The organism is Streptomyces sp. NPDC111628 (genome assembly GCF_055635195.1).
Map to the genome: position 1 here is coordinate 450,261 of NZ_JBVKBZ010000005.1, position 340,977 is coordinate 791,237.

At 71.5% G+C, this 340,977-nt stretch carries 310 protein-coding genes, 3 tRNA genes and 4 pseudogenes (1 of these 317 cut by a window edge); 204 read left to right on the forward strand and 113 right to left on the reverse strand.

Translation table 11 applies throughout. From position 1 onward, the window contains the following. From ACZ7MF_RS27910 to ACZ7MF_RS27950, 9 genes are all read left to right on the forward strand, one after another. Positions 1-57, forward strand: the end of a protein-coding gene (locus ACZ7MF_RS27910; RefSeq protein WP_471480717.1) for a DUF4097 family beta strand repeat-containing protein. It extends 786 nt beyond the left edge of the window; only the last 57 of its 843 coding nucleotides appear in the window; its start codon lies off the left edge, out of view; its stop codon occupies positions 55-57. Positions 58-165: 108 nt separating this feature from the next. Beyond that, complete coding sequence (locus ACZ7MF_RS27915) at positions 166-1,155, forward strand: ATP-binding cassette domain-containing protein (protein ID WP_471480719.1); 990 nt, start codon at positions 166-168, stop codon at positions 1,153-1,155. After that, positions 1,152-1,940 carry an ABC transporter permease gene (locus ACZ7MF_RS27920; RefSeq protein ID WP_471480721.1) on the forward strand — a complete coding sequence of 263 codons (789 nt, stop codon included), beginning with the start codon at positions 1,152-1,154 and terminating at the stop codon, positions 1,938-1,940. Before ACZ7MF_RS27915 ends, ACZ7MF_RS27920 begins: the two co-directional genes overlap by 4 nt. 207 nt (positions 1,941-2,147) lie before the next feature. Continuing rightward, positions 2,148-2,237 carry a K(+)-transporting ATPase subunit F gene (gene kdpF, locus ACZ7MF_RS27925; RefSeq protein WP_037922167.1) on the forward strand — a complete coding sequence of 30 codons (90 nt, stop codon included), beginning with the start codon at positions 2,148-2,150 and terminating at the stop codon, positions 2,235-2,237. A gap of 7 nt (positions 2,238-2,244) precedes the next feature. Then, positions 2,245-3,906: a potassium-transporting ATPase subunit KdpA gene (gene kdpA / locus ACZ7MF_RS27930; RefSeq protein WP_471480723.1), complete on the forward strand. Its 1,662-nt coding sequence runs from the start codon at positions 2,245-2,247 to the stop codon at positions 3,904-3,906. Beyond that, positions 3,903-6,041 carry a potassium-transporting ATPase subunit KdpB gene (kdpB, locus tag ACZ7MF_RS27935; protein ID WP_471480725.1) on the forward strand — a complete coding sequence of 713 codons (2,139 nt, stop codon included), beginning with the start codon at positions 3,903-3,905 and terminating at the stop codon, positions 6,039-6,041. Before kdpA ends, kdpB begins: the two co-directional genes overlap by 4 nt. A 5-nt stretch (positions 6,042-6,046) precedes the next feature. Then, a complete protein-coding gene (locus tag ACZ7MF_RS27940; protein WP_471480727.1) occupies positions 6,047-6,724 on the forward strand; it encodes a potassium-transporting ATPase subunit C in 678 nt (225 codons plus the stop codon). Positions 6,725-6,745: 21 nt separating this feature from the next. Beyond that, positions 6,746-7,687, forward strand: a complete 942-nt coding sequence (sigJ, locus tag ACZ7MF_RS27945) for an RNA polymerase sigma factor SigJ (protein WP_471480729.1) — start codon at positions 6,746-6,748, stop codon at positions 7,685-7,687. A gap of 167 nt (positions 7,688-7,854) precedes the next feature. Then, positions 7,855-9,051, forward strand: coding sequence for an NAD(P)/FAD-dependent oxidoreductase (locus ACZ7MF_RS27950; protein ID WP_471480731.1), 1,197 nt, complete (start codon positions 7,855-7,857; stop codon positions 9,049-9,051). A gap of 12 nt (positions 9,052-9,063) precedes the next feature. Here ACZ7MF_RS27950 and ACZ7MF_RS27955 read toward each other — a convergent pair whose 3' ends face one another. The 4 genes and pseudogenes from ACZ7MF_RS27955 to ACZ7MF_RS27970 form a co-directional block, all read right to left on the reverse strand. Further along, a complete protein-coding gene (locus tag ACZ7MF_RS27955; protein WP_471480733.1) occupies positions 9,064-9,840 on the reverse strand; it encodes a polysaccharide deacetylase family protein in 777 nt (258 codons plus the stop codon). Positions 9,841-9,993: 153 nt separating this feature from the next. Next, complete coding sequence (locus ACZ7MF_RS27960) at positions 9,994-10,389, reverse strand: hypothetical protein (RefSeq protein WP_471480735.1); 396 nt, start codon at positions 10,387-10,389, stop codon at positions 9,994-9,996. 103 nt (positions 10,390-10,492) lie between these two features. Next, positions 10,493-11,002 (reverse strand): annotated as a pseudogene (locus tag ACZ7MF_RS27965) (helix-turn-helix domain-containing protein); the annotation flags it as partial. A gap of 4 nt (positions 11,003-11,006) precedes the next feature. Beyond that, on the reverse strand, positions 11,007-12,581 hold the full coding sequence (locus ACZ7MF_RS27970) for a PH domain-containing protein (RefSeq protein WP_471480737.1): 1,575 nt from the start codon (positions 12,579-12,581) through the stop codon (positions 11,007-11,009). A 168-nt stretch (positions 12,582-12,749) separates the two neighbouring features. Between ACZ7MF_RS27970 and ACZ7MF_RS27975 the strand changes: the two genes are divergently transcribed. The 3 genes from ACZ7MF_RS27975 to ACZ7MF_RS27985 all read left to right on the forward strand — a co-directional run bounded on the left by ACZ7MF_RS27975 (position 12,750) and on the right by ACZ7MF_RS27985 (position 14,631). Beyond that, the gene (locus ACZ7MF_RS27975) at positions 12,750-13,304 is read left to right on the forward strand and encodes a SigE family RNA polymerase sigma factor (protein WP_471480739.1); all 555 of its coding nucleotides are present in this window, start codon (positions 12,750-12,752) and stop codon (positions 13,302-13,304) included. Then, the gene (locus ACZ7MF_RS27980) at positions 13,297-13,941 is read left to right on the forward strand and encodes a hypothetical protein (protein ID WP_471480741.1); all 645 of its coding nucleotides are present in this window, start codon (positions 13,297-13,299) and stop codon (positions 13,939-13,941) included. The genes ACZ7MF_RS27975 and ACZ7MF_RS27980 overlap by 8 nt, the downstream gene beginning before the upstream one ends. 99 nt (positions 13,942-14,040) lie before the next feature. Beyond that, the gene (locus ACZ7MF_RS27985; RefSeq protein ID WP_471480743.1) at positions 14,041-14,631 is read left to right on the forward strand and encodes a hypothetical protein; all 591 of its coding nucleotides are present in this window, start codon (positions 14,041-14,043) and stop codon (positions 14,629-14,631) included. Positions 14,632-14,652: 21 nt separating this feature from the next. Here the strand turns inward: ACZ7MF_RS27985 and ACZ7MF_RS27990 are convergent, their stop codons facing one another. The 8 genes and pseudogenes from ACZ7MF_RS27990 to ACZ7MF_RS28025 form a co-directional block, all read right to left on the reverse strand. Beyond that, entirely contained in the window at positions 14,653-15,768 is a 1,116-nt protein-coding gene (locus tag ACZ7MF_RS27990; protein WP_471480745.1) for an ABC transporter ATP-binding protein, read from the reverse strand. Then, positions 15,765-16,616 carry an ABC transporter permease gene (locus ACZ7MF_RS27995; protein WP_471480747.1) on the reverse strand — a complete coding sequence of 284 codons (852 nt, stop codon included), beginning with the start codon at positions 16,614-16,616 and terminating at the stop codon, positions 15,765-15,767. Before ACZ7MF_RS27995 ends, ACZ7MF_RS27990 begins: the two co-directional genes overlap by 4 nt. Next, a complete protein-coding gene (gene modA, locus ACZ7MF_RS28000) occupies positions 16,613-17,446 on the reverse strand; it encodes a molybdate ABC transporter substrate-binding protein (RefSeq protein ID WP_471480748.1) in 834 nt (277 codons plus the stop codon). Before modA ends, ACZ7MF_RS27995 begins: the two co-directional genes overlap by 4 nt. A 202-nt stretch (positions 17,447-17,648) precedes the next feature. Continuing rightward, positions 17,649-18,044, reverse strand: coding sequence for a TOBE domain-containing protein (locus ACZ7MF_RS28005; RefSeq protein ID WP_115742907.1), 396 nt, complete (start codon positions 18,042-18,044; stop codon positions 17,649-17,651). Between the two features lie 139 nt (positions 18,045-18,183). Then, a complete protein-coding gene (locus tag ACZ7MF_RS28010) occupies positions 18,184-18,831 on the reverse strand; it encodes a dihydrofolate reductase family protein (RefSeq protein ID WP_471480751.1) in 648 nt (215 codons plus the stop codon). A 258-nt stretch (positions 18,832-19,089) separates the two neighbouring features. Continuing rightward, positions 19,090-19,461: pseudogene (locus ACZ7MF_RS28015) on the reverse strand (Uma2 family endonuclease); the annotation flags it as partial. Positions 19,462-19,639: 178 nt separating this feature from the next. Then, the gene (locus ACZ7MF_RS28020) at positions 19,640-20,641 is read right to left on the reverse strand and encodes a COG1361 family protein (protein ID WP_471480752.1); all 1,002 of its coding nucleotides are present in this window, start codon (positions 20,639-20,641) and stop codon (positions 19,640-19,642) included. A 184-nt stretch (positions 20,642-20,825) separates the two neighbouring features. Further along, complete coding sequence (locus ACZ7MF_RS28025) at positions 20,826-21,134, reverse strand: hypothetical protein (protein WP_471480754.1); 309 nt, start codon at positions 21,132-21,134, stop codon at positions 20,826-20,828. A gap of 645 nt (positions 21,135-21,779) precedes the next feature. On the opposite strand from ACZ7MF_RS28025, the gene ACZ7MF_RS28030 reads away from it, so the two are divergent. The 3 genes from ACZ7MF_RS28030 to ACZ7MF_RS28040 all read left to right on the forward strand — a co-directional run bounded on the left by ACZ7MF_RS28030 (position 21,780) and on the right by ACZ7MF_RS28040 (position 24,653). After that, on the forward strand, positions 21,780-23,783 hold the full coding sequence (locus tag ACZ7MF_RS28030; RefSeq protein WP_471480756.1) for an aconitate hydratase: 2,004 nt from the start codon (positions 21,780-21,782) through the stop codon (positions 23,781-23,783). A 78-nt stretch (positions 23,784-23,861) separates the two neighbouring features. Continuing rightward, a complete protein-coding gene (locus tag ACZ7MF_RS28035) occupies positions 23,862-24,077 on the forward strand; it encodes a hypothetical protein (RefSeq protein ID WP_471480758.1) in 216 nt (71 codons plus the stop codon). 207 nt (positions 24,078-24,284) lie between these two features. Further along, positions 24,285-24,653 carry a hypothetical protein gene (locus tag ACZ7MF_RS28040; RefSeq protein ID WP_471480759.1) on the forward strand — a complete coding sequence of 123 codons (369 nt, stop codon included), beginning with the start codon at positions 24,285-24,287 and terminating at the stop codon, positions 24,651-24,653. Between the two features lie 189 nt (positions 24,654-24,842). Here the strand turns inward: ACZ7MF_RS28040 and ACZ7MF_RS28045 are convergent, their stop codons facing one another. Beyond that, a complete protein-coding gene (locus ACZ7MF_RS28045) occupies positions 24,843-25,211 on the reverse strand; it encodes an ArsR/SmtB family transcription factor (protein ID WP_471480761.1) in 369 nt (122 codons plus the stop codon). A 295-nt stretch (positions 25,212-25,506) separates the two neighbouring features. Between ACZ7MF_RS28045 and ACZ7MF_RS28050 the strand changes: the two genes are divergently transcribed. Continuing rightward, positions 25,507-26,862, forward strand: coding sequence for an NAD(P)-binding domain-containing protein (locus ACZ7MF_RS28050; RefSeq protein WP_471480763.1), 1,356 nt, complete (start codon positions 25,507-25,509; stop codon positions 26,860-26,862). A 101-nt stretch (positions 26,863-26,963) separates the two neighbouring features. On the opposite strand, the gene ACZ7MF_RS28055 is transcribed toward ACZ7MF_RS28050, so the two are convergent. Further along, positions 26,964-27,037: transfer RNA gene (locus tag ACZ7MF_RS28055), tRNA-Gly, on the reverse strand. Between the two features lie 508 nt (positions 27,038-27,545). Between ACZ7MF_RS28055 and dcd the strand changes: the two genes are divergently transcribed. Both dcd and ACZ7MF_RS28065 read left to right on the forward strand, forming a co-directional pair. After that, the gene (gene dcd / locus ACZ7MF_RS28060) at positions 27,546-28,121 is read left to right on the forward strand and encodes a dCTP deaminase (RefSeq protein WP_356867422.1); all 576 of its coding nucleotides are present in this window, start codon (positions 27,546-27,548) and stop codon (positions 28,119-28,121) included. 40 nt (positions 28,122-28,161) lie between these two features. Then, positions 28,162-28,659, forward strand: coding sequence for a phosphoribosyltransferase (locus ACZ7MF_RS28065; RefSeq protein WP_003975262.1), 498 nt, complete (start codon positions 28,162-28,164; stop codon positions 28,657-28,659). A gap of 111 nt (positions 28,660-28,770) precedes the next feature. Here ACZ7MF_RS28065 and ACZ7MF_RS28070 read toward each other — a convergent pair whose 3' ends face one another. The 3 genes from ACZ7MF_RS28070 to ACZ7MF_RS28080 all read right to left on the reverse strand — a co-directional run bounded on the left by ACZ7MF_RS28070 (position 28,771) and on the right by ACZ7MF_RS28080 (position 33,641). Further along, on the reverse strand, positions 28,771-29,817 hold the full coding sequence (locus ACZ7MF_RS28070; protein WP_471480765.1) for a Yip1 family protein: 1,047 nt from the start codon (positions 29,815-29,817) through the stop codon (positions 28,771-28,773). Between the two features lie 102 nt (positions 29,818-29,919). After that, positions 29,920-31,224, reverse strand: coding sequence for an FG-GAP repeat domain-containing protein (locus tag ACZ7MF_RS28075; protein WP_471480767.1), 1,305 nt, complete (start codon positions 31,222-31,224; stop codon positions 29,920-29,922). Between the two features lie 134 nt (positions 31,225-31,358). Continuing rightward, positions 31,359-33,641, reverse strand: a complete 2,283-nt coding sequence (locus ACZ7MF_RS28080; protein WP_471480769.1) for a (Fe-S)-binding protein — start codon at positions 33,639-33,641, stop codon at positions 31,359-31,361. A gap of 409 nt (positions 33,642-34,050) precedes the next feature. On the opposite strand from ACZ7MF_RS28080, the gene dnaK reads away from it, so the two are divergent. The 6 genes from dnaK (at position 34,051) to ACZ7MF_RS28110 (ending at position 40,804) form a co-directional block, all read left to right on the forward strand. Continuing rightward, positions 34,051-35,910: a molecular chaperone DnaK gene (dnaK, locus tag ACZ7MF_RS28085; protein WP_356868458.1), complete on the forward strand. Its 1,860-nt coding sequence runs from the start codon at positions 34,051-34,053 to the stop codon at positions 35,908-35,910. Then, positions 35,907-36,584 carry a nucleotide exchange factor GrpE gene (gene grpE, locus ACZ7MF_RS28090; protein ID WP_471480771.1) on the forward strand — a complete coding sequence of 226 codons (678 nt, stop codon included), beginning with the start codon at positions 35,907-35,909 and terminating at the stop codon, positions 36,582-36,584. The genes dnaK and grpE overlap by 4 nt, the downstream gene beginning before the upstream one ends. A 42-nt stretch (positions 36,585-36,626) precedes the next feature. After that, complete coding sequence (dnaJ, locus tag ACZ7MF_RS28095) at positions 36,627-37,826, forward strand: molecular chaperone DnaJ (RefSeq protein WP_471480773.1); 1,200 nt, start codon at positions 36,627-36,629, stop codon at positions 37,824-37,826. A gap of 5 nt (positions 37,827-37,831) precedes the next feature. After that, positions 37,832-38,287: a heat shock protein transcriptional repressor HspR gene (locus ACZ7MF_RS28100; RefSeq protein ID WP_109029321.1), complete on the forward strand. Its 456-nt coding sequence runs from the start codon at positions 37,832-37,834 to the stop codon at positions 38,285-38,287. Between the two features lie 204 nt (positions 38,288-38,491). Continuing rightward, complete coding sequence (locus ACZ7MF_RS28105) at positions 38,492-39,610, forward strand: substrate-binding domain-containing protein (protein ID WP_471480775.1); 1,119 nt, start codon at positions 38,492-38,494, stop codon at positions 39,608-39,610. Between the two features lie 156 nt (positions 39,611-39,766). Beyond that, positions 39,767-40,804, forward strand: a complete 1,038-nt coding sequence (locus ACZ7MF_RS28110) for a helix-turn-helix transcriptional regulator (protein WP_471480777.1) — start codon at positions 39,767-39,769, stop codon at positions 40,802-40,804. Here the strand turns inward: ACZ7MF_RS28110 and ACZ7MF_RS28115 are convergent. Beyond that, positions 40,767-41,750 (reverse strand): helix-turn-helix transcriptional regulator, encoded by a 984-nt coding sequence (locus tag ACZ7MF_RS28115; RefSeq protein WP_471480779.1) that lies wholly within the window; start codon positions 41,748-41,750, stop codon positions 40,767-40,769. The two genes, ACZ7MF_RS28110 and ACZ7MF_RS28115, sit on opposite strands and share 38 nt — an antisense overlap. Before the next feature lie 25 nt (positions 41,751-41,775). Next, positions 41,776-42,765, reverse strand: a complete 990-nt coding sequence (locus ACZ7MF_RS28120; RefSeq protein WP_471480781.1) for a helix-turn-helix transcriptional regulator — start codon at positions 42,763-42,765, stop codon at positions 41,776-41,778. A gap of 114 nt (positions 42,766-42,879) precedes the next feature. On the opposite strand from ACZ7MF_RS28120, the gene ACZ7MF_RS28125 reads away from it, so the two are divergent. The 4 genes from ACZ7MF_RS28125 (at position 42,880) to ACZ7MF_RS28140 (ending at position 47,016) form a co-directional block, all read left to right on the forward strand. Then, positions 42,880-43,086 carry a hypothetical protein gene (locus tag ACZ7MF_RS28125; protein WP_471480783.1) on the forward strand — a complete coding sequence of 69 codons (207 nt, stop codon included), beginning with the start codon at positions 42,880-42,882 and terminating at the stop codon, positions 43,084-43,086. A 5-nt stretch (positions 43,087-43,091) separates the two neighbouring features. After that, positions 43,092-43,427 carry a Rieske (2Fe-2S) protein gene (locus ACZ7MF_RS28130; protein ID WP_003975277.1) on the forward strand — a complete coding sequence of 112 codons (336 nt, stop codon included), beginning with the start codon at positions 43,092-43,094 and terminating at the stop codon, positions 43,425-43,427. Positions 43,428-43,709: 282 nt separating this feature from the next. After that, entirely contained in the window at positions 43,710-46,307 is a 2,598-nt protein-coding gene (clpB, locus tag ACZ7MF_RS28135; protein ID WP_471480784.1) for an ATP-dependent chaperone ClpB, read from the forward strand. 172 nt (positions 46,308-46,479) lie between these two features. After that, complete coding sequence (locus ACZ7MF_RS28140) at positions 46,480-47,016, forward strand: YbjN domain-containing protein (RefSeq protein WP_003975279.1); 537 nt, start codon at positions 46,480-46,482, stop codon at positions 47,014-47,016. A gap of 76 nt (positions 47,017-47,092) precedes the next feature. On the opposite strand, the gene ACZ7MF_RS28145 is transcribed toward ACZ7MF_RS28140, so the two are convergent. After that, positions 47,093-48,283: a pyridoxal phosphate-dependent aminotransferase gene (locus ACZ7MF_RS28145; protein WP_471480788.1), complete on the reverse strand. Its 1,191-nt coding sequence runs from the start codon at positions 48,281-48,283 to the stop codon at positions 47,093-47,095. An 839-nt stretch (positions 48,284-49,122) separates the two neighbouring features. Here ACZ7MF_RS28145 and ACZ7MF_RS28150 point away from each other — a divergent pair. From ACZ7MF_RS28150 to ACZ7MF_RS28245, 20 genes are all read left to right on the forward strand, one after another. Then, on the forward strand, positions 49,123-49,659 hold the full coding sequence (locus tag ACZ7MF_RS28150; RefSeq protein ID WP_356867305.1) for a DUF2617 family protein: 537 nt from the start codon (positions 49,123-49,125) through the stop codon (positions 49,657-49,659). Positions 49,660-49,802: 143 nt separating this feature from the next. Then, positions 49,803-51,479 carry a polyamine aminopropyltransferase gene (locus ACZ7MF_RS28155; RefSeq protein ID WP_471480791.1) on the forward strand — a complete coding sequence of 559 codons (1,677 nt, stop codon included), beginning with the start codon at positions 49,803-49,805 and terminating at the stop codon, positions 51,477-51,479. 260 nt (positions 51,480-51,739) lie between these two features. Beyond that, on the forward strand, positions 51,740-52,900 hold the full coding sequence (locus tag ACZ7MF_RS28160; RefSeq protein ID WP_471480793.1) for a sensor histidine kinase: 1,161 nt from the start codon (positions 51,740-51,742) through the stop codon (positions 52,898-52,900). After that, positions 52,897-53,643 (forward strand): response regulator, encoded by a 747-nt coding sequence (locus ACZ7MF_RS28165; RefSeq protein WP_471480795.1) that lies wholly within the window; start codon positions 52,897-52,899, stop codon positions 53,641-53,643. The genes ACZ7MF_RS28160 and ACZ7MF_RS28165 overlap by 4 nt, the downstream gene beginning before the upstream one ends. 52 nt (positions 53,644-53,695) lie before the next feature. Beyond that, the gene (locus ACZ7MF_RS28170) at positions 53,696-54,538 is read left to right on the forward strand and encodes an SRPBCC domain-containing protein (protein WP_471480797.1); all 843 of its coding nucleotides are present in this window, start codon (positions 53,696-53,698) and stop codon (positions 54,536-54,538) included. Positions 54,539-54,674: 136 nt separating this feature from the next. Then, positions 54,675-55,463 carry an aldose epimerase family protein gene (locus tag ACZ7MF_RS28175; protein ID WP_471480798.1) on the forward strand — a complete coding sequence of 263 codons (789 nt, stop codon included), beginning with the start codon at positions 54,675-54,677 and terminating at the stop codon, positions 55,461-55,463. Positions 55,464-55,473: 10 nt separating this feature from the next. Continuing rightward, the gene (pyrE, locus tag ACZ7MF_RS28180) at positions 55,474-56,022 is read left to right on the forward strand and encodes an orotate phosphoribosyltransferase (RefSeq protein ID WP_007451719.1); all 549 of its coding nucleotides are present in this window, start codon (positions 55,474-55,476) and stop codon (positions 56,020-56,022) included. A gap of 154 nt (positions 56,023-56,176) precedes the next feature. Then, the gene (fbaA, locus tag ACZ7MF_RS28185; protein ID WP_356867293.1) at positions 56,177-57,208 is read left to right on the forward strand and encodes a class II fructose-bisphosphate aldolase; all 1,032 of its coding nucleotides are present in this window, start codon (positions 56,177-56,179) and stop codon (positions 57,206-57,208) included. 81 nt (positions 57,209-57,289) lie between these two features. Then, positions 57,290-58,744: an MFS transporter gene (locus tag ACZ7MF_RS28190; protein WP_471480800.1), complete on the forward strand. Its 1,455-nt coding sequence runs from the start codon at positions 57,290-57,292 to the stop codon at positions 58,742-58,744. 197 nt (positions 58,745-58,941) lie between these two features. Then, entirely contained in the window at positions 58,942-59,355 is a 414-nt protein-coding gene (locus ACZ7MF_RS28195; protein WP_471480802.1) for a DUF3151 domain-containing protein, read from the forward strand. A gap of 145 nt (positions 59,356-59,500) precedes the next feature. Beyond that, complete coding sequence (locus ACZ7MF_RS28200) at positions 59,501-60,316, forward strand: tryptophan 2,3-dioxygenase (RefSeq protein WP_471480804.1); 816 nt, start codon at positions 59,501-59,503, stop codon at positions 60,314-60,316. Further along, positions 60,309-61,520 carry a kynureninase gene (kynU, locus tag ACZ7MF_RS28205; RefSeq protein ID WP_471480806.1) on the forward strand — a complete coding sequence of 404 codons (1,212 nt, stop codon included), beginning with the start codon at positions 60,309-60,311 and terminating at the stop codon, positions 61,518-61,520. Before ACZ7MF_RS28200 ends, kynU begins: the two co-directional genes overlap by 8 nt. 163 nt (positions 61,521-61,683) lie before the next feature. After that, entirely contained in the window at positions 61,684-62,583 is a 900-nt protein-coding gene (locus tag ACZ7MF_RS28210; RefSeq protein WP_471480808.1) for an alpha/beta hydrolase, read from the forward strand. A gap of 144 nt (positions 62,584-62,727) precedes the next feature. Next, positions 62,728-63,717, forward strand: coding sequence for an alpha/beta hydrolase (locus tag ACZ7MF_RS28215; protein ID WP_471480810.1), 990 nt, complete (start codon positions 62,728-62,730; stop codon positions 63,715-63,717). Further along, positions 63,710-64,936, forward strand: coding sequence for an acyltransferase family protein (locus ACZ7MF_RS28220; protein WP_471480812.1), 1,227 nt, complete (start codon positions 63,710-63,712; stop codon positions 64,934-64,936). Before ACZ7MF_RS28215 ends, ACZ7MF_RS28220 begins: the two co-directional genes overlap by 8 nt. After that, positions 64,929-66,308: a sensor histidine kinase gene (locus tag ACZ7MF_RS28225; protein WP_471480813.1), complete on the forward strand. Its 1,380-nt coding sequence runs from the start codon at positions 64,929-64,931 to the stop codon at positions 66,306-66,308. Before ACZ7MF_RS28220 ends, ACZ7MF_RS28225 begins: the two co-directional genes overlap by 8 nt. Beyond that, entirely contained in the window at positions 66,305-66,991 is a 687-nt protein-coding gene (locus tag ACZ7MF_RS28230) for a response regulator transcription factor (RefSeq protein ID WP_356867277.1), read from the forward strand. The genes ACZ7MF_RS28225 and ACZ7MF_RS28230 overlap by 4 nt, the downstream gene beginning before the upstream one ends. A gap of 14 nt (positions 66,992-67,005) precedes the next feature. Continuing rightward, complete coding sequence (locus tag ACZ7MF_RS28235) at positions 67,006-68,433, forward strand: sensor histidine kinase (protein WP_471480816.1); 1,428 nt, start codon at positions 67,006-67,008, stop codon at positions 68,431-68,433. Next, positions 68,430-69,095 (forward strand): response regulator, encoded by a 666-nt coding sequence (locus tag ACZ7MF_RS28240; RefSeq protein WP_471480818.1) that lies wholly within the window; start codon positions 68,430-68,432, stop codon positions 69,093-69,095. Before ACZ7MF_RS28235 ends, ACZ7MF_RS28240 begins: the two co-directional genes overlap by 4 nt. 50 nt (positions 69,096-69,145) lie before the next feature. Next, positions 69,146-70,375, forward strand: coding sequence for a cytochrome P450 (locus ACZ7MF_RS28245; RefSeq protein WP_471480820.1), 1,230 nt, complete (start codon positions 69,146-69,148; stop codon positions 70,373-70,375). Here the strand turns inward: ACZ7MF_RS28245 and ACZ7MF_RS28250 are convergent. The 4 genes from ACZ7MF_RS28250 to ACZ7MF_RS28265 form a co-directional block, all read right to left on the reverse strand. Next, positions 70,358-70,633, reverse strand: coding sequence for a hypothetical protein (locus ACZ7MF_RS28250; protein ID WP_471480822.1), 276 nt, complete (start codon positions 70,631-70,633; stop codon positions 70,358-70,360). The genes ACZ7MF_RS28245 and ACZ7MF_RS28250 overlap by 18 nt on opposite strands. 55 nt (positions 70,634-70,688) lie before the next feature. Continuing rightward, positions 70,689-71,153, reverse strand: a complete 465-nt coding sequence (locus ACZ7MF_RS28255) for a cupin domain-containing protein (protein ID WP_471480823.1) — start codon at positions 71,151-71,153, stop codon at positions 70,689-70,691. 126 nt (positions 71,154-71,279) lie between these two features. Further along, entirely contained in the window at positions 71,280-72,899 is a 1,620-nt protein-coding gene (locus ACZ7MF_RS28260) for an ABC transporter permease (protein WP_471480826.1), read from the reverse strand. Further along, positions 72,896-73,831, reverse strand: coding sequence for an ABC transporter ATP-binding protein (locus tag ACZ7MF_RS28265; protein ID WP_471480827.1), 936 nt, complete (start codon positions 73,829-73,831; stop codon positions 72,896-72,898). The genes ACZ7MF_RS28260 and ACZ7MF_RS28265 overlap by 4 nt, the downstream gene beginning before the upstream one ends. Before the next feature lie 74 nt (positions 73,832-73,905). On the opposite strand from ACZ7MF_RS28265, the gene ACZ7MF_RS28270 reads away from it, so the two are divergent. After that, a complete protein-coding gene (locus ACZ7MF_RS28270; protein ID WP_471480829.1) occupies positions 73,906-74,412 on the forward strand; it encodes a GbsR/MarR family transcriptional regulator in 507 nt (168 codons plus the stop codon). 85 nt (positions 74,413-74,497) lie between these two features. After that, a complete protein-coding gene (locus tag ACZ7MF_RS28275; protein ID WP_471480831.1) occupies positions 74,498-75,088 on the forward strand; it encodes a Uma2 family endonuclease in 591 nt (196 codons plus the stop codon). Between the two features lie 6 nt (positions 75,089-75,094). Here ACZ7MF_RS28275 and ACZ7MF_RS28280 read toward each other — a convergent pair whose 3' ends face one another. Continuing rightward, complete coding sequence (locus ACZ7MF_RS28280; RefSeq protein WP_471480833.1) at positions 75,095-76,000, reverse strand: diacylglycerol kinase family protein; 906 nt, start codon at positions 75,998-76,000, stop codon at positions 75,095-75,097. Between the two features lie 185 nt (positions 76,001-76,185). Between ACZ7MF_RS28280 and ACZ7MF_RS28285 the strand changes: the two genes are divergently transcribed. The 5 genes from ACZ7MF_RS28285 (at position 76,186) to ACZ7MF_RS28305 (ending at position 79,652) form a co-directional block, all read left to right on the forward strand. Beyond that, positions 76,186-77,469, forward strand: a complete 1,284-nt coding sequence (locus tag ACZ7MF_RS28285) for an adenylosuccinate synthase (protein ID WP_471480835.1) — start codon at positions 76,186-76,188, stop codon at positions 77,467-77,469. 115 nt (positions 77,470-77,584) lie between these two features. Beyond that, a complete protein-coding gene (locus tag ACZ7MF_RS28290; RefSeq protein ID WP_471480837.1) occupies positions 77,585-78,076 on the forward strand; it encodes a DUF3515 family protein in 492 nt (163 codons plus the stop codon). A 76-nt stretch (positions 78,077-78,152) separates the two neighbouring features. Beyond that, entirely contained in the window at positions 78,153-78,353 is a 201-nt protein-coding gene (locus tag ACZ7MF_RS28295; protein WP_115742852.1) for a hypothetical protein, read from the forward strand. Positions 78,354-78,438: 85 nt separating this feature from the next. Further along, a complete protein-coding gene (locus ACZ7MF_RS28300; RefSeq protein ID WP_471480840.1) occupies positions 78,439-79,323 on the forward strand; it encodes a sigma-70 family RNA polymerase sigma factor in 885 nt (294 codons plus the stop codon). Between the two features lie 38 nt (positions 79,324-79,361). After that, the gene (locus ACZ7MF_RS28305; RefSeq protein WP_471480842.1) at positions 79,362-79,652 is read left to right on the forward strand and encodes a hypothetical protein; all 291 of its coding nucleotides are present in this window, start codon (positions 79,362-79,364) and stop codon (positions 79,650-79,652) included. 18 nt (positions 79,653-79,670) lie between these two features. On the opposite strand, the gene ACZ7MF_RS28310 is transcribed toward ACZ7MF_RS28305, so the two are convergent. The 3 genes from ACZ7MF_RS28310 to ACZ7MF_RS28320 all read right to left on the reverse strand — a co-directional run bounded on the left by ACZ7MF_RS28310 (position 79,671) and on the right by ACZ7MF_RS28320 (position 82,621). Next, positions 79,671-80,321, reverse strand: coding sequence for a hypothetical protein (locus ACZ7MF_RS28310; protein WP_471480843.1), 651 nt, complete (start codon positions 80,319-80,321; stop codon positions 79,671-79,673). A 116-nt stretch (positions 80,322-80,437) separates the two neighbouring features. Then, positions 80,438-81,139: a GntR family transcriptional regulator gene (locus ACZ7MF_RS28315; protein WP_388519177.1), complete on the reverse strand. Its 702-nt coding sequence runs from the start codon at positions 81,137-81,139 to the stop codon at positions 80,438-80,440. Between the two features lie 126 nt (positions 81,140-81,265). Further along, complete coding sequence (locus ACZ7MF_RS28320) at positions 81,266-82,621, reverse strand: aminotransferase class III-fold pyridoxal phosphate-dependent enzyme (RefSeq protein ID WP_471480846.1); 1,356 nt, start codon at positions 82,619-82,621, stop codon at positions 81,266-81,268. 226 nt (positions 82,622-82,847) lie between these two features. On the opposite strand from ACZ7MF_RS28320, the gene ACZ7MF_RS28325 reads away from it, so the two are divergent. Beyond that, the gene (locus ACZ7MF_RS28325; RefSeq protein ID WP_471480848.1) at positions 82,848-84,881 is read left to right on the forward strand and encodes a serine/threonine-protein kinase; all 2,034 of its coding nucleotides are present in this window, start codon (positions 82,848-82,850) and stop codon (positions 84,879-84,881) included. Positions 84,882-84,905: 24 nt separating this feature from the next. Here the strand turns inward: ACZ7MF_RS28325 and ACZ7MF_RS28330 are convergent, their stop codons facing one another. After that, positions 84,906-85,670, reverse strand: a complete 765-nt coding sequence (locus ACZ7MF_RS28330) for an SLATT domain-containing protein (protein WP_356867234.1) — start codon at positions 85,668-85,670, stop codon at positions 84,906-84,908. 270 nt (positions 85,671-85,940) lie between these two features. Here ACZ7MF_RS28330 and ACZ7MF_RS28335 point away from each other — a divergent pair, with 270 nt between their 5' ends. The 15 genes from ACZ7MF_RS28335 to metF all read left to right on the forward strand — a co-directional run bounded on the left by ACZ7MF_RS28335 (position 85,941) and on the right by metF (position 102,322). Further along, a complete protein-coding gene (locus tag ACZ7MF_RS28335) occupies positions 85,941-86,288 on the forward strand; it encodes a YbaB/EbfC family nucleoid-associated protein (protein WP_398328002.1) in 348 nt (115 codons plus the stop codon). A 98-nt stretch (positions 86,289-86,386) separates the two neighbouring features. Beyond that, on the forward strand, positions 86,387-86,986 hold the full coding sequence (gene recR, locus ACZ7MF_RS28340) for a recombination mediator RecR (protein ID WP_471480851.1): 600 nt from the start codon (positions 86,387-86,389) through the stop codon (positions 86,984-86,986). Next, positions 86,979-87,638, forward strand: a complete 660-nt coding sequence (locus ACZ7MF_RS28345; protein WP_361012002.1) for a DUF5063 domain-containing protein — start codon at positions 86,979-86,981, stop codon at positions 87,636-87,638. Before recR ends, ACZ7MF_RS28345 begins: the two co-directional genes overlap by 8 nt. A gap of 776 nt (positions 87,639-88,414) precedes the next feature. After that, positions 88,415-89,194: an alpha/beta fold hydrolase gene (locus ACZ7MF_RS28350; protein ID WP_471480852.1), complete on the forward strand. Its 780-nt coding sequence runs from the start codon at positions 88,415-88,417 to the stop codon at positions 89,192-89,194. A gap of 32 nt (positions 89,195-89,226) precedes the next feature. Then, positions 89,227-89,925: a type 1 glutamine amidotransferase domain-containing protein gene (locus ACZ7MF_RS28355; protein ID WP_471480853.1), complete on the forward strand. Its 699-nt coding sequence runs from the start codon at positions 89,227-89,229 to the stop codon at positions 89,923-89,925. 95 nt (positions 89,926-90,020) lie between these two features. Next, positions 90,021-90,713 (forward strand): phosphoribosylanthranilate isomerase, encoded by a 693-nt coding sequence (locus tag ACZ7MF_RS28360; RefSeq protein ID WP_471480855.1) that lies wholly within the window; start codon positions 90,021-90,023, stop codon positions 90,711-90,713. Positions 90,714-90,718: 5 nt separating this feature from the next. Continuing rightward, positions 90,719-91,393, forward strand: coding sequence for a uracil phosphoribosyltransferase (upp, locus tag ACZ7MF_RS28365; protein WP_471480857.1), 675 nt, complete (start codon positions 90,719-90,721; stop codon positions 91,391-91,393). Positions 91,394-91,494: 101 nt separating this feature from the next. After that, a complete protein-coding gene (locus tag ACZ7MF_RS28370) occupies positions 91,495-92,175 on the forward strand; it encodes an NAD(P)H-dependent oxidoreductase (protein ID WP_471480858.1) in 681 nt (226 codons plus the stop codon). Between the two features lie 62 nt (positions 92,176-92,237). Next, on the forward strand, positions 92,238-96,299 hold the full coding sequence (locus ACZ7MF_RS28375; protein ID WP_471481210.1) for an amino acid adenylation domain-containing protein: 4,062 nt from the start codon (positions 92,238-92,240) through the stop codon (positions 96,297-96,299). Positions 96,300-96,309: 10 nt separating this feature from the next. Beyond that, entirely contained in the window at positions 96,310-97,257 is a 948-nt protein-coding gene (locus ACZ7MF_RS28380) for a pseudouridine-5'-phosphate glycosidase (RefSeq protein ID WP_471480860.1), read from the forward strand. Next, positions 97,257-98,219, forward strand: a complete 963-nt coding sequence (locus ACZ7MF_RS28385) for a ribose-phosphate diphosphokinase (RefSeq protein ID WP_471480861.1) — start codon at positions 97,257-97,259, stop codon at positions 98,217-98,219. Before ACZ7MF_RS28380 ends, ACZ7MF_RS28385 begins: the two co-directional genes overlap by 1 nt. 78 nt (positions 98,220-98,297) lie before the next feature. After that, positions 98,298-99,020: a methyltransferase gene (locus tag ACZ7MF_RS28390; protein WP_471480863.1), complete on the forward strand. Its 723-nt coding sequence runs from the start codon at positions 98,298-98,300 to the stop codon at positions 99,018-99,020. Between the two features lie 118 nt (positions 99,021-99,138). Beyond that, positions 99,139-100,365: a methionine adenosyltransferase gene (gene metK, locus ACZ7MF_RS28395; protein WP_471480865.1), complete on the forward strand. Its 1,227-nt coding sequence runs from the start codon at positions 99,139-99,141 to the stop codon at positions 100,363-100,365. A 47-nt stretch (positions 100,366-100,412) separates the two neighbouring features. Further along, positions 100,413-101,396: a carbohydrate kinase family protein gene (locus tag ACZ7MF_RS28400; protein WP_471480867.1), complete on the forward strand. Its 984-nt coding sequence runs from the start codon at positions 100,413-100,415 to the stop codon at positions 101,394-101,396. Continuing rightward, positions 101,393-102,322 (forward strand): methylenetetrahydrofolate reductase [NAD(P)H], encoded by a 930-nt coding sequence (metF, locus tag ACZ7MF_RS28405; protein ID WP_471480869.1) that lies wholly within the window; start codon positions 101,393-101,395, stop codon positions 102,320-102,322. The genes ACZ7MF_RS28400 and metF overlap by 4 nt, the downstream gene beginning before the upstream one ends. 32 nt (positions 102,323-102,354) lie before the next feature. Here the strand turns inward: metF and ACZ7MF_RS28410 are convergent, their stop codons facing one another. After that, positions 102,355-103,257 carry a LysR family transcriptional regulator gene (locus ACZ7MF_RS28410; RefSeq protein WP_471481212.1) on the reverse strand — a complete coding sequence of 301 codons (903 nt, stop codon included), beginning with the start codon at positions 103,255-103,257 and terminating at the stop codon, positions 102,355-102,357. 228 nt (positions 103,258-103,485) lie between these two features. Here ACZ7MF_RS28410 and ACZ7MF_RS28415 point away from each other — a divergent pair, with 228 nt between their 5' ends. The 5 genes from ACZ7MF_RS28415 (at position 103,486) to ACZ7MF_RS28435 (ending at position 108,215) form a co-directional block, all read left to right on the forward strand. Further along, positions 103,486-104,130 carry a mycothiol-dependent nitroreductase Rv2466c family protein gene (locus ACZ7MF_RS28415; protein WP_471480871.1) on the forward strand — a complete coding sequence of 215 codons (645 nt, stop codon included), beginning with the start codon at positions 103,486-103,488 and terminating at the stop codon, positions 104,128-104,130. Between the two features lie 66 nt (positions 104,131-104,196). Then, a complete protein-coding gene (locus ACZ7MF_RS28420) occupies positions 104,197-105,153 on the forward strand; it encodes an EamA family transporter (RefSeq protein WP_471480872.1) in 957 nt (318 codons plus the stop codon). Positions 105,154-105,244: 91 nt separating this feature from the next. After that, positions 105,245-106,477 carry an MFS transporter gene (locus ACZ7MF_RS28425; RefSeq protein WP_471480874.1) on the forward strand — a complete coding sequence of 411 codons (1,233 nt, stop codon included), beginning with the start codon at positions 105,245-105,247 and terminating at the stop codon, positions 106,475-106,477. 167 nt (positions 106,478-106,644) lie between these two features. Continuing rightward, on the forward strand, positions 106,645-107,730 hold the full coding sequence (locus tag ACZ7MF_RS28430) for an XdhC family protein (protein WP_471480876.1): 1,086 nt from the start codon (positions 106,645-106,647) through the stop codon (positions 107,728-107,730). A 41-nt stretch (positions 107,731-107,771) separates the two neighbouring features. Next, the gene (locus ACZ7MF_RS28435; protein WP_471480878.1) at positions 107,772-108,215 is read left to right on the forward strand and encodes a GNAT family N-acetyltransferase; all 444 of its coding nucleotides are present in this window, start codon (positions 107,772-107,774) and stop codon (positions 108,213-108,215) included. Positions 108,216-108,225: 10 nt separating this feature from the next. Here ACZ7MF_RS28435 and ACZ7MF_RS28440 read toward each other — a convergent pair whose 3' ends face one another. Further along, positions 108,226-108,891: an ankyrin repeat domain-containing protein gene (locus tag ACZ7MF_RS28440; RefSeq protein WP_471480880.1), complete on the reverse strand. Its 666-nt coding sequence runs from the start codon at positions 108,889-108,891 to the stop codon at positions 108,226-108,228. 289 nt (positions 108,892-109,180) lie between these two features. On the opposite strand from ACZ7MF_RS28440, the gene ACZ7MF_RS28445 reads away from it, so the two are divergent. The 4 genes from ACZ7MF_RS28445 to ACZ7MF_RS28460 all read left to right on the forward strand — a co-directional run bounded on the left by ACZ7MF_RS28445 (position 109,181) and on the right by ACZ7MF_RS28460 (position 113,883). Beyond that, positions 109,181-110,458, forward strand: coding sequence for an aspartate kinase (locus ACZ7MF_RS28445; RefSeq protein WP_471480882.1), 1,278 nt, complete (start codon positions 109,181-109,183; stop codon positions 110,456-110,458). Continuing rightward, positions 110,458-111,543, forward strand: coding sequence for an aspartate-semialdehyde dehydrogenase (locus tag ACZ7MF_RS28450; protein WP_471480884.1), 1,086 nt, complete (start codon positions 110,458-110,460; stop codon positions 111,541-111,543). Before ACZ7MF_RS28445 ends, ACZ7MF_RS28450 begins: the two co-directional genes overlap by 1 nt. A 484-nt stretch (positions 111,544-112,027) precedes the next feature. Then, the gene (locus ACZ7MF_RS28455; protein WP_030183825.1) at positions 112,028-112,600 is read left to right on the forward strand and encodes a SigE family RNA polymerase sigma factor; all 573 of its coding nucleotides are present in this window, start codon (positions 112,028-112,030) and stop codon (positions 112,598-112,600) included. After that, complete coding sequence (locus ACZ7MF_RS28460; protein ID WP_471480886.1) at positions 112,597-113,883, forward strand: hypothetical protein; 1,287 nt, start codon at positions 112,597-112,599, stop codon at positions 113,881-113,883. Before ACZ7MF_RS28455 ends, ACZ7MF_RS28460 begins: the two co-directional genes overlap by 4 nt. A gap of 88 nt (positions 113,884-113,971) precedes the next feature. On the opposite strand, the gene ACZ7MF_RS28465 is transcribed toward ACZ7MF_RS28460, so the two are convergent. Continuing rightward, positions 113,972-114,799, reverse strand: a complete 828-nt coding sequence (locus tag ACZ7MF_RS28465; protein WP_471480888.1) for an SURF1 family protein — start codon at positions 114,797-114,799, stop codon at positions 113,972-113,974. Positions 114,800-114,931: 132 nt separating this feature from the next. On the opposite strand from ACZ7MF_RS28465, the gene ACZ7MF_RS28470 reads away from it, so the two are divergent. Next, complete coding sequence (locus ACZ7MF_RS28470) at positions 114,932-116,752, forward strand: S9 family peptidase (RefSeq protein WP_471480890.1); 1,821 nt, start codon at positions 114,932-114,934, stop codon at positions 116,750-116,752. 343 nt (positions 116,753-117,095) lie between these two features. Here the strand turns inward: ACZ7MF_RS28470 and ACZ7MF_RS28475 are convergent, their stop codons facing one another. Further along, a complete protein-coding gene (locus ACZ7MF_RS28475; RefSeq protein ID WP_471481214.1) occupies positions 117,096-118,985 on the reverse strand; it encodes an NAD-binding protein in 1,890 nt (629 codons plus the stop codon). Between the two features lie 233 nt (positions 118,986-119,218). Here ACZ7MF_RS28475 and ACZ7MF_RS28480 point away from each other — a divergent pair, with 233 nt between their 5' ends. Both ACZ7MF_RS28480 and ACZ7MF_RS28485 read left to right on the forward strand, forming a co-directional pair. After that, positions 119,219-119,728, forward strand: a complete 510-nt coding sequence (locus ACZ7MF_RS28480; protein WP_471480891.1) for a hypothetical protein — start codon at positions 119,219-119,221, stop codon at positions 119,726-119,728. 79 nt (positions 119,729-119,807) lie between these two features. Continuing rightward, positions 119,808-121,313: a flotillin family protein gene (locus ACZ7MF_RS28485; protein WP_471480893.1), complete on the forward strand. Its 1,506-nt coding sequence runs from the start codon at positions 119,808-119,810 to the stop codon at positions 121,311-121,313. A gap of 39 nt (positions 121,314-121,352) precedes the next feature. Here the strand turns inward: ACZ7MF_RS28485 and ACZ7MF_RS28490 are convergent, their stop codons facing one another. Further along, positions 121,353-122,435, reverse strand: a complete 1,083-nt coding sequence (locus ACZ7MF_RS28490; RefSeq protein ID WP_471480894.1) for a PucR family transcriptional regulator — start codon at positions 122,433-122,435, stop codon at positions 121,353-121,355. Positions 122,436-122,554: 119 nt separating this feature from the next. Beyond that, complete coding sequence (locus ACZ7MF_RS28495) at positions 122,555-122,839, reverse strand: zinc-ribbon domain-containing protein (RefSeq protein WP_356868534.1); 285 nt, start codon at positions 122,837-122,839, stop codon at positions 122,555-122,557. A 266-nt stretch (positions 122,840-123,105) separates the two neighbouring features. On the opposite strand from ACZ7MF_RS28495, the gene ACZ7MF_RS28500 reads away from it, so the two are divergent. From ACZ7MF_RS28500 to ACZ7MF_RS28510, 3 genes are all read left to right on the forward strand, one after another. After that, positions 123,106-123,396 carry a DUF3040 domain-containing protein gene (locus ACZ7MF_RS28500; RefSeq protein WP_471480896.1) on the forward strand — a complete coding sequence of 97 codons (291 nt, stop codon included), beginning with the start codon at positions 123,106-123,108 and terminating at the stop codon, positions 123,394-123,396. A gap of 78 nt (positions 123,397-123,474) precedes the next feature. Further along, a complete protein-coding gene (locus ACZ7MF_RS28505) occupies positions 123,475-125,016 on the forward strand; it encodes a potassium/proton antiporter (protein WP_471480897.1) in 1,542 nt (513 codons plus the stop codon). A gap of 531 nt (positions 125,017-125,547) precedes the next feature. Then, the gene (locus tag ACZ7MF_RS28510; RefSeq protein ID WP_471480899.1) at positions 125,548-126,759 is read left to right on the forward strand and encodes a cation:proton antiporter; all 1,212 of its coding nucleotides are present in this window, start codon (positions 125,548-125,550) and stop codon (positions 126,757-126,759) included. A 42-nt stretch (positions 126,760-126,801) separates the two neighbouring features. Here ACZ7MF_RS28510 and ACZ7MF_RS28515 read toward each other — a convergent pair whose 3' ends face one another. Together ACZ7MF_RS28515 and ACZ7MF_RS28520 are read right to left on the reverse strand one after the other, a co-directional pair. Continuing rightward, entirely contained in the window at positions 126,802-127,287 is a 486-nt protein-coding gene (locus tag ACZ7MF_RS28515) for a cation:proton antiporter regulatory subunit (protein ID WP_356859800.1), read from the reverse strand. Positions 127,288-127,391: 104 nt separating this feature from the next. Then, entirely contained in the window at positions 127,392-127,931 is a 540-nt protein-coding gene (locus ACZ7MF_RS28520) for a helix-turn-helix domain-containing protein (RefSeq protein WP_471480903.1), read from the reverse strand. Between the two features lie 64 nt (positions 127,932-127,995). Here ACZ7MF_RS28520 and ACZ7MF_RS28525 point away from each other — a divergent pair, with 64 nt between their 5' ends. The 3 genes from ACZ7MF_RS28525 to ACZ7MF_RS28535 all read left to right on the forward strand — a co-directional run bounded on the left by ACZ7MF_RS28525 (position 127,996) and on the right by ACZ7MF_RS28535 (position 130,719). After that, positions 127,996-128,952, forward strand: coding sequence for an alpha/beta hydrolase (locus ACZ7MF_RS28525; protein WP_471480904.1), 957 nt, complete (start codon positions 127,996-127,998; stop codon positions 128,950-128,952). A gap of 94 nt (positions 128,953-129,046) precedes the next feature. Beyond that, positions 129,047-129,916, forward strand: coding sequence for a lysostaphin resistance A-like protein (locus ACZ7MF_RS28530; protein ID WP_471480906.1), 870 nt, complete (start codon positions 129,047-129,049; stop codon positions 129,914-129,916). Between the two features lie 11 nt (positions 129,917-129,927). Next, entirely contained in the window at positions 129,928-130,719 is a 792-nt protein-coding gene (locus ACZ7MF_RS28535) for an MBL fold metallo-hydrolase (protein WP_471480908.1), read from the forward strand. A 46-nt stretch (positions 130,720-130,765) separates the two neighbouring features. Here the strand turns inward: ACZ7MF_RS28535 and vanX are convergent, their stop codons facing one another. The 5 genes from vanX to vanJ form a co-directional block, all read right to left on the reverse strand. Beyond that, the gene (vanX, locus tag ACZ7MF_RS28540; RefSeq protein ID WP_471480910.1) at positions 130,766-131,374 is read right to left on the reverse strand and encodes a D-Ala-D-Ala dipeptidase VanX; all 609 of its coding nucleotides are present in this window, start codon (positions 131,372-131,374) and stop codon (positions 130,766-130,768) included. Beyond that, on the reverse strand, positions 131,371-132,411 hold the full coding sequence (vanA-Sc, locus tag ACZ7MF_RS28545; RefSeq protein ID WP_471481216.1) for a D-alanine--(R)-lactate ligase VanA-Sc: 1,041 nt from the start codon (positions 132,409-132,411) through the stop codon (positions 131,371-131,373). Before vanA-Sc ends, vanX begins: the two co-directional genes overlap by 4 nt. Positions 132,412-132,421: 10 nt before the next feature. Then, positions 132,422-133,435 (reverse strand): D-lactate dehydrogenase VanH-Sc, encoded by a 1,014-nt coding sequence (vanH-Sc, locus tag ACZ7MF_RS28550; RefSeq protein ID WP_471480911.1) that lies wholly within the window; start codon positions 133,433-133,435, stop codon positions 132,422-132,424. A gap of 96 nt (positions 133,436-133,531) precedes the next feature. Continuing rightward, a complete protein-coding gene (locus ACZ7MF_RS28555) occupies positions 133,532-134,740 on the reverse strand; it encodes a lipid II:glycine glycyltransferase FemX (RefSeq protein ID WP_471480913.1) in 1,209 nt (402 codons plus the stop codon). Positions 134,741-134,876: 136 nt separating this feature from the next. Beyond that, positions 134,877-135,977, reverse strand: a complete 1,101-nt coding sequence (gene vanJ / locus ACZ7MF_RS28560; protein WP_471480915.1) for a teicoplanin resistance protein VanJ — start codon at positions 135,975-135,977, stop codon at positions 134,877-134,879. Between the two features lie 87 nt (positions 135,978-136,064). Between vanJ and vanR-Sc the strand changes: the two genes are divergently transcribed. Then, positions 136,065-136,760, forward strand: a complete 696-nt coding sequence (gene vanR-Sc, locus ACZ7MF_RS28565; RefSeq protein ID WP_388519253.1) for a VanSc-type vancomycin resistance response regulator transcription factor VanR — start codon at positions 136,065-136,067, stop codon at positions 136,758-136,760. Then, positions 136,753-137,847: a VanSc-type vancomycin resistance histidine kinase VanS gene (gene vanS-Sc, locus ACZ7MF_RS28570; RefSeq protein ID WP_471480917.1), complete on the forward strand. Its 1,095-nt coding sequence runs from the start codon at positions 136,753-136,755 to the stop codon at positions 137,845-137,847. The genes vanR-Sc and vanS-Sc overlap by 8 nt, the downstream gene beginning before the upstream one ends. Positions 137,848-137,880: 33 nt before the next feature. Here the strand turns inward: vanS-Sc and ACZ7MF_RS28575 are convergent, their stop codons facing one another. Further along, positions 137,881-138,777 carry a hypothetical protein gene (locus tag ACZ7MF_RS28575; protein ID WP_471480919.1) on the reverse strand — a complete coding sequence of 299 codons (897 nt, stop codon included), beginning with the start codon at positions 138,775-138,777 and terminating at the stop codon, positions 137,881-137,883. Positions 138,778-139,070: 293 nt separating this feature from the next. Further along, positions 139,071-139,208, reverse strand: coding sequence for a DUF397 domain-containing protein (locus tag ACZ7MF_RS28580; protein ID WP_471480922.1), 138 nt, complete (start codon positions 139,206-139,208; stop codon positions 139,071-139,073). Positions 139,209-139,375: 167 nt separating this feature from the next. On the opposite strand from ACZ7MF_RS28580, the gene ACZ7MF_RS28585 reads away from it, so the two are divergent. Beyond that, positions 139,376-139,843 carry a GNAT family N-acetyltransferase gene (locus ACZ7MF_RS28585; RefSeq protein ID WP_471480924.1) on the forward strand — a complete coding sequence of 156 codons (468 nt, stop codon included), beginning with the start codon at positions 139,376-139,378 and terminating at the stop codon, positions 139,841-139,843. A gap of 478 nt (positions 139,844-140,321) precedes the next feature. On the opposite strand, the gene ACZ7MF_RS28590 is transcribed toward ACZ7MF_RS28585, so the two are convergent. From ACZ7MF_RS28590 to ACZ7MF_RS28600, 3 genes are all read right to left on the reverse strand, one after another. After that, a tRNA-Pro gene (locus tag ACZ7MF_RS28590) sits at positions 140,322-140,395 on the reverse strand. A gap of 67 nt (positions 140,396-140,462) precedes the next feature. Continuing rightward, a complete protein-coding gene (locus tag ACZ7MF_RS28595; RefSeq protein ID WP_471480926.1) occupies positions 140,463-141,215 on the reverse strand; it encodes a Pr6Pr family membrane protein in 753 nt (250 codons plus the stop codon). Between the two features lie 119 nt (positions 141,216-141,334). Next, complete coding sequence (locus tag ACZ7MF_RS28600) at positions 141,335-142,264, reverse strand: metallophosphoesterase (RefSeq protein ID WP_356859738.1); 930 nt, start codon at positions 142,262-142,264, stop codon at positions 141,335-141,337. Positions 142,265-142,382: 118 nt separating this feature from the next. Here ACZ7MF_RS28600 and ACZ7MF_RS28605 point away from each other — a divergent pair, with 118 nt between their 5' ends. Next, complete coding sequence (locus tag ACZ7MF_RS28605; RefSeq protein WP_471480928.1) at positions 142,383-142,847, forward strand: GatB/YqeY domain-containing protein; 465 nt, start codon at positions 142,383-142,385, stop codon at positions 142,845-142,847. 144 nt (positions 142,848-142,991) lie between these two features. On the opposite strand, the gene ACZ7MF_RS28610 is transcribed toward ACZ7MF_RS28605, so the two are convergent. Then, positions 142,992-145,262, reverse strand: coding sequence for a transglycosylase domain-containing protein (locus ACZ7MF_RS28610; RefSeq protein WP_471480930.1), 2,271 nt, complete (start codon positions 145,260-145,262; stop codon positions 142,992-142,994). 460 nt (positions 145,263-145,722) lie between these two features. On the opposite strand from ACZ7MF_RS28610, the gene wblA reads away from it, so the two are divergent. Beyond that, on the forward strand, positions 145,723-146,061 hold the full coding sequence (gene wblA, locus ACZ7MF_RS28615; RefSeq protein WP_011029097.1) for a transcriptional regulator WblA: 339 nt from the start codon (positions 145,723-145,725) through the stop codon (positions 146,059-146,061). Between the two features lie 41 nt (positions 146,062-146,102). Here the strand turns inward: wblA and bagB are convergent, their stop codons facing one another. Further along, positions 146,103-147,542 (reverse strand): ATPase BagB, encoded by a 1,440-nt coding sequence (gene bagB, locus ACZ7MF_RS28620; protein ID WP_471480932.1) that lies wholly within the window; start codon positions 147,540-147,542, stop codon positions 146,103-146,105. Then, a complete protein-coding gene (bagA, locus tag ACZ7MF_RS28625) occupies positions 147,539-148,516 on the reverse strand; it encodes an ATPase BagA (protein ID WP_471480934.1) in 978 nt (325 codons plus the stop codon). Before bagA ends, bagB begins: the two co-directional genes overlap by 4 nt. 152 nt (positions 148,517-148,668) lie before the next feature. Between bagA and ACZ7MF_RS28630 the strand changes: the two genes are divergently transcribed. From ACZ7MF_RS28630 to ACZ7MF_RS28650, 5 genes are all read left to right on the forward strand, one after another. Next, complete coding sequence (locus ACZ7MF_RS28630) at positions 148,669-148,830, forward strand: DUF4177 domain-containing protein (protein ID WP_003975360.1); 162 nt, start codon at positions 148,669-148,671, stop codon at positions 148,828-148,830. Next, on the forward strand, positions 148,827-149,294 hold the full coding sequence (locus ACZ7MF_RS28635) for a RidA family protein (RefSeq protein WP_104634494.1): 468 nt from the start codon (positions 148,827-148,829) through the stop codon (positions 149,292-149,294). Before ACZ7MF_RS28630 ends, ACZ7MF_RS28635 begins: the two co-directional genes overlap by 4 nt. A 261-nt stretch (positions 149,295-149,555) precedes the next feature. Beyond that, entirely contained in the window at positions 149,556-150,620 is a 1,065-nt protein-coding gene (locus tag ACZ7MF_RS28640) for an alpha/beta fold hydrolase (protein ID WP_471480936.1), read from the forward strand. A gap of 59 nt (positions 150,621-150,679) precedes the next feature. Next, on the forward strand, positions 150,680-151,618 hold the full coding sequence (locus tag ACZ7MF_RS28645) for an NUDIX hydrolase (protein ID WP_471480938.1): 939 nt from the start codon (positions 150,680-150,682) through the stop codon (positions 151,616-151,618). Then, the gene (locus tag ACZ7MF_RS28650; protein WP_471480940.1) at positions 151,615-152,457 is read left to right on the forward strand and encodes an MBL fold metallo-hydrolase; all 843 of its coding nucleotides are present in this window, start codon (positions 151,615-151,617) and stop codon (positions 152,455-152,457) included. The genes ACZ7MF_RS28645 and ACZ7MF_RS28650 overlap by 4 nt, the downstream gene beginning before the upstream one ends. Before the next feature lie 29 nt (positions 152,458-152,486). Here the strand turns inward: ACZ7MF_RS28650 and ACZ7MF_RS28655 are convergent, their stop codons facing one another. Continuing rightward, positions 152,487-153,161: a Crp/Fnr family transcriptional regulator gene (locus ACZ7MF_RS28655; RefSeq protein ID WP_003975365.1), complete on the reverse strand. Its 675-nt coding sequence runs from the start codon at positions 153,159-153,161 to the stop codon at positions 152,487-152,489. Between the two features lie 369 nt (positions 153,162-153,530). Between ACZ7MF_RS28655 and nth the strand changes: the two genes are divergently transcribed. The 3 genes from nth to ACZ7MF_RS28670 are packed head-to-tail and all read left to right on the forward strand — an operon-like array spanning position 153,531 to position 156,654. Beyond that, a complete protein-coding gene (gene nth / locus ACZ7MF_RS28660) occupies positions 153,531-154,607 on the forward strand; it encodes an endonuclease III (RefSeq protein ID WP_471480942.1) in 1,077 nt (358 codons plus the stop codon). 52 nt (positions 154,608-154,659) lie between these two features. Beyond that, positions 154,660-155,403, forward strand: a complete 744-nt coding sequence (locus ACZ7MF_RS28665) for an NUDIX hydrolase (RefSeq protein ID WP_356859720.1) — start codon at positions 154,660-154,662, stop codon at positions 155,401-155,403. 45 nt (positions 155,404-155,448) lie between these two features. Beyond that, positions 155,449-156,654, forward strand: coding sequence for a MarP family serine protease (locus ACZ7MF_RS28670; protein WP_471480944.1), 1,206 nt, complete (start codon positions 155,449-155,451; stop codon positions 156,652-156,654). Between the two features lie 13 nt (positions 156,655-156,667). Here the strand turns inward: ACZ7MF_RS28670 and ACZ7MF_RS28675 are convergent, their stop codons facing one another. From ACZ7MF_RS28675 to ACZ7MF_RS28700, 6 genes are all read right to left on the reverse strand, one after another. Then, positions 156,668-156,853, reverse strand: coding sequence for a hypothetical protein (locus tag ACZ7MF_RS28675; RefSeq protein ID WP_078582024.1), 186 nt, complete (start codon positions 156,851-156,853; stop codon positions 156,668-156,670). 160 nt (positions 156,854-157,013) lie between these two features. Beyond that, positions 157,014-157,988, reverse strand: coding sequence for an alpha/beta fold hydrolase (locus tag ACZ7MF_RS28680; RefSeq protein ID WP_471480947.1), 975 nt, complete (start codon positions 157,986-157,988; stop codon positions 157,014-157,016). Next, the gene (locus tag ACZ7MF_RS28685; protein WP_003975371.1) at positions 157,985-158,473 is read right to left on the reverse strand and encodes a phage holin family protein; all 489 of its coding nucleotides are present in this window, start codon (positions 158,471-158,473) and stop codon (positions 157,985-157,987) included. Before ACZ7MF_RS28685 ends, ACZ7MF_RS28680 begins: the two co-directional genes overlap by 4 nt. A 134-nt stretch (positions 158,474-158,607) precedes the next feature. Continuing rightward, the gene (nhaA, locus tag ACZ7MF_RS28690; protein ID WP_471480949.1) at positions 158,608-160,032 is read right to left on the reverse strand and encodes a Na+/H+ antiporter NhaA; all 1,425 of its coding nucleotides are present in this window, start codon (positions 160,030-160,032) and stop codon (positions 158,608-158,610) included. Positions 160,033-160,215: 183 nt separating this feature from the next. Next, positions 160,216-162,171: an acetate--CoA ligase gene (acs, locus tag ACZ7MF_RS28695; protein ID WP_471480951.1), complete on the reverse strand. Its 1,956-nt coding sequence runs from the start codon at positions 162,169-162,171 to the stop codon at positions 160,216-160,218. 277 nt (positions 162,172-162,448) lie between these two features. Beyond that, positions 162,449-164,944 carry a SulP family inorganic anion transporter gene (locus tag ACZ7MF_RS28700; protein ID WP_471480953.1) on the reverse strand — a complete coding sequence of 832 codons (2,496 nt, stop codon included), beginning with the start codon at positions 164,942-164,944 and terminating at the stop codon, positions 162,449-162,451. Between the two features lie 255 nt (positions 164,945-165,199). Between ACZ7MF_RS28700 and ACZ7MF_RS28705 the strand changes: the two genes are divergently transcribed. Further along, the gene (locus tag ACZ7MF_RS28705) at positions 165,200-166,495 is read left to right on the forward strand and encodes a polysaccharide deacetylase family protein (RefSeq protein ID WP_471480955.1); all 1,296 of its coding nucleotides are present in this window, start codon (positions 165,200-165,202) and stop codon (positions 166,493-166,495) included. A 49-nt stretch (positions 166,496-166,544) separates the two neighbouring features. On the opposite strand, the gene ACZ7MF_RS28710 is transcribed toward ACZ7MF_RS28705, so the two are convergent. Next, positions 166,545-167,525: an ATP-binding protein gene (locus tag ACZ7MF_RS28710; RefSeq protein WP_471480957.1), complete on the reverse strand. Its 981-nt coding sequence runs from the start codon at positions 167,523-167,525 to the stop codon at positions 166,545-166,547. Between the two features lie 111 nt (positions 167,526-167,636). Between ACZ7MF_RS28710 and ACZ7MF_RS28715 the strand changes: the two genes are divergently transcribed. Then, positions 167,637-168,461, forward strand: a complete 825-nt coding sequence (locus ACZ7MF_RS28715; protein WP_471480959.1) for a Fic family protein — start codon at positions 167,637-167,639, stop codon at positions 168,459-168,461. A gap of 318 nt (positions 168,462-168,779) precedes the next feature. On the opposite strand, the gene ACZ7MF_RS28720 is transcribed toward ACZ7MF_RS28715, so the two are convergent. Continuing rightward, the gene (locus ACZ7MF_RS28720; RefSeq protein WP_471480961.1) at positions 168,780-169,637 is read right to left on the reverse strand and encodes an HAD family hydrolase; all 858 of its coding nucleotides are present in this window, start codon (positions 169,635-169,637) and stop codon (positions 168,780-168,782) included. A gap of 612 nt (positions 169,638-170,249) precedes the next feature. On the opposite strand from ACZ7MF_RS28720, the gene ssd reads away from it, so the two are divergent. From ssd to ACZ7MF_RS28755, 7 genes are all read left to right on the forward strand, one after another. Further along, positions 170,250-171,449 (forward strand): septum site-determining protein Ssd, encoded by a 1,200-nt coding sequence (gene ssd / locus ACZ7MF_RS28725; RefSeq protein WP_471480963.1) that lies wholly within the window; start codon positions 170,250-170,252, stop codon positions 171,447-171,449. A 314-nt stretch (positions 171,450-171,763) separates the two neighbouring features. Further along, entirely contained in the window at positions 171,764-172,936 is a 1,173-nt protein-coding gene (locus ACZ7MF_RS28730) for a TadA family conjugal transfer-associated ATPase (RefSeq protein ID WP_471480965.1), read from the forward strand. Between the two features lie 35 nt (positions 172,937-172,971). Further along, positions 172,972-173,889: a type II secretion system F family protein gene (locus ACZ7MF_RS28735; protein ID WP_471481218.1), complete on the forward strand. Its 918-nt coding sequence runs from the start codon at positions 172,972-172,974 to the stop codon at positions 173,887-173,889. After that, entirely contained in the window at positions 173,886-174,689 is an 804-nt protein-coding gene (locus tag ACZ7MF_RS28740; RefSeq protein ID WP_471480966.1) for a type II secretion system F family protein, read from the forward strand. The genes ACZ7MF_RS28735 and ACZ7MF_RS28740 overlap by 4 nt, the downstream gene beginning before the upstream one ends. A gap of 80 nt (positions 174,690-174,769) precedes the next feature. Further along, positions 174,770-174,997, forward strand: a complete 228-nt coding sequence (locus ACZ7MF_RS28745; protein WP_356859694.1) for a DUF4244 domain-containing protein — start codon at positions 174,770-174,772, stop codon at positions 174,995-174,997. Continuing rightward, entirely contained in the window at positions 174,984-175,457 is a 474-nt protein-coding gene (locus ACZ7MF_RS28750) for a TadE family type IV pilus minor pilin (RefSeq protein ID WP_471480968.1), read from the forward strand. The genes ACZ7MF_RS28745 and ACZ7MF_RS28750 overlap by 14 nt, the downstream gene beginning before the upstream one ends. A 116-nt stretch (positions 175,458-175,573) precedes the next feature. Beyond that, positions 175,574-176,011, forward strand: coding sequence for an Rv3654c family TadE-like protein (locus ACZ7MF_RS28755; protein ID WP_471480970.1), 438 nt, complete (start codon positions 175,574-175,576; stop codon positions 176,009-176,011). Here ACZ7MF_RS28755 and ACZ7MF_RS28760 read toward each other — a convergent pair. After that, positions 175,956-178,430: a DEAD/DEAH box helicase gene (locus ACZ7MF_RS28760; RefSeq protein ID WP_471480972.1), complete on the reverse strand. Its 2,475-nt coding sequence runs from the start codon at positions 178,428-178,430 to the stop codon at positions 175,956-175,958. The genes ACZ7MF_RS28755 and ACZ7MF_RS28760 overlap by 56 nt on opposite strands. An 82-nt stretch (positions 178,431-178,512) precedes the next feature. On the opposite strand from ACZ7MF_RS28760, the gene bldG reads away from it, so the two are divergent. The 12 genes from bldG to ACZ7MF_RS28820 all read left to right on the forward strand — a co-directional run bounded on the left by bldG (position 178,513) and on the right by ACZ7MF_RS28820 (position 196,279). Continuing rightward, complete coding sequence (bldG, locus tag ACZ7MF_RS28765; protein WP_003975386.1) at positions 178,513-178,854, forward strand: anti-sigma factor antagonist BldG; 342 nt, start codon at positions 178,513-178,515, stop codon at positions 178,852-178,854. 110 nt (positions 178,855-178,964) lie between these two features. Continuing rightward, positions 178,965-179,396 carry an ATP-binding protein gene (locus ACZ7MF_RS28770; protein WP_164419823.1) on the forward strand — a complete coding sequence of 144 codons (432 nt, stop codon included), beginning with the start codon at positions 178,965-178,967 and terminating at the stop codon, positions 179,394-179,396. Positions 179,397-179,731: 335 nt separating this feature from the next. Continuing rightward, positions 179,732-182,116, forward strand: a complete 2,385-nt coding sequence (locus ACZ7MF_RS28775; RefSeq protein WP_471480974.1) for a sodium-translocating pyrophosphatase — start codon at positions 179,732-179,734, stop codon at positions 182,114-182,116. A 219-nt stretch (positions 182,117-182,335) separates the two neighbouring features. Then, positions 182,336-182,926: a small secreted protein gene (locus ACZ7MF_RS28780; protein WP_361012159.1), complete on the forward strand. Its 591-nt coding sequence runs from the start codon at positions 182,336-182,338 to the stop codon at positions 182,924-182,926. Positions 182,927-183,012: 86 nt separating this feature from the next. Next, positions 183,013-184,530 carry a DUF7059 domain-containing protein gene (locus ACZ7MF_RS28785; RefSeq protein ID WP_471480976.1) on the forward strand — a complete coding sequence of 506 codons (1,518 nt, stop codon included), beginning with the start codon at positions 183,013-183,015 and terminating at the stop codon, positions 184,528-184,530. Positions 184,531-184,750: 220 nt separating this feature from the next. After that, entirely contained in the window at positions 184,751-184,948 is a 198-nt protein-coding gene (locus ACZ7MF_RS28790) for a hypothetical protein (RefSeq protein WP_471480978.1), read from the forward strand. Positions 184,949-185,216: 268 nt separating this feature from the next. Next, complete coding sequence (gene topA / locus ACZ7MF_RS28795) at positions 185,217-188,075, forward strand: type I DNA topoisomerase (protein WP_471480980.1); 2,859 nt, start codon at positions 185,217-185,219, stop codon at positions 188,073-188,075. A 145-nt stretch (positions 188,076-188,220) separates the two neighbouring features. Continuing rightward, complete coding sequence (gene tmk / locus ACZ7MF_RS28800) at positions 188,221-191,535, forward strand: dTMP kinase (RefSeq protein ID WP_471480982.1); 3,315 nt, start codon at positions 188,221-188,223, stop codon at positions 191,533-191,535. 136 nt (positions 191,536-191,671) lie between these two features. Then, entirely contained in the window at positions 191,672-192,877 is a 1,206-nt protein-coding gene (locus ACZ7MF_RS28805; protein WP_356859674.1) for a DNA polymerase III subunit delta', read from the forward strand. A 141-nt stretch (positions 192,878-193,018) separates the two neighbouring features. Continuing rightward, a complete protein-coding gene (locus tag ACZ7MF_RS28810) occupies positions 193,019-194,638 on the forward strand; it encodes an alpha/beta hydrolase (RefSeq protein WP_471480985.1) in 1,620 nt (539 codons plus the stop codon). Between the two features lie 105 nt (positions 194,639-194,743). After that, positions 194,744-194,820 (forward strand) — tRNA-Thr (locus ACZ7MF_RS28815). Between the two features lie 478 nt (positions 194,821-195,298). Continuing rightward, positions 195,299-196,279 carry a DUF6615 family protein gene (locus tag ACZ7MF_RS28820; RefSeq protein ID WP_356715573.1) on the forward strand — a complete coding sequence of 327 codons (981 nt, stop codon included), beginning with the start codon at positions 195,299-195,301 and terminating at the stop codon, positions 196,277-196,279. Between the two features lie 50 nt (positions 196,280-196,329). Here ACZ7MF_RS28820 and ACZ7MF_RS28825 read toward each other — a convergent pair whose 3' ends face one another. Beyond that, on the reverse strand, positions 196,330-197,931 hold the full coding sequence (locus ACZ7MF_RS28825) for a tyrosine-type recombinase/integrase (protein WP_471480988.1): 1,602 nt from the start codon (positions 197,929-197,931) through the stop codon (positions 196,330-196,332). Then, positions 197,928-198,629 (reverse strand): helix-turn-helix domain-containing protein, encoded by a 702-nt coding sequence (locus ACZ7MF_RS28830; RefSeq protein WP_471480990.1) that lies wholly within the window; start codon positions 198,627-198,629, stop codon positions 197,928-197,930. Before ACZ7MF_RS28830 ends, ACZ7MF_RS28825 begins: the two co-directional genes overlap by 4 nt. A 94-nt stretch (positions 198,630-198,723) precedes the next feature. Here ACZ7MF_RS28830 and ACZ7MF_RS28835 point away from each other — a divergent pair, with 94 nt between their 5' ends. From ACZ7MF_RS28835 to ACZ7MF_RS28855, 5 genes are all read left to right on the forward strand, one after another. After that, positions 198,724-198,954 (forward strand): hypothetical protein, encoded by a 231-nt coding sequence (locus tag ACZ7MF_RS28835; RefSeq protein ID WP_215207164.1) that lies wholly within the window; start codon positions 198,724-198,726, stop codon positions 198,952-198,954. Positions 198,955-199,187: 233 nt separating this feature from the next. Next, positions 199,188-200,489: a DUF3631 domain-containing protein gene (locus ACZ7MF_RS28840; protein WP_471480993.1), complete on the forward strand. Its 1,302-nt coding sequence runs from the start codon at positions 199,188-199,190 to the stop codon at positions 200,487-200,489. Positions 200,490-200,952: 463 nt separating this feature from the next. Beyond that, positions 200,953-201,786, forward strand: coding sequence for a DUF2637 domain-containing protein (locus ACZ7MF_RS28845; RefSeq protein ID WP_471481219.1), 834 nt, complete (start codon positions 200,953-200,955; stop codon positions 201,784-201,786). A gap of 467 nt (positions 201,787-202,253) precedes the next feature. Next, complete coding sequence (locus ACZ7MF_RS28850; RefSeq protein ID WP_471480995.1) at positions 202,254-202,670, forward strand: MobC family plasmid mobilization relaxosome protein; 417 nt, start codon at positions 202,254-202,256, stop codon at positions 202,668-202,670. Then, positions 202,667-204,379: a relaxase/mobilization nuclease domain-containing protein gene (locus tag ACZ7MF_RS28855; protein WP_471480996.1), complete on the forward strand. Its 1,713-nt coding sequence runs from the start codon at positions 202,667-202,669 to the stop codon at positions 204,377-204,379. Before ACZ7MF_RS28850 ends, ACZ7MF_RS28855 begins: the two co-directional genes overlap by 4 nt. Positions 204,380-204,672: 293 nt before the next feature. Here the strand turns inward: ACZ7MF_RS28855 and ACZ7MF_RS28860 are convergent, their stop codons facing one another. The 4 genes from ACZ7MF_RS28860 to ACZ7MF_RS28875 form a co-directional block, all read right to left on the reverse strand. After that, a complete protein-coding gene (locus ACZ7MF_RS28860; protein WP_471480997.1) occupies positions 204,673-205,221 on the reverse strand; it encodes a hypothetical protein in 549 nt (182 codons plus the stop codon). A 505-nt stretch (positions 205,222-205,726) separates the two neighbouring features. Beyond that, positions 205,727-207,085, reverse strand: coding sequence for an outer membrane protein assembly factor BamB family protein (locus ACZ7MF_RS28865; RefSeq protein WP_471480998.1), 1,359 nt, complete (start codon positions 207,083-207,085; stop codon positions 205,727-205,729). A gap of 339 nt (positions 207,086-207,424) precedes the next feature. Further along, the gene (locus ACZ7MF_RS28870) at positions 207,425-208,378 is read right to left on the reverse strand and encodes an FAD-dependent oxidoreductase (protein WP_471480999.1); all 954 of its coding nucleotides are present in this window, start codon (positions 208,376-208,378) and stop codon (positions 207,425-207,427) included. 10 nt (positions 208,379-208,388) lie between these two features. After that, a complete protein-coding gene (locus tag ACZ7MF_RS28875) occupies positions 208,389-209,834 on the reverse strand; it encodes a carph-isopro domain-containing protein (RefSeq protein ID WP_468791239.1) in 1,446 nt (481 codons plus the stop codon). Positions 209,835-210,050: 216 nt separating this feature from the next. On the opposite strand from ACZ7MF_RS28875, the gene ACZ7MF_RS28880 reads away from it, so the two are divergent. From ACZ7MF_RS28880 to ACZ7MF_RS28920, 9 genes are read left to right on the forward strand one after another with little or no spacing between them, the layout of a single operon-like run. Beyond that, entirely contained in the window at positions 210,051-210,563 is a 513-nt protein-coding gene (locus ACZ7MF_RS28880; RefSeq protein ID WP_471481002.1) for an ATP-binding protein, read from the forward strand. A gap of 43 nt (positions 210,564-210,606) precedes the next feature. Further along, positions 210,607-211,917 (forward strand): glycosyltransferase family 4 protein, encoded by a 1,311-nt coding sequence (locus ACZ7MF_RS28885; RefSeq protein ID WP_471481004.1) that lies wholly within the window; start codon positions 210,607-210,609, stop codon positions 211,915-211,917. Then, positions 211,914-212,912: a D-2-hydroxyacid dehydrogenase gene (locus ACZ7MF_RS28890; protein ID WP_471481006.1), complete on the forward strand. Its 999-nt coding sequence runs from the start codon at positions 211,914-211,916 to the stop codon at positions 212,910-212,912. Before ACZ7MF_RS28885 ends, ACZ7MF_RS28890 begins: the two co-directional genes overlap by 4 nt. 3 nt (positions 212,913-212,915) lie before the next feature. Then, on the forward strand, positions 212,916-214,025 hold the full coding sequence (locus ACZ7MF_RS28895) for a radical SAM protein (RefSeq protein ID WP_471481008.1): 1,110 nt from the start codon (positions 212,916-212,918) through the stop codon (positions 214,023-214,025). A 5-nt stretch (positions 214,026-214,030) separates the two neighbouring features. Further along, positions 214,031-215,140 carry a hypothetical protein gene (locus tag ACZ7MF_RS28900; protein WP_471481010.1) on the forward strand — a complete coding sequence of 370 codons (1,110 nt, stop codon included), beginning with the start codon at positions 214,031-214,033 and terminating at the stop codon, positions 215,138-215,140. Between the two features lie 16 nt (positions 215,141-215,156). After that, positions 215,157-215,954, forward strand: a complete 798-nt coding sequence (locus tag ACZ7MF_RS28905) for a radical SAM protein (RefSeq protein ID WP_468791229.1) — start codon at positions 215,157-215,159, stop codon at positions 215,952-215,954. A 23-nt stretch (positions 215,955-215,977) separates the two neighbouring features. After that, positions 215,978-217,693 carry a carbamoyltransferase C-terminal domain-containing protein gene (locus ACZ7MF_RS28910; protein ID WP_471481220.1) on the forward strand — a complete coding sequence of 572 codons (1,716 nt, stop codon included), beginning with the start codon at positions 215,978-215,980 and terminating at the stop codon, positions 217,691-217,693. Positions 217,694-217,698: 5 nt separating this feature from the next. After that, complete coding sequence (locus tag ACZ7MF_RS28915; RefSeq protein ID WP_471481012.1) at positions 217,699-218,313, forward strand: HD domain-containing protein; 615 nt, start codon at positions 217,699-217,701, stop codon at positions 218,311-218,313. Then, on the forward strand, positions 218,310-219,296 hold the full coding sequence (locus ACZ7MF_RS28920) for a glycosyltransferase (protein ID WP_224292059.1): 987 nt from the start codon (positions 218,310-218,312) through the stop codon (positions 219,294-219,296). Before ACZ7MF_RS28915 ends, ACZ7MF_RS28920 begins: the two co-directional genes overlap by 4 nt. Positions 219,297-219,303: 7 nt before the next feature. Here ACZ7MF_RS28920 and gltX read toward each other — a convergent pair whose 3' ends face one another. Next, positions 219,304-220,680 (reverse strand): glutamate--tRNA ligase, encoded by a 1,377-nt coding sequence (gltX, locus tag ACZ7MF_RS28925; RefSeq protein ID WP_471481222.1) that lies wholly within the window; start codon positions 220,678-220,680, stop codon positions 219,304-219,306. A gap of 212 nt (positions 220,681-220,892) precedes the next feature. On the opposite strand from gltX, the gene ACZ7MF_RS28930 reads away from it, so the two are divergent. From ACZ7MF_RS28930 to ACZ7MF_RS28950, 5 genes are all read left to right on the forward strand, one after another. Further along, complete coding sequence (locus tag ACZ7MF_RS28930; protein ID WP_471481014.1) at positions 220,893-221,081, forward strand: hypothetical protein; 189 nt, start codon at positions 220,893-220,895, stop codon at positions 221,079-221,081. A 132-nt stretch (positions 221,082-221,213) separates the two neighbouring features. After that, entirely contained in the window at positions 221,214-222,734 is a 1,521-nt protein-coding gene (locus tag ACZ7MF_RS28935; protein WP_471481016.1) for a type I restriction-modification system subunit M, read from the forward strand. Further along, complete coding sequence (locus ACZ7MF_RS28940; protein WP_471481018.1) at positions 222,731-223,936, forward strand: restriction endonuclease subunit S; 1,206 nt, start codon at positions 222,731-222,733, stop codon at positions 223,934-223,936. Before ACZ7MF_RS28935 ends, ACZ7MF_RS28940 begins: the two co-directional genes overlap by 4 nt. 96 nt (positions 223,937-224,032) lie before the next feature. Then, positions 224,033-227,494, forward strand: a complete 3,462-nt coding sequence (locus ACZ7MF_RS28945) for a DEAD/DEAH box helicase family protein (protein ID WP_471481020.1) — start codon at positions 224,033-224,035, stop codon at positions 227,492-227,494. 654 nt (positions 227,495-228,148) lie between these two features. Then, on the forward strand, positions 228,149-229,348 hold the full coding sequence (locus ACZ7MF_RS28950) for a PP2C family protein-serine/threonine phosphatase (RefSeq protein WP_471481022.1): 1,200 nt from the start codon (positions 228,149-228,151) through the stop codon (positions 229,346-229,348). Positions 229,349-229,388: 40 nt separating this feature from the next. Here ACZ7MF_RS28950 and ACZ7MF_RS28955 read toward each other — a convergent pair whose 3' ends face one another. Then, positions 229,389-229,772, reverse strand: a complete 384-nt coding sequence (locus tag ACZ7MF_RS28955; protein WP_471481024.1) for an STAS domain-containing protein — start codon at positions 229,770-229,772, stop codon at positions 229,389-229,391. Positions 229,773-230,201: 429 nt separating this feature from the next. Here ACZ7MF_RS28955 and ACZ7MF_RS28960 point away from each other — a divergent pair, with 429 nt between their 5' ends. Both ACZ7MF_RS28960 and ACZ7MF_RS28965 read left to right on the forward strand, forming a co-directional pair. Continuing rightward, positions 230,202-230,837: a ScbR family autoregulator-binding transcription factor gene (locus ACZ7MF_RS28960; RefSeq protein ID WP_471481026.1), complete on the forward strand. Its 636-nt coding sequence runs from the start codon at positions 230,202-230,204 to the stop codon at positions 230,835-230,837. A 168-nt stretch (positions 230,838-231,005) separates the two neighbouring features. After that, positions 231,006-232,271: a cytochrome P450 family protein gene (locus ACZ7MF_RS28965; RefSeq protein WP_471481028.1), complete on the forward strand. Its 1,266-nt coding sequence runs from the start codon at positions 231,006-231,008 to the stop codon at positions 232,269-232,271. 27 nt (positions 232,272-232,298) lie between these two features. Here the strand turns inward: ACZ7MF_RS28965 and ACZ7MF_RS28970 are convergent, their stop codons facing one another. Continuing rightward, positions 232,299-233,228: a ScbA/BarX family gamma-butyrolactone biosynthesis protein gene (locus tag ACZ7MF_RS28970; RefSeq protein WP_471481030.1), complete on the reverse strand. Its 930-nt coding sequence runs from the start codon at positions 233,226-233,228 to the stop codon at positions 232,299-232,301. 242 nt (positions 233,229-233,470) lie between these two features. Between ACZ7MF_RS28970 and ACZ7MF_RS28975 the strand changes: the two genes are divergently transcribed. From ACZ7MF_RS28975 to ACZ7MF_RS28985, 3 genes are all read left to right on the forward strand, one after another. Beyond that, positions 233,471-234,121: a ScbR family autoregulator-binding transcription factor gene (locus tag ACZ7MF_RS28975; RefSeq protein ID WP_471481032.1), complete on the forward strand. Its 651-nt coding sequence runs from the start codon at positions 233,471-233,473 to the stop codon at positions 234,119-234,121. 65 nt (positions 234,122-234,186) lie between these two features. Then, positions 234,187-234,951: an SDR family oxidoreductase gene (locus tag ACZ7MF_RS28980; protein ID WP_356859662.1), complete on the forward strand. Its 765-nt coding sequence runs from the start codon at positions 234,187-234,189 to the stop codon at positions 234,949-234,951. Positions 234,952-234,954: 3 nt separating this feature from the next. Continuing rightward, positions 234,955-235,875 (forward strand): quinone oxidoreductase family protein, encoded by a 921-nt coding sequence (locus ACZ7MF_RS28985; RefSeq protein ID WP_471481035.1) that lies wholly within the window; start codon positions 234,955-234,957, stop codon positions 235,873-235,875. 63 nt (positions 235,876-235,938) lie between these two features. On the opposite strand, the gene ACZ7MF_RS28990 is transcribed toward ACZ7MF_RS28985, so the two are convergent. The 3 genes from ACZ7MF_RS28990 to ACZ7MF_RS29000 all read right to left on the reverse strand — a co-directional run bounded on the left by ACZ7MF_RS28990 (position 235,939) and on the right by ACZ7MF_RS29000 (position 239,179). Next, entirely contained in the window at positions 235,939-237,630 is a 1,692-nt protein-coding gene (locus ACZ7MF_RS28990; protein ID WP_471481037.1) for a bifunctional 3'-5' exonuclease/DNA polymerase, read from the reverse strand. Positions 237,631-237,693: 63 nt separating this feature from the next. Beyond that, a complete protein-coding gene (locus ACZ7MF_RS28995; protein WP_471481039.1) occupies positions 237,694-238,476 on the reverse strand; it encodes a Clp protease N-terminal domain-containing protein in 783 nt (260 codons plus the stop codon). A 70-nt stretch (positions 238,477-238,546) separates the two neighbouring features. Next, positions 238,547-239,179 (reverse strand): LysE family translocator, encoded by a 633-nt coding sequence (locus ACZ7MF_RS29000; protein WP_471481041.1) that lies wholly within the window; start codon positions 239,177-239,179, stop codon positions 238,547-238,549. Positions 239,180-239,265: 86 nt separating this feature from the next. On the opposite strand from ACZ7MF_RS29000, the gene ACZ7MF_RS29005 reads away from it, so the two are divergent. After that, a complete protein-coding gene (locus ACZ7MF_RS29005; RefSeq protein WP_471481043.1) occupies positions 239,266-240,531 on the forward strand; it encodes a DUF2786 domain-containing protein in 1,266 nt (421 codons plus the stop codon). Here the strand turns inward: ACZ7MF_RS29005 and ACZ7MF_RS29010 are convergent. Genes ACZ7MF_RS29010 through rpmB form a run of 3 tightly spaced genes read right to left on the reverse strand, consistent with a single transcriptional unit; the run spans position 240,490 to position 241,689 of the window. Then, positions 240,490-241,095 carry a hypothetical protein gene (locus tag ACZ7MF_RS29010; RefSeq protein WP_471481045.1) on the reverse strand — a complete coding sequence of 202 codons (606 nt, stop codon included), beginning with the start codon at positions 241,093-241,095 and terminating at the stop codon, positions 240,490-240,492. The two genes, ACZ7MF_RS29005 and ACZ7MF_RS29010, sit on opposite strands and share 42 nt — an antisense overlap. Positions 241,096-241,147: 52 nt before the next feature. After that, positions 241,148-241,453 (reverse strand): 30S ribosomal protein S14, encoded by a 306-nt coding sequence (gene rpsN, locus ACZ7MF_RS29015; RefSeq protein WP_471481047.1) that lies wholly within the window; start codon positions 241,451-241,453, stop codon positions 241,148-241,150. After that, positions 241,453-241,689, reverse strand: a complete 237-nt coding sequence (rpmB, locus tag ACZ7MF_RS29020) for a 50S ribosomal protein L28 (RefSeq protein ID WP_471481049.1) — start codon at positions 241,687-241,689, stop codon at positions 241,453-241,455. Before rpmB ends, rpsN begins: the two co-directional genes overlap by 1 nt. A 72-nt stretch (positions 241,690-241,761) precedes the next feature. Between rpmB and rpmG the strand changes: the two genes are divergently transcribed. From rpmG to ACZ7MF_RS29045, 5 genes are all read left to right on the forward strand, one after another. Next, positions 241,762-241,926, forward strand: coding sequence for a 50S ribosomal protein L33 (gene rpmG, locus ACZ7MF_RS29025; protein ID WP_003975405.1), 165 nt, complete (start codon positions 241,762-241,764; stop codon positions 241,924-241,926). A 6-nt stretch (positions 241,927-241,932) separates the two neighbouring features. Further along, a complete protein-coding gene (locus ACZ7MF_RS29030) occupies positions 241,933-242,187 on the forward strand; it encodes a type B 50S ribosomal protein L31 (RefSeq protein ID WP_471481052.1) in 255 nt (84 codons plus the stop codon). Beyond that, entirely contained in the window at positions 242,184-243,374 is a 1,191-nt protein-coding gene (locus tag ACZ7MF_RS29035) for a CobW family GTP-binding protein (protein ID WP_471481054.1), read from the forward strand. The genes ACZ7MF_RS29030 and ACZ7MF_RS29035 overlap by 4 nt, the downstream gene beginning before the upstream one ends. 2 nt (positions 243,375-243,376) lie before the next feature. Next, positions 243,377-243,616 carry a 30S ribosomal protein S18 gene (gene rpsR / locus ACZ7MF_RS29040; RefSeq protein WP_471481056.1) on the forward strand — a complete coding sequence of 80 codons (240 nt, stop codon included), beginning with the start codon at positions 243,377-243,379 and terminating at the stop codon, positions 243,614-243,616. Positions 243,617-243,929: 313 nt separating this feature from the next. Further along, on the forward strand, positions 243,930-244,181 hold the full coding sequence (locus ACZ7MF_RS29045; RefSeq protein ID WP_011028968.1) for a DUF397 domain-containing protein: 252 nt from the start codon (positions 243,930-243,932) through the stop codon (positions 244,179-244,181). Positions 244,182-244,223: 42 nt separating this feature from the next. Here ACZ7MF_RS29045 and ACZ7MF_RS29050 read toward each other — a convergent pair whose 3' ends face one another. After that, positions 244,224-244,688 carry an ATP-binding protein gene (locus ACZ7MF_RS29050; RefSeq protein ID WP_471481058.1) on the reverse strand — a complete coding sequence of 155 codons (465 nt, stop codon included), beginning with the start codon at positions 244,686-244,688 and terminating at the stop codon, positions 244,224-244,226. Between the two features lie 377 nt (positions 244,689-245,065). Here ACZ7MF_RS29050 and ACZ7MF_RS29055 point away from each other — a divergent pair, with 377 nt between their 5' ends. From ACZ7MF_RS29055 to ACZ7MF_RS29075, 5 genes are all read left to right on the forward strand, one after another. Next, positions 245,066-245,890, forward strand: a complete 825-nt coding sequence (locus tag ACZ7MF_RS29055; protein WP_003975412.1) for a helix-turn-helix domain-containing protein — start codon at positions 245,066-245,068, stop codon at positions 245,888-245,890. A 75-nt stretch (positions 245,891-245,965) separates the two neighbouring features. Then, positions 245,966-247,426, forward strand: coding sequence for an aldehyde dehydrogenase family protein (locus tag ACZ7MF_RS29060; protein WP_471481059.1), 1,461 nt, complete (start codon positions 245,966-245,968; stop codon positions 247,424-247,426). A 46-nt stretch (positions 247,427-247,472) separates the two neighbouring features. After that, complete coding sequence (locus tag ACZ7MF_RS29065; protein WP_471481061.1) at positions 247,473-248,114, forward strand: PadR family transcriptional regulator; 642 nt, start codon at positions 247,473-247,475, stop codon at positions 248,112-248,114. Between the two features lie 93 nt (positions 248,115-248,207). Beyond that, a complete protein-coding gene (locus tag ACZ7MF_RS29070; protein WP_471481225.1) occupies positions 248,208-249,149 on the forward strand; it encodes an ATP-binding cassette domain-containing protein in 942 nt (313 codons plus the stop codon). Between the two features lie 65 nt (positions 249,150-249,214). Continuing rightward, entirely contained in the window at positions 249,215-249,943 is a 729-nt protein-coding gene (locus ACZ7MF_RS29075; protein WP_471481227.1) for an ABC transporter permease, read from the forward strand. Here the strand turns inward: ACZ7MF_RS29075 and ACZ7MF_RS29080 are convergent. Together ACZ7MF_RS29080 and ACZ7MF_RS29085 are read right to left on the reverse strand one after the other, a co-directional pair. Further along, positions 249,940-251,367: a glutamate decarboxylase gene (locus ACZ7MF_RS29080; RefSeq protein ID WP_471481063.1), complete on the reverse strand. Its 1,428-nt coding sequence runs from the start codon at positions 251,365-251,367 to the stop codon at positions 249,940-249,942. The genes ACZ7MF_RS29075 and ACZ7MF_RS29080 overlap by 4 nt on opposite strands. Before the next feature lie 197 nt (positions 251,368-251,564). After that, positions 251,565-252,404: a lysostaphin resistance A-like protein gene (locus ACZ7MF_RS29085; RefSeq protein WP_471481065.1), complete on the reverse strand. Its 840-nt coding sequence runs from the start codon at positions 252,402-252,404 to the stop codon at positions 251,565-251,567. Between the two features lie 182 nt (positions 252,405-252,586). On the opposite strand from ACZ7MF_RS29085, the gene ACZ7MF_RS29090 reads away from it, so the two are divergent. Next, positions 252,587-253,348 (forward strand): MerR family transcriptional regulator, encoded by a 762-nt coding sequence (locus ACZ7MF_RS29090; protein WP_471481067.1) that lies wholly within the window; start codon positions 252,587-252,589, stop codon positions 253,346-253,348. Positions 253,349-253,395: 47 nt separating this feature from the next. Here ACZ7MF_RS29090 and ACZ7MF_RS29095 read toward each other — a convergent pair whose 3' ends face one another. Then, on the reverse strand, positions 253,396-253,761 hold the full coding sequence (locus tag ACZ7MF_RS29095; RefSeq protein WP_003975421.1) for a YbjQ family protein: 366 nt from the start codon (positions 253,759-253,761) through the stop codon (positions 253,396-253,398). Between the two features lie 135 nt (positions 253,762-253,896). Here ACZ7MF_RS29095 and ACZ7MF_RS29100 point away from each other — a divergent pair, with 135 nt between their 5' ends. Next, a complete protein-coding gene (locus tag ACZ7MF_RS29100; protein WP_471481069.1) occupies positions 253,897-254,808 on the forward strand; it encodes a DedA family protein in 912 nt (303 codons plus the stop codon). Here ACZ7MF_RS29100 and ACZ7MF_RS29105 read toward each other — a convergent pair. Both ACZ7MF_RS29105 and ACZ7MF_RS29110 read right to left on the reverse strand, forming a co-directional pair. Next, positions 254,805-256,514 carry a threonine/serine exporter family protein gene (locus tag ACZ7MF_RS29105; protein WP_471481071.1) on the reverse strand — a complete coding sequence of 570 codons (1,710 nt, stop codon included), beginning with the start codon at positions 256,512-256,514 and terminating at the stop codon, positions 254,805-254,807. The two genes, ACZ7MF_RS29100 and ACZ7MF_RS29105, sit on opposite strands and share 4 nt — an antisense overlap. A gap of 113 nt (positions 256,515-256,627) precedes the next feature. Then, a complete protein-coding gene (locus ACZ7MF_RS29110) occupies positions 256,628-257,119 on the reverse strand; it encodes an inorganic diphosphatase (RefSeq protein WP_356859622.1) in 492 nt (163 codons plus the stop codon). A gap of 79 nt (positions 257,120-257,198) precedes the next feature. On the opposite strand from ACZ7MF_RS29110, the gene dacB reads away from it, so the two are divergent. From dacB to folE, 6 genes are all read left to right on the forward strand, one after another. After that, positions 257,199-258,800 (forward strand): D-alanyl-D-alanine carboxypeptidase/D-alanyl-D-alanine endopeptidase, encoded by a 1,602-nt coding sequence (gene dacB, locus ACZ7MF_RS29115; protein WP_471481073.1) that lies wholly within the window; start codon positions 257,199-257,201, stop codon positions 258,798-258,800. Between the two features lie 168 nt (positions 258,801-258,968). Beyond that, the gene (locus tag ACZ7MF_RS29120) at positions 258,969-260,096 is read left to right on the forward strand and encodes a zinc-dependent metalloprotease (protein ID WP_471481075.1); all 1,128 of its coding nucleotides are present in this window, start codon (positions 258,969-258,971) and stop codon (positions 260,094-260,096) included. A 192-nt stretch (positions 260,097-260,288) separates the two neighbouring features. After that, the gene (gene tilS / locus ACZ7MF_RS29125) at positions 260,289-261,347 is read left to right on the forward strand and encodes a tRNA lysidine(34) synthetase TilS (protein WP_471481077.1); all 1,059 of its coding nucleotides are present in this window, start codon (positions 260,289-260,291) and stop codon (positions 261,345-261,347) included. 72 nt (positions 261,348-261,419) lie between these two features. Continuing rightward, positions 261,420-261,980 carry a hypoxanthine phosphoribosyltransferase gene (hpt, locus tag ACZ7MF_RS29130; protein WP_471481230.1) on the forward strand — a complete coding sequence of 187 codons (561 nt, stop codon included), beginning with the start codon at positions 261,420-261,422 and terminating at the stop codon, positions 261,978-261,980. Between the two features lie 195 nt (positions 261,981-262,175). Beyond that, positions 262,176-264,215 carry an ATP-dependent zinc metalloprotease FtsH gene (gene ftsH / locus ACZ7MF_RS29135; RefSeq protein WP_471481079.1) on the forward strand — a complete coding sequence of 680 codons (2,040 nt, stop codon included), beginning with the start codon at positions 262,176-262,178 and terminating at the stop codon, positions 264,213-264,215. Between the two features lie 131 nt (positions 264,216-264,346). After that, entirely contained in the window at positions 264,347-264,952 is a 606-nt protein-coding gene (gene folE / locus ACZ7MF_RS29140; RefSeq protein WP_471481081.1) for a GTP cyclohydrolase I FolE, read from the forward strand. A gap of 15 nt (positions 264,953-264,967) precedes the next feature. Here folE and ACZ7MF_RS29145 read toward each other — a convergent pair whose 3' ends face one another. From ACZ7MF_RS29145 to ACZ7MF_RS29170, 6 genes are all read right to left on the reverse strand, one after another. Further along, entirely contained in the window at positions 264,968-265,456 is a 489-nt protein-coding gene (locus tag ACZ7MF_RS29145; protein WP_471481083.1) for a DUF3180 domain-containing protein, read from the reverse strand. Between the two features lie 70 nt (positions 265,457-265,526). Continuing rightward, a complete protein-coding gene (gene folK / locus ACZ7MF_RS29150; protein ID WP_356859608.1) occupies positions 265,527-266,138 on the reverse strand; it encodes a 2-amino-4-hydroxy-6-hydroxymethyldihydropteridine diphosphokinase in 612 nt (203 codons plus the stop codon). Further along, positions 266,135-266,494 (reverse strand): dihydroneopterin aldolase, encoded by a 360-nt coding sequence (folB, locus tag ACZ7MF_RS29155; protein ID WP_011028954.1) that lies wholly within the window; start codon positions 266,492-266,494, stop codon positions 266,135-266,137. The genes folK and folB overlap by 4 nt, the downstream gene beginning before the upstream one ends. Positions 266,495-266,741: 247 nt before the next feature. Next, positions 266,742-267,245 carry a nuclear transport factor 2 family protein gene (locus ACZ7MF_RS29160; RefSeq protein WP_003975434.1) on the reverse strand — a complete coding sequence of 168 codons (504 nt, stop codon included), beginning with the start codon at positions 267,243-267,245 and terminating at the stop codon, positions 266,742-266,744. Further along, the gene (gene folP / locus ACZ7MF_RS29165) at positions 267,242-268,108 is read right to left on the reverse strand and encodes a dihydropteroate synthase (protein ID WP_471481086.1); all 867 of its coding nucleotides are present in this window, start codon (positions 268,106-268,108) and stop codon (positions 267,242-267,244) included. The genes ACZ7MF_RS29160 and folP overlap by 4 nt, the downstream gene beginning before the upstream one ends. Positions 268,109-268,664: 556 nt before the next feature. Beyond that, on the reverse strand, positions 268,665-270,461 hold the full coding sequence (locus ACZ7MF_RS29170; protein WP_471481088.1) for a phosphatidylglycerol lysyltransferase domain-containing protein: 1,797 nt from the start codon (positions 270,459-270,461) through the stop codon (positions 268,665-268,667). A 163-nt stretch (positions 270,462-270,624) separates the two neighbouring features. Here ACZ7MF_RS29170 and ACZ7MF_RS29175 point away from each other — a divergent pair, with 163 nt between their 5' ends. Both ACZ7MF_RS29175 and ACZ7MF_RS29180 read left to right on the forward strand, forming a co-directional pair. Beyond that, on the forward strand, positions 270,625-271,758 hold the full coding sequence (locus ACZ7MF_RS29175) for an alpha/beta hydrolase (RefSeq protein ID WP_471481090.1): 1,134 nt from the start codon (positions 270,625-270,627) through the stop codon (positions 271,756-271,758). A 136-nt stretch (positions 271,759-271,894) separates the two neighbouring features. Continuing rightward, complete coding sequence (locus tag ACZ7MF_RS29180; RefSeq protein ID WP_471481092.1) at positions 271,895-273,235, forward strand: hypothetical protein; 1,341 nt, start codon at positions 271,895-271,897, stop codon at positions 273,233-273,235. 29 nt (positions 273,236-273,264) lie between these two features. On the opposite strand, the gene ACZ7MF_RS29185 is transcribed toward ACZ7MF_RS29180, so the two are convergent. Together ACZ7MF_RS29185 and ACZ7MF_RS29190 are read right to left on the reverse strand one after the other, a co-directional pair. Further along, positions 273,265-274,551, reverse strand: a complete 1,287-nt coding sequence (locus tag ACZ7MF_RS29185; RefSeq protein ID WP_471481232.1) for a PH domain-containing protein — start codon at positions 274,549-274,551, stop codon at positions 273,265-273,267. Positions 274,552-274,973: 422 nt separating this feature from the next. Continuing rightward, on the reverse strand, positions 274,974-275,531 hold the full coding sequence (locus ACZ7MF_RS29190) for a PH domain-containing protein (protein WP_471481094.1): 558 nt from the start codon (positions 275,529-275,531) through the stop codon (positions 274,974-274,976). A 31-nt stretch (positions 275,532-275,562) separates the two neighbouring features. On the opposite strand from ACZ7MF_RS29190, the gene ACZ7MF_RS29195 reads away from it, so the two are divergent. After that, positions 275,563-276,714 carry an NADH-quinone oxidoreductase subunit D gene (locus tag ACZ7MF_RS29195; RefSeq protein WP_471481096.1) on the forward strand — a complete coding sequence of 384 codons (1,152 nt, stop codon included), beginning with the start codon at positions 275,563-275,565 and terminating at the stop codon, positions 276,712-276,714. Here the strand turns inward: ACZ7MF_RS29195 and ACZ7MF_RS29200 are convergent. Continuing rightward, the gene (locus ACZ7MF_RS29200; protein WP_471481098.1) at positions 276,679-277,767 is read right to left on the reverse strand and encodes an SAM-dependent methyltransferase; all 1,089 of its coding nucleotides are present in this window, start codon (positions 277,765-277,767) and stop codon (positions 276,679-276,681) included. The two genes, ACZ7MF_RS29195 and ACZ7MF_RS29200, sit on opposite strands and share 36 nt — an antisense overlap. Positions 277,768-277,885: 118 nt before the next feature. Here ACZ7MF_RS29200 and ACZ7MF_RS29205 point away from each other — a divergent pair, with 118 nt between their 5' ends. The 3 genes from ACZ7MF_RS29205 (at position 277,886) to ACZ7MF_RS29215 (ending at position 280,525) form a co-directional block, all read left to right on the forward strand. Next, a complete protein-coding gene (locus ACZ7MF_RS29205; RefSeq protein WP_356859590.1) occupies positions 277,886-279,091 on the forward strand; it encodes a sensor histidine kinase in 1,206 nt (401 codons plus the stop codon). 65 nt (positions 279,092-279,156) lie between these two features. Beyond that, positions 279,157-279,831 (forward strand): response regulator, encoded by a 675-nt coding sequence (locus ACZ7MF_RS29210; RefSeq protein WP_003975444.1) that lies wholly within the window; start codon positions 279,157-279,159, stop codon positions 279,829-279,831. Positions 279,832-279,883: 52 nt separating this feature from the next. Further along, a complete protein-coding gene (locus ACZ7MF_RS29215) occupies positions 279,884-280,525 on the forward strand; it encodes an AAA family ATPase (protein ID WP_471481101.1) in 642 nt (213 codons plus the stop codon). A 20-nt stretch (positions 280,526-280,545) separates the two neighbouring features. Here the strand turns inward: ACZ7MF_RS29215 and ACZ7MF_RS29220 are convergent, their stop codons facing one another. Both ACZ7MF_RS29220 and ACZ7MF_RS29225 read right to left on the reverse strand, forming a co-directional pair. Beyond that, positions 280,546-281,652 carry a DUF5937 family protein gene (locus tag ACZ7MF_RS29220; RefSeq protein ID WP_471481102.1) on the reverse strand — a complete coding sequence of 369 codons (1,107 nt, stop codon included), beginning with the start codon at positions 281,650-281,652 and terminating at the stop codon, positions 280,546-280,548. Positions 281,653-281,917: 265 nt separating this feature from the next. Continuing rightward, the gene (locus tag ACZ7MF_RS29225; protein WP_471481104.1) at positions 281,918-283,129 is read right to left on the reverse strand and encodes a threonine aldolase family protein; all 1,212 of its coding nucleotides are present in this window, start codon (positions 283,127-283,129) and stop codon (positions 281,918-281,920) included. A gap of 202 nt (positions 283,130-283,331) precedes the next feature. Here ACZ7MF_RS29225 and ACZ7MF_RS29230 point away from each other — a divergent pair. From ACZ7MF_RS29230 to ACZ7MF_RS29275, 10 genes and pseudogenes are all read left to right on the forward strand, one after another. Next, a pseudogene (locus ACZ7MF_RS29230) lies at positions 283,332-284,291 on the forward strand (Rossmann-like and DUF2520 domain-containing protein); the annotation flags it as partial. A gap of 350 nt (positions 284,292-284,641) precedes the next feature. Beyond that, on the forward strand, positions 284,642-285,655 hold the full coding sequence (gene panC / locus ACZ7MF_RS29235; protein ID WP_471481106.1) for a pantoate--beta-alanine ligase: 1,014 nt from the start codon (positions 284,642-284,644) through the stop codon (positions 285,653-285,655). Next, complete coding sequence (locus ACZ7MF_RS29240; protein WP_471481110.1) at positions 285,652-287,385, forward strand: L-aspartate oxidase; 1,734 nt, start codon at positions 285,652-285,654, stop codon at positions 287,383-287,385. The genes panC and ACZ7MF_RS29240 overlap by 4 nt, the downstream gene beginning before the upstream one ends. Before the next feature lie 5 nt (positions 287,386-287,390). Then, entirely contained in the window at positions 287,391-288,380 is a 990-nt protein-coding gene (gene nadC, locus ACZ7MF_RS29245; protein WP_471481113.1) for a carboxylating nicotinate-nucleotide diphosphorylase, read from the forward strand. 5 nt (positions 288,381-288,385) lie between these two features. Further along, positions 288,386-289,183, forward strand: coding sequence for a type III pantothenate kinase (locus ACZ7MF_RS29250; protein WP_003975453.1), 798 nt, complete (start codon positions 288,386-288,388; stop codon positions 289,181-289,183). A gap of 398 nt (positions 289,184-289,581) precedes the next feature. Continuing rightward, entirely contained in the window at positions 289,582-290,217 is a 636-nt protein-coding gene (locus ACZ7MF_RS29255; RefSeq protein ID WP_471481116.1) for a hypothetical protein, read from the forward strand. Between the two features lie 23 nt (positions 290,218-290,240). Next, positions 290,241-290,420 (forward strand): hypothetical protein, encoded by a 180-nt coding sequence (locus tag ACZ7MF_RS29260; RefSeq protein ID WP_471481118.1) that lies wholly within the window; start codon positions 290,241-290,243, stop codon positions 290,418-290,420. A 163-nt stretch (positions 290,421-290,583) separates the two neighbouring features. Further along, positions 290,584-290,982: a BlaI/MecI/CopY family transcriptional regulator gene (locus ACZ7MF_RS29265; protein WP_356859806.1), complete on the forward strand. Its 399-nt coding sequence runs from the start codon at positions 290,584-290,586 to the stop codon at positions 290,980-290,982. Positions 290,983-290,991: 9 nt separating this feature from the next. Continuing rightward, positions 290,992-291,501, forward strand: a complete 510-nt coding sequence (locus ACZ7MF_RS29270; RefSeq protein WP_356859570.1) for an amino-acid N-acetyltransferase — start codon at positions 290,992-290,994, stop codon at positions 291,499-291,501. A gap of 285 nt (positions 291,502-291,786) precedes the next feature. After that, the gene (locus ACZ7MF_RS29275; protein WP_003975458.1) at positions 291,787-292,122 is read left to right on the forward strand and encodes a histone-like nucleoid-structuring protein Lsr2; all 336 of its coding nucleotides are present in this window, start codon (positions 291,787-291,789) and stop codon (positions 292,120-292,122) included. Here ACZ7MF_RS29275 and ACZ7MF_RS29280 read toward each other — a convergent pair whose 3' ends face one another. Further along, on the reverse strand, positions 292,123-292,812 hold the full coding sequence (locus tag ACZ7MF_RS29280) for an SCO3374 family protein (protein WP_471481119.1): 690 nt from the start codon (positions 292,810-292,812) through the stop codon (positions 292,123-292,125). A gap of 441 nt (positions 292,813-293,253) precedes the next feature. Between ACZ7MF_RS29280 and ACZ7MF_RS29285 the strand changes: the two genes are divergently transcribed. Beyond that, positions 293,254-295,782, forward strand: a complete 2,529-nt coding sequence (locus ACZ7MF_RS29285) for an ATP-dependent Clp protease ATP-binding subunit (protein ID WP_471481121.1) — start codon at positions 293,254-293,256, stop codon at positions 295,780-295,782. Positions 295,783-295,856: 74 nt separating this feature from the next. On the opposite strand, the gene ACZ7MF_RS29290 is transcribed toward ACZ7MF_RS29285, so the two are convergent. The 4 genes from ACZ7MF_RS29290 to ACZ7MF_RS29305 form a co-directional block, all read right to left on the reverse strand. Further along, positions 295,857-298,907: an NACHT domain-containing protein gene (locus ACZ7MF_RS29290; protein WP_471481124.1), complete on the reverse strand. Its 3,051-nt coding sequence runs from the start codon at positions 298,905-298,907 to the stop codon at positions 295,857-295,859. Between the two features lie 43 nt (positions 298,908-298,950). Further along, the gene (locus tag ACZ7MF_RS29295; protein ID WP_471481126.1) at positions 298,951-299,610 is read right to left on the reverse strand and encodes an HAD family acid phosphatase; all 660 of its coding nucleotides are present in this window, start codon (positions 299,608-299,610) and stop codon (positions 298,951-298,953) included. A 129-nt stretch (positions 299,611-299,739) separates the two neighbouring features. Beyond that, positions 299,740-302,325, reverse strand: coding sequence for an NACHT domain-containing protein (locus ACZ7MF_RS29300; protein WP_471481128.1), 2,586 nt, complete (start codon positions 302,323-302,325; stop codon positions 299,740-299,742). 9 nt (positions 302,326-302,334) lie between these two features. Next, the gene (locus tag ACZ7MF_RS29305) at positions 302,335-304,923 is read right to left on the reverse strand and encodes an NACHT domain-containing protein (RefSeq protein WP_471481130.1); all 2,589 of its coding nucleotides are present in this window, start codon (positions 304,921-304,923) and stop codon (positions 302,335-302,337) included. Positions 304,924-305,321: 398 nt separating this feature from the next. Here ACZ7MF_RS29305 and ACZ7MF_RS29310 point away from each other — a divergent pair, with 398 nt between their 5' ends. Continuing rightward, entirely contained in the window at positions 305,322-306,008 is a 687-nt protein-coding gene (locus ACZ7MF_RS29310) for a M23 family metallopeptidase (RefSeq protein WP_356859556.1), read from the forward strand. Between the two features lie 73 nt (positions 306,009-306,081). On the opposite strand, the gene ACZ7MF_RS29315 is transcribed toward ACZ7MF_RS29310, so the two are convergent. Next, positions 306,082-306,669 carry a TetR/AcrR family transcriptional regulator gene (locus ACZ7MF_RS29315; protein ID WP_471481132.1) on the reverse strand — a complete coding sequence of 196 codons (588 nt, stop codon included), beginning with the start codon at positions 306,667-306,669 and terminating at the stop codon, positions 306,082-306,084. Between the two features lie 159 nt (positions 306,670-306,828). Here ACZ7MF_RS29315 and ACZ7MF_RS29320 point away from each other — a divergent pair, with 159 nt between their 5' ends. Beyond that, positions 306,829-308,427: an MDR family MFS transporter gene (locus tag ACZ7MF_RS29320; protein WP_471481134.1), complete on the forward strand. Its 1,599-nt coding sequence runs from the start codon at positions 306,829-306,831 to the stop codon at positions 308,425-308,427. Positions 308,428-308,538: 111 nt separating this feature from the next. Then, positions 308,539-308,871 carry a glyoxalase superfamily protein gene (locus ACZ7MF_RS29325; protein ID WP_471481136.1) on the forward strand — a complete coding sequence of 111 codons (333 nt, stop codon included), beginning with the start codon at positions 308,539-308,541 and terminating at the stop codon, positions 308,869-308,871. A 30-nt stretch (positions 308,872-308,901) separates the two neighbouring features. On the opposite strand, the gene ACZ7MF_RS29330 is transcribed toward ACZ7MF_RS29325, so the two are convergent. Continuing rightward, positions 308,902-309,129 carry an ATP-binding protein gene (locus ACZ7MF_RS29330; RefSeq protein ID WP_471481234.1) on the reverse strand — a complete coding sequence of 76 codons (228 nt, stop codon included), beginning with the start codon at positions 309,127-309,129 and terminating at the stop codon, positions 308,902-308,904. Between ACZ7MF_RS29330 and ACZ7MF_RS29335 the strand changes: the two are divergent. Continuing rightward, positions 309,068-309,535, forward strand: a pseudogene (locus ACZ7MF_RS29335) (DUF5753 domain-containing protein); the annotation flags it as partial. The gene ACZ7MF_RS29330 and the pseudogene ACZ7MF_RS29335 overlap by 62 nt on opposite strands. Further along, a complete protein-coding gene (locus ACZ7MF_RS29340; protein WP_471481138.1) occupies positions 309,501-309,692 on the forward strand; it encodes a DUF397 domain-containing protein in 192 nt (63 codons plus the stop codon). The pseudogene ACZ7MF_RS29335 and the gene ACZ7MF_RS29340, both read left to right, overlap by 35 nt. A gap of 18 nt (positions 309,693-309,710) precedes the next feature. On the opposite strand, the gene ACZ7MF_RS29345 is transcribed toward ACZ7MF_RS29340, so the two are convergent. Beyond that, positions 309,711-310,172: a GNAT family N-acetyltransferase gene (locus tag ACZ7MF_RS29345; RefSeq protein WP_471481140.1), complete on the reverse strand. Its 462-nt coding sequence runs from the start codon at positions 310,170-310,172 to the stop codon at positions 309,711-309,713. Between the two features lie 10 nt (positions 310,173-310,182). After that, on the reverse strand, positions 310,183-310,818 hold the full coding sequence (locus ACZ7MF_RS29350; protein ID WP_471481233.1) for a LysE family translocator: 636 nt from the start codon (positions 310,816-310,818) through the stop codon (positions 310,183-310,185). A 119-nt stretch (positions 310,819-310,937) separates the two neighbouring features. Here ACZ7MF_RS29350 and ACZ7MF_RS29355 point away from each other — a divergent pair, with 119 nt between their 5' ends. Together ACZ7MF_RS29355 and ACZ7MF_RS29360 are read left to right on the forward strand one after the other, a co-directional pair. Further along, positions 310,938-311,390 (forward strand): Lrp/AsnC family transcriptional regulator, encoded by a 453-nt coding sequence (locus ACZ7MF_RS29355; RefSeq protein WP_398328361.1) that lies wholly within the window; start codon positions 310,938-310,940, stop codon positions 311,388-311,390. Between the two features lie 38 nt (positions 311,391-311,428). Next, the gene (locus tag ACZ7MF_RS29360; RefSeq protein WP_471481142.1) at positions 311,429-311,995 is read left to right on the forward strand and encodes a YrhB domain-containing protein; all 567 of its coding nucleotides are present in this window, start codon (positions 311,429-311,431) and stop codon (positions 311,993-311,995) included. On the opposite strand, the gene ACZ7MF_RS29365 is transcribed toward ACZ7MF_RS29360, so the two are convergent. From ACZ7MF_RS29365 to ACZ7MF_RS29390, 6 genes are all read right to left on the reverse strand, one after another. Next, positions 311,949-312,794, reverse strand: a complete 846-nt coding sequence (locus ACZ7MF_RS29365; protein ID WP_471481144.1) for a phosphotransferase — start codon at positions 312,792-312,794, stop codon at positions 311,949-311,951. The genes ACZ7MF_RS29360 and ACZ7MF_RS29365 overlap by 47 nt on opposite strands. Before the next feature lie 124 nt (positions 312,795-312,918). After that, positions 312,919-314,436, reverse strand: coding sequence for a two-component system sensor histidine kinase CseC (cseC, locus tag ACZ7MF_RS29370; RefSeq protein ID WP_471481146.1), 1,518 nt, complete (start codon positions 314,434-314,436; stop codon positions 312,919-312,921). A 16-nt stretch (positions 314,437-314,452) separates the two neighbouring features. After that, positions 314,453-315,157 carry a two-component system response regulator CseB gene (gene cseB / locus ACZ7MF_RS29375; protein WP_471481148.1) on the reverse strand — a complete coding sequence of 235 codons (705 nt, stop codon included), beginning with the start codon at positions 315,155-315,157 and terminating at the stop codon, positions 314,453-314,455. Between the two features lie 131 nt (positions 315,158-315,288). After that, the gene (locus tag ACZ7MF_RS29380) at positions 315,289-315,966 is read right to left on the reverse strand and encodes a hypothetical protein (RefSeq protein ID WP_356859535.1); all 678 of its coding nucleotides are present in this window, start codon (positions 315,964-315,966) and stop codon (positions 315,289-315,291) included. Further along, positions 315,954-316,487, reverse strand: coding sequence for a SigE family RNA polymerase sigma factor (locus ACZ7MF_RS29385; protein ID WP_003975479.1), 534 nt, complete (start codon positions 316,485-316,487; stop codon positions 315,954-315,956). The genes ACZ7MF_RS29380 and ACZ7MF_RS29385 overlap by 13 nt, the downstream gene beginning before the upstream one ends. Before the next feature lie 291 nt (positions 316,488-316,778). Further along, positions 316,779-317,705, reverse strand: a complete 927-nt coding sequence (locus tag ACZ7MF_RS29390; RefSeq protein ID WP_115742725.1) for an HhH-GPD family protein — start codon at positions 317,703-317,705, stop codon at positions 316,779-316,781. A gap of 186 nt (positions 317,706-317,891) precedes the next feature. Between ACZ7MF_RS29390 and ACZ7MF_RS29395 the strand changes: the two genes are divergently transcribed. Next, positions 317,892-318,743 carry a hypothetical protein gene (locus ACZ7MF_RS29395; protein WP_471481152.1) on the forward strand — a complete coding sequence of 284 codons (852 nt, stop codon included), beginning with the start codon at positions 317,892-317,894 and terminating at the stop codon, positions 318,741-318,743. A 36-nt stretch (positions 318,744-318,779) separates the two neighbouring features. On the opposite strand, the gene disA is transcribed toward ACZ7MF_RS29395, so the two are convergent. Continuing rightward, positions 318,780-319,904 carry a DNA integrity scanning diadenylate cyclase DisA gene (disA, locus tag ACZ7MF_RS29400; RefSeq protein WP_271319621.1) on the reverse strand — a complete coding sequence of 375 codons (1,125 nt, stop codon included), beginning with the start codon at positions 319,902-319,904 and terminating at the stop codon, positions 318,780-318,782. A gap of 81 nt (positions 319,905-319,985) precedes the next feature. Further along, positions 319,986-321,395, reverse strand: coding sequence for a DNA repair protein RadA (radA, locus tag ACZ7MF_RS29405; RefSeq protein ID WP_011028928.1), 1,410 nt, complete (start codon positions 321,393-321,395; stop codon positions 319,986-319,988). Positions 321,396-322,109: 714 nt separating this feature from the next. On the opposite strand from radA, the gene ACZ7MF_RS29410 reads away from it, so the two are divergent. Further along, positions 322,110-323,903 (forward strand): BACON domain-containing protein, encoded by a 1,794-nt coding sequence (locus ACZ7MF_RS29410; RefSeq protein ID WP_471481155.1) that lies wholly within the window; start codon positions 322,110-322,112, stop codon positions 323,901-323,903. Positions 323,904-323,946: 43 nt separating this feature from the next. Here ACZ7MF_RS29410 and ACZ7MF_RS29415 read toward each other — a convergent pair whose 3' ends face one another. Continuing rightward, the gene (locus ACZ7MF_RS29415) at positions 323,947-324,762 is read right to left on the reverse strand and encodes a DUF3109 family protein (RefSeq protein WP_356859524.1); all 816 of its coding nucleotides are present in this window, start codon (positions 324,760-324,762) and stop codon (positions 323,947-323,949) included. 71 nt (positions 324,763-324,833) lie between these two features. Here ACZ7MF_RS29415 and ACZ7MF_RS29420 point away from each other — a divergent pair, with 71 nt between their 5' ends. From ACZ7MF_RS29420 to ilvD, 4 genes are all read left to right on the forward strand, one after another. Continuing rightward, the gene (locus ACZ7MF_RS29420; protein ID WP_471481157.1) at positions 324,834-325,766 is read left to right on the forward strand and encodes a Ppx/GppA family phosphatase; all 933 of its coding nucleotides are present in this window, start codon (positions 324,834-324,836) and stop codon (positions 325,764-325,766) included. Positions 325,767-325,893: 127 nt separating this feature from the next. Next, on the forward strand, positions 325,894-326,754 hold the full coding sequence (locus ACZ7MF_RS29425; RefSeq protein WP_471481160.1) for a sugar phosphate isomerase/epimerase family protein: 861 nt from the start codon (positions 325,894-325,896) through the stop codon (positions 326,752-326,754). Next, positions 326,751-327,362, forward strand: coding sequence for a TetR/AcrR family transcriptional regulator (locus tag ACZ7MF_RS29430; protein ID WP_471481162.1), 612 nt, complete (start codon positions 326,751-326,753; stop codon positions 327,360-327,362). Before ACZ7MF_RS29425 ends, ACZ7MF_RS29430 begins: the two co-directional genes overlap by 4 nt. 145 nt (positions 327,363-327,507) lie before the next feature. Beyond that, positions 327,508-329,361, forward strand: coding sequence for a dihydroxy-acid dehydratase (gene ilvD, locus ACZ7MF_RS29435; RefSeq protein ID WP_356859516.1), 1,854 nt, complete (start codon positions 327,508-327,510; stop codon positions 329,359-329,361). Between the two features lie 28 nt (positions 329,362-329,389). On the opposite strand, the gene ACZ7MF_RS29440 is transcribed toward ilvD, so the two are convergent. Beyond that, complete coding sequence (locus tag ACZ7MF_RS29440) at positions 329,390-331,519, reverse strand: serine/threonine-protein kinase (protein ID WP_471481164.1); 2,130 nt, start codon at positions 331,517-331,519, stop codon at positions 329,390-329,392. A gap of 185 nt (positions 331,520-331,704) precedes the next feature. On the opposite strand from ACZ7MF_RS29440, the gene ACZ7MF_RS29445 reads away from it, so the two are divergent. From ACZ7MF_RS29445 to proC, 7 genes are all read left to right on the forward strand, one after another. After that, entirely contained in the window at positions 331,705-332,034 is a 330-nt protein-coding gene (locus ACZ7MF_RS29445) for an SH3 domain-containing protein (protein ID WP_471481167.1), read from the forward strand. 167 nt (positions 332,035-332,201) lie between these two features. Continuing rightward, on the forward strand, positions 332,202-332,894 hold the full coding sequence (locus tag ACZ7MF_RS29450) for a DUF4232 domain-containing protein (protein WP_471481169.1): 693 nt from the start codon (positions 332,202-332,204) through the stop codon (positions 332,892-332,894). 42 nt (positions 332,895-332,936) lie between these two features. Continuing rightward, positions 332,937-333,440, forward strand: a complete 504-nt coding sequence (locus tag ACZ7MF_RS29455) for an EamA/RhaT family transporter (protein WP_471481171.1) — start codon at positions 332,937-332,939, stop codon at positions 333,438-333,440. A 512-nt stretch (positions 333,441-333,952) separates the two neighbouring features. Beyond that, a complete protein-coding gene (locus ACZ7MF_RS29460) occupies positions 333,953-334,735 on the forward strand; it encodes a class I SAM-dependent methyltransferase (RefSeq protein ID WP_471481172.1) in 783 nt (260 codons plus the stop codon). A gap of 247 nt (positions 334,736-334,982) precedes the next feature. Further along, positions 334,983-335,813: an ABC transporter ATP-binding protein gene (locus ACZ7MF_RS29465; protein WP_471481174.1), complete on the forward strand. Its 831-nt coding sequence runs from the start codon at positions 334,983-334,985 to the stop codon at positions 335,811-335,813. Beyond that, the gene (locus ACZ7MF_RS29470) at positions 335,810-336,610 is read left to right on the forward strand and encodes an ABC transporter permease (protein ID WP_471481176.1); all 801 of its coding nucleotides are present in this window, start codon (positions 335,810-335,812) and stop codon (positions 336,608-336,610) included. Before ACZ7MF_RS29465 ends, ACZ7MF_RS29470 begins: the two co-directional genes overlap by 4 nt. A gap of 216 nt (positions 336,611-336,826) precedes the next feature. Further along, positions 336,827-337,639, forward strand: a complete 813-nt coding sequence (gene proC, locus ACZ7MF_RS29475; protein WP_356859502.1) for a pyrroline-5-carboxylate reductase — start codon at positions 336,827-336,829, stop codon at positions 337,637-337,639. Between the two features lie 37 nt (positions 337,640-337,676). Here the strand turns inward: proC and ACZ7MF_RS29480 are convergent, their stop codons facing one another. Continuing rightward, positions 337,677-338,258 carry a cysteine hydrolase family protein gene (locus ACZ7MF_RS29480; RefSeq protein ID WP_471481178.1) on the reverse strand — a complete coding sequence of 194 codons (582 nt, stop codon included), beginning with the start codon at positions 338,256-338,258 and terminating at the stop codon, positions 337,677-337,679. A 75-nt stretch (positions 338,259-338,333) separates the two neighbouring features. Between ACZ7MF_RS29480 and ACZ7MF_RS29485 the strand changes: the two genes are divergently transcribed. Beyond that, on the forward strand, positions 338,334-339,365 hold the full coding sequence (locus tag ACZ7MF_RS29485) for a GlxA family transcriptional regulator (protein ID WP_471481179.1): 1,032 nt from the start codon (positions 338,334-338,336) through the stop codon (positions 339,363-339,365). Here the strand turns inward: ACZ7MF_RS29485 and trpS are convergent. Beyond that, the gene (trpS, locus tag ACZ7MF_RS29490; RefSeq protein ID WP_471481181.1) at positions 339,320-340,330 is read right to left on the reverse strand and encodes a tryptophan--tRNA ligase; all 1,011 of its coding nucleotides are present in this window, start codon (positions 340,328-340,330) and stop codon (positions 339,320-339,322) included. The genes ACZ7MF_RS29485 and trpS overlap by 46 nt on opposite strands. Positions 340,331-340,977 lie beyond the last annotated feature (647 nt).

Genomic DNA, 340,977 nt, shown 5'->3' on the forward strand with positions numbered 1-340,977 from the left:
AAGGTCCACGCCCGCACCCGGTACGGCAACATCGACGTCCGCCGCGCCAAGGCCTGAGCGCCGCGCCCGCCCCCTGCGCTCACCCACCCACCCCTTGTCATCCCTGCCATCCCCTGTCATCCCTGTCATCCCCTCGAACGGGAGGGCTCCATGCCTTCATCTGTCATGCCCACGACCACTTCGGGGGCCGGTCCGCAGGCACCCGCCGCCGTCTCCGCCGTGGGGCTGCGCAAGTCCTACGGCGACAAGACCGTCCTCGACGGCATCGACCTGCGCATCCCGGCCGGTTCCGTGTTCGCGCTGCTCGGCCCGAACGGCGCGGGCAAGACCACCGCCGTCAAGATCCTCTCCACCCTCGTCTCGGCCGACGGCGGGCAGGCCCAGGTGGCGGGCCACGACCTCGCCGCCGACCCGCAGGCCGTGCGCGGCGCGATCGGGGTCACCGGTCAGTTCTCCGCCGTGGACGGTCTGATCACCGGCGAGGAGAACATGCTCCTCATGGCGGACCTGCACCTGCTCCCCCGGCGCGAGGGCCGGCGGGTCGCCGCCGAACTGCTGGAGCGCTTCGACCTCACCGAGGCCGCCCACCAGCCCGCCTCCACCTACTCCGGCGGCATGAAACGCCGCCTGGACATCGCCATGACCCTGGTCGGCGACCCCCGCATCATCTTCCTCGACGAACCCACCACCGGCCTCGACCCCCGCTCCCGCCACACCATGTGGCAGATCATCCGCGAACTCGTCACCGGCGGCGTCACCGTCTTCCTCACCACCCAGTACCTGGACGAGGCCGACGAACTCGCCGACCGCATCGCCGTACTCCACGACGGAAAGATCGCCGCCGAAGGCACCGCCGAACAACTCAAACGCATCGTCCCCGGCGGCCACGTCCGACTCCGCTTCACCGACCCCACCACCTACCGCGACGCCACCACCGCCCTGCCCGACAGCACCCCCGACGACGACTCCCTCACCCTCCAGATCCCCAGCAACGGAAGCCAACGCGACCTGCGCACCATCCTCGACCGCCTCGACGACGCCGGCATCGACGCCGACGAACTCACCGTCCACACCCCCGACCTCGACGACGTCTTCTTCGCCCTCACCACCACCGTTCCCGCCCAGACCGACACGACCAAGGAGACGGTCCGATGAGCACCCTCGGCCTCGCCGCGCGCAACTCCTCCACCATGCTGCGCCGCAACCTCCTGCACGCCCGCCGCTACCCCTCCCTCACCCTCAATCTCCTACTCACGCCGATCATGCTGCTGCTCCTGTTCGTCTACATCTTCGGGGACGCGATGAGCGCCGGCATCGGCGGCGGCGCCGACCGGTCCGCGTACATCGCCTACCTCGTACCCGGCCTGGTGCTGATGACCATCGGGTCCACCACGGTCGGCACCGCGGTCTCCGTCTCCAACGACATGACCGAGGGCATCGTCGCCCGCTTCCGGACCATGCCCATCCACCGCGGCTCGGTGATCACCGGGCACGTCATCGGCAGCGTGCTGCAGTCGGTGATCAGTGTGGTCCTCGTCGGCGCCGTCGCCGCGGCCATCGGCTTCCGCTCCACCGACGCCACCGCCCTGGAATGGCTCGCGGCCTTCGCGCTGGTCGCCCTGTTCGCCACCGCGCTGACCTGGATCGCCGTCGGGATGGGCCTGATCAGCCCGAACGCCGAGGCCGCCAGCAACAACGCGCTGCCGCTGATCTTCCTCCCGCTGATCTCCAGCACCTTCGTCCCCATCGACTCGATGCCGGGCTGGTTCCAGCCGATCGCCGAGTACCAGCCCTTCACGCCCGCCATCGAGACCCTGCGCGGACTCCTCCTCGGTACCGAGATCGGGCACAACGGATGGCTCGCCCTCGTCTGGTGCCTCGCCCTCACCGCGCTCGGCTACATCTGGTCGAAGTCGGTCTTCCACCGCGACGCGAAGTAGGGCGTCAGAGAGGTGTCAAAGGCGTTCGCGCCGCCGTATGGAAGCCATCAACGGCGGCCGAAAACGGTCGGAAGGGGGCTCTCATCTCGTTGTCAGCTTCTTTTCCGAACCTCACTAGGAGCCAGCGATGGCCGACGTGGCCTTCGTCGTCACCATGATCGCGGTGTTCGCGTTCGTGGCCCTTGTCGCCAAGGGGGTGACGAAGCTGTGACCGCGGAGAACATCGTCGGCCTGATCGTGGCCGTCGCCCTGCTCGGTTACCTCGTCCTCGCCCTGATCCACCCGGAGAGGTTCTGAGCACCGCATGAGCCCCGTCCTCGCCGGCGTGCTCCAGCTGCTCGCGCTCATGGCCGCGCTGGCGCTCGCCTACGTCCCCCTCGGCAACTACCTGGCCCGCGTCTACTCCTCGCCCAAGCACCTGCGGGTCGAGAAGTGGATCTACAAGGGCATCGGTGCGGACCCGGACACGGAGATGCGCTGGCCCGCCTACCTGCGCGGCGTGCTCGCCTTCTCCCTCGCCGGGGTCCTCTTCCTCTACCTGCTCCAGCGGTTGCAGGGCGTGCTGCCCGGCTCGCTCGGCTTCGCCTCCATCGACCCGGACCAGGCGTTCAACACCGCCGCGTCGTTCGTCGCCAACACCAACTGGCAGTCGTACTACGGCGAGCAGGCCATGGGCCACGTCGTGCAGACCGCCGGTCTGGCCGTGCAGAACTTCGTCTCGGCGGCCGTCGGCATCGCCGTCGCCGTCGCTCTCGTACGCGGCTTCGCGCGGTCCCGCACCGGTGAACTGGGCAACTTCTGGGCCGACCTGGTCCGCGGGGTCGTCCGCGTCCTGGTGCCGATCGCCGTGGTCGGCGCGGTGATCCTGGTGGCCTGCGGGGTCATCCAGAACTTCTCCGGCATCCACGAGGTCGGTCAGTTCATGGGCACCCAGGAGTGGAACGGGGGCGCGGTCGCCTCGCAGGAGGTGATCAAGGAGCTGGGCACCAACGGCGGCGGCTACTTCAACGCCAACTCCGCCCACCCCTTCGAGAACCCGACGCCGTTCACCAACCTGTTCGAGATCTTCCTGATCCTGCTGATCCCGGTCGCGCTGACCCGGACCTTCGGCGTCATGACCGGCTCGGTGCGCCAGGGCTACGCGATCCTCGGCACGATGGCCACCATCTGGGTCGGCTTCGTCGCCCTGATGATGTGGACCGAGTTCGCCCACCACGGCCCCGCGTTGCAGGCGGCCGGCGGGGCGATGGAGGGCAAGGAGCTGCGTTTCGGGATCGGCGGCTCCTCGCTCTTCGCGGTGACCACCACCCTGACCTCGACCGGCGCGGTGGACTCCTTCCACTCCTCCTACACCGGACTCGGCGGCGGCATCACCATGCTCGGCATGATGCTGGGCGAGATCGCGCCCGGCGGGGTCGGGTCCGGGCTCTACGGCATGCTGGTCATGGCGGTCATCGCGGTGTTCGTCGCGGGGCTCATGGTCGGGCGTACGCCCGAGTACCTGGGCAAGAAGATCGGCACCCGCGAGATCAAGTTCGCCGCCTGCTACATCCTGATCACCCCGGCCCTGGTCCTGGTGTTCACGGCCGCGGCGATGGCCCTGCCCACCCCGGGCGACTCGATGACCAACAGCGGGGCGCACGGCTTCTCCGAGATCCTGTACGCCTACACCTCCGCCTCGAACAACAACGGCTCGGCCTTCGCGGGCCTGAACGCCGACACCCAGTGGTTCAACAGCACCCTCGGCCTCGCCATGCTGCTGGGCCGGTTCGTGCCGATGGTGTTCGTCCTGGCCCTCGCGGGCTCGCTGGCCCGGCAGCAGCCGGTACCGGCCACCACGGGAACGCTGCGCACCGAGAAGCCGCTCTTCGCCGGCCTGCTGGTCGGAGCCGTCCTGATCATCACCGGTCTGACCTACTTCCCGGCCCTCGCCCTGGGCCCGCTCGCCGAAGGGCTGGCGGCATGAACACCGACACGCAGCAGACCGACGCACGGAACCAAGGGGACTCCATGTCCACAGCCACTGAGACCCGGGCGCCGCACGACGACGCGCCCTCCGGGCACCAGCCCGGTCAGGGCCGCGTCGGTGCGGGCCTCTTCGACCCGAAGCAGCTGGTCAAGTCGCTGCCCGACGCCTTCCGCAAACTCGACCCGCGGGTGATGGTGAAGTCGCCCGTCATGTTCGTCGTCCTCGTCGGCTCCGTGCTGACCACGGCCTTCTCCTTCACGGACCCCGGCGACTGGTTCGGCTGGACGATCAGCGCCTGGCTCTGGCTGACCGTGCTCTTCGCCAACCTGGCGGAGGCGGTCGCCGAGGGCCGCGGCAAGGCCCAGGCCGACACCCTGCGCAAGGCCAAGACCGACACCGTCGCCCGCCGGGTAGACGGCACCACGGTCCCCGGCACCGGGCTCACGGTCGGCGACCTGGTCGTCTGCGAGGCCGGGGACGTCATCCCCGGCGACGGCGACGTCGTCGAGGGCGTCGCCTCGGTCGACGAGTCGGCGATCACCGGCGAGTCGGCGCCCGTCATCCGCGAGTCCGGCGGCGACCGGTCCGCGGTCACCGGCGGGACCAAGGTGCTCTCCGACCGCATCGTCGTGAGGATCACCACGAAGCCGGGCGAGACCTTCATCGACCGGATGATCAACCTGGTCGAGGGAGCGGCCCGGCAGAAGACGCCGAACGAGGTCGCGCTGAACATCCTGCTGGCCTCGCTGACCGTCGTCTTCCTGCTGGCCTGCGCCACCCTGCCGCCGTTCGCCGACTACGCGGGCACCCACCTGGACATGATCGTGCTGGTGGCCCTGCTGGTCTGCCTCATCCCGACCACGATCGGCGCCCTGCTCTCCGCGATCGGCATCGCGGGCATGGACCGCCTGGTGCAGCGCAACGTGCTGGCGATGTCGGGCCGCGCGGTCGAGGCCGCCGGTGACGTCTCCACGCTGCTCCTCGACAAGACCGGCACCATCACGCTGGGCAACCGGCAGGCGGCCGAGTTCGTGCCGGTCCGCGGTGTGACGGAGGCCGAACTCGCCGACGCCGCCCAGCTCTCCTCGCTCGCCGACGAGACACCCGAGGGCCGCTCGATCGTCGTCCTCGCCAAGGAGAAGTACGGCCTGCGCGAGAGGCAGCAGGGCGAGCTGGCCGGTGCCGAGTGGATCGAGTTCACCGCCCAGACCCGCATGTCCGGCGTGGACGCCGACGGCCGCAAGGTCCGCAAGGGCGCGGCAGGCTCGGTCGTCGCCTGGGTCGGGGAGCGCGGCGGCACGGTCGCCGAGGACGCGGACACGGCAGTCGAGGACATCTCCGCGGCGGGCGGCACGCCACTGCTCGTCGCCGTCGAGGACGAGCGCGGCGCCCGCGTCCTCGGTGTCGTCCACCTCAAGGACGTCGTCAAGCAGGGCATGCGCGAGCGGTTCGACGAGCTGCGCCGCATGGGCATCAAGACCGTCATGATCACGGGTGACAACCCGCTGACGGCCAGGGCGATCGCCGACGAGGCGGGCGTCGACGACTTCCTCGCCGAGGCCACGCCCGAGGACAAGATGGCCCTCATCAAGCGCGAGCAGGCCGGCGGCAAACTGGTCGCGATGACCGGCGACGGCACCAACGACGCCCCCGCGCTGGCCCAGGCGGACGTCGGTGTGGCGATGAACACCGGCACGTCGGCCGCCAAGGAGGCCGGCAACATGGTCGACCTCGACTCCAACCCCACCAAGCTGATCGAGATCGTCGAGATCGGCAAGCAGTTGCTGATCACGCGCGGGGCGCTCACGACGTTCTCGATCGCCAACGACGTCGCCAAGTACTTCGCGATCATCCCGGCGCTCTTCGCGGCCGTCTACCCGGGCCTGGACAAGCTCAACGTCATGGGGCTGTCCTCCCCGGACTCCGCGATCCTGTCCGCGGTGATCTTCAACGCGCTGATCATCGTCGTGCTGGTGCCGCTCTCGCTGAAGGGCGTGCGCTACCGGCCCATGAGCGCCGACCGGATGCTGCGCCGCAACCTCGCCGTCTACGGACTGGGCGGGCTGATCGCCCCGTTCATCGGCATCAAGCTCATCGACCTGATCGTCTCGCTCATTCCCGGAATCGGCTGACCGACATGAACACTTCCCTGACCAACGCCGCCCGGCTGTTCACCGCGGGCCTGCGCGCCCTGCTCGTCCTGACCGTGGTCACCGGCATCGTCTACCCGCTCGTCGTCACCGGCGTCGCCCAGGGGCTGTTCCCCGGGAAGGCGAACGGCTCCGAGATCAAGGCGGACGGGAAGGTCGTCGGCTCCTCCCTCATCGGCCAGTCCTACAACCTGCCGCTGAAGGAGGGCCAGGAGACCCCGGAACCGGACCTGAAATGGTTCCAGGGCCGCCCGGCCAACGGCCTCGGCACCAACACCGTGAACACCCAGTACGAGCTGATCCTGTCCGGGGCCACCAACCGCTCCGCCGACAACCCGGAGCTCGTCCAGTGGGTGAAGGAGGCCAAGGCCGCCGTAGTCGAGGACAACTCCGTGCCCGGCCACCCCGTGCGGCCCGAGGACGTGCCCGCGGACGCCGTCACCTCCTCCGGCTCCGGCCTGGACCCGGACATCTCCCCGCGGTACGCCGACCTCCAGGTGCACCGGGTCGCCGAGAAGAACGGCCTGCCCGCCGAGCGCGTCCAGAAGCTCGTCGACGAGCACACCACCCCCCGCACCCTCGGCTTCATCGGCGAACCGCGGGTGAACGTCCTCGAACTCAACATCGCGCTCGGGGAACTGGTGGCACCGGGGGCCGGGCACTGAGCCGCGGTTACAATCCGGGCCATGGCCCTGACCGTGAGCGACGTGGAACGGTTCGAGGCCTCCAGGCGCCGTCTGGAGGCCATCGCCTACCGCCTGCTCGGCTCGGCGAGCGAGGCGGAGGACGCCGTGCAGGAGACGTTCCTGCGCTGGCAGGCGGCCGACGTCGCACGCGTCGAGGTTCCCGAGGCCTGGCTGACGAAGGTCCTCACCAACCTGTGCCTCAACCAGCTCACCTCGGCCCGCGCCCGCCGGGAGACCTACGTGGGCCAGTGGCTGCCCGAGCCGCTGCTCGCCGGGGACCCGATGCTCGGCCCGGCGGAGACGGCCGAGCAGCGCGAGTCGGTCTCCCTGGCGGTCCTCGCCCTGCTGGAGCGGCTCTCCCCGGGCGAGCGGGCGGTGTACGTCCTGCGTGAGGCCTTCGGCTACCCGCACCGGGAGATCGCCGCGATCCTCGACATCACGGAGGACGCCAGCCAGCAGACCCTGCACCGGGCCAGGAAGCACGTCGCGCAGGGCAGGGCCCGCACCGAGGTCGACGAGGCCGCGGCCCGGCGGATCGTCGACGAGTTCCTCGCGGCGGCCACCAGCGGCCGGACCGAACCGCTGGTCGAGCTGCTCACCCGGGACGCCGTGTCGATCGGCGACGGCGGCGGGAAGGTGCCGGCCCGCGCCAAGGCGTTCGAGGGCGCCCAGGCCGTGGCGACGTTCCTGCGGGGCCTGTTCAAGCCCGGCAGGGCCAAGCGCGAGCTGACCGGCGGTCCCGCCGAGATCTACGCCGCCACCGCCAACGGCGACCCCGCCCTGGTGGCCGTCGTGCACGGCCGGGTCATCGGGATCATGTGCCTGGAGGTCACCCCCGAGGGGCTCGCGGGCTTCCGCAACCAGGTCAACCCCGACAAGCTCGAACGGGCCGGCCGCCGGTGGGAGGCCGACGAGCACGGGGAACCCCTGTTCCGGATCTGACCCGGGCCCGGCCTCCCGGACCTCGCCGCCGCTCCCACCCCTCCCGGGCCCCGGCCGGAATGTGGTGCGCGTCACTCCCGACCCTGTCAGGAATCGGCGGGCTGCCCGGTTCAAGGGGCGAGTCCCGCTGGAGAGAGCCCCAGCGGCCGGAGACAAGGGAGCACGTCATGCAGCACACCCCGCGGCACCGCATCGTCGTCCTGGGCGCCGGATACGCCGGAGCCGTCGCCGCCGGTCGTCTTGCCAGGCGACTGCGGAGCGAGGACGCGGCCATCACCCTCGTCAACGCCGAGCCCCACTTCGTCGAACGGGTCAGGATGCACCAGCTCGCCGTCGGCCAGGACCTCAGGGCCCGGCCGCTGGACGAGATGTTCGCGGGCACCGGGGTCGAGGTGCGGATCGCGAAGGTCACCGGCGTGGACGCCGACCGCAGGACCGTCGCCGTCACCGACGAGGACGGCGCCGGTGAACTGGCCTACGACACCCTCGTCTACGCCCTCGGCAGCGCCTGGAACCCGCAGGACGTCCCCGGTGCCGCGGAGCACGCCCACGAGATCGCCGGCCGCCCGGGAGCGCTCCGGCTGCGCGAACGCCTGGCGGGGCTGGAGGCCGGCCGGAGCGTGGTCGTCGTCGGCGGCGGACTCACCGGCCTGGAGGCCGCGTCCGAGATCGCCGAGGCCCGCCCGGACCTCGACGTGTCGCTCACGGCCCGCGGCGAACTCGGCGACTGGCTCTCCCCCAAGGGCCGCCGCCACCTGCGGAAGGTCTTCGCCGCCCTGGGCATCACGGCACACGAGAACGCCGCCGTCACGGCCGTGGCCGCGGACCACGTCGTCACCGCCGACGGCACCGCCGTCCCGGCCGATGTCACGGTGTGGACCACCGGATTCGCCGTCCACCCCCTGGCGAGTGCCACCACGCTGAACGTCACCGACACCGGCCGGATCGTCGTCGACGGGACCATGCGCTCGGTGTCCCACCCGGACGTGTACGCGGTCGGCGACGCGGCGCTGGCGGCGGGACCCGGCGACCGGCCGCTGCGGATGTCGTGCGCCTCGGGCGTCCCCACCGCCTGGCAGGCCGCCGACGCCATCGCGGCCCGGCTGACCGGCGGGAAGCTGCCGAACGTGACGCCGCGCTACTTCAACCAGTGCATCTCGCTCGGCCGGGGCCAGGGCCTGATCCAGTACGTCACCGCCGACGACCGCGCCGTGCGCGCGGCGCTGACCGGACGGCTCGCCGCCCTCTACAAGGAACTCGTCTGCAAGTCCGCGGCCTGGGGCGTCGCCAACCCGACCCTCGGCGTCCCGACCCGTCGCCGCCCGGTGGCGTCCCGCACCCCGGAGCCGGTCCCGACGACCTGAACGAGGGACGCGCTACCGCACCGGGAAGCCGAAGGTGTGGCCCTGCTCCTTCAGCCAGGGCAGGACCTGCCGCAGGGCTTCGACGGTCTGGGTGCGGTCGCCCCCGGCGTCGTGGAAGAGGATGGTCGGCCCGTTGGGCAGCTCCCGCTTGACGGTGGCGACGATGGCGTCCGCGCCCGGCCGCTCGAAGTCCTTGGTGTCCACGTTCCAGCCCAGCGGGCGCATGCCGTGGGAGGCGGCGAGCTTGCGGCTGTAGGGGGTGAACGCCCCGCCGGGGGCCCGGTAGTACACCGGCCGCACGCCCCCGGACGCCTTGATGATCATGCGCTCGGCGTCGAGGATCTCCTTGGACTGGTAGGCCTCGGACTTCTTGTCCATGGTGGTGTCGTGCGACACCGTGTGGTCGCACAGCCGGTGCCCGGCCGCGACGACGTCCTTCACGAGATCCGGGTGGGCCTCGGCCTGAAGGCCCGTCATGCAGAAGGTGGCCTTCACGCCGTACTCCTTCAGCAGGTCGAGCACTTGAGGCGTCCACGCCGGGTCGGGGCCGTCGTCGATGGTGATGTTCACGCCGCGCGGCCCCGCGTCCGAGGCGTGCGCGATGCTGATGTCGACGGGCTTGGCTTCGCCGCCCGGCGTGGCCGACGCGGACGCCCGCGGCGTCGCGCCGTCGCCGACGGAGTCGGCCTGCGCGGTCCACACCGAGGCGCCGACGGCGAGCACCGTCACACCGAGCGCCGCCCCGACCACCTTGCCGTACCAGCCCCGTCCACCACCGTGCCGCGCCATGTCCGCCGCCCCGCCTTCGCGTAGTCACTCGCCGCCGGTCCCGATCACGTCGGGAACCACATGACAGGACGGAAGAAACCCGCCCCGGGATCCCTCCGTTACCGATCACGGACAATCCCGGGGGAGTACACGGACAACTCGACGGCCTACGGCTCACCCGAGGGCGTACTGCCAGAGGTAGGCCCCGGCGCCAGTGCAAGCCGTGCCCGACCCGGCGATCCAGTACAGGGAGAAGGTGTTGAGGGGGACCTTGTCCCAGGGCTTCTCCTCCTGTTCCCGGATGTCGGCCGCGACCTTCTTGGCGATCGGCGCCAGCATGACGACGAACGTGAGCAGGACACCGCTGTAGATGTAGAGGGTGTGCGGGACGGAGTAGCCCTTCACCGTGGCGTTGGGCAGCAGGAACAGCCAGCCGGCCAGCGGGGCGGCGAACATGCGCAGCCGGGCCTTGGGCGTCGGCATGCACCAGTACATCGCGGCCGCGTAGACGACGGTGGCGCCGAAGGCAATGAGCCACCAGACTTCCGTGCTCAGTCGAACGGACATCATCCCGGCCCCCCTTCCGGACGGAAGCCTAGGCAACCCGGCCGCCCGGCGTGAGCGGGCCTTCCGGCACTGGAGGATGGCCGAAGTCTGCCGTGTTCCGGCAACTTCAGGCGTCGTCCGGGCCGGTGCGGGGCCGGGAGCGGAACGTGCGGCGGTAGGTGTCGGGCGGCACGCCGACCGTGCGGTTGAAGTGCCGGCGCAGGGTCGTGGCGGTGCCCATGCCGGTGGCCGTCGCGATGGCGTCGACGGAGTCGTCGGAGTTCTCCAGCAACTCCTGGGCACGGCGGATCCGTTGGGTCAGCAGCCAGCGCAGCGGGGTGGTGCCGGTCACCGTCCTGAAGTGGCGGCCCAGGTTGCGCGGACTCATCCCCGCCCGACGCGCCAGGTCCGGCACGCCGAGCGGGCGGTCGAGGCGCTCGAGCACCCAGGGGAACAGCGCGGCGAGCGAGTGCTCGTCCCGCACGGGCACCGGCGCGGCGACGAACTGGGCCTGGCCGCCCGCCCGGTGCGGCGGCACGACCAGGCGGCGGGCGACGGCGTTGGCGACGGCCGAGCCGTGGTCGAGCCGGACCAGGTGCAGGCACAGGTCCATCGCCGCGGCCGGGCCGGGCGGCGTCCCGTCAGGCCCGGGCCGGCGCGGCGTCCGTGGCGGCCCCCGCCGCGCCCAGGGCGTGCAGGATGCGGGCCAGGTCGGCCGGTGCCGCCGCGAGGCGGACCGGCTCGCCCGCGTCGTCGAGCTCGGCGACGTGCCAGCCGCGGGGCACGCCGTCGCCGTCGCCGCCGCGCGGACGCCGTACGCCCTGGACGGTGAGCCGGTGCGCGGGAACGGGCTTCGCCGCGAACCGCCCCGGTCCGGGGTGGGGGACGACGGCGGGCGGGCCGTCGCCGAGCACGACGTGGGTGCCGAAGTGGTTCGGGTTGTAGTCGGTGCTCTCCAGGAAGCGGGCGGCGAGGAACACGTCCTCTCCGGCGGCCTCCCGGGGCACCGACCCGGTCGCCGTCGCGGCCGTCGCGGCGACCTGCGGCGTGCGGATCCGGGTCGCGCGCCACGCCAGGACGAGGAGGCCCAGCGTGACCAGGGACCCGGCGGTCGCCCAGGCGAGAGGCCCGGGAGAAGCCGGCGGGCCCAGGGGATGGACGTAGCAGAACGGCAGCAGCCACAGCGCGGTGACGACCAGCACACCCGCGAACGGCAGCGCCGACGGCAGCACCTCGTCGTCGGGAAGCCGGCGCCCGCGCCGGTGCGTCAGCACCCGGGCGCCCGGGTATCCGGCCGCGAGGGCGAGCGCGGCGGCGAGCACGGCCACCGAACCGGCGCTGGTGAAGTGCTCCCGCCACACGTGGTGTTCCGTCGCCACCACCCTCACCTGCCCGCGCCACAGGGTGAGTTCGACGCGGTCACCGGACCGGAAGCCCCGGGCGCCCTCGCGCGAGACCGTGACCCGGTCCACCGGCCGGCCGTCGGCGAAGTACAGCCGGCTGGGCTGCTTCGCCTTGCCCACCTCGGTCCGCGCGATCACGGCCGGCCGGGTGGTGAGGCACGCGCCGCGCTCCGCGGACGGCGTCCCGGCGGCGCACGGGACGGCCGAGTCCCACGCCTCCTTCGTCGCCCCCGTGACCGGCACGAACCACGCGGCCGACGCCGCCCCCGCGAGCAGCAGCAGGCACAGGACCAGCGGTACGGCGGCGCCCCGCCCGGCGGTGCGCCTGGAGATGACGGCGAGATGGTCCGACTCGGGGCTCCCGTGCCGACGGTGCAGGGCCCGCAGCGCGTCCAGCGTCGCGTCGAAGTCCGGCCGGTCGTCCCGGGACCCGGACACCGGCAGGGGCAGCCGCCGCGTCCGCCCGTCGCGCAGCAGTACACCGACCCGGAAGTACTCCTCCCCGTGCCGCCCGTACTGGATGTGGACGCGCAGGTCGGCGATGTCGTCCCACGGCATGCTCCGGCGACGGCGCAGCAGCGAGCCGTACCGCACGCCGTACGCGTCGGCGCCCACCTCGAGGGTGACTCCGTGGAGGAAGGCGACGCCCACCAGGGCGGCCAGCAGCCCGCCGCCCACCCACCAGTCCACGAGGACACCCGAGTACACCAGGCGCCCCGCGGCCAGGACGGCCCCGGCCGCGCCCACCCCGACGCACACCCACAGGGGCCGCCTGCGCAGGGGCCGGACGCTCACTTCCTGGCCGACGGTCATGCGCGCATGATGCCACCGGCCGCGACGCGCCCGCCTGTACGGCATCCGGCAGTGTTCCGGCCCGTCAGGCTGCCGGGGACCGGTGCGAGGGCGGAACCGGCGCCGACGACGCGGGCTCCTTGTACCGGGAGGCGGTCGGATGGCACCGTGCAGCCTGACGGGGGAGACATGCGACCACCAGACGAACCGAGCACCGGCCGGGGTGCGGACACGCACGAGTTCGACGCCTTCTACGCCGAGAGCGTCGGCCGGCTCATCGGTCACCTGTACGCGATGACGGGCGACCTCGCCGAGGCGCAGGACGTGGTCCAGGAGGCCTTCGCCCGGGCCTGGGAACGGCGGACCGAGCTGGATCTGAACGGCGCCCCCGAGGCGTGGGTGCGCACGGTGGCCTGGCGGCTGGCGGTCAGTCGGTGGCGGAAGGTGCGCACCGCGCTCGCCTTCGCCCGGCGCCAGGGCCCGCCGGCCGTCGTTCCGCCCCCGGAACCGCACCACGTGCTGCTGGTCCAGGCGCTGCGGCGGATACCCGAGGCGCAACGACGGGCCGTGGTCCTCCACCACCTGTGCGACCTGACGGTCGAGCAGGTGGCCGCCGAGGTCGGCAGCCCGGTCGGTACGGTCAAGGCGCAGCTGAGCCGGGGCCGGGCGGCGCTGGCCCGGCTGCTGTCCGACACCGAGCTGGATCCGCGGACGAGTCGCCTGCCGGAGGTGCGCCATGGCTGACAGGCCGGGATCGGAGCCCGAACTGGAGCCGGAACTGGGGCCAGGACCGGGGCCAGGACCGCTGCGCGGGCTGGAGGAGTCCCTGGCGGACCTCGCCGAGACCGGCCGCCGGCACGCGGTACCGCCGGCCCCGGAGCGGATCCGGGCGCGCGGCGAACAGCGCCTGCGCCGCAGACGGGCCGCACTGGCGTCCGGCGGCGCGCTGCTGGCCGCGGCGGTGGCCCTGGGCGGCCTGTCGCTGGTCCGGGCCGCCCGGGACCCCGAGCCGCCCGCCGTCCTCCCGACGGCGACCGCTTCGCCCTTCGTGCCGCCGACGCCCGCTCCGGGAGCGGAGTACGCCGAGGAGCTCGCCTACGTGTACGACGCGGTGGCCCGGGGCGACACGGTGCGGGTCACCGTCGAACCGCTGCGTACCGGGCCGGGCGGGGCGACGCCCACGGGCGAGGTGCACACGCTGACCCTGCCGCGGGGGACGCCGGTCGAAGCACGGCGGCTGTCCGGCGGGAACCCGGCGGACATGCGACTGGACGAGCTGCTCGACCGGCTGGCAGCCGGGCGGGAGTGGGCCTTCGCGATCGACTACGACGGCGAGGGCCGCGTGCACTCGCTGCGGGAGGCGTACTGGCTCGGCGACTGATCCCGCGGGAAAACCCGCATCAGGATGCAACCCGACGGGTGGGCCGGCGCGTAGAGAGTGCGTATCCAGAACGCACCACGTCCTTGGGGGGACTTCATCATGCGCGTCGCACACCGCCGGACCACCACCGTCCGATGCCTCACCGCCCTCACCGTCGGCCTGCTGGCCCTGACCGGCTGCGGCGGACCGGACGACGGACCGGACGACGGACAGGCCCCCGCCGCCACCGCCACCGCGTCCGTGACCTCGGAGGCGCCTGCCCCGTCGCCGGACGGGACCGCCCCGAGCACCTCGCCGAGCGCCACCTCGCCGAGCGCCACCGCGGCGAGCGCCACCGCGGCCCGCTGGGCGGGCACCAAGCAGTTCGTGCAGATCGACGACGCCCGGACCGGCGACGGACGGACCTACCTGTCGGTGCGTCCCGCCGAGAAGAAGCCCCACCCCCAGTTCGAGGCATGGGTGATCGTCCCGGGCGAGGGGCCCTACACCGAGGTGAGCATGACCGAGGACGCCCAGGTGCTCCTGTCGGTCCCGCTCGGCGACGCGAAGCACCCCGCCGCGTACGCCCAGGACGAGTTCGTCAGCCGCCTGACGGCCCGGCCCTCCTCGGACCGTGCGCTCCTCGGCTACGACCTGAGCTTCGACGGCCAGGGCCGAGTCACCAGGGTGCAGTCGCTGTACACCCCCTGACGGCCGGGCGCCGCCCACGCGTCAGTCGCGGTAGGCGTGTGTCTGGGTGGCCTTCACCGTGGCCCAGACGGTGGCGCCGGGGTGCAGGTCCAGGTCGGCGGCGGCGAGCGTGGTCAGGTCGGCGGCGAGGGGGAGTTCGCCGGTGAGGTCGGCGCGGATCTGGTCGCCGTGGGTCTCCAGACCGGCCACTTCGCAGCGCCAGACGTTGCGGGCGCTGGAGCCGGTGGGACGGTCCCGGTGCAGGGTGACGGCGCTGGGCGGGAAGGCGACGAAGACCGGCCCGGTCAGCTCCTCGGTGGTCGTGATCGCGGGCCCGTCGTCGAGCCGTACCGTGTGGCCCTCGGCCCGGCCCCGGTAGAGGTTGAGACCGACCAGGTGGGCGATGTAGTCCGTGCGCGGACGGCGGGCGATGTGGGAGGGGGTGCCCTCCTGGACGACGTGGCCGTCCTCGACGACGACGAGGCGGTCGGCGAGGACCATGGCGTCCAGCGGGTCGTGCGTGACCAGTACGGCGACGGCCTCGAAGTCGGCCAGATGGCGGCGGAGTTGGGCGCGGACGTCGAGGCGGGTGCGGGCGTCGAGGGCCGCGAGCGGTTCGTCGAGCAGCAGCAGCCGGGGGTGGGTGGCCAGGGCGCGGGCGAGGGCGACGCGCTGGGCCTGGCCGCCGGAGAGCCGGCGCGGTTTGGCGGCGGCGTGCCCGGCGAGACCCAGGCGCTCCAGCCAGGCGGCGGCCTGCGTCCGGGCCTGCGCCCTGGTCGCGCCCCGGCAGCGCGGCCCGAAGGCCACGTTGTCGAGCGCGGTCAGGTGCGGGAAGAGCAGGTAGTCCTGGAAGACGACCCCGACCGGCCGGGACTCCGGCGGCGTACGGTCCAACTCCGCGCCGTCGAGCCGCAGATGGCCCTCCGAGAGCGGGACGAGACCGGCGAGGGCACGCAGGGCGGTGGTCTTTCCGGCGCCGTTCGGGCCCAGCAGCGCGACGACGTCGCCGGGGGCCGCGGTCAGGGCCACGTCGAGGCGGAAGCCGCCCCGCTCGACGACGAGCCGCGCGTCGAGCCCCCCGTCGATTCCCTGGTCCCCGGCGGCCGTGCTCGTCCGTGCGGTGTTCTTCCCGGTGTCGTTCTTCCCGGTGTCGGTCATGAGGCGGTCATCCAGCGGTCGCGCAGTCCGGCGAGTACGGCGATGGACACGGCCAGCAGGACCAGGCTGAGGGCGACGGCCGCCTCCGGGTCGCTCTGCAGCGCGAGGTAGACCGCCAGCGGCATGGTCTGGGTGCGGCCGGGGAAGTTCCCGGCGAAGGTGATCGTCGCCCCGAACTCGCCGAGCGCCCGCGCCCAGGCCAGCACGGCACCGGCGGCGATCCCGGGCGCGATCAGCGGCAGCGTGACCCGCCGGAACGCGGTGAAGCGGGAGGCACCGAGGGTGGTGGCCGCCTCCTCGTAGCGGGGATCGGCGGCGCGCAGGGTGCCCTCGACGCTGATGACGAGGAACGGCATCGCCACGAACGCCTCCGCGAGGATCACACCGGTGGTGGTGAACGGCAGCGTGATCCCGAACCAGGAGTCCAGCCACTGCCCGACGACGCCGTTGCGGCCCAGCGCCATGAGCAGGGCGACACCGCCCACCACCGGCGGCAGCACCAGCGGCAACGTCACCAGGGCCCGGACCAGGCCACGCCCCGGAAACTCCACCCGGGCCAGCAGCCAGGCCAGCGGCACGCCGATCACCATGCTCACCAGGGTCGCCGCCGTGGCGCAGATCAGCGACAGGCGCAGCGCCTGCCACACCTCGGTACTGGTCAGCAGCTCGGGCATGCTCGCCCAGGGCGCCCGGATCAGCAGGGCGACGAGGGGGAGCACCAGGAACGCCAGGCCGATCAGCGCGGGCACGAGCAGCGGCAGGGGCGCACCGCCCCGGACCTGGCGACGCCGCCGCGGCCCGCCCGTGCGGGGGCCGGCCGGGGCACCGGTCTTGCGCGGGGTGGTCACGGCGCCGTGAACCCGGCCCCGGTCAGGACCTTCTGCCCTGCGGCGGACCGCACCAGCTCGATGAACGCCTGGCCGACGTCCGCGTTGGGGGCGTCCTTGAGCAGGGCGATCGGGTAGTCGTTGACGGCCTTCGCCGACTCGGGGAACTCCACGCCCGCCACCTTGTCACCGGCCGCCTTCACATCCGTCCGGTAGACGACCGCGGCGTCGGCCTCCTTGAGGACCACCTTGTTGAGCGCCGACTTCACGTCCTCCTCGTAGGAGACCGGGGTGAGTTCGAGACCGGCGGCGGTCAGCGCCTTCTGGGCGGCCGCGCCGCACGGCACCGCCTTGTCGCACAGCACGACCTTCAGACCGTCCCCGGTGAGGTCCTTCAGGGAGGTGACCTGGTCCGGGTTGCCGGGCAGGGTGGCGATCTCCAGCCGGTTGCGGACGAAGGTGGCCGGGGTCCCGGCGGCGGCATCCGCGTCCGTGACGACCTTCATCGTCCTGGGGCTGGCGGAGGCGAACACGTCGGCCGGTGCCCCGCTGGTGATGCCCGCGGCGAGCGAGTCGCTGCCGCCGAAGTTGAAGACGACCTCGGTGCCGGGGTGCTGCTTCTCGAACTCCTCGCCCAACTCGGTGAAGCTCTCCGTCAGCGAGGCCGCGGCGAAGACGTTCACGGTCCCGGACAGCCCGTCCGAACCGCCGCCCGCCGAGGAGGCACCGGAGCCGGAGCCGGAGTCGGAGCCGGAGTCGGAGGACGAGCAGGCGCTCAGGGCCACCAGCGCGGCGGCACCTGCGCCGGTCACCTGAAGCATCCGGCGAATCCGGCGCGCGGAACGGGTCATCACGAGTCCACTCCCGAGGGTCAGGGCAGGCAGGTCAGGGACGGAACATACGCCGAGCATACTGCCGCAGATGCAAGTCGAAAGTCTCCTGGCGCTTCGCATGAGCGGGGTCATTGATCCCGTCACCTTGCATGTGCGTTCATACGGCGCGTATGTGCGGCCGGGCTTGCCCGGTGCGCCCCCGACCAACGGGCCGACCGGGTCAGACCCGGTCGACGTGCACGTTCGTCGACTTCACCCGGGCGGTGGCCTCCACCCCGACCTCCAGCCCCAGCTCCTCCACGGCCTCCCGTGTGAGCAGCGAAACCAGCCGGTGCGGACCGGCCTGGATCTCCACCTGGGCCGCCACGTCGCCGAGCTTGATCGCGGTGACGATGCCGGGAAAGGCGTTGCGCACCGAGGTGTAGGAGGTGTCCTCCTCACCGCTCCCGCTCTGCGCGAGCTCCACGGAGAAGGCGGCCAGGTCCTTCCCGTCGATGAGCCGCTTCCCGGCCTCGTCGCGATGGGTCGCCACCCGGCCCGCGTCCGCCCACCGCCGGGCGGTGTCCGGGCTCACGCCGAGGAGCCGCGCCGCCTGGCCGATCGTGTAGGACTGCATGGCCGCCAAGATAGATCAGCGGCGGGCCGCCTGAGGAACGCGCGGTCCGGGAAACGGGCCACCGCTTGCGTCGATGACCTGCCCGGTGACCCGGCGCGCCGCGTCGACTCCGGTGCGGACCGGGCGCTCCCGGCCCCTGTCATCGACGCCAGAAGAGGTGGTGCGTCATGCCGCTCGGGCTGGGCACGACCTCCATGTGGTACCGGTCCAGCAGCTGCTCGGGCGAGTCCCAGAGGCGCAGCCCGGACCCGAGCGTCACCGGCGCGACGGCCACGTGCAGGGTGTCGACGAGACCGGCTTCGAGGAACTCCCGGACGGTGCTCACACCGCCACCGAGCCGGACGTCCTTGCCCTGCGCGGCCTCCCGCGCCTGCGCGAGCACGGTGGCGGGTTCGCCGTCCACGAAGTGGAACGTGGTGTCGGAGAGCGTGAACGAGGGACGCGCGTGGTGGGTCAGGACGAACACCGGCGTGTGGAACGGCGGCTCGTCGCCCCACCAGCCCTGCCACTCGTGGTCCTGCCACGGGCCGCGCTGGGGCCCGAACTTGTTGCGGCCCATGATCTCGGAGCCGATGTTGTGGCTGAAGTCCCGGGTGAAGTAGTCGTCCAGACCCCGGCTCCCCCCGGGCTCGGTGCGGTTGGGCCAGCTCGCCGTGGCGCCGGCCCAGGCGAAGAGCTGCCCCGGATCGACGGCGTGGCCGAAGGGCCGCTCCAGGCTCTGGTCCTCGCCGGCGGCGACACCGTCGCGGGAGACGGTGAAATTCTGTACGCGCAGCAGCTGATCCATGCGTTCCCTCATCAGGTCCTGTTGCTTCCGGGCGATGCGTCCTGCATCAAGATGTCGAACGGGACCCGACGGAATCGACAGCGGCGCGCGAGTTCTTCCGAAAGGCACGCCTTGCGCCAACCGGCCGCGCCAACGGTACGGAAGACACGGTCTGGCTGGTCCTCCTGCGACTGGCTGGAACAACCGGTCCTGGTCATGCCCGAATCGCGCACGATGATCAGGACCGCCGTCCGCGCTGTTGAGCCCGGGGTGACCGGTTCAGATGCGACTGAGGTCGATCTCCGCCGTGAAGGGGGCGGTGGCTTTGAGGACACCGGTGAACACGTCCCCCTCCCGGTAGGCCTTCGTCGCGGGGGCGAGGAGGTACGTGTAGACCAAAGGCAGGCCCGTCGCGGCCTGCTCGATGCGCCAGTAGAAGCCGATCCCGGCCTTGGCGTACTGGTCCACCTTCACGATCCGGTCGGTGGTCTCCGAACCCGGCGACACCACCTCGGCCACGAGCAGTACGTGCTCGGGCCGAGTGGGCGTGATGTCGATCGTGTCCGCCCGGCCGACACTTTCCACCGGCTTCGGCCGTTGCGAGTCCGCCGGCGGCGACGGGACCGACCTGACGAACGCCGTGGGGCCTGCCCGCCGGTGACTCCGACGGGCAGGCCCCACGGCTGGGTCGGGCGTGGGCGGCCAGCCGGCCCGCGACCAGGTCGGCGGTGCGCAGGGTGTAGGAGTTGATCAGGGGGCGCGGCGGCGGGATCGCGTGCTCGGGCCCCTATGGCCGCAGCAGCCCCGCCGTGGCTGCGCCAGTGCCCGGCTAGTTCCTGCGGCGCCTGTTGGCGAGGAAGAGTGTCGCGCCTCCCACCGCGGCGGCCCCTGCGGCGGCGAGGAGGAGCGGCCGGGTGCCGGCCGTGCCCGTCGCGGCGACCCCCGGCCTGGAGGGGGCAGGGGTCGGGCCTGCCGTAGGCGTGCCACTGGGTTCCGCCTTGTCCCCGACCTGGAGGGTGAGCGTGGCCGTATTGTCGTCCAGGTTCGCTTCCGTCCCCGGATACTCGGACCACACTCGGGCGGAAAGACGCAGGGTGTGGCCGCGCGCCTCGGGAACGACCGTGTAGCGGAGCGTCAGGGTGAACGTGCCGCCCGGGGCCACGGTCTCCTCGACGTTGCACCACTCGCCTACGTCGTCCCCTGGCAGGCAGCTGGCGTGGACGGTGCCTTCGTCGTGCCGTAGCCACAGGTCACGGCCAGGTGTGCTGGTGAGGAAGACGCTCATCGTGTCGGGGACCCGGCCGTGATTGGTCACCAAGAGCCGCGCGGTGACCTGCCCTCCGGGCTGGGCGGATGTGCGGGACTCGGACCACTGCGCGGTCCAGTCGGCGCCCGGTTTCACGAGTACGGTCAGGCCGGCGGTGTTGTCCTGCGGGTGTACGTCCACCGCGTCACCGATGTCGGCGGTCTCCGTGATCGTCAGACGGGTCCCCTCAGGCACCCCGGCCGCGGCCCTGACCCGCACCTTCGCCTCCCCGAACTCGTAGTCGGGCTGGGCGGTATGGCATCTGACCTCACGCGAGTCGGCGGACGTCGCCGTGCAGAGTGGCGGGCCACCGCCGGTCGTCTCCGGGCTCTGAGGCACGAACGTCAAGCCCTCGGGCAGGTGCACCAGGAAATAGAGGGGTTTGACCGAGCCCGTCTTCATCCTCACGCGCGCGACGATGTCGACGGTGTTGCCGGGCGCCACCTGCGGGTGGTGGGACTGCAGCGCCACGGCGGCGTCCACCGGGCCCGTGTCGGCCCGCGCCGCCACCGGCCCGAGCGCCATCAGAGCCCCGGCAAGGCCACCAACCACCGCGACTGTCCGAATGAGTCCCCGTCTCCGGCCCATCGTGCTGCCTCCTCGCACTGCTGCGGTGATCAGCGTTCACGAGGAAGACGCCCGGAGGGCGCCGGAAGTTGTGCGCAGCCGGCCCTCGCAGACGGGACCGCGCGTCCGCGGGCCCGCTCGCTCAGGGCGGCCGGTTCGGCCTGTGGTCCGACGGGGACGAGCAACTGAGTCGTCCCTCGTCTTCCGGGCCCGTTCCGCGGGCGGTGCGGTGGTGGCCGGCCAGGATCCGCGACGTCCGCGTCCGCGCCTGCGCGTGTGCTGCCTCCGGTGACAGCTCCTCCCCCTTCGTGAAGGCGTCCGTGAAGACCGCCGCCCCCAGCGCGGCGGTCGCCGCGGCGGTGGTGCGGCCGACGTCCAGATGCTCCGCGGCCGTGGCGGCGCGGGCGGCGGACGCGGCGCCGAACAGGAGCGCGCACCTGCTGCCCGCCACCGAACCGTCCGGCGTCCCGCGTGCGCAGCGACCGGCGCGGGTACGGGAGGTACTCGCGGCCACCGGTGCGGCACTGGAATCACGCCTGCCGCGCTGACGGCCCGCTGGGCCGACCGACCGGCCCTGCCGACCGGTCACGCCAACCGGCAGGGCCGGCCCGCAGACTTACTCCCGGCGTGAGCCACAGTCGGTACCCCGGCGCTGTCCTCACCGCCCGCCGGCGCACCCCCGCACTCGGCCGTGGCCGCTCATCGTGGTGCCGGTCGCGATCAGCCGCCACCGGAGGGGGCATTGGTCCAGGCTTGGAAGTGACGGCGCTTCTTCGGCGACCGCGAGGCCGCCGCCGTCGCCACCTTCGGTGTGACCTCCGCTCAGGCCCTCTCCGGCGTCGTGGGACCGCTCATCGAGGTGCCCGTCCTGATCGGTCTGGTCTACGTGTCCCTGGCCTGGCGCAAGAACGCTGGCGGGACGGACCAGCAGGGCCGTCGGCGGCTGCCACGACTGTGGAGCCGCCGCCTGCCACGACCACACACTCGTGGCGCACCGGACCGCGCGCCGGGGACCGCTCGGGCAGTGCGACGAGGTGACCGGCCGGCCGTGTGCGTCGGCTTGCCGCTCCGGGGCGGAGCGCGCAGCCTGGGCGTTGTGACCCTCTCCCATGGCACGCTGGCGCACCGGCTCATCGCCGACCATCTCGTCGACGGGAGGATGGAGCCGGGCGGCGAGATCGGACTGCGGATCGACCAGACGCTCACCCAGGACGCCACCGGCACCCTGGTGATGCAGGAACTCGAGGCCCTCGGCCTGGACCGCGTCCGTACCGAGGTCAGCGTCCAGTACGTCGACCACAACCTGCTCCAGGCGGACGAGCGGAACGCCGAGGACCACGCCTTCCTGCGTTCCGCGTGCCGTCGTTTCGGTATCTGGTACTCCAAGCCGGGCAACGGCGTTTCTCACCCCAGCCACATGCAGTACTTCGGTGTCCCCGGCAGGACGCTGGCCGGGTCCGACTCGCACACCTGTGCCGCGGGGGCGCTCGGCATGCTCGCCCTGGGCACCGGCGGCCTGGAGGTCGCGCTCGCGATGGCCGGACGGCCCCTGCACGTGACCATGCCGGAGATCTGGGGCATCCGTCTGACCGGCAGGCTGCCGGAGTGGGTGAGCGCCAAGGACGTGGTGCTGGAGCTGCTGCGGCGGCACGGCGTCAAGGGCGCGGTCAACCGGATCCTGGAGTACCACGGCCCGGGACTCGAAGAGTTGACGGCCATGGACAGGCACGTGATCGCCAACATGGGCGCCGAGCTCGGCGCGACCACCTCCGTCTTCCCCTCCGACGCCGCGGTACGCGCCTTTCTGCGCGCCGAGGACCGCGAGGCCGACTTCCGCGAACTGGCCGCCGAGCCGGACGCCGTCTACGACCGCACCGACGAGATCGACCTCTCCACGCTCGAGCCGCTCATCGCCCGTCCCAGCTCGCCCGGCAACGTCGTGCCGGTGCGCACGGTGGCGGGTGAACCCATCGGGCAGGCCGTCATCGGCTCCTCCGCCAACCCGGGACTGCGCGACTTCGCCGTCGCCGCCGCCATCGTCGCCCGCCGCCAGACCCACCCCGCCGTCAGCTTCGACATCAACCCCACCTCCCGCGAGATCCTCGCCGACCTGACCAGGACCGGCTCGACCTTCGACCTGATCAGTGCCGGGGCCCGTATCCACCAGGCCGGCTGCCTGGGCTGCATCGGCATGGGACAGGCCCCGGCGGCCGGCCGCAACAGCCTGCGCACCTTCCCGCGCAACTTCCCCGGCCGCTCAGGCACCGAGGACGACGCGGTGTGGCTGTGCTCCCCGGAGACCGCCGCCACCTCCGCACTCACCGGCGAGATCACCGACCCCCGGGACTGGGCGGACCGGGAAGGCATGCCGTATCCGCGGTTGCGCCTGCCCGAGCACGCGTCGGTCAACCGCTCGATGCTCGAGCCCCCGCTGCCGCCCGAGCAGGCCGCGCGCGTCGAACTCGAACGGGGCCCCAACATCTCCGGCCTCCCCGACTTCGACCCGCTGCCCGACCTGCTGGAGGGGCCGGTCCTGCTCAAGTGCGGAGACGACGTCTCCACCGACGAGATCTCCCCGGCCGGCGCGAAGGCGCTGCCGTACCGTTCGAACATCCCCAGGCTCGCCGAGTTCACCTTCACCCGGCTCGACCCGGACTACCCGCGGCGCGCCGCCGAGCTGGCCGACGACAGCGGGAACGACGGCGGGAACGACGGCGGCCCGGGCCGGCACTTCGTCGTCGGCGGGGAGAACTACGGCCAGGGCTCCTCCCGCGAGCACGCCGCCATCACCCCGCGTCACCTGGGGCTGCGCGCCGTGATCGCCAAGTCCTACGCCCGTATCCACTGGCAGAACCTGGCCAACTTCGGCGTTCTGGCGCTCGAGTTCGATCAGGCGGCCGACTACGACCGCATCGACGCCGGCGACCGGCTACGGCTGGAGAACCTGCACGCCGCGCTCGCCCCCGGAGCCGAACCCCGCCTGCGGCTGCGCAACACCACCAAGGACGAGACCTACCGGGTCCGCCACCACCTCTCCGACGGCCGCCGCCGCACCGTACTCGCCGGAGGAACGATCGCGGCCCTCGCCCGCGAGGAGTAGCGGCGCCCGGAGACGTCGCGGCCGGCATCCCCGGGACGGTGCCTGCATGAGCTGCTCGGCGAGGGGCACACCGTGAACATGGAAGAGGCGCCTGTGATCGTGCAGCCGCCGGGCCCCGACGGCGGCAGGCGGGTCGCGATCCGCGGTGAGTACGTCGGCACCGCGTATCACCTGCTCGACGTGGTCGAGTTTCTGCGGCGGGCGGGCCTGCCCGAGTCCGACACGACGCTCGACGACCCCGAGCTGATCGAGTGGCGTGGTGGCGGGCCGGAGGCCTGGGCGTCAGGCGAGTGACGTCCTGGTAGCCATCGCCATCCTGACGTGCGGGTCGTGCGGGACGTGCGGCGTAGGGCGGGCTCGACGTGCCCGGTGTCTCTTTGTCACCACCCGGTTCCGCAGCGTGGGAGGAAGGGAGCGAACGTGGCACGGGTCCTCGTGAAGGATGACGACCTCGCAGTGCGCCTCTCATGGTGGGAGAAGGCCGCCGCACACCGTGGAAGTGTGCGCGTGCCGCTGGCGGACGTGTGCCGGGTGACAGTGGAATCCGAGTGGTGGCGTGCCCTGCGCGGAGTCGCGCTGCACGGCGTGTGGATTCCCGACGTGCTGAGCATCGGCACGCGCGGCCACATCGGCGGACAGGACTTCGTGGCGCTACGGCCCGGCAGGCCCGTGGTGTGCGTGGAACTGCGGCCCACGGCTCCCTTCGGACTCCTGGCTGTCTCGGTCCGGGGCGACGCGCAGGCCACGGCGGAACGGCTGCGGGCTTCGGCACCGGACATCGACGCGTCCACCCCCTGGCGGCAGCCGCTTCCCGTCGCCGAGGAGACAATGGATTCCTGGAGAGAGCTGGACATGTACCGAAACCACTGAGTGAGCGGTGTTGCCGCTGCCGCTGCGACGGGGCGCCTTCGCGCTGGAACCGCTTCCCGCCGGCTCGGCGCCCTCTGGGCCTGCGACGCCGCCCGCGCTGTCGCCGAACTCCTCGACGCACCAGGACGATCCGCGTGCGATCAGCCGCAAGGGTGCGGACGCGGCGATGACGGGCGTGGCCGTGCGGGGCTACCGGACTGCCAGCAGTTGCCCCATCGCCGCGAGCACCGACGGCTCGACCCGGTAGTAGACCCAGGTGCCGCGCCGCTCGGAGGTCAGCAGGCCGGCTTCCTTGAGCTTCTTGAGGTGGTGGGAGACGGTCGGCTGGGAGACGCCGACGTCGGAGATGTCGCACACGCATGCCTCGCCGCCCTCGTGCGAGGCGACGGCCGAGAAGAGACGCAGCCGTACCGGGTCCCCGAGCGCCTTGAACATGCGCGCCGTCCGCTCGGCCTCCTCGGCGGTGAAGGGGCGCTCGCTCAACGGCGGGCAGCACGGCACCACCGTGGCGTCGGGGGCCTCGGGGTCCAGGAGCGGCAGTGCCTTGACGTTCGACATACATCTATGTTGACACATGTCGAACCAGGGTGCGTCCACGTGTGCCATGGTTCGCACCTCCCGGTTTCGATGAATGTCTATCTTGACGTTCATCGAAACAAGTGCCATGCTGGCGGCGCAAGCCATCGACGAATATCAAAGCAAGGGAACCGAAAATGGCCGCCGCGACAACGCCTGCCGGGCCCGGGTCCAGCGCCGCAGTGCACAGGGCGTCGGCATCGCACGCCACCCTCTGCTGAGCCGTCCACCGCTCCGACCCCGCCCACCCGAGCAACGAACCGAAGGAAGCACCGCCATGGAGAAGCAGAACCTGCCCGTCGTGGTCGTCGGAGCCGGCCCGGTCGGCCTGGCCGCCGCCGCACACCTCGTGGAGCGCGGCATCGAGCCGCTGGTGCTGGAGGCCGGCGCATCGGCCGCGACGGCCGTACGGGACTGGGCGCACGTCCGCCTGTTCTCGCCCTGGGCCGAGGTCACCGACCCCGCCGCCGAGAAGCTGCTCGCTCCCACCGGCTGGCTCCGCCCCGACGGGACGACGTACCCGACCGGCGGCGACTGGGCCGAGCGGTACCTCCAGCCGCTCGCCGACGTCCTCGGCGACAAGGTCCGCTACGGAGCCACCGTCACCGGCGTGGCCCGCGCCGGCCGGGACCGGATCGTCGACTCCGGCCGCGAGGAGCAGCCCTTCACCGTGCACATCGAGACGGCGGACGGCGCCGAGGAGCGGCTCACCGCCCGCGCCGTCATCGACGCCTCCGGCACCTGGTCCGTGCCCAGCCCGATGGGTGCGAACGGAATCCCCGCCCTCGGCGAGAAGTCCGCCTCCGACCACATCACCTACCGCGTCCCCGACCTGACGAACCCCGCCGTCCGAGCCCGCTACGCCGGCAAGCGCACGGCGGTCGTCGGCTCCGGCGCCTCCGCCTTCACCGCCCTCGCCCTGCTCGCCGACCTGGCGGGGGCGGAGGCGGAGACGCACGCGGTCTGGATCCTGCGCCGGGGCATCGGCGACGCCACGTACGGCGGCGGCGAGGCCGACCAGCTCCCGGCCCGCGGCGCCCTCGGCCTGCGCGCCAAGGCGGCGGTGGAGCAGGGGCACGCGAGCGCCGTCACCGGATTCCGTACGGAAGCGGTCGAGCGGGACGGCGACCGGCTGGTCCTGGTCGCCGAGGACGGCCGCCGCCTGGATCCGGTCGACGAGGTCATCGTCCTGACCGGCTTCCGCCCCGACCTCGCCTTCCTCTCCGAGCTGCGTCTCGCCCTCGACGAACGCCTCCAGGCCCCGACCGCGCTGGCCCCGCTGATCGACCCGAACGTCCACTCCTGCGGCACGGTCTACCCGCACGGCGTGCAGGAGCTGTCCCACCCGGAGCAGGACGTCTACCTGGTCGGCATGAAGTCCTACGGCCGCGCCCCCACCTTCCTCGCCATGACCGGTTACGAGCAGGTCCGCTCCGTCACCGCCGCCCTGGCCGGCGACCACGAGGCCGCCGAGCGCGTGGAACTGACCTTGCCGGAGACCGGCGTGTGCGGCGGCGCCGGCCTGTTCGACGAGCCCGACGCCGCGCAGAGCAACGAGGGCGGCGGCTGCTGCGCGGCCCCGGCCACGCTGCAGATCGGCATCGGCGCCCCGGCCTCCGCCGGCGGCTGCTGAAACTCCACTCCCATTCCTGGAGGTTCACGCGGAGGGCACGTCACCCTCGAGTTGGACTAGACAACAAACAACCCCCGGGTCGATGACCCGGGGGTTCGTGTTGGAGCGGGTGACGAGAATCGAACTCGCACTCTCAGCTTGGGAAGCTGATGTTCTACCACTAAACTACACCCGCGTAAGACGCCGACCACGGTCGGTGCCTGGACGCTCGCTCACTCTACCTCATGCCCGGCCCCCGGTGTTCGCGCCGTGGGGCCGGTGGTCGTTTCGGGGTGGGCGTGCGGCTGCGGGGGCCCTGGGTCGGGGCGTACGGTGGGGGCCTCGCAGAGGGTGTGCGTGAGGGCGGAGTGCCGCCTGGAGAGTCGTCTCTTTCATCCCGTACTGTGGCTTTTGTCGTCAGGGTAGTAAGCCAGACGCGGCTCTTGGGGAAGGGACTTGAAGGACTTGATGGAGCGCACCGTCGTCCGCTGTGCCGATGGGCACGTGTTCACCGCCACCTCGTTCCCGATGCAGCAGGCCGATCGACTCGGCCCCGGTCGGCTCGTCCGATGTCCGCGGTGTGCGCGGTTGCGGAGTGCCGTACCCGTGGGTGCGGAGAAGCGGTAGCACAGACGCAGAGCGGTTCGGGCGCGCGGCGCGGCGGCGGTTGTCGCTGCTCCGCGCGTCTTGCGTATCCTCGGTGCGTGCTTCTCTCAGACAAGGACATCCGGGCCGAGATCGACAACGGGCGGGTGCGGATCGATCCGTTCGACGACTCCATGGTGCAGCCGTCGAGCATCGACGTGCGTCTCGACCGCTACTTCCGGGTGTTCGAGAATCACCGGTACCCGCACATCGACCCCTCCGTCGAGCAGGTGGATCTGACCCGGCTCGTGGAGCCGGAGGGCGACGAGCCGTTCATCCTGCATCCCGGCGAGTTCGTGCTGGCCAGTACGTACGAGGTCATCTCGCTGCCGGACGATCTCGCCTCGCGGCTGGAGGGGAAGAGTTCGCTCGGGCGGCTCGGGCTGGTCACGCACTCCACCGCCGGGTTCATCGACCCGGGGTTCTCCGGGCACGTGACGCTGGAGCTCAGCAATCTCGCGACCCTCCCCATCAAGCTGTGGCCGGGGATGAAGATCGGGCAGCTGTGCATGTTCCGGCTCACCTCGCCGGCCGAGCACCCGTACGGGAGCGAGCGCTACGGGTCCCGTTACCAGGGCCAGCGGGGGCCGACCGCCTCCCGGTCCTTCCTCAATTTCCATCGGACCCAGGTATGAGCAGCGGTATGAGCGGCAAGAACGCAGGCGGGACACGCGCATGAGTGATGTTCGGGAGAATCTGACCTACGAGCAGTTCGGCGTCGCCGTGCGCGAGCTGGCGCAGGCCGTCGCCGACGACGGGTACGAGCCGGACATAGTGCTGTCCATCGCCCGCGGGGGCGTCTTCGTCGCCGGTGGGCTGGCGTACGCGCTGGACTGCAAGAACATCCACCTCGTGAACGTGGAGTTCTACACCGGGGTCGGGACCACCCTCGACATGCCCGTCATGCTCGCGCCGGTCCCGAACGTCATCGACTTCTCCGACAAGAAGGTCCTGATCACCGACGACGTCGCCGACACCGGCAAGACGCTCAAGCTGGTGCGGGACTTCTGCCTCGACACGGTCGCCGAGGTCCGCAGCGCGGTGATCTATGAGAAGTCCCACTCGCTCGTCCAGTGCGAGTACGTGTGGAAGCGGACCGATGACTGGATCAACTTCCCGTGGAGCGTTCAGCCGCCCGTCGTACGGCGGCAGGGACAGGTGCTCGACGCCTGACCCGAGGACCGACGGACCGACGGACCGACGGACTGACGGGCTGACGGACAGCGGCGACGCGAAGGGCCCCGGCGTGACGTACACGCCGGGGCCCTTTCCGTATGCCTGCGACTAGAACGTGCCCAGCTTCACGATCGACAGCAGTGCGATCAGCTGGATCGCGGACGCGCCCAGCGCCTTCGGCCAGGGCAGGTCGTGGGAGCGGCTGACCATCAGGGTGAGGAGGGCGCCCGCCGCGACCCAGGTGGCCCAGCCGAGGATCTGGACGAAGGGCGCGTCGCCGCCGGCGAACATCGCGACGACCAGGCGCGGGGCGTCCGTGAGGGACATGATCAGCATGGAGAGGCCGACCGTGGGCTGCCAGGCGCCGTCGCCGCCGAGCTGGCGGGCCAGGGTGTGGGTGACCACGCCCAGGACGAAGGCGCTCAGCACCAGCGCCACGGCCGTGGTCAGGACGATCGGGATCGCGTTGGAGAGGGTGGCGTTGATGGCCTCCTCGCGGGCGCCGTCGAAGCCGAAGACCGCCAGCAGGCCGTAGAGGAAGGTCACGATGAGCGCCGGGGCCCACATCGCGTAGTCCCGCATCTGGAGGAAGGTCTGGTTGGGCGCGAGGATCACGCCCTTCAGGAGGTCCTTCCAGTGCAGGCGGGGGCCGACCGGGCCGGGGGCCGGGGCGGAGCCGGCGCGGTAGGTGTCGCCCTGGTTGTAGGGGTCGTCGACCGTGAACGCCTGGGTGTGGCCCGGGTTGTTGGCCGCGTACGGGTCGTACGGAGCCTGCTGGGGGTGACCGCCGGGGCCGCCCTGTCCGTAGCCGCCGTCGCCGAAGTACTCCGGCTCGCCGTGCCCGCCCTGTCCGGGGTGACCGCCGCCGGGTGCCTGGGGCCACGGGGATCCGCCCGGGGCCCGGCCCGGTCCGGGGGCGCCACCTCCGTACGGCGGCTGCGGGTACGGCTGCTGAGGCGTCGCCGGGCCGCCGTACGGCGGTCCCTGGGGCGCCTGCTGTCCGTACGGGGGGCGTTGCGGTCGCGCGTTTGGAGCGCCGTTGTCCCGGCCGCGTCCGATCCTGAATCCAGCCACGCCTTCGAACGTACCTGGTCCCGGAGAGTGACGTGCGGGGCCCGGCCATTCGGGGGGCCCTTTGCTGCCGAGCTGTGACATCCCTTACGGGTGCTCCCCGAGGCGTCCCCGAGGCCCGACCGGCGCACCCGATGGGTCCGTCCGCCGGTCCCCTACGGGGTCAGGAGCGGGGTCAGGAAGGGGTCATGAACGGGTCAGGAACTGCGCCGTCGAGAACGTGACCGCGGGCCGTGCCGTCACCAGGTCCTTCGCCGCGCCCCGGTGGACCTCCACGGAGTCCTTCGTGTCGCCCTGGGAGGTGCGCAGCACGAGGTCCGCCAGGCCGTCGCCGTCGAAGTCGCCGGCCGCCAGCACCCGCGTCGTGCCCGTCGCCGCGGGCCGCACCGTGACCGCGCCCCGAGTTGTGGGGCCCGTCTCGCGGCCGGGGTACACCCGTACTCCGGAGCCGCTGGAGACCAGCTCGCTCAGGCCGTCGCCGTCGAAGTCGGCGGCGTCGAGCGTCGAACCGGGGGTGTCGATGGTGCCGCGGGTCGCGGTGGGCAGGTCGTAGCGCAGCGCGGTGCCGTCCGGGGTGCCCACCGCCGCGTCCAGCGCCTTGCCCTTGCCGAAGGCGCCCAGGGCGATGTCGACGCCGGCGGGGAGGGTGGCTCCGGTGCGGGCCGGGCCGTCGGGGCCGCCCAGGACGACGGCCGCCCTGCCGGGGCCCGCGGAGACGCGGACGACGAGGTCGTCGTACCCGTCGCGGTTCACGTCGGCGGCGGGGCCGGCCGGCGCCTCGCCGGGGGACGGGACGGCCGCGCCGGCCCGGCGGGGGGCGCCCTTGCGGGTGAAGGGGCCGCGCAGATGGCTGAGGCGGCCGGCGGAGGCGTGGACGACCAGGTCCTGGGCGCCGTCGCCGTCGAAGTCGCCGCACACCGGGCGCTCGGGCCAGTCGTTGCCGTAGCGGGCCTTGTCGGGGATGGTCAGCGGGACCGCGCGGCCGGTCGGTCCCGACGGGGAGCCGAAGAGGAGCTGGAGCGGGACCGGGGGGCGGCCCTGGCCGTCGTAGGGCGGGTCGGTGGTGACCACCAGGTCGGTGAAGCCGTCGCCGTCGAGGTCGCAGCTCGCCTCCGCCTCGAAGACGGCCGGCAACTGGCCGTCGGTCGGCGCCGCGTACTTCTTCGGCGTGAGCAACTGCCGGGCTCCCGGCACCAGTCCGCGGGGTGAGCCGTAGACGATGCCGATGCCCGCGTCGTCCGTGTGGGTCTCCGCCGTGACCAGGTTGTCGAGGACCAGGTCGCGGTGGCCGTCGCCGTTGAAGTCGTCGGGCACGTCGCTGCCCTTGCCCTGCGGGACGGGGAGCAGGGCGGGGGCCTGGGCGGCGCGTACGGGGGTGGGCGCGGCGGCGTCCTCGGCCGCGGGAGCCGGTCCGTGGCCGCAGGCGGCGAGCAGCAGCAGGCAGCCGACGGCGGCCGGGCTCGTCAGGGTGCTTCTTCGCAGGCGCCGCACCGTTCACCTCGTCCGTATCAACCCGTACCACCAGCACCGACAACGACCGGGTAATCATGCACGCGTTCGACATACGGCGACACCCCCGGGTTCGGACGGAACCCGGGGGTGTCGGTCGAGCGGGTGAGCGGCGGCTACTTCACCGGCTCCGGCGTGGGCTCGGTCTCCGGCTCCGGCTCGCCGGTCGGGTCGGCCGGGGTCCTGACGGAGTCCAGCAGGAGCTGGGCGACGTCGACGACCTGGATGGACTCCTTCGCCTTGCCGTCGTTCTTCTTGCCGTTCACGGAGTCCGTCAGCATGACGAGGCAGAAGGGGCAGGCGGTCGAGACGATGTCGGGGTTGACCGAGAGGGCCTCGTCGACGCGCTCGTTGTTGATGCGCTTGCCGATCCGCTCCTCCATCCACATCCGCGCGCCGCCGGCGCCGCAGCAGAAGCCGCGCTCCTTGTGGCGGTGCATCTCCTCGTTCCGGACGCCCGGGACGGCGGCGATGATCTCGCGCGGCGGGGTGTAGATCTTGTTGTGGCGGCCCAGGTAGCACGGGTCGTGGTAGGTGATGATGCCCTCGACCGGGGTGACCGGGAGCAGCTTGCCCTCGTCGACCAGGTGCTGGAGCAGCTGGGTGTGGTGGATGACCTCGTAGTCGCCGCCGAGCTGCGGGTACTCGTTGCCGAGGGTGTTGAGGCAGTGCGGACAGGTGGCGACGATCTTCTTCGCCGACTTGGGCTTCGCCGACTCGGGCACCACCTTGCCGTCCTCGTCCATCTCCTCGCCGAAGGCGGCGTTGAGGGACATGACGTTCTCCATGCCGAGCTCCTGGAACAGGGGCTCGTTGCCGAGGCGGCGGGCGGAGTCGCCGGTGCACTTCTCGTCGCCGCCCATGATCGCGAACTTGACGCCCGCGATGTGGAGCAGCTCGGCGAAGGCCTTGGTGGTCTTCTTGGCGCGGTCCTCCAGGGCGCCGGCGCAGCCGACCCAGTACAGGTACTCGACCTCGGTGAGGTCCTCGATGTCCTTGCCGACGACCGGGACCTCGAAGTCCAGCTCCTTGAGCCACTCCAGGCGCTGCTTCTTCGCCAGGCCCCAGGGGTTGCCCTTCTTCTCCAGGTTCTTGAGCATCGTGCCCGCCTCGGACGGGAACGCCGACTCGATCATGACCTGGTAGCGGCGCATGTCGACGATGTGGTCGACGTGCTCGATGTCGACGGGGCACTGCTCGACGCAGGCGCCGCAGGTGGTGCAGGACCACAGGACGTCCGGGTCGATGACGCCCTGCTCCTCGAGGGTGCCGATCAGCGGGCGCTCGGCCTCCGCCAGCGCGGCGGCCGGGACACCGGCGAGCTGCTCGGCGGACGCCTTCTCCTCGCCCTCCATCGTCTTGCCGCCGCCGGCCAGCAGGTAGGGGGCCTTGGCGTGCGCGTGGTCGCGCAGGGACATGATCAGGAGCTTGGGGGAGAGCGGCTTTCCGGTGTTCCAGGCGGGGCACTGCGACTGGCAGCGGCCGCACTCGGTGCACGTGGAGAAGTCCAGCAGGCCCTTCCACGAGAACTGCTCGACCTGGGAGACGCCGAAGACGTCGTCGTCGCCGGGGTCGGTGAAGTCGATCGGCTTGCCGCCCGAGGTCATCGGGAGCAGCGGGCCGAGGGCGGTGCCGCCCTTCGCGTCGCGCTTGAACCAGATGTTCGGGAAGGCCAGGAAGCGGTGCCAGGCCACGCCCATGTCGGTCTTCAGGGCGACCGTGATCATCCAGATGAAGGAGGTCGCGATCTTCAGCCCGGCGAAGAAGTAGACGAGGTTCTGGAGGGTGGAGAGGTCGATGTCCCGGAGCGCGGAGACGACCGGGTACGAGATGAAGAACGACGCCTCGTAGCCGTCCACGTGGTGGAGGGCGCCCTCCAGCGCGTGCAGCATGAAGATGCAGACGCCGACGATGAGGATGACGGCCTCGACGAAGTAGGCCTGGCCGAAGTTGGAGCCGGCGAAGCGGGACTTGCGGCCCGGCTTGCGCGGGTGGGACAGCTGCCGGATGCCGATGAGCACCAGGATGCCGAGCACCGTCATCGTGCCGATGAACTCGACGAAGACGTTGTACGGCGCCCAGTCGCCGATGACCGGCAGGATCCAGTCGGCCTGGAAGAGCTGGCCGACGGCGTTGACGATGGTCAGCAGCAGGGAGAAGAAGCCCACCGCGACGAACCAGTGCGCCACGCCGACGATGCCCCAGCGGTTCATCCGGGTGTGGCCGAGGAACTCCCTGACCACGGTGACGGTGCGGTCCACGGGGTCGTTGGTCCGCGTTCCGGCCGGCACCGGCTGGCCCAGCCGCAGATAGGTGAAGATCTGCAGGACGGCGCGGCCGAACAGTGCGACGCCGACCACGATCAGGACCAGCGACACGATGATCGCGGCGAGTTGCATTTGGGGCTCCTCGGGCCTGCGAGGTTACGAGGGGGGCGGTGGGATTCGGTGGTACTCGGTATTACTAAGCGGTAACTTATTCAGTCCGTCTGAGACTACCCCCATCCTCCGCCGCACTGTAGTCGGACGTGCGGTGATCTGCGTCGCTGAGGCCACCCTGACCCCGGCGGGCGCGAGAGGAGTCACCCGCGCCTCTCGGGGCAACCGGAGTCCCGGGTGGGGCGTCCTTTCGGGTGGCGATTTTTCCGGTTCGTCAGGCCGTGAGTGGCGAGAACGCGCAGGTCAGCGCGTCGTTGCGTGTAAGGAACGGATAAGAGTTGAGTCGGCTCGACTCACCTCTGTTGACCCATCGCCGGGCGTCATGCACACTTGAGCCTGTTCCACTCAAGTCAGCTGGAGGTTATTCACCATGGCACGTGCGGTCGGCATCGACCTGGGCACGACTAACTCCGTCGTCAGCGTTCTGGAGGGCGGCGAGCCCACCGTCATCACCAACGCCGAGGGCGCCAGGACCACGCCGTCCGTCGTCGCCTTCGCCAAGAACGGTGAGGTGCTCGTCGGCGAGGTGGCCAAGCGCCAGGCGGTCACGAACGTCGACAGGACCATCCGCTCGGTCAAGCGCCACATGGGCACCGACTGGAAGGTCAACCTGGACGGCAAGGACTTCAACCCGCAGCAGATCAGCGCCTTCGTGCTGCAGAAGCTGAAGCGGGACGCCGAGTCCTACCTGGGCGAGAAGGTGACCGACGCGGTCATCACCGTCCCGGCGTACTTCAACGACGCCGAGCGCCAGGCCACCAAGGAGGCCGGTGAGATCGCGGGCCTCAACGTCCTGCGCATCGTCAACGAGCCGACCGCCGCCGCGCTGGCGTACGGCCTCGACAAGGACGAGCAGGTCATCCTGGTCTTCGACCTCGGTGGCGGTACGTTCGACGTCTCGCTGCTGGAGATCGGCGACGGCGTCGTCGAGGTGAAGGCCACCAACGGTGACAACAACCTCGGTGGTGACGACTGGGACCAGCGCGTCGTCGACTACCTGGTCAAGCAGTTCCAGTCCGGCCACGGCGTGGACCTCGGCAAGGACAAGATGGCGCTCCAGCGCCTGCGCGAGGCCGCCGAGAAGGCCAAGATCGAGCTGTCCTCGTCCACCGAGACCTCGATCAACCTCCCCTACATCACGGCCTCCGCCGAGGGCCCGCTGCACCTGGACGAGAAGCTCACCCGGGCCCAGTTCCAGCAGCTGACCTCCGACCTGCTGGAGCGCTGCAAGACGCCGTTCCACAACGTCATCAAGGACGCCGGCATCCAGCTGTCCGAGATCGACCACGTCGTTCTCGTCGGCGGCTCCACCCGGATGCCCGCCGTCGCCGAGCTCGTCAAGGAGCTGACCGGCGGCAAGGACGCCAACAAGGGCGTCAACCCGGACGAGGTCGTCGCCATCGGCGCCGCCCTTCAGGCCGGTGTCCTCAAGGGCGAGGTCAAGGACGTCCTGCTGCTCGACGTCACCCCGCTGTCCCTCGGCATCGAGACCAAGGGCGGCATCATGACCAAGCTGATCGAGCGGAACACGACGATCCCGACCAAGCGCTCGGAGATCTTCACCACCGCCGAGGACAACCAGCCCTCCGTGCAGATCCAGGTCTACCAGGGCGAGCGCGAGATCGCGGCGTACAACAAGAAGCTCGGGATGTTCGAGCTGACCGGTCTGCCCCCGGCGCCCCGCGGCGTCCCGCAGATCGAGGTCGCCTTCGACATCGACGCCAACGGCATCATGCACGTGACCGCGAAGGACCTGGGCACGGGCAAGGAGCAGAAGATGACCGTCACCGGCGGCTCCTCGCTGCCGAAGGACGAGGTCGACCGGATGCGCCAGGAGGCCGAGAAGTACGCGGAGGAGGACCACGCCCGCCGCGAGGCCGCCGAGTCCCGCAACCAGGGCGAGCAGCTCGTCTACCAGACGGAGAAGTTCCTCAAGGACAACGAGGACAAGGTCCCCGGCGAGGTGAAGACCGAGGTCGAGGAGTCCGTCGCCGAGCTGAAGGAGAAGCTCAAGGGCGAGGACACCGCCGAGATCCGCACCGCCACCGAGAAGGTCGCCGCGGTCTCGCAGAAGCTGGGCCAGGCCATGTACGCCGACGCCCAGGCCGCGCAGGCCGCCGGCGGCGAGGCCCCGGGTGCCGACGCGGGTGCCGCCTCCGGCGACAAGGCCGACGACGACGTCGTCGACGCCGAGATCGTGGACGACGAGCGCAAGGACGGTGCCGCGTGACGGAGGAGACCCCGGGTTTCGACGAGAAGCCCGACGTCCCCTCCGGCGCCACCCCTGACGACGCCGAGCCGCAGGCCGCCTCCGAAGAGGGGGCGGCCCCGGCCGGGGACGCGAGCGAGAACGCGGGCCTGGTGGCCCAGCTGGACCAGGTGCGCACCGCGCTGAGCGAGCGCACGGCGGACCTCCAGCGCCTCCAGGCCGAATACCAGAACTACCGCCGCCGGGTGGAGCGGGACCGCGTCGCGGTCAAGGAGGTCGCCGTCGCGAACCTCCTGTCCGAGCTGCTTCCCGTACTCGACGACGTCGGGCGCGCCCGGGAGCACGGCGAACTGGTCGGCGGCTTCAAGTCCGTCGCGGAGTCGCTGGAGACGGTCATCGCCAAGATGGGCCTCCAGCAGTTCGGCAAGGAGGGCGAGCCCTTCGACCCGACGATCCACGAGGCCCTGATGCACTCCTACGCACCGGACGTCACCGAGACGACCTGCGTGGCGATCCTGCAGCCCGGGTACCGGATCGGCGAACGCACCATCCGCCCCGCGCGGGTGGCGGTCGCCGAGCCGCAGCCGGGCGCCCAGACGGTCAAGCCGGCCGAGGACGCCACCGAGGCGCCGGACGCCTCCGGCGCGGAGGACAACGCCGGGACCAAGGAGAGCGGTGGCCCGGACGAGGGCTGAGCTCGAAGTGACGCACAGGGCGCGAGAGGAGGGACGTCGGGGATGAGCACGAAGGACTTCATCGAGAAGGACTACTACAAGGTTCTCGGCGTCCCCAAGGACGCCACCGAGGCCGAGATCAAGAAGGCGTACCGGAAGCTCGCCCGCGAGAACCACCCGGACGCCAACAAGGGAAACGTCAAGGCGGAGGAGCGCTTCAAGGAGATCTCCGAGGCCAACGACATCCTCGGTGACCCCAAGAAGCGCAAGGAGTACGACGAGGCCCGCGCCCTCTTCGGCAACGGCGGCTTCCGCCCGGGGCCGGGCGCGGGCGGCGGCGGCACCTTCAACTTCGACCTGGGCGACCTCTTCGGAGGCGGCGCCCAGGGCGGGGGAGGCCAGGGCGGCGCCGGCGGCTTCGGCGGCGGCCTGGGCGACGTCTTCGGCGGCCTGTTCAACCGCACCGGCGGCGGACCGGGCACCGGCACGCGTACGCAGCCGCGGCGCGGGCAGGACATCGAGTCCGAGGTCACCCTGAGCTTCACCGAGGCCATCGAGGGCGCGACCGTGCCGCTCAGGATGTCCTCGCAGGCGCCCTGCAAGGCCTGTTCGGGCACCGGCGACAAGAACGGCACGCCGCGCGTGTGCCCGACCTGCGTCGGCACCGGCCAGGTCGCCCGGGGCTCGGGCGGCGGTTTCTCCCTCACCGACCCGTGCCCGGACTGCAAGGGCCGCGGCCTGATCGCCGAGGACCCCTGCGAGGTCTGCAAGGGTTCCGGACGCGCCAAGTCCTCGCGGACGATGCAGGTCCGTATCCCCGCCGGGGTCTCGGACGGGCAGCGCATCCGGCTGCGCGGCAAGGGCACGCCGGGCGAGCGGGGCGGCCCGGCGGGCGACCTGTACGTGGTCGTGCACGTCAAGGAACACCCCGTCTTCGGCCGCAGGGGCGACAACCTCACCGTCACCGTCCCGGTCACCTACGCCGAGGCGGCCCTCGGCGGCGAGGTCCGCGTCCCGACCCTGGGCGGTCCGCCCGTCACGCTCAAGCTGCCGGCGGGCACGCCCAACGGCCGCACCATGCGGGCCCGGGGCAAGGGCGCGGTCCGCAAGGACGGCACCCGCGGCGACCTCCTGGTCACCGTGGAGGTGAGTGTTCCGAAGGATCTGACGGGGAAGGCTCGTGACGCGCTTCAGGCGTATCGCGAGGCGACCGCGGACGAGGATCCGCGGGCGGAGTTGTTCCAGGCCGCGAAGGGAGCTTGACGGGAATGGACGGTCGTCGACGCAACCCGTACGAACTGACCGAGGACACCCCGGTCTACGTCATCTCGGTGGCGGCCCAGCTCTCCGGCCTGCACCCGCAGACGCTGCGGCAGTACGACCGCCTCGGCCTGGTCTCCCCGGACCGCACGGCCGGCCGCGGCCGGCGCTACTCGGCCCGCGACATCGAACTGCTCCGGCAGGTCCAGCAGTTGTCGCAGGACGAGGGCATCAACCTGGCCGGAATCAAGCGCATCATCGAACTGGAGAACCAGGTCGCCGAGCTCCAGGCCCGCGCGGCCGAGCTGGCCGCCGCCCTCGACGGCGCGGCCACGGCGATGCGCCAGCGCGAGGCCGCGGTGCACGCGTCGTACCGCCGTGACCTGGTCCCTTACCAAGAGGTACAGCAGACCAGCGCCTTGGTGGTCTGGCGGCCGGGGCGCCGCGGCCAGTCCTCGGACTGATCCCGACCGGCAGCCGGCACAAGGGAAAACGGCATCACCGGCCCCGGAGGACCACCGCGTCCTCCGGGGCCGGTTCACAACGGTGCTGTCTCATTGGTCTAGTACTTCTTGACGATTTGGTGAAGAGAGCGTTGGCTTCCTTCACCGGGGTCACCTGGGTCACCTGGATACCAACTACGCCCGTGTGTCGGAAGGTCTAGCGCAGTGAGCAGCCGTGCCCGTCGAATCGCCATATCCGTGGCCGCGTCCCTGATGACCTTCTCGCTGGCCTCCTGCGGCATGCTGGGCGCGTCGGAGAGCAGCGACGACGCCAGCCCCACCAAGGGCAACGACCTCCTGGTCGGGCTGCTGCTGCCGGAGAAGGAGAACACGCGCTACGAGCAGTTCGACTACCCCTTCTTCAAGAAGAAGGTCGGCGAGCTGACGCGTGACGAGGGCATCGTCAAGTACGCCAACGCCGAGGCCAGCGCCACCAAGCAGGCCGATCAGATGCAGCAGATGATCGAGGACAAGGTCGACGTGATCGTGCTGGACGCGGTCGACGCGCACGCCATCGCGGACGGCGTGCAGAAGGCCAAGGACGCCGGCATCCCCGTCATCGCCTACGACCGGCTGGCCGAGGGCCCGATCGACGCCTACATCTCCTTCGACAACGAGCTGGTCGGCGAGGTCCAGGGCCGCTCGCTCATCGAGGCGCTCGGCGGCGACCCGGAGAGCTCCGAGAAGATCGTCATGATGAACGGCTCGTCCACCGACCCGAACGCCAAGCAGTTCAAGGCGGGCGCGCTGTCGGAGCTGAACGGCAAGGTGACGATCGCCCAGTCCTTCGACACCAAGGACTGGAAGCCGGAGAACGCCGAGGCGAACATGACCGAGGCGATCAAGAAGATCGGCAAGAAGAACATCGCCGGCGTCTACTCCGCCAACGACGGCATGGCGGGCGGCATCATCAAGGCCCTGGAGGACGCGGGCGTCACCGACCTGCCGCCGATCACCGGCCAGGACGCGGAGCTCGCGGCGGTCCAGCGCATCGTCACCGGCGAGCAGTACATGAGCGTGTACAAGTCCTACCCGCAGGAGGCCGAGAACGCCGCGGAGATGGCCGTGGCGCGGGTCCAGGGCCGGGACATCCAGTTCGACGCGCTCGCCCGCGACAAGGTCGACAGCCCCACCCACAAGGGCGTCCCCGCCCAGCTCGTCCCCGTCGTCGCCCTCACCAAGGCCAACATCGAGGAGACGGTCGTCGCCGACGACTTCTACAAGGTCACCGACATCTGCACCGCCAAGTACGCGGACGCGTGCGCGGAGCTCGGTCTGAAGTAGACAGCCCGCATGACCGCCCGGTTCCACTGTGACCGGGCGTTGTGCCCGCAACCGGCTCTTTTCGGCCTCCGTCCACAGCGGAGCCTTGTTGCGGAGCCGGTCCCGGCCGCGCATAGTTGCGCTGCGGAAGAGCCGGAACCGGGGGTGGGATGGGCGATGGCCGGGCACGGGGCTCAGGAGCACCCGCACGGGGCCGACCGGCTGTGCGCGGCCGGGGACCGCGTGTACTCCCGGGCGGTCCGGCGCGGCCGGGTGCCGCGCCAGGACGCCGAGCCGGTCCCCTGCCTCCTGGAACTGGCCCTGCTGCATCCCGACCCCGACGACATGGACTGGCTGGTGCCGACCTCCCCGCAGGAGGTCATGACGCGGCTGCTGCGCGGGGTCCACGACGAGGTCAGCGCCAGTCAGCGGCGGGTGGGCTCGGCCGTGGAGGCCTTCGAGTGGTACGCGGGCCTCGGCAGGCTGCTCCAGACCCCGGCCGGCACGGAGAGCACGGCCATCCGGGTCCTCGACGGGCTGTCCCGCATCCAGGCCGCGATGGACGAGGCGACGCAGGCCTGTACGACGGAGGTGCTCACCGTCCAGCCCGGCGGCATCCGGCGCGAGCACGAGCTGTCCGAGGGCCTGCACCGGGCGCTGGCGCTACGGGGGCGCGGGGTGCGGATGCGGGACCTGTACACGCACGTGGCCCGGCACGGGCAGGGCCTGCTCAACTACCTGGAGCTGATGGGCGACGCGGTGGAGGCCCGCACCCTGGACGAGGTCATCGACCGCCTCATCCTCTTCGACCGCACCGTCGCCTTCATCCCCGCCAACACCGACCGCACGATGGCCCTGGAGCTGCGCCACCCCGCCCTGATCTCCTACCTGGTCACGGTCTTCGAACGCCTCTGGCGCCTCGCCATCCCCCTGACCGCCCCCCTCCCCGACACCGGCATCGAGGGCATCTCCCACCGCGAGCAGTCCATCGCGGCGCTCCTCGCCGAGGGCCACCAGGACGCGGTGATCGCGGAACGCCTCGGCATCAGCGTCCGTACCGCCCGTGCGCACATCGCCCGGCTCTCGGAGACCCTGGGCGCCGCGAGCCGCACGCAGTTGGGCGTCCGCATAGCCCAGGCCGGCCTGGACGGCGCCCCGCGCCGTGCTCCGGCCCCGGTCATCCTTCCTGATCGAGAATCCCCGACTGCCCGATGAGGTACCCGAGCTGAGCCCGGCTCTCGCTGCCGAGGGTGGCGGCGAGTTTGGCGATGTGGACGCGGGCGGTGCGAACATTCATGCCGAGGCGGTCGGCGATGTCGGTGTCGGTGTGGCCCTCGATGAGCAGGGCGGCTATGGCCCGTTGGCGGGGGGTGATGCCGTTGAGCGTGGGCTGGTGGACGGCCTGGGGGTGCATGGGGGTGGCGAGGTGCCACAGCCGGTCGAAGGTGTTGACGAAGTACGCGATGAGGGCGGGGTGGCGGACTTCGAGGGCGAGGGATCGGTCGGCGCTGGCGGGGATGAAGGCGACGGTGCGATCGACGATGATGAGGCGGTCGGTGACCTCGTTGAGAGACCGCGCCTCCACGTCGCCGGTCAGGCGCTCGTACCGTCCGATGATCAACGGAGCGTGGCGGACGGTGTGCTGGTACAGGGCGCGGACGCGGCCACCACGGTCGAGGAAGGCCTGGTCTCGCTGCAAGGCGGCTTCGTGGTAGTGGAAGGGCGGAGTGATCAGGCCGTCGTGCGGTTGTATGGCCAAGAGCTGTTGCCTCCCTTCGGCCATGGCCTCGGCGATGGCCCGGCCGGTTCGCTCCTTGCCGTGGAGAAGCCGCAGGGACGGGGTGTCCTCGCCTGCGGGCGCCTGTCCTTCGAGCCGCATGAGGGGTTCGAAGGCGTCGGCGAGGCGTTGCCCACGGCGGCGTTCGTCGGCGATGCGGTCCTCCGAGGACCGGAGCAGGCGTTGCAGCATCACGGTGGGCGGAACGGGCTCCAGGCGGTCCAGGTCGTCGACGGCGGGGTGGAGGATGCCGTTGTCGATCAGGCAGGGTGCCGCTGACGCCTCGACGCCGGGAAGGTGTCCTTCCCGCAGTGCGCGGGCGTAGATCTCCAGGCCCGCATCACACAGCTCCTCCGTTCCGTGGTGATGCACCTCTGGGGTCACGTGTGACTCTCTTCGTCGACTGGGATCAGTGATCCTTCTCCAGGATCCCGGACTGGGCAATGAGGAAGCCGAGCTGGGCGCGGCTGCCGCTGCCCAGAGCGGATGCCAGCTTGGCTATGTGGGCCCGGCAGGTCCGGACGTTCATGCCCAGGCGCCGGGCGATGGCCTCGTCGACGTGGCCCTCGACGAGCAGCTTGGCGATGGAGTGCTGGATGCCGGTGATGCCGTCGGAGGCGGTTTCGTAGGGGGCGCCGGCGGACAGCGGCACCGCGCGACCCCACATGAACTCGAACACCTTGGTGAGGTAGCGCACCAGTCCAGGGTGGCGCAGCTCCAGGGCGACCTGCCGGTCCTCGCGGATGGGGATGAAGGCGACGGACTCGTCACAGATGATGAGGCGCTCGACGAGTTCGTCGATGGTGCGGTACTCCACCCTGCCGTTCGCGAACTGGTCCACGTAGGCGAGTCGTTCTGGGTTGTACCGCGCGGTGTGCTGGTAGAGGGTACGGATGCTCACCCCGCGCTCGATCAGCGGCTTGTCGCGCTCCAGTGCTTCGAGGAGGCGGTTCTCGGCGCTGCGGGCGCTGCCACTGGGTTGAACGGTGAGCATCTCGGTCTGGCACTGGGCTGTGGCCAGGTCGAGAGCCGCGTTGATGCGGTCCAGGCCCTCCAGAACGCTGATGGAGTGGGTGGGGGCGGTGTCCTGGACTCCGAGAGTCATGAACGGCTCGAAGACTTCGGAGAGCGCGATCGACAGCCGCCGATGCTCGGTGATGTCGCGCTCGATCGGGTTGAGCCGCTTGGCCAGGGCGATCGCAGGAGGCACAGGACGCAACCATTTTGCGTCGTCAGGATCGGGATGAAGCAGCGCGAACTCCACGAGACACGGAGCGGACTCGACCTCTGTCCGCAGTACGCGTCCTGTTCGCAGAGCACCCGCGTAGAGGCGCTTTCCGTCCTCACAGAGCTCGGTGACCGCATGAGGATGTGTCGTATTAGTCCCGTTTGAAGTCAAATCTCCACCCCCCAGGGTCCTGAACGTGCAGGAACATGATGCACCGATTGTGTGGCCATGACGTGCCTGAATGAGCCATCGTCTTATCTGACGGGGGATAGAGGGGATCTTCAAGTGAGGACGAAGCCGACTATGCGTAAGAAAATGCTTCGCTCGGTGCTTGTTGTCGCCGTCTCCGCCGTTGTGGCCTTCGGAGCTCTGGCTGGCCTCTCCGGTGCGAAGGGCGATACGCACGGTGCGGTTGTTGGGGTCGAGATTGCGTCCGCCGTCGCGGTCGGCGACGAGGCGGCCAGTCTTCCGGCGGACAGCAAGTGGGACTGATCGACATGACGACACCACCCGACGACCGCTCCTTCCGTCGTGAAATGGCCACCGCCTACCGCTCCGGCTGGCACTTCATCGACCTCGTCACCGCGATACCGCACGCCGGTGACTCCCTGATGGTGACCGTCTTCGGCGAGCCGGTCGTCGTCACGCTGGACGAGGACGGCGACGTGCGTGCGTACCGGTGTCTGCGGCGGCCTCGGGGGGCGCCGCAGCCCGTGCGGTGTGCCATCCGGTACGGAATGATTTTTGTGAACCTGGACCAGCGGGACCACCGGCTCGAGCAGCCGGAGATCCCCGAAGTGCGGACCATCTCGGCCACCCCCCGCAGTGCCTGACGCGATTCCCCCGTCGTAACACAATCGCTCAGGTGCTTCCCCCCGGCAGCGGCGTCACCGTGACCTGAACACGGTGACGCCGCTGTCGCATGTGCGGACATCTCGCGACAGTGGCCGGTTCCACGGCTGGCCGAAAAGGCACTCGTGTGACGTGGTCCCGACTCCTTGTGCGCCCACCCTGGCGTCCCTGAAGGAGACGTGCGTGCGCCACCTTGAGTGGAATGGACTCAACTTTGTGTACGCTGGATGAGTCAGCACTGACGCGAGGAGGAGAGCCAGAACGTGGACGCCGAGCTGACCAACCGGAGCCGGGACGCGATCAACGCGGCCAGCAACCGGGCCGTGACCGAGGGAAACGCCGACCTCACCCCCGCCCACCTGCTCCTGGCCCTGCTCCAGGGGCAGGACAACGAGAACATCACCGACCTGCTCGCCGCCGTCGAGGCCGACCTCGCCGCGGTGCGCACCGGCGCCGAGCGCATCGTCGCCGGGCTGCCCAGCGTGACCGGGTCCACCGTCGCACCCCCGCAACCCAGCCGTGAGATGCTCGCCGTGGTCGCCGACGCCCAGGCACGCGCCAAGGAACTCGGGGACGAGTACCTCTCCACCGAGCACCTGCTCCTCGGCATCGCCGCGAAGGGCGGCGCGGCCGGTGAGGTACTGGAGGGGCAGGGAGCCAGTGCGAAGAAGCTGCAGGAGGCCTTCCGCAAGGCGAGGGGAGGGCGTCGCGTGACCACCGCCGACCCCGAGGGCCAGTACAAGGCCCTGGAGAAGTTCGGTACCGACCTCACCGCCGCCGCGCGGGACGGGAAGCTCGACCCCGTCATCGGGCGGGACCAGGAAATCCGGCGGGTGGTCCAGGTGCTCAGCCGGCGGACCAAGAACAACCCCGTCCTCATCGGCGAGCCCGGCGTCGGCAAGACCGCCGTCGTCGAAGGACTCGCCCAGCGGATCGTCAAGGGGGACGTGCCCGAGTCGCTGAAGGACAAGCGGCTGGTCGCGCTCGACCTGGGGGCCATGGTCGCCGGGGCGAAGTACCGCGGTGAGTTCGAGGAGCGGCTGAAGACCGTCCTCGCCGAGATCAAGGACTCCGACGGGCAGATCGTCACCTTCATCGACGAGCTGCACACCGTCGTGGGCGCCGGCGCCGGCGGGGACTCCGCCATGGACGCCGGGAACATGCTCAAGCCCATGCTCGCGCGCGGTGAGCTGCGCATGGTCGGCGCCACCACCCTCGACGAGTACCGGGAGCGGATCGAGAAGGACCCCGCCCTGGAGCGGCGTTTCCAGCAGGTGCTGGTCGCCGAGCCGACCGTCGAGGACTCCATCGCCATCCTGCGCGGCCTCAAGGGCCGCTACGAGGCCCACCACAAGGTGCAGATCGCCGACAGCGCGCTGGTGGCCGCCGCGAGCCTCTCCGACCGGTACATCACCTCCCGCTTCCTGCCCGACAAGGCCATCGACCTCGTCGACGAGGCCGCCTCCCGGCTGCGCATGGAGATCGACTCCTCGCCCGTCGAGATCGACGAACTCCAGCGCTCCGTCGACCGGCTGAAGATGGAGGAGCTGGCGATCGGCAAGGAGACCGACGCCGCCTCCCTGGAGCGCCTGGAGCGGCTGCGGCGCGACCTCGCCGACAAGGAGGAGGAGCTGCGCGGCCTCACCGCCCGCTGGGAGAAGGAGAAGCAGTCCCTCAACCGGGTCGGCGAGCTGAAGGAGAAGCTCGACGAACTGCGCGGACAGGCCGAGCGCGCCCAGCGCGACGGCGACTTCGACACCGCCAGCAAGCTGCTCTACGGCGAGATCCCGGACCTGGAGCGCGACCTGGAGGCCGCCTCCGAGGCCGAGGAAGAGGTAGCCCGGGACACCATGGTCAAGGAGGAGGTCGGCGCCGACGACATCGCCGACGTCGTCGCCTCCTGGACCGGCATCCCCGCCGGGCGCCTCCTGGAGGGCGAGACGCAGAAGCTGCTGCGCATGGAGGACGAGCTGGGCAAGCGGCTCATCGGCCAGACCGAGGCCGTGCGGGCCGTCTCCGACGCCGTACGGCGCTCCCGCGCCGGGATCGCCGACCCGGACCGCCCGACCGGATCGTTCCTCTTCCTGGGCCCCACCGGCGTGGGCAAGACCGAGCTGGCCAAGGCGCTCGCCGACTTCCTCTTCGACGACGAGCGGGCCATGGTCCGCATCGACATGTCCGAGTACAGCGAGAAGCACAGCGTCGCCCGGCTGGTCGGCGCGCCCCCCGGATACGTCGGCTACGAGGAGGGCGGCCAGCTCACCGAGGCCGTGCGCCGGCGGCCGTACACCGTCGTGCTGCTCGACGAGGTGGAGAAGGCGCACCCCGAGGTCTTCGACATCCTGCTCCAGGTACTGGACGACGGCCGCCTCACCGACGGCCAGGGCCGCACCGTCGACTTCCGCAACACCATCCTGGTGCTCACCTCCAACCTGGGCAGCCAGTACCTGGTCGACCCGACGACCGGCGAGGCGGAGAAGAAGCAGCAGGTCCTGGAGGTGGTCCGGTCCTCCTTCAAGCCGGAGTTCCTCAACCGGCTGGACGACCTGGTGGTCTTCTCGGCCCTCAGCAAGGAGGAGCTGAGCCGGATCGCACGCCTCCAGATCAACGGCCTGGCCCGTCGGCTCGCCGAACGCCGCCTCACCCTGGAGGTCACCGACGAGGCCCTCGCCTGGCTGGCCGAGGAGGGCAACGATCCGGCCTACGGCGCCCGCCCGCTGCGCCGCCTCGTCCAGACCGCGATCGGCGACCGGCTCGCCCGGGAGATCCTCTCCGGCGAGATCAAGGACGGCGACACGGTCCGCGTGGACCGCTTCGGCGACAACCTGATCGTGGGTCCGTCGAGCGGCAAGACGCTGTAGCCGGCCGCGCGGCACCACCCCGGCGATCCGTCCCTCCGGGTTGCCGGGGCCCGGGGCGGGTACCCGACTGGCCGGATCAAGTCAGCCCAGGGCTGACAGGCCCCGGGTGGGCTTGCCACGCCCCTCCCCGCATGGGGGAGGATGGCCGGATCCGTACGAAGGGAAATTCACGGTGAGCATCGACCCGTCCTCGATTCCGAACTTCGGGGGCAAGCAGCCCGAGCCGCAGCCCCAAGGACCGGCGGGCCCCGTCGTCCCGGATCAGGATCTTGTGAAGCAGCTCCTCGAACAGATGGAGCTGAAGTACGTCGTCGACGACGAGGGCGACCTCGCGGCGCCGTGGGAGCAGTTCCGTACGTACTTCATGTTCCGCGGCGAGGGTGACCAGCAGGTCTTCTCGGTGCGGACGTTCTACGACCGGTCCCACCAGATCGACGAGAAGCCCCAGCTGCTCGAGTCGGTCGACGACTGGAACCGGCGCACCCTGTGGCCCAAGGTGTACTCCCACACCCACGACGACGGCACGGTCCGCCTGATCGGCGAGGCGCAGATGCTGATCGGCATGGGCGTCAGCCTGGAGCACTTCGTCTCCTCGACGGTCAGCTGGGTGCGGGCCGCGATCGAGTTCGACCGGTGGCTCGTGGAGCAGCTCGGCCTGGAGCAGGACGTCAACGAGTCGGAGAAGCCGACCGACGAGGACGGCGAGTAGTCCGACCTCACGGCACCACCGGGAGAGCCCGGCCGCCCGCTGCCGCGGGGGCCGGGCTCTCTCCTTGCCGTGCGGCTCAGCCCGAAAGCGTCTTGAGCCGCCGCACGGCCTCCTCCAGCACCGGGGTCCGCTTGCAGAACGCGAACCGCACGAAGGGTGCGCCCTCCTCCCGGTGGTCGTAGAAGACCGCGTTGGGGACGGCGACGACGCCCGCGCGCTCGGGCAGGGAGCGGCAGAAGGCGAAGCCGTCGCGCTCGCCGAGGGGGCGGATGTCGGTGGTGACGAAGTACGTCCCGGCGGGGCGGTACACGCCGAAGCCCGCCTGGGCCAGGCCCGCGGCCAGCAGGTCCCGCTTCGCCTCCATGTCCTGCCGGTAGGCGGTGAAGTACGACTCCGGCAGCGCGAGCGCCTCGGCGACCGCGTACTGGAAGGGTCCCGAGGCCACGTACGTCAGGTACTGCTTGGCCGAGCGGACCGCCGTGAGCAGGGCGGGTGCGGCGGTGACCCAGCCGACCTTCCAACCCGTGAACGAGAACGTCTTGCCGGCCGACCCGATGGTCACGGTGCGCTCCCGCATCCCGGGGAAGGACGCCAGCGGGAGGTGCTCGGCCGTGTCGAAGACCAGGTGCTCGTAGACCTCGTCGGTCACCACCAGCAGGTCCCGCTCCACCGCCAGCTCGGCGATCGCGGCCAGCTCGTCGCGGGTCAGGACCGTGCCCGTCGGGTTGTGCGGGGTGTTCAGCAGCAGCAGGCGGGTGCGGTCGGTGACCGCGTCGCGCAGCTCGTCCAGGTCCAGGCGGAACGTGCCCTCGTGCGGCCGCAGCGTCACCGGCACGCGGGTGCCGCCCGCCATCGCGATGCAGGCCGCGTACGAGTCGTAGTACGGCTCCAGCGCGACGACCTCGTCGCCGGGCTCCAGCAGGGCCAGCAGGGCGGCCGCGATGGCCTCCGTGGCGCCGGCGGTGACCAGGACCTCGGTGTCGGGGTCGTAGGACAGGCCGTAGCGGCGCTGCTGGTGGTCGGCGACGGCGGCGCGCAGCTCGGGGACGCCGGGGCCCGGCGGGTACTGGTTGCCGCGCCCGTCGCGCAGTGCCCGTACGGCGGCCTCGCGGATCTCCTCGGGGCCGTCGGTGTCGGGGAAGCCCTGGCCGAGGTTGATCGCCCCGGTCCGCGCCGCCAGGGCGGACATCTCGGCGAAGATCGTCGTCCCGAACTCCGCGAGCCGGCGGTTCAGGAGGGGGCGGGCGCTGGAGCTCATCGAGGTCATGCCGGTCATCCTGCGCCGAAGCTCTGGACTTCCTCAACTCTGCTTTGGGGCGTGGCGGCGAGGGGCATCTCCCGTTCACCGACAGGCAGCGAGGCGTCCGACGGGGGACTGCTTCGGGGGACTTCCGGGCGCGAGCCCGGGAACGGAAGGAGGGTGGAGCCATGGTCACAGGCATTGTTCTGGTCTTGGTCGCAGCCCTGTTGATCAGGGGAATCTCGGTGAGCCGGCGCGCCTCCCGCGCCGGGCGGGGCAGGCCCTGGTCCGGCTCGGGCGGCGGCAGTGGCAGCGGCGGCAGTACCAACAGCTGGTGGGCCGGTGACGGGGGCGGTTCGTCCTCCGGCGGCCACCACTCGGGCCACTCCTGCGGTGGCGGCTCGTCCTGCGGAGGCGGGTCGTCCTGCGGGGGAGGGGGCGGCGGATGCGGCGGAGGCGGCGGCTGACACGGGGCAGCTGAGCCTTTGCACAGGGGGAACCGCATCCCCTGCACGGGGCCCGCTCCTGGGGCCGGGCCCCGCGTCCCCACCACGAGCGCCCGCCGGGTCACACGCCCGGTGGGCGCTCCCACGCCCGGCGCACTCCGTACGGGCGGGGTGTGCGCCCGGGTTGAACAGTTGAGCTGTGGAGCCCCCTGAGGGATGGAAACGTCACGAAGTTGGGTAAAAACGCTGTGGCGGCGCCATCGTTCATGATTCGCTCTCCCTCACCAACGCAGCTCCTCGGACGACCTGTTGACCCCCCTCCTGACCGGCCGACTGGGCTGAGCGGGCCGCATCCCCGGCAGTGCCACGGATGCGCAGGCCCCACACCTTCCTCTCCTTGTGTGCTTGCGGAGCCGATCCATGCTCACGACCCTGAATACCGCCTACACCGACACCCGCGCCGCCGACCTGGCCTGGACCCTGGGCCGCGAGCCGCTGCCCGCGCTCGCCTGTCTCGACGTCGAACTGACGGACGCACGCCTTCAGTTGAGGCTGCTCGGCGCCTCCCACCAAGTCCTGCTCGAGGAGGAGCGGGGCAGCTGCTCGGAGACGGTGGCGTGCATCCCCGGCAGCAGTACCCCCCTGCCCCTGGGCGTCGCCAAGCGGGTGGGCGACTGGGAGTACGAGTTCGCCGCCCGCGTCGAGGTGCTGACGCCGGGCTCCTTCGCCGGCCGGGCCCAGGAACTGCTGGCCCTGGTCTCCGACCATCCGCACGGCCTGGCCGGTGTCTTCCCCGGCAGTCCGCACGCCTTCACCGCGCTGCTGGCCCAGCGGCACGAGGGGCAGGTGCACTGGCGGACCTGGCACGCCTATCCGCAGGACGGCCAGTTGGTGGCGACCCGGACGCGGGTGGGCGTGCGGGTGCCGACGGCCCGGCTCAGCCCGTCCGCGGTGTGAGCGGGCGGCACCGGCGGGCGTGGTGGGCGGCACCGGCGGGCGTGAGCGGGCGGGGACCGAATAAACCTGCGGTGCCCGACCGGCCCCGAGGTTCACACGTGTGGGTGACGAAGCGCAGCGCTGGAGTGACGTAACGTCACTGCGTGATCGAACCGCACGCGCCCGCCCCGCCCGGCTCTCCGCCGTCCTGGGGCGGCCCCTGCGGTCCACAAGCGCCCGCGCGGCTGCCCGTCCGGCCGGCCGTCGGGCGGTTCCTGGTGCTGGCGGGCGTGTTCGTGTGCGCGGCCTGCGGGCTCGTGTACGAACTCGAACTCGTCGCGCTCGCCTCGTACCTGATCGGCGACTCGGTCACCCAGGCGTCCGTCGTCCTGTCCGTCATGGTCTTCGCCATGGGCCTCGGCTCGCTCGCCGCCAAACGGCTGCGCGGCCTGGCGGCGGCCGGCTTCGGCGCGCTGGAGGCCGCGCTCGCCCTGGTCGGCGGCTCCAGCGCCATGCTGCTGTACGCGGTCTTCGCCTGGACCGGCGGCTGGGGCGGCCTGTGGGCCGACGGGCCGCGCATCCTGCTGGTCGCCTTCTCCCTCGCCATCGGCGTGCTGATCGGCGCCGAGGTGCCGCTGCTCATGGAGCTGATCCAGCGGGTGCGCAGGCAGGACCCGGGCGGCGCCGTCGCCGACCTGTTCGCCGCGGACTACGTCGGCGCGCTCGTCGGCGGCCTGGCCTTCCCGTTCGTCCTGCTGCCCTTCCTGGGCCAGCTCACCGGCGCGCTGCTCACCGGCACCGTCAACGCGGTGGTCGGCGCCGCCCTGGTCCTCGGACTGTTCCGGCGCGACCTGACCCGCCGGGCGCGCTGGCTGCTGCTGATCGCCAACGTGGTCGTCCTCGCCCTCCTCGCCACCGCGACCGTCCTCGCCGACGACTTCGAACGCGCGGCCCGGCAGGCCGTGTACGGCCAGGACGTCCGCGTGGCCGTCCGGACCGACGTGCAGGAGATCGTCCTCACCGGCGAGGCCGACGGGCGGCCCCTCGACCTGTTCCTCGACGGGCGGCTGCGGGTGCGCGGCAGCGACGGGCGGGGCTACCACGAGGCGCTGGTGCACCCCGCCATGAGCGGCCCCCACGCGCGCGTGCTGATCCTCGGCGGCGGCGACGGCCTGGCCGCGCGGGAGGTGCTGCGCCACCCCGGCGTGCGCCGCGTCGACGTCCTCGAAGCCGACCCCGGCCTCGCCCGGCTGGCCCGGCACGACCCCGGTCTGTCCACCCTCAACGAGCACGCCTACGGCGACGCGCGCGTCCACGTCCTCACCGGCGACGCCTTCCACCGGCTGCGCGCGACGCCCTCCGCGACGTACGACGTGGTGATCTCGGACCTGCCCGACCCGGGCAACACGGCCAGCACGAAGCTGTACTCCCAGGAGTTCTACGGACTGCTGCGGCGGGTGCTCGCGCCCGACGGGCGGCTGGCGGTCCACGCGGGCCCGGACGGCGCACACCCCCGCGCCTTCTGGACCGTGGACGCCACCCTCCGCGCGGCGCGCCTGCCCGCCGTCGCCTACCGCGTCGGCGCACGCGACTCCGACTCCGACTCCGGCTCCGAGGCCGACTCCGGGCCCGGCCCCCGCCGCGCGGCCGCGGAGGCTCCCGCGCCTCGCGGCTGGGGCTTCCTGCTGGCCGCGCGCACGGCCCCCGCGCTGCGCCTGGACCCGGCGGCACCCCGCCCGCACAGCCTCACCCAGGACTCCCTGGCCCGGGGCGCCCGCGACGCGGCCCGCACCCGGATGACCGGGCTGCCGCCCTCCACGCTCGTGCATCCGCGGTTCTGAGCCCGCCCGCACGGGTGCCGCGACCGCGATCCACCGCGTCCCCGTGCGGCGGCCCGACCCTCCCCCAGGTGCGGGACGGACCGCCACACCCCCCGGTGGATCGCTCGCACCGAGAATCTACGGCCGCCCCGCGCGTCCCGGAATCCGGCGGTGGGTGGAGACCGGAGCCAACCCGGCGCGGTAGTCGCCCGGTTCCTGCAACTTCCGCGGTACGGCAGAAGGATGACGCCGACGCCGGGCGGCGGACCTACGCTGCGGGAATGCGCCTGCACCCCCTGGCGGCCGACGGCCTGATCGCCGCGGCGCTGACGACCGTGGCCGTCCTGCTCGGCACCGAGGCCGTCGCCCAGGGGTGGCCCGCGCTCGACCCGCTCGCCTGGACGCTCGTCGCCGTGCTCACCCTCCCCCTCGTGCTGCGCACCCGTGCCCCCGTCACCGTCTGCCTCGCCGTCCACGCCTGCTGGGCGCTCTACGTCACCCTCGACTACTGGCCCGTCGTCGGCTCCTTCGGCCCGATGCTCGCCGTCTACACCGTCGCCGCCCAGCGCCCCACCCGCACCGCCGCCGCCTGCGCCGCCCTGCTCGCCGGGGTGTGGATCTACGCCGGGCTGCGCAGCGACTCCGGGGCCATGGCCTCGGTGGCGGGGCAGGCCGTGGGCTTCCCGCTGGTGCTGTGGCGGTTCGGGTACGTGGCCCGCCGGACCGGCGAGCTGACGCTGCGTCTGCGGGCCGAACAGGCCGACCGGGCCCGGCGCGAGGTCGCCGAGGAACGCGTGCGGATCGCCCGCGAACTGCACGACGTGGTCGCCCACCACATCACCGTCATCAACGTCCAGGCCGGACTGGCCCGCTTCGTCTTCCGCTCCGACGCCCGCACCGCACGCGACGCCCTGGACACCATCGAGGGCGCCAGCGGCGAGGCCCTGGCCGAACTGCGCCGCATGCTCGGCCTGTTGCGCGCCGACGGCGTGCAGGGCGCGGACGGCGCCCCCGCTCCCGGCCTCGACCAGCTCGACGAGATGGTCACCCGGGTACGCACCGGCGGCGTGGGCGTCCAGCTGCGGGTCACCGGCACCCCGCGCCCCCTGCCGCCAGGCGTTCAGCTGTGCGTCTACCGGGTGGTGCAGGAAGCCCTCACCAACGTCCTCAAGCACGCGCCCGGCGCGGACGCCGCCGTCGAACTCGCCTACCGCGCGGGCGAGGTGACGGTGTCGGTGACCGACGGCGGGCCGGTGGAGGGGCTGGATCCGGTCACACCTGCCGAACGGGGCGGCCACGGCTTGATCGGGATGCGGGAGAGGGCCAAGCTCTACGGCGGGACGATCGCCGTCGGCCCGCGCAGCGAGGGTGGATTCGGCGTGCGCCTGACCCTTCCGACGCCGGTACAAGTCGCACGCCGGGGAGACTCCGTGCGGGAATGACCGACGCAGACCGCCCGCCGGACGGGCCGCACCACGACGCCGCCGGGCCGATCCGCCTGCTCGTCGTCGACGACCAGTACCTCGTCCGCACCGGCCTCGCCACGCTGCTGCGCGCCGCCCCCGGCATGGAGGTCGTCGGCGAGGCGGCCGACGGCGCCGAGGCGGTGGAGCTGGCCGCGCGGACCCGGCCGGACGTGGTCCTGATGGACATCCGCATGCCCGGCCTCACCGGCATCCAGGCCACCGAGCGGATCCTCGCCGAGGCGGTGGACCCGGCACCCCGCGTCCTCGTCCTGACCACCTTCGACCTCGACGAGTACGTGTACGGCGCCCTGCGGGCCGGCGCGTCCGGCTTCCTGCTCAAGGACGCGGGCCCCGAACGGCTGCTGGCCGCGGTCACCGCGGTGCACGGCGGCGACGCGCTGTTCGCCCCCGCGGTCACCCGGCGCCTGGTGGAGGCGTTCACGCGGATGACGGACACGGGGCGCGCGGACCCGCAGGACGCCGGTCCGCCGCCGCCCGAGCTGACGACGCTGACCGGCCGCGAGGCCGAGGTCCTGCAACTGGTCGCCCGCGGACTGAGCAACGCCGAGGCCGCCGACCGGCTGTTCATCAGCGAGGCCACCGTGAAGACCCACCTCAACCGCACCATGACCAAGCTGGGCCTGACCAGCAGGGCCCAGGCGGTGGTCGTGGCGTACGAGACGGGACTGGTGACGCCGGGGAGCGCGGGCGCCGGGTGACTTTGTGCCGACGGGGGGTGCGGCGGGCCCCCGCTGGGTAGGGTGGCGTGACATGGAGCATGAGGTGTTCGTTCCGGTTCCGGCCGAGCGGCTCAGGGACGTGCTGGCCGACCCCGTCCGGGTCGCCCGGGCGGTTCCGGGGCTCCAGCAGGACGCCGGGGCCGAGCCCGTCACGGGCCGGCTGAAGGTGCGCATCGGCAGTCACTCCATCACCTACCGCGGCTCCCTGCGCCTGTCCGCGCGCGAGGACGGCACCTACGCCGTCGAGGGCGACGCCACCGAGTCGCGCGGCACCGGCGCGGTCGCGCTCGCGCTGACGCTGCGCGCGGACGACGCCGAGGGCGGCGCCACCCTCACGTTCACCGGGACGGCCACCGCGGACGGGCGGGTCACGGAGCTGCCGCCGGAGTCGGTGGCGTCGGCCACGACACGGCTGCTGGCCCGGTTCGCCGAGAACCTGGGCACGGCGGCGCAGGCGCCCCCCGCGCCGGAGCCGGAGCCGAGCCCGCGACCCGAACCGCGCCCCACCTCCGTCTTCGACACCGAGGTCCCCCCGTCCTCCCTCATGGACAGCGACGAGGACGCAGACGCGCACGCGGGCGAGAAGGCGGAAGCGGAAGCGGAAGCGGAAGCCGAAGCGGATGCGGACGGCGGCGGGCGCACGGACGACGAGCCGGCCGTCCCTCCCCCCGCCGAGGCCGCGCACGCGCGCCGCACGATGATCGGCCGCAGCGCCGAGGAGGTGGACCACTCCCCGCCGCGCGGCCGGTACGCCCCCGTGCCCGCGCCCCAGCCGAGCGCGGTCGGCGCCCCCCTGCGCTGGGCCGCCCCCGCGGCGGCGCTGGTCGTGGCGTCGGCGATCGTGGTGGGCCGCGCGCTGCGCAGACGCCGCTGACCACCGCCGGACCCGCCGCAGGGTCACCGCCGGGCCCGCCGCAGGGTCACCGCCGGGCCCCCGCGGAGCCCCCGCCGGGCCCCCGCGGAGCCACCGCCGGGTGGGGCGCCCTTGATCGCCCCAGTAGGGTCGTGGCGTGAGTAACGAACCCATCACGCTGACCGCGGGCGACGCGGAGGCGACCGTGCTGCCGGGCAACGGCGGCCGGATCGGCGGACTCCGCGTCGGCGGCACGGAGCTGCTCCGCCAGGGCGAGCGCTACGGCTGCTTCCCGATGGTCCCCTGGTGCGGACGCATCCGCGACGGCCGCTTCAGCGACGGCGCCGTGGTCCACCAGATGCCGCTGAACTCCCCGCCGCACGCCATCCACGGCACCGCCCGCGACGCCGCCTGGCGCACCGCCCGCGTCAGCGCCGACGAGGCCGTCATCACGTACGACCTCGTCGATCCCTGGCCCTACCCCGGCCGCGTCACCCAGGTGGTCGCGCTCGCCGAGGACGGGCTCACGCTGTCGATGTCCGTGGAGACGTACGAGTCGTCCTTCCCGGCGCAGATCGGCTGGCACCCCTGGTTCAACCGGACCCTCGACGGCACCGGCGTGGAGATCGCCTTCGACCCCGCCTGGCAGGAGGAGCGCGGCGACGACCACCTCCCCACCGGCAACCGCGTCGAGCCGAAGCCCGGCCCCTGGGACGACTGCTTCGGCATGCCCGACGGCGTCGACGTCACCCTCACCTGGCCGGGGCGGCTGGAGCTGAAGGTGACCAGCCGGGAGCCGTGGGCCGTGGTGTACGACGAGCAGGAGGCCGCCGTCTGCGTGGAGCCGCAGACCGGCCCGCCCAACGGCCTGAACACCCTTCCCCGCCTGGTCACGCCCCTGGAGCCGCTGGAGGCCACGACCACCTGGGCCTGGCGCCGCCTTTAAGCTGGCGTACATGACGGACGTACGCGGCGAGCTGCTGCAGCAGATCAAGGACAAGGCCGTGGTGCACGGCAAGGTCACCCTCTCCTCGGGGCTGGAGGCCGACTACTACGTCGACCTGCGCCGCATCACCCTGGACGGCGAGGCCGCGCCCCTGGTCGGCCAGGTGCTGCTCGACCTCACCGCCGACCTGGAGTTCGACGCGGTGGGCGGGCTGACCATGGGCGCCGACCCGGTCGCGGCGAGCATGCTGCACGCCGCCGCCGCGCGCGGCCGCAGGCTGGACGCGTTCGTCGTCCGCAAGGCCGCCAAGGCGCACGGGCTGCAGCGCCGCGTCGAGGGCCCGGAGATCAAGGGCCGCCGCGTCGTGGTCGTCGAGGACACCTCCACCACCGGCGGTTCCCCGCTCACCGCCGTCGAGGCCGTGCGCGAGGCCGGCGCCGAGGTGGTCGCCGTCGTGACGATCGTCGACCGGGCGACCGGCGCCGCCGAGAAGATCCAGGACGGCGCGGGAGTGCCGTACCTGTACGCGTACGACAAGGACGAGCTGGGCCTGGACTGACACCAGGGGTACCAGGGGCCGAGACGGGACCGGGGTCCACTCGGGGATTCCCGTTCCGTCTGGAAGGATGGGGCCGACGATGACGTCGCCCCCCAGTCCTAGGTCAGGGCCATAAGCAACAACACGCCCACCCGCACATACAAGGAGCGGACAGATGCCCATCGCAACTCCCGAGGTCTACAACGAGATGCTGGACCGGGCGAAGGCAGGAAAGTTCGCCTACCCCGCCATCAACGTGACCTCTTCCCAGACGCTGCACGCCGCCCTGCGCGGTTTCGCGGAGGCGGAGAGCGACGGCATCGTCCAGATCTCCACCGGCGGCGCCGAGTTCCTGGGCGGCCAGCACAACAAGGATATGGTGACCGGCGCCGTCGCCCTCGCCGAGTTCGCGCACATCGTCGCCGAGAAGTACGACGTCACCGTCGCCCTGCACACGGACCACTGTCCCAAGGACAAGCTCGACGGGTACGTCCGCCCGCTCCTCGCCGTTTCCGAGGAGCGCGTGAAGGCCGGCCGCAACCCGCTCTTCCAGTCGCACATGTGGGACGGTTCGGCCGAGACCCTGGCCGACAACCTCTCCATCGCCCAGGAGCTGCTGGAGCGCGCCCGCGCCGCCAGGATCATCCTCGAGGTCGAGATCACCCCGACCGGCGGCGAGGAGGACGGCGTCTCCCACGAGATCAACGACTCCCTGTACACCACGGTCGACGACGCGGTCCGCACCGTCGAGGCCCTGGGCCTGGGTGAGAAGGGCCGCTACCTGCTCGCCGCGTCCTTCGGCAACGTGCACGGCGTGTACAAGCCGGGCAACGTCGTGCTCCGCCCCGACCTGCTGAAGGACCTGAACGAGGGCATCGCCGCCAAGTACGGTCAGCCGGCCGGCAGCAAGCCGTTCAACTTCGTCTTCCACGGCGGCTCCGGCTCCACCGCCGAGGAGATCGCCACCGCGCTGGAGAACGGCGTGGTCAAGATGAACATCGACACGGACACCCAGTACGCCTTCACGCGTCCGGTCGTCGACCACGTGTTCCGCAACTACGACGGCGTCCTGAAGGTCGACGGCGAGGTCGGCAACAAGAAGACGTACGACCCGCGCACCTGGGGCAAGCTGGCCGAGGCCGGCATGGCCGCGCGCGTCGTGGAGGCCTGCGGTCACCTGCGCTCGGCGGGCCAGAAGATCAAGTAACACCCGGTCGACACGACCGTACGCACGAGCCCGGCGCACTTCGCGCCGGGCTCGCTGCACGCCGGGGTGTATATCTGGGGCATGCCCGACGTCCGGATCGCCTCACCGCAGGGCAAGTGGATCCTGCTGACCACCGTCCTCGGCTCCAGCATGGCCCTGCTGGACTCGACCGTCGTCAACGTCGCGCTGCCCCACATCGGGCGCGACCTCGGCGCCGACCTGGCCGCCCTCCAGTGGACCGTCAACGCGTACATGGTCACGCTGGCCGGTCTGATCCTCCTCGGCGGCGCCCTCGGGGACCGGTTCGGCCGCCGCCGGATCTTCGTCCTGGGCGTGCTGTGGTTCGCCGCCGCCTCCCTGCTGTGCGGCCTCGCGCCGAACGCCGGTGTGCTGATCGCCGCCCGCGCCCTCCAGGGCGTCGGCGGGGCGCTGCTCACGCCCGGCTCCCTCGCCCTGATCCAGGCCTCGTTCCACGCCGACGACCGGGGCCGTGCGGTGGGCCTGTGGTCGGGGTTCGGGGGCGTCGGCGCGGCGATCGGGCCGTTCCTCGGCGGCTGGCTGGTCGACGGGGCCGGCTGGCGCTGGGTCTTCCTCCTCAACGTCCCGCTGGCACTGCTGTGCGCCCCGATCGCGCTGCGGCACGTCCCCGAGTCCTCGGACGAGCGCGCCCACACCCGCTTCGACGTCCTCGGCGCGGCCCTGTGCGCGGCGGCCCTCGCGCTGCTCACCTACGCGCTGATCGAGGCCCGTACGGCATCCTGGGCGGTGGCGCTCAGCGCGGTGGCCGGGGTGGTGGCCGCCGTGGCCTTCGTCCTCGTCGAGCGGCGCGGCAAGGACCCGATGATGCCGCTCGACGTCTTCTCCTCCCGCCAGTTCTCGGCGATCAACCTGGTCACCCTGTGCGTGTACGCGGCCTTCGGCGGCTTCTTCTTCCTCGCCGCGCTCCAGCTCCAGGTCGTCGTCGGCTGGTCCGCGCTGGCCGCCGGTACGGCGCTGCTGCCGACCACCGTCCTGATGCTGCTGCTCTCCGCCCGCTCCGGCGAACTCGCCGAGCGTCTCGGCCCGCGCCTCCAGCTCACCGTCGGCCCCCTGCTCTGCGCCGCCGGGATGGTGCTGATGCTGCGGGTCGGTCCCGGCGCCTCGTATCTCGCCGACGTGCTGCCCGCCCTGCTGGTGCTCGGCCTCGGCATGGTCACCCTGGTCGCCCCGCTGACGGCGAGCGTGCTGGCCGCCGTGGACACCGCGCGCGCCGGTCTGGCCAGCGGCATCAACAACGCGGCGGCCCGTGCGGCGGGGCTGGTCGCCGTCGCCGCGCTGCCCCTGCTCACCGGCATGGGGGAGGAGGCGTACCGCTCGGCCGACGCGTTCGACGACGCGTTCGGACCGGCGATGCTGATCTGCGCGGGGATCCTGGTCGCGGGCTCCCTGATCGCCTTCACCACGGTGCGCCGCCCGGCCCCGGACTGCCCCCGCCCCGAGTGCCGCACCCACGGCTCGGTCCTGACACCGCCACTGGAGGGGGAGCGAGCCGCCTAGCCGCCCCCGCCTTCAAGGGGCGCGGGGAACCGCGCACGGCACGGGACGCGGGGTGCTTCTGGGCCAACGCCCCGATCACGCCCCAAGGGGCGCGGGGAACTGCGCGCCCAGCCACAACGCACCCGCACCCGGCAAACACACCCCCTCCCACCGACAGCCCCGTCCGGCCGCCCCCGGCGATGCCGCAGACTTGTCCCATGGCCATTCACGAGAACCTCCTCGGGGGACCGCCCCCGACCCACCTCCCCGACGACCCCGGGCCGCGCGAGCTGCTGGCGGGCGGCACCTCTCCCGCCGACGTCGCCGCGAAGTACCCGACGTCCTCGCTCGCCTGGGCCCGCCTGGCCGACGAGGCGTTCGAGCGGGGCAGCGTCGTGGAGTCGTACGCGTACGCCCGTACGGGCTACCACCGCGGCCTCGACTCCCTGCGCCGCAGCGGCTGGAAGGGACACGGCCCGGTGCCCTGGGAGCACGAGCCGAACCGTGGCTTCCTGCGCGCCCTGCACGCCCTCGCCCGCGCCGCCCAGGCGATCGGCGAGAAGGAGGAGTACGAGCGCTGCAGCCAGTTCCTGAAGGACTCCTCGCCGACCGCGGCCGAGGTCCTGGGCTGACCCCGGGTACGTACGAGGCCCGTCCGCCGTGCGCGGGCGGGCCTTGCGGTTTCCTGCGACGATTGCGGAGGATGCCGTTGGGGACCGGGGCCCCGTGCCGGTAACGGCAGGGCGGACCGCTACCCGTGCACATCAGGAGACAGCGATGTCCCACGACGCCCCGAATCTCGACTTCGAGGGCAGCACGCCGTACGAGGACTACGTCAAGGCGGACGTGCTCACCCACCTCCAGCACACCCTCTCCGACGATCCCGGAGAGATGGTCTTCCTGGTCACGACCCAGGTCATGGAGCTGTGGTTCACCGTCATCGTCCACGAATGGGAGACCGCCGCCCGCGCCCTGCGCGAGGACCGGATCCCGGTGGCGACCGATGCGCTCAAGCGTTCGGTGCGCGAGCTGGAGGCGCTGAACGCCTCCTGGACCCCGCTGGGGCAGCTCACCCCGGCACAGTTCAACTCCTACCGGTCCGCCCTCGGCGAGGGCTCCGGCTTCCAGTCGGCGATGTACCGCCGCCTGGAGTTCCTGCTCGGCGACAAGTCCGCGTCCATGCTCGTCCCGCACCGCGGCGCCCCCCGCGTCCACGCGGAACTGGAGAAGGCGCTGCACGAGCCGAGCCTGTACGACGAGGTGGTCCGGCTGCTCGCCCGGCGCGGGTACGACATCCCGGACGCCGTGCTCCGGCGCGACCTCACCCGGAAGTACGAGGCCGCCCCCGAGGTGGAGGCCGCCTGGACGGCCGTCTACTCCGGCGACCAGAACGGCGAGCTGGCCCGCCTCGGCGAGGCCCTCACCGACGTCGCGGAGCTGGTGTGGCGCTGGCGCAACGACCACCTGGTCGCCACCCGCCGTGCGATGGGCTCCAAGACCGGCACGGGCGGCTCCGCCGGGGTCGCCTGGCTGGAGAAGCGGGCTCGCAACAACGTGTTCCCCGAGCTGTGGACGGCGCGGTCGTATGTCTGAGCCGACGAGCCTCGCGGGCGAGGCGGAGCAGCTGGACGCCGCCGACCGGCTGGCCGCGGTGCGCGAGCGGTTCGTCCTCGACGACGTCACGTACCTCGACGGCAACTCGCTGGGCGCCCTCCCCGCGCACGTGCCCGCGCGCGTGGAGGACGTCGTACGGCGTCAGTGGGGCGAGCTGCGCATCCGGTCCTGGGAGGAGAGCGGCTGGTGGACCGCGCCCGAGCGGATCGGCGACCGGATCGCCCCGCTGGTGGGCGCGGCCGCCGGACAGGTCGTGGTCGGCGACTCGACCAGCGTCAACGTCTTCAAGGCGCTGGTCGCCGCGGTGCGCATGGCGCAGGAGAGCGGGCCCCGGCGGAACGAGATCCTCGTGGACGCCACCACCTTCCCCACGGACGGGTACATCGCCGAGTCGGCGGCCCGGATGACGGGGTGCGCCCTACGGCCCGTGGCCCCGGCCGAGGTCCCCGGCGCCTTGGGCGACCGCACCGCCGCCGTGCTGCTCAACCACGTCGACTACCGCTCGGGCCGGCTGCACGACCTGCCCGGACTCACGGCCGCGGTGCACGCGGCGGGGGCGTACGCGGTCTGGGACCTGTGCCACAGCGCGGGCGCGCTGCCGGTCGGGCTCGACGAGCACGGCGTGGACCTGGCGGTCGGCTGCACCTACAAGTACCTCAACGGCGGTCCCGGCTCGCCCGCGTACCTGTATGTGCGCCGTGACCTCCAGCCCCGCTTCGACTCCCCGCTGCCGGGCTGGAACTCGCACGCCGAGCCGTTCGGCATGCGGCCCGCCTACGCCCCGGCCTCCGGCGCGGTGCGCGGGAGGGTCGGCACGCCGGACATCCTCTCCCTGCTCGCCCTGGACGCGGCGCTGGACGTCTGGGACGAGGACGGGGTCTCGGTGGCGGCGGTGCGGGTCAAGTCGCTGGCGCTGACGGACTTCTTCCTGCGCTGCGTCGGGGCGTACGTCCCGGACGGCCGCGTGGAGTCCGTGACCCCGGCGGCGCACGCCGAGCGGGGCAGCCAGGTCGCGCTGCGCTGCGAGGACGCGGGCGAGGTGATGAAGCGGCTGATCGAGCGCGGGGTGGTCGGGGACTACCGCGCCCCCGACGTGCTGCGCTTCGGCTTCACCCCGCTGTACGTCGGCTTCGCGGACGTGGAGCGGGCGGCGCGGGTGCTGGCCCGGACGCTGGCCGGCTGAGTCGCGCGGTCGAACAGGGGCGGGACCGGGCACGCCGTCCGGTCCTCACCCAGCGTCACATCCCCGTGTCCGCGCACGTCATCGGCCTGATACCGTCCCGCCAACGGCCGAATCTTTCCTTCCTCCGGTCCGCCAACACCGTTCCGTCGCTGAGAGGTTGACCATGCCGGACGCCGCAGAACCGGGCACCGCTGCCGCGAGGGACGCCGCGGAGGAGAAATCGGCCCTCTCCCACCCGGCGGTCGAACCGGACAGCACCGCCGGTTACGGCGACCACCCCGACCAGGTGATCGACTTCTACCTGCCGCGCGGCGGGGCGGGCCCGGGCGCCGCTCCGGTCGTGGTGGTCCTGCACGGAGGCTCGTGGCGGGCCCCGTACGACCGGCGTCATATCAGCCCGTTCGCCGGTTTCCTCGCCGGCCGGGGCTTCGCCGTGGCCAGTGTGGAGTACCGGCGCGGGGCGGAGGGGGCCGGTGCGGAGGGTGCGGGTGGGGAGCCCGTCGCGGGGCGCTGGCCCGACACGTTCGACGACGTGGCCGCCGCGCTGGACGCGCTGCCGGAGCTGGTCCGGCAGCACCTGCCGATGGCGGACGCGCGGCGCCTGGTGCTCACCGGCCACTCGGCAGGCGGTCACCTCGCCCTGTGGGCGGCCGCCAGGCACCTGCTGCCCGCGGACGCCCCGTGGCGGACCGACCGCCCGACGCCCCTGCGCGGCGTGGTCGCGCTCGCGCCGATCGCCGACTTCGAGGCCGCCGACGAGCTCGGCGTGTGCGGTGGCGCGGCGCGGCAACTGCTGGGCGACGGCGAGCTGTTCGCCGAGCGCCGCCCGTACGCGGACCCCGCCCTGCTGCTGCCCACCGGGATCGCGACCACTCTCGTGCAGGGCCGCGCCGACGTGGACGTGCCACAGGCGGTCGCGGAGGCGTACGCGGACGCGGCGGCGAAGGCCGGGGAGGTGGTGGGGCTGACGCTGCTGGAGGACGTCGGCCACTACCCGCTGATCGACCCGGCGGCGGACGCGTGTGCGGTGGTGGCGGAGGAGATCGCGCAGCTGGCCTGGTGAGCGGACGGCCGGTGTCGTCGTACCCGTAGTACCTGAGAGCTACCCCGCAGGTGAGTTCCCTGGCGGGACGCGGGTTACCCGGCCCGATCCATAACTTCCCCTGTAGACGCACCCGGTGGGCGGGCGCGCCGGAGGGGGGCGGCCATGGGGCCCGGGGCGACGGTACGTTGGCGGCGGCGGGTGCGCGGATGGCGCCGCGCCGGTTGTGCCGCCCTCATCACCGGCGCAGTGGTGCTCCCCCTCTCCGGGGCGGCGCGGCCCGAGATCCCCGCCCCGGCGCCCGCCGCTCTCGCGGCCCCGACGGCCGCCACGCTGGAGAAGGCGTACGCCGCCAACCGGGCCAACGCGGCCGAGGCCTCCCGGATGGCCGCCGACCACGGCGACCGTCACCGTGCGGCGGCGGACCGGGCGATGGCCGACCGGGCCCGCCACCTCCTCGCCTTCGACGGCCGGGGCGCCGGACTGGCCACCGAGGTCTTCGGCGACCTGGCGCACGCCGACCGCGTCGCCGTCCTGGTCCCCGGCTCCGACACGGGCCTCGACACCTACGGCCGCTTCCGCACCGCCGCCCTGGCCCTGCACCGGCAGCTCGTCGCCGAGGCTCCCGCGGGCACCCGTACCGCCGTCGTGGCCTGGCTCGGCTACGAGACACCGGGCACCGTCAGCACCACCGTCGCCACGACCGACCGCGCCGACCGGGCCGCCCCCGAGCTGCGCGACCTGGTCGACGACCTGCGCCGGATCACCGGCCCCGGCACCCGCCTCGCCCTCCTCTGCCACTCCTACGGCTCGGTGGTCTGCGCCCGCGCCGCCGACGGCCTGGACGTGGCCGACATCGCCCTGGTCGGCAGCCCCGGCACCGGCGCCGACACCGCCGCCGGTCTGCACTCCGACGCCCGGATCTGGGCGGGGCGGGGCGCCGACGACTGGGTGGAGCACGTTCCGCACGTCAGCGCCGACCTCTTCGGCACCACCGTCGGCTTCGGCACGGACCCGGTCTCCCCGGCCTTCGGCGCCCGGGTCTTCGACGCCGGGGACGGCGGCCACAGCGACTACTTCGACACCGGCTCCCGCTCCCTGACGAACCTGGCCCGGATCGCCCTGGGCGAGACCACGGAGGTGACCCATGACTGACCTTGCCCCGGCTGCGACCCGGATCCCGTCGCTCGCGCGCGGCGCCCTGCGCGAGGCCGCCGCCCGTATCGACGCGGCCACTCCCAAGGACCGGGACCGTGCCGTGGACGCCCTGCGCGCCCTCGCCATCCTCGGGGTGGTCCTCGGGCACTGGCTGGTGACGGCGCTGGTCGCCGACGGCAGCAGCCTGCACGCGGCCAGCCCGCTGGGGGACATGCCCTGGCTGTCCCCGGTCTCCTGGGCCTTCCAGACCCTCGCCGTGTTCTTCCTGGTCGGCGGTCATGTCGCCGGCCGCGGATACGCGTCGGCCCGCGCCCGCGGCGAGCCCTACGGCCACTGGCTGAGAGCCCGGCTGTCCCGGCTCTTCCGCCCGGTGTCGGCCGTCCTCACCCTGTGGACGGTGGTGGCGGCGCTGCTCCTGCTCACCGGCGCGGACTTCGCGACCGTGCACACGCTGGTGAAGCTGGCGCTGTCCCCGATGTGGTTCCTGCTGGTCTTCGCCGCGCTCACCGCGGCGACGCCGCTGCTGACCCGGCTGCATCCGCTGTGGCCGCTGGTCGTCGTCCTCCACATCGACCTGCTGCGCTTCGGTCTCGGCGCCCCGTCCTGGCTCGGCTGGGTCAACCTCGCCGCCGGCTGGCTGGTCCCCTACACCCTGGGCGCCGCCTGGTCCCGCGGTGAACTGGACCGCCGCCGATCGGGCTGGATCCTGCTGACCGGCGGCACGGCGGCGACTGCGGCGCTCGTCGCCTGGGCGGGCTACCCGGCGTCGATGGTCGGCGTCCCCGGCGCTTCGGTGTCGAACCTCAACCCGCCGACCCTGGCCGCCGTCACCTTCGGTCTGGCCCAGTGCGGGCTCGCCCTGCTGCTGCGCGAGCGGCTGCGCCGTGCGATGCGGCGGCCCGTGGCGTGGGCCGCGGTCGCGCTGGTCAACCTCTCCGCGATGACGATCTTCCTCTGGCACCAGACGGCGCTGATGGCGACCACGGCCACCGGGCTCCTCGCGGGCCGGCTGCCCGGCCTGCACACGCGTCCCGACGGCCTGGACTGGGTCGCGGCCCGGCTCGCCTGGCTCCCGGTGTTCGTGCTGGTCCTGGCCGCCTGCTGGGCCACGTTCCGCTCCTGCGAGCAGCGCGGCCGAGGACGGCGCCGTACCCGGGTCGTGCGCGCGCACCGCCCGCGGCGCCGGGCGACCACGGCGGGTGCACGCCATGTCTAGGGTGGAGCCTGTGACGCGATGGGGGAAACGGCTGTGGGCCTGGTCCCGGGCCCGGGCCGAGCGCGTGCTGCGCGTGCTCCACGACGACCTGTGGACCTGGCGGGCCGACCCGCTGCCGCCGTCGGTGTGGCTGCGCTGGTTCCCGCACGGGGTGGTGTGCCTGGCCGCACTCGGTGTGCTGCTCGGCGACGCCGCCCAACTCGGGGACAACGGCGGGATCGAGCCGGGCTTCGCCTTCCTCATCGGTGCCGCCCAGGCCGGCGCGATGGTGTTCGCGCTGTGGCGGCCGGTCGCGGCGTGGTGGCTGTCGATGGCGGGCATGCTGGTCGGGGCCATCGCGGTGCGGGCCGAGATGGTCCCGGGCGGCTACGAGTTCACGTGGCCCTGGACGGCCGCCGGGCTCATCGGGCACCTGTTCGTGATGCTGCTGCTCGCCCTGCGGGTGCGTACCCGGGTGTCCTTGGAGGCGCTGGCCCTGACCGCGCTCACCACCTACCTGGTGCAGGGCGTGGTGGGCGCGTCGAACTACCTGCCGACCGGTCAGCTCGCCGTCATCCTGTTCACGGTCGTCGTCGTCCTCGGCATCGCCCTGCGAGGCCGCCGGGAGGCGCGCACGGAACTCGCCCAGCAGACCTCGCTCACCGCCGAGGAGCGGGCCCGGCGCACCCTGCTGGAGGAGCGCGGCCGTATCGCGCGCGAGCTGCACGACGTGGTCGCCCACCACATGTCGGTGATCTCCATCCAGGCCCAGGTCGCGCCCCTCCTCGTGGAGAACCCGCCGGACGAGCTGAAGGAGAACCTGGCCGGTATCCGGCAGAACGCGCTGGAGGCGCTCACCGAGCTGCGCCGGGTGCTGGGCGTGCTGCGTTCGGAGCACCCGGACGCGCCGGATGCGGCCGAGGTGGGCGCCGGCGCCGCCCCGCACGCCCCGCAGCCGACCCTCGACCGGCTCGACGCGCTGGTGGAGAACACCCGGGCCGCCGGGCTGACCGTCACCACGGGCAGCAGCGGGACACGCAGAGCACTGCCGCCCGGCGTGGAGCTGTCGGCGTACCGGATCGTGCAGGAGGCGCTCAGCAACGTGCTGCGGCACGCGCCCGGGGCGACCGCCCGCGTCCACCTCACCCACCTTCCGACCGGGCTGCGCGTGGAAGTCTCCAACACCCGACCGAAGCGCGCCCCCGCGCCCTCGCAGGGGGCCGGGCACGGGCTGCTCGGGATGCGCGAGCGGGTGGCGATGCTCGACGGCACCCTGACGGCGCACCCGCTGCCGGGCGGCGGCTACCAGGTGGCGGCGTTCCTGCCGACCGACGGCACCGACCTGCCCGACGCCCCCTTCACCGACCCTTCCACCGAGGACGACACCCCATGACGACCAGCAGCAACGGCCGCGTGATCCGCGTGCTGATCGCCGACGACCAGCAGATGGTCCGGCAGGGTTTCACCGTGCTGCTCAACACCCAGCCCGACATCGAGGTGATCGGGCAGGCGGTGGACGGCCTGGACGCCGTGGCCAAGGTCGCCGAGCTGGCGCCGGAGGTCGTCCTGATGGACATCCGGATGCCGGAGCTGGGCGGCATCGAGGCCACCCGGCGGATCACCACGGCCACCCCGGAGATCAGGGTGCTGGTGCTGACCACCTTCGACCTCGACGAGTACGTGTACGAGGCACTGCGGGCCGGTGCCTCCGGGTTCCTGCTGAAGGACGCCTCCGCCGACCAGCTCGCCGAGGCGGTCCGGGTGGTGGCCGCCGGTGACGCCCTGCTCGCGCCGGGGATCACGCGACGGCTGATCGCGGAGTTCTCCCGGCTGGACGACCGCCCGCGCGCCCCGCTGAAGGCCCGCGTCGGCGAGCTGACCGAGCGGGAGACGGAGGTGCTCGCGCTGATCGCGCAGGGCCTGTCGAACGCGGAGATCGCCCAGCGTCTGGTGGTCGCCGAGCAGACGGTGAAGACCCACGTGGGCAGGATCCTGGTGAAGCTGGGCCTCAGGGACCGCACGCAGGCGGCGGTGTTCGCGTACGAGTCGGGGCTGGTGCGCCCCTCGGGCTACTGAGGAGCGACGCGCAGTTGCCCCCCGTAGTACTTGAGACGGATGCCCGGGAACCCCTCTCCACGGGGACGACCGGCCACTCCCGGTCGGCCTACCGTGTGAGCGTGACCGAGACGATTCACCAGCAGCACGAGGGCGGGACCCGCAGCCAGGAGTACCGGCTTGTCCGGACCTCCCTGCGGGGACTGCGCCAGGATCTGTTCCAGGACCCCTTCGCCTACCGCCTTCTGCCGCCCCGGCACACGGACGGCCCGTTCGTCCGCCGGCTGCCCGGCCGGCTGCGCTCGGACGCGCGGCACCTCCCGCACGCGGTGGTCGGGGCGCTCGCGTTCATCACCTTCGTCGTCGGCGCGGTCTCGGGCGACCTGCCCGGCGGCGACGTGCCGGCCCTGCTGAGCGGCATCCTGTGCGCCCTCCCGGTGCTCGCCACGCTGGTGCGGCCGATCGGCGCGTTCTGGCTGTCCCTCGCCGTGGCGCCGCTGGTCGCGCTCGTCAACGGCGCCGGGTGGGACTGGCCCTGGATGCCCGGCGCGTTCATCTGCCACCTGGCGGTGCTGATCGTCGTGGCGCTGCGCACCCGGCCCCGCACCGCTGTCTGGATGTGGGTCCTGACATGCGTGTACGGCTTCCTCGCGGACGCCTTCTTCGGCGGGTCGTACTCCTACTCGAACAGCGGGCCCATGATGGTGACGTCCGCGTTCGCCCTGCTCGTGGTCTGTCTCTGGCACATACGGCAGACCGCCCGCAGGGAGGTGACCGCCCAGCAGACGGTCACGGCGCACGAACGCTCCCGCCGCACCCTGCTGGAGGAGCGCACCACCATCGCCCGCGAGCTGCACGACGTGGTCGCGCACCACATGTCGGTGGTCGCCATCCAGGCGGAGGCCGCGCCCTACCGGGTGGAGAATCCGCCGGAGGAGCTGGAGCGTGCCTTCGCCACCATCCGGGAGAACGCGGTGGCGGCCCTCACCGAGCTGCGCCGCGTCCTGGGAGTCGTCCGCGCCGAGGACTACGAGGCCCCGGACGCCCCGCAGCCGACGCTCGCCGACCTGGACGCCCTGCTCGCCAACGTGCGCGAGGCGGGCCTGGCCGTGGACAAGGCGGTGACCGGCGCGGTGCGCGAGCTGCCGCCCGGGGTGGAGCTGTCGGCGTACCGGATCGTGCAGGAGGCGTTGAGCAACAGCCTGCGCCATGCGCCCGGCGCGACGGCCCGCGTCGAGGTCTCCTACGTCCTGGGCGGCCTGGGCCTGCGCGTGGTCAACACCGCCGTCCCGCCGAACACCCTGGTCAAGGCGTCGCCCGGCGCCGGACACGGCATCACCGGCATGCGGGAACGCGTCTCGATGCTGAACGGCGAGATGACGGCGGGCCCGGCGGACGACGGAGGGTACGAGGTGGCGGTGTTCCTGCCGGTCGCCGCGGCCCAGACCGAAGGTGAAGCATGACGATCCGCGTACTGATCGCCGACGACCAGATGATGGTGCGCGAGGGCTTCTCGGTCCTGCTGAACGCGATGCCGGACATCGAGGTCGCCGGCGAGGCGGTCAACGGCCGGGAAGCGGTGGCCAAGGTCCGCGAGCTGGCCCCGGACGTCGTCCTGATGGACATCCGCATGCCCGAGCTGAACGGCATCGAGGCGACGCGGGAGATCGTCGCGGCGGACAGCACGTCCAAGGTGCTGGTCCTCACCACCTTCGACCTCGACGAGTACGTGTACCAGGCACTGCGCGCGGGCGCGTCCGGCTTCCTCCTCAAGGACGCCTCGGCCCGCCAGCTCGCGGACGGTGTCCGGGTGGTGGCGGCGGGCGAGGCCCTCCTGGCGCCTTCCATCACCAAGCGCCTGATCACCGAGTTCTCCAAGCTCTCCGACGCCCCGCGCCTGATGTCGTCGGCACAGGCGGCGTACGGCGACCTGACGGAGCGCGAGACGGAGGTCCTGGTCCTGATCGCGCAGGGCCTGTCCAACTCGGAGATCGCCGAACGCCTGGTGGTCGCCGAGTCGACGATCAAGACCCACGTCAGCCGCATCCTGGTGAAGCTCGGCCTGCGCGACCGCACCCAGGCGGCGGTCTTCGCCTACGAGGCCCGACTGGTCACCCCGGGCTGATCCCGGGTCGCCCCTTCCGCTGAGGGCCCGTCGTTTCCTATCGTCCGTCCATGACGGCTGCATCCGATGAATCCGCCCTGTCGTTCGACCCGTGGGACCCCGCGTTCGTCGCCGACCCGTATCCCGCCTTCGCCGAGCTGCGGGCACAAGGGCGGGTGCTCTACTACGAGCCGAGCGACCAGTGGCTGGTGCCGCACCACGCCGACGTGTCCGCGCTGCTGCGCGACCGCCGGCTCGGCCGGACCTACCAGCACCGTTTCAGCCACGAGGACTTCGGCCGCACCCCGCCCCCGCCGGAGCAGGAGCCCTTCCACACGCTCAACGACCACGGCATGCTCGACCTGGAGCCGCCGGACCACACCCGGATCCGGCGCCTGGTGTCGAAGGCGTTCACGCCGCGCACGGTGGAGCGGCTGAAGCCGTACGTGCACGGGCTGGCGGACGACCTGGTGGCCCGGCTGGTCGCGGCGGGCGGCGGCGATCTGCTCACCGACGTGGCCGAGCCGCTGCCGGTCGCCGTGATCGCCGAGATGCTGGGCATCCCGGAGTCCGACCGGGCCCCGCTGCGCCCCTGGTCGGCGGACATCTGCGGGATGTACGAGCTGAACCCGTCCGAGGAGACGGCGGCGAAGGCGGTCCGGGCGTCCCTCGACTTCTCGGAGTACCTGCGCACACTGATCGCGGCCCGCCGCAAGGACCCCGGCGACGACCTGATCTCCGGTCTGATCGCGGCCCACGACGAGGACGACGACCGCCTCACCGAACAGGAGATGATCTCGACCTGCGTCCTGCTCCTGAACGCCGGTCACGAGGCCACGGTGAACGCGACGACCAACGGTTGGATGGCGCTCTTCCACCACCCCGACCAGCTGGCCGCCCTGCGTGCCGACCGCTCCCTCGTCCCGTCCGCCGTGGAGGAGCTGATGCGCTACGACACCCCGCTCCAGCTCTTCGAACGCTGGGTCCTGGACGAGATCGAGATCGACGGGACGACCCTCCCGCGCGGCGCGGAGGTGGCGCTGCTGTTCGGCTCGGCCAACCACGACCCGGCGGTCTTCACCGACCCGGAACGCCTCGACCTCACCCGCCGGGACAACCCGCACATCTCCTTCAGCGCCGGCATCCACTACTGCATCGGCGCCCCGTTGGCCCGCATCGAGCTGGCGGCGTCCATGACGTCCCTGCTGGAGCGGGCCCCGGAGCTGCGCCTGGCGGCGGAACCGGAACGCAGGCCGAACTTCGTGATGCGCGGGCTGAAGGAGCTACGCGTGGAACTCTGAAGCCCTCGAAGACTCCGAGCGCCGGCGCCGTCCCAGCAGCCAGGCCCCGAGCCCCCACACCACGGCGGGCACGACGGCCCCGGCGAGGAAGACGAACGGCAGCTCGGTGAGAACGGCACCGAAGTCCTGCCCGTTGTTCTCGAACTCGTTGCCGAGGTGCCGCTGCGTGCGGTCCGAGGCGCCCCACAGCCACACGGCGCCCACGACACCCGCCGCCGACACCAGGCACCCGCCACCCGTCACCGCATCTCGCTTCATGCCCACGAGGACGCCGTCGCCCCCGCGCCGGTTTCACCGCGGGGCATGGGTCGCCCTACGCCTGGGGCGGGGCGTCGAGGAGGGCCACCCCGTACTCGGCGAGCGCGTCGACGTGGTCCGCGTCGTGACGCGCGTCGGCGTCGCCGACCGAGCGGAAGTAGCCCTCGATCGCCCCGGGGTTGTTGATGACCAGGAACTCCGCCGTCGCGGTGAGCGGCTGGAACGTGTGGGGCACCGACCGGGGACCGAAGACGTAGGCGCCCGGCCCGGCGTCGTGGACGTCGCACGCGTCGAGCGAGGACGAGCCGATCCAGAAGCGGACGCGGCCGGACAGCACCACCCAGCTTTCGTCCTCACGGCTGTGGACGTGCAGGGGCGGTGCGTCCGACCGGCGCGCGGTCACCCGCGCGACGCTGACCACTCCCTGGGTCTCGGTGGTCGACACGACCTGTTCCTGGACGCTGTCGTAGTAGTGGTAGTGGGTGCCGTCGCCGGGGTTGCGCACGAACGCGACGCTCATGTGGGTGCTCCCCTTCGTTGTGGTTTAGCGTTCAACTATTTCCGTTGCTCCGCCTCCGCGCAAGGGTCCGCCGCGGTCCGCCGCGATCTGTCCGGATCTCGACGCCGGGCCGCCCCCCGGCGTACGTCACGTCAGGTCCCGCCGCCGCAGCCCGACCAGCCCCGCCCCCACCAGCGCCCCGGCGATCAGGAGCAGTACCAGCACCGGCGGCCAGCTCATCTCCCCGCCCGGCAGCTTCGGCAGGTGGCCGAACGGGGACACGTCCAGGACGGTCTGCGGCACGTCCAGGGCCGGTCCGACCCACCCGAGCAGCAGCACCGCGCCCGCGACGGCCCACGCGGCCACGGCGGCCCGGGGCAGCAGACCGTGCAGCAGCACCGCCGCCCCGCCGATCACCCACACCGCGGGCAACTGCACCAGGCACGCGCCCAGGATCGCCCCGAAGTCCTGCCCGTACCCGGCGGCGAAGCCGAGCCCGGCGAGCAGCATGATGAGCGCCGCGCCGCCGAAGGCGATCACCAGGTGGCCCGCGGCCCACCGCAGCCGGCCCACCGCGCCCGCCAGCACCGGTTCCGCGCGCCCGGACGTCTCCTCGCCGCTGAGCCGCAGCACCGACGCCACGACGTAGAGCGCGGCGATCAGCCCGAGCATGCCGACCATCGCCGACACGAACGCGTCGGTCAGCCCGGCCTGTCCGCCCATCCGCTCGATGATCTCGCGGGCCTGTTCGTTGTCCCCGACCAGATCGGCCGCGCCCTCCGTCATCCCGCCGTAGACGACCCCGGCGAGGAAGAAGCCGATGCTCCAGCCGAGGACGCTGCCCCGTTGCAGGCGCCAGGCCAGCGCTCCGGCCGTACGCAGGCGCCCGGCGGCCGGTCCCGGCCGGGTCGGCAGGAAGCTCATGCCGAGGTCCCGGCGTCCGGCGAGAGCGTAGGCCACGGCTCCCTGCGCCACCGTCGCGCCCGCGATCAGCAGCAGCACCCACCACCGCTCGTCGGCGAAGGCTCGCACGTTCTCCAGCCAGCCGAGCGGCGACACCCAGGTCAGGACCGACGAGCCGTCGTCCGTCGCCGAGTCGCCCGCCGCCCGCAGGACGAAGGCCGCGCCCAGCACCGCCGCCGTCAGGCCCCGGGCCAGCCGGGCGCTCTCGGTGAGCTGGGCGACGATCGCCGCCGTGGTCGCGAAGAGCATCCCGACGCCCGCGACCCCGAGTGCGAGGGCCAGTGCACCGGCTGCCCCCTGCCCGGCCAGTCCGACGGCGATCAGCAGGGCCAGTACGGCGTTGGCGACCGCCGCCGCCAGCAGCGCCGCCGTGAGCGGGGCCCGGCGGCCGACCATTCCGGAGGCGACGACCTCCTGCCGTCCGCTCTCCTCCTCGTCCCGGGTGTGCCGTACGACGATCAGCAGGCTCATCACGGCGGCGAGCGCACCGGCGTACAGGCCGACCCGCCAGGCGGTGAGCGCACCGAGACCGTCGTCGAAGACGGGGCCGACCAGGGCGCGCAGCGAGGAGTTGGTCTCCATCTGCCGCATCAGGTCGGCGCGTTCGGCGGCGGTGCCGTACAGGCCCTTGATGGTGCCCGGCATGGACAGCACCATGAGCGCGTTCACCGCGACCCAGACCGGGATCAGTACGCGGTCGCGGCGCAGGGCGAAGCGCAGCAGCGTGCCGGTGCCGGCCAGTTGGCGCGAGCCCCCGGGCCGGGCCGCGAAGGCGGTGGCGGCGGTTTCGGCGGTGGCGGTCATCGCGCCGTCACCTCCGCTCCGGACTCCGCGTCCTCGGCGTCCCCGGCGTCTTCGGCCTGGTAGTGCCGCAGGAACAGCTCCTCCAGCGTCGGTGGTGTCGACGTCAGCGACCGCACGCCGGTCTCGCTCAGCGACCTGAGGACGGCGTCCAGCTTGTCCGTGTCGACCTGGAGCCGGACCCGGTGGCCCTGGACGTCGAGGTCGTGCACGCCGGGCAGCCGGGTGAGGCCGTTCGGGGTGCCCGCGAGTTCGGCGGCGACGCTGGTCCGGGTCAGGTGGCGCAGGTCGGCGAGCGAGCCGCTCTCGACGGTCCGTCCCTTGCGGATGATGCTGACCCGGTCGCACAGCTCCTCGACCTCGCTGAGGATGTGGGAGGAGAGCAGCACCGTCCGGCCGCGTTCGCGCTCCTCCTCCACGCAGCGCTGGAAGACCTCCTCCATCAGCGGGTCGAGTCCGGAGGTGGGTTCGTCGAGGATCAGCAGGTCGACGTCCGAGGCGAAGGCGGCCACCAGGGCCACCTTCTGGCGGTTGCCCTTGGAGTACGTGCGGCCCTTCTTGGTCGGGTCGAGTTCGAACCGCTCGACCAGCTCCGCGCGCCGCCGGGTGTCGAGTCCGCCGCGCAGCCTGCCGTAGAGGTCGATGACCTCGCCGCCGGAGAGGTTGCGCCACAGCGTCACGTCACCGGGGACGTACGCGATCCGCCGGTGCGCCTCGACCGCGTCCGCCCACGGGTCGCGGCCGAGCACCTGCGCGGCGCCGGCGTCGGCGCGCAGCAGGCCGAGCAGGACGCGGATGGTGGTGGACTTGCCGGCTCCGTTGGGCCCGAGGAAGCCGTGGACCTCGCCGGTCTCGACCTCCAGGTCGAGCCCGTCCAGAGCATGCGTGCGTCCGAACGACTTGTGCAGTCCGGAGACGCTGATTGCCTTCGTCATGATTCGGAACGTACGCTTCTTTCAGAAACTTGTGAAGTTAAGAAACCGTCAAGACGGTGAGGGATGATCGTGGGATGAGGCAACCAGCGGATCAGGCGGAAGCGGGGCGTGACCCCGAGGCGGTGTCGAAGTTCGTCGAGGGCTTCGCGGCGCAGCTCGTCGAGGCCGGGATGCAGCGCATGCCGGCCCGGGTCTTCGCCGCGCTACTGGCCTCCGACTCGGGCACGCTGACCTCGGCGGAGCTGGGTGAGAGCCTCCGGGTCAGCCCCGCCGCCGTCTCCGGCGCCGTGCGCTACCTCTCGCAGCAGCACATGGTCTCGCGCGAGCGCGAACCCGGCTCGCGTCGGGAGCGCTACCGGGTGCACAGCAACCAGTGGTACGAGGCGCTCACCAACCGCGAGGCCGTCCTCAAGCGCTGGGAGAACGCGCTGAGCGAGGGCGTCGCCAGCCTCGGCGCCGACACCCCGGCGGGCCGCCGCATGGCGGAGACCCTCGCCTTCTTCGAGTTCGTCGACGGGGAGATCGTGGCGATGATGGAGCGCTGGCGGGTGCACCGGGAGGAGCGGTTCGGGCGGGGGTGACGGTGATCGCAAAAGCGGGTCACGGCAGCGTGAGCAATCCACCACGCTGAGTCGTCACTGGTCCGCATTACGGGGAGGGCGCATCATGACTGTCATGGCGGAGCGACCGACGATGAGCGGCACTGAATACCAGGGCTTCGAGGAACTGCTGGTAGCCCTCGACGAACTGGCTGTACCCGACGGCTACAGGGCCGAGATCACGAGGGGGAGCATCGTTGTGTCGCCGTGGTCGAAGGGCTACTACCTCCGAGTGATGCGCCTGGTGTGCGCACAACTGGAGGCACATCTGCCCGAATCTCACGTGATCGAACGAGGGCCGTTCCTCTACGTCTTCCCGGGAGACGGGTGCGCCTACGGGCCGGACATCCACGTGGCACACGAGCGAGTCTTCGAGACGGAGAGCCACCACCTGGACGGGGAGGCCCTGTCCTTCGTCGCCGAGCTGACTTCTCCGGCCACCCGGAACAACGACCTGACCGAGAAGGTGGAGGTCTACGGCCGCGCCGGCGTCCCCGTCTACCTGCTCCTCGACATGCAGGAGGAGCAGGCCACAGTCCTGTGGACGCCGTCCGCCAAGGGATACGAGTCGCGCACCACCAGGCCCTTCGGCGAGAAGCTCCCGATCCCCGCCCCGTTCGACTGCCTGCTGGACACCGCCGGTTTCAAGGCGCCCTGACCGGCCCTACCCCGCCGGCAGCGTCAGCCCCCACGCCCCCTCGCGCGCCACCCACGTCCGCGTTCCCACCGGCCCGCACACCACCGCGTCGGCCCGGTAGCGGAAGTGCGCCCCCGACACGGTCACCGTCCGTCCGCTCGCCGTCAGCGGCGACGCCTGCGCGCCCACCGACAGGGGCCGCACCTCCACCACGGCCACGCCCGACGCGCCCGGCGTCACCGACACCCCCTCGACCGGCTGGTCCAGGTCCACCAGCGTCACCCCGTCGACCTCCACCCGCAGCCGGGCCGGGCCGGGCGTACCCGGCGCCACGGCGGTCCGGGCCGTACGCGAGGAGGCCAGCGTCCGTACCAGCGACTGGCAGGTCCGCAGCCAGGGACGGACCGACGCCGCCCCCTCCGGACCGGAGCCCGCCTCCTCCCGCACCGGTACCGGCACGGGGGCGGGCGGAATCCCCACCGTCCCCAGCACCACCCCGTCGCTGTCGTCGACGAGCAGGTCCAGGCGCCGCTCCGCGCCGTCGAGCACCGCCCGCGCCGCCGCCACCGCCCCCGTCGGCAGGCCCAGGGACCGGGCGAGGCCGAGCGCCGACCCCACCGGAACCACGGACAGCACGCAGCCCGCCAGCTCCCGCCGCCGGTGCAGCAGGGCCACGGCCCGCAGCAGTGCGCTGTCGTCACCGATCACCACCGGGCGCCGCGAACCCCGCCGCCCGAGCGCCCGCGCGAACTCCTCCGGGTCGTCCGGCAGACACACCTTCGTGTGCGCCGCGCCCGCGCTGAGCACGTCTTTCGCGATCCGGACGGACTCTCCGTCCAGCCGTCGGGCGACCGGATCGACGACCACCAGAAGCTGATCGGACCTCGCGGAAGAGTTCGCGGAAGAGCTCGTGGAAGTCGCCACCTCGGCCATGCCTCGCTTCCTCGGGTAGCATCTTTGTGCAAGAGCCCCTTGCGCTGTTGCGCCAGGGGCTTCGTCTATTCCGGGGCACCCGGTCCGACGGTTGGCGGCCAACGACGGTCGCGGTGTACGTGGCGGAAACCCGTCGCATACGCCCTCGACCATGGACATGCCCCGCCCGGAAGGGGTGTACGCGCGTGCCCGCACTTGTGCTGCTCGGTGCTCAGTGGGGTGACGAAGGCAAGGGAAAGGCGACGGACCTGCTCGGTGGCTCCGTCGACTATGTGGTGCGCTACCAGGGCGGCAACAACGCCGGCCACACGGTAGTCGTGGGCGACCAGAAGTACGCTCTTCACCTGCTCCCTTCCGGGATTCTCTCCCCCGGCTGCACGCCGGTCATCGGAAACGGCGTCGTCGTCGACCCGTCGGTCCTGTTCTCCGAGCTGAGCGGGCTGAACGAGCGCGGCGTCGACACGTCCAAGCTCCTGATCAGCGGCAACGCTCACATCATCACGCCGTACAACGTCACCGTCGACAAGGTGACGGAACGCTTCCTCGGCAAGCGCAAGATCGGCACCACCGGGCGCGGCATCGGCCCGACCTACGCCGACAAGATCAACCGCGTGGGCATCCGGGTCCAGGACCTCTACGACGAGTCGATCCTCACCCAGAAGGTCGAGGCGGCGCTCGACGTCAAGAACCAGATGCTCACCAAGCTCTACAACCGCCGCGCCATCGCCACCGGCCAGGTCGTCGAGGAGCTGCTGGGCTACGCGGACAAGCTCGCCCCCTACGTCGCCGACACCGTCCTGGTCCTCAACCAGGCCCTCGACGACGACAAGGTGGTCCTCTTCGAGGGCGGCCAGGGCACGCTCCTGGACATCGACCACGGCACCTACCCCTTCGTCACCTCGTCGAACCCGACCGCGGGCGGCGCCTGCACCGGCGCCGGCGTGGGCCCGACGAAGATCAGCCGGGTCATCGGCATCCTCAAGGCGTACACGACCCGCGTCGGCGCCGGACCGTTCCCGACCGAGCTGTTCGACGAGGACGGCGAGGCCCTGCGCCGCATCGGCGGCGAGCGCGGTGTCACCACCGGCCGCGATCGGCGCTGCGGCTGGTTCGACGCGGTGATCGCCCGCTACGCCACCCGCGTCAACGGCCTCACCGACTTCTTCCTCACCAAGCTCGACGTCCTCACCGGCTGGGAGCAGATCCCGGTCTGCGTGGCCTACGAGATCGACGGCAAGCGCGTCGAGGAGCTGCCGTACTCGCAGACCGACTTCCACCACGCGAAGCCGGTCTACGAGACGCTGCCCGGCTGGAGCGAGGACATCACCAAGGCGAAGTCCTTCTCCGACCTGCCGAAGAACGCCCAGGCGTACGTCAGGGCTCTGGAGGAGATGTCCGGCGCCCCGATCTCCGCGATCGGCGTCGGCCCGGGCCGGGACGAGACGATCGAGATCAACTCGTTCCTGTAGGAACCGGACGCACACCGACGGCCGGGACCCCGCTCGGGGCCCCGGCCGTCGGCCTCCGGGCGGCGGATACGCTGGCCCGGAACCAGCAGTGACGGACAGCGCGGAGCGAGCGGACATGCGGAAGCCCACCACCCGGACGTGGATCTGGCTGACCGCGGCGGTCGTCGTCGTGACCGGCGGGGCCTTCTACGTCGACGGCCACCGGGTCGCCGCCGCGCCGCACGCCGACGACGCCAAGTGCGACAAGGTGATCTCCCGGCTCCCCGACGACATACCCGGCGCCTCGCGCGACTGGGCCCTGGGCGACGGGGTCGCGTCCTGGGGCGGCCAGAAGGCCGTGTTCCGCTGCGGCGCCGAGGAGCTCCAGCCCAACGTCAACCTCTGCGTCACCGCGGACGGCGTCGACTGGGTCCTGGACGAGGCACGGCTCAAGCGCGACGGCGTGAGCGTCCTGCGGACGTACGGCCGCTCACCGGCCGTGGAGTTCACGTACTCCGGTCCGCGCGAGGAGGTGGGGGGCATCCTCGCCGCGCTGGACCCCGCCGTGAAGTGGATCCCGCAGGAGCGCAAGTGCATCGGCCTCGACGACGCCGCCACCGTCCTGTAGCCGTTCGTCCCCCGCAGCCCTTCGTTCGGCCCTCCTCGCCGGGCGTCGGCGTGCCCGGTGGTGTCGGATCGGGGGCATGACCGACCGCTACAGCGCCGCTTCCTGCCAGGGCCCGTACGGCGGCGAGAACGGCCCCGAGGACTGCGGAGACCCGGTCCGCTTCGAGGTCGCCCGGCACCTGAGGGAGCCGCTGCGGGTGTGCCCCGTCCACCTGGGACCGTCGCTGCTGCTGGCCACCGGGGTGCTGTGGCCGCCGGGCATCGTCCTGGTGCGCTGAGACCGCCGCGGGCCCGGGCACGCCGGGATGGTTCACTGGGGCGACGCGCCCCCGAGGGCGTCCGGAGGCGGAAGGAAGCCGTACGGTGCCCGCACGACCCGACGACATGGCCCGGCGGTTCGAGCTGGACCGGCCCCGGCTGCGGGCGGTCGCGTACCGGATCCTCGGTTCGCTCAGCGAGGCGGACGACGCCCTCCAGGAGGCGTGGCTGCGGGCCGACCGGGCGGACACCTCCGGGGTGGACAATCCCTCGGGCTGGCTCACCACGGTCGTGGCCCGGGTCTGCCTCAACCTGCTCCGGGCCCGCGACACCCGGCGCGAGGAACCGCTGGACGACGGGGCCCGCAGGCAGCCGGCCGGCACCGGCACCGCCGCGGATCCGGCCGAGGAGGTGCAGCTCGCCGACGAGGTCGGGATCGCGCTGCTGATCGTCCTGGACACCCTCGGTCCCGCCGAGCGGCTCGCGTTCGTCCTGCACGACATGTTCGACGTGCCCTTCGGCGACATCGCCGCGATGCTCGGCAAGACCCCCGCCGCCACCCGCCAGCTGGCCGCCCGTGCCCGTCGTCGGGTCCGGGGCGTCCCGGCACCCGACGCCGACCTGCCGCGCAGGCGCCGCGCGGTCGACGCCTACCTGGCGGCCACCCGCGGCGGCGACTTCGACGCGCTGGTGGCCCTGCTCCACCCGGACGTCGTGCTGCGCGCCGACGCGGCGGTCGTCCCGACGCCCGCGCCCGTCACCATCAGCGGTGTGGAGCGGGTGGCCGGGGGAGCGATGGCCTCGACGGGCCGGGCACAGGCCGCCGCCGTCGTCCTCGTCGACGGCCGGGTGGGCATGGCGATGGCCGAGAACGGCAGGCTGCGCGTCGTGCTCCGCTTCGACTTCGCCGCCGACGGCCGCATCACCGGCATCGACGTGATCGCGGAACCGGCTCGCCTGAACGAACTGGACATCACGGGCATAAGCTGAAGCCGTACACGTCGCATCGGCAGAAGAAGGTGAGTGCGATGCGCGTACTGCTCAAGGCGACGCTGGACACGGACAAGGCGAACGAGGCGATCCGCAGCGGGAAGCTGCCCGAGCTGATCAACCGCACCCTCGACCACATCAAGCCGGAGGCCGCCTACTTCGGCCCGCTCGGCGGCCGGCGGACCGCCCTGATGGTCTTCGACATGCAGGACAGCTCGGAACTGCCGCCCACCGGTGAGCCGTTCTTCACCGAGCTGAACGCCGAGGTCGAGGTCTCCCCGATCATGAACGCGGACGATCTGCGCAAGGGCCTGTCCCAGCTCGGCTGACCGGCGCGGAAGAACGGATCAGCTGAAGACGATCATCGACCCCTGCGCCAGGCTCCGCGTCGCCGCCGCGTGCAGGCCCAGCCACACATGGCGCTCCCGGGCGAACGGGCTGGAGTCGGGCGGCGCGGGCACTGCGGGCTCCTCCAGCTCCGTCGGGGCGAGCGGCGGCTGCGGCGGGGCCGGGGGGTTGGCCGGGTCGATGCCGAGGGCCGGGGCGACGGCCTCCAGTTCCCGCAGCAGGGTGTGCGAGGAGCCCAAGGGGCCGCCGCCCGCCAGGAGTTCGTCACTGGAGAGCGGGTGCGGGAAGTCGACCGGCACGTAGGCGCCCGCGTGGTCGTAGTGCCAGACCAGATGGGACTGCTGGGCCGTCGACTCGAACATCTCCAGCAACTGCTCGTAGTCGCCGCCGAGTTCGTCCACCGGGGTCACCGGGAGGCCGCACACCTGGAGGAGGTGTGCGCGGCGCAGGAAGTGCAGCGCGTCGTAGTCGAAGCCGGCCACCGGCGCGACCTCGCCGGAGAGCCCCGGCATGTACTGGTACACCGGTACCGGCGGCAGCCCGGCCTCGGCCAGCACCTTGTCGTATTGCGCGAGTTCCTCGGCGAACGGGTTGTCCGGCGTGTGGCACAAGACGTCGACGAGCGGTACCAGCCACAGGTCACAGGCCAAAAGAGGGCTCCTCACACAGCATGGTGGTCAGGGCAGCGTAGTCGGTGTGCGCCGGTGCGCGTTGCGTGCAGATCCCATACCCATCTGGGGCCGGGCCACGACACGTCCGGCGTTGGTCATTCGCCGGCGAGCCCTTCGATCAGGGCGAGCGAGTGGCTGTTGTACGCGTCGACGAGCGAACGGGCGCCCGGGATGTCCCGCCGCGCCAGGGCGTCGACCAGTTCGGTGTGCCCGCACCACAGGGCGCCGCGCAGTTCGCTGAGCCGGCGCAGGTGCTGCACGGTGCACACCCAGCTCTGCACCCGCAGCCGGTGCAGGAAGTCGCAGAGGTAGGGGTTGCCGAAGAGGGTGGCCAGTTCGCGCCAGTAGCGCAGGTCGTAGCCGATCAGGACGGTCAGGTCCCCGGCCGCGGCGGCGCGCTGGGCCTCCTCGCCGCGCCGGCGGACCCCGGCGAGGGCGGCGGCGATGCGCGGGTCGGCCGGGTCGGGTCCGCCCGGCAGGTCGGCGGCCAGGGAGAGGAACATGCCGTCGGTCACCAGACTGCGGGCCTCGATCATGCCGCGGAAGTCGTCGACCGAGTACTCGTGGACGCGGAAGCCGCGGTGGTGGTCGGCGTCGAGGAGCCCCTGCGCGGACAGGTCGACCAGCGCCTCGCGCACCGGCGTCGCGGACACGCCGTACTGCTCGGCGATCTCCTTGACCGTGAACTCCTGCCCCGGCTGGAGCCGCCCGGCCAGCACCTCGTCACGGAGCGCGTCGGCGATCTGCTGCCGCAGGGTGCTGCGCGTGACGGCACCGGTACCGCTGGGACCGGGCATGGGCGGGCGTCTCCTCGTCGCGTTCGGGGCGTCGCCCGGGGGCGCCGCCCGGGGGCGTGCTCGTACACATGTCTACCGCGTACGAGCACGCCACCCTACGCGCTCGGTTCCCTCGCCCCGTTCCGCCTACTCCGTGTACTCGTCCGCCACGGACAGTGCCGTGTCCAGGGCCGCCAGGCCCTCCTTCAGCTCCGCCTCGGAGACGTTGCACGGCGGGACCACGTGGGTCCGGTTCATGTTCACGAACGGCCACAGGCCGTGCGCCTTGGCGGAGGCGGCGAACGCGGACATGGGCGCGGCCGCCTGCCCGCTCGCGTTGTAGGGCACCAGCGGCTCCCGGGTCTCCCGGTTCCGCACCAGCTCCAGCGCCCAGAACATGCCGGTCCCGCGCACCTCGCCCACGCTCGGGTGGCGCTCGGCCAGCTCCCGCAGCGCCGGCTCGACGACCTCACCGCCGAGCCGTGCCGCGTGCTCGACGACGCCCTCCTCCGCCATCACGTTGATCGTGGCGACGGCGGCGGCGCAGGCCAGCGGGTGCCCGGAGTAGGTCAGTCCGCCGGGGTAGGGCCGCTCGGCGAAGGTCGCGGCGATCTCGGCGGAGATCGCGACGCCGCCCAGGGGCACGTAGCCCGAGTTCACGCCCTTGGCGAAGGTCATCAGGTCGGGCACGACGTCGTACAGATCGGCGGCGAACCACGTACCGGTGCGGCCGAATCCGGCCATGACCTCGTCGAGCACGAACACGATGCCGTACTTGTCGCAGATCTCGCGCACCCCGGCCAGGTAGCCGGCCGGCGGCATCATGATCCCCGCGGTGCCCGGGATCGTCTCCAGGACGATCGCGGCGACGGTCCCCGGGCCCTCGAAGGCGATCGTCGTCTCCAGGTGCTCCAGCGCCCGCGCGCACTCCTGCTCCTCGGTCTCGGCGTAGAAGCGCGAGCGGTACAGGAACGGCGCCCAGAAGTGCACGACCCCGGCCGTGCCGCTGTCGGAGGCCCAGCGGCGCGGGTCACCGGTGACGTTGACCGCCTGCTGGGTGCCGCCGTGGTACGAGCGGTAGGCGGAGAGCACCTTGGGGCGGCCGGTGTGCAGCCGGGCCATGCGCAGGGCGTGCTCGACCGCGTCGGCGCCGCCGTTGGTGAAGAAGATCTTGTCCAGGTCGCCCGGCGTCCGCTCGGCGATCAGCCGGGCCGCCTCCGAGCGCGCCTCGACGGCGAACGCGGGCGCGAACGTCGTCATCCGCGCCGCCTGCTCCTGGATCGCGGCGACGACCTTGGGGTGCTGGTAGCCGATGTTGGTGTAGACGAGTCCGCTGGAGAAGTCGAGGTAGCGCTTGCCTTCGTAGTCCCAGAAGTACGACCCCTCGGCGCCGGCGACGGCGAGCGGGTCGATCAGCTCTTGCGCTGACCAGGAGTGGAAGACGTGCGCGCGGTCCGCGGCCTGCACGGCGGCGCCGGCCTGGGGGGAGGGCTGAGGGGTCATGCGGCCGAGGGTAGATGTCCGCGATGCGGAAACGGAATCGGCGTCCTGTCTGCGGTCGGGGGCTTTCCACGACAGGTTGTCGACGCGTCGCCGATGCGGTGCCGACGCGTCGCGGGCGCGCGGAGCCCCCTCCGTTACGGAACCGTGGACAAGCGGCGACTCACCGCGGGGCCGGCCCGCACTATCCTCGCCCTGTTGTTCATGTTCGGGGGGAAGGCGGCGCGGCATGCGGAGACTGGGGGACGGGGACCCGCAGCACATCGGGGTCTACCGGCTCTTGGGCCGGCTGGGCACGGGCGGCATGGGCCACGTCTACCTGGCCCGCTCGGACCGGGGGCGCACGGTCGCCGTGAAGCTGGTGCGCGAGGAACTGGCCGCGACGGAGGAGTTCCGCGAGCGGTTCCGGCAGGAGGTCGAGTCCGCGCGCCGGGTCGGCGGGTACTGGACGGCGCCCGTCCTGGACGCCGACACCGAGGCCGCCGTGCCGTGGGTCGCCACCGGGTACGTCGCGGGGCCCAGCCTCCAGCAGGTCGTCGGACACGACCACGGCGCGCTGCCGGAACGCTCGGTGCGCACGCTGGGCGCCGGTCTGGCGCACGCGCTCCAGGACATCCACGCCGCCGGGATCGTCCACCGCGACCTCAAGCCGTCCAACGTGCTGGTCACCATCGACGGCCCCCGCGTCATCGACTTCGGCATCGCGCGCGCCCTGGAGACGGTGACCGACGGCGGCGTCACCCGCACCGGCGCGCTGGTCGGCTCCCCCGGCTTCATGGCGCCCGAGCAGGTGCGCGGAGACCGGATCACGCCCGCGTGCGACGTCTTCTGCCTCGGCTCGGTCCTCGCCTACGCCGCCACCGGCAAGCTGCCCTTCGGCGCCGCGAACAGCGGTGCGCACGCCCTGATGTTCCGCATCGCGCAGGAGGAGCCCGACCTGACGGGCGTGCCCGAGGGCATCGCGGACCTCGTGCGCGACTGCCTGCGGAAGGACCCCGCGGCGCGGCCGTCCCTCGCCGACGTCCTGGAGCGCACGGGCGCGCAGGACACGGTCACCGGCGGCCGCTCCCGCGACCCGTGGCTGCCCAGCGCGCTGGTGGCCCAGCTCGGCCGCCACGCGGTACAGCTCCTGGACACCGAAAACCCCGAACACCCGGCCCAGCCCGGAGGCCCGGCCCTTTCACGCACACCCGGACCGGCCACGGCGCCCTCCGACGGCCCGCTGCCCGACGACGACGCGGCGGCCGGCGGCGTGGGGCCTGGCGGTGCTGGACCCGGCGGTGCGGGGCCCGGTGGCGTGGGGCCCGGCGGCGTAGGCGACGACGGTGGCCCGTGGCCGGGTGGCGGTGGACCCGGCGGTGTGGGGTCTGCCGGTGCCGGGCCCGGCGGCGAGGGTGCCCAGGGGGGCGACCCGGCGTCGGGCGGTCCGCCTCCTCCGCGTGAGCCGGGCAGCGGCGGCGCTCCGCTGAACCACCTCCCCACCCTGGTCGCGGGCGAGCACCAGACGCCCCCGCCCGACGCCCACGGCCACCCCCAGCCGCCCGCCCCCGGGTACGCCCCGGCCTGGCACGCGTCGCAGCCCGGACACCAGCACCCGTACGGCGGCGCGGGCGGCCTCGGCCCGACCCCGCCCCAGGGGCCCCCGCCCCCGTACGGACCCCCGCACGAGCCCGTCCGGAGCGCCCGCTCCACCGCCCTGCTGATCGTCGTCGCCCTGGTCGTCGCACTCGGTGCGGGCGGCACGGTCTACGCCCTGATGCGCGGGGACGGCGACGACCGGGCGGGCGGCGACCCCACCCCCACGCGGTCCACGGGCGCCCCGCAGGACCCGGGTACGGGCGCCTCCGGCTCGTCCGGTGCGACGGGGGGCCGGTCGCCGTCGGCCGGTTCGCCCGCCCCGGCCGCCGACGAGGGCACGGTCCCGACCGGGTACGTGGGCGACTGGTCGACCAGCATCGACAACGCCTCCGGGACCCACCCCCGCACCCTGAGCATCGTGCAGGGCGAGGTCGGCGACACGGTGCTGACCCTCGTGGCGGACGGGCCGACGAGCACCGGCACCTACCACTGCGTGTTCGACGCCGCCCTCACGGCCGAGCCGAGCCCCGGCGGTCCGCTGCGGCTCGGTCCGTCCGAGGTCAGGACCGGTCCGTCCAGCAGTTGCACCCCGGGCGGGCCCAGCACCGTCACCCTGCGGCCGGACGGCAGCCTGGAACGCACCAACGACGACAGCGGCGAGTCCCTGCTCTACACCCGTCAGTGAGGGGACGTGGCCCCGCCGTCGGCGTCAGCGGGGCTCCGGCGGACGTTGGCGGGGCATGTTCGGACGGGTGCCGTTCTGCGGGGGGAGCGGGAACCGGCCGGTGGCGCCCGTGCCCGAGCCGTCCGGGCGCGGTCCGTCGGCCGCCGCCGCGGCATGCGGTCCCAGCGGCCCCGGGCCCGGGCGGAAGCACACCATCCAGTCCGCCGTCTCCGCCCGCACCAGCTCCGTCACGTCCTCCGAGAACCGCCGCAGCACCAGCAGGCACCGCTCCGCCGCCTCGCTCGCCGTCCCGTCCGCCGGGCCCAGCACCTCCCGCACGCTCTCCGACGCCCAGTCGAACTGGAGCGCCTGAAGCCGCCGCTGCACCGCCTGCGCCGTGGCCACGTCCCGCATCCAGCCGGACGTCACCCCGAAGTACCGGTCGCCCGCCACACACGCCACCGCCCACAGCAGCGCCAGATACCCCCAGGGCGCGACCCCTCCCACCGCACCCGACAGGTCGAGCAGCGGCAGCGCCGCCCCGGCCGCCGCACCCACCGCGGCCCCGCCCCGCAGCAGTACGGCACCGCGCCGCTTCCACACCCGGTCCGCGAGATACCAGGCCGCCGTGTCCAGCGCGCCCCGCTCCACCCACCGGTACAGCTCGTCCAGCCGCTCGGCGGGCAGTGCCCAGTCCCCGAGGGGAAACGTCCGCCCGGTCAGGTCGCCCGGCCGCGTCCCGGCCGCCCCGCCCTCGCCGTCCCGCCCGCTCTGCGGCGGCCCCTCGGGCTGCATCTCCGGCTGACCCACCCGGCACTCCCTACTGCTCGCCACTGCTCGCCGTACCGCTCGCCGTCCGTGAGGACTCGTACGCCGGAACCCTGCGCCGGAACCCTTCCTACCGCCCAATGGGTGGCGAAGGGCCTGGTTCCGTCGCTTTTCCGCCCGGAAGAGGGCGTTGATCAGGTATAGGGCTCCCAGGGCGTCACTCGAAAGAGTGCTGGGGCGAGGGCCGCCCGGACCACGTAGGCTCGTGCCGAACGGCAAAACCGTAGTGACCGGACGTGATGGGAGCTGAATGTGATCCCCGGTGGTGGCCAGCCCAACATGCAGCAGCTGCTCCAGCAGGCCCAGAAGATGCAGCAGGACCTGGCGAAGGCCCAGGAGGAACTGGCCCAGACCGAGGTCGAGGGCCAGGCGGGCGGCGGCCTGGTGAAGGCCACGGTCACCGGCTCCGGCGAGCTGCGCGGCCTCGTCATCGACCCGAAGGCGGTGGACCCGGAGGACACCGAGACCCTCGCCGACCTGGTCGTCGCCGCCGTCCAGGCGGCCAACGAGAACGCGCAGAACCTCCAGCAGCAGAAGCTCGGCCCGCTCGCCCAGGGTCTTGGCGGTGGCGGCAGCGGCATCCCCGGCCTGCCGTTCTGAGTCACCTCCGGGCCCGGCTTTCCCGGTTCGCCTTTCTCGGACCGGCCGAAGCCATCTACCGTACGTAGTGCACGAACCTCAGGAAGGACGGCAGTCCGTTGTACGAAGGCGTGGTCCAGGACCTCATCGACGAACTCGGGCGGCTGCCCGGCGTCGGTCCCAAGAGCGCGCAGCGGATCGCCTTCCACATCCTCCAGGCCGAGCCGGCCGACGTACGGCGGCTCGCCCAGGCCCTCATGGAAGTGAAGGCCAAGGTCCGTTTCTGCGCGACCTGCGGGAACATCGCGCAGGAGGAGCAGTGCAACATCTGCCGCGACACCCGGCGCGACCCGTCCGTCATCTGCGTGGTGGAGGAACCGAAGGACGTCGTCGCCATCGAGCGCACCCGCGAGTTCCGCGGGCGCTACCACGTGCTCGGCGGCGCGATCAGCCCGATCGACGGGGTCGGCCCGGACGACCTGCGCATCCGTGAGCTGCTGGCCCGCCTGGCGGACGGCACGGTCACGGAACTGATCCTGGCCACGGACCCGAATCTGGAGGGCGAGGCCACGGCCACGTACCTCGCCCGCATGATCAAGCCCATGGGCCTCAAGGTCACCCGCCTGGCCAGCGGCCTCCCGGTGGGCGGCGACCTGGAATACGCGGACGAGGTGACCCTCGGCCGCGCCTTCGAGGGGAGACGACTCCTAGATGTCTGACGCCACGCTGCACGCGACCGACCAGAACCCGGACGACTTCGCGGTCCAGATCGCCGACCAGATCGAGAGCTTCCTGGTGGCCGTCACCGAGGTGGCGAAGGGCGACGAGCCCGACTCGGCCGTCCCCTTCCTCCTCCTGGAGGTCTCCCAGCTGATGCTGGCCGGCGGTCGGCTGGGCGCCCACGAGGACATCGTCCCGGACGAGCGCTACGAGCCCGACCCCGGCCCGGAACTCGACGTGGACGAGATCCGGGAGAACCTGGCCCGCATCCTCGACCCGATCGACGTCTACTCCGAGGTCTTCGACCCCTACGAGCCGCGCAAGGCCCCGGTCCCGGCCCGTATCTCCGACGACCTCACCGACGTCATCACCGACCTCCGCCACGGCATGGTCCACTACAAGGCCGGCCGCACCACGGAGGCCCTGTGGTGGTGGCAGTTCTCCTACTTCTCCAACTGGGGCTCCACCGCGTCCGCGACCCTGCGCGCCCTCCAGTCCGTCGTCGCCCACGTCCGCCTGAACCAGCCCCTGGAGGAGCTGGACGGCCTCGACACCGACCAGGAGCTGGGCGACGAGACCCTGGAGTCGGAGGCCGGCCGGGTCATGGTCCGGGAGATCGCGGGACCGCTGGGCCTGCGGCCGGTCAAGTAGCGGCCGTCGTCGTCGTGGGGTGCGGTCTCCTCGGAGGCCGCACCCCATGCGTAGTTCTCCACCATCTGGTGCGCGTCACTTCTCCCCCTTGCTGGACGCAGCGCGGTCACGGACCTCAGTGCCAGACGTTCCGGAAAATATAAACCGCTACCGCTGTTTGTCAACGGAGCGAGGAAGCCTCCAAATCCGGCATAGCGCGCGCATGAGGGCGTAACGAAACGCCCGGCGCCGCAGGCCGGCCGCACGCTCGCTGATGCGGGCAGGATAAAAGAGACTGCAAAGTCTGATACGGCCATGCAGCGGTCGCAAAACCGACAGGATGCCTTGGGTTGACCGGCAGATGAACGCCCGTCGGTGGCCGTCGCTGATGTCAATGTGACCTTCATGGTGATTTGTTAACCCTCAAGGGTGCGCTCTTGAACGGGCGTGCGAGAAACACTCGTTGACAAACAGGCTGCGCAGTCTGTTACTGTCCTTGCGCCAGCAGGACCCGCAGTGAATGCGCCATCCGAAACCTCAACGTCAAGACGCGTGAGCGGATCGCTCACCTGCACAACGAGCCGTCGCGCCCTGTCCCATGCGGCTCTTCGCGCCATCCGCGCCATCGTTGAACCTCTTTGCGTGAACGCCCGGTCACCGGCCGAACGGTCGGCTCCGTGCGGCTCGTTCCCGGCCGGCCGCGACCGTCGTGGCCACTGAAATCACATCTGCGCACGCCAGGCACGACGGCCCGGCGGACGCGCGTCCACCACTCGACCCGGAAGGGGTCATCAGCCATGCCTTCGATCACCGTGGGAAGCTCTCGTATCGCGTACCGAGTCGCCGGATCGGGGCCGGCCCTCATGCTGGTCCACGGCGTCGGGAAGGGCGGCGAAGCCGCTTTCGGCCACCTGGTCGACCAGTTCGCGCAGCGCAACACCGTCATCCTGCCCGACCTGTCCGGCAGCGAGGCGGCCCAGGACGACGGCAGCGACCTCACCATGGAGCAGCTGGCGGACGAGGCCGCCGCCGTGATCGAACACGCCGGCCTCGGCCCCGTCGACCTGGTGGGATTCTCGCTCGGCGGCGCGGTCGTCGCGGCCACCGCGGCCCTGCACCCCGACAAGGTCCGGCGTCTGGTTCCGGTGGGCGGTCTGGTGCGGGCGGATCGCTACATGGAAAACCTCATCGGCCTGACGCTCAGTCAGAAGCACGACGCGGTCGCCTTCGGCCGGGTGCTGACGACCACCGCGTTCAGCCCCCGGTACATCAACTCCCTGGACAGCCTGGCCCAGGTCGACGAGATGGGTGCGCACCTCAGTCCGTCGAGCGGCCGCATCCGGCAGCTGGAGCTCCTGGTGCGCACGGACATCAGCGACCTCGTGGGCAAGGTCCAGGCGGAGACCCTGGTCATCGGCTGCAACCCGGACGCGGCCGTGCCCGCCCACCACTCCATGGACCTGCACACCGGGATCCAGGGCTCCACGTACCACGAGTTCGACAGCGGACACATGGTCCTCGTGGAGCAGCCCGACGCCTTCGTCCGGGTGGTCAACGACTTCATCCACAAGGCCTGACCGCAGCGACACACGAGAGTTCAGGAGGAGAAGTGGCCAAGATACTGCTCGCCGTCAGCAGCCACGACGTTCTGGGAGACACCGGAAACCGCACGGGCTACAGCGTTTCCGAAGCGGCCCACCCGTACAACGTCTTCGTGTCCGCGGGCCACGAGGTGGACTTCGTCGCCGTACGCGGAGGTGAGCCGCCGGCCGTCGTGTTCGACGGGGAGGAGAACGACCCGGAGGTCGTGGGCTTCCTCGCCGACGAGACGGCGCAGGCGAAGCTCAGGGCGACCCGGCCCGCCTCCCAGGTGCGCTCGGACGGGTACCGGGCGATCTTCTATGTGGGTGGCCACGGTGCGATGTGGGACTTCCCCCTCTCGCCGGACCTGGCCAGGCTCGCGGTCGAGATCTACGAGCGGGGCGGCGTGGTCTCCGCGGTGTGCCACGGCCCGGCCGCGCTGACCGAGCTGCGCCTGTCGGACGGCACCCGCCTTGTCGAGGGCAAGCGCGTGACCTCCTTCAGCAACGAGGAGGAACAGTCCCTGGGCCTGGTGGACGTCATGCCGTTCCTCCTGGAGGACCGCCTCAAGGAGCGCGGTGCCCGCCACAGCAAGGCACCGAACTACGAGGCCCACACCGAGAGCGACAACCGTGTCATGACCGGGCAGAATCCCGCTTCCGCCGCCCCGCTGGCCGAACTCGTCGTGGCCGAACTGAAGAACGCGGCAGTCGACCCCGTCGGCTGATCGTCCGCGGCCCGCCCCCATCCGGTTTCGGGACTGCGGGATCCGAACTGGTCACCAACGGCTGTCGGAACGACCGCCGGGAAACGGAGAGCATCATGCAGAACCTGATCCAGGTCGCGGGAATCATCGACCTGGCCGAGGCCCAGATGATCGTCGACGAAGGGGCGGACTGGCTGGGGTTCGCACTGCGGCTGCCCGCCAAGAACGAAGACCTTTCCGAAGCGGACGCCGCCGCCATCGTCAAGGCCGTCCAGCCGCGCAACAAGGGCGTCATCATCACCTACCTGACCGACGCCGACGAGATCAAGGCCTTCTGCGCGGAGCTGGGGGTCGGTGCCATCCAGTTGCACGGCGACGTGGCTCCCGCCGAACTGCGCAGGCTGCGCTCCATCGCCCCGGACCTCTACCTCCTGAAGAGCCTGGTGGTGAAGGCGGACAACATCGACGAGCTGACCAAGCTCGTCGCGGACTCCGCCGACCACGTCGACATGTTCATCACCGACAGCTTCAATCCCGCCACCGGGGCCAAGGGTGCGACGGGCCTGGTGCACGACTGGGACGTCAGCGCCGAGCTGGTACGCGTCTCGCCCCGGCCGCTGATGCTGGCCGGGGGCCTGAACCCGGGCAACGTCGCCGCCGCCATCGAGGCGGTCCGCCCCGCCGCGGTGGACGCCCACACCGGCCTCGAGGACTCCTTGGGCCGGAAGGACCGGCTGAAGGTGCGCACGTTCGTCGCGGAGGCGCGCAAGGCGTTCGACCGGATCGCCGCCGAGGCCGAGCGGAGGTGAGCGGGATGGCGGTCACGCACGTACAAGTGCCTCAGGACGCGGTGCACCTCCTGCCCCAGACCAAACACCTCCGGGCGATACACACGATCCTACGCGACCGGCACGCGAAGCGGAAGGACTTCGTCCCCAACTCCGCCCACGTCATGCGCCAGTTGATCGAAGCCGGCCTGGAGCTGTTCCCCTTCGAACCGCTCGACGTGCAGACCCCGGTGGGCAGGACCTACCACGGTCTGCGGCTGGCCACGGAGATCTGCGGTGTCTCCGTCGTCCGTGCGGGAGACAGCATGGAGGCGGAGCTGCGCACGATGATGCCGGAGGTCCGGCTCGGCAAGATCCTCATACAGCGCGACCGGACGACGAAGCTGCCGCGTCTGTACTACTCGGCGCTGCCCGCCGACATCGCACAGCGCCACGTACTGCTGCTCGACCCGATGCTCGCCACCGGTGGCACCGCGCTGGCGGCGATCGACGTCCTGTGCGAGCGGGGCGTACCCGAAGAACACATCGTGTTCGTCAACCTGCTGTCCTCGCCCGAGGGGATCAGGACCGTGCACGAACGTCGGCCGCAGGTGCGGATGGTGACGTCGTCCATCGAGGAACGGCTGGACGAGAACGCCTACATGCAACCCGGCATCGGCGACTTCGGCGACCGGTACTTCGGGACGGACCTGGCCGTGTGAGCGGGCGCCCGGCGGCGCCGCACACTCCGGCGCGGCCGGGCGCGGCGCCCCCGCACGGCCGTCGGTACCCCATCACCCAGCACCGCAGGAAGGGCACCACCATGTCGATGACAGGCGCCGAGGGCGTGACGAGAACAGCCGTCGTCTACTACTCCGGAACCGGCAACGTCCACAAGCTCGCCGCGGCCGCGGCCCAGGCCGCAGAGAAGGCCGGCGCGGAGACGCGGCTGCGCCGCGTGCCCGAGTACGTCAACGAGTCCCTGGCACCCGAGTTCACCGAATGGACACAGGCCTGGGAGGAGAACGCCGGGGCGATCGGCCAGGTGCCGGCCGCCACCGTCGACGACCTGGGCTGGGCGGACGCGATCCTGCTCGGCGGCCCCGGACGCTTCGGTCTCGTCGCCGCTCCGCTCAAGCACTTCGTCGAGCAGGCCTGGCCGCTGAACGCGCGCGGCGCGCTGGCCGGCAAGGTCATGTCGTCCTTCACGTCGACCGGTGCCCCGCACGGCGGCCAGGAGAGCACGATCCTCTCGCTGAACAACGTCTTCTACCACTGGGGCGGCGTGATCGTGCCGCCGGGCATCACCGACGAGATCCTGACGGCACCGAGCAACGGCAACCCCTACGGGGTCAGTTCGGTGTCGGGCCGGCAGGCGATCCCCGGACGGCTCGCCGAGCAGGTCACCGAGGACAACCTCGCCGCCATCGCCTACCAGGCCAGGCGGGTCGTCGAGATCGCCACCGCGCTGCGCCTGGGTCGGTCGCTCGCCCCGCGGGGGTGACCCCGGCAGCGCCGATTCCGGGCAACGGTCCGAACGCGATTCAACCAATGGGGGAACGAATGATGCAGCACAACAGCATGGGACGGGGGTCGGCCGAAGAGGCCGGTCTCCCGGAGCTGCTCCGCACGGAGGCCGAACGGCGGCCGGAGGACACAGCCGTCGTGTGCGGCGACGAACACCTGACCTACCGTCAGCTGTGGGACGCTGCCGCCCGGCTGGCGGGGTGCCTGCGCGGCCTCGGAGTGGGCGCCGACGACCGCGTCGGCCTGTTCGTGGAGCCTTCACCGGACCTGTTGACCGGAACCTGGGGCATTCTCCTCGCGGGCGGCGCCTACCTGCCGCTGTCGCCGGAGTACCCCGAAGAGCGACTGCGCTACATGGTCGAGGACTCCGGCACCCGGGTCGTCGTCACCCAGGCGGCACTGGTCGACCGGCTGGGCGCGCTGGTGCCCGAGGGCACGACGGTCGTCCCGCTGGAGGAGACCGCCCGCTTCGCCGCGGCCGTGGCCCGCCCGGCCCCGGAGCACCTGGCCTACGTCATCTACACCTCCGGCAGCACCGGCCGGCCCAAGGGTGTGATGATCGAGCACGGCAGCGTGGCCGGCCAACTGCGCTGGTTCGCCTCGGCCTTCGGACTGGGCCCGGACCGGACCGTCCTGCAGAAGACGCCCATGAGTTTCGACGCGGCGCAGTGGGAGATCCTCGCGGTGGCCTTCGGCGCCCGGGTCGTGATGGGCGGCCCCGGCATCCACCGCGACCCCGAGTGGCTGATCCGCACCATCAAGGCGCACGGGGTCACCACGCTGCAGTGCGTTCCCACGCTGCTGCAGGCGCTGCTGGACACCGGTGACCTGAGCGGCTGCACCTCGCTCACCCAGATCTTCACCGGCGGTGAGGCGCTGTCCAGGTCGCTCGCCCTGGAGTGCCTCGACGCCCTGCCGGGCCGGGACCTGGTCAACCTGTACGGCCCGACCGAGTGCACGATCAACTCGTCGGCGTTCGCCGTGGACCGGGACACCGTCGCCGACGGACCCAACTCGGTCTCCATCGGTGCCCCCGTCGACCGCACCACCTATCACATCCTGAACGCCGACGGCTCTGAGACGGTCGCCGGCGAGGTGGGCGAGCTGTACATCGGCGGCGTCCAGTTGGCCCGCGGCTATCTGCACCGGCCCGAGCTGACGGAGCAGCGGTTCGTCGCCAATCCCTTCGGCGAGGGACGGCTGTTCCGGACCGGAGACCTCGCCCATTGGAACAGCGACGGCACCGTCCAGTTCATCGGCCGGGCCGACAACCAGATCAAGCTGCGCGGCTTCCGCGTCGAGCTGGACGAGATCAGGCTGGCGGCCGAGACCCACCACTGGGTCAAGCACGCCGCGGTGATCGTGAAGGAGGATCCCCGCACCGGGTTCCAGAACCTGATCGCCTGCGTGGAGCTGAACCCGCGGGAGGCGGCCCTGATGGATCAGGGCAACCACGGTGCGCATCACCAGTCCAAGGCGAGCAAGCTCCAGGTCAAGGCACAGCTGTCCAACCCCGGCGTCCGCAGTGCGGCGGAGCTCGAAGGCAGGCGCGGATTCGACCTGCCGGGCGGGACGGCCACCCCGGCCCAGCGGCGGCAGGCGTTCGCCCGCAAGACCTACCGCTTCTACGAGGGCGGCGGGGTGACCCGGGCCGACCTCCTCCGGCTGCTCGGACGCCGGCCCACCGGAGCGGACCCGCAGAGTGTCGAAGGGCTCGGCCTCGCCGGTCTCGGCGAACTCCTGCGGTACTTCGGCCAGTACACGAGCGAGGAGCGGCTGCTGCCGAAGTACGGCTACGCGTCCCCCGGTTCGCTGTACGCCACCCAGCTGTACGTGGAGACCGCGGCCGTGGCCGGTCTGCCCGCCGGGATCTACTACTACCACCCCGTCGAGCACCGGCTGGTGCTGATCACCCGGACGGCGGACGGCACCGGTGCGGGGGTGAAGCTGCACTTCCTCGGCAGGAAGCGCGCCATCGAGCCGGTGTACAAGAACAACATCCAGGAAGTGCTGGAGATCGAGACCGGCCACATGGTCGGCCTGCTCGAAGAGGTCCTGCCGTCCTACGGACTCGACGTGAGAGCCCTGGACTTCGCGCCGCACACGAAGGAACTGCTGGACGTCGAGGAGGAGGACTACTACCTCGGCACGTTCGCCGTCGTACCGTACGCCGGCCCGAGGACCGAGGATGCGGTCGACCTGTACGTACAGGCGCACCCCGGGAAGGTCGCGGATCTGCCGGCCGGCCAGTACGCCTACGCGGACGGCCGGCTGGAGCCGGTCTCGTCCGACGTGATCATGCGGCGGGAGGTCATCGCCATCAACCAGGCGGTGTACGACCGGGCGAGTATCGGCATCTCGGTGGTCAGCCGGAGCGGCGTCCCCGACTGGCGCCGGTACATCGACCTCGGGCGCACCCTGCAACGCCTGTCGATGAACGACCTGAACCTCGGCTTCATGTCGTCCGGCTACAGCTCCAGGACCGGCCACGCCCTGCCGTCGTCCAGAAGGATCGACGGCATCCTGCGGACCCTCGGCCGGGACGCGGGGCCCTCGTACTTCTTCGTCGGCGGGCGGGTGAGCGACGAACAGCGCCTGCACGAGGGGATGAAGGAGGACAGCGTCCACATGCGCGGTCCGGCGGAGATGATCCGGGACGACCTGGTCAACCTCCTTCCGGACTACATGGTCCCGAACAAGGTCGTGGTGCTGGACAGGCTGCCGGTCACCGCCAACGGCAAGATCGACCTCAAGGCGCTCGCCGTGTCCGGGCAGACGGACGTGGGCATGGACGACGGCCGGCCCTTCGTCGCGCCGCGCACCACCGCCGAACGCCGGATCGCCGAGTTGTGGCGGAAGGCGATGAAGCGGGAGGCGGTCTCGGTGCACGAGGACTTCTTCTCCTCCGGCGGGAACTCGCTGATCGCGGTCGGACTGATCAACAGGATCAACCGTGAGTTCGGCACGTCGCTGCCCCTCCAGGTGCTCTTCGAGTCCCCGACGGTCGAGGAGCTGGCCCGGCGGGTGAACGCGGGGGACGAGCGGCACTCCTCCCGGCTCGTCCCGCTGCAGCCCCTGGGCGCGGGAAGACCGGTCTACTGCTGGCCCGGGCTGGGCGGGTACCCGATGAACCTGCGGCTGCTGGCCGAAAGGACGGGCACGGACCGGCCGTTCTACGGGGTGCAGGCCCACGGAATCAACGCCGGCGAGGTCCCGTACCCCACGATCAGGGAGATGGCCGCCGTCGACGTCGAGGCCATCACCCGTCTGCAGCCGGAGGGACCGTACACGCTGTGGGGCTACTCCTTCGGGGCCCGGGTGGCCTTCGAGGCCGCCTGCCAGCTGGAACAGGCGGGTGAGACGGTCCAGCACCTGGTCCTGATCGCGCCCGGCTCGCCCGAGGTCGGTTCGGCGTCCGGCGGGGACCGGGAAGGCTCGTACACCGACGAGGCGTACGTGACCATCCTCTTCTCGGTCTTCGCCGGCACGATCGACAGCCCCCTGCTCAAGGAGTGCCTCGCGGTCGCCGACGACGACGAGAGCTTCACCGACTTCATCACCACGAACTTCCCGTGGCTCGACACCGAACTGGTGCTGCGGATCATCCAGGTGGTGCGGACGACGTACGAGTTCACGTACACGTTCCGCGAGCTGGCCGGCCGGAAGATCGGCGCGCCCGTGACGATCGTCAAGGCGTGGGGCGACGACTACTCGTTCCTGGACGGCAGCAGCGGCTACTCGGCCGCTCCGCCGACCGTGATCGAGCTGAGTGCCGACCACTACTCCATCCTCAAGGACCCCGGTATCGACGCGCTCGTGTCCGCCGTCGGAGGGCTCCCGGACCGTCAGGGGGTGACCGTCATGCCGCACGTCAACATCAAGTACTTCCCCGTTCCCCTCAGCGACGAGCAGCAGGGCCGACTGGTCTCGGCCGTGACCGAAGCGGTGACCACGGCCTTCGGCTGCGACGAGGACCTGGTCTCGATCGCGTTCGAGCCGATCGCCAAGGAGCTGTGGAACGAACGGGTGTACATACCCGAGATAGTCAACGGCCGACGCATGCTCGGCAAGGTACCGAACTACGTTCCGGACGCGGGCTGAGAGGACGACGATGAGTTCCCCTGCGCACGAGCAGATACCCCTCGACTTCGGAGCCGAGGTGCGAGACGCCCTGCACGAGGGGCGGCCCGTGGTGGCGCTGGAGTCCAACGTGATCACGCACGGCCTGCCCTATCCGGACAACGCCGCGACCGCCCGGAAGGTCGAGGCGGCGGTACGGTCCGGCGGTGCCGTCCCGGCGACGATCGCCGTGGAGGGCGGCAGGATCGTGGTCGGCATGAGCGACGCCGACATCGACCGGTTCGCCTCCACGCCCGGCATCCCCAAGGTCAGCAGCAGGGACCTGCCGGTCGTCCTGGCACAGGGCGGGATGGGCGCGCTGACCGTCGCCTCCTCCGTCGTGGCCGCCGAACTCGCGGGCATCCCGTTCTTCTCCTCGGCGGGGATCGGCGGGGTGCACCGGGGCGCGGAACGGACGATGGACGTGTCGTCCGACCTGATCCAGTTCACCCGCTCCAAGGTCGCGGTGGTGTGCGCCGGGGCGAAGAAGATCCTCGACCTCGGGCTGACCCTGGAGTACCTGGAGACCCAGTGCGTGCCGGTCGTCTCCTACCGTTCCGACGACTTCCCCGCCTTCTACTGCGTGTCCAGCGGCTTCCGCAGCCCCCTGCGGCTGGACGACGACGAGGTGATCGCCCGGTCGATCGAGAACCACTGGGCGCTGGGGAACCACAGCGGCTTCCTGGTCACCACGCCGGTCCGGCCGCAGGACGCGATCGACGGCGACGAGGTCGACGCGGCCCTCGCCGAGGCCCTGCGCGCCGCCGAGCGGGACGGGATCCGGGGCCAGGCGATCACGAAGTACCTGATGCGCGCCGTGGACCGGGCTACGGAGGGCCGCTCGTCCAAGGCCAACATGGCGGTGCTCGTCAGCACGGCCGAGGTCGGCGGCCGGCTGGCTGCGGCGCACGCCGCGTACCGGAAGGGCGTGCACGGCTGATGAAGACGACAAACATGATGCTGTTCGCCGGGCGCAGCCACCCCGAGCTGGCCGAGGAGGTGGCCAAGCACGTGGACGTGCCGCTGACCCCGCAGTCGGCCTACGACTTCGCCAACGGCGAGATCTTCGTCAGGTTCGAGGAATCGGTGCGCGGCAGCGACGCGTTCGTCCTCCAGAGCCATGCCGTGCCCATCAACAAGTGGGTCATGGAGCAGCTGATCACGGTGGACGCGCTGAAGCGGGCCAGCGCCGGGCGGATCACGGCCATCATGCCGTTCTACGGCTACTCCCGGCAGGACAAGAAGCACCGGGGTCGTGAGCCGATCTCCGCCCGGCTCGTGGCCGACCTGTTCAGGACCGCGGGCGCGGACCGGATCATGACCGTCGATCTGCACACCGCCCAGATCCAGGGATTCTTCGACGGCCCGGTCGACCATCTGCTCGCCCAGAACCTGTTGGCCGCCCACGTCGGCGAGCGGTACGGCGACGCCGCCGTCACGGTGGTCTCACCGGATTCCGGGCGGACCCGGCTGGCCGAGAAGTGGGCCGATCAACTGGGCGGCCGGCCGATCGCGTTCGTCCACAAGACGCGTGATCCCGACCGGCCCAACCAGACCGTGGCGAAGCGGGTCGTCGGAGATGTGCGGGGCCGGCTGTGCGTACTGGTCGACGACATGATCGACACGGGTGGAACGATCGCCAACGCCACCCGGGTGCTGCTCGCCGAGGGCGCCACCGACGTCGTCATCGCGGCCACCCACGGCATCCTCTCCGATCCGGCCGTCGAGCGGTTGTCGGACTGCGGGGCGCGCGAGGTGGTCGTGACCAACACGCTGCCGATCGGGGAGGACCGCCGTTTCCCCCGCCTCACCGTGCTGTCCATCGCTCCGCTGTTGGCCAGAGCGATCCGTGAGGTCTGCGCGGACGGTTCGGTGACGAGCCTCTTCGACGGTCATTCCTGACGTCCGGGCCGGCCGTGACCGCGGAGGTCGGCCCCTCCCTCCAACGGTATCCACACCCACCCGAAAGGTTGTCGAACCATGGCTTCGAAGCAGCAGAACGGCACCGGGACCGTCGACGGCTACCAGCCGCTGATCCCTCAGGAGCACGTCGAGCAGGTTCTGGGACTGCGCGAGATTCTTTCCGGCGGGGACGCCGCGGACGCGGGTGCCACGACGGTGCCCTTCCTCGGGCTGACCCTGACGGTTCCCGCCCAGGTCATGACCCCGTGCGACGTCTCCCCGATACTCGGCGGAGCGATCTTCTCCGAGGTCAACAAGGGCGACCGGGTCCTGGACATGGGCGCGGGAAGCGGATCCCTCGGACTGATCGCCGCCGGGAAGGCCTCCGAGGTGCTGTCCGTCGACATCAACCCCCACGCCGTGGAGGCCGTCCGTGCCAACGCCGCCGCCAACGGGGTGGGCGACCGGGTCCGGGCCCGGATGAGCGACGTCTTCAGCGAGGTCGACGGCACGTTCGATCTGATCATCTTCAATCCGCCGTTCCAGTGGTTCGCCGCCCGCGACGTGGCCGACTCGGCCACCACGGACGAGGCCTACGGCGCGCTGACGAGGTTCTTCCGCGAGGCCGGGAAGTATCTCGCCGACAACGGACGCATGATGGTCTTCTTCAGCACGATGGGCGACGTCGGGTACCTCCAGAAGCTCATCGACGACAGCGGATTCCGGCACGACGTCGTGTTCCGGACCACCCGGCCCGTCGCCGACGTGCCGGTGGAGTTCACCTGCCACCGCCTGTCCTGAACACCCACTGAGCAGTACTGAGGCCTCTTCGCCCCGCCCGGCGACCGGCGGAGAGGCCTCCCCCGGCGGCCCGTCCGCCGACGATCAGCCAGCAGCCGCTGCAACCCCAGGGAGCGTTGTGTCCCGTCGCCTGTTCACCTCGGAGTCCGTGACCGAAGGTCACCCCGACAAGATCGCTGACCAGATCAGCGACACGATTCTCGACGCGCTCCTGCGCGCGGACCCGACCTCCCGGGTCGCCGTCGAAACCCTGATCACCACCGGTCTGGTGCATGTGGCCGGCGAGGTCACCACCAAGGCCTACGCGGACATCGCCAGCCTGGTCCGCGGCAAGATCCTGGAGATCGGCTACGACTCCTCCAAGAAGGGCTTCGACGGCGCCTCCTGCGGCGTCTCGGTCTCCATCGGCGCGCAGTCCCCGGACATCGCGCAGGGTGTCGACACGGCGTACGAGAGCCGGGTCGGGGGTGCCGCCGCAGGCGACGACACCGACGAGCTGGACCGGCAGGGTGCGGGCGACCAGGGGCTGATGTTCGGCTACGCGTCGGACGAGACGCCGACGCTGATGCCGCTGCCGGTGTTCCTGGCGCACCGCCTGTCCAGGCGTCTGTCGGAGGTCCGCAAGAACGGCACGATCCCGTACCTGCGTCCGGACGGCAAGACCCAGGTCACCATCGAGTACGACGGTGACAAGGCGGTCCGTCTGGACACGGTCGTCGTCTCCTCCCAGCACGCGAGTGACATCGATCTGGAGTCGCTGCTGGCTCCGGACATCAAGGAGTTCGTCGTCGAGCCGGAGCTGAAGGCGCTCCTGGAGGACGGCATCAAGATCGACACGGAGAACTACCGTCTCCTGGTCAACCCGACCGGCCGCTTCGAGATCGGCGGTCCGATGGGTGACGCCGGCCTGACCGGCCGCAAGATCATCATCGACACGTACGGCGGCATGGCCCGGCACGGCGGTGGCGCCTTCTCCGGCAAGGACCCGTCGAAGGTGGACCGCTCCGCGGCGTACGCGATGCGCTGGGTCGCCAAGAACGTCGTGGCCGCGGGGCTCGCCGCGCGCTGCGAGGTCCAGGTCGCCTACGCCATCGGCAAGGCCGAGCCGGTGGGGCTGTTCGTGGAGACCTTCGGTACCGCCAAGGTCGACACCGAGAAGATCGAGAAGGCGATCGACGAGGTCTTCGACCTGCGCCCGGCCGCCATCATCCGCGATCTCGACCTGCTGCGCCCGATCTACGCCCAGACCGCGGCGTACGGTCACTTCGGCCGTGAGCTGCCCGACTTCACGTGGGAGCGCACCGACCGCGTGGACGCGCTGCGCGAGGCCGCGGGCCCGTTCTGAGGCTGCCCGTCGCCCGCCGTCCCCGCCACCCTTCAGGAGGTACCCCCGTGCGTATCGCCGTGTCCGGCTCCATCGCGGTCGACCATCTCATGGTCTATCCCGGCCGGTTCAGAGAACAGCTGATCAGCGAGATGGTCGACCACGTGTCCCTGTCCTTCCTCGCCGACCGTCTCGACATCCGTGAGGGAGGTGTGGCCGCGAACATCTCCTTCGGAATGGGCCGGCTGGGTCTGCGACCGGTGCTCGTGGGCGCGGCCGGTGCCGACTTCGCCGGGTACGGGGACCGGTTGCGAGAGGCCGGCGTGGACGTCGGGTCGGTCCGGGTCAGCGAAACGCTGCACACGGCACGCTTCGTGTGCACCACGGACGCCGACCAGAACCAGATCGCGACCTTCTACGCCGGAGCCATGGCCGAGGCAGCCCGGATCGACCTCGCGGAGGTGCACCTGCGCACCGGCGGACTCGACATGATCGTGGTGGGTGCGGACGATCCGGGTGCGATGGTGCGGCACACGGCCACCGCGCACGCCCTGGGTGTCCCGGTCGCGGCCGACCCCTCCCAGCAGCTCGCCCGTCTCGACACCCGGCAGACCCGAGACCTGGTGGACGGAGCCAGGCTGCTGTTCACCAACGAGTACGAGAGCGCCCTGTTGCGGGAGCGCACCGGGTGGAGCGAACAGGAGGTGCTCGACCGCGTGGGCACCTGGATCGTCACCAGGGGTGCCGAGGGCGCACTGATCATGACGGCCGACGGGCGGCGGACCGGGGTCCCGGCCGTGACGACGGATGCGGTGGTGGACCCGACGGGAGGGGGCGACGCCTTCCGGGCGGGCGTCCTCGCGGCCCTGGCCCGGGGGCTGCCGTTGGTCCGGGCCGTTCAGCTGGGCTGCGCCATGGCCACGCTGGTGCTCGAATGCGTCGGAACGCAGGAGTACAAGGTGCTTCCCGCGGAGCTGTTGGCCCGCGTCGGCCGGACCTACGGCTCCGACGCGGCGCAGACCCTGCGGGCCGGTCTCGGGACCGGCGTATGACCGGCGGCGTCCGGCTCGGCCGGCCGACCCTGCGGGAGGTCCTGGCCCGGGGCACCCCCTTGTTCTCCTTCGAGTTCTTCCCGCCCAGGACCCCGGCCGGCACCCGGGGTCTGTGGCGGGCGATCCGCCGGATCGAGTCGATGGGCCCGGACTTCGTGTCGGTGACCTACGGGGCGGGCGGCTCCTCCAGGGACCGCACCGTCGAACTGACCGAGCGGATCGCGACGGAGACGACCCTGCGTCCCGTCGCCCACCTCACCGCGGTCGGTCATTCGGTGCCGGAACTGCGGCACATCGTCGGCCGGTACGCCGACGCCGGTGTACGGGACGTCCTCGCCCTGCGGGGTGATCCGCCCGGCGGCCCCGCCTCCGCGTGGACACGGCATCCCCAGGGCGTCACGCACGCACACGAACTGGTCTCCCTCGTACGGGAGCTGGGGGACTTCGGCATCGGCGTCGCGGCGTTTCCCGAACGCCATCCGCGTTCGCCCGACTGGGACAGCGAGATCCGGCACTTCGTCGCCAAGTGCAGGGCGGGCGCGGACTACGCCATCACGCAGATGTTCTTCGACGTGGAGGACTATCTGCGGCTGCGCGACCGGGTGTCCCGAGCGGGCTGTGACATCCCGATCATTCCGGAGCTCGTGCCCGCCACCGACGCCCGACAGATCAGCCGCTTCGCCGAACTCAGCGGCGCCGCCTTCCCCGAGGACCTGGCGCACGGTCTGGAGGCCGCGCGGGGCGATCCGGCCCTCGGGCACCGCATCGGCGTCGAACACGCCACGGCCATGGCCGAGCGGCTGCTCGCCGAGGGCGCGCCGGGACTGCACTACATCACGCTCAACCGGTCGACGGCGACGCTCGACATCCACGCTCGGATCGTGGGGGAGGGCAACGCGCGGTACACCCGGGCGGGGCCCCGTTGACGGGCGGATGCCGAAGCCGAACGCGCCGGCGCTCAGGGCTTTTGGCCGGTGCGCTTCTGGCCGATGCCCGGGACGTCGATCAGGCGCAGGAACGCGGTCGCCGCGGGCGTGCGGCTGTCGGGGGTCCAGACGACGTACTCGACGCGGGCGGGCGCGTCGGTGACCTGGATCGTGGTCACGCCGCTGAGCTGGGGCACGTACGCGGCGGGCAGCATCGCCACGCCGAGTCCCTGACCGACCAGCCGGGCCAGGAAGTCCGCGTTGGTCACCTCGAACGCGACATCACGGGTGAGGCCGGCGGCGGAGAAGGCCAGGTCCGACTGGATCCGGCCCGCGGTCTTCGCCGGCAGGTCCACGAACTCCTCCGAGGAGAGCCGGCGCAGGTCGACCGGCCCCTCGTCGGCGAGGGGGTGATCGGGCGCGACGACGGCGACGAGCCGGTCGTGCCCGATCACATGGGACTTGACCCCCTCGGGCCGCACCGCGGGGGGCAGTCCGAGGAAGGCGACCTCCAGGCCCCCTTCTCTGACCTGTTCGACGAGTTCGTCACTGGCGCCCACCCGCAGGCTGATGCGCACCTTCGGGTACCGGCGGCGGAAGTCGCGCAGGGTGCCAGGGATGTCGACGGCGGCGACGGACGGAATCACCCCCACGGAGAGCTGCCCGCGGACCTCACCGATGGCGGCGGCGACCTCGACGACCGCGCGTTCGGCGGCGGCCAGGCACTGGCGGGCGGCCGGGAGAAACGCCTCACCGGCCGGCGTCAGCCGCACCCGGCGGGTGGTGCGCTCGAAGAGCTTGGTGCCCAGTTCCTGCTCCAGCCGGGCGATCTGGTGGCTGAGGGCGGACTGGACGACGAGGCAGCGCTCGGCGGCACGAGTGAAGCTCAGGGTCTCGGCGACCGCGAGTACGTAGCGCATCTGCTGGAGCTCCATGAGATTCATCTTGCCCCACGATAAACAAGATGACAAACATGTGTTGGACTCATTGATGATGGCGGGGCAGAATCGAAGAGTGCCCCGTCCGGGCTCGCGCGGAATGTTCCTCCGCGGGATCGAAGGTCCGTCACTCACGCAATTCCCCTGATCTGCTCCGACGGCATTTTTGTGTCGTGAGTGCGGGCTTTTTGTTGCGAAATACCAACCGGAAAGGACCGGCCCGTCATGACCAGCACGCCGTCCAGCCAGCAGGTGAAGACCGCTGTCGACATGTGGTTCGACCCCCGCTGCCCGTGGGCCTGGATCACGTCGAGGTGGCTGCTCGAAGTGGAACAGACGAGGCCCATCGAAACGAGGTTCCACGTGATGAGCCTCTCGGTCCTCAACGAGGGCCGGGAAGTGCCGGAGAAATACCGGCAGGGCCAGATCGACGGCTGGGGCTGCGTGCGCGTCTGCATCGCCGCCGAGGAGCGGTACGGCACCGAAGTGCTGCGGCCGCTCTACAACGCGATGGGGACCCGGATCCACCACGAGAAGGCCGGTCTGGGCCGGGACATGATGCTCGGGGCGCTCGCCGACGTCGGTCTGCCGGCGGAACTCGTCGAGGTGGCGGACACCTCGGATTACGACAAGGAGCTGCGGGTCAGCCACCACGCCGGCATGGACCCCGTCGGCTCCGAGGTCGGTACACCGGTCATTCACGTTCCCGGGGCCGACGGCGAGCTCATCGCGTTCTTCGGGCCCGTCATCACGCCCGCACCCCGGGGCGAGGCCGCCGGACGTCTCTGGGACGCCGTCCTCACCATGGCCGGAACCGACGGATTCTTCGAGCTCAAGCGCACGCGCGACCGTGATGCCGTTTTCAGCTAGCCGAGTGGTCCCGACCCGGGCAGATCCTCATTCTCAGGGAATGATCGACGTGAATGCAGATGCGCCATGAACAATGGCCGACAGCTTCTCACCTCAGGCGTGACGGCGCTCGCGCCCGCAATCTGGGGCAGCACCTATCTCGTGACGACCGAATGGCTTCCGCCGGACCGTCCGCTGCTCGCCACCACCATGCGGGCGCTTCCGTCGGGTCTCATTCTGCTGCTCATTTCCCGTGTGCTGCCGAAAGGGGAATGGCTATGGCGTTCCCTCGTGCTCGGAACACTCAACATCGGCGCTTTCAACCTGCTGCTGTTCGTCGCGGCCTACCGCCTGCCCGGCGGTATCGCGGCGATGATCATGGCGGTGCAGCCGATGATCGTGCTGGTCCTGGCGGCATTGATCATCGGCGACAAGATACGCGCCGTCCACGTGGTGGCCTGCGCCCTCGGCGCGGCAGGCGTCGTTCTGCTCGTGTTCCAGGGCTCGGCCGCACTGGACACCGTCGGAGTGCTGGCCGCACTCGGCGGGGCGGCCTGCATGGCCACCGGCATCACGTTCACCAAACGCTGGGGGCGCCCGGCCGGAGTGGGCCTGCTGCCCTTCACCGGCTGGCAGCTGACGGCGGGCGGCCTCGTGTCACTGCCGTTCACCCTGTCCGTCGAGGGACTGCCCGGTTCTCTCACGGGCGGCAACGTCTTCGGGTTCGCCTACCTCATCGTGTTCGGCGCCGTGATCAGTTACGCGCTCTGGTTCCGAGGCATCGAGAAGCTGCCCGCGCTGGCGGTCTCCTTCCTCGCCCTGGGCAGTCCGGTCGTCGCGACGATCCTGGGGATCGCCTTCGAGGACGAGTCCTTCTCCGTGCTGCAGACGGTCGGGATCCTGGTGATCCTCGCGGCCGTGGTGCTCGCCCAGCCCAGGACGCCCAGGCCACGCGGCACCGAGGCAGGGAAGGCCGCCGCGACCGACGGGCCCGTGCCGGGCGGACCCAGGCACGCCGTGCGTCAGGGCGAGCCACGCCCTTGAGGCCTTGGCCCCCGACCGAGTCCCCACCCGCCTTTCCCGCACGTCCCTCCCCGCACATACCCACACATGAGTACACCGCTGGAGAGTTGTCATGTCTGCACAAGTGCACGAGAGTTCACCCTCGGCCGTGAAGGGATGGCTGGGCGTTGCCGCCATCACGGCCAGTCTCTTCGTCTTCCTGACCACTGAGCTGATGCCCGTGGGCCTGCTCACTCCGCTGAGCGAGGACCTGGACATCTCCGTCGGCGTCGCCGGCCTCATGGTCACCGCACAGGGCGTGGCGGCCGGCCTGGGCGTGCCGTTCATCGTCGCCTGGACCCGGCGCGTCAACCGGCGCCCGCTGCTCACCACGCTGCTCGCGGTGCTCGCCGTGGGCAACGTCATCACCGCCGTCTCGCCGAACTACGCGCTGATCCTCGCCACCCGGCTCTGCATGGGCTTCGCCAGCGGCGTCTTCTGGGCCATCGGCGTGAGCATGGCCATGCGGATCGTGCCCGAACGACAGGCCAACCGGGCCGCCGCGGTGGTGATGTCCGGCATCGCCATCGCCACGGTCGTCGGCATCCCCCTCGGCACCATCATCGAGGCACAGACGGACTGGCGGACCACCTTCGGCATCTGGGCCGGCCTCAGCGTGCTGGTCTTCATCGCGGTCGCGGCCCTGGTCCCGTCGATGCCGTCGCAGAACGCGGTGTCCGTCCGGGAGGTCTTCCAGCTGCCGGTCAGGAACGGGCAGCTGCGCACGGTGCTGTTCATCGTCGTCTTCTTCGTGCTCGGCCACTTCGGTGCCTACACCTTCGTGCGCCCCTACCTCGAGGACACCGCGGACGCCTCGTCCGGCTTCATCACCACCGTCCTGATCATCTTCGGTGTCGGCGGTGCGGTCGGGAACTTCATCGCCGGACACACGGTGAACAAGAGCCTGCGCGGCACCTTCGTCATCGGTCTCGTCGGGCTCCTGGTGGCCCTGCTGCTGCTGCGCGCCACGGGCAGCGGCGAGACGGGCGCCGTCATCGCGCTGGTCCTGTGGGGGCTCTCCTTCGGCGCCGTGCAGCTGTCCCAGATCAACATGACGCTCGCCTCCGCGCCCGACACCTTCGAGGCCGCCATGTCGCTCAACACCATGGCGTACAACACCTGCATCGCACTCGGTGCGCTCTTCGGAGGTCTGTTCGTCGACCACGTCGGCGTCACGAGCGTCATCTGGTTCGGTGTGGTGCTGGCCGCGGCCTCGCTGCTGCTGCGCCTCGCCACCGGCTGGGGGAAGGCGAGCAAGACCTCGGGCGACGTGTCCGAGGACGACCTCGCCCCCACCGCCGGATGATCGTCCAGCCCTGAACCCGGGTGGCCGGTGTGCCACCGTCCACCCGGGCCTGCGAACGTACGGGGGCGGCCACATCCGCCCCCGTACACCGGGCCGCCGCCGCCTCCAATCCCCCGTTGACGCGGCGGCGGCCCGCCACCGTGCCCAGCCCCTTTTGGAAGTCGGACATGCTGAACATCGCGCAGCCGCTGTACGACTGGTGCCGTGCGGCCCGCCCCTTCGCCCTGGCCACCGTCGTCGATGCCGGCGACCCACCCTCGTCACCCGGCCCCGCGCTCGCCGTCGACACCCAGGGGAGTGTGGTCGGCGGCATTCCGGGCGGCTGCTGTGTCCAGAAGGCCGTCTACGAGAACTGCGTCGGGCTGTTGCGCGACGGCGACGGCCCTGTGCGCGCCCGGTTCGGCCGACGGCACCAGGACCTGTCCGCCGCGCCCGGGGCGGGTGGGGCAGAGGTCGACGTCCTGGTGCAGCGGGTCGACCCCGTCGCCCAGCCGCACCTCGTCGACGCCCTCGACGCGATCGTACTGGGGCGCTCCGCCGCCCTGGCCCAGGTCGTCGACGGCCCCGGCGCTCTCCTCGGCCGCACCCTGTACGTCCCCGAGCGCGGTCCGCACCGCGGAACGCTGGGCGACGGGGATGCCGACCGGGCCGTCGTGGCGCAGGCCCGCGCGCACCTGAGGGCCGGTCGCACCGGGTGCCTGAACGCGCCCGCCGCCGGTCCCCGCCGCACCCGCCTGTCGGCCCTCCTGCACACCCACGCGTCCTGCCCCCGTCTGCTGATCTTCGGCGCCGCCGACTGCGCGGCCGCCCTCAGCAGGGCCGGTCAGCTGCTGGGCTGCCACGTCACCGTCTGCGACGCCCTGCCCGCCTTCGCCACCCAGGCCCGCTTCCCCTACGCCGACGAGGTCGTCGCCGACCGGCCGCACCGGTACCTGGAGCGCGCCGAGGTGGACGGGCGCACCGCGATCTGTGTCCTCACACACGACGCCGAATGCGACATCCCCCTGCTCTGCCGGGCGCTGAGCCTTCCCGTCGGCTACGTCGGGGCCACCGGTTCACGCCGGACCCACGAGCGCCGCCTGCAACTGCTGCGCGAGGCAGGGGTTCCCGAGGACCGGCTGGCCCGCCTGCACGTCCTGGCCGGTCCGGGCCCGGGCGCGAGCACCCCCGAGGAGCAGGCGATCGCCATCACGGCCGACATCATCGCCCACACCGACCGCGACACCGCCGCCATGCGGTTTCCTGGACCCTGACCCGCGAACGGCCGGGGGCGGGGTACGAGGAGAGGAACGACGTGACATCGGAGAACCACACCTGGGTCCACCGCCTCGACGAGGTGGACCTCGACGAGCTGTCACGGCTGTACCGGCTGGCCCCCCTGGGCAACAAACCTCCCGAGACACTCGCCACCGTGTTCGGCAACAGCCGCTACGCGTGCTTCGTCTACGCCGGTGACGTGCTCGTCGGCGCGGGCCGGGCGCTGGCCGACGGCGTCGACTGCGCCTACATCGCCGACGTGGCCGTCCACCCCGAGCACCAGGGGCGGGGCCTCGGCTCCGACATCATCCGCAAGCTCGTGGAGCTGGCAGCCGGTCACAAGAAGATCATCCTCTACGCCGCCCCCGGCACCGAGGCCTTCTACCGCGGGCTCGGCTTCCTCCACATGAACACGGCGATGGGGATCTGGTCCGATCCGCAACGGGCCGTCGACATCGGGCTGCTCAGCCCGGAGGACTGACGACGCCGCTTCACTCGGCCGCCCGGCCCGCGGCCGGTGGAGCGGCGGCCGCCGCCCGGGTACGGGCGTAGCGCAGCGCCCTGACGACCCGCCCGTAGCGCTCCCTCTCCTCCTCGCCCCGGTCGGCGTGCCGCAGCGCGCAGCGCAGGGCCGTGTCCGTGGCCTCGGCCCCCCGTTGCAGCAGCAGGACCACCGACTCGACGGACCCGCGGCAGGCCGCCCATTCGAGCGCCGTCCGCCCCCTCATGGCCCGGTCCTCCAGATCGGCCCCCCGGTCGATCAGCAGAGCGACGGTCTCGGGGTGGTCGTCGCCCGCGGCCAGCATCAGCGGCGTGTACGGGATCCGCTCCTGCGCCCCCGTGGACACCCCGGCGTCCAGCAGCGCCGCGACGGCATCCGTACTCCCGGCCATCGCCGCGCAGGTCAGCGGGGTCAGGTCGTGGTACGGCCCGGCATGCGCCGCCGTGTCCGCACCGGCCGCCAGCAGCACCCGGACGACGTCGGCGTGGTTCTCCTGGGCGGCCAGGTCCAGCGCCGTGCGCGCGTCGTCGTCGAGCGCGTCCACGGGGACACCGGAGTCCAGCAGCCTGACCACCGTCGCCACGTCCCCGTCCCGCGCCGCCCGCGGCAACTCGTGGGAACGCGGCGCGGGCGGCTTCCTCGTGGGTTTCGTCATGCGGTGATCATGTGGTGTCCGACGTGCGCGCCGCACGCGGTTTCGTCCCTGCCGCCCGCGGGAGAAGAGTGCCTCGGGGCCGGCGGACCGAGTCCTCTCACTTGTGAACGTGTGATGCACGGCACTTTCCCGAGTGACCCGGGCCGGGATGGGCATGAGCCAGCCTGAGCGAGTACCCGGGTCTCACCATGCGATACCGCAGGGGCGAAACCCGGACGCTCGGTAAAATGAGCCGACCGCAGTACATATACGTACGTGCGGAAAGAGACGGATTGAGCGAGGAGCGCACGTGGGCCTTGTCGTGCAGAAGTACGGAGGCTCCTCCGTAGCCGATGCCGAGGGCATCAAGCGCGTCGCCAAGCGGATCGTGGAAGCGAAGAAGAACGGCAACCAGGTGGTCGCCGTCGTTTCCGCGATGGGCGACACGACGGACGAGCTGATCGATCTCGCCGAGCAGGTTTCCCCGATCCCTGCCGGGCGTGAACTCGACATGCTGCTGACCGCCGGGGAGCGTATCTCCATGGCGCTGCTGGCCATGGCGATCAAAAACCTGGGGCACGAGGCCCAGTCGTTCACCGGCAGCCAGGCCGGAGTCATCACCGACTCGGTCCACAACAAGGCCCGGATCATCGACGTGACGCCGGGGCGCATCAAGACCTCGGTGGACGAGGGCAACGTCGCCATCGTGGCCGGCTTCCAGGGCGTCAGCCAGGACAGCAAGGACATCACCACGCTGGGCCGCGGCGGGTCCGACACCACGGCCGTCGCCCTCGCCGCCGCGCTCGACGCGGACGTCTGCGAGATCTACACCGACGTCGACGGCGTGTTCACCGCCGACCCGCGCGTGGTGCCGAAGGCGAAGAAGATCGACTGGATCTCCTTCGAGGACATGCTGGAGCTCGCTGCCTCCGGCTCCAAGGTGCTGCTCCACCGTTGCGTGGAGTACGCCCGCCGGTACAACATTCCGATTCACGTGCGGTCCAGCTTCAGCGGACTGCAGGGCACGTGGGTCAGCAGCGAGCCGATCAAGCAAGGGGAAAAGCACGTGGAGCAGGCCCTCATCTCCGGAGTCGCGCACGACACCTCCGAGGCCAAGGTCACGGTCGTCGGGGTGCCCGACAAGCCGGGCGAGGCGGCCGCGATCTTCCGCGCCATCGCCGACGCCCAGGTCAACATCGACATGGTCGTGCAGAACGTGTCCGCCGCCTCCACTGGCCTGACGGACATCTCGTTCACGCTCCCCAAGAGCGAGGGCCGCAAGGCCATCGACGCGCTGGAGAAGAACCGCCCGGGCATCGGCTTCGACTCGCTGCGCTACGACGACCAGATCGGCAAGATCTCCCTGGTCGGCGCGGGCATGAAGAGCAACCCGGGCGTCACCGCCGACTTCTTCACCGCGCTCTCCGACGCCGGGGTGAACATCGAGCTGATCTCGACCTCCGAGATCCGCATCTCGGTCGTCACCCGCAAGGACGACGTGAACGAGGCCGTGCGCGCCGTGCACACGGCCTTCGGGCTCGACTCCGACCGCGACGAGGCCGTCGTCTACGGGGGCACCGGACGCTGATGTCCGCCGCGCAGGACATCGGCCGTGACGGCCGCACCGGCCGGCCCACGCTCGCCGTCGTGGGCGCGACCGGTGCCGTCGGCTCGGTCATGCTCCAGATCCTGTCCCAGCACGCGGACGTCTGGGGCGACATCCGCCTGATCGCCTCCCCGCGCTCGGCCGGCCGCAAGCTGGCCGTGCGCGGGGAGGAGGTCGAGGTCGTCGCGCTCGGCGAAGAAGCCTTCGACGGGGTCGACGTCGCCATGTTCGACGTGCCCGACGAGGTCTCGGCGCAGTGGGCGCCCCTCGCCGCCGCCAAGGGCGTGGTGGTGGTCGACAACTCCGGCGCCTTCCGGATGGACCCGGACGTGCCGCTGGTCGTGCCCGAGGTCAATCCGCACGCGGTGCGGATGCGGCCGCGCGGGATCGTCGCCAACCCGAACTGCACGACGCTGTCCATGATCGTGGCGCTGGGCGCGCTGCACGCCGAGTTCGGGCTGCGCGAGCTGGTCGTCTCCTCGTACCAGGCGGTCAGCGGGGCCGGACGGGACGGCGTGGACACGCTGCGCCGGCAGTTGTCGCTGGTGGCCGGCACCGAGCTGGGGACGCACCCCGGCGACGTGCGGCGGGCCGTCGGCGACGACACCGGGCCGTTCCCGGAGCCGGTCGCGCTGAACGTCGTACCGTGGGCCGGATCGCTGCGGGAGGACGGCTGGTCGTCGGAGGAGATGAAGGTGCGGGACGAGTCCCGCAAGATCCTCGGGCTGCCGAACCTCCCGGTCGCGGTGACGTGCGTTCGGGTGCCGGTCGTCACCACGCACTCCCTGACCGTGCACGCCCGCTTCGAGGGCGAGGTCAGTGTCCAGGGGGCCCGGGAGATCCTGGCCACCGCACCCGGCGTCGTCCTGTTCGACAACCCGGCCGCGGGGGAGTTCCCGACGCCCGCCGACGCGGTCGGCACCGACCCGACCTGGGTCGGCCGGGTGCGCCGGGCCCTGGACGACCCGACCGCCCTCGAACTCTTCGTCTGCGGGGACAATCTGCGCAAGGGTGCCGCGCTCAACACCGCGCAGATCGCGGAGCTGGTGGCGGCCGAGTTCGGCTGAACCGGGATCAGAGAGGCGAAAAGGCCCGGCGGCCGTGGGTTTCGTTTGTAGGATCCATGGACGAGATGTGATCCGGAAGTTGGTCCGGACTACTTGTACCGGGCACCCGCGCCGTCAGAGGATTTCCTCCCCGCCCTCCGCAACCGCGCGAGCGGCGGGGAGCGTCTTTGCGGTCACCCATTCGTGGCGCGGGGCGTGGTTCGGCGCGGGGACGCCGAGGACGGGCGTGGGGACGCCCGTTCACATGGAACACAGGGGAAGAGCGGACGATGAGGGCCTATGACGCACCGTCAGCCGGGCAGCCGCCCGGGCGGCTGCCCGAGGGACACGGGAACGTGACGCCCGGCACGTACAACCCTCACAGGGGTGGACGTGTCCAACTGGCGTGGCAGAGGTTCTCGATTTCACCGCAGGCACGCGGGGCGCGGCTCTGCGCCCTCCCGTCCGGTCCGTCCGTCCCCGTGTGGCCGGTCCGGCCGGTGGCATGCCGGTGATCGCGCCGATGCCCGCAGCGCGGCCGGCCCGCATATCCAACCAGCGCGACGGCGCCGAGGACGTGGCGGCGGGCACCACCGTCGACCACCTCACCGAGACCTACCGGGCGCACTACCGCTCGCTGCTCGGTCTCGCCGCCCTCCTCCTCGACGACACGGCCTCCTGCGAGGACGTCGTCCAGGAGGCCTTCATCCGGGTGCACTCGGCGCGCAAACGCGTCCGCGACCCGGAGAAGACCCTGGCGTACCTGCGGCAGACCGTCGTCAACCTCTCGCGCTCGGCGCTGCGCCGCCGCATCCTCGGCCTCAAGCTCCTCTCCAAGCCCATGCCGGACATGGCGAGTGCGGAGGAGGGGGCCTACGACCAGCTGGAGCGCGACTCCCTGATCAAGGCGATGAAGGGGCTCCAGCGCCGGCAGCGCGAGGTGCTGGTCCTGCGCTACTTCGCCGACATGACGGAGGCCCAGGTCGCCGAGACGCTCGGCATATCCCTGGGCTCGGTCAAGGCCTACGGGTCGCGCGGGATCGCGGCGCTCAGGGTGGCCATGGAGGCTCCCGCATGAGCGACGGCAACGACGCGCGACCGGACACCCGTGACGGGCACGACGGGCACGATCCTGGACCGGACGCCCGTGACGGGCACGCCCCGGGACCGGACGCCCGTGACGGGCACGACGCAGGACCGGACGCCCGCGACGGGCATGACGCGCCCGCCGGACCGGCCGGGCGGGAACAGCAGAAGCACACGCACGACACGCACGCTGGGAACGGAACTGTGAACCACGGCCCCGCCGCGCAGGGCCCCGACGCTCCTGGGGCCGACGGGCCGGCCACCGACGAGGCCGCCCTGCGCGCGATGATGCAACGAGCGGTCCGGGAGATGGAGCCGAGCGACGGCACCCTGGAGCACCTGCGGCGCGCGGTGCCCGCCCGGCGGGCCCGCAAGCGCCAGGCCCTCGTCGGCGCGGCGGCCGCCGCCCTCTTCCTGGGCACGGCGGTCCCGGCGCTCGTGCACGTCTCCAACTCCACCGGCGCGGGTGCCGACCCGTCCGTCGCGGGCAACGCCTCACAGGCCCAGGGCGGTGCCTCCCAGGGCAAGGACCCGGCCGGCGGCCAGAGCGGCATCGCCGGCTCCGGGGACACCCCCGAGGACCAGGAGAAGACCGGCCCCAAGGAGACACCCGGCGGCAAGGAGTCCGGCGCCGCGACGGGCGAGCCCCCCTCGGGCGTCCCCAGCGCCAGCAGCCCCGCCGACGTCCCCGCGTGCGCGCCGGGGTCCCTCGGCCCGGCCGTCGCGAGCAGCGCCGAGCCCGACTCCACGGGCGTGGTCTACGGCTCCTTCCGCGTCACCAACGTCTCCTCGGACGGCTGTACCGTCACCGGCCCCGGCACCGTGGTCACCGCCTCGCTGGGCGCCGCGGAGGCCACCAGGATCGGCACCGCACGGCACGCCGCCGGGGACGCCGCGGCCGGACTGCCCGACCCGTCGCTGGAGACCGCCTCGCTGGCCCTGCCACCGGGCGCCGCGTACGAGGTGCAGTTCGCCTGGGTGCCCTCCGAGACCTGTCCCACCACGGGCGGCACCACGGGGGGCGGCACCGGCGGGCCCTCGGCCGATCCCTCGCCCACCGGGGACACGACCGCCGCGGGCGGCGCCTCCGAGGGCGGCGGCGAGGCCGCACCCACGACCCAGCTGATCACCGAGGACGGCCCGGCCGAGGGCAGCGTGTCGGTGACGTACACCCCGGAAGGCGGTTCCGGATCGGCGACGGCCACGGTGTCCAACGCGTGTGCGGGGACCGTCTACTGGACCGGCCTGCTGACGGACTCGGGCTCGGGGGCGTAGCCCACGGCGGTCGGGCCCCCGCGGGTCGGGTCACCGGGGGTCGGGCCACGGAGGGTCGGGCCACCGAGGGCCGGACCGCCCCTGCGGGTCAGGAGACGAGCCCCGCCCTGGTCCTTCCGGCGTCCTCGTCCTCCGCGTTCTTGGCGTCCTCCCCGTCCTCCGTGACCAGACCCAGCTCGGCGTCCCGGGCGAGTTCGACCTCGCGGCGCAGCAGCCGGAACCACATGAAGATCACGAAGCCGACGAACGCGAACCACTCGGCGGTGTAGCCGAGGTTCTGGAAGGCCTTCAGGTCGAGGCCCGTGTTCTGCGGCGCGCTGACGGGCACGGTCCGCATCCCGGAGTCGCCCTCGTTCAGCGTGACCCAGGCGTCGTACACGTCGTAGGGCACGAGGTTCAGCAGCGTCGCCGCGCTGATCGCGCCGGTCTGGCCGTCGGGCCACCCGGAACGCCCGCTGACGCCGCCCGCGCCCGGGGACTCGGCGGCCTGGAGCGCCCCGGTGACGGTGACCTCACCGGTGGGCGGGGCCGGGGCCTTCGCCGGGTCGGGTTCGCCGGGGAGCCAGCCCCGCACGACCGGCAGGGCCTCACCGCTGTCGGTGCGCAGGAGCGTGAGGACGTAGTAGCCCTCCCGGTCGTCCAGCTTCCGCTCCGGGACCAGCAGCTGATCGTCGTACCGGCCGGTCACGGTGGCCTGCTTGCCGACCGTCGCCTTGTCCACGGGCAGCAGCTCGGTCAGCGGGCGCGCGGCGTCCCGGGCGGCCGACTCCTGCTGTGTGGAGGCGGTCTCGTGGTCCTGCACCCGGTCCTCGAAACGGCCGAGCTGCCAGGAACCCATGAAGATGCAGAAGGGGATGGCCAGGACGACGAAGACGTTGATCCCCCACCATCGGGGCGTCAGCAGAAACCGGTACACGCCCTCCACGGTACGGTGCGCGCCCGGACGACCCGGCCGCGGGGCTGTGGAAAACGTGACGGACGGAGGAGGTTGTCCACAGGCTGGGGATCTCTTCTGCGCGTTGTCGCCAGGTCGGGGCAGTATGGGGCCATGACTGAGAGCAACGGGTTGCGGCAGACGCAGGGCGAGCAGGTGCCCGACTGGGAGAAGCGGTTCCGGGCGCCGAGGGTGTCGCTGCCCGACTGGGCCGAGGACGCCCCGGACCGCTCCCTGTTCGTCTCGAACGCGACGGGGACGTACGAGCTGTACGCCTGGGACCGGTCGAGCGGGGAGCAGCGCCAGGTCACGGACCGGCCCAACGGCACGACGGACGGCGTGCTCGCGCCGGACGGCGACGGGATCTGGTGGTTCGACGACAAGGACGGCGACGAGTTCGGCATCTGGCGCCGCCAGCCCTTCGCGGGCGGCGCGGACGAGGAGGCCGTGCCGGGCCTCGACCCCTCCTATCCGGCGGGCCTCGCCCTCGGCCGGGACGGCCGCACGGCGGTGATCGGCCGCTCCACCGACGAGGACGGTACGACGATCCACCTCGCGCGCGGGGACGGCGGCACACCTGCGGAGATCTACCGGCACCGCGAGTCCGCGGGCGTCGGCGACCTTTCCCACGACGGCTCCCTGATCGCGATCGAGCACACCGAGCACGGCGACGCCATGCACTCGGCGCTGCGCGTCCTGCGCCCCGACGGCAGCACGGTCGCCGAGCTGGACGACACCAGGGGCGGCGAGGAGGAGCTGGGCCTGGAGGTCCTGGGCTTCGCGCCGGTCGACGGCGACACCCGGCTGCTCATCGGCCACCAGCGCCGGGGCCGCTGGGAGCCCCTGGTGTGGGACGTGGCGACGGGGGAGCAGACCGACCTCGCGCTGGAGCTGCCCGGTGACGTCAGCGCCGAGTGGTATCCGGACGGCTCCGGCCTGCTGATCGTGCACGGCTTCGAGGCCCGCAGCGAGCTGTTCCGCTACGACTTCGCCGAGCGCGGCCTGACGGAGATCGACACCCCCGCCGGCACCGTCTCGGGGGCCACGGCCCGCCCCGACGGCAGCGTGGAGTACCTGTGGTCCTCGGCCGCCGAGCCGTCGGCCGTCCGCTCCACCACCGGCCGCGTCGTGCTGGACCCGCCCGGCCTGAAGTCGCCCCGCTCGGTCCCGGTGGAGGACGTGTGGGTGGAGGGGCCCGGAGGCCGCATCCACGCCCTGGTCCAGAAGCCCGCCGGGGCGGCCGGTCCGCTCCCGACGGTCTTCGACATCCACGGCGGCCCGACCTGGCACGACAGCGACTCCTTCGCCGCGGGCCCGGCCGCCTGGGTCGACCACGGGTACGCGGTGGTCCGGGTCAACTACCGGGGCTCCACCGGGTACGGCCGCGCGTGGACCGACGCCCTCAAGCACCGGGTGGGCCTCATCGAGCTGGAGGACATCGCGGCGGTGCGGGAATGGGCGGTCGCCTCGGGCCTCGCGGACCCCGAGCGCCTGATCCTCACCGGCGGCTCCTGGGGCGGCTACCTCACCCTCCTCGGCATCGGCACCCAGCCCGAGGCGTGGACGCTGGGCATCGCGGCCGTGCCGGTCGCCGACTACGTCACCGCGTACCACGACGAGATGGAGGGCCTCAAGGCCCTCGACCGCACCCTGCTGGGCGGCACCCCCGAGGAGGTCCCCGAGCGCTTCGAGGCCTCCTCCCCGCTGACCTACGTCGACGAGGTCAAGGCCCCGGTGTACATCTCGGCGGGCGTCAACGACCCGCGCTGCCCGATCCGCCAGGTCGAGAACTACGTCGAGCGCCTGGAGGCCAGGGGCGCCGTCCACGAGGTCTACCGCTACGACGCGGGCCACGGCTCCCTGGTCGTCGACGAACGCATCAAGCAGGTACGCCTGGAACTGGACTTCGCCAGCAGAAACCTCCCAAAGCCGTAACCCCTCCTCGGGCCGACTTCCTCGCCGCCCGGGTCGGGTTCCGGGGGTGGTTTCTTGGCCGCCCGGGTCGGGTTCCGGGGGTGGTTTCTTGGCCGCCCGGGTCGGGTTCCGGGGGTGGTTTCTTGGCCGCCCGGGTCGGGTCTCGGGGGTGGTTTCTTGGCCGCCCGAGACGGTCTCCGGGGTGGCTTCTCGGCCCACCGAGCCGGGTCTCCGGGGTGGCTTCTTGGCCCACCGAGCCGGGTCTCCGGGGTGGCTTCTTGGCCGACCGAGTCGGGTGGTGGGTGGGCATAGGCCGGGGGTCCAGGGGGCGGAGCCCCCTGGCGGGGTCGTAGGGGCGGCGCCCCTACACGTCCGCCCCCCGCCGGGCCCGCCGCCCCAGCAACTCCGCCAGCCCTCTCCGCGTCGCCGCCAGCACCACCCGATCCGAGCCCCGCAGGACATACGTGTCGGGCAGCTCCCACACCAACCGCGACTCCCGCGCCCTCTCCGGCGCACCACCCTCCCCCCGCCCACCATCCGCGACCTCGAGCGCCAGCACCCGCCACGCCCCCGCCCGGAACGCCTCCCCGACCGTCTTCCCCTCCAGCTGGGGATGCCCCGCCACCTCCACCGCCGCGAACAGCAGCACCCGCCGCTCGACAGGGATCGCCCCGAGGATCTGGCGGCCCATCATCGCCCCGGCGAAGGACGGCGCCGCCAGGTGCGTCACGCTCCGGCTCCGGGTGAGCGCGCGGGGATGCGCGGCCCGCAGGGTGCGGTACACGGCGGTCGCGAAGTCGTCGTCGTACAGGCGCAGCACCACCCGCAGCCGCGACCGTACGGACCGCGCGTACAGCACCGCCTCCAGGTTGGTCGTGTCCACGCTGGTCAGGGCGAGCAGCGAGTGCGCCCGATGGATCTTGGCGGCCTCCAGGACGCCCTCCTGGGTGACGTCCCCGAGCACCACCGGCACCCGCAGCCGCCGCGCGGTCGCCATGCCGCGCGCCTCGGGGTCGGCCTCGACGCAGACCACGGGGATGTCCATCTCCCGCAGCCGGGTCAGGACGCGGGTGCCGATCTTGCCGAGACCCAGCAGGACGACATGCCCGCCCAGCCCGCGCGGCGGCTTCCGCAGTGCCGACGCGCTGCGGAAGGTTCCGAGGGCCTCCAGCACGGCGGCCAGCAGGACGGGCAGCAGCAGCAGCCCGACGAACCCGGAGAGGAGCTGGAGGATCTGACGGCCGGTGTCCTTGTTGTGCGCGGGTTCGTTGATGGAGAACAGGTCGAGCAGGGTCACGTACGTCGCGTGCAGGGGATGGTCGCCGGTGACCAGCATCAGCGCCACGGCGAGGGCGACCACGCAGGCCGCCAGGCCGGCCAGCGACCACCGCAGCCGCCGTGAGAACAGTTCGCCGAAGGCGGGCACGCCGGCCCGCCCGGCGGGCAGCGGCGGACCGGAGTACGACACCTGCTCCAGGGCCACGGTCCCGCGTCCGGTCGCCGCCTCCACCGCGGCCGCGTCGGGCAGCAGTTGCGGCCCCTGCTCACCGCTGTCCTCCGAACCGTCCGCACCGGCCGGGTCGTTGCTCGTCGCGGACAGCAGCGCCAGGGTGCACAGCCCCGGGTCGGCCACCTCGCCGGGGCGGGGCGGATTGCGTTCGACCGCGCGCAGCAGCAGACCGTCCGTCTCGACGACCTTGCTGGTGCCGACGAGGGCGGTGGCCGCCAGCGCGGGCGCGGCGGTGTCGGCGTCGGACAGGACGGTGGTGGACCCGGCTCCGGCTCCGGCTCCGGCTCCGGAGCCGGGACCGTTGCCCGTCGCCAAGGTCGCGCTCTGGTCGAGGAGTTCCTCGATGTGCTGGCCCAGGCGCCGGTTGTACAGACGCAGGACCAGCCGCAGCCGGGGGTTGAGCCGACGGGCGGTCAGGGCGGCGCGGATGTTGGTCTCGTCGTCGTCGTACACGAGGGCCAGCGCGGTGGCCCGCTCGACACCGGCGTCCGCGAGTACGTCCTCGGTCGGCTCGGTGGCGTCGAGTTCACGGTCGGCGCCGCCCGGATCGCCGTTGCCCGTCCGGTTGACCGCCGCGTTGACCATGTCCAGCAGTGCCGCCGAGGCCGCGCGGGCCCGCCCGACCACCGGCTGACGCACCCGGCGCCCGGCGGGCGGGACGACGAGTGTGACCTGCTCGCGGTAGACGCCGCGCAGTTCGGCGGCCAGCCGGTGGGCCAGTCCGTCGTCGCCGCACACCACCATGTGCGCGTACCCGTCGCCCTGCGGAACCTGGTTCGGAACGCTCCCCGTATGAGTCCCCATTTGGGGAAGGACAGTACAGGCACCGGGCGCGGTTCCAGGAGCGCCGGAAGAGATCGAGGGCGGCATTAAAGACGCGTAAAGATTGCCGGAACGCGGCAATGACGGGCTGTCGCACCGCGTGTGACGATTCGTTTTACCGAAGCTCAGCGACGGGCGGGAGGGGGACGGCACGCATGGCCTGGTTTCTCGGGCTGGGTATCACGGGGGTCGTGCTGCTCGCCCTGTCGCTGGTCTTCGACGGAGTGCTGGAAGGCGCGTTCGGGGGAGCGCTGGACGGCCTCCTGGAGGGGTGGCTGTCGCTGCCGGTCGTCGCCGGGTTCACGGCGATGACCGGCTTCGCCGGCGCCATCGCCCTGGGCACCGGCGGGACCGGTCCCGCGGGCGCCGCCGGGGTCGGCGCGGTCGCCGGAGTGGGGGCCGGCTGGCTGACGTACCGCTTCAGCCGCGCCCTGATGCGCGACCAGACCGCCGTCACGCCTCGTAGCAACGACCTCCTCGGCACGTCCGGCAGGGTCGTGACCGCCATTCCGGCGGACGGCTACGGCGAGGTCCTGCTCCGGCTCGCCGGGCAGCCGCTGAAGTGCGCGGCGCGCAGCACGGTGCCGCTGGCGCGGGGCGCCGAGGTGTGGGTCGAGGCGGTGCCGACGGGGACGTCGGTGGTGGTGCGCCCGGTGGACCGCTGAGTTCTCTGCCTTCTCTGTCCTCTCTGCCTTCTCTGTCTCTGTTCTGTCTGTTCTCTCTGTGTGATTCGGGGGCGTTGCCATGAGTCCTGTCGTCATCGCGGTGGTGGGAGTCGTCGTACTCCTGGTGCTGCTCGCCCTGGTGGTGGTCAGCCGCTACAAGGTGGCCGGTCCGAGCGAGGCGTTCATCGTCACCGGGCGGCGCGGCAAGAGGTCCACCGATCCGGAGACGGGCCGTGTGTTCACCGACAACAGCGGCCAGAAGGTCGTGGTGGGCGGCGGCGTGTTCGTCGTGCCGTTCGTGCAGCAGCGGTTCACGCTCGACCTCTCCTCCCGGCACATCCCGGTCGCCGTGCGCGGCGCGGTGACGCTGCGCGGGGTGAAGGCCAACCTCGAAGGCGTCGCGATCGTCAAGGTCGGCGGCACGGAGGACGCGATCCGCGCCGCCGCGCAGCGGTTCCTGATGCAGCAGGACGGCATCGTCGGCTTCACCCAGGAGGTGCTGTCCGGCGCGCTGCGCGCGATAGTCGGCCGGATGTCCGTGGAGGACGTCATCCGGGACCGGGCCGCCTTCGCCGGCCAGGTCGCCGAGGAGGCGGAGGCGAGCCTGTCCGGGCAGGGCCTGGTGCTCGACGCCTTCCAGATCCAGGACATCACCACCGAGGGCTCCTACCTGGAGGACCTCGGCCGTCCCGAAGCGGCACGTGCGAAGCAGGAGGCCGACATCGCGGAGGCGGTCGCCCGGCGGGCGGCCGAGCAGGCGCGGCTGAAGGCGGAGGAGGAGATCGCGGTCGCACAGCGGACCCTCTACCTGAAGCAGGCCGAGATCAAGGCCGAGACCGACCAGGCCGCGGCCCGCGCCAACGCCTCGGGTCCCCTCGCGGAGGCGGCCCGGCAGCAGGACATCCTCGCCGAGCAGGAGAAGGTCGCCGAGCGGCAGGCCGCGCTGAAGGACCGCCAGCTGGACACCGAGGTGCGCAAGCCCGCCGACGCCCAGCGGTACGCCGCCGAGCAGGAGGCGGAGGCCCGCCGGGTGGCGCGGGTGAAGCAGGCCGAGGCCGAGCGCGCCGCCGGTATCGCCGCCGCCCAGGCGGAGGCCGAGCGGGCCCGGCTCACCGGTGAGGGCGAGAAGCAGCGGCGCAGCGCCCTGGCGGACGCTGTACGGCTGGAGGGCGACGCCGAGGCCGCCGCCATCGGTGCCAAGGGCGCGGCCGAGGCCGAGGCGATGGAGAAGAAGGCCGACGCCTTCGACCGGTACGGCGACGCCGCCGTGCTGCAGATGCTGGTCGAGGTGCTGCCGCAGGTGGTGGCGAAGGCGGCCGAGCCGCTGGCGGCCGTGGACAAGATGACGGTCATCTCGACGGACGGCGCGAGCCGGCTCACCCGCACGGTCGCCGACAACGTGGCGCAGGGCGTGGAACTGCTGGGCTCGACCACGGGCGTCGACCTGGCGTCCCTGCTGAAGGGCATCACGGCCAAGGAGGGCATCACGGCCAAGAAGGGCATCACAGCCGAGGAGGGCAGCACGGCCGAGGGCGAGGCAGGCCGGGCCACCACCGAGAACGGCAAGGTGCAGATCACGGACTGACGCCCCCGCGTCGACCGGTTGCCGGGACGGCCCGCGAGTCTAGATCTCCTGGGCGGGCCATCCCAGCAGCCGGGCCCCGATGACCGCGGTCTGCAGCGTGTAGCGGTGCACCGGGTCGGAGGCGTTCGCCCCGGTCAGCTGGTGGATGCGGTCCAGCCGGTAGGTGAGCGCCCGCACGCTGAGCGTGAGACGCCGCGCGGCCTCGGCCGCGGTGCAGCCGGCGTCGAAGTACACCTCCAGGGTCCGCAGCAGCGGCTCGGCACCGCCGCGGGCCTCGCGCAGCGGACCCAGCACGCTCAGCACCAGGTCGGCCATCGCCTGCCGGTCCCGGGCGAGGACGGGGTAGACCAGCATGTCCGCGGCACGCACCACGGGCTCCTCCAGGCCCAGTCGGTCGGCCAGTTCGAGGGTGCTGAGCGCCTCCTCGTAGCTGTGCACGACGCCGCCCGCGCCGCTCTGCGGCCGCCCGATGGCCACCCGGCTGCCGTCGGTGGCGGCGTAGGCCTGCTTGGCGAAGAAGGAGAGGACGTCGTCCTGGTCGCCGGGCGCGATACAGATCAACTGCCCGTTCTTGGTGGTGATCAGGACGCGCCGGTCGCCGAAGCGGGAGATGAGCGCGCTCTCCACGACCCGCGTGACCGGGGCGGTGTCGTCGTACGCCTCGGGCCCCTCGGCCACCGCGACGGCGTGGGCGTGGGAGAGGACCAGCCCGAAGCGCTCGGCCCGTTCGGCGAGGCGTCCGAGGTCGCTGCGCCCGTAGAGCAGGTCGTCGATGAACTCCCGCCGCGCGGCCTCCTCCTGGCGTACGGCGAGCCGCTGCGCGCGTTCGTAGCCCTCGGCGAAGGCGTCCACGGCCTGGGCGACGGCGGCGAGCACGGTGCCCGTGGCGTCGGCGCCGGAGACCTTCGCACCGCGGCCGGGCCAGGACGTGCGCGTGGCGTCCAGGTGCAGCCGGACGAGACTGCGCAGGCTGTGTCCGGCCTCCGCGGCCTGCTCACCGAAGAGCCTGCGCTCCTCCAGCTCGTCGCGGGTCAGCCGGCGCCCCGTGTCGGCGACGCCCGCCAGGATCTCGGCGTACCCGGCCAGATACGTCTCCCACTGCTCCGTCTGCAGGTCCGTCACCCCGCGCCTCCCCTGCCGTTCACGCCCGGTGCGCGGTGTCCGGCAACGTGAGGGTAGTCAACGCTGCCGGAAACCGGCAACGCGGAAGGCGGGGGGCAGCGGCTACCCTCCGCCGGCCCCTAAGGCCGCTGGTACGGCTGCTGACCGGACGGCCCGTACGCCTGACCACCGGCCTCCTGCGCCTGGAGCTGCTCCGCCTGCTCCTTGGTCACCTGCTGCTCGGCGCCGCAGAAGGTGCACTGGGTCGCGTACTTCGTCGAGAAGGGGAACAGCGGCACGAAGAACAGGGTGAACTTCGTGACGCGCTTCCTGAGCGTGTGCGCGGCGGGGTTGCCGCACCGGCCGCACACCAGAGTCAGTATCGCGAGCTGGTAGAGGTACCCCTTGGTGCCAAAAATGATCACGAGCTGGTCCTTCCCGGTCGGCCCCCCGCGGGCGCGCAGGACACTCAGATCTTCCCCCGGCCGCGCCTACAGGTCGCACGCCGCGGTATTTGGGTGCCGTCCCGGATGGCCCGGACGGGCCCGCCCGGGCGAGTCTGGAGCCCACTCCCCTTACCCGGCCGCTACGACCTGGTGTGATCGTGATGCCCCACCCCGCAAGGAGAGCACATGGCCCGCCCCGCTGACCGCGTCGCCCACCCAGGGCCCCGCGTCGGGAGGAGGACCCCATGCCCGTACCCGAAGACCGCAGGCTCAGCGAGATCGAGTCCCGCCTGCACCGCGAGGATCCCCAGTTCGCCCGGGGCTTCGCCGACGGCCGTCCCTGCCGCCCGCGCGAGTACCGGTACCACCGGGCCTGGCTGCTGCTCGCCGCCGCCCTGGGCGCGCTGGCCGCCGGCCTGTTCCTGGCCCACGGGCTGCTCATCGCCGCCGGGCTGGTCTTCGCCGGCGTCGCCGGTGAACTCTTCGACCCGCACCGGCGCGAGCGCGGCACCCGGTGCCCGCCGTCCGGGTCCTGACCCCGGCGGGCACGGGGCGGCGGACACAGGCGCGCACGGGGTTGCGCACGCGGGCGCATACGGCCCGGAGCGCGTTCGATGACCCTCTCCGAGCTGTACGTGATGCTGCTGATCGGCGGCACGGTACTGCTGGCCAGCATCGCCGCGGCCCGCGCCGCCCACCGCATCGGCCTGCCCAGCCTGCTGCTGTTCCTGTGCGTCGGGCTCGTCGCGGGCGAGGACGGGCTCGGCCTGCGCTTCGACGACGCCCAGCTGGCCCAGGCTCTGGGTGCCGCCGCCCTCGCGCTCATCCTGGTCGAGGGCGGGCTGACCACCCGGTGGAGCGACGTCCGGCGCCTGCTCGCACCGGCCGGCGTGCTCGCCACGGTGGGCGTGGTGATCTCCGTGGTGGTGACCGCCGCGGGTGCGCACTGGCTGCTGGGGATCGACTGGCGGCTGGCCCTGCTGATCGGTGCGATCGTCTCCTCCACCGACGCCGCCGCCGTCTTCTCCGTACTGCGCGCCCTGCCGCTGCCGCGCAAGGTGAGCGTGCTCGTGGAGGCCGAGTCCGGCTTCAACGACGCGCCCACCATCATCCTGGTCCTGCTCTTCTCCACCGCCGCCGATCTGCCGGGCCCGCTCCCCGTCGTGGGCAACCTCCTCTTCCAGCTCGTGGTCGGCGGCGTCCTGGGCGTGGTGATCGGCCGCCTGGGCGTCGCCGCGCTGCGGCACATCGCCCTGCCCGCGACCGGCCTGTACCCGCTGGCCACCGTCGGTTTCGGCGTCATCGCCTTCGCCGCCGCCGGAGCGCTCGGCGCCAGCGGCATCATCGCCGCCTACCTCTCCGGGCTCGTCCTCGGCAACGCCAAGCTGCCGCACCGCGCGGCCACCCGCTCCTTCTCCGAGGGCGTCGGCTGGCTGGCCCAGATCGGGCTGTTCGTCATGCTCGGCCTGCTCGTCGACCCGAGCGAGCTGCCCTCCGCGATCCTCCCGGCCCTGGTCGTCGGCCTGGTCCTGCTGCTGCTCGCCCGGCCGGTGTCGGTGCTGCTCTGCCTGCTGCCGTTCCGCGTGCCCTGGCGCGAGCAGGTCTTCATCTCCTGGGCCGGTCTGCGCGGCGCGGTCCCCATCGTGCTCACGACCTTCCCGGTCGTGGCCGGGGTGACCGGTGCGCGCGACGCCCTGAACATCGTGTTCGTGCTCGTCGTCCTCTTCACCCTGCTCCAGGGGCCCACGCTGCCCGCCGTCGCCCGGTGGACGGGGGTGACCCGTCCGGACGCGCTGCGCGAGATCCAGGTCGAGACCGCGCCGCTCGACGTCCTGGACGCCGACCTGCTCACCGTGTCCGTGCCGCCGGGTTCGCGACTGCACGGCGTCACCGTCTTCGAACTGCGGCTGCCGCACCCGACGGCCGTCACCCTGGTCGTCCGCGACGGCGCCAGTCTCGTACCCGACCGCGACACCGTGCTGCGCGCCGGTGACGAACTGCTCCTCATCACCACACCCCAGGTCCGGGAGGCGGCGGAACGCCGGCTGCGCGCCGTCGGCCGCCGCGGCAAACTGGCCCGCTGGCTGGGCGAGCACGGCACTCCGGAGTCGGAGCCATTGCTCCCCATGCACCCCGAAAAGCATCACAATGCGTAATAAGTGATGCGGTAAACTTCTTTACCGAGCCGTGATGCTCCGTCGAGCGGACGGGCGCTCAGTTCACCCAGACGGTACGGCAGTTCGAGGAGACGGGGGGCAAGCCGGATGCACCAGACGCACCGAGCCGCCCCGGCCGTCAGCCCCGCCGACCCCGTGAACCCCGCGCGCATCGACAACACGGCCCGAGACAGCGTCCCCGAATCCTGACGCACCTCCTCGCTCCACCTCAGCCACGCGCAACGAGCCACGGCAGCCATCCGCCGACCACAGCCGTAGCCGCATACAGCCGCAACGCCGGGCAGCCGTCGTAGCCGCGGGCAGCGCCACCTCGCCGCTGCAGGCAGCCGCCCCCGCCGCAGCTGCGGGCAGCCCCGCCGCTGCTGCGGGCAGTCGTGCCGCTGGGGCGGCACGGGTGGGCGCAGCGGCACCCCGCTACGCCGGGCAGCGCCCCCACCCCGCCCGCACCGACCACGCACCCGCACCGACCACGCACCCGCACCCGCGCACGACCCCGGAGGACAGACGCCCGTGCACAACACGACCGCCGTGCTCATCGAACTCGGAGCGATCATCCTCGCCCTGGGCGTCCTCGGCCGCATCGCCGGCCGCGTGGGCTTCTCGCCCATCCCCCTCTACCTGCTGGCCGGCCTCGCCTTCGGCCACGGCGGCATCCTGCCCCTGCAGGCCAGCGAGGAGTTCACCGCCACGGGCGCGGAAATCGGCGTCATCCTGCTCCTGCTCCTGCTCGGCCTCGAGTACAGCGCCTCCGAACTGGTCACCAACCTCAAGACCCAATACCCCTCCGGCGCCGTCGACTTCGTCCTGAACGCCGTACCCGGCGCCGTGGCGGCACTGGTCCTGGGCTGGGGCCCGGTGGCCGCCGTCGCGCTCGCGGGCGTCACCTGGATCTCGTCCTCCGGCGTGATCGCCAAGGTCCTCGGCGACCTGGGCCGGCTGGGCAACCGCGAAACCCCGGTCGTCCTCGGCGTCCTCGTCATCGAGGACCTCGCCATGGCCGTCTACCTGCCGATCCTCACGGCCCTGCTCGCCGGCGTCAGCCTGGCCGGCGGCGCCGTCACCCTGCTGATCTCCCTGGGCACCGTCGGTGCCGTCCTCTACCTCGCGCTGCGCCACGGGCGGCTGATCAGCCGCGCGGTCTCCTCCGACAGCGCGGAAACGCTCCTGCTGGTGGTCCTCGGCCTGACCCTCGTGGTGGCGGGCCTCGCCCAGGAACTCCAGGTCTCCGCCGCGGTCGGCGCGTTCCTCGTCGGCATCGCCCTGTCCGGCGAGGTCGCCGAAGGTGCCAGCAGCCTCCTCACCCCGCTGCGCGACCTGTTCGCCGCCGTCTTCTTCGTCTTCTTCGGCCTGTCCACCAACCCGGCCGACATCCCGCCGGTCCTGGTCCCGGCCCTGCTCCTCGCCGCCGTCACCACCCTCACCAAGGTCGCCACCGGCTGGTACGCCGCCCACCGCGCCGGCCTGCGCGGCGCGGGCCGCTGGCGGGCGGGCGGCACGCTGGTGGCCCGCGGCGAGTTCTCGATCGTGATCGCCGGCCTCGCGGTGGGTGTCGAGCCCCGCATCGGCCCGTTGGCGACGGCGTACGTCCTCATCCTCGTCGTACTCGGCCCGCTCACGGCGCGCTTCACCGAGCCCCTCGCCCGCCGTCTCACCCGCGGCCCCCGCAAGTCCGCACCGGCCACCGCGACCAGCCCCGCGGAGTCGACGCACGCCAACGTGTGAGGGCGGGGGCGAGGCCCGCGCAAGCGACGCGAGGAGCCGGGCTCACTCCCGCCCGAGGATCTCCGCGGCCGCGTCGACGCCCTCCCGCGTCCCGATCACGATCAGCGTGTCGCCGCCGGCCAGCCGGAAGTCCGGCCCCGGGGACGGGAGCGCCTCGGTCCGCCGCAGCACCGCGACGATGGACACCCCGGTCTCGGTACGGGTGCGGGTGTCGCCCAGCAGGCGCCCGTTCCAGTGCGACGCGGTCGAGAGGCCGATCCGCTCCGCGACCAGCCCCAGTTCGGTCGTCGACAGCAGGCTCGGGCTGTGATGGGCGGGCCTGAGCGCGTCGACGACCAGGGCCGCCTCCTGCGCGTCCAGCCGCACCGACAGCGCGGCGTCGTCCGGATCGTCCTTGCGGTACGCACTCAGCGTCCGCGCCCCGGCAGGCTCAGCCACCACCGACAGCCGGCGCCGCTCCCGGGTGACCAGGTCGTAGCGCACCCCTATCCCCGGCAACGGCGTCCTGCTCGTACGCGCAGCACCCACGGCCGCCTCCCTGTCTCCCCACGCCAGTCCTTCCGGCAATCCGGGACACCCTAGATCCTTCCCGGCCGGGCGCCACCACCCCGGGCCACTCCCATACGCCTCCCTTACGCCGGACCGCCCTCCTTGTCCGGCATGACGACGAGACTGATGAGGTGGCGGACGCGGCCGTCGTCCGGTCTGCGCCCGGTGCGCCGGGCGACCACGGCCTCCAGCTCCGCGACGAGTTCGGTGAACTCCTCGTCCGTCAGCCAGACCGCGCCCTGCCGGTAGAGGACGCCTTCGCGGACGGGCTCGGTGTCGTCGCGGGAGAGGTAGCGGTCGAAGTCGGCCATGAGGGCGCCGGTGAAGACGGTGAAGGCCTGCCGGTGGTCGTCCTTGGTCATGGCGGCGCGGGCGTCCTCGTCGACGAGGGCCTCGTCCTGGCGGACCCGGTAGCTGCGCTCGACGGTGCCGCGCACGCGCTTCTCCTGGCTCACCTCCAGGACACCGGCCTTGGTGAGCGCGGCCATGTGCCGGTACATGGACGCGGGCGTAACGTCGGGGAGCCGTTCGCGCAGCTGAGCCGTGGTCAGTTCACCGGCGCCGACCAGGGTTTGGAGGATGCGCATGCGGACCGGGTGGAGGAGGAGATTCGAGGTAGCCATGGGATCAATGTTCTCACATCTGATAACGTTCTCGTAGTTGAGAGCGATCGAGAGAGGCGGAGCCTTGCCCGAAACCGACCTGACGGTCACCGCGGACGACGGGACCCTGCTGGCCGGCACCCTGAGTCTTCCCGCCGGCCCCGGACCGCACCCCGCCGTCCTCCTGCTGCACGGCTCGGGCCCCTTGGACCGCGAGGGCAACACGCCCAAGCTGCCGCTGAACCTCGGGCGTCCGCTGGCCGACGCCCTGGCCGCGGCGGGCGTCGCCACGCTGCGCTACGACCGGCGCGGCGCGGGTACCACCCCCGGTGTCTGGGAGGAGAGCGGCTTCACCGACAACCGCCGCGACGCGAGCGCCGCCCTGCGCGACCTGGCCGCACACCCGGACATACGCCCCGACGCCGTCGGCGTCGTCGGCCACAGCGAGGGCGCCCTGCACGCGATGACCCTCGCCGCCCGGCACGAGGTCGCGGCGGCGGTACTGCTGGCCGGGTTCGCCCGCGAGGGCGAGGCGGCCTTCCGCTGGCAGGCGGCGTCGGTCTTCGGCGGCATGCCCGCCCCCGTCCGCCTGCTGCGCCGCCCGCTGGGCGCTCTGGGCGAGCGCGTCCTGGCCCGCGTCAAGCGCACCCGCACCGACGTGGCGCGCATCGCCGGTCTCCGGCTCAACGCCCGGTGGATGCGCGAGATGCTCGTCCACGACACCCGTGACGACCTGGCCGCCGTCCCGGCCACGGTGCCCGTCCTCGCCGTCACCGGTGACAAGGACGTCCAGGTCCCTCCCGCCGACCTGGACGAGATCCGGCGCCTGGTGCCCGGCGGCGACACCGAGATCCACCGCGTTCCCGACCTGACCCACGTACTGCGCCGCGACACGGGCCGGCCCACGCTCCGTTCCTACCGTCGCCTCCTGCGCGAGCCGGTCGACCCCGAGTTGCTCACCCTCGTCGCGACCTGGATCGAGGCCCGCCTGCGCGAGCCCTCGGGCGCCCCCGCGGAGGAGCGGCGTACGACCCGCTCCTGACCTCGACGACACAACGTCGGGCGCGCACGGCACACAGCACCCACGTCACCCATCACGCACGTCACCCATCACCACGGACAACCGGAGGTTTTGCATGCCCACTTCACGCACCGCGTCGCACGGCACCTCGCTCGGCGCATCCGTCCGTACCGCCGCACCGGCCCCCGGCCGCCACTACCGCGCCGACCTCACCCTCTTCACGGTCATCGCCTTCGCCGTGAGCTGGCTCTCCTGGGGTACGGCGATCGCGCTGGGCGGCACGGAGACGAACGAAGCCGCCAACGCCCCCTACATGCTCGGCGCCTTCGGCCCCCTGATAGGCGCCCTCGTCATCCGCGTACGCCGCCGCCGACGCGGCGAACCGGTCCCGGAGCACGTGGTCCCCTTCCGGGCGGCGCTCCTCCTCAAGGCCGTACTGCTGCTGGTGCTGGGCTCGGCGACGGTACTGGCCGCCGCCCTGCTGGCGAGCCGTGCGGGCGGCCCGGAACTGAGCCTGGACGTGGCGAAGGACGCCGTCGAGGACTTCGGCGGGCCCGCCGCGTTCCTCGTCGGCATGCTGGTCAGCGGCCCGCTGTCCGAGGAACCGGGCTGGCGGGGCACCGCCTACCCGAGGCTGCGCGAAAAGCTGGGGACTTTCCAGGTCTGCCTGGTCCTGGGCGTCACCTGGGCGGTGTGGCACCTCCCCCTCTTCTTCATCGACGGCACCGTCCAGCACGACCTGGGACTCGGCACCCCGAGCGGTGTCCTGTTCGTCGTCAGCAACATCCCGATGGCCATGCTCGTCACCGCCGCCTACGAGCGCGCCGGCATCGTCGCCTCGATCGCGGTGCACTTCGCGGTCAACACGACGATGATCCTGCTCGCCGTGGAGGAGCCGGAGGTACAGGCCATGATCCTCGGCATTCAGGCCCTGACGGTGACGGCCCTCCTCCTCACCCACCGCACGGGACGGCAGCGCCCGTAGACTCCGCGACCATGACGGACGATCTCCGCTTCACGGTCCTCGGCAGCGCGAGCCCGTACCCCCGGGCAGGGAACCCCTGCTCGGGGTACCTCGTCGAAGGCGGGGGCCGGGGCGAGTGCGGGGGCACCCGGCTGTGGATGGACGCCGGAAGCGGGACACTCGGCGCGCTGCGCGAGCACATACGCCTGGACCAACTCGACGGCATCTGGATCTCCCATCTGCACGCGGACCACTGCGCCGACCTGCTGACCGCGTACTACGGCCTGCTGTACGCGGACGTCGAACTCGCCGCCCCCGTCCCCCTGCTGGCACCGCCCGGCATCGCCGACCGGCTCGCCGGGTTCCTTACCAACGGCCCGCGGCGGAGCCCGGTCGAGGACGCCTTCCGAGTCGTCGAACTCCACGACCGCCACCGCGCCCGGATCGGCGGCCTCACGCTCACCAGCCACGCCGTGTCGCACGGGATGCCCGCCTTCGGGGTCCGCGTCGAGACCGAGGACGGTGCCTGCCTCGCCTACTCCGGGGACAGCGCCCCCTGCGAGGCGCTCACCGAACTCGCCGACAACTGCACGGTGCTGCTGTGCGAGGCCGACTCCGCCCAGGCACCGCAGGCCGGCACCGAGGCGGTGCACCACACCCCGGAGGAGGCGGGTACGACCGCTGCCACCGCCGGCGCGCACCACCTGGTCGTCACCCACCTCGGCCCGTTCCTGGAGCCGGCGGCCGCTCTCGACCGGGCGGCGGCGCGCTACGAGGGCCCGGTGGAGTACGCGGCGCCCGGCCGCACCTTCGTGGTGGCGTGAGCGTGGCCCGGCTGGCTCGGCCCGGCTGCCCGGCTCGGCTGCACGCCTACGCGACCGGAAAGTCGAAGTACGTGTCCGGGTGAGGTTCCTCCTTCAGCGTGTAGTGCCACCACTCGCAGTCGTATGAGGCGAAACCGCAGGCCGCCATGATCGAGCGCAGATGCCGGCGGTTCGCCGCCTCGTCCCGCGAGACCTCTCGGGCGTCATGATGCGATATCGCGTCCATGAGGTCGTGGTCGCCGCCCATGGGAGCGAGTTCACCGGTGGTCAGGTGGTACAGCGTCAAGTCCACGGCGCCACCCCGACTGTGGCCCGACCTGGCGGCCACGTACCCCCTGTCGAACATCTCGGCCCTGCCAATGTTCGGATAGTGCCGGGCCTTCGTCCGGCCGTCCTCCGGCTGTTGCGACCAGCGGAGGAAGCAGTCCACGGCACGCTGCGGGCGGTAACCGTCCCAGAGGAGCAGCCCGAAGCCGAGTTCTTCGGCCCGCTCTTGTGCGCTTCCCAGAGCCGCGCACAGGGCCTTCGTGCCGACGATCCGGTTCGCCAGGTATCCGTCCACGGGTTTGCCGGTGAAGTTGTCCCAGGTGGCGTACTTGGCGTCCCACCGGATTCCGGACACCAGCTCGTCCACGAAGGCGAAGTCCCCGGTCATCGGAGCTTCCCCGTCAACGCCAGGGACAGCATCCGGTCGATCACCTCGGAGAGCGGCAGACCCGCGGCCGCCATCATCCTGGGATAACGGCTGTACGAGGTCATGCCGGGCAGGGTGTTGACCTCGTTGAGGACGACTTCCCCGTCCTCCTTGAGGAACATGTCCACCCGGGACAGCCCCCGGCATCCCAGGGCGCGGTACACGGCCTTCGCGGTCTCCTGGACGAGCGACCGCTTCTCAGCCGGTATGTCAGCGGGGACGACCGGCGTCGAGTTCTCCGAGCCGCTCTCGGGCTCCTCCTCCTGATGGATCCGGAAGAATCCGTGGGAGAGCGCGATGCGGTCCACTTCGCCCGCGATCAGGTCGGGGTCGTTCCCCAGGATGGCGCAGCCGATCTCGCTGCCGACGACGGCCGCTTCGATCAGCACCTTCGTGTCGTACCGCCGGGCGGACTCCACCGCGGTCGCCAGGTCTTCCGGCCGGGACACCTTGCTGACGCCGAATGACGACCCCGAACGGGCCGGCTTCACGAAGACGGGATACGTGAGCCGGCCGGGATCGATGGTCTCGTCCCCCGTCACGGTCCAGAAATCCGGCGTGGCGATCCCCGCGCTCCTGGCGACGACGTACGCGAGGGATTTGTCCATGCACAGGGCGGAGCTCTGGACGTCACAGCCCACGTACGGAATGCCGGAGAGCTCCAGCAACCCCTGCGTCGCACCGTCCTCGCCGAGGGTGCCGTGCAGGACGGGGAGGACGACGTCCAGGCGGACCGTCCGGTACCGCCCCTGCTCCAGGACGAGCAGCCCGTGCACGCTCCGGTCCGGTGAGAGCACGACCGGACGGCAGTCGCCGTTCTCCCAGTCCGGGCCGGGACCGTCGCAGAGCCTCCAGGCGCCGTCCTTCGTAATCCCCACGAAGAAGGGCTGGTACTTCTCGGTGTCGAGGTTGCTTGCGACCTCCTGGGCCGACTTGACGGATACGGCGTGTTCTTCGGAAGAACCCCCGAATACGATGCCGACCTGCAACCTGGCCAACTTGTCCGACTCAGCCATGCTGTTTCCTGCTTCCGAAATTCAGGCAGTTGATGATGGAGTTCTCGACCGTGTCCCTCAGGGCGTGGTCGGTGTAATAGGCGGTGTGCGGGCTGATGAGTACGTTCGGCATCTTCTGCAGCCTCGGCAGCCACGTGCTTTCGATGGTCCTGTTTCTGCAGTCGGCGTAGAAGATTCCTTCCTCGCCCTCGACGACATCCAGCGCCGCACCGCTCAATCTGCCGCTCTCCAGCGCCGGGACCAGTGCCTCGGTGTCGATGAGCGGGCCGCGTCCGGTGTTGATGACGAACGCGCCCCTTTTCATCTTCCGGATACGTCGTTGATCGAGAAGGTGATGCGTGTCCGGAGTCAGCGGTACATGAAGCGACACGATGTCGCTCGACCGCAGCAACTCGTCGAGAGAGACGTAATCTGCCGTGATGGTGGGCCGATTCCCGTGGGCCAGTACACGAGAGCCAAAACCCCGCAGCCTGTCCACGACCGCCGCACCGATGCGCCCCGTTCCGATCACCCCGACGGTCAGATCGCGCAGCTCCCTCCCGCGCATCTCGTTCAGCCGGTAGTCGTGCAGCTCCGCGCGGCGCACGGTGGATTTCGCGTTGCGCACCGACATCAGCATGAGCATCAGGGTGTAGTCGGCCACACTGTCGGGGGAGTAGACGACGTTCTCAACGGATATCCCCACACCGGCCGCGTATTCCACGTCGATGTGGTTGTAGCCGATACTCCGGGTGGATATGTACGTCACGCCGGCTCGGTGGAGTGCACGGAGAGTGGCAGGCGTGACAGGGGTCTTGTGCCCAATGCTGATGCATTGGTTTCCGGTCACCAGCTCGACGTTTTCTTCGGATACGGCGGCCTCGGTGAGAGTCGTCTCGACGCCGAAACGGGGCGCCGTCCGACGGAACAGGACGGCCTCGTCCTGTCCGCAGCCGTAAACCGTGATTCCCGTTGCCGGAAGGAGCGGTGACGGGGGAGGGATCGAGGAGGTCGAGGAGAAGGTCATGCCTCCATTCAAGGCGCCTCGGTGTTGCCGTCCCGTATGCGCTTTTCGATATCCTGACGATATATTACCAACCAGTAATGCTGGCTAGGTGGCGGCTCATCGACCACGCCGCTTCATATAGAGGTCGAAGGTCCGGTACACCAGCGGCCGCAGCGGCAGGTCCCACTCGCCCACGTACCGCACGGCCCGACCGCCGGTGCCGACCTTGAACTGGATCAGCCCGACGTGCGGGTCGTCCGCGTCGAGGGTCGGAGTGATGCCGCGCAGGTCGTAGACGTCGCAGTCGGCGGCGAGCGCGTCGCGGATCATCGCCCACTGGCAGGCGTTGGAGCCACGCACCTCGCGCTTCCCGGTGGACGAGGCGCCGTAGGCGTACACGGCGTGGGTGCCGACCCGGACCATGACGGTGGCGGCAACCAGGTCGCCCCGGTGGCGGGCCAGGTACAGCTTGATCCGCTCGGGGTCCTCGGCACCGAGCACGGCGAACATGGTCGCGAAGTAGCGCAGCGGCCGGGGCGTGAAGCGGTCCCGCTCGGCGGTGTGGACGTAGAGGTCGTGGAACGCCTTCACGTCGTCCGCGACCGCCGCGTCCCCAACCGTGGCATTCCCGACCGTGGCATTCCCGGGCGTGACATCCCCGAGTGTGACCTTGACGCCCTCCTTGGCCGCCTTCCGTATGTTGCGCCGCCAGAGCTGGTTCATGCCTCTGAGCAGGTCGTCCTCGGTTCTTCCGGCCAGGGGGACCTCGTACTTGAACTGCGGATGCCCGACCCCGAAGCCGTCCTCCGGGCTCTGTGGCAGCCAGCCGGCGTCCCTCAGCCGACCGGTCACGTGGGCGCCGACGGGATCGGTCCACCGGGTGGGCAGTCCGGTGAGCCGCCGCGTGCCCGGATCGGCGATGCCTTCCTTGATCTCGTCGGCGCTCCAGACGTCTGTGCACACCGGCGGACCGAGCCGTATCGCGAACGCACCGCGCGCCTTGAGATATGCGGCCAGCGGATCGAGCCACGCGTCGATGTCGCCGGTCCAGTCGATGACCGGGCCCTCGGGCAGATAAGCCAGCGTGAAGCGCTCGAGCCGTGGCACAGGCCGGTGCAGGACGAGCCCGGCACCGACCAGCCGCCCGCCGTCGTACCAGCCCAGGGACTCGCTGCGCCACTCGGTCTTGACGCGCCCCCAGGCGGGGGTCTGCAGGAAGCTGACCGAGCGCTGCGCCCGCACGAACGCGAGGTGCTCGGCGGCGCTGATCGGCCGGACGGTCGGCCGCGTCGGGGCCGCTGTTCGTACTGGTTCGCTGTAGGCCATGCCTCCAGTCAAGGCGGCGGGGTGTTGCCGACGCGTATGCGGATTTTGATACGTCGACGATATGTTCCGGGCCGGACCGGCCGCGCGGATCGCCCGCGCCCTGCCCGTCAGGCGATGCTCACCAGGCCGACCAGGCTCACCAGCTGACCCCGGCCGCCACGGGCAGATGGTCGCTGCCGGTGGCGGGCAGCGTCCACGAACCGGTCGGCTCCACGCCGCGCACCAGGATCTGGTCGATCCGCGCCACCGGGAACTTCGCCGGCCAGCTGAAGCCGAACCCGTCCCCGGCCACGTCCTGGACCGAGTGCAGCTGCGAGGTGATGCCCGCCAACGCGCGGTCGTCCAAGGTGCCGTTCAGGTCGCCGAGCAGCGCGACCCGCTCACTGCGGTCGGCGGCGAGGGCCGCGCCGAGCGCCTGCGCGTTCCGGTCGCGGGAGTCCGTCCAGAATCCCGCCCGGGGATTGAGCCGTACGGAGCCCAGGTGGGCCACGTACACCACCAGCGGGCCCTTGTCCGTGGCCACCGTGGTGCGCAGCGCCCGGTTGCCGGCCATCGTGACGTCGGCCGGTTTGGTGGCCGCCAGTGGCCCGTAGTCCGTGGCGATGTCGACCGGCCGCGTGCCCGACAGCGGCAGCTTGCTCCACACCCCGACCGTGCCCTGCACCGTGTGGTACGGGTACTCCCTGGCCAGCCCTTTCTCGTACACACCCCGGTCCTGTGCGGTGATCTCCTCCAGTGCCAGTACGTCCACTCCGGAGGCGGCCAGGTCGCGGGCGGTACCGGCCGGGTCCGGGTTCTCGGCGCCGACGTTGTGGGAGGCCAGGGTGAGGTCGCCGCCCGAGCCGGACTTGTCGCCGAGCAGCCCGCCGAAGAGGCTCAGCCAGACCGTGACCGGCAGCACCAGCGCGGTCACCGCGGCGGGGGAGCGGCGCCACAGCGCTCCGGCGGCCAGCACGGGGACGAACAGGCCGAACCACGGCAGGAAGGTCTCGACCAGGCTGCCGACGGACCCGAACCGGTTCGGAATCTCCGCGTGCAGCATCATCACGAGGCCCAGCAGCAGCGCCGACACCGTGAGCAGCGGCGCACGCTTCCAGAGCTCCGGGCGCACGGCGCTGCGGAGCGCCGCCCGGGAAAGCCGTCTCCGAGCCGGTGCCGGTGCCGGCACCGCTGCGGTCGGCGGTGGGACTGCTGGTGCTGCTGGTGCTGGCGGGGCCGGTGGCGAGGTCTGACGCATACGAACAGTGAACGCGGCAGGGTGTTGCCGGCACGTATGCGGTTTTCGATATGCCGACGATATGTGGCGACTCGTAACCTCGACACCATGCGTGTGCTGATTGTCGAGGACGAGCCCTACCTGGCGGAAGCGATCCGCGACGGCCTGCGCCTGGAGGCCATCGCGGCCGACATCGCGGGCGACGGCGACACCGCGCTGGAGCTGCTGAGCGTCAACGCCTACGACATCGCCGTCCTCGACCGCGACATCCCCGGCCCGTCCGGTGACGAGATCGCCGAACGTATCGTCGCCTCCGGCAGCGGCATGCCGATCCTCATGCTCACCGCGGCCGACCGCCTCGACGACAAGGCGTCCGGCTTCGGACTCGGCGCCGACGACTACCTCACCAAGCCGTTCGAACTGCAGGAGCTCGCGCTCAGGCTCCGGGCACTCGACCGCAGGCGCGCCCACAGCAGGCCTCCGGTGCGGGAGATCGCCGGTCTGCGCCTCGACCCGTTCCGCAGGGAGGTCTACCGGGGCGGCCGCTACGTCGCGTTGACCAGGAAGCAGTTCGCCGTGCTCGAAGTCCTGGTCGCCGCCGAGGGCGGTGTCGTCAGCGCCGAGGAACTTTTGGAACGCGCGTGGGACGAGAACGCCGACCCGTTCACCAACGCCGTCCGCATCACCGTCTCCGCCCTGCGCAAGCGACTGGGCGAACCGGGGATCATCGCCACCGTGCCGGGCGCCGGCTACCGCATCGACACGGCACCCGTCACCGAGCGGGCGGGCAGTGACCGTGGATAGGAGACCCGGCCTGAGCGTCCGACTGAAGCTCACCCTCAGCTACGCGGGATTCCTCATGCTCGCGGGTGTCCTGCTGCTGGCAGCCGTGGGGGTGTTCCTCGTGCGGCAGGGGTGGTTGATCACCAATGAATGGGGGGCGGTGAGAGCGACTCCGGGCACGATCTTCCTCCGCAGTTTCGCCCCCACGGCAGCCTGGGTCATGGCGTTCCTCCTGGTGTTCGGCCTCGTGGGCGGATGGTTCCTCGCCGGACGCATGCTCGCCCCCCTGGACCGCATCACGGAGGCCACCCGCACCGCCGCGACCGGATCCCTCTCCCACCGCATCCGGCTGCCGGGCCGCAGGGACGAGTACCGCGAACTCGCCGACGCCTTCGACGAGATGCTCGCCCGCCTCGAAGCCCACGTGGCCGAACAGCGGCGCTTCGCGGCCAACGCCTCGCACGAGCTGCGCACCCCGCTGGCCGTCTCGAAGGCCATCCTCGACGTGGCCCGCACCGACCCGCACCAGGACCCCGGCGAGATCATCGACCGCCTCCACGCCGTGAACACCAGGGCGATCGACCTCACCGAGGCTCTGCTCCTGCTCAGCCGTGCCGGCCAGCGCTCCTTCACCCGGGAGCAGGTCGATCTGTCCCTCCTCGCGGAGGAAGCCACCGAGACCCTGCTCCCCTTCGCGGAGAAGCACGGTGTCACCCTCGAAACCAGCGGCCAGGTAACCCTCGCCCTCGGATCACCGGCCCTCCTCCTCCAACTGACCACGAACCTCGTCCACAACGCGATCGTCCACAACCTCCCCGGCCGGGGCAGGGTCTGGATCCACACCGCCCCCGGCCCCCGCACCACGCGGCTCGTCGTCGAGAACACCGGCGACCTGATCAGCCCCCACCAGGCCTCGACCCTCACCGAACCCTTCCAGCGCGGCACCGAACGCGTACACACCGACCACCCCGGCGTCGGCCTGGGCCTGGCCATCGTCAACACCATCACCCAGGCCCACGACGGCACCCTCACCCTCACCCCACGCCACAGCGGTGGCCTCCGCATCACGGTGGAGCTGCCCGCGGCCTCGGCGTACACCGGCAGATGAGCCACGCAGACCGCGCCCGGGCCGCCCTCCGGCTCAGCCCACCGCAGCCAGACGCTCCCCGACGAGGTGCTCCCCGTAGCTCCGGCAGTGTCCCGGCTCCTGGGCGCGGAAGGCACGCTCACAGCCGTCGCAGGTCTGGAAGGGCAGTACTGCCGGTCGGGGAACGACGACGGGCGGGGGTGGTGCCGGTAGAGGAGTTTCCCGGAGCCGGAAGGCGAGGACTCTGGCCGGACGGGCCTGAAAACGGTTGGGAAGCCCAGTGGTCAGCAGCTCGGTGATCTCCCGCGGCGCGACCCCGGCCGCCAGCCATTCGCCTACGGCAGGTGCCAGGCCCACGGCTTCCCGCGTGGACAGCACGAGACGGGCGTCGACCCGGCGCAGGGCGGACAGGACGGCGATCGCCTTCGGATCGGCGTTGGCGAGCGCGGGCGCCGCCGCCTCCTCCTGCGTGGGCGGCGCGGTCTCGCGATCAGCGGGCCGCCGCTGCGGCCGATCCGGCGTCGGTGGCACCGGCACCGGCACCGGCACCGGCACCGGCACCGGCACCGGCGGCTCCGGGTGGCTGCCCGGCGGCCCCTCATCACCGGGCACGTCGTAGAAGTAAGTCCGAGTACGGATCTGCCCAGAGGCCAGCCGCTCTCGACGACGCTCCAGGTACCCGGCGGCTTCCAACTCCCGCAAGGCGCGCGAAATCAGAATCTCGCCCTCGCTGAAGTGCCCGCACAGGGCGGCGATGGTCACGGGGGCGCCGGTGGGCAGCGACAGGATGTACACGGCCACGCCGACCGTGACCGCGCTGCCGCGCCGCTGGGCGAGGGCGTTGGAGATCACCGTGAAGTCGGCGGTGAGCCGGGTGCGTACGTGGGTCACGCCGGAGGTCGGTGCTCCGGCGTCGGCGCGCAGGCGCGCGTTAGACTGCGAGTCAGCCATCGGGAAGCGTCTTCTTCCTTGATCGGTTAGGCCCTCGCTCGGGACTGCGAATCCCGGCCGGGGGCCGCTCTGTTGTGGGCGGTTGGTGTGCTCTTGCGGCGAACGTAACGGCCCGAATCCCGCACCCGCAAGCCAGTCACTCGCACGGGTGACACGCGCGCACCGGCGCGGGGAGGGTGGGTGGGCGGGTAGTTCTTTCCCCGGTTCTTTGGGGAGGTCAGTGGCCCACCGGCACCTCGCGAACGAGGCACCGGCGGACCCGGAGAACAGCCGCCGACCGACGCCCCGTCGGCTCAGGGACGGCGCCGACCGCCCTTGACCTCGCTTGTGAACGCGGCCCAGGAGCCGTCCCCGAAGGAGACGACAGGCCCGCCCGGAACCTTGCTGTCACGAACGGGCACGACGCCCGTGAATCCGTCGGCGACCTCCATGAGACACCGCCCGCCCCGAGTGGGCGGTGTCTTGTCTTCCAGTTGACCTGTAGACGTCCCTCGGGTCAGTCGGCGAGTATCCGCGGGTGACAGATGAAGCCGATCACCGGAAACCGCTCACAGGGAACCCGAAAGGCATCCGTTTCGTCGAGCTGTCCGGCAGGGTGATGTCCGCTCTGCTCGACGGAGACCTGTCCGGAGCCGGCAGGATGGCCGGGGTTCCGCTGACCGAGTACTTCATGACCGACGGAGCACGGTGGCTGTGGCGGTACCGGCTCGACCAGATGGCAGCCGATCCCGACCATGCGCGGTGGATGGTGCGGCAGGCGGTCGTCGGTGACGAGGGTCTGGTCGTGGGACATGCCGGGTTCCACGGACCTCCTGATGAGGTCGGCATGGTCGAGATCGGCTACTCCGTCGCTCCCGACTTCCGTCGCCAGGGATACGCCCGATCCGTACTGACCGAGTTGCTTCGCCGGGCAGCAGCCGAACCCGCAGTCACGACCGTACGGGCGGCGATCAGCCCCGACAACGCGGCATCCCTGGCCACGATCTCGGGCTTCGGCTTCGTCGAGGTCGGCGAGCAGTGGGACGAAGAGGACGGTCTCGAAATCGTCTTCGAGGTCCCCGTCTGAAGCGTTCACACGGTGGAGCAGGGGCGATGGGCGTACCGCAGGATTGGTTGCCGCGGCCCTGGTGCGCTACGTAGCTGCTGACGCTGCGGAAGGTGACGGGTGCAGAGGAGGAAAGGGCTTGGGCGCTTAGGCCGGTTACGGAACACAGGCCGAAGTGCTCGCGGTCCTGCTGGAGGTTCTCGGTGAGGCGGCAGTGGTTCTCTCTTATGACGAGGACAGCACGTTGCTGCACTGAGCTTGCGCCGCTTCGGCGCTGTTGGGACCTCTCGGCTGGACTGGCGAGGTGCCGAAGTCTTTCGGAGCTCTGCAGCGTTCGGTCGGGTGTCTCAATGACGTCGTCGCGGACATGGACGGGATCTTCGGAGGCTGATCCGCAGTCGTAGACGCGCGGGAAGCGTTAGTCACGCACATGGACACGCAAACGAAACAGGTGAGGCACCTACTCAATCGAGTAGGTGCCTCACCTGGTACTTCTCTGTCGGGGTGGCGGGATTTGAACCCACGACCTCTTCGTCCCGAACGAAGCGCGCTACCAAGCTGCGCCACACCCCGATCGTCGCTGCTCGTCGCGGCGACGTCGTTTACTTTAGCCCACCGTTGGCCGGAGACGAAATCCGGTTTATCGGGGGCGGCGGAGCGGGTCCGGGCGGATGTGGTCCAGGGCGACGAGGAGTACGGCCAAGGCGTATAGGGCGAGGCCGATGAGGAGGGCGTTGCCGAGGACGATCTTGTAGCCGTGCTGGGCGACGTCGAGGAAGGGGTAGAGGTAGCGGTCCTGGGCGCCGGGGGGGAGCAGCTCGCCGCGGGCCAGCGAGAAGGCCAGGTAGGCCAGGGGGTACAGGAGCCATACGGGGGCCTGGCGCAGGTGCAGGCGGCCGGCGGGGGTGAGGAGGAGCCAGTCCAGGGCCGCGGCCACCGGTACCGCCGTGTGGAGGATGTGGGTCGCGGCGGTCTGCCAGGCCGTGCCGGTGCCGTCGGGCGTGGCGAACGGGCTCGACGCGTGAGCCAGGAGCACGTGGTGGACCAGGGCCGCGGCGACGACGTAGAAGAGGGCCGCGCCCGTGAGGGCGCCCGGCAGGGGGTGGTGGGCGGACCAGGCGCACCGGGCGGAGGCGAGCATGACCAGCGCCAGCAGGATGCCGCTCTGGATCGTGAAGTGGCTCAGGGCCGTCGTGGGCGGGATGTCGGCGGCGAGCAGTTCGATCGCCACGCCGGTCAGGGCCAGCAGCGCGATCAGGCCACGGAAGGCGGAGACCGGGCGACGGCGGGCCGGGATCAGTACGGCACGGGCCGGTACGACGGTGGGTGGCAGGACGACGTGGCCCGGGATCGGGGGGAGGTCCGGGATGTCCCTGGGTATCGGGGCTGTCATGGCCTCAACGTAGACAGACCGGACATAGCGGGCTATGTGGGTGGGCCGTGTGGGTTACCCGGTCACCTGGCTACCCCCGCCGCCCGTCTGGATTCGACCGCAGGCTCCCCCCGGGTCGGTCAGCTCTCCCGGCCCACCAGCGTCAGCAGCGTCGCCTCCGGTGGGCAGGCGAAGCGGAACGGGGTGTATCGGTTCGCGCCGCAGCCGGCCGAGACGTGGAGGTGGGCCGTGTGACCGCCGGACGTGTGCGTGGACAGGCCCTTCACGCGGTCGGTGTCCAGATCGCAGTTGGTGACCAGGGCGCCGTAGAAGGGGATGCACAGCTGGCCGCCGTGGGTGTGGCCGGCCAGGATCAGGGGGTAGCCGTCCGCCGTGTAGGAGTCCAGGACGCGCAGGTACGGCGCGTGGACCACGCCCATCGAGAAGTCGGCCGTGGGGGACGGGCCGCCGGCCACCTCCGTGTACCGGTCCCGCTTGATGTGCGGATCGTCCAGTCCCGTCAGCTCGACCGACATGCCCTCGATCTTGAGCGTGCCGCGGGTGTTCGTCAGGTTCTGCCAGCCCGCGGCGTCGAAACCGTCGCGCAGGTCCTCCCACGGGTTGTGGACGGCACCCACGACGGGCGGGTTGCCGTTGAGGCCGTGGCGGCCCTGGACCTTCTCGAGCAGGTAGCGGGCGGGGTTGCGGGGCCGCGGCCCGTAGTAGTCGTTGGAGCCGAAGACATAGGCACCCGGGAACTCCATCAGGGGGCCCAGGGAGTCCAGGACCTCGGGAATTCCCTCCGGGTCGGACAGGTTGTCGCCGGTGTTGATCACGAAGTCGGGACGCAGCCCGGCCAGCGACCGCAGCCAGCGCTGCTTCTTGCGCTGACCGCCGACCATGTGGATGTCGGAGACCTGGAGCACCCGCAGGGGACGCATCCCGGACGGGAGGACGGGGACCGTCACCCGCCGGAGGCGGAAGGACCGGGGCTCGATCCCCGCCGCGTAGATCAGACCGGCGGCGCCAACCGCCGTGATTCCCAGGGGTACTCCGTATCGCGCGCGCATACGTCCATCGTCTCAGAAGCGTCCGGGAAGCGGCGGTGGGAGGCTGCCCGCGGCGGCGTCCACCAGGGCGCGTAAATCAGCGGGCGCCGTTCCTCGCGTACCTGCGACAATCAGGTCCATGACCACGCTCAAGGCGAAGCTGCACAACGACCTCAACTCCTCGATCAAGGAGCGCGACGAGCTCCGCTCCTCCACGCTCCGGCTGACTCTGGCCGCGATCACCAAGGAGGAGGTCGCGGGGAAGGAGAAGCGCGAGCTCTCCGACGACGAGGTGCAGAAGGTGATCACCCGTGAGGCGAAGAAGCGCCGCGAGGCCGCCGAGGCCTTCGCCCAGGGCGGCCGCGCCGAGCAGGCCGAGCGGGAGAAGGCGGAGGGCGAGGTGCTCGCCGCCTACCTGCCGAAGCAGCTCTCCGACGACGAGCTGAACGCGATCGTCGCGCAGGCCGTGCAGGAGGCGAAGGCGGCCGGCGCCGAGGGGCCGCGGGCCATGGGCGCCGTGATGAAGATCGTGAACCCGAAGGTGGCCGGGCAGGCCGAGGGCGGCCGGGTCGCCGCCGCGGTCAAGAAGCTCCTGGCCGGCTGAGCCGCCGCGCGGCGTCCTTGCGACGCGGGCGAAGCCGGTTACGCCGGCAAAGCTGGTTACGCGGTAAAGCCGGTTACGCCGGTAACACGTGTGAGGGCCCTCACCGCAGTCGCGGCGAGGGCCCTCACACGTGAAAGGAACGGGTCAGCGTCGTCCGCCGGGGCCGTTGCCCGGGCCCTGGATCAGGTTGCCCGGGAAGCCGCCGTCCCCGCCGCCGTCGCCCGTGCCGCCGTTGGTCAGGCCGGCGATGAAGCCGTCGTCGTCGCCGTTGTTCCCGTCGTCGGGCTTGTCCTCGTCGCGGCCCTTGTCCTTGTCCTTGTTTTTGTCCTTGTCCTTGTTCTTGTCGCCGTCCGGGATGTCGACGAGGTTGAACGAGGGGGAGTCCTTGCCCGACAGGGCGCCGGTCATGGCGTCCTTCCAGATCGGGCCCGGGACCGCGCCACCGAAGACGAGGGGGTGGTAGACGCCGCCGATCGTGATGTTCTTCATCTCGACCTCCTGGCTGGCGCTGCCGACCCAGACGGCGCCCGACATGTTCGGCGTGTAGCCGACGAACCAGGCGTTCTTGCGCTCGTCGGTCGTACCCGTCTTGCCGGCGTTGGCGCGGTCGCTCAGACCGGCCGCCTTACCGGTACCGGAGTCGACCACGCCCTGCAGCAGGGTGTTCACGCTGTCCGCGGTCTTCTCCGTCATGGCGCGCGAGCACGTCGACTTCGGCACCTCGAGCGACTTCTGCTTGTTGCCGACCTTCTGGGTGATCGACTCGATCGCGACCGGCGTGCAGTACATGCCGCGCGAGGCGAAGGTCGCGTAGGCGCTCGCCATCGTCAGCGGGGACATACCGACCGAGCCGAGGGCGAGGGCCGAGGGGTTCTGCGGCAGCTTGTCCCCGTTGCCCTGGTGGACGTGGAGCTTGTCCGCCATGGACGCGACCGGGCACAGACCGATGTCGGCGAGCATCTGGACGAAGTAGGTGTTGACCGACTTGGCCATCGCCTCCTTCAGCCGGTACGGGCCGACCTCCGACTCGTTCTCGTTCTCGAGGCGGTAGCCCGAGTCGTTGATCCAGGGCTTGTCACAGGTCTGGATGGGGCTCGGGTAGTCCATGTCGTACGGCGACGCGTACTCCTTCGTCGCCGGTACGTTCTCCTCCAGGGCCGCGGCCGCCAGGAACGGCTTGAACGTCGAACCCGTCGGGAAGCCGTAGTTGGAGCCGCCCACGGCGTGGTCGACCGAGTAGTTGATCTCGGTCTCGTTCTTGCCGTAGCCGTACGGCTTCGACTGGCCCATGGCGACGATCCGGCCGGTGCCGGGTTCGACCAGGGTGCTGGCCGCGGCGACCGAGTCCGACTTGTTGACGTGGTCCTTGAGCGACTCGTGCACCGACTCCTGCGCCTGCGGGTCGAGCGTCGTGCGGACGGTCAGGCCGCCCTGGTTCCAGACCTTGGCCCGGTCCTTGCGGGTCTTGCCGAAGACCGGTTCGCTCAGGAAGACCTCGCGCACGTAGTCGCAGAAGAAGCTCGCGTCGTTCACGGCCGTGATGCAGCCGTTCTTCGGCTTGCTGACCTTCAGCCCGAGCGGTGCCTTCTTCGCCTTCTCGGCCTGGGCCGGGGAGATGTCGCCGACCTGGGCCATGCGGTTCAGCACGATGTTGCGCCGCTTGGTGGCCTCCGCCTCGTCGTTGACCGGGTCGTACCGGCTGGGCGACTGGACGATGCCGGCCAGGAGGGCGGCCTCCTGGACGTTGAGGTCCTTGGCGTGCTTGGAGAAGTAACGCTGGGAGGCCGCCTCGACGCCGTAGGCCTGCTGGCCGAAGAACGTGATGTTCAGGTAGTTCTCGAGGATCTTCTTCTTGCCCAGCTCCTCCTCGACCTGGATCGCGAGCTTCAGCTCCTGGATCTTGCGGCCGATGGTCTGCTGGGTGGCCTGGGCGACCTTCGTCGCGTCGTCGCCCGCTTCCTCCACGAAGACGTTCTTGACGTACTGCTGGGTGAGCGTGGAGGCGCCCTCGGAGACCTCGCCGCTGCGCGCGTTCTTGTTGAGGGCGCGCAGGACGCCCTTGAGGTCGATCGCGCCGTGCTCGTAGAAGCGGGAGTCCTCGATCGCGACGATCGCCTTCTGCATGTACGGCGAGATGTCCTTGAGGTCCACCACCGTACGGTCGCGCGAGTAGACCGTGGCGATGGTGCCGCCCTCGGCGTCGAGGATGGTGGTGCGCTGGCTCAGCGGGGGAGTCTTCAGGTTGGTCGGCAGGGCGTCGAAGCCCTCCACCGACCCCTTGGCGGCCAGCCCCAGCGCGCCCACGGCGGGCAACGCGATGCCGGCCAGCACTGCTCCCGCGAGCACACTGACACCGAGGAACTTGGCGGCCTGCTGCGTTGGCGACAGACCACCGCCCGAGCGCTTCTTTGGCATGGAGGCAGCCTACGTTCTCATTCGCCGGACACGCGTATATGCCTTGGCCTAAGCTGCACTCAACTGTCACAGCAGTGAGGCCACGTATCAATACGTCCGGCGACCCCGAATCGTTCCGGATCCGCTCGATTTTTTTCCGAGGGGCCCCGCTGGGGGGCGCGTTGGTGTGTACCGGCGCGTGCCACGGCGTGTGGGGTGCGTGTCCGAATCCGCCTTGTGTGTCAATCGGTGTCCGTTGTGGCGCAACAGAGATGACCTGTATGTCGGGATCGTCGCGCATGTCGCCAGCTCACTCCCCCGGGTGATCTGCCGCTTACCCATAGTCCGTTCGGGCCATTCAAGATTGGGCCCGAAGGGGGTGTTGCGCTGTGCCCACCTTCCGTAACGTCCTCAACTGGCGGCGGTGAATATGCCGCTGCCGCCGTGGGGGAGCCTCGATTCGGGAGAGGACGGCGCCGGTATGGGCTGGGTAACCGACTGGAGTGCGCAGGCCGCCTGCCGCACTACCGATCCGGACGAACTGTTCGTTCAGGGAGCAGCGCAGAACAGGGCCAAGGCGGTGTGCACCGGATGTCCGGTGCGGACCGAGTGCCTGGCCGACGCGCTCGACAACCGCGTCGAGTTCGGCGTGTGGGGAGGCATGACGGAGCGGGAACGCCGCGCGCTGCTGCGCAGGCGGCCCACCGTGACCTCCTGGCGCCGGCTCCTCGAGACGGCGCGGACGGAGTACGAACGAGGGGTCGGCATCGTGCCCCTCGACGACGACGAGGTGTACGAGAACTACGCGGCCGTGGGCTGAGTCCGTACGGCCGGATCAGGCCTCCGGATCACGCGTCCGGATCACGCGTCCGGTTCGGGCAGCTCGGGTCGGCCGGTGGCCAGGCGTGCCCCGATGTCCCGCAGCCCCGCGAGGTCGTGCACATCGCCGGGCAGCGCGGCCACCTCGGTGACCGCGACCTCGGGATGACGCGCGGTGAAGCGGTCCCGCGTGCGCTGCTCGCGGGCGAGCAGGTGCATGCGCTCCGCGTGCAGCCGCAGCAGGCCCGCGGCGAGCGCGTCGACGGATCGCTCCGCCGTGTCGGAAACCTCGGGTGAGGTGCCGGAGGCCTCGGGAGAGGTGCCGGAAGCCTCGGGAGAGGCGGTGGAGGCCCCGGGTGAGGCGTCGGGGGCGGAGTCGCCGGGCTCGGAGCCGGTCACTTCTGAACTGCCGGGCGGGGCGTCTGAACTGCCGTACGTGTCGGGAGAGTTGCCGGGAGCGGTACGAAGTCCAGCTTTCCCGCCGTCCTGATCCACAATGCGGGGATCCTCAAGATTTTCCGCGGCGGCGAGTGCCCGCTCGGCCGACAGGCGGTCGGCGCCGCTGCCGTGGACCCGGTTGAGCACCAGACCGGCGAGCGGCATGTCCTCGGCCGCCAGCCGCTGAACGAAGTACGCGGCCTCGCGCAGTGCGTCCCGCTCCGGGGCCGCGACCACCAGGAACGCCGTCCCGGGCGCCTGGAGCAGCTTGTACGTCGCGTCCGCGCGCGTGCGGAAGCCGCCGAACATCGAGTCCATCGCGGCCACGAAGGTCTGCACGTCCTTGAGGAACTGCCCGCCCAGCACCTTCCCCAGGACGCCGGTCATCATCGACATGCCGACGTTCAGGAACTTCATCCCGGCCCGGCCGCCGACCTTCGCCGGGGCCAGCAGGACGCGGATCAGCTTGCCGTCCAGGAAGGAACCGAGACGCTTGGGGGCGTCCAGGAAGTCCAGCGCCGAGCGGGACGGCGGTGTGTCGACGACGATGAGGTCCCACTCGTCCCTCGACCGCAGCTGCCCCAGCTTCTCCATCGCCATGTACTCCTGCGTGCCCGCGAAGCCCGCCGAGAGCGACTGGTAGAAGGGGTTGCCCAGAATCGCCGCCGCCCGTTCGGGATCCGCGTGGGACTCGACGATCTCGTCGAAGGTCCGCTTCATGTCGAGCATCATGGCGTGCAGCTCGCCGCCCGCCGAGTCGTCGACGCCCTTCACCCGGCGCGGGGTGTTGTCCAGCGAGTCGATGCCCATGGACTGCGCGAGCCGCCGGGCCGGGTCGATGGTGAGGACGACCACCTTGCGGCCGCGCTCGGCCGCCCGCAGGCCCAGGGCCGCCGCCGTGGTCGTCTTGCCGACCCCGCCCGAACCGCAGCACACCACGATGCGGTTGTGCGGGTCCTCCAGCAGGGCGTCGACGTCGAGAGCGCGCGCGGGGGTCAGGCGGCGCGCGCCCTCCTGGTGGCGGGCCGGGTCGTCCGGACTCATGCGATCCCCTGCTTCCGCAGCTCGGTGGCGAGCTCGTACAGGCCCGCCAGGTCCATGCCCTCCGCGAGCAGCGGCAGTTCGTGCGCCGGCAGGCCCAGCTCGCCGAGGACCGCCCGCTGCTCCTGCTCCAGCGCGTACCGCTCGGCGTACTCGCCGGCCTGGGCGAGGAGCGGGTCCACCAGCCGCTCGGCGTGCCCGCCCCGCCGTGCCCCGCCGAGTCCCGCCCCGGACAGGGACCGGGCCAGCGCCGTACGCGGTGTCTCCCGTACGAGCTCCAGGCCGGCGGCGTCCAGGACCTGGGGCCGGACCATGTTCACGACGACCCGGCCCACCGGGAGCCGCGCCGTCCGCAGCTCGGCGATGCCGTCCACGGTCTCCTGGACCGGCATCTCCTCCAGCAGTGTCACCAGGTGCACGGCGGTCTCCCGCGACTTCAGCACCCGCATCACGGCCTGCGCCTGATTGTGTATGGGGCCGACCTTCGCGAGCCCCGCCACCTCGTCGTTGACGTTGAGGAAGCGCGTGATGCGGCCGGTCGGCGGGGCGTCCATGACGACGTAGTCGTACACGAACCGCCCCTGCTTGTCCTTGCGCCGGACCGCCTCGCACGCCTTGCCGGTCAGCAGGACGTCCCTGACCCCCGGCGCGATGGTGGTCGCGAAGTCGATCGCGCCGAGTTTCTTCAGGGCCCGTCCGGCACTGCCCAGCTTGTAGAACATCTGGAGGTAGTCCAGAAGGGCCAGTTCGGCGTCGATGGCGAGGGCGTACACCTCCCCGCCCCCGGGAGCGACGGCGATCTTCCGCTCCTCATAAGGCAGCGCCTCCGTTTCGAAGAGCTGCGCGATGCCCTGGCGGCCCTCGACCTCGACGAGAAGCGCGCGCTTCCCCTCGGTGGCCAAGGCCAGCGCGAGGGCCGCGGCCACCGTGGTCTTGCCGGTACCGCCCTTGCCGCTGACGACCTGGAGCCTGCTCACGTATTCGAGCGTAACCAGTCCGCGCGCGGAGTACGCCGGTGGCTGTGGACAACGTGGTCGCGGCCGACGCGCGCGGGGGCCGGGCAGCGGCCGCGGACGGCCCCCGGACAGCGGCTGCGGAGGTGCCCCGGCCAGCGGCTAGAGTCGGCCGCATGACCAAGTGGGAATACGCAACCGTGCCGCTGCTCGTCCATGCCACGAAGCAGATTCTGGACACCTGGGGCGAGGACGGCTGGGAGCTCGTCCAGGTCGTGCCCGGGCCGAACAACCCCGAGCAGCTCGTCGCCTACCTGAAGCGGGAGAAGCAGGCATGAGCGCCGTCGAGGCGAAGCTCGCCGAGCTCGGTCTGACGCTGCCCGAGGTCGTCCCGCCGCTGGCCGCCTACCAGCCGGCCGTGCAGTCCGGCCCGTACGTCTACACGTCCGGCCAGCTGCCGATGCTGGGGGGCAAGCTTCCGGTCACCGGCAAGGTCGGTGCCGAGGTCACCCCGGACGAGGCCAAGGAACTGGCCCGCACCTGCGCGCTGAACGCCCTGGCCGCCGTGAAGTCCGTCGCCGGTGACCTCGACCGCGTCGCGCGTGTCGTCAAGGTCGTCGGCTTCGTCGCCTCCGCGACCGACTTCACCGGCCAGCCCGGTGTGATCAACGGCGCCAGCGAACTCCTCGGCGAGGTCCTCGGCGACAAGGGCGTGCACGCCCGCAGCGCGGTCGGCGTCGCGGTCCTGCCGCTGGATGCGCCGGTGGAGGTCGAGATCCAGGTGGAGCTCGTCCAGCCGTAACGACCGGGTGTCCGGTAGGCCGACGGAGCGGACTTCCCGCCGTACACCGGCGGAGCGGACTGCCTGCCGTACGCCGGCAGAGCGGGGAGAACGGACGCCGGGTGTGCGGCGCGCGCGTTGCCAGGCCGGCAACAAACCTCGCGCCCGCCGCACCGCCCCCGCAGTATCGGTCCCGGTGCCCCGTACGGAGCGGGAGCCGGCCCCGGCCGGCCCTCCCGGTCCCGACGGGGGCCGTACCGACCGTATGCGCCAGGAGGAGCCATGCCGCAGCCGCCCGTGACCGACCAGCAGACCGGCGAGCGAGACGCCCCGCGGGACCGCAGGCCCGGACGTGCCGCCGGCCGGCCCGTCCACCGGCTGGTGCCCTCGCCCGCCGGCCGGATCCATCTGGTGGAGCAGGGCAGCGGGCCGCTGGTCCTGCTCGTGCACGGCTTCCCCGAGTCCTGGTACTCCTGGCGCCACCAGCTGCCCGCGCTGGCCGCCGCCGGGTTCCGCGCCGTCGCCGTCGACGTACGCGGCTACGGGCGCTCCTCGCGGCCGGACGCCGTGGAGGCGTACCGGATGCTGGACCTGGTGGCGGACAACGTCGCCGTGGTGGAGGCGCTGGGGGAACGCTCCGCCGTGGTCGTCGGCCACGACTGGGGCGCGAACATCGCCGCCCACTCCGCGCTGCTGCGGCCGGACGTGTTCCGCGCGGTGGGCCTGCTGAGCGTGCCGTACACCCCGCCGGGCGGGCCGAGGCCCAGCGAGGTCTTCGCCGGTATGAGCGACCCGGCCGGGCCCTTCGCGGGGCAGGAGTTCTACGTCTCCTACTTCCAGGAGCCCGGCCGCGCCGAGGCCGAGATCGAGCCCGACGTACGCGGCTGGCTAGCCGGCTTCTACGCCGCCCTGTCCGCCGACACCATGCCAGGACCGGAGGCACCGGACCCGCACTTCGTCGCCCCCGGCGGCCGGATGCGCGACCGGTTCCCGGCCGCCGGACGGCTGCCCTCCTGGCTGACCGAGGAGGACCTGGACGTCTACGCCGGGGAGTTCGAGCGGACCGGCCTGACCGGCGCCCTCAACCGCTACCGCAACATGGACCGCGACTGGGCCGACCTGGCCGCGCACGAGGGCGCCCCGATCACCCAGCCGTCCCTGTTCCTCGGCGGCGCGCTGGACGCCTCCACGACCTGGCTGTCCGACGCGATCGAGGCGTATCCGGTCACCCTGCCCGGGCTGAGCGCCTCGCACCTCCTCGACGGCTGCGGCCACTGGCTCCAGCAGGAGCGCCCCGAGGAGACGAACCGGCTGCTCACCGAGTGGCTGACCGGCCTGCCCGCCTGACGCCCACCGCGCCCCGGGGGCCACTCGAACATCCGCCCGTCACCGGATAGCCTCCGGCCATGGCGAATGGTCAGGCGAATAGTCAGTGGTATCCACCGGAGTGGCCGGACCGCATCCGCGCGCTGGCGGCCGGCACCCTCACCCCGGTCACCCCGAAGCGCGCGGCCACCGTCATGCTCCTCAAGGACACCGTTACCGGCACCGAGGCCACCGGGTCCGGGTCCGGTCCCGCGGTCCACATGCTGCGCCGCCGTACCTCCATGGCCTTCGCCGGCGGCGCGTACGCCTACCCGGGCGGCGGCGTCGACCCGCGCGACGACGACCGCGCCGTCGGCTGGGCGGGCCCCACGCGCGCGTGGTGGGCGGATCGGCTGGGCGTCGACGAGGCGGGCGCCCAGGCGATCGTCTGCGCGGCCGTACGGGAGACGTACGAGGAGGCCGGCGTCCTGCTCGCGGGTCCGACCGGTGACTCGGTGGCCGGCGACACGACGGGCGCGGACTGGGAGGCCGACCGGGCCGCCCTGGTCGACCGTGAGCTGTCCTTCGCGGAGTTCCTGGACCGCCGGGGCCTGGTCCTGCGCTCCGACCTGCTGGGGGCCTGGGCGCGCTGGATCACCCCGGAGTTCGAGTCCCGGCGCTACGACACCTGGTTCTTCGTGGCCGCGCTCCCCGAGGGGCAGCGCACCCGCAACGCCTCCACCGAGGCCGACCGCACGGTGTGGATCACCCCGGCGGACGCGACCGCCGGGTACGACAAGGGCGAGCTGCTGATGATGCCGCCCACCGTCGCGACCCTGCGCGGACTGGCGGAGTGCGCCACGGCGGCGGAGGCGCTGGCGTCGGCGCCCGGCCGCGACATGACACCGGTACTGGCCCGCGCCCGGCTGTCCGGGGACGAGGTCGTCCTCTCCTGGCCGGGACACGACGAGTTCACCAAGCGCGTCGCGAGCGCGGCGCCGGCGACACCTTCCGACCCGACCGGGGGAGCCCCCGCATGACGGACGCAGCAGCACTGCCCGGACAGCCGCGCGGCGGCGTGCTGTCCGGACCGGCCACCGCGCGCGCGGTGAACGTCCTCGCGCCCAACGCCTCCGCGATGACCCTGGACGGCACGAACACCTGGATCCTCGCCGAGCCCGACTCCGACCTGGCCGTCGTCGTCGACCCGGGCCCACTGGACGACGCCCACCTGCGGCACGTCGTCGACACGGCCGAGCGGGCCGGCAAGCGGGTCGCGCTGACGCTGCTGACGCACGGTCACCCGGACCACGCGGAGGGCGCCGCGCGCTTCGCCGAGCTGACCCGCACGAACGTACGGGCCCTGGACCCGGCGCTGCGGCTGGGCGACGAGGGACTGGCGGCCGGTGACGTGATCGGGGTCGGCGGCCTGGAGCTGGGGGTCGTGGCGACACCGGGGCACACGGCGGACTCCCTGTGCTTCCATCTCCCGGCCGACCGGGCGGTCCTGACGGGCGACACCGTCCTGGGCCGCGGCACGACGATGGTGGCCCACCCGGACGGCCGTCTCGGCGACTACCTGGACTCGCTGCGCAGGCTCAGGTCGCTCACGGCCGACGACGGGGTGCACACGGTGCTTCCGGGGCACGGGCCCGTCCTCGAGGACGCCCAGGGTGCCGTGGAGTACTACCTCGCCCATCGCGCCCACCGCCTCGCCCAGGTCGAGACGGCGGTGGAGGACGGCCACCGCACGCCGGGTGAGGTCGTCGCCCACGTGTACGCGGACGTCGACCGCTCCCTGTGGCCGGCGGCGGAGCTGTCGGTGCGGGCGCAGCTGGAGTACCTGGGCGAGCACGGTCTCATCCAGCGGCTCGAATAGCTCCCCCGGGTCCCCGGCGCTCCCCGGCGTCAGCGGGAGCGCTTGGCCAGCCGCTCCACGTCCAGGAGGATCACCGCGCGGGCCTCCAGGCGGAGCCAGCCGCGCTGGGCGAAGTCCGCCAGCGCCTTGTTGACCGTCTCGCGGGACGCGCCGACCAGCTGGGCCAGCTCCTCCTGCGTCAGGTCGTGCACCACGTGGATGCCCTCCTCCGACTGCACGCCGAAGCGGCGGGAGAGGTCGAGCAGGGCGCGGGCGACACGGCCGGGAACGTCCGAGAAGACCAGGTCCGACATGGCGTCGTTGGTCTTGCGCAGGCGGCGTGCGACGGCGCGCAGCAGCGCGGTGGCCACCTCGGGCCGGACGTTCAGCCAGGGCTGGAGGTCGCCGTGGCCGAGGGCGAGCAGCTTGACCTCGGTCAGCGCGGTGCCGGTCGCCGTGCGCGGGCCCGGGTCGAAGAGCGACAGCTCGCCGATCAGTTCGCTGGGGCCGACGACGGCCAGCATGTTCTCGCGCCCGTCGGGGGACGTGCGGTGGAGCTTGACCTTGCCTTCCGTGACCACGTAGAGGCGGTCTCCGGGGTCCCCCTCGTGGAACAGGGTGTCGCCGCGGGCGAGGGTCACCTCACTCATGGAGGCGCGGAGCTCCGCGGATTGCTCGTCGTCGAGCGCCGCGAAGAGCGGGTTGCGCCGCAGAACGTCGTCCACGAGTTCTCTCCTTGTCGACCGGCTCAGAGGATCTTGTTCCCCCGGTGTACCAGGGGTCCGTGGTGCCCATTTTGCCGGACAGTCCAAACAGTGTGATCTGTCACAAGGATGCCGCACTGATGTCCCGGGGTACGCGGCAGGGGTCCAATTGGGCGCCGATCTTCGAGGTCCGGGGCGGATGTCGGTGCCGGGTCGTAGGCTGGCCGGGTGTCCAAATCGCCGGTGAGAGCACAGGCCGAGGGGGCTGCGCGGGTGAGTGCACATCGCGATTCCGCTGTGGGCGAACAGGGTCCCGATGGCGGTAGGAAAACGGCGAAAGCGACAAAGAAGGCAGTGCCTGCCAAGAGGGTGACTGCGGAGAAGGGTGCCGTGGAGAAGAGCGCCGCGAGTAAGAAGACCGACGCGGGTAAGAAGACCGACGCGAACGCGAGGAAGGCCGCGGCCAAGAAGAGCGCGGCCAAGAAGACCGCGGCCAAGAAGAGCGCGGCCAAGAAGACCGCGGCCAAGAAGAGCGCCGCCAAGACGGGCGCCAGGTCGGCCGCCGCGAAGCAGGTCCCGCCCCTCAAGAGGCAGGCGCCCGCCAAGAAGCCCCCCATCGCCCCGAAGAAGGCCACCGCCGCCGTCAAGGGCGTCGCCCCGGCAAAGACCGTCGCCCCGAAGCCGCCGCGCGGCGAGTCGCGCACCGCGCTGGTGCGCCGCGCCCGCCGTATCAACCGCGAGCTCGCCGAGGTCTACCCGTACGCCCACCCGGAGCTGGACTTCGAGAACCCGTTCCAGCTGGTCGTGGCCACGGTGCTGTCCGCGCAGACCACCGACCTCAGGGTCAACCAGACGACGCCCGCCCTCTTCGCCAAGTACCCGACCCCCGAGGACCTGGCCGTAGCCGTCCCCGAGGAGGTCGAGGAGATCCTGCGTCCGACCGGCTTCTTCCGGGCCAAGACCAAGTCGGTCATAGGGCTGTCCAAGGCGCTCACCGAGGACTTCGGCGGCGAGGTCCCCGGGCGCCTCGAAGACCTCGTCAAGCTGCCCGGCGTCGGCCGCAAGACCGCCTTCGTCGTACTCGGCAACGCCTTCGGCCGCCCCGGCATCACCGTGGACACGCACTTCCAGCGCCTGGTGCGCCGCTGGCGGTGGACCGAGGAGACCGACCCGGACAAGATCGAGGCCGCCGTCGGCGCGCTCTTCCCGAAGAGCGACTGGACCGACCTCTCCCACCACGTCATCTGGCACGGCCGCCGCATCTGCCACGCCCGCAAGCCGGCCTGCGGCGCCTGCCCCATCGCCCCCCTGTGCCCGGCGTACGGCGAGGGCGAGACGGACCCGGAGAAGGCGAAGAAGCTCCTGAAGTACGAGAAGGGCGGCTTGCCGGGGCAGCGGCTGAAGCCTCCGCAGGCCTACCTGGACGCGGGCGGGAAGCCGGCGCCGCCGCTGGGGGCGACCGGGTGACGGAACGATCTCGGGGGCTCGGGGCGTTGGAGTCTGCAGGACGGGGGTGGAGATGACACGGGCGAGCGACACGCAGGGCCCCGCGAGGGACCACACGCGGGGCGCGATGCTCAGCAAGGAGGGTCTGCCGGGCTGGCTGGACCCGGTGGTGCGGGCCGTCGAGACGGTCCGGCCGACCCAGCTGAGCCGCTTCCTGCCGCCGGCGGACGGTGCCGGCCGCCAGTCCGCCGTCCTGATCCTCTTCGGCGACGGCACGCGCGCGGGCGAGGACGCCGAGGAGGCCGGCCGGGGCCCGGAGCTGCTGCTCATGGAGCGGGCCGGGTCCCTGCGCTCCCACCCCGGCCAGCCCGCCTTCCCGGGCGGCGCCCTCGACCCCGAGGACGGCGATCCGCGCGGTGACGGCCCGCTGCGGGCCGCCCTGCGCGAGGCCGAGGAGGAGACCGGACTCGACCCGGCCGGCGTCCAGCTCTTCGGGGTCCTGCCCAAGCTCTACATCCCGGTGAGCGGTTTCGTCGTCTCCCCGGTGCTCGCGTGGTGGCGCGAGCCCACCCCGGTGGGCGTCGTCGACCCGGCCGAGACCGCACGCGTCTTCACCGTCCCCGTGGCCGATCTCACGGACCCCGCCAACAGGGTGACGACCATCCACCCCAGCGGTCACCGAGGCCCGGCATTCCTGGTCGAATCGGCGCTCGTGTGGGGCTTCACCGCCGGCATCATCGACCGGTTGCTGCACTTCGCGGGCTGGGAGCGGCCCTGGGACCGGGAGAAGCAGGTCCCGCTGGACTGGCGCGCATGACAGGGTGGCCTGCGTACCGCAGACGACAAGGCGAGGCCTGAATCAGTGAACGTGCTGGACATCCTGTTGCTGCTGGCCGCCGTCTGGTTCGCGATCGTCGGCTTCCGGCAGGGCTTCGTCGTCGGCATCCTGTCGGTGATCGGCTTCCTCGGCGGCGGTCTCGTCGCCGTCTACCTGCTGCCGGTGATCTGGGACGCGCTGACGGACAACGCGGAGGTGAGCCAGACCGCCGCCGTCGTCGCGGTCGTCATCGTCATCGTGTGCGCCTCCGTCGGCCAGGCCCTGACGACCCATCTGGGCAACAAGCTGCGCCGCTACATCACGTGGTCCCCGGCCCGCGCGCTGGACGCCACCGGCGGCGCCCTGGTCAACGTCGTGGCCATGCTCCTGGTCGCCTGGCTGCTCGGCTCCGCCCTCGCGCGGACCACGATGCCGACGGTCGGCAAGGAGGTGCGGCAGTCCACGGTGCTCGCGGGGGTGCAGGAGGTGCTGCCCGCGCAGGCCGACACCTGGTTCGACAGCTTCACCTCGGTCCTCGCGGAGAACGGCTTCCCGCAGGTCTTCAGCCCGTTCTCCAACGAGCCGGTCCTCGACACGCCGCCGCCCGACCCGGCGCTGGCGAACAGCCCGGTCGCCGTCGCCGCCAAGCGCTCCATCGTCAAGGTCATGGGCACCGCCCCGGACTGCGGCAAGGTCCTCGAGGGCACCGGCTTCGTCTTCTCCGACCGTCGGGTCATGACCAACGCGCATGTCGTGGGCGGCGTCGACGAGCCCACGGTGCAGATAGGCGGCGAGGGCCGGAAGTACGACGCGACGGTCGTCCTCTACGACTGGCGTCGCGACATCGCCGTACTCGACGTGCCGGAACTGGACGCGCCCGCGCTGCGGTTCACCGACGAGGACGAGGACGCGCGGGGCGACGACGACGCGATCGTCGCGGGCTTTCCGGAGAACGGGGCGTACGACGTCCGTGCCGCGCGGGTGCGCGGGCGCATCACGGCCAACGGACCGGACATCTACCACCGCGACACCGTCCGCCGGGACGTCTACTCGCTGTACGCGACCGTCCGTCAGGGCAACTCGGGTGGCCCGCTGCTGACGCCGGAGGGCGAGGTGTACGGCGTGGTCTTCGCCAAGTCCCTGGACGACCCCGACACCGGTTACGCGCTCACCGCGGACGAGATCCGCGAGGACATCAGCAAGGGCCGCACCGCCGGCCAGCAGGTGGACAGCGACAGCTGCGCGCTCTGAACGTACGGACGCCTCAGGTCCGTGGATGGCGCAGGCGTACGGAGACCCAGCGGGCCCGGCGGCGCAGGATGCGCGGAATACCCACCCGAAGGTCCGCACCCGCGAGTTGCGGGGTGCCGCCGCGTCGGTGGGTGCTGCTCACGCCGCTCGTGGAGCGGCCGTCGCGTGCTACGTCACTGTAGTCGTGCGTCCAGCCCATACCCGGACGTGTGCCCCCGCCCCAAGGTCGATAACCGTTCCCGCGGCCCCCAATTGGCCTATGCGCCGGGCAAGTGGCCGTTCATAGGACAAGCGTTCCGGTTCGGATACCGGGTGCGTCCGTTCGGTGACCGATCGCTCACTGAACGACCGCTGAACCGTCATCGATCGGGTTCGGGATCCTTCAGCCAGTTGATCAGTTCGGTCGAGAACGCGACCGGATCCTCTTCGTGCGGGAAGTGCCCGAGCCCGTCGAACAGCCGCCAGCGGTACGGCGCTTCCACGTACTGCCCGGACCCCGCCGCGCTCCGCGTCCGCATCACCGGGTCCAGGGAGCCGTGCAGGTGCAGGGTCGGCACGCGCACCGGCCGCTTCATCCGGCGGTAGAACTGGATGCCGTCCGGCCGGGCCAGGGAGCGCACCAGCCAGCGGTACGGCTCGACCGAGCAGTGCGCCGTGGAGGGGATGCACATGGCGCGCCGGTACGCCGTCACCGCCTCGTCGTCCAGGAGCCGCGGCCCGGACCAGTCGTGGAGCAGCCGGCCGACCAGCGCGCCGTCGTCCGCGGTCAGTTGACGCTCCGGCACCCAGGGCCGCTGGAAACCCCAGATGTAGGAGCCGGCCCGGCTCTGGCGGACGTCCCCGAGCATGGCCGAGCGCCAGCGCCTGGGGTGCGGCATCGAGGACACCGCGAGCCGTCGTACGAGCTTGGGCCGCATCGCGGCGGCCGTCCAGGCCAGGTAGCCGCCGAGGTCGTGACCGACCAGCGCGGCGTCCGGCTCGCCGAGGGAGCGGATCACGCCGGTGATGTCGAGGGCGAGGCCCGCGGGGTCGTAACCGCGCGGGGTGCGGTCACTGCCGCCGACGCCGCGCAGGTCCATGGCGACCGCGCGGAAACCGGCGTCGGCGAGCGTCACCAGCTGGTGCCGCCAGGTCCACCAGAACTGCGGGAAGCCGTGCAGCAGCAGCACCAGCGGCCCGTCGCCCAGCTCGGCGATGTGGAAGCGGGCGCCGTTGGCCGCGACGTCCCGGTGGGTCACCTCGGGTCCGCCCGGGATACCGAGGCGCACGACCGAGGTGGGGTTGGGGTGCTGCGGCGAGGGTGATGGCCCCGAAGGGGTGCTGGAACCCGTCATGAGGACGAGCGTGCCACAGCCTCGATCGCTTCGGGGGACCGGTCCGCGGGCAGTTCCGGGCGGGGGTGCGGCTTGGCGTTCTGGAGCACGCCCGCCGACTGCTTCACCGAGGCGGCGACCTTCTGCGGGCCGCGGCCCTTCTTGGCCTTCTTCGCGAAGACGATGCCGATCAGCGCGAGGAGGCCCGCGACCAGCACGTTCGCGGCGAAGGACAGCAGGAAGCAGACGGCCATGTTCCAGCCGCTCCAGGTCCGGATGCCGTAGGCCAGCGCGAAGCTCAGCATCGGCAGGGAGAAGAGCAGGAGCAGGCCCGCGGCGGAGAACGCGCCGCCGCTCGTCGCCCCACGCTTGACGTCCTGCTTCAGCTGCGCCTTCGCCAGCGCGATCTCGTCGTGCACGAGCGCCGACATTTCGGTGGTCGCCGAGGCGAACAGCTGGCCGATGCTGCGTTCGGTGCCGACCGGGCTGCCGTCGGGTGCGCTCATCGCGGTCTCCCTCTTCTGCTGGCTCTTCTGCGTACGGTTCCGTGGCGTCGCGTCGTTCTCGGTCCGGCCGTGTCCGGCCCGACCCGTGTCCGCTCGACTGCGTACGGCCCCGTCTTTTGTACCGTCTCGTCAGATCATGCCGGACGGTCGCCCTCATCGCCTGCCCCGCCCGCCACTTCGGCAAGCCGCGCCGACTCCATCTCCTCGGCGATCCGGCGGTGCTCGGCGGCCTTCCTCTCGTAGACGGCGGCCACCCGCAGGTGGTACGCGGGGTCGTGCTCCTCGTAGATGTCGGGGACACCGCTGAGGTCGTCGTCGCGCTCCTCCTCCGCGACCATCCCCCGGTACTTCGCGTTCCGTATCTTCAGCAGCACCGTCGCCAGGCCCGCCGCGATCAGCGAGCCGGTCAGGACGGCGGCCTTGACCTGGTCGGTCATCGCCGCGTCGTCCTCGAAGGCCAGCTCGCCGATGAGCAGCGAGACGGTGAAGCCGATGCCGGCCAGGGTGGCCACCGCGAACACGTCGGCCCACTGGAGGTCGTCGCTCAGCGAGGCCCTGGTGAAGCGCGAGGTCAGCCAGGTGCCGCCGAAGATGCCCAGCGTCTTGCCGACGACGAGCCCGAGCACCACACCGAGGGTCTCCGGCTTGGTGAAGACATCGGCCAGCGCCCCGCCGGAGATGGCCACCCCCGCGCTGAACAGGGCGAACAGCGGCACGGCCAGGCCCGCCGACAGCGGACGCACCAGGTGTTCGATGTGCTGGCCGGGCGAGTGCTCCTCGCCCTCGCGCGTGTGGCAGCGCAGCATCAGGCCCATCGCGACACCGGCGATGGTGGCGTGGACGCCGCTGTTGTACATCAGGCCCCAGATCACCAGGCCGAGCGGAACGTACACGTACCAGCCGCGCACGCCCTTGCGGAGCAGCAGCCAGAAGACGACGAGGCCGACGACCGCGCCGCCGAGTGCGGCGAAGTTGAGACCGTCGGTGAAGAAGACCGCGATGATCAGGATGGCGAACAGGTCGTCGACGACGGCGAGGGTCAGGAGGAAGGCGCGCAGGGCGCTCGGCAGCGACGTGCCGATGACGGCGAGCACGGCGAGCGCGAAGGCGATGTCGGTGGCGGTCGGCACGGCCCAGCCGGACAGGGAGCCGCCGCCCGCGGTGTTGGTGACGGTGTACACGACCGCCGGTACGACCATGCCGCACAGCGCCGCCACCACCGGGAGCGCGGCGGCCTTGGGATCCTTCAGGTCACCGGCGACGAGTTCGCGTTTGAGTTCGATGCCGGCGACGAAGAAGAAGACCGCGAGGAGCCCGTCGGCGGCCCAGTGTGCGACCGACAGGTTCAGACCGAGCGCCGCGGGGCCGAAGTGGAAGTGGCTGACGCTCTCGTAGCTGTCGTGCAGTGCCGGTACGTTCGCCCACACCAGGGCGGCGATCGCGGCGACGAGCAGCAGGACGCCGCCGACGGTCTCGGTGCGCAACGCGTCCGCGAGGTAGGTGCGCTCCGGCAGGGACAGCCGTCCGAAGGCTTTGCGGGGGGTGCGGGGCGCGGTCACGAGGAGAACCTCCGGTCGGTGGGCAGCACGGAACACATGCCGACCAGACTTCCCGGCGCACCATGAGGATCTTGATGATTCTCTTACGTTCCGTCCAGCTTACCCGGGCCCCCGGTGCCGCACAGGGCGAGGGCACCCGGCGCTCGTCCGGCGCCGGGTGCCCTCGGTGTGCGTGTGGCCCGCTCAGTCCTCGCTGGGCGCGGCCGGGAGCTTCGTCTGGATGAGATCCATGACCGTCGAGTCCGCCAGCGTCGTGACGTCACCGACCTGGCGGTTCTCCGCCACGTCTCGCAGCAGGCGCCGCATGATCTTGCCGGAGCGGGTCTTCGGCAGCTCCGAGACCGGCAGGATCCGCTTGGGCTTGGCGATCGGGCCGAGCGTGGCACCGACGTGGCTGCGCAGCTCGGCGACCAGGTCCTCGCTCTCCGTGGTGGTGCCGCGCAGGATCACGAAGGCCACGATGGCCTGCCCGGTCGTCTCGTCCGTCGCGCCGACCACGGCCGCCTCGGCGACCGAGGGGTGGGAGACGAGGGCCGACTCGACCTCGGTGGTGGAGATGTTGTGGCCGGAGACGAGCATCACGTCGTCGACGCGGCCGAGCAGCCAGATGTCGCCGTCGTCGTCCTTCTTGGCGCCGTCGCCCGCGAAGTACTTGCCCTCGAAGCGCGACCAGTACGTGTCGATGAACCGCTGGTCGTCGCCCCAGATGGTGCGCAGCATCGACGGCCACGGCTCGGTGAGCACCAGGTAGCCGCCCCCGCCGTTGGGCACCTCGTTGGCCTCGTCGTCGACGACGGTGGCGGAGATGCCGGGCAGCGGGCGCTGGGCGGAGCCCGGCTTGGCCTCCGTGACGCCCGGCAGCGGCGTGATCATCATCGCGCCGGTCTCGGTCTGCCACCAGGTGTCGACGACCGGGGTGGTGTCCGCGCCGATGTTCTTGCGGTACCAGATCCACGCCTCGGGGTTGATCGGCTCGCCGACCGAGCCGAGGACGCGCAGGGAGGACAGGTCGAACTTCGCGGGGATGTCGTCGCCCCACTTCATGAACGTGCGGATCGCGGTGGGCGCCGTGTACAGGATCGTCACGCCGTACTTCTGCACGATCTCCCAGAACCGGCCCTGGTGCGGGGTGTCCGGGGTGCCCTCGTACATGACCTGCGTCGCGCCGTTGGCGAGCGGGCCGTAGACGATGTACGAGTGTCCGGTGACCCAGCCGACGTCGGCGGTGCACCAGAAGACGTCGGTCTCCGGCTTGAGGTCGAAGACGGCCCAGTGGGTGTACGCCGTCTGCGTGAGGTAGCCGCCGGAGGTGTGCAGGATGCCCTTGGGCTTACCCGTCGTGCCGGACGTGTACAGGATGAACAGCGGGTGCTCGGCGTCGAACGCCTCGGGCGTGTGCTCGGCGGACTGCCCGTCGACGGTCTCGTGCCACCACTTGTCGCGGGAGTCGTCCCAGGCGACGTCCTGACCGGTGCGGCGGACGACGAGCACGTGCTCGACGATCCCGGCGCGCTCGACGGCCTCGTCGACGGCCGGCTTGAGCGCGGACGGCTTGCCGCGCCGGTAGCCGCCGTCGGCGGTGATGACGACGCGGGCGTCGGCGTCCTGGATACGGGTGGCCAGCGCGTCCGAGGAGAAGCCGCCGAAGACGACCGAGTGCGCGGCGCCGATACGGGCACAGGCCAGCATCGCGATCGCCGTCTCGGGGATCATCGGCATGTAGATCGCGACCCGGTCGCCCTTCGCCACGCCCAGCTCCAGCAGGGCGTTGGCGGCCTTGGAGACCTCGTCCTTGAGCTGGGCGTAGGTGATGGCGCGGCTGTCGCCCGACTCGCCCTCGAAGTGGATGGCGACGCGGTCGCCGTTGCCGGCCTCCACGTGGCGGTCGACGCAGTTGTAGGCGACGTTCAGCGTGCCGTCCTTGAACCACTTGGCGAACGGCGGGTTCGACCAGTCGAGCGTCTCGGTCGGCTCCTTCGCCCAGGTCAGGCGGCGGGCCTGCTCGGCCCAGAAGCCGAGCCTGTCAGCCTTGGCCTGTTCGTACGCCTCCGCCGTGACGTTGGCGCTTGCGGCCAGGTCAGCGGGCGGCGCGAAGCGTCGCTCCTCCCTCAAGAGGTTGGCCAGGCTCTCGTTGCTCACGACATCTCCCTTTCTCAGGGTTGTCCGTTGTGTCCCAGGCCACAGCTCATCAGACCCGGGGGGCCGATGACAAGGGTCGACGGGCAAATGGTTTAGACCTGTTCGGGTCGCTGCCTGCCTGCTGTGTCTCCTCCGTGGCTTTGTGGTCCGGTGGCTTTGGGGTCCGTGGTCACCCGTACCCACGGACGCCGACGGCGCGGGGTTCAGGGTGTGTAACGCCGCTCACACCCGCCCGCGCCGCGGCTTCCCGGGACCGCTCGGAAGTCGGCCCGGGCGGTCAGGCGGTCAGGTTCGTCTCCCGCACCAGCTCGAACACGCCGCCTTCCGCGTCCTCGGCCAGCAGGTACGACTGGGCCTCGCCCACGTGGAAGTACATGCCGTGCAGCTCCAGGTCGCCGGCGCTCAGCGCGCGGGCCACCGAGTCGTGGGCGCGCAGGTGCTCGAGCTGCTGGACCACGTTGGCCAGGCACAGCCGCTCGGCCGTGTCGGCGGCCCCGCGCCCGGCCAGCCGGGGGCGGGCGCGACCGGACGCGTGCCCCTGCTCCTGCTCCTGCTCGTCCGTGTCCACGCCCGGCAGGGCGCGCTCCAGGCTGGGCAGCCCGTGCCGCAGCCACCGCTGGAGGGGCGTGCGCGCACCCCCGTGTTCGGCGCCGAGCAGCGCTTGCATCGCCCCGCACCCGGAGTGCCCGCACACCGTGATGGACCGCACCTTCAGTACGTCCACGGCGTACTCGATCGCCGCGGCCACCGAGTCGTCGCCACTCTCCTCGCCGGGCAGCGGCACGAAGTTGCCGACGTTGCGCACCACGAAGAGGTCGCCGGGGCCGCTGGAGGTGATCATCGACGTGACCACCCGCGAGTCGGCGCAGGTCAGGAAGAGCTGGGAGGGCTGCTGTCCCTCGCGGGCCAGCCGGGCCAGCTCACGGCGCATCAGCGGGCCGGTGTTGCGGTGGAACGCGCTGATGCCACGGGCGAGTTCGTGTCCGGTGGGCCCGTCGGCGGCACCGGACGCACCTGTTGGACCTGTCGCACCTGTTGTGCCTCTTGCGCCTCTTGCGCAGGGGGCGTTCGGGCCGGTCGCGGTGCCGAGGGTCCCGCCGGGGGATGCGTCGGTGGCCGCCTGCCCGTCCGTGCCGGTGGGTGCGGCCTTCGACGGGCGTTCGCACTGGTGGTTGCGCCAGGGCGTCCAGGGACGGCAGCGGCAGCCGTCCTCCTCGGCCGGTTCGGAGATCCGGGTGCCGGGCCGGCGGCCGGTGATGTCGACGGAGCCGCCCTGCGCGGTGTGCGTCTTCTGCCAGTCCTGCAGCGTCTCGAAGGCCGCGTGGTCCATGAACGACCCGTCCAGCTCGACGACGGCGTCCGCTCCCTGGGGCACCTGGTGCAGGACCCGGCTGAGCCGCGGCACGGCGAGGAAGGTCAACTGGCCGCGTACGTGTACGTGATGGACTCCCTCCGTGTCGTCGTGGGTGATCCGGGTGCGGGTGAGACGGTGCAGGGCGACGGCGACGGCGACGGCGATGCCCAGGGCGACGCCCTCCAGGACGCCGAGGAACACCACGCCGCAGGTGGTGACCGCGTAGACCAGCACCTCACGGTGGCGGGTCACCGTACGGATGTGGTTGAGCGAGACCATCTTGAGGCCGACGGCCATGACCAGGGCGGCGAGCGAGGCGAGCGGGATGAGCTCCAGGGCCGGGACCATCAGCAGTGCGGCGATCACTACGAGAACGCCGTGCAGCATCGTGGAGTTCCGGCTGACGGCACCCGCCGCCACGTTCGCGGAACTGCGCACGGCCACACCGGCGATGGGCAGTCCGCCTAGCGATCCGGAAACGATGTTGGCGGCGCCCTGACCGAGCAGTTCCCGGTCGAGGTTGGAGCGCTTGACGCGGCCGGTCAGAGCGGGCCGGGCGGCGACCAGTTTGTCGACGGCGACCGCGCCGAGCAGGGACTGCACGCTGCACACCAGCGTGGTGGTGAGGACGGCGGCGACGAGACCGAGTACCGGACCGTCGGGCAGCGAGGCCAGGGCGTGGCTGCTCCAGGACGGCAGGTCGACCTTGGGCAGGCGAAGTTCGGTGAGGGCGGCGACCGCGGTGGCACCCGCGACGGCGATCAGGGCGGCGGGCAGCTTGCCCAGGACCTGGCCCAGCCGGCCGGGGACGCGGGGCCAGAGCAGCAGCAGAGTCAGGGTCAGCACGCTCACGGCCAGGTCGGCGGGGTGGAGGTTCGCCAACTGGGCGGGCAGCGCGACCAGGTTGTCGGGCACGGAGCTCTGGGGGGTGCCGCCGAGGACGATGTGCAGCTGGGCGACGGCGATGGTGACGCCGATGCCGGCGAGCATGCCGTGCACGATGGCGGGGCTCACGGCGAGTGCCGAGCGCGCCACGCGCAGGCAGCCCAGGCCGAGTTGGGCGATGCCGGCGAGAACGGTGATGGCGCAGGTCGTACGCCATCCGTAGTGCTGGATGAGGTCGGCGGTGACCACGGTGAGCCCGGCGGCGGGGCCGCTGACCTGGAGGGGACAGCCGCCGATCCGGCCGGCGACGATCCCGCCCACCGCGGCGGCGACGAGGCCGGCCTGGAGGGGGGCGCCGGTGGCGAGGGCGATGCCCAGGGAGAGGGGGAGGGCGATCAGGAAGACCGCGATCGCGGCCGAGACGTCGGCACCCGCGACGCGGAAGCGCCGGGGGCCGTCTGGCGGCGGGCTGTGGGGTTGGTGGACGTGCTTGGTCCGGGCCGAATCGGCGCGGGCGGGGACGCAGGCTGACATGTTCCCGTCTCCTGAGAATCCGTTCGATTACAGCGAGTAAATAGAGAGTAATTCAGAGTAAAGAAGAGGCATAGGTTTTTAGCGCGAATGGAGTAACGCCCCGCGCATTCGAGTGGATCAGTTATTTCATCGGCTTGTCGTACTAATTCCTTCTCATTTCCGTGTCACCTTGACGGCGCTGACGGCACGGCCCGGCTCAGCACCCGACATCGCCTAGTCGGCGTTGGCCCGAGAGAAGGAAGAAGGTGGGCGGACATGGCCGCCACCCGCAGGATGGCCTCCCGCAAAACGGCCGCGCGCGCCGTGGTCGCCGCGGTCTGCGCCGCGTCGCTGGCCGGTTGCGCGATCGACAACGGCACCGGTTCCGGCGAAGGGACGCAAGGTCCGGAGAAGGAGAAGGGGAAAGCGGCACCCGCGCCCAAGAACGCGGTCCGGCTGATCGGTGACGGTTCCACCGCGTACACCGGGGCCCAGCCACACCTGCCCCGGCCCGAACGCCTCAAGCCCGGCCAGAAGCCCCCGCAGTTCGTGGTGTTCTCGTGGGACGGCGCGGGTGAGGACAGCCAGAAGCTGTTCTCCCACTTCCGTGAAGTGGCCAAGGAGAACAACGCCACCATGACGTATTTCCTGAGCGGCGTGTACATGCTGCCGACCGAGAAGCGGGACCTGTACAACCCGCCCCAGCACTCCCCGGGCCGCTCCGACATCGGCTTCAACGACGAGCAGGGCATCGCCGACACCGTCAAGCAACTGCGACTGGCGTGGCAGGAGGGCAACGAGATCGGCACCCACTTCAACGGGCACTTCTGCGGCGCCGGCGGCGGGGTCGGCGAGTGGTCCGTCGAGGAGTGGAAGGAAGAGATCAGCCAGGCCAAGCAGTTCGTGAAGACCTGGAAGACCAACACCGGGATGAAGAACGCGGCGCCCCTGCCCTTCGACTACGACAAGGAGCTGATCGGCGCCCGCACCCCGTGTCTGGAGGGTCAGAAGAACTTCATGAAGGCGGCGAGCCAGATGGGCTTCCGCTACGACAGCAGTGGCGTGAACAACCAGGTCTGGCCGTCGAAGAAGGAAAGCCTGTGGGACCTGTCGATGCAGCTCGTGCCGTTCCCCGGCCACTCCTACGAGCAGCTCACCATGGACTACAACTACATGGTCAACCAGTCGGGGACCGCCACCCAGGGCGACCCCGCCAAGCGCGAGTTCTGGGGCGACCAGATGCGTGACAGCCTGCTCAAGGGCTTCGAGCGGGCCTACGACGGGAACCGCGCGCCGCTGATCATCGGCAACCACTTCGAGTCCTGGAACGGCGGCACCTACATGCGCGCCGTGGAGGAGGTCGTCGAGACGGTGTGCACCAAGGAGGAGGTGCGCTGTGTCTCCTTCCGGCAGCTCGCCGACTGGCTGGACGCCCAGGACCCCAAGGTCCTGAAGAAGCTGCGCACCCTCGGCGTCGGTGAGGCTCCGAAGAAGGGCTGGGCGTCCTTCCTGTCGGCCGCGCCCGCACCGGCGCCCAAGGGAGTGCCCGGGGCGCCGGCCGCCAAGCAGTAGGGCCGGGCCGCCGGCCGCTCCGGGGTGCGAGGACGCGGTGACCGGCGGGTCACGCGGGGGCGGCGACCTCCTCGCCGAGGACGAAGCCGGGGTCGACCTGCGCCGCCAGGTCGTCCCCGGTGCGCTCGTTGCCCCAACTGTGGGCGTTCTTCAGATGGAAGTGGACCATCTGCTGGGTGTATCGCGCCCAGTCCCGCAGCTCGTACGTCGCGTCGACGGCCGTGTGCAGCGCGCGCAGCGCCCGGCCGTTGGTCTCCTCCAGGAGCTCGAACCGGGGCGGGCGGCCCTTCTCCATGGCGCGCACCCAGTCCGAGTGCCCGACGGTGACCAGCAGGTCGTCCCCGACCTGGTCGCGCAGGAAGTCGAGGTCGTCCTGCCCCTGCACCTTGTTGCCGACGACCTTCAGGGTGACGCCGAAGTCGCGGGCGTACTCCTTGTACTGGCGGTAGACGGAGACACCCTTGCGGGTCGGCTCGGCGACGAGGAACGTGATGTCGAAGCGGGTGAACATGCCGGAGGCGAACGAGTCCGAGCCGGCGGTCATGTCCACCACGATGTACTCGTCACGCGCGTCGACCAGGTGGTTCAGGCACAGCTCCACCGCTCCGGTCTTGGAGTGGTAGCAGGCGACCCCCAGGTCGGAGTCCGTGAAAGGCCCCGTGACCATCAAACGGACGGTCCCGCCGTCGAGTTCCACCGGCCGGGCGCAGGCGTCGTAGACCGGGTTGTCCTCCCGCACGCGCAGCAGGCGCGAGCCCCCGCCGGGCGGCGTCGTCTTGATCATCTTCTCGGTGGAGGCGATGCGCGGGTTGGTGCCGCGCAGATGGTCCTTGATCAGCGAAAGGTGCTCGCCCATCGCGGGCAGCCCGGCCGCCTCCGCGTCGTCGAGACCCAGCGCTGCCCCCAGGTGCTGGTTGATGTCGGCGTCGATCGCGACGACGGGTGCGCCGGTGGCGGCGAGGTGGCGGACGAACAGGGAGGACAGGGTGGTCTTGCCGCTGCCGCCCTTCCCGACGAAAGCAATTTTCATGTTCACCAAGCGTAGTGGCTCGATAGCTGTAGGTGGCATACGAGGTGGGTCGGGGGTGAAGAAGACCACTCATTCGTGGGGCACGGTGCCGGGTTGCGTAGGGTCTTACTCATGAGTACGACAGGCGCGAACGCCGATCCGCTCGCGGCCCTGGGCGCCCTGCCCGGCGTGGCCGAGTCCGTGGAGTCCGTACGCAAGGCCGTGGACCGTGTCTACGGCCACCGGATCATGCGGCGCCGCAGCAACGAGATCACCTCCGAGGCGGCACTGCGCGGCGCCCGGGGTTCGGCGGCGCTGTCCGGGGCGGACTGGGCCCTGGAGGAGGTGCGCCGGCGCAGCGACTTCAGTGGCGATGCCGAAGCGCGCGCGGTGGGCGCCGCGTTGCGGCTGACCGCCGAGGCGGGGCAGCTGCTGTCCATCTGGCGACAGTCGCCGCTGCGCGTGCTCGCCCGGCTGCACCTGGTGGCGGCCGCGGACAAGGCCGACGAGGTGGGACGGCCCCGCCAGGACGGCGAGCCGGTGGACGAACCGCTCGTCGAGCTGCCGCTGCCCGACGCCGAGGAGGCGCACGGCCGGCTGGACGGCCTGGCCGCGCTGGTCGCGGCCGGCGGTTCCGCACCGGCGCTGGTGACGGCTGCGGTGGTGCACGGGGAACTGCTGGCGCTGCGTCCCTTCACCTCCGACAACGGTCTGGTCGCGCGTGCGGCGGAGCGCATCGTCCTGGTCGGCAGCGGGCTGGACCCCAAGTCGGTGTGCCCGGCCGAGGTCGGTCACGCCGAGCTGGGGCGGGCGGCCTACCTGGCGGCGCTGGACGGCTACGTGTCCGGGACCGCGGAGGGCATGGCCGCCTGGATCGCCCACTGCGGCAAGGCCGTCGCGCTGGGTGCCCGCGAGTCGACGGCGGTGTGCGAGGCGCTCCAGCGCGGGGCGGCGTAGTACAGAAATGCGGCGGTACGAGTGTCCGTACCGCCGCTGGCATGACCACCCGGTTACCAAGCGTCCTCGATATGTGCCCATCAGGCCGGGAACTTCGCCCGTGACCTGGTGCGGCTGGCCCGTAATCGACGGGTCGACGTCGCGTGGGTGCCCGGTGTCCATGCTCGGTCCGTGGGGCCAAATGCGTGTTTAAGGTGATCCTTTCGGATGTCCTTGGTCTCGCGGGCCGTTGAGTCCTTTGTACTACCGGTCCCGAGCAAGCGGAAGTACTCGCCGCACTTCTTTACTTTTGCGGTCATACGCGGGTGAAAGGACCGGTCAGGCCGCCGTGGACCGTCGTCGGCTCGCGTACCAGACGAGACCCGCGGTCGCTGCCGCGGCGCCGATCGCGGCGGCGGCGACGAGCGCGGGCCGCGGGGGCACGGAGAACCCCCCGAGCCGCTGCTTGAGCCGCACCGGGCGATGGAAATCCAGAATCGGCCACTCGCGCGCGAGGGCTTCCCGGCGCAGCGCCCGGTCCGGGTTGACCGCGTGGGGGCGGCCGACGGCCTCCAGCATCGGCAGGTCGGTCGCCGAGTCGCTGTAGGCGTAGCAGCGGGACAGGTCGTACCCCTCGGACCCGGCCAGCTCCCGGATCGCCTCCGCCTTGGTCGGGCCGTACGCGTAGTACTCCACCTCTCCGGTGAAGCAGCCGTCATCACCCACGATCATGCGGGTCGCCACCACCCGGTCCGCGCCGAGCAGCTCGCCGATCGGCTCGACCACCTCGGCGCCCGACGTCGAAACGATCACGACGTCGCGGCCGGCGGTGTGGTGCTCCTCGATCAGGGAGGCCGCCTCGTCGTAGATGATCGGGTCGATCAGGTCGTGCAGGGTCTCGGCGACGAGTTCCTTGACCAGCTGGACGTTCCACCCGCGGCACAGCGCGGAGAGGTACTCGCGCATCCGCTCCATCTGGTCGTGGTCGGCTCCGCCGGCGAGGAACACGAACTGGGCATATGCGGTACGCAACACGGCCCTGCGGTTGATCAGCCCGCCTTGGTAGAACGACTTGCTGAACGTGAGCGTGCTCGACTTCGCAATGACCGTCTTGTCCAGGTCGAAGAAGGCCGCAGTGCGGGGCATGGAGTGAGACGCGGAGTGGGGCGAGGAGTGGTTTTCCACAACCCTGAGCATAGGCGCAGCCCATTCGGCGTAAGCTGGGGCGCGTGGGTTTGCCTGAGAAGGCTCTCGGGTACACCATGGAAGTCACGGATCGTTCGCGACCGTGCTAACCCGGTCCGACTCCTCCCCCCCCCGAGTCGGCCGTGGAGACGACCCCCGCTCTCCCCCCCGGCGGGGGTCGTCGCATGTCCGGGTGGGTTTTCCGTTCTTCTTACGATCTGGGCCCCGTGCCGTTGCGGCGCGGGGCCCAGGCGTTGTCGCGACCACGATCCGCTACGCAACGTAATGGCTGGACTGCTCTGCGGCAGTCGCACGCGGGGCGGAGCGGGGCTGGAGGAGGCTCACCGGTTCGAGTGAGTCGATATTCACAACCATCGAGTTGTCCACAGTTTTTGACCAAGATCCACACGATTTCCCGGATCGCTGCACCGTGATTCCCATGCGTCCGGGCCGTGCCGAGTTCCATGGCCGGATCTGTTTGCCGGACGCGTGATGTGGGCCGCTCGTGCGGGGACCGCTTTCCGGTTCTTCACGCGGCCGCAAATCGCGGGGCCGCGGGGGCTGCGCGAGAGACCACGAGACGCGGGGCGCGGCCGAGGGGGCCGCGCCGAAGGGGGAAAGACCATGACCGGAACGATCACGCACGACCCGCCGCCCACCGCCGGAGGGCGGCAGAGCGGACCCCTGATCGTCACCGAGGACACGGAGCTCCTCGACGACCTGCTGCGCCTGTGCGCGGCCGCGGGTGCCACGCCGGAGGTGCACCATTCGGTACCCGTGACGCCGCCTTCGCCTCCTCCGATGCCTTCGGCGCTGACTGCGGCGGCTTCCTCGGCGTCGCCCGCACCCCCGGCGGCCGGGAGGCGGACCGGATGGGAGACCGCGCCCCTGGTCCTCGTCGGGGACGACGCGGCGCGGCGGGTCCGGGGAGCGGTGCGGAGACGGGGAGTGGTCCTCGTGGGCCGTGACCAGGACGACTCGGGGATCTGGCAGCGGGCCGTCGAGATCGGCGCCGACCACGTTCTGATGCTGCCCGACGGTGAGCAGTGGCTGGTCGACCGCATCGCCGACGTCGCCGAGGGCGTCGGCCGTCCGGCCCTCACCGTCGGCGTCATCGGCGGCCGGGGCGGCGCCGGAGCGTCCACACTGGCCTGCGCGCTCGCCGTCACCTCCGCGCGGGAGGGGCTGCGCAGTCTCCTGGTGGACGCCGATCCCCTGGGCGGCGGCCTCGACGTCCTCCTCGGCGGCGAGACGGCCGAGGGACTGAGGTGGCCGGCATTCGCGGCCTCGCGAGGGCGGGTCGGCGGCGGCGCCCTGGAGGAGTCGCTGCCCCGGCTGCATTCGCTACGGGTGCTCAGCTGGGACCGGGGCGACTGCGTCGCGGTACCGCCGCAGGCCGTTCGCGCGGTGCTCGCGGCGGCCCGGCGAAGGGGCGGCACGGTCGTCGTCGACCTGCCCCGCCGGATCGACGACGGGGTCGCCGAGGTCCTCGCACAGCTCGACATCGGGCTCCTCGTCGTCCCCGCCGAGCTGCGGGCCGTCGCGGCGGCGGGCCGGGTGGCGGCCGCGGCGGGCATGGTTCTGCGCGACCTCCGGGTCGCGGTGCGCGGACCCTACGGCTCCGGACTCGACGACCGTGAAGTGGCCCGGCTCCTCGGCCTTCCCCTGGCCGGCGAAGTGCCGGTCGAGTCCGGCCTGCTGCGGGCCACGGAGAGCAGACGCCCCCCGGGCACACCCACCCGCGGCCCGCTGGCGCGCTTCTGCCGGGGCTTCTGGGAACGGGCGCTGGCGGAGACGGACGGGCGGGGCGGGAGCGGCTCGTGAGGGGCGTGACCGGGTCGGTGGTGAGTGGTGGAAGGGGGGTCGAGATCGACATGTCGGCTGCGGTGGAGCAGGTCGGAATTCAGGGGAAGCCCGCGGGGGCGGCTGAGGGGGAGGGAACGGGCCGTCGGGCTCTTGGGACCCAAGGGACACCTGACGGACTGAACACGCGGGCGGTTCCGGGCTGGGTGGTCCGGCAGTCCGACGGAACGCCTACGGCAACGGCGCCGGCTTCAGGGCCGGCGCGGACGCAGGCGCAGGGCTCCCTGCGGTCTCCGGCGCCCGTCGCGCAGAACGGCCTCGGTGCCGCCCCCGGGATGCTCGACGGGGTGCGGCGGTGGCTCGCCGCGAGCGGGGCGGAGCCGACGCCCGCGCGAGTGGCGCAGGCACTGCGGGAGCAGGGGCGGGTGCTCGGGGACGCCGAGATCCTCGGTGCCGCAGAGCAGCTCAGGTCGGAACTGGTCGGCAGCGGACCACTCGAGCCGCTGCTCGCCGACCCCTCGGTGACCGACGTGCTGGTGTCCGCCCCGGACCGGGTCTGGGTGGACCGGGGCGGCGGCCTGGAGCTGGCGCCGGTTTCCTTCCGTGACGCGGCGGCGGTGCGGCGGCTCGCGCAGCGCCTCGCGACCGTCGCTGGGCGCCGGCTCGACGACGCACGGCCCTGGGTGGACGCCAGGCTGCCCGACGGCACCCGGCTGCACGCGGTGCTGCCACCGGTCGCCGTCGACTGCACCTGCCTCGCACTGCGGGTGGTACGGCCACGCGCCTTCACCCTCGACGAGTTGGCGGCGGCGGGCACCGTGCCGCCCGGCGGTGACCGCGTGCTGCGCGCCCTGCTGCGGGCCCGGCTGTCCTTCCTCGTCAGCGGCGGTACCGGCAGTGGCAAGACGACGCTGCTCAGCGCCCTGCTCGGACTGGTCGGACCGGACGAGCGCATCGTGCTGGCCGAGGACTCGGCGGAACTGCGACCCGACCATCCGCACGTCGTCCGTCTGGAGACCAGACCGGCGAATCAGGAGGGTGCCGGTCTGGTCACCCTGGAGGACCTGGTGCGCCAGGCGCTGCGCATGCGGCCGGACCGGCTGGTCGTGGGTGAGGTGCGAGGTCCCGAAGTGGTCCATCTGCTCGCCGCGTTGAACACGGGCCACGAAGGCGGGTGCGGGACGGTGCACGCCAATGCCGCCGCCGACGTACCGGCGCGGTTGGAGGCGCTCGGCACGACCGCGGGCCTGAACCGTGCGGCTCTGCACAGCCAGCTCGCGGCGGCCCTCTCGGTGGTCCTCCACCTGGTCCGTGACCGCGCGGGACGGCGCCGGATCGCCGAGGTGCACGTACTGGAGCGGGACCCGTCGGGGCTGGTGCGGACGGTACCGGCGCTGCGATGGGGCGCGGAGGCCTTCGTGGCCGAACGCGGTTGGCAGCGGCTGCGGGAGCTGTTGCGCGGCACGGGAATCGACGAGCGGGCGGTCGGACGGGAGGCGCGGAGGTGATGAGCATGACGGTGACCGGCACTCCGGTGACGGGCATGCCGGGGACGGGCGAGCTGTCGACGGGCGCGATCCTGGTGTGCCTGGGAGCAGCCGCCTGGTTGGCAGGAGGGTGGCACTCAGGCGTACGGCGAGCGCGGACGGTGCTCGCCGAAGGGCGGACGCGCGCGACCGGTGGGCCGAGTGGGAGTGACGGCTCTGGTGGGACGCGCGCTGCCGGGCCGCCCGCGGCGCGTCGGATGACGGACGGGTTACGGCGTCTGAGGGGCCGGCTGAGGCCCGAGTGGTGGTCACTGGCCGCCGGCCTGTTGCTGGCGATCCTGGGCACCTCGGTGCTGCCGGTCGTCGCGGGGGCGGCCGGAGTGCCGGTGCTGCGGCGGACGCGGCTGGCCGGTCGGGAGCGGCGGGCCAGGGAGCGTCGGCAGGACGAGGTGATCGCCCTGTGCGGGACGCTCGCCGGGGAGGTGCGGGCGGGGCGGCAACCGGGCGATGCGCTCCTGTGCGCCGCGCACGACTCCGGCGGGCTCGGTGAGGCGCAGGCGGCGGTGCTTGCGGCGGCCCGGTTCGGCGGGGACGTCCCCGGCGCGCTGGCGTGGGCGGCCGGGCAGCCCGGCGCCGAGGGACTGCGCGGGCTCGCGGCGTGCTGGCGGGTCGCGGTCGACCAGGGCGCGGGGCTCGCGGCCGGTCTCGACCGGCTGGAGGGCGCGCTGCGCGCCGAGCGCGACCAGCGCTCGGACCTGCGCGCCCAATTGGCCGGCGCCCGGGCCACCGCCGTGATGCTCGCCGGCCTTCCGGTCCTGGGTCTCCTGCTCGGCGTCGCTCTCGGGTCCGATCCCCTGCACGTGCTGCTGCACACCGGTGCCGGGGTGGGCTGTCTGCTGGCAGGCGGGGTTCTGGAGAGCCTGGGCGTGTGGTGGGTGACGCGGATCGTGCGCGGAGCGGAGGCGACTTCGTGAACGGCGACGTTGTCCACAGGCTGGGCGCAGCCATGGCGATGGTGCTGGTCGTCGGCTGGCTGACGCGGGGCCTCGGAGCCGCGCGGCGGGGCCGGGCGCTGCGCAGGCGGCTCGGGGGCCTACTGGCACCGCGGCCGGCGCCGGTCCGCTGTGCCGCGCGACGCGCCGAAGCGCTGAGCACCCTGCGCCCGTGGCTGCCGCTGGCCGGCACGGTGGGCGCCGGTTGGGCCCTGGTCGGCGGTGTGGTCGGGGTCCTGGTGGGGCTGGTGGGCGCGGTCGCACTGTGGCGTTGGAGTGCCCGGCGTTCGGCCGCGGGCACGGAGGCGGCGGAGGTTGCTGCCGCCCAAGCCGCCCGCCAACTGCCTTTGGCGGCCGATCTGCTGGCGGCCTGCATCGCGGCGGGCGCGAGTCCGGTGGCGGCGGCGCGGGCGGTCGGCGAGGCCCTGGGCGGACCGGTCGGGGGCGCGCTGGGGCACGGTGCCGCGGAGGTGCGCCTCGGCGGCGAACCGGATGGTGCCTGGCGGGGGTTGGCCGCCGTCCCGGGGGCCGTGCCGCTGGCGCGGCTGCTGGAGCGGGCCGAGGTGTCCGGCCTGCCCGCGGCGGGCCCGGTCGCCCGCCTGGCCGCCCAGGCCCGTGCCGACTGGGCCCGCACCACGACGGTCCGGGCCCGTCGAGCGGCCGTCATGGTCACCGCGCCGGTGGGGCTGTGCTTTCTGCCCGCGTTCATCGCGGTGGGCGTACTGCCGGTGGTCATCGGACTGGCCGGCGGGGTGCTGGGTCGCGGGGGAGGTGGTGGCTGACGGATCGGGGCGTCGGACGAGCAGCGGTCGAGCAACGGATGAGCAAGCGAGCAACGGAATCGAGCCTTACGGGGGTTGCGATGTATCAGATGGTGCGGGCACGGCTGGGTGCCCTGGTGGGCGGAGTACTCGGGGCGGTGCGCCGGCAGGCCGCGCGACGGGACACCGGAATGGTCACCTCCGAGTACGCGATGGGGATCGTCGCGGCGGTCGCCTTCGCCGTGGTCCTGTACAAGGTCGTCACGAGCGGCACGGTCAGCGCGGAGTTGCAGGGCATCGTGAAGGGGGCTCTCAATGCGCGGATGTGAAAGGGCGGTGAGAGCCGGGACACCGGTCCGCGGTGCGTGCGGACGCCGCCTGCGCGGCGCACCGGACGCCGGGGCGAGCACGGGGCCGGACAGCGGATTCGTGACGGCGGAGGCCGCCGTGGTGCTTCCCGTGCTGGTGGTGTTCGCGATGGCGCTGGTGTGGGGGCTGCTCGTGGTGGCCGCTCAGATCCAGTGCGTGGACGCGGCCCGGGCGGGGGCCCGCGCGGCGGCACGGCAGGACCCGGAAGACGCGGTCGTGGAGCTCGCCCGTGCGGCGGCACCACGCGGCGCGCGGGTCACGGTGAGCCGGGAGGCGGGTTTGGTCCGTGTGGTCGTGGTGGCCGAGCCACCGGCTCTGCACGGCCTGCCGTTCGAAGTACGGGAGGAAGCCGTGGCTTCGGTGGAGCAGACGGTGGGGACGGAGCCGACGGCGGCGGAACCGGCGAGGGCCGAAAGGTGAGGGACCGAACGGGTGGGGGTCGAGCCTTGAGGGGCCGAACCGGTGGAGGCGGAGCCGTGAGGGGCGGAACCGGTGAGGACGGCGCCGCGAGGGACGGTGCCGGTGGAAGCCGAGCCATGAATACCTCCGACCAGGGGTCGGCGACCGTGTGGAGTGTTGCCGCCATCGCCGTTCTGTGTTTCGTGTTCGGCATCGTGCTGGCCCTGGGGCAGGCCGTCGTCGCCCGGCACCGCGCGGCGGGCGGCGCCGATCTGGCGGCGCTCGCCGCGGCGGACGACTGGGCGCAGGGCGCCACCGCGGCCTGCGAAAGGGCGGGGCGGGTCGCGCGGGCGCAGGAGGTGCGGTTGGTGCGCTGCGTGCTCACCGGGCAGATCTCGGACGTGACGGCGGCGTCGGGCAGAGGGCCGTTCACGGTGGAGGTCCGGGCGAGGGCGGGCCCCGCCCCGTTCGAAGCGCCCGCGCCCGCACCGCCCCCGCCCTCCGCACGGCCCCTCCCGCCTACCCCGGCTGGCCCGCCTGTCCTGCCTCCGCCGCCCCCCGCAGCAGCACCGTGAGGAGCCGTACCGCTCCCCGCTTGTGCAGCGGATCGTTGCCGTTGCCGCACTTGGGGGACTGGATGCAGGACGGACAGCCCGCGTCGCACTCGCACGAGGCGATGGCTTCGCGCGTTGCGGTGAGCCAGTCGCGGGCCGTGTGGAAGGCCCGCTCGGCGAAGCCCGCGCCGCCGGGGTGGCCGTCGTACACGAAGACCGTCGGCAGCAGCGTGTCCGGGTGCAGGGGGACCGACACGCCGCCGATGTCCCAGCGGTCGCAGGTCGCGAACAGGGGCAGCATGCCGATCGACGCGTGTTCGGCGGCGTGCAGGGCCCCGCCGAGGATCTCCGGGTTGATCCGGGCCGTGTCCAACTGGTCCTCGGTGACCGTCCACCACACCGCGCGGGTGCGCAGCGTACGAGGAGGGAGGTCGAGCTTCGTCTCGCCCAGGACCTCGCCGGTGATCAGGCGCCGGCGCAGGAAGGAGACCACCTGGTTGGTGACCTCGACGGAGCCGTAGCAGAGGCGCCCGTCGCCCCAGGGGACCTCGACGTCGGTCTCCAGGACCGAGATCGCCGTGGTGTCGCGGGCCACCGTCGAGTAGGCGGGGGTGGCCTGCTCGACCAGCGCGACGGAGTCCTCCAGGTCCAGGGAGCGGACGAGGTACGTGCGCCCCTGGTGCAGGTGCACGGCGCCCTCGTGGACGGCCGTGTGGGCGGCACCGGCGTCCACGGTGCCCAGCAGCCGTCCCGTGCCCTCCTCGACGACCTGGACCGGACGTCCGCCCTCGCCGCGGATGTCCGTCAGGTCGGCGGCCCGCTCGCGGCGGGTCCAGTGCCAGGCCCGGGTCCGCCGGCGCAGCAGCTTCGCCGCCTCCAGCTGGGGCAGCAGCTCCTCGCAGGCGGGGCCGAAGAGCTTCAGGTCCTCCTCGGTCAGGGGCAGTTCCGCCGCCGCCGCGCACAGGTGGGGGGCGAGGACGTACGGGTTGTCCGGGTCGAGGACGGTGGACTCGACCGGCTGGTCGAAGAGGGCCTCCGGGTGGTGGACGAGGAAGGTGTCCAGCGGGTCGTCACGGGCGACCAGCACGGCCAGTGCCCCCTGTCCGGCCCGCCCCGCCCGGCCCGCCTGCTGCCACAGCGAGGCCCGCGTCCCCGGGTATCCGGCGATCACCACGGCGTCCAGGCCGGAGATGTCGAGGCCGAGTTCCAGGGCGTTCGTCGCCGCGAGGCCGAGGAGGTCGCCGGAGTGCAGGGCACGTTCCAGGGCACGGCGCTCCTCGGGGAGGTAACCGCCGCGGTACGCCGCCACGCGCCCGGCCAGGGAGCGGTCGACCTCGGCCAGACGTTCCTGAGCGATCACCGAGATCAGCTCCGCGCCACGCCGGGAGCGGACGAAGGTGATCGAGCGCATGCCCTGCACCGTGAGGTCGGTGAGCAGGTCGGCGGCTTCCGCGGTGGCCGTGCGGCGGACCGGTGCGCCCTTCTCGCCCTCCAGTTCGGTCAGCGGCGGCTCCCAGAGGGCGAACACCAGTTCACCACGGGGTGACGCGTCGTCGGCGACCTCGATCACCGGGAGTCCGGTGAGCCGGCGGGCCGCCACCGAGGGTTCGGCGGCGGTGGCGGAGGCGAGCAGGAACACGGGCGACGCGCCGTAGCGCGCACACAGTCTGCGCAGCCTGCGCAGCACCTGGGCGACGTGGGAGCCGAAGACGCCCCGGTAGGTGTGGCACTCGTCGATGACGACGTACTTCAGTGCCTTCAGGAACGACGACCAGCGGGGATGGGAGGGCAGGATGCCTCGGTGCAGCATGTCCGGGTTGGTCAGGACGTACGTTCCGTACTGGCGGATCCACTCGCGTTCCTCGAACGGCGTGTCGCCGTCGTAGACCGCGGCCCGCACGGAAGTCCCGAGAGGTTGTGAAAGTTCCTTCACCGACCGGCACTGGTCGGCCGCCAGCGCCTTGGTGGGGGCCAGGTAGAGGGTCGTGGCGCCGCGCCCGTTGGGCGCCTCGGAGCCGTCCACGAGGGTCGACAGGACGGGCACCAGATAGGCCAGGGACTTGCCCGACGCGGTGCCGGTGGCGACGACCACCGAGTCCCCGTCCAGGGCGTGCTCGGCCACGCGTGCCTGGTGGGCCCAGGGGTGTTCGATGCCCGCGGCCCGTAGCGCCGCCAGGACCTCCGGCCGAATCCGGTCCGGCCAGACGGCATGACGGCCCGCACGCGGGGGCAAGTGCTCCGTATGAGTGATGCGCGCAGCCCGGCTCGGTCCCGCGGCGAGCCGGTCCAGGAGCATGCCCGGTTCCGGCCGGGAGCCGGGCTCCGCCGGGGATCGATCGGGTCGGTGATTCTTGGCCATCGGCACCGAGTCTGTCACTGGCGTGACGGACAATGGGACCAAGGCGTCGTGCACGCCTGCCGGTAAGTGATTGAATGCCATCGCGGCTGGCGAACCGTCCTGGGGGCTTCAAGCCGAGGTGTCCCGAGGGACGACCGCTCGATAGCAAGGTGCTGGAGGATCCGTGGACCTGTCCCTGTCGACCCGTACCGTCGGCGATCGTACGGTCGTCGAGGTCGGTGGCGAAATTGACGTATACACCGCGCCCAAGCTGCGTGAGCAGCTGGTCGAGCTCGTGAACGACGGGAGTTTCCACCTCGTCGTCGACATGGAGGGCGTGGACTTCCTCGACTCCACGGGGCTCGGCGTGCTGGTGGGTGGACTGAAGCGGGTGCGTGCCCATGAGGGCTCGCTGCGGCTGGTCTGCAACCAGGAGCGCATTCTCAAGATCTTCCGTATCACCGGCCTCACCAAGGTGTTCCCCATTCACACCTCGGTCGAGGAAGCGGTGGCGGCCACCGACTGACGACCGGTCCCGGGCCTCTTGGGGCCCGGGACAGCAAGTAGAACGAGGGGGGTCCGGGCTGTCGGCGGCCCGGACCCTCGAAAGCACGCCCGCAGTTCCGAGGGGGATGCATGGCCACCGTCGAACTCCGTTTCAGCGCGCTGCCCGAGCACGTCCGCACCGCCCGTCTGGTGGCGGCCGCGGTGGCGCGCAGGGCCGGAGTGGACGAGGCCGTCCTCGACGAGGTCAGGCTCGCCGTCGGCGAGGCCTGCACCCGAGCCGTGGGGCTGCATCAGCACGTCGGCATCACGGCGCCGGTCAAGGTGTCGCTGATCGAGGAGGAGAAGCAGTTCTCCATCGAGGTCGGTGACGAGGCGCCGCACGCGGTCCCCGGGGTCAAGACCTCGGGGGACGCCGCCGACGAGCTGGAGGCCGAGGAGGACGAGATGGGTCTCGCGGTCATCAGCGGACTCGTCGACGACGTGGAGGTCTCGGCGGGCGAGGACGGCGGACTCATCCGCATGACCTGGCCCACCGCGCCGGCGGTGCTGCCGCCGATCTGATCCCCCGCGTCACCCCGCCCGACTCACGCATTCACCCCTGTGTCACCCGGAGGGCCCCACCTGGTGGGGCCCTTTGCCGTGCCCGGACATACATTGGTGCCGTGCGGACGTTAAGTGAATTCATTCACGATCAATCGCACGGAAATTGATCACCGAGCCGTTCATGAAACGGATCATCGAGCGGATCGCGGCATTAATGCCGGAGGGCCATTACTACTTCCGGTCCCCTTGTGGTTGACAGAGCAATTCCTTTTGTCGTGCACTGTTTTGATCGGCTTCCGGTACCTACAATCCCGTCCACATCTTGAGCTCAGCCCAAGCGTCAAGGAGGACGAATGGCGGAGCTTCCTACCTCTCATCTCGCGGCCGCCGTGCTGACCGACGGAAACCGCGCCCTGGTCGCGGTCATCGCGGTCGTCGCACTGGCAGCACTGGTGCTCGCGGGTGTCCTGGTGCGCCAGGTGCTCGCGGCGGGCGAGGGAACCGACAGCATGAAGAAGATCGCGGCGGCCGTTCAGGAAGGCGCGAACGCCTACCTGGCCCGGCAGTTGCGCACGCTCGGCGTATTCGCCGTCGTCGTGTTCTTCCTGCTCATGCTGCTGCCCGCGGACGACTGGAATCAACGTGCCGGACGTTCGATCTTCTTCCTGATCGGCGCGGCGTTCTCGGCGGCCACCGGCTATATCGGCATGTGGCTCGCCGTGCGCAGCAATGTGCGCGTCGCCGCGGCGGCCCGGGAAGCGACACCGGCCCCCGGCGAACCGGAAAAGGATCTCACTCTCGTCTCGCACAAAGCGACGAAGATCGCGTTTCGCACGGGCGGCGTCGTCGGCATGTTCACGGTGGGGCTGGGCCTGCTGGGCGCCTGCTGCGTGGTGCTGGTGTACGCGGCCGACGCGCCGAAGGTCCTGGAGGGCTTCGGCCTCGGTGCCGCGCTGATCGCGATGTTCATGCGTGTCGGCGGCGGCATCTTCACCAAGGCCGCCGACGTCGGCGCCGACCTGGTCGGCAAGGTCGAGCAGGGAATCCCGGAGGACGATCCGCGCAATGCCGCGACCATCGCCGACAACGTGGGCGACAACGTCGGCGACTGCGCGGGCATGGCGGCCGACCTCTTCGAGTCGTACGCGGTCACCCTGGTGGCCGCGCTGATCCTCGGCAAGGTGGCCTTCGGCGACTCCGGGCTGGCGTTCCCGCTGCTGGTCCCGGCGATCGGCGTGCTCACGGCCATGATCGGCATCTTCGCGGTGGCGCCGCGGCGGTCCGACCGCAGCGGCATGAGCGCGATCAACCGGGGCTTCTTCATCTCCGCGGCGATCTCGCTGGTCCTTGTGGCGGTCGCCGTCTTCGTCTACCTGCCCGGCAAGTACGCCGACCTCGACGGTGTCACCGACGCGGCGATCGCGGGCAAGAGCGGCGACCCGCGGATCCTCGCGCTGGTCGCCGTCGCGATCGGCATCGTGCTCGCCGCCCTGATCCAGCAGCTCACCGGCTACTTCACCGAGACCACCAGGCGCCCCGTCAAGGACATCGGGAAGAGCTCGCTCACCGGTCCCGCCACCGTCGTCCTCGCCGGAATCTCGCTCGGCCTCGAATCCGCCGTCTACACCGCCCTGTTGATCGGCCTCGGCGTCTACGGGGCCTTCCTGCTCGGCGGCACGTCGATCATGCTGGCGCTGTTCGCGGTGGCGCTGGCCGGCACCGGTCTGCTCACCACGGTCGGTGTGATCGTCGCCATGGACACCTTCGGGCCGGTCTCCGACAACGCGCAGGGCATCGCCGAGATGTCCGGCGACGTCGAGGGCGCCGGCGCCCAGGTGCTCACCGACCTGGACGCCGTCGGCAACACCACCAAGGCCATCACCAAGGGCATCGCCATCGCCACCGCCGTACTGGCCGCCGCGGCCCTCTTCGGGTCGTACCGGGACGCCATCACCACCGGCGCGGCGGACGTGGGCGAGAAACTCAGCGGCGAGGGCGCGCCGATGAACCTGATGATGGACATCTCACAGCCCAACAACCTCGTCGGGCTCATCGCCGGCGCGGCGGTCGTCTTCCTCTTCTCGGGGCTGGCGATCAACGCGGTGTCGCGGTCGGCGGGCGCGGTGGTCTACGAGGTGCGGCGGCAGTTCCGGGAACGGCCCGGAATCATGGACTACAGCGAGAAACCCGAGTACGGCAAGGTCGTCGACATCTGCACCAGGGACGCCCTGCGGGAACTCGCCACGCCCGGACTCCTCGCCGTGATGGCGCCCATCTTCATCGGGTTCACGCTCGGTGTCGGCGCGCTCGGCGCGTTCCTGGCGGGCGCGATCGGCGCCGGGACACTGATGGCGGTGTTCCTCGCCAACTCCGGTGGTTCCTGGGACAACGCCAAGAAACTCGTCGAGGACGGCCACCACGGCGGCAAGGGCAGCGAGGCCCACGCCGCCACCGTCATCGGCGACACGGTCGGCGACCCGTTCAAGGACACCGCGGGTCCCGCGATCAACCCGCTGCTGAAGGTCATGAACCTGGTGGCGCTGCTCATCGCGCCGGCGGTCATCAAGTTCTCCTACGGAGCAGACAAGAGCGTCGGCGTACGGGTGCTGATCGCCGTCGTCGCGTTCGCCGTCATCGCGGCGGCCGTCTACGTGTCCAAGCGGCGCGGGATCGCCATGGGCGACGAGGACGACGCCGACCCGGAGCCCAAGTCGGCCGATCCGGCGGTGGTTTCGTAACCTCCGCCCTCCGGCCCACCCCACGCATCCGCTTCAGGCACCGCTCAAGGGACGGGCGGACGGCGCGTGTTGACGCGTCGTCCGCCCGTTTCGCGCCCGCGTGCGCCGTCGCACCGTGAGCCTTCTCTCTCTTGGTGCAAATGGCTTCAATACCGTCATAACGGATGTTCGTCCGGTCGATGTCCCCCATCCGGCGTGTATGTTCCGGGGCCGAGAGCCATGGAAGGGACCAATCCGGTGAACAAGAAGCTCGCGGCCGCACTGTCCGGCGGTGCGGTACTGGTACTGGCGCTGACGGGATGCAGCAGCAGCGACGACAACGAGAAGCTGGACTCCTGGGCCAAGGACGTCTGCGAGGGCGTGCAGCCGCAGGCCAAGAAGATCGAGGCGGCCAACGCGGCCATCCAGAAGGAGACCTCGGACAACAGCACTCCCGCCGAGGTCCAGAAGACCGACGCCAAGGCGTTCCAGGACATGTCCGACGCCTACAAGGCGATGGGCGCCACCGTCCAGAAGGCCGGCCCCCCGGACGTCGACGACGGCGAGAAGAAGCAGAAGGACGCGGTCACCGAGCTGAACGGCCTCTCCTCGTCGTACGCCTCCCTGCGCAAGCAGGTGGAGCAGCTCGACACCAAGGACCAGGCCAAGTTCGCCGACGGCCTCAAGGACATCGCCACCGAGCTGAACAAGCTCAGCAAGAGCGGCAGCAACGCGCTGAAGACCCTGGAGGAGGGCGACGTCGGCCAGGCGATGGCCAAGCAGCCCAGCTGCAAGTCGGCCTCGGTGACCCCGTCGGCCGCCGAGGGCTGACCGGGCCGGTCTCCCCACGCGGACGCGGGCCGGTCTCCCCACGCGGACGCGGGGCGCGGTGCGGACCGCAGGGCCACAATGGGGGTGTGAGTAACGCCAGCCTGTCCCCCCTGCCCTCCGCCGACCGCCCCGACGTCGCCACCCGGCTGCGGGACGCCCTGCTCGGGGCGTCCTTCACCGCCGACGGACTGCTGGAGCTGCTCGGCGCCCCCGCCTACGCGGCGCTGTCGCGCAGCGAGACCGTGCCCGCGCTCCGGGCGACCCGCGGCGACACGCCGCTGGAACTGCTCGTCCGGCTGTTCCTGCTCCAGCAACCCGTCCCCCACGCGCGCGTGGCGGACGTCCTGCCCGTCGACGCCTGCCTGGAGAGCGGCTGGCTCGACCGCGCGGGCGACGACGAGGTGGCGGCCACCGTGGACGTACGGCCCTACGGCGGGCCCGGCGGCGAGGACTGGTTCGTCGTCTCCGACCTCGGCTGCGCGGTCGGCGGCGCCGGCGGCATCGGCAACCACGCCGAGGGCGTCGTCCTCGGTGTCGGCGGCGCCTCCACGACCCTGGCTGGCCTCACCGTCCGTACGCCCGTCTCCGCCGCCCTCGACCTCGGCACCGGCTCCGGCATCCAGGCGCTGCACGCCGCCGCGCACGCCACGCGTGTGACGGCCACCGACGTCAACCCGCGCGCGCTGCACATCGCTGCGCTCACCCTGGCCCTGTCCGGTGCTCCGGCCGCCGACCTGCGCGAGGGCTCCCTCTACGAGCCGGTCGCCGACGACGAGACGTACGACCTGATCGTCTCCAACCCGCCGTTCGTGATCTCGCCCGGCGCCCGACTCACCTACCGCGACGGCGGGATGGGCGGGGACGATCTGTGCCGCTCGCTCGTTCAGCAGACGGGGGAGCGCCTGAACGAGGGCGGGTTCGCGCACTTCCTCGCCAACTGGCAGCACGTGGAGGGGGAGGACTGGACGGACCGGCTGCGCTCCTGGGTGCCGCGCGGCTGCGACGCCTGGATCGTGCAGCGCGAGGTGCAGGACGTCACCCAGTACGCCGAGCTGTGGCTGCGGGACGCGGGCGACCACCGCGGTGACCCGGCCGACTACCAGGCGCGGTACGACGCGTGGCTGGACGAGTTCGAGGCGCGCAAGGTCAAGGCCGTCGGCTTCGGCTGGATCACGCTGCGCCGGACCGGGGCCGCGGACCCCTCGGTCGTCGCCGAGGAATGGCCGCACCCGGTCGAGCAGCCGCTCGGCGAGACCGTGCGCGCCCACTTCGACCGCGTCGACTACCTCCGCTCCCACGACGACGCGGCCCTGCTGGAGGCGCACTTCACGCTGTCCGGCGAGGTCGTCCAGGAGCAGGTCGGGCTGCCCGGCGCCGAGGACCCGGAGCACGTCGTCCTGCGCCAGAACCGCGGCATGCGCCGGGCCACCCGGGTCGACACGGTCGGCGCCGGTTTCGCGGGCGTCTGCGACGGCACCATGAGCGCGGGCCGCATCCTGGACGCCATCGCCCAGCTGGTCGGCGAGGACCCGGTGGCCCTGCGCGACCGCACGCCCGCACAGATCCGGCTGCTGGTGGAGCAGGGCTTCCTCGAACCGGCGTAGGGCGGCCCGGTCGCCGGGCGTGGGTGCGCGCACCCATTTCTTTTTCCGCGACCGCCCGCGCCGCCCGCCCCACCCGGCGCACGGGGACCGGCCACGCCCGACGACACCCGGCGGATCCGTCGGCTCCCCGTTCACCTCGGGTTCGCCTGCCCGCCGCCCGCGCGTGACAGCCTCCCGGAGGCTGGACACGCGCGGGCTGGAGAAAAGGGGCACGGGGACCATGGAGAGCGGGCCGGCGATCTTCGCGGGAGTGGTGTTCGCCCTGTTCGGGGCCGGGCTGCTGGTGTGGACCACGACGCGGGTGCGGCACGGCCGGCCCGTCGCGCACGGTGTGAGCCCCGTCGCATCGGCGACCGTCGCGAGCATCGCCGCCGTGGTCGCGCTGGGCCTCGGGGCCTGGTGCCTGACCCAGGTGTGAGGAGCCGGTTCCGCACCCCGGCCGGGGCGTCGCCCGGGTAACCGGGGGATCGCGCTCCGGATACACGCGTCGGGACAGGTGAGCACTCCGGGCGGCAGGAACACGGTTCGTCGGGTTACCGTTCGAGTGGCCGTTGCGGGCTTTTCCCGTTTGACACGGGGGCGGGAGGTACCGTCACACTCCGCAGCGTCACGATCGAAACACAGAACGACCCGACCCGGGACCACGCCCTGGGAAGGCCCAGCGTCGACCGGAGAGAAGAGCGAAGTTGTCCCCGACCAGCGAGACCGCGAAGGGCGGCCGACGACTCGTCATCGTCGAGTCGCCTGCCAAGGCGAAGACGATCAAGGGCTATCTCGGCCCTGGCTACGTCGTCGAGGCGAGCGTCGGGCACATTCGCGACCTTCCCAGCGGCGCGGCGGAGGTGCCGGAGAAGTACACCGGCGAGGTCCGCCGCCTCGGTGTGGACGTCGAACACGACTTCCAGCCCATCTATGTGGTCAACGCCGACAAGAAGTCCCAGGTCAAGAAGCTCAAGGACCTGCTGAAGGACTCCGACGAACTCTTCCTCGCCACCGATGAGGACCGCGAGGGCGAGGCCATCGCCTGGCACCTCCAGGAAGTCCTCAAGCCGAAGATCCCGGTCAAGCGCATGGTGTTCCACGAGATCACCAAGGACGCGATCCGCGCCGCCGTCGCCAACCCGCGCGAGCTGAACCAGAAGCTGGTCGACGCCCAGGAGACCCGCCGCATCCTCGACCGTCTCTACGGCTACGAGGTCTCGCCGGTCCTGTGGAAGAAGGTCATGCCGCGCCTGTCGGCCGGCCGCGTCCAGTCCGTCGCCACCCGGCTCGTCGTCGAGCGGGAACGCGAGCGCATGGCGTTCCGCTCCGCCGAGTACTGGGACCTCACCGGCACCTTCGCGACCGGCCGCGCGGGAGACCAGTCGGATCCGTCGTCCCTGGTCGCCCGCCTCCAGACGGTCGACGGACGGCGGGTCGCGCAGGGCCGCGACTTCGACTCCCTGGGGCAGCTCAAGAGCGCGAACACCCTCCACCTCGACGAGGCGAACGCCCGCGCGCTCGCCGCCGCCCTGGAGAACACGCGCTTCGCCGTCCGCTCCGTCGAGTCCAAGCCGTACCGCCGCTCGCCGTACGCCCCGTTCCGTACGACGACGCTCCAGCAGGAGGCCTCGCGCAAGCTCGGCTTCGGTGCGAAGTCGACCATGCAGGTCGCCCAGAAGCTGTACGAGAACGGCTACATCACCTACATGCGTACGGACTCCACGACCCTGAGCGACACGGCGGTCTCCGCCGCCCGCGCCCAGGTGACGCAGCTGTACGGCGCCGACTACCTGCCGCCCCAGCCGCGCACGTACGCCGGCAAGGTCAAGAACGCGCAGGAGGCGCACGAGGCGATCCGCCCCTCCGGCGACCGCTTCCGCACGCCCGCCGAGACCGGTCTGACCGGCGACCAGTTCAAGCTGTACGAGCTGATCTGGAAGCGGACCGTCGCCTCCCAGATGAAGGACGCGACCGGCAACAGCGTCACGGTCAAGATCGGCGGCGCCGCCTCCGACGGCCGGGACGTCGAGTTCAGCGCCTCCGGCAAGACCATCACCTTCCACGGCTTCCTCAAGGCCTACGTCGAGGGCGCCGACGACCCGAACGCCGAGCTGGACGACCGCGAGCGCCGGCTGCCGCAGGTCGCCGAGGGCGACGCGCTGACGGCCGAGGAGATCACGGTCGACGGCCACGCCACCAAGCCCCCGGCCCGCTACACCGAGGCGTCGCTGGTCAAGGAGCTGGAAGAGCGCGAGATCGGCCGCCCGTCGACGTACGCGTCGATCATCGGCACCATCCTGGACCGCGGCTACGTCTTCAAGAAGGGCACGGCCCTCGTCCCGTCCTTCCTCTCCTTCGCCGTGGTCAACCTCCTGGAGAAGCACTTCGGGCGGCTCGTCGACTACGACTTCACCGCCAAGATGGAGGACGACCTCGACGCCATCGCCCGCGGCGAGGCCCAGTCCGTGCCGTGGCTGCGCCGCTTCTACTTCGGCGAGGGCGACGGCACGGGCGGCGGCGGCGCGGCCGACGCGGGCAACGGCGACGGCGACCACCTCGGCGGCCTCAAGGAACTGGTCACCGACCTCGGCGCGATCGACGCGCGCGAGGTGTCGTCCTTCCCCGTCGGCAACGACATCAAGCTGCGTGTCGGCCGCTACGGCCCCTACGTCGAGCGTGGCGAGAAGGACGCCGAGAACCACCAGCGCGCCGACGTCCCCGAGGACCTGGCCCCGGACGAGCTGTCCGTGGAACTGGCGGAGGAACTGCTCGCCAAGCCGAGCGGCGACTTCGAGCTGGGCACCGACCCGGCCACCGGCCACGCCATCGTCGCCAAGGACGGCCGCTACGGCCCGTACGTCACCGAGGTGCTCCCCGAGGGCACCCCGAAGACCGGCAAGAACGCCGTGAAGCCGCGGACCGCCTCGCTGTTCAAGTCGATGTCGCTGGACACGGTGACGCTCGACGACGCCCTGAGGCTCATGTCGCTGCCGCGGGTCGTCGGCACCGACGCGGAAGGCGTCGAGATCACCGCGCAGAACGGCCGCTACGGCCCGTACCTGAAGAAGGGCACGGACTCGCGGTCCCTCCAGACCGAGGACCAGCTCTTCGACATCACGCTGGAAGAGGCGCTGGCGATCTACGCCCAGCCCAAGCAGCGTGGCCGGGCCGCGGCCAAGCCGCCGCTGAAGGAGCTGGGCACGGACCCGGTCAGCGAGAAGCCGGTCGTGGTCAAGGACGGCCGCTTCGGCCCGTACGTCACCGACGGCGAGACCAACGCGACCCTGCGCTCCGGCGACAGCGTCGAGGAGATCACGCCCGAGCGGGGCTACGAGCTGCTCGCCGAGAAGCGTGCCAAGGCGCCCGCCAAGAAGACGGCGAAGAAGGCCGTGAAGAAGACGGCCGCCAAGAAGGCCCCGGCCAAGAAGGCGGCGGCGACCAAGAAGACGGCCGCCGCGAAGACCACGGCGGCCAAGAAGACCACCGCCAAGAGCACCGCGAAGAAGACGACCGCCAAGACGGCGGCGAAGAAGGCGACCGCGTCGAAGGCCTCGGAGGACTGAGCCCGGCTCGGGCCCGCCCGCTCCTCCCCACGCCTCCCCGCGCGCACTTCGCAAAACGAACGCCCCGGCATCATTTCGGTGTCGGGGCGCGCGTACGTTCGGCCGCGCACACCGGACTGTCGGTGGCGACCGATAGGCTGAACGCATGACGCGAGCCGAGCAGCCAACGGCCCCTCACCCGGCCCCGGACGACGCCCTGGTCGCGGACTCCCGCGAGCGCGCCGTCCGCGCCCTGCTGCGCCGTCCGCAGCTGAGGCGTTTGTGGAGCGCACATCTCGTGGGGGGTGTCGGCGACATCCTCGCCCTCCTGGTGCTGGTCCTCCTCGTGGTCCAGGCCGCGATCGGCGCGGGCTCCTTCGGCGGGGGCTACCGGGGCGTGGCGTTCGCAGTGGCGACCGTTTTCGGCGTCCGGATCCTGGCGACACTGCTCTTCGGCGCGGTCCTGCTCGGGCCCCTGACCTCCCTCACCTCGCAGGACGGCCCGCTCGACCGGCGCTGGACCATGGTGGGAGCCGACGGGCTGCGGGCCGCCCTGCTGATCGTCGCGCCCCTGTGGATCGACTGGACGCCCGACGACGCGCTCGCCTACCTCCTGGTGACCGCCTTCGTCACCGGAGTCGCCGAGCGCTTCTGGACGGTGTGCCGGGAGAGCGCGGCTCCCGCGCTGCTGCCCGCCCCGCCCCTGGAGGGCGCGACGGTACGGCCGCTGCCGGACCACATGGACGCGCTGCGCCGCCTGTCGCTGCGCACGAGCTTCGTCGCGATCCCCCTCGCGGCCGCCGTGCTGGTCGTCGCGGGGCTCCTGAACAACCTGCTGGGCGCCGGCGTCGACTGGTTCGCCGAGCACCAGGCGGCGCTCGGCTCCTACGTGGCGGCCGGCCTGTTCGCCGCGTCCCTGTCCGTGGTGAGCTTCCTGGAGCTGCCCGCGGTGCGCACCCCGCGCGCGCGGTCGCCGCTGGAGGGCATGCGCCGCCCCAAGAGCGGCGGCGGCGTCGACAAGGGCCGCACCGGAGCGCTCCCGCTGCTGGTGGTCGCCTGCGCCTCGGTCGCCGCGGTGGTGGCCGCCACGGTCGCCGTCGCCGTGCTGCACGCCAAGGACCTGGGCGGCGGCCCGGTGCTCTACGGCCTGGCCGTGGGCGCGCTGACCGGCGGCGTCGTCGTCGGCATCCGCACCGCGCCCGCCCTGCTGCCCTCCCTGTCCCGCCGACGGCTGCTCGCCCTGGCGATCGCCTTCGCCGGCGTCGCCCTGCTCGCCGCCGGTCTCGTCCCGGACGACACCACCGTGCTGCTGCTCCTCGTGCTGGCCGGGGTCGGCGCGGGCGTGGCCGCGAACACCGGGCACGCGCTGCTCGACCAGGAGACCGAGGACCACCGCCGGGCCCGGACCACCGAGCACCTGCACGCCGTCGTCCGGGTCTACGTGGCGCTCGGCGCGGTCGTCGGGCCGGTGCTGGCCGCGGCGATCGGACCGCACCGGCTGGAGAACGGCAGGTTCGTCTTCGCCCACGGCGGCGCCGCGTTCGTCCTGATGCTGCTCGGCGCGCTGCTGCTGCCGCTGGCCGCGCTGGTACTGGCCAAGGTCGACGACCGCTCCGGCGTGCCGCTGCGCCACGACCTGCGGGACGCGCTGCTCGGCGGCGACGACCCGGTGCCGACGCCTGCGGCGACCGGTTTCTTCATCGCCCTGGAAGGCGGCGACGGCGCCGGAAAGTCCACCCAGGCCGAGGCCCTCGCCGAGTGGATCCGCGGCAAGGGGCACGAGGTCGTGCTCACCCGCGAGCCCGGCGCGACCCCGGTCGGCAAGCGCCTGCGCTCCATCCTGCTGGACGTCTCCAGCGCCGGACTGTCGCACCGCGCGGAGGCGCTGCTGTACGCCGCCGACCGCGCGGAGCACGTCGACACCGTGGTGCGGCCCGCCCTGGAGCGCGGCGCCGTGGTCGTCTCCGACCGCTACATCGACTCCTCGGTCGCCTACCAGGGCGCAGGACGCGACCTGTCGCCGACCGAGATCGCCCGGATCAACCGCTGGGCCACCAACGGGCTCGTACCGCACCTGACCGTCCTGCTGGACGTGGCGCCGGAGGCCGCCCGCGAGCGGTTCACCGAGGCGCCGGACCGCCTCGAGTCGGAGCCCGCCGAGTTCCACGCGCGCGTGCGCTCCGGATTCCTCACCCTGGCCGCCGCCGACCCCGGGCGCTACCTCGTCGTGGACGCCGGTCAGGAGCCGGAAGCCGTCACCACCGTCGTACGCCACCGGCTCGACCAGGTGCTGCCGCTGTCCGAGGCCGAGATCGAGGCCCGGGAGGAGGCGCGCCGCAAGGCCGAGGAGGAAGCTCGCCGCAAGGCCGAGGAAGAGGCCGCGCGGAAGGCCGAGGAGGAGCGCCTGGAGCGCGAGCGCCTCGAGGAGGAGGCGCGGGTGCGCGCCGAGGAGGAGGAGCGCAAGCGCCGCGAGCTGGAGGAGGCGCAGCGGCGCGAGGCCGAGCGGCAGGCCGAGGAGGCCAGGCAGCGGGCCGAGGAAGCGCGCCGCAAGGCCGAGGAGGAGCGGGTCCGGCTTCTGGCCGAGGAGAAGGCGCGCGCCGAGGAGGAAGCACGGCTGCGGGCCGAGGAGGAACGGCGCCGTAAGCAGGCCGAGGAGGAGGAGCGGCTGCGGGCCGAGGCGGAGGCCCGGCGCCTGGAGAAGCAGCGCAAGGCCGAGGAGGCCCTGCTGCGCGCCGAGGAGGCACGCCGGGCGGCGGAGCAGGCGGCGGCAGCGGCCGCGGCCGGACCCAGGTCGGCGGCCCCCGCGGCGGCGGACGCACCCCGCCCGAAGCCGGCCGCTCCGGCTCCCAACGACGCGGCGACCGTGCCCACCCCGATCGTCACCCCGACCAACGCCTCCGGCGGGCCGGTGGAGGACACGGCGGTCCTGCGGCCGGTGCGGGACACGCCCGACGACGACCGTGCCGAGGACGCCGAGGACGGCACCGACGCCCGGAGCGCTCGCGGCGACGGCGGCCGGGCGTCCGGCGAGTCTGAGTCCGAGTCCGAGGTGACGACCGAGCTGCCCATGCCGCCGGTGCCGTCCGGCGCGGCCGACGAGACGGCGGTGCTTCCGGCGGTGGAGCCGCGGGATGCCGACGAGACGGCGGTTCTGCCGCCCGTGACGCCGCCGGGGGCCGCCGACGAGACGGCCGTCCTGCCGCCCGTACGCGAGGACGACCCCGCCGACCGGGTCCCGCCGGGCTACTTCCGGGAGGAGGGTCCGGCCGAAGAGGCCCAGGACCGCACGCGCGAGCTGCCCCAGATCGACCCCGACCAGGCACCGCCGTCCCGCAGGCGCCGCTCCGACTGGGCCGAGGAGACCCCGCTGGACGACCTGCCGACGCTGGCGGACGAGCTGCTCGGGCCGCACGACGAGGACGAGGGCGGCCGGGACGACGAGAGCCGCGGCGGCCGGGGCAGGGGCCGGGGACGACGCTGAGCACCGGAACCGCCGCGTTGTCAGTGCCGCCCCGCACAATGGAGGGCACGACGCGGATCAGCGCGGCGGCAGGTGTCACGGTTCGGTGTGACGGCTCGGTGTGAGGGCTTGGTGTGAGGGAAGGACGGCGTGACCCATGACCGTGTGGGACGACCTCGTCGGGCAGGAGAAGGTGTGCGAGCCGCTCGCCGCCGCTGCCCGGGACGCCGACGCCTTCGTCACCGCCGCCGCATCCGAGGGCCCGCTGCCGCAGTCGACGAGCATGACCCACGCCTGGCTGTTCACCGGCCCGCCCGGCTCCGGCGTGGCCCAGACGGCCCGGGCCTTCGCCGCCGCGCTGCAGTGCGTGAGCCCCGACCGCGCCCTCGGCGGCGTCCCCGGCTGCGGCTTCTGCGACGGATGCCACACGGCACTGGTCGGCACCCACGCGGACGTGAGCACCGTGGTCGCCATGGGCGCCGAGATCCGCGCCCAGGACATGCGGGACACCGTCCGCAAGTCGTTCACCTCACCCGCGAACGGCCGCTGGCAGATCATCCTCGTCGAGGAGGCCGAGCGGCTGAACGAGAAGTCGGCCAACGCCGTCCTGAAGGCCGTGGAGGAACCGGCGCCGCGGACCGTGTGGCTGCTGTGCGCCCCTTCCGTCGAGGACGTCCTGCCCACGATCCGCTCCCGCTGCCGCCACCTGAACCTCCGCACGCCCTCCGTCGACGCGGTCGCCGACATGCTCGTACGGCGCGAGGGCATCGAACCGGACGTCGCCGCCGCGGCGGCCCGCGCCACCCAGGGCCACATCGACCGCGCCCGCCGCCTGGCCACCGACAAAGCCGCCCGGGACCGCCGGGCCGCCGTGCTGAAGCTGCCGCTGCGGGTCGAGGACGTCGGCGGCGCCCTCAAGGCCGCCCAGGAGCTGGTCGATGCCGCGGCGGAGGACGCCAAGCAGCTCGCCGAGGAGATGGACGCCAAGGAGACCGAGGAACTGAAGGCGGCACTGGGCGCCGCCCAGGGCGGCCGGCTCCCGCGCGGCACGGCAGGTGTGATGAAGGACCTGGAGGCCGACCAGAAACGCCGCAAGGCGCGCACCCAGCGCAACAGCCTCGACCTCGCCCTCAGCGAGCTGACCGGCTTCTACCGCGACGTCCTCGCGCTCCAGCTCGGCTCTCGCGTGGCCATCGCCAACGCCGACGCGGAGGACGCCCTGGAGCGGCTCGCCCGCGGCAGCACACCCGAGTCCACACTGCGCCGGATCGAGGCGGTCGCCGCCTGCGGAGAGGCCCTGGACCGCAATGTGCCCCCGCTGCTGGCGGTGGAGGCGATGACGATGGCGCTCAGAACGGGCTGAGCCCGCCCGGGTCCGCGCACCCCGAGCGCCCGCGCCCCCCGGGCCCGCGCCGGAGCCACGACCGGTTGACGCCGTAACCCGTACGGGGCCACGCGTACCACGCACCGCAATGACACCGTCGCGGAGAGTTACGCTCGCTGAATGCACACAAGGCGCACTCACCGCAGGACCCGCACCGGCGGCACCCGTTTCCGGGCCACGCTGCTCGCCGCCGCGCTGCTCGCCACCGCCTGCTCGGCCGGGGGCGCGTCGACGTCCGCCGGATCCCCCGCGGCCGAGGCGGCAGGCTCGACGGAGGCGGCCACGGCGACCCTGACCCCCCTGCCGAAGGCCACGCCCGCGGGGCTGTCGCCGTACTACGAGCAGAAGCTCGGCTGGCGCGACTGCGGCGTCCCCGGCTTCCAGTGCGCCACCATGAAGGCCCCGCTCGACTACGCGAAGCCCACCGAGGGCGACGTCCGGCTCGCGGTGGCCCGCAAGAAGGCCACGGGACCGGGCAAGCGCCTCGGCTCGCTGCTGGTCAACCCGGGCGGACCGGGCGGCTCGGCGATCGGCTACCTCCAGCAGTACGCGGGCATCGGCTACCCGGCGAAGGTCCGCGCCCAGTACGACATGGTCGCGGTCGACCCCCGGGGCGTGGCCCGCAGCGAACCCGTCGAGTGCCTGGACGGCCGCGAGATGGACGCGTACACGCGCACCGACGTCACCCCGGACGACGCGGGCGAGACGGACGAGCTGGTCGACGCCTACAAGGAGTTCGCCGAGGGCTGCGGGACGGACGCGCCGAAGCTCCTGCGCCACGTCTCCACGGTCGAGGCGGCACGCGACATGGACGTACTGCGCGCGGTGCTGGGCGACGACAAGCTGACCTACGTCGGAGCGTCGTACGGCACCTTCCTGGGCGCGACCTACGCCGGCCTGTTCCCCGACCGGACGGGCCGCCTGGTCCTGGACGGCGCGATGGACCCCTCCCTGCCCGCCCGCCGTCTGAACCTGGAGCAGACGGAGGGCTTCGAGACGGCGTTCCAGTCCTTCGCGAAGGACTGCGTACGGCAGCCGGACTGCCCCCTCGGTGACAAGGACACCACCCCCGACCAGGTCGGCAAGAACCTGAAGTCCTTCTTCGACGACCTGGACGCGAAGCCCCTCCCCGCCGGGGACGCCGACGGCCGCAAGCTCACCGAGTCCCTCGCCACCACCGGCGTGATCGCGGCGATGTACGACGAGGGCGCCTGGCAGCAGCTGCGCGAGTCCCTGACCTCGGCGATCAAGGAGAAGGACGGCGCGGGCCTGCTGATCCTCTCCGACAGCTACTACGAGCGCGAGGCCGACGGCGGCTACAGCAACCTGATGTTCGCCAACGCCGCTGTCAACTGCCTCGACCTCCCCGCCGCCTTCTCCTCCCCGGACGAGGTGCGCGCCGCCCTCCCCGACTTCGAGAAGGCGTCCCCGGTCTTCGGCGAGGGCCTCGCCTGGTCCTCCCTGAACTGCGCGTACTGGCCGGTGAAGCCCACGGGGGAGCCGCACCGCATCGAGGCGGCCGGCGCCACCCCGATCGTCGTGGTCGGCACCACCCGTGACCCGGCCACCCCGTACCGCTGGGCCGAGGCCCTCTCCGACCAGCTCGCCTCCGGCCACCTCCTCACGTACGAGGGCGACGGCCACACCGCGTACGGCCGCGGCAGCTCCTGCATCGACTCCGCGATCAACACGTACCTGCTGACCGGCACCGCCCCGGAGGACGGCAAGCGCTGCTCGTAACCCCCGCCCCGCCCCGGAGTCCACGCCTCCGGGGCGGGTTCGGAGCACCCCGGGAAACTGTGTAGACTTACCGACGTTGCTGATCGCACCATGGGTGCACGGCGCGCCGCCTTAGCTCAGATGGCCAGAGCAACGCACTCGTAATGCGTAGGTCTCGGGTTCGAATCCCGAAGGCGGCTCCATCAAATCCCAGGTCACATAACCCGTGACCTGGGGTTTCTCGTTTTTCGTGGCATGCGACATCACGCGGCTTCGGTGCCGCGGGAGTGGTTGCGTGAGCGATGCGTGAGCGGACCGGCCCAGTAGGGGCCGGCTGCAGCACGCCGGTGGCAGGCAAACAGTAGGACCTGCTGAGCAGCGATGCATCACGCTTTCGATCCGTAAGAGTCTTCGGTCGCACGCCTCACGCTCGAGGTGGACGCCTGTGGTGAGAATTCCTAGGGCGACGAGTGCCGTCGGGCGTTAAGGGGCGCGATCGGGTGCTCGAAGATCCAATCTGCAGTTCTCTGATCGCAGCTCACGCAAGGCCGCAGCAGCCTAGAGTGGCGAAGCTGGGTAGATGAAACGTTGAGGAGTGAAGGCGCATTGGTGCGTTGCGTTTGCGGGGAGCAGGTAGGTGAGAATGACACTTTTTGTCGGGCCTGTGGTGTACGCACATCTATGGTCGGCTCACTGTGCGGAACGCTTGCCCGGCGGGCCGAGCTGACCTTCGAAGCTCTGGCTGCCGAACACCGTAAGGGCTGGCCATCGAGCGAAGTGACGCACACCGAGGAAAACCTCCGGGCCATCGATCGGGCACATGGAGACCGGGTGGCGATCCGTCCATTCACGAGCGATGACGAGCGCTCGAATGGGGCGGACTGGGAGTGGTGGTTTTATTCTGGGGTCGTGGGGTTTGGCATGCGAGTCCAAGCGAAGCGTGCCAATCGGAATGGCGGATACGACCTGCGGTATCGACCCGACGGCGATAGGTATCAGAATGATCTTTTGATCGAAGACGCCATGAAGGAGGGTTGCATCCCCGCCTACGTCTTCTACAACCACCTCAACTGGCCACAAATTCGGCCAGAAAAGCCGTGGTTGGGCTGCGACCACGGCCCCTTCACCGAAGGGCAGCTGGGATGCACCATAGCGTCGGCCCTGGTTGTCAAGCAGGCCCTTCGCGGAGCGCGCGTGAGCTCGCGATATGTGAAGCATCGCAGCCGTCCTTGGAATCGCATCCTTTGTGATGGGAGTGAATCCAGTGCGCCAAGCTTGGAAATTGCTTACGGGAGAGTGCTGAGTCTGCACCAGGCAGCTCTTGCGGAGCTTGAGGGGGAGGCGGAAATTTCGGAAGCTCCTTCAGCAGTGGCTAGGCGTCCGATCCGGTCTGCCATGTCAGAAAAGTCCAGCCGAGTTGATCGTCATCAGCGCGACGGCGAGGATGACCGTAGGCGGGCCGATTATGAGACGACTCGTGGTGCAGCGCCGCTTAGTTCAACTGAAGGTGACCTTCGCGGACAACTACGGGAAATGACGGATCGTCCAGTGGGCCGGCTTCCGTGGCGCGTGCGAGCCATGATCCGTGGTGCTGAGGGGGAACCGACCGATGAGCGAGTTGCAGGTGTGGTGCTAGTTAACCTCAGCTCCGCTGAGACCTGATGAGGTCTGTCCAGGGTCGTGGCTCGCGGGCATGCCGGAGACGGCTCTCGCTACAGAGAACCTTCTTTCTTGGGCTTCTTCACCTTGCCCTTCTTCTTTCGCTTGCCCTTCTTGGCCGCCTTCGCGGCCTTGCGGGCCGCCTTCTCTTCCTTGGCCTTGCGCTGAAGGGGGACCAGCTTCGCGGTCGCCTCGGCGGCGCTCCTGCCGACCTGGGGCAGGACGCTCTGGTAGATGTCCCGCGTGATCCGGGTATCACTGTGACCGAGGGTGTCCGACACGATCTTGATGTCGATGTCAGCGGCGAGCATGAGGGTGGCAGCGCCGTGGCGGAGGTCGTGCAGACGGATGGGCGGGAGTCCGGATGCGGCGACGAGACGCTCGAAGAGATCGGTCACCTTGCCCGGGTGGAGCCAGGAGCCGTCCTCCTGGGTGAAGACGTGCCCTGTCTCGACCCAGGCAGTGCCCCACTCCTGGCGGTCGGCGTCCTGCCGCGCACGGTGCCGCTTCAGGACGTCCACGGTGTCGTCGTCCAGCGCGACCACGCGATACCCGCTGTCCGTCTTGGGATCGGAAGCCTCGACGCCCCAGCCGTCCTGCACGAGTTGGGAGGAGACGGTCAGGGCGTGGGTGTCGAGGTTCGTCTCCGACCACGGCTGCCCGCACGCCTCGCCACGGCGAAGGCCACGGAAGGCGATCAGGTGCCACATCGCGTACAGCCGGTCTTCGGCGACGAAGTCGAGGAACGCTCCTGTCTGCTGCGGCGTCCAGACCATCACCGGTGACGGCTTCTCGCCCGTCTGCTCCCACTTGGCGACCCGCTCGTCCGTCCACACGAGCGCCTTCGGCTTGCGTACGGGATCGATCTCGACGTGGGCGGCGGGGTTGAAGGTGATGATCTGCTGCCCGATCGCGTCGTTCAGGGCCGCACGGAGGGTGGCCTTGACGTGCTGGCGCGTGGCGGGACCGGTGATGCGGCGGAAGGGCGGCATCTCGTCGATCGCGGTCTTCATCGACTTGCGGCGGGCGCGATTCTCCCCGCCCTTCCACGGTATGGTCGCCAGCTCGTCGAGTGCGGCGCGCCGTTGAGCGTTGTCCTCCAGGATCTGGGCGTTGGCATCGCGGATGTCGGTGAACATCTCGCTGAGGTGGCTCACGCGGAGCCGGTCCAGGCGGCGGTTTCCGATGCGAGGCTTCAGGTGCACGCGGATGTCGGTCTCGTAGCGGTTGAGACCGGACTTGCGTATGCGCTTGCCGGCCAGCCACCGGTCGAGCCACTCGGCCACGGTCAGGCTGCCGATGAGGTCCTGGCCGGAGTTGAGACGCCGCCTCGTCTCCTCGACCTCGGGCAGAGGTGACCGCTCGCGGCTGACCTCGGCCAGCATCTCGGCGATGAGTTCGGTGCCCTCGGGGTCGTCCGACTCGGCCAGCCCGAGGAGGGCGCGCACGTGGTCGAGGTCGGCCTGGGCCGCCTTCAGGCTGCTGTACCCGCCTCGGGCGAAGGAGCGCCGACTGCCGTCCTCGCGGGGCGAGAGCTCCTGGCGTACGGAGTAGGTGCAGTGGTTCCTGCTGTTGCGCTTGGGGCAGGAGGTGCCGAGTTCCTTGCCGGTCTTCGGGTCGCGGCAGGAGCAGCGGCGGTAGGTGGAACCCTTCAAAGATCATTCTCCTCGGTGGTATCGGGATCGCTCCCGGATGAGTCGATCGCGGTGGCCACATCGGGCCACAAGGACGGGGGTGTGACGCCCTCTTGCCGGATGAAGGCGCGGATTCTGCGCAAGCTGCTGGCGGCGTCGTCGGCCGTCTCGGCTGCACGGGCCTGAGAGCGGAGGGCCTCGGCTTTACGGTCGGCGTTCGGGGCAGTCTCGGCGTGGTAGCGCGCGTGGTCCTCGTCGCGGCGCGCCTTCCGTAGTTGCTCCTCGGCAGCGTGGTGGGCGCGGAAGTAGCGGAGCATGTCGTCGTCCGTGCCGAGTTCGGTCTCCTCTCCAGTGAACCGGCGCAGCGCGTCCAGCGCCGTGGTGGGGTGCTGAAGCGGGAGTCGCTGCACGTCGTTGACGTAGCCGACCGGGTAGACGAGGCAGATGGGCGGGGTGTTCAGGGCTTCGGCCAGGACGATGACGTCGACCAAGGGCAGGTTGGAACGGCGTCCGGACTCCATGTTGGCGATGACGTTGCGGGGGATCGGGTGGCCGATCTCCTCGCACTTGTCGGCCAAGTCCTGTGCACTCCAACCCAGTTCCTTCCGTCGTCTGCGGACTTCGGCGGCCACGGTGGCCATGACCTGATCCACCCACTCCGGGACGTCGTCCTCGTCGTCGACCTTCTTGGATCCAGGATCGCTACGGTGCTGTGTCATTTAGACACAGTAGCTCGATTAGCGTTGATTCCAAGACCTGGAGACGGGCGCGATGGGCGCGTTCGCCGTGGGCTCAGTCATGGAAGGGGCGCGCATGCGCGAGAAGGAAGAGGCCGGCCGAGCGAAGGGGATGAGCCGCGAGGAGCTCCTTGAGCTACCTGCGGCCGTTGACCTGGAGACGGGCAATCGGGCGCTGGGGCTGGGGCGGAGCAAGGGGTACGAGCTCGCCAAGCGTGGCCAGTACCCGTGCAAGGTGCTCCGTCTCGGAAACGCCTACCGAGTGGTGACCGCAGACTTGTTGGCCCTGCTGGGGCTGGCAGCGTGAAGCGCCTGACGCGTAGCAGATGGTTCTGCGCTGAGCTGACACAGAAACGCTGGACTGTGGCACGGCGTGGACGTACTGTCCGTGGTCGCTCGCGGTGCCGAGAGACCCGCGAGAAGAGGGGGAGCCTCCGGCGGTGCAACGCCGGAGGCCCCGAGACTCCCCAGCTATCCCGTGAGAACCGACCCGGCGGCAGGGGTGTGCAAACCCGAAACCGCCAGACGAGGAGCCGCCCAGTGCAACCCGAGAACTCCGAGTCCTATTCCGCCCCCGTACGAGCGGCTTGGCCCGCCACAGCCATCCCCGGCCGGCCCGGCGCCCACTTGAGTCCCGCGCAGGCCGACGGCAGGGTGGACCCGAGCGACGGTACGGCCGATGACAGCGCCGACGAGGCGGACCCGGCGATCGGCCTGGAGGCCATGCCCGACGCGGAGCCGACGGTCGGCTCGAAGGCTCTGGACGAGCTGCGCTCGCAGATAGCCCGGTTCGTGATCCCGCCCTCCTCTGAGGCACTGGACGCGATCACTCTGTGGGTGGCAGCGACACATCTGCAGCCGGCGTGGCAGCACGCCCCTCGGTTGGCAGTGGTGGGGCCGGCGAAGCGCTGCGGCAAGTCGCGGTTGCTGGACGTGCTGACCGAGACGGTCCACGAGCCCATGCTCACCATCAACACCACACCGGCGGCTATATTCCGCTCGATCCACGAGGACGAGCCACCGACGTTGCTGGTGGACGAGGCCGACACCATCTTCGGCCCCAAGGTCGCGGAGAAGAACGAGGAGACGCGCGGCCTGCTCAACGCCGGCCATCAGCGCGGTCGGTACGTCACCCGGGTCGTCGGCAACGACCACACCCCGCACAAGTTCGCCACCTTCGCGATGGCGGCCATCGCGGGAATCGGGGACCTGCCGGACACGGTCATGGACCGGTCGGTGGTCATCCGCATGCGACGCCGGGCCGAGGGTGAGAAGGTCAGGCCCTTCCGCTCCCGCCGGGACATCCCCGCCCTGCACGAGCTGCGAGACCGTATCCACGCACTGGCCAGGCCGCTGCTGGAAGGTGCCGCGAACCTGGAGCCGGACATGCCGGTTGAAGACCGCGCCGCCGACACGTGGGAACCCTTGGTGATCGTCGCCGACTTGGCGGGCGGCCGCTGGCCCCGGCTGGCGCGGATCGCCTGCGCGCGGATGGTTGCCGCCGAAGTGGCGGCAGAAGAGGACCACCCCAGCGGGGCGCGCATCCTGGCCGACATCCGTCGGGTCTTCTTCGCCCAGAGGGAGGCGGACAGCCTCTCCACCGAGGATCTTCTGCACTACCTGAACGCGGACGCCGAAGCCCCGTGGGGAGAGCGAGGCCGCTACGGCCTGACCGCCCGCGAACTTGGCGCGATGCTGCGCGACTACGACATCCGGCCCGGCAATGTACGCATGGCCGACCGGACTCAGCGCAAGGGCTACATGCGCCACAAGTTCCTCGACGCGTGGCGGCGGTACTGTCCGGCCGTCCACCCAGTCGAGGCCCGCGGCGGCGATAGCTGATCCGCGGCTCCTGGTTGCCGTACTTGCCGTCCCTGCCGTGATCTCGCAGGTCAGACAGCACGCCGGCAAGACGTCAGCCAGGGGCAAGACGGCAACGCAGGCGCTTCCAGGAGTGCTGCCCGCCGGAGACGCTGCCGAGATCCGTCTTGCCACGTCCCAGGCGTCCATGCCGTATCGCCGCAGCTCACAGCCCTGCCTATTGGGACGGACGGTGCTGCGCAGCCGTCCCTTCACGGGACACACCGACCCAAGCAAGCCCGCCCCGACGGCGCCGTTCTTGTCCCGAGTCGGGACAAGAACGCCGCATATCTGTCCCGACTCGGGACAAGACGCCAGCACCCGCCGGGACGGCACATCAGGAGAGCTGCCGTCCCGCCCTGACCTGCACGTGCAACGGCCGAGACGGCAAAGACGCCGCACACCTCTACCCCCAGGAGCCTTCCGCTTGACCACTCCGCCCCTCATGCAAGCCCCGCAGCCGCACGATGACGTCCCTAGCGAAGGGCGACCGAAAAGGAAGGCTGACGCTGAGCAGTTCGCGCTCGGCGCGGCGGGCATCGTCATCGTCGCCCTGACCGCCGGAGCGTTCTGGCTCTCCTACGCGCACCTGGCTGACGTCGCAGGCCAGCACGGGCTCGGAGCGTCGCCTATTCGCCGCTGGGCCTGGCCCGCCACCCTGGACGCGTTCATCGTCGCGGGCGAACTGCTCATGCTGCGCGCGGCACTGCGCCGCATCACGGACCCGTGGGCGATCGCCGTGACCGCCGTCGGATCGGTCGGCTCCATAGCGCTGAACGTCGCCGGGGTCAGCGGCACGGGCAACGCACACACTGTCCCGTTCCTCGACTACGTGGTCGCCGCCGTCCCTCCGGCCGCCGCGATGGTCGCCTTCGGCGTCCTCATGCGACAGATTCACCAGCTCGTCGCGCCGTCCGACGGCTCTCCGAACACCGGTTCCGTACAGACGCCGGAGCAAGCGGTCGGCGACTTCAGTCACAGCCACCTGCCAGACGCCGCTCCTGCCGGTTCACGAGCCGCCGGCCGTGAGCGGACGGAACCTGCGGCACAGGTTCCGGAGGGCAAACCGAGCGGTGGCCGTCCAGCGAAAGCGACCATCGCGGAGCTGGCGGATATCGGCAGGGCCGCCGGTCACCTGCACGGCAAACTCACGCGCGGCCTGCTCCGAGCGGCCGTGAAGGACCGGGACCTGACGATCGGCAGTGAGCGGCAGACCGAGGTGATGGAACTGCTTCGGCCGGAACTAGAAGCCGCCGGGATCGAGGTCTCCAAGCGCTGACCGCCGCCTGCTCGGGTGACCGGAACCCTTCCGGTCGCCCGAGCAGACGGCCAACCGCCCAGCCGATCTCCACACCCTGTGGACAGCACGACGACCCTGCCGGGCAGGCATCTCCGCTCCGCCTGCCGGCCGTACCTGGAGCAGCTTCCTTGACGCACTACGAGCACCCGCCTGAAGACACCGACGCTGAGACACCTGTGTCGTCGCACTCCCCAACGCTGTTGGGACGTCTGCGGCGGGCGTTCGGACGGACGGCCCCTGGCGGAGCCAGTAGTACCCCGAGTCCGACTCAAGGCCGGTCTTCGGGGGTCTCCGCCCCGGGGGTGGCGGAGACGGCCCGACGCCAGGGGGCGCCGGACCAGGAGGTCGGGGCCGAGGGCAGCCCCGATCCGGAGACTCTGCACGCTGTCCAGCAGCAGATTCTCCGCCCCGAGTCCGCAGCCACCCCGGCGGCCGTTGAGGGAGACGTGCAGAGCGTTCAGCCGGCGATCCGTCGTTTCAGCGGCACGAAGCGAACCATCCGCGTTGGTCCGATGCGGTTTACCAGCGTCGAGCACGTCAGGCTTCAGGAGGCAGCCGCCGAGCACGGCTATAAGGGGGATTCCGGCTTCGCCGCCGACATCGTCCTCGCCTTCATCAGCGGCCGGTTCACGGCGAATCTGCCGCTGTCCGAGGACCGCCGCCGCACCCATATGTTCCATGCCCAGGTGCTGCGCGAGCTCAACCGCATCGGCGTCAACGTCAACCAGATCGCCCGTGCCCTCAACAGCGACCTGACTCCGCCCGACATCCGTCACCGGCTCGACGAGCTGGACCGCCTGCTGGAGCTGATCGCCGAGGCCCTGCGTGAACCCGCCGGCAGCAGGAAGGACCAGGCCGCGTGATCGCCGCCATCAAACCGGCCGGGTCCAACACCCGGGGCCTACTCGCCTACCTCTTCGGCCCCGGCCGCCACGACGAGCACACCGACCCGCACATCGTCGCCAGCTTTGCCATGCTCGGCATGCCCGACCCCGGCCGCGACGAGGACGCCACCCTCACCCAGCTCGCCCGCCACCTTGACGAGCCTGTCCAGCTCCGGAACAGCGAGTTCGGCAAGAAGGTCACCGACCACGTCTGGCACTGCCCCGTCCGCGCAGCCCCTGAAGACCGCCGCCTCTCGGACGCCGAGTGGGCCGAGATAGCCCAGCGGATCGTCGAAGCCGCCGGCATCGCCCCCGCCGGAGACGACCTCGGCTGCCGTTGGATCGCCGTACGCCACGCCGACGACCACATCCACATCCTCGCCACCACCGTCCGCGAAGACGGCCGCCGCCCCAGGCTCCACGACAGTGGCGTCCGCGTCGGCGAAGCCTGCCGCCAGATCGAAAAGCACTATGGCCTACGGCAGTTGAAGACGGGCGACCGCACCGCCGGACGTCGGCCCACCCAAGCAGAGATGCACAAGGCCGAACGGCTCGGCTGGGAGCAAACCAGCCGCGACTGGCTCCAGGACCGCATCCGCGCTGCCATTCCCCACGCCGGCAGCGCCGAGGAACTCCTCGCCTACCTCGAAGCAGACGGCATCGCGGTCAAACCCCGCCGCGGACCGTCCGGAGACCTCCTCGGCTACGCCGTCGGCCGCCCCGGCGACCTCAATAGCGACGGCGAACAGATCTTCCACCCCGGCGGAAAGATCGCCCCCGACCTCACGCTCCCCAAACTAAAGGCCCGCCTCGAAACCACCGTGCCGGAGGAGCACCCCACCGCCCGCCGCGACCAACCTGCCACCCCCTGGCACCATGCCACCGACGTCCTCGACACCCTCCACACCGACATGGCCGACGACACTCATGCCCAGGCCCGCATCACCGCGCTCGGCGAACTCATCGAAGCGACTGCCCAGAAAGCACCCGTTCACCTCCAGGGCGAACTGCGAGCCGCGTCACGAGCTTTCGCCCGTGCTCAGCGTTCCCAGATCCGCGCCGAGAACCAGGCCGGCCACACCCTGCGGATTGCCGCCCGCGACATCGCCCACACCGCCACCGGACCCGACGCAAGCGTCCTGGCCACCCTGCTCGCCGCCCTCGTTTGGGCTACGGTCCTCGCCGCCCGCTGGCACGACGCGAAGAGCCACGCTCACCAGACCGAAGCCGCCCGCCAGGCCCTTCATCACCTTCAGGTGGCAGCCGATCAGGCCCTCACACCCGTTCTCGACGGCCTCGCCACCCGTCAACCGAGCGAGCAGGCTCGCCGGACCCTCGTCCACGACGTCCGCGCCGCCATCCCCAAGCATGCCGACCGCATCCTCACAGACCCCGCCTGGCCCGCCCTTGCCACGGTCCTCGCTGACGCCGAAGCCGGCGGCCACAAACCCCACCAGCTCCTCAAGGAAGCCGCCGGGCAACGCGAACTCACCACTGCCCGCCAACCCGCCCGCGTCCTGATCACCCGCATCCAACACACCAGCCTCAACCCCGCTCCCAACCCCCGAGCGGAAGCCGCCCGCCGACGTACCACCATGCGGGTATCCGCGACTGATCCGGGATCGGAATCGACCCAGTCCGCTACGCCTCCGGTGACTGCCCGCCCCATCAAGCGTCCACGGCTGTGAGGAAGCTGGCTCAGCCACCAAGGCTGTTACGCGAACTTCCCCCTGGCAGTCACGCGTGGGCTGCTGCCGCCATCCAAATATGCGAGGTAGTCGGCTGACATGGCTCTACTGCCGGCCGTGTGTCAGAACGTCACTACGCCTCCCGCTATTAGGGAGGTCAAATATCGGAGCAGCGGTGTCCTGTCACAGCAGCTAACACAATGATGTGTCTTGGCTCTGATGGCCAGCCGCACATTTCTTGATCGCTGGCGGACACGACTCTCCGCTCCCGGCCAAGTGATTGGCGGCAACCGCTATCGGTAAGGGCGCAGTGCTCGATGTAGTGCGGAAAACTCCTTGGATGGCGTGAGGCTGGGGATCTCCATCACTTCCTGCACTCTGCGGGCGTTACTGTCCATGCAGCTTGCGCGATCGGGAGAGATCTTCCAAGTCATGCCACTGGGGTAGAAATCCTTGTCTCCGCCGGGGCTGACGAGGGCGAGGGGGCCAACACTAACGTCAGTGCCGTCTGCATCGTGCAGCTGAATCGTCACAACTCCTATCCAAGGAGCCATGCCGGCCTCCTTTGCATCGGGTCCAACAGTGATGGAGAATCGATCGTTCTCGCCGGACTTCACATCGAAGCGTACCTCTTCGTCAGTCGATTTAGTGAATGGTGGCTTCGTTGAAATGGGGATCTCGATGGAGTAGTGCGCGGCAACGCCCAGTTCCCCTCCCGTGCCCGAGCACGTTTCGAGACTTTCGGAGATTGACACATTCGCGCTCACCTTTGTGATGACTGTCGAACCGCTACCTCGATTACGGACGGCAATATCAATCTCAGAGCCGCTGAGCCCGGTCACCTCCTTCTCTGTGTCCCCTGATGTCTCAACCCCCTTTAGCTTATTGGTGAATCGGGCACTTACCGCAGTAACTTCCAGGAGCCCTCTGCGTTCAGCTTCCCTTTCCCCGGTCTGTGCTTGGCTGTCACTGCTTACGGCCTGGCTCCACGCAGGGATCAATGCGATTATGCTGAATACCAAAGCTACCGATGCGATTATCACGCCCGGTGAGCGCCATCCATCCGCTGGCGCTGGCGCTGGCGCTGGCGCTGGCGGCGGAGGTGGCGCTGGCGGCGGAGGTGGTGGTGTAGGAGGATTCCCGCCCGTCGGGGGAGGTGGTGGTGTAGGGGGATTCCCGCCCGTCGGGGGAGGTGGTGGTGTAGGGGGATTCCCGCCCGTCGGGGGAGGTGGTGGTGGTGTAGGGGGATTCCCGCCCGTCGGGGGAGGCGGCGGTGGTGTAGGAGGATTCCCGCCCGGCTGCGGAGGCACAGACATCACCCTTCTTATCCGGAAAATCGAAAAAACTTCAGCCGAAAAATAGATCGCCGGTAGAAACGTCGTACACCGAGATCTCCTCTCCGTCGTGGCAGTAAATCAGGTCACTGGTTACCATCCGGACCGCACCTTTCAGCGGCGACGACCAGATGATTTCTCCGCCTGTGGTGTCAACTGCCGACACCTTGCGCCCCGCAGTGTTGGCCAGCACAAGTCCCGGAGGCCCAGGGAGCATTCCAGACGGAAACTCGACTTCTACCCGCCACTGTTCCTTGCCAGTTTCGGGGTCAAGTGCGAAAAGGGGCGCGTCGCCGTCAGTGTTAACGGGATGTGTGGCGATGAGGAAGTCGTCATGGAGTAGCATTTGCGTGTTATTTTCCGGCTCTGCAACCGGGACGGACCAGGCCGTCTTTCCTGTGTCGCCCCGCAAAGTGACGATCTCGCCTTCGGTCTGCACGTGGAGTAAGCCTCCCCCCGCGATCCAATCGCCATGAATTGGCATTGTGCGCTCCCATTGGACCTGGTTATTTGCTGTGGAGATCGTACTTACATCTCCCGGAGCCGTAACAAACAAGATAGTCCCGTCGACCTGAGGCTGTTCTACGTTACGAGCGCCGATCACATGAACTAGGTCACCCGACACTTTGACTTCCAGGTTGCTTGCCCTAGCAACCTTCCTATCCCAAATCAGTTCTCCGGTCTCACGATCCAATCCCACGGCCCCGAACGGCTCTACGCCCGTATGGGCGCAGATGACAGTTCCGCCATGTGAGACAAACCCGCGAGCTTGAGGAACTTCGGTTTGCCAAAGGATCTTGCCCGATGTCGCTGACAATCCAAATACGTGACCCTGTGTAGCGGCCAGTACAAACGCACCCGATCTTGCAATTTCTACTACCTGGTTCCCGGGGATTCGTTGACGCCACATCCGTTTTCCGTCAGCAGCGCATAGTGCTACGACCTCGCCGGTCGTGTCCCCTTCGCCCCCTCCGACCAGAATCTGCCCCTTGGCTGGGATCACCTGTGGGTAGTGCACTTGGCCTCCCGGGGCTGAGCTGTTGTCCTTGCTCAGGGCGCTGCGCCATTTGAGACGGCCGCTACGTGCTTCCCTCAGCCACGCCGTGTGGTTGCCCTCTGCCCCGAGCAGCCACGGACCAGACAAATGGAGTGAGGCCATCAAGCCTGAGAACGGCACGGGCCATACTGGCGTTCCAGACGACGGGTTCGACTGGGGCCAGGAAGGGCAGCGGTGGATGAAGCGATACTTTCCATCTGCTTTTCTGTCGCCTGAGCAGCCAGAAGCCCCGGCGAGAACACTGGCCAACGAGACGGCCCGTACTGCGAATGACCGCCTCGTCATGTAACTGGATGCCATGGGCTGACCGTCCATCCCTGCGCTCCTCCGGGAGAATCACGGCACATGAGCTGCCGCCGGACTTGATCGTCCGTGACCAACTCATGCGCTCCTCCGGGAGAATCACGGCACATGAGCTGCCGCCGGACTTGATCGTCCGTGACCAACTCAACGGCCCAAGATTTTAGGGCAAGACAACAGGCGTTGAGGGGCCAACTCGAAAGGTCAGGAGATCCTCCTACCCCTACTCGGTCGAAGTGCGCGGTGCGCGGCGAGACCATGCCCCTGGGCGCTATCAGCACCGGGGCTCCAGGGTGTGGCCCAGTTCGGAGTGTCCCAGGGCAGCGATACACACGGGTCTTGGAGTACCTTGCGTCACTTGCCCGCAAGCAGGCCACGAACTTCCTCGGCACAACCCCATGACAGCGTGACGCCAGCGCCGCCGTGCCCGTAGTTGTGCACGACTACAGAGTCGTCCTCCCGCCGGTCAGCCTCCACCCGGACGGTGGCCCGCGTGGGCCGGGCACCGATCCGGTGATCCAGAACTCGGGCTACGGCAAGACGGGGTTCCACCTCGGTACAGCGAGCGAGGATGCCGACTGCCGCCTCGTCGTCGAGGGCTAGGCCACCCTCACCGTCGATGGCCGTGCCGCCCAGGACGACGGTGTCGCCGTGTGGGTAGAAGCACAGCAGGTCCGGTGAGAGGCCGGTGTCCTCGGAAAAGAACTCGGTCAACCCTGGGTTGGTGACGACGACGTGCTGGCCGCGGATGGGCCGCAGGTCAGGGTCAGGGAGTAGATCCTTGGCACCGAGGCCCGTGCAGTTGACGATCACGGTGGCCGGGCCGGCGTCCGGGAGTGACGCCAGGCGTCGCCGCTCGACTGTTCCACCAGCGGCATCAAGCCGAAGCAGGAGGTAGTTGAGGTAGGTGGGCATGTCGATCAGCGGCACGATGAACCGGTAGCCGGCCGAGAATCCGGCCGGCAGCTCTGCCAGGCTGCACGGCCGGAAGCCGGGCAGGGTGGTGGCCCAGTCCGGTGGTGCCTCGGCTGTGCGGGATGCCTCGATGCCGCTGGTGAGCCGGACGCCCGTGGCCGGATCCTCGGCCAGCCTACGGAAGATCTCCAGCGAACGGTGTCCCCACCGGTCGACCTTGTCCTTCGGTTCGACCAGGTACGGACCCCACATCGCCCCGGCCGCCAGCGAGGTGACGCCCGGAACCTCCTCGGCGATGACATGTACCGAGACGCTGGCCTCGGCGAGAAGGACGGCGGTGGTGAGCCCTGCCACCCCAGCCCCGACAACGACAACACGCTCCCCTGCGGCCATGATCCTGACCCTAACGGCCGGGTGGTGTCGACGGGGCATGTTGAGCGAGGGCGTGCTCCAGGGTCGGCAGGAAGCTGCGAACGTGGGCGTTGCGCTGTCGGCGGCGCAGGTCTGCGGCGAGCTGGTGGAGCAGGGCCACGCTGCGTGGCGAGCGCACGACGTCGAGGCGGTCGGTGACGATCTGGCCGACCTCGCAGGCGGCCTCCAGATCACCATGGGCGCTGTAGCCCAGGGCCAGCCAGGCCCCTTCGAACATGGCCCTGCGCTGGCTGGGGTCGCCGCGCGGGACGTCGTACGCCCCGGACCGGAGCATCTCCGCACCCTGAGCGAGGAAACGTCGTCCCCGCGTACCGCCATCCGCCTTCAGCTGGGCGCGGCCCATCTGGACAAGGCCATAACCGGCCTGGCAGTCGAGGTGGTTGTCGGTGAGGAAGTACATCCAGCGGGGTTCCTCCTGGCCGCCGTCCCGGCTGGTGATCAGTTCGCGTGCGGCCCCACGGGTGTGGGCGAAGTCGTTGTCACGGTCGGCGGTGGCGTACGCGTACGCGAGCCGGGACAGGACGGATGCCCGTACGGCCGGCGGGGCGGCGTCGCTGGCGCGGCGAGCAGCCTCGCCGAGAGCGATGGCGTCCGCCGGGTGGCCCCGACTCGCGGCCTGGAACGAGAGGTCGCCGAGGATGTGGGCGCACAGGGGCAGGTCGTTGACCTGATGCGCCGCGCGTAGCGCCGTGGCGAAGTAGCGCTGCGCCAGACCGTGATCGGCAGCGTCGAAGGCCATCCAGCCGGCCAGCTGACCGATCTCCGCGAGCGCACGAATGAGACGGCTCGCGACGGCTGGAGCGTGACCGCCCTCGCGGATCAGAAGGCCGACCGCACGGAACTGGGCGCCTACATAGGGGAGATGCCGTGCTCCACCGTGCTCGTCATCGAGTGCGGAAAGCATGGGCAGGTGCTGTTCGACTTGGTCCACGAGTGGATCGGCGCCCACGGACGGCGTGATCCGATGCGTGTACTGGCCGCGCCCCGCGGTGCCGTCGAGGTACTGGGCGACGATCGCGAGGAGCCCCGCTCCCGAGATCGCGAGGAACCGGCGTCGGTCGACGAGCCCTCCCATCACCCAATCCTCCACGGTCGCCTCCATACCCTGCACGGTCCAGGGCCGTGCGAGATCCGTGTCGGCCGGAACGAGCGTCGAGGAGTCGCCCACGCGGCCCTGCCAGAGTTCGGCCACTGACACAGGTCTACCCAGTTCCTGGGAGAGCACGTAGGCGGCCATCATCGGTAACGGCGAGCGCGGCAACGAGCCGGCGTCCCGCCAGTGGTAGGGCGCCGACTCAGCAACCGTCCCAGCTCCGAACACCCTGTTGAGCTTGCGAGCGAGAGCCTTCGGGCTCCACCCGAGTTCGTCGAGACACCCCGCCAGTACGGCGTTGGGTTCCCCTGCCTGCGGTGCCACGTGCGACCACCTCTTGCCCCAGTGGTTCGTCCATCACTTCTCGCGCTCCCTCATAGTGCCGCCCTCGGGCCGCTGGTTCACCTGCCTCTTAACGAAGTTGACCGAGTTGACCCGTTGATCGGGTCCTGCACGACCCCGCTCCTCCGGTGTTCTTGGACCCCGGCGGAAGGCGCCGCCCTCGGTGCCGACGGAAAGAGGTGGGCCTTGAGATACCGCATGAGCACCGTGCGAAGCCGTCTCGGCGGTGTGCTGGACCACGACACCGAGCGTCCGGCCTGCGGCCCGGCGTGCGGGCATACCGAGGCCGCCTACGGGACCACGCTGATCACAGATCTGCCGTACGGGCCGAAGGCGGCCGATGTCGCCAGGCAGGCTGTGGCCGTTGCGCTCCACGGAGCCGAGGAAGTCCTCCTCCATGACGCCCGTCTCATTACGTCGGAGCTCGCGACGAACGCTTTCGCCTCTGGCAGCCCGCCCCTGGTCCTGTGCGTCGATCGCGCAACCCTGGCCACCGGCGGTCTGGAGGTCGAGATCACCGTCACCGACGGCGGCTGCTCTCAACGGGCACCGTATTCCCCGCAGGCTCCGGGCGAGGAGGCCGAATCGGGACGAGGTCTGGTCATCGTCGAGGCCCTGGCCGACGCCTGGTCGCTGTCCACCGGGGCCCACGGCACCCGGGCCTGGTGTCGGCTCACCCGGGAAGTTCGGTCCTCGACCGCCAGCGCCTGATGGCCTCGCCCGAGACACCACTCTTCGAAGGAGGCACCACCCAGTGCGCATCCACCATGCAACTTCACCGCCCCCGCCCACGGCCGTACCGGAGACGGTCCGGCGGCCCCGCATCATCGTCGCCCTCCACGAGGGCTTCTACGGCGCAGCGTCGGGCACGGGATTCAGCAACCGCGCCTTCCTTACGGCGCTCGCCCGCCTCCTGCCGCCGGGCCGCCTCTCCGTCATCACCCCGCACGTGCCGGAGACAGCGGGAGCGCACGACCAGCGGTGGGCCGGCGAGGTCCTGCAGATGCTTCGTCAGGCCGAGGCCGATGTCATCACGACCCCGGAGGTCCAGGCGGCGCCGGAGTCGATCCACGGTTCCGTGCAGCTGTGCGACTTGGTGGGCGAGGCGGCTATACGCATCGCTGGGCGAGCGAGCCGGTGCCTCCTCATCGGCCTCGACATCCCGTTCCTTGGACTGGCGCCCTACACGTCGCCGACCATGGACCTGCTTCTCGTTCCCCGTTCCATGACGGCGCTGACCCGGCCCAAGGACCTGTCCCGTGTTCGTTGGGAGCGGGAGGCCCTCCGGGCGGCAACGGTCCGTGGTGGGCGCATCGGCGCCATCTCCTCGCACATGCGGGGCCATCTCCTCGTCAACTACGCCGTCCCTCGGGGAAGCATCGTGAGCATCCCGAACGGGCTGATACGGGAGGAGATGGCCAGGCCGACCATCGTGCTGCCTCTGCCCTTCAAGGCCCGCGCCGGATTCCTTCTCGCCATGGGCCGTGCCGTGCCGACGAAGGGCTTCGATGACCTTCTGGAGGCGCTGCTCCTCCTCAAGCAGCGTGGGGTTCGCGCTCCGCACTTGGTCCTGGCGGCCGTGACCTCGGACGAACACGAGCGCCCCACCTCATACCAGGAGGACCTGGCGGCGCACATCCACGCACACGGCCTGGACGCGACCCTGATCACGCGCTTCACCCCGGCGATCCGCGCCTGGCTGCACAACCCGGCCCTGCGCGCGGTCATCGTTCCCTCACGCGAGGAGCCCTTCGGGCGCATCCCCCTGGAGGCGTTCGCGGCCGGAGCCGGCCCAGTGGTGGCGACCACGGCCGGCGGGCTCGCCCAGACGGTCGTCGAAGGCGAGACCGGCTTCACCGCCGCACCACGGAGCGCCAAGTCTCTGGCCTCCGCGCTCCATCGCGCCTTGACCGTCCTGCCCCGAGAACGTGACCGGCTCCGGAACGCCGGGGCGGCCCTGGTGCGCTCGCGCCATGACTACGAGGCCAGCATCGCTTCCGCCATCGAGCGCATCGCCCCTTGGGCCCTGGAGCCCGCGTCAAGCGCGGAAGGCCGATCGCGGTGAACCGGCCGGTCGTGTTGATCAGCCTGGAGTCCCCGCACTGCTTCTGGCGGCTGTCCGCCGAGCACGAACGGGCGCTGTCGGCCGCCTTCCCCGGAGTCGAGTTCCGTACGGCGACCGAGGAGACCGTGCCGCATCAGCTGGCCGAGGCGCACGTCTATTTCGGCTGGACGTTCAAGCCGTCGTGGTTGTTCGGTGCCCCGCACCTGAGGTGGATCGCCTCCCCGTCAGCCGGCACCGACCATCTGCCTGTCGCCGAGGCCCACTCTGTCGGAGTCGCTCTGACCCGCTCGTACGGGTTCCACGGCAGGCCCATGGCGGAGCACGCCATGGGGATGGTCCTGGGATTCTCACGTGGTCTGTTCATGAGTCAGCGGGTCCAGCGGAACCGGTCCTGGTGGAAGGACGACCTGGCGGAGGAGTTCTTGGACCTGGCGGGCGCGACGATGACCATCGTCGGCTGTGGCAGCATCGGCGAGCACCTCGCTCGCGCGGCCCGCTCCTTCGGAATGGACGTCGTCGGCGTTCGGCGCACGCCGCCGGTGGCCGTCGAGAGCGGGATCACGTGGATGCACGCGTCGGCAGTGCACCAGGCGGTCGCCGTCGCCGACGTGGTGGTCGACCTGCTGCCCGCCGCCCGGGCCACTGACCGCTTCTTCGACCATGACCTGTTCACGGCGTTCAAGCCGAAGTCCCTCTTCCTCAATCTTGGCCGTGCGACGACCGTAGACCAGTCGGCCCTGCTGGCCGCTCTCAACGCTGACCACCTTCGCGGCGCAGCCTTGGACGTCTTCGCCCCGAAACCGCTGCCGGTCCGCCATCCACTGCGGCTTCACCCGCGGGTCGTCCTCACGCCGAAGAGCTCCACGCTCAGCCGCACGTACATGGACCAGGCGGTCGCGTTCTTCGCCGACAACCTGCGCCGCTACCTCACCGACCAGCCGCTCAACGGCTTGGCCGAGGTGCCCGCTGCTCGCTCTCCCCTCGTAGGAGGCTGACTGATGCCCACCTCACGCCACCGCGACCTGGTTGCCGCTTTCGCGGCGACCGGCCGCAACCACCCCTACCTGGCCTTCACCCTCAACTCGCTCTGCAACCTGGACTGCGTGTTCTGCAAGCCCCGCTGCATGCCGGACTACGGGCACAAGGACCGCCCCCTGACCGCATCCGACTACGCGGCCATTGCCGCCGAGGCCGGCGGCTGGAAGATCAAGAAGGCGCACTGCTCCGGCGGCGAGCCGACCCTCCGGGCGGACATCCTCGACGTGATCGCGGGCCTGGCGGACGGCCTCGGGTCCGACGCCGCGATCGGCATGACCAGCCACGGCAACCTGCGTCGCGGCCTGAGCGTCGAGAAGCTCCACCGCGCTGGCCTGACGTACCTCAATCTCAGCCTCCACAGCCTCGACCCCGACCGGTCCGCCGAGATCATGGGCGGCGGCGACCCGCGCGTTACCCGGCGCACCCTCGACACCGCTCTCGCCCTCGGCCTGCGCGTGAAGATCAACTGCGTTCTGCAGCGCACCTACCTGGATGACGCCTTCGCCGTCGCCGAACTCGCCCGCGATCTGCCCATCGCCGTCCGGCTGATCGAACTCCAGAACATTGGCCCCGCCCAAGAGCTCTTCGACACCGAGTTCATCAGCGAGGCGGAGGTTCGAGACCGTCTCCACGAGTGGTTCGCGAACGCCGGCGAGGTGCGCAGGGACGAGCTCGGGGTCCGCAGCCCCGGGCAGTATCTTCGCCCGGACGGCTGGGCGGGCTCGATCGGCTTCATCTCGAACTCCAGCTGTGCCACCTGCTCCGACGCCAACCGCATCAAGATCACGCCCACGGGCGTGGCTCGCCCCTGCATCCTCCACAACCGCGACATCCCTCTGAAGCCCCATCTCGCCGACGGCACCCTCGGCAACGCCTTCGCCCACCTCTTCCAGGCCATGCTCGACCGCAACGCCAACGACGCCTGGCAGGGCTTCCACTACGTCGACTACGACCTGCGCTGGGACCGGATGGAGCGTCCCGAAGGCACCCCGGTCCTGCCGCTTCTCCCTCTCCTGACCACGGAAACGGCCCGGCCCTCCTGCGCCCGCGCATCCACCGAGGAGCGGTGATGGTCATGGTTGAGGCGCCCCTGTACCCAGGGCTCGGGGCGCTGTACGAGCGCGAGCTGGACGCTCACGGCGTCGGCGCGGCGATGCTCACCCACAAGTGGCAGCCGGCCGACCTGCTGGCTCCCCACTCCGACATCGACGTACGGATCGTCCTCCCAGAGGCACCGACGGACTGGGAGGAGTGGAACCACCGCTTGGCCGCCGCTCACACGGCCGCGGTCGGCAGGGACATCTCTCACAAGCGTCTCTTGGAGCACCCGCCCGGCTTCGCGTTCACCATGGTCGAGGCTGACGGACGGTTCGTCTCCGCGCCCGAGCTGGCGACCTGGTCGCTGATCAGCGGGAGCGTCCGTGACTTCCAACGCTGGAAGTCTCGGGCCCAGATGGCGCCGTGGCGCGAGGTCGACGAGCGGTTCTACCGGGGAATCCTCCAAGCCCGGCTGGGCGGCCGGTACCAGCTGGCGGCGGACAGCACCGACAACGTGGTGGAGGACGTCGCCGCGTACCGGCGCCACTGCGTGGCCTGGCACTACCTCGCCCCGTGCTGGTTCGCCGCAGCCGCTCTCGCGACACGGACCCGCTGCCCCGGCAAGACGGCCGCCCTCACGCAGTGGCGGCCGGACGGGCTGGACGGGTACGCCGAACTGTTTCTCGGGCACGCCGACGACCGGTCCGACGCTCGCCCTCGGGGCCCGCGTCACCTGCTTCGCACGGCCCATGTCGCGCTGGAGGCGGCGATGCGCCGCGTTCCCGACGCGCCCAGCACCGTCGGCGAGTGCGACTTTCACGCCGACACCGACTGGGTGATGACAGCCGGGATGCTCCGCGTTCGCGTCGCCCGCTGGCTGTACTACCTCGACCCGCCGCCCGGTGTCGCGACCGAGTATCTGATCCGGCGCGAAGCTAAGGAACTCCGATCCGCCGCAGGGACCTTGAACGCGCTCGCGGCCGACGAGACCACTCCCGCCAAGCGGCTGGCCGCCCGAATGGCGAGGCTGATCCCCACTAGCCCGACCACCGCCGGCACCCTGCGCGCGACCCTCGCGCTCTGGCACCAGCAGAGGTCCACCGTGCAGGACTTCCTCAGTCACACCCCCGGTGACATCCACCCCTGACACAAGGAGTCCCGCCATGCCCGCGCGTGCACCCCTGCCCCGCACCCTCAAGACGGCCAAGGTCAAGATCACGACCAAGTGCAACCGGTCCTGCGACTTCTGCATCTTCGCCGACGGCGCCCAGGGCGAGAACATGCCCATGGAGCTGTTCTCCACCATCCTGGCCAGGCTGGAGACCATCCCGTTCCAGCAGTTGCACATCAACGGTGGCGAGCCCACGGTGCACCGGGACTTCCCCGCCCTCAGCGACGCGGCCCGCGCCCGCCTGCCCGACAAAGTCATGGTCCTCGGCACGAACGCCATTACTCTGGCCCGCAACAAGCGGATCATGGATGCCACTCTCCGCTCGTACGACCAGGTCCTCATCGGCTGCGACGACGAGCACGAGAACTACGACGAGGTCCACGCTGTGGTGCCCCGCCTCCGCGAGGCCGGCAAGACCGTGGTCATCAACAGCGTCTTGGAAGGCATCAGCGCCGCCCGCCTCACGCAGCTCGCGAGGCTGTGCGACACGTACGGCGCCATCCACGTCACCAACCACGTGCACCACGTCGACGTCGGCCAGCCGGCGAACGAGCTGCGTGGCCTCTGCGACCGCTATCTCGACCAGCACCTGATGATCGAGATGGACGGGTCCTGCTACCGCTGCTTCAACGCCATGGCGAAGGACGACAGCGAGTTCAGCATCTGGGACGAGGACTTCGCGGCGAAGGTCTTCGCGCCCCGAGGCCACCACTTCCGCTTCTGCCTGCGCTGCCACGAGTACACCGACTCCGGCGCCGCCCTCCTCCCCGCCCCGGCCCTCACCGTCTGACCCCAGACCGGAGGTACATGACCATGCCCGCAGTCCTCGGACTGAACTTCCACCACGACACCAGCGCCGCCTTAGTCGTCGACGGCCGCCTCTACGCGGCCGAAGAGGAACGCTGGAGCGGCGTCAAGCACAACCACCCCACCCGCAAGGGCACTCTCACCATCCCGACCCGCGCGCTCCAGTGGTGCCTGGAGGCCGCCGGCCTCGAACCGCAGGACATCGACGTCGTCTGGGCCGCCTCCATGCGCCCCAACCCCGCCGCCGGCTGGTGGCTGGCCGAGGAGCGCGACGAACTCGCCGCCCTCCTGCCCGTCCCGCTCGGCGAACACCTCCGCCTCCTCTCCCACCACACGGCCCACGTGCTCTCCGGCTATCTGCTCTCCCGCCCCGAGCACGCAGCGGGCCTCGTCATCGACGCCGGCGGCTCCTCCCTCGGGTCCGACTTCGGTCCGGGGCGGGAGCGCATCACCGGGTACGACCTGCGCCCCGATCGCATCGACCGCCTCCACCAGGGCATGCCGACCGTTGTCCCCAGCCCGGCCGGGCCCCGGCGCGTCCACTCCTCCCTTGGCCACTTCTACCGGAACCTCGCCCGACGAGTGATCCCGCCCGGCGACGAGCCCGAGGGCAGCATGATGGCGCTCGCGGCCTTCGGCGACCCCCAGCGCTACGCAGCTCAGCTCCGGGATCTCGTACGGCTCGGAGACGACGGCGAGGTGCGCATCGAGTACCCGTGGGGCACGGCGGACAGCGGCACCCCGCTGCTGCTCGGTAGCCGGGCCTGGACCGCCGACAATGTCGCGGAGCAGCCAGAACACGTACGGGCCGACCTGGCCGCCGCCGTTCAAGAGGTCTTCGCCGAAACGGTCGTCCACGTCGCCCGACACCTGCAACGTCTCACCGGATCCTCGACGTTGGTGTTCTCGGGCGGGTGCGCCCTGAACTCCCACCTCAACGGTCAGCTGGCCGCCGACAGCGGCTTCGACACCCTCTTCGTGGCACCGGCCCCGCACGACGCGGGCACCGCCGTGGGCGCCGCGCTCTACGGCTGGCACTACCAGCTCGGGCAGGAGCGCCTCCCTGTGCCGACAGACGCGGCCTGGGGCCCGCACCCGGGTGCCGTGCCAACGCCAGCGGTGCCGACTGGGTACCGCGCCCTGACCGGCCTCGGACGGGGACTGGAGCCAACCGTGGCCGCGCTGCTCGCGGAACAGCACATCGTCGGCTGGGTGCGGGGGCCGCTCGAATTCGGGCCGCGTGCCCTCGGTCATCGCTCGATCCTTGCCCACCCCGGTCACACCGCCACGCGTGATCGACTCAACGCGATCAAGAAGCGAGCGACGTACCGTCCCTTCGCCCCGGCTGTCCTGGCCGAACACGCCACGGAGTGGTTCATGTCGGCGGGCGACCCCTTCATGAACCGCGTCGCCACTGTCCGACGATGCCGGGCCAACCGCATCCCCGCAGTCACCCACCATGACGGCACCGCCCGCGTCCAGGCTGTCGACCCGGACCATCAGGGCCTGCGCGAACTCCTGGAGCAGTTCCACGAGCGCACCGGACTGCCGCTGCTGCTGAACACCTCGTTCAACCGAAAGGGCACCCCGATCCTGCGGACCGCCGAGCAGGCCGTGGCAGCGGCGGCTGACCTCGGCCTCGACGCCCTGGCGGTCGGGGACACTCTCCTGCTCGCCGACCACGTGTCCGACCCCCGCGCCACGGCTCTCCTCACGAGGTGAGGCGGATGAACCCCACCGACCTGGACCACGTCCTCACCGTGCTCGGCGCCGCCGTGTGGAGCACAGACGAGCAGTCCTTCGCCGAAGTCGCCAGCACCCTCGCCCTCACCGTCTACGACGGCCACACCCGCGACCAGGGCACCCCGTACCTGGAGCACCCGTTGGCCGTCGTCACGCTCTTGCGCACCGAAATCGGGGTCAGCCATCCCGAGACCCTCGTCCTCGCCCTTCTCCACGACGCCCTGGAAGTGGCTCCCGAAGCGGAGGTGCTGCTCGTCCAGCACCTCGGTGACCGATTCACCGCCCGCCTGCGTGCCATGACGGCCGACCACCGCCTCGAACAGCGTCCCAAGGTCGCCGGTGACGAAACCAACTGGCGCTTCAAGCAGGCCGCGCTCCCATCCGAGGACCTCCTCGTCCGGTTCGCCGACCGCCTTCACAACCTGCGCGACCTTGCCCTCTCGCCCGACCTTGACCGGCGCCGGCGGTTCCTCCGGAGCCTGGAGGACTTCTACCTCCCGATCGCCGACGCCGCCCGCGGCCTCAGCCCCCACCTGGCGGCCATGCACGCGCTGCTCCACGCCGAGTACGACCGACACCAACAGGAGGTACGTCCGTGAAGCGGATCGTCTACTCGATGGAGCCGGTCGGCCGGACCGGCGGCCGGGTCTACCTACGCATGCTCCACGAGGCGACGGCCGACGACGTGGAGTGGCGCACGGTCCCGGACCACAAGCGCACCTACCGGGTCCGCCGCTGGCGCAAGCTCCGCCACCTCGCCCGCCTGGCCCCTTCCATACGGGCGCTGCACGGCACCACCGGCACCTTCGTGTGGGACGACCTGAGCCTGCTGCTCTTCACCCCGGAGATGCGGGCTCGCACGGTGTTCCTCCTCCACCACTACGAGCCGTTGCAGCACGACTCCGCACCCGTCGAGGCCATGCTCTGGGAGCACCTGTTCCGGACGCTGCCGCAATGCGCCGCCGTGGTCTGCGTCGCCCCGTACTGGGCGGACTTCCTCCAGGCCCGAGGCATCCGAAACGTGCGGGTGATCTACAACGCCTTCGACATAACGGAGGTCGAGCGGGCACGCGGCTTCGACCGCGCCGAATGCCGCGCCGAGTTCGACCTGCCCCCGGACACGATAGGCGTGTACGCGGGCAAGGCCGTGCACTGGAAGGGAACCGAGGAGGTCTCAGCGGCCCTGGCGAGCGCGCCTGGGCTGCGGGTGATCACCAGTGGCAGTAACACCATCGGCTTCGACGGCGCCCACTACGACGTGGAACGCGAGCGGTACCTGCGGCTGCTGTGCGCGTGCGACGTCGGCGTCTTCCTCCCCCGGATGCGGGAGGGCTGGAGCCGCTGCGCGGCCGAGGCCCTGCTGCTCGGCCTGCCCTGCCTGATCCGCCCGGTGGCTGGACTGGGCGACCTCGCTGCGCTGACCGGTCAACCGGCGCCGGACCTCGACCGCCTGCCGACGCAGGTCCGGGAACGCGCGGTGGCGCGCCAGACCGAGGCCAAGGCCGCATACGAGGCCCTGTCCCGGTTCGATCTGAACTACTTCGGCAACGCCTGGGGCGACCTGCTGGCGCAGGTCGCCTGACCAACGGCTACGCCTGCGTAGCGGCCAGCTTCTTGGCCGTGGCGTCCAGACGGGCCAGCACGCGGTCCCGGCCGAGCAGCTCCATGGACTCGAACAGAGGGAGTCCGATCGTCCGGCCGGTGACCGCGACCCGGATGGGCGCCTGGGCCTTACCCAGCTTGAGGCCGTGCTTCTCGCCGACGGCGAGAAGCACGGCCTTCAGGTCGTCCGCCTTCCAGTCCGCGACAGTGGCCAGTTCGGCACGGGTGTCGGACAGGATGTCGCCGGCGCCGGCCTTCATCGCCTTGTTCCACGACGCTTCGTCCTCGACCGGCTCGTCGAGGAACAGGAAGTCCACGTAGCTGGTGATCTCCGACAGAAGCGCCAGTCGGGTCTGGGCCAGCGGGGCCGCCGCCTCGAAGAGGTCCTTGTCGAACGCCTCCGGCGCCCACGGCGCGTACGGGGGGACAAGCCACGGCGCACAGGCGTTGGCGAACTGCTCCGGCGAGAGAGCGCGGATGTAGTCGCCGTTGAACGCCGTCAGCTTCTTCACGTCGAAGAAGGCCGGCGCGGTGTTGACGTCCTCGATCCGGAAGAGCTGCTCCAGCTCCTCGTGCGGCATGATCTCCCGGTCGTCACCGGGCCCCCAGCCCAGGAGCATGAGGTAGTTCACCATCGCCTCGGGCAGGAAGCCCTCGGCGAGGTAGTCCTCCAACGCGACCTTGTCACGGCGCTTGGACAGCTTCTGCCGCTTCTCGTTCACGATCACCGGCAGGTGCGCCCACACCGGTGGCTTGGCGCCGAGCGCCTCCCACAGCAGCTGCTGCTTCGGCGTGTTCGACAGGTGCTCCTCACCGCGGATGACCTGCGTGATTCCCTCGTCCAGATCGTCGACCACGTTCGCGATCAGGAAGACAGGGGACCCGTCACCACGGGCGATCACGAAGTCCTCGATGGCATTGTTCGGGAACGCCGGCTCCCCGCGGACCAGGTCGACCACGACGGTCTCACCCTCGTCCGGCGTCCGGAACCGCAGCGCCCGCCCCTCCTCGAAGGCCAGCCCCCGGCCCCGGCAGAACCCGTCGTAACCCAGGTGATCCGAGCCCGTGCGCTCCTTCAGCTGCTCCCGGGTGCAGTCGCAGTAGTACGCCCGACCGGCCGCGAAGAGCTGCAGACCCGCTTCCCGGTGCCGATCGGCGTTGTGCGACTGGAAGTACGGCCCCTCGAACGCGGCGTCCTCTTTGTGGATGCCGATCGCCGCGAGGGCGCTGATGATCCCGTCGATCCACTCCGGCTTGTTCCGGGCCGCGTCTGTGTCTTCGATCCGCAGGACGAACGTACCGCCGGACTGTCGTGCCACGGCCCAGTTGTAGAGAGCGGACCGTGCACCACCGACATGGAACATGCCGGTCGGGGACGGGGCGAAACGAACGCGAACCGGGGCAGTAGACATGCGCTCCAGGGTACCGATGGCGGGCACCGACCTCGGCCACTCCACCTACTCCAGTGCCGACCTTCTTTGGACGCCCCAGTTCGTGGTGGCCATCGGCTGCCTGCTCGTCGTGGCCTGGACACCAAGCCCGGAGAGGGGGACAAGGTTCTCTACCCCCTTGACGGATGATCGCCCTCAGCGCGGATGAATGCTGGCGCGTCGTGCTGCAGGCCAACGAGCTCTGTGGGTATGCCTTCCACGACGCCGGAGAGCTACCGGAGCTCACGATTCCCCGCCTCGTACGCCGCATCACCGCGAGTATCGGGGCCCGCGCCGCCACCGGCGTGACTGTTTACTGCGAGCATGACGCCTGAAGCGGCTCCGTAGCCAGGGAGCCCTGCTCTGCCTTGTCGAAGACCCCGAGTAACAATCGCCTCGCCCAGCTGAGCCGAGCGTTCCCACCCGACGCGGCCACGTGTGTCAGTGCGACACGCTAGCCTGCTGGCGTGATTACAGGTGAGCTGAAGAGCAAGATCGACCGACTGTGGGACGCCTTTTGGTCTGGGGGGATCTCCAACCCACTGGAGGTCATCGAGCAGATCACCTACCTGATGTTCATCCGGCGGCTCGACATCCTGGAGCAGGCCAAGGAGAACCGGGCCAATCGCACCGGGCGGGCGGTCGAGAACCCAATCTATGCGGGCGATACCCAAGTCCTGCGCTGGTCGGTGTTCATCAACGAGTCCCCTGAGAACATGCTCACCAGGGTGCGTGACGGTGTCTTCCCCTGGTTGCGCACGCTGGGTGGTGAGGGGTCCACGTATGCGCACCACATGAAGGACGCGCGGTTCACCATCACGACCTCGAACCTGCTCGCCAAGGCCGTCGACATGATCAACGGCATCGATATGGGCGACAAGGACACCAAGGGTGATCTCTACGAGTACATGCTCAGCAAGATCGCCTCGGCTGGGCAGAACGGCCAATTCCGTACGCCCCGGCACATCATCCAGTTGATGGTAGAGATGATGGCTCCGCAGCCGGGCGACGAAATCTGTGACCCGGCGTGCGGCACGGCCGGCTTCCTAGTGGCCTCCGCCGAGTACGTCGAGCGCACACACCGAGAGGCGCTGTTCGAGCCGGCCCAGCGGCAGCACTTCAACGAGAGCATGTTCCACGGGTTCGACTTCGATAGCACCATGCTGCGTATTGGCAGCATGAACATGCTGCTCCACTCGGTGGAGAACCCTGACATCCGCTACCGCGACTCGCTGGCACAGAGCGCAGCGGGCGAGGCCGATCGGTACTCCCTCATTCTCGCTAACCCGCCCTTCCGTGGAAGCCTCGACTACGATGCTACGGCGGCAGACTTGCAGAAGGTCGTCAAGACCAAGAAGACAGAGCTGCTGTTCCTCGCTCTCTTTCTCCGCCTGCTCAAGCCGGGCGGCCGCGCAGCAGTCATCGTGCCGGACGGGGTGCTCTTCGGTGCGACCAAGGCGCATCGAGCGCTGCGACAGCTGCTCATCGAGCGTCACAAGCTGGACGCGGTAGTGAAGCTGCCAGGGGGTGTCTTTAAGCCGTACGCGGGGGTCTCCACAGCCATCCTGTTCTTCACCAAGACCAACAGTGGAGGCACGGACAACGTTTGGTTCTACGAGGTCACCGCCGACGGCTGGAGCCTTGACGACAAGCGCACTCCCCTGCTGCCGGGGGGCAAGCTCGGACCGTTCGTCGGCGATGGTGTGCTGAGCGAGGAGGAGCACGCCAAGAACAATTTGCCTGATGTGCTGGCGCGCTGGCGACGCCGCAATGGAAGCGAGCAAGAGCGGGGAAGGACAGAGCAGAGCTTCTGCGTCCCCAAGTCCGACATCGCCGCACAGGACTACGACTTGAGCCTGAACACATATAAGGAGATTGTTCAGGAGGAGGTTGAGTACCGGGATCCAGCCGAGATCATGGACGAACTTGCCCGCATCGAGGCTGAGATTCAGCAGGGGATGAGCAGCCTCAAGGGGATTCTGGCGTGAACAAGACCGAGCTACCCTCGAGGTGGACAGTGCTCCGCCTGGATGATGTCGCAGAAGTCCGGCTCGGTCGCCAGCGGTCGCCGAAAAACCACACCGGGGATCACATGCGTCCATACCTCCGCGCTGCCAACGTGGATTGGAACGGTCTCAAGCTCGATGACGTGAAGGAGATGAACTTCACCGACGCCGAGCTTGAGACCTACAGGCTCCTCCCAGGTGACATCGTCATGGGGGAGGCTTCCGGCAGCCCCGGCGAGGTAGGGAAGCCAGCTCTGTGGAACGGGGAAATCCCCGACTGCTGCTTCCAGAACACGCTGCTGAGGGTTCGTTCAGGAACTCAAGTCGACCCCCAGTTTCTGCTTCTTCAGTTGCGTAGCGAGGCGTTGCGAGGTGCATTCGCTCAGGGTGCACGCGGCTCCGGCATCCACCATCTCGGTGCTGCGAAACTTGCCGCTTGGCCCATTGTCCTCCCGCCGCTGGCAGAGCAAAGGCGAATCGCGCATGTCCTGAATCATGTGGACGGACTATGCGTCAAACGTCGCGAGGTCATCACGCTCCTCGACGAACTCGCCCAGTCCGCCTTCCTTGATATGTTCGGCAATCCAGTCACCAACCCCCTTGATCTTCCGCTATCAAACGTGGAAGAAATTGCAGAGAAGGTTACAGACGGGGAGCATCTGACACCCAAGAGGGAAGCGAGTGGCATTAAGCTTCTCTCGGCGCGAAACGTGCGGGATGGATATCTTGACTTCTCGAACGTTGACTTTGTCGGAATTGACGAGTGTGAGCGGATTCGGAAGCGTTGTGACCCCCGTCGCGGAGATGTGCTTGTTTCATGTTCCGGGACGATTGGGCGAGTAGCGGCCGTCGAGACGGACGAGCCGTTGACTCTTGTCCGCAGTGTAGCTCTAATCAGACCCCGCACTAGCCGGGTTACTACGGCTTATCTCGCCGGCTACCTCCGAACGCCGGCGCTGAAGGCACGCATGATTCAGCGAGCGAACGCCTCCAGCCAGGCGAATCTATTCCAGGGGCCAATCAAGGAACTTCCCGTTCTTGTTCCGCCGCTTCAGATGCAAAAGGAATTTGGGGAGCGAGTTGATGGAATCGCCAGACTTAAGGAATTGCACCAGCTTCACCTTGCCGAGCTCGACTCCCTGTTCACCTCGCTCCGGTACCGCGCGTTCCGCGGCGAGCTCTGACCGGACGACGCTTTTCCTGGCGCCTGATCGCTGCCACGTGCCCGCACGTCCCTGTATCGCTCAGCCCACCTCCCGCACCAGTGAAAGGCCACTACCGTGAGTAACTTCAGGTTCCTCCAGGCCGAGTGGCCAGGACTGCACACCGAGGCGGTCCGGGCAGAGAGGCTCGCGTACGCGGATCCGCGGGCGTCCGCGTTCTATGCGCGCCGGGTGCTGGAGCTCGCGGTGACGTGGCTGTTTGAAGCGGACGACACGCTCAAGCTGCCGTATCACGATGATCTAGCGGCGTTGATCGCCGAGCCAACACTGGTGAAGGTGGCCGGTCCTGCAATCCGGGCGAAGATGGATGTGATTCGGCGGCAGGGGAACGTCGCCGTGCACCGCAAGACGCCCATCGTCCCGAAGGACGCGGTGCGTACGGTCGCTGAGCTCTTCCATGTCCTGTATTGGATGGCCCGCACCTACACCCGCGACCAGGCCCAACTGCCGGCGCCCACGCTGGCCTTCGACGCAGCGCTGATACCTAGACCAGTTCCGGCCGAGGTCCGGATCGCCAAGCAGGCCGAGCTGAAGGCACAGGCCGAGAAGTATGCCGCGCAAGATGCGGCGCTCGCTGCCGAGCGGAAGAAGAATCAGGATCTCGACGCTGAGATCGCCCAACTGCGTGCGCAGATCAAGGCAGCCAAGGCCGCGAACGAAGCGCAGCCGGACACTCATGACTACAACGAAGCCGAGACTCGAAGCCTGATCATCGATCTCCTGCTCAAGGAGGCCGGCTGGGCGCTGGATCAGCCGAGGGACCGTGAATACCCGGTCACGGGGCTGCCCACGTCGGCCGCGCCCTCTGGTAATGGCAAGGTCGACTACGTCCTGTGGGACGACGACGGTAAGCCCTTGGCTGTCGTTGAGGCCAAGCGGACCACTCGCGATCCGAAGCAGGGCAAGTACCAGGCGACGCTCTATGCCGATGCCCTGGGAACGCAGTTCAAGCAGCGGCCGGTAATCTTCTACACCAACGGCTATCGAACGTACCTGTTCGACGACCTCAACTACCCGCCCCGCGAGGTCCAGGGCTTCTACACCAAGGACGAGCTGCGTCTCCTCGTTCAGCGCCGGGCTAGTCGCCGCAACCTCGCCAAGCTGCCGATCAACGAGCAGATCGCCGGCCGTCACTACCAGTCCCGCGCGATACGGCGAATCGCCGACTCCTTCGAAAAGGACTCCCTGCGCCACGCCCTGCTCGTGATGGCGACCGGCTCCGGTAAGACCCGCACCGTGATCGCGCTGAGCGACTTGATGATGCGCGCGAACTGGGCCAAGCGCATCCTCTTCCTTGCCGACCGCAAGGCCCTGGTAAAGCAGGCCACCAACGAGTTCAAGAAGCATCTGCCCGGCGCCCCGGTGATCAACTTGCTGGAGGAGAAGGACCCCAACGCGCGGGTGTTCGTCTCCACCTACCCGACCATGATGAACCTGATCGACCAGACCGACGCCGAGGGCCGCCGTACCTTCGGCCCTGGCTTCTTTGATCTGATCGTCATCGACGAGGCCCATCGTTCGATCTACCAGCGGTACGGCGCGATCTTCGACTACTTTGACTCGCTTCTCGTCGGCCTGACCGCGACGCCCAAGGACGAGGTCGACCGGAACACCTATCGGCGTTTCGAGCTCGAAGACGGCGTGCCCACTGACGTCTACAGCCTGGACGAGGCGGTGGCCGAGGGCTACCTGGTGGCGCCCCGGGCTGTCGACGTACCGCTGAAGTTCCAGCGTGGCGGCATCAAGTACGACGACTTGTCCGATGAGGACAAGGAGAAGTGGGATGAGACGGAGTGGAGCGAAGACGGTGACATTCCTGACGAGATCACTACGGAGGAGCTGAACAAGTACCTCTTCAACGCCGACACCGTCGACAAGGTTCTGCAGACACTTATGACGCACGGCCTGAAGGTCGATGGTGGCGACAAGCTCGGCAAGACCATCATCTTCGCCGCCAACAATCACCACGCGGAGTTCATCGCCGAGCGCTTCGACAAGAACTATCCACATCTCAAGGGCGCCTTCGCGCAGGTCATTACCTATCGTAAGGAGTACGCCCAGAGTCTGATTGACAAGTTTTCTGACGCGGCGGAGCTTCTCCAGATCGCCATCTCCGTGGACATGCTGGACACCGGCATCGACGTCCCCGAAGTCGTCAACCTTGTCTTCTTCAAACTAGTGCGCTCCAAGACCAAGTTCTGGCAGATGATCGGCCGCGGTACTCGTCTCGCACCGGACCTGTTCGGTCCGAACCGAAGCAAGGACGGCTTCCTGGTCTTCGACCTGTGCCAAAACATCGAGTTCTTCAACCAGAACCTGATGCGCGCCGAAGGCAAGGTTGCCCCCTCGCTGAGCCAGCGAATTTTTGAGCGGCGCGCTGATCTGCTTCTTGCCCTCGATGACAGTTCCGCTCGCGATCACCAAGCGGCTGCGGTGATCGCCGCTCAACCTGAGTCTGATGGCACGGCGACTGAATCCGGCCTGCGTTGGGACCTCGCCACCCGGCTGCACGACGAGGTCACAGCGATGAACCCGGAGAATTTCCTGGTCCGCCCGCACCGCGAACAGGTTGAAACCTTCGCCGACTTCGATGCCTGGGTTGCGTTCACGCCCGACGCTCACGGCGAAGTCATCGATCACCTCGCCGGACTTCCGACCGCCTTCCGCGACAAGGACGACGCCGGCGAGGAGGCCAAGCGGTTCGATCTTCTCGCGCTCCGACTCCAGCTTGCCGTCGTGAATGGAGAACCGAGCTTCACCCGTCTCCGTGATCAGGTTCAGGAGATCGCGTCTACCCTGCTCGATCAGCTGACCATCCCTGCGATCAAGGCGCAGCAGATCCTGCTCGACGACGTCGCAGGCGACGCGTGGTGGCAGGACGTCACGCTGCCCTTGTTGGAGACCATGCGCCGCCGCCTGCGCGGCCTCGTCCGGCTCATCGAGAGGACCAAGCGCAGCATCGTCTACACCGACTTCGAGGACGAGCTCGGTGAACTGACCGCAGCCAGCCTGAGTGGTATGGAGATCGGCACGGACCTCACCCGCTTCGAACAGAAGATCCGGATCTATCTCAACACGCACCAGGACCAGCTCGCCGTCCAGAAGATTCGCCGCAACAAGCAGATCACCGCCCTCGACCTGTCGGAGCTGGAGAAGATCTTCGTCGAGGCCGGACTCGGCACCCCGGCCGACATCGACTACGTCAAAGACGCCAAGGGCGGCCTCGGGCTGTTCCTGCGGTCGCTCATGGGGTTGGAGCGCGAGGCGGCGGCCCTGGCCTTCGACACCTTCCAACAAGGCAAGACGCTCACGGCCAACCAGCTCCGCTTCGTCAACGAGCTGATCGACTACCTGGCACGCAACGGCACGATAGACGTCGATGCGCTGTACGAGTCGCCGTTTACCGCCCTCGCTCCGACCGGACCTGAAGCAATCTTCCCTGAGGCTGAGGTGGATGACATGGTGTCCGTCATTTATTCGATCCGCTCCACTGCCGTCGCTGCCGACGGCGCGGCGTGATCAACGAGACACGGAGAAGAGGCAATGGGCCAACAAGAGATCGCTGATCAGTGCCCTGGAACTGGGCAGCACGGGCACATGGACGAGAACGCCGTGGGTGACGAGTGGTACATCGTCTGCCACGTGTGCGGAACCAAGTGGGCGGGAGGCAGCACCCTTCTTGAGCCTCACAGGGATCTGCGCAAGCGCTGAGAGTTGGCCGCTCTTGCGTGAGCATTGCGTGAGCGGACGGCGTGACACCTGATGGACTACGCGTCACAGCGAACAAGGGCGTAGCTTTCTGACCTGGGAGAAACGGATCCCGAGTCAGCAGTCGGCACCTGCCGTCACGATCATGCAGGCCCTCGTAATGCGTAGGTCTCGGGTTCGAATCCCGAAGGCGGCTCCATTTGAACCCCAGGTCACGTAGCTCGTGGCTTGGGGTTTTCTGTTGCTTGGGGCATGACGGGTCACACGGTCGGGTTGCGGTGTATGTGGCCACCGCCGTGGAAGCGAACTGCGTCCCCCGGCACCCCATACTTTCTGACGCTCCTGGAGCTGCTCTCGCCGTGACGGCGCTGCTGGTCACGCCGCCGCCGGTGCTTCGGCACGTGGCAGAGGTGTGATGCCTGTCGCGTCAGCGGGCAGGAGAGCTCGTGACCCTGGGAGGCGGATATGGCGCGTGATCGGATCGGACTGTCCGAGGTGCTGGCAGCGGCGGAGGAGGCCGCGCCGGTGCGCTCCCTCGATGTCGTGGCGGGCAATCTCCGGGACCGGTTCGGCGCGCGGTACGTGTCGTTCCTGTTCGTCGACGTCGTCGGTCGCCGCCTGCTGCGGGTCAGCGAGGAGGCGGACACGCAGCAAGGACACCGTGCCGATCAGATTCCTCTGGCCGGCAGTGTCTACGACGAGGTTCTGCGTACCCAGAAGCTGGTCCAGGCGCCGGAGGGCGGGCAGGGGCAGCGGGTGCTCGCTCCGGTCACCAACCGCGGGGACACCATCGGGGTCCTGGAGCTGTTCCTCACTCACGTCACACAGGAGGTGCTGGAGCAGGTCGAGGAGGCCGCGCACGCGCTGGCGTACATCATCGTCACCGACCGACGCTTCACCGACCTCTACCACTGGGGCAACCGCACTGCCTCGGTGAGCCTGGCCGCCGAGATTCAGAGACAGCTGCTGCCCTCGGCCCCCTGCTGCGAGGCGGCCGAGTTCGCCCTCGCCGGCGCGCTGGTTCCGGCTTCCGACATCGCCGGCGACACCTACGACTACAGCCTCGACCACGACATGCTGCATCTGTCCGTCACCGATGCCATGGGCCACGACGTCGACGCCTCCCTGATGGCGACCCTGCTGGTCAACGCCTCCCGCGGCGCCCGCCGCGCCGGAATGAACCTCAAGGAGCAGGCCCGCCAGGTCCACCAGGCACTCCTGGACCACGGACGGCGCACCTTCGCCACCGGCCAGCTGTTGCGCATCGCCCTGGACGGAAGCGGCGCGCAGCTCGTCAACGCCGGCCACTGCTGGCCGCTACGGCTGCGCGACGGCACGGTCGACGAAATCAAGCTCGACATCGACCTGCCCTTCGGCGTCGTCGCACAGGGCCCCTACCAGGTACAGGACATCGATCTGCGCCCCGGCGACCGTCTCGTCCTCTATACCGACGGCATGCAGGAACGCCAGGCCGCGACCGTCGACCTTCCCGGCCTCATCCGTACCACCGCGACTGAGCACCCCCGCGAAGTCGTACGCACTCTTGTCGCGGCGGTCACCGACGCATGCGACGGCCATCCGCAGGACGACGCCACCGTCATCTGCCTGGACTGGCACGGCCCCCGTACCGCGGGCCGCAGTGGGAACGCCGAAGCCGGCATCTGACCCGGCCGCGGCAGCCGGTTGGACGGGAGGCCCGGTGCGCTCAACCCTGTGTTTCCCAGGCTTCGGCGAGGCTGCCGTGGACGGTGAAGATGCTTCCGGCACCGGTGACGGTGAGCAGGCGCATCATCTGCGTCGGTGGTACGGCCAGGACGATCCTGCTGCCGCTGCCGCTGCCGCTGCCGCTGCCGCTGCCGCTGCCGCTGTCCTGGGCCTGGCGGCGCAGGCGCAGGAGGGTGTTGAGTCCGGAGGAGTCGCAGAAGGTGACCCCGGCCAGGTCCAGGAGCACGATGGTGTGGCCGGCGAGGGCGTTCTCCACGCTGCTGCGCAGGGCCGTGGCAGTGTTGAAATCGAGTTCTCCGGCCGGCGTCAGGGCAGTGGCCCGGCCGCGGGTGTCGGTGACGTCGGCACGCAGGGGGGAAGTCACCGTCGGCCCCTTCCAGACGGTTCGCCCGGTTGTCGGCGGTGTTCAGCGGTACGAGTTCGCGGCGTAGAGCCCGGCCCCCAGGGGCCGCGTGGGCCTGCTTCTCGCCTGGACGCCGGAAAGAACCCGTCTCACTCGCCACCCGTGGATGTCTCCCCACTGCCTGAAATGCACCGGTCCAGGCCCTCTATCACCGAGCCGTAACCGACTAAAAACCGCGTGATCGGTTTATCAGTTGCCTCGATTGCGCGGATACGGGGTTGCCCCGCCGCCGAGGTCGAGGACCCTGCGGTGCGCCTGTCTTGGCTCGAGTGGCCATGTGGTGTTTGTTTGCGCGGCATCAAATACGGCACATCTGGTTTTTTTCTTCAAAGATGTATAGCGTGCAGTGCCACAGGAAGAGCGCAGCGGGGAGCAGCAGGGAGCCGTCTGTTGATCAAGCAGGAGAGAGCGGTCCACACCCGCCGGCACCTGATCCGCGCGGCCGCCGACGCCTTCGAACGGCACGGGTACGCGCAGGCGACCTTGAGCGCCATCAGCCGGCAGGCAGGAGTCAGCACGGGTGCTCTGCACTTCCACTTCGCCAACAAGGCACAGCTGGCGAAGGCCGTGGAGTCGGCCGCCGCCGAGTCGCTGGGGCAGATGGTGCGGGAGGCGGACGAACAGGCCGAGTACGCGCTGCAGGCGCTGATCCGGGCGTCGCACGAGCTGCTCGGCATGCTCTCGGCGGACACCGTGTTCCGGGCCGGTTTCCAGCTGAACTTCGACCGCGCCTGGAGGGTGACGGCCGACCTCGGCCGCCAGTGGCAGGCCTCGGTCGGACGCTTCGTCGACGACGCCGTGCGGGCCGGCGACGTGCGCGACGACGTGCAGGCGGACACCGTCACCGCCATAGTCGTCTCGCAGACCCTGGGCCTCGGGCTGCTCGGTCTGCGGGACGTGCGGTGGTGCTCCCCGCACCATCTCGACGCCTTCTGGGCGTTGGTGCTGCCCCGCGTCGCCGCCCCGCACCGGATGGTGGACCCGTCGGCCGGGCACACCCCGGCCGTGGCGCGCGACGGTCCGTGAGTTCACGGGCCCTTCATGCGGCCGGACATGACGGCCCGTTTTCCAACTGGCATGCTCTGCTGGCGCGATCGCAGGCCCGGGCCACGGGGAGCGGCCGTGGTGACCGCCCGCCCGCACACGTGGCCCGTACTTCGTCAGGACCAGCATTCCAAGGGGGAGGAACGCACCATGGCCGACCGTCAGCGATGCCCGTTCAGCATGGATCCCGCGGGCCGGGACATTCAGGGGGAGGCCGCCCGCATCAGAAGCGGCGGATCCGCGGTACCGGTGGAACTGCCCGAGGGAGTGCCGGCGTGGGCCGTCGCGGACCCGGTGGCCATGACCCGCCTGCTCACCTCCCCGGACGTCTCCAAGAGCGCGGTCCGGCACTGGCCTGCCTGGATCGACGGGGAGGTCACCGAGGACTGGTCGCTGTCCATGTGGGTCTCGATCCGCAGCATGTTCACCGCCAGCGGCTCCGAGCACACCCGGCTGCGCAGGCTGGTGGCGGGTGCCTTCACCGCGCGCCGCACCAAGGCGCTGCTGCCCGCCGTACGCGCACTGACGCACGAACTGCTCGACGAGATCGCGGCGCTGCCCCCGGGCAGGCCCGTCGACCTTCGGGCCCGCCTCGCGGGACCGCTGCCCGCGCGCGTCATCTGCGAGCTCTTCGGCGTGTCCGAAAAGCGCCGCGGTGAGCTGTGCGCCATCTTCGACTGTCTCTTCGACACCTCGGCCGGCACGGAGGACGTCCGCAGGCATGCGGCCGCGCTCTACGAGCTGCTGACCGAACTCGTCGCCGCCAAGCGCGAACAGCCGGCCGACGACCTCACCAGCGCTCTCGTCCTCAAGCAGGACGAGAGCGCCGACCGGCCGGACGACCGGCCGCTCGACGACCAGGAACTCCTCGACACGCTGGTCCACCTGCTGTCGGCGGGTTACGAGACCACCGTCAACCTGATCGACCACGCGGTGCACGCGCTGCTCACCCACCCCGACCAGTTGCGGATGGTCCTCGACGGCGAAGCCACCTGGGACGACGTCGTCGACGAGACCCTGCGCTGGGAACCCGCGGCGGCGAACCTGCTGCTGCGCTACGCCGTGCGCGACATCGACCTCGGCGACGTGGTCATCCCCCGCGGCGACGCGATCGTGCTGTCCGTCGCCGGAGCGGGCCGCGATCCGGGCGCGCACGGCCCCGATGCGGAACGATTCGACATCACCCGTCCCTCGCGCGGCTCGCACCTGGCCTTCGGCCACGGGGTGCACTACTGCCTGGGGGCGCCGCTCGCCCGGATGGAGGCCGTGGTGGTGCTGTCCGCCCTCTTCGAGCGGTTTCCGCGACTGGCCCTCGCCGTTCCCTCGCAGGAGCTGCGGCCGGTGGCGTCCTTCGTGTCCAACGGCCATCAGGAACTGCCGGTACTGACCGGCCCGCCCGCCGGGTCGACGGGCTGAACGGGCCGGTCGCGCCGGATGATCGAGTCAGTCGCGGGTGCGGCTGCCCTGGACGCGGCAGCGGAAGGTGACCTCGCCCCGCTGACGGCCCGTGACCTCGACGCCGAGGGTGCCCGCGGGGGCGGGCGCCTCCCGGGCCTCGATCAGGCAGGGGGCCTCGAACTCGACGTACCGGTGTGCCTCGAGGGCGAGGTCCGCAGGGTCGAACGCCCCGTCGGCGAAGGCGTACGCGGCCTGCTGTGCCGCTTCCAGGAGGACCAGTCCGGGGACGTGATCGACCGGGTGGTCGATCAGGGCGGGGTGGCCGGTGTCGTGGATGAGCTCCCACCGGTGCGGCAGACCGGTGGGGGCGAGTGCCACCTCGTCCGGCGCCGTACGGCCCACGGAGGCGGCAGGCAGCGGGGTGCCGGGCGGTCCCGGACGGGCCGTCAGGAAGTCGCCACGCAGCCTGCGGTACACGGCGTCGGGCACCCAGGTGAAGCCGGAGCGGCTGACGGCGAAGCGCCGCTCGCCCTGGCACAGGTCTATCCGCGCCTCGAGGCCGCGCCGGCCGGTCCATGTGTACTCGACCGTCGCCGTGACCGCAGTGGTGGTGTCGGTGCGATGACGGGGATCCAGCGAGTACGACAGGTCGTTGAGCAGGAAGTGGTGCCCTTGGGGGACTCCGAGCTCGGCGTGCGCGAGACCGAGGCCGACCTGGCGCAGGGTCTGGGCGACGAGCATGTGATGGTGCGTGTTTCCCCGGGCCGGCGCGAAGTACGCGTGTGTGCCCGACCAGTCGAGGTCGACGGAGAAGTCGGTGGTGCTGTGTCGTTGCCAGCCCGTGACGAGTACGTCCTCGGTGGCGACCCGGTGGGCGAAGGCCGGAGGCAGCCCGGCCTTCGTCTCCCCGCGGGCCGGTGATGCGGGGCAGACCGTGGTGACGGTCTCGGACGGGTCCCAGAATGCGGTGATCAACTTTCCCCCCGGATGACGATGGCACGGAGAAGTGCTTCGCGGGGAGAAACATACGGTCTATCCTGTTCTTTTTCTAGGGACATTTTGACAATAAGCGGAACATTTACTTCCAGAGGGAGTGCGAAAAGCGCGGTCGAATCGAAAGTTCCCTGGCTAGCCTGGCCGTCGGCCGCGTACAATACGGACGCACCGGTTTGGAAGTCGGGAGATGTTCTCCCCTGTGATGAGCACCAGGAGTCCGCATGGCACGGCAGGAGCGCGCGATCCGGACGCGTAACGCGGTACTCGAGGCCGCGGGTGCCGTGTTCGCCGAGAACGGCTACGAGTCGGCCACCATCCAGGACGTACTGGATCGGGCCAACGTGACCAAGGGCGCGCTGTACTTCCACTTCGGTTCCAAGGAGGAGCTGGCACGCGGTGTCCTGGAGCACGCGGTGATAGAGGTTCCGCCGCTCCAGCCGATCAGGATCCAGTCCTTCGTGGACACGGGGCTCGTACTCGCCCACCGGCTGCCTCGGGAACCCCTGTTGAGGGGGGCCGCGCGGATCGCGACCGACCAGAGTGCCCGGCGCTTCTTCGGTCATCCGTGGCGGGACTGGGTGGGACAGGCGGTATGGCAGCTGGCCGCCGCCAAGGACCAGGGCGAGTTGCTGCCGCACGTCGATCCGGACGGGGTCGCGCAGACCATGGTCGGCGCGTTCACCGGCATACAGCTGATGTCCCAGGCCGCCACGGACCTGAGCGATCTCGGCCTACGGATCTCCAGGCTGTACGACCTGGTGCTGCCGAGTGTCGCGGTGCCCGGCCTGATCGCGCAGGTGGACACCTCGCCGGAGCGCGGCGCCCGCGTGTACGCCGACAACAAACCGACCGCGCCGGTGGAGGCCGTCTGACGCCGCGCGGTCACGGTATTCGTCACCCGTCGCCACACGACGCACAGAGCAGGGGGAGCTCGGACATGGGTACGTTGCAGGGCAGGACAGCGCTGGTCACCGGAGCGAGCAGGGGCATCGGAAGGGCGGCGGCCGAGCGGCTGGCCGCCGAGGGCGCCGTCGTCGCGGTGCACTACGGCAGCGACGACGCGGCGGCGGCCGGGACGGTGGACGCGATCCGGGACAAGGGCGGGCGGGCCTTCCCGGTCCGCGCGGACCTGCGTGCCCCGGATGCCGCCCACACGCTCTACGCCGCCTTCGACGCGGGGCTCGCCGAACGCGACGCGGCCCCGGGACTCGACATACTCGTCAACAACGCGGGCATCGGCCCGGTGGGTGACATCGAGGCCGCGACCGAGGACCACTTCGACGAGCTGTTCGCGGTCAACACCCGGGGGCCGTTCTTCATCACCAAGTACGGCCTGGAACGCATGCGGGACGGTGGCCGCGTCATCAACGTCTCCTCGGCGGTCACCCGCACGGCCTTCCCGGAGTCCATCGCGTACTCCATGAGCAAGGGCGCCGTCGACGTCCTCACCCTGGCGCTCGCCAAGCACCTCGGCCCGCGCGGCATCACCGTCAACACGATCGCGCCCGGTTTCGTGGAGACGGAGATGAACGCCGCGCTGCGCCAGTCCCCCGAGGCGACGGCCGGCCTGGCGTCGTTCTCCGTCTTCAACCGGCTGGGCCGGCCGGCGGACATCGCGGACGCGGTGGCCTTTCTCGCCGCCGACGACGCGCGCTGGATCACCGGTCAGTGGATCAGCGTCAGCGGCGGATCGGGGCTCTGAGCCATGCCGGAGCGCATACGCGCGGTGAGGTTTGCCCGGTTCGGCGGCCCGGACGTGCTGGAGGTCGTGACCGTGCCGGCTCCCCGGCCCGGGCCGGGCCGGCTGCTGATCGAGGTGGAGGCGGCCGGCGTCAACTACGCGGACACCCACCAGATCGACGGCTCCTACCTCAGCGCCGACCAGCTTCCCCATGTCCCGGGAAACGAGGTGGTCGGGCGCACCGAGGACGGACGACGCGTGCTGGCCCGGGTCCGGAACGGGTACGCGGAACGTGTCGTCGCGGACGAGTCCGCGGTGGTGGAGATCCCCGAGGACCTGCCGGCGGCGCACGCCCTCGCCCTGCTCACCCAGGGCCTGACCGCATGGCACCTGCTCGTCGGCGCCGCCCGCCTGCAGGCCGGTGAGACCGTCGTGGTGCACGCCGCCGCGGGGGGCGTCGGCAGCCTGGCCGTCCAGCTGGCGGGTCACCTCGGAGCCGGGCGGGTCCTCGCCCAGGCCTCCACGGCCGCCAAACGCGAACTGGCCCTGTCCCTGGGGGCGGACGGCATCGCCTGCTACCCGCTGGACGAGCGTGCGGACATCGTGCTCGACGCCACCGGGGGCGAGCTCTTCGATCAGGCACTCGCCTCACTCGCGGACTTCGGCCGCCTCGTCTCGTACGGCAACGCCTCCCGTTCCACCTTCACCCCCGTGGACCCGGGGCGGCTGGGACGGTTGAACGCGTCGGTCGTGGGCTTCTGGCTGCGGCCCACGCTGGCCCGCCCGGGGGCGGTCACCGGCCCGCTGAAGGAGATGCTCGCACTGACGGCCCGGGGGCGACTGCGCCCCGTGGCCGGTGCCGCGTATCCGCTGTCCGAGACGCGCAGGGCGCACGAGGACCTGCTGGCCCGGCGTACGACGGGAAAGGTGACGCTCGTCCCGTGATCCGCACCCTGTGATCGGGCGCCCCGTGGTCCGGGACGCCCGGTCGCGCCCGCCGTACGTCGCTCACTTCGCGTCCGCGTAGCACTCCACCACCGCCGTCGTGAACGGGAACCGCACCGGGGTCGCACCGAACGTCAGTCGTCCCGCCAGCTCCGCCGCGTCCCGGATCGCCGCGACGACGGTGTCGGCCTCCTCCTCGGGACAGTGCACGATCACCTCGTCGTGCTGGAAGAAGACCAGCTCGGCCGCCATGTCCGCGCAGGTCTGCCGCAGGGCCGCGAGCAGGAGCAGGGCCCAGTCGGCGGCGCTGCCCTGTACGACGAAGTTGCGGGCGAAGCGGCCCCGCGCACGGGCGTTGGTGGAGGCGTACCCCGGCACCCACTCCCGGGCGCGGTCCCCGGAGTCGGCGGGTTCGTCCTGCGGCAGGCCCGCCTCCTCGGTGCCGTCGGCCGCGCCGGCCGCGGGCGGGCAGGTGCGGCCCAGCCAGGTGCGCACGAGCCGGCCCTCCTCGCCCGCGCGCGCCGCGTCGTCGACGTACGCCACAGCCCTCGGGAAGCGGCGTCTGAGCGCGGCGAGGTTCTTCAGGCCGTCGCCGGACGTCTGGCCGTAGACCGCGCCGAGCACGGCGAGCTTGGCCTGGGCGCGGTCGCCGGAGAAGGCGCGGTCGGAGACGGACTGGTAGAGGTCGGTCTCCCGGCCGGCCACCTCCATCAGACCGGGGTCGCGGGAGATCGCCGCGAGCACGCGCGGCTCCATCTGGTCGGCGTCGGCGACGACCAGCCGCCAGCCCGGGTCGGCGACGACGGCCCGCCGGATCACCTTGGGGATCTGCAGCCCGCCCCCGCCGTTGGTCACCCAGCGTCCGGTCACGGTGCCGCCGGCCAGGAACTCGGGGCGGAACCGGCCGTCGCGCACCCAGTCCTGGAGCCAGGACCAGCCGTGGGCGACCCAGATCCGGTACAGCTGCTTGTACTCGATCAGCGGCTTCACGGCCGGGTGGTCCAGCGACTCCAGCTCCCACCGGCGGGTGGAGGCGACCTTCACGCCCGCCTGCCCGAACGCCTTGACCACGTCCGCGGGGAGGTCGGGCCGCACCCGGCGCCCGAACGCCGCCGACACCTCCTCCGCCAGCTCGGCCAGGCGGCGCGGCTCGCCCCCGCCCGCATACCGCTCGCCCAGCAGGCCGTGCAGGACCTCGCGGTGCACGTCGGCCCGCCAGGGCAGCCCCGCGCGGTTCATCTCGGCGGCCACCAGCATCCCCGCCGACTCGGCCGCCGTCAGCAGCCGCAGCCGGTCGGGGAGGGCCGAGCGGTCGTGCCGGCGCTGCTGCTCGGCGTAGACGGAGAGCAGGTCCGACAGGGGGAGGTGGACGGCCTGGGGTTCGAACAGCGAGGACTGTGCGCCGGGCTCGGCGGAGCGCTGCGGCGGGTCGGGCGGTACGGGGCCGCCGCGCAGCCGGGCCAGGGCGGCCGCGGCCGAGTGCGGCTCCCCGTGCCGCCCCTCGTGGCCGAGCAGGAGGGCCTCGGCGGCCTCCACGTCGTAGCACCGCTCCACTCGCACTCCCGCGGCGAGCAGGCGCGGCGCGGTCTCGGCGGTGGACCGCCACACCCAGCGCGCGACGTCCGGCCTGGCCCGGACGGCCTCGGCGAGACCGGGCTCCTGCCGCACGGGTCCGGCGGGCAGCCCGTCGGGGCCGAGGGGGGCGACCTCCACGCCACCGCCCTCGGCCACCGCGAGCGCCCACCTCTCGGCCATGTCGCGAGTGTCGCAGGCGGGACTGACAACGGCCGTAGCCACGGCCGTCGCCTGGTGGCTCGCTCAGGCTTCCCCGGTGGACCCGCCCCCGCCGTCCCCGCTCGCCTCGGTCTTCTCGGCCTTCTCGGTGAGGTGGATGAACTCCGCCACCGCGTCGACGACGTACCGCTCCGTCGCCTCCTTGTCGAGGCCGAGCCCGCTCAGCACGCCCTCGCCGTGCTCGTGCTCCAGCAGGGCGAGCAGGATGTGCTCCGTGCCGATGTAGTTGTGGCCGAGACGCAGGGCCTCGCGGAAGGTGAGTTCGAGGACCTTCTTGGCCGCGGAGCCGTAGGGCACCAGCTCCGGGACCTCCGCGGCGGCCGGCGGGAGCGCCGCGGTCGCCGCCTCGCGGATCGCGTCCAGGGTCACGCCCTGTGCGGCGATCGCCTTGGCGGAGAGACTCTCGCGCTCGGTGACCAGGCCGAGGACGAGGTGCTCGGGCAGGCCCTCGGCGTTGCCGGCGGTCTTGGCCGCGTTGTGGGCGCTCATCACGACGTTGCGCGCGCGGGGCGTGTAGCGGCTGAAGCCCTGGCTCGCGTCCAGGTCGGCCGATTCCTTGGTCACGAAGCGCTTCTGCGCCGCCTGGCGGGTGACCCCCATGCTCTTGCCGATGTCCGTCCAGGACGCGCCCGAACGCCGGGCCTGGTCCACGAAGTGGCCGATGAGGTGGTCGGCCACCTCTCCGAGGTGCTCGCCGGCGATGACGGCGTCCTGGAGCTGTTCCAGCGGCTCCGGATGCACCTTCTTGATCGCGGTGATGAGTTCGTCGAGGCGTACGGATGACGTGATGCTCGGGTTCGTCGTCATGTGTCAACCGTAGGTTGCCTCCCATGGAGTGTCAACTGTTGGTTGACACCTCCTCGGTCCCGGCCCGCCGTCACTTCGGCGACGCCACCACCAGACGCACCGCCAGCCCCGTGAACACCGTCCCGGAGACGATGTTGAGCCAGCGATTCACCCGGGCACTGCGTCTGAGGAGACTCGCCAGCCGCCCCGAGAGCAGCCCGACGAATCCGTCCCACAGGAAACCCATCACCACCAGCGTTCCGCCGAGCACCAGCAACTGGCCCGGGACATGCCCGAGCGAAGGGTCGACGAACTGCGGCAGGAACGCCACATTGAAGAGGATCACCTTGGGATTGAGCAGGTTCGTGATCGCGCCCTGCCAGAAGGCCCGCCGCATCCCCGCGGCCCGCGGAGCCGCATCGTCCGCGCCCGGCACCGACCGGTCCCGGAAGGCCTTCACCGCCAGATACAGCAGATAGGCCGCGCCCGCCCAGCGCAGCACGTGGTACAGCGTGGGCAGCGTCGTGAAGAGGGCCGACAGCCCGAGGGCCGCGGCGACCGCGTGCACCAGCATCGCGCAGGCCACCCCGAACGCGGCCATCACACCGGCCGCGGGACCGCCCCGCCCGCCCATCGCCACGATGAACATCATGTCGGGGCCCGGCGTGATGCACAGGGCGAAGGCGGCGACGAGGAACGCCAGATAGAGAGTCGTGTCCATCATGTGGGTCATGGTCGGCGCGGGCGGGCGCGGGCCCGGCCGAATTCCGCGGAGTGAGACGGGCCCGGCGGCCGTGGCACCATCGCCGGGTGAGTACGCCCCGCACCGTCGACCGCGCCTTCGAGACCGCCCTGTACGACACCGCCGACGACGCCCTGGACGCCGCCGCCTCGCTGCTCGCGGCCGATCCGGCGGCGGACGCGGAACTGGCCCGCCGCGGAGAGGAGTTCGTGGCCACGGCCTGGCGGCGCGGCTGGCAGCCCGCCGACCTCGTACGGATCGTGCGCCGCGAACTGGACGACGTGCACGTACGGCTGGTGGCCGTGCTGATCCGCGCCCAGGCGTCCGCCGACCGTGCGCGCGGTCCCCGCTGGGCCGCGCAGCTCGACGACCTGCCGGGCGGGGACGGGGCGGCGCAGCCCCGTACCGACCGCTTCTCGCACGCCACCGCCGTACTGGAGCTGTACCGCCTGCTGCTGCGGCTGCCCGGTCTGGAGCCGCTGGAGGTGGGGGAGGGTCCGCGCCGGGGCCGGGAGAACCGGCCGGAGTCCCGGGCCCTCGCCCGCATCCGCGCGCTGCTCGCCAAGGCGGAGGCGACCGGGTATCCGGAGGAGGCGGAGGCGCTGAGCGCGAAGGCGCAGGAGCTGATGGCGCGGCACAGCGTCGACGAGGCGCTGCTGGCCGCGCAGGCGCACGGACACGCGTCCTCGCCCGACACGCCGGGGGCCTGCCGGATCGGGGTGGAGCCGCCCTACGAGCAGGCCAAGGCCGTGCTGCTGGACGCGGTGGCCGACGCCAACCACTGCGGGGCCGTGTGGAACGAGCCCTTCGGCTTCTCCACCGTCGTCGGGTTCGAGTCCGACCTGGAGGCGGTCGAACTCCTCTACACCTCCCTGCTGGTGCAGGCCGAGGCCGCGATGACGAAGGCGGAGGCCGGCCAGCGGGCCGGCGGTCGCAAGCGCACCAAGACCTTCCGGCAGTCGTTCCTCGCCGCCTACGCCCACCGCGCGGGCACCAGGCTGCGGGCCGCGGCGGAAGCAGCCACACATGCAGCCACGGAAGCGGCGACGGGAGCGGCCACCACGGGGGCGCCGGGGGCGGCGCACGCGGACCTCCTGCCGGTGCTCGCCTCCCGCGAGGCCGCGGTCACCGACCGGATGGAGCGCATGTTCCCGGAGACGACCACGACCCGTCTGCGCGGCGCCGTGGACGCGGCCGGCTGGACGGAGGGCACCCGCGCGGCCGACGCCGCCCGGGTCGGCCGCCACCGCCCGCTGGAGCAGACCCCGGGGACCCGGGGGCCGAAGCCGCGCTCAGGAACCGATGCCGGTGGTCGGCAGTCCCGGCGGCAGTGAGCCGCCCTCCGACCTGGTGTACGTCTCCTCGCCCAGCTCGCCCTCCCAGGCCACCGTGAGCGAGTCGGCGTCGACCGCGCCGACCTTGCCGGTCGCGCGGTCGGCGCTGCCGTCGGCGCACTTGAGGCGGATCGTCCGGGTGCCCGAGGTCTCCTGCGTCGTACCGCTGCACACGGTCCCGCCGGTCGCGAACAGGGCCGCCTTGTCGCCGGTGACCATCAGGGCGACGGCCTGGCCGTCGGTGGTCGCCAGCCAGCTGCCCTCCAGCTCGCCCGCGGCACCGGCGGACGGCGATCCGCCCGCGTCGCCGCCCGGGTCCGTACTCGCGGACGCGCCGGGCGCCGCCGAGGACTTGTCGCCGCCGGAGCCCTCGTCCGAACCGCCGCCGTCGGGGTCACCGCCGTCGGTGCACGCGGTCAGGACCAGCGCCCCCACCAGCCCGAGGGCCAGCACCCCGGCCCGCACGGACCGCCGCGTCCGCCGGAGCGCGACCCCGCCGTACCCGGCGTCCGTGCGCGCCGTGTTCTCCGTGCTCGCCGTGTTCCCCGCAGTCACCCACGTCACCGGAAGCTCCAAGCTGTAGCCGGACGGCCGTTCGGCCCCGAACAGCCGCAAGCTACCAGGACGACTTGCGCACCCCGGGAAGATGCCCGGCGTGCGCCTGCTCGCGCAGATTGACCCGGGAGAGCCCGAAGACCCGGAAGTATCCGCGCGGGCGTCCGTCGACCTGGTCGCGGTTGCGCACCCGCGTGGGGCTCGCGTCGCGCGGCTGCCTGCGCAGTTCCCGCTGGGCGGCGAGCCGTTCGGCCTCCGTCGAGGAGGGGCGGCGGAGGACCTCCTTCAGCTCGGCCCGGCGTGCCGCGTACCGCGCGACGATCTCCCGGCGCTGCTCGTTCTTCGCGATCTTGCTCTTCTTCGCCATCAGATCCTCACCCCGCGGGCACGGATGCGCGCCACGGCCGCCTCGACGCCGATCGAGTCGACCGTCCTGATCCCCTTCGTGCTCAGCCGCAGCCGCACATGCCGGTTCTCGCTCGGCAGCCAGTAGCGCCTGGTCTGGATGTTGGGGTCGAAGCGGCGCGGAGTGCGCCGGTGCGAGTGGGAGATGCGGTTGCCGAAGCCCGGCCGGGCCCCGGTCAGCATGCAGTGGGCGGACACGGTGACGTACCTCTCCTCCGGACCGGACGGGTCCTAGCTGTTAATGGAATTCATTTTCAGTAAGATAGCAGCATGGCACGCAACGAACTCCGTCCGGTCATCAAGCTCCGGTCCACCGCCGGGACCGGCTACACCTACGTCACCCGCAAGAACCGCCGCAACGACCCCGACCGGCTGGTCCTGCGCAAGTACGACCCGGCGGCCGGCCGCCACGTCGACTTCCGAGAGGAGCGCTGAGACGCCATGCGCAAGGGAATCCACCCCGAGTACCGCCCGGTCGTCTTCCGGGACCGTGCGGCGGACTACGCCTTCCTCACCCGCTCGACCATGACCAGTGAGCGCACGATCGAGTGGGAGGACGGCCAGACCTACCCGGTCGTCGACGTCGAGGTCTCCCACGTCAGCCACCCCTTCTACACCGGCACCGCCCGCGTCCTGGACACCGCCGGACGCGTGGAGCGCTTCGAGCGCCGGTACGGGAAGCAGGACGGGGCATGAGCGAGCCGGGCCGCTTCCCCGAACCGCCGGTGGTGATCGTCGGCGGGCTGCACGCCGACGCGCGCAGGGCGGCCGTGGCCCGGCTGCTCGCCGACGTGCCCGGCAGTGTCGTCCTCCACCACGACCTGGCGACGGCCGCCGCGGGCACGGTCGTACGGACCGTGCGGGACGCCACCGGCATCCTCGCCGCCGGCGAGGCGCCCCTGGTCAACGACTGCGCGTGCTGCGCGCTGCGCGAGGACCTCGTCCCGGAGCTGGTCCGGCTCGCGGAGGCCGGGGGTACCCCGCTGGCGGTCGTCGAGCTGTGGGACTCCGTCGAGCCCAAGGCGATGGCGGAGGTGGTGACGGCGGGCGGCTTCACCGTCGCCGGCGTGGTCACCGCCGTCGACCCCGCGCTGGTGCTGCCGTACCTCGGCAACGGCGACGACCTGGCCGAGGGCGGTCTCGCCGCCGCGGCCACCGACCAGCGCACCGTCGCCGACACCTTCGCGCGGCAGCTGGAGTACGCCTCCGTCCTCGCGCTCGCCGAGCCCTTCCCCGGCTCGCCGGAGGCCGACGACGAGGACCGCGAGCTGCTGGCCCAGCTGCACCCGACGGCCCGCCGGGTCCCGATCGGCCACGGGAACCCGGCGGGCGCACCGCCCGCGGGTCCGGACCTGGCGCGGGCCGCTCTCGCCGGGTTCGACGTGGAGGCCGCGGCCGCCGCCCAGCACCCGGCCTGCGCGCTGCTGCCCGCGGAGGCCGACGCGCACGGCGTCGCCACCCTGGTCTGGCACCGCCGCCGCCCGTTCCACCCGGAGCGGCTGTACGCGGCGCTGGAGGACCTGACCTGCGCCGCGGCCCGCAGCCGGGGGCGGTTCTGGCTGGCCGGCAAGGCGGACACGCTGCTGCACTGGGACGCCGCGGGCGGTGCCCTGTGCGTGGAGAGCGCGGGGCCGTGGCTCGCCTCGCTCCCCGACGCCGCCTGGGAACTGGTCCCGCCCGTGCGCCGTGCCGCCGCCGCGCTGGACTGGCACCCCGAGCACGGCGACCGCTGCCAGCACCTGGTCTTCACCTCCCCCGGCCTCGACCGCGACGGCCTGGAACGGCTCCTGGAGTCCTGCCTGCTGACCGACGCCGAGTACGCCGCGGGGCAGGCCGCCTGGGACCGGCTGCCGCCCGCCTTCGACACCCTCCTGGAGGTCTGACCGTGCCCCGACCCCGCAAGGCCGACCGCACACCCGCCCGGCAGCGTCCCAACCCGCTGGACCGGGCCGGAGTGACGTACGTCGACTACAAGGACACCGAGCTGCTGCGGAAGTTCCTCTCCGACCGCGGCAAGATCCGCAGCCGCCGCGTCACCCGGGTGACGTCCCAGCAGCAGCGGCAGCTGGCCAGGGCGATCAAGAACGCGCGCGAGATGGCACTGCTGCCGTACGGCACGCGCTGACCCGCCCGCCGTACCTCGCGCACCGGCGACAACACCGGGGCCCGCGCGTCACCAACCAGACGAGCGGGCTCCGGTGTTGTCGCATGTTGTTGCATATTCTTCGAATTCGGGGGCACATGCGGGAACGACTTCCAGGGTCCCGGCGTCGTAGAGGGCAGGGCTCGGTAAAGCGGTCGTCAAAGCTGTAACCGCAGGAACACCGCGCGTGCACGTGCATTTGCTCATGCATCTGCACGTGAACGGGGTTATGATCCGGATCAGTTGACCACTGCATCAATGGCCACATCAGCCAGTGCACACCGGGGAGCGACCTGTGGACCACGACGTGTACGACGTGTACAACGGCATGGCCGCCACGCAGCTGCACGATGCGGCCTGGCAGAAGAGCCGGCGCAGCAACTCGCAGGGATCGTGCGTGGAGTTCGCGCGCCTGCCCGACGGCGCGGTGGCGGTGCGCAACTCCCGCTTCCCCGACGGCCCCGCGCTCGTGTACACGCGCGCCGAGATCGAGGCCATGCTGCTGGGCGTCAAGGACGGCGAGTTCGACCACCTGATCGCGAGCTGACCCCGGCCGGCCCGGCCGACCGGGTGGCGCCCAGGGCAGGCCCTAGACGCGGAACAGCGCCCAGACCACCTTGCCGTTGAGCGTCCCGGCCAGCGGGTGCCAGCCCCAGCTGTCGCTGAAGGAGTCGACGAGGAACAGGCCCCGGCCCGACTCCGCCGAGAAGTCGTCCGTCTCACGGGCCACCGGGCTGTCGTGGCTGGGGTCGCGCACCGCGCACACCAGCCGCTCGGTCCAGCGCATCAGGTGCAGCCGTACCGGGCCGTGCTGCTCGTCGTGGCGCGGGGTGTCGGCGGGCAGGGCGTGCCGCAGGGCGTTGGTGACGAGTTCCGAGACCACCAGGCAGACGTCGTCGAAGCGGTCGCCGGTGTCCCAGCCGTCGAGCGTTCTGCGGGTGAACCTCCGGGCCTCGCGCACCGCTTCGTACCGGGGCGGCAGGGCGCAGGAGGCGGCGTTGGACACTGCCGCGGGGTCGAGTGGCGGAAGGCCCTGCCGTAACGGCTCGAGCATGGTCGATCCATTCGTCCCCATGCGAGGCACTCCCGGGAATTCGCGGTCGTAGCGATGCGGCGCGGTGGTGCGGGACCATGGTTTCGGATGCGTACCGCAGATGCAAGGGCAGATGCACGTGCACGTGACCGAAATAGACCTGCCCGTACCGCTTGTTGGTCAATTTTTCCGTCATCTTCGCCTCCCCTTCATCTCCTGCGACGGCCGGTTCTGACCCGCAGCGTGCATGATCCTGCACATTTCCTTTGGCTCGATTCCGTTTCCGTAACCGGACGAGTACTGCTCGGAGTGTTTTAGTGGCAGACTGCGGCCCCTGAAGACGGTTGGGGAGGCTGGCGAACGTGAGCGCGGGAGAGCCCGGATCGGTGGTGCGGCGCATGCTGCTCGGATCACAACTCAGGCGACTGCGTGAGACGCGGGGGATCACGCGCGAGGCCGCGGGCTACTCGATCCGCGCCTCGGAGTCGAAGATCAGCCGGATGGAGCTGGGCCGGGTGAGCTTCAAGACGAGGGACGTCGAGGACCTGCTGACGCTGTACGGCATCACGGACGAGCAGGAGCGCGCCTCCCTGCTCTCCCTGGCCAAGGAGGCCAATGTCGCGGGCTGGTGGCACAGTTACTCGGACGTGCTGCCCAGCTGGTTCCCCACCTACGTGGGTCTTGAGGGCGCCGCCTCGCTGATCCGGGCCTACGAGGTGCAGTTCGTGCACGGCCTGCTGCAGACCGAGGAGTACGCCCGCGCCGTCGTCCGGCGCGGCATGAAGGGCGCCGGCGAGGCGGACGTCGAGCGGCGGGTGGCGCTGCGCCTGGAACGGCAGAAGCACCTGGTCGCGGAGAACGCCCCCGAGTTCCACATCGTGCTCGACGAGGCCGCCCTGCGCCGTCCGTACGGCGACCGCGAGGTGATGCGCGGCCAGCTCCAGCACCTGATCGAGGTGTCCGAACGCCCCAATGTGCGCCTCCAGGTCATGCCCTTCGGCTTCGGCGGGCACTCCGGCGAGAGTGGCGCGTTCACGCTCCTCAGCTTCCCCGAGTCCGACCTCTCGGACGTCGTCTACCTGGAGCAGCTCACCAGTGCGCTGTACCTGGACAAGCAGGAGGACGTCACCCAGTACGAGACGGCGCTGAAGGAACTCCAGCAGGACAGCCCGGGGCCGGACGAGAGCCGGGACCTTCTGCGGGGACTCCTCCAACTGTCGTAAAACATAAGTACGATGACGCTCGGTCAGGCGGCTCGCTCGCGGCGGCTGCGGCAGCTAAGGGGATTGAGGGAACACATGTCGTCGTACTTCACCGACCTCGCCCAGCAGTACATCGACGGCGAGTGGCGTCCCGGCACCGGCTCCTGGGACATCATCGACTTCAACCCGTACGACAACGAGAAGCTCGCCTCGATCACGATAGCCACCGTCGACGAGGTCGACGCCGCCTACCGGGCCGCCGAGCGCGCGCAGAAGCAGTGGGCCGCGACGAACCCGTACGCGCGCCGCGCGGTGTTCGAGAAGGCGCTGCGCCTGGTGGAGGAGCGCGAGGCGGAGATCAGCGAGGCGATCGTCGCCGAGCTGGGAGGCACCCGCCTGAAGGCCGCCTTCGAGCTGCACCTCGCCAAGGAGTTCCTGCGCGAGGCGGTCCACCTGGCGCTGCGTCCCGAGGGCCGGATCATCCCGTCCCCGGTCGATGGCAAGGAGAACCGCGTCTACCGGGTGCCGGTCGGCGTCGTGGGCGTCATCAGCCCCTTCAACTTCCCGTTCCTGCTCTCCCTGAAGTCGGTCGCCCCCGCCCTCGCCCTGGGCAACGGCGTCGTCCTCAAGCCGCACCAGAACACGCCGGTCGTCGGCGGCACGCTGGTCGCGAAGATCCTCGAGGACGCCGGACTGCCGGGCGGCCTGCTGAACGTGGTGGTCACCGACATCGCGGAGATCGGCGACGCCTTCATCGAGCACCCGGTTCCCAAGGTGATCTCCTTCACCGGCTCCGACAAGGTCGGCCGCCACGTGGCCACGGTCTGCGCCGCGAACTTCAAGCGCTCGGTCCTCGAACTGGGCGGAAACAGCGCGCTGGTGGTCCTCGACGACGCCGACGTCGACTACGCGGTCGACGCCGCGGTCTTCAGCCGCTTCGTCCACCAGGGACAGGTCTGCATGGCCGCCAACCGCGTGCTGGTCGACCGCGCGGTGGCCGACGAGTTCACCGAGAAGTTCGTCGCCAAGGTGAAGTCCCTCAAGGCCGGCGACCCGCGCGACCCGGCCACCGTCATCGGCCCGGTGATCAACTCCTCGCAGGCCGACGCGCTCACCGGCGTGGTCGAGCAGGCGCTCGCCGAGGGCGCCACCGCCCTGGTGCGCGGCTCGGTCACCGACAACCTCGTCGAGCCGTCGGTGCTGACCGGCCTGCCCGCCGACTCGGCGCTGCTCCAGCAGGAGGTGTTCGGCCCGGTCGCCTTCCTCGTCTCCTTCGACGGGGAGGAGGAGGCCGTGCGCCTCGTCAACGACACGCCGTACGGGCTGAGCGGTGCCGTGCACACCGCCGACGTCGAGCGCGGCGTCAACTTCGCCAAGCAGATCGACACCGGCATGTTCCACGTGAACGACGGGACCGTGCACGACGAGCCGATCGTGCCCTTCGGCGGCGAGAAGCACTCCGGCCTCGGCCGCCTCAACGGCGACACCATGCTGGACGCCTTCACCACGCAGAAGTGGATCTCCGTGCAGCACGGGCGGAGCGGGTTCCCGTTCTAGAGGGGCGCGGCGGGCGGACCGCGGCGCCGGATCTAGTCTGGATCCCATGTCAGCGATCCGTCTCCTCGTGCTCGGTGCCGTCCGCCAGCACGGGCGGGCCCACGGCTACCAGGTGCGCAACGACCTGGAGTACTGGGGCGCGCACGAGTGGTCCAACGCCAAGCCCGGTTCGATCTACCACGCGCTGAAGCAGATGGCGAAACAGGGACTGCTCGTCGCGCACGAGATCGCGCCGTCCACGGCGGGCGGGCCGCCGCGGGTGGAGTACGAGATCACGGAGCAGGGCACCGAGGAGTACCTCACCCTGCTTCGCGACTACCTCACCGCCTACGACCAGCGGCCGGACGTACTCACCGCGGCGCTCGGCTTCATGGTCGACCTCCCGCGCGAGGAGGCCCTCGCGCTCCTGGAGGAGCGGGTGCGGAAGATCGAGGAGTGGCGTGCCTCCGTCACCGAGTACTACATGCCCGCGGAGGGCCCCGGCCAGTACGGGCACATCGGCGAGATCATGAACTACTGGGTCCACTCGGCCGACTCGGGCGCCGAGTGGACCCGCGGTCTCGTCGAACGCGTCCGGGGCGGCGCGTACATCTTCGCCGGTGAGGGCGAGCCGTTCGTCGGTGTGCTGGCGGAGGGCGAGGAGAATCCCTTCGCGGCGGGGCGGCCGCACTACGGGGACGCTCGCTAATCAAGTTTGACCAATCGGAAGACGGGCACTATCTTCTGAGCCAGTAGTCAAATTTGGCTAGCTTGGCCTCTCGAAGGGGAATGGGGAGTGGCAGTGGCCGACACGGCGATCACCGCCGAAGGTGCACGCAAGAGGTACGGCGGCAAGGACGCACTGGACGGGCTCGACCTGACCGTCACCCGCGGCACGGTGCACGGCGTGCTGGGCCCGAACGGAGCGGGCAAGACGACCCTGGTCCGGATCCTGTCCACCCTGCTGCGGCCCGACGCGGGCCGCGTCGAGGTGGCGGGACACGACGTCGTCGCCGAGGCGTACGCGGTACGGCTGCGCATCGGCCTGCTCGGCCAGCACGCGGCGCTCGACGAGGAACTGGGCGGCCGGCAGAACCTGGAGATGTTCGGCCGCCTCCATCACCTGGGCGCCCGGCGGGCACGCGCGCGTGCCGACGAACTGCTCGCGCGCTTCGACCTCACCGACACCGGACGCAAGCCGGTCAGCGCCTACAGCGGCGGCATGCGGCGCCGCCTGGACCTGGCCGCGTCCCTCATCACCGAACCGGAGGTCCTCTTCCTGGACGAACCGACCACCGGCCTCGACCCGCGCGGCCGCGCCGAGGTGTGGGACTCGGTCCGCTCCCTGGCCGGCGCCGGTACGACGGTCCTGCTCACCACCCAGTACCTGGAGGAGGCCGACCAGCTCGCCGACCGCATCTCGGTCGTCGACGCGGGTCGGGTCGTCGCCGACGGCACGGCGGACGAACTCAAGGCCGCCACCGGTGGCGACCGCGTCGACGTCGTCCTGCGCGACGCCGGTCAACTGGGCGCCGCGGTGTCCCTGCTGCCGCTCACCGGCGTCCGCGTGGACACCGACCGACGGCTGCTCAGCGCTCCCGTCACCGACCGCATGGCCGCGCTCTCCGGTGTCGTACGGGCACTGGAGGAGGCCGGGATCGAGGCCGAGGACGTGGCGCTGCGCCGGCCGACCCTGGACGAGGTGTTCCTGCACCTCACCGACCGCACGAAGGAGGCCGCGTGAGTACGACCGCCGTGCGGACGACCGCAGCGGGTCCCGCGACCCACGCCCTGTCCGACTCCTGGACCATGACCCGCCGCGAGCTGGCCCGCTGGGGACGGCAGCCGGTGACGGTCGTCGTCAGCCTGGTCTTCCCCGTCATGCTGCTGCTGATGTTCGGCTACCTGGTCGGCGGCGGCCGCGGGGTGAGCGGCGAGTACGTTGACTACCTGGTCCCCGGCATGCTGGCGCTCACCATGGCCTTCGGACTGGAAGGCACCATGATCGCCGTCACCCAGGACCTCAACAAGGGCGTCGTCGACCGCTTCCGCTCCCTGCCGATGACCAACGGCGCGGTCCTGGTGGGCCGTTCCGCCGCCGACATGCTCCAGTCGGCGCTCGGCCTCGGCGTGCTGATCGGCGTCGGGTACGCGCTGGGCTGGCGGGCCCACGGCGGTCCCGGCGCCTTCCTCGGCGCGGTCGGCCTGCTGCTGCTCTTCCGCTTCGCCATGCTGTGGATCGGCATCTTCCTGGCCCTGGTGGCCGGGAAGCCCGAGCTGGTGCAGGCGGTGCAGATCCTGGTCTGGCCGGTCGGGTTCCTGTCCAACGCCTTCGCCACGCCCGACTCCATGCCCGGCTGGCTGGGCGCCGTCGTCGAGTGGAACCCGATGTCCCAGACCGCCACGGCCGTCCGCGACCTCTTCGGCGGCCCCGGCGGCGAGTCCGGCCACCTCTGGGCGGCCGTCGCCTGGCCGCTGGCGCTGCTCGCGGTGTTCTTCCCGCTGGCGGTGGGGAGGTTCGCCCGGCTGAGCCGCTAGTGGTGGAAGCCGGTGGCCGCCCCCTTGTCCCGGGTCAGTGGGTGCGGCTGCCGGCGCAGCTCCGGCAGCAGTCGCTCCAGGTTGTCCAGCAGCAGGTCCGCCATGTCGGCCGAGAAGCCGTTGCGGCACACCACCCGCAGCACGGAGAGGTCCTCGCGGTGCGGCGGGAAGGTGTAGGCCGGCACCAGCCAGCCACCCTCGCGCAGCCGCCGGGACACGTCGAAGACGTCGTACGCCGTCACCTCGTCGGCCGTCGTGAAGGCGAACACGGGCAGCTGGTCGCCGCGCGTCAGCAGCCGGAAGTCGCCGAGCGCCGCCACCCGCCCGGCGATCGAGCCCGCGATGTCCCGCGCGGACTGCTGCACGGCCCGGTAGCCCTCGCGGCCCAGCCGCAGGAACGTGTAGTACTGCGCCACCACCTGCGCGCCGGGCCGGGAGAAGTTCAGTGCGAAGGTCGGCATGTCGCCGCCCAGGTAGTTGACCCGGAACACCAGCTCCTCGGGCAGCGCCTCGGCATCCCGCCACAGCGCCCAGCCCACCCCGGGGTAGACCAGCCCGTACTTGTGCCCCGAGGTGTTGATCGAGGCGACCCTCGGCAGCCGGAAGTCCCACACCAGGTCCTCGTCCAGGAAGGGCGCGACCATGCCGCCGGACGCCCCGTCGACGTGCACCGGGATGTCGAGGCCGGTGCGCTCCTGGAGGGCGTCCAGGGCGGCGCACAGATCGGCGACCGGCTCGTAGGAACCGTCGAAGGTGGAGCCGAGGATGCCGACGACCCCGATGGTGTTCTCGTCGCACAGCTCGGCGGCGGCCTGCGGGTCCAGGTGGAAGCGGTCGCCCTCCATCGGGACCTGGCGGGCCTCCACCTCCCAGAAGTTGCAGAACTTGTCCCAGCAGACCTGGACGTTCACGCCCATGACGAGGTTGGGCCGTACGTCCTTCGCCGGGTACCGGTCGGCGTTGCGCAGCGCCCAGCGCCGCTTGAGCGCCATCCCGGCCAGCATGCACGCCTCGCTCGACCCGGTCGTCGAGCAGCCCACGGCCGCCGACGGGTCCGGCGCGTGCCACAGATCGGCGAGCATCGCCACGCAGCGCCGCTCCAGCTCGGCGGTGCGCGGGTACTCGTCCTTGTCGATCATGTTCTTGTCCCGGCACTCGCTCATCAGCACCCCGGCCTGCGGCTCCATCCAGGTGGTGACGAAGGTGGCCAGGTTGAGCCGCGCGTTGCCGTCGAGCATCAGCTCGTCGTGGACCAGCCGGTACGCGGTCTCCGGCGGCAGCGGGGAGTCGGGCAGCCGGTGCGAGGGCGGGGCCTCGGTCATGCCGCCGAGCGGGTTCGCCGCCGCGTGGAACGGGTTTACGGCGAGCCGGCGCCGGTCGCGGTCGTCGTCGTGGGGCGGGCGGGGACCCTTGTGCAGTGACATGCAACCGACGGTAGGCCGGGGCCCGGGGGCCCGCACCCGGGGACGTACCGACGGGCACGGGCAGCCCGCACCTCACGTCGTGCCGGGCGGCGGCCTCTCCTCGTCGAACCGGGCGACGGCCCGTCCTGCGCGCCGGGGCCGTCCTCGGGCTGGGCCTGCCGGAACACATCGAGGATCGCGCATACCCTGAAGGGTGGTCAGCGGCGTCCGCGGCGCATGGGGACCAGGTTGCCGCGCCGGTGGGCGGCGATGAGCATGGGGATCGCGATCAGCAGGCTGACGACGACCGGCACGATCGACGCCTCCAGGCCGAACTCCCCGCCGGTCAGCAGGTCGGGGCCGGTCGGGCTGGTGGTCATCAGGCCCTCCGAGGTGTGGCCGGAGACCGGGATGCCGATCAGGCCCAGGGTGGTGTTCCAGGCGAAGTGCAGGCCCACGACGAACCAGATGTTGCGCGTCCACAGGAACGCGGCACCGAGCAGGACACCCGCCTCGATGGCGATCGCGGTCGAACTCCACAGCGTGGCATCCGGGTTGGCCAGGTGCAGTCCGCCGAACAGCGCCGCGGTGATCGCCAGAGCCGGCCAGCTGCCGCACAGCTTCTCCAGCGCCTGGAGGGCGAGGCCGCGGAAGATCAGTTCCTCCGTCACGGCGGCGCCGAGCTGCATCGCGGCCATGCTCGCCACGATCGACAGGCCGTTGCCGGGCCTTTCGGTGAACGAGAACTCGGTGAGGAGCATGAGCATCGACACGGTGATGAACCCGAAGCCGATCGCGGCACCGGACAACGCCTGTGCCGCGGCCCCCGACCTCGCGATCTCCGGCATGCTCCGCCGGGCGAGGTAGCGCATGACCGCCCAGTAGACGACAACCGCCACGATCGCGCCCACGACGGCGACCACTCCGCCCACCGAGGCCAGGCTGGATGCCAGCCCCACACCCACGATTCCGGTCAGCATCCAGACCAGCGGAGACTGGAGGTGGCGGCCGCCCTCTCGGCGCGTGGGCTGGGGCGATGCGGTGTGCGTCGTACTCATGTGGCCTCCGTATGGCATCGGCCGCGTGCCATTCAGCGACCCGCCGAGAACGCTACGCAGGCGACGACGTTCCCGAATCACCCCCGAGTGGACAGTCCGGCGTAGCTCGCGAGGGGGACACGGGCTTGCACCTCACGTCACGTGAGGAGGCAGCGTGGACGGCGTCAGAGAAAGGAGCGGAAGTGAGCTACTCCGTGGGACAGGTGGCCGGCTTCGCCGGAGTGACGGTGCGCACGCTGCACCACTACGACGACATCGGCCTGCTCGCACCCGGCGAGCGCAGCCACGCGGGCCACCGGCGCTACAGCGACGCCGACCTCGACCGGCTGCAGCAGATCCTGTTCTACCGGGAGCTGGGCTTCCCGCTCGACGAGGTCGCCGCCCTGCTCGACGACCCGGCCGCGGACCCGCGCGCGCACCTGCGCCGCCAGCACGAGCTGCTGTCCGCCCGGATCGAGAAGCTGCAGAGGATGGCGGCGGCCGTGGAGCAGGCCATGGAGGCACGCAGCATGGGAATCAACCTCACGCCGGAGGAGAAGTTCGAGGTCTTCGGCGACTTCGACCCCGACCAGTACGAGGAGGAGGTCCAGGAGCGCTGGGGGAACACCGACGCCTACCGCCAGTCCAGGGAGAAGACCGCCACGTACACCAAGGAGGACTGGCAGCGCATCCAGGACGAGGCCGAGGAACTCACCCGGCGCTTCGTCGCCCTGATGGACGCGGGTGAGCCCGCCGACTCCGAGGGGGCCATGGACGCCGCCGAGGAGCACCGGCAGGGCATCGCCCGCAACCACTACGACTGCGGGTACGAGATGCACACCTGCCTGGGCGACATGTACGTCTCGGACGAACGTTTCACGCGAAACATCGACGCCGCCAAGCCGGGCCTCGCCGCCTACATGCGGGACGCGATCCTCGCCAACGCCGTCCGGCACACCCCCTGAGCGGTGGCCGTGGCCCGGGTCGCACGCCCAGGGCTCACTCCCAGGGCTCACTCCCGGGCCACGACCACCGCCGTCCCGTACGCGCACACCTCGGTGCCCACGTCCGCCGCCTCCGTCACGTCGAAGCGGAAGGACAGCACCGCGTTGGCCCCGCGCGCGCGTGCCTGCTCGACCAGCCGCTCCATCGCCTGGTTGCGGGTCTCGACCAGCGTCTTGGTGAGACCCCGCAGCTCACCGCCGACCAGCGACTTCAGCCCGGCACCGATCTGGCTCCCCAGGTGCCGGGAGCGCACGGTCAGGCCGAAGACCTCGCCGAGCACCTCCTGCACCCGGTGGCCCGGCAGATCGTTGGTGGTCACGACGAGCACGTCGGGCTGCGGGCCCTGGCCGCCGCCGTATTCTTCAATACCCATGGTTCTCAGGTTTCCCCGGGGAACGTCACAGCGCACCCCAAGACGCCCCGTGGAACCTGGGGCACCGCGGCTGCGTTGTACGTTTGGGCAGCCAGGTCCAGCCCGCCTCCCCCCAGCAGCAGGAGCCACAATCCCGTGACCACCCTTGCGCTCGGTCCCGAGTGGATCAGCCCGGACTACCTGATCGAGACGTTCAGTCTGCCCGGCATCCTGCTCATCGTCTTCGCCGAGTCAGGCCTCTTCGCGTTCCTGCCCGGCGACTCGCTGCTGTTCACCGCGGGCCTGTTCGTCGCCCAGGGCCAGTACATCAGCCAGCCGCTGTGGCTGGTGTGCACCCTGATCGTGGCCGCCGCCGTCCTCGGCGACCAAGTCGGCTACATGATCGGCAAGTTCTTCGGCCCGAAGCTCTTCAGCCGTCCCAACTCCAAGCTCTTCAAACAGGAGAATCTGGAGAAGGCGCACGAGTTCATGGAGAAGTACGGCCCCAAGGCGATCGTCCTGGCCCGCTTCGTGCCCATCGTGCGCACCTTCGCCCCCATCGTGGCGGGCGCCGGCCGCATGAAGTACCGCACCTTCCTCACGTACAACGTGATCGGCGGCGTGGCCTGGGGCACCGGCGTCACCCTCGCGGGCTACTGGCTCGGTCAGATCGAGTTCATCCGGGCCCACGTCGAGGCCATCCTCGTCCTGATCATCCTGGTCTCGGTCGTCCCGATCGCCATCGAGTACCTGCGCGAACGCAAGAAGAAGCAGCGCGCCGCCGCGGCCGGACCGGCCCCTGAGGCCGCCCAGCAGCACCAGCCCCAGCCCCCGTACCCGGTCATGGACGACGCGACGACCCAGCTCCGCCGGGTCGACCCGTACGACCAGCCGCAGCAGCAGTACGACCAGCAGTACGACCAGGGCTACGGCAACCAGGGCTACGGCAACCAGCCCTACGGCGGCCAGCAGCCCCCGCAGCAGCCGTACGCCCAGCAGTACCCGCAGGGCTACGGCGAGCAGCCCCAGCAGTACGGCGACCAGTACCCGTACAACCAGGGCCGCTAGAAACCTCGCGTCCGCTTGGCCGCCCGGCGTCCCGCAGCACTGGCGGCGCCGGGCACCTTCAGGAACAGCCGGGAGATCTCCCCGCCCAGGTTCACCCCGATCGCGATGGCCATCGCCAGGGCCACCGCGTTGGAGAGCGACAGCAGCCCCGAGTCGACCTCGCCCTGCGCGATGCCCAGCAGACCGAAGTACGTCGCCGAACCGGGCAGCAGCGGCCCGATCGCGGCCGTCGTGTACGGCAGCGCCGATGCGAACCGGTAGCGGGACATCAGCTGCCCGAACAGACCCACGAGCCCCGCCGCGGCGGCCGTGGAGGCCACCGGGGAGATGTCCCCGGCGTAGTTCATGGCGCCGTACACGCACCAGGCGATGCCGCCGTTCAGGGTCACCGCGAGGACGGTGGCCCGTTCCTGCTGGAGCAGGATCGCGAAGGCCAGCGAGAGCAGCATCGAGGCGAAGATCTGCACGAACGGTTCGTCACCGGTGCCCAGCTTGGCGTCCGGGTTCAGCTCGGCGCCCAGCTGGACCCCGAAGTACAGCACCACCAGCACCCCGGCGACGATGCTGACGAAGAAGTACATGACCTCCAGCAGACGTGCCGCGGCGGTGATGTAGAAGCCGGTCAGACCGTCCTGCACCCCCGCGACCAGCGCCCGCCCGGGCAGCAGCGCGAACAGCCCACCGGTGATCACCGCGGACGCCTTCACGTCGACGTGCGTCACCGTCAGCACGACACCCATCGCGGCGGGCGGCATCGCGGCCACCGCGAACTGGTAGAACTCCGGCAGCCCGCGCCCGGCGCACAGCCACGCCAGCCGGTCGCCGAGCATCGAGCCGAACATCGCCGCGAAGAACACGGTCAGCCCGCCACCGACGAGCAGCGAGGCCCCGCCCGCGAGCAGACCGCTCGCCACGGTCAGCACCCAGGTGGGGTACGGGTGCCGGTTGCGGCGGATCTCCGCGAGGCGCCGGTAGGCCTCCTCCAGGGAGATGTTCGTGTCGGGGTCGCTGAGGTCGTCCACCAGGTGGAAGACGGCCGCGAGCCGCGTGTAGTCGGTGCCCCGGCGGCGCACCGTCCGCGACGCCGTCACCGGGTCCTCGACCAGGGACGGCTGGTAGGAGATCGACAGCAGGGTGAAGGTGACGTTCGGCTCGCAGCGGTCCAGGCCGTAGGACCGGCAGACGGCGAACATGGCCGCCTCCACGTCCTCGGCGCCCTCACCGCCCGCCAGCAGCAGCTCCCCGATACGCAGCGTCAGGTCGAGCACGCGCGGCACGGCCGGGCCGGTCTCGTCGTCGTGCTTCTGCGAGGGCTCGGGCGCGGGCCGCTCGGCCACCGGCATGCGCAGCATCGCGCGCATCCGGTCCTGCCAGGGCACGTCCGTCAGGCTCACCGCCGGGAAGCCGCTCCCCGGGGTGAAGGCGGTCGGGGCGGTCCACGCGCTGTGCGTGCTCGGCATGGTGAACGCCGAGCCCTCGGTGTCCGCGGGCGCCGCCTGCGGCACCTCCAGGCCGTCGGGGAGCGAGAACTCCGAGGTCGTCTCGGACTCGGTGCCGGCGTGCCGCGGGACGGCGAACCCCTGCGGGATCTCGAACTCGGACGTCGTCGACGACTCGCCGTCGATCGACGCCGCGATCCCACTGGGCTGCCGGAAGGCACTGCGGGCCTCGTCCGACTGCGGTTTGGGCTCCTCCGCCTCCGTCACCTGCGCAACGCTCCCTGGTACCGACACACCCTCCTGTTGACCTCAGTATGGTCACTCAAACACGAACGGGCCGCACGCGTGTGCGTGCGGCCCGTTACGGGAGAGGCGCCTGATCAGTGGCCGCCCTGGTCCTTGAAGCGCTTGTAGGACCGCTCGATCTCGACCTCGGCCTCGGTGCGGCCCACCCAGTCGGCGCCCTCGACGGACTTGCCGGGCTCCAGGTCCTTGTAGACCTCGAAGAAGTGCTGGATCTCCAGGCGGTCGAACTCCGACACGTGATGGATGTCACGCAGGTGCTCCACGCGCGGGTCGGTCGACGGCACGCACAGCAGCTTGTCGTCGCCGCCTGCCTCGTCCGTCATCCGGAACATGCCGATCGCGCGGCAGCGGATGAGGCAGCCCGGGAAGGTCGGCTCGTCCAGGATGACCAGCGCGTCCAGCGGGTCGCCGTCCTCGCCGAGGGTGTTCTCGACGAAGCCGTAGTCGGTCGGGTAGGCGGTCGAGGTGAACAGGCGGCGGTCCAGGCGGATACGACCGGTCTCGTGGTCCACCTCGTACTTGTTCCGCGAACCCTTCGGGATCTCGATCGTGACGTCGAACTCCACCGGACGCTCCTCCATGATCAGCACATAGTTCTGGTGGTTAAGTGTCCCTCACGCAGGTGTGTGATCGCGAAAGGGGCTGGTGACAGTGCCAGAGCTGAGGCCTTGGCGGACCGCGAGACCGCATGTCGCGCGGGCCGCGGATGCCGTACGTCCCCGTCTGGCCCGCTTCGTCCGGGCCGCCGGACCGCGGGTCGCACGGCTGGCACGGGCCACGGCGCCGCGGCTCACCCGGATCACGAGGCCGAAGACCTGGCAGTACACCGCCGGTGCCGCCACCGCCGGGCTGGCACTGGCCGCCGGGGTGGTGACCGTCGCCGGCCCCTGGGACTCCACGGGTCAGCGTACGGCCGAGCGGGACCGGGCCGTCGCCCTGGAGCACACGGGTGGCACAGATCACGGCCGCGGATCCGGGGCCTCCGGCTCGTCGTCCGGATCGCCCCGCCCCGCGCCCAGCGCCGGTGCCGTACTGGCCGGTCTCGGCGGCACCTCCGCCCCCGGCGGCGTCAAGGCGGCACCCGGCGACCAGGACCTCGCGGACCTCCTCGACCCCCTGCTCAAGGACGCCCCCGGGCTCGGCGAGCGCCGCGCGGCGACCGTCGTCGACCTCACCACCGGCAAGCGCCTGTACGGCCTCGGCGCCGACACCCCGCTCACCCCCGCCTCCACCACCAAGATCGCCACCGCCGTCGCCGCCCTCACCGCCCTCGGCCCCGACCACCGCCTCACCACCCGCACCGCCCTGGAGGCCGACACCGGCGAGGTCGTCCTGGTCGGCGGCGGCGACCCCACCCTCACCGCGCGCGAGGACGCCCGGGGCCTGGCCAGCCTGCGCACCCTCGCCGAGAAGACCGCCGCCGCGCTGAAGAAGCGGGACGTGCGCCAGGTGACGCTGTCGTACGACACGACGCTCTACGCCGGTACGGAAATGCACCCGATCGGGGTCAACGAGAACCTCGCCCGCGTCACCGCCCTGATGGCCGACGAGGGCCGCACCGACGACTCCACCAGCGGCCCCGCCCCGCGCGCGGAGGACCCGGCCGCCGACGTCGCCCGCACCTTCGCCGGCCTCCTGAAGGAGCACGGCATCACCGCGTCGGCCCCCGGCCCCTCCAAGGCCACCGGCCGCGCCGACACCCTCGCCACGGTCTCCTCGCCCCCGCTGTCCGCCCTGGTCGAGCGGATGCTGACCAACAGCGACAACGACCTCGCCGAGGCCCTGGCCCGCCACACCGCCGTGGCGACCGGCAAGCGCGCCGACTTCGACGGGGCGGGCACCGCCGTCACGGCCCGCCTGAAACAGCTCGGCCTGCCGGTGGGCGGCGCGCGGTTCCACGACGGAAGCGGCCTGGACCGCACCGACCTGATCAGCGCCGACCTGCTCACCGCGCTGCTGACCGAGGCGGCCGACCCCGCTCGCCCCCAGCTCCGCGCGGTGCTCACCGGGCTCCCCGTCGCCCACTTCACCGGCACCCTGGCCGGCCGTTACACGGACGGCGCAGCGGGCCTCGTCCGAGCCAAGACCGGCACCCTCACGGGCGTGAACACCCTCGCCGGCACGGTCACCACCCCCGACGGCCGCCTCCTCGGCTTCGCCTTGCTGGCCAACGCCACGACGGACGCCTGGGCGGCGCAGACGACCCTGGACCGAGCGGCAACAGCACTGGCGTCGCAGACGCCGTAGCTGCGGGCAGCCGTCGCCGTCGCCGCCGCTGCGGGCAGTCGTGCCGCTGGGGCGGCACGGGTGGGCGCAGCGGCACCCCGCCAACGCCGGGCTGCGTGACCCACCCCCCGGCGCCCACCCCCGCCGCACAACTGCCCCCCAGCGGCAGCGCTCCCGTACCGTTGACGCATGACGAGCATCGGCGCAAATTCCGGCATGGTCGACTGGAACCTCGCGGTGGCGACCGCGACCCGGCTCGTACGGCCGGGCCCCGAGGTGAGCCGCGACGAGGCCAGGGCCGTCGTCGCCGAGCTCCGCCGCCATGCCAAGTCCTCGGAGGAGCACGTCCGCGGCTTCACCCGGATGGGCACCGAGGAGACCCACGACACCCCCGTCCTGGTGGTCGACCGGCCCGGCTGGGTCCGGGCCAACGTCGCCGGGTTCCGGGAGCTCCTCAAGCCCCTGCTGGAGAAGATGCAGGAGCGGCGCGGCGGCGGCGCGGGCAACGCGGTCCTCGGCGCCGTCGGCGGCAAGGTCACCGGCGTGGAGCTGGGCATGCTGCTGTCGTTCCTGTCCTCCCGCGTCCTCGGCCAGTACGAGACGTTCGCCCCCGCCACCCGAGAACTGCCCGCCGGCGCGAACGGCGGCGGCCGGCTGCTCCTGGTCGCGCCGAACATCGTGCACGTCGAGCGCGAACTCGACGTCGAGCCGCACGACTTCCGCCTGTGGGTGACCCTGCACGAGGAGACGCACCGCACCCAGTTCACCGCCGTGCCCTGGCTGCGCGACCACCTCGAGGGCGAAATCCAGTCGTTCCTGGCCGAGACCGACGTGGACCCCATGACCGTGCTCGAACGGGTCCGCGAGGCCGCCCAGTCGCTGGCCGGGGGCCGTCCCGAGGCGGAGGAGGACGACGGCGGCCGCTCGCTCGTGGAGCTGGTGCAGACCCCGGCCCAACGGGAGGTCCTCGGCCGCCTCACCGCCGTGATGTCCCTCCTGGAGGGGCACGCCGACTTCGTGATGGACGGCGTCGGGCCGGCGGTCGTGCCGAGCGTCGGGGAGATCCGGGAGAAGTTCCAGCAGCGCCGCGCCAGGGGCGCCTCCCGCCTCGACATGGCGCTGCGCAAGCTGCTCGGCCTGGACGCCAAGCTCCGTCAGTACCGGGACGGCGAACGGTTCGTACGGGCCGTCGTCGAGGAGTGCGGCATGGACGGCTTCAACCGCGTCTGGACCTCGCCCAACACGCTCCCCACCAAGTCGGAGATCGCCAAACCGGCGGACTGGATCGCGCGGGTGCACCGCAAGCCGGAGGCGTGAGCCGCGCGGGCGGGGCGTGAAACGATTCCGGCCTACGGCAGGCGAACGACCCTTCAATCACCCGTCCGAGGGACCGTGAGCCTTCGGCAGGCGTGCGATGCTCGGGGAACGGCCTGTTTCTGTCACCATCTACACACTCTGCGTGACTGAACCTCGGGCTCACCCCCGACAACTTCATGAAGGGCACCGGACATGGGTCCCCATCCTGCGGTCGCGGCGATACGCCTGGCGGTCCGCCGCGTCCTCCACGACATCCTCACCGAACTGAACACCCCGGCCGGCGTCCCCGCCGCGACGGCCGTCGAACGTACGCCCGAGCGTGCGCCCGGACTCCCGACGGCACCGCTCGTGCTCGTGGCGTGCTCCGGCGGTGCCGACTCCATGGCGCTCGCCTCCGCCCTCGCCTTCGAGGCCCCCCGGCTCGGCGTCCGCGCCGGCGGGGTCACCGTCGACCACGGCCTGCAGAGCGGCTCCGACCTGCGCGCCGAAGAGGTCGTCCTGCGCCTGCGCGAACTGGGCCTCGACCCCGTGGAGGCCACCGCCGTGACCGTCGGCCGCGGCGGAGGCCCGGAAGCCGCCGCCCGCGACGCCCGCTACGCCGCGCTCGACGCCGCCGCCGCCCGCCACGGCGCCGCCGCCGTCCTGCTCGGCCACACCCGCGACGACCAGGCCGAGACCGTCCTGCTGGGCCTCGCCCGCGGCTCCGGCATCCGCTCCCTGTCGGGCATGGCCGCGGTCTCGGGGGCCGGCGGCCGTTACCGGCGCCCCTTCCTCCAGGTCGACCGCCAGACCGCCCGCAAGGCCTGCATGGTCCAGTCCCTCCCCGTCTGGGACGACCCCCACAACACCGACCCCGCCTACACCCGCTCCCGGCTGCGCCACGAGGGCCTGCCCGCCCTGGAGAAGGCCCTCGGCAAAGGCGTCGTCGAGGCCCTCGCCCGTACGGCCCAACTCTCCCGGGACGACGCCGACGCCCTCGACACCTGGGCCCGCCAGGCCGAGGCCGGCGTCCGCGACGCCACCGGCGGACTGGAGTGCGCCAAGCTGTACGCCCTGCCGCCCGCCGTACGCCGCCGGATCCTGCGCCGTGCCGCCCTGGAGGCCGGTGCCCCGGGCGGTGCGCTGTTCGCCCGCCACATCGAGGAAGTCGACCGGCTCATCACCGGCTGGCGCGGTCAGGGGGCCATCAACCTCCCCGGCAAAGTCGTCGCCCGGCGGCAGGGTGGCAGACTGGTGATTCGGCAAGGCTGAATCCGGACCCTCCACCGATCCGCAGACGGATCGACGGACGCTTCGGACTGGCCGGTGGGACGACCGAAAGTGATGCGGGTGGACGCGAACGACATGGGTGCCGACCTCGAGAAGGTACTCATCACCAAGGAAGAGATCGACGCGAAGCTGGGCGAGCTGGCCGCGAAGATCGACGCGGAGTACGCAGGCAAGGACCTGCTCATCGTCGGTGTCCTCAAGGGCGCCGTGATGGTCATGGCCGACCTGGCGCGCACGCTGTCCACCCCCGTCACGATGGACTGGATGGCGGTGTCCTCGTACGGCGCGGGCACCCAGTCCTCCGGTGTGGTGCGGATCCTCAAGGACCTCGACACCGACATCAAGGGGCGCCACGTCCTGATCGTCGAGGACATCATCGACTCCGGCCTGACCCTGTCCTGGCTGATCTCCAACCTCGGCTCGCGCGAGCCCGCCTCCCTCAAGGTGTGCACGCTGCTGCGCAAGCCCGACGCCGCGAAGGTCGCCATCGACGTGGAGTGGGTCGGCTTCGACATCCCCAACGAGTTCGTCGTCGGCTACGGCCTCGACTACGCCGAGAAGTACCGCAACCTCCCGTTCGTCGGTACGCTCGCGCCCCACGTGTACGGCGGCTGACGCGACCCTGTAACGGACTTCACGGCGTTTCGGCGGGTCACCGGGAACCCCTCGGGCCCCCGCGCCGTTGGAGCATGCAGACGGGACGTCGGCCCGCCCGTGCGGCTGAGGGCCGCCACGCTGGGGTACCGTCAGAAGAACTGTCTTATCAAACTCACTATGGCAGGAGGGACGGGGCGACACCGCTCCGTGTGGATGGACGTGAAGCGATACTTCCGTGGGCCAATCATGTGGATCGTGCTGGCCGTCCTTGCCGTGGTCGTGTTGATGCAGGTCGTGGGCTCGTCCGGTGGCTACAAGACGGTGGACACGGGCCAGGTCGTCCAGGCGATCAACGACAACAGGGTCGAGTCGGCCAAGCTGACCACCGGTGACGAGCAGACCATCAAGGTCCAGCTCAAGGACGGCCAGAAGGTCGAGGGCAGCTCGAAGATCCAGGCGAGCTACATCGGCGACCAGGGCGTGACCCTCGCCAACACACTTCAGAACAAGTACCAGGACAAGCAGATCCCCGACGGCTACACCGTGTCGCCGTCGAAGCAGAACCCGTTCGTCGGGATTCTGCTCTCCCTGCTCCCGTTCGTCCTCATCGTGGTCGTCTTCCTGTTCCTGATGAATCAGATGCAGGGCGGCGGCTCCCGGGTCATGAACTTCGGCAAGTCCAAGGCGAAGCTCATCACCAAGGACACCCCGAAGACGACGTTCTCCGACGTCGCGGGGTCCGACGAGGCCGTCGAGGAACTCCACGAGATCAAGGAGTTCCTCCAGGAGCCGGCCAAGTTCCAGGCCGTCGGCGCCAAGATCCCCAAGGGCGTGCTGCTGTACGGCCCGCCCGGCACCGGCAAGACCCTGCTCGCGCGTGCCGTCGCGGGCGAGGCGGGCGTGCCGTTCTACTCGATCTCCGGTTCCGACTTCGTCGAGATGTTCGTCGGTGTCGGTGCCTCCCGAGTGCGCGACCTGTTCGAGCAGGCCAAGGCGAACGCCCCGGCCATCGTCTTCGTCGACGAGATCGACGCGGTCGGCCGCCACCGCGGCGCCGGCCTCGGCGGCGGTCACGACGAGCGCGAGCAGACCCTGAACCAGCTGCTCGTCGAGATGGACGGCTTCGACGTCAAGGGCGGCGTGATCCTCATCGCCGCGACGAACCGGCCCGACATCCTCGACCCGGCGCTGCTGCGCCCCGGCCGCTTCGACCGGCAGATCGCCGTCGACCGCCCGGACATGCAGGGCCGTCTGGAGATCCTCAAGGTCCACCAGAAGGGCAAGCCGGTAGCGCCCGACGTCGACCTGTCGGCCGTCGCCCGCCGTACGCCCGGCATGACCGGTGCCGATCTGGCCAACGTGCTGAACGAGGCCGCCCTGCTGACGGCCCGCAGCGACCAGAAGCTGATCGACAACCACATGCTGGACGAGGCGATCGACCGCGTGGTCGCGGGCCCGCAGAAGCGGACCCGGATCATGTCGGACAAGGAGAAGAAGATCACCGCGTACCACGAGGGCGGTCACGCCCTGGTCGCGGCGGCCTCACCGAACTCCGACCCGGTCCACAAGATCACGATCCTGTCCAGAGGCCGGGCCCTCGGCTACACGATGGTGCTCCCGGACGAGGACAAGTACTCGACCACGCGCAACGAGATGCTCGACCAGCTCGCCTACATGCTGGGCGGCCGCGCGGCCGAGGAACTGGTCTTCCACGACCCGACGACGGGCGCCGCCAACGACATCGAGAAGGCCACCAGCGTGGCCCGTGCCATGGTCACGCAGTACGGCATGACCGAGCGCCTCGGTGCCATCAAGTTCGGCGGCGACAACAGCGAGCCGTTCCTCGGGCGTGAGATGGCGCACCAGCGCGACTACTCGGAAGAGGTCGCCGCGCTGGTCGACGAAGAGGTCAAGAAGCTCATCGAGACGGCGCACAACGAGGCCTGGGAGATCCTGGTCGAGAACCGCGACGTCCTCGACAACCTCGTCCTCGCGCTGCTGGAGAAGGAGACACTGGGCAAGGAGGAGATCGCCGAGGTCTTCGCCCAGATCGTCAAGCGTCCGTCCCGGCCCGCCTGGACCGGTTCCTCCCGCCGTACGCCCTCGACCCGTCCGCCGGTGCTCTCCCCCAAGGAGCTGGCACTGACGAACGGCGCGAACGGCGCGACGGCGGCGATCTCCACCGCCAAGAGCACCACGGTGGAGCCCGCTCCGGCACCGGAGCGAGCACCGGAGGACCGCCCGGAGAGCTGACCCCGGCCGCCTCGGACCGCCCCGGCGGCCCGACCAGGCCCGGAATGTATGCCGCGCCCCCCAGGTTCTAGCCTTGGGGGGTGCGGCATTTTCGTATGCCGTCGCAGGACGGATCAGGAACGAGGCATCACATGACCGACCCCGTGACGCTGGACGGCGAGGGCCGGATCGGCGAGTTCGACGAGAAGCGGGCCGAGAACGCCGTACGCGAACTGCTGATCGCGGTCGGCGAGGACCCGGACCGCGAGGGCCTCAGGGAGACTCCGGCACGCGTGGCACGGGCGTACAAGGAGATATTCGCCGGTCTGTGGCAGGAGCCGGAGGACGTTCTGACGACGACGTTCGACCTCGGGCACGACGAGATGGTCCTGGTGAAGGACATTGAAGTGTTCTCGACATGTGAGCATCATCTGGTGCCGTTCCGCGGGGTGGCGCACGTCGGCTACATCCCGTCCGCCAGCGGGAAGATCACCGGTCTGTCGAAGTTGGCCCGGCTCGTGGACGTCTATGCGCGCCGCCCGCAGGTGCAGGAACGTCTCACCACGCAGATCGCGGACTCCTTGATGGAGATCCTGGAACCGCGCGGGGTGATCGTCGTGGTCGAGTGCGAGCACATGTGCATGTCCATGCGGGGCATCCGCAAGCCGGGGGCGAAGACCCTCACCTCGGCCGTGCGGGGTCAGCTGCGGGATGTCGCCACGCGCAACGAGGCCATGAGTCTGATCATGGCCCGCTGAGCTCGCGGGTGCGGCTCATGCCGCCGATGCGGTGCCCGGGTGGTCGTCGTCCTCGTCTTCGGGGAGTCTGCAGACTCGTTCCATGAAGAGGGCGGCCGCTATGACGGCGATGCCTGCGACGACCGAGGCGCCCGCGTAGATGGCCTGGTCGCGGCGGGCCGGGATGTCGAGGTACTCCAGCAGGAAGACGCCCGTGCCGCCGTACATGCCGGCGACGAGGGCGGCCACCAGGGCGCTGGCCTGGCCGAAGACGACGGCGCGGGCCGCCATCATCGGGTCGACGCCCTTGGCGCCGGGGACGCGGTCCCGCTGGGCCTTGAGGCGGGCGCGGATCGAGAGCGCAGTGGCCAGCAGGATCACTGCGATCAGGGCGAGGACGACGGGGGCGGCGAGGGGGACGCTCGGGAGGGTCCCGACCGAGTTCCACAGGCGGGCGCCGGCCCAGGACAGCACTCCGGCGACGACCAACACGCCGGCCAGCACCCTGATGCGCAACTCTTTCACGGTGTTCCGGTGTCCCTTCGGCTCCCCGGCGCGGTCGTCCTGACCTCGTCGTCCTCGTCGACCTTAACGACTACTCGGGCAGCCGGAGTTCCAGGTCGGCGCGGGGCGCGACGCCGTCGCGGGTGACGGCGGTCAGAAGGTCGGCGACCCGGCCCCGGCCGGGCAGGTCGGCCTCCGGGTCGACGTCCAGCCAGGGGGCCAGCACGAAGGCGCGTTCGTGGGCGCGCGGGTGAGGGAGGGTGAGGTGCGGGTCGTCGGAGACGACCTCGGCGTAGGCGACGATGTCGACGTCCAGGGTGCGCGGGCCCCAGCGCTCGTCGCGGACCCGGTGGAAGGCCTCCTCGACCGCGTGCGCCCGCTCCAGGAGCGAGGACGGGGGCAGCGTCGTCTTCACGATCACGACCGCGTTGAAGTACGAGGGCTGGCTGTCGGGGGCCACCCCCCACGGCTCCGTCTCGTAGACGGGGGAGACCCCTTTGACGCGCAGGCCCGGGGTGTCCTCCAGGGCGTCGATCGCGCCCTGGAGGGTCTCCAGGCGGTTGCCGAGGTTGGCGCCGAGGGCGACGACCGCGCGCTTGGGGTTGGACAGGGTGGTGTCCGCGGCGTCGACCTGCTCGATGACGGAGGCGGGCACGGGCTGTACGGTCGGGTCGCTCGGACCCTTGGCGAAGGGGGCGCTCATACACGGCTCCGGATGATGGTGACGGTCACGTCGTCGAAGGGGACGGTGATCGGCGCGTCCGGCTTGTGGACGCAGACCTCGACCTCCTCGACCCCTTCGTGCTTCAGACAGACCTGGGCGATGCGCTCGGCGAGGGTCTCGACGAGGTTGACCGGCTCGCCCTCGACGACGGCCACGACCTCCTCGGCCACGATGCCGTAGTGCACGGTCTTCGCCAGGTCGTCGTCGGCCGCGGCCGGGCGGGTGTCCAGGCCAAGGACGATGTCCACGAGGAAGGTCTGGCCGTCCTCGCGCTCCTTGGGGAACACACCGTGGTGCCCGCGGGCCTTCAGGCCGCGCAGCGCGACACGATCCACGCGAATCACTCCTGCAGTCGTCGGTCTCGGCCGGTCGTACCACGTGCGGGTGGTACGGCGGCCCCAGTCGAATCTACCCGCGTGCACCGACAGTGCCGGGCCGCGGGGGGCGGGGCTGGGTGGGGAGCGGGCAGGTATTCACCGCGCGTTCTCCCTGGCGGTCCCGGTGGATCACGGGTTGGTAGCCGCCCCTACCCGCCGGTCCGTGATTCCAACCACTTCTCGGTGCTCCCAGTCGCCGGCCGGGTCAGGGCGGTGTGTCCTCGCCGTCCTCGTCCTCGGTTTCCGCGAGGACGGGGGAGGCGTGGTGGGACCAGAGCTTCCAGCCGGCGGGCGTGCGCCGGAAGGTGTTGGTGGCGACGACGAGCTGGCCGACGAGCGGACCGAGCTCCTCGCCGCCGTCGGGGGCGGGGCCGCCGCTGAGGATGTTCTCGGTGCAGGTGACCAGGGCGGTGTCGCCGGTGACGGAGACGTGCACGTCGGTGAGGAAGAACTGGATGTAGTCCGTGTTCGCCATGATCAGGGCGTAGGAGCGCAGGACCTCGCCGCGGCCGGTGAGTACCGGCCAGCCCGGGTGGACGCAGGAGACCACGCCGGCGTCGGCCGGGTCGTGGTACGACTCGTCGACGCCCAGGTCGGAGGGGGTGAGCCAGAACTCGGAGACCTTCTCGAAGTCGCCCTCCTCCAGTGCCTCGTAGAAGGCGGTGTTCGCGGCCTCGACCTGTTCGACGTCGAGGTGCGGCGCGTTCATCGGGCGCCTTCGACGGCGCGGGCGACGCGGACGGCGTCGGCCGTGGCGCGGACCTCGTGGACGCGGACCGCCCACGCGCCGGCCTGGGCGGCGAGCGCGGAGACCGCGGCGGTGGCCGCGTCGCGCTCGCGCGCGGGGGGCGGGGCGGCGTCGGGGCCGGCGAGGACGCGGCCGAGGAAGCGTTTGCGGGAGGCGGCGACGAGGAGGGGGTGGCCGAGGGCGAGGAGGCGGTCGAGGTGGGCGAGGAGGACGAGGTCGTGCTCGGCGTCCTTGGAGAAGCCGAGGCCCGGGTCGACGATCACGCGGTCGGGGGCGATGCCGCCGTCGAGGACGGCCTCCACGCGTGCGTGCAGTTCGTCGACGACCTCTGTCACGACGTCGGTGTAGGTGCCTTTGACGTTGCCGTCCTTCAGGAGGCCGCGCCAGTGCATGACGACGAAGGGGGCGCCCGTGTCGGCGACGACCGGGATCATCCGGGGGTCGGCCAGGCCGCCGCTGACGTCGTTGACCAGGGCGGCGCCGGCGGCGAGGGCCTGCTCGGCGACGGAGGCGCGCATGGTGTCGACGGAGACCGCCACGCCCTCGGAGGCGAGGCCGCGCACGACCGGGACGACGCGCCTGAGTTCCTCGTCCTCGTCCACGCGGGTGGCGCCGGGGCGGGTGGACTCGCCGCCGACGTCCACGAGGTCGGCGCCCTGGGCGACCAGGTCCAGGCCGTGCTTGATGGCCGACGTGGTGTCGAAGAAGCGGCCGCCGTCGGAGAAGGAGTCGGGGGTCACGTTGACGACTCCCATGACCGCGCAGCGGTCCCATGCGGTCAGTCCCGCGAGATGGCGTCGGCGGCGGCCGGTCTGCTTGCTCATGTGTTCAGCGTAGGCGGTGGGCTGTGGCGGGTGCGCGGGGTGCCTGCGGCGGCTGTACCGGGTGCCTGCGGGTGCCTGCGGCGGCCTGTGCGGGTGCGGTGGGGGTGCGGGTGGCGCGGTGGGTTCGGTGGGTGGGTCGGGGCCGCGTCGGGGGGTGTCCGTCCTCGGAACGGCGCGGAATCGGTCACTTGAAGAGGCTCGGGGCGTTGACGCGCCAACCGCTGCGTGCGGACACCCCCCGACACGACCCCTTCTCGCCGTACGCGGCTGCGGCCCGCCGTCCTCCGGCGCCCCGTCCCGCCGTACGCGGCTCTCCCGCCGCGTCGCCACCGCCCCAGCTGCGCGCCGTCGCCGTCGCCGCCGCCCCCGCCGCCGCAGCGCGCCGCCGCCCCCGGCCGCCGCTGCGGGCAGTCGCCGCCGCCCCCGCCGCAGCTGCGGGCAGTCGTGCCGCTGGGGCGGCACGGGTGGGCGCAGCGGCACCCCGCTACGCCGGGCCGCGTCCCCCTCGCGCCCGCACCCGCCCCGGGTGACGGAGAACACGTCGGCCCACTGACCGTCACGCCGCTCGCGCCGGCGCCTGGTGGGCGCAGGGGCGGCGCGAGGGCGTCCGGCGCTGGAGGAAGCGGGGGAGGGAGATCGTGACGAAGCCCTCCGCCTGCATCGCGGCGAAGCCGATGCGCGGGAGGTCGGCCGAGCGGCGGTAGACGACGAAGCGCGGCTCCCACCGGGGCCGGAACTTCGCGTTGAACTTGTACAGGGACTCGATCTGGAACCAGCGGGAGAGGAAGACCAGCAGCCCGCGCCACGCGCGGAGGACCGGGCCCGCGCCGATCTTCTCGCCGCGCGCGAGCGCCGCGCGGAACATCGCGAAGTTCAGCGACATCCGCGCGATGCCCAGTTTCGGGGCGGCCTGGAGCGCGGCCACGATCAGGAGTTCGTTCATGCCGGGGTCGGCCGCGCGGTCGCGCCGCATGAGGTCCAGGGACGCGCCGTCCGTGCCCCACGGCACGAAGTGCAGGACCGCCTTCAGGTCGCCGTACTCGCCGGGTTCCGTGTCCTGTTTGTGGGCTGTGGCGATCAGGCAGTCGCCGTCGGCCGGGTCGCCGACGCGGCCCAGGGCCATGGAGAAGCCGCGCTCGGTGTCCGTGCCGCGCCACGCGTCGGCGGCGCGGCGCACCCGGTCCAGTTCGGCGTCGGAGAGGTCAGCCACGCGCCGTACCCGGGTCTCGTAACCGGCGCGCTCGATGCGCTTGACCATCTGGCGCACGTTGCGCATCGCGCGGCCGGCGAGGGAGAAATCCGCTACGTCCACCACCGCCTCGTCGCCCAGTTCGAGGGCGTCGAGGCCCGTTTCGCGGGTCCAGACCTCGCCGCCGGTCTCCGAGCAGCCCATGACGGCCGGCGTCCAGGAGTGGGCCCGGGCCTCGTCCATGAAGCGTTCGATGGCGCCCGGCCAGGCCTCTACGTCGCCGATCGGGTCGCCGCTGGCCAGCATCACGCCGGAGACGACCCGGTAGGTGACGGCGGCCTTGCCGCTGGGGGAGAAGACGACGGCCTTGTCGCGGCGCAGCGCGAAGTGGCCGAGGGAGTCGCGGCCGCCGTGCCGGGCGAGGAGGGCGCGCAGGCGGGTCTCGTCGTCCTCGGTGAGGCGGGCCGCGGGGTGTTCGGGGCGGAAGGCCAGGTAGATCGTGGTGACGGCGGTCAGGAGGCCGAGGGCGCCGAGGGAGAACGCGACCGTCCAGGAGGTGTTGCCGCGGTAGTCCACCGGGCCCTCGACGCCGAACAGGCCGTAGAGGACATGGGTGATGCGGTCGGCCAGGCTCGGGTCGCCGAGCATGCGGTGCGGGTGGGCGTTGACGACGAGCAGGCCGAGCAGGACGGAACCGGCGCTCATGAGGACGAAGTTGGCCAGCGCCCGCCAGCGGCTGCGGGGGTCGGGGAGGGCGGCGAACTCGTCGCGGTGGCGGAGGAGGGGGATCAGGAGGGCCACGGAGATCACTGCGCCGAGGAGGGAGTGGCGGTATGTGAACTGGGCGACGGCTCCCAGTGGCAGCAGGGCGACCGCCGCCCGCCAGGCCCGGCGCTTGCGGCGCTTGAGGCCGTGGGCCAGCAGGAGGAGCAGGACGCCCGCGCTGAGCGAGAGGGCGGCGGCGAAGGGGCCGAAGGCGCCGGGCAGGACCTCGGCGAGTGCGTGCATCCGGCTGTGGCGGAAGCGCGGGAAGGAGCCGGCCGCGATGTCCAGCAGGCCGACGAGCACGCAGGCGCGGCCGACGAGGAGGGGGATCCGGTCCGGGCGGGGGCCGCGCAGTGCGCGGCGTATGCGGGTGGGCCTCGTCGGAACCCCGCCCGACATTTCCTCATCTGTCCTGACAGACATCGCACCTGTGGTTCTGCGAGAGATCGTGGATTCCGGGCCCGTTCCGGGCATCCGGCGACATTGCGCCCTCTAGGACGGTGTCTCGGAGGGAGAGGTTCACTCCCCTGATCAACGGAAAAGCACGGGCGGGTAGCAAGGCATGGGTCTCACGAGCAACAAGGTGCTGGCGCTGGCGGTGGTGGCCGGCGTGCTGCTGTTCGCCGGGACGGTGTGGTTGTGGCCGCGGCTGGCCGGGCGGGGTGTGCGGGCCCTTCTGGGGAGGGTCGGTCTGCTGCTCGCCACCCAGGTGGCGGTCTTCGCGGCGGTGGGACTGGTCGCCAATCAGTCCTTCGGTTTCTACGGCAGTTGGGCCGACCTGTTCGGGCGGGAGGACGGGCAGGGCGTGGTCGTGGACCACTCGGCCGGTGCGGGCGGCGGGCCGCTGCGGGTCGTCGGGGACCGGCGGGTGACGCCGGCGAGCGGGGCGCGGCCGGACGTCTCGGGGCGGGTGGAGGAGATACGGGTGGTCGGGCGTACGTCTCGGATCGCGTCACCGGCGTATGTGTATCTGCCGCCGGAGTACTTCCAGGCCCGGCACCGTGGCCGTACGTTTCCCGCGGCCGTCGTCCTGACCGGTTATCCGGGGACGGCGGAGGCGCTGGTGGAGAAACTTCACTACCCGCGTACGGCGCTGGAGCTGGCGAAGGCCGGTCGGATGCGGCCGATGATCCTGGTGATGCTGCGGCCCACGGTGGCGCCGCCGCGCGACACGGAGTGCGTGGACGTACCGGGCGGGCCGCGGACGGAGACGTTCTTCGCCAAGGACCTGCCCGAGGCGGTGGGCGCCCACTACCGGGTGGCCAAGGGGCCGCGGAGCTGGGGCGTCGTCGGCAACTCGACCGGTGGCTACTGCGCCCTGAAACTCGCCGCGCACCATCCGGAGGTGTACGCCGCCGGGGCGGGGCTGTCGCCGTACTACGACGCGCCGAACGACCCCACCACGGGTGACCTTTTCCAGGGGGACGAGGGGCTCGAGAAGCGGGCCAGTCTGTGGTGGTATCTCAAGAACGCGCCCGCGCCCGACACTTCACTGCTCGTCACCAGCAGCAGGACCGGCGAGACGAACTACAAGGACACGCTGAAGTTCATTGATCTGGTGAAGGGCAAGAGGCCGACCCGGATCTCGTCGATCATCCTGGAAAGCGGCGGGCACAACTTCAATACCTGGCGGCGGGAGATTCCCGCGACGCTGCGGTGGCTGGATGAGCGGCTGGGTGGAGGGCGGGACTCTTGAATGATCTTGGAATCCGGGGGTAATTCGTCCGTCGTCGGGGGTGTGGATTCCCGGTTCCCTGTGAACACGTCGGAGATGGCCGTGTTTTTACGGGGCGGGGCGCCAAGATTCGCCTACGCGCGGTAAGTTTCTGGCCATGCCACGTGGACGTCATCGCCATTCCCCGCCTCTGCACAGGCTGCTTCCTCCGTCGGCGATCGCAGGTGTTTCGGTCGTCTGCGCCCTCGGGCCCTGGTTCTTCAGCGAGACCATGATGCTTCGCGTGCTGGCCGCGGCCGCCGCGGTGACGGCTGTGGTCGGCGCGGTCGTCATGCGGCACTGGGACGCGCAGGCGGGCCGGCAGGTCGCCGACCTCACACGCGCGCGTGCGAGCGACGAGTGGCGCTTCGAGGAACGGGTCGCCGAACTGGAGTCCGACCTGGAGGAGTCGCGCGAGCTGCGGCAGAAGCTGGAGCACCGGCTGCGGGCCAAGCGCACCGAGCTGGCGGGGCTGCGCAATGAGCACGCTTCGCTGCTGCGGCGCTACGCCACGGCGGAGACCGAGCGTGCCAGCGCGCTGGAGGGGCGCCGGCTGCTGGAGATAGAGGCCCCGCCGCAGGCACCCGCGCTGCCGGCGGCCCGCACCGCCCCGGTGGAGGAGACGCCGGTGCAGGAGGCGCCGGTGCAGGAGGCGCGGGAGCAGGACACTCGGGAGCAGGAAACGCCGGGGGCGGATGCTGCGGCCGGGGAGGTGTCCGGTGAGGGGGACGCGGCGGTCGAAGAGGCCTCCGTTCCGGCGGTCTTCTCGCCCGAGGGGTCCCGGCTGTTCCTGCGCGCGAACGCGGCCCTGGCCCGCTTCGACGGCGACGCGCCCGCCGATCCGGACGGTGGCGACCGGGCTGCGGCCGCCGCCGCCCCGGACGGCTCCGGCGGTGACGACGACGGGAACGGTGGCGGGGACGGCGGCGGCGACGGCGGCGGCGAGGGTGTGCCCGCGACCGACGCGGGGCAGGAGGACGAGGCCCAGGGGCAGCCCGAGGCGGCCGACGGCCATGAGCGCACCGCCGCCGCCTCCCCGACCACGACGTCCGACGAGCGGCCCGCGCAGCCCACCCAGTCCACGCAGCCCAGTCAGCCCACCCAGTCCACCCGGCGGGCCGACGGGCACTTCACGGTGCCGACCGCGGTGGCCGTCGTACCGGCGGCCCCGGCGCGGCGTCCGGTGGTCGAGGGCGGCTTCGACTTCTTCGGCACCAAGCCCAGCGACGACGCGACGGGCGGGGCGGGTGCGTCCGACGCCGCTCTGGAGACCGTGCAGAACGAGGACCTCGCCGACGTGGTCGGCCAGGAGGCGCTCGCCCTGCACAAGGCCGAGGCCGAGGTCTCCTTCAAGCCGGCCGGCGAGGAGTCCCGGGGCGTGGGCCAGGTGATCGACCTGACCGCCCACGACGAGACCGAGCAGATCGACGTACAGGGGCTGCGCAGCGCGGTCTCCTGACCCGCGGTCCCCTGGCCGCGGGCTCGGCCTCAGGCCATCCAGCGGTCCGGCGGGGCGTCCCGGCGGCCGGTCCTGGACCGTTCCGCCTGGCTCCGCAGCAGCTCCGCGGCCTCTTCGGCGTCGCGCAGGCGGGCGGTCACGGTCTTGTTCGCCCCCGTGTCCACATGGACGTCGGCCAGCCGCAGGGCGCGCCGCCAGGGGCCCTGCGTCAGGCGGACGCTCTGGACCTTGGCGTGCGGCACGAGCGCCAGGCTGCGGCGCAGCAGGCCGTACCGGGCGGCGAAGACCGCGTCGGTGACGGCGAGCCCGTGGCCGCGCCACCACAGCGGTCGGCAGCGTGCGGCCCGGCGCGGCGGGCGCGTCAGCTCCGGTCCGGGCGGCACGCTCACCCCGGGCAGTACGCGCGCGACGACCGACTCGGCGATCTCCCGGGGGGCGACCGGCAGCAGGACCGAGTTGGACGACCCGGCCACGTCCAGCTCGACCCGTACCCAGCGGCGGCGCCGCCACAGCAGCGGCTCCACGAGGCGCACGGTCTGCACCCGGCCCGGCGGCACCGTCTCGTGGGCGCGGTCGAGCAGGCCGTGGTCGATGCGGAGCCCGTCCGGGGACTCGGCCACCGTCCAGTCGTACTCCCCGACGAACCGGCCGGCGCTGCTCGCGCCCGCGGCGCCCACCAGCGGCAGGGCGGTCGCCAGCACCGTCCACAGGTTGTGGGTGGCCAGCCACAACAGCGTCGGTACGACGGCGGCGGCGAGCAGTGTGCCCCAGGTCGCGCCGGTCAGCAGGAGGGAGACGGCGAGAACGCCGGGCGGCACCCGCAGCAGCTGCCGCGCGGGGGCCTCGCCGACCTCGTGCGCGGTCTCGGGCGCGAAGCCCGCCGCGCGCGCGAGGAGCTCGGCCCGCAGCGCACGCGCCTCGTCGGCGCCCAGGAAGGCCAGTTCGTCCTTCTTGCCGGTGCCTATGACGTCGAGCTTGAGCTTGGCGACGCCCGCGACCCGGGCCAGCAGGGGCTGGGTGACGTCGATCGCCTGGATGCGTTCGAGGCGGATGTGCGCGGTGCGGCGGAACAGCAGGCCGGTGCGGATCCGCAGCTCGGTGTCGGTCACCGCGTAGTGGGTGAACCACCAGGTGAGGAAGCCGTACAGGGCGGCGGCCGGGATCAGTACGGCGAAGCCGATCAGCAGGTGGGTGGTGGTCAGCCGGGTCAGCTGGCGCTGCGCCTGGTCCGGATCGTGCACGGCCCACCCGACGAGCACCGCGACCGGCGCCCACGCCCGCCGCAGGGGCGTGACGGGGTGCAGGCGCCGCTCCACGACGTCGCCGCCCCGGCCCCGGCTCGCGCCCTCCCCCTTCGCCGGTGCCCTGCCGACGCCCGCGCCGGGGCCCTCGCGGTCGGAGCCGGTGGCTTCGGGTGCGGGGGCTGCGGAGTGGTCCGCGGGCTCGGCGGTGTCGTCGTGGCTCGTCTGGCGCGGGGCTCTGTCGCCGTTTGGGTCGGGGTCGGTGCGGCCGGGTTGGCTTGCGCTGTTCGTTGGCGTGACGTCGGCGTCGGGAGGCTCGGGTGCGGGGGGCGCCGTGGGGTCCGCGGGCTCGGCGGTGTCGTGGTTGGGATTCCGCAGGGGGGCGTTTCCGTTGCGGTCGGGGGACGCCGGGCGGGGCTCGCTCGTGTGCTCCGCCGGACCGTCCGCGCGCCCCGCGGTGCCGCCCTCGGTCGCGCCCCTCCCTGCCCCGGGCCCGGTCACAGGCCCGCCGATCGGGCCTCGCCCAGCTCGGTGAGGCGGTCGCGGAGGCGTTCCGCCTCGGCCGGGTCGAGGCCGGGGATGGTCGCGTCGGTCGCGGCGGCGGCCGTGTGCAGTTGCACGCTGGCCAGGCCGAAGTGGCGCTCGACCGGCCCGGAGGTCACCTCGACCAGCTGCATGCGCCCGTACGGGACGACGGTCTCCTCCCGCCACAGCACACCCCGGCTGATCAGCAGGTCGTCGGCGCGCTCGGCGTACCTCCAGGAGCGCCAGTTTCGCTCCAGCATCACCCAGCCCCAGGCCGTCAGGGCCAGCGGCAGGAGGGCCAGGGCGGCCCAGAACGGGTCCAGGAACAGGGCGGGCAGCACGCCCGCGGCGAGGGTCAGCAGCCCCAGCCACACCACCAGCAACAGGCGGCGCAGGTGCAGCAGCCCCGGCGGCAGGCCGGTCCACACCGGCTCGTCCCTCGGCGCGGCCGACGGGCCCGCCGGAGCCGCCCGCCCGGCCGCTTCCGCCGTCCCCGCCGTGCCCGCGTCGTCCGGGCTCCCCGTCTCCATGGGGCCAGCGTACGTAGGGGAGACTGTGTTCATGACTCCTACGACGGAGACCACGGTCGGAATCGGCGGTGCCGCGGAGAGCACCGACATGGTGCTCAACATCGGGCCCCAGCACCCGTCCACCCACGGCGTGCTGCGGCTCAAGCTGGTTCTGGACGGCGAGCGCATCACGAGCGCGGAGCCGGTGATCGGCTACATGCACCGCGGCGCGGAGAAGCTGTTCGAGGCCCGGGATTACCGTCAGATCATCATGCTCGCCAACCGCCACGACTGGCTGTCGGCGTTCTCCAACGAGCTGGGCGTCGTCCTCGCCGTCGAGCGGATGCTCGGCATGGAGGTGCCCACGCGCGCGGTGTGGACGCGGACGCTGCTCGCCGAGCTGAACCGGGTGCTCAACCACCTGATGTTCCTCGGTTCGTATCCGCTGGAGCTGGGCGGCATCACCCCGGTCTTCTACGCCTTCCGGGAGCGGGAGGTCCTCCAGAACGTGATGGAGGAGGTCTCCGGCGGGCGCATGCACTACATGTTCAACCGCGTCGGCGGTCTCAAGGAGGACCTCCCGGCGGGCTGGGCCACGCGCGCGCGTGCCGCCGTCGCCGCGGTCCGCTCGCGCATGGACGTCTTCGACGACCTGGTCCTCGGCAACGAGATCTTCCGGGGGCGCACGCGGGGGGTCGGCGCCCTGTCCCCGGAGGCGGTGCACGGCTACGGCGTCAGCGGACCGATCGCGCGCGCCTCCGGCGTCGACTTCGACCTGCGCCGCGACGAGCCGTACCTCGCCTACGGCGAACTCCAGGACACCCTCAAGGTCGTCACCCGCACCGAGGGCGACTGCCTGGCCCGCTTCGAGTGCCTCCTGGCGCAGACGCACAACGCCCTCGACCTCGCCGACGCCTGCCTGGACCGCCTGGCCGAGCTGGCGCCGGGGCCGGTGAACCAGCGGCTCCCGAAGGTGCTGAAGGCGCCCGAGGGCCACACGTACGCCTGGACCGAGAACCCGCTCGGCATCAACGGGTACTACCTGGTCAGCAAGGGCGAGAAGACCCCGTACCGGCTGAAGCTGCGCTCGGCGTCGTACAACAACATCCAGGCGCTCGCCGTGCTGCTGCCCGGGACGCTGGTCGCGGACATGGTGGCGATCCTGGGGTCACTGTTCTTCGTGGTCGGCGACATCGACAAGTAGCGCCTCGGCGTCGACCGGCCCCACCGGCTGGAGCAGCCACCAGAAATCGCCCAGGCCGCCGCGCGCGGTCAGCTCGGCGGCCTGGGAGGCGCTCGCGAGGGCACGCACGTAGGCCGCCGGATCGGTGGAGGCCAGCGCGAGCGGGGGGCGTGCGCCGGTGACACCGAGCGCGTGCAGGACCTCGCGCTGGGGGCGTGTGAGCGCATTCGGGGGCGCGTACTCCGGAGTGCACCTCGCGGTGTGGGCGGCCGCGCACGCGTCCAATGCCACGTGTGCGGTGATGTCGCACGACCCGTCCGGCACCGGCTCGGTCTCCCGCCCCTCCCGGAAGCCGGTGAGCGTCCCGAACGGCGGGCGGGCGGCCGCGGTGTGCGCGTAGTCGGCGGCCACCGCGAGCCCGGCGTCCAGGGCCGCCACGGCCGACGCCCAGGCCTCGTCGCGGGGGAGCCCGATCTCCGCGCGTCGCCCCTCCTCGGCGGGCAGCGGCCACCACCGGGCCAGCCACCCGGCCTCCGCCCCGGCCACCGGCTCCCCGAGCCGCTCGGCGCCGTCGCCCCGTACGAGCACCCGGCGCACGGCGCCCGCGGCGTCCACCTCCGCCACGTCCACCGGCACGTTGTCCAGCCACTCGTTGGCGAACAGCAGCCCGGTGACACCGTCCGGCGGCCGAGCGAGCCACCGGACCCGCCGGTCGAGGCCTTCGGGGCGGGCGGCGACCTCGACGGCGTACGCGCGCGTACGGGCGGCCACGTCGGCGGGCAGCGCCGCCAGCACCCCGGCGACCAGCTCGCCCCGGCCGGCCGCCATGTCCACGAAGTCCAGCACCGCGGGCCGGCCCAGCGCCTCGTCGACCCGGCACAGCAGCCGCGCCACGGCCCCCGCGAACAGCGGCGACGCGTGCACGGACGTTCGGAAGTGCCCGGCGGGGCCCTCGGGCGCCGTGCGGTAGAACCCCTCCGGTCCGTAGAGGGCCTCGTGGGTGGCCTCCCGCCAGCCCCGCCATTCCCCACGCGTCCCGGGAGCCCCTCTGAGCCCTGCCGTTTCTGGTGTCACAGACCCAGGCTAGGGGCACAGAAGAGCGGTCCCTCCACCTTGCGGAGTATGCGCGGGCGATGCGGATCGGCCCTCCGGTTGACCCCTGCACCTATTCCGCTTCCCTACGCTGGGTTACGTGCAGCGCCTCTACGACTTCCTCCGCCGACACCCGACCGGTGTCGACTCGTTCTGGGCCTTCGTCGTGCTCGGAATCTCCCTGGTGTCCGCGGCGACCCCGGGGACGCGGGCGGACGGGACGGACAACCTGGCGCTGATCATCCCCTTCGTGGTGCTGCTCAGCGTCGTGATCGCGCTGCGCCAGCGGATGCCGGAGCGGATGCTGCTGCTCGCCGTCGCGCTGGGCGTGGGCCAACTGGTCTTCGACGTCTCGACGATGCCGGCCGACTTCGCCTTCCTGGTGATCATCTACACCGTGGCGGCGATCGGCGCCCGCTGGGCCTCCCGGACCGCGCTGGCCACGGGCCTGTGCGCGGCGCCCCTCGCCGCGCTGCGCTGGTCCGACAGCGAGCTGGGCATGGGCACCGCCATCGCCGTGGCGGTCTTCCAGGCGGTCCCCTTCGCCCTCGCCTGGGTGCTCGGCGACTCCATCCGCACCCGGCGCGCCTACTTCGCGCAGCTGGAGGAGCGCGCGACCCGGCTGGAGAAGGAGCGTGAGGCACAGGCCAAGGTCGCGGTCGCCGCCGAGCGCGCCCGGATCGCGCGCGAGCTGCACGACGTCGTCGCGCACAACGTCTCCGTCATGGTGGTGCAGGCCGACGGAGCCGCCTACGTCCTGGACGCGGCGCCCGACCAGGCGAAGAAGGCCCTGGAGACCATCTCCTCCACCGGCCGGCAGGCGCTCGCGGAGATGCGCCGCCTGCTCGGTGTGCTGCGCACCGGCGAGCACAAGGAGGCCGGGGAGTACGTGCCGCAGCCCGACGTCGAGCAGATCGAGGACCTCGTCGAGCAGTGCCGCACCTCCGGGCTGCCGGTCGACTTCAAGGTCGAGGGCACCCCCCGGCAGCTGCCCAGCGGCGTGGAGCTGACCGCGTACCGCATCGTGCAGGAGGCGCTGACCAACACGCGCAAGCACGGCGGCGAGAACGCGGGCGCGAGCGTGCGCCTGGTCTACTTCGACGACGGTCTCGGGCTGCTCATCGAGGACGACGGCAAGGGCGCCCCGCACGAGCTGTACGAGGAGGGCGGCTTCGACGGCCAGGGCCACGGGCTGATCGGCATGCGCGAGCGGATCGGCATGGTCGGCGGAACCCTGGACGCGGGCCCGCGTCCGGGCGGAGGATTCCGCATCAGTGCGCTGCTGCCGCTGAAACCCGCGCCCTGACCACCGGGCCCCGACGCACGTACCGCATTGACACCTGTAAGGAAGAGAAGGAAGAAGAGGCCCCGATGGCGATCCGCGTGATGCTCGTCGACGACCAGGTGCTGCTGCGCACCGGGTTCCGGATGGTGCTGGCGGCCCAGCCGGACATGGAGGTCGTCGCGGAGGCGGGCGACGGCGTCGAGGCGCTCCAGGTGCTGCGCTCGACCGCCGTGGACGTCGTCCTGATGGACGTCCGCATGCCCAAGCTCGACGGCGTCGAGACCACCAGCCGGATCTGCGTGGACCCGAACGCGCCGAAGGTGCTGATCCTGACCACCTTCGACCTCGACGAGTACGCGTTCTCGGCGCTGAAGGCGGGCGCCTCCGGCTTCATGCTCAAGGACGTGCCGCCCGGCGAGCTGCTCGCCGCGATCCGCTCCGTGCACAGCGGCGACGCGGTGGTGGCCCCCTCCACCACCCGGCGGCTCCTGGACCGGTTCGCGCCGATGCTGCCGGCCACCGGACAGGAACCCCGGCAGAAGGAGCTCCAGCGGCTCACCGAGCGGGAGCGCGAGGTGATGGTGCTGGTGGCGCAGGGCATGTCCAACGGCGAGATCGCGGCGCGGCTCGTGCTGTCCGAGGCGACCGTCAAGACCCATGTGGGCCGCATCCTGACCAAGCTGGGCCTGCGCGACCGCGTGCAGGTGGTGGTCCTCGCCTACGAGACCGGGCTGGTGCGGGCCGGCGGCGGACAGGGCTGACGGGCCCGTGCGGGGGGCTCCGCGTCGGGCCGCTCGTCGGTAGGGTCTGCGCATGCTCCTGTGGATCAACGGCCCCTTCGGGGGCGGAAAAACACAGACCGCGCACGAGATACGGCGTCGGCTCCCCGGCAGCGTCGTCTGCGACCCCGAGCACGCGGGCTTCGGGCTGCGCCGCATGCTGCCGCCCGAGCTGCGGGACAACTTCCAGGACCTGGTCTCCTGGCGGCAGGGTGTCGTGGAGGTGCTGGACCTGGCGCTGACCAAGCACGACGGCGTGGTGATCGCGCCCATGACGGTCACCGACCCCGGGTACTTCGCCGAGACCGTCGGGCGACTGCGGGAACTGGGCCACGACGTCCACCACTTCAGCCTCCTCGCCGAACGCGAGACCGTCCTGCGGCGGCTGCGCGAGCGCGGCCCCGGGCACGCCCTGCGCCACGTGACGGGGAGGACGAGGCAGGGGAGCGGGCCGCGCGGGGAGAGCTGGGCCGTGCGACAGCTCGACCACTGCCTGGAGCGGCTGGCCGAGCCGGAGTTCGCCGAGCACCTGTGGACGGACCACACGACCGTCCCGAAGACCGCCGACCGGATCGCCGTCCTCGCGGGGCTCACCCTGAAGCCCAACAACGAGGGCGCCCTGCGTACCCGGATGAGGCAGGCGGGAGTCGGGATCCGGCACATCCGGGTCGACTGACACCGGCCCGGGGACCGGCTTCAGCGCAGGATCCCCTCCAGGAAGTCGCTGCCCAGCCGGGCCACCACCGTGACGTCCAGCTGGTGCAGGACGTACCGGCCGCGGCGGCGGGTGGTGACCAGTCCGGCCTTCTTCAGCACGCCCAGGTGCCGGGATATCTCGGGCGCCGTCATGCCGTGCACCTGCGCCAGCTCGCCCGTGGTGTACGCACTGCGGGCCAGATACCGGCAGATCCGCATCCGGACGGGGTGGGACAGCGCCGTCATCCGCATCGTGAGCTGCTCGACCGAGGGCGGCGAGGCCAGCTCGGGGGAGCCGACCGGGTAGTGCAGCACCGGCTGCCAGTCGTGCCGGTGCAGGACCATCAGGTGCGGCCAGCCCAGGCTGGTCGGGACCAGCAGCAGACCGCCGTCCGCCGTCGCGGAACGGCCGTCACCCAGCTTGTCGACGGTGATCCGGGCGGCGCCCTCGTCCAGGGTCACCGCCGGGGACACGGCGGCCAGTGCCTCGGCGAGGCCCTTGTGGCGCAGCAGGTCCGTCTTGCGGCGGGCGTCGGCCGCGAGCTGGTGACGCAGCCGGGACCAGGCCTCGGCGAAGAACGCCTCGTCGCAGTCCCGGGCGAACTGCCGCAGCCAGTCCCGGATCCGCGGCGGGTCGGCCAGCAGCCGCTCGCTGAAGCGCAGCTGCTGGGGTCCCCGCGCGGCGGCCAGGTCCAGCGCGCGCCGGCGCACCTCGGGGTCGTCGAGCGCCGAGACCCCACCGGTGCTGTACGGCAGCGCGCAGGTGAACTCCAGGGCCGCGTCGACGAACTGCTCGTCGGACAGCTTGTCGAGCAGGTCCAGGTCGTCGGCGAGGGTGGCACCGGGCAGGGTGCTGCGGCCCGGCACCCCGGCGAACGGCATGAACAGGTCCGAGAACGTCGTCCGCCACAGGAAGTCCGCCTCGCACATCCGGTCCGCCAGGTGCGAGTCGAGCCGGGCGGTCACGCCCGTCACCCAGGCCTGCAGCCCCGGGTGGTGCCCCGGCTCGGACAGCGCGTGCAGCGCCATACCCAGCTCGGCCAGCGGGGAGGGCACGACGGCGACCCGCTCCGGCCGCAGCCCCGTGATGTCGATGCGCACGCTCATGCCCCCATGGTGCACGCCGCCACCGACAACGCCGCCGCCGATTGACCGCCGCCGTCAATCGGCGCGACGGCGGACGAGGACGGGAGCAGGCCGGGACCGCCGGGCAGCCCCTTCTATACGTGGGACGCCCGGCCGGTCAGCCCAGGGTGCGCGGCCACCGGGACCACCACCGGCGCGGGGCCCGCCGTACCCGCCCGCGGGCGGCGGGGGCCCGCCGTGCTCCCCGGCGCCCGGTGGGTGTCCAGGAGGTACTGCGGCGTCATGCTCAGGCCGTCAGCCGGGCGGCGAAGTCGGCGACCGCCGCCCGCACCTCGTCGGCCGTCCACTCCAGTCCCGACTCGCCCACCGCGACCTCGGTGAGGGCGATCCCGGGGCCGCTCGCGTCCCAGGACTGGGAGAACAGCATCGTCCCGGTCTCCTCGGCCTGCCGGAGCGCCGCCTCGCTCGCGGCGTCGGGGTCGCAGGGCAGCCAGACCTGGAACTCGTGCGTGTGCGGCACCTCGGGGTGCACCCGCGCCCACGGCAGCCCGGCCGCCGCGAGTCCCTCGCGCAGCGCGGCCGCCACCACGCGCGCGTGGGCCACGTACGAGGGCAGCCGGGGCAGCTCGCGCTCCAGGCCGGCCAGGGCGGACAGCGCCGTGGGGAACTGCTGGAACACCTGGCCGCCGTACCGGTGCCGCCAGGCCTTCGCCTCCTCGACCAGCGTCCGGGGACCGGCCAGGGCGGCGCCGCCGTAGCCCTTGAGGGACTTGTAGAACGAGACGTACACGCTGTCCGCCAGGCCCGCGATCTCGGCCAGGGGGCGGCCGAAGTGGACGGTGCACTCCCACAGGCGGGCCCCGTCGAAGTGGACCACCGCGTCGCGCTCCCGGGCGGCCTCGACGACCTCGGTGAGCTCCTCCCAGGTGGGCAGCAGGTATCCGGCCTCCCTGAGCGGCAGTTCCAGCATGAGCGCCCCGAACGGCTCCTCGAAACCGCGTACCTCGTCGGCGGTCGGCGGCCGGGGCGCGTCGGTCAGCCGTACCGGGCGCAGGCCGCTGACCCGGCTGAGGGCGTCGCGCTCGTGCACTTCGGGATGCGCGAGCCCGTGCAGGGCGACGACCGGGTTGCCGGTGCGGCCCGCCCAGCAGCGCAGGGCCACCTGCTGGGCCATGGTCCCGGTCGGGAAGAAGGCGGCGACCTCCGTGCCGAGCAGGGCGGCGGTCCTCTCCTCCAGGGCCTCCACGACGCCGTTGCCGTACATGTCGGAGGGCTCGTCGAGGTCGTACAGCTCCTCGGCCCCGTCGAGCAGGGTGATGCGCTCGCGCAGGGTCGTGATGAAGCCCGGGCGGGCGAGTACGCGCCGCGCGCCGCGGAGGGCGGCCACGCGTCGCGCCCGGCTGCGTCTGTTCCGCTGCTCCTCCGACTCGTCCTGTGCTGCCGACGCTTCCGGTCCGGCCGGTGCCGCCGGCTCTTCGTGTTCCGCCGTGTCGCTCATGCAGGGATCATGTCGCGCGGACCGGGCGCCGGGCACCCGGTTTCCGCACACGTTCCGACACGCGCGCGAGGTGTGTGTGCTCCGGCGCCGCACGGAAACCCACAGCCTGTGGACAACCGGACGTCGCCCGGACCGATCGCGTTAACATGACGAGAAATCGTCCGGTACCCCGAGCGGACTGGAACGGGAAGGCCGTCGTCGCGTGAACACAACCCCACAGGCAGACCCCAGGGACCGCCCCGCGCGGCTCACCGTAGGCGTTGTCGGCGCCGGACGGGTGGGCCCCGCGCTGGCCGCGTCCCTCCAGCTCGCCGGGCACCGTCCGGTGGCCGTCTCCGGGGTCTCCGACGCCTCCAGAAGGCGTGCCGCAGCCCTCCTCCCCGACGTGCCGCTCATGACGCCCGCGGAGGTCCTCCGGCACGCCGAGCTGGTCCTGCTGACCGTCCCCGACGACGCCCTGCCCGGCCTGGTGACCGGGCTCGCCGAGACGGGGGCGGTGCGTCCGGGGCAGCTGCTGGTGCACACCTCCGGTCGGTACGGAGCGAGGGTCCTGGACCCCGCGCTGCGCGCCGGCGCCCTGCCGCTGGCCCTGCACCCGGCGATGACCTTCACCGGCACCCCGGTGGACGTGCAGCGCCTGGCCGGCTGCTCCTTCGGCGTCACCGCGCCCGAGGAGCTGCGGCTGGCCGCCGAGGCCCTGGTCATCGAGATGGGCGGCGAGCCGGAGTGGATCGCCGAGGACAGGCGCCCGCTGTACCACGCGGCGCTGGCCCTGGGCTCCAACCACCTGATCACCCTGGTCGCCCAGTCCATGGAGCTGCTGCGCACGGCCGGCGTGGCGGCCCCCGACCGGATGCTCGGCCCGCTGCTCGGCGCCTCCCTCGACAACGCGCTGCGCTCCGGCGACGCGGCCCTCACCGGCCCCGTCGCGCGCGGCGACGCCGGCACGGTCGCCGCGCACATCGTGGAGCTGCGCGAACACGCCCCCCAGGCCGTCGCCGGCTACCTGGCGATGGCCCGCGCGACCGCCGACCGCGCCCTGGACCACGGCCTGCTGAAGCCCGAACTCGCCGAGGACCTGCTCGGTGTACTCGCCGAAAACTCCACCGGCACGGGCCCCACCGGAGCCCCGGCCGCGGACGGCCCCACCGGCCCGGACGGCACCCCCGACGCCGACACGGGCTCCGAGGACTCCCCCGGCCCGGAGGGCATCCCGGGCCCCGACGGCCCCACCGACGCCGGGCGAGGCCCGGCCGCGGACGGGCCCCCCGGCCGGGAACGGAGGCCCGACGCCGACACGGGCCCCGAGGGGACCCGCGGCCCGGAGGGCACCCCCAGGCCCGACGGCCCCACCGGCCCGGATGGCACCCCGGGCCCCGACGCAAGCACCGGCCCCGACGGCCTCACCGGTCCCACCGGCCCCGGAAGCAACGACGGCCCCGAGGGCGCCCCTGGCCCGGAAGGCGCCCCGAGCCCCGACGACCCCACCGGCACCGACGACGGAGGCGCGCGATGACGACCCCCACCCCTCCCGTCCTCCTGCACACCGCCGACGAACTGCACGCACGCGTGCGGCACGGGCGCCGGGCCGTCGTGATGACCATGGGCGCCCTGCACGAGGGCCACGCCACCCTGATCCGCACGGCGCGCGACCTCGCCGGACCGGACGGCGAGGTCGTCGTCACGGTCTTCGTGAACCCGCTCCAGTTCGGCGCCGGCGAGGACCTCGACCGCTACCCGCGCACCCTGGACGCCGACCTGGAGATCGCCGGACGGGCGGGTGCCGACGCCGTCTTCGCCCCCGCCGTCGACGAGGTCTACCCGGGCGGCGAACCCCAGGTACGCATCACCGCGGGCCCCATGGGCGAACGCCTGGAGGGCGCCTCCCGCCCCGGCCACTTCGACGGCATGCTCACCGTTGTCGCCAAGCTCCTCCACCTCACGCGCCCCGACCTCGCGCTCTACGGCCAGAAGGACGCCCAGCAGCTCGCGCTGATCCGCCGCATGGTCCGCGACCTGAACTTCGGCATGGAGATCGTCGGCGTCCCCACCGTGCGCGAGGAGGACGGCCTCGCCCTGTCCAGCCGCAACCGCTACCTCTCGACGACGGAGCGCCGCACCGCCCTCGCGCTCTCCCAGGCCCTCTTCGCAGGGCTGGACCGGCACGCCGCCCAGGAGGCGCTGTGCGCCCGGGCCCGCGAGGTGCCCGCCACCCAGGCCCGCGCCGAGGCGCTCAGCGCCCTGGGCGAGTCCCGCGCGGCGGCCGACGCCCACGCCGTCGCCACCTCCGCCCCCGGCAGCGCCACGGCCGTCCGGGACGCCGCCCGTCTGGTGCTGGAGGACGCCGCCCGGGCCACCCCGCCCCTGGAGCTGGACTACCTCGCCCTGGTCGACCCGTCCGACTTCACCGAGATCGGCGACGACCACACCGGCGAGGCCGTCCTCGCCGTCGCCGCCCGGGTCGGCGCGACCCGCCTGATCGACAACGTCCACCTCACCTTCGGACCCCTCGGAGCCGCCTCGTGACCAGCACAGGCATACGACTGCACGCCCCCGCGCCCGGCTGGGCCATCGCCGCGGACGTGGTGGTCGTCGGCTCCGGCGTCGCGGGCCTCACCGCGGCCCTGCGCTGCGAGTCCGCCGGTCTGCGGACCGTCGTCGTCACCAAGGCCCGCCTGGACGACGGCTCCACCCGCTGGGCCCAGGGCGGCGTCGCCGCGGCCCTCGGCGAGGGCGACACCCCCGAGCAGCACCTGGACGACACCCTGGTCGCCGGCGCCGGCCTGTGCGACGAGGAAGCGGTCCGCATCCTGGTCACCGAGGGCCCCGACGCCGTACGCCGGCTGATCGCGACCGGCGCGCACTTCGACGAGTCCACCGAGGGCGGCCTGGCCCTCACCCGAGAGGGCGGCCACCACCGCCGCCGCATCGCCCACGCGGGCGGCGACGCCACGGGCGCCGAGATCTCCCGCGCCCTGGTCGAGGCGGTACGCGCGCGAGGGCTGCGCACGGTGGAGAACGCGCTCGTCCTGGACCTCCTCACGGACGCCGAGGGCCGCACCGCGGGCGTCACCCTGCACGTCATGGGCGAGGGTCAGCACGACGGCGTCGGGGCGGTCCACGCCCCCGCGGTCGTCCTCGCCACCGGCGGCATGGGCCAGGTCTTCTCGGCGACGACGAATCCCTCCGTCTCCACGGGCGACGGAGTGGCCCTCGCGCTGCGCGCGGGCGCCGAGGTGAGCGACCTCGAGTTCGTCCAGTTCCACCCCACGGTCCTCTTCCTGGGCGCGGACGCCGAGGGCCAGCAGCCCCTGGTCTCCGAGGCGGTACGCGGCGAGGGCGCCCACCTGGTGGACGCGGACGGCGTGCGCTTCATGCAGGGGCAGCACGAACTGGCGGAACTCGCCCCGCGGGACATCGTCGCGAAGGCCATCACACGCCGCATGCAGGAGCACGGCGCCGACCACATGTACCTGGACGCCCGCCACTTCGGCAGGACGATGTGGGAACACCGCTTCCCCACGATCCTCGCCGCCTGCCGCGCCCACGGCATCGACCCGGTCACCGAACCGGTCCCCGTCGCCCCGGCCGCCCACTACGCCTCGGGCGGCGTCCGCACCGACGCCCACGGCCGTACGACGGTCCCCGGCCTGTACGCCTGCGGCGAGGTGGCCTGCACGGGCGTACACGGCGCCAACCGCCTGGCCTCCAACTCCCTCCTCGAGGGCCTGGTCTACGCCGAACGCATCGCAGCCGACATAGCGGCCGCCCACACGGCCGGCACCCTCCACGCGCGCGTACCGGACCCCGTCCCGCACCCGGACCACCCGCAGCACCCCCTCCTCCCTCCCGAGACGCGCCTCACCATCCAGCGGATCATGACGGAGGGCGCCGGAGTCCTGCGCTCGGCGGACTCCCTCGCGCGCGCGGCCGACCGGCTGCACGGCCTCCACGCCGAGGCCCGCGAGGCCCTGCACGAGCACGGCAAGACGTCCGAGCCAGGTGTCGACACCTGGGAGGCCACCAACCTCCTGTGCGTGGCCCGCGTCCTGGTCGCCGCGGCGGCACGGCGCGAGGAGACCCGCGGCTGCCACTGGCGCGAGGACCACGCGGACCGCGACGACACCACGTGGCGCCGCCACGTCGTCGTACGGCTGAACCCGGATCGCACCCTCGCCGTGCACACCACGGACACGCCAGAATTCCCCCCGACCGTCCACGGCGCCCAGCCGACGCACCGTCCCCAGGAGCAGTGAGAGCAGTGAACCCCTCCGACCCCACCGAACTCCCCCTCGCCTCCGGCGGAGGCTGCGGCGACGGCTGCGCCTGCGGCGCGGACACCGAAGAAGACACCTACATGGAGTGCGGCCTCGACCCCGCACTCGCGGCCCTCCTCCTGGACTCCGGACTCGACCCGGTCGAGGTCGAGGACATCGCGAACGTCGCCATCCAGGAGGACCTGGCGGGCGGCGTGGACGTGACGACGGTGGCGACCATCCCCGAGGAGGCCGTGGCCACGGCCGACTTCACGGCCCGCGAGGCGGGCGTCGTGGCGGGCCTCAGGGTCGCCGAGGCGGTGCTGTCGGTCGTCTGCACGGACGAGTTCGAGGTGGAGCGCCATGTCGAGGACGGCGACCGCGTGGAGGAGGGCCAGAAGCTCCTCTCCGTCACCACCCGCACCCGCGACATCCTGACCGCCGAACGCAGCGCGCTGAACCTCCTGTGCCGCATGTCGGGCATCGCGTCGGCCACGCGCGCGTGGGCGGACGCCCTGGACGGCACGAAGGCCAAGGTCCGCGACACCCGCAAGACGACGCCGGGCCTGCGCGGCCTGGAGAAGTTCGCGGTCCGCTGCGGCGGTGGCGTCAACCACCGCATGTCCCTCTCGGACGCGGCCCTGGTCAAGGACAACCACGTGGTCGCCGCGGGCGGCGTCGCGGAGGCCTTCAAGGCCGTGCGCGAGAACTTCCCCGAGGTGCCCATCGAGGTCGAGGTCGACACCCTGCACCAGCTGCGCGAGGTGGTGGACGCGGGCGCCGACCTGATCCTCCTGGACAACTTCACCCCCGCCGAGTGCGAGGAGGCGGTGGCCCTGGTCGCCGGCCGGGCCGCCCTGGAGGCCTCGGGCCGCCTGACCCTCACCAACGCCAAGGCGTACGCGGCCACGGGCGTCGACTACCTGGCCGTGGGCGCCCTCACCCACAGCTCCCCGATCCTGGACATCGGCCTGGACCTGCGAGCGGCGGAGTAGACGCCATGCTGCTGACGATCGACGTAGGCAACACGCACACCGTCCTCGGCCTCTTCGACGGCGAGGACATCGTCGAGCACTGGCGCATCTCCACGGACTCGCGCCGCACGGCCGACGAACTGGCGGTCCTCCTCCAGGGCCTCATGGGCATGCATCCCCTCCTCGGCGACGAGCTGGGCGACGGCATCGACGGCATCGCCATCTGCGCGACGGTCCCCTCGGTCCTCCACGAACTCCGCGAGGTCACCCGCCGCTACTACGGCGACGTCCCCGCGGTCCTCGTCGAACCGGGCGTCAAGACCGGCGTCCCGATCCTCACCGACCACCCCAAGGAGGTCGGCGCCGACCGCATCATCAACGCGGTCGCGGCCGTCGAGCTCTACGGCGGCCCGGCGATCGTCGTCGACTTCGGCACGGCGACGACGTTCGACGCGGTCAGCGCGCGCGGGGAGTACATCGGCGGCGTCATCGCCCCCGGCATCGAGATCTCGGTCGAGGCCCTCGGCGTCAAGGGCGCGCAGCTCCGCAAGATCGAGGTGGCCCGGCCCCGCAGCGTGATCGGCAAGAACACGGTCGAGGCGATGCAGTCCGGGATCGTGTACGGCTTCGCCGGCCAGGTCGACGGCGTCGTCAACCGCATGGCGCGCGAGCTGGCCGACGACCCGGACGACGTGACGGTCATCGCGACGGGCGGGCTGGCGCCGATGGTGCTGGGCGAGTCCTCGGTCATCGACGAGCACGAGCCGTGGCTGACGCTGATGGGTCTGCGGCTGGTGTACGAGCGCAACGTGTCGCGCATGTAGCCGCCCCCGGGGCGGGTGCGGGCGCGAGGGGGACGCGGCCCGGCGTAGCGGGGTGCCGCTGCGCCCACCCGTGCCGCCCCAGCGGCACGACTGCCCGCAGCTGCGGCGGGGGACGGCGGGCCGCGGCCGCGTACGGCGAGAAGGGGTCGTGTCGGGGGGTGTCCGCACGCAGCGGTTGGCGCGTCAACGCCCCGAGCCTCTTCAAGTGACCGATTCCGCGCCGTTCCGAGGACGGACACCCCCCGACGCGGCCCCGACCCACCCACCGAACCCACGGCGCTACCCGCACCCCCACCACACCCGCACAGGCGCCGCAGGCACCCGCATCCGGGTGGGGGTATGCGCCACACCCGCGCACCCTATGCGGGGTTTGTCTGATTAGCGCGTATCGTCGCCGCATGCCCACGCCCTACGGACCCCGCGGCGGCATGGCGTTCGGTGCTCAGGAGCTTCGCGTGCTCCGGCGAGCCCTCGCCCTCGCCCTGAACCCCAGCCCGGTCTCGGCCCAGGAGGCCCAGGACTGCCTCCACCTCGCCGACTCGCTCGACGAGGCGATGCGGGAGGGCGCCAGGCTGCGCGCCTTCCTGATGGCCGACCTGGCCCGGTACCGCGCCGCCCTCCCCGGCACCGCCACCGGCTACCTCGCACTCCTGGACGAGGCGCTGGGCGCCGGCCACCGCCCCGGGGCGGACGACCTGGCCGCCCTGGGCGCCCTGCGCGGCAACCCCGCCGCAGCCGCCCTCCTGGCCCGCTGCGGCCCCGACACGTCCCCCGCGTCCCCCGCGTCCGCCGCGCCCACCGTCACCCTCCCCGCCGCCCGCACCCACCTCCACGCCGTCCCCGGCGGCCGCCAGTCCGGCAAGGAGCCCCCGCAGAAGCCCGCCACGAAACCGGCCCCCCGTCCCGCCCCCGCCCCGGCCCCCGCCACCCCCAAGCGCCCCGTCCCCACCCCCGGCGAGGTCTTCCCGCCCCGCAAGCCCGCCCCGCCGGCCCCGCCCGCCCCGGACTCCCGGCACCACCTGGCCGCCGGCTGACGGCGCCTGGCTACCCTGGTCCCATGGACTACGTCTCCGCGCTCCTGCCCCCGGCCGTCATGGCCGTCTTCTTCATCGGCTTGATCCGGGTGATCGTGAAGACCCAGGGCGGCGCCAACAAGGCCAAGGAGGACGCGGTCGTCGACGCCGCCCTCGCACGGGCAGAGGGCGCCCGACAGCCGTCCCCCCACCCCGAGGCCTGACCAACCGGCGGACTCCACGCACGGCTCCCGCGTACGGCTCCCGCGTACGGCTCCCTCCTCTGAGGAGCCGTACGCCCCTTTTGTGCCCGTTTTCCGGCGAAGGCGCACGTCCGGCACGCGATCGCGCCGATCTCCCACTATCGTTCGAAGCGTGCCTCGCCCATTGGGAGAACTCGAAGACTCGGTCATGACGAGGGTGTGGAAGTGGAACCGCCCCGTGACCGTTCGAGAAGTCCTGGAAGACCTGCAACAGGAACGGTCCATCGCGTACACCACCGTGATGACCGTTATGGACAATCTCCATCAGAAGGGCTGGGTGCGCCGCGAGTCCGAAGGCCGGGCCTATCGATATGAGGCGGTCTCCACTCGCGCCGCCTACGCCGCCGCCCTCATGAACGACGCCTGGTCCCAGAGCGACAACCCCGCCGCCGCCCTCGTCGCCTTCTTCGGCATGATGAGCGAGGAACAGCGCCAGGCGCTCGGAGACGCCATCCGCATCGTGCAGGGACCGGAAACCCCCGCGCCGGGACCCGGCGCGGTAGCGGACGGCGGGGAGCGATAGCGTCCCCACATGCCAAATGCCATCAGCGTCCGGCGGGCCCGCACCAGGGATGTCCCGGACGTACGCCGGCTCCTCGACACCTACGTCGGTGACCGCATCCTGCTCGACAAAGCGATGGTGACGCTTTACGAGAGCATCCAGGAGTTCTGGGTCGCGGAACGGGACGACAACGCCGAGGTGGTCGGCTGCGGCGCGCTGCACGTGATGTGGGAAGACCTCGCGGAAGTGCGGACCCTCGCGGTGAAGCCCGGCCTGAAGGGCGCGGGCGTCGGCCACAAGCTGCTGGAGAAGTTGCTGGACACGGCCCGCCTGCTCGGTGTTCGCCGCGTTTTCTGTCTGACCTTCGAAGTGGACTTCTTCGTCAAGCACGGCTTCGTGGAGATCGGGGAGACACCCGTCGACGCCGATGTGTACGCGGAGCTGCTGCGTTCCTATGACGAGGGCGTTGCGGAGTTCCTGGGGCTCGAACGAGTGAAACCGAACACCTTGGGCAACAGCCGGATGCTTCTGCATCTGTGATCGCCGTCCGACGCTAGGCATCCGTGGCCCCGGGTGGCCCTTCGCGAGTCCTTCGCAGCCGTTCGAGGTTTATTCCACCGCCGTGCCCTTCATGGGTTCCCTATGTCCGAAACGCGCACGTTTCCGGCCCGGAGTCGAGCTACCGGTCTCTGCCGGGGGTTTGTGTTTTTCCGGCAAAAGCGGTTTGCTTTCCGGCGTACTGCAGTACTGCATATAACAAGGGACGGCGATACGGCGGACGCCGACGGACCCCCGGCCCTCAAGTTATCGATGAAAGGAAATCCGGTGGCACAGAAGGTTCAGGTCCTTCTTGTCGACGACCTCGACGGCGGCGAGGCAGACGAGACCGTGACGTTCGCACTGGACGGCAAGACCTACGAGATCGACCTCACCACCGCCAACGCGGACAAGCTTCGCGGTCTTCTCGATCCGTACTTGAAGGGTGGCCGTCGTACCGGGGGCCGTGCATCGGGCGGTCGCGGCAAGGCGCGCGCAGCTTCCGGGGGCAGCCAGGACACCGCGGCGATCCGCGCCTGGGCCAAGGAGAACGGCTGGGACGTCAACGACCGCGGCCGCGTCCCCGCGAAGGTCCGCGAGGCGTACGAGCAGGCCAACGGCTGATCATCCGACCCGCGCCACGGGCTGCGCCATCGGCCGCGCCCGCGGCGGGCGGCCCGCGGTGAGCCGGACCCGGTGGCACTGTGTGGCCAGGGTGCGGACCAGCCGGGCGAGATCCAGGACGGTTCCGGCGCGGCCGAGGGCGGACAGCGCCGGCAGCGAGGACTCCGCCTCGCGCCCCGGCTCCGGGGGTCGCAGCCAGACGGCGGCCCCCCGCACGCCGTCGCGCTCCGGGGGACGCGGCGGCGGCCCGGCCGGACCGGGCTCCGGGACGACCGGGACAAGGGGCGCCTCCACGAGGCCGCCCGCTCCGACCGCCGCCAGGTCGAGCGCCAGCGAGCCCCACTCCAGCCACTCCAGCAGCCCGGGCAGCTCCTCCGCGCCGCCCGCCGCCACGAGCAGCAGCATCCGCTCGCCCCGGACGGCCACCGGGAACCCCTGCGGGCCCCGTCCGGACCACCCGAGCCGCTCCAGCGTCGCGTACCCCGCGGCGGCCGGCACGTCCAGGACGTCGAAACGGACGCCCGTGCGCAGCCGCACCGGCTCCCCGGGCGCCGTCGGCCACCCGAGCGCGCTCTCGTACCACCACCGTGTCCGCTCCCACGCCGAGCCGCCGTCCCCGGTGGGCCGGCGGGGCGACGGCACGACGGGGGACGCGGGAGCCACGGGGACCGAGTGCGAGGCGCCAACCATGCCAAGTGCAACAGTCGAAAGAGCACTCGGGTTACGCTGGGTGGTGAAACGAGTGCACAGAGTGTCGAAGAAGGGCGTCAAGAGGGGGCGTGCGGGGGTGCGGGGAGGCGCAAGGTTGTTCGCCCGTAGCGGAGGGAACCGGTGCGCGCGGCATGGAGTGTCAGTCCCCGCGGGTAAGACATCCCTAGTGGGAGGGGGCGACATGCAGATCGGGCCGTCTCGCGTTCGCCATCGGCGTACTGGCGAGTGGGGTAAGTGCCTGGCCTGCGGGAACATCGTCTCGCACCATCGGGTTGTGGCAGATGTCGGCGTCAGGGGTCAGGAGGCCATCGACGGTGTCGGCAGTTGGAATGAGCGGTCCCCGCTTGCGGGACTAAGCTGCGGAAGGACAGGGAGGGGAAGTTCCCCCCACTGCCTGACCGCTCTGAGGAGCGATTAACGATGTTCGAGAGGTTCACCGACCGCGCGCGGCGGGTTGTCGTCCTGGCTCAGGAAGAAGCCCGGATGCTCAACCACAACTACATCGGCACCGAGCACATCCTCCTGGGCCTGATCCACGAGGGTGAGGGTGTCGCCGCCAAGGCCCTTGAGAGCCTCGGGATTTCGCTCGAGGCGGTCCGCCAGCAGGTGGAGGAGATCATCGGCCAGGGCCAGCAGGCCCCGTCCGGCCACATCCCCTTCACCCCCCGTGCCAAGAAGGTTCTGGAGCTGTCGCTCCGCGAGGCCCTCCAGCTGGGCCACAACTACATCGGCACGGAGCACATCCTGCTCGGCCTGATCCGCGAGGGCGAGGGCGTCGCCGCCCAGGTCCTGGTCAAGCTGGGCGCAGATCTGAACCGGGTGCGGCAGCAGGTCATCCAGCTGCTCTCCGGTTACCAGGGCAAGGAGACCGCCACCGCCGGCGGTCCTGCGGAGGGCACCCCCTCCACGTCCCTGGTCCTCGACCAGTTCGGCCGGAACCTCACCCAGGCCGCTCGTGAGTCCAAGCTCGACCCGGTCATCGGGCGCGAGAAGGAGATCGAGCGGGTCATGCAGGTGCTGTCCCGCCGTACCAAGAACAACCCGGTGCTGATCGGTGAGCCCGGCGTCGGCAAGACCGCCGTCGTCGAGGGCCTCGCGCAGGCCATCGTCAAGGGCGAGGTGCCCGAGACCCTCAAGGACAAGCACCTCTACACCCTGGACCTCGGCGCCCTGGTCGCCGGCTCCCGCTACCGCGGTGACTTCGAGGAGCGCCTGAAGAAGGTGCTCAAGGAGATCCGCACCCGCGGCGACATCATCCTGTTCATCGACGAGCTGCACACGCTGGTCGGTGCGGGTGCCGCCGAGGGCGCCATCGACGCCGCGTCGATCCTCAAGCCGATGCTGGCCCGAGGTGAGCTCCAGACCATCGGTGCGACCACGCTGGACGAGTACCGCAAGCACCTGGAGAAGGACGCGGCCCTCGAGCGCCGCTTCCAGCCGATCCAGGTCGCGGAGCCGTCGCTGCCGCACACGATCGAGATCCTCAAGGGTCTGCGCGACCGCTACGAGGCCCACCACCGTGTCTCCATCACGGACGAGGCCCTCGTCCAGGCGGCGACGCTCGCCGACCGCTACATCTCGGACCGCTTCCTGCCGGACAAGGCGATCGACCTGATCGACGAGGCCGGTTCCCGGATGCGCATCCGCCGGATGACCGCGCCGCCGGACCTCCGCGAGTTCGACGAGAAGATCGCCGGCGTCCGCCGCGACAAGGAGTCCGCGATCGACTCGCAGGACTTCGAGAAGGCCGCCTCCCTCCGCGACAAGGAGAAGCAGCTCCTGGCCGCCAAGGCCAAGCGCGAGAAGGAGTGGAAGGCCGGCGACATGGACGTCGTCGCCGAGGTCGACGGCGAGCTGATCGCCGAGGTCCTCGCCACGGCGACGGGCATCCCGGTCTTCAAGCTCACGGAGGAGGAGTCGTCCCGCCTGCTGCGCATGGAGGACGAGCTCCACAAGCGGGTCATCGGCCAGGTCGACGCCGTCAAGGCGCTGTCCAAGGCGATCCGCCGTACCCGTGCCGGTCTGAAGGACCCGAAGCGTCCCGGTGGCTCGTTCATCTTCGCCGGCCCGTCCGGTGTCGGTAAGACCGAGCTGTCCAAGGCGCTGGCGGAGTTCCTCTTCGGTGACGAGGACGCGCTGATCTCCCTCGACATGTCGGAGTTCAGCGAGAAGCACACGGTCTCGCGGCTCTTCGGTTCGCCCCCCGGCTACGTGGGCTACGAGGAGGGCGGCCAGCTGACGGAGAAGGTCCGCCGCAAGCCGTTCTCGGTCGTCCTCTTCGACGAGGTCGAGAAGGCCCACCCGGACATCTTCAACAGCCTTCTGCAGATCCTGGAGGACGGTCGCCTGACCGACTCCCAGGGCCGGGTTGTGGACTTCAAGAACACGGTCATCATCATGACGACCAACCTCGGCACCCGGGACATCTCCAAGGGCTTCAACCTCGGCTTCGCCGCCGCGGGTGACACGAAGTCCAACTACGAGCGCATGAAGAACAAGGTCCAGGACGAGCTCAAGCAGCACTTCCGGCCCGAGTTCCTCAACCGTGTCGACGACGTGGTCGTCTTCCCGCAGCTCAGCCAGGGCGACATCCTGAAGATCGTCGACCTGATGATCGACAAGGTGGACGAGCGCCTCAAGGACCGGGACATGGGCATCGAGCTCTCCCAGTCCGCCAAGGAGCTGCTGTCCAAGCGGGGCTACGACCCGGTGCTGGGCGCGCGTCCGCTGCGCCGCACGATCCAGCGCGAGGTCGAGGACACGCTGTCGGAGAAGATCCTCTTCGGCGAGCTGCGTCCCGGTCACATCGTGGTCGTGGACACCGAGGGCGAGGGCGACACGGCGACCTTCACCTTCCGGGGTGAGGAGAAGTCGACCCTCCCCGACGTCCCGCCGATCGAGCAGGCGGCCGGGGGCGGCGCGGGCCCGAACCTGAGCAAGGAGGCGTAGCCCTCCGGGGTGAGCCTGGAAGGGGGCCTGCCCGGGACTTTGGTCCCGGGCAGGCCCCCTTGCCGTGTGCCGCGTCAGCGTTCGTCCACGGTCACTTCGGCGTCCCCGAAGAGGGGTGCGTGCCGGTCGCCGGCGAAGCGCTTGCCGGGGTGGGTCTGCAGGGTGACCTGTCGCAGGCCCGGCAGGCGCGAGGCCAGCGCGGCGAGATCCTCCGTTCCGTGCAGAGCCGTGACCCGCAGGGACGTGACCCCCGGCAGTTCCGGCATGGCCTCGACGGACTGCGGGAAGCGCGTGACGATCGCCCGGTTGACGTGCAGGCGGGTCAGCCGGGGAAGCGCGGCCACGGAACGCCAGTCGGCAGCCGTCAACGGGGAGGTCAGCGGACCGATGCTGAGCTCGGAGAGCCGGGCCCAGTGCTCCAGTCCCCGCAGGCCCGTCCGGTCCGTGGTGTGCCGGCCCAGGAAGAGGAACTCCAGCTCGGCAGCGGTCGGCAGCACATCGGTGAGGCAGTCGCCGGGCAACTCCTGATCGAGGGAGACGCGCCGCAGCGAGCCGAGTGCGCCGAGGCCGGTGAGGTCCGAGATCCGGCCGCAGGCGAGATCGACGAGTGGCAGTCCCGCCAGCTTGTCCAGACCCCGAGCGGCATCGCACCCCTGGACCCACAGGCCGCCGAGCGAGCTGAACGGCAGCAGGCCCCCGAGATCGTCCAGGGCTGGATTGTCCCGTATGTCGATCAGGGTCACGGCCGCGGGCGACGGAACGGCGGCCAGGACGTCGGCGACGGCGTGGCCGCCCCGGAGGGACAGCCCGTGCCAGGGGCGCATGGCCGCCAGGGCGGCGCGCTGTTCCTCCGTCTCACAGGCGACCAGCAGGTCGGGCCGGTGCAGGTGGTCCAGCACCTCGGCGGCGTACTCCGCGGTGTCGAAGCGGCCCCAGGTGCCGGCCAGCTGTCGTCGCACGTCCAGGGAGCGATGTTCCCTGAACCGACGCAGCACCGCGAGCGCACCGCTCGGCGCCTGCCCCGCCAGCAGCGAAGCCGTCACCGTCACCCCGTGCGCCTCCGCGTCCGTCAGCCCCTCCGGACCCGGCAGCAGCTCCAGTACCAGTGGCCCAGCATCCGCCAGGGCCTTCGCGTCCTCCTTTGACCCCGGCGGGACCAGCGCCCCCGCCCGCGCCTCCACCTCCGCCCGCACCGCCGGGTCCAGGGCCGTAGCGTGCTCCAGGCAGGCCAGGGCCAGCAGCGTCAGCCGGGGCGTGTCCTGCGCCAGCAGCCTTCGCAGCAGCACCGCCCGCTCGCCGGGCCGGGCGTGGGCCACCGCCATGCGAATGACGTCCTCCCACTGGGTGTGGCCCGCGTGGCCCGCGAGGACGTCGAGGTGGCCCTCCTCGACCGCGTACCGCGCGCCCAGGTAGTCCTGGAAGGTGCGGTGGACGAAGTCCAGTGAACCCTCGCCGGGCTGCCGGAGGAGCCCGCTGCGCAGGACCAGCGCCCGCAGGACCGTCGCCGCGTCGCCCTGCCCCGCCGCCGAGGCCACCGACGGCAGCGCGCGCTCCACGATGCCCTCGGCCGTCTCCACCGCCATCTCCGTGCGCCCGCTCAGCACCAGCGCGTACGCCAGCCGCTGGAGCAGCTCCAGCTGGGCCTCCTCGCCCAGCTCCACCGCGTCCATGCCCCGCTCCCGGTCCCGGCGGGCCAGCAGCATGGTGAGGGCGGCGTCGTACAACTCCTTGCGGCCCGTGGGGAGGTAGCCTCGGCGCTCCCGGTGCAGGGCGCAGATCAGGCCGCACATCAGGGGGTTGGTGGCGAGCCGGGCCAGGTCGCGCTTGGTGCGCAGCGAGTCCAGCAGCCGGGCCTCGAACTCGGGTGCCTCGGCGGCCGCGTGCCAGCGCCGTACGAAGGTCGTCACGTCGTCCCGGCGCATCGGGATGAGGGCAAGCTCCCGGAAGCCCTCGGCGGCCAGCCAGTCGGGGCGTACCGCGGTGGGGCGCGAGGTGAGCAGCCAGCGGTTGCCGGGGAAGGCGCGGATCAGGGCGAGGAGCCAGTCGCGGGTGCGGTTCCGGTCGGCGGCGGGGATCTCGTCCAGGCCGTCGACGAGGACCAGGCCCCGGCCGGCGTCCAGCACCCGTTCCGCCCAGGCCTCCGGAGGGGTGAGCGGGCAGCCCACGGCGGTGAGGAAGGCCGCGGGGGAGGGCAGGGCGCCCGCACGGGTCAGTGTGCGCAGCGGCAGTACGTAGGGGACCCGGTCCCCGTCGCGCGCGGCGGTCACCGCCAGCCACTGCACCAGCGTCGTCTTGCCGGAGCCCGCGTCGCCGCGCAGCAGTACGCGGTCGTGGGTGGTCAGCGCCGCCTCGGCGGGGAGGCTGACGGTGCGTTCCGGCTCGGCGTCCTCCCCGGGGAGCGCGGTGTGCTCCTCCTGCGCGGTTGCCTCCAGGCTCAGGTAGGCGACCTCCAACGGCCACCGGTCCGGCGAGTCGCGCAGGTCGATGCCGTAGATGGTGATGCGGTTGTGCCGGTCCGCGACGTAGGGCAGGTAGCGGCGCTCGAACGCCGTGTCGCGGGCGTCGGGCCTGGGAACGCGGGCGATCAGCTCGTCGACCTTGGCGATCAGCTCGGCCTGGCCCCGTGTCTGCGCGACCAGCGTGCGCGCGACGAACGTCGACCGCCGGGTGAAGAACTCCAGGATGTGCAGGCAGGCCCACTCGGTCGCCGAGTCGAGGAAGTAGCGGGCGTCGGTGGAGAGCCCGTCTCCGGAGCGGGCCGTCTGCCGACGCAGCCGGGCGGCCAGTTCGGCGTGCCCCAGCCGCACCGCCTGGACGTCGTCCATGTCCAGGTCGCCGAGGGCGAGGAGCCGCGCCGCCAGGGCGCCGGTGACGGCCGTCTCCTCGTCGCGGGGGAAGGGCGGCTCGCCCCCGGAGTCCAAGGCCGCCGCCACCAGCTTCCCGGCGAGCAGCCGCACCTCCCTCTCGCCCAGCGTGCGCCGCTCGCCGCGGAAGGACACCAGGCGGTCCAGCCGGACCGGTCGGTCCACCAGTCCGGCGCCGGGGCCGCCCGTCACGAACAGCTTCTTCACCAGCGGGGCGACCAGGCTGGACGCCAACTTGCCGCCGAGTACGGCCGGTTCCATGCGCCACCCCCGTGGTCGGTCGACGAGGGGAGCATATCGATCGTCAGGACAACTGACCGTCGTAGTCCGGGAGCTTGAACGTCCTCTCGGCGTGGCCGCCCGACAGGTCGGTGGCGCTGTTGCCGATGTTCGCGATGATCGTGTAGCCCTTCGACTCGATCTCGGCGCGCTGTTCGGTCTTGTACTCGGCGACGTCCTTGAACAGGTCCAGGAAGCCGCGGACGTACAGCCCCGAGGACTCGTACCCGGCGTGGGCGAGCTTCCACTCGGTGGGCGCCTCGATGATGCCGGGACGGGCGGTCACGAAGAACAGGGCGACGCCGTGCTCCTGGGCGTACTCGGCGACCTCCAGGACCGGCCGGTTGGCGGGCTGGGGGTAGCTGAAGCCGAAGTCCGTCTCCAGGGAGGTGTTGTCGATGTCGAGGACGACGGCCTGCTTCTCACCGGGGGCGGAGTCGGCGATCCGCTCCTTCAGGTAGGGCAGCGCCGCGTCCATGACGGCCCGGCAGTCCCGCTGCCAGGTGTCGTAGCCGACGTCGGCGGCAGCGGCGGCCGTCACCGTCGCGGGGGGCGTCTCGGCCGGGGCGGCGACGGACGGCGTGACGGTCGCGGTGAGCGCCGCCGCGACCACGGCGGCCGTGCCGACGACCCGTGTCCAGGTGCGGCGCCGGGTCCCTCTGGTCTGTCCGGTCTGGTCGGTCATGGGGGGTGGGGTCCTCTCATGCCTGCGCGGATGCCTGACGGCAAAGTTGTCGCGTGCATGCTTGCCCCAGCAAGTGGCCGGACGGCAACGATTGGGTTACTGAGCAGTAGTCGGCTCCCCCGCCTGCGCCTACGCCGTGATCTCCACCCCGTCCGGCACGTTCCGCACCCGCGGCAGCCGGGGATTGACCCGCAGCACCCGCAGCCGGGGGAAACCGGAGAGCCACGAGACGTCCGTGTCGGGCAGCTCCGCGTTGAGCCACAGGTGGGTCAGCTGGCCGGGGAGCAGGCCCGCGAGCAGTTCCTCGGCCCGCATCACCCCGGCCACCTGGATGCGCGGACGCCCGCCGAGCTCGCGCAGCGCCGCCAGCTCGGCGGTGTCGGCGACCGGGAAGTAGAGGCCGTCCGGGTCCAGGTGGGCGATGATCTCCTGGGCGTAGCGCTCGGTGTCGAAGTGCCGCCAGCCCCGGGCCAGTTCGGTGCGCACCGGCAGGGCGGCACGGGAGCGCAGCCGGACCAGGTAGTCGATGGCCGCGTCGTCCTGGACGCGGGTCGCGGTGCAGGCGAGCAGCAGGGCCTGCCGGTCGTCGGGCACCTGGCCCGGGTCGGGCAGCAGCTCGAGCACGATCGGGCCGACCCAGCCGAGCCCCCGGGCGGCCAGCTCCGTCGTCGGGCGCACCAGGTTCTTCGTACGGTCGTGGACGAGCCGCTGGACGGCCGGGTCGAGCTCGGTGACGTGGTCCAGGCAGGCCGCGGCCATCAGCCGGCGGTGGTTGATCTGCGGGCGGCGCAGTGCCGGCGCGGGCGCCAGCAGCCGTTCCAGGAACTGGGCGCACTCCTCGGGGCGGGCGTGGGCGGCGGCCATCCGGATGACCTCCTCCCACTCGGACTGGTGGGCGTGGTCCACCAGCGTGGGGAAGCGGCCGCGGGCCACGATCTCCTTGGCGGCCAGGTAGTCCTGGAAGGTGCGGTGGACGAAGTCGACCGACTCGCCCGACCGTTCGCGCAGCAGGCCCGTGCGGTGCAGCAGATGCCGGAAGATCTTCGCGCCGTCCCCCTGCGCGCGGGCGGCGGGCATCGCGGGCAGCGCGGCGTCCAGGATGCCGACCGCCCGCTCCCGGGTCAGCTCGGAGGCGTCCTCCTCCAGCATGGCGTGGGCCAGCTTCTGCAACAGCCGTTCCCTGGTGCTCTGCTGGAGCCGCACGTCGTCGGCGTACAGGACGTCCCGTTCGGGGTCGCGGCGCTGGAGCAGCATCTCCAGGGCGGCGTCGTACAGCTCCTTGCGGCCGCTGGGCAGGGAGCCCGCCCGGTCCCGGTTGAGGGCGCATATCAGGCCGCACATCAGGGGGTTGGTGGCGAGCTGGCGCAGTTCGCGGTAGATCCGCACGGAGTGCAGCAGCCGCTGCTCGTACTCGTCCAGCGTGCGGCGCTCCCGCTCGCGTTCCCGCGGCCCGGGGGAGCGGCTCTGCTCGTCGAGGCGGGCCGCCGAGTGCCAGTCCCGGATGAACCGCGTCACCCGGTCCCGGGACATGGGGGCGAGGGACAGCTCGACGAAGTCCTCCTCGGCCAGCCCTCCCCCCGACAGCCAGCCGTCGGCGACGGCGGACGGCCGGGAGGTGACCAGGCAGCCGTTGCCGGAGAAGACGCGCAGCAGCCGGCGGAGCCGGTCGCGCAGCTCGCCGCGGGTCTTCTCCGGCGCCTCGTCGATGCCGTCGACCAGCAGCAGGGCCCGGCCCGCGAGCAGGGTGCGCACCACCCAGCCCTCCGGAGCCCGGTCGGCGAGCGGGTGCCGGACCGCGTGCAGGAAGTCGTCCGGGGCCGGGAAGCCCTCGCGGGCGAAACGGCGCACGGGCAGCACGAAGGGGACCCGGGAGCCCTCCCGGGCGGCGGCCACGGCCAGCCACTGCACCAGGGTCGTCTTGCCCGAACCGGCGCCGCCGCGCAGCAGTACCCGGTCGTGGTCCTCCAGGGCGCGGTCCGCGAGCAGCACGGTGCGCTGCTCGTCCTCGGTGGCGCCCACCCCGCCGCTGCGCTCCTCCGCCTCCAGGCTCAGGTAGGTCTCCTCCAGCGGCCAACGGTCGGGCGCGTTGGGGAAGTCCACGCCGACGATGGTCAGCCAGCCGTGCCGCCGGGCCACCCACTCGGCGTACTCGGCCTCGAACGCCACGTCCGCCTCCGGTCGTTCGGCCTGCCGGGCCGCCGCCTCCGCGTCGCCCAGGTCGACCAGCTGGGCGATCCGGCTCGCCCGCCCCGGCAGTTGCCGCTGGAGGTACGCGGAGCGCCGCACCAGGTGGTGCAGGACGTGCAGGCACACCGACACCAGCAGCGCGTCGTGGAACCAGGCCGCGTCCGGGGACAGTTCCCGGTCGGCGCCCTGCACCGCGCCCCGCAGCCGCCGCGCGTAGTCCTGCGGGCCCAGCCGTACGGCGTCGGCGTCGGTGACGTCGACCTCGGCGATGGCGAGCAGGGTGCGGGCCAGGACGTCGACGACCGGGGCCAGTTCCGCGGTGGGCGCGGCATGCCGCTCGGCGGCGAGGTGGACCAGGTCGGCGGCGGTGCGGTGGACGTCGTCCGGGGTGGCCGCGGCCCTGGCGCCGCGCCAGGAGACGAGGCCGGGGACCGGTTCGGAGAACACCGGTGGGCGGGCGGGGTCGCGGAAGAGCCGGTGGACGAGGGGGGCGGCGAGACGGGAGGGCGTGCGGACGACGGCATCCATGAAGGTGGGTTACCCCTGGGGTTGGGAGGACAAAGAGGCGAACGGGCCCTGGAGTTCCACGCCGTCCGGCACCTGCCGGGCCACGGCCTCGTCCAGGTCCGCGAGCACCGACACCGTGCGCAGCCGGGGGAAGGCGGTGAGCCAGGCCAGCCCCTCGACGGGGTGCGGAGCCTCGAGCGTCAGGTGCGTGAGGCGCTCGGGGACGACCAGTTCCGTCAGGTCGTCCACCCGGTACGCGCCGCGGACGAATATGTGCCCCCAGCCGCCGAGCGAGCGCAGCACGTGGAGGTCGTCGGTCGTGGTCACCTCGACGGCCCGCTGCCGGGGCAGGTGCGCGAGGATCTCCCTGGCGTACTGTTCCCGATCGAAGCGGTTCCAGGACGTGGCGAGGAACTCCTGCACGTCGGCGCCGGTGTGTTCCCGGAACCGGGACAGGAACTGCAGCGCCGCCTCGCTGCCCACGCTGACCGCCGTGTGCACCACCCTGGCCGCGGTGCCGTCGTCGATGCCGTCCTCCGGCCCGGGCAGCAGCCCCAGCACCAGATCGCCACCGGCCCGCGCCACTTCCCGCGCCGCCTCGAAGGTGCTCGGCGGAACATGGGTGGCCAGCCCGTCCTCCACCCGCCCCCGCACCGTCGGCGCCACCTCGGCCGCGTATCGCAGCCCGGCCGCCGCCAGCAGCGTCCCGCGCGGGGTTCCCAGCTCCGTGAGCCGGCGCAGCATCTGCTCCGCCTCCTTCGGCCGGGCGTGGGCGAGGGCGAGCAGGATCACGTCGTCCCACTCGTCCAGGTGGGCGTGGTTGACCAGCAGGTCGAAGTCCATCTCCTGCACGGCGAGCCGGGCCCCCAGGTAGTCCTGGAAGGTGCGGTGCAGGAAGTCCACCCGGCCCTCGGCGGGCTCGCGCAGCAGCCCGGAGCGCAGCAGCAGCGCGCGGTAGACCTCCTGCCCACCGGCATCGGCCAGGTTCAGCGCGGGCAGCGCCCGGTCCACGATGCCGAGCGCCTCGTCGCGGTCCATCTCCTGGCGGCTGTTGCGGATCAGCCACCACGCCAGCTTCTGCAGCAGCTGCACCTGCGTGGCGTACGCGAGGCGCACCCCGTCGGAGCCGTGCAGTTCCCGTTCCCGGTCCCGGCGTTCCAGGAGCATGGTCAGGGCGGCCTCGTAGAGCGACCGGCGGTCCTGGGGCAGGAAGCCCCGCCGGTCGCGGTGCAGGGCGCACAGCATGCCGCACATGAGCGGATTGGTGGCGAGCCCGTTCAGCTCCGAGGTGCTCCGCACGGCGGCCAGCAGGGACTCGCCGACGGACTCGGCCACCTCGGCCGCCCGGTGCCAGCGCCGTACGAAGGTGGCGACGCCGTCGCGGCCCATCGGGGCGAGGACCAGTTCGCTGAACCCCTCGGCCGCCAGCCAGTCCTCCGGTACGGCCGAGGGCCGCGAGGTGACCAGCCACAGGTTCCCGGGGAAGGCCCGCACCAGCTCGCGCAGCCAGCGCCGGGCGGCGGCACGGCGGTCCCCGGCGATCTCGTCGATGCCGTCGACCAGCAGCACCCCGCGCCGGGCCCGCAGGACGCGCTCCACCCACCCCGGCGGCTGCTCCCCGGCGACGGGGCAGCCGACCGCGCGCAGGAAGTCGCCGGGAAAGGGCAGCTCGGCGCCCGGCCGGACGATCCGGCGCATCGGCAGCACGAACGGCACCCGTCCGATGAGGTGGGTCAGCCCGTGGTCGTAGACCCGGTTGGCCGCCGTGACCGCGAGCCACTGCACGAGCGTCGTCTTGCCTGATCCGGCGACGCCGCGCAGGAACACCTGGTCGTGACCGGCGAGCACCTGCTCGGCGGCCACGACCGCGTACTCCGGGTCCCGGCGCCCGTCCCGCCCCGCCCGCGGCCGCGTCGCCTCCAGGCTCAGATACGCCGTGTCCAGCGGCCACTCCCGGGTCCCGGCGTCCAGCCCGTAGATGGTGAGCGTGCCGTACCGGGCGGCGACGTGGTCCGCGTAACGCGCCTCGAACCCGGCGTCCTCGGCCGACTGGGACGGCAGCCGTTCCAGCAGGACGTCGACGGCCTGGACCAGCCGGGCCAGCTGCTGCGTCTGGACGGTCAGCTGCCGGGCGACGTAGGTGGAGCGCTGGGTGAGGAAGTTCAGGATGTGCAGCGAGGCGGTGTGCAGCAGCCGCTCGTACAGCAGCGTGCCGCCCTCGCCGAGCCCGTACGGGGCCAGGGGCACGCCGGCGCCCAGCTCGCGGGCGAAGCGCTCGGGGCCGAGCCCGACGGCCTCGTAGTCCTCGACGGTGATCTCGCCGAGCCGGGCGAGCGTGCGGGCCAGGGCGTCCTTGACGGCCGCCCCCTCCGCGGCGTCCACGGGCTCCTCGCCGGGTCCGGCCGAGGCCAGCGCCCTGCGGACCAGCTCTGCGGCGATCTTGTCGACGTCCTTGGGCGTGACGTTCCGCTTCTCGCTCCGGAAGGACACCAGCGCCGATATCCGCACCGGCCGGTCCACCAGCCCCGCTCCCGGCCCGTCCCGGACGAAGAGCCGCTTGACGAGCGGTGCGACCGCGCTGGACGCGACACGGGCCCCGAGTGCTGTGACGTCGACCATGTTCCGAGCCTAGGTGAACCCCCTTGTGCGGGGGGCGGGTTAGCCGGGACGGGAGTAGCCCCCGTCACATTCACCGGCTCTTCGATCACGGCCGCCGGTGATGTGCCGCACAGGCCGATTGCCGTGTACTACGGGGAATAGTGGCCGCCACAAGAACTACGAAAACGGACATAACGGAGCGGGTGGCGGTGGACTTGCCGGGGCTCTGAGCTGGTTTTGTCCAAAATGGCCGCTCTGGTGTGAGTGGTGAAGTTTCACTCTGAAGTACTAAATAGGGTCGTAGGTCACACCTTTGTGCGGTTCGGGGTCGCCGGGTTACCAAGGTTGAGCCCGCCCGGTGAGCGCCTTGTGCGTCCCGCCGGTGGGCATTCCTCTGCACCCGTCCCCATGAGGTTCGAATGTTTCCGCGTGTCACGTCCCGTTCTTCCCGTACGACCATCCGCACCCGCGCCGCGGTGATGGCCGCAGGCCTCGGAGCCTCGGTCGCACTGGGAGCCGGGGTCGCGGCCGCCACCGGCACCACGGCGGCCTCCAGCACCACCGCCGCCGCGAGCGCCGTAGAGGCCCAGGCCGCGGCGCAGGCCAAGGCGGCGAAGGCCGAGAAGGCCGCCGCGAGCGCCAAGAAGTCCACCACCGCCACGAAGACGGCCACCAAGAAGAAGGCCGCCTCCTGGGTCGACCCGGTCAAGAAGTACGAGCTGAGCGCCAGCTTCGCCCAGAACGGCGGCATGTGGGCGCACAAGCACAGCGGCCAGGACTTCGCCGTGCCGATCGGCACCAACGTCGTCGCCGCCCACGGCGGCACCGTGGTCAAGGCCGGCGGCAACGGCGCCGGTGACGGCCCCGCCTACGGCAACGCCATCGTCATCAAGCACGGCAACGGCACGTACTCCCAGTACGCGCACCTGTCCAAGATCAACGTGAAGATAGGCCAGATCGTGAAGACGGGCCAGTCGATCGCCAAGTCCGGCAACACCGGTAACTCCAGCGGTCCGCACCTGCACTTCGAGATCCGCACCACCCCGAACTACGGCTCGGCCGTGGACCCGGTCGCCTTCCTGCGCGGCAAGGGCGTGACCGTCTGACGGACGGGGCCAGGGGCGCCGTGACGGCGCCCCCTACGCGCCCGCGGCTCCCCCTACGCGCCCGCGGCTCCCCCTACGCGCCAGCGGCTCCCCGGTGGGCCTGGGTGACCAGATCGGTGGCGACCTCGAGAACGGCAGCACGCTGTTCCTCGGGGTCGCCTTCGAGGTCCCGGAGCACGAACATCCCGGCGTGCAGCGTGAACAGCGCGCTGATGCAGCGGACCTGGTCGACCAGGTCCGCCTCGGGGTCCATGAGGATGTCGCGCAGGCCGAACATCCGGTGCTTGAACAGCTCGCCGATCCGCAGGTCACGCACCGTGGCCTGGTTCTCCTGCATGAAGCGGAACAGCGGCGCCGCGCCGGCCAGCGCCTCGCTGTAGCGCCGGATGATCTCCTGCTTCGTCTCCAGGGTGTGCGGCTGCTCCCGCCCCCACTCGATCAGGTGCTCCAGCGGCCGGGAGAGGTCCTCGAAGATGCTGACGAGGATCTCTTCCTTGGTCTTGAAGTGGTAGTAGAGCGCGGCCTTGGTGACGTCCAGGCGCTCGGCGATCTCGCGCAGGGAGGTCTTCTCGTATCCCTGCTCCGCGAAGAGCTCGAGCGCCACGTCCTGGATGCGCTGGCGGGTGTCCCCGCGGCGTCGCTGCTGCTTGGTGCCGTTCATTGTGCCGCCCATCCTCCTACGCACCTCCTGCCCCGCGCACTTTCCGAAAAACTTACTTGACGCCCGGCTAGTTACGCGCCTACCTTTCCCAGTGTAGACAACTTGCCGGGCGGCAAGTAAGTGGCAAGTGGCACAGCGGTAGCTGGGGGAGTAGGAGAGATGGCCGAGAAAACGGAGGCGGCGGCCGGGGCCGACGCCGGAAAGCAGCCGAGGAGCGTGCGGGTCGTCCTGCTCGCCCTCATGATCGCGATGATGCTCGCGATGCTCGACAACATGATCATCGGCACCGCGATGCCGACGATCGTGGGCGAGCTGGGCGGCCTGGAGCACCTGTCCTGGGTCGTCACCGCCTACACCCTGGCCACCGCGGCCTCGACGCCGCTGTGGGGCAAGCTCGGCGACATGTACGGGCGCAAGGGCTCGTTCATGACGTCGATCGTGATCTTCCTGGTCGGCTCGGCGCTCAGCGGCATGGCCCAGGACATGGGCCAGCTCATCGGCTTCCGCGCGATCCAGGGCCTCGGCGCCGGCGGTCTGATGGTCGGCGTCATGGCGATCATCGGCGACCTGATACCCCCCAGGGAGCGCGGGAAGTACCAGGGCATGATGGCCGCCGTCATGGCGCTGGCGATGATCGGCGGACCGCTGGTCGGCGGCACCATCACCGACCACTGGGGCTGGCGCTGGTCCTTCTACATCAACATCCCGCTCGGCGCGATCGCGCTCGTCGCCATCAGCGCCGTGCTGCACCTGCCGAAGAAGCGCAGCAAGGCCCGGATCGACTACCTGGGTGCCGCGCTGCTGACCATCGGCATCACCGCCATCGTGCTCGTCACCACCTGGGGCGGCACCGAGTACGCCTGGACCTCCGCGCGGATCATGGAGCTGATCGGCATCGGCGTCGCCGCGCTGATCGGGTTCGTGTTCTGGCAGACCAGGGCCGCGGAGCCGATCGTGCCGCTGCACATCTTCCGCAGCCGCAACTTCACGCTGATGTCCGTCATCGGCTTCATCGTCGGCTTCGTGATGTTCGGCGCCACCCTCTTCCTGCCGCTGTACCAGCAGGCGGTGCAGGGCGCGTCCGCCACCAACTCCGGGCTGCTGCTCCTGCCCATGCTGGGCGCGATGCTCGTCACCTCGATGGTCGCCGGTCGCGTCACCACCAACACCGGCCGCTACAAGATCTTCCCGGTGGCGGGCGGCGCGCTGATGACGGTCGGCCTGTACCTGCTGTCGACCATGGACACCGACACCACCCGCTTCACCTCCGGCCTGTACATGGCCGTCGTCGGTCTCGGCATGGGCTGCCTGATGCAGATCACCATGCTGGTGGCGCAGAACAGCGTGGAGATGAAGGACATGGGCGTCGCGTCCTCCTCCACCACCCTCTTCCGCACCCTCGGCTCCTCCTTCGGCGTCGCGATCATGGGCGCGCTGTTCAACAACCGGGTCCAGGACGTCATGGCCGAGCGGGCCGCGGGCTCGGGCGCCAAGGCGACGGAGCAGTCGGCGACGCTCACCGCGGAGGCGCTGAAGGCGCTGCCGGCCGGGATCCGCGACGCCTACCAGCACGCGGTGTCCTCAGGTACCCACACCGCGTTCCTGCTGGGCTCCGCGGTGGCCGTCCTCGCGCTGGTCGCGGCGGTCTTCGTGAAGGAGGTCCCGCTCAAGGGCGCGGGCCCGAAGGCGGCCGACGCCCCGGCCGACGGTGACGGCGACCAGGCCGCGGCGAAGGCACCGGTGACCGAGGCCGTCTGACCTCGCGGCGGCCCTGCCGCCCTCCCCTCACCGGGCCCCCGGGTGACTTCGGTCATCCGGGGGCTTCGTCGTGGTCCTGGCCCGGTCGGGCCTTGCTGCGACGATGGGGGCATGGACGAGGAAGTCATCCCCATTCTCCGCGTCGCCGAGGCCGCGGCGGCGGTCGCCTGGTACGAGCGGCTGGGCTTCGAGCAGCAGTGGGAGCACCGCTTCGAACCGGGATTCCCGGTGTTCGCCGAGGTCGCCCGGGGCCGGATGCGGTTGTTCTTGTCGGAGCACGAGGGCGATGCCCGACCCGACACGTTGGTCTACCTCCGCGTGCGCGACGTCGATGCCGTCGCCGCCGAGTTCGGCGTGCGGGTGGAGGACGCTCCGTGGGCGCGCGAGATCGAGCTGCGCGACCCCGACGGCAACCGGCTGCGGATCGGCACGCCGACACAGTGAGGCCGGGCCCGCTCGGTACACCTGCGGCGATCAGCGCCGGGGCGGCGCCGGAGCGGCCTTGCTGACGCACTCGAACCACACCGTCTTGCCGCCCTCGTCCGCGTACGGCGTGACACCCCACCGGTCCGTCACACCCGCGACGATCACGAGCCCCCGCCCGCCCTCGCCCAGTGCGTCCCCGGCCGCCGGGACCGGCAGCTCGGGCAGGCCTGGGCAACTGGAGAGTTTGCTGGCCGCGCGACTGGAACGCCAGCGCATCCTCGACTGGGAGAAGCCGCCCTTGACCTTGGTGATCCTGGACGAGGCCGTCCTCCACCGCCCGGTTGGTGGCGATGCCGTGATGAGGCGCCAACTGGGCAGCCTGTTGAAGTTCACCGATCACCGCTGGATGCGTATCCAAGTGCTGCCGCTGTCCAGCGGCGAACACCCCGGTCTTGCCGTGGCGTTCAACATCCTGCGTTTCGAGGACCACCCGGACGTCTTCTACACGGAGGACATGATGTCCGGCCACATGACAGCCAATCCGGAGACCATCAAAGAAGCCAACCTCAATTACGCTCACTTGCAAGCAGCCGCTCTCTCCGTGAAGGACTCAGCGGCGCTGATCGCCCGCGTAATGGAGGAACGCTATGAACACCGGACCGAGCGAGACCCAGTGGCGTAAGTCCAGCTACAGCGGCCCCAACGGCGGCGACTGCGTCGAAGTCGCCGACGGCTGCGCCACCGGCGTCGTCCCCGTCCGGGACAGCAAGAACCCGTCCGGGCCGGTCGTCACCGTCGGAGCCGGTGCCTGGCAGTCCTTCGTCGACGGCCTGCGGTAACGACCCGCCCGCTACTGCTCACCCCGGTCCGCCTGCCGGGCGAGGAACTCCTCGCACCATGAACACGTCCACCGGACCCTCGCTCGTCACGGCGAATCCGTGCCGTTCGTACAGTCTCCGGGCGGGACTGCCCCGCAGCACGTTCAGCCGGACCACGGTGCCCTCGCGGTCGCACCGTTCCAGCAGCTCGCGCAGCACGGCCGTACCGATGCCGGCGCCCTGCACCCGCGGGTCCAGATAGAAGTGCTCCAGCCAGTGGGCGTCGTCGGCCGGGCGCAGCGCCACGCACCCGGCGAACGCGCCGTCCACCTCGATCACCCGGGTGTGCGCCGGGACGAACCCGTCCCGCAGCCGCTGCCGCACCCGCCGCGCGTCGTACCGCCCGAGCCGCTCCAGATCCGCCCGCAGCACCAGGGCACGCAACTCGGCCACCGCCTCGACGTCCGCCGCCGAGGCCGGTCGCAGTCCCCAGTCCGCCATGATCGTCAGACTAATGTGTCGCCCCCTGGGCGAGCAGCCGCTCCACCAGCAACAGGGCACCGACGAGGATCATCGCGGCGCCCGAGAACCGGGACACCGCGGTGGCGATGGCCGGGCGGGCGCCCAGGATCCGGCGGGCCGTGGCGCCGACGCCCGTGTAGACCACGGCGCAGTTGGCCGTGTGCACCAGGCCGAGGGCGACGATCTGCGCGGCGAAGGGCCAGTCCGCGTCCCGGGCGGCGAACTGCGGCAGCAGGGCGAGGAACAGCAGCAGCGCCTTGGGGTTGAGGCCGCTGATGCCCGCTCCTCTCGCCGCACGGCCCACCCACGAGCCGGAGCCGTCCCTGCCGTCGCCCTCCTCGGCCCGGGGCGCCGCGGGGCGGGCCAGGGTCGTGGCGCCGAGCCAGATCAGATAGGCCGCACCGGCGGCCGTCAGCGCGGTCAGCACCGTCGGTGAACCGGCGACCGCCGTCGCCAGGCCCGCGGCGACCACAGCGGTCAGCAGGACGTATCCGCTCAGCATGCCACCGACGGCGGGCAGTACCGACCGGTGCCGCAGTCCCGCCGTGATCGCGTAGGCCCAGTCCGCTCCCGGGACGAGCACCAGCAGGAAGGACACCGACCAGAAGGCCCCGATGCCGGCCATCTCCACCGTCTCCACCTCACACTTCTTTCAGCTCCTCCTGAGGAAGATTAGGAAAGATTGCCCGAAAGGTGCTTCCAAGATGTCCCCGTCTCGGCCGCGGCAATGGAAGAATTTCCCCCATGGATGACGTCGACCGGAAGATCCTTGCCGAGCTGCAGCGGGACGGTCGGCAGACCCTGACCGAACTTGCCGAGCGGGTCCGCCTCAGTGTCTCCCCCTGCCACCGGCGCCTGCGCGCGCTGGAACGCTCCGGGGCGATCACCGGCTACCACGCCGCACTGAACGCCCCCGCACTCGGCCTGGGCTTCGAGGCGCTGGTCTTCGTCACCATGCGGTACGAGGACCGCCAGACCGTGGCCGCCTTCGAAGCGGCCGTGGCCGAGATCCCGCACGTCCTCCAGGCCCAGCGGCTGTTCGGCGACCCCGACTACCTGCTGCGCGTCGTCACCCGCGACCTGGAGGCGTACCGGCGGCTCTACGACGAACGGCTCGCCTCCCTCCCCGGCGTGCAGCGCCTCAGCTCCACCCTCGTCATGGCCAACCTGGTCGAGGCCCGCCCGCTGCCGCTGTGACACCCGAGTCGTCGGGAGATGGGGGAGGTGCCGCACGCGTGATCGAGCGGGATGTCGCGATTCGGATCGTCGAAGAAGAGCTGGAGCGCACCTACCAGAAGGAGCTGGCGGCCGGTCTCGCCCCGATGCGGATGGCTGTGGCGGATGTGGAGGAGCACGAACTGGTGTGGATCGTCGGCTGGACGACCGAGGAGTACCTGCGGACCGAGGACCGCCGGTTCCTGCCGGTCGGCAACGGGCCCTACCTGGTCGACCGCGGCGACGGAAGCCTGCACACCATCGGCGTCCTCTCCGCCATGGCCGGGGCGTGGGAGGACGACTATCGCGTCCGGGTCCGGGGACAGACCGTGCGGACCGCGGTGGACGATCTGCACGACGAAGTGCGGGCCGCAACGGCCGAACGGGGACGGGTGCACGCCTCGCGCGTTCTTCGTCAAAGGGTTCCCGAACTGACCCCCGCCCAGGCCGTCGACTACGTGGCCGCCCTGAAAACGGGCGCCGCCCCGGCGCACCTCGTGGCGGTCGCCGCCGTGAGGCTGGTGCCGCCCGTGGATCCGGTCATGTCGGTGCGGACCCTTCGCGGAGGGAGGCCCGCACCCGGTTGAGTCCCTCCGCCCTCCAGTGGTCCCGCTCGGGCATCTGGTCGTCCCGGCGCCAGCGCCAGGCCGAGAACATCGCCCAGTTCAGGGCCCGGCACCGGCCGATCAGACCCTGGTCGGCCCCCGCGTAGTGCTGTCCCACGTCTTCGGGGGCGTGCGCGAGGTCGAACTCGACCGGCCCGCGGCAGCAGGTGGCGAGGTCCACGAAGAGCGGTCCTCTCCTCGTATTGAGGAGGTTGCCCGGATGCGGCTCGCCGTGCAGCAGCTGGTCACCGGCCCGGTCGGCGCCGATCTCCGCGCCCAGACCGCCGAGGGTGTCGCCGAGGAAGGCCCGGTCGGCGTCGGACAGCTCGGGAGACCGCTCCGGGTCACTCACCTCTCTCAGCGCCGCGGCGACTCGATCGGTGAAGTGCGGGGCGGTCAGATCGATCCCGCGCAGGGCGGTGTGGTGGCGCCGGAAGGCGTCGGCGTAGTCGGTCGGCGCGATCTCCGAGGGCAACGGCTCGTAGTAGGTCCAGAGCGAGACGGCGAAGGCGTCCCGCACGTGGACCCGGGGAGCGACCCGGGGGTCGAGCCCGGCCACCGGAGCGTCGACGTCTTCGAGGCGGCGGGCGACCTCCACCTCGAACGCGGAGTCGGCCAGATGACCCACGGGCGCGACCCGCGCCAGGACGTCGCAGGGGAGCAGACGCAGCGCGACCCGGTCCGAGTCGTGGACGACGGCCACGTTGGTGGCCTCGAGACCCAGCTCCGCAGCGGTCGCCCGGCCCGCCTCGATCGCGCGGCGGAGTTCCGAAGGCTCCACGTGGCCCTCCTCAATGTCGGCGGGGCCACTCCTGACCCGGCGGGAAGCATTCCACGACAGGACCCGATCCGGCCCCTGGTTTTTCGGGCCGCCAAGGGCGTCCGGCACCCTCCCACCCAGGACGTCAGCGCTTCGGGGACGTCTCCCGGGCCGACGACGACGCCCCGCCCTTCGACCGGTCCGGCAGCATCGGGTAGCTCCCCGTGTTGGTCGGCGCGTGTTCCGGCAGCCACAGGACGGCGACCGCACCCTCGGCCGGTATGTGCGCGGGGGCGCCGGCCGGACGTACGTTGCGGAAGGTGAGCCGGGCGCCCAGGACGCGGGCCTGACCGGCCGCGATGGTCAGGCCGAGCCCGTGCCCGCGGCCGGCCCGGTCCGTGCTCCCGGTGCGGAACCGGCTCGGGCCCTCGGCCAGCAGGTCCTCGGGGAAGCCCGGCCCGTGGTCGCGGACCCGGATCACCCGGCCCTCGACGCTGACCTCGACGGGCGAGCGGCCGTGCCGGGCGGCATTGGCGAGCAGGTTGAACAGCACGCGCTCCAGGCGGCGCGGGTCGGTGGTGACCTCCGACTCGTGGATCACCCGCACCTCGACGGCGGGGTCCTTGGCGGCGACCCGCCGGGACACGAAGTCGCCCAGCATGATGTCCTGCAGCTCGGCCCGCTCCGAGGCCCCGTCGAGCCGGGCCACCTCCAGGACGTCCTCGACGAGGGTGCGCATCGCCTTCGCCCGGTCGAGGACCAGCTCGGTCGGCCGGCCCGGCGGCAGCAGCTCGGCGGCCGTGAGCAGACCGGTGACCGGGGTGCGCAGCTCGTGCGCGATGTCCGCGGTGACCCGGCGCTCGGCCTCGATGCGCTGCTGCAGGGCGTCCGCCATCGCGTCCACGGCACGCGCGACGTCGTCCGTCTCGTCCCGCACGACGCCGCCGATGGCGTCCCGCACCCGGACGTCCGCCTCACCGCCCGCGACCCGGTTCGCCGCGGCGGCGGCCTCGCGCAGCCGACGCGACAGCTGACCGCCGATGAGCACGCCCAGCGCGCTGCCGCCGAGGACGACCGCGATGGAACCGATGACCAGGGCCTGGTCCAGGTCGCTGAGGATGTCCGCGCTGCGGTCGGTGAAACCGGAGTGCAGGGACATCACATGCCCGTCCTTGAGCGGCACGGCCGCCCAGATGTCCGTCACTCCGTCCGGCCGCTCGGAGACGTACGTGGCCCGGCGCCCCGCGTCGATCTTGCGGCGCAGCTCCGGGGGCAGGGCGGGGTCGTCGATCTGGGCGTTGGGGAAGTTCTGCCGCCCGGACAGCTCGTAGTTGCGCTGGGCGATCAGGACCCGGTCGTCGGCGAGGTCACGGGCGTTGTCGAGCATCGACACCCGGGCGGCATTGTGCACGACCAGGCTCAGCGCGACCGCCACCAGCGCACCGACCAGCGCGATGGCCGCGCTCAGCTTCCAGCGCAGCCCGGTGCGGATACCCCGGGCACGCAGCCCGCGCACACCGATGCCGCGCGTACGCTCGCCCGGTCCCGCCTGCTCACCGGATCCCGTGTGCTCGCCGGGCCCCGCGTGACCGCCGGGCCCCGTGCGGTCGTACGGGTGCCCCGGCGGCGAGACGCTCCGGCGTTGTCGGAAGAACCCCCGCATATCCCTGTATCCCCGCTCAGGCCTTCAACTTGTAGCCGAAGCCGCGGACCGTCTCGATCCGGTCCTGGCCGATCTTGGTGCGCAGCCGCTGCACGTGCACGTCGACGACCCGGGTGTCCCCGCCCCAGCCGTAGTCCCACACCCGTTCCAACAGCTTGTCGCGCGAGAGGACGGTGCCCGGCGCGGTGGAGAACTCCAGCAGCAGCCGCATCTCGGTCGGCGTGAGCCCCACCGGCCGCCCGGCCCGGCGCACCTCCATGCCGTCGGTGTCCACCTCCAGGTCGCCGAAGGTGAGCACGCCCCCGTTGCCCGCGGCGTCGGCCGCCTCCGACCGGTCGCCGCCGCCCGCGTGCCCGAAGCGCCGCAGCACCGCCCGGATCCGGGCGACCAGGACGGCCCCGTCGAACGGCTTGGTGACGTAGTCGTCGGCGCCCGCCTCCAGGCCCAGCACCACGTCGATGGAGTCCGCCCGCGCGGACAGCATGATCACCGGCACCGTGGACTCGTCCCGGATCCGGCGGCACAGGCTGACGCCGTCGAGGCCGGGGAGCATGACGTCGAGGAGGGCGATGTCGGGACGGTCGGCCCGGAAGGACTCCAGGCCGGAGAGTCCGTCGGGCATCGCGGTGACCGCGAAGCCGTCCCGCTCGAGGGCGAGCTGGGTGGCCTCGCGGATGACATCGTCGTCCTCGACGAACAGGACGTGGGTCTGATCTGCCATCCCGGTGCTCTCAGTCCTCAGGGTGTGGTCGGGTCGAACGGTCGAACGGGCCGCCGGTACGCGTACCGCGCTCACTGGGTCATCGGTGCGAGCGGCCCGGTCGGTTCACGCCGGTCGGGGCGGCCGACGGTTCAGCTGTCCGGCTCCGGAGCCGGGGTGGGCGCGTTGCCCGCGGCCTTGCTGTAGTCGTTGTGCGTGCGGTACTCCTCGGTGAACCGGTCCGACGCCCAGCGGTACGTGATCACGTTCTCGCCGGACGGACTCGACACCGGGTCGCCCTTGTCGTACACCTGCTTGGTCACCACCAGGTCGCCGCGGTCGATCTCCGCGTAGACCGGGGGCTCCTCGGCCTTGAACACATTCTGGTACGCGCCGTCCTCCTCGCGGTACACGTAACTGCCCACACCCACCGCGTCACCGCACGTCAGTACGTTGACCACGACGTCGTCCGCCGAGCCGTCCGTCACCTTCCCGTACGACACGTCGATCGGATACTCGTCGGCGACGCACGGCTTCAGCTCGCGCTTGACCTCCGGGGACACCTTGGGGTCGGCCTTGACGAGCCGTACCGCGTCGACGCGGTCGGGGGCCTTCGAGGGGGACGCCTTCGCCGCGGGCGTGGGGGACGAGGAGCCCGCGCCGCCCACCGCGTCCGCGTGGGCCGGCCCCTCGTCCCGGGCGCCGGTGCCCCCGGTCCCGCAGCCGGACAGGGAAACGCCGAGGGCGACGAACACGGCCACCGCCGTACTCGCCGCCTGCGTGGTTCTCCGGGTCCCCCCGGGTGTCCGACCGTCGGTCAGGCCGCGCAACGCTCCCGCTCCTCACGCTCCAGCGCCCGTGCGTCCAGATCGCGGGCGACCAGCTCCTCGCGGAGCCGGGCGAGCGCCCGGTGCAGCGTGCTCTTGACCGTTCCCGCCGACATGCCGAGGGCGGCGGCGGTCTCCTCCGTTGACATCTGCTCCCAGTGTCGCAGCACGACGACGCTGCGCTGCTTCGGGGCGAGCACCTTCAGGACGTCCATCAGCAGGGCGCGGTCCGCGTGCTGCTCGGTGGCGTCGTCCATGGGGGACTCGGGGAGCTGCTCGGTCGGCACCTCCTCCAGCTTCCGCGCCCGCCACCACTCGGTCCGGGTGTTGATCATCACCCGGCGCAGGTAGGCGTCCGCCAGCCGCTTGTCCTCGATGGTCTCCCAGCGCCCGTAGGTCCGCGCCAGCGCGGTCTGCAACAGGTCCTGGGCGTCGACGGGGTCGGGGACCAGGCGCCTGGCGCTGCGCAGCAGCGCGTCCTGCCGGGTGCGGACGTACTCCTCGAACTCGAGCACCTCGCCCATGTCAACCGCCTTCCGATCCCCGTACTCCGACGGTGGTCACCGCCGGCCCACTGCCTGTGGTCCGTAGTCGTGCTGTGCCCGGGGGGCACACAAACGAAGGTAGGGAAGCGTTGTCACGGCGCTGTGCGATGCAGCCTGCGGCAAACCCTCGGCTGTCCGTCGGTTGTGTAACGGAAGTAGGAACCGGGTAAATCGGCAGCCCACTTGATAACGACATCGGGCGATTTGTCCGGCAGAGGGCCTGTCACAGAGATGCCGCCGGAGCCGTCACAGAGGCAAGCAGACTGTGCGTCAGCTCAGCGGCAGCCGGTACAGACCGTCCGCCAGCGGCTCCACCAGACCGTCGGCCACCAGACCGTCCAGGGCGCGGGCCCGCTGGACCGGCTCCTGCCAGACCTGGTCGAGGGCCGCCTGCGGCACCGGCCCGGCCGCGTCCCGCAGCACCGCGAGCAGCCGCCCGCGCACCTGCCGGTCGGTGCCCGCGTACGTCTGCCCGCGCCGCGGCGGACCGTCGTGGGCAGGCTTGCCGGCCAGCCGCCAGGCGCACTGGGCCGCGATTGGGCAGCGGTGGCACGACTCGTTCTTCGCCGTGCAGACCAGCGCACCCAGCTCCATCGAGGCGGCGGCCCAGCGGGCGGCACTCGCCTGCTCCTCGGGCAGCAGCGCCCGCGCCAGCTTCCGCTCGGCGGCGGTGGTGGCGTTCGGCGGGTACTGCACACCGGTGACCGCGCGGGCGAGGACCCGGCGGACGTTGGTGTCCAGCACGGCGTGCCGCTGGCCGTAGGCGAAGGAGGCGACCGCCGCGGCCGTGTACTCGCCGATGCCGGGCAGTGCCAGCAGCTGGGCGTGGTCGGCGGGCACGTCGCCGCCGTGCCGTTCCGTTATGGCCGCCGCCGCGCCGTGCAGGCGCAGGGCGCGGCGCGGGTAGCCGAGCCGGCCCCAGGCGCGCACGGCTTCGCCGGGCGCCTCCGCGGCGAGGTCGGCGGGGCGCGGCCAGCGGGCCAGCCACTGCTCGTAGACGGGCTGGACGCGGCTGACCGGCGTCTGCTGGAGCATGAACTCGCTGACCATCACACCCCAGGCACCGGCCTCGGGGCGCCGCCACGGCAGATCGCGGGCGTGCTCGTCGAACCAGTCGATGACGGGGGCGTGCAGCGGCACACCGGACGCGGCGGGGTCGGAGGGTCCGCCTGGCGAGGGCTTCGTGGGCGCAGTCATGTCCCTCCGATCCTGCCACGGGAGGACCGCCGTACGGGAACACCGCCACCCGGAGACCGTCGCGGACGTCATCCGGTCGCCGACGGGGGCTCCGGAACGGTCTCCGGAATGATGATCCGTAAAAGTTGCGGGCCCAAACGGCGGGTGGGACAAGGGAACGCGCCGATCTCTCGTACAGTTTGCGCCGTGGGATCTCTGCGCAATCCGGTCGGGCCGCTTCCCTCCACCATCTACTGGCGACGGAGGGCCGTACTGCTGTCTCTTTTCGCCCTGTTGGCGCTATTGATCACGTGGATCGTGGTCTCCGGCGGCGGGGACGGCGGCAAGGGCCGCGAGGACGGGGCCAACGGCAAGAACCCGGCACCGTCGATCACTCCGGGCCCCTCGGGGTCCGGCCCGGCGATCAGCCAGGCGCCGGGCGGCCGCGACGAGTCGGGGAGCGGCGACTCCAACGGCTCGGGTTCCGGGACGAGTTCCGGCGGCGACGGCTCCGGCAACGGTTCCGGTTCCGGGTCCGGGTCCGGCGACGAAGCGTCCGGCGGCGGATCGGCCGGGTCGGGAAGTGCCGGAGGCGGCGGGGGCGGCGCGGTGACCGGCGTCGGCGCGGGCGACGCGCTGCCGGCCGGGTCGGGCCTGCCCAACTGCACGCCCGGCGCGTTGAAGTTCAGCCTGCGCAGCGTCCGCAACAGCTACTCGCCCGGACAGACCCCCGCGTTCGAACTGACCGCGCGGAACACGTCCGGCAGCGACTGCAAGGTCGATCTCGGCCCGAAGAACGCGGTGTTCACCATCACCCCGGCCGACGGCGAGGACGCGTACTGGGCCTCGGACGACTGCGTCAAGGGCACGGGCAGCCTGCGCTACCGGGTCGCCGCGGGCAGCGGCATCACCTACACCACCAAGTGGGACCGCAAGCCCAGCGCCCCCGAGTGCGGGACGCCGCCGGCGGGTTCGGCCAAGGCGGGCACCTACCTGGTGGAGGCCAAGGCGCCCGGCTTCGAGAAGGTCCAGACGTCCTTCGTCCTCAAGAACGACTGACACGACGCGCGGCCGCCCCCTCGGGCCCGCCGCGCGTCAGACGTAACGCTCCAGGATCGACGACTCCGCCAGCCGCGACAGCCCCTCCCGCACGCTGCGCGCCCGCGCCTCGCCGACGCCGTCCACCGTCTGGAGGTCGTCCACACTCGCCGCGAGCAGCTTCTGCAGACCACCGAAGTGCTCCACCAGCCGGTCGATGATCGCGCCCGGCAGCCGCGGCACCTTGGCCAGCAGCCGGAACCCGCGCGGCGACACGGCGGAGTCCAGCGTCTCGGGCGACCCGGTGTACCCCAGGGCCCGCGCCACCGTGGACAGCTCCAACAGCTCGGCATGGCTGAGCTTGTCCAGCTCGGCCAGCGCCTCGTCGACCGTACGGGACCGCTTGGCGGTCGGCTCGGGCACGTAGTCCCGCACGACCAGCTCGCGCTCCGGCTCCACACCGGCGATCAACTCGTCCAACTGCAGCGCCAGCAGCCGCCCGTCCGTCCCCAGCTCCACCACGTACTCGGCGATCTCGGTGGCGATCCGGCGCACCATCTCGAGCCGCTGCGCGACCGCCGAGACGTCCCGCACCGTCACCAGGTCCTCGATCTCCAACGCCGACAGCGTGCCCGCGACCTCGTCGAGGCGCAGCTTGTACCGCTCCAGGGTCGCCAGCGCCTGATTGGCCCGCGACAGGATCGCGGCCGAATCCTCCAGCACCCGCCGCTGCCCGTCCACGTACAGGGCGATCAGCCGCATCGACTGCGACACCGACACGACGGGGAACCCGACCTGCTTGCTGACCCGGTCGGCAGTCCGGTGCCGGGTACCGGTCTCCTCCGTCGGAATGGTCGGATCCGGAAGAAGCTGCACCCCCGCCCGCAGGATCTTCGACAGGTCCGAGGACAGCACGATGCCGCCGTCGAGCTTGCACAGCTCGCGCAGCCGGGTCGCGGTGAACTCGACATCCAGCACGAAACCGCCCGTGCACATCGACTCGACGGTCTTGTCGGAACCCAGCACCATCAGACCGCCGGTGTTGCCGCGCAGGACCCGCTCCAGGCCGTCGCGCAAGGAGGTGCCGGGCGCCACGGCGCTCAGTGAGGCGCGCATCAGGCCATCGGCACCGGCACTCCCACCGGACTTTCCGGGAGCTGCTGCCCGGTCGTTGGCTGCCACTGCACTCCTCCGGTCGCAGGTTCTTCCGGCCCTCCCGTGTCGCACACTCGGTCGTACGGACGGGCGAGACCAGGGCAAAGTCTACCGGCGGTCCTCCTCCTCCCGTGTGGCCTCTCGCCGACGCGAGCGCGGAAGCACCCGCAGGGCGTCCCCCATGTCCGCGACTTCCAGGACCTTCATACCGTCAGGGACCCTGCCCGGATCGGCCGGGACCAGGGCGTGAGTGAAGCCCAGCCGATGCGCTTCGGAGAGCCTGCGCTGCACCCCCGTGACCCGTCTCACCTCGCCCGCGAGCCCGACTTCGCCGATCGCGACGAGGTTCTTGGGCAGCGGAGTGTCGCTGGCCGCACTCGCCAACGCCAGCGCGACGGCGAGGTCGGCGGCCGGCTCGGAGAGCTTCACCCCGCCCACCGTCGCACTGTAGATGTCCCTCTTCCCCAGCGCACTGATGCGCCCGCGCTGCTCGAGCACGGCCAGCATCATCGACACCCGCGAGGTCTCGAGCCCCGAGGTCGTACGCCGCGGCGACGGGATCTGCGAGTCCACGGTCAGCGCCTGCACCTCGGCGACCAGCGGCCGGCGCCCCTCCAGGGTGACGGTCAGACAGGTACCGGGCACCGGCTCGGCCCGCCGCGTGAGAAAGAGCCCGCTGGGATCGGCAAGCCCCGTGATCCCCTCGTCATGCAGCTCGAAACAGCCGACCTCGTCGGTCGTCCCGTACCGGTTCTTGACCCCCCGCACGAGCCTCAGCCGAGCATGCCGATCACCCTCGAAATGCAGCACGACATCCACGAGGTGCTCCAGCAGCCGCGGTCCCGCGATGGCCCCGTCCTTGGTGACGTGGCCCACCAGCAGCGTGGACATGCCGCGTTCCTTGGAGGCCCGGATCAGCGCCCCCGCCACCTCCCGCACCTGCGCCATGCCACCTGGGGCGCCGTCGATCTCGGGCGAGGCGACGGTCTGCACGGAGTCCAGGATCAACAGCGACGGCTTCACGGCATCGAGGTGCCCGAGCACCGCCGCGAGGTCGGTCTCGGCGGCGAGATACAGATGATCGTCGATGGCGTGGATCCGGTCGGCCCGCAGCCGCACCTGGCTGGCCGACTCCTCACCGGTGACGTACAACGTCCGATGCTCGTCGCTCGCGGACTTGGCCGCCACGTCAAGCAGCAGCGTGGACTTCCCGACGCCCGGCTCACCCGCGACGAGCACCACGGCGCCGGGCACCAGACCGCCGCCGAGCACCCGGTCCAGCTCGGGCACGCCGGTGGACCGGGCGGTCGCCTGACGCCCGTCGACCTGGCCGATCGGCACCGCGGACGTGGTCACGCGCCCCGGCGTGGTCGTCCGCACGGCGGGCGCGCCGTACTCCTCGACCGTGCCCCAGGCCTGGCATTCGGGGCAGCGGCCGAGCCACTTGGCCGTCTGCCAGCCGCACTCCGTGCAGCGGTAGGACGGCCGTTCCTTGGCGGACTTCGTACGGGCAGCCATGCACGAACGGTAACCGCCCCCACTGACAACCGACCTCGCGGTCCGTCCCCGGCCCCCGGGGTGGCCCGGCGTCGCACCCGGTGCCCGGCGTGGGCGTGGGCGCGAGGCGTGACGCGGCCCGGCGTTGCGGGGTGCCGCTGCGCCCACCCGTGCCGCCCCAGCGGCACGACTGCCCGCAGCTGCGGCGGGGGCGGCGGCGACTGCCGGCAGCGGCGGCCGGGGGCGGCGGCGCGCTGCGGCGGCGGGGATGGGACGGCGCGCAGCTGGGCGGTGGCGACGCGGCGGGAGAGCCGCGTACGGCGGGATGGGGCGCCGGAGGACGGCGGGCCGCGGCCGCGTACGGCGGGACGGGGCGCCGGAGGACGGCGGGCCGCGGCCGCGTACGGCGAGAAGGGGTCGTGTCGGGGGGTGTCCGCCCGCAGCGGTTGGCGCGTCAACGCGTCGAGCCTTTTCAAGTGACCGATTCCGCGCCGTTCCGAGGACGGACACCCCCCGGCGCGGCCCCGACCCACCCACCGCACGCACCGCGCTACGCGCACCCCCACCGAACCCGCACAGGCCGCCGCAGGCACCCCGAACGGACGACTCCGGCACCGCCCCCGCCACGGAAGAACGGCTTCCTGTCCCCTTATGAGGGATCGTTTCACCCGTACGGATTAAAAGTGCCCAACGCGCCAGTTCGCGCCACCCATAGCCCCCTACGGTCGCCGAGTGATGAGGAGCAGTCCGGAAACCACGACCCGCACGACCGGCGCACACCGGGCGCACCGGGAAGCGCGTGACCGCACCGCGGCAAGGGCCCTGGCGCAGCCGCCGGCGCAGCGCCCACCCGCGCGTTACGCCGCGTACGACGCGTATCTGGACGGCCTGTTCACGTACTGCCTGTCCGTGCTCTGCGACCACGACGCCGCGACCGCCGCCCTCGGCGACGCCCTCGCCGTCGCCGAGCGCCGAGGCCACCGCGGCCCAGGCCCCGCGGCCGACCGCAGGGCCTGGCTGTACGCGCTGGCCCGCTGGGCCTGCCTGCGCAAGCTGGCCGAGGCCAAGCAGAAACGTCCGAGCAGCCACGCGGCGGGCCGCCCCACCCCCACCACCACTCGCCCCACCACCACTCCCCCCACCGCCCCCACCCCCAGCACGCCCGCAACCGACGAGACCCACCAGCGCCACCGCAGCGAACTCGCCCTGCTCGCCTGGCCGGAGGCCGCCGGCACCAGCCCCGAGCAGCGCGAGGCCCTCGAACTCGCCGTGCGCCACCACCTCGCCCCCCACGAGGTCGCCGCCGTCCTCGGCACGGACCTCGCCGCCACCAGGGAACTGCTCGCCTCGGCCGCCTGCGAGGTGGAACGCACCCGAGCCGCCCTGGCCGTCGTGGAGACCGGCACCTGCGCGGGCGTCGCCCGCCTCACCGGCGACAACCGCTACGTCCTCAGCAGCGCCCTGCGCCGCGAGCTGGTCCGGCACGTCGACGACTGCCCGCGCTGCCGCCGGACCGCCGAGCGCGCGATCCCCGGCCGCTGGCCCGGCACCAGCGTCACCCCCGCCGAACTGCCCGTCCTGGAGGCCCCCCGCACCGCACTGCACGTCGCCCTGGCCCACACCCCGCGCGCGCGGGGCGCCGCCCCCCGCTTCGACCGGCGCGGCTTCCCCATGGACCCCAAGGATCGCGCGGCCCGCCGGGACCGGCTGCGCGCCCGTGCCGTCACCACCACCGTCGTCGCCACCGTCGTGGCCGCCCCGGTACTCGCCCTGTGGGCGGCCTACCGGGGCACCCCGGTCGTCGAGGGCGAGGAGGGCCGCTCGGCCAGCGCCAGCGAGGCGCAGGACCCGGACGCCCTGGAAGGCGAGTCGGCGGGCGGCGCCTACGGGTACGAGAACGCCGGCAACGCGAGCACCACCCCGGGCACCGGCTTCGGCGAGAAGGGCGAGGCCGACGTCTCCGTGGAGGTCGTCGGCGTCTCCGGCACCGGCGGGAAGGGAGCCGGTCACCTGGACGTGACGGCGGGCCACGACGGCGACACCACGCTGGTCACCCTGACCGCGACCGGCGACGCCCCGGTGCACTGGTCCGCGTCCGTCGGCGCCTCCTGGCTCTACCTGAGCCAGTCCTCGGGGACCCTGCGCCCCGGCGAGGCCGTGACGCTCAGGGTGTACGTCGACCACCTGCGCGAGCCGTCCGGCCGGTGGAGCGCACGGGTGGCCGTCTCGCCCGCCGGCGCCGTCGTGGCGATCAAGGGCTACGGCACCGCGCCCGCCCCGTCCCGTCCGGCGGACCCGCGCCCCGGCCCGCCGGACGACACGTCGTCCCCGTCCCACCCGGGCGGTGACCCGGACCCGTCACCGTCCACGTCGCAGCCGCCCGACCCCACGCCCACCGGCGACCCGTCGCCGACGCCGCCCGACCCGGACCCGACGACGAACGAACCGTCCCCGACCGGCGGCACGGACGGCTCGTCCCCACCACCGAGCAACAGTGACAGCGGCGCCCCGAGCCCGTCGGACTCGTAGACCGGCACGGAGCCGGAGCCGGAGCCGGAGCCGGCCCCGGGCCTCAGCGACCGGCGGGGTCCGCCGGATGCGGTGCGAGCAACGGCAGCTGCGAGGCCAGCCGCTCCTCGCACAGCTCGACCAGCCGGTCGTAGCCCGCCTTGCCCATCAGCTCGACCAGCTCCGGCCGGTAGGAGACGTACACCGGGTCGCCCGCGCCGTGCGCCGAGGTCGCCGACGTGCACCACCAGTGCAGGTCGTGCCCGCCGGGACCCCACCCACGCCGGTCGTACTCACCGATCGACACCTGCAGCACGCGCGTGTCGTCGGGCCGGTCGATCCACTCGTACGTCCGCCGGACCGGCAGCTGCCAGCACACGTCCGGCTTGGTCTCCAGCGGCTCCCGGCCCTCCTTCAGCGCCAGGATGTGCAGCGAGCAGCCCGCACCCCCGGAGAACCCCGGCCGGTTCTGGAAGATGCACGACCCCTGGAAGGGCCGGGTCTGCCGGGAGCCCTCGTCGTCCTCGGAGGTCCAGCCGTTCCGCGTGCCCTCGGCGTGGTGCTGCCAGATGTCCGGCGTGAGCCGCGCCACGTGCCCGGCGACCCGCTTCTCGTCGTCCTCGTCGGAGAAGTGCGCGCCCAGCGAGCAGCACCCGTCGTCCGCGCGGCCCGCCTGAATGCCCTGGCAGCCGCTGCCGAAGATGCAGTTCCAGCGGGAGGTCAGCCATGTCAGATCGCACCGGAAGACCTGCTCGTCGTCCGCCGGATCCGGGAACTCCACCCACGCGCGCGCGAAGTCGAGCCCCTTCTCGTCGCCCGAGATGCGCTTCTTATCCTTCTTGGCCGACTTTTCGTCCTTCGCCTTTTTCGTCTTTGGCACGGCTCCAGGGTAAGTCGCCGGAGCGGAAGGACCGGACCACGGCAGGCCCCGCCCGCAGTAGCGTTCCGTACATGAGACTCGGTGTCCTCGACGTGGGTTCGAACACGGTGCATCTGCTGGTGGTGGACGCGCACCCCGGCGCCCGCCCGCTGCCCGCCCACTCGCACAATGTGGAACTGCGCCTCGCCCAGCTCCTGGACGAGGACGGGGCGATCGGCCCCGACGGTGTCGACCGGCTGGCCGCGGTCGTCCGGGAGGCGCTCCAGGCGGCCGAGGACAAGGGCGTCGAGGACCTCCTGCCGTTCGCCACCTCGGCCGTGCGCGAGGCGAGCAACGCCGACGACGTCCTCGCGCGCGTGCGCGCCGAGACCGGCGTCGAGCTGACCGTCCTCACCGGCGCCGAGGAGGCCCGGCTCACCTTCCTCGCCGCCCGCCGCTGGTTCGGCTGGTCCGCGGGCAGGCTGCTGGTCCTGGACATCGGCGGCGGCTCCCTGGAGATCGCGTACGGCATGGACGAGGAACCGGACGCCGCCGTGTCGCTGCCGCTCGGTGCGGGCCGGCTGACCGCGGCCCGGCTGCCCGACGACCCGCCCCACCCGGACGACGTCAGGGCGCTGCGCCGCCACGTCCGTACGGAGATCGCCCGGACGGTCGGCGAGTTCAGCCGCCTCGGCGCCCCCGACCACGTGGTCGCCACCTCGAAGACCTTCCGGCAGCTGGCCCGCATCACCGGCGCCGCCCGTTCCACCGAGGGCCTCTACGTCCAGCGCGAGCTGAAGCGTGCCTCGCTGGAGGCCTGGGTGCCCCGCCTGGCCGCCATGACCAGCACCGAGCGCGCCGAGCTCCCCGGCGTCTCCGAGGGCCGGGCGCACCAGCTGCTGGCCGGCGCCCTGGTGGCCGAGGCCACGATGGACCTCTTCCACGTGGAGAGCCTGGAGATCTGCCCATGGGCCCTGAGGGAGGGCGTGATCCTGCGGCGCCTCGACCACATGGGCCAGGAATAGCGCCCCGAAAGGGGCGCGGGGAACGGCGCGACGAGCCACAGCCGACCGGTACGCGCCGTATGGCAATGACCACAACGGCGATTGGGCACCCCGCGGCTCCCCATGCCCACCCCGTAACCTGACCCCCGTGGCAAAACCAAGCGACGCCGTCCGCACCCCGGACACGAAGGTCGCCCTGTCGACGGCTTCCGTCTATCCGGAGTCGACGGCGACGGCCTTCGAGATCGCCGCCCGCCTCGGTTACGACGGCGTGGAGGTGATGGTCTGGACGGACCCGGTCAGCCAGGACATCGAGGCGCTGCGCAGGCTCAGCGACTACCACCGCATGCCGATACTCGCCGTGCACGCACCGTGTCTGCTCATCACCCAGCGCGTCTGGTCCACCGACCCCTGGGTCAAGCTCCAGCGCGCCCGCGCCGCCGCCGAGAAGCTCGGCGCGTCCACCGTCGTCGTGCACCCCCCGTTCCGCTGGCAGCGCCAGTACGCGCGGGACTTCGTCAGCGGCATCTGGCGGATGGCGGACGAGACGGACGTCCGCTTCGCCGTCGAGAACATGTACCCCTGGCGCTACCGCGACCGCGAGATGCAGGCCTACGCCCCCGACTGGGACGTGACGAAGGACGACTACCGGCACTTCACGATCGACCTCAGCCACGCCGCGACCTCCCGCACCGACACCCTCGACATGATCGACCGCATGAGCGACCGCCTCGGTCACGTCCACCTGGCCGACGGCAAGGGTTCCGCCAAGGACGAGCACCTCGTCCCCGGCCGCGGCAACCAGCCCTGCGCCGAGGTGCTGGAGCGCCTCACGCACACCGGCTTCGACGGCCACGTCGTCATCGAGGTCAACACCAGGCGCGCGATGTCCGGCGCCGAACGTGAGGCCGATCTCGCCGAGGCACTGGCCTTCACCCGCCGGCACCTGGCGCAGACGGTGTCCCCGGCGCCGGGGACCGCACACGCGGCGCGGACGGACCGCCGGTGAGCAACGGAAACGGGACCACCCGTCGCCGCGGCCGCCCGCCCCGTACGGAGTCCGGGGACACCCGCGACCGCATCCTCACCACGGCCCGCGAGGAGTTCTCCGAGCGCGGCTACGAGAAGACGTCCGTGCGCGGCATCGCCAAGTCCGCGGGCGTGGACCCCGCGCTGGTGCACCACTACTTCGGCACCAAGGAGCAGGTCTTCGAGGCGGCCATCGAGGTCGCCTTCGCGCCCGCCATGGACGCCCCCGAGGCGCTCGCCGACGGCCCCCTGGACGGGGTCGGCGAGCGCCTGACCCGCTTCATCTTCGGCGTCTGGGAGAACCCCGCCACCCGCACGCCCCTGCTGGCCATCCTCCGCTCGGCCGTGAACAACGAGGCCGCCGCCACCGTCTTCCGCCGGCTGATCGCCGCCCAGCTGCTGCGCCGGATCGCCGCCCAGCTGAACGTCCCGGACGCGGAACTGCGCGTCGAACTGGCGGCGGCGCAGCTGGTGGGGTGCGCGATGCTCCGCTACGTGATCAGGGTGGAGCCGCTGGCCTCGGCCGACCCGGAGCAGCTCGTCGCCCGCCTGGCCCCGGTCGTACAGGGCCACCTCACCGGCCCCTGAGGCCACCCGCGAGGCCACCCCTGATGCCACCCGCCGACGGCGTACGACGAGACGCGCGTCCCGCATTCCGGACACCCTGTCCCGACCCCTGGATGACCGGCGTACGCTCGACGGCAGTCATAACTCTCCGAAGGAGCGAGCGACGATGCCCGAACTGAGGTCCCGCACAGTCACCCACGGCCGCAACATGGCGGGCGCCCGCGCCCTTATGCGTGCCTCCGGTGTACCCGGCGCGGACATCGGGCGGAAGCCGATCATCGCCGTCGCCAACAGCTTCACGGAGTTCGTGCCGGGCCACACGCACCTGGCCCCGGTCGGCCGGATCGTCAGCGAGGCGGTCACCGCGGCCGGCGGCATCCCGCGCGAGTTCAACACGATCGCCGTGGACGACGGCATCGCGATGGGCCACGGCGGCATGCTCTACAGCCTCCCCTCCCGCGACCTGATCGCGGACAGCGTGGAGTACATGGTCGAGGCACACTGCGCCGACGCCCTGATCTGCATCTCCAACTGCGACAAGATCACGCCGGGCATGCTCAACGCGGCGCTCCGCCTGAACATCCCCACGGTCTTCGTCTCCGGCGGACCCATGGAGTCCGGCCGCGCCACCCTGGTCGACGGCACGGTCCGCACCCTCGACCTGGTCGACGCCATGTCGGAGGCGGTCAACGACAAGATCTCCGACGCGGACATCCTCCGCATCGAGGAGAACGCCTGCCCGACCTGCGGCTCCTGTTCCGGCATGTTCACCGCCAACTCGATGAACTGCCTGACCGAGGCCATCGGCCTCTCCCTGCCCGGCAACGGCTCGGTGCTGGCCACCCACACCGCCCGCAAGGCGCTCTACGAGAACGCCGCCCGCACCGTGCTCGACCTGACCCGGCGCTACTACGAGCAGGACGACGACTCGGTCCTGCCCCGCAACATCGCCACCCCCGCCGCCTTCGGCAACGCCATGGCGCTGGACATCGCGATGGGCGGCTCCACCAACACGATCCTGCACCTGCTGGCCGCCGCCCAGGAGGCCGAGGTCTCCTACGGCCTCGCCGAGATGGACGCCCTCTCGCGCAGCGTCCCCTGCCTGGCCAAGGTCGCGCCGAACGTCGCCAAGGACCGCACGTACTACATGGAGGACGTGCACCGCGCCGGCGGCATCCCCGCCCTCCTCGGCGAACTGCACCGCGGCGGCCTGCTCAACGAGGACGTCCACTCCGTCCACAGCCCGTCCCTGGCCGACTGGCTGAAGACCTGGGACGTGCGCGGCGGCTCCCCCTCCAAGGAAGCGGTCGAGCTGTGGCACGCGGCCCCCGGCTGCGTCCGCTCCGCCGAGGCCTTCTCCCAGTCCGAGCGCTGGGACTCCCTGGACGAGGACGCCGAGGGCGGCTGCATCCGCTCCGTCGAGCACGCCTACTCCAAGGACGGCGGTCTCGCCGTCCTGCGCGGCAACCTCGCCGTGGACGGCTGCGTCGTCAAGACGGCAGGCGTCGACGAGTCCATCTGGACCTTCGAGGGCCCGGCGGTCGTCTGCGAGTCGCAGGAGGAGGCCGTCGAGAAGATCCTCACCCAGCAGGTCAAGGAGGGCGACGTCGTCGTCATCCGCTACGAGGGCCCCAAGGGCGGCCCCGGCATGCAGGAGATGCTCTACCCCACCTCGTACCTCAAGGGCCGCGGCCTCGGAAAGGCCTGCGCCCTGGTCACCGACGGCCGCTTCTCCGGCGGCACCTCGGGCCTGTCCATCGGCCACGCCTCCCCGGAGGCGGCGGCCGGCGGCACCATCGCCCTCGTCGAGGACGGCGACCGCATCCGCATCGACATCCCCAACCGCTCCATCGAGCTGCTCGTGGACGACGCCGAGCTGACCCGCCGCGAGCAGGCCCTGAACGGCGTGTACGCCCCGAAGAACCGCGACCGCAAGGTCTCCGCGGCCCTCAAGGCGTACGCCGCGATGGCCACCAGCGCCGACAAGGGCGCGGTCCGCGACGTCAGCAAGCTGGGCTGAGGCCCACCGGGGGACCCGGGGCGGCGGCCTACCAGGCCCCCGGGTCCCGCCCCGACACTGCGAACACCGTCCCGTCCGGCGCCCCGGCGTACACGTTCCCGCCCGCGAGCAGCGGCGCGGGCAGTGAGGCGGGCACCGTGTCGGAGTCGGGGCCGAGCCGGGGCCGGGTCTGCCCGAGGAGCCTGCCCCGGCGCGCGTCGACACCGAGGAGCCGCCCGTCGGGCGCGGTGACGTACACGTGCCGCCCGTCGGAGACCGGCGCCGAGCCCCGGCTCATGCCCGTCTCCAGCCGCCACGCCTGCTTCCCCGCCGCCATGTCGACGGCGACCAGCGAGCCGCCCGCGCCCATGAGGTACAGGGTGTCCCCGTGCACCCCGGCCTGCGCCTGATCCACCGGGATCGGCAGCGTCACCCGCCGGGTCGCGCCGGTGGCGGGCGTGTAGCGGACCACGGTCCTGACGCCGTAGGTCGCCCCTTCGACGAGGAGGAACACCGAACCGTCCGCGGCTCCCACGGGCTTCAGCTCCCCCGCCAGCTCCGCGTCCCAGCGCACGTCCCCGCTCGCCGGGTCCACCGCGGTGACCCGGGTCCGCTTCCCGTCCGCGCTCGGGCTCGTCGCGTACGCCGCCGGCCGCCGCTCCCCGGCGACCGAGGTGAAGTACGGCACCGCCTGCCCGGGGATCCGGTGTGCCCACTTCGTCCGCCCCGTGGCGCTGTCGACGCCGGTGACCATCCCGTCGGCGCGGGTGAGCAGCAGCATGTCGCCGACGGTACGCAGACCGTCGTACGCGGGCATCTCCTCCTGCCACGCCGGCTCACCCGTCGCGGGGTCGAGCGCCTCCAGCGGGCCCAGCAGACCGACCTCGGGCTGCACGAGCCCGCCCGACACGACCGGCGGTTCGTCCCGCACGGTCTCCTCGACGGGGTGCCGCCACAGCGTGCTCCCGTCGGCCGGGTCGAGGGCGAAGACCAGACCGGGGCGCGCGCACAACAGCCGCGGGGCCGCGTACGAGCACTGCGTCATCCCGCCGCCCGGCGTCGCGGGCGACGCCTCCCACGGCCCGAACCCGTCCGATGCGCTCTGCGCGGTGGGCGTGCCCGCGGGCTCGGCACCGCCGAACGCCTGCACGGCCACGAGGCTCCCGATCACGGCGACCCCCACCGCCCCGGCGACGAGCGCCGACCGCTTCCCCAGCCGCCGTAGGACCCGCCCGGACCGCCGTGTGGACGGCTCGGCGGACTCCTGCGACGCGGGTGGCGCACCGGCCCCGCGCGGGGTCTCGTCCCGCTCGGTCCGCGGTGCCGGTATGAACACCTGCGTGTCGTAGGCCGCCGCGGCCGACCGCAGCTCCCGCATCAACTCGTCCGGTGTCGGCCGGTCCGCGGGCTCCTTGGCGAGGCACCGCAGCACCATCGGCGCGAGCGACTCCGGTACGCCGGTCAGGTCGGGCTCGTCGTGCACGACCTGGTAGGCGACGACGTAGGGGCTGTCGGAGTCGAAGGGCCCCCGCCCGGTCGCCGCGTGCACCAGCAGCGAACCGAGGGTGAAGACGTCGGCCGCGGGCCCCACCTCCCGGGGCCGCCGGAACTGCTCGGGCGCCATGTACGGCGGCGTACCGATCAACTTCCCGGTCTCGGTGCGCAGTTCGCTGTCCTTCGGCCGGGAGATGCCGAAGTCGATGACCTTCGGACCGTCCTCGGCGAGCAGGACGTTGCTCGGTTTGAGGTCCCGGTGCACGACGCCCACCCGGTGGATGTCGCGCAGCGCCTCGGCGAGTCCGGCCATCAGCCGCCGCAGCTGGGGCTCGTCCATCGGCCCGTTCCGCTTCACCTGCTCCGAGAGCGTCGGACCGGGGATGAACAGCGTCGCCATCCAGGGCCGCCCGGCCTCCGGGTCGGCGTCCACGACCGGCGCCGTGAAGGCCCCGCTCACCCGCCGGGCCGCCGCCACCTCCTGCCGGAAACGGCCTCTGAACTCGGGGTCCCTGGCATATGTCGCGTGCACGACCTTGACCGCGACGCGCATCCCGGAGGTGCTGCGGGCCAGGTGCACGACGCCCATGCCGCCCGAGCCGAGGCGGGACTCCAGCCGGTAGTGGCCGGCGTACTCCGGAAGTTCCGCTTCCGCGTCCGCTCCGGCATCCCGCTGCGGCGCCATGGAACCACCCCCGTGCTGTTCGTTCGCGCGAGCGATGCTCGGAGCCTAGTCGATGGGGCGTACGGGACAGAGGCGGCCTGCCGACTCGCGTGTGCGAGTTGCGAACTGGCGTTTCATGGCTTGTTCTTGGGGTATCAACGGTGCCCCGCGAAAGTCGCGGGGTCTTCAACGGGGGGAGTTCCTTCATGTCGGTCGACCAGGTCCAGAACATCGGCGGCGGGGAAGAGGGCGAAAAGACAGCGGGCGAGGGAGTCGTCGCGGCGGCGGCCCTGCGCTCCTACCCGGTCGCGCCGGGCTACCGCCTGAACGTGCGCAGCGGCCCGGGCACCAACTACTCCGTGGTGCGGGTCCTGGCCGAGGGCTCCAGGGTCACGATCAACTGCCAGCGCACGGGGCAGTGGGTCTCCGGCCCCTACGGCACCTCGAACATCTGGGACAGCATCGGCAGCGGTCAGTACGTCTCCGACGCGTACATCCTCACCGGCAGCGACGGTTGGGTGGCCCCGCGCTGCTGACCCCGTAACACTGCTGACCTTGTAACAGGGATGTCTTGGGGAAGTACTAGGAGGTTGCCGAGGGGAACGGTGTGCCGGGCCGAGCGGCTCTTGGTGATCAGAAGCGCCCGCTCGCACCGATGGGTACGGGCGGACCGGCACGCCAACCGATCCTGAGGTAGACAACGATGCGCGTTCGCAAGCTGACCCTCGCCGCCATGGCCCTCGCCGCCGGCCTCTCGCTCACGGCCTGCCAGAACGACGACGACGGCACGGGCCAGAGCACCGCTCCGCCGGCCGCCTCCACCGCGGCCTCCTCGGACGGCGGCTCCGGATCGGCGGGTTCGGACTCCGCGGGCTCGGACTCCGAGGGGGAGTCCCCGAACGGGACCGGCGGCACCGAAGGAACAGGGGGCTCCGGCGGCACCGGCGGGTCCGGCGGGTCCGGCCAGGACGGCAAGGCCGCCAAGTGCAGCACCGACGAGCTGGAGATCACGGCGATGGACGCCACCGTCGGCGGCGACACCGAGGGGACCGTCGCGGTCGACCTGAAGAACGGCGGCGGCCGGGACTGCTCCCTCGCGGGCTACGCGGGCGTCGACCTGAAGACGAACTCGGGCACGGTGTCCGCCGAGCGCACGGGCGACCCGGCCCCCAGGATCGTCCTCAAGGACGGGGAGACGGTGACCTTCGGCATCACCTACCCGATCAACGACTCGGGCGGCTCCGGCGTCCGCATCACCGGCCTGGTGGTGACCCCGCCCGACGAGACGAAGTCGGTCACCCTCGACTGGCCGGGCGGCGCCTCGCTGCCCGTCACGGACGGTTCCGGCACCCCGGTGCGGGTCGGCCCGCTCGGCAGCGCCGGCCAGGGCGGCTGACCGCACCGCACGCCCCGGGAGGCGCGGGGCCATAATCGACGCGTGAGCGCAGAGAACGGCACGAACGGCAGCCCGGACGCCCAGGCGGGCCCCCGCCCCGAACCCCTCCGGTTCTACGGCACGACCTGGGTGAACCACGACGACGGCTACGCCGCCCGCCGGGTGGGCCTCGCCGTGGGCTCGCTCGCCGCGGCGGCCGCCGCCTGCTTCGTGCTCCGCGTCGCCTACCAGGGCCTCCAGATCGCCGACATCGGCAGCTTCGTCTCGCTGCTGATGATCGTGATGTTCGCGATCTGCAGCGCCCTGGCCTTCCGCCACACCTGGTCCGGCTTCACCAGCCGCCCCGACCCCGACCGCCAGGCCTCCGCGCGCGGCCTGCTCGCCATCGGCTTCGTCGGCTCCCTCCTCGCCTACTTCTTCCGCACCTTCACCGAGGCACCGGGCGAGAAACTGCACCGCGCGGAGTACGACAGGGCCCGCGAGGAGTACGACAAGCGCACCACCCGCCGCTCGGGCAACCCGATGAAGAAGCGCCGCCGAAAGTAGCGACCCACAGACCCGCCCGGCCTGTCGACCCGACCGCCCCGACCGCCCGGCTGCCCCGGCCGCCCGGCTGCCCCGGCCGCCCGGCCGCCCCGGCCGCCCCGACCGCTCGGCCGACCAGCCGCCCCGACCGGCCGACCGGCCGAGTGGACTGAGCGACGACAGGCCGAGTGATCGTCGGCCTGACCGACCGACCCGTCGGAGCGACCCGGCCGACCGACCCGACCGACAGGCCGACCCGACCAACCGACCGACCCGGCCGAGTGGACCGAGCGACTGACAGGCCGAGTGACCGTCGGCCTGACCGACCGACCGTCGGAGCGACCCGACCGGCCGAGGGGCCGCCGAACCGAACGACCGACAGGCCGAGCGGGCCGACCGACCGACGGATCGAGCGAGCGGGCGACCGACCGAGCGGCCGACCGGACCGAGGGCCCGGAGGCCCCCTCCCGCGGCCCACGCGGCGCTCCCGCAAACCCCTTCGCCCCGCCGGTCCACCGGGCCACCATGGCCGTATGACGACACCTCCGCAGGCCGACCACAGCGCCCGGGCCCATTCCTTCAACGCGGCCGCGGCCCAGTACGCCGCCAACCGCCCCTCCTACCCGCCCGCCCTCTTCGACGCGCTGGAGGAGCTGACCGGCCGCCCCCTCAAGGGCTCCCGCGTCGTGGACGTGGGCGCCGGCACCGGCCTCGCCACCGCCCGCCTGCACGAACGCGGCGCCGACGTCATCGCCGTCGAACCCGGTGCCGGCATGGCCACCGAGTTCCGCCGGACCCTCCCCGGCGTCCCCGTGGTTTGCGGCAACGGCAACGCCCTGCCCCTCGCCGCCCACAGCGCCGACCTGCTCACCTACGCCCAGTCCTGGCACTGGACCGACCCCGCCCTGGCCGTCCCGGAGGCGCTGCGCGTGCTGCGTCCGGGCGGCGCCCTGGCGCTGTGGTGGAACACCGACGCCCACGACGTGCCGTGGATCGCGGAGTCGTCGCGACGCATCGACCGGCACTTCGCGGACCTCAACCTCGCCGCCGAGAAACGAAACTTCGACGCCCGCTTCGCCGACCCCACCGGGAACCTGGACTTCGTCCACCAAAAGATCCGCTGGAGCCGTCGCGTCCCCCTCGACACCCACCTGGCCAACCTCGGCAGCCACTCGGTCTTCCTGACCGACACCGAGGAACGCGCCACGGCCTTCTTCACCGAGGAGCGCCGACACCTGCTGGCCGCCTTCCCGGACGCCCTGGTCGAGGAAACCTACGACGTCCACCTCCTCCTCGCCCGGACCCCAACGCCCTGACGTCCCGGGCGGCCCGGTGGTCTGGTGGCTCGTGCGACCCGGTGGACCGGTGACCGGCAGCCTTGCCGCCCACGACAGCCTGATGGCCCTGGCGATCCGCCAGCCTCGCCGACCCGTCGGCCTGCTGGCTCGCCAGCCCGCCAGCGCCCCGCCCGGGCGGTCCGCCGCTCCGCTGCCCGGCTGCCACGCCAGCCCGGCGCCCCCACGGCGCTTGACGTCGTAGGCGCCCAGGAGGAGTATTCATCACATGATGAATTACTCGACGGAGCACTCCTCCCCGCCACCCGATGGGCAAGGCGGCGACCCCGCCCCGCCCGCCGTCCGCGCCGAAGGCCTCACCGTCGTCCGCGGCCCCCGCACCGTTCTGCGAGGCCTCGGTTTCACCGTCCCGCGCGGTCGGATCACCGGTCTCCTCGGCCCCTCCGGCTGCGGCAAGTCGACGCTGATGCGGGCGATCGTCGGCACCCAGGCCAAGGTCACCGGCACCCTGGACGTCCTCGGCCGCCCGGCCGGCCACCCGGCCCTGCGCACCCGCATCGGCTACGTCACCCAGGCCCCGTCCGTCTTCGACGACCTGACCGTCCGCCAGAACCTGGACTACTTCGCCGAGATCCTCGACCCCGGCCGGGCGGCCTCCGACCGCCGCCGCGAGGACGTCACCCGGGTCATCGCCGACGTCGACCTCACCACCCACGCCGACGCCCTGGCCGGGAACCTCTCCGGCGGCCAGCGCAGCCGGGTCTCCCTCGCCGTGGCCCTCCTGGGCGCCCCCGAACTCCTCGTCCTCGACGAACCGACGGTCGGCCTCGACCCGGTACTCCGCCGCGACCTGTGGACCCTCTTCCACTCCATCGCCGCCGACCGCGGCGCCACCCTCCTCGTCTCCTCCCACGTCATGGACGAGGCCGAGCGCTGCCACCGGCTGCTCCTGATGCGCGAGGGCGAGGTCCTCGCCGACGACACCCCCGACGCCCTGCGCACCCGTACCGGCTCCGACACGGTCGAGGAAGCCTTCCTCCACCTGGTCGACGAGGCGAAGGCCAAGGCGGCGGCCCGCACCAAGGAGACCACCCGATGACCACGCCCACGGCCCCCGCGGCCCCCGCACCCGCCCTCACCCCGGCCCCCACCCGCCCCCTGAGCCTCTCCCGCACCACGGCCACCGCGGCCCGCGTCCTGCGCCAACTGAGCCACGACCCCCGCACCATCGCGCTCCTGATGCTGATCCCCTGCGTGATGCTCTTCCTGCTGCGCTACGTCTTCGACGGCAGCCCACGCACCTTCGACAACATCGGCGCCTCACTCCTCGGCATCTTCCCGCTGATCACGATGTTCCTGGTCACGTCCATCGCGACGCTGCGCGAGCGCACCTCGGGCACCCTCGAACGCCTCCTCGCCATGCCCCTCGGCAAAGGCGACCTCATCGCGGGATACGCCCTCGCCTTCGGCGCCCTCGCCATCGTCCAGTCGGCCCTCGCCACCGGCCTGGCGGTCTGGTTCCTGGGCCTGGACGTGACGGGCAGCCCCTGGCTCCTCCTCCTGGTCGCCCTGCTCGACGCCCTCCTGGGCACCGCACTCGGCCTCTTCGTCTCGGCCTTCGCGGCCTCGGAGTTCCAGGCGGTCCAGTTCATGCCGGCAGTGATCTTCCCCCAGCTCCTCCTCTGCGGCCTCTTCACCCCGCGCGACAACATGCACCCGGCCCTGGAGGCGGTCTCCGACGTCCTGCCCATGTCCTACGCCGTCGACGGCATGAACGAGGTCCTGCGCCACACCGACATGACCGCAACCTTCGTCCGTGACGCCCTGATCGTCGCCGGCTGCGCCCTGCTGGTCCTGACCCTGGGAGCGGCCACTCTGAAACGCCGAACGGCATAGTCAGCCCGTCCGGCGCTTGAGGACGAGGCCGTTCCGGCCGAAAGCGGGGTCTGGGGGCGCAGCCCCCAGGGACGGGAACGGGAAGGGGCGGCGGGGGCGAAACCCTGAACCGCACCCCCACCCGCATCCCGCGGACTGGACGCACGACCCCCACCCGCACCCGCAGTGCGAGGATGACCCCGGACCACGCGCGCACCCCGGAGGGCACCCGAACCCATGACCCAGAAAGTCGCAGTCCTCGGCACCGGCAAGATCGGCGAAGCCCTGCTCAGCGGCATGATCGGAGCCGGCTGGGCCCCCGCCGACCTCCTCGTCACCGCCCGCCGCCGGGAACGGGCCGACGAACTCCGCGCCCGCCACGGCGTCACCCCGGTCACCAACGCCGAGGCCGCCAAGACGGCCGACACCCTGATCCTCACGGTCAAGCCCCAGGACATGGGCACCCTCCTCGACGAACTCGCCCCCCACGTCCCGGCCGACCGCCTGGTCATCAGCGGCGCGGCGGGCATCCCCACCTCCTTCTTCGAGGAACGCCTCGCCCCCGGCACCCCGGTCGTCCGCGTCATGACGAACACCCCGGCCCTCGTCGACGAGGCCATGTCCGTCATCTCGGCCGGCACCCACGCGACCGCCGCCCACCTGACCCACACCGAGGAGATCTTCGGCGCCGTCGGCAAGACCCTCCGCGTCCCCGAGTCCCAGCAGGACGCCTGCACCGCCCTGTCCGGTTCGGGACCGGCGTACTTCTTCTACCTGGTCGAGGCCATGACCGACGCCGGCATCCTCCTCGGTCTGCCCCGCGACAAGGCCCACGACCTGATCGTCCAGTCGGCGATCGGCGCGGCGAAGATGCTCCGCGACAGCGGCGAACACCCGGTCAAGCTCCGTGAGAACGTCACGTCCCCCGCCGGCACCACCATCAACGCCATCCGCGAACTGGAGAACCACGGCGTCCGCGCCGCCCTCATCGCCGCCCTGGAGGCCGCCCGCGACCGCAGCCGCGAACTGGCCTCCGGCACCAAGGACTGACACCGCGACGGACCGCCGGGTGCTCACCGCACCCGGGTCAGCACCCGGCCAGGACCTCCTCCGTCGTCACCACCCGGGCGAACCCGCCCCCGTGCAGCGACACCGCCGACGCCCGCGCCAGCTCGTCCGCGCTCTGCCGCCAGCCGAAGGGCCCCTCCAGGTCGAAGGTGTACGTCGCGTCCAACGGGACCACCACCTCGTACCCGAGGTTCCCGCCCATCCGCGCCGTCGTCTCGACGCACATGTTCGTCTGGATGCCGGCCAGCACGAGCTGCCGGATTCCCGCCGCCCGCAGCCAGGCGCCCAGGTCCGGCGCGCCGAGGAACGCCGAGTTCACGCTCTTCGTGACCAGCAGCTCGGCCCCGCCCCCCTTCCCGCGCCGCTGCTCCACGTACTCCTTGAACCCGTTGCCCTCGTACCCCTCCCGCAACGGCGACCCGGCCTTCACCGAGTCGTGCCGTACGAAGACGACCGGCCGCGCGGCCGACTGCCACGCGTCGATGAGCGCGGCGATGTTGTCGTCCGCCCCCGGGTTGTTGCGCGTACCCCAGAAGTCGGCCTCCTCGAAGCCCTTCTGCACGTCCACGACCACCAGTGCTGCGTTCTCGGCGATGTCCATGCCTCAGATCGTGCGGCCCGGCGACCCGAACTCCCAGAAGTCCAAAAGCCAGCGATCGATGATTTACTGCCACCCGTGGCCGGACCAACAGAAACAACAGGAGCAGCAGGAGCAGTACGAGCGGCAGCGCCCCCCTACCGCGTCGCCCTCGTCGCCTTCCCCGGCATCCGGGCCTTCGACGTCGCCGTCATCACCGAGGTCTGGGGCACCGACCGCACCGACCGCGGCGCCCCCGCCTTCGACCTGCGCCGCGTCGCCGCCGACGGCACCACCGCCGTCCCGATGCGCGGCGGCCTCGCCCTCCACCCCGACCGTCCCCTCGACTGGCTGGCGGAAGCCGACCTCGTCGTCGTCCCCGGCCTCGACGACCACCTCACCCCGGCACCCGCCCCGGTCCTCGCCGCCCTCCGCCGCGCCCACGCCCGCGGCACCACCGTCGCCGCCCTCTGCGGAGGCGCCTTCACCCTCGCCCAGGCCGGCCTGCTCGACGGCCGCCGCGCCATCACCCACTGGCGCCTGCTCGACCTCCTGCGGAGCCACCACCCCCGGGTCACCGTCGTGCCCGACGCCCTCTTCATCGAGGACGACCGCATCTGGACCGCCGCCGGCACGGCAGCCGGCATCGACCTCTGCCTCCATTTGGTACGCCTGGCCCACGGCGCCGAAGCCGCCGCCACCATCGCCCGCTCGATGGTCACCGCACCCTTCCGCACCGGCACCCAGGCCCAGTTCATCGAGCACCCCACCCAGCACACGGACCGCGACGCCGACGCCCTCGCCGCCGTCCGCGAACACGCCCTGCGCCACCTCGACGAGCCCCTCACGGTCGCCGACCTGGCCGCCCGCGCCGGCATGTCCCCGCGCTCCTTCGCCCGTCACTTCGCGGCGGCCACCGGCACCACGCCGCTGCGCTGGCTCCTGGACCAGCGCATCGCCGCGGCCCAGAAGCTCCTCGAACGCACCGACCTGCCCATGCCCGAGGTGGCCCGCCGGGCGGGGTTCGGCAGCGAGGTCATGATGCGCCAGCACTTCGCAGCACGCCTCGCCACCAGCCCCCGCGCCTATCGCGCCGCGTTCACCGGGGGCAGCAGCCCGATCGCCCGGTAGGCCGCGTCCACGGTCGGCCGTGCCATCGCCCGGGCCTTCTCGGCCCCCTCCCGGAGCACACCGTCCACGTGCCCGGGATCGGCGGACAGCTCCATGTGCCGATCCCGCACGGGCCGCAGCATCTCGACGACCGCCTCCGCGGTGTCCTTCTTCAGCGCGCCGTACGAGTCGTAGCCGTCCGCCAGCTCCGCCGGGCCCCCGCCCGTGCAGGCGGCGAGAATCTCCAGCAGGTTGGCGAGACCGGCCCGCTCCTCCCGGTCGTACACCACGTCACGCCCGCTGTCGGTCACGGCCCGCATGACCTTCTTCCGCACCACGTCCGGCTCGTCCAGCAGATAGACGATCCCCGGCCCGGTGTCGTCGCTCTTGCCCATCTTCGACGCGGGCTCCTGCAGATTCATCACCCGAGCCGCCACCGCCGGACTGGTCGCCCGCGGCACCACGAACGTGTGCCCGTACCGCTGGTTGAACCGCACCGCGAGATCCCGCGCCAGCTCGACATGCTGCGTCTGGTCCTCCCCGACCGGCACCTCGTCCGTCCCGTAGGCCAGGATGTCGGCCGCCATCAGCACGGGGTACGTGAGCAGCGACAGCCGCACACTCCCGCCCCGGCCCCGCTCCCGTGCGGCCTTCTCCTTGTACTGGATCATCCGCCGCATCTCGCCGTCGGTCGCCACGCACTCCAGTACGTACGACAGCCGGGCGTGCTCGTCCACGTGACTCTGCACGAACACGGTGCACACCTCGGGATCCAGCCCCGCCGCCAGCAACAGCGACGCCGCCTGACGGCTGAGTCTGCGCACCCGCGCCGGATCGTGGTCCACGGTCAGCGCGTGCAGGTCGACGACGCAGAACAGCGCGTCGGACCGGTGCTGGTCCACCGCGGCCCACCGCCGCATGGCGCCCAGGTAGTTCCCCAGCGTCAGGTGCCCGGTCGGCTTGACCCCACTGAAGACCCGTGTCATCTCTCCACCTCCTGGTCAGGGCCGCCGCCACCCGCCGGCCGCCCCTCCTGGAGGGAGAAAACAGAAGGGCCGCCGAAGCGGCGGCCGTCGAGTGCATACGTGTGTGCGGCCGCCGTCAGGCGGCCCACCAGAGCTGAGTACACGTACGCGTCATCACGCGCCCTACACTACGCCCCCGGAGGCCGCACGACCCGGGATTTGACACGACCCTTCCACCCTCCTAGTGTTCTCCGAGTTGTCCGACGTGAGCGCCGACCCCGGTCGGTCCCCGGACAGCGATTCCGCAAGTACTCACCACTCTTCGACGAACAGTCGCGTTGTCGGCGTCGTCTATGTGTCGGTGCGCGTATTAACGGAATGAGGAATCCACGTTCGAAAGAACGCGGGCCCCCGATTAGCTCGGGAGCCGGGAGTCCGCTAGAGTCTCACCTCGTCGAAACGGCTCAAGGGCCGCGGAGACAACCCCCTCTGACGGGGAATCAGAGCCCGAAAGGATCTGATAGAGTCGGAACCGCCGGAAAGGGAAACGCGAAAGCGGGAACCTGGAAAGCGCCGAGGAAATCGGATCGGAAAGATCTGATAGAGTCGGAAACGCAAGACCGAAGGGAAGCGCCCGGAGGAAAGCCCGAGAGGGTGAGTACAAAGGA

Bases quoted from the DNA above. Each gene is read 5' to 3' on its own strand.
- ACZ7MF_RS28290 (WP_471480837.1), top strand. From the start codon at position 77,585: ATGCGGAAGCCCACCACCCGGACGTGGATCTGGCTGACCGCGGCGGTC.
- ACZ7MF_RS28630 (WP_003975360.1), top strand. From the start codon at position 148,669: ATGACCAAGTGGGAATACGCAACCGTGCCGCTGCTCGTCCATGCCACG.
- ACZ7MF_RS28710 (WP_471480957.1), bottom strand. From the start codon at position 167,525: ATGAAAATTGCTTTCGTCGGGAAGGGCGGCAGCGGCAAGACCACCCTG.
- ACZ7MF_RS28080 (WP_471480769.1), bottom strand. From the start codon at position 33,641: ATGCAACTCGCCGCGATCATCGTGTCGCTGGTCCTGATCGTGGTCGGC.
- ACZ7MF_RS29465 (WP_471481174.1), top strand. From the start codon at position 334,983: ATGATGAATTACTCGACGGAGCACTCCTCCCCGCCACCCGATGGGCAA.
- ACZ7MF_RS29000 (WP_471481041.1), bottom strand. From the start codon at position 239,179: ATGATGGACACGACTCTCTATCTGGCGTTCCTCGTCGCCGCCTTCGCC.
- ACZ7MF_RS28585 (WP_471480924.1), top strand. From the start codon at position 139,376: ATGTCCGCTCTGCTCGACGGAGACCTGTCCGGAGCCGGCAGGATGGCC.
- proC (WP_356859502.1), top strand. From the start codon at position 336,827: ATGACCCAGAAAGTCGCAGTCCTCGGCACCGGCAAGATCGGCGAAGCC.
- ACZ7MF_RS28830 (WP_471480990.1), bottom strand. From the start codon at position 198,629: ATGACACAGCACCGTAGCGATCCTGGATCCAAGAAGGTCGACGACGAG.
- cseB (WP_471481148.1), bottom strand. From the start codon at position 315,157: ATGGCAGATCAGACCCACGTCCTGTTCGTCGAGGACGACGATGTCATC.
- ACZ7MF_RS28390 (WP_471480863.1), top strand. From the start codon at position 98,298: ATGGCTTCGAAGCAGCAGAACGGCACCGGGACCGTCGACGGCTACCAG.
- ACZ7MF_RS28980 (WP_356859662.1), top strand. From the start codon at position 234,187: ATGGGTACGTTGCAGGGCAGGACAGCGCTGGTCACCGGAGCGAGCAGG.
- ACZ7MF_RS28665 (WP_356859720.1), top strand. From the start codon at position 154,660: ATGACACGGGCGAGCGACACGCAGGGCCCCGCGAGGGACCACACGCGG.
- ACZ7MF_RS29215 (WP_471481101.1), top strand. From the start codon at position 279,884: ATGCTCCTGTGGATCAACGGCCCCTTCGGGGGCGGAAAAACACAGACC.
- ACZ7MF_RS28975 (WP_471481032.1), top strand. From the start codon at position 233,471: ATGGCACGGCAGGAGCGCGCGATCCGGACGCGTAACGCGGTACTCGAG.
- ACZ7MF_RS28950 (WP_471481022.1), top strand. From the start codon at position 228,149: ATGGCGCGTGATCGGATCGGACTGTCCGAGGTGCTGGCAGCGGCGGAG.
- ACZ7MF_RS28610 (WP_471480930.1), bottom strand. From the start codon at position 145,262: ATGCCAAAGAAGCGCTCGGGCGGTGGTCTGTCGCCAACGCAGCAGGCC.
- ACZ7MF_RS29300 (WP_471481128.1), bottom strand. From the start codon at position 302,325: ATGGATGCCGTCGTCCGCACGCCCTCCCGTCTCGCCGCCCCCCTCGTC.
- ACZ7MF_RS28275 (WP_471480831.1), top strand. From the start codon at position 74,498: ATGACTGTCATGGCGGAGCGACCGACGATGAGCGGCACTGAATACCAG.
- ACZ7MF_RS27920 (WP_471480721.1), top strand. From the start codon at position 1,152: ATGAGCACCCTCGGCCTCGCCGCGCGCAACTCCTCCACCATGCTGCGC.
- bagB (WP_471480932.1), bottom strand. From the start codon at position 147,542: ATGAGTCCGGACGACCCGGCCCGCCACCAGGAGGGCGCGCGCCGCCTG.
- ACZ7MF_RS28715 (WP_471480959.1), top strand. From the start codon at position 167,637: ATGAGTACGACAGGCGCGAACGCCGATCCGCTCGCGGCCCTGGGCGCC.
- ACZ7MF_RS28790 (WP_471480978.1), top strand. From the start codon at position 184,751: ATGGAGAGCGGGCCGGCGATCTTCGCGGGAGTGGTGTTCGCCCTGTTC.
- ACZ7MF_RS29310 (WP_356859556.1), top strand. From the start codon at position 305,322: ATGTTTCCGCGTGTCACGTCCCGTTCTTCCCGTACGACCATCCGCACC.
- ACZ7MF_RS28320 (WP_471480846.1), bottom strand. From the start codon at position 82,621: ATGACCCCTCAGCCCTCCCCCCAGGCCGGCGCCGCCGTGCAGGCCGCG.
- ACZ7MF_RS28805 (WP_356859674.1), top strand. From the start codon at position 191,672: ATGACCGTGTGGGACGACCTCGTCGGGCAGGAGAAGGTGTGCGAGCCG.
- ACZ7MF_RS28145 (WP_471480788.1), bottom strand. From the start codon at position 48,283: ATGACCTCGATGAGCTCCAGCGCCCGCCCCCTCCTGAACCGCCGGCTC.
- ACZ7MF_RS28705 (WP_471480955.1), top strand. From the start codon at position 165,200: ATGGCCGCCACCCGCAGGATGGCCTCCCGCAAAACGGCCGCGCGCGCC.
- ACZ7MF_RS29260 (WP_471481118.1), top strand. From the start codon at position 290,241: ATGGACTACGTCTCCGCGCTCCTGCCCCCGGCCGTCATGGCCGTCTTC.
- ACZ7MF_RS28420 (WP_471480872.1), top strand. From the start codon at position 104,197: ATGAACAATGGCCGACAGCTTCTCACCTCAGGCGTGACGGCGCTCGCG.
- folP (WP_471481086.1), bottom strand. From the start codon at position 268,108: ATGAGCAAGCAGACCGGCCGCCGCCGACGCCATCTCGCGGGACTGACC.
- ACZ7MF_RS28430 (WP_471480876.1), top strand. From the start codon at position 106,645: ATGCTGAACATCGCGCAGCCGCTGTACGACTGGTGCCGTGCGGCCCGC.
- ACZ7MF_RS28200 (WP_471480804.1), top strand. From the start codon at position 59,501: ATGTCCCACGACGCCCCGAATCTCGACTTCGAGGGCAGCACGCCGTAC.
- ACZ7MF_RS28480 (WP_471480891.1), top strand. From the start codon at position 119,219: ATGGCCTGGTTTCTCGGGCTGGGTATCACGGGGGTCGTGCTGCTCGCC.
- ilvD (WP_356859516.1), top strand. From the start codon at position 327,508: ATGCCCGAACTGAGGTCCCGCACAGTCACCCACGGCCGCAACATGGCG.
- ACZ7MF_RS28315 (WP_388519177.1), bottom strand. From the start codon at position 81,139: ATGCCCGGTCCCAGCGGTACCGGTGCCGTCACGCGCAGCACCCTGCGG.
- ACZ7MF_RS28870 (WP_471480999.1), bottom strand. From the start codon at position 208,378: ATGGCCGCAGGGGAGCGTGTTGTCGTTGTCGGGGCTGGGGTGGCAGGG.
- hpt (WP_471481230.1), top strand. From the start codon at position 261,420: ATGCGGGTGGACGCGAACGACATGGGTGCCGACCTCGAGAAGGTACTC.
- ACZ7MF_RS28295 (WP_115742852.1), top strand. From the start codon at position 78,153: ATGACCGACCGCTACAGCGCCGCTTCCTGCCAGGGCCCGTACGGCGGC.
- ACZ7MF_RS28130 (WP_003975277.1), top strand. From the start codon at position 43,092: ATGACGACACCACCCGACGACCGCTCCTTCCGTCGTGAAATGGCCACC.
- ACZ7MF_RS29330 (WP_471481234.1), bottom strand. From the start codon at position 309,129: ATGCGCTGGCGTTCCAGTCGCGCGGCCAGCAAACTCTCCAGTTGCCCA.
- ACZ7MF_RS27985 (WP_471480743.1), top strand. From the start codon at position 14,041: ATGCGCGTCGCACACCGCCGGACCACCACCGTCCGATGCCTCACCGCC.
- ACZ7MF_RS28070 (WP_471480765.1), bottom strand. From the start codon at position 29,817: ATGTCACAGCTCGGCAGCAAAGGGCCCCCCGAATGGCCGGGCCCCGCA.
- ACZ7MF_RS29250 (WP_003975453.1), top strand. From the start codon at position 288,386: ATGCTGCTGACGATCGACGTAGGCAACACGCACACCGTCCTCGGCCTC.
- ACZ7MF_RS29170 (WP_471481088.1), bottom strand. From the start codon at position 270,461: ATGTCGGGCGGGGTTCCGACGAGGCCCACCCGCATACGCCGCGCACTG.
- ACZ7MF_RS28685 (WP_003975371.1), bottom strand. From the start codon at position 158,473: ATGAGCGCACCCGACGGCAGCCCGGTCGGCACCGAACGCAGCATCGGC.
- ACZ7MF_RS28415 (WP_471480871.1), top strand. From the start codon at position 103,486: ATGACCAGCACGCCGTCCAGCCAGCAGGTGAAGACCGCTGTCGACATG.
- ACZ7MF_RS28750 (WP_471480968.1), top strand. From the start codon at position 174,984: ATGCGCGGATGTGAAAGGGCGGTGAGAGCCGGGACACCGGTCCGCGGT.
- ACZ7MF_RS27970 (WP_471480737.1), bottom strand. From the start codon at position 12,581: ATGACCGTCGGCCAGGAAGTGAGCGTCCGGCCCCTGCGCAGGCGGCCC.
- ACZ7MF_RS29295 (WP_471481126.1), bottom strand. From the start codon at position 299,610: ATGACCGACCAGACCGGACAGACCAGAGGGACCCGGCGCCGCACCTGG.
- ACZ7MF_RS29180 (WP_471481092.1), top strand. From the start codon at position 271,895: ATGCCACGTGGACGTCATCGCCATTCCCCGCCTCTGCACAGGCTGCTT.
- ACZ7MF_RS29060 (WP_471481059.1), top strand. From the start codon at position 245,966: ATGTCGTCGTACTTCACCGACCTCGCCCAGCAGTACATCGACGGCGAG.
- ACZ7MF_RS28380 (WP_471480860.1), top strand. From the start codon at position 96,310: ATGAGTTCCCCTGCGCACGAGCAGATACCCCTCGACTTCGGAGCCGAG.
- ACZ7MF_RS28270 (WP_471480829.1), top strand. From the start codon at position 73,906: ATGAGGCAACCAGCGGATCAGGCGGAAGCGGGGCGTGACCCCGAGGCG.
- gltX (WP_471481222.1), bottom strand. From the start codon at position 220,680: ATGTTCCATGTCGGTGGTGCACGGTCCGCTCTCTACAACTGGGCCGTG.
- ACZ7MF_RS29080 (WP_471481063.1), bottom strand. From the start codon at position 251,367: ATGTCACTGCACAAGGGTCCCCGCCCGCCCCACGACGACGACCGCGAC.
- rpmG (WP_003975405.1), top strand. From the start codon at position 241,762: ATGGCACGCAACGAACTCCGTCCGGTCATCAAGCTCCGGTCCACCGCC.
- ACZ7MF_RS28720 (WP_471480961.1), bottom strand. From the start codon at position 169,637: ATGCTCAGGGTTGTGGAAAACCACTCCTCGCCCCACTCCGCGTCTCAC.
- ACZ7MF_RS29480 (WP_471481178.1), bottom strand. From the start codon at position 338,258: ATGGACATCGCCGAGAACGCAGCACTGGTGGTCGTGGACGTGCAGAAG.
- ACZ7MF_RS28995 (WP_471481039.1), bottom strand. From the start codon at position 238,476: ATGACGACGAACCCGAGCATCACGTCATCCGTACGCCTCGACGAACTC.
- ACZ7MF_RS29160 (WP_003975434.1), bottom strand. From the start codon at position 267,245: ATGAACGCGCCGCACCTCGACGTCGAACAGGTCGAGGCCGCGAACACC.
- ACZ7MF_RS29470 (WP_471481176.1), top strand. From the start codon at position 335,810: ATGACCACGCCCACGGCCCCCGCGGCCCCCGCACCCGCCCTCACCCCG.
- ACZ7MF_RS29290 (WP_471481124.1), bottom strand. From the start codon at position 298,907: ATGGAACCGGCCGTACTCGGCGGCAAGTTGGCGTCCAGCCTGGTCGCC.
- ACZ7MF_RS29190 (WP_471481094.1), bottom strand. From the start codon at position 275,531: ATGGAGACGGGGAGCCCGGACGACGCGGGCACGGCGGGGACGGCGGAA.
- ACZ7MF_RS29030 (WP_471481052.1), top strand. From the start codon at position 241,933: ATGCGCAAGGGAATCCACCCCGAGTACCGCCCGGTCGTCTTCCGGGAC.
- ACZ7MF_RS27950 (WP_471480731.1), top strand. From the start codon at position 7,855: ATGCAGCACACCCCGCGGCACCGCATCGTCGTCCTGGGCGCCGGATAC.
- ACZ7MF_RS27940 (WP_471480727.1), top strand. From the start codon at position 6,047: ATGAACACTTCCCTGACCAACGCCGCCCGGCTGTTCACCGCGGGCCTG.
- vanX (WP_471480910.1), bottom strand. From the start codon at position 131,374: ATGACCGGGGACTTCGCCTTCGTGGACGAGCTGGTGTCCGGAATCCGG.
- ACZ7MF_RS28680 (WP_471480947.1), bottom strand. From the start codon at position 157,988: ATGACGGGTTCCAGCACCCCTTCGGGGCCATCACCCTCGCCGCAGCAC.
- ACZ7MF_RS28865 (WP_471480998.1), bottom strand. From the start codon at position 207,085: ATGGACGGTCAGCCCATGGCATCCAGTTACATGACGAGGCGGTCATTC.
- ACZ7MF_RS28930 (WP_471481014.1), top strand. From the start codon at position 220,893: ATGATCGCCCTCAGCGCGGATGAATGCTGGCGCGTCGTGCTGCAGGCC.
- vanJ (WP_471480915.1), bottom strand. From the start codon at position 135,977: ATGCGTCAGACCTCGCCACCGGCCCCGCCAGCACCAGCAGCACCAGCA.
- ACZ7MF_RS28965 (WP_471481028.1), top strand. From the start codon at position 231,006: ATGGCCGACCGTCAGCGATGCCCGTTCAGCATGGATCCCGCGGGCCGG.
- ACZ7MF_RS29195 (WP_471481096.1), top strand. From the start codon at position 275,563: ATGACTCCTACGACGGAGACCACGGTCGGAATCGGCGGTGCCGCGGAG.
- ssd (WP_471480963.1), top strand. From the start codon at position 170,250: ATGACCGGAACGATCACGCACGACCCGCCGCCCACCGCCGGAGGGCGG.
- ACZ7MF_RS29050 (WP_471481058.1), bottom strand. From the start codon at position 244,688: ATGCTCGAGCCGTTACGGCAGGGCCTTCCGCCACTCGACCCCGCGGCA.
- ftsH (WP_471481079.1), top strand. From the start codon at position 262,176: ATGGACGTGAAGCGATACTTCCGTGGGCCAATCATGTGGATCGTGCTG.
- ACZ7MF_RS28210 (WP_471480808.1), top strand. From the start codon at position 61,684: ATGCCGGACGCCGCAGAACCGGGCACCGCTGCCGCGAGGGACGCCGCG.
- wblA (WP_011029097.1), top strand. From the start codon at position 145,723: ATGGGCTGGGTAACCGACTGGAGTGCGCAGGCCGCCTGCCGCACTACC.
- ACZ7MF_RS29220 (WP_471481102.1), bottom strand. From the start codon at position 281,652: ATGAGCGTGCGCATCGACATCACGGGGCTGCGGCCGGAGCGGGTCGCC.
- ACZ7MF_RS29460 (WP_471481172.1), top strand. From the start codon at position 333,953: ATGACGACACCTCCGCAGGCCGACCACAGCGCCCGGGCCCATTCCTTC.
- ACZ7MF_RS28165 (WP_471480795.1), top strand. From the start codon at position 52,897: ATGACCGACGCAGACCGCCCGCCGGACGGGCCGCACCACGACGCCGCC.
- ACZ7MF_RS28845 (WP_471481219.1), top strand. From the start codon at position 200,953: ATGCAAGCCCCGCAGCCGCACGATGACGTCCCTAGCGAAGGGCGACCG.
- ACZ7MF_RS28325 (WP_471480848.1), top strand. From the start codon at position 82,848: ATGCGGAGACTGGGGGACGGGGACCCGCAGCACATCGGGGTCTACCGG.
- ACZ7MF_RS28190 (WP_471480800.1), top strand. From the start codon at position 57,290: ATGCCCGACGTCCGGATCGCCTCACCGCAGGGCAAGTGGATCCTGCTG.
- ACZ7MF_RS27975 (WP_471480739.1), top strand. From the start codon at position 12,750: ATGCGACCACCAGACGAACCGAGCACCGGCCGGGGTGCGGACACGCAC.
- ACZ7MF_RS28650 (WP_471480940.1), top strand. From the start codon at position 151,615: ATGACGGACGCAGCAGCACTGCCCGGACAGCCGCGCGGCGGCGTGCTG.
- ACZ7MF_RS28250 (WP_471480822.1), bottom strand. From the start codon at position 70,633: ATGAAGCGAGATGCGGTGACGGGTGGCGGGTGCCTGGTGTCGGCGGCG.
- metF (WP_471480869.1), top strand. From the start codon at position 101,393: ATGACCGGCGGCGTCCGGCTCGGCCGGCCGACCCTGCGGGAGGTCCTG.
- radA (WP_011028928.1), bottom strand. From the start codon at position 321,395: ATGGCTGCCCGTACGAAGTCCGCCAAGGAACGGCCGTCCTACCGCTGC.
- ACZ7MF_RS28880 (WP_471481002.1), top strand. From the start codon at position 210,051: ATGAGCACCGTGCGAAGCCGTCTCGGCGGTGTGCTGGACCACGACACC.
- trpS (WP_471481181.1), bottom strand. From the start codon at position 340,330: ATGACACGGGTCTTCAGTGGGGTCAAGCCGACCGGGCACCTGACGCTG.
- ACZ7MF_RS29285 (WP_471481121.1), top strand. From the start codon at position 293,254: ATGTTCGAGAGGTTCACCGACCGCGCGCGGCGGGTTGTCGTCCTGGCT.
- ACZ7MF_RS28600 (WP_356859738.1), bottom strand. From the start codon at position 142,264: ATGCGCGCGCGATACGGAGTACCCCTGGGAATCACGGCGGTTGGCGCC.
- folK (WP_356859608.1), bottom strand. From the start codon at position 266,138: ATGAGCGCCCCCTTCGCCAAGGGTCCGAGCGACCCGACCGTACAGCCC.
- ACZ7MF_RS28780 (WP_361012159.1), top strand. From the start codon at position 182,336: ATGGAAGGGACCAATCCGGTGAACAAGAAGCTCGCGGCCGCACTGTCC.
- ACZ7MF_RS28230 (WP_356867277.1), top strand. From the start codon at position 66,305: ATGACGACCAGCAGCAACGGCCGCGTGATCCGCGTGCTGATCGCCGAC.
- ACZ7MF_RS28770 (WP_164419823.1), top strand. From the start codon at position 178,965: ATGGCCACCGTCGAACTCCGTTTCAGCGCGCTGCCCGAGCACGTCCGC.
- ACZ7MF_RS28005 (WP_115742907.1), bottom strand. From the start codon at position 18,044: ATGCAGTCCTACACGATCGGCCAGGCGGCGCGGCTCCTCGGCGTGAGC.
- ACZ7MF_RS29355 (WP_398328361.1), top strand. From the start codon at position 310,938: ATGGATGACGTCGACCGGAAGATCCTTGCCGAGCTGCAGCGGGACGGT.
- ACZ7MF_RS28595 (WP_471480926.1), bottom strand. From the start codon at position 141,215: ATGACAGCCCCGATACCCAGGGACATCCCGGACCTCCCCCCGATCCCG.
- kdpA (WP_471480723.1), top strand. From the start codon at position 2,245: ATGAGCCCCGTCCTCGCCGGCGTGCTCCAGCTGCTCGCGCTCATGGCC.
- ACZ7MF_RS28045 (WP_471480761.1), bottom strand. From the start codon at position 25,211: ATGTCGAACGTCAAGGCACTGCCGCTCCTGGACCCCGAGGCCCCCGAC.
- ACZ7MF_RS28535 (WP_471480908.1), top strand. From the start codon at position 129,928: ATGACGGACGATCTCCGCTTCACGGTCCTCGGCAGCGCGAGCCCGTAC.
- ACZ7MF_RS29270 (WP_356859570.1), top strand. From the start codon at position 290,992: ATGCCAAATGCCATCAGCGTCCGGCGGGCCCGCACCAGGGATGTCCCG.
- ACZ7MF_RS28775 (WP_471480974.1), top strand. From the start codon at position 179,732: ATGGCGGAGCTTCCTACCTCTCATCTCGCGGCCGCCGTGCTGACCGAC.
- ACZ7MF_RS29075 (WP_471481227.1), top strand. From the start codon at position 249,215: ATGACCCGCCGCGAGCTGGCCCGCTGGGGACGGCAGCCGGTGACGGTC.
- ACZ7MF_RS28170 (WP_471480797.1), top strand. From the start codon at position 53,696: ATGGAGCATGAGGTGTTCGTTCCGGTTCCGGCCGAGCGGCTCAGGGAC.
- ACZ7MF_RS29325 (WP_471481136.1), top strand. From the start codon at position 308,539: ATGGACGAGGAAGTCATCCCCATTCTCCGCGTCGCCGAGGCCGCGGCG.
- ACZ7MF_RS29095 (WP_003975421.1), bottom strand. From the start codon at position 253,761: ATGGGTATTGAAGAATACGGCGGCGGCCAGGGCCCGCAGCCCGACGTG.
- ACZ7MF_RS29345 (WP_471481140.1), bottom strand. From the start codon at position 310,172: ATGGCGGACTGGGGACTGCGACCGGCCTCGGCGGCGGACGTCGAGGCG.
- ACZ7MF_RS28520 (WP_471480903.1), bottom strand. From the start codon at position 127,931: ATGGCTACCTCGAATCTCCTCCTCCACCCGGTCCGCATGCGCATCCTC.
- ACZ7MF_RS28485 (WP_471480893.1), top strand. From the start codon at position 119,808: ATGAGTCCTGTCGTCATCGCGGTGGTGGGAGTCGTCGTACTCCTGGTG.
- ACZ7MF_RS29320 (WP_471481134.1), top strand. From the start codon at position 306,829: ATGGCCGAGAAAACGGAGGCGGCGGCCGGGGCCGACGCCGGAAAGCAG.
- ACZ7MF_RS28035 (WP_471480758.1), top strand. From the start codon at position 23,862: ATGGAAGAGGCGCCTGTGATCGTGCAGCCGCCGGGCCCCGACGGCGGC.
- ACZ7MF_RS28900 (WP_471481010.1), top strand. From the start codon at position 214,031: ATGGTTGAGGCGCCCCTGTACCCAGGGCTCGGGGCGCTGTACGAGCGC.
- ACZ7MF_RS28255 (WP_471480823.1), bottom strand. From the start codon at position 71,153: ATGAGCGTCGCGTTCGTGCGCAACCCCGGCGACGGCACCCACTACCAC.
- ACZ7MF_RS28475 (WP_471481214.1), bottom strand. From the start codon at position 118,985: ATGGTGGTGTGCGGCGACGACGGACTGGCCCACCGGCTGGCCGCCGAA.
- dnaK (WP_356868458.1), top strand. From the start codon at position 34,051: ATGGCACGTGCGGTCGGCATCGACCTGGGCACGACTAACTCCGTCGTC.
- ACZ7MF_RS28910 (WP_471481220.1), top strand. From the start codon at position 215,978: ATGCCCGCAGTCCTCGGACTGAACTTCCACCACGACACCAGCGCCGCC.
- ACZ7MF_RS29440 (WP_471481164.1), bottom strand. From the start codon at position 331,519: ATGGCGCCGCAGCGGGATGCCGGAGCGGACGCGGAAGCGGAACTTCCG.
- vanH-Sc (WP_471480911.1), bottom strand. From the start codon at position 133,435: ATGACCTTCTCCTCGACCTCCTCGATCCCTCCCCCGTCACCGCTCCTT.
- ACZ7MF_RS28605 (WP_471480928.1), top strand. From the start codon at position 142,383: ATGACCACGCTCAAGGCGAAGCTGCACAACGACCTCAACTCCTCGATC.
- ACZ7MF_RS28020 (WP_471480752.1), bottom strand. From the start codon at position 20,641: ATGGCGCTCGGGCCGGTGGCGGCGCGGGCCGACACGGGCCCGGTGGAC.
- ACZ7MF_RS29065 (WP_471481061.1), top strand. From the start codon at position 247,473: ATGTCAGCGATCCGTCTCCTCGTGCTCGGTGCCGTCCGCCAGCACGGG.
- tmk (WP_471480982.1), top strand. From the start codon at position 188,221: ATGACGCGAGCCGAGCAGCCAACGGCCCCTCACCCGGCCCCGGACGAC.
- ACZ7MF_RS28820 (WP_356715573.1), top strand. From the start codon at position 195,299: ATGGTCGGCTCACTGTGCGGAACGCTTGCCCGGCGGGCCGAGCTGACC.
- ACZ7MF_RS28245 (WP_471480820.1), top strand. From the start codon at position 69,146: ATGACGGCTGCATCCGATGAATCCGCCCTGTCGTTCGACCCGTGGGAC.
- pyrE (WP_007451719.1), top strand. From the start codon at position 55,474: ATGACGGACGTACGCGGCGAGCTGCTGCAGCAGATCAAGGACAAGGCC.
- ACZ7MF_RS29085 (WP_471481065.1), bottom strand. From the start codon at position 252,404: ATGAGTACGACGCACACCGCATCGCCCCAGCCCACGCGCCGAGAGGGC.
- ACZ7MF_RS27955 (WP_471480733.1), bottom strand. From the start codon at position 9,840: ATGGCGCGGCACGGTGGTGGACGGGGCTGGTACGGCAAGGTGGTCGGG.
- ACZ7MF_RS29350 (WP_471481233.1), bottom strand. From the start codon at position 310,818: ATGGCCGGCATCGGGGCCTTCTGGTCGGTGTCCTTCCTGCTGGTGCTC.
- ACZ7MF_RS28645 (WP_471480938.1), top strand. From the start codon at position 150,680: ATGGCGAATGGTCAGGCGAATAGTCAGTGGTATCCACCGGAGTGGCCG.
- ACZ7MF_RS28240 (WP_471480818.1), top strand. From the start codon at position 68,430: ATGACGATCCGCGTACTGATCGCCGACGACCAGATGATGGTGCGCGAG.
- vanR-Sc (WP_388519253.1), top strand. From the start codon at position 136,065: ATGCGTGTGCTGATTGTCGAGGACGAGCCCTACCTGGCGGAAGCGATC.
- ACZ7MF_RS28215 (WP_471480810.1), top strand. From the start codon at position 62,728: ATGGGGCCCGGGGCGACGGTACGTTGGCGGCGGCGGGTGCGCGGATGG.
- ACZ7MF_RS29410 (WP_471481155.1), top strand. From the start codon at position 322,110: ATGAGGAGCAGTCCGGAAACCACGACCCGCACGACCGGCGCACACCGG.
- ACZ7MF_RS28195 (WP_471480802.1), top strand. From the start codon at position 58,942: ATGGCCATTCACGAGAACCTCCTCGGGGGACCGCCCCCGACCCACCTC.
- ACZ7MF_RS28410 (WP_471481212.1), bottom strand. From the start codon at position 103,257: ATGGAGCTCCAGCAGATGCGCTACGTACTCGCGGTCGCCGAGACCCTG.
- ACZ7MF_RS29445 (WP_471481167.1), top strand. From the start codon at position 331,705: ATGTCGGTCGACCAGGTCCAGAACATCGGCGGCGGGGAAGAGGGCGAA.
- ACZ7MF_RS28455 (WP_030183825.1), top strand. From the start codon at position 112,028: ATGCCGGTGATCGCGCCGATGCCCGCAGCGCGGCCGGCCCGCATATCC.
- fbaA (WP_356867293.1), top strand. From the start codon at position 56,177: ATGCCCATCGCAACTCCCGAGGTCTACAACGAGATGCTGGACCGGGCG.
- ACZ7MF_RS28265 (WP_471480827.1), bottom strand. From the start codon at position 73,831: ATGACGAAGGCAATCAGCGTCTCCGGACTGCACAAGTCGTTCGGACGC.
- ACZ7MF_RS28450 (WP_471480884.1), top strand. From the start codon at position 110,458: ATGTCCGCCGCGCAGGACATCGGCCGTGACGGCCGCACCGGCCGGCCC.
- ACZ7MF_RS29255 (WP_471481116.1), top strand. From the start codon at position 289,582: ATGCCCACGCCCTACGGACCCCGCGGCGGCATGGCGTTCGGTGCTCAG.
- folE (WP_471481081.1), top strand. From the start codon at position 264,347: ATGACCGACCCCGTGACGCTGGACGGCGAGGGCCGGATCGGCGAGTTC.
- ACZ7MF_RS28280 (WP_471480833.1), bottom strand. From the start codon at position 76,000: ATGGCCGAGGTGGCGACTTCCACGAGCTCTTCCGCGAACTCTTCCGCG.
- ACZ7MF_RS28580 (WP_471480922.1), bottom strand. From the start codon at position 139,208: ATGGAGGTCGCCGACGGATTCACGGGCGTCGTGCCCGTTCGTGACAGC.
- modA (WP_471480748.1), bottom strand. From the start codon at position 17,446: ATGACCCGTTCCGCGCGCCGGATTCGCCGGATGCTTCAGGTGACCGGC.
- rpsN (WP_471481047.1), bottom strand. From the start codon at position 241,453: ATGGCGAAGAAGAGCAAGATCGCGAAGAACGAGCAGCGCCGGGAGATC.
- ACZ7MF_RS28640 (WP_471480936.1), top strand. From the start codon at position 149,556: ATGCCGCAGCCGCCCGTGACCGACCAGCAGACCGGCGAGCGAGACGCC.
- ACZ7MF_RS29385 (WP_003975479.1), bottom strand. From the start codon at position 316,487: ATGGGCGAGGTGCTCGAGTTCGAGGAGTACGTCCGCACCCGGCAGGAC.
- ACZ7MF_RS28150 (WP_356867305.1), top strand. From the start codon at position 49,123: ATGCTCACGACCCTGAATACCGCCTACACCGACACCCGCGCCGCCGAC.
- ACZ7MF_RS28305 (WP_471480842.1), top strand. From the start codon at position 79,362: ATGCGCGTACTGCTCAAGGCGACGCTGGACACGGACAAGGCGAACGAG.
- ACZ7MF_RS28760 (WP_471480972.1), bottom strand. From the start codon at position 178,430: ATGGCATTCAATCACTTACCGGCAGGCGTGCACGACGCCTTGGTCCCA.
- ACZ7MF_RS29280 (WP_471481119.1), bottom strand. From the start codon at position 292,812: ATGGTTGGCGCCTCGCACTCGGTCCCCGTGGCTCCCGCGTCCCCCGTC.
- ACZ7MF_RS27990 (WP_471480745.1), bottom strand. From the start codon at position 15,768: ATGACCGACACCGGGAAGAACGACACCGGGAAGAACACCGCACGGACG.
- ACZ7MF_RS28100 (WP_109029321.1), top strand. From the start codon at position 37,832: ATGGACGGTCGTCGACGCAACCCGTACGAACTGACCGAGGACACCCCG.
- ACZ7MF_RS28260 (WP_471480826.1), bottom strand. From the start codon at position 72,899: ATGACCGCCACCGCCGAAACCGCCGCCACCGCCTTCGCGGCCCGGCCC.
- ACZ7MF_RS28755 (WP_471480970.1), top strand. From the start codon at position 175,574: ATGAATACCTCCGACCAGGGGTCGGCGACCGTGTGGAGTGTTGCCGCC.
- ACZ7MF_RS28990 (WP_471481037.1), bottom strand. From the start codon at position 237,630: ATGGCCGAGAGGTGGGCGCTCGCGGTGGCCGAGGGCGGTGGCGTGGAG.
- ACZ7MF_RS28470 (WP_471480890.1), top strand. From the start codon at position 114,932: ATGACTGAGAGCAACGGGTTGCGGCAGACGCAGGGCGAGCAGGTGCCC.
- ACZ7MF_RS29340 (WP_471481138.1), top strand. From the start codon at position 309,501: ATGAACACCGGACCGAGCGAGACCCAGTGGCGTAAGTCCAGCTACAGC.
- ACZ7MF_RS28110 (WP_471480777.1), top strand. From the start codon at position 39,767: ATGGCCGGGCACGGGGCTCAGGAGCACCCGCACGGGGCCGACCGGCTG.
- ACZ7MF_RS27980 (WP_471480741.1), top strand. From the start codon at position 13,297: ATGGCTGACAGGCCGGGATCGGAGCCCGAACTGGAGCCGGAACTGGGG.
- ACZ7MF_RS28345 (WP_361012002.1), top strand. From the start codon at position 86,979: ATGTCTGACGCCACGCTGCACGCGACCGACCAGAACCCGGACGACTTC.
- ACZ7MF_RS27960 (WP_471480735.1), bottom strand. From the start codon at position 10,389: ATGATGTCCGTTCGACTGAGCACGGAAGTCTGGTGGCTCATTGCCTTC.
- ACZ7MF_RS28895 (WP_471481008.1), top strand. From the start codon at position 212,916: ATGCCCACCTCACGCCACCGCGACCTGGTTGCCGCTTTCGCGGCGACC.
- ACZ7MF_RS28505 (WP_471480897.1), top strand. From the start codon at position 123,475: ATGACCCTCTCCGAGCTGTACGTGATGCTGCTGATCGGCGGCACGGTA.
- ACZ7MF_RS28460 (WP_471480886.1), top strand. From the start codon at position 112,597: ATGAGCGACGGCAACGACGCGCGACCGGACACCCGTGACGGGCACGAC.
- ACZ7MF_RS29210 (WP_003975444.1), top strand. From the start codon at position 279,157: ATGGCGATCCGCGTGATGCTCGTCGACGACCAGGTGCTGCTGCGCACC.
- dnaJ (WP_471480773.1), top strand. From the start codon at position 36,627: ATGAGCACGAAGGACTTCATCGAGAAGGACTACTACAAGGTTCTCGGC.
- kdpB (WP_471480725.1), top strand. From the start codon at position 3,903: ATGAACACCGACACGCAGCAGACCGACGCACGGAACCAAGGGGACTCC.
- ACZ7MF_RS29175 (WP_471481090.1), top strand. From the start codon at position 270,625: ATGGGTCTCACGAGCAACAAGGTGCTGGCGCTGGCGGTGGTGGCCGGC.
- ACZ7MF_RS28985 (WP_471481035.1), top strand. From the start codon at position 234,955: ATGCCGGAGCGCATACGCGCGGTGAGGTTTGCCCGGTTCGGCGGCCCG.
- ACZ7MF_RS28555 (WP_471480913.1), bottom strand. From the start codon at position 134,740: ATGGCCTACAGCGAACCAGTACGAACAGCGGCCCCGACGCGGCCGACC.
- ACZ7MF_RS28065 (WP_003975262.1), top strand. From the start codon at position 28,162: ATGAGTGATGTTCGGGAGAATCTGACCTACGAGCAGTTCGGCGTCGCC.
- ACZ7MF_RS29420 (WP_471481157.1), top strand. From the start codon at position 324,834: ATGAGACTCGGTGTCCTCGACGTGGGTTCGAACACGGTGCATCTGCTG.
- ACZ7MF_RS28350 (WP_471480852.1), top strand. From the start codon at position 88,415: ATGCCTTCGATCACCGTGGGAAGCTCTCGTATCGCGTACCGAGTCGCC.
- ACZ7MF_RS28360 (WP_471480855.1), top strand. From the start codon at position 90,021: ATGCAGAACCTGATCCAGGTCGCGGGAATCATCGACCTGGCCGAGGCC.
- ACZ7MF_RS28440 (WP_471480880.1), bottom strand. From the start codon at position 108,891: ATGACGAAACCCACGAGGAAGCCGCCCGCGCCGCGTTCCCACGAGTTG.
- ACZ7MF_RS28010 (WP_471480751.1), bottom strand. From the start codon at position 18,831: ATGGATCAGCTGCTGCGCGTACAGAATTTCACCGTCTCCCGCGACGGT.
- ACZ7MF_RS28530 (WP_471480906.1), top strand. From the start codon at position 129,047: ATGCCCACTTCACGCACCGCGTCGCACGGCACCTCGCTCGGCGCATCC.
- kynU (WP_471480806.1), top strand. From the start codon at position 60,309: ATGTCTGAGCCGACGAGCCTCGCGGGCGAGGCGGAGCAGCTGGACGCC.
- ACZ7MF_RS29035 (WP_471481054.1), top strand. From the start codon at position 242,184: ATGAGCGAGCCGGGCCGCTTCCCCGAACCGCCGGTGGTGATCGTCGGC.
- ACZ7MF_RS28730 (WP_471480965.1), top strand. From the start codon at position 171,764: ATGCTCGACGGGGTGCGGCGGTGGCTCGCCGCGAGCGGGGCGGAGCCG.
- ACZ7MF_RS28810 (WP_471480985.1), top strand. From the start codon at position 193,019: ATGCACACAAGGCGCACTCACCGCAGGACCCGCACCGGCGGCACCCGT.
- cseC (WP_471481146.1), bottom strand. From the start codon at position 314,436: ATGCGGGGGTTCTTCCGACAACGCCGGAGCGTCTCGCCGCCGGGGCAC.
- ACZ7MF_RS29055 (WP_003975412.1), top strand. From the start codon at position 245,066: ATGCTGCTCGGATCACAACTCAGGCGACTGCGTGAGACGCGGGGGATC.
- panC (WP_471481106.1), top strand. From the start codon at position 284,642: ATGACGACCCCCACCCCTCCCGTCCTCCTGCACACCGCCGACGAACTG.
- ACZ7MF_RS28835 (WP_215207164.1), top strand. From the start codon at position 198,724: ATGCGCGAGAAGGAAGAGGCCGGCCGAGCGAAGGGGATGAGCCGCGAG.
- ACZ7MF_RS29120 (WP_471481075.1), top strand. From the start codon at position 258,969: ATGACGAGCATCGGCGCAAATTCCGGCATGGTCGACTGGAACCTCGCG.
- ACZ7MF_RS29305 (WP_471481130.1), bottom strand. From the start codon at position 304,923: ATGGTCGACGTCACAGCACTCGGGGCCCGTGTCGCGTCCAGCGCGGTC.
- ACZ7MF_RS28425 (WP_471480874.1), top strand. From the start codon at position 105,245: ATGTCTGCACAAGTGCACGAGAGTTCACCCTCGGCCGTGAAGGGATGG.
- tilS (WP_471481077.1), top strand. From the start codon at position 260,289: ATGGGTCCCCATCCTGCGGTCGCGGCGATACGCCTGGCGGTCCGCCGC.
- ACZ7MF_RS28700 (WP_471480953.1), bottom strand. From the start codon at position 164,944: ATGTCAGCCTGCGTCCCCGCCCGCGCCGATTCGGCCCGGACCAAGCAC.
- ACZ7MF_RS28735 (WP_471481218.1), top strand. From the start codon at position 172,972: ATGCCGGGGACGGGCGAGCTGTCGACGGGCGCGATCCTGGTGTGCCTG.
- ACZ7MF_RS28575 (WP_471480919.1), bottom strand. From the start codon at position 138,777: ATGGCTGACTCGCAGTCTAACGCGCGCCTGCGCGCCGACGCCGGAGCA.
- ACZ7MF_RS29315 (WP_471481132.1), bottom strand. From the start codon at position 306,669: ATGAACGGCACCAAGCAGCAGCGACGCCGCGGGGACACCCGCCAGCGC.
- ACZ7MF_RS28160 (WP_471480793.1), top strand. From the start codon at position 51,740: ATGCGCCTGCACCCCCTGGCGGCCGACGGCCTGATCGCCGCGGCGCTG.
- ACZ7MF_RS29450 (WP_471481169.1), top strand. From the start codon at position 332,202: ATGCGCGTTCGCAAGCTGACCCTCGCCGCCATGGCCCTCGCCGCCGGC.
- ACZ7MF_RS28385 (WP_471480861.1), top strand. From the start codon at position 97,257: ATGAAGACGACAAACATGATGCTGTTCGCCGGGCGCAGCCACCCCGAG.
- ACZ7MF_RS28050 (WP_471480763.1), top strand. From the start codon at position 25,507: ATGGAGAAGCAGAACCTGCCCGTCGTGGTCGTCGGAGCCGGCCCGGTC.
- ACZ7MF_RS28635 (WP_104634494.1), top strand. From the start codon at position 148,827: ATGAGCGCCGTCGAGGCGAAGCTCGCCGAGCTCGGTCTGACGCTGCCC.
- ACZ7MF_RS28370 (WP_471480858.1), top strand. From the start codon at position 91,495: ATGTCGATGACAGGCGCCGAGGGCGTGACGAGAACAGCCGTCGTCTAC.
- ACZ7MF_RS28220 (WP_471480812.1), top strand. From the start codon at position 63,710: ATGACTGACCTTGCCCCGGCTGCGACCCGGATCCCGTCGCTCGCGCGC.
- sigJ (WP_471480729.1), top strand. From the start codon at position 6,746: ATGGCCCTGACCGTGAGCGACGTGGAACGGTTCGAGGCCTCCAGGCGC.
- ACZ7MF_RS28675 (WP_078582024.1), bottom strand. From the start codon at position 156,853: ATGGGCTGGACGCACGACTACAGTGACGTAGCACGCGACGGCCGCTCC.
- ACZ7MF_RS28375 (WP_471481210.1), top strand. From the start codon at position 92,238: ATGCAGCACAACAGCATGGGACGGGGGTCGGCCGAAGAGGCCGGTCTC.
- ACZ7MF_RS27915 (WP_471480719.1), top strand. From the start codon at position 166: ATGCCCACGACCACTTCGGGGGCCGGTCCGCAGGCACCCGCCGCCGTC.
- ACZ7MF_RS29225 (WP_471481104.1), bottom strand. From the start codon at position 283,129: ATGAGCGACACGGCGGAACACGAAGAGCCGGCGGCACCGGCCGGACCG.
- ACZ7MF_RS28225 (WP_471480813.1), top strand. From the start codon at position 64,929: ATGTCTAGGGTGGAGCCTGTGACGCGATGGGGGAAACGGCTGTGGGCC.
- ACZ7MF_RS28905 (WP_468791229.1), top strand. From the start codon at position 215,157: ATGCCCGCGCGTGCACCCCTGCCCCGCACCCTCAAGACGGCCAAGGTC.
- ACZ7MF_RS28915 (WP_471481012.1), top strand. From the start codon at position 217,699: ATGAACCCCACCGACCTGGACCACGTCCTCACCGTGCTCGGCGCCGCC.
- ACZ7MF_RS28745 (WP_356859694.1), top strand. From the start codon at position 174,770: ATGTATCAGATGGTGCGGGCACGGCTGGGTGCCCTGGTGGGCGGAGTA.
- upp (WP_471480857.1), top strand. From the start codon at position 90,719: ATGGCGGTCACGCACGTACAAGTGCCTCAGGACGCGGTGCACCTCCTG.
- ACZ7MF_RS29390 (WP_115742725.1), bottom strand. From the start codon at position 317,705: ATGACTGCGCCCACGAAGCCCTCGCCAGGCGGACCCTCCGACCCCGCC.
- ACZ7MF_RS28500 (WP_471480896.1), top strand. From the start codon at position 123,106: ATGCCCGTACCCGAAGACCGCAGGCTCAGCGAGATCGAGTCCCGCCTG.